The sequence below is a fragment of the Metabacillus idriensis genome, from assembly GCF_009674765.1.
GTDB classification, from domain to species: Bacteria; Bacillota; Bacilli; order Bacillales; family Bacillaceae; genus Bacillus_P; species Bacillus_P idriensis.
The window spans coordinates 1-461,373 of sequence record NZ_WKKF01000002.1 but is presented as its reverse complement, the minus strand read 5'-3'; the positions used below and the strand labels follow the sequence as shown (position 1 = coordinate 461,373).

The following is a 461,373-nucleotide window of genomic DNA, read 5'->3' as shown; positions in this document are numbered from 1 at the left end:
TTTCAAATCAAGCTTTGTTTTTTTTGCAAGCTCTTTCCATGATTTTTCCGCGAATAAGTAGAAATAGTCGTTCACAATTAATTCGGCTGTTTTATTTCGTTTGGGCAGCCTTGCAAGCTGAATGGAAATGCATTCCTGCAGATTCCTTGCTCCTACTCCTGCCGGGTCTAGCTTTTGCAAGACGGTCAGCTGCTGATTTAACTCATCAGCACTTAAATTGAATTTGTCGGAAAGCACACTAAGGTCCGCCTCTATGTACCCGTTAGGATCAAGAGCCTGTATCAGAATATGAAGAGTACGCTTTTCTGATGGAGTCAGCTTCATTCCAAGCAGCTGTGCTTCCAAATGCTGCTGCAGTGTCGTCCCAAGACTCGATACGTTTTCAATCATATCGCTGTTCTTTGATGAACTTGTCATTTTTGTCCGTGATGAGGTATGATACAATACGCCTGATTCAGGCTTTTCTTTTAATTCGATGAGGGGATTTTCAAGGGTAAGGTCCTCTATATAGGAGGCAAGCTCCATAGAAGAATATTGAAGGAGAGTAATCGCTTGCTTTAATTCTTGAGTCATATTGAGTTTTAATGATTGCTCTTGAAATAAACCGACTTTCATATCCATAGTTCGTTCCCCCTGCTTCTCATTTTACACGAAAACGGTCCATCATTGTATGGAAAGAACTTCAAAGGAGAGATATCAATGAGTGAGTTATTTTCAGTGCCCTACTTTGAGCAAAATTTTAAAGAGCACATTAAACAGAATGAAGGTCATGTTCCGAAGCTTGATGCCATGAACCGCTATTATCGATCAGTCGTATCCGCACTGGTTCAGGATCAGCTTACAAAAAACTCAGTGGTTTTAAAACGGATCCAGAATTTGGACGAGGCCTACAATACGATCAAATCTATAAATAATTGAAAAATTTACCTGTTCACAAAATGTGATTCATGCCTTACAATAGGAAATGTTGAGTCGTCAAGCACGGCAATATACACTTCTTGTCCAGTGCGGCTTACTGGACTCTTACATATTATTTCTAATTCCATTCAAACATGCCCCGCCAGGTTAACCTGGCGGGGCTTTTTTTCATTATTATTTGGTCATGTTGGGCTTTCTTGCAATAGCTTAAACTCTTTTTAGTCAATTTTATCACGGAACAATAAAAAAGAAAGAGCTGGTTATGAGAACCAGCTCTTTCTAAAAGTGACGCGCTCGAGAGGATTCGAACCTCCGACAGACGTGGTACCGGAAACCACCGCTCTATCCAACTGAGCTACGAGCGCATAAAAAAGTTTATTAGTCAGTAGCGCTATTATACGATAAAACCAGCACATGTATCAAGCGGTATTTTTGGACCTGAGTAAATTACTGAAGAAAACCGGGCAATATACCTTTCTTGCCTTAAAGACAGCAGGCAGTTGAACGGAATATAAAGGATTTTTTGAAGAGCCTGCCGAATACATACGTTATAAAAGTTTCGGCAGAACTTTGAACTACGAGACATGCAAAAAAGGGCCAGCAAGCCGCGCTCCTCCCGTTTGAAAAAAAGAATAATTGGGTAACATGGTTACAGTCGGCAATTGGGACATATACATAGAAAAGCGGAACCGACTGGTCAGGCCCGACAGACAGATAAGAATTCACCCGAAAAGTCCGGGTTTGACTTTTTGGGGGAATTTGTTCTGGCCGAGGGACTAGGAGGTGGAGCTGGACACCGTGTAATGCGAAATTTTCCGTTTAGCTCTGCCAGACAAATCCGTCAATTAAGTGCAAGAAAAAGCATCAAAGAACAGCGTTTCGTTTGACCTTTATTGACCATAGTTGTATGATGAGAGTACATAAAATTTACCTTTATTTAAAAGGAGGAAATACGATGAATTTAATCCCTACAGTTATTGAACAAACGAACCGCGGTGAACGTGCATATGACATTTATTCACGTCTTTTAAAAGACCGCATTATCATGCTTGGAAGCGGAATTGACGATAACGTGGCAAACTCAATTGTATCACAGCTTTTATTCTTGGAAGCTGAAGATCCAGAGAAAGACATCTCTATCTACATTAACAGCCCTGGCGGTTCGATTACAGCCGGTATGGCGATTTACGATACAATGCAGTTCATTAAACCGCAAGTATCAACAATCTGCATTGGTATGGCCGCTTCAATGGGAGCATTCCTCCTTGCAGCAGGCGCTAAAGGCAAACGCTATGCTCTTCCAAACAGTGAAGTTATGATTCATCAGCCTCTTGGCGGAGCTCAAGGTCAGGCAACTGAAATTGAGATCGCTGCAAAACGCATCTTGTTCTTGCGTGATAAGCTGAATCAAATTCTTGCTGACCGCACTGGCCAGCCAATCGAAGTGATCGCTCGCGATACAGACCGCGACAACTTCATGACGGCAGAACGTGCTCTTGAGTACGGCTTGATTGATAAAGTGATGACTCGCAATACATTGCCTGATAAAAAATAATCAGACACAGCAGAACGACCAAGGGTCGTTCTGCTTTTTTGTGCGATGAAGCCGATTTCCTCTAATAATTCGAACAGTTTTGACAGTCAAATCCATTAAATCCGCTCAGCTGTCTTCTAATTAAGCAAAAAAAACGGCCAAAGGCCGTTTTATGCTTCTTGCTTCACATATTGAGTTAAAACTTCTAAAGCTTCTGACTCGTCGTGGCCTTCTGCGATAAGAGTAACCACTGAGCCCGTGCTGATTGCAAGACTCATTAACCCCATGATGCTCTTCGCATTCACCTTTTTCCCGTCTTTCTCTAAAAAGATGTCTGATGAATAACGATTAGCCTCTTGTACAAATAGTGCTGCGGGACGGGCTTGTAAGCCTGTCTTCAAACGAACTTCAACCTGTTTCTCAACCATGTGGATCCCCTCTTCTTTCCCCTTGTTATTTGATCGTTACCGGCTGGCCATTTCTTAGTTGTTCTGCAATTTCGTCAAGCTTTCTCAGGCGGTGATTGATGCCTGACTTGCTGATTTTTCCGCTTAAAACCATTTCACCCAATTCTTTAAGCGTTACATCCTGATACTCTACCCGAAGACGTGCAATTTCGCTTAATTTGTCGGGCAGTGCTTCAAGACCCATTTTTTCATCGATGAATTTAATATTCTCGACTTGGCGTATGGCTGCTCCAATTGTTTTGTTTAAGTTAGCGGTTTCACAATTGACGAGACGGTTGACGGAGTTTCTCATATCGCGGACAATCCGCACATCTTCAAAGCGGAGAAGTGCCTGATGTCCCCCGATGATACTGAGAAAATCAGATATTTTTTCTGCTTCCTTCAAATAGGTAATGTATCCTTTTTTCCGTTCGAGCGTTTTGCTGTTTAAATGGAAGGAATTCATTAGTTCACACAGAGAGTCATTGTGCTCTTTATATAATGAAAAAATCTCTAAATGATAGGATGAAGTCTCCGGATTATTAACCGATCCTCCTGCCAAAAATGCACCCCTTATATAGGATCGCTTGCAGCATTTCTTTTTAACAAGCTCCTCGGAAATACTTCTTTCAAACGTAAAGTTCTCTCCGAGTATTCCAAGGTCCTCTAATATTTCACGAGCTTTTTCTATCAGCCGAACGATATAGACGTTATTCTTTTTCAAACGCATTTTCTTCCGCACAAGCAGCTCGACAGAAACGTCATACTGCTTTTTTAAGAGAGTATATATTCTTCTAGCTATTGCTGCATTTTCGGTTTGAATGTCCAGGATTAATTTTCGATTCGAAAAAGAAAGAGAGCCGTTCATTCGGATGAGTGCAGATAACTCCGCTTTTAAACAACAGGCTTTAGATTCTATGTTGGTTAATTCTTTTTTTGTTTCAGAAGCAAAGGACATCTTTCTGCACCCTCCAATCCATATGAATGCATTCGTTTGCACTCTTTATTTTTTTGGCTTTTTCGCATAAATTGCTGCTGAACTTCAGGCTGAAGCAGTAATTTCCCTGAAAAAGCCTTGTTAATTAAGTGATCATATCATACAGCAGCTTGGCAACTTTTACTGTATCATGACGGATAACGTTATTTTCATAGGAAACAATCTTGTCATGAACAATTTCGAGTCCTAAATCCCGCAATGCTTCAATGTCATAATAAACAGGTTTAGCCAGTTCTTCTGCATATAATGCTTTCATCATATCAGGAATTTCTTCATCATTCACTAATATTGTATCGATGAACGTGCATTTCATATGTTCATTCAAAGCTTTTACATGATCGCTTGCAGTGAAATCAAGGGTTTCACCAGCCTGAGTCATTACATTGCAAATATAAACCTTTTTCGCTTTCGCCTTGCAGACCTCATCACCGATTTTTGGAACGAGAAGATTCGGCAGGATGCTCGTGTACAAGCTTCCCGGACCCAGGAGAATTAAATCAGCCTGGCGAATCACTTCGATCGTCTCTTCAAGAGGCTCAATGGATTCAGGTGATAAAAAGACACGTTTAATCTTCTTGCCGGAGTATGGAATTTTCGATTCTCCTGAAACAATCGTTCCATCCTCCATTTCAGCATGAAGGACGACGCTTCGATTTGCAGCAGGCAGAACTTTTCCGCGCACATTAAGGACTTTGCTCATTTCCCTCACAGCATGGAAAAAGTCGCCTGTAATATTCGTCATCGCTGCCAAGATAAGATTTCCAAGAGAGTGGCCTGTAAGACTGTTTCCTTTATTAAAACGATGCTGAAATAAATCTTCTACTAACGGCTCAACATCTGAAAGCGCAGCTAACACATTGCGAATGTCACCTGGCGGCGGTATTTTGAGTTCATCACGGAGCCGGCCTGAGCTCCCGCCATCATCTGCAACTGTAACAATTGCTGTAATATCTACAGGGTATACTTTTAACCCCCGCAATAGTACAGACAAACCGGTACCCCCGCCGATTATGACAACCTTTGGCCTATTTGCAGTATCAGTCATCTAATGACGGTTTCTGCGCTCAATATCACGATGTGATACGTGCGTCTGATAATCATCTTTGTAGTGCTTCGCAATGTGTTCCGCCAGTGTTACCGAACGGTGCTGGCCGCCTGTGCATCCTATTGCAATGACAAGCTGGCTTTTTCCTTCTCTTTTATAATAAGGCAGCATGAAAGTAAGCAAATCCAGGACCTTTTCTAAAAACTTCTGAGTCTCTGCCCATTTTAGAACATATGAGGAAACTTCCTCTTCAAGGCCTGTTTTCGGTCTCATATGATCGATATAATGCGGATTCGGCAAGAACCTGACATCAAATACTAAATCAGCATCGATCGGCACTCCGTATTTAAAACCGAATGAGAGCACATTTACCGAGAAAGTATGCTCAGCATCTTCCGCAAACTGCTTCAGTATTTTTTCTCTCAGTTCACGAGGCTTCAATTCAGATGTGTCAAAAATCATCTGCGAGCGGCCTTTCAGCTCTTCAAGCAATTCTCTTTCGTTTTTAATGCCTTCTAAAGGCAAACCTGTTGTGGCTAATGGATGAGACCTGCGCGTTTCCTTGTATCTTGTGACAAGGGTAGCATCCTTAGCATCCAGAAAAAGAATTTGAGGATTAATCCAAGTCTTTTCCGCCATATCATCCAGTGCCTGAAACAGGCTTTCAAAAAATTCGCGTCCCCGCAAATCCATCACCAGTGCAACTTTGTTCATTTTAGAGCCGGATTCCTTCATCAGCTCAAGAAACTTCGGAAGCAGATTAGGCGGCAGGTTGTCTACACAAAAATAACCAAGATCTTCAAAGCTTTGAATGGCAACCGTTTTGCCTGCTCCTGACATGCCTGTAATAATCACCATCTTAATATCCTGAACACTGCCTGTACTCATGCAGATTGCCTCCTCTCTCTTTTTCGCGCTTTTATATAAATGAATGAACCGTTTACTGCGGATCTAATCGATATGCCAGCAGTTCAAAATCAGGTGTGTAAGTAAAGGTGCCATAAATCAGCCCTGCACCCTTCATCATAAATTCAAGTATATGATGATCGCCTGGGGCCATAGGAAGAACACTTACTTCATCTAATGAATGCCACTTAAGCTTTCCTTCCTCAGACTCTGCCACATTCTCACCTGTAAACTCGGTAGCAAAAAATGTAAACATCATCCACTCTGACACAATTTCATTTCCATCTTTAATAATAAAGGTGAAGATCCCTTTAATTTTTGGGTTTTTTAAATATATGCCTGTTTCTTCGCGATATTCTCGGATGACAGTGTCTTTAATCGATTCACCCTGCTCCATTTTTCCGCCAGGCGCCACCCACCATCCTCTTCTCGGTTTTTGCAGGAGAAGAATTTTATTGTCCTGTACCAAAACGCAATTCGTTACTCTTTGCAAAAGTCTTTCACCTCTGGGTTCGTTCGGGTAGTCTAAACATATTTTCTCACCTTTTATTATACTATTTCAAAGACAACCTCACAATGAACGGAGGCTGCTTACAGACTTATTTTTTAATGGAATGATGTGTGTGGTTTATATACGTGTTTGCTCGGATAAAAGTTTCAAAGGAAAATAAACACTGGAAAAGCGGAAGCGCAGGCATGGCGGATTATCTTATTACAAAAAAAGGAGTACGGGAAAGGGCGCCCGTACTCAAAAGTTTATTTATAAAAGGGGGTCAATTACTATTTTTATAATACCTCATTATTATTTCAGTGGTGTTACAGGTTAGTTAAAACCGAGTTACGTTTTTGTTAACTCTTTAAAGCATTAGCGAAAATCAGCTGCGGGCTTTGATTTTTTCCATTAACTCTTCTACAAAATGCTGGGCACTTTGTGCTGCAATTGAGCCATCGCCTGTAGCTGTGACGATTTGACGCAATGATTTTTCGCGGATATCGCCTGCTGCAAAGATGCCAGGCACCTTCGTTTCCATGCGCTCATTCGTTTCAATATATCCGTTTTCGTTTGTAATGCCAATAGATGCAAACGGTTTTGAAAGAGGCAGCATTCCGATATAAATGAAGACACCGTCCGCACTCATTTCAGTCTCTTCGCCTGTTTGAGTGTTTACAAGTGTTGCACTGCCGACCTTGCCGTCTTTTTCGTTGATTTCTTTAATCGTATGATTCCAGATGAAATCTACTTTCTCATTATCAAATGCGCGCTGCTGAAGAATTTTCTGTGCACGAAGCTCATCGCGTCTGTGGACAATTGTTACTTTAGATGCGAATCGTGTTAAATAAACGCCTTCTTCTACTGCAGAGTCGCCTCCGCCAATAACGATAAGCTCTTTGTTTTTAAAGAATGCGCCGTCACATACTGCACAGTAAGAAACTCCGCGGCCGCCAAGTTCTTTTTCTCCCGGAACGCCGATTTTCTTGTACTCGGCACCAGTTGAAATAATGATAGAACGTGCTTTGTATTGTTTGCTTCCAGCCACAACGGTTTTGTATTCTTCGCCGTCAATAATTTCTTTTATATCTCCGTATGCATATTCAGCACCGAATTTTTTCGCATGATCAAACATTTTTGTTGATAAATCAGGTCCAAGAATATGGTCAAAACCAGGATAGTTTTCAACGTCCTCTGTATTGGCCATTTGTCCTCCAGGAACACCGCGCTCTATCATTAAAGTAGAAAGGTTTGCTCTGGATGTATAAACAGCAGCTGTCATTCCGGCAGGACCTGCACCAGCTATAATCACATCGTAAATTTTTTCCTCAGACATCGTTCTTCACTCCTTGTGTTCACAACAATGATTGTTTACGGGAGATCTCGTTTCCCATACTCTTATCCTATAAAAGAATAGAGCTTCATGCCATTTTTTTGCTCACGTCCATAAGTTCTTGATGAAAGCTGAGTACTTTGAGAGAGTTTTGCCTGAAATGGAGTATTGCTTCGCAAGCTCTGTCTGCGTCACTTTATATCCATTTTCTTTTTTCCACACGTATTCCAAAGCTCCGGCCCATGCAAGGTGGTTTTTAAGCGGCATCTCTTCTCTTTTTGCTTTTAACGCTGTTTTAAAGAAGAACAAATAAAGTCCTTCGTTCAGGGTTTTATTGTTTTCAAACAGAACTTGCGCTGCCTGGTAGGTGAACTTTGATTTCTCAGAGACACTTTTTTTAATCTCTCCATTAACATGCGCAATTGCAAGATCCATAAACTCTCTTTCGAAGACTGATTGAGGAACTTTCGCTGATTGGAAGAATTGAATCTGATCAAGCTGCTTTGTTTCAGCTGCCAAAAAAATCGCAAGCAGACGCTCTTCAATCGGCATCGTCATTGGGCGTTCCACTGATTTCTTATCCGACTTCCATGGTTCTGAACCGGCTTTTTCCGGATTGATTTCAATCACCCGATCCCAGCTTGTTCTGGCAAGTTCTTCTTTTCCGGTAAAATAAGCCGAATAGGAAAGCCAGTAAAAGAAGGTATCATCCCCGTCAAAACCTTGTCTGTAGATGGCTCTGAGCCATTTAAAGGCAAGCTCATATTGTCCGACCAATGCAAAAGTCGCACCAAGCTTATAGCGGTGTTCAAAAAGGATCGGATAGATGAGTCCAAGTCTTTGCGCCAATTCTTCCACTTTATCATCCTGCCGTTCATAGTAGTAGAACACGAGAAGATTGCATAGCGCATGGAGATTGCCCGGATTTTTGTCTAGCACCATATCTAAATAATCTTTCGCCTGCTGAACGTCGCCCATGTAAAAATAAGCTAATGACAAGTTGTTGTAAGCAGACCAGAATTCCGGAAAATCCGTGACGATTTCTTTTAACAAGGAAATGGCCTCTTCTAATTTCCCATTTTCCAAAAGGGATTTTGCAGCATCCTGCTTGACAATCAATTCATCTGAATCTAAAAAAGGATCCTCTTCATCTGCCCCTTCAATCGTCAGCAAATCAAGGAGATCTTCTGTTTCTTCGATGAACTCGCCATTCGGCTCTTTTGTCTGATATTGGATAGCGCATTTGTAGGCTTCATGAAAGAGACCTAAATGTGCGTAATTATTCGCCATAAAGTAATGGCATTCCGTCAAATCTTTATCAATATTCTTAAGAATGTATGTTAAAAGCTCATTAGATTGCTGGTATTTTCCAAGCTCGGTATAAATGGCTGCAAGCTGGCTGAGCATGACAATATGATTCGGCTCAAGCTGAATCGCACGCTGTATCCACTTGCTCGCTCTTAAAAGATCGCGTTCCCGATAGGCTTTCATGCCCTTACGGTAAAAGTACTGTCCGTCTTGGAAGAAAGGGACAATCTGCGCTTTTTGCTTAGTGTTACTTGATTGTTTTCCCACTGAAATCCTCCATTTCTTTACTTCTGCCGTAGGTTAGTATACCACACTGGGGAAGTACGACAATAGGAATGGTAAAAATTTATAAAACACTTAGATAAAGGCTGTTTTCGCATGGATTGTTGTTTTTCATTACAAATGTTGTCCGTTCCTTTCCGCTCAAGGTTTTTAACATTTAGGTCTGGCAGCAGCAATATTTACGAAAAGAGCCCAGTTAAAACAAGAATATTGCCTTATGCACATGGTCTTAGCTTAGGCAAATCGGCGGTGCGGCAAACGGGATGGAAGGAAATAGTTGTGTTAGATTTGGGGTTGGGGTTGGCACACTGACAGATCAGGTCCATTTTCAGTATTGATACAATTTTCCAAGGAGAGAACATAACAAACTAATCCGATACACTGGGAGTGATTTGGAAAAAAGAAAGTAAATCCTCAAGAACGGATAGTATTTCACTGGTTTTCGACAGTAAAGAAGCTGTTTCGGCAAGTAAAAGTGCGATTCTGGCAAGTAACTGTTAAGTTCACTCAAAATTGCGGCTCACTATCCAATCTAGGTAGAAATTTTTCACCATTCAAAACAGATTCCTAACATTCCATCGCTTAACAAGTGCCAAAACAGAACAAAAGTACAGACGCCAAGGCCCGCTCCGGCAGGCAGATAAGAATTTGACAGAAAGGTCCGGTCCCGACTTTTTTTGGGAATTCGTTCTGAGCGAGGATCTAGGCGCTTACGCTTGACGCAGATAACTTTTTTTCATTATCCACAACCTATTAACTTTTATAATTTCTTTAACGACAAAAAAGCCCTCAAAACGAGGACTCTTCCACTACTATTTCGGTAAATGACGCTCTTCCAATACATTCAGTACTTCATCCAGTGGAAGCTTTTGTTCTCGGAGCAGCACCATTAAGTGGAACAATAGGTCCGCCGCTTCCCATTTGAGTTCATCCGCGTCGCGGTTCTTAGCGGCGATGATAACTTCTGATGCTTCTTCTCCCACTTTTTTCAGGATTTTATCGATGCCTTCTGTGAACAGATACGTTGTATAAGAGCCTTCAGGCATTTCTGCCTCACGTTCTGCGATCAATTGTTCCAAGGTGTTAAGGATTTCAAAGCGGTCTGGTGGGGATTGTCTAGAATCGCCAAACACATTTTCTGAAAAACAAGAGTAAGAGCCCGTGTGGCACGCAGGACCCGCAGGCTTCACCAATACAAGCAAGGCATCCTGATCGCAGTCGTATTTTAAGCCAACAACCTCCTGGGTATTGCCGGAAGTTGCCCCTTTGTTCCAAAGCTCCTGTCTGGAACGGCTGTAAAACCATGTTTCTTTTGTTTCAATTGTTTTTTGCAGCGACTCTTCATTCATATAGGCTAAAGTTAGAACTTCTTTGCTGACGGCATCCTGAACGATTGCAGGGACTAAGCCATTTTGATCAAACTTTACGGATTGCAGATTCATCTGACATTCACTCCCTGCGTTTTTAAGTAGTCTTTTACTTCTTTCACTGATGTTTCTTTATAGTGGAAAATCGAAGCGGCAAGAGCAGCATCCGCTTTGCCTTCCATGAATGCCTCTGCGAAATGTTCAGCGTTTCCCGCACCGCCTGATGCGATGACCGGAACGGAAACAGATCCACTGACCATTTTATTTAAAGCAAGATCAAATCCGCTTTTTTCACCGTCGCTGTTCATGCTTGTGAGCAGAATTTCGCCCGCGCCGCGCTTAACAGCTTCCCTGGCCCAGTCTGTCACTTCCCACTCTGTTTCTTTTCTTCCGCCGTGAGTGTATACCTTATAACTGCCGCTTTCTTCATCAAACCTTGCATCAATGGCAACAACAATGCACTGGGAACCAAAGAACCGCGCACCCTCTGAAATCAGTTCGGGGCGCAATACTGCTGATGTATTGACAGATACTTTATCGGCACCTGCACGAAGTATTTTTTTCATATCGGAAAGCGAATTGATGCCGCCCCCCACTGTAAATGGAATCGCAAGCTGCGCTGCAACTCGTTCAACTACATCCACCATTGTTTTTCTTCCTTCATGAGAAGCTGATATATCCAAAAAGACAAGCTCATCTGCGCCCTCTTTGTCATAGAAGGTGGCAAGCTCAACAGGGTCTCCTGCATCTCTCAGCCCTAAAAATTGAATCCCTTTTACCACCCTGCCGTCTTTTACATCAAGACAAGGAATGATCCGTTTTGTAATCATGCCCGCGCCACCTCTTCTAAGGCCTGTGCAAGATCAAATTGATTTGTATAGAGCGCTTTTCCCACGATTGCGCCTGCCACTCCTTCTTTTTGAAAAGCAGCAAGCTCCACCAAATCAGTCAGAGAGCTGACTCCGCCTGATGCAATCACATCTTTGCCGGTAGCCTTCGCCATTTCGCACACAGCTTCAATGTTGGGTCCTGAAAGCATGCCGTCTGTGGCGATATCGGTGAATATAAACACCTCAGCACCTGCAGCAGCAAGCTCCACGCCAAGATCAGCAGTCTTTACTGTTGACGTCTCAATCCATCCTTCAGTAGAAACATAGCCATCCTTTGCATCTATCCCAATTGCTATTTTGCTTCCGTATTTCGCAAGCATTTTCTTCACAAAATCAGGATTTGAGATGGCAGAGCTTCCTAGAATAACGCGGGATACCCCATTTGAAAGGTAATACTCCACGTCTTCCTCCGTCCGGATCCCTCCGCCTATCTGAACGTTTACATTCAGCTTTTCAGCGACTTCAAGAACATGATTGTCATTGACTCTTTTACCGGCTTTAGCTCCATCAAGATCCACCATGTGAATCCATTTCGCCCCTTTATCAGCAAATACTTTTGCCATCTCGTAAGGTGAATCGCCGTAAATTGTTTCTTTTGCATAATCGCCTTGTATAAGCCGGACACATTTCCCTCCGCGCATATCGATTGCAGGATATATAATAAATTCACTCATGATTTCACCTTTTCTTCAACGATTTTTACGAAGTTTCTCAAAATGCCTATGCCTAAGTGACTGCTTTTTTCAGGATGAAATTGCGTGCCGAATATATTTTTCTCACCAACAACTGCCGGAACATCAACACCATAGTCTGCACTTGCAATGACGGTGCTGCTCTTTTCAGCCTTCACATAGTAAGAATGCACGAAATAGGAATAGCCTTCTTCCAGACCTTCTAGAAGATCGCTCTGCTGGTGCATGAGTAATCGATTCCATCCCATATGCGGCACCTTCAGCTGCTCTTTTTTCATCAGATCTGCCGGGAAATGCACGACACTCCCTTTTAAAAGAGAGAGCCCTTCGGTGAAACCATTTTCTTCACTGGAATCAAATAATAATTGCATCCCTAAACAAATACCAAGCAACGGCTTTCCTTCACTTGCAACTTTTTGAATATAACCCGTTAGTTTTGTTTCATTTAAAATCGCCATTGCATCCTTAAAGGAACCAACTCCGGGAAGAATATAGCCATCTGCTTTTTCAAGCTCTTCAGGGTTTTCTGAAATAAAATAGCCGATATTCAAGCGCTCAAGCGCTTTGCTCACGCTGTACAAATTCCCCATGCCATAATCAATAATTCCGATCATTTATAACATTCCCTTCGTAGATGGGACTCCTTTAATCCGCGGATCAATTGTTGATGCCTCGTCAAGCGCTCTGCCTAAAGCTTTGAAAACAGCTTCAATCATGTGATGGGTGTTTCGGCCGTAGTGAACGATGACGTGAAGATTGATCCGCGCTTCAAGAGCAAACTTCCAGAGAAATTCATGCACAAGCTCCGTGTCAAAGTTTCCTACTGTAGAACTTGGAAATTCGCCTTTAAGTTCAAAGTGAGGACGGTTGCTTAAATCAACGACAACCTGAGCAAGAGCTTCATCCATCGGAACCATTGCCTGACCATAGCGCTTGATTCCTCTTTTATCGCCTAATGCTTCTCTGAATGCCTGTCCGAGACAAATACCGATATCTTCTGTGGTATGATGGCCATCAATCTCTGTATCTCCAATCGCCGCAACAGATAGATTAAATTGGCCATGCTTAGTAAACAGATCCAGCATATGTGTCATAAATGGAACGCCTGTATTTAATTCAGAAATCCCTTCTCCGTCAATTGAAAGAGAAAGGGAGATATCCGTTTCATTTGTTGTTCTTTGCAGACTTGATGTTCTTTCCATTATCAGTTCCTCCTATTTTAAGCGCTCTTCAATGGCGCGTGCATGTGCTTCTAAGCCTTCTAAACGGGCAAATGCTGCAATCTTATGGGCTGAATTCTGAAACGCTTTTTCGCTGTATGAAATGATGCTGGATTTTTTCACAAAATCATCGACGTTCAGCGGACTTGAAAAACGGGCTGTGCCATTTGTAGGCAGCACATGATTTGGTCCTGCAAAATAGTCTCCGACAGGCTCTGAGCTGTATCTTCCGAGGAAAATAGCGCCTGCGTGCCTAATGCTGTTCAGAAGCTCCATCGGATTCTCTGTTAACACCTCAAGATGCTCGGGTGCGAGCTCATTTACGGCGTTAATCGCTTCATCCAATGATTCGGCCACATAAATAAATCCGTATTGATCAATTGATGGACCCGCTATCTCTTTTCTCGGAAGAGTTTCAAGCTGACGGGTGACTTCTGCTGATACGGCTTCTGCAAGCTCCATAGAATCCGTTACAAGAACACTTGAAGCTAGAACATCATGCTCAGCCTGTGAAAGCAGATCGGCTGCCACTTCGTTCGCTTTCGCCGTCTGATCAGCTAATACAACAATTTCACTTGGACCGGCAATCATATCTATATCCACATCCCCAAATACTTCCCGCTTTGCAAGAGCAACATAGATATTCCCGGGACCAACAATTTTATCAACCGGTTTGATCGTCTCTGTTCCATATGCAAGGGCAGCTACTGCCTGGGCACCGCCTGATTTATAGATTTCTTCTATACCAAGCTCTTTTGCCGCTACAAGCACACCTGTCGGCAGTGCACCTTCCCTGTTCGGGGGAGAAATCAGAACAATCCGTTTTACCCCTGCCGTTTGTGCAGGAATGACATTCATTAAAACGGAAGAAGGATAAGCGGCAGTGCCTCCAGGTACATATACCCCAACAGCATCCAGAGGTGTGATCTTCTGTCCAAGCATTGTTCCGTCCTCTTTATATGTAATCCAGGACTCGCGCTTTTGCTTTTCATGGAAAAAACGGATATTTTCAGCGGCTTCCCTGATAACCTCAACTAATTCCTGATCAAGCTCCTGATAAGCTGCCTCAACTTCCGCTTCTGTCACTTTAAGACTTGATAAACGGACAGAATCAAATTTTTCCGCGTAGGCGAAAAGAGCGGCATCCCCTTTTTGCTTAACATCTGCAATTATGTTTTTAGCAGCCTCTCTCTGTGTTTCTGTACCAGAGTCAATGGAACGCTTTAGAGAGGCAAAATTTCCTGAAAGTCTCTCAATCCTCATTCTGCTTCTCCCTCCACAACTTCTGATAATCGGCTGACCAGTTCATCAATTTGTGCGTCTTTCATTCGGTAGCTGACAGGATTTACAATGAGTCTTGATGTGATGCTGCAGATTTTTTCGAGTTCAACCAGGCCGTTTTCTTTTAACGTTCTTCCCGTTGAGACAATATCGACAATGCGGTCAGCAAGGCCAATTAAAGGAGCAAGCTCGATTGAACCGTTCAGCTTAATGATTTCCACTTGTTCCCCCTGCTCCCGGAAATATGAAGACGCAACACCCGGATACTTTGTTGCAACCTTTGGGGCAACATCAGTTGTTCCCGTATTTGGCAAACCCGCAACAGCCAAGTAGCAGGCGCTGATTTTCAAATCCAGCACCTCATAAACGTCACGCTCTTCCTCTAGCATGACATCTTTGCCGGCAATGCCTATGTCCGCAACTCCGTGTTCAACATAGGTTGTAACATCCATGGGCTTCGCTAAAATAAAGCGCATGTTTTCAGCCGGCACTTCTAAAATAAGCTTTCTTGACTCATCAAATTCAGGCGGCAGCTTATAGCCTGCTTTTCTGAGCAAGTTAGCTGCTTCATCAAAAATTCTTCCTTTCGGCATCGCGATTGTAAGCATATTACCCATCCTGCTCTTCCTTTCTCGAACCAATAAAATAAGCCACATCTGCAAACTGTTTTGTATAGGCATCTACATCATTTACACCGGATATATCCTGCAAAATCACTCTTTTTCCCTGTCCGCGAAGCAGAGCCGTGCACTTTAGAGCCTCTGTTCTTCTTTCCTGACTGTAAAGAACACAGTGAATATCAGGCGTTTCTTCCTGTTCTCCAAGAGACTCAATCAGCCTGTCCAGGCGGATTCCAAAGCCAGTAGCCGCTGCAGGTGTATTAAATCGCTCAAACAGCTGATTATACCTTCCGCCGTTTCCAAGCGAAAAGCCGACATTCCCTGCATAAACCTCAAATAAAACGCCTGTGTAATAGCTCATATGACTGACAAGATTTAAATCAAGCTTTACGGATTCCAGCACGCCGAAATCCTCAAGATGTGACCAAAGCTTGCCAAGTTCTGCTGCAGCCTCTTTTCCTTCCCTGCTTGAAACAAGGTCTGCTGCAATCGATAGCTGTTCTTCTCCGCCTCTCAGCTGCAGAAGCTGAAGCAATCTTCCTTTATCAATAGACGACAGCGGCAGCGACTTCACATGCTCGCGATAGCCGACATAATTCTTTTCATATAAGTATCTTCTCAAAACATCGGCGCGCTCCTGATTTCCGAGAATCTCTTTGAACAAAGCATCGGCAAATCCAATATGACCGATTGCGACCTTAAAATCCTGAAGACCCGCTTCTTTTAGAACGGCAATCATAAGGGCAATTACTTCTGCATCTCCGCTAGTAGTTGCATCACCGATCAGCTCAGTCCCAATTTGTTCAAACTCAGCAGGACGACCGCCTTCACGCTGCTGCGCACGGAAAACATTCGCATCATACGCAAGTCTGAGCGGATAATTTTCCTGATAAAACCTGGATGCCGCCACCCTTGCAATTGGCGCTGTCATATCCGGTCTAAGAACCAAGGTATGCCCCTCCTGATCCAGAAGCTTAAAAAGCTGGCCTTCCAGAATGGCTGATTGAACACCTACCGTATCGTAAAATTCAAGCGTCGGCGTTTCAATAAATTGAAAGCCCCATTTCTCTATCGCACCCGTCATCTTTTGACGAAGCTGTTTTTTCGTTTCATACAATAATGGCAATGTATCTCTCATCCCGAGAGGTTTTTCAAACATAAACATGCTGACTTGCACCTCTTTCACAAAAAGTTCCGAATCCTTTAGTTCGCTAATATAGTAACATGCTACCAAAATAAAGATAGGTTCGCAAGTATGAATATTCCTTATCATTCTCTTTATTTAACGAATTTCCTCTAATAAGATATTTTTAAACAAACGTTTGATTAGGTTTATTGCGTCGAAAAGCGGGTAAATAAGAAGTATTATTTCCCCCAATTAACATAGAAAACCGGCCAAGCAGTAGTTGGCCGGTCTTTTTTTATGCGTTTTTAATAAACACTACGGTGTAAATGCTTGCCGGCGAGTTAGAAGGCGGTTTCGGAGAGTTAGAATAGATTATCCGCGAGTTAAAACAGAAACTTTGCGAGTTGGCAGCATGTTTTTGTGAATTGGAATGTGTTTTTTGAGAATAAGGTCAACGAATTATCATGCTCGAAACAAAAAGGTCTTTTCGTGTGAAATCATAAATGAACCACCAAACTGCTCTTTCCGAAATGCCCAACAAAGTTCCCGCTGCGTGCAATCTAACTTACAAAACAAAACAAAAAAAAGACACCAGCTTATAAGCTGGTGTCTTTTGCATCACGCAAATCCATCTGTTCCTTTGTAAATATAAACCTCATCGGATTCCCCCCCACAAACGCTCCCGCAGGAACATCTTTATGGACGAGCGTTCCCGCTGAAACGATGGCTCCGTCTCCGATTTCAATGCCCGGCAGAACAGTGGAATTGGCTCCGATCATGACTTCATCGCCGATGACGATGTCGCCAAGTCTGTACTCGCGAATCAAATATTCATGCGCAAGAAGCGTTGTGTTGTAGCCGATCACCGTATTCCGTCCAACTTTGATTTTTTCAGGAAACATCACATCCAGCATGACCATCAGAGCGAAGGAAGTATGCTCCCCCACCTTCATTCCGAGAAAATTCCGGTACATCCAATTTTTCATCGAAAGAAACGGAGTGTAGCGGGCTAGCTGAATGACAATGAAGTTGCGGACGACCTTCCAAAATGGAACGGTTTTGTAAACATGCCAAAGCGAATTAGGGCCTTCAACGGGGTATCTCGTCGTTTTTCTCACGCTTATTCGTCTCCGAGCACGTTCAGTAAATCACTCATTTTGTTCAGCATATAGTCAGGCTTAAACCCTTCCAAATACTCGACACCTTTTATTGTCCAAGCAACGCCGGCCGTTTTGGTGCCTGCTGCCTTACCTGAATCAATATCATGGTGGTTATCGCCGACCATAATGGCTTCATCCGGAGAACTGTTCAGTTTTTCTAAAGCAAGCAAGACCGGCTCTGGATGGGGCTTTGCATTCTTTACATCATCAAGGGTGACGACCGTTTCGAAAAACTGGCCAAGACCAGTAAGCTTAAGACCCATATTGACGGTATCCCGTATTTTAGTTGTGACAATGCCAAGCTTATAGCCCTTTTCGTGCAGGGTCTGAACCGTTTCAAAGACTGTTTCAAACTGTGTAACCAATTGATCGTGCTGATCATGATTGAACTTCCGGTAGGTGCTGATCATTTCATCAACACGGATCGGATCCATCTTCACAAACGTTTCATGAAGGGTAGGTCCGAGAAACGGGAGGACATCCTCGCGTCCATATTGATTCGGATAATAGAGATTCAGTGTATGCAGGAATGATTCTATGATCAAATCGTTTGTATTTATTAATGTTCCATCCAAATCAAACAATACGGTGTTAATTCTCATAAGTTGCTTCCTTTCTGCTTGTATGTTCAAATCGGCTCCAAATCGCGCCAACTGCCATTGTCAGAACGACCGCTGTTACAATCCGGATCAATAACAGAGGCAGAACCGGAATGCCAAGCGGCACGAAAATCAGGGTATCCTCCACCACAGCATGACAGGAGACGAGAAAAATAAAGGCGAGCGTTAAATCTTTATAGCTGACGCCGTCTTCTTCGACTGCCTGAATCATGACTCCAGCTCCGTATGCAAGGCCTATCGTTAAACCAGCTACCATTGTCATGGAGGTGTTTTCTTTCATCCCGAGCATCCTTGTAAAAGGTGCTATCCATCTAGAAAAAACGGTTAAAAATCCTTTATCTTTAAGCACTTGGATAATGATCATCAGCGGAATCACAATTAAGGCGAGCTGCACAATCCCGAGGCCGGCTTTCTGAACAGCACTTAAACCAATCTCAACGTACCCGGCCGGATCAGCTGCATCCTTTGGAATAAACCCATACTGTGCCGTTTCCTGTCCGCCCTGCCATAATAAATTGATCATAATAGCAGAGCTGACGGCAAGCCCAATCCTAACGGCGAGAATAACCCATATCTTGATTCCCACCTTTGCAGCAACGGTTGATTCAATAATCAAGTTATGTGAGAAAGATAGCATAACAGCTAATATAAATACTTCCTTAACAGATAGATCAAGCGTCAGGATTGCAGCAATACCCGCATATAAATTAAGCATGTTCCCAAGAACAAGCGGAATAGCCGCTTCCCCTGATAACCCAAAAATGCCCATAACCGGCTGAATAAGCTTGATCAGCCACGGAAGAACCGGTGTGTGCTGAAGAAGACTGACAATCAGCGTAACCGGAAAAATAACCTTGCCTAAAGTCCAAGTTGTCTGAAGCCCTGCCTGAAGTCCTTTTTTTAAGCTATTAATCAGAAACATCCCCTTATTCGGCTGATTCTAAGTATCTTTCTTTTGAATAACCTTTGACTCTCCTCAAAATCAATACAGCAACAGCAATCGCTATTAATACTAGAGAAATAACTTGTGCAACACGCAGAGATTCCGTCAGCATCAGGCTGTCCGTACGCATTCCTTCAATGAAATAGCGGCCGATTGAGTACCAGATGATATAGGTAAGGAATAGCTCTCCGCGGCGCAAATTGGCTTTTCTGAGAAGCATAAGTCCCACAAACCCAACAAGACTCCACAAAGATTCATATAAAAAAGTCGGGTGATAATAAACACCGTCAATATACATTTGATTGATGATAAACTCAGGCAAGTACAGCCCTTCAAGAAATTGACGTGTTACCTCGCCGCCATGGGCTTCTTGATTAATAAAGTTTCCCCAGCGGCCGATTGCCTGCCCTAAGATGATGCTCGGCGCCCCAATATCAGCAAGCTTCCAAAACGAGATCCCTTTTACCTTCGCAAAAATATAGCCTGTCACAAATGCCCCGATTAATCCGCCATGAATCGCAAGGCCCCCGTTCCAGATCTTTACGATGTCTCCCGGGTTTTGAGAGTAATAATCCCACTGAAAAATCACATAGTAAATACGCGCACAAATAATCGCGATTGGAATCGCAAACAGTACTAAATCGACGAACGTATCTTTATGAAGACCTCTCCGCTCGCTTTCACGGACTGCAAGCCACAGTCCAAGCAGAGCACCTATCCCGATGATCAGCCCGTACCAGTGAACCTGTATCGGTCCAAGTTCAATAAAGATTGGATCGATCGGCGTAAAATTCTCCTCCATTGTCTACTCTCCCCCTATAGATGTTTATGCGTCGTCATGCTCAGTATCAGTTATGACATCGGTTAATTTATTCGTAAACTGCTCAGCTGCATTCAGACCCATGCGTTTTAATCTGAAGTTCATCGCTGCTACTTCAATGATAACCGCTAAATTTCGTCCAGGACGGACCGGCACGGTTAATTTAGGGACATCTGTGTCGATGATTTTCATTTTCTCTTCATCAAGACCCAATCTGTCATATTGCTTCTTAGGATCCCAGATTTCAAGATCGATAATGAGGGTAATCCGTTTATAGCTGCGGACCGCGCCTGCTCCAAATAACGTCATCACATTGATGATCCCAAGACCGCGGATCTCAAGAAGATGCTCAATTAAGTCTGGTGCATTTCCGATCAAAGTATCTTGATCCTCCTGGCGGATCTCCACACAGTCATCTGCTACTAAACGATGGCCGCGCTTGACAAGCTCAAGAGCCGTTTCACTTTTACCGACTCCGCTTTTTCCGACAATCAGCACACCTACACCATAAACGTCTACTAATACGCCGTGAACAGCAGTAGTAGGAGCAAGCTTTCCTTCTAAAAAGTTCGTCAGATGACTGGATAGACGGGTTGTTTTTAAAGGCGAACGCAGAAGAGGAACTGATTTTTCCTCAGATGCATCCGTTAATTCCTGCGGGATCTCCATTTCGCGGGAAACAATAATAGCCGGAGTCGAATCTGTACAAAGCTGATCCATCCGGTTTTTCTTTTCCTCATCTGTCAGCTTTTGAAAAAACGTCAGCTCTGTTTTGCCGAGTATTTGCACTCGTTCTTTCGGGTAATATGTAAAAAAGCCTGCCATTTCAAGTCCTGGGCGGGACAAATCACTTGTAGTGATGGGACGATTAATTCCTTCTTCACCGCTGATCAGCTCTAAATGGAATTTTTCGATTAAATCTTTTGTGCGGACTTTTGCCATTTTTCTGCTCCTCCTTTATCAAGCTAAAAAAAAGTAGATATTTTTGCGAGATGTTTGCTCCATCTTCTAACTAAGCGCTTTCGGTTTTCTGCGGTGTCTAGCTCCACCGCCCAACTCCTCGGCCAGAACGGCTCATCCAGCAAAGGCAAAAAGCGCCTTTTCTGGCTGATCCTTATCTGTCTTTCGGGTCTGAACAGTCGGTTCCGCTTTTCGTATAAAATCCTCTCTTATTTTAGCACTTTTACCTATTAAACGGAAACGGGGAATCCTTTCCCAGCCATTTAAACTTTCTTCTCTGTTTTCAAAAAAACATAGGACAATCACCGCTACTCTATCGCACATGAGGCAATATATTAATAGGGTAAAGACCATTTAATCCGAGGAGGACTGTACGTGAAGATTGCAATTGACGCCGGACATGGCTATTCAACATCCGGAAAGAGAACCGTAGACGGTATGAAAGAATATGAATTTAATCGTGCTGTTGCCAATGAAATGAGGGACCTTCTGGCCGGGTATGAAAATGTCACTATCCTTTTTACTCACTCTGACACACGTGATGTCCCGCTGAAAGAGAGAACCGATAAGGCCAATGCTGCAAAGGCAGATGTATTCATCTCGATTCATGCCAACGCCTTTGGAAACGGCACAGCATGGAATGATGCAAAGGGAATCGAGACGTATGTTCATGATTCAAAACCTCAACAAGCCATTGCACTTGCCGGAGCGGTTCAGAAGAAGCTGATAGAAAAAACAAAACGGAATGACCGCGGTGTTAAGCTTGCCAACTTCCATGTGCTGCGGGAAGCAAAAATGATCGCTATTTTAATTGAATGCGGATTTATGACCAATCAAGAAGAAGCCCAGGCTTTAAAATCAGCAGCTTACCGCAAAATATGTGCAGAGGCGATTACTGAAGCACTTGCATCCTTTTTCAATTTGAAAAATAATGCCCCATCCGCTCCATCCTTACCAGGAAAGGTGTACAAAGTACAAGTCGGTGCTTTCTCGAAAAAAGAAAATGCCGTTGCCCTTGCCAATGAATTAAAAAATAAGGGATATAATGTTATTGTTTTGTACGAATAAAAGAGTAGAGGCAGTCATCTGTCTCTACTCTTTTAATTTCAAAAGAAATCTCTCTTTTGGCAGGTGCTTCTTAGATCGGAATTTATTCAAGTAAGGAGAGTAAGTATCGACCTGAATTCCAGTTAGGTTTTCCTTGAAAAACAGAAGACGCATGAAGCCATTGCCACCGTGCTTTTCAGCCTGATAATTCGCAAGCATTTGAAAAACTCTTTGATCTTCTGAAATTCTGCTCTCCAAAAAACCTGTTCCGTAATAATGGCCGGATAAGACCATTTTCACATTTGGATTTTTTAAAACAACTTTGTTATACAGCTCCTCTCCTGCAGGACTTCTCTCATCTTTATAGTTCAAATAATCATGAAAAGCGAGAATGGCCGTGTGATGACGGTATTCCTTCAAAACCTTGTTCATCCACCTGAGACCGCTCCGGTTCACATCCCATCCCATATAAATCATAATGTACGGCTGGTTGTGGATTGTCAGAAGATCATAATGTCCGCGGTTATTTTCAAAAGAACCTCCATAAAAAGGCTGCCGGATAAACCGGTGATAGCCGAAATGATCCGTGAAAACTTTATAGGGCTGTTCCGTATGAACCAAATCATGGTTCCCCGCCAATACGCCATATGGAATTCTTGTCATATCAAGCATTTTTAGAATTTGATCTGTCCTCTCCCATTGCACATCATCATTCGGCTGATCGACAAGATCGCCTGTATGAAAAACATATCGAATGTTGTATTTATCCCGATTTTCAATAATCCACTGTATTTGTTTAATCATGATTTCCGGATAGGTTTTCGCGTAATATTGAGTATCTGTAAGCCACACAATCGTCGCGTCGCCTTCTTCAAATGAAAATTTCGCGTACGCAGGAGATGCAGTTAAACAAATCAGCAGCACTACTGCCGCAAACCAAGTTTTTCTCATAACTTTCACCCATTTTTAGCGTACCCACCCTAGCGTGTCCTTATGTTACCGATTTACATTTATCATCATTGGTCTATACTAGATATGGAAACCAAAACAAGGAGACGTACATATGCTGAAGGAATTTAAAAAGTTCGCCATCAAGGGCAACGTGATTGATCTAGCAGTCGGGGTTATCATCGGTACAGCGTTCGGCAAAATTGTCACTTCTCTTGTGAATGACATTGTCATGCCGCTGTTTGGCGTCCTGCTTGGGGGAGTCGATTTTTCAAAATTGCAATACCCATTCGGTGATGCCATTATAAAATACGGAGCATTTCTGCAGACCGTTCTTGATTTCTTCATTATTGCTTTTTCTGTGTTTTTATTCATTCGATTCTTTGAACGATTTAAAAGAAAAGATGAGCAAAAGCCTGTCCCAACCTTAACAAATGAAGAGAAGCTGCTCACGGAAATTCGTGATTTGCTGAAGAAGGATGTTCAGCAGGAAAGAGAATTTTAGGAGCTGGACATAGATGCTGAAAACAATATAATTTCTTGCATCAAAAAGGCGGAATCCCTGGGATCCCGCCTTTTGTCTATTTCTTTTTACTTTCTCTAAGCGGCTCAACGACGCCTTTTTGAATCAGCAAGTGCAGCAGCGAAATAACAATCGAAGCTAAGATGGCTGTGCCAAAACCATCAATGTTAAAGGAATCTCCCATAATCCCCTGTGCAATCATCAGTGTAATCGCATTGATGACAAACAGGAAAAGCCCAAGCGTTACCACTGTAACAGGCAGTGTAAGCAGGATAAGGAATGGCTTCACCAGAACATTTAAAACAGAAATAAGCAAACTTGCAAGAATGGCGGCTCCTACGCCGCTGATGTGGAAAGAATCAAAGTACCCTGATACGACAATCAGTATAAGGGCATTGACCAAAATACTGATGGCCCATCTAATCATGCTTAATGACATCCCCCTCATTCGGCACCAGGAAGATCATCACTAAGTAGATGAGACCGAATGGGAAAAAGGCAGTCGTGAGCAATAGAATCACAAATAGAATCCGAAGCAAGGTCACGTCCATATTCAAGTAATCAGCCAAGCCTCCGATGACCCCGCCAATCATTTTTTTTGATTTGGATCGATATAATTTCTTTTTCATTTGGATTACCTCTCTTTTAATAGAATAGAGCCTGTTTTAGAATCTGCAAAAACAGACATCGTTTGTTCAGACGCTGCAATCGATTTGAACCTAAGCTCCTTTTGAACGGTTTCATTCTTTTCAAAAAGCACTTCAAGGTCCTTTAAATCAGCAGCTACTGAACCTAAATTTGATTTCAATTCACCATTTATTTTTACGTTTTCCGGAACATACACGTCCACGTTTCCAGTAGCCGTTTTCGCATATAGAGTGTGGCATCTTTCGTCTTCAAGCTTAACGATGATATTTCCATTAAAGCTCTGAACATCGATTCTCTCACTCTTTCCGTTTAAGTGGATAAGACCGTTGATTGTTTCTGCTTCAGTATGTGCCGCCTCAACATTTGTCAGGCGGATTTGACCATTTGCCGTTTCGGCCTCTATTTTTTCACCCTTAAAATTCAGGACAGAAATGACACCATTTGCCGTTTTCGCATTAAAATCCCTTACATTTAAATCTTCCCCTCTGATTGGGCCGCTAAACAGCTTAATTTTAACAAGCTCATACTGCTCTTCCGGCACATACAGGGTCATGTTGATTTTTACTGTTTTCTTTTCCGTGTAAAAACGGAACTTTGAACCGTCCACTGAACAATCAACATTCTGCATAAAGGTTTCTCTCGCAAGCTCCTGATTCTCTGCCCGGTAAACTTTTGCATCACACTCGACCCGAACATCACTTTGAGTCCAGGATTGCAGATTTACACTGCCGTGGATTAATTGGATATCAAAATCACGGATATCAGCATCCTTGAACTGATAGATGTGCTGAACATTAAGAGCACCGCCAAAATTTAAATCGAGATCAAGCTCCTTTACCTTCTTGACTGCTGTATCAATAAAGGTCACAAGCTTTGAAGAAAGAGAGGACCCGGCGGTTTTCTCTTTTTCTACAAAAGGATCCTTTGAGAAACTATCTGAAGATAAAGATGTCAACATTTCATTTTCTTTATGACTATATTCCTCTTCCAGCTTTTCAATGAGAGTCAGTGCTTCACTTGCCGACAGTTTTCCCTGTTCAACTAAATCCAAAATGCGCTTTCTTTGATCCTTCACGTTTCCCATCCCCCTGAATATGTATTTGAAAAGAAAAGCCCCTGAGCAAGAACCCAAAGCCTTTGTTATTAAACCGTTTTTAAAATTTTAATCCCCTGTACAATGTTATAAATAAATACAACAAGATTCACGATGCCAATCAGGATAAATCCAAAAATCACAACTCCCACTGCAAAAACCTCCGGGGAACTGAACATACCTGCAAACAAGATCATGAAGAATGGTGCAATAATCGTCACGATTGGAATAATATGTGACAGCAATGATTTTTTCGCATGCTGCTTCACTTCTCGTTCATCTGAAATAAAGTAGACGATAATCGGAAACAAAAACGGCGCGAAAAAAATACTGAAATAGCATAGGGATGAGAGTAATTTATCTGTTTTCATTTGATTTTCAACTCCTTATAATTACTATACGATTGAAGCAGTGATAAGTTTCATTAAATTTTTGTGCGGAGTCAGCTTTCCTTATTGCTGCCATTATTTATGGTTTAAAACTTAAAAGCTGGCGGCATTCTCTTTAGTGCTACCACTATTAACGATTCAAAGCTTAAAAACTGGCGGCATTCTCTTTAGTGCTGCCACTTTTAACGGTTCATAGCTTAAAAACTGGCGGCATTCTCCTTAGTGCTACAACTATTAACGATTCAAAGCTTAAAAACTGGCGGCATTCTCTTTAGTGCTACCACTATTAACGATTCAAAGCTTAAAAACTGGCGGCATTCTCCTTAGTGCTACCACTTTTAACGATTCAAAGCTTAAAAAATGGCCTCATTCTCCTTAGTGCTGCCACTTTTAAACCATTCATAGCTTTTAAATGGCGTCAGTCTTCTTAGTGCTGCCACTTTTAAACCATTCATAGCTTTTAAATGGCGTCAGTCTTCTTAGTGCTGCCACTTTTAACGATTCATAGCTTAAAAAATGGCGTCAGTCCCAGTAGTGCTACAACTTTTGATTGGGCAAGGTCCCAAAAGAAGGGGCTGTCCAATAAGTCAGTAAAAAATGACTTTATGGACAGCCCCTCTTATTTAAGCTTTGGCCACCGCTTCTTTTTCTTTTATTGCCTTTTTCATCCGGTCGCGGTCTCTTGTCAGGATCGGCTTCAAATACTTGCCTGTGTAAGACCCTTCTACTTTAGCAACCTGTTCCGGAGTTCCCGTTGCGACGATTTGTCCGCCGTGATCTCCGCCTTCCGGTCCAAGATCGATCAGATAATCTGCCGCTTTAATGACATCAAGGTTATGCTCAATCACTAAGACAGTATCTCCATTTTCGACGAGCCGCTGAAGGACTTTCAGAAGTCTTGCAATGTCGTCCACATGCAAACCTGTTGTCGGTTCATCCAGAATGTACAGCGAACGTCCTGTTGAACGGCGATGCAGCTCAGAAGCAAGCTTCACACGCTGCGCTTCTCCTCCCGACAGGGTTGTTGCAGGCTGACCTAGTGTAATGTAGCCGAGTCCAACATCATAAATGGTTTGGAGCTTCCGTCTGATTTTAGGAATGTTCTCGAAAAATGTGACTGCATCTTCAACTGTCATTTCTAAAATGTCAGCAATGTTTTTGTTTTTGTATTTCACTTCCAGTGTTTCGCGGTTATACCGCTTTCCATGGCACACTTCGCATGGTACATAAACATCAGGAAGGAAATGCATTTCAATCTTGATGATTCCGTCTCCCCGGCATGCCTCACAGCGGCCGCCTTTTACATTAAAACTGAAGCGGCCTTTCTTGTAGCCGCGCACCTTCGCTTCGTTTGTTGTGGCAAAAACGTCGCGGATGTCATCAAAAACACCTGTATAGGTTGCCGGGTTAGAGCGGGGAGTCCGGCCAATCGGCGATTGATCGATATCGATGACCTTATCAAGCTCTTCTGTTCCTTTGATTTCTTTATGCTCCCCAGGCTTCGTTTTTGCTTTGTTCAGCTTTTGAGCAAGTGACTTATGAAGAATTTCATTTACAAGCGTACTCTTGCCAGACCCCGATACACCAGTAACGGCTACAAACGTGCCAAGCGGAAACTTCGTTGAAACGTTTTTCAGGTTATTTTCGCTTGCGCCTTTTATCTCAATGAAACGGCCGTCCGGCTTCCGGCGTTCAACTGGCAGCGGAATGAATTTTTTGCCCGATAAGTATTGGCCGGTTAAGGAATTCTTATCATTCATTACGTATTCAGGTGTTCCTTCAGAGATAATCTCTCCTCCATGAACGCCTGCTCCAGGACCGATATCTATTAAATAGTCGGCAGCAAGCATTGTGTCTTCATCATGCTCAACAACGATAAGGGTGTTGCCGATATCCCTCATGCTTTGAAGCGTCTGGATGAGCCTGTCATTGTCACGCTGATGAAGTCCGATTGAAGGCTCGTCAAGAATATAAAGAACACCTGTTAATCTAGAACCAATCTGAGTCGCAAGCCTGATCCGCTGTGCTTCTCCGCCTGAAAGTGTTCCTGCAGCACGGCTTAAAGACAGGTAATCAAGACCGACATTGTTTAAAAAGCCGAGTCTTTCTTCAAGCTCTCTTAAAATCAATCTTGCAATCTGCATTTCTTTTTCTGTCAAGTTGACCTTTTCAAAGAAATCGATGGCTTCATGAACAGATAAAGAAGTGACATTTCCAATGTGATTGCCATCAACAAGCACAGACAGGCTTTCTTTTTTTAAACGATGCCCTTTACACTTAGGGCATGCCTGCTGAGCCATATATTTTTCCATCTGCTCACGTATGTAGTCTGAGCTTGTTTCTTTATAGCGGCGCTCTACGTTACGGATGACGCCTTCAAACTGAATGTAATTTTCACGCACCTGACCGAAGTCATTTTCATAGCGGAAGTAAATTTCATCGTTTCCGCTGCCGTATAAAACCTTGTCCAGCAAGTGGGATGGGATTTCTTTTACAGGAACATCCATCGGGATGCCGTAATGATTGCACACAGCCTCAAGCAGCTGCGGGTAATATTGAGAGCTCGTCGGTTCCCACGGGGCCAGCGCATGCTGCTTTAATGATAAATCCTTGTTTGGAAGTACTAAGTCTACATCGACTTCAAGCTTCGTTCCAAGGCCGTCACACTCATTACATGCGCCAAACGGACTGTTAAAAGAAAACATTCTCGGTTCCAGCTCGCCGATTGAAAATCCGCAGAGCGGACAAGCGTGATGCTCGCTGAAAAGAAGCTCTTCTTCTCCGATGACATCAATCATGACTTTGCCTTCGCCAAGACCAAGTGCAGCTTCAAGCGAATCTGCAAGCCGGGCTGCAATTCCTTCTTTGATGACGATACGGTCAATTACTACCTCAATACTGTGCTTTTTGTTTTTCTCAAGGGTAATCTCATCACCGATTTCCATCATCTCGCCGTTTACGCGAACCCTTACGTACCCTTGCTTTTTGATCTCTTCAAAAACCTTGGCATGAGTCCCTTTTCGGCCGGAGACAATCGGTGCAAGGACCTGAAGCTTTGTACGCTCAGGATATTCTAAAATCCGGTCAACCATTTGCTCAATCGTCTGCGATGAGATTTCAATGTCATGATTCGGGCAGGTCGGTCTGCCTACACGAGCAAATAGAAGTCTCAGGTAATCATAAATTTCTGTTACGGTTCCGACGGTTGAACGCGGATTGCGGCTCGTCGTTTTTTGATCAATCGAAATCGCCGGTGAAAGTCCTTCAATTGAATCGACATCCGGCTTGTCCATTTGCCCCAGGAACTGACGGGCATAAGCAGAAAGAGATTCAACATATCTGCGCTGGCCTTCTGCATAAATCGTATCAAACGCAAGCGACGATTTCCCCGAACCTGATAAGCCTGTCAGAACGACAAGCTTATCCCTCGGAATCGTCACATCTATATTTTTCAAGTTGTGAGCGCGCGCACCTTTCACAATAATTTTATCAATTGCCATCTAGTTTCATCCTTCCGCTTTTAGCTCTAGAATCAGATCGCGAAGCTCAGCTGCACGCTCGAAGTTCAAGCCTTTTGCAGCCTCTTTCATCTCTGCTTCCATTTGTTCGATAACCTTTTCGCGCTCTTTCTTCGTCAGCTTGCCGAGCTTTGGAACTTGTGCACCCAATTCTTCCCCATCCTCCGGTGCAATAACAGCGCGAATCGTTTCGCGAATTTTTTTCTGTATCGTTTTTGGCTCAATGCCGTGCTTTTTATTAAAAGCCTCCTGCGTTTCGCGGCGGCGTTTCGTTTCGTTCAGGGCAATTTCCATTGATTTCGTCACTTTATCGGCATACATAATAACGTGTCCGTTTGAATTCCGGGCTGCACGTCCGATCGTCTGAATCAGCGATCGCTCAGATCTCAGGAAGCCTTCCTTATCCGCATCCAAAATGGCTACTAAGGACACCTCAGGAATATCGAGACCTTCTCTTAGAAGGTTGATTCCGACCAGAACGTCATACTTCCCAAGCCGCAGCTCGCGGATGATTTCAATCCGTTCTAAAGTTTTGATTTCCGAATGCAGGTAGTTCACCTTGATGCCTATATCCTTCAGATAATCAGTCAGATCCTCGGACATTTTCTTCGTCAGTGTTGTGATAAGTACACGCTCATTGCGTTCTGTTCTTGCCTGAATTTCTCCGATCAGATCATCAATTTGACCCTGAATCGGCCTTACATCAATCGTCGGATCAAGAAGTCCCGTCGGGCGGATGATCTGCTGAACCATTTCAGGTGTATGATCAAGCTCATATGGGCCTGGTGTAGCCGATACAAACAGGATGTTATTGATATGTTTTTCAAACTCGTCAAATTGAAGCGGACGGTTGTCTTTTGCTGATGGCAGGCGGAACCCGTGGTCAACGAGCACCTGTTTTCTTGCCTGGTCGCCATTGAACATCCCCCTGATCTGAGGAATGGTCACGTGGGATTCATCCACGACAATCATGAAATCTTCCGGGAAGAAATCAAGCAATGTATAAGGAGTGGAACCTGCAGGGCGAAGCGTCAGGTGTCTTGAGTAGTTTTCAATCCCGGAACAAAAGCCCATTTCCCGCATCATTTCAAGATCATAGCGGGTACGCTGTTCGAGCCGCTGAGCTTCTAGCAGCTTGCCGTTCTCATGAAGCTCTTTCAGCCGTTCATCAAGCTCCTGCTCGATATTCGTTATTGCAACCTTCAGCTTTTCCTCGCGGGTTACGAAGTGGGATGCAGGGAAAATGGAGATATGTTCGCGGTCTCCTTTGATTTCGCCCGTTAATGCATCAACTTCTCTGATCCGGTCGATTTCATCGCCGAAAAATTCAACTCTGACGCACTGCTCGTCTCTTGAAGCCGGGAAAATTTCCACAACATCTCCGCGCACTCTGAAGGTCCCGCGTTTAAAATCAATATCATTTCTTTCATACTGTACATCAACAAGTTTTCTGAGCAGCTGATTGCGTTCAATCTCCATCCCCGTGCGGAGAGAAACGACCAGGTCACGGTATTCTTCAGGCGACCCCAAGCCGTAAATGCACGATACACTCGCGATGATAATGACGTCCTTCCGCTCAAACAGCGAGGCTGTTGCGGAGTGTCTGAGCTTATCGATTTCATCATTGATGCTTGCGTCTTTTTCTATGAATGTATCAGTCTGCGGCACATAGGCCTCCGGCTGATAATAATCATAGTAGCTGACGAAGTATTCGACTGCGTTGTTTGGAAAGAACTCTTTAAATTCGCTGTATAATTGTCCCGCCAATGTTTTATTATGAGCAATAATCAGCGTCGGTTTGTTTATTTCCTGGATGACGTTTGAAACGGTAAACGTCTTCCCTGTACCTGTAGCGCCAAGAAGCGTCTGATGCTTCTTTCCTTCTTTAATGCCCTGGACGAGCTGTTTTATAGCCTGAGGCTGGTCGCCCTCTGGCTTATAATTCGAGACTAAATCAAAACGATCGCTCAACAGGAGGACCTCCATTCATATGTAATCAGTATTCATATTTTACCATAAACGAGTGAAAAATGACTAAAAATACGAACTATAGTTCGTATGTTTCGTTCGACATTTTGTATTTGATTCTATCATTATCGCCTGATTTTGCTATTTAAATGCCTGACTTATCTTTTTCAATACCTTTTTCGGAGGGATGGTAAACCGGCAGCAGCCAGGCAGTGAAAACATGAAAACGGATAAAAGTCCATTTTAGACTGATCCATCAGTGACACTGGGTCCGCTGCAAAACAAAAAAACCCGCTCCCAAAGGGAACAGGTTCAAGCCTCAATTCGTTTTTTCGCGTCTTGTTCGCCGTGCCATTTTTGCCGCATACAAAAATCCGGCCGCAACGGATATCACATCTAAAACAATGATGATCCATGAATCCATATAGCCTTTTGTATATGCTGCAGCTAAAAGTGCAATGGTCAGGACAGTCGCTACGTAGTGGTTATATGAGACCCTGGCAAACAAGGTCAAAATAATAAAAGGCAGAGTCAGGGCCAAAACGGCTTTTAGTAACATGGAATCAGCTCCTGCTTACTTCTCTGATGCAGAAAAGCTTTGATAGTCGTTTTCCTGCAGAAGATCGATCAATTCAATCTCTTTATGATTTTCTTTAAAATGTCTGAAGGTAAAATCATTTTCAAAGAGGACTGCATAGTGATCATTGCGGTCGCGTACAAGCAGGCTTCTTGAATCAAAGAAGCGCTTTTCGAATTTTTCATTGCCGATCCATCTTGGAATGCGGTCGCCCATAGGAACAAATTCGATTTCTACGTTGTACTCAGCTCTCATCCGGTATTCAAATACCTCGTACTGAAGCTGTCCGACAGCGCCGAGAATGATGTCGTCCGTTGAATCCTGACGGAAATACTGAATGGCGCCCTCTTGTACAAGCTGGTCAATTCCTTTACGGAACTGCTTCGCTTTCATGACGTTTTTCACGCGTACTTTTTTGAACATCTCCGGCGGGAACTGAGGAAGCTCATCATAATGATAGCCTTCTTTTCCAACTGTTAAGGTATCGCCAATTTGATAAACGTTCGGATCATAGATTCCGATGATGTCGCCTGCGAATGCTTCATCAACTGTCTCTCTGTCTTTTGCCATAAACACCTGCGTCTGATTCAGCTTAAGCGTTTTATTCGTTCTGCTCAGCTGCACGCTCATGCCGCGCTCAAATCGTCCGGAACACACGCGCAGAAACGCGATGCGGTCGCGGTGGGCAGGATTCATATTGGCTTGAATCTTAAAGATATAGCCTGAGAAATCTTCTGTCTCAGGAGCAATGAAGCCATGGTTTGTTCTTCGCGGCTGCGGAGGAACGGCATATTGTAAAAACACATCAAAAAATGATTTTACACCAAAGTTCGCAAGCGCACTTCCGAAGAAGACAGGTGTTAATTCTCCGCGCTTAACACGCTCAGCGTCGAACTGATTGCCAGCTTCCTCAAGCAGCTCCATTTCATCCTTTGTTTCCAAATAAGTAGGATGGCTGCCAATCTCACTTGCATCTACTTCATCTGAAGGGATGATTTCTTCCTGCTCGTTTCCTTTAAACTGTACGACGGTATGCTGTTCGCGGTCGATAATGCCCAGGAAACGCTTACCCATGCCGATCGGCCAGTTCATTGGATAAGATTCAATGCCAAGTACTTCCTCAATCTCAGAAAGCAGTTCAAGCGGATCTTTTCCTTCACGGTCAAGCTTATTAATAAATGTAAAGATAGGGATGCCTCTCATGCGGCAGACTTTGAAAAGCTTGATCGTCTGAGGCTCGACCCCTTTTGTAGAGTCGATGATCATCACTACGCTGTCTACTGCTGTAAGCGTGCGGTATGTGTCTTCACTGAAATCTTCATGTCCAGGAGTGTCCAGAATGTTTACGTGGAAATCATGGTATGGAAAGCTCATGACACTTGATGTAACGGAGATTCCGCGCTTTTTTTCAATTTCCATCCAGTCGGAAGCCGCAAATTTGCCGGTCTTCTTCCCTTTAACCGTACCTGCTTCACGGATGACTTTGCCGAAATATAATAATTTCTCTGTTAGTGTCGTCTTTCCCGCATCCGGATGGGAGATGATGGCGAAAGTCCGTCTCTTTGATATTTCATTATCTATGTTCATTTACATTACCCTCACAAAGTTTACTTCGTTTGAAATATATCACATTTGGAGCAATAGAACAATTTCACTCTGAACTTTCTCCTGCTTTATACCGGCGCTGTAAAAAAGAGCACATTCACTGCAGCCATCACGACTGCGCCGATAATAATAAATGCTGTATCCTTCTTTTTCATGTTTTTTTCCTCCTTATAAATTTGTTTTCACATAGTGTATCAGGAATTTATGTCTAAACTATTAACAAAGATTGTTGTTTTTCATGGTTAATGTTGAACGTTTCTTTCCGCTCCAGTCACTTGCTTTCCGCGGGGAGGGTGGGAGCCTCCTCGGCTTGCCTGCGGGGTCTCCCATTTCCCTCTATTTTCCCGAAGGAGTCAAGTGCCTTCCGCTACAATCCACTTTAGGTTTTAAACATTTAGTCCTAAAACAACAAAGTTTACGAAAAGAACCAATCAGAAATCATTTTTCTTATCAGGAAATTTCAGAATGAATTTGGTGCCTTGATCCTTTTGGCTGTCAATCTCAATTTCTCCCAGGTGAAGGTGAACAAGCTGTTTGACAATCGATAATCCCAGGCCGAATTCGCCAAATTGATGGCCGGTTCTGGACATATCTGCTTTGTAAAAACGCTGCCAAATTGATTCAACCTCTTTGGGATCCATTCCGATTCCTGTGTCTTCAATTTCAATAATTGTTTCCTTATACCCCTTTTTTCCGCGCAGCCAAACGGTCCCGCTCTCTGTAAATTGAATACTGTTTTTCGTTATATTGATTAAGATTTGAATGAGGCGGTCATAGTCAGCATAAACCGTTATTTCTTCATTTCCATCAATCTTCAATTCCACCTGTTTTTCTTCTGCCTGAAAAAATAAATGTTCTTTAATGATTTCAAAAGCTTCTTTCAGCTGAATTTCTTCTTTAAATAGCTTCACCTGATTGGAACGGATTTTTTCATAATCAAGGTTTTCATTTACAAGTCTGATGAGGCGTTTTGCTTCCTGACTGACAAGCTGAATGCCTTTTTCTTTTTCAGTCTCTTCAATCATGTTGTTTTTAAGCCCTTCAATCACGCCGCTGATCGTCGTGAGCGGTGTTCTTAATTCATGAGAGACATCCGCCATAAACTTTCTTCTTCTATTCTCTAAACTTTCGATTTCCTGATTGGATTGCTTAAGCTGCTCTGCCATATTATTAAAATCGTTCGCAAGCTCGCCAATTTCATCAATATTGGACGATGGCACCGAAATATCATATTTCCCTTCCGCAATCATTGAGGTCGCATTCCGGATCCGCTGAATCCTTTTCACATGAACGTTTGAGAGAAACCAGCTTAATAAAAGCGAAATGGATAAAGAGATTAAAATGGTATAGAGAAGATAGCGGTTAATTTCGCTGATTGTTTCTCTGGATCCTTTAATTGGCGAAACCAGCAGAATCCCGCCGGAGAGATTGCCGTTCTCAAGATACGGAAGGGCAACTAAAGAAACCTCCTGGTCAAAACGCTTGATCTCATGTTTTACAACGATTCTCTCGCCTGCCTTCAGATTCTGCCATTCTTCTTCTGTCGGCTGAAACCTTGGAGCGTTGCCTGCATAAGGGTAAAAGATCATTCCTTTATCGTCAAAAAGACTAAATCGAATGCCTCTCGCACTGAGCACGTGCTCATACTCTCTCAGAGCCCGCTCGCCCCTGTTATTTTTCACGTCTGTTAATATTCTGTTGCCATACTGCTCAAGCTCTTCCACTTTGTTTTCATAAACAAAGGATTCCGCATATTGGGCTACAACAAGACTTAAAATCATAAAAGCGATAATCAGAATGCTGATATGACTTAAAAACAGCTGATAAATATACTTAATTCTCATTCGGATCTACCGTTTCATCGAATTTATAGCCCACTCCCCATACCGTATGGAAAAAGGGCCTTGTTTGCGAGCCCAGCTTTGCCCGCAATCGTTTAATATGAACATCAACCGTCCGTTCATCTCCGTAAAACTGATAGCCCCAAACACGCTCAAGCAGCTGTTCGCGCGTAAAAACCTGACGCGGGTGCTCTGCAAAATAATAAAGGAGATCAAATTCTTTAGGCGTTAAGTTTTCGACTCTATTATTTTCAAGCAAGACTTCCCGTGTCTGCTTGCTGATTTTGAAATAAGCGGTTTCAAGACTGCCTGTCTCTTTTTTAGGCGCATGCGAAACGGAGTGCCTGCGGGATACCGCTTTAATACGCGCCATAAGAGCAAGCGGGCTGAAAGGCTTCGTTACATAATCATCCGCTCCCATCTCTAAACCAAGCACCTGATCAGACTCGCTGTCCTTTGCTGTCAGCATTATGATCGGAACCGAGCTACCCTCTTCCCTGATTTTTCTGCAAAGTGTAACCCCGTCCATCCCCGGCAGCATCCAATCGATAATCAGCACGTCCCATTCTTCCCGCTTATATGCATTGTAGCCTTCAAGTCCATCATTTATAAAATCACCCTGAATGCCTTCTTTTGAAAAAAACATTTCAAGCATCGCACTGACACTCTGATTATCTTCTATTACTAAAACCTTCATATTTGCACCATCCAAAAATATGACTTTCTTTTCAAAGTAAAGTGAATTTCACCGTTTCGCAACAGTTTTCTAAATTGTTCCCTGTTTTTTAAAGGTTAAGAAATAGTTTGGACATAGTTTGTTCATTTCTGTCACCTATTCTGTAAAAGCAAGGAAGTTGTACTAAGTCTAATACAAAGGAGAAACAAAATGAATTTTATAAAACGCGGTTTTTTAAGTGTCAAAGCACGTGCAGGAAAAAGCCTGCTCCAAGTCTTTATTTTTACTGTCATTTGCGTGTTTGTTCTATCAGGGCTCTCGATTCAGTCAGCTGCTGAAAAATCAAGCTTGCTTGCGAGAGAATCTCTCGGAGGCGAAGTGACTCTGAATGTTGATATGGAAAAATTAATGGAACAGCAGCGCAGCCAAAGCACAGAAGGCGAAAGAGTCCGTTTTCAGTCTGTTCCCATACCGGAAAAATCAGCTGAAGAACTAACTTCCTACTCTCAAGTAAAAGGCTATAATTTCTTATCCTCTACTTTCGGAACAGCAGCGAACTTCGAGCCGATCGAAAATGAATCCACTGATACGGCAGAAACAGAAGAAGGTTCTCCAGGCCGCGGCATGGGCGGCGGACCTATGTCTGCAGCAGATATTACGCTTCAGGGTGTTATGTTTACAGATTCTGTCCAGGCCTTCTTAAACAGCGAATCTACTGTAGTAGAAGGCCGTCACCTGACAGATGAAGATTTAGAGAAAAATGTAACAGTCATAGAAAAAACACTCGCAAAAGACAATGAGCTGGCAGTCGGCGATAAGGTCACTGTGCAATCAACAGCTGATGAAGAGACATCTTTAGAGCTTGAGATTGTAGGCATCTACGAAACGGTCTCTGCGGGCACAGATCTGGGCGGAAGAAACGTCACAGCTATGAATCCATACAACCTGCTTTATGTTCCTTATACAGCAGCCTCCGCTCTTAAGGGAGCAGATTACGAAGGAACCATTGATCAGGCCGTTTATTACATGAATGACCCTGAGAAAATCGAGAGCTTCATAGATGAGGCAAAAAAAAACAGCAGCATCGATTTTGAAACGTTCAAATTGGATGCGGACGATCAGACGTACCAGCAAATGATCGGGCCAATTAACAATGTGGCTTCTTTTTCAAAAAATGTCGTGTATTTGGTAACGATCGCCGGAGCCGTTATTTTAGGGCTCATTATCATGATGTCTATTCGTGAACGTAAATACGAAATGGGCGTCCTGCTTGCGATTGGGGAAAAGAAGTGGAAGCTCGTCGGACAATTCCTGTTTGAAATCTTAATCGTCGCTGTCCTGGCTCTTGGCGTATCATCTCTTTCCGGCCAAGCCGTGGCAAAACAATTCGGGGATCAGCTGCTTTCCCAGGAGCTTACTCAGACAGAAGAAACCGCATCGAACCCAGCTTCATTTGGAGGCGGCATGGGAATGGGCGGACCCCTTGGCATGCAGCAGTCTGCAGCAGAGGCAGATCCGATTGATGAGCTTCAAATTGAAGTGACCGGCAAGGACTTAGGCATCCTCTTTGGCATCGGGCTGTTAATCGCCATTATTTCAGCGCTAATCCCAGCTTTATCTGTTTTAAGACTTCAGCCGAAAACCATCTTAACGAAACAAGACTAAGGAGGAAACACCCATGACAAATCTGCTGCAATTTGAAAACGTCAGCTACTGGTACCATCATGAAAATAAAAAGCATGTGATTTTGAACGACATTTCCATTGGCTTTAACAAAGGAAGCTTCTATACCATCGTCGGTCCATCCGGATCAGGAAAAACAACCTTTCTGGCACTCGCAAGCGCACTAGATGTTGCGAAAGAAGGCTCCGTCTTATATGAAGGCAAAAACATTAAGAAAATCGGCCTTGCCAACTTCCGCAACAAATACGTATCGATCGTTTTTCAATCCTATAACCTGCTGCCGTATATGACAGCCCTTCAAAACGTAACGACGGCTATGGAGATCACGGGATCAGCCCAGCCAAACAAAAAAGAATTTGCTTTGCAGATGCTTGAGAAGGTTGGCATTTCTGAAAAACAGGCGCGGCAAAAAGTCCTGACCTTAAGCGGCGGGCAGCAGCAGCGAGTTTCCATCGCCCGGGCACTTTCCTGCAAGTCTGATTTAATTATTGCAGACGAGCCAACGGGGAATTTAGATGAGGACACAGCGAAAGACATTGTCCGGCTCTTTCAGGATCTGGCCCATAAGGAAGATAAATGCATCATTGTTGTCACACATGATCAAAACATCGCAACGATCTCAGATGTGACAGTAAAGCTTTCGAAGGGCAGTTTTTATGTGCAGCAGAATCGGGAATTGGTTCATAATAAATAAAACAAAGCCGGCTCTCTATGGGAACCGGCTTTTCGTTTTTATTTTTCTGCGATGCCTGAGAGGATCACTCCCATACCGATTCAAACTCTTCGTTGATCCGCGGCGTTTCCCACTCTTTTGCGTGAAATGGATGATGAAATTTTGCAGTCGACACGAAGATCGCAGAGGCAAGGCCACGTGCATCCCCTGCTTTAAATTCATTCAGACTGATTCCATCTTCAACAATTTCAGCTATTTGTTTTACAAGCTCCTCCACATGGGCTTGCACTATATCTACTGCTTCTTCTGCAAGTTCCGTTAAATAATTCCGGATCCTCTAATGTTTTTGTATGCTTGATCGTCATAAGGGTCTGGAACCATGTATGAAGCCTTTCTGCAGCGCTTGAAGATTGATGCGGAATCTCTGCAAGCGCTGATGAGACACGGTGCAGCCATCGTTCAGCAACAGCTCTTCTTAAGGCTTCTTTGCTTGAAAAGTGACGATAAACTGTACCGTGACTGACATTTAACTCTCTTGCCACATCGGCTACTGTTGCTTTTTGAGTGCCAAAACGGCGAAGTACTTTTTCAGCTGTGTCTAAGATCGCTCACTCGTCAATTTCCAAGCAGTAAAATTGAAAGTAAACTTCTTCGTTTTTTATAATTGGATAGAATAGTTGTATATACACATTTTTAACGGAAATAAGGAGTGTTCACATTTGAAAGCACTATTGCTAGAAGGTAAAGGCGAATGGAAACAAATGCGCGTTGCCGGGACAGAAAAGCCTTCTCCGGGAAAAGGCGAAATTTTAATTAAAGTAAAAGCTGCCGGATTGAATCCGGTTGATTATAAAACGGCCACTGGCGGAAATCCGCTTTGGACCTATCCTCATATTCTGGGACTTGATGCAGCCGGGGTCGTTGAAGAAACCGGTTCTGAGGTAACAAATGTACAGCTAGGCGACCGGGTTGTTTACCACGGCGACTTAACGAAAAAAGGCGGATTTGCTGAATATGCGGTTACGACTGCTCACACGGTCTCCATTATTCCGGAATCTGTGTCTTTTGAAGATGCAGCTGCACTTCCAACAGCCGGCTATACAGCATATCAGGCTTTATACAGAAAGCTTCGCATTACCGAGGGTGAATCCATTTTAATTCATGGGGGAGCAGGCGGTGTCGGAGGGTTTGCTATTCAAATGGCAAAACGCTCAGGCCTAACTGTGTTTACAACAGCATCTGCAGCTAATCATGAATACGTTAAGTCTCTTGGCGCAGATTACGCCATCGACTATAAAGAATCGGATGTCATCGCAAAAGTGATGGAATTAACAGCAGGCAATGGCGTGGATGCCGTTCTTGATACGGTGAGCCGTCAAAATGCAACAGATTCTCTTGACTGCCTCGCTTTCAACGGCAGAATTGCGTACATTGCTGGAGCCCCTGACTTTACAAAAGTGAAGCCATTTACAAAAGCCATCTCCTACCATGAAATTGCCCTGGGAGCCGTTCATCAATCAAATAATATGGAGCAGCAGAAGGACTTAGCAGTAATGGGAGACACCATGCTGATGCTGGTTGCTGAAAGACAGCTATCCCCTCTGCTTGAGCAGGTCATTTCACTTGAAGAAGTGCCGGAAGCATTGTTACAGCTGTCTGAGCGCCACGTGAAAGGGAAAATAGTAGCTAGAGTGGATGATTAAAGAAAACCGGACATTGTGTCCGGTTTTTGTTATTGCTTAAAGCTGATTACTCAGGTCCGGTCTTCGTTTTTGCTGAAACCAGGTTTACTTTCCAAATCAAGGCCGTTACTTGCCAGTTTGGCCTTTTACTTTCGAAAACCGTTAGAATACTAGCCGATTTGTCTGATTTACTTCTTTTTTCCATTTACCTCCTAAAAATGATCGGTTTAACTGGAATCTCTGCAAAAAAACTGCGGGAACATGTCTCCGCAGTCTCACTTAATTATTGAATAGCTCCCGCTACTTCCTCTGTCATGCCTGCAACAGATTCAAGTCCGCCGCCTGACAGGTACCAGTAGTCAGGATCAAGATAAATGATTTTCCCATTTTTATAGGCTTTCGTATTTTTAACCAAATCATTCTCTACGACTTGCTTCGCAGAAGATTCACCGCCGACAACTGCACCTCTATCAATTACAAATAAGTAGTCAGGGTCTTTTTCGACAATGTATTCAAATGAAATGCTTTGTCCATGAGTGGATACCTCAATCTTTTCATCAGCTGCTGCAAATCCAAATTCGTCATGGATGATTCCGAAGCGTGAGCCTGCTCCGTATGCACTTACCTTGCCGTCATTTGCAAGGACGATTAACGCTTTTTCATCCCCTGCTGAAGCTTTTTCTTTAAGCTCTTTAATAGACTCTTCTACATTAGCAAACTCTTTTTCTGCTTCTTCTTCCTTGCCGAAGATCTCGCCTAATGTTGTGACATTTTGTTTAAATGATTCCATGTACTTCGTTGTGTCCACACCCATGAAAATCGTTGGGGCAATTTTGCTCATCTCTTCGTATGAATCCTGCTGTCTGCCTGAAATGATAATGAGATCCGGTTCCATTTCGTTGATCTTTTCAAAGTCAGGCTCTTTTAAGCCCCCGACATTTTCGTATTTTGCATCTTCATATTTTGAAAGGTAAGAAGGAACGTTTTCCTGCGGCACTCCCGCTGCTTCAACGCCCAGTTTATCCATTGAATCCAGCGTTCCAAAATCAAAAACAACAACTTTTTCAGGGTTTTTAGGCACTTTTGTTTCGCCTAATTGATGCTTAATTGTCAGTTCTTCTTTCTCTGCGCTGGCCGTTGTTTCTTCTGCTTCTTTCGATCCGCATGCTGCTGCGAACACTGCAAGCACTAAGCTTAGTGCTAAGATTAATAGTTTCTTCATCTTCTTTCACCCCTATTAGTTTTTAAAAATGGCTGTTTTCGTTTGGATTGTTGTTTTTGATTATAAATGTTGTCCGTTACTTTCCGCTGCAGGAACTTGCTTTCCGCGGGGAGGGTGGGAGCCTCCTCGGCTATGCCTGTGGGGTCTCCCATTTCCCTCTATTTCCCGCAGGAGTCAAGTTCCTTCCGCTCCAATCCACTTAAGGGTATAAACATTTAATCTAAAAGCAACAAAGTCTACGAAAAGAGCCTTAAAAATAAACACAAATGCGATTGCCGTTTATTGTTTGGATATCGATATCCATTTCATAGATCTCTTTTAAAACAGGTGATGTAATGATTTCTTCAACAGGACCTTCCTTCACGATTTTTCCGTCCTTTAACGCGACAATAAAATCGGAATAGCAGGAAGCAAAGTTGATGTCATGAATCACAATTACGACTGTTTTCCCAAGCTCGTTTACAAGCCTTCTCAGCACTTTCATGATCTGCACGGAATGCTTCATATCGAGGTTGTTCAGCGGCTCATCCAGAAGGACATATTCTGTATTCTGGGCGATGACCATGGCAATAAATGCCCGCTGCTGCTGGCCTCCGCTCAGCTGATCCAAGTATTTATCCTCCATGTCCTGAAGCTCCATATATTGAATCGCCTCATCGACGTGCTTCACATCTTCGTTTGTCAGTTTTCCCTGAGAGTAAGGAAAGCGCCCAAAGCTGACGAGGTCCCTGATTGTTAATCGGATATTCAAATGATTGGACTGCTTCAGAATCGAGATTTTTTTGGCCAGATCATTGCTTTTCCATTCTCCAATGTCTGTGCCGTCAATAAATACCTGACCTGTATCCTTTTTAATCAACCGGCTGACCATCGACAGCAGCGTGCTTTTTCCCGCTCCGTTCGGTCCGATAAAAGAGGTGATTTTCCCTTTCTTGACCCTGACGGATACATCTTCCACTACATTCTTATTTCCATACCGTTTTGAAACCTTGCTGACTTCTACCATGATTTATTCTCCCTGAGCAGCAGATAAATAAAGTACACGCCGCCAATGAAATTGATGATCACGCTGAGCGTTGTTGAAAAGGTGAATACTTTCTCAACGATAAATTGACCGCCGAGCAAAGCAATGATGCTGATTAAAATTGATCCTGTAATCAAGTACTTGTGCTGATGGGTTTTTAAAAACTCATGCGCCACATTTGCAACAAGCAGGCCAAGGAATGTAATCGGACCAACGAGAGCTGTTGCAACGGAGACTAGAATAGCAATAATGATCAGCAGTCTTTTTACCACGCTATCGTAGTCGATCCCGAGATTTACAGCATGCTCTCTACCAAGTGATAGCACATCGAGGAAATGACTGAATTTCATAAAATAGACAGCAATTGCGGCTGCGATAAGAATCGCAGCAAGCAGGAGATCTGTATTTACATTGTTAAAGCTTGCAAACATCCGATCCTGCACGATCTGAAATTCATTCGGATCTATCAGCACCTGCATAAACGAGGACATGCTTCCGAATAACGTTCCAAACACAATCCCGACTAACAGGAGAAAATAGATGTTTCTCCCTTCTCTTTTAAAGAGCAGCTGATAGAGCAGCAGGGCAAACAGCACCATTAACCCTGCAGATAAAAGAAAGTTTATATTCTTATTGGCCATCGTCAGGGACTGAGAGCCAAAGACAAAGATGATGAACGTTTGAATAAAAAGATAGAGAGAGTCTAATCCAATGATGCTTGGCGTTAAGATTCGGTTGTTTGTAATCGTTTGAAAAATCATCGTCGAAAACGCGATGCAGCTTCCGGTCAAAACAATCGCCAAAATCTTGACTCCGCGTTTGGGGATAACATAATCGGGATTCCGTCCGACATCATAGAATAGGAAAACAGCCGCGAATAATACAGAGATAATGACAAGGATGATCAGTTTCGTTTTATTATTCATAGGCCTTTCTCCTAAACAGTAAATAAATGAAAATGATGCTTCCGATCACACCGACAGTCAACCCAATCGATATTTCATACGGATAAATGATGATGCGCCCTAAAATATCACAGAACAGAATAAATACTGCACCAAGCAATGCTGTATGAGGCAGGCTTTTTTTCAGGTTATCACCTAAATAAATGCTGACGATGTTCGGTATGATTAATCCCAGGAACGGAATGACGCCTGCTGTCAAAATAACGACTGTTGTCACAAGTGCTACAATGACAAGCCCGATATTGACAACCTGCTTATAATTCAGCCCAAGATTGGCTGAAAACTCTTCTCCCATTCCCGCTACCGTAAACCGGTTCGCATAGAAATAGGCAACAATGACAAGAGGAATACTTATGTAGATCAGCTCATACTGCCCTTTTACAATCATTGAAAAATCGCCCTGGAGCCACGACGACATATTTTGAATCAAATCATTCTTGTAGGCGAAAAAGGTGGTAATCGAACCGATGATGTTGCCGAACATTAAACCCACAAGCGGAATGAAGATCGTATCTTTAAATCTGATTCTCTCTAAAATCTTCATAAAAATGAACGTACCTGCTAATGCGAAAAGAAAAGCAACACCCATTTTTTCAAGCGGACTTGCCGCAGTGAAGATCATCAGCGATACTAAGACTCCCAATCTGGCTGAATCCATCGTTCCGGCCGTGGTCGGAGAGACAAATTTATTTCTCGTTAACTGCTGCATGATTAAACCGCAAATACTCATACTTACTCCGGCAATCAGAATGCTGATGAGCCGCGGCAGTCTGCTTATCAGGAGGATTTGCACCTGGTCATCCTGCAGATTCAGAAGATCTAATGGCGTAATGTCCTTGACCCCGATGAAAAGGGAGCTTATTGATAAAATTGTCAGCGCTAAAAACAAATATCTCTTTTTCATAACGTTTCCTTACATGCATGTATTTTTGAAGCTCATTTTCCGGGAATCACCTCATCCGCTCTAATAAAGATAATCATTCTCATTTAACCCTAAAAAAAAGAAGCTTTCGCTTGTTATTATCCTCACTTTAAATGATAATGATTTTCATTATCGTTTGTCAATATAAATTTGCTTGTTTAAACAAGTATTTATGAAAAAACTTTTATTTTAAGTTATTTCTGATTTTATCAAGGACTGCGAGACAGATTTCCATGTCTTGTTCACTGATCTCTGCTGAAGCATCCGCAATGGTTTGACTCGCTAATCCTTCGAGCTCTGACTGCAGATCTTTCATTGCTTCAGTCAAAAAAATCAGGTTTATGCGCTTATCACTTTCGTGAGGAACTCGCCTCACCAGCCCGCGCTTGATCATATTATCAATAAGCCTTGAAACACTTGCTTGATCTCTTTCATTAAGCAGGGCCAGCTGATTTTGCGTTTGGCCGTCCTTTTCATAAAGTCTGCATAGAATTTGCCACTGTTCATATGTAACAGAATAATCTCTTAAGTTTTGATTCAAACGGCTGCAGATAAGCCTTGAAGCATGAAACAGCTTATATCCGAGTGAGTTGTCCAAATAATATTTTTTGACCATAGGTGCACACCTCTTTTTAACAGTATGTCCACAAATAATGGTAGTAGAAGATACTTGTTTATGCAAGTATTATCCGAAAAAGGGGCTGGCCAGAAAGTCTGGTCTCACAAAAAATGTTGTTTTCGATTATAAATGTTGTTCGTTCCTTGCAGCGAGAGGAACTTGCTTTCCGCGGGGAGCGTGGAAGCCCCCTCGGCGAGCCTGCGGGGTCTTCCATTTCGCTCTATTTTCCCGCAGGAGTCAAGTTCCTGCAGCGTAGATCCACTAATGGTTTTAAACAACTAATCAAAAAGCAACAAGTTACTATAAGAGCCTATTTAAAAAAACAGAAATGAAATAACATTTACTCTTCATGCCTGCTTTATTTTAGGGACTTATCTGACAGCCTCCTTAAAACTTATTTAGCTATTTCAAAATTCAAATCCCAGATAATCCCGAATGTATCCTTCACCTTTGCGTAAGTGGCGCCCCAGAATGTATCCTGAAGCTCCATTAAAATCGTTCCTTTTTCAAGCAGAGCACTGTAAACGGTTCTGATTTCATCCTCTGTTTCAAACTCCAGCACCAATGAAAGATTGTTGCCCGTTTCAACGGTGTTGCCTGGAAAAGCATCTGAAACCATCAGAAGAAACTCACCTTTCTTCAAGAGGGCATGCATAATCTTATGTTCAGCCTCAGGCGGAGTTGGATAATCCGCTTCGCCATACGTCTGCATTTCAGCAATCTCGCAGCCGAAAACTCCTCTATAGTATTCCAGCGCTTCTTTCGCATTCCCATTAAACATTAAATAAGGTGTTGCTTGATGCTTCATGAACAAACACTCCTTTGCAATGGATGATACTGTCATTATAGTGGACAGCTTCCAGATACTCAATCCAATAATTATCTGAAGAATATGAAAACGTATGGAAAATGTTCACAAAGATACGACATCTTTTTGTCAAATGCTCCCGACTATTACTTTCCAGTACAAATAACTGTTAATATGTTAGATAATCAAGTATATTAGGTTGAGTTTTGGATTTAAAAAGAAAAGGAGAATTGTGATGAAAAGTACAGAGGTAATCGTAGAGGATTCTCTTTCTATAAAAAGCATCTTTTCTTGGAGTAATTTTAAAGCTATCGTCAAAGACGGCATTGTGAAGTCTAACCTTCTCGGGATGTTTGCCGGCCTTTCTGTAGCATTGTCTGTATATAATGTCAGTTTCGTGGATAACATTCTGGTCGTCATTCTTGCTCTGCTTGGAACAGCAGCTGTTGTAGGCGGTGCCGGTGCGATCAATAACTATTACGACCGCGATATCGACTCTCTTATGAAACGCACGATGGAGAGACCGACCGTTACGGGGTCGATTCATCCCAAGTTCGCTTTGTGGCTTGGCACCGCTCTTTCAATAAGCGGAATTGTGTTCTTGTTTATCATTTCACCTTTAACAGCTTTTATTGGAGCTCTTGGCTTATTTTTATACCTTGTCCCTTATACAATGTGGACAAAAAGAAAAACAATCTATAACACTGAGGTAGGAAGCTTATCCGGCGCCATTGCCCCTCTGATCGGCTGGGCAGCAATCTCGCCTGACATGTTCCACCCTGCAGCAATCGGACTATTCGTTTTAATGTTTTTATGGCAGCCTCCGCATTTCTATGCGATTGCCATCAGACGTTTAGAAGATTACAAGAATGCAAGTGTGCCAATGCTTCCTGTTGTCAAAGGAACACCGCGCGCTAAAATTCAAACAATCGTTTATTTAATTTTGCTGCTTGCATCATCATTCCTGTTCCTATCGTTCAGCAAAGTCGTCGCTTTTTCAATGTTCGCACTGACGCTTGCATGGATGCTTGCCGGAATCATCAGCTTTAAAAAGATGGATGATTACAAGTGGGCAACAATGATGTTCATTTTCTCATTGAATCATTTAACCATTATTTTTACGATGCTAATTATTGTTTCTTTCCTATAAGAAAAGCGCAAGCGCCCGTTTAGCGCAGGCATGACAGAAAAGGCGCTTTTTGCCAATACTTTCGGAGCCGTTCTGGCCGAGGAGCCTGAGCGATTCCGCTCGCCATCGAAGCGCAAAATTCTATACTTTCTTATCTCTATAAAAAAAGTCAGCCCTTTGGCTGACTTTTTTCTATTCCGTCATGACGCCCCATCCATCTGCATAGCCGCCAAGAGGCTTGGTGATTGCATCAAGCTTCTTTTGCATGGCCGTAATCTCGTTATGCTTTAAATGCATCTTGACAGAGCCAAAGCATGTCCATTCTTCTACATCATCGTCATACTCCATCATAAATTTATAGCCTTTATCAGCTAGTGCTTTCAAGATGGCTTCTCCGTTCTTCTGATCCGGAACCGCCACATAAAAATCAACCATATGGGGCTTTTTAAAATTAACGCCCTCTTTATACAGCATATTCAGTACTTTTCCATCTTCATCCTTTGGAAAATTCATATGAATCCCTCCATTCATTAAAAAAAGTGCATCTTCATTATCTTATAACAATCAAAAATTGCAATCCCCATCTAAAGTCTGAGAAAACTTCATTCCAATGATGAATTTTTTTCCGTAATCTTTTCCATATAATGAAAGTAACAAAAGGAGGCGGAAACGATGGATACAAACAACTTTTACGTTTTAGAGGAACTTAGAAAATTGGAGCAGGAGAAGCTTCATAAAAAAATGCAGTATAATGAAACATATCAATTATATTCTGAGGTACCAAGAAAGAAAGTATGCGCGGACTTTATCTTGTTTAAAATTTGCATATAACGGAGTAACAGCCAGATTTTAAATCTGGCTGTTTTCCAATTCAAAAAATCGCTCAATTTTTATAAAATTCTCTTCTAAATTCGAGCTGCCGTCCACTTGTAAAACCTTTAATCCTAAGCTCATCGCTTCTTCATTCACAAGCTTTGCAAATAAAGCATCTCTCTTCATCCAATTATTAAAAGCAATCTCCGGATCTTCAGTATCTTTCAATACAGCTTTAATCCAATCACGCTTCTGATAATACTTTCTTTGAAAAGCCTCTGTTGGGATCAGCCAGATGGCTTTATGATTTTCTTTTATATAGGGCGCTGCGAGTGAAGGCATTAACTGATTTCCTTCGACAACTGGCTTATTGATCTTTTGGAGATCTTGTAAAACAAATGAGAAATCTTCCTGAAAGGATTGAATGTAGACCCTTAATTGATCTTCAAGGCACCTGGAGTAAAAGGCTTCATTTGGATTCATCTCTGCAGCTTTTTTCATAGCCAGGTGCTTTTTGGGCGAGATGAATTGTACATGCTTATAAAAGTGATCATCACATGAGTAGTATTGCAGACCATGTTTATCAGCAAGCATTTTTGCGAGCGTACTTTTGCCGCAACAAGAAGAGCCGCCAATCCAATAGATCATCCTGGTCCCTCCTCACTTAAAAACGGCGACCCTCTCGGGAATCGCCGTCCGCCTTTATTTCTTATGGTTATCCGCGTAAACAGCCATTGCATCCCTCATGTATGCAGCTAACCCTTCACCGAACTTATCAATATTTTTCGTAAACCGTTCATCATCCACATACATTTGCCCGAGTCCTTTAAAAGCATCAAGGGAATAATCACCAAACTCGTTCAGCAGTACATACCATTCTCCGATTGCAGCCTGTGACTCTTCTGAAGAAGGTGATTCATGACGCAGATCTGCAAGCTTTCTATAAAGATTGTTAAAGTTCTCCTGCATCTCTTTGGTCATGCCGGCTGCTTTTGCGTTGGCTTTATTAACTGCATCGTCTCCCCAGCGTTCACGCGCTTCCTGTTCATAAGGATTTTGACTGAAGTCAAAGCCTTCAAATTTTTCTTTTTGTGACATCTCAATTTCTCCTTTCGTATGTTTGATTGTTTTCTCAACCGTTGCAATCATCTGATCCAGCCGGTTCCGCTTCTCTAGCAGCATTTTTCTGTGCAGCATGAGCGCTTCTTCCCGGTCAAATGAAGGACTGCTGATAATTTCTTTTATTTTCTTTAAAGGTAAACCAAGCTCTTTAAAAAATAAGATCTGCTGCAGCGTTTCGAGATTTTCGCTGGAATAAAGCCGGTATCCAGAGGCGGTCATCTCATCTGGCGTCAACAATCCGATTTCATCATAATGATGCAGTGTGCGCACACTAATTCCAACTAAATCCGCGACTTCTTTTACTTTCATAAGCTATCAGCCTCCCTTCACTATTCACTTTAAGGTATGACGTAACGTTAGAGTCAATATGTTTTTATTTTTTAAAAGGCTGTGTTTTATACCTCTGTTGATAATTTTCAAATTTTATTTAGAAATGGAAATGGTCTGAAAAAATGCCTATTCATCGAAACTTTAAAGTATTTCAAACGTATTACATATAAAAAGGGAGTGGTGCTATGTTAAACAATCATAACAAAGTAAAATCCGTTTTTATATGTTTAATGTTGATAATGTCAGGGTTGTTACTAGCTGCTTGTTCTCAAAAAGATGATGAAAATCAGCATAAGACAGCAATAAAAGAAGTTCTTGGTCACCTTTTTACTGGTCCGGATGAGAGGTTTATGGATCTATTGTGGAATCCTAAATATAGGACTGTTTTGAATAATAAAGAAGAGAACCCAGAGTTAGATAAATATCTAGCAGAAATATACGGACCCTACATGACAGATTCTTATCTCCATCCGTTCCTATCAACTATTGGTGCTCATTATCCAACTTTTGCTTACGATAATGGATATAAGTTAAGTCTCAATAATATTACGATTAATCAAAGCGAGAATAATTCAACTCTATATACCTTCACAGCAGAGGTCGGGTATCAGAAGAATGGGGAAGAAGAAAAAACTGCAAATGTAGAAGGAGAAGTCATCTTCTCTTCAAAAGTCGAGGGGAAAATCGAGGGATTCCAATACATAAATGAAAATGGCTTGTCAGATAAATTAAGAACCAGCAATTGAACAATTAAACAAGCATATAAAAAGGACCAAATTTGGTTCTTTTATTGAATGGAAATAACACTATTGTTTACCCTAGCCTTTCCAAAAAGAAAAGACTTTAGCATAATGCTAAAGTCAAGTTTGTCAGACTGCCTCTGTCCCCCACTTTTTCTCATCCTGCACAAACAGAATGCCAAGCTCGTGGTGTTCGCCTTTGTAAATGGCTCCCTGGACAAAGCGGATCTCTCCGTTTAAGCCGATGACTTCCATTTTGCAGAAAGCACCGTTAATTTGCAGGGCCTGGTAAAACTCATCGACCGTCTTGACCGAGGCTCCATTTGTTTTCATAATGATTTCCCCAACTTCAAGCTCAAGCTTAACGGCAGGAGAGTGCGGCAAAATGCCAAGCACCATCAGGCCATGATCCCGCTTTGAGAAATAAAAGGCTGCCGAGTTATCATTCATCCGCTGCCTGACGGTCAAAAATTCCCTGCCGATGATGGCAAGCAGTGCTGCTGCGAATGCGAGCGGCATAAACCAGACACTTACGACCGCAACGGCTGAAATAATCAATCCCAGCCAAATGACGCGCTTAGACGTCACCATAATACTTTCTTTAGGCAATGAACCCTGAACTCTTTGATGAAACCCAATGATGTAAGGAATGAACACAAAAAGAAACGGCTCGTCTCCGATGGTAATCACAGGCCACCAAGACAGGCTTTCCGTAAAAGAGCCTCCTGGAACGAGCAAAAACAGCGGCAGCAGCCATGTGCGGTTTGCGACATGATTTCCAATCGGAAGTCCCCTGCTGCTTTTTAATAAAAACGGTGAAGTCTTTAGATGAGCTGTCCGGTAAGCAAGAACACCTTCCGCGATCATAAGCAGCCCCATTACTATCGCAAGTATGGAAAAGCTTGTCTCATTTAAATCAGGTAAAAAAGAGACGGCATCTGCCTGCATAAAGAGAAAAACAGCCAAGATGGTCAGTCCCATCGTATAAGCAGGCGAAAGAAAGCGCAGCTGAAAAGTAAGAGACAAAATAACGGTCACGGCTGCCAGCAGAATAATGGAACCTAGCGGAATCATCATGCCAAGTCCAAATGTAACGGCAGACAAAAGAAGACCGGCCATCAGCCCTTTAGAATATGTAAACCGCACTTCTTCATAGATATCTTGAATTCTTGTATGGAAGGATTTACGCTCCCGCTTTATGCGAATAAACCCAAGCACAAGTGAATAAATAAGGAAAAAATAAACGAGAGGATGAATAAAAAACCTTCCCAATGCCAAAAGAAATTCCAGCAACCAGTTTTCGAGCAAACTTCATACACCACCTTGATTGCTTTCGTCTGTTTAAGTAAACGATTAATGCTATTTTATCAGAAATAGAATAGGATGAATATCATATTCTGACCGAGTTTACTTTAATTTGCTCCAAAGATGCAAATTCGAAAGTGAAAAATCAAGGAGTGAATCATCTACTTTAAAATCCAGCACTTCTTCTATCAGCTGCATAGACCGTTTTATATCCGTGAGGTTTAACGAAAGACGCTTGTAGTTCTCCGTTAAATAGTGAAAGTATTCTTGAATGCAAACTTTATCGATTTCCTGCAGTCTCTTAACATCTGTGTAGTTTGCCAAGTACATGCAGAACAGCTGAACCCATTTGCTGACCTTCGCATGTGAGGAATTTGCAGATTGCAGTCTTTCTTTAAATTCTTCTGTCAACTGTCGATAAGTTTGTTCTCTCATCACACTTGCCCTTTTTTTCAATTGATCTCCCCATCTTTCTGTGTTTAGAGTGTGTTGTAGAACAGTACTTCCATCGTAAAACTATTATCCCGATTAATCAACTAGCTAAAGTTTCATTTTTATGTGCGCGAAAAGTCTCTACTAATTATAAAAATACGGAAATCCCTTCTGATTTTCGTCGTTTTTCACACAAAAGATTTGAAAATCGTCCTAATTATAGTTATTTTGTTAGTAAATTCCATAAAAATAGAGCCAGCTCACTAGTTTGCAAGCTGGCCCTGTTTTTATTTAGATAATGTTTCGATAGCTTTCTCAAGCTGAAGATCATGTTTTCCATCTAAACGCTGCTCAGAAACCTTTTGATTAATGGTTTCTGCAGTTTGATCATCAATATTCCCAGTAGCTGAAAGCTTATTTTTCTTTTGAAAATCCTTTACGGCTTCAGCCATTTTCTTGCCAAAATATCCATCTTCTCTGCCTGGATCATAGCCTAATCCTTTTAAAAGAATTTGTGCTGTTTTTATTTGCTCATCATTCATATCGACTGCGAGCGGTTTTTCCAGCTGAATCGGCGGGGTTGTCAGATGTTTAGGCTGTGAAACCCTGATGGTTGGTTCAACCCCTTTTTTATGAATCCAATTGCCTTCTGGTGTGAGCCATTTATAAAGAGTCAGCTTGATGTTGCTGCCGTCACCCATAGGAACAGCCTGCTGAACAGTGCCTTTTCCAAAAGAGGTCTCGCCAATAATCTCATACTGCCCGGCTTCCTTTAAAGCTCCCGCAAGAATTTCAGAAGCAGATGCACTTCCTTTATCAATCAGTACTGTCACCGGATAGTCTTTTTTCTCAGTTAAGCTTGAGAAATAGCGTTTTTTATCACCATTGCGCTCTTCAATTTGAATATAAGGCTGTTCCTTTGTCACAAATTGCTTCAGAATTTCTTCAACACTCTGTAAGTATCCGCCCGGATTTCCGCGAACATCAAGGACTAGTCCTTTCATGTTTTTTTGCTCAAGCTTTGCTAATTCCTCGGTGAAATCTTTAGCCGTATCCTCTGAGAAAGAGGTAATTTCAATATAGCCGTATTTAGATTTCCCTTTCGTTTTGACAGAGCTGAAGACTGTTTCAATTGGAATTTCGTCACGTGTCACATCAAAGCTCAGTTTTTCTTTTGAACCAGTCCGCAACACTTCAATTTTAACCTTTGTCCCTTTTTTACCGCGGATTTTCAGAACCGTATCGTTCAAGTCGCTGCCGACTACAGACTCGCCATCAATGGCAATGACCTGATCGTTCGGCTGCAAACCTGCTTTTTCTGCAGGTGAATTTTTAAATGGGGAGACGATAATGATTTTGCCGCCATCCATTCCCACTTCAGCTCCGATGCCTTCAAAAGAAGAATCAAGACTGTCAGAGAATTGCTTGGCCGTTTCTTTATCCATATAGACAGAATAAGGATCATCAAGAGTGGACAGCATGCCTTGAATTGCTCCTTCAAGCAGCTCCTCCTCATCGACTTCTTCCACATATTTGCTCGAGATTAAGTCATAGGCCTGTTTCACTTTCTCAAGTCCTTCAACTTCCTGATCCCGGTCTTGCTTTAACACATCAGTCACAGCAGGAACGGCAAGCTCTTCTGCTCTTGTCTCCTGCTGATCATGCTCCATAAACTGCTGGCCTGCGTACATGCCGCCCGCACCCAGTGCCACTGAGAGAACCATCATAAGAGCTGTGACTTTTTGCTTCATCTTGTTCCTCCTTCTAAAAGGTAAAGTATGTACGGTCTTTTGAATAAACTCGTATCTCTAGTATATGTGAAAAAAGGAAAAATCATGTAGGACAAGATGATTCCTCTGAAAAATAAGGGAACAAAAGAAAAGCGCAAGCGCCTTGGTCAAATCCGATAGGCAGATAAGAATCCGACGGAAAAGTCCTGGTCCCGCCATTTTATTTGAAAACAGGTTTAGATTTTGAATGGTGAAAGATGATCGAGCACTGGAGCGGGAAATGGGAGGTATTCTCTGCTTTCATTTTTTGGAGAGGTTATCCGTGGCATTCTTACCCTCCAATACCGTTATTCGGTTTAGCGGGGTACGATTCTGCCTCTTTCTTACCCTCCAATACCGTTATTCGGTTTAGCAGGGTACGATTCACTCGCTTTCTTACCCTCCAATACCGTTATTCGGTTTAGCAGGGTACGATTCACTCGCTTCCTTACCCTCCAATATCGTTATTCGGTTTAGCGGGGTACGATTCCGCCGCTTTCTTACCCTCCAATACCGTTATTCGGTTTAGCGGGGTACGATTCCGCCGCTTTCTTACCCTCCAATACCGTTATTCGGTTTAGCGGGGTACGATTCCGCCGCTTTCTTACCCTCCAATACCGTTATTCGGTTTAGCAGGGTACGATTCACTCGCTTCCTTACCCTTCAATACCGTTATTCGGTTTAGCAGGGTACGATTCACTCGCTTCCTTACCCTTCAACACCGTTATTCGGTTTAGCAGGGTACGATTCACGCGCTTCCTTACCCTACAACACTGCTAGATTGTTGTTATTAAATGTGAAAAAAATTATAAACACTAGTGAATCTACGCTGCAGGCACTTGACTCCTGCGGGAAAATAGAGGGAAATGGGAGACGTCGCAGGTATGCTGAGGAGGCTCCACCATTGCCTAGACTAAAAATAGTATTAAAAGTGCACACATCTCTATTCGTGACAAATAAAAAAACTCCTAAAACACAATGTTTTAGGAGTTTGATGACTATTGTAAGAACTGCATTGGGTTAACTGGGTTTTTCCAAGCACCATCGTGAATTTCGAAGTGAAGATGCTTGCCTGTTGAACGGCCTGTGTTACCCATGAATCCAAGCTGCTGACCTTTGCTTACAGATTGTCCGCTGCTTACATGGCGGGCATCTAGATGAGCATAGACAGTTGTGTATACTTTACCGTCGATGTTATGTGAGATGAATACACAGTTTCCATAGCTGCTTGAGTAGTAAGAACGGATAACTGTTCCTGCTGCTGCTGCAACAACCGGTACATTGCTTGCTCTGTTTGCAATATCAATACCAGCGTGCAATTTGCCCCAGCGATGACCATAACCTGATGTAAATGTACCTTGTGCAGGCCACATGAACTTACCTCCAGTTACCGCCGGTGCCGGTGCTGGCTCCGGAGCTGGTGCAGGTGCTGGCGCTGCTGATTCGTTAGAAGAAGATGCTGCCGGCTTTTTAGCCGCTGCTGCTTTTGCTGCTTCTGCTTTCGCTGCCGCCGCTGCTTCAGCTTCCTGCTTTGCTCTTGCAGCAGCTTCTGCAGCTTCGCGCTTACGCTGTTCTTCTAATTGTTTTTGACGTTCCATTTCTTTTTGGATTGCTGCTTCCTGCTCTTTCAAGAATGCTGCTTCGTCTTCTAATTCATAGATAGCAGCTTCCGTTTCTTGATGCTGAGCTTTCACTTGCTTAATTAAGCCTTCTTTTTCTTTTGCTTGCTTTGCTAACTGTTGTTTTAAAGATTCTAACTCAGTTAATGCTGTTTCAAGCTTCTGAAGTTGGCTACTTAGTTCTGCTTCACTTTGCTCTAGAAGTTTTTTGTCTTCCTCGTGGGCTTTGATAATTTCTTTATCTGCATCAACAATCGTTGTTACTGCACTTACGCGTGTAACAAGATCACCGAAATCCTGAGCACCTAGTAGCACATCTAAATAGCTTACTACACCGCCGCTCTCCTGTAGAGATCGCACACGGTCCTCTAGAAGTAGATTACGTTTTTTGATACGCTCTTTAACTTCTTCAATTTGAACCTTTAATTCTTCGATTTTTTGTTTTGCTGCTTCGATTTCAGCTTGACGCTCACGAATCTTCTCATTTGTATCAGCCGTTTGCTTATCAAGTCTTTCGATTTCGTTATTCAAGCTTTTCTCTTTTTGTTCAAGCTCTGATAACTGACCTTGTTTTTCTTGGATGTTTGAATCAATGCCGGAACGCTCATTTTGAATATCTGCTTTTTTCTTTTCAAGATCAGCGTTTGCATAAGCTTTTTCTTGGGTAATTGGAATAATAATAGAGCTTGTCCCTATTAAAGCAGCCAACCCAAGCGATAAGATTTTCTTTCTCACTCTCTAGTTCCTCCCTTTATCTATCATCCTCTAAACGAGGAAACCAGCAATCTATCAGATTGCCAGTTTATACTCTTAAGAACTTGCGGACAGACATTAAGCTTCCCCATACTCCGATTAATGCGCCTATTAAGATCAGAATAGCTGATACTTGGAAGACGAATGGACTAAACGGAAGTAATTGAACAAATGAACCTGCAACTTTCGGTTCAACCCATGTAAATAAATAGTTGTACGTGGCCATTACGAGTACAATCGGAATGATCGAGCCCATAATTCCAAGCATTAATCCTTCTAAGAAGAACGGCCAGCGGATAAACCAGTTTGTTGCGCCTACTAGTTTCATAATCTCTATTTCATGCCTTCTGGCAAAAATCGTAATTTTAATCGTATTTGAGATAAGGAACATGGCCGTAAAGACTAATCCAATAATCAATGCGATGCCGATGTTTCTTGAGATTTCAACAAAATTGAACAGTTTTTCTACTTCTTCCTTGCCGTACAGAACTTTATACGCTCCATTAAATCCCTCAATCTTCTTCGCGATTTGAGGTGTTTCGCGCGGATCTTCCGTTTTGATGACGATCACATCATTCAAAGGATTGTTCTGTTCAAAAAGCTGATACGATTTACCCTGTTCTCCCATGCTGCTGATCAGGTTATCAAGCTCTTTTTCTTTTGGAGAAAGTTTAATAGATGCGATGCCGCTCAGGTTGTCTACCTTGTTCCTGAGCTCTTTTTGTTCCTCCGGCGTGCTTGTCACATCAACCAGCACCCGTATTTCAACGTCCTCTTCAACTTTAGAAGCAAAGTTGTTTAAGTTCATCATAATAACCAGGAACGTTCCGACAAGGATTAAAGTGACAGTTACGGCACTGACTGACGCAAATGTCATCCAAGCATTACGGCTTAAGCTTTTTAATGTTTCTTTGAAGTGACGCCCAAGGGTTCTAATCATAAATCCCATACTCCCCTCTAGCCTCGTCACGCACAATCTTTCCATCTTCGATCGCGATGACTCGTTTTTTCATGGTGTTTACTATTTCACGGTTGTGTGTCGCCATCACAACAGTCGTTCCTCGATTGTTGATCTCCTCGAAGATGCTCATGATCTCCCAGGACGTATCAGGGTCAAGGTTTCCTGTCGGCTCATCTGCGATGACAACCCCAGGATTGTTAATAATTGACCGTGCAATCGATACGCGCTGCTGTTCTCCTCCTGATAACTCATTAGGGAAAAATCTAGCCTTATGCTTGAGCTGAACAAGATCTAAAACGTCCAGCACTTTCTTTTTGATAATTCTAGGATTCTCTCCAATAACTTCAAGAGCAAATGCAATGTTTTCAAAAACTGTTAACTTAGGCAAAAGTTTAAAGTCCTGAAAAACAACGCCGATGCTTCTTCTTAAATAAGGAACTTTCTTTTCCCGCAATTTAGCAAGATTAATTCCATTGATCACGATTTTGCCGTCTGTTGGTCTTTCTTCACGGTACATCATTTTAATAAATGTTGATTTACCAGCACCGCTCGGACCGACAACATAAACAAATTCGCCCTGATCTATTTTTACATTTATTCCATTAATGGCAAGAACGCCATTTGAATACGTTTTAAAAACGTCTGTCATTTCGATCATATTTTTATCACCCAAAGCTGTTTATTTTGTAGATTACGTGGTGTCCGCTGGTTTGTGTTAAATAGAGAGTCTCGGAATATGTATCCAATATTTTCATATATTAATAAGATTACCCACAAAAAATATTATAACATCAAAGTTCGGCAAAAATAGACTTAAAAATATTACAGTTTCATTTCAACGTCGTAAATTGTAGAATTTTATCGATTTACAATCATTTATAGTTCCAATGTTAGAGCCATTGGCAGCGCTTTAATCTAAATATTAGAACTTTCTGACTAATAAGACAATCTTTTTTTAGGGATTAAATAATGGTAAATTTTTCTGAGTGTCGAAAGGTTTTACTTGCGGATTGGATGAAATTAGGTTAAAAAGGGGAAGAAAAACAGGAAAACCAGCCATATCATCTGGCTGGCCTTGTATGCAAATTACTTTTTCTGAGCCAGCCATTCTGCTACGACAGCTGCGTCTGTTTCATTAATAAGACCGGCAGGCATTCCGCCCTGACCTTTATTAATAATGCTTTCAATTTTCTCTTGATCATATTTACCGCCAACTTTTTCAAGGCTTGGTGCTGCGCCGCCGCCTTCAAGATTCTGCCCATGACAGCTGATGCAGTTTTGCTGTACGATTTCTTCAGCTTTTGCCGTATCCTTTGAACCTGTATCGTCCTTCGGCTCTTCTCCGGCATTATCTCCGCCTCCGCATGCTGCGAGCGCAAGTGATGTTCCAAATAATAGTGCGAATAGTTTTGTTTTCATTGCCAAAATCCTCCTCAAATAAGGATATAAAATACATTTCTATTATATCCTATCTACGCCCTCTTGAAACCTTCACCGAGCACATCAGAAGCATCCATAACGACGACAAACGCAGACGTATCAATGCTTTTTACGAGTTGTTTCAATTTGGTGAATTCTGTTTGATCGACGACACACATCAAAATCGGCCGTTCATTATCCGTGTAGCCTCCGAATGCAGACAGTTTGGTCACTCCCCTGTCAATTTCACTGAGAATCGCCTTTCTGACTTCTTCTTCCTGATTCGTAATGATCATTGTCATCTTAGAACGCCCAAGCCCAACTTGAACGATATCGATCGTTTTGCTGGTAACATAAAGAGCTACAAGTGCATAAAGACCAAGTTCAATATCAAAAACAACCGCTGCTGTCAGCACAATCAGACCATCTATTAAAGCTACACATGTGCCGAGAGAGAGCCCCGTGAACTTATGAATGATCTGTGCCGCAAGGTCTGTCCCTCCTGTTGAGGCTTTCCCTCTAAAAACAAGACCGAGACCGAGGCCTACCCCGATTCCCCCAAAAATCGCTCCAAGCAAAGGATCTGTGGTCGCAGGCGCCATATCTTTCGTTAGAAAGACGACAAATGGAAGGAAAATGGTTCCTATCAATGTTTTTAAACCAAATTGCTTGCCCAGGAGCAGAACTCCAGCAATAAATAAAGGAATGTTGAAAGCCCACTGAACATATGCAGGTTCAAATCCAAATAACGAATCGGTAATCGTACTGATGCCGCTCACTCCGCCGGATGCTATGCGGTTAGGCAGGAGAAACAAATTAAAGGCAATGGCAACGATTCCAGAACCGAGTAAAATAAATAAATAAGAAGTGATTTTTTCTAAAACAGGATTGTATGTACGAGTGCGTTTACGCTGAAACATCTTGTATCCTCCATCTATGAAAACACTTGTTTTTTGTCATAACCTTACAGAGTATAGCACCCGGCTGAACAAGCTGTAAATAACAGTGGTATAAAGTGCTAAAGAGGTAAAGGGTTGGAGTTAGTTTTTACTATAGATGAAGGATTTAGCCATATTTAGTTTAAGTCGAAACAGTTAAAATCTCTGAACTCCCCTGGTTTATTATAGAATTTCAAGTGTAATAAGGTTTGATATGGATTTACTGTCCGAAATTGGAACTATACTTGCCGAAAAGCGTTTTTTACTTGCAAAAATAGTAGAAATACTTGGCGAATTGATTCATTTACTTTCTTTTTTCCAGACACCTGCTAAAGTCGAAAAAGCAAGACACGAATGTGCAAATCATATCAACATAAAAAAGCAGCCGCCCAAAGGACAGCTGCTTCATTTCTTTATGAAAGTTTAGAACGCAAGTATGCATCAATGAATGGATCTAGGTCGCCGTCCATGACACCTTGGACGTTTCCGCTCTCCGTACTTGTACGGTGATCTTTTACAAGTGAATACGGGTGGAAGACGTAAGATCGGATTTGTGATCCCCAGCCGATTTCTTTTTGTTCTCCGCGGATTTCGTCAAGCTCTGCCTGCTGCTCGTCAAGCTTCAGCTGATAAAGCTTTGCTTGAAGCATTTTCATGGCTCTCTCACGGTTTTTAATCTGGGAGCGCTCAGTTTGGCATGTCACAACCGTATTGGTTGGAACATGTGTGATACGGACGGCTGAGTCAGTTGTATTGATATGCTGACCGCCGGCACCGCTCGCACGGTACGTATCAATTTTAAGGTCCTCTGTGCGGATATCAATGTCGATTTCATCATTGAATTCAGGCATCACTTCGCAAGATACAAACGATGTATGGCGACGGCCTGATGCATCAAATGGTGAAATACGGACAAGACGGTGAACCCCTTTTTCCGCTTTCAAGTAACCGTAGGCGTTATGACCTTTGAAAAGAAGCGTGACACTCTTAATGCCAGCTTCATCACCAGGCAGATAATCAAGTGTTTCAACCTTAAAGCCTTTCTTTTCGCCCCAGCGAGTATACATGCGGAGCAGCATGGAACCCCAGTCCTGGGACTCCGTTCCGCCAGCACCTGGATGAAGCTCAAGAATCGCATTATTTTTATCATGAGGCTCGCTTAATAGGAGCTGAAGCTCAAATTCGCTCATAGCTGTTGTCAGGTCTGTTACTTCACTTTCAAGCTCAGCGTGAAGTTCAGCATCAAACTCCTCTTTTAAAAGCTCATGAGTCATTTCGAGATTTTCATGTGTTTCGTTCATTTCATTGAATTGGTTGACCGCTTCTTTTAAAGCATTGCTTTCATTAATAACTGCCTGTGCTTCGCTTTGACTGTCCCAGAAATTCGGATGGGACATCATTTCATCTAGCTCATCAATGCGAGCCTGTTTATGATCGAGGTCAAAGAGACCCCCTAAAAGCCGCTAATTTCTTAGCCATTTTTTCAAGTTCGTTCCGGATATCTGCAAGTTCCATAATAATTCTCCTCTAAAATAGGGGTAAAGAGAGGTGCTTAACACCTCTCTTTCCTGATTTACTTACCGCAGCAGTTTTTGTATTTTTTGCCGCTTCCGCATACACATGCTTCATTTCGGCCAATTTCCATCTGCTTTTTCACAGGTTTTTTCTTAGGCGCCTCGTCTCCCTCTTTCGGGTGTGTGGCCTCCTGTGGTTTTGCAACTTCCTCACGCTCAAGGTTGTTGCGGATTTCTGCTTTCATGATATATTTTGCAGCATCTTCTTCAATCGATGCAATCATGTTTTCAAACATTGCAAAGCCTTCCATTTGATACTCGCGAAGCGGATCTGTCTGACCATATGCGCGAAGGTGAATACCTTGACGCAATTGATCCATTGCATCAATATGATCCATCCATTTCGTATCAACCGCACGAAGCAGAATAACCTTTTCGAATTCGCGCATCTGCTCTTCGCCGAACGCTTCTTCTTTTTGGCTGTAGCGTGCTTTTGTTTTCTCAAGCACTAGCTCAGTGATTTCTTCAGATTCTTTTCCTTTGAAATCATTCACTGTAAAGATGCCTTCTTCAAGAAGATTGGCATTCAGATAATCAAGCAGTCCTTCAAGATTCCATTCCTCAGGAAGCTCGTCCTTAGGAGTGTACATCGCAACAACACGCTCAACTGTTGATGTCACCATGCCTTCAACGATGCTGCGAAGGTTTTCTGAATCAATAACATCAAAGCGCTGCTTGTAAATGACTTCACGCTGCTGACGAAGAACATCGTCATATTGCAGAAGCTGTTTACGCGCATCAAAGTTATTGCCCTCAACACGTTTTTGCGCAGATTCAACCGCACGGGTAACAATTTTACTTTGAATCGGCTGTGAATCATCCATGCCGAGACGATCCATCATCGCCATCATATTCTCAGAACCGAATCGTCTCATCAATTCATCTTCCATTGAAAGGTAGAATTGAGTCACACCAGGGTCTCCCTGACGGCCAGAACGTCCGCGGAGCTGATTATCAATACGGCGTGATTCATGGCGTTCTGTCCCAATAACGGCTAAACCGCCAAGCTCTATGACACCAGGTCCAAGCTTGATATCCGTACCGCGTCCTGCCATGTTTGTTGCGATTGTAACGGAACCTTGGTGACCCGCATTCTCGATAATTTCGGCTTCGCGCTCATGGTTCTTCGCATTCAGAACATTATGAGGAACACCTTTTTTCTTCAAAAGCTTAGAAATAAGCTCTGACGTTTCAACAGCGACTGTACCAACCAATACTGGCTGCCCTGCAAAATAACGAGTCGTTACATCATCCACAACCGCCTTAAACTTGCCCTCCATTGAACGGTAAACAAGATCGGCGCGGTCATCACGGACAACATCACGGTTCGTAGGAATCGCAACAACCTGCATGTTGTAAATGTTGCGGAACTCCTCTTCTTCCGTTTTCGCTGTACCCGTCATACCGGAAAGCTTCTCGTACATGCGGAAGTAGTTCTGGAACGTAATCGTTGCAAGCGTCATGCTCTCATTTTGAATCTCAAGACCTTCTTTAGCTTCAATCGCCTGATGAAGACCATCACTGTAGCGGCGGCCTTTCATTAAACGTCCTGTAAATTGGTCAACGATGACAACATTTCCATCTTCAACTACGTAATCTACATCATTGTGCATCACAACATGCGCTCTTAATGCCATATTAATATGATGATTCAATGAAACATGTGTAAGATCAAAAAGATTTTCAATATGGAATGCTTTTTCAGCTTTGGACATTCCGTCTTCTGTCAGCTGAACGCCTTTTGTTTTTTCATCAAACGTATAATCTTCATCCCGTTTAAGAGAACGGACAAAACCGTTTGCCTGCACATAAAGCATGGTTGACTTTGCAGCAGAGCCGGAGATAATCAGCGGTGTACGCGCTTCGTCAATCAAGATGGAGTCAACTTCATCGATGACAGCATAATGAAGCGGACGCTGAACCATCTGCTCTTTGTAAAGCACCATGTTATCGCGCAAGTAATCAAAGCCTAATTCATTATTAGTAGAATACGTGACATCAGCCGCATAAGCTGCACGCTTTTCTTCTTTTGAAAGGCCGTTTGTATTTAAGCCTACTGTTAAACCAAGGAATTCATACAGCTTGCCCATTTCAACAGCATCACGGCTTGCAAGGTATTCATTGACTGTTACAACATGAACGCCTTTTCCAGATAGAGCATTCAAGTAAACAGGCATTGTGGAAGTTAACGTTTTACCTTCCCCAGTTTTCATCTCAGAGATATTCCCGTCATGAAGGGCAATACCCCCCATTAACTGAACAGGATAAGGGTATAAGCCAAGAACACGCTTTGCAGCTTCGCGTACGACTGCAAATGCTTCAGTCAGAAGGTCATCGACGCTCTCTCCTTTTGCAATGCGCCCTTTGAACTCCTGTGTTTTCGCCTTTAGATCTTCATCAGAAAGCTTTTCCATATCTGATGCAAGCGACTCTATTTGATTAGCCATTTTTTCATATTTATTTAATGCACGTTTGTTAAAATCAAACACCTTATTTAAGATTCCAAGCATTTTATACGCTCCTCTGTCTAATGAAGTGCCATACATGAACAGTATTCATGAGAACCCGCTAGAAATTTCAAAACTATTATCTATTTTACCATATATTTAATGTTTTCAACAGTATATCGGGTATGCACGAAAAAAGCATGTTTCCAGTAAAAAAAATAGGCTGTTTTAATATGGATTGTTGTCTTTCAGGATAAATGTTGGACGTTCCTTCCGCTTCATTCCACTTAAAGTTTTAACATTTTGTCTATAAGCAACAAATTTTAAGAAAAGAGCAAAAAATAAGACCAGGACAAAATCCGGACACAATAAAATGCAGCCCGCTCAAAGAACGGACTGCATTGGATGGTTTATATTATTCAGTTGGTTCAATAATCGCGTATTTACCGTCTTTACGCTGATAAACCACATTCGTTGTGTTCGTTTCAGCATTTGTGAAAACGAAGAAATTATGGCCCAGCATGTTCATTTGAAGAATCGCTTCTTCACTGTCCATTGGCTTTAAGTTAAAGCGCTTTGTGCGGACAACTTGAATTTGATCTTCTTCTTCCTGAACAGCCGTTTGTGCCTGTGCACCTTCCGGCTCGTCTGTTCCATTAGCGAACATGAATTTAGCAGAACCCTGCTCGCGCAATTTGCGGTTTACTTTCGTTTTATGTTTACGGATCTGACGCTCAAGCTTGTTTGTTACAAGATCGATGGCAGCGTACATATCCTCGTTGTATTCCTCAGCACGCAACACTAAATTGGTCATTGGAATCGTCACTTCGATCTTTGATTCTTGATCATTGTAGAATTTCAAATTCACATTTACGTTTGCTTCGATTGAATCCTCAAAATAGCGTTCCAGTTTGCCGATTTTCTTCTCGACATACTCTCTTAAAGCTGGAGTTACCTCAATGTTTTCGCCTCTGACGTTATATTTCAAAATGAACTCCTCCTTTGTAAAGGATATGTAAACTTAATTCTTCTTTTCCCTCTACTATTCCTGCTCAAACGTAAAAATAATGTTAAAAGGATGTGAAATTTGTTGAAGATTGCGGCTGAACGACTGCCCTAGAAGGATGTGAATAGAATATGCCGGAGAATCTTTATTTATTCTACAGAAAAAATCCCATCCGGATGCAGATGAGATTACTGTAGGAGGTATGGCATAAGGTATGCCTGAACCTACCTTTTCCATTGGAGGAACAGGACCGAAAGCTCTTCTTTAATAAAAATTTGAAATGAAAACGCATCGTCCTTATTCAATGTAAACGGCTTCAATTCTTCAATGATCTGATCAAATAAGAGTATCTGATTTTGGAGATACTCATCATCTCCTGCCAGGTGAAACATGCCGGAATGTGTCGTATCTATTTGGATGAACGCATCCACAAGATCATCCATGACATACTCGCCTTCTGTGCACTCCATGGATGCAAAGCTCTGAATCAAAAAGGTCAAGTCCTCCTCAATACAATTCAGCAGCTCATTATAGGCATAAAAGAGCTCATATTCACTTTGTGTGAGGGATTTATTTGCGTTTATCATAATACATCCCGTCCACTGATGCGTTCTGATACGGATTAACATACTTCTGATTCGATGCTTTTTGAACTCTAAGCTTGGTTATATCGTTTTTAATTTCCTGTTTCAGCAGATTCAGCTTGTCATGAATGATGGCGTTCCATTCGGTAATCTCTTTGCCAAGCTGCTTTTCTTCACGATTGTACGGAGGCTTCAGCTGATGGATCAGGCCGTCACGCTGCTCAATCCACTCCTGGATGTTAACGATGTGGCTGTCTCTCATGTCTTTATCCGCTGCACCGTGCACTTCTGACAGCAATTGCTTCGTAAGCTGATGCAATTTGTTCACAGCACTCACTAGACTTGCCCGCCTTGACCGAACTGCTGCTTGCGGGTTGATTGAATCACTTGCTTCCACGTATCGCGAAACTCCGTTACATACTCTTCCACTTCAGCAAGAATGGCCAAGTCGTTTGATATATTAGCTTCTACTAAACGACGATTTATATAGTCATACATCGACATCATCGATTCTGATACAGCAGCCTCAGGATTTAACGTAATCATCAGTTCCTGAATAATCCGCTGTGCTTTTTGAAGATTGAGGTTTTTCTCTTGCGTATTTTTCTGCTGAATTGCCTGGCGTGCCTGCTTAATAAACTTAAGACAGCCATTATAAAGCATCAGCGTTAATTCTCCCGGTGAAGCTGTACTCACAGAATTTTGCTGATACGCTTGATAAGGGTTGTTAAGTGCCATTTTCATTACTCCTTTTTAACCGAATTGCTGCATAAGATAATTCATTTGATCATTCGAACGCTGAATCGCTTTTTCCATCGCCGTGAACTGCGCCCAATAACGGTCTTCCACTTGCGTTAACCGGTCTTCAAACCGATAAATTTGATTGTCAATCGATGAAAGGTTTCTGCCGATTGTAAACTGCTGGCTTGTTGAGCTTGAAGTTCCGGCCTTGGCATTCAGCTTGTCCATTGTAGTCTTCAAGTTGTCATAGAGATTTGTGATAATCCCTTTTTCACCGCTTGTCGCACCGTTGCTTGTGAATAGCTTCTCAACACCTTCAGGGTTCTCTTCAATCGCTTTTTTCAGCTTCGCTTCATCGATGATCAGCTTGCCGCCTTCACGGTAGTTTGAAGTAGTTGAGATGCCAATGTTGGACAAATGAGTGAAAGACGTGCCAGATGCGGCTGATAGAGTGGAATAAAAATCTGAACGCATTTGACTGAGTGCACCAGTCAGAATTGAGTCTTTTCTGAGCAGTCCGCTTTGCGCTTTTTCATCCCATTGTTCCTGCTGTTTATCTGTCAGAGATTCACGCTCTTCATCCGATAGCGGCTGGTAATCACGGTATCGTGTTTCATCTGTTTTACCCTGGATTTTAGCAATGGTTTCATTATATAAAGTCACGAACTTTTTAATGTTGTCGAAGACAGCGTTCGTGTCGTTTGTGATGTTAATTGATACTGCAGGGTCTGCTGCTGTGAATGTGTCTTTTAGAGTGAACGTCACTCCGCTCATTTCAAAGGTGTTCGATGTACGCTCGGTTGATAGTCCGTTTACCGTGAATTTTGCGTTTTGGCCGCCCGTCTCCGTTCCAGAACCAAATCTCAAAACATTGTTCAGGAAACCAGCAGAAGTAATGATTTCATTGCCAGCCGTGTTAAAGTCACCCGTTTCTTTTCTAGTCAGCGTAATTTTATCTGAAAAAGAATCGTATAAAGCGGTTACACCCAGCTGAGATGAGTTAATTTTATTAAAAACGGTATTTAAGGATTCTGTTCCCCGGATAAGAAAATTTTCTTTGATTTGCCCTTTAGACGTGTATGTCTGCATATCAAAAGACATGTAATTGTCTGTGCTGTCGATTACGTAATCTACTTTTACTGTACTGCCTTTTTTGACAGTCTCTCCGAATGCGAGATTGCCGTCACTGTCTAACTGTACTTCTCCAGCCTGCGGCGTGCCAGTTACTAAAGTAAAAGATTTCCCGTCCACTTTTACGACTGCATCTTTATCGTAGTTTTTCAGAACTTCTCCGCTTTCTAATGTCAGTTTTATAGAACTTCCATCTGCATCAGCGGTAATCGTCTGATTTTTCACCGTACCTGTCTGCCAGTTAAAATTCTGGTTGGTAAAGGAATCTTTGATTTCGTAAAGAGATTTTGAAGGATCAACTTTTGATCCGGATGCTGATATGGCACCAGCGTTTACTTTTGTTGCTGCCGATGCCAGCTGGTCTACTTTTGAAATTGAGTAGGAAGATGTGCTTGCAGAGCTCGTAGCAGTTGCCGTCACTTTATCAGAATTCGAGCTGTTCGTTGCCCGTGCACGGTAGTTGCTGGAAAGCTTCATATCGAAGGTCGCATTACGGAATGCAAACAGCAGGCTGTTCATTTCACGATAGCCGTCCCGCTGCCATTCAAGCGTTTGTTTGTTTTGCTTTAATTTATCAAGAGGCATTCTCTCTGCTTTCATTAAGTCAGCAACAAGCGAATCAATATCCATTCCACTTGCTAAACCACCTATTCGAACCATTCTGTATCACCTCTCTAAATTTTCTTGTCTACAACAAAGCCTAGAAACTCTGTCATAGCTGCATACAAATCGAGCATTTTTCTCGATGGAATTTCTCGTACGATCTCTTTTGTTTGATTATCAACGACTGTCACGTAATATTCATTCAGCTTTTCATGCAGCTGAAATTGAATATGTGTGTTAGCCGGCTGCAAGAAATCATTAATGCCATTTATCACTTTTTCTATTTCTTCTTTTGGAAATGCAGGTATGTATTCTTCTTTTTTATGTTCTGGAAGTTTAATAGTGTTAGTGTCAATTTCTGAGATGCGGGGACCAGGCTGCGATGACATTTTTTCGATCATCATGGTGGGTCGCTCCTTGGGATTAATGTTCTAATGGTTATATCGGTTGGATTTATAGGATGTTGAAGGTTTAAAGTTTAAATTCAGCTTAAATGTTGAATAGATGTATCTATATAAAAAAGACCCTAGCATGGCTAGAGTCTTTGATCCAATTAACGAAGTAATTGAAGAACATCTTGTTCTTTCCTTTTTTCTTATTTACTTAAAATTTAGGTCCATTAGATAACTTAGTATTTATCTTAGACCTAATATTTTTCTGTGCTTGTCCAATATCATGATAAGTAGATTCCAGCTGAATGATCTTCATCGTGTACTGGTAATTGTAATCCTCAAGCTCAGATAAGAAAGCTTTCTTACCCTCCCCCGTCTTCCAATAATAGACATTCTCCATAATATTCTTAATCAAGTTTTGTTCAGCTCTAATTCGATCTATGAAGAAATCATAGGACGATTTGAGCTCTCCCAGATCATCATGTTCTTTTAATAATACTTCTAATTCCTTATTGTCCATGTAGTTTATCCGCCTCTACATATGCAACTGCAGCTGAATTTAATTTATGTTTAATTTCTAAGGTTCTTTGATTGAACCATTCATTGAAATCTTGAGCAGAATGAATAACCTCATCAATGATATAGTCAGAGCGCTTAATATTATCCAGCATGTTTGCAGACCTCTTAATATCATGGCATAAATCTTCAACACGACTGACGTACTCATCTAATTGTTTTGCTGTGTTTTCAAGGTCATCAGGAGTGACTTCAATACTTGCTACGGTGGATGAAAAGAATCTAGGAGACTGCCAGCTTACCTTTCCAGTTAAGACGTTCGTTAAGATCGAATTGTTAATATTTCCAAATGCATCAAAACTATAGTGATCAAGTGCATGGTAATTGTCATCAGAGATTGATTTTAAGAACCTCGTGATAGGATTCGTATTTGTGTTCTCATATTCATAAAGGGTGCCAATGTAATAAGTAGACCCTATGTGGCGCTCATACGGTTTGAAAGCACCGGCACTGATTGAATCTCTAGGGTGAACATAATTTACAATTTGCTTATCAAATTTCCCTTCCGCAACTTGCATTTGTTTTTCTTTAGGAAGTAATTCAACTACACTAGGCGAGTTGAATGTAACGGCATTAACATCAGTCATAGCAGCTGAATAAGATGCAAGGGCTCCACCCAATGAATGCCCTGTAACAGAGATATTTGCATTTGGATATTTTTCTTTAACTGCTGCCACTAAGTTCTCAGATTGTCTGAATTGATTCTTTTGATGAAAATCAATATTGATTTTATCCCCAGAAGTATGCATGTTAAGTCCAAACTTATCAACTTTGTCTTTAGCTACAACATACTGTACATCGGCAACGATATCCTTCCATCCATCTCCGAATAGTTGATCACCTTCTGTGCCGCGAAAAGATATCACAATTTCATTATTGTTTTTATATATAACCGCATTAAATCCAGTGTCTTCATCATTGAGCAGAAAGTCTTCTTTGCCAATAATACTCCAATTCTGTTTTCCATCTTCGAATCTCAAATTGAATTTTTTGATGTGCTTGTCATTGTAAGCGAACTGGCTCAACCTATGATACAATTCGTCTCTTATTCTATATGTATCCATTGTCTCACCTCATCACTATGGTATAATTATATTATATAAAATTTTCCAATAGTTTGGGGCGCAAATGATGAGAAAAGTTATAAAAACATGTTTTTTCATCTCTATATTACTTATCGCTGGTTGCAACAAGGAGGATGGAATGGATAAAAAATATATTGAAGAAACAGCTTCTAATGTGGCTGCCGAATACATGCTTGTAGAAGAAGATATAGATTTTGTTGTCACAGATGTGCAAATTACGAAAGAAGATGTTGGTGTTGCATTTGTAAATGGGTATGTAAGAAATGAAAAAAATAAAAAATATTCTGTTATGGTAGATTACAGAGCTGATTTTGATATCGGCGGATACGGTGAAATAGATGATGAAAAATAGCAAGAGCAGATTCTCAATATGAGGCTGCTCTTTTTATTTGAAAATTTTAAGATCTAATGAATTTCAAAGCATTAAAGTAAAGGGGCTCAAGCACCTTTTTTCTGGTTTTCCTGTGGGAAAATAATTGATATTGATTGCTTCAAGGACTTTAACTAATTATAATAAAGTTAGAACGTACGTTCCTTTATGGTGAGGTGAAAAGAATTGGATCTAAACCTATTGCTAGATAAATATCCTATAAAAATGTTAGAAATGTTAACAGGAAAATTACTTGGGGATGGAAATTTAACGGATGAAGCAGGAAAACGTCCAAGACTTCGTTTCTCTCATTCTATAAAAGACTCAGGCTGGTGTTTCCATTGTTATAAGGAACTAAAAGATTTCTTACCTATAACTGCTCCTGTATACAGAAAGATAAATGATTCTCGCCTAAAAGCTGGATACTCAGAACAATATTATGTCCAATCTAAAACTACCCCTATTCTTAATAACTTAAAACCTCTTTGGTACAAACAGAGAAAAAAGATTCTACCTTATGAACTTCTAGAAAAGACAATGACTCCCCTAGCATTAGCTTGGTGGTATCAAGATGATGGACACTTAAAAATAATGGGTCCCACACCTCTGAAAATTGTACTTTCTACTGACTCCTTTGATCCTGCGGAAAATACATTTTTAAGAGAACTTCTTTTTTGTAGGTATAACCTCAGTTTTAACATAGACGGGCAAAATAGGCTGGTTTTATATAATCAAAAACAAATCCATGCCTACTTAAGAATAGTAAATATATACATTCACAAAACGATGGGAAGAAAAACAATTCACATTGAAGATCAAAAGCCTTTAGTAGATTCTGGCAGTAAGAGAACCACTATTTATTTACCTGCCTTAATAAAATTGAATAAACCTACTGAAGAAATACATAAAGCTCTGGAGAATGTAATGATTCTGAGGAGTGAAAAAATCTATGAAATATATACAGGCTTTTTCAGTTCAAATACTAAATCTTTCTCTAAGAAAGGATATCAAGTTACTTTATACAGTCAGCACTTGTCTTTTCTTCATAGAGTAAGAATTGATACCGGAATGAATATGAGTGAAATAGTTTCTATAGGATTGATGCTAAATAAAAATGAATAAAAGGGACTCTAGCTCAGCTAGAATCCCTAAGTAAATTAACGAAGTAATTGTAGTACGCCTTGAGGCTGTTGGTTGGCTTGAGCCAGCATAGCTTGAGCAGCCTGAGAAAGAATAGAATTCTTTGTTTGGTTCATCATTTCTTTCGCCATCGCGCGAACATTTACTTTCATAAATGACCAGACTATATCTTCACCCTCTAGCAGCCTAGTAGGGGTTGGGCACTTCGGATCCTCAATGCTGAACCACACTGTTTCACCTACGGATTTCATCACCATAGCTTTCGCCTTAGATGGTCTATCCTAGTCGTTGAACCTTCTCCAGAGTTTCCTCACAGGAGCTTGGCTGCTGATTGCCCAATCTTTTCTTTTTTCAGACCATCACGCCTGTCGTTTCCAACTACGTTGTGGCAAGAAAAGCTCTAAGGGGTTTCCAGCAATTCACCCAATTATGATCTCTGGCCGTTACCAGCCAGGACGACTGTGCTTGTCACTGCTTAAGCAGCTAAAACATAATCTACGTCACGAACACGTGATTCTGCAGCAGTTAGGTTTTCAGAAGATGTTCCTAAGTTATTGATTGTGTGTTCTAAACGATTTGAATAAGCGCCCAGTTTTGATCGTTCAGCAGATACTGTATCAATTGCAGTTTGAATAGTAGTAATTGCGGCTGTTGCTGTTGCAGCATCAGTTGATACATCGATACCAGCAGATGTAGTTGCGTCACCGCCTGCTACCGTTGCAGCTAGTCCAGTTCCATCATCTACCCCTAGAGTTTTTGCATCCATTGCATTTATATCTAAGGTAATTGTTTGATCTTCATTAGCGCCGATTTGAAAAGTTAAAGAAGCTGCACCTTGCCCATCTAAAACTTTCTGAGTATTAAATTCTGTTGTATTAGATATTCTAGTAATTTCCTTAGCAAGTTCATCAACTTCTTCTTGGATACGTGTACGGTCTGTTCCTGTATTTGTATCATTAGATGATTGAACTGCTAATTCACGCATACGTTGAAGAATATCATGCGTTTCGTTTAAAGCACCCTCAGCAGTTTGAATCATAGAAATAGCATCTTGTGAATTACGTGATGCTTGATCTAAACCACGGATTTGTCCACGCATTTTTTCAGAAATCGCAAGACCAGCTGCATCATCACCAGCACGGTTAATCCGAAGACCTGATGATAATTTCTCCATAGACTTTGATTGAGCAGTAGAAGCACTGTTCAACTTATTGTAAGTATTAAGAGCCGCAATATTATGATTAATTCTCATTTTAAAATTTCCTCCTTGAAATAATTGTAGTAATCCACATCCATGTGAATTCTTATATACTCGCAGTCGCAACGGTCGGCCGCCTGTTGGTTCTGCTTGTTACACTTCTTATATCGACATGATCTGGAGTTGTTTTATAGCATTTAGAAAATTTCATAAAAAAACCTTAAGCGAATGTGCTTAAAGTTATCTGTTCTTCAATTGAGCAAGCATATCTAAGGATACATCTGCTGCTTTGTTATTTTCTTCTTGAATCGAGAGGTAGACCTCTTTTCTATGGATATCTACATTTTTAGGAGCATTAATACCGATTTTCACCTGGTCGCCGGCAATAGATATCACCGAAATTTCAATATCATCGCCAATTTGAATGGCTTCTCCCGTTTTTCTAGTTAAGACAAGCATTATGCTCCCTCCCATAAACGGTGTTTGGTTGTGTACTCCGGCTGGTTTAGGATGAGCTGCTTGCCCATTTTTTTGCCTTTATTTAAAATCAGCGGACCTTGTAAATTTGCCGTGGAGTTCGTAAACGGATCACTCACTGTTAAAACAACAAACACTTCGACATCATCTGGGGATTCTATCATTAATAATTCTTTTGTTGATTCATCCAAGTCAAATTCATAGTCTTTGAAAAAGACAAATGGGCTCGTGACGACAAATGCGGTGTTTTGGGATTGAATGGATTGAAGAATAAAGAAAGAAGATCCTTCTTCAAGCGGGAGCATGATAAAGTGCTTCTCTTCAATAAACCCTGGAATCCCATGTTCAAAGGTGATTTTTTGAGCTTCATCAATTATTGCTTCCCCGTGATATTTCGTTTGAATTAACATGCTTCACATTCCTTTGTTTGAGTCTATTAAATCTTTTTGTCGATTGAAACGAAGTCTATTTTCAGCTGGTTTCTTTCAGCAAGTTCCACTTTGACCTCTCCAGCTTTATAATCCATGATTGGCTTATTGATTTTACTATCAATAATTGGAGCATTTCTCTGAACATCAATTTTTACTTCAGCAGGCTGATAGTCGAGCTTGACGCTGAAATGTGACGGAATAAATCCAATGTTAAATTGCTTGATTTCGCGTTCGCTGTTTTTTTTCGCCTGAGCTGTAAGAGGCCTGCCGCCATTTTCAATTCTCATTTGTTCATCGCCTTGTTGAATGCGTCTTGCAATGCCGGAAAGAACGTCCTGGTGCCCTTGATCTGCTGCTTCAGCAATCCCTTTAGAAATATGCTTTAAATCAACATCTTCTCTGGCTTTTGTCTGATCGATCGTTAGCTTGCCTGGTGTAGTTTGAATGGATAGCTCTGCTTTTGGCTGCTGGATGGACAGGTCCGCTTTTGGCTGCTGAATTGCAAGTGAAGCATTGACCGTTTCTAAACCTAGTTTAGCAAATCTGCTTTCCAGTCTTATTTGAGGAATATTCATGAGTTGTCCTCCTATTTAGAAAAGCGTAAGGGCCCGTTTAGCTCCGACAGACAGATAAGAATCCGGCAGAAAAGTCCGGTTTTGACTTTTTTGACGGATTTGTTCTGGCCGAGGAGTTGGGCGCTGGAGCTAGACATCTATGTGCAAAATTTAATACTTTCTTATATCTTAAAAAAGCTATCTTATAAAAAGATAGCTTATCTTAAAAAGTCCATTAATGTTGGCTGAATGATTCTTGCGCCGACCGATAATGCAGCGCGGTGGATGCTTTCTTGTGCAGTCATATCCATGATGACCTTCTCTAAATCTGCATCTTCATTTTCGGAGAGGATGCGCGTGGAGACAATTTCTTGCTTGCCTACTCGATCTTCTATGAGCTCTAAGCGGTTGTACCTCGCTCCAAGCTCTGCACGTTCCGCTGACATTAAGTCCATTTTGCCATCAAGATCAGAAAGTAATCCGTCTAATCCGGATGCATCACCTGAACTTAGCGCCTTTTCTATAGAACCCATTACCACAAATAAATCTTCGCTGAAAACATTATCCGAATTAATATTCGCTTTCAATTGAACACCTTTAGAAACCTCAATTTCAAAGGGTGACTTATCGATGTTGACTGTTACTGTGCCATCAGCATTCAAAGTAACAGGGGCTTCTTTCGTCTGCGTCCCATTAAAAATATAATTCCCTGCCACCTGCGTATTCGCAGAACCGACTAAATCTTCCTTCAGCTGTTTAATCTCAGCACCGATTGCTTTTAAATCCTCAGGTCCATTCGTTCCATTGCTGGCCTGAACCATTAACTCACGCACACGCTGCAAAACTTGTGTTCCTTGTTCAATCCCAGCCTCTGAGTTTTCCATCCATTGATAGGTCTCAGAAATGTTGCGCTGGTATTGTTCGACTTCGGTTAAGTTCGTGCGATAGTGCATTCCCTTCATGGCTACCACTGGATCATCTGAAGGACGGTTGATTTTTTTGCCGGTTGCGAGCTGGTCCTGGTAGGTGCCCATTTTTTCATAGCTTTTGCTTAAGTTGCGAAGTGAGTTGCCTGCTAGCATACTTTGGGTTACGCGCATGATTGTTCACCTACCTTCTTAGTCCGTTAATAATGGTATCGAGCATTTCATCCTGCAAGGAAATCATTTTGGCTGAAGCGTTGTATGCATGCTGGAATTGGATCATGTTTGTCATCTCTTCATCCAGCGAAACGGCGCTGACTGACTGTCGGCGCTGGTCGACTGCTGAACGGAGCACCTCGCTGTTGCTGACTAAGCGGTTTGCTTCCTGTGCGTCGACGGCCATGCCTCCGATTAAGCTTTCATAGAAATCCTGGATTGTTGTCGTTTTGCCTCCGATTGAGAAGGTCTGATTCTTCACTTCTGCAAGTGCAAGCGCATTTTTGCCATCACCGATGTTGCCATTTGAAGAAGCTGCAATGTTATCAGTTGAGTCAATGATAGACTGATGAAGGGTTAACAAAGATGCTGCATCTTTTGGCGGATCTGTCATGTTAGTAAAATCAAAAAATGGTGGACTGCTTGCCCCGCCTTCCTCAATTCTCTTGATGCTGTATCCTGCCTCCTGAACTTTGTTCACTTCAGTCGCAAAGCTGTAGGCCAATTGATCAAGCTGCCCCAGCATTTCTGGATACAGCCCAGTTGCTTCTCCGTCAAGATTGTATCCGTACGAATCAATTAGACTGCGGATTTCTCCAACACTGCCAAAATCTTTTACATCTATTGCATTTGATCCGATAGAAACTGAATCTACCAATCCATTATCAGAAGAAAACCCAACGCTGATTTCATTGACAGCTTTACCTTTACCATCAACTAACGTTCCAAGAGATTGACCGTTTGAACCCATGATTTCAATCGTGACAGATCCTTCAGCAATGGAAAGCGAATTCCCGCCACTTTTTTCATTTGAAATTTTAATATTGGCTAGACCTGATAGCTGATCAAGCAGTCGATCGCGTTCATCATACAGATCGTTCGCCAGATAGCCATGCGGTTCAATTTCAGAGATTTGTTTATTGATGCTGTTAATCTGTTTTGCAAGAGAGTTGATTTCTTTTGTCGATACTTCTAATTCACTTTTCAATTCTCCTTGAACAGCTTTAAGAGAAGTCGATAAGTATTTGAAGGTTTCTGCTACTGCAGCCCCGCGTTCGCGGACAACCGCCCGTGCCCCTGCATTTGTAGGATTCAATGCAAGGTCTTGCATCGACTGCCAGAAGCGGTCAAAGCTTTTAGAGAGACCCGTTTCCGATGGTTCGTTCATGATCTCTTCCATTTTCAAAAGAGAATCAGCACGAGAATCCCAGTAGCCTACTTTGTTATTTTCATAGCGGAATTGTGTATCAAGAAAGCTGTCTCTCACCCGCTCAATGGTTCCTGCTTCAACACCTGTGCCAATCTGACCCGGAAACTCAGGGCGGTTCATGGATGGTGCAGGATAAGGCTCTGTCTGCACAAAATTAACACGCTGTCGTGTATAGCCTGGCGTGTTGGCGTTTGCAATATTATGTCCAGTTGTATTTAAGGCGCTTTGCTGTGTAAACATACCTCTTTTTGCGATTTCAAGACCTGAAAAAGTCGAGCGCATGGTTCATTCCTCCGAGCATTAGGCTTTTGAATCAAATAAAGATCTTCGTTTCGGTGCTGAAGCCGTTCCGCCCGGAGGCTTATAGGCTGGAGATTGTTCCTTCGGCATCAGCATGTCCAAAGATATTGAGACAAACTGCAGGGCCTGGATGGTCAGCTGCTGATTCAGCTTGTTCGCGTTCTTCAGCTTCTCCATAACTTCTGTTAATGACTGAAAAAGACTTGAAAATTTTTCTTTGTCCGCTCCCTCTGCTTTTTCAATGCAGGCTGATAAAGTTAAATCATTTTCACGTTTTAAATAAGCCGAAGCAAGGGCGATCCGTTCATTTTCCACTTGCTTGATGGCCTGTACATAGATTTGTTCCTGCTTGAGTGTTTGCTGCAACACAGTCAGGTCTTCTGTTTTCAAGGCTTCTGTTTTCGTTTGCGCTAATAGGTATAGCTGCTGATTTAGCCCGAGCAGCTTCTCAAGCTTTAGAATTAATGACTGTGCTGACACTGCAAGTCCTCCCGAATCTATTTTTGATAGTGTTTAATCACGCTGTTTGCGATAGCTTTTGGATCAATCGTATAGGTGCCTGTTTCAACCTGTTTTTTTATGGCAGCTACCTTTTCCTGTCTTGCCTGATCAATGGCATTTTGCTGCTGAAGCTCTTTAGCCTGTGTTGAAATTTCAACCTTATCCTGCTTTTTAGCCGGCTGCGCTGCTTCCTGCTGCTTTTCTGTATTTCGTTTATAAGGGTTTATCCCTGCTGAGTTTAAGTGATTGATCTTCATCCCTTTTCCTCCATTCTTTCGTTCTTCTCGTTACTATCTATATCGGCTGAAAAAAGTTGTTGTTAATATAATTAGTTATTTTTAGGCTGAATGGTATAGTAGGTTGCCTGCTTTTCTGTGACTTTTTGCCGGCGTTCTTCTTCCTGTTCTAATTCAAACAGCTGAGTTTTGATGTTTTTTCCGCACGAAGTACATAGCTTATTTTCTCTGATCAGCTTTCCGCATTTCTGGCACGGATATCCAAGGTTCGGAAAGTTAGCCAGCTGAATTCTGCCTTGTCTAATGAATTTTAGAATCAAGTCTTCTTCCACATCTGTTTGTTCTTCTACCTCGAAAAGTGTTGCCATACGATTTTTACTCTGCTTTAAAAAGCCATAAACCACTTCGAATTTTTGTTCTTCTTCTTTATAACATGTATCGCAAACCGTTTTGAATTGTGTTCTCACAAATAGCTGGTAGCATTCCGGACAGTTCGATAGTTCTCCCATTGATGATTCTCCTATCATTGTACTATATCTTTACTATCGGATTGAGGTTAAAAACGTTTAGCCTCGAACTAGTGTTAAAGAAGAAACACTTTCGGCGCCGTGGACGATAAGCAGTTTGGCTGCGTGTCTGATTGTGGTTCCTGTTGTATAAATATCGTCAATCAGAAGCAGTTTTTTTCCATGAATTGCAGTGGCATCATCTATAAAAAAAACATTTTCAGTCTGAAGGCGTTCCGTTCTTGTTTTCTTGGATTGTTTTTCTAAGTGAATTCGCATGAGAGGTTCGTGAATGGGGGCATTGAGCAAGTCAGCAATCAGGAGCGCCTGATTGAATCCTCGTTCATAAAGCCGCTCTTTACTTAGGGGAATGGGGACGAGAAGATAATCCTTTGAGAAGTGTTTCGAGAAGATGTTTCGAAGTGGCTCGGAAAAGAGGTCCGCTAATTGGGCATCCCCTCTATATTTATATCTGGCGATTACCTCTTTCATAAATTCATTGTACTGGTAAACAGATCGATTACCCTCAAGAACGCTGCCAAACACGGGATCTGCTTGCCATCGTTCACAGTCATAGCAGGGATTTGCATCAGATTGCGGCCGATCACACATTGGGCACACAGCACCTTCTATCAAACTGAATTTAGATGAACAATCAGAACAGCAGGCAGTTTCTTGCTCATCTAAAAAAAATACGCTCCTCCAGGATACTGCTTTTTCGAGTTCAGCATGGCAAATAAGACAGTTGTTCATTACTCACCTCTAACATAATTTTCGCACCGCGGCATGTCTGAGACCATTTTTGCACATTCAGCTAAATTGACGATTAATGTCGTCATCTGCTGTTTGTCGACAAATTCCGCTTTTACATATGCAACCTTTTCAGGATTGGTTACATATCTTGGCTGAACACGGTTTAAAACAAGGGCAAGCACGTCATTTAAGCATTCTTCACACGTACAAGTCATCTGCAGAGCAGTCTTATATTCATATAATAAATCTATCATGATTCGTTCCATCGCATTTACTACCAACGCTCTATCCCCTGTCTTTTCATCTTTTAAATGATTATGCCACAGAAGGAATATGTTGGATAGAAATAATACCCTAAACAGTTACAAAGTCACTTTTTTCGCATCTTCATTCATCATTTGAATATGCTTTTTGGCACGAATCATCGCTTTGGTTTTCCCGTAATGATAAAAGCGCACATCGCCGCTTGGATGCTTCGCACTTCTGCCTACCCGGCCGGCAATTTGCACAAGCGCGCTCTCTGTAAATACGTTGTCCTCTGCACCTAACACAGCGACATCAGAGTTAGGAATGGTGACACCTCTTTCTAAAATAGTGGTTGTAATAATGATGGGAACCTCTCCATTTCGGAAGCGCTGTACCTTTTCCTTGCGGTTCGGGTCTTCTGCATAGACTCCTTCTATCAAAGGATTCTGCTTTTTTAAAAGAGCCGTTGTTTCTTCTAATACCGGTATGGATGGAACGAACAGAAAGGCTTGTTTTTTAAATTCCAGATGGGAAGTGATCCATGCTTGAACGTTTTTTGGAAGGCTGCCTCTTTGAAGGGCGCGTTTGTAATTCCCGCACCATGAAAAGACAGGTACAGGAAGCGGATGACCGTGGTATCTTTGAGGGATTTTGACTTGATTGCCGATCTGTTTTTTCAGGGCATCGGATGGGGTTGCGGTTAAATAAATGAGGGAGCTGTGTTCTTTTCTTGCCCGTTCAGCAGCAAACTGGAGACTTTGATCAGCTGAGTAGGGAAAGGCGTCGACTTCATCGATGATCATTAAATCAAACGTTTGTTTAAAACGGAGAAGCTGATGAGTCGTGGATATGACGAGGTTAGCTCGTTTAAATCGATCTTCGCTTCCTCCATGCAACGCAGCAATTTCCGCTTGAGGAAAGACGGACTTAAGTCTAGGAGCAAGTTCGAGAACAACATCCATGCGCGGGGTAGCAATGCAGACTTGCTTGCTCTCAAGCAATGCTTGTTCAATTCCTTTGAAAAGCATTTCTGTTTTTCCTGCACCGCATACAGCCCAGATTAGCAGATCGCTTTTATTTTTTAGAGCATCAAGCATACGGTCTGACCCTTTTTGCTGCTCTTTTGATAGCTGTCCATCCCATTTCATCGCTTTAAATACAGGCTGCTGGATCTCAGGTTCAGGACCGGTCCATTTAAGAAGAGGTGTACACTCGCTGACTCTTCCCATAAGGATGCAGGCGCGGCAATAAGAGCAATGTTCACCGCACCTTGCACACTTAAATGAACCAATCATGCTTTGATCCCTGTTGTTACAGCGATTACATCTAAACTGTTTATTCGTTTTCTCCAAGCCATACTCATATTTAATATAGCCGTTTTCATAATGCTGTTGTATGATTTCGAACGGAAATGGAATTTCATCAATGAGCAGCTTTTTTCCCTGAAGATGTTTTTGGAGGTCTATGGAATAGGTAAACGATGGATTGATTTGGCTGACACGGAGGTGATGCTTTGAAATTGGAAGTCCTTCTTCGATTTTCTCTGTGGGTTTTAACAATCCATTATGTATGTGAAATCTCATTCTTAATCAAATTTCGTTTTTTCGATTTTTCTGAAACGCTTTTCCACACTAATAGGTGTCCGGTTTAACTGTTGAGCAATTTCTCTAAATTTAATTCCTTTTTTTCTCAAGTCTACTAGTTTCTTGTCTTCTAATGTCGTCCAGTGTCGGTATGCCCGTTTCTGTATGTCAGTTTCCTGCATATCATCGCTCCTCTACCATAATGAAGTATTATCCTTAGTATCTAAAATTTTGCAGGAAATGTCTAGTGTTATCCACAAATAACATAAACTGTATTCAATATTTTCGGTGCCGTTTTCGTTATTTTTTCGTTGATTTTCACATTTTGTTGTTTCGGGGACCGAAAGATCGTTGCGGACCCTCTAATATCAAGGAAAAATGGCTCGTGCATTGAAGTTAGTTGAGCGTTTTTTATATGGATGTTTCTTAAAAGAATGATGATACAAATCTTCATTTTGGCTTTTTAAATATTTATTTTACTTCTTAGCAGATTTTCTAATATAACAAATACATGTGCATCAAAAAGACTGACCCCCATAAGCCGCAAGCTGCAGCCTTAAGAGTCAGTCTCTCATTCCTTTATCTCTTATACCACCCAAGTCCCATCGCACCTTCACCTAAATGCGTGCCGATAACCGGTCCGAAATAGCTGATGGAGTATTCTACATGGGGATACTTCGCTTCTAGTTCATCCTTCATTTGCTGAGCTTCATCCGGGCGGTTGGCATGAATGATGACCGCGCGCATTGGGTCTTCAGCACTTGCAACTTCATCAAAAAGATCATAGATGCGGTTAATTGCTTTTTTGCGTGTGCGGATTTTTTCAAACGGGACGATCAGTTTATCGACAAAATGCAGGATTGGCTTGACCTGCAGGAAGCTTCCAATCAGGGCCTGTGCACCGCTTAAACGTCCGCCGCGCTGTAAATGTGATAAATCATCTACCATGAAATAAGCTTGATTTGTTTTTTTCACTTCGTTCAGCCGTGCCAAGATTTCCTCAGGCGATTTGCCTTCTGCAGCAAGTTCCGCGGCTTCTATAGCATAAAATCCTTGAACCATACAGCTGACTTCTGAATCGAATGCATAAACATCAATGTTATCAACCATTTGGCCCGCTGAAACAGCCCCGTTGTAGGTTCCGCTGATTCCGCTTGATAAATGAACACTGATGACCGCATCATTTTCTTTAGAAAGCTCTTCGAATAATTCAACAAACTTTCCCACTGACGGCTGTGAAGTAGTCGGAAGCTCGCCTCTGTTTTTGACTTCTGCATAAAAGTCTGCAGCTGTAATTTCAACTTCCTCCTGGTACACTTCCCCGCCAAAAATCACGCTCAGCGGGATCATATGAATATTTAACCGCTCCCGTGTTTCTTTTGGAATATAAGCTGTGCTGTCCGTAACTATTGCCGTTTTCATATATGTACCATCCTTGTAATCGACTTCTCTTATTGTTCTTTTATTTTATAAGATAATCCTTTTCATTTCATTACTTTGTATGTAAAAAATTGGTGAACAAAAAATAAATCCCTGCTATCTACTATAACAGGGATTTGAGAGATATAGAAATGCATTCTAAAAAAAGTAGATTGAAAAGAAAAAAACCTGCCGAAGCAGGTTTTATCGCACTTCTACCCAGCCGTTTTTGATGGCAACGACTACAGCTTGAGTACGGTCATTTACGTTCATTTTTTGAAGAATGTTGCTTACGTGATTTTTAACGGTTTTCTCACTGATGAAAAGGGCTTCGCCGATGCCGCGGTTGCTTTTTCCGTCCGCAAGCATTTGCAGCACTTCACATTCGCGGCGAGTTAAAATATGTAATGGACGTCGAATTTCAGTCGTGATGGTTGTTGTGCCTCCGCCTGATCCGCTTGTCGCAAGACGCCTGAATTCATTCACAAGGTTATGTGTTACTTTAGGATGCAAGTATGATCCGCCATCAGAAACGACTTTTACAGCTTCGATCAGTGTGTCTGCATCCATTTCTTTTAACAGATAGCCGCGAGCGCCTGTTTTCAAAGCGTGAGTTACATAGTTCTCATCGTCGTGAATCGACAGGATGATGACCTTTGTTTCTGGATTTGCTTCCACCAGCTGTTTTGTAGCTTCCACGCCGTTTACTTTTGGCATGTTGATGTCCATGATGACAACATCAGGCTTGCTGTCTTCAACGATGGCTAATGCATCTTCGCCGTCATCGCCTTCTGATACAACTTCAAAGCTTGGTTCGAAATCCAAGATTCGTTTGACGCCTTCTCGGAATAATTGGTGATCATCGATTATCGCAATTCTTGTCTTCATGCATACGCCTCCCATTTTTTTATTCTAGTCTATTACACAGTGATGCCGTCAATATGCCTTTGGTCTATTTTTTCAGACGTTGAGAGGCACTTGTATCATTATGAATGTCCCAAGACCTATTTTAGAATCAATTGTAATTCGGCCGTTTAAGAGCTCTACACGCTCTCTCATACCAAGGAGACCGAACGATTTGTTCTGATTTTGCTTCATTTCTTTCGTATCGAAGCCTTTTCCGTTATCCTTAATCATCAGAATGATATTATTCTGATTCACCTCAACCTTAACCTGAATCTCACGGGCTTCGGCGTGCTTCAAAGCATTGGTGACTGCTTCCTGAGCCAGTCTGAACAGCGCTACTTCAAAACGCGGCGGAAGCCGGTTTTCTTCAAAATCGCCGAGGCTCGAAAATAAGATGCGGGTTTTACCGTTATACTCTTCGATTGTATAAAGATACTTTCTGAGGGTCGGTATGAGTCCAAGGTCATCCAGTGCCATTGGCCTTAAATCATAAATAATCCTCCGAACCTCATACAAGGCATTGCGCACATTTTGGCGAAGGCTGCGGATTTCTTTAAATCCTTCGTCAGAACCGCGCTCTCTGAAAATCCGTTCAATCAGCTCAGAACGCATCATGACGTTAGCAAGCATCTGCGCAGGCCCGTCGTGTATTTCTCTCGAAACACGCTTGCGCTCTTCTTCCTGAGCTTCAATGATTCTCAGACCGAAATCCTGCTTCTGCTGTGCATCTTCAATCAGCATGCCTACCTGACGAAGATCCTGATGCAGATAATTCAAGACAACAGAGATTTGGCTCACAAGCACCTCAGCCCGCTCAATCGTCTCCTGAAGCCCAAGCAGTCTTCTCTCTAAGTCATCCCGCCGGTCTCTGAGCTGCTTCTCTTTTTGCTGAAGCATGGTGAGCTCCACCTGAAGCTTGTGGGCCTTCTCATAGGCTTCCCGGATCTCTTCCTCGCTGAATTGCTTAAAGTGCTTGCTCACCTCAGACAGACGCTTTCTGGCGAACCTGGCATGGACCTCAAGCTTGTCTCCCTGTTCAATCACATCATTAACCTGTATTTTAATTTGTTTTAATTCTTCTACAAGCTCTTCGTATTGCTGACGGGACTGTTCGCCGATTTTAAAAATCTCGCCTTTGCTGCCGTCAACCGTCTTTACCATCTTATCCAGAATTTGATCAAGCACTTTGCAGTCAAGCTTCTTGGAGTCCACTATATCTCCTCCACTAATGGGTTAAAATAAACTTCACACAATATCACACAATATAATGATTGAAGTGAAAATTTTGTCGCTTTATAATATAAGAATGTGCATTTATAATTCCATTTGCCTTCTATAAGCTTGCAAGGAGGTGTACGAGCATGCTTTCACACTATTATACCGTAAAAGGATACGGAGAGCATGAAATATCCATACAGAAATCACGTTTTATTTGTTATATAAACCGCGCAGAAACCGAAGAAGAGGCGCAGGCCTTCATTCAGCAGATAAAAAAGAAGCATTGGGATGCGACACATAACTGCTCAGCCTATTTAATCGGCGAACACGATCTGATTCAAAAAGCAAATGACGACGGGGAACCAAGCGGAACCGCAGGAGTGCCGATCCTTGAAGTACTTAAAAAGAGACAGCTGAAAGATACCGTTGCCGTTGTCACCCGATATTTCGGCGGCATAAAGCTCGGTGCAGGCGGATTGATCCGCGCATACGGAAGCTCAACCTCTGAAGCCCTGAACGCAATCGGCATTGTCGAGCGTAAGTTAACGCGCGTGATGCATACTAAGATTGATTATACATGGCTTGGAAAAGTGGAAAATGAACTGAGAAACTCACACTATCAGCTTAAAGAAATTCATTATCTTGATACCGTTGAGGTTGAGGCGTTTGTCGAAGAAGGTCAGAAGGATCAATTCATAGAGTGGATGACGGAGCTTACAAATGGCCAGGGTGAAATCAGCGAAGGTACTCAAATTTATTTGGAACAGCCAAAAATTTAAATGTACAGAGGAGTAACTTATGAATAGGCAGGAAGTTAAAAAAATAAAGAAAAAGAAGAAGAAAAGTGTCTTTAAACGAATTTTATTTTTGTTCTTCATACTATTTTTATTAGTCGGCGGATACGCTGGATATGTTTTTTATCAAACCTATCAGGCAGCAAACAATTCATTTGATGATTTAGGAAGAGATAAATCGAAGCTGCGCGATGAGGCGGTCACCATTTCCAACGATCCGGTTTCAATCCTATTAATGGGTGTTGAAAACTACTCGAGCGGCGGATCTGGAGGACGGGCTGATACACTGATGGTCGCTACGTTCAATCCAAAGGATCAAACGATGAAATTGCTGAGTCTTCCACGTGATACTCGCGTAGAAATCCCAGGTAAAGAGACAAAGCGCAAAATCAATTCAGCCTATTCAACTGGCGGAAAAGAATTGACGATTGAAACAGTGGAAGGATTCTTGGAAATTCCGATCGATTACTATGCAACAGTTAACTTTGAGGGCTTCAAAAACATCATCGATATCGTTGGCGGCATTACTGTGGATGTTCCTTTCGATTTTACTCAAAACAGTGATGATCCAAAAGCCGAAAAACTCGAGTTCACCGAAGGCCCTATGAAAATGGACGGAAGATACGCATTGGCCTATGCAAGAATGAGGCTGCAGGATCCTAACAATGACATTGGACGTAACGAAAGACAGCAGCAAGTTGTAAAAGAAGTGATCAACGAAATCGTATCAGCAGGCACTCTGCTGAAGGTTGACCAGCTGACAAACGAAGTTGGCAAGAACGTTGAAACCAACATGAGAATGTCCGAGTTATTAGGCTTTTATAAAAAGTACAACAACTTTAATACGAATAAGATCGATACAGTTAAGCTAGAAGGCGTCGGAGAATACATCGGCAATGCCGCATACTGGATTCCGGATGATGAAAGCCTTGAAGAAGTAAAAGATGAACTGAAAGAGCATTTAGAGCTTCAAACATCTCAGGACGATACGTTAGAGAGCAATTAATAGAGAGAATCCCCAGCCTCATTGGCTGGGGATTTTTTTATTTGACTCTTTTCGTAAATATTGTTGCTATTACACTAAATATAAATACGTTAAGTGGATTGAAGCGGAAGGAACTTGACTCCTGCGGGAAAAAGAGCGAAATGGGAGACCCCGCAGGCATGCCGAGGAGGCTTCCACGCTCCCCGCGGAAAGCAAGTTCCTCTCGCTGCAAGGAACGGACACATTTATAATAGAAAACAACAATCTATGCGAAAACAGCCTTTTATTTTTACTGAGAGGTAATCAACTCGTAAAAGACTTGGTCCAATTCTCAGCCCTCATTACAAGCAAAGAAAACATAAAAAAACCGCACAGCAGCATGCTATGCGGAATTAATTATCTTTTTGAGGCTTAGGCTTAGCCATAAGCTTTCTGAATGCATTGATAAGCGGTTTATGGCCTTGCCCAATTAATCCGATGAGTTCAGCTGTAATCTGGATGAAAAACAGCAGGATCATCATAATCAAGAGAGCCATCCACATCGTTGCATTTGAGAAAAGAATAGCTGACAGTCCAAAGCATGCACTGAAGAAGTAAATAAGCAGCACGGATTTTCTGTGGCTGAATCCCATGTCCACTAAACAATAGTGCAAATGCAGCTTATCAGGTGCAGCGATATTCTGTCTGTTCACCAGTCTTCGCACAATCGCAAAGAGTGTGTCGAAAATAGGTATAGCCAAAACAATGATCGGTATAATAAAACCGAATAATGTGATGTTCTTAAATAATCCCATTGTCGAAAGGATCGCGATGGAGTATCCGAGGAACAGGGCTCCGGTGTCTCCCATAAAAATCTTCGCAGGGTAGAAATTGTGAATCAGGAATCCGAGTGTGCTTCCGATCAGAATGACACATAGAGATACAACCGCAAACTGAAAATTCGTAAACGCCATAATCAGAATGCTGGTCATCGCTATAGATGAAACGCCAGCTGCCAGTCCGTCCAATCCATCGATCAGGTTGATGGCATTTGTGACGCCGACAATCCAGAGGATGGTTACAGGATAGCTCCAGTAATCAAGGTAAATCAGTCCGAAAAACGGAAGGGTAATTTTGTTAATGAGCAATCCGGATGAGACAACGACTGCAGCTGCAGCCAGCTGCCCTGCAAGCTTATACTTTGCTGAAAGAGTAAAGCGATCATCAAGGATACCAATAATGATAATGATGAAAGCACCGATTATAATCTCTTTCATATACATTGATTCAGGACGCAGGTACAGATAACCTGCCACAACGCCGATGAAGATGGCAAGACCGCCAAGCCTTGGCATTAGGCCCTGATGAATTTTTCTGCTGTTGGGCTTGTCTACCGCCCCGATTTTAATCGCAAGTTTTTTTATAAGTGGTGTAATAGATACAGCCACTATAAACGATACTATAAAAGCTATAATATAATTAGAATAATCTAACATGCTTACACCAACTTGTGTGAGATATTTTCACTTCCTCCATCATAGCAAAAATATATAAACTTGCAATTATTATTTTGTTAAGATTTTGTGCGCTTTATTCTAAGTATGAACTCTTTTTGAACAAAATAATAATGGCTATTGCTGCTTCAGCAATTTTTTATAAAACGATACTAACTTTCTTTCTTCTGTTTCCCAATTATAGGTCGTTTCGAAACTCTTTCTTCCTTTTACACCAAAATCTTTTGTCATTTCAGGGTTATCAAGCAGTACATTCAGCGCATTTGCAATGGATTCAGGCTTCTCAGGATCAATCAAAAGACCGCTGCCCGAATTCTCCACCACTCTCCGGTAATGCGGGAAATCTGAAGCCAGAATGGCAACACCTGCAGCCATGTATTCAAATAATTTATTAGGCAGACAGACCAAATGATTGGGCTCAGGCAAATAAGGAATAATCCCTATTGAAGCCTTTGAGAGATAGGTTTCGATTTCTGAATAAGGCACACTTCCCATAAACTCCACACGGTCAGCAAAACCGAAAGCTTTTACCTTTTCTTTGATTTTCCGCTCAAAGGCATCCGACTCAAATCTTCCAACAAAAAGAAATTTCGCATTCGGGTGCTTGTCCGCTGCTAATGCAAAGGCCTCTGTTAATTGTTCAATTCCTCTGATAGGAGTAATACCGCCAAGATAAAGAACCATGTCTGGGTCTTTCAGCGCAGAATGATTCAGCGTAAACATTTCAGTCAGAGGATAATTTTCAATCTTGCAGGAGTTATAGCGCTGATACCTCTCTCCTACTTCATCCGTTGTATAAATAACTCCTGATAAAATGGGAAGACATATTCTTTCAATTGCCTCGTAGATGAGACGAACAGGTTTTTTCATCCAGCTTTTCAAGTATTTTTTGCTCATAATCGCATTCGGATAATGCTCATGAGCATCAAAAATGACAGGTTTCCCCGTGAATATACGAAGCAGAACTCCTACTGGGATAAGCTCTGGATCATGAAAATGATAGAGATCTGCATTTGTTTTTCTGGCAGCTTTAAAAACCGTAAACGTATGTAAAAAGCGCTTCAATTCCTGTTTTGGCTTTTCGATTGGAATAAGCTTGATTGAATCGTCCAGGATCATTTCAGGCTTCGGTGCGACAAGCGAAACATCATACCCCGCCTTAACTAGAGACTTGCATTGCTTATGATAAATACGTCCGTCATATGCGTTATGAACAGACGTGATGACACAGATTTTCTTCATTTTATCCATTCCTTTTTTGAAGTTATAGCAGAGGATTACGTTTACAGCTCCAGAGCCAAGATCCTCGATCAGAACGGATCTGACTATGGCACTTCCGCTTTTCTCAACTCAAAGTTGTAACTTTTCAATTTATACTTTACACTATTATATTGACATATCCTAATTTTTAATGGAAAGGGATCACTATGAAAATCGTTTATATAACACAGCACTTTCCGCCTGAAATTGGTGCAGCACAAGGCCGTGCCTTTGATATGAGTACGAATCTTTCAAACCTGGGGCATGATCTGCATGTGCTGACGGCCTTTCCAAATCATGAATCAACTTCTAAATTGTACAGCAAAGAGAAGGTGAACAAGCTATCGGTTTATCGCTCTTTTCGCATACGTGATACTAAAAAAAGCTCCATCCGGCGTTTGGCCAATTACTTGTCGTTCATGTGCTCAAGCATCGTAAGCGGCTTGCTCGTTAAAAAGCCGGACATTGTTTATGCAACCTCCCCTCAGCTTTTTCAAGGGGTTACCGGATATGTGCTGAGCCGCATTCATAGAACAAAGTTCGTTTTCGAAGTCCGTGATTTATGGGTCGACTTCGCTGAAATTTTAGGTCAATTTAAAAACAAAAAATTACTGAATCTTGCCAGAAAACTTGAAAATTTCATTTATAAGAAAGCCGATCTGATTGTTGTCGTTACACACGGCTACAAAGATCGTCTGATAGACCTGGGCATTTCAGCAGACAAGATCATCGTCATTCCAAATGGAGTGAATCCAAGTGCCTTAAAACCTGTAATAAAAAGGAACGATGTGAAAAAGGAATACGGGATTGAAGATAAATTCCTCGTTCTTTATACAGGCAATATTGGTGCAGCGCAAGGTCTTCAGACCATCATAACGGCTGCGATAAAGCTGAAGGATGACCCTTCTGTCTGCTTTATGTTCATAGGTGACGGCGTTGAAAAAGAAGCTTTAATGGAACAAGTGAAAGCAAATCATTTAACCAACGTGCTCTTTCTGGACAGCAAAAGAAAAGAAGAATTGGCTTCCTACTATGACAGCGCCGATCTTGGCATTGTCAGCTTAAAAAAGCATCCGTTATTTGAAATCACCATTCCATCCAAAGTGTTTGATTATATGGCGGTTTCCCTGCCGGTACTGATCGGGGTTGAAGGTGAAGCAAGAGAGATCGTAGAAAAAAATCATGCCGGCTTCACGTTTGAACCAGAGAATCCGGAAGACTTTATCCGCGCACTCAAGCTCGCTCAAAGCCAGCCTGAAACACTTAAAGACATGAAGAAAAACCTGCGTTACCATCTCCTTCAATCATTTAACAGAGAAACACAGGCAGCAGAGCTTTCGGAAGCCCTGCAAAACTGCAAATTATCTCATAGTATGAACCATATAAAAAAGACGACCTGATTTCAGAATCAGGTCGTCTTTTTTGATCTAAAAGAAATATTGTGTTTCGCACTTTACTTGTCCAGCTCCACCGCCCAACTCCTCGGCCAGAACGGATCCGGCAAAAAAGTCAAACCCGGACTTTTCTGCCGGATCCTTATCTGTCTGTCGGAGCTAAACGGGCGGCTCCGCTTTTCTCATTACACCTCAAAAGGCACAGGCTTCTCATCACGCTTTTTAAAATAATGCAGAATCGCTTCCACAATACGTCTTGAAGCTTCTCCGTCTCCGTATGGATTAGAGGCTTTCGACATCTCTTCATAGCGTTCTTTATTGTTAAGCAGTTCGTAAGCAAGCTGATAGATTGTTTCCTCATCTGTGCCTGCAAGCTTCAATGTTCCTGCTTCAATTCCTTCAGGGCGCTCAGTTGTATCGCGCAGAACAAGAACCGGTACTCCCAGAGATGGCGCTTCTTCCTGTACGCCGCCTGAATCAGTAAGAATGATATGAGCTTTAGAAGCGAAGTTATGGAAATCATAAACGCCAAGCGGTTCGATCAAATGAATTCTAGGATCATTTCCGAGAATTTCATCTGCGACTTCGCGAACAGCCGGATTTAAATGAACAGGGTAAACAACCTGAACATCATTATGCTCTGTGATCAGACGCTTAATCGCACGGAACATGTTGCGCATTGGCTCTCCTAAATTCTCGCGGCGGTGAGCTGTTAATAGAATCATGCGGTCTGATCCTACTTTTTCAAGCACTTCATGAGAGTAGGAATCCTTAACAGTTGTTTTTAAAGCATCAATCGCCGTGTTGCCTGTTATGTAAATGGTCTCGCCTTTTTTATTTTCCTGAAGCAGATTTGCCTCCGCTTTGTTCGTTGGGGCAAAATGAAGATCTGCGATTACGCCTGTAATTTGACGGTTCACTTCTTCAGGGAATGGAGAGTATTTGTTCCACGTTCTGAGTCCTGCTTCTACATGGCCGACAGCAATTTGATTGTAAAATGCAGCTAAGCTTGCTACAAATGTTGTCGTTGTATCACCATGAACAAGTACAAGATCAGGCTTAACGTCCTTCATCACTTCATCTAAGCCTTCAAGCGCTTTTGTTGTCACACCTGTCAGCGTCTGACGGTCCTTCATAATGTTCAGATCGTGATCTGGAGTAACCTCAAACAATTCCAGAACCTGATCAAGCATTTGACGGTGCTGGGCCGTTACAGTAACAATTGAATCAATTTCATCCGGGTACTTTTCAAGTTCAAGCACAAGCGGTGCCATTTTGATGGCTTCAGGTCTTGTACCGAAAATAGTCATGACTTTTAATTTGCGATCCATATATACGAAACTCCTTTTATAGTTCATTTTAGGCAGCTATTGTTCATTATATCACGTGCCAGAAAAGAGTATTTTTCTTTATTATTAGGATTTCATTACAATATTATTAGAAAAGCGGAATCGCCTGTTTAGCTCCGACAGACAGATAAGGATTTGCCAGTAAAGGCGCTTTTTGCCTTTACTGGCAAATCCGTTCTGGCCGAGGAGTTAGGCGATGGAGCTAGACATCGAAGTGCAAAACTTTTAAAAAAAGATGTGGTGCTTAACCCCACATCCACTACGATAAATTCTCATACATCTGTATCAGCTTTTTGCTTTCTGCCTCCCAAGTTAAAACCTCTCTTGCGCGCAGACAATTTTGCTGATAGTAAGCATATTGGTTCATAATCTCTAAAATTCCATTTACAATGCCTTCTGGCGTTTCCTCTGCCAGCACGCCGGTTTTATACTCGTCAATAATGACAGACTTGCCGGGATGATTGGAAGAAACGGCAGGAACGCCTGCCTGCAGGTATTCAAAGATTTTATTTGGTGTTGAATAATAGTTGTTTTTAGAAACCTTCTCATACATGACAAGGCCGATGTCAGCCTTCAAGGTGTAGTGAATTAAATCCTCAGACGATACTTGATCGTGAAAAAAGACCCTGTTTGACAGTCCAAGCGACCCAGTACGGCTTACTAGCTCATCCTTTAGAATACCCGAACCGATCATCACCAGTTTATAGGTTTCAGGAAGCTTTGCCATTGCATCGATAATCAATTCCAGTCCGCGGTACGGAGAAAATCCACCTTGATAGAGCAGAATCGTATCTTTTTCATTGAATGGATAATCCCAGTCAATCGCTTTATCCTGTTTAAGGACATCCTTGTGGAAAAGAGGAATATTTTGAATGAGCACACATGGTTTTGCTCCATTTTTTTCAAACAAATAATCTCTAAGATAAGGGTTTACTGTTACAAGATAATCGATCTTTTGAAAAAGCCGTTTTTCCATGGCGTAGCCTGCGATGCGGTCGAGCTGATTGCGCCCGGCCATCTCGTTGAAGATTTCATGTGAATCATAGATGAGCTTCGCAGAGAAATCCTTTGACAGCATGTGCCCCTGCCACAGCGTATTTAAATCATGACAATGAACAGCGTCAATCGAGATATCTTTTAAATGCGCTTTGACCTTTTTATAAAACTCATAGTAGGCCAGGTAGTCTTTAGGAATTTTGACAAGCGGCAATCTCGCCGTGCGGACGATCAGCTTTTTTACTGCAGATTGCCTTGTTTGCGCACTTGCATTCCCTTTAGACATAGTAGCTTTTATGCTTTTAACCGAAATGCCAATCCGAATCAAATGAATGTTTTTATGTAAAAAAGGATCAGGCTCCTGGAATTCTCTGACGCAGGCTAAGTATACGGCATGTCCTGCTTCAGCTAATGCCAGGGCCTCTCTTTTTACTCTCGCATCATAAGGAATATCCTTATACAGCAGCATGAGAATATTCATTTTCTTGCCAGTTTCATAAACTCATCATATTCCTTGACGATCGGGCCTGTTTCGCCGACTGCTTTTTGCTCGCCAAGGTGAATCCATACAACACGGTCACAGATCGCTCTTACTAGATTCGATGAGTGGGTTACAAGAATAACCGTTCTTTCTTGTTTGATTTTCTCCATAATCGCTTCACGGCATTTTTGCTGAAAAGCTGTATCGCCTACTCCCAGAACTTCATCAATGAGAAGAATCTCAGGATCAAGTGAAATAGCCGTAGCAAATGCAAGTCTTGATTTCATTCCCGCAGAATACGTACGCACAGGTTTATAAATAAAATCGCCCAGCTCGGAGAATTCAATAATATCGTCGATTTTTTCATCAATCGTTTTCTTATTATGACCAAGCAGCAGGCCATTTAAATAGATATTCTCAATTCCGGGCAGCTCCGGCTGAAATCCCGCTCCTAATGAAAGAAGAACCGGATGTTCCTCATCCATGATGCTGAATTCGCCTTTATCAGGAGAAATCAGTCCGCTGAGCAGTTTTAACAGCGTGCTTTTTCCAGAGCCGTTACGTCCGATAACGCCAAGAACCTCGCCTTTTTTCACTTCGAAGTTCAAGCCTTTAAGCGCCCAGAAGCGGTCATCTTTTTTATGAAGATTCAATAGTTTTTTTAATGGTTTTTCTGTATGCTCCGGATAAGATACCCAGAGATCTTTTACTTCAATTATATTTTCACTCAATTAAATCACCTTAGCATATTCTTTTTCATTTTTGTTTAACAGGCGTATTCCTAAATACAAGATAGCAAGTGAAAGAATGGTCAAGATAAGCATCGGTAAAAATTCAGGAGGTCTGCCGTAAATCAGTACGTCTCTATAGGATTCCAAAAATGTTGTAAAAGGATTCAAATAGAGATATGGAACTAAACTAGCAGGTACTTGTTTCATTTCAAACAATACAGGTGATAGATACATTAAGACCCTTGAAATATATTGCATCATATTTTTCACATCCCGGATAAAGACGCCAAGATGGGCAAGGAAAATCATCACGCCTAATAGGCAGAATGCATTGATCAAAAAGATGAACGGGAAATAGAGAATATTCCATGAAAAGTCAATTCCGTATATCGCCAAAAATAAAATAAGCACAACGGCGCTGATTATAAATTTAATGCAGTTAACAAGTAAGCGAACGATAATAAAAATAATTTTCGGTACATAAACCTGCTGCAGGATATTCCCTTTGGATGAGATGGCGTTCGTTCCATCTACAAGAGCAGCCGTTACAAATTTCAGCGGAATTAAGCCAGTAAAGATAATCACTGCATAATTCTCTCCGCCTCTATCAAGGATAACCACGACCAGCAAGTAAAAAATGGCCATATAAAAAATCGGATCCAAGATCCACCATAGAAAACCAAAGTATGTTCTTGAGTTGTTTGCTTTAAAATCAGAAGCAGTCAAGTGATAGATCAAGTCTTTGTTATTTTTTATGGCCTTTAATGTATCTAATAGCATAAGATGTTCTCCTAACTAACAAAATGTTGCACCTTAATAATAATATACTTAGTTAAATCACCTTTCAAGTTTTACAATGAAATGTAAACGTTTTGACATGATTTGAAACAGGCTTGTGCTGTATGGGGATAGCTTAAGCATATAAGTGGTAACCATTGGTTGCGGTTGATTCCTCTTTCCTGCGTAAGAACCAAAATGGTGGAATCATAGCGCCCGGTTGATTCCTCTTTCCTGCGCAAAAATCAAAATGGCGGAATCATAGCGCCTGGTTGATTCCTCTTTCCTGCGCAAAAACCAAAATAGAGGAATCATAGCGTACGGTTGATTCCTCTTTCCTGCCCAAAAACAAAACTAGAGGAATCACAGGTAGTATTTGATTCCTTATTCCAGCACAAAGGAAATCACAAGCTCATAGTGCCTTTTTCTAGCGAAAGACTACTGCCAGCAAAAAGGGTTTCTGCCTAGTATCTGTCTCCATTACCCCTTAAATTCTCTCTTCAAAACCTTACAGCTGAATAAAAAAAGACCATAAACGAATATGGTCCATTTTCACATTAAGATGTGTGTTACTTTACAAATTTATAAAGGTTACCGAAGTTGATGTAAGTGATCTCTTCCGGACAATCCTTCACAATGTTTTTCGTGTCGAAAATTCTTTTTGTTTTCATGCTTGTGAAGTCAGCTGCATCAAGTGATTTAAATTCATTGTGATCTGTCAGAACTAAAACAAGATCAGAATTGTTCACAGCTGTTTGTATGTCTTTTTCTACCCAGTCTTTTTGAACATGCGGGTCGTAAGCGATCACTTCGTTGGCACCAGCCATTTTCAGCTGCTGGTAGATATCCATTGCTGGACTTTCACGAATGTCATCTACGTTCCCTTTATATGTCAGACCGAATACCGTGATTTTTTTATCGTCTAAGCCGCCAAGCATTTTAGATACGTTTTCTAGAACAAATGATGGCATAGAAACGTTGATGTCGCGTGCCTGGTAAATCAACTTCGCTTGTTCAGGAGCTTCTGCAACGATGAAATACGGGTCAACCGCTAAGCAATGTCCGCCAACGCCCGGTCCAGGGTGATGAAGGTTTACACGCGGATGCTTGTTAGCCATCTCGATTACATCAAGTGCATTAATATCAAGCTCTGTACAGATTTTCACAAGCTCGTTTGCAAGGGAAATGTTCACGTCTCTGAACGTGTTTTCCATTAATTTTGACATTTCAGCTGTCTTCGCATCCGTCAAAATCAGCTCGCCTTCAACAAATGTGCTGTATACTTTTGCTCCGGCTTCTTTACATGCTTCTGTCACACCGCCGATGATGCGGTTGTTGTAGATAAGCTCATGCATAATTTGTCCAGGCAGTACGCGCTCTGGGCAATGGACTAAGAAAATATCTTCGCCGATTGTAAAGCCATGCTTCTCAAGCAAAGGTTTTACATGGTCGTCTGTTGTACGAGGTGCGATTGTTGATTCTACGATGACTGTATTGCCTTTTTCAAGGTAAGGAATCATCATTTCAGTAGCGCTTAATACGTATTTTAAATCTACAGATTTATATTGATCATCTTTATTTGGAGTTGGAACAGCAATAATGAATACATCTGCTTTTTCAGGCTTTGTTGATGCTTTGAATTTGCCAGATGCCATAACCTCTTCTAGTGCTTCTTGAAGGCCAGGCTCTTCAATATGAATTTTACCTTGGTTTAATGAATCTACAACATGCTGCTGAACGTCTACGCCAAGCACGTCAACGCCATGCTTTGCAAACATAATAGAAGTCGGCAGTCCAATATAACCAAGACCAAGTGTTGCGATCTTCATGTGAATTCTCCTCCAGTTGATAGTTCATAAAATTCTCCTTTTACCACATTACAGTTTTGAAAACATCATGTCAATGATGAAGTTCCTGCTGCTATTGGAGAACTTTTTCGTTCGATGATTCTGTTATTTCCTTTACTTCTGCCCGGATCATTTTGTCCTTGCCGCACTGATATCTGACGCGGTGCGCAGCTTCTTCTGACTTTTCAAGAAAAGCCTTCGGATTATAGTACAGATCTTCGATTGCCTCAGCCAATCCCAAATAATCTTCCTTGTCTGCTAAAAATCCGCACGTCTCATCAATGAATTCAGGGATCGCATAGACCTTGGTCGTTACTGGAACCAATCCGCTCGACATCGCCTCGCCAAGAGAAACTCCTTGAGAATCCATTCTGGAAGGACCGAGGAAAATCCCATGGCTTTTATGCTGCTTTGCAATCTGCTCCTGGGACAAGAAATGGTTGTGCAGGTGAACATTTGAAAGACCGCGAACCGGCTCTACTTCCTTGTCGAACAAGGGGCCTTGTCCAAAAATATCAAACTCAAGCTCACCAAAAAACGGCTGATCTTTCAGAGCTAATATCGCTTTTACCATAAGATCATTTGCATATGTTCTCGATGCAAACGGGCGGATCGTCAGAATTCGTTTCCTCTGTTCAGCTGACTTCGGTTCATAGCGGTAAAGCTGATCGTCAATGACATTGTGAATAATGCTGTAATTTTTCACAATGGCATTTGCATCTTTTTCAGCCACATTCTCCTTATACCATTTCGAAACGAAGATGAACTTTATGGTGTTATCATTCGAACTGTATAATTTATGCATAAAATCAAGCTGGCGCTGATTGCCCGGCGCCTGATTAAGAGCAGAGCGAAGGCTGCTGGCATCTTTGTAAAAGTTAAACCATCTGCGGTACCACTTTGTCGTTTCATAACCGTGAACCCAGATCAGCTTCGGTGTAGTTCTCGCATTTGATTTATTGACAGCTTCATACATCCGTTCAGTGATGAAATGAAATAAGATTTTTTTATAAGAGCGGTAGTCCAATAATCGTGTCAGCTCTTCATCACCGCTCATGTATACGGGAATACCCTCGTATTCATAGTAGCCGATGCTAGGTGACGTATTCAGCCTGAAAATCGCTACTTTGATTCCTCTTTCTTTATAAGACAAGGCTCTCCGGTGAATAAACATGTTCTGATAGTAATTGTTTTTTTCCGGATAAACATTTGTGATCAGCAGGTAGTCAACATCCGAACGGATAGAGAAAAGCTCTTTTTTACTGACCAATGGGGGCTGGTTATAGGACTTTAATGAAAACTCCGATAAAACGGCCTCTCCATCACCTGATATCCTTAAACCAACTGCGTAGCTTACAGCCGATTCCGGAAACGTCACAATCATTTCGCTGCCTAAAGGATTGTAGACACTGAACACTTGCTTGTTATTGGTGTCAAAACCGACGATAACCTGCTGCAGCTGAAGACTTCCCGAAGTTTTTCCATCAAGCTTTGCAGTCATTGTAGCATCAGGCTTTAAAACATCTTTGTAGATCTTTTTGTTATCCTGATAAATGATAATTGGCGGCGCCTCTTTTTTCTGCTGAACCGACTTGATTGCAAGGCCCTCTGTTTTCTGGGTCGTGACAGCATAAGTTGAGTTTGTTTTTTCTGGCCATTTATCTAAATAGCTGTATACGTCAGCTGGATCTATCTTTAACACTGCATTCCTCCCCCTGTCCCTGTAGTCTTATTTATTCCGCTTTCTAAGCTGCCAGTATTTCAGCTGCAGCTTGCCGAGCTTTGATTTCTCAAGCTTTGATAATCTTGCTTGCAGGTCATTGATTGTTGCTTCCTGCTGTTTGATGGTTTCAATAATCACTTCTGGTTTCATATCCATTGCCTTAAAGGATTCTAATTCCTTTTTGCCGAGGATTTCTCCAATTTTTTCTCTCATTTCTATATCATCGGTAATAGCGGACAGAATTTCTTTGAATTCTTCCTCCATTTCCTTTTTATCTTCAATAAGCCTGTTCGATAGTTGAACCAATGCATCGTACTCTTCTTTATTAACCTGAATCATATCCTGTTGTGTGCTTGTGTGGCTGTTCATCCGTTCAGCTCCTCTCATCTATAACAGAAGATTTTAAATCTTTATCCCTACACACATTTAACCAAAGTTCCTGCCCTTTTAAAAGTAACAAAACCGTTACAAGACAATTATTCCAATTTTTAATGATATAGATGATACTTTTATTTTCTCTTGATGTGCCCTTTTCATTCTGTTTACAGCTTCCAGTTCAGTCAGAAAAACAAAAGAAAAAACAGAAAAATATGAAACGGGCTCATACTTTTCTGTTTTTGGGATTATTTATTGAATTTTTTATGGACCATTTTTTCGTAAACTTCAGCAGCAGCTTTCGTATTGTTAAGCGGAGACAGGAAGGTTGCATGCTCGCTTTGGCTAAGGATGCTGCCTTCCTCGTAAATCGCCCAAATATCAGATCCGCTGCCAATATAGTCACTCAATTTAGACGGCAAATACGGATTCACATCTTTATTGTCCTTCGTAACAGCATCGTTTACGATCAGCGTATCGAATTTCGTACATAAGTTAAGGAAATTATAGAAATCGACGAAATCATTCACGATAATATTATCTTCAAGCGGATCGTTTTCAAGCTGGCTTGCAAGCTCATCCGGTTTTGAAGTGAAAACATGAATAAGCACACGGTCCTGCACATCAGCGCCGGCAGCTTTCAAGCCATCAAACATGTCATTCAGATTGCGTTTGCTGTAAAAATTGCCGAAGTAAGCAATATTGACGTGTTCATCTGAAATGAGCGGATAGTCAAATTCGTTTAAATGATAATAGCGCTCAGGCAACGTTGGATGCGGTTCAATTACAGCTTTTTCCCTAATCATAGGCTTAATCTCTTCTATTGGGAATGAATCAACCATATAGTTCAGCTGATTGATGTTCGTGAAAATTAACTCATCTGCAAAAACATACGGCAAATATTCACACCAGAAAAAGAGGCTGTCTTCGCTTGAACCTGGTGCTCCCGCTTTCTTCACGCTCTCTTCTAATTTCTTCAAGTAGGATGCATCTGTGACTTCAACTTGTCTCTTTTTAGCTTCAATATCGTATAGAAGCGGATCGGAAAATTCGGCAATCCATTTGGTTTCCGGATGCTTCATTTTGAACTCATATGCTAGAAAGTGAGAAGCAACCCACATCGCACGGCTGTAAACTTCTTTATGTACGCCATTTTTGGCAACAAGTTCATCAATTTCATCCATGCCCATATCCACAAACTTCTTAATCGAATTCCAATTTGAAAAGCTTGGAGGAGATTTAATTGGCAGACGGGTGCTGATCAGATCATCCACCATCTGGTTCAATGACACGTTTTTATTTCGGACAGAATCCATTGTATTGTAAACAACATCCGAAATCTTTCCTGACGCTCTCATCCGTTTAGCCATTACATTTCCGGCCGTATCGTTATAAGGAGGAAAGCAGTAAGAAATGACCAGGCGTTCTACAAGACCCTTGTTAATTAAGTGATAAGGGAAATAGATCGGCTTCATATCAGAGATTTCTCTGATGATGTCACTGTACTCCTCAGGATGTGCTTCATAGTATTTTACAATAAAACTGCTTTGAGCGTTGATTTTCCGTTCAACGAAATCTCTCTTGGTAGCTGACAGCTCTTCCTCAGCAAGGATTTGATTCAACTTCGCAATGACCTGCACACGCTGCTTCACATTAAAATCAAAAGTCATTCCCTGTCGTGAAACGGAATTAGCTCTCAGTGTACGATAATAAACAACTTGTTTTGTAAGGGGTGCAAGCTCATATTTCAAGTCATTTTTAACCACAAGCTCTGTAAAAAAGGCAATGTCTTCTCCGCTTTTTAACGTTTCATCAAAACGGTACTTTTGCAAATACAAAGTAGGAATTAATTTGCATCCGTTAATTGTTAGAACGGTATGCAGTTTATAGTAGGCATGCTGTTTGCTGACAACAGATTTCATAATTTGTCTGTTGATCACGTTTGAAGCAACCACTTTTCCGTCCGGCTCAACGTTGAAGATTTGTGAAATTACCATTGTATCAGGCTTTGCAAGCTTGTACATTTCTTCTAAATAGTTTTTAGAAAAATAGTCATCATCATCAAGGAACGTGCAATATTCACGGGATGCAATTGAGATCCCTTTGTTTCTCGCAAGTGATGCACCTGCTTCTTCCAGGACAACGACGTTTATATTCGTAAGATTTCTCTCTGCAATCAGCTGATTGATAAGTTCTTCTGAACGGTCTTTTTCCCCGTTAATGATGACAATAACTTCAAATAATGAAGGATCAAGCGTTTGATCTGCCAATGATTCAAGGCATTTGACAATGACATCTTCACCTTTATAGGTAGGTAAAATAATGCTGATCCCTTTATCATAAAGAGGCTTGTCATTTTTGCGCACGATTTCCTCTTCAATGTCATACCCCAGTTTCATTGCTCGTGTTAGTCGGACTCTCTCTAAACGTTTGAGTATTTCCTCTTTAAGCATTATTTCCTACCTCTTCCAGCTATTTTTTTCTTTAATTCCCAGAACTTCAATTGGACTCTGCCGAATCTGGATTTTCTCAGAACATTATAGCGATGTTCCAGGTTTGATACTTTTCTGCTTAACTCTTCAATTCTTTCTGAGCGGCTTAGGGCAGCTTTTAACGCTTCCTCTTCACGGTTCAGCAGCTCAACGGTTTCAATCTGCAGCTGACGGATGTATTCATCCTTTTCACGGCTTTGCGCTTTCAGGTCGTCATATAAAATCTTCATTTTTTCAGCTGACCCTTGATTCTTCTGCAATTCCTTCATTTCTTTTTCGTCTCTTGTTGCCTGTCCCATCAGCGTGCCGATGCGCTGAAGATAATCTCTTTCAAGCCAGTAAAAGCCCTGCTCCAATTTTTGCGTGCTTTCTGCCGAATAGAAAGATGGATTGGCATCTTTGGAAGCTGTGCAGATCACGCCCGTCCACTTCCCCAAATACTCAAAGGACTCAACTTTAAAATGAGCGCCCAATTGTTCTGATAGTAAAGAATAGTAATAAGTGCGTTTATGATCCAAGTAATCATTGATGCCAAAGGGCACGGTTACAATCAGTCTGCCGCCCGGCTTCAAATGAGACGCCGTTTTCTTTAAAAAGGAATCCGGGTCACTGATGTGCTCAAGGACTTCCGTCAGTAAAATGGTATCATAGTTTTTTTCTATATCATGATCCGTCATGAAGTTTGACACCTTGAATGATACGGATGCCTGCACAGACGGGTGTTCTTTGCCGAGCTCTGTTTTTGCATATTCTATTGATTCATGAGAGATATCGATTCCATCTACTTTTTTGCCTTCCCGACCTAATAATATGGCATTGATACCCTGTGAGCAACCAATATCAAGCACTTTGCTGCCTGTAACATGTGTAACAATCCAATTTATGCGCTCTCTGGTTTTCTTGCTGAAATCTGTTCCTAAAGCTCCATAATATGCTTCATTAACACGATCTATAATAAGTTTACTCAAAGAAACTCCTCCAATTAATTATGTAAAATGGCAAAGACGTAATTTCAATTCTCGCTTGTGCTAGTTTTTGCAGAATTATTCTATGTATTCTGTAAGGCCCTACTTATTATATCGAAAATTGTCTTTCGGCAACAACCATAAAAAAAACCGGCAATCAAAAACACTGATTGCCGGCTTAGAACATTAGTTATTTTTCTTCCATTGATAGAAGTCATTGACTCCCTGTGCGATCGCCTCAGCTGCAGTATCCCTGCCGCTGTTTGTCTTAAAAATGGCAGCATCATTTTTGTTTGAGATAAAGCCCATTTCAATGAGCACAGATCTTGTATAATTTTTATCAATGACATAGAAGGCTTCTTCTTTTATGCCCCGATTTGTCGTTTTTAAGGCAGTTACTAACCTTGATTGAATAAAAGCTGCTAGTTTTGCACTGTCTGCTTTTTCTTTGTCAGTCATAGACGACGTGCTAAAGCTGCCGCTGCCGTTTGTTGCAAACGTTTCTGTTCCATTAGCTGATGGAGCCGTGCTTGAATTCATGTGAAAGCTGACAAAAACGCCTGCGTTCTTGCTGTATGAAAAATCAGTCCGTTCGTTTAATGAAAGAAACGTGTCATCTGACCGGGTCATATGAACGTCATAGCCTAATTTCTTAAGCTTCTCAGCTGCTGTTTTACCCACTGCCAGAGTCACATCTTTTTCCTGCAGGCCATTCCCAATTGCTCCAGGGTCTTTTCCGCCATGACCAGGATCGATCACAATGACTTTGTTCAGCTCTGTATCTTTTGCAACAGGTTCAAGAGTTAGATATTTTGCTGAGACATATCCTGTTTTTCCGCTGTATTTAACTGAAACCCAGTCATCTTTAAGTTCCGCAGGATTCAGCACTTCAACTTCTTTTCCTTGCGGGATTGTCAGGATGATAGAGGAGCTTGTACTTTTTTTCGTGCGAAGACTCAAATTTACGCGTACATAGTACTTTAGTTCCTCGGGTGCAATTTCTTCGACAGCGACTGGTTTGTTGACAATATCCGATGATCTTATATATCCTGTCTTGCCATTATGGTCGGCTTCTGCCCACCCATTTGCGATCCCGCCCTGTCTGATCTTTGTTTGATCATTGGTTGTCAATGACGCGAGCACGGAAGAAGCTGTGCTTTTCGAAGTATAAACTTTTGTGTTTTTATTTGCATAATAGGTAAAGTAAACAGGTTTGCTCGCAATGCTGCTGTATGGTGCATACCCTTTTATTCCATTGTATTCGATTCTGCTCCAGCCGCTGATGACACTGCCTTTTTTGACTTTCACAACAGAACCTGGAGCAATTTTTGCCTTAGGTGTTTTTGTATTTCTCTCATTATATAAGGTGACATTTTTAACGGCATAGTAGGTAAAGAATACAGGCTGGGCTGATGTTAGTTTTGTGTAATCTGCATAATACTTTGTTCCCTTATGGCTGATTTCAACCCACCCATTTAGAACCGTTCCTTTAGCAACCTTAATGACAGCATCCTCTGCTATAGATCCGTATCTTTTCGTCTGGGTCCCTCTGCCTCCGTAAAAACTCACAGGTTCCTTGGTATAATAGTTAAAGTAAACCGGCTGTGAAGGCTTTTTGTTCGTAATGTCTGCAGCCTTGGCATACATGGTTTTTCCGCCAAGCTTAATTTCAGCCCATCCGCTGCTGATTCCGCCTTTTTTAATGGTAAAGGCTGTCTGAAACCCAACTCTTCCCGCTTTTGAAAAACGATCTCCAGGGCCGGTCCGCGCTTCAAACTCATTTTTTGCATAGTATGTAAAGGTTACAGTTGAGGCTTCTGCTTTTTGAGGCGTCCAAAATTCAATCATTCCTGCAGCAAGTAAAAAAACGGCAATCACACTGACTAAAAGCTTTTTCATTCCATACGTTCCTCCCGGGTGTTTGTAAACTGGCAAACTGCCCGGGACTTTCCGCACAGCCTGCTCAGTTTATATATCGAGTCGATCCGGGAAATCTTTAGCGGTATTTAGAAAAAAATGTTTGAATTTAATTTGGGAGACAGATGGAAAAAGGAAAGTAAATCACTGAAATCGGCAAGTGTTTAACTCTTTTAGAAAGTAAATGGGCCATTCCGGCGAGTATTTTTACCGTTTCGGATAGTATTCAGAAGCTTGACCAAAAAAGACCATCCTCAAGTGCTTGAAACCACTTAAGAACGGCCTTTTATTACTTCTTTGCGTCCTACTGAAACATAAGTCATCCATTCAGGAATATCTCGCAGCGGATAGATGTTTCTGCCATCAATTAAGATGGGGGTGTTCATTTTTTCCTGATAGAGGTTCATAGGGAACGTCCGGACTTCATCCCACTCCGTCACAATAAATGCAGCATCTGCATCCGTGATTGCATCAGCAATAGTGTCGCAATATGTGATCGATTCCTTTAACACCTTCCGGGCTTCATCCAGTGCGATAGGATCGTACCCAGTAACGACTGCACCTTCCTTCGCCAATTCCTTCGCAATGACAAGCGAAGCAGCTTCTCTGACATCATCTGTATTAGGTTTGAAAGCTAAGCCGAGAAGAGCAATTTTTTTCCCTTCAAGAGAACCCAAATGCTTTTTAGCTGACTCGATTAATTTTAACGGCTGCCGATTGTTCACAGTGATGACTGAATTCAGCAGATCAAACTTATGCTGCACGTTGCCTGCTAATTGGACTAGTGCCTTCGTATCTTTTGGAAAACAGGAGCCGCCATATCCGATTCCGGCTTTTAAAAATTGCGAACCGATTCTGGCGTCTTTCCCAATTCCTTCTGCCACATCTTCAATGTCAGCGCCTAATTTTTCGCAAATATTGGCGATCTCATTGATAAAGCTGATTTTCGTTGCCAAAAATGCATTCGCAGCATACTTAATCATTTCCGCACTTCTAATATCTGTCCTGACTACTGGAATACCAAGCGGTTTGTAGATTTCTTCAAGCTTATCCCCGGCAAAAGCAGAGCGTGACCCAATGACGATACGGTCCCCGTGGAACGTATCATGGATGGCTGAGCCCTCTCTGAGAAATTCAGGATTAGACGCGACTTCTGTACGGATGAGCGGTGATTTATGCTGATTGATGATCTCAAGAATATATTCATTCGTACCGACGGGAACGGTGCTTTTCACAACGATAATCACATCGTTTTGAATCTGTTCAGCGATTTGAACAGCTGCCGCTTCAACATACGTCAAATTAGCAGATCCGTCTTCCTTTTCCGGCGTGCCGACCGCGATGAAAATGATTTCGCTTTCCCCGTAAGCTGTGCGGGAATCTGCTGTAAAAGACAATCTTCCTGCCTGGACATTTTTTTTCATTAAATCCTCTAGACCAGGTTCATAAATAGGAGAAACTCCATTGTTCAGAAGATCAACTTTCTTTTCATCGATATCCACACACGTTACCTGATGGCCGATCTCAGCTAAGCATACACCTGTGACAAGCCCGACATATCCGGTTCCAGCAACTGATATTCTCACTGAGTAATCCCCTGACCTTTCTCTATCCGTTTGAAACTTTATTTTTTATGTACTGCAGAATATCTTCTCTCAGCTCACTGTTATCCATGGCAAAATCGATTGTCGCCTGAATAAAGCCAAGCTTGTCTCCGACATCATACCTTTTGCCGCTAAAATGAAAAGCCGTTACTTCTTCTTGATGGGCAAGTTCTTTTAGAGCATCTGTTAATTGAATTTCTCCGCCTGAACCCGGTTTAAGATTTGCAAGAATGTCAAAAATCTCCGGCCGCAGGATATATCGTCCTAAAATAGCCGTATTAGACGGGGCATCTTCCCGCTTTGGTTTTTCGACTAAATCTTTAACTTTATAGACATTGTCAGCCATTTTTTCATTTTCATTGTAGCTTACGATTCCATACTTCGAAACATCTTCAGGCTTTACATTTTGCACGCCGATCACTGTGCTTTGAAATTGATCATAAACAGCGATTAATTGCTTTAAGCAAGGAACCTCAGATTGAACGATGTCATCACCAAGCATAACAGCGAAAGGTTCATTGCCTATGAATCTTCTGGCGCAATAAATCGCATGCCCGAGACCAAGAGGCTCTTTTTGACGGATATAATGAATATTGGCAAGCTCCGAAATGCCCTGGACCTTGCTGAGCAAATCCCATTTCTCTTTTTTAATCAGCGTCTCTTCAAGCTCATAGGATTTATCAAAATGATCCTCAATCGCACGTTTTCCCCGTCCGGACACGATTAAGATGTCCTCAATTCCGGAAGCAACGGCTTCTTCGATAATATATTGAATCGTGGGTTTATCAACTATCGGCAGCATTTCTTTAGGCTGGGCCTTCGTAGCCGGCAAAAACCTTGTTCCCAAACCCGCAGCCGGTATGATCGCTTTTTTCACATGCATATCTCTACCCCCTGGTTATGTCAAAAGTCTCTCTCTTTATATTACAACATCAATAGAGCCTATTCCTTTAAGGTTTTATAAATGTTTGGTTAAGAAGAAAAGCGGAGCCGACTGGTCAGACCCGACAGACAGATAAGGATCCGGCAGAAAAACAGAAAAAAACTGACTCTAAAACCGTCTTCCAACGTTTTTAGAGTCAGTTTCTATTCATTATTGCAGGAACCAGTTTTGCAGACTGCTGCGGGTTTGCTCAGAGATGGCTCCTTTTCCGCCCAGGTAGTGAATGTGCGGGATGAATGTCATGTGATCATAGATGTAGCTTGAGACATGCAGCGGAACTGCATCTTTTTCTACTAGAATGATAGGTGCGCGGTCGTTCGCTGCCAGCACTGAACCAGGCAGAGCATCAATAAACTCTGTCCCTCTTGCAAAGAAGACTTTACGATTGTCCAGGTTGTATTTTTTCACGATATTTACGCTAGTTTCATAGCGGTCTTTTCCGTATACGCGGTCAACATTGCCAGCACCTACTAAAGCTTCAAGCTGAGATTGAACCTTAGCTGATACAGCTGTCTCTCCTCCGACAATCGTTACTTTGCGAACACCATTGCCGCTGATGTAATTTGCAACTGCTTTTGGAACAGTGTCAGCTTTTGTATAAAGGATCGGCATCTGCTCAGCTGCTGCATAGGAAGCAATGGACAAAGCATCCGGCGATTCACTGCTGTCAGAAGTAATAAAGATTGAGCCGGAATGGCCTACTTGTTTAGCGACGGCTGCTGCCGTATCATATCGCTCTGAACCGCTGATGCGGTGTACATTTGCTGCGATACCTTTAAGCTCTGCTTCCACTGAATCAGAAATGGCCGATTTTCCGCCAAGAATATAGATATTTGCAGGATTCAGATTCGCTAACGTTTGTTTAACGGAATCAGATAATTGAGTAGGATTGGATAATAGCAATGGTGCATTGTATTTTTTGGCAAGCACGCTTCCAGTTAAAGCATCAACCGGATTATCTCCCCGCCCGATAAAGACCGTATTTGCAGATGCCCATCCGAACTCGGCAATGGCTGCACTTGTTTCATAGCGGTCTGCGCCTTCAATTTCTTCAACGGCTTGACCAATATAGTTATCATAGTTTGTGCCAGGGTAATAGAAATTAGTGATTTCCATATAATTTTGCTTTTGATCTGACATGGCTTTAGCTCCGTACTGGCTCATTCCGACGCCGTGGCCAAAGCCGCGGCCGTTAAAGGTGTAGACACCATTTTCAAATGTCAGGGAATCAATTAAATGACTTTTGAATTCCACCGTGCCAAACATAGAACGAAGGGCAGTGATGTTGACGTTTGTGCCTTCTTTTACGACGGTTTCAATCTTGCCGTCTTTCATCTGATAGGTGCCATTTACATTTTTAACATAAAATTCAATGCGGTAGCTTCCTGTTTTTCGTCGATCCCCGCTTGTTTTTTCATTAGAAACAGCAAGCTTCGATACTTTTACAATTTTGATGTCTTTGCCCGTGAAGTTTTTATCTGTTTTAAGCCATGTTTTGATATTGTTTGAATACTTCACGTCTTTTTCCTTAACAGTACTCCACCAATCTGCAGGCTTTGTTAAATCAAGATGTGCCGGGTCCAGCTGATTTTCATTCACGCTGATTTTCCATGGAGTTCTAGGATCATAAGGATCCGTTTTTGCAGGGAAATATGACAGCGGGGTTCCGCTCGTCCATACATTTGCATTATTTTCCGTTTTGCCGCCGTTGCTTGAGCTGTATAAAGCCTCAATCAAATTACCATTCATCTTCAGAACTTGGCCTTTTGTCCGGTTAACCGCTTCATTTGTGTTGGTATATGAGGATTTACTCCAAATATATCCTTCATATTTTTGAAAACTCACTGTATCATCAATTGTTTGGTTTATTCTTTTTAATGCGTACGTTCTGGCTGAAACGGATTGAGCTTTAAGAGCCTCAACAGGCCAGCTTGGATACATTTCTCCAGGTACAACGCCTTTTAAATAATCTTCAAGAGGAAGCTCATTTTCCGGACGGACGTACTGACTGTTTTCAACTTTGAATTTCATTGTGCCTAAATAAGAACGGCCATTAATCTTCATATAATTTTCGGTGCCGTATTTTACAGGAAAAAACACGGCAGAACTGTTTAACGACTTGTTCTTGACGCTGCCATTATACAAGACCAATCTGCCGCTTTCATTTTTCACTTTATAGGTATGGCCAATTTTCAATTTGAAATCATTTTCTCCGGCCAAATAGTATTCGCCTTCAACTTGAACCGTAACTTCTTTGGCATTGCCGACATAGTGTTTGAGATTAACAGACACTTCTGAAGGATTACTATTAGCAGCAAACGCATTTTCTTCCGCAAACAAAAAGAATAGTGTTAATGCAACAATTGACATAAAAGCCTTATTCAAAAGTAGTTCCTCCGCTATGATAGATTGAGAGCTTCTAGCATTAGCAGTTTATTCCACAGAAGACAAACTTGACTCACCCTTATACCCATTTTCGCCGGTAAGTTCAAAATCTTCTTTTACGAGTCCGAGTTTAGGAGCGTAATATCTTGTAAAAATGGTTTCCTCGTCTACTACTTCATTTGATATTTTCTGAATGACAAATACATTTTTCTGTTTTCCGTAAGGCGTTTCGACAGATGCTGATTTTTCTAGCAGTTTCCAATCAGCTCCGCTTCCGAGCAGCTTTTCATTCATATTCGGCTCAAATGAGTCCAGTATACTGACACTATGGTCCTGCAGCTCACGATCCTCATACACTAAGGTAATCTCAGAGTCTGTCCATTTAAAGATCTGAGTGGTGGTTGAATCGCCCAATGTCAGAGCTATTTGGACATATTCTTTATTAGCTGCCGTCACATTTTCTGTGAGTAAAACGACTCCGCCTTCTTTAAATTGTTTTTTTGCTCCCGTCTCAGGACGATACTCCAAATATGGACCTGCCGTACTTTGTTCACTCTCCATTTTTTTATCGGTATTTTCTGGAGATTCTTTAGGCTTTTCCATATTTTCTTCTGAATCTGCTTCCGGTTCACTTTCTTCATTCTGAACCTTTTCTTGCTCTTGATCTTTAGCCGGTTCTTCATTAGCAGGAGGCTCTGTTTGATCAGGTTCTTCTTTCACCGGTTCCTCTTTTTCAACAGGCTCAGTTACAGAAGGATTCTCTTCTTGTTTGCCCGCCTCTTCATCACTTGCTGCACAGCCTGATAAAAATAAAAGAATCAGAGAGAAACTAGTAAGCATTTTTTTCATTATAATCATCCTTAACTTAAGAAAGATTCGGGCTATTAGTGCGCCCGAATCCATCTGAATTATCTTACTCTGTTAAAAATCTCGCCGGTTATCGCATCAGGAACAGCTCCGCCGATCAGCGTCACTTCTTTCATATGATGCTTGCCTCCATACTCCATAATGTAGGTTTCGAGAGATTTATTAAACGTTGAACCTGTCAGAATCAGCGGTGCCTTTGTCACTAAAGATAATGGCGCTGCCGCTAATGCATCCGGGAAATTGGCTCCCGTTGATACTAGAATAGAATCTGAGTTTAGATATGGATCAAATCGCCAAAGTACTTTTGCAAGTGTCTCGTAGCGGTCTTTGCCAGCTAAGCGTGCATAGCTTGATGGAGCTGCGTTTTTCACCTGTGTATCAATATTCGAGGTGAGAACGCCATTTCCTCCAAGAATCAGAGCCTGCTTGCCTTTAAGCTTCAGTCTTGCTTCACTTGAAAGACTGTTTGTATCCGACAGCATAATCGCCCAGTTTTTCTGAGCAGCTATAGGCGCTGCACCAAGAGCATCCGGATAGTTGCGTCCTGATGTGACAAAGTAGCCATCAACGTTTCCGATCTGATTCAAAATAACCTGATTCGTTTTATATCGATCGGCTCCGCTGATTCTCTCAACTGTTAATTTCATTGATTGTAGCTGTGTTGCGATGCCTTTAGAAACGGCACCTTCACCGCCGATAATAATTGCTTTTTTCGCTTTTAGACGGGTAATTTCATTTGATATGTAAGAATCCATTCCATTTCCTTTAACTAAAAGGATTGGCGCTGCCCCGTGCTTTCTTGATAATGGACCCGCTGAAAGTGCATCTGCATATCCAGTGCCTGTTGCGATAATCACGGTTTTATCCGGTTTGCTGTCTGCAAAACCTGCAGGATACATTTTCTTTGAAACATGAATCGCTGTTTGATAACGATCTGCACCTATTAATTTCGTTAATGGGAGCTTTCTCGTTACTTTATCGTTCGCGATATTAGTAAAGACGACTTCGCCAGAAACCTTATTAATCACTCTGGCATTAGGTGAATACTTACCTGCAACGTAACGGGCATGTTCAAAATCAACATAGCTTGATTTCTTTGCACCATTTACATATAAATCGTATTTGGCTGGAAGGAAGTTCGACCAAAGTGTAAAGCCGTTGCTCTTATAGACGAGTCTTGTATTCTTGTAGCTTTTTGCAAAAGTCATCGCTTCGCTTGAAGTGAAGAACTCTCCTAATTTCCCATTCGTTCTATGGTGCACTTCATATTGCGTGCTTGTTTTATAGATGTCTTTTTGAGCATTCTTATCGAACACTCTGACTGGTTTCGTTTGTTTTTTGGCAAATTGCAGAGCCTGATCCTTCGATTTTGTCGTTAATAATTTATGATTGCTGGAATCGTATACTTCATAGACTTTAAAGTAATTTACGACGGATGAGGCAATAGCCTGTGCTGCTTTATTTTGAAAATCCGATGTTTTAATGCGTGCTTCTTCTTCACGATTGGTCATGAAGCCCATTTCTACAAGGACCGCAGGCATTTGTGCATTGCGAATGACATAGAAGCTTTGATCATCGGCAATCCCTCTGTCAATTGACCCTAATTTAGCTAAAACAGTCGGATGGATTTCACCCGCTAAACGCTGATTATCTGCTAAGTATTTGATTTGCAGGGGATCATGCGGATATTCTTCTTTTGCGTGGTCAACACCATTATAGTAGTAGGTTTCGTATCCTTTTACATAGGGGTTGCTTGGATGGGCATTATGGTGAATGGAAATAAATACGCTGTTGTCGTTATTTCCTTTTGCAAACTGGTTGGCCTTCTGCATTCTGAGATCAAAATCACCGCCATCTGTGCTTCCGTCCGCTTTCTTCAAATAGGGTGCAAACTCCATATCCGTATCTCTTGTTAAGTAAACTTTAATACCGCTTGTTTTAAGGTAATCTCTTACTTTTTGAGACACGATCAGATTTGCTTTTTTCTCGCAAAAACCAGTCGTGTTTCCTGTTAATCCGCATGTACCGCTGAATTTTCCTCCATGGCCAGGATCAATCACAAGGACTTTTTCCGCAAAACTTGTATTCGGGGCGAGTAAGAGCATTAAAAATAGAAAGATGCCCAGTGCCCATGACTTGCTGCTTTTCATCATTCACTCTCCTTTTTCTGCATAGTTCGCTATTACTCTTCTATTATATCATCCGCAATCTCTCATTCTTATAAGATTATGGCAATTAAGGATAATTAGGGATTTAGGCATTAGCGGACATAGCCCTTTTGTCAGATAAGCAAAAAGAAGCTGCCGGGCCATAAAGCCCAGCAGCTTAAAGTTTCTCAAATCTCTTTTATTGAATCAATTTATGAATCTCAGAAAGGACCTCGTCAGATACCGCACCTTTTCCTCCAAACACTTTCACTTGACCAATGTTATTGCCTTCGAAGAAATTTTCCACTTCCGGAGATAATGTTTTGCCAACCAGGATGACTCCGCTATCATGCTTAGCGGCTAATGCTGCACCAGCTAATGCATCTGCAAAGTTTTGTCCAGTTGCTGCATAAACGACATCCAGTGAAGGCTCGAAGAAGTCTGCAAGGGCTACACTTGTTGCGTAGCGATCTTTACCATAGACTCTTTCGGCTCCAGGTAGTTTCTTAAACACATTGTCAGACAGGGCGCCTTGACCGCCGACTACCAATGTATTTTCAACACCAAGATCTTTAAGAACCTGACTTGATGCTGCAGGAAGCTTATCTTTTTCAGACAATACGATCGGCATGCCGTACTGTCCTGCATAAGAAGCAACAGCCAGAGCATCAGCAAAGCTTGATCCATTTACAACAACGGCATCTTCTGAACCATCTGGAGCTACTTCTTCAGCAATTGCTGCAGCAGTTGCCCATCTGTCTTTACCGAAGATACGGTCGACTTCAAGACCCATATCATTTAATTGTTTTTCAACATCTTCAGAAACGGCTCCTTTACCTCCAAGGATAACCACTGTTTCTGCTCCCAGTCTTTCAAGCTCAGCTTTTGTAGCTTTTGATAATCCTTTTGAATCTGTTAATAAAACTGGAGCATCATATTGAGCTGCAAGCGGAACACCTGCTAATGCATCAGCAAATTCCTGTCCTTTTGCAAGGAAGACAAGCTCAGAACTTTCCCATCCATCTGCACTGATCGCAGCTGCTGTCGCATAGCGGTCAACCCCGCTGATGCGGCTCACTTTATCATCTCCGCGGTATACTTTTACTTCTTTAACCGTTTTGTGTCCTGCCAAGTCAACAGCTTCTACCGTGAACGTATTTTCACCTGGCTGAAGCGCAACTTCTGTCTTGATTTCTTTCTCAATACCTCTCATTTCATAAGGCTCTCTCAGCATGTTGTAGAAGACCTCGTCTCCATCAACCACTACTCGAAGCTCTTCAAAATTATCAGAAACATTTGTTGTTAAGGTCGCTTTTTCTTTTGAAGCACTTACACTTGCAGGTGCATTTACAGATAGCTCAGGTGCAGTAGTGTCAACGAAAAATTGCTTTAAGAAAGAAATTTCGTTGCCTGCTTCATCTGTACCTGCGATGCGGATTTTGTGGAATCCATCTTCTAATGTAAGAGTTGTTTCAAACTCATAGCGGTTTGTTTCAGCATTCCATTTCAATTCAACTGATTTGCCATCTACCGTGAAGTTTGTCACTTTAGACTCATCTGTTACATAGCCTTTTACAGGAACTTCATTTGTATCATATGTTCCAAGGGCTTCAGGAAGCTCAGAAATGATTGATGGAATTGTATCATCATTGACGCCTTTGAATTCTTTTGCGGACGTGTTGCCTGCATGATCAACTGCAAGAACGGTTACAGTCGAACCAGTTGCAACATTCTCCAGATTGAATTCTGTTGTTGTTGGAGCAAGCGTTAATGGATTTCCATCTTTATCTTTCCCAACGACAGATTCGCCGTTAACAAGTACATCAAAGTATGCAACACCTGAACGCTCATCAGCTGCATCAAATGTTACCTTGTTATCTTTAAATGCTGCATTTAACGTTGGCTGAACCGTATCAACGATTACAGGAACGTGAACCTTTTGAGGCGCTTTTCCTGCATAGTCTACCGTTGCAGCGATTTCAAAATAATACTGGCCGTCTTTTACAAGAGCATTTTTCACTTTTCCATCCCATTGATTTGCAGGATTTAAAGTGTAAGGCGTGTATCTTCCATCGTAGTAATGCTTGCGCACTTCAACTTCTGAACGGATGGTACGCAATTGGTTTTTGTTTTCATCGAGCACATTGTATTTCACTTCTTTAGCGTTGCGCAGGAATGAAAGAACCGGAATTAACTGGTCATTACTGCCGTCGCCATTTGGTGAGATCGCAATTTTACGGGCATCGAATGGAACTTTTTCATTAAATGCATCGAATCCAAGGTAGTTGAAGTCTTCGCCAGACTGTGCTACAACTCCAGCTGCACCGTAGAATGTTTCGTTTTCTAAATCAAAGTTCATCGCATCAAGGATTGGAGCCTTGCCCCAGTCTCCATTGAACCCTACATAAGGTACTGTAAGCTGTGATAAACCTTCAGCAGAGAATGTTACGAATCCTTCTACAAAGTATCCGTTTTTGAAGACATCCTTCACTGGTACAGGAGTTTCAAAATCATCCCCTAAAACTTTTGCATTCGTTGTATCAAGCGTTACCTTAACTGTTTTTGTTTGACCGGCAGCAACCTCTACTTTAGTAGTGTCTTTACCGTCAACTTTAATAACAGCATCCATTAATTGTTGTGTTTCAAGCTCATCATAGTTATATCCAAGAGATCCGCCGTTAGCGAAATCCGTTTGAACATTTGCTTTTACATCGTAAGAAACAGCTTTATCACTGAAGTTTTTAAGATCAAGAGAAAATTCTACTTTATCTCCTACTTCTTTCAAAGCGACTTTCCCTTCACCTGTTTTTGATTCAGTAACAACTGCAGGTGTATTAAGAGCAGAGTAGAGTTTCATTAATCCCGCACCCTGACGGCGTGGAGAATAAGGAAGTTCCCATCCAAAAGCGTCATTAACCAATCCTTTGTCAATAACAGGCTGAGACGTGTTCATTAAGATGTTTTTCGCCATAAGGACGCGATCTGCACCTTCTAAATTAAATAGCTCGTCTACGCGCTCAAGAACAATCGCAGATCCGCCAGCAACGTGAGGCGCAGCCATCGAAGTACCGCTCATAATTCCGTATTGATTATCATTGAATGTAGATAAGATTTTTCCTCCTGGAGCTGTGATTTCAGGTTTAAAATCCAGGTTCGGAGTCACGCCCCATGAAGTAAAGGCAGACATTTTCCCTGCTTCAGCATTTGGAGCAGCTACTTTGTCATCACCAAAAGTGACTTCAAGTTTTTTCCCTTCCTTAGCTTGCGCTTCAAGGGCATTACCATCTGCAATGCTAAGTGAAACTAAAGGAATAGCCGGCTTATCAAGCGCCATGCTCACATAGTCGCCATGTGCAGGCAATCCGCGGATGATCACACCTGCAGCACCTTGTTCCTCAGCCGTTTTTTGGATATTTGCATAGAAGTATCCGCCAGTACGAACGGCAAATACGACTTTGCCTTTTACATCTTTTCCTTCATATTGTGCAGGCTGTCCATCTCCTACATACACAATATCAAGCTTTTGACCTTTAAACTTATCAAGGAATTTCGGTCCGTCCTGCTTTTGGTACCCAATTGTTCCAAAATCAGCGCCATCCGCTTGAACTTTCATTGCATCAAGTTCAATTGTTGAGTTTTCAATGGAAGCAACCTGGAGAGAGTCGTATGAAAGTCCTGGAGATCCAACGACTCCTATATCTGGATTGCTTGCATAAGGATTTGCCCAGGCATTTCCTAAATGGGCTGAGTTACCAGCAGAAACAGACATGACCACTCCGTTTTCAACTGCTCTTTCGATTGCCTTCTGTTCAGGATCTTCCGGCAGCACGAATGAGGCTGTTGAGCCTAAGCTCATGTTCAGTACATCTGCACCCAATTGAATAGAATCATCGATTGCTTTTACATAGATATCACTCCATGTAGAAGGCATTTCAGGATCATTTCCGAAAACTTTCAGAGCTAAAAGCTGCGCCTCAGGAGCCACGCCTTTTAAGCCTCCGTTGTCTTCATCTCCATTTGCACCAACTGTTCCGCCAACGTGCATTCCGTGCATCGATGCGCCCGGTCCCAAATCAAGAATTTCTTCATTCTCGTCCATATAGTTATATCCGTAAGGCACTTTTTCTGTGTAATACTTTCCTGGCAGGTTAAGGTCAGAAACAGCATCACCTACAGCGCCTTCTGTTAAAGCAGGAACTGTATCTTCACTGAGAATCATGTCTCTGTGACTTGGATCGATCCCTGTATCAATGATACCTACGATCATTCCTTCACCGTCATAGCCTAAATCCCAAGACTCGCGTGCTTCTACTAAGTCTTTGCTGTATTTCATTTCAGGCTCTGCAGCAGGACGCTCGTATTCATGAGCGATCGTTACTTTATTAACACCAGTTAATTTTTCAAGCAAAGCGATTTTCCCGTAAGCAACTTCTCCAGAGAAGCCGTTGACTACAGTTGTAAACTCCTGCTCGAATTTCATTCCAAGGTTCTTTGAAGCGATTTGGTTTTTAACCGCTTTTTGCTCTTTCAAAGCGTTCGCTTTCAGCTCTTCCTGCTTTGATTTTGCAAGTGCATCAAATTTCTTCCCTTGCTTTGTTGCATATGTAATTGCGGGCTCGCCCTCGACTTCGACAATTACACGAACTTTGTCAGTATTTTTATATTGTTTATCAGCGTCTGATTTTTTAATAGATTGCTTGCCGGCATTTTTCTTAACCTCAGTATTGGCATTGCCCTTTTGCGGTGTCGGAACCGCTGCTAATGCTGCATTTGAGAAAACTAACAAGAAAGCGAACATTAAAAATAACGATCTTTTCAGTTTTACCTTCAACTACTTGACCCCCCTAGTAATTTAGCAGTGCATTTCACTAAAAAAATACTAATTTATCCCTCCTTTAACATATATAGAAATTATTTACTCTTTTATTCTATTTGTAAAATATTGAATAGTCAAACATTTATAAAAACTTTTGTTCGTTAGTATATTAAAGACAAATTCCGACAATAACCAGGACCGTAAGATGTTAGTTACACATTGATGCATCAATGTTTTAAAGCGAAAAACAGATATGAAACCCGGAAACTATGCATTTAAACAGAAATTATAATTATCCAATTATTTGTATATCGCAATAGAAATTTGGTGGAGGGGCAAAAGTCCTGACTCCTTTCGACTTTTCTCAGGCATTTTTCTACACTTTTCCCGGGGAATTATTTTTATTTGACGAAATTCTTTATAAAAAATAAAAGGCTGTTTTCGCATAGATTTTTTTTGATGATAAATGTTGCCCGTTCCTTTCCGCTCCAGGACCTTGCTTTCCGCGGGGAGCATGGGAGCCTCCTCGGCGTTGCCTGCGGGGTCTCCCATTTTGCTCTATTTCCCGCAGGAGTCAAGTTCCTTCCGCTGCAATCCACTTAAGGTTTCTATCATTTAGCCTGCAGCAACAACATTTATGAAAAGAGCCAAAGAAAAAATCCGAACTAAAACGAAATTCAAGTTGGAATTTCACATAATAGTTCGGATTTTTCTTTGGCTAAAAACCTTTTGTCCCAGCCTCTGATAGAAAGATTTAATTTTTTAATAGATTGATGATGTCTTTTTCAATGTTGGCATTTACTGCTCCCTGTCCCCCAAGAATAGTAGCTGCTTGATACTTGTCGATTAATGTTTTTGATGATGCATCATTTACAAGAAGAACAGAAGCATTATTCTTTGATGCAAGTACAGCTCCTGAAAGAGCATCAGGGAATTGATCTCCTCTTGCTGTGAAAATTTCGTTTTGTCCCAGTTTTAATTGTTGGGCAACTTGAATACTAGTTTCGTATCGGTCTTTCCCGCTGATTCTTACTGCACCTTTGCTTTTCAGTTCATTAAATACTTGGGCTGAAATCGCATTTTTTCCTCCGATTACAACAGTCTTAGTTACGTTAGTTAAAGACGTCTTAATCTTCTCTGGAATCACAGTTACTTCACTAAGCAAGATTGGGTATCCTTTTTTCGAAGCATAGGCCGCAACAGATATGGCATCAGGAAAATTTCTTCCTGTTGCAACAATAGCTGTAGATGATGGGAGGCTTTCTGCAATTTTTGCTGATGTTTCAAATCGGTCTGTACCCGAAATTCGGGTAACGGTTAAACCTGACCCTCGAAGTTCATTTTCTACTTCTAATGGGATGGCTCCTTTTCCGCCTAGAATAATGGCTTTTTTGGCTCCTAATCTGCTGATTTCCTGTTTAGCCGGCAAATTATACTTTGATTGAATCGTTTTAGATTTACCATCCACTAAAAGAAGCGGAGCCTGGTATTTTGCAGCTAAAGGCGTGCCTGATAAAGCATCAGGAAAATCCGTTCCAGTCGCAAGTACAACTGTATCAGACTGCTTCCAGCCTTCTTTAGAAATTTCTGCAGCTGTATGATAGCGGCTTGTACCTTCGAGTCTAGTTAAGATTCTTTTTAAATAGCTGGATGCCACATATCCTTTAGTTTGGGAATCTTTAACCTGAACTGGATACCAGACAAAATGGTTGGATGAACCGGCACTGCTGTCATAAACAAACTCTCCGGCAGGTTTTACTGTGATACCTTTACCTGCTTTAACAACAGGAGCAGACCCCGTTGCCCCCTGACGGATTTTCGGATCAGCAGCATCTTCGTTAAACGTGATGAGAGTATCGTTTTGATTAAATAGATGCTTTGTCTCTGTCATGTGCGCATTTAGTTTAAAATCTGTTTTATTAAAAGTGATATTTTCTTCAGATCCACAAGGATAAGTGAAATCTGCAGGCAGCATATCAATCAATGCAATCTTGGTATTGATATCCTGTATGCCTTTGCCAGAATCAGTTTTAATTAATTCATACAGCTCTTCCTGATAAGCTCCTGTATTTCTCTCTCCATCGCCTTCGCATACAGCAAGGGGGCTGTTCTCGGGTTTAATTCCGTTGTATCGCAAAGCAGAAAAATACCATCTTTCCAAGTATGTACTTGGATCGTCTTTTTGTACGAGTGGTGCAGGCTTATTTGAACCTATAGGCACTGTCAGGTAGTCTTTTAATCTCTTAACCCCTGAGTAGATATTAAAAATCGCATTCTTTTTCAAATTTTCTTCATCTGCTGCCGGGTATACCGTTATCTGCATGATGCCTATGCCGCCATCACCAGATATAATAGGATCTCCATTTTTAAATTGCTGCCAGTCGATGCTTTCTTTAGTCGCAACAGCTTTTACAATTTCCGCAGGAACTTCAAGTTCCAAGGAAACATTCGAAAGCAGACAATTACCAGTTTGATACGGGATGAACTTGCCATATTGTGTTTGCGGATCATAGTTGCATTTTTGACTGACCTTCTGCTGAACACTACTGAAGTCCGGAGTTGCCGCCTCTGACACTGCCGGCACCACGAAAACAAATACTAACGACATAAACATGAAAAGGGTGATTTTTTTAAAATACACGTACTTTGCCTCCAAAGTTTAGATTCTAGTAAAATCTTAACATATAATCCAACAGGTTTTGTATGAATTTCCAAAATAAGATAAAAAAATAGATCCCTATTAATAGGATCTATTCCGCGGTTTTCACAAAGTATTTTGTTAAATAGTCTGCCCATATCTTGTTGCCCTCAGCATTCGGCGCTGCTTGATCTTCAATTAGAAGAGATTTTATCTTCTCATCTTTCCGATCTGGCCAGGCTTCCCAATGATTAAGGTATGTTACCTCTTTCCCTTCAACAAATACTTTTAATGCATCCACTTCTTTTGGATAAAAGGTTGCATTGAAGATTGGATGGGATGGCTGAACAAGAATAACTGCCTGCGGGTTTTTTTCTTTAAAACCGGCAATAATTTCATCGACATTTTTCAAAGTGTTCTCGAGGCCTACATTTCCATTATCGTTTAAAGAAAAGGGTTCAAATAATAAGATATCCGGCTGAAGTTTATTCACTTCTTCACCGTGGTGTTCATTGATAAATGTTCTGGTTGTGCCTTCAGGATAAGATAAAACTTGAAGAGTGAACATTTTCTCCCCATATGCTTCCTGCAGATAAGTTTGCAATAATGCCGGCCAGCCTGTGCTCTGTACAGAAGTGCTCTCTGATCCAACTGCCACAATTTTTAATGGTTTGCCGTTTTCTTTTGCAAGCTTCATTTTTTCTTTTATCGGTGCCGGCAGGTTAGCAGCTTTGGCCATCCATTCAGGCTGTTCATCTTTCACTGCTGCTGTTTCTTCTGTATTAGAATCTTCCTGCTTTTCTTGAGCTGAGCTTATTTTCTGTTTCCAATGATGGTTGCCTAGTACAAGTGCACATACCGTTAAGATAATGACACACATTGTAATTACTTTACTCATGTCAAAGTTCCTCCAAAATCTACAAAGTTCTACATTCTATCATAGTTATCTATATGTAAACCTGCAAGAGTATTAAAGGAAATTTATTATTAATTTCTCAATATTTTACTATTGTTACCATAATAAAAAGCAGTGAAATACATCACTGCTTAATGAATCACACTTTTCACACCTAAATAACGAGGTTCAAAGTATACGTTATCCATTGTGGAAATCGTTACGCCTTTTGAAGAACTTGCATGGATAAACTCATTGTTGCCGATGAAAATTCCTACATGAGACGGACCTGCTTTGTATGTTTCAAAGAATACAAGGTCTCCTTTTTGCGGAACGGCCACAACTGTTGCGTCGTTCCATTGATCAACCGTTGTTCTAGGCAGATCTACCCCATGCTTGTCGAATACAAATTGTGTATAGCCGCTGCAGTCAAATCCTGATGTTGTTGTGCCGCCGTAAAGATAAGGTACGCCTTGCAGGGATTTCGCTGTTTCAATAAGCTTGTCTACTGGAAAATAAATCGAGGTAAGCACACTGTTGCTGATTGCACTTGTTCCTCCGATGACCGTGACGGTTTGTACATTTTTCGCATCGATTAATTTTCCAATTTCAGCTGGAAGAGTGGATGAATTTGTAAGCAGCATCGGAATGTTTTGTTTTGCTGCATAGATCGATCCAGTTAAAGCATCTGCATATGTAATACCTGAAACTAGTAAGGCACGCGACGCAGAGAAGCTTGCAAACTTAGTGGCTACCTTTGCTGATGTGTCATAGCGGTTCACTCCTGCAATTCGTTCTGCATATGGAAGCTGTGACGCTGTACCGGAGGCAATTACACCTGTACCGCCAATGACATATGATTTCGTAAAACCGTTTACATAATTTTTCACTGACGCTGGAACGCCTGTCTTCTTAACCAGCAGGATGGGTGAGCCCTGCCTCGCAGCAACCGCAGATGCTGAAAGACTGTCTGGGAAATTGCTTCCGTTTGTAATAAATGCTTTTTTAGTGGTAGATCCTAATTTTTCAGCTATAGCTACAGATGTTTCGTAGCGATCGGGGCCCGATATACGAGTGACAGTAAGGCCCATATTTTTCAGTTTGCCGGCTACTGCTGCAGAGACTGCACTTTCACCGCCGAGTATGTATGCATTTTTAGCATGTAATCTTGTAATTTCACTAGTAATTGCTGCAGGCATTGCGTCTTTTCCCGTAAGAAGGATTGGCGCATTCAGCTTGTAAGCTAGCGGTCCTCCTGCTAAAGCATCAGGGAAGTTGTTGCCAACTGCAATGACAACAGTGGATGTGCCGTTCGGGAAAGTCTTCTTTGAAACTTCTACTGACGTTTTATAACGATCCTGACCATAGATTCTGCTTGTTGTCCCTGCTTCTGCCTCTTTAGGCTGGGAGATCAAAAGAATCATCAAAAGACTGAGACAGCTCAACATTGTAATAGTTATTCGCTTCATACCATTCTCCTATGATGTTTTTACCCTTTCATATTATATAACAGTTTAATAGTCTGACAGTTTACAAATATGTTACAAATTGCTGTTTCATTCGATGATAGACAACAAAAAGACAGCGTTTCCGCTGTCTTTTGCTGTTACTTTATGCCTTTTTTCGACGCGCTGCATATAAGGCAGCACCCGCCATCATGAGAATGGCTCCAAAAAAGACGGACTGATACATGACAGTTGCTGTCTTTGGAAGTTCATTCTCCCTAATGCCAGAAGCAGGTTTTGCTTTTTCTGGCAAAATTGGCTCATTCCCGCTTTCCTTTTCCGGCTGCTCTTCTTTACCCGGTGTTTCTCCTGTCTCAGGATTCTCAGATCCTAAGACAAACACCAGCGGATTTTCCAAATAGTCCTGCTCTTCTTCAATTGTAAATTCATATTCATACTCGATGCCTTCACTGTATACAAAGAGGCTGTAGGCACCGACTTTCAGACTGAATTTCCCTTCATCTGCCTGAAGATCATCAATCAGCTGGCCAAATTCATTAGAATAGCCTTCAAATATGATGTCTTCATTGTTTTCATCCAGACCCTCTATCAAAAACTCCGCTTCACTGATCGGCTGTTCATCCTCATTGATCAAATAAAGCTCAGCTTGCTTCATGCCTTCTTCATCCTCAGGCAAAGTGGATACTTCGATTGACGCAACGTTTCCAAACTCATCGCTTTCTCCATAGACTTCAATGAGATAGGTTGTATCAGGCTCCAAATCAGTTAACTCGTATGATGTTTGAGATGCAGGCAGAGGCTCTTCCTCTCCTGTAAATTCTCCGTCAAGGATCACAAAATATGAACCAGCTGATCCTTCAAACATTTTATCCCATGAGAATGAAATGGAATGCTGAGTCACATCCTCAATATGAATTTCAGGATAGTTCGTAATGTCGATCTGAACTGTAATGCCTCTCTCTCTCAACTCCTGTACGACGAGATCAGCGTCTGAACCGGAGGACAGATAAAGTGTGCTGATTCCATACAGTGAGACCAGGGTCAAGTTTTCAAGCTTCAACAGCTCATCAATAGTTGTTAATTCTGTTCTTTCCAATGTGAGGACTTCCAATGAATGAAATTGATCTAATCCAGTTAAATCTTTCAGTGGATTACGGGATATCTCAAGGAACATAAGCCCTTCTAAACCTGAATCTCCTAAATGTTCGATCTGATTATCAAACAATACTAATACTTCTAACTCATTCAGATTAGAAAGCACGGAAATGTCACGGATCTTATTTTGAGAAAGATCAAGATAATCAAGCTGTTCCATTCCCTTTATAAACGAAATATCTTTGAGCTGATTATTTCTGATGGAAAGGGAAACCAGGCTTTCCATTTCTGCAATCTTTTCATAGCCTTTCAGCTTCGTGTTTTCGATTGTTAAATCAAAGATTGGCAGTCCGCTCAGCGGAGACAAATCGAGTTCAGACTCATTGTTGATAAGATATACATACATTAAATTTGACGCATGTTCCAAGCCTGACAAATCTTTAATATCCATATCTGCAAGGAATAATTCATGAAGGCGCTCCATGTCGCTCGCGCGGACATCACGGTTTAATCCAAGCTGTTCTTTGATGATATCTCTTAAAGTACTGTCTTTGAATTTCACAACAGGACCTGCAGGAGCAGCCGCTGTTGTTTCAGTAGTTTCAGCGCTGGCAATCAGTTCACCGTCTGAATCATAAGCCTGCACCTCAATGTCATAAGTAGTCTCAGGGGCAAGACCTCTGATCCAGTAGCCGTACTCATAGCCATCGATTTTATCTGCGCCCGTTTTCCCGTCGACTGCTACTTTGTAATAATCAATCTCTTCTTCCCCGTAGTAGTCCCAAGAGATTTCAATGGAGTCTTCCGTTGCTCTTGTTGAGTAAACATGGAAAGCTTCCCCATCTTCATACTCGTACTCAACATAAACACCCTTATCTCTAAGCTGCGTGATGACATCAATAGCTGCAGATCCATCAGATAGATCAAGCGTGTCTATATCAAATAAGAGAACATATTCCAGAAAATCAAGCTCAAGCAATGGGTCTATGCTTTCTATTGAAGTAGTGGACAAATCCAGGAAATACAGGTTTTTTAATCCCGTAAGCTCCTCTATCCCCGTAAGAGATAAATTCTCGCTCACACTGAGTTCGGTTAATCCTGTTAATCTTTCAATCCCTTTAAGGGAAGTAAGTTCATTCCCGCCTATATAAAGAGAAGCTAATTGCTCAAGCGCAGGCATTCCTGAAAGGTCTTCTAAACTATTATAAGCAAGACCCAGTGCACCTAACTCTTTCAGAGGAGAAAGAACGGATAAATCTTTTATGCCTGTATCAGAAAGGTCCAAATACTGCAGGTTCGGCCATTTTTTTAAGGATGAGAAATCCTGCAGAGGGTTTCCGTCCAAAAGAAGGAACGTAATACCTGTCAGGCTTTCAATCGGTTTTAGATTTTTAATATTGTTCATGGATAAACCGAGAAATTTCAGGTTCTTGGCTGTTTCCAAACCGGATAAATCACGAATCCCGGCACCCGTCAGGTCAAGCTCTGTCAGATGCTCCATATCGCTCTCAACGATATCCCGTTTAAAGCCGAAGTATTCTTTCATTGCTTTTTTAAGATTAGCATCAGCAAAAATCACTTTTTCCCCGGACGGCGTTTTTAAAGTAGAGAACATGCCGTTGGTAAAACCGAGCAGCTTTCCTTCCTTATTAAAAGCCTGTACAGAAAAAGAATACTGAGTATCCGGTTTCAAGTCTGATGCTTCATAACGATAGGATTTCTTGCTTGTTTCTATTTTTTCTTTTTTCTCATCAATCGTCACTTCATAATAGGCAAGGCGCCCCTCGCCTTCATAATCCCACTCAAGAACTGCGTTTGTATCTCCCGGCTTAACTTGATTAATATACATATTCAAGCTGTCATCATAGACAAATTCCACAGAGTCTTTAAAGAGGCCGATCTCATCAAGGATATCGATGTAGCCAGATCCATAAATAATGACCTTTTGAAGAGACGGAAGGTCAGCCAGCCCTTTTATACTCTTAACCTCTGTATAAGAAAGGTTGATTTCCTCCAGCTGGTTAAAGGATGCTAAAACAGACAAATCTTTAACGCTTGTCCAGCTTATATCCAAAAGCTTTAAACCCGTAAGGTTCCCAATGTGCTTAAGATCCTTGAAGCTTGTATCTCCAAGCAGCAGACTGTGGAGGTTCGTTAACGAATTCAGAGGAGAAAAATCAGCTGCACCAGACATCGATAAATCCAGGTACTCGAGTTTCGCAAATGCTTTTAACGACTCTAAATTTTTCAACCTGTTTCCTGCTAATTCTAAATGCTGCAAATTCACCGCATATTCAAGGCCGGATAAATCCTTAATTTCATAAGGAGATGCATTTAAGTAAGTCAGTTTTTCTAAATCACTTTCCGTGATATCGCGCTGAATACGAAGCTGCTCCTGCACCGCAAACTTCAGGTTTTTATCTTTGAACTCAATCGTTTTCCCTTTAGCCGCTTCCTTGGTTTTCCCTTTAACGGCTGCTTCGCTGATCATCTTACCATCTTTATCGAATGCCGCAACTTTCACTTCATATTCAGCAGCTGGCTTCAAATCTGTAAAGATATTCTCTGTTTCTGTTGTTTTCTCAAGCATTAATTTCCCATCGAGGTACACATCATAAGAAACGGCGCCGTCTAAAAACCAGCTTGCTTCAAATGATGAATCATTCACTTGGTAAAAGAAAACCATGTAGTTTGGTTTCTGTGCTACTTCTGTTTGAGCGCTTGTTTCTTTCGTATCAAGCAGCTTGTCCCCCGCTATTACTTTCATGGTAAATGCGTAGGTTGTGTCAGGCGTTAAATCCTTAAAGACGTATTCGCCTGCCTCACTAAAGCTTTGAACAAACTTGCCATCCTGAAACAATTGATATTCCACCGCTTCAGTGACATTGTATGTTGGCCAGGACACAATAATAGATGTGCCTTCAGCTCTAGCATTCAACTTGAATTTATCATCGATCACAACAGGTTCACCAGGATCAACAGGAGTTCCGCTGTCATCATTCCCTTTTTTATACACAACAGTAATGGCTTCTGTCTGAACGGAGTCATCCCCCGCAAGCTTTACAAGATATGTATACGTTTCTTTTTCTTTCACGTCTTCATCAATGAATTCGTATGTTCTCGCAGTTGAACCATCTCTATTTTTAAGTTCATCTACAAGTTTGGATTCAATCGCATTGTCCTGATCATTTTTCTTCAGGACAAATGTTTCAGGTTCTGCAGATGCTGATGTAGTTGTCCACAGCAGCTGAATCCCTTTTCCTGTGTTTTTAAACGAATGAAACCCGATAAGTGTCGTCCCTGCTTCAGCTGCCGCCGTATAAGGCAATGCCATAGTAATAAGCAAAGAGAAAATCATGAAGATCGACAGCATTCTTTTCATAGTAATTTCGTAATCCCCCTAGTTTCTTATAAACATCTAAATCTATTATAGTTATGTGAAATTCGATTGTATATTTGTATTTATAGACAAAAATCTACAAACTTATGAAACTTTTTGCTCATGAACAACGTCTCATAGGATGTTATCACTTATTTTTACAAAAAAAGTATTGTTTACCTGATTCGGTAAAAATATAATGTGTATAGGCTAATAATTTAATTAAAGGATGGTACTCTATGAGAGAGACTCGAAACAAAAAGCGCAAATGGCTTTGGATTGTGCTCAGCATCATTGGATTGCTCGTGCTGGGTACAGGAGGCTATGCCTTTTATTTGTATAAAACTGCATCAGATACTGTTGCAAAAATTCAAGAGGATATTGGAAGAGACGTATCAGAAAAACGTCCTGAAGCTGTGGCTTTCAAAGAAAAAGATCCTATCTCTGTCCTTCTTTTAGGTGTTGATGAAAGAAAAGGAGACCGCGGACGCTCTGATTCTTTAATTCTATTAACAGTGAATCCGAATAAAAAATCCATGAACATGGTCAGCATTCCGCGTGACACACGTACAGAAATCATCGGAAAAGGCAAAGAAGATAAAATCAACCATGCCTATGCATTCGGCGGCACGGAAATGGCCATTAATACCGTTGAGCACTTCCTTGATGTGCCTGTTGATTATTTTGTTAAAGTAAACATGGAAAGCTTTAAAGATATTGTAGATGCTGTCGGCGGAGTAGACGTTAATAATACGCTTGATTTTACTTATGAAGGTGAAACTTTCAACAAAGGCACTGTTTCATTAGATGGTGAAAGTGCTCTTAAATACACAAGAATGCGCTATGAAGACCCGCGCGGTGACTTTGGACGCCAGGATCGCCAGCGTCAGGTTATACAGGCTGTTATCTCTAAAGGAGCTAACATTTCTTCTCTGACAAAGTTTGGGGAAATGTTCAAAGTTGTTGAAAATAACGTGAAAACAAACTTAGATATGAACGAAATGTGGAGCATTCAGGAAAATTATAAAGGTGCCCGCAGCTCAATGGAGCAGCATCAAGTAAAAGGAAAAGGCGATATGATCGGCGGAGTTTATTATTATATCGTGCCTGAAGAGGAAAGAACCGGTTTATCCAATCAGCTGAAAGAGCATTTGGAGCTTGAATCGAGTACGGCATCTTCAAATTAATAGAAAGAGCGGATTTCATTTGAAATCCGCTCTTTTATTATGTTTAAGATTTTTACCATTTAGTCTAGTTTACAAGAACAGCCTTTTAATAAAATCAGCTGTTTTCCTTCGCCCATTTAATCAACTTAGGGTGTTTCGACCAAATATATTCATTCTCATAAACATATTGGACGGCTTCGTTTTGATCTCCGATTCCATAGGAATCAGGAGGTGCCGGCAGCTTTTCCTTGCCTGTCAAAAAGTCGAACACAAATGGATTAACCTTCTTCGCTTTTTCTGCCAGCTGCTTTAATTTTGAAGTAGCCCCGTTTATAGCATATTCAAGCAGTACTCGATTATAAGCTCCTGATGCCATATGACTTTCACTATACTTCTTCAGCAGTTTTTCAGCCTGCTTGTACATCCCTAAATCCATGTACATGATAAAGAGTGTGTAGCGAACGCCCTGGTTATCATTTTCATTTAGTTTAATCAAATCCTCACACTGCTTAACGGCTATATCTAAATGTCCGACTGCAGCCTCAAGTACTGCATAATTAAACTTAGACCTCATATAAGGTCTTGTTTCAGTAAGTCCCCAGAACATGCCTTTATTCTGTTTGAAAAAGTCGCTGCCAAGATCTGCTTCACCAGCTTCCATCCCTTTTTTGAATAAGTTCAGCTGTTTCTCAAGGTCATGCTCTGCTTCTGCAAGCATATTGTAGGCATCAGGGTGCGGATAAAGCTCTAATGCTTTTTCTGCAAGCTGTAATCTCTTTTTCGGTTCACTTTCCATCGCTTCAAAAATCAGTTCTTGGGCTTGAACACGGTTAATTTCACGCTGTCTGCTCACCTTTTCAACGGCAGTCTCCAAATCAGCCTCTAACTCTTCTTTTATTTCACGGTAAAGCTTTGAAAGAGAGCTTGCACTAACCTCATACATTTCAGCAAGTTTTTTCTGAGTCAGACCTTGCTTGTGAATATGTTTTTCTACAAAATAGTGCATCGCTGCTGCATAGGCAGCAGGCTTATTGATTGAAGGCATTTCCCGGTGGAAATAAGCGTGCGCTAATTCAACAGCCAGCTCACCTGCTTTTGCATAAATGCCTTGTTTGAGAATATTATTTTCCAACATGAGTGCCGCTGTTTCATAATTTATATCATCCCAAACAAGTTCTTTTTCCGGCTCAGCTGTTTTCTCATCCGGTTCAGGCTCTGTCAGCATCGAAATGATCATCTCTGGATAGTGATCACCCATAAATGCTTTGTGATCAGTGAACTCACTCTGCCTGAATAAATCTAATGTCAGCTCAGTATTGTGCGCTGTTTGATTTTTCTCAAACTCAAGCTGCATCAAATAATACGAGTGGTACTCACCATATGGAAGCAAATAGCCAAGAAGCAGACCGCCCTCTTCGAAAGAGGCTGCTCCCTGTGCCACTTTGACCTTGTTTTTTTCATTTGAAAAAATATCTTTTACAGTAAGCCACTCGTCATCTATTATGCTTTCAATGACAGAAAAAGAAGGTGCCGCTTCTGCCCATTGATTAAGCTGAGACAAAGTAGATGGACGAACTTCTTCTTTCTGTTTCTTCTCCACAAAGGCCTCAATTACCCTTCCGTGAACAAATGGGACAGAAAAGACAGCCCACACTAATAGAGCACCGTATACATTTTGGTGCTCATCCCGGTTCAGCTTACCCATTTTTTCTTTAACCGCATCATCCATTTGTCTGGAAAAATTCACAGAAGCAAATTCCATCAATTCGACCTGAAGCTTCTCAAGATCCTCATGGCGGATAGCCTCAAGTGAAGTTTCTTTCTTCATACAGCATTTCTTATATTTTTTCCCGCTGCCGCAATGGCATGGGTCGTTGCGTCCGATATCCATTTATAAACTCCTTTTATTGCTTGATTCCCTTGTCTATTGTGCCAGTAAATTGAATAGAATTCAATGCGCGCAACAAATCACGAGAAATTAAATCTTTTAATAAGAACAACCACAGACATTATTTCTGCGGTTTTGTCTTATTTTGTTTTCATTATTCCCATTTAAAGTAAGGACCGTTACCTCACTCCTCACCCCAAACCGATAATTCCAATGCGCCTGTCCAATCCCTTTTGAAATGTAAAGATATGACCCTCTAACCTCATGGAAGCCCTGGTAAATCCCCCGCCTCGCAAGTTCTCCCTTTGAAATAAAGGTAAAGAAGAAGGGAACATTGAACTGCTTTCCATGCAAGTGGCCGGAAAGCATTAAATCAAATGGATCCGTAACTTCAGCTATATCATTTGGGTCATGACATAGAACAATTCTCGGTTTATCGGATCTTACTTTAGAAAATGCTTTAGTCAACCCTAGCTCATCTTCTCTATAAAAATCCAATCCTATCAATGTGAAGTCTGGAAGCTCAATCGATTCATTTACAAGAACCTTTACTTTGTTTTCTTCGAGCCATGACCTTAACCGCAAACTCAGCTTAAAAGTACGATAGTCGTGATTGCCAAATACAGCATATACTTCAATTCCATATTCATTGAAAACAGCCAGGTAAGGTTTAATACTTAGAATATATTTTTCTCTCGCGGTAAAATCACCGGTGATAAACACATAATCAGGTTTTTCTTTATGAAGCAGTTCTTTGATTTTTTCAGGGTGAATCCGATTTCTTTCAATATGAAGATCTGATAACTGCAGAATTTTTTTATCAATCCCAAGCGGTACATCTACATGTTCAACTTTCAGCCATTGTGTAGGCAATATAAATAATAAATAAAACAGCCCCATGCATCCAATTAGACTAATCAACAATTCAGCCATGCTATACCCCATTTTTTTCTATTTGTTCTATTTTACTAAAGACAGGCCTCATTTAGTATAAAAAACAGTCAAATCCCATAAAGGGACTTGACTGCTTCCATCTAATAAACTTCATAACCCTCATAGGACTCAGCTACGTGAGAGGATAGATCCCACATCTCCTCCTGACGGTCCAAATAAGTCAGTACGAGCTGTTGGGCATGTCCGGATTTCGTTAAAAAACTTTCCACACTCCCTTGAATCTCAATCTCTTCTCTGTTTCTGCATTCAATAATAGTCCTGTTGTTCTTCTCAAAAACCTTCTTCACATGATGATAGGAAACCCACATACACTCTTCACTGTCTGGAGATAAAGTAGGCACCATACAGATCCTGTAGCCTGGCGACAAGCAAACTGGCAGCATCTTTTTGCCCGGCAAAATAAGCTTTGCTGCATCTATCATCCCCTGATACGATGCACCAGCATGGATACAGCTGCGGTTCATAATTTCTCTTGGGGACATTTTCACAATCAGCTTTTTATAAAGCTCATGAACAACAGACCACAACTCCCCATTTTCCGCATACATCGGTTTCACAACCATCGTCTCTCTCCAAACTGCATAGCTTTCTTTCATCAGCATTCTCTCCACCTCAATCTTCTGTATTTTTAATGAAAAATTTTCCACATCATTATTTTACAAAAAATTTCAGGAAAGGAAATAAGAACTAGGTAAAATTAACTAGAAATATACATTGCATTTACACTAAATTAAAATAGAGGCCTCACTCATATTCCCATACAATCTTCCAATCTCCCTTTTCCTTCACAACATATACATCCTGCAGCACATCGAATGTTCCGAACTTACTTTTAAAAGTCTGCCTTACCTTGATGAGACGCGCCTCATTAAATACCGGTGACCCTTTTGCCATCCTCCACCTTCGAACCTTCTTCTGCTTCAAAATTTCAAAAGAAAACGTGGTAACCCCGTAATGACTCATATAGATATGAGACCGCTCTGTCACATAAGCGTTCTTTGTAAAACGATCCTGCATCAACGGATGAAACAGATCCCAAGCACCCCCGAAATTTCCAGTCTGTTCAGCTGTATAAAAGAGCTGGACCGCCGTTTTAGGCGAGGATGGCGTGAATAGATGAAATATCCCGATGAGAAGAAGAATGGCAGCTGCTATCATTGCTATTGGAATAAGAGGGAAAGGTTTACGTCTTCGCATTTTATCACCCTTTTAAGCATGTCTAAGACAGTGTATGAGGGAGTTTTAAGGATAATACGAAAAAAGGTTTATGAATTAAAAAAGACCTTTCGAAATGAAAGGCCCCACAAACATCTTTTATTTCTCACAAGCAATTAAATCTTTATCACGGTCACTCTTTGTATTCGCATTGTAAAGGTCTTTTGAAACAAACGGTTTGTATTTCGTTTTCCCGCCTTTATTTTTCACTTTAGATGACTGTGCGACTCCGCCCTTATAATCTTTGTTCAACTCTGTGCAGTTTTTATACGTTTTCGCTTTTGCCTTTGCATCAACAGTATCTGTTGCAGTAAAAGAAAAACCAAGAATTAGTGCTAAAGAAAGTAAAATAGTAAAAATCTTCTTCATATGTAGTTCATTCCTCTCATATTCTATTTTCTTATCTTAATGGATAAAATTCGATTTTACAATGCAATGCTGCACTCAAATTATCCTTTTCAGCACTTAATCCTTTCGACAAAAACCAACATATGTCGAATAATTTATCCTTCTTAAGTTGCTAATTCACAGGGAAAATATAGTAAACTACTAAAGTTGAAATAATCTTATTTACCTATGTTTTTATACCTAAATTTATTTGGCAGGGAGAAATTATTATGAAGAAGTTTATTAGTTTACTAATCATTGTCTTTCTTTTAGGGGGACCGCTTACCACTGTCCACGCAGAAGCACCAAAAAAACTTACAGCTAATTTAAGCGCTGATGAAAAACCAAGAAATGAAAAATCCGGCAAGAGCGCTTCCTATAATCCGGATGATTATCCTCTTGTGGAGAACAACGATTACATCGATACATTAGTAGACAGCTTCAGTGCCTATCATTCATTTACCTTTAATTCGTTAACGAGTCTTTCAGATGAATTAAAGCTTTCACTGCTATACCAGATAAGTGCTTACAGCGGTCAAGAGCCTTATACTACCCTTGAGTTTTATAAGGAAGATAATGGTTCATTGACGTATTTGACCCAAGCTTATTTCTATCTATCCTTTAGCGGCACCCTTACTTTAAGTGTGTCATTGCCAAAATCCTTATACGCAGAAGAAGAGTTCGTTTATGTCAGAGTCGGTACTTCCAATTCCCTAAGTGACACCTATTATTCTGATACGACAAGATTCAAAGTGAAAAATCCAGATTTCAGCGGCGACTCTGGTTCTGAGGATTACGTCATTATCAGCAATGAATCAACATATGCAGAAGGATCCCAAAGCACTGGTTCTTTCCAAATCAACAATGAAAAGTATACGTTCGATAAAAAGCTAGATCTTGGTGCTTATCAAATTGATGCAAATAAACCTTTTAACATCGAGAAAAACAAAGACAAAATGTTTTCTAAACAGCAGACCGAGAAAATGCCTGATTACCAAACCGGAGATCAAAAACCATTTTGGGTAACTAATTTCAGCAGCAACCAGGATTATCAAATTAATGCATCGTTAGTACACAGCGGTTCAAAAACAAACATATGGGTGCATGATCATCAGATTTCTGCAGCTGATGCCAAAAAGCTGTCTGATGAATTTGACAGCAGCATCCACCCAACAGTCGTCAGCCATTTCGCCCCTGAATCAGATGTAAATGGGGATGGAAAGATTAATATTTTAGTCTATGATATCCAGGATGGCTTTACAGGCAGCGGCGGCTATATTGGCGGTTACTTCTATGGCGGTGACCTGTACAATATGACCCACTCAAATCAATCAGAGATCTTCTACATTGATACATATCCGTTAATGGGAATGAGTTCTTACAAAGCAGTAGAGAATTCTTACGAAACACTGGCACATGAATTTCAGCACATGGTCAATTACAATCAGAATGTGTTTATTGAAGGAAAAACAAACATGGATACATGGCTGAATGAAGCTCTTTCTATGGCCGCAGAACAAATCTATACAGGACAGGCTTTAACCAGCAGAATAGATTACTATAATGCATCCAATTCTATTAAAAATGGACACTCTCTCTTATACTGGGATCGAAACGGTGATACCCTAGCCAACTATTCCCTTTCCTATTTATTTGGCCAATATGTAAGAATCCAGGCTAATCAGGGAAATGGTATTTTCAAAGACATCCTGCAAGATCCAAACAGCGACTACCGTGCTGTTGAAAATGCCGTAAAAAAATACATTGATCCAACTCTCAGCTTCGGTAAATTTATGACAAATTTCCGCGGAGCCTTACTATTAAAGAACAAAACAGGGGAATATGGCTTTAAAGGTGAACCAGCATTTGACGCCTTAAGCGAAAGAGTATATGGCGGATCCTCTACCTATCTAAGAGGCGGCGGAGCCCTTGTTAAAAAGACAAATACTGCTGACATCCCTGCAGATAAAGGAAACGACGTCACTTATACATTTATCAGCGCTGAAGAGCAAGACACGGCTGCTCCTGCAACACCTGCCGTCAATCTTGTTTCAGACCATGATAACGTCATCTCAGGAACAACAGAACCTAACGCAATGGTATATGTAAAAAAAGGAACAGAAACACTTGGAAACGCTTATGCAAATGAAACAGGCGAATTCAGCGCGGGCATTCAAGTTCAACAGGCTGGAACTGAATTGAAAGTCTACGCAGTAGATGCAGCTGGCAACAAAAGCGAAGAATCAACCGTCATTGTTCAAGATCGGACAGCACCTTCCGTACCACAGGTGAATCCAGTTGGCGACAATCAAACAGCTGTTACCGGAAAAGCAGAAGCCGGTTCTAAGGTATATGTAAAAAAAGGCAGCACAGCTCTCGGCCATTCTGCTGCAAATTCTTCTGGTGTTTTTAGTGCAGCAATTGCCAAACAGCCTGCCGGAACAACACTTATCCTCTACTCAGAAGATGCAGCTGGCAATAAGAGCGGCGAAATAACAATAAAAGTGCAAGATAAAACAGCTCCTGCTATTCCTACAGTTGATCCTGTAGGAGACAATCATACAATCGTAACTGGCAAAGCAGAAGCTAACTCTACTCTTACTGTTAAAACTGGAACTACTACTCTTGGTGAAGCAAAAGCAAATAGTGCTGGAGTATTTTCAGTAGATATCAAAACGAAGCAAAAAGCTGGGATCACTCTTTCCATCTATTCAAAGGATGCAGCAGGAAATCAAAGCTCATCAGCTTCTATCCAGGTGGCCGACAAAACTGCTCCTGCTAAGCCTACAGTTGATCCTGTGGCGGATAATCAAACCATTGTTACCGGTAAAGCGGAAGCTGCCTCTACCGTCACTGTTAAAAATGGAACTACTACTCTTGGTGAAGCAAAAGCGAATAGTGCTGGAGTATTTTCAGTAGATATCAAAACGAAGCAAAAAGCTGGGATCACTCTCTCAATCTATGCAAAGGACGCGGCTGGCAATCAAAGTGAGGCTGCTCCTGTTCAGGTAGCTGATAAAACTGCTCCTACTATTCCTGCTGTTAATCCAGTAGCCGACAATCAAACAATCGTAACTGGCAAAGCAGAAGCTAACTCTATAGTCACTGTTAAAACTGGAACTACTACCCTTGGAGAAGCAAAGGCCGATAGTAATGGAGTATTTTCAATTGATATTAAAACAAAACAAATAGCCGGGACCACTCTCTCAATCTATGCAAAGGACGCGGCTGGCAATCAAAGTGCTGCAGTTTCTGTTCGAGTAGCAGATAAAACAGCCCCAGCTAAACCTGCTGTTGATCCAGTAGCAGATAATCAAACGATTGTTACTGGTAAAGCGGAAGCAAACTCTACTGTTACCATTAAAAATGGTACTACTACTCTTGGAGAAGCTAAAGCAAATAGTACAGGAGGATTTTCAATAGACATTAAAACGAAGCAAAAAGCTGGGATCACTCTCTCTATCTACGCAAAAGACGCGGGTGGTAATCAAAGTGCGGCGGCTTCTGTTCAGGTAGCAGATAAAACAGCTCCCGATAAACCTACTGTTGATTCAATAGATGACAGCCAATCAATCCTAACTGGAAAAGCGGAAGCTAACTCTACCATCACTGTTAAAAACGGAACCACTACTCTTGGAGAAGCAAAAACAAATAGTGCAGGAGTATTTTCAGTAGATATCAAAACGAAACAAACTTCCGGCACCATTCTCACTATTTATACGAAGGATGCAGCCGGCAACCAAAGTCCTTCGATTACTGTAGAAGTTACTAAAAAAACAATGCCTGCAAAACCAACAGTAACTACAGTAGGCGATAACACCACTGTTATTACTGGAAAAGCTGATGCCAACTCAACCGTCTACTTGAAAAATCGCGGTGTAACGATAGGTACTGCAATAACGGACAGCAGCGGCAACTTCTCCATCACGATTAAAGAGAAACAAAAAGCAAGATCCCTTCTATTCCTGTATTCTGTAAATGATAAAGGGAATAGAAGCCCGATACTCATCATCAAAGTCTCTGATCAAACAGCACCAAAGACGCCTACCGTAAAGAAACTTTCTTCACGATCTACTTTTGTTACAGGAAAAGCTGAAATTGGCTCAACGGTATATGTCTACAATGGGACTGCCAACCTTGGAAAAACCACTGTACGTTCAAAAGGAGGAGTTTACAGAGTTAAAATTAAAGCTCAGAAAAAAGGAACAACTTTATCTGTGTATGCAGAGGATAAGGCTGGGAATAAAAGTAGCAAGAAGGATATGATCGTTCGATAATTAAAAAAGATGGCTGGATATCTACCAGTCATCTTTTTCTGTTTTTTCATATCAGCAATGCAAACATACTTATAGGTACTGCCCCGGAACCATCGCAGCCCCAACAACTCCAGCCTTCTGATCCAAAGAAGCAAGCTCTACTTTCAAATGCGGTCTAAGACTGGGATATAAAAGCGGAAGCACTTTCTCCTTTAAGGGATCCAGCATCAAGTCCTTAGATTTCATGACTCCGCCTCCAAGAACAATAACTTCTGGATTTAAAGTATGAACGATATTGGCAATCCCAATGGCCAAATAGCTCAGCGCTTCATCAATAATATCAGCTGCCTCTTGGTTGCCTTTTTGAGCAAGCAGGAACACTTCCTTTGCACCGTGGCCCGACCCAAAAACAGACTCAGCCCTTCTCCCGATTGCGGTCCCGCTTGCAAGAGCTTCTAGTGCTCCCTTGTTAAGGTTAGGAGCACCTATTGCATGGGGATCTACTATCATATTCCCAATCTCCCCGCAGTTTCCCTGAGCTCCTGAAATAAGCTTGCCTCCATATACATATCCCCCGCCGACTCCTGTAGAGACGGTTATGTAAAAGACGCTATCTGCTTCTTTGCCAGCACCGATCAGCGCTTCGGTAAGTGCAGCTGCATTGGCATCGTTTTCAAGATACACAGGCATTTGAATAGCCGACTCAATTGTTTTTGTTAATTCGATATTTTGCCAGCCAGGAAGATTGGGCGGTTCTATAATGATTCCATTCTTCGCATCCAGCGGTCCGGGTGCTCCAATGCCAACAGCTTGAACAGTGTGTTTTTCCTGCAGCTTCTGAATCATGGCGATGATCTTTTCAATAGCCCTAAGAGGTCCATTCCACACTTCTGTAGAGCATCCAAGCTCTTCTATAATAATCCCATTATCATCAATTACTGCCACCCGAATGTTTGTACCGCCTAAATCGACTCCGATGTTCATTTTCCCCCACCATCCCATAAATCTTTTGTATAAGATTAATGATAGTGCCTAGTATTCTCTTATACAACTTTAATATTTAGATTAACCCACTATAGCATTGTTCCAATCTGGTATACGCATTTTGTAAATAACCAATTATAAATGAAGTATGAAAGCTCCTCATCTATCCTATATCCGTTAAGAGCAAATAAAAGAACGAGCATTTATATTCTCGTCCTTTCTCTTTTCATTTTTTAAAAGGAATATTCGGGTATTACATTCCCCAATGAGCCGTAACCATTTTCCTTTTCGTGTAAAACTCCACTCCATCTGAACCATTTGCATGGAGGTCGCCATAGAAGGAGTTTTTCCAGCCAGAGAATGGGAAGAATGCCATCGGGGCCGGAACTCCAATGTTAACCCCAAGCATACCTGCTTGAATTTTTTCTCTAAAATAGCGGACGCTGCTTCCGTCCTGGGTAAATAAACAGGCTCCATTTCCAAAATCGGATTTGTTGGATAGCTCGACGGCTTCTTTTAAATCCTTTACTCGAACGATCGATAATACGGGAGCAAAAATTTCTTCCTTCCAGATCTTCATGTCTGTCGTGACTTTATCAAAGATGGTAGGGCCTATAAAATAACCATTTGATTCGGGCGTATCCTTCCGGCCATCACGGATCAAGACTGCCCCTGCATCCTCACCAGCTTCTATATACCGCTCTGTACGTTCTTTGTGTTCTTTACGGATAACAGGCCCTAAGAACACTTCTTCATCAAGCCCATTTCCTATTTTTATTTCATTTGCATGCTGAACCAGCTTTCCAATGAGTTCATCCGCTACATCACCAACAGCAACAACTACTGAGCAGGCCATGCATCTTTCGCCTGCAGATCCGTAAGCAGCATTGACAATCTGTCTGACTGCTTCGTCAAGCTTTGCATCAGGCATGACGATACTGTGATTTTTTGCTCCTGCTAATGCCTGCACCCGCTTTCCGTTTGCTGCCGCCGTTTTATAAACATGTTCGGCAACCGGCTGAGAGCCTACAAAAGAAATGGCCGGAATGCCGGGATGTTCGAGCATGCCATTTACCACATCATGTGCACCATGAACAAGATTGAAAACCCCATCAGGAAGACCGGCTTCCTTAAATAATTCAGCTAATCGGTTTGCTAATAGCGGCGTTCTCTCAGATGGCTTCAACACAAAGGTATTTCCGCATGCGATTGCCAGCGGAAACATCCAGCAAGGGACCATCATTGGAAAGTTAAAAGGAGTAATCCCTCCTACAACACCAACAGGATAGCGGAACATGCCCGATTCAATATTTGTTGCAATATCAGGAAGCTGTTTCCCCATCATCAGAGTTGGAGCTCCAGCGGCAAATTCCACGCATTCAATTCCGCGCTGCACCTCTCCGTATGCTTCCTTATAGCTTTTTCCGTTTTCTTTTGTGATTAAAAGAGCCAACTCGTCCCAGTGATCAACAAGGAGCTGCTGATATTTAAATAGAATGCGCGCTCTTTTGGGCACAGGAGTCTGGCTCCAATTTTCAAATGCCGCTTCTGCCGTTTTAACAGCATAATCAAGATCTTCCTTTGTAGAAAGAGGAACGAATGCCATGACTTCATCTGTTGCGGGATTAGGCACTGGAAGGGTCTGTGAGGATAATGATTCTGTCCATTGGCCTCCTATGTAGTTTTTTAGTGTTTTAACATGAGTATTTGTTGTCATTCTTTTCTCCCCTCTCTTAAACGGTTTCGCTCTGTCGATGTTTCTTAATAAACCGGTCGACCTGCTCTTCAGTCGGCATCGCATCAGAACAGCTGTGACTGGAGATGACGATTGCAGCTGCTGCGCTTCCATATTCCATTGCTTTCGGGAGCTTCCAGCCCTGCATTAATCCGTAAATCAGCCCTGCTGCATATGAATCGCCTGCACCGAAAGTTTTGATCACATTTGCAGGAAATGTGGAACCTTCAAAGGAGCCGCCATCTTTTGTATAAGCGATGGAACCATCTTTTCCGTGCTTAATCACGACAATCTTTGCGTGATAATCAAACCATTTCTTAGCAGTCTGCCAGTCATTTTCCTCTGTTCTCTGTTCAAATTGTTCCATCATATCAAATTCTTCCCGGGTGCCGATGATCACATCACACTTTTCGGCAGCCAGATTGTAATAGATAGCTGTTTCTTCTTGAGAAGTCCACGTATATGGACGATAGTCGATATCAAAGAATACAATGACTCCATGCTTCCTCGCATACTCTAATACTAAGAAAATCGCTTCTCTGGATGGGCTTTTCGCTAAAGCTGTTCCGGAGATTAAGAGTGATTTAGCCTGTTTGATATAATCTTCTCTTACATCCTGAGGTTCTAGCTTTAAATCTGCGGCGTTATCTCTGTACAATAGAATGCTGCAGTCTTCCGGACTTTTAATCTCAGTAAAAGCAAGGCCTGTCACGCTTCCGCTTTTATCCGTGATGACATTTGAAGTATCTATTTGATTCTCTTTTAAATACTGAACAATAAACCGCCCCATCTGGTCGTCGGCAACCCGTCCAATGAAGCCGGTTTTTTTGCCGAGTCTCGACATGCCGATTGAGATATTGGCTGGAGATCCGCCAACATATTTCGTAAAGGTACGGGTTTCTTCCATAGGACGATTGATTTCATTTGCATTCAAATCGATGCACAGTCTGCCAACACCGATAAAATCCAGCGTTCGATTTGGGTCAAAGGATAGTAGAGTCATTGTTTCACCCCTTCTTCTTATTTTTTCGGCATGAGCCATTCATGCTCGGGATCATTATGGAACTTCCATGTGCGGATTGGTCCTGCCATGACATTTAAGTAATAGCCATCATATCCGGGCGGCGTGCTTACAGGATGGTAGCCCTCTGGAACCATAACAGCATCGCCGTTGCTGACCGACATTGTTTCATTTATGCTTCGATCATCTGTATAGACCCTCTGGATAATAAATCCGTTTTCTGGACTCACACGGTGGTAATACGTTTCTTCCAGATAAGATTCTTCCGGCAAATTATTTTGATCGTGTTTATGCGGAGGGTAGCTTGACCAATTCCCTTCTGGTGTAAACACCTCTACAACAAGCAAGCTATCTGCCTCTTTTTGTTCAGGTAAAATATTATGGATAAGACGTTCCATATTGCCTGAACCCCTTATTTCTACTCCCACATCTGCGGGTCTGATGAGCCTTGCTTTGTATGTGCCTTTTCCAGGCGCTTTACATACGGCAAGCTCAAGTTCGGTCGCTGCTGCAACTGTCACTTCGTCTTCTGAAGGAATATAAACGGAGTACGGCGGAATCTTCTCGAAGATATTCATTCGTTCGCCGACATTTTCCCATGACTCATCATGTGTCCTGACATCTGCTTTTCCTGCCAGAAAAACGAGGCATACTTCCTGATCTTCAGTTGCCAGTTTTAATGTTTGTCCTGCCTTCAATTGATAGATTTCAAATCCAACATACTCCCAATCAGCAATTTGCGGTGTAATGCATAATACACGCCCATTTTGATCCGGCTGATTGCTTGGAACAATTAACTTCTTCATGTTGATTTCTCCCCCTTCACTACCTTATTTCCTTCCAAATGCGATCGATATATTGTTTGGAAAGTCTCGCATAGGTATATGGATTTTTCACATCAGGATCCTGCTCTGCTTCAATAATGACCCATCCGCTGTATGTTTGGTCCTTAAGTGTTTGCAGTATTGGCTTAAAATCCAGGATCCCATCTCCCGGCACAGTAAAAACATTTTCCAGAACAGAGGATTTAAAGTCTATCCCATCTCTTCTGACGTGTTCAAGGACATCCTTTCTAACGTCCTTCAGATGAACATGCTTAATTCGATCTGCATATTCCGCAAGAATTTCCATGGGCTCAGCCCCTGCATAATAGGCATGGCCGCTGTCAAATAACAAGTGGACAAGCTCCGGATTTGATTCCTGCATAAGACGATCAATTTGTTCTTTGGTTTCGACATTGGTTCCCATATGATAGTGATACACTAATTGCATGTCATGCTCACGGCAAATTTGACCAGCTTTCTCAAGGCCATCAATCATCGCATTCCATTCAAAATCAGTCAGCGGTCTGACATCCGCCTCATTTTCCCCGCGTCTGGGGTCACCAATAGTGGAACCACCAAGCTCACACGTGACAACCGTTTTGCAGCCCATTTCTTTTAAAAAGAGGACATGCTTTCGGTAGCCTTCGAGTTCCGCGTTATGTCTTGCAGCATCTGAAAATAGGACACCTTTCCACTGTGAGGCAAGGCTCATCCCTTTATTTTCAAGCAGTGCTTTTAAAGACTGGACATGACTCGGGAACTTGCGGCTCATTTCTGTGCCTGCATATCCTAAAGACGCCATCTCACTCAGGATGGTTTCTCCTGAATAATGGTCTCCAAGTCTAAGCACATCTTCATTGGCCCAGTTTATTGCTGATATTCCAAGTTTAAAAGGAAATGCTTCTCTCATTCTTCCACCTCGCAAACGATTTAATATTTCTTTGCAAGCTTCACGTTTTCTTTCATTTCTTTATGCGATTCCAGCACCTTTTCACTGGCTGAAACCTCAGGAACATCAACCCGCCACCAGGACTCATAGCCATCCGTGTTAGTTCCTGGAATGACTTTCATATGAATGAGAGTAGAACCAGTATCTGTTTTTGATCGCTTTATAGCAGAATGTAAGTCTTCGACAGTAGAAACAGAGTATGCTTTTACGCCAAGGGCTTCTGCATATTTCGCAAAATCAATCGTCAGATAATCACCCGCTAACTGATTGGATTCACCTGAACGGAATCTGAACTCATTACCAAAGCCGTCGCTTCCATGTCCGCGCTGCAAATTATGGATGCACTGAAAGCCGTGGTTATCAAATAATAGAATCGTAATTTTCTTGCGTTCCTGTATGCTTGTCAAAAGCTCAGAATGCAGCATGAGAAAACTGCCGTCTCCGCACATGGCGTACACTTCTTTATCAGGTTCAGCAAGCTTCACACCAAATGCGCCTGAAACCTCATAGCCCATACATGAAAATCCGTATTCCAAATGGTAGTCCTTCGGCGTTTTGCTTCTCCAGACACGATGCAAGTCACCAGGCAAGCTGCCCGCCGCTCCGACAATGACAGATTGATCGTCTAATAAATGAGTCAGTTCTCCTAAAACCCTTGTTTGTGACAAGCCTGCTTCATGATCCTGCTCAAATAGCCGATCAACTTCCCTGTCCCATTCAAATTTTAAGGAAGCTAGTCTCTCCAAGCTATGACTCGACATGTAATGAAGCTTTTCCAACTCTTCACTTAATGCCAGCAATGCTGCCTTCGCATCCGCAACGACAGATAAACCATCCATTTTCATTGCATCCATTGAATTAACATTGATTCCGATTAGTTCCACCTCAGGATGCTGAAAAGCCTGCTTAGAAGATGTAGGGAAATCCGCAAGCCTAGTCCCTACCGCAATGATGAGATCCGCCTCTCTAGCCAGCCGATTGGCCGTTAAAGATCCAGTTACCCCAATTGCGCCTGCATTTAGCGGATGATTCCAAGGAAGCGCGCTTTTACCGGCCTGAGTTTCAGTGACTGGAATTTGAAATTTCTCGGCAAATTCAGCCAGAGCGCCCGCTGCAAACGAATAATGAACACCGCCGCCAGCGATGATAATTGGGTTTTTCTTAACTGAGATTAACTCAGCGGCTCTTTTTAATGTGGCTGGTGAAATGCTTCTCCGGTCCATGTGATGAATGCGCTTTCGGAAAAATTCAGCTGGATAATCATAGGCCTCTGTTTGTACATCCTGCGGCAGACATAGGGTTACAGCGCCTGTTTCAGCAGGATCAGTTAATACTCGCATTGCCTGTAATGCAGCTGTCATGAGCTGTTCCGGGCGGATAATTCGGTCCCAATACTTGCTTACTGGTTTAAAAGCATCGTTTGCCGAAATGGTATAATCTGATGAATCTTCAATTTGCTGAAGAACTGGATCAGGCTGACGGCAGGCAAACGTATCACCAGGCAGGAGCAAGACGGGTATTCGATTCACCGTTGCCGTCCCTGCAGCTGTAACCATGTTTAATGCGCCAGGTCCAATCGAAGTAGTGCAGGCAAAAGCTTCTAACCGGTTTTTTTGTTTCGCATAGGCGGTGGCTGCATGCACCATGCCTTGTTCATTTTTCCCTTGAATAAACGTTAATCCGTGATCTTCTCTTTCAAGCGCTTCACCGATTCCCGTTACATTCCCGTGACCGAAAATGCCCATAACTCCTTTGAAGAATTTCTTTTCTTTGTCATCAAGCATGATATATTGCTGATCCAAAAATCTGACAAGAGCCTGCGCCATCGTTAAACGTATGGTGTTCATTCTTTTCCTCCTACCTTCTATCTTTTTACTTGAATACCAGATTCAAGCTTTACAGGTTTTCCGGTTTCATAGGATTCTTTCGCTGCTTTTGCGATCTGTTCAGCCTTCAAGCCATCTAGTCCGCTGCACGCAATAGGACTGTCCGACAAAATTGATTCTATAAAGGCATTTATCTCCTGAACATATGAATCCTGATACCGTTCAAGGAAAAAATGCTTTGGTTTATCACGGTAAACACCTTCTGATGTACTGATTTCAATTGTTGTCGGCACATCATTTTGCACAGCTGCTGAACCAAGTGATCCGAAAACTTCCACTCTTTGATCATACCCATAGACGGCTTTCCGGCTGTTATCAATCACTCCGATCGCCCCGTTTGAAAATTTCAGTGTCATTACGGCCGTATCTGTATCTCCATACTCAGAAAAAACAGGGTCAATAAGGCTTGCTCCTTGAACATACACTTCCTCTACTTCACTGCCAGTTACATATCGGGCCATATCAAAATCGTGAATGGACATATCCATGAACATGCCGCCTGATGTCTGGATGTATTGTTCTGACGGAGGTTCAGGATCACGAGATGTGATTTTCACAATATGCGGGGTGCCAATCGTGCCAGATTTCACGGTTTCATAGATTTTTTTAAAGTTATGATCAAACCTTCTGTTAAAGCCCACTTGCAGCTTCACGCCCGCTTCCTCAACCGCCTCTAATGCATTTAATGAATGGTCATAGGTTAAACTGATTGGCTTTTCGCAAAAAATATGTTTCCCGGCTTTCGCAGCTTCCTTGATAATATCCGTGTGAGTGCTTGTCGGGGAGCAAATAAAAACGGCATCAATCTCTGAATCAATCAACAGCTCCTGATAGTCATTTGTAACATGATTGATTCCGGCAGAAGATGCCCATTCCTTCAGTGATTCAGCCCTCACATCCGAAATGCTTTTTACCGTTGCCAGAGGATGACGCAGCAGATTTTCCGCATGCAGTTTTCCAATCCTTCCAATCCCGATGATTCCAATTGTAAGCTTGCTCATATACGCACGCCCCTTCTTATTTTTCATTTGAATGAAGTTTCAATGAAAATCTGAATTTAGCATCTTCTTCGTACCACATTGGAAAATTCGTACCCCATACATTGTTGTATAAATTAAAATGAAAGCCGTTCTCTAAATTCGGCGTTTTATTATCCAGCTGTAATAATCGTTTCTCTCCCGGAGACACAAGAGGGGCATCCATCGTTTCAATAACAGCCCATCCATCTGCGCCATGATAAGTAATCCCCGACTGAACCCCGTGAAGATTGCGGTTTCCGTTTTTTACGACCTCATACGGAGAAATCATGGTGCCCATTTTATCCATTTTCCATAGATTCGGATTATCTACTTGCAAGGAGAATGAGAACCAAAGCGCTTCAGGAAGCCGGTTTGCATCTTTTTCAAACCAGTTCAATTCAACATCAATTGCATGATCATCTTTTAAGAATGTGTAGATGATTTCAACCTCTCTTGGTGCACCGTACACCTCTGCAGCATGAACAGACAAACGGAGCTGCACATAGACACGATCTAATGCAGATGATTGTTGTTTTTTAAGAGAGATTACTTCAGGGCGATAGAGAGAATGAACAGGAATCGGCTGAACCAGTTCCATGCCCGGCTTCCCTTGGTCTGCTTCAGACCAGCGGTACGTTTGATCAAGATTTTCTACATACTGCTTAAACCATGTCTGGTAATTTTCAACCCCGAAGGATTCATAGGAAAAGACACCAAGACGCTGTTCTGGATTTGCCCATTCTTTACCTGATTGATCAATTAAACGTGAAATGGAGCCATCATCTGAGAAAGATACTTGGAACTCCCCAAGTGAATAAACAGCGCCTGTTCTCATTTCCTCGTATCCATTTTCGTTCTTTTTAACAGGCTTTAAGGCCTCAAATGCCGCCTTCACTTCCTGCTGTTTATCAGCAGAAAGCGCCCCTGCAGCCTTCTGAAGGAATCCCCGCTGCTCCCTCCATGAGCTTTCAAATAAGCTGTAGCTTCTATTTTCCCATGTAGTTGAAAAGAGCTGTTTGGACATATTATCAAATTCATGCATCGCAAATGAACCAATATAGCCGTATTTATCAGGAACCGCATCTTTAGAAATCAAATCGCGCTCTCTTGCCGACTTAAAATCTTGTTTTGAATAATGTTTATAATCATTTAAATACTTTTTTTCATCAAGGCCCCATGTATGTTCAGGAATTAACAACAACCAATCAGAAAACTCCTTGAATTCTTCGCTGCCTTCTTCTAATCTGCCTTGTGAGATCCATGTGTTCCGAAGCCTGACGAGCTCGCGATATTCAGCCACTTTTTTCGGATCGGTACCCGCTCCGTGAATCCATGTATCGCCAATCTCTTCATTTACAACTGGAAGGGAATGCTTGACTGCTGCAAGTTTTTCTGCAAAGGCATCCATAGTAGACGCTTTAATCCTGGCATTCGGGAAGCGTTCGCTTAATCGATTAAACTCTTGTTTGATATCCTCAATCGATGGCGGTCCGCAATTGTCGCCGGTGTGGGCAAAGACCATCACTTCATTCAATCCGTCTATCTTTAAGACATCCCCATAATTGTCCGCATAATTAACAATGACATCAGATCCATCAGCGGATCTCCATACAAACAGGTTAGGTACAGAAGGAACCTTTGAGGCTGGATTTACTCCAAAGTGCAAATAGCGGATTCCGCTTTCAGCTAGCAGAGGTATCATTGCCTTTGTATGTCCTGGGACATCTGTCATTTTTCCGGCAATCGTCTTTTTTCCATACTTCTTATCAAGATTCTTCGAGATCGTTAATGCGTACTCAAACAGATTTTTGTCCATCAATTCTGTATGTGTTGTGAAAGGGAGGCCGTGCCAAGCGATATAACCTTTAGAGATTGCCTCTTCCATAACCTCTATTTCAGCGTCATTTGCCCGCTTTAAGTATTCATAAATGAGCCATGAGCCCGTAGTCCATACAAACCCTGCATTGCCTTTCTCCATCTCAAGCTCACGGCTTAAGTGAATCGCCTTCGGTATGTAGGACTGAATATACTGGTTTGTGACGTTTTCAGCTAAATCTGTAAAGCCGATATCAAGATGTGTTTTAAATATGACATGTACAACCTCTATCTCTTTCAAATGAATGTCACCCCTCGTTTGTCTGCCATTTGGCTGTCAATTTGATCAGATAGGCAAGGCTCTGCTCCAGGCTGTCGAATGGGCTCCCTTCACAAATATCCTGTTCGACCGCGTACCATTCTGCACCATTTTGTTCTCCCCACTTTAGAATCGGTTCAAAATCAATGCAGCCAGCACCTATTTCCGCAAAATTCCCTTTTCCATCACTGGTCATATCCTTCAAATGCAGAATCGGCATTTGATTTGGAAAACGGCGAATATAACTTAATGGATCTAATCCTGCTTTTTTCACCCAATACGTATCGATTTCCGGAAAAATTTCTGGTGGTGCCAATAGATAATCCAGAGCATATTCACCATCGATCTCGGTTTTGAACTCAAAATCGTGATGATGATAGCCGATTCGAAACCCCTGCGGTACAGCTTTTGCAGAGATGGCGAGCAGGTCTTTTCTGACGCTTATGTATCCCTCTTCATTTTTCAAATGGTCATCTAAATACGGCAAAATGATTTCTTCTGTTTGAAACAGTTTAGCTTCCTTTAATACATCATCCAGCTCATGCTTCAGCCTGTCTAAGCTGACATGCATACCAGCCGTTTTTAGACCTGTTTCGTTCAGAACCCCTGCAATCTCCTCAGGTGAATACCCATAAAGGCCATCCATTTGAACAGCTTCCCAGCCCATTTGTTTCAACACCCTTAAAGTCCCTGGAAAGTCATTCTGAATTTCATTTCGCAGCGTATATAATTGGGCAGCGAATTTATGCTTCATTCCTTGATCGCTCCTCTCCTTAAACACTTGCTTTACGTTCCATCAAATTCAGCCAGTTCATTTCCTCTGCCGTCAGCTTAATAGCAGAACCAGCTACAGATGAACTCAATTCTTCTGCATTTTCCGGTCCTATGATGGCTGCCGTTTGGAAAGGCTGGTTCAAAACATAAGCGAGTGCGATTTGAATAGCCGACACACCCTTTTCTTCAGCAAGCTTCTTAGCCCGTTCATACCTTTTCCAATTATCATCGGAGTAATAGACACGGACCATTTCCTCATGATCTTTTATGTCAGGAGAAAATCTTCCGCTGAAGAAGCCGCCCGCTTGAGATGACCATGAAAGCAGCGGCATCTGGGAGCCTTTGTGCCAATTCTCCATGTGCTCATCCACCGAAATACAGCCTGGCCATCTTGGTTCCCTGCATTTTGCAAGGCTCAAGTTCGGACTATTAAACGTAAACCCTATTAAACCATGAGCCGCAGCATACTCATTTGCTTCCTGAATGCGCTGATGCGACCAATTCGAAGCTCCAATCGCATGAATTCGGCCTGCAGCAAGATGCTGATTTAACGCATCCATAATTACGCCAACTTCTACGGTTTCATCATCACGATGAAGGGCATAGAAATCAATATAGTCTGTATTCAATCGCTCTAAGCTTTCTGAGATATCTTTAGATATAGCTGCCGGATTTACGCGGGGACCTGGTTCACCATCATCAGGATGAGCCCCTTTTGTTAAAATATGAATCTCACTGCGATTTTTCTTCATATGTATCCATTCTCCAAAGATAACCTCGCTGTCTATGTACTGATGCGCCATATCAAACATATTTCCACCTATTTTAAAGTACTCATCCAGCATATCGAATGCCTGCTGCTTGCTGTCATATTGATAGAAGTGAGCCGTCCCCATTATTAACCTTGAGCAGGCCTTCTCAACATATTTTTGATCAATAACTCCTCTTAAACTATGAAACTCCATCATTATGCCTCCTTATTGACTTCTGAATTCTCCCTGACTTCTTATGAAAAATAAATCGGATTGCTGATGACAATTGGTGAGTCTGTTTCCTCATCCCATAATTCAGCACGTACATACAGGCTGCTGCCTGCAATCTCAAAATCACTTAAAAACGCTCCTGAACCTTTATGGACTTCAGATACAGTCCCCTGTTCCGTAATGATTTTTAAAAGCCCTTCGGTACTTTCCGGAATCATAACCTGAATAAGCGCCAGATCAAGATGACTGTTTAAAGCACCGCCCATCAGCGTCTCTTCGGCTTGCAGTTGAATCCAAGGGGAATTGGGACGTCCAGCAACACACACTTGGCCAGCTGTTAAAGAGTCTAATAGCTTTCTTGGAGTATGCATATCCGAATAAATCCAAGTCGTTGGCGTTCCACATTTAATCGTTTCATGAAGACGATGGGTATCACTTCCGCCTATTGCAACGATTTTTTTCCCTTGCTGCAGCTGCAGATCCCACCATGTTAAAGCAGCTTGATTTTGTTTGCTCCAGGGCCCATTCCAAATCTCTACTATTTTCACATCAAAATGCTCCAGGCCCCATTCCCAGGAGCAAAACGAACAGTGCGGATGGTTGATGGAAATAACGGCACCATTTGCCATTCCTTCATCAAGCTTCTCTTGAACATCTTCCTTCGTTGCACAGCGAAAATCGGAAAAGGGCTTGTGCACGCCATAAAAGTTGCAATGCCCGCGGTTGGTCGTCAGCTCAACACCCGGAATGACAGCCAGATCTTCAACCAGCGGATACTGGTAGTTTTGACTGAACGTGTTATGATCCGTTAACGCTACAAAATCCAAATCAGCATGCCTCGCATTTTCAATCACTTCTGCTACAGTAAAGGCACCATCACTATGATTAGAATGCAGGTGCAGATCCCCTTTGAACCATCTCATTTCACTCACCAAAAGCGTAACTTGAACATTTACCTCACACGCCTTAGGAACACGGTAAGCATTCAAGATAACCCCCCACTCCCCCGCTGGAAGCTTGCCTAACGTGTAGCCTGGCGTGGCACGGTCTTCACGGACAAAAATATCCTTACGGGCACCGCCGCTCCACCCTTTATAACCATTTGGATCTTCCAATCCCAAATCAATAATATTTTCATCAGGCTGACTGAAAGACAGCTCTACCTTTATTTCTTCAATATCATCCGGTACAGAGAACGGTAAAGTGATGTACTCGCCCTGCTGCGAGTGATGGATCACCTTAGACAAGGCGACTTGCTGAACACGGCTCACGATTCTTTTCCTCCCGAACCCAGTCCTCCTAAACCTTGCTCAAATAGAGGCTGAAGAATAAAGTACAAGATAATCATCGGCAATGCTGCAGTGGTTGCACCTGTCATGATTAACGGCCAATCGATGTTATATTGGCCCTGGAATGCTTTTAGAGCAATCTGTATCGTATACATTTCCTGCGACCTCGCAATCGTCAATGGCCATAAATACTCGTTCCAGTGACTCAGGAAGCTGAAGATTGCCACCAATGCGATCGCCGGTTTATTTAAAGGCATGATCACTTTCCAATAAATTTGAAATTTAGAGCAGCCGTCAATGGTTGCCTGCTCATCCAACTCTCTTGGGATAGCAAGGAAGTTTTGCCTCATCAGGAAAATCGCAAAGCCTGTGACAGCAAAGGGAAGAATGAGTCCCACATAGGAATCAAGCCATCCATCCGGACCTGCAAACGGTACATTTTTCATCATAAAAAAGAGCGGAACAACCATTAACCCAGAAGGAATCATCATAGTCGCAAGAACTAAGAGGAAAAGCTTATCTCTTCCCGGAAATGTCAGTCTTGCAAAGGCAAAAGCCGCCAATGACGCTAAAAACACGTTAATAATTGTAGATATTGCTGATACGATAAAACTGTTTAAGAATGCTCTCGGCAAATTCGTTTCCTGCCAGATTCTCAAGAAGTTTTCCCAATGAAATTCTGTAGGCAAAATCTTAGGCGGCCAAACCATCACATCTCCCTGAGACTTGACGGCCGTCATCAGCATCCAAATATATGGACCTAAAAACACGAATAAGACAAACGACAGCAGAAAATACAGGATGAAGTTTTTCAGGATTTTTGACTTTTTCATCGTATTTAGTCCTTTCCGGAAGATAGCTTTAATTGAAGCCAGGTCACTGCAAGCAAGAATGGGAAAAGTACAAGAGATAATGCAGCCCCGTAGCCCACATAGTTAAATTCAAACGACTGCTGCCAGATATGTTTAATGACAACCATTGTGCTGTCCATCGGTCCGCCGTTTGTCAGGATGTCAACAACCGCAACAACCTGGAATGAGCCAATAACAGACATAACCATGGTGTAAACTAATATATGGGTGATTGATGGCAGTGTAATATGTATAAACTGTTTCCAGGAATTTGCCCCGTCAATCCTAGCTGCTTCATATAAGGATTGCGGCACTGCCTGAAGGGCTGCCAAGAAAATCGGGATATTATAAGCTGTTCCTCTCCATGCCCCAATCAGAATCAGAATGATCATCGCTGTAGTCGGCTGCAAAAGCCAAGCCGGCGGTGCTTCAACCCCTGCGAGCTTCAGCAAATAGTTAAGGATGCCCAAATTATTATCAAACACCCACAAAAAGATCATGGCTGTAATAACTTCAGATGTGATCGTCGGCAGAAAATAAAACACTTTAAAAAATCGTAAGCCTCTAAGCTTTCTGTTAAGAAGCACAGCAACAGCAATCGCGCCGCTCAGTCCTAAGAACATGGAGCCTGCAGTATATACGATTGTATTGCCGAGACTCTTAATGAAAAGCTTGTCTTGAAGCATTTGAGAAAAGTTCTTTAAGCCTGTAAACTCTGCGGGATTCGGCAGGCTATAATCATGAAAGCTCAGCCAGATTAAATAGAGTATAGGAGCTATGGAGAAGATAAATAAGAAACTAAGAGCAGGTAAAACAAAAAGATAAGACCCGATATAATCTTTCAATTTATGAAACTCTTTTTTCGTTTTTATTTGTGTATTCATTTGCGAAGCCATTTCCGTTTTCATTATGTTCACTCCCTTTAAAGGGAAAGGGCATGTCTGCACATACCCTTTCAAAATCAACTATTCTATTCCACTGCCTACTTAGCTGAATTTACAGCTTTTTCAGCAATTGCCTGTGCTTCGTCCAGTGTTTTTTGCGGATCAGCTCCGTCAAATACTGCACGCAAAGCTTTACCCCATGCATCATTTGCTTCTGGATACGCTTCCAATTTATACGGTACAGCATCTTGCAGCGTCTCTACATACGGCTTCAATAACGGATCACTGTACATTTCATCTTCATATAAGTGTGTTTTCACCGGATGACGGCCTTGCTCTTTCGCTAACCGAATCCCATACTTGTCTGAAACAAACCATTTCATCAGCTCAAAGGAAGCAACTTTGTCTTTTGATCCCTTTGGAACAAACAAGCTTCCTCCGCCTAATACAGACCCTTTTTCATCACCAGGAAGCTTCGCCGTTGCTAAATCTTTATACGCATCTGGAAATTCATTTTTGATTCTGGCAATATCCCAAGGTCCGGAAATGAAGGACACAGCTCTTCCTGTCCCAAACATCGCTACAGGATGATCCGTTTGTCGCTGCTGCGGCGGCGGAACAGGAGATGATTTATCCACTGTAGCTAAGCCTGTATATTTCGCCATCGTTTCAACAATCTTTGGATCATTAAGATTAGCTGTCACCTTGTCCCCATCAAACTTCAGCGTGTTCGTTCCTGCGGCGATGACATTTCCAAAGAAACTCCATCCGCTGGCACTCGTCACGATTCCATATCTAGATCCATCTTTCTTTGTTAATTTCTTTGATACATCTACTAACTCATCTAGTGTTTTTGGAGCTTCTTTGATGCCGTTCTCTTCAAAAACCTTCTTGTTATACAAGTAGATTGTTGTATTTACATCGATTGGCATCCCATATTTAACACCTTCCCAGGTTGTATCCTCAATACCGCCTGGAACAAACTTATCCTCTTCGCCCCACTCTTCCCACAGATCATCTACCGGTTCAGCAAGACCCTGTGCACCCATTGCAAATGCATGGGCATGAGCCATATCAGGAACTGCTCCGCTGGAAACGGCAAGTTTTACTTTATTGCTCATATCTCCCCATTCAATCCCAACCGTTTTGATCGAAATGTTAGGATAGACTTCCTTAAATTCCTTAATCGCATCTTGAATCGGAGCTGTATTGGCATAATCAGCTGCAAGCCAAATTTCCAAGTCCGTTTTCCCTAATTCTCCAACCTTTTCATTAAACTCAGGCAAGCCTTCTGCCGTTAAATCACGATCCGGCGCCTTTACAGGTTCCGTCTTCTCGCCCGAGCTACCCGTGCTCGATTGACATCCTGATAAAACAAGCAAAACAGCAAGTACTAAAAATAGCCATTTCTTCATCATAATCCCCCTGTTAATCGTGGTTAACTAAATGTAAGCCCTTACAATTACATATGTAGAATCTTGATCGATTCCAGGTCTCTCCCCCTTTCATGGTTTATCCATTACACTTCTTGATGTTTCATATCTTGACAAGAATCGCGAATGACCAGACTAGCAGGGATCGTTCTGATTCTTGGTACAAGCTGATTGTTCAGCATATTGATCAGGACATCAGCCGCTTCCTCCCCCAACTTCTCAGGAAACAGCTCTACACTCGTTAAGTTAGGAGTCGTCTCAAGAGCCAGGGTTTCATTATTGCTCAAGGCAATCAAGGAAACATCTCCAGGGATATCTACTTCCATTTCCCTTGCAGCTCTCATTACACCAAGTGCAACGCGATCTGAATCCGCAATGACCGCTGTATACTTTTTCTCTTTTATCTTTTCTAGAAAAGAGACGTACCCATATTCAGATGCGTTTGAAAAAGTCGATTGATCATAATAAACAACATTCTCCTCGTCAAACGGCATATTGTAATTATCATAGGCCTGCATCAGCCCAGCTTTTCTGTCCTCTGCTACCGTCATATGATAGGAGGCATTTAAAAATAATATTTCGCGATGGCCATTGCCAATTAAATACTCCCCGACCTCTTTCGCCATTTCAATGTTGTTATTATCAACACATTTGATATCCATGTCCGTTCTGTCTGGCCGTCCAATCAGGACAAACGGCATGTTCGAATCTCTGTATTGCGCAATACGCGAATCATCTTCACGAGGATTTAATAGAATCACTCCGTCAACGGGATCCCTTGAAAAGTTCGACTGGGAATCTCCTTCATAGATCCGGTCCAAAAGGACACGGTATCCGCTTTCCGAAGACTTTTTCACAACCCCATTAATCACTTTCGTTTCAAAACTGCTTAACTCATAATCTTTAACGGTCGGCATCTTAAGACCGATAATCATCGTCTTTTTAATAGCCAGACTTCTAGCCATGTGATTCGGAACATAATTCAATTCCTTTGCAACACGAATCACACGCTTTGTCACATCCTCACTAATCGGACGCTTTTTGCTGAATACATTCGAAACCGTACTTTTAGATACTCCAGCCTGCTTTGCTACATCGCCTATTGTGACCATTTGATCTCCTCTTCCACATTTCGTCGAACCGGTTTCATTGAGAGTAAAAAAATAATGAAATATAAAAGAAGTATTTCATGAATTATTGAAGATACTATTAAAATATATTTCTATATATGTAGAATATACTTCTAGTTGCATCGAACCGGTTTCATTAATCTGACTTCATTATAGTAAATAGATTTAATTCAGTCAATATTCAGATTAATAAAATTAGAGAAAAAGGATCCCTCTATCGGAACCCTCGTCCTTTATCAAATATGTGAAACTATTAATTCGCATTTACCGCTAATCGAAAAAGCCCCAGTCTCAGCCGGCAATATAAAATGTGTTCCTTTAGGAATGTCCTGATAAATGTTTAATTACACCGTACAATGTAGATATATATACATTATCAATTTCAACAAACTCTAATAATGGCAGTATCGGATATGATCTTTACAATAGCCCTAATGGTCCATTCCCGCTTCTGTTGAGCATCAAAGATATTCCATTATCATCTATCACTGCCACCCGAATGTTAGTACCGCCTAAATCGACTCCGATGTTCATTTTCCCCTACTATCCCATTAAATCTTTTGTATATAGTGCCTAGTATTCTCTTATACAACTCTAATATTTAGATTGCTCCTATTTCAGGCCGATACACGATATTAATGCAGACAGTTATGTGATTTTACAACCGGACTGAATAAATAAAAGTAGGAGCCAGAAATAATTTCTGTCTCCCTCCTCATTAAAGTTAAAGTATATTCTCTTGTTACTCACCATCTGAACTGTCACTCACACCTTCCGGATCTTCTTCAATTGGTTCTTCAATCGGAACTTCAAGTTCATCACCAGTATCAGAACCTTCATCCTCAATCTCTGTATCTTCCCCATCTTCTACAAACTCTTCGACAGGTTCATCGACTGACTCATCTTCAATATATGGTTCTTCTTCAGGATATTCTTCCTGTTCTAGTTCTTCTGCATCTTCATTTTCTTCCCAGTACTCATAATCGTATTCTTCTGAATAATCGTCTCCCGGAACATCTTCATAGGATTCTTCCCATTGATCATCGCTATATTCGTCATAAGGAACCTCGTAATAATCATAATCCTCAAACTCATCGCTGTAATCTCCGCCATCGAAATAATACTCATTGTCATACATGTCCTGGTAAAAATAGAGCCCCTCACTATTGTAGTAAAGCTCAGCAATTTCCTGTTCACTCATAGGGTTATTAACCCAGCCATTTATCACATCGATCACTTTAAACAGCGGAATACTAAAGCCGATGGTTGCTTCTTGATTATCACGGGCAGAGTTGATGGCAATCACTTTTTCTGTTTTTTTATCAAGCAGAGGACCACCGCTGCTTCCAGGTGCGATAGGTGCTGATATTTGATAGATTCCCTCATATGTATGAGGTTCAATTACAAACGTCCGATCGACTCCGCTGATATTTCCGAGAGTAGCTGTGTTTTCATACCCTTTGGGACTTCCCAATGCAATAACTTCATCGCCTAATTCAGATTGATTCGTTGTTTCAAGACTAAGAGGAACCTTTCCAGCAAGCTCTGTCACCCGAATAACTGCAATATCAATTTCATTGCTGTACCCAATCACGGTTCCTGCCAATTCAGTTCCATCGTTGCTGCGGACTGTAACTAATGTACTTCCCTCTACAACATGAGCATTGGTTAAAACATCTCCGAACTCATTCATTAAAAAGCCTGATCCTTGACCGTAATCACTAAATATTGTGAACACCTTAGGCTGTGCATCTTCAATTATTTCTGACACCTCTTTTGGAGCCTCTTGTACAGGTGCAGGTTTTACTACTTCAACTTGCTTTACTTCTTTTTCAGGTTCTTTAACCGGTTTACTTTTCACCTTTTCATCAGCCTGCGTTTTTTCGATTTTTTCGCTGGCTATCTTCTGAACTGGCTTTTGTTCTGTTAGGTGTAACCCTAAATATGTGAAAACTCCTATACAGATAAATAGCATGAAAATCGTTAAAGAAAGCAACCATTTATTCGATTTCTTCTGGATCTTCTTGCCGCATCCAGAGCAGTAAGTCGATCTTTGCTCAATTAAACTGCCGCACTTTGAACAATACATTTCATCACCTCTAACAAGGACTATTTTACTAGTATTATTTTATGCTAAATTGGTATTTTTTACAATCTGTATTTTTTCGACAAAGAAAAAAGAAGAACCTTCTAAGGGTCCTCCTTTCAATCTTTATATATGAGAAACAATCAATTCACATTTTCCTCTGATTATGAAATCACCAGTCTCCGCAGGCAAAATAAAATGTGCCCCTTTCGGAATCGGATAGCTTTCACCTTCCTGAACAAGCTCACCTTCCCCTTCAATCACGCTGCAAATCAGAAAAGGCTGATCCTGCGTAAACGACGCTTGCCCATTTACTTCCCACTTGTAAACAGTAAAGTACTCCTCTTCCACAAAAGTTGTAATGGTTACATCCTTCATCTTTGCTACAGCTGGATGATTCTGGCCATCAAGATGAGGAACAGTACTTACATCAATCGCTTTCTCAAGATGCAGTTCCCGCTTGTTCCCTTTATCATCCGTACGGTCATAATCGTACACACGATAAGTTGTATCAGAGCTCTGCTGTGTTTCCAGCACAAGAGTACCCTCACATAAAGCGTGAATGGTTCCGCTTGGCACATAGAAGAAGTCACCCGGTTTAATCTTCACGCGGCGCAGCAGTGAATTCCATTCGCCGCTGTTCACCATTTGAATCAGTTCTTCTTTTGAAGCAGCGTTATGACCGTAAATCATGTCCGCGCCTTCTTTGCAGTCAATGATGTACCAGCATTCTGTTTTGCCAAGTTCACCATTTTCGTGCTCATTCGCATAAGCATCATTTGGATGAACCTGAACAGATAGGTCATTATTGGCATCGAGAATCTTTGTCAGCAGCGGGAATGTGTTTCCTTCTGCTCCGCCAAACAGTTCCCGTTTCTCATCCCATAATTGACCTAACGTTTTCCCAGCATACTCTCCAGAAGAAACCACACTCTGCCCATTTGGATGGGCAGAAATTGCCCAGCATTCGCCTGTGGTTTCAGTTGGAATCTCGTAGCCGAATTGTTCTCTTAATGAAGTTCCTCCCCAGATCCGGTCTTGGAAGAGAGGAGTTAATATTATTGGCGCATGGCTCAAAAGTATACACATCCTCACATTTACAAATCGTTATTTACATTAAGTCTATTACTCTCTTACCGATGCATCGAGTACATAGAAATCGCACTCAAAACTTCGTCTACTTGAAGTTCCGCACAAGCCATAGAGGTGTCTGCCACTCCGTAATACATCTTAATAACATTCCCCTCAACGACAGCTCCGCAAGAGAAAACAACATTGCCGAAGAATCCTTCAACCTCATAGTCCGCTTCAGGTGCCAGGATTGGCTCTTCAGATCTACCGATAATCTGTGTAGGATCTTCCAAGTCCAATAATACTGCCCCCATACAATAGCGATCTTCTTTTGATGCACCATGATAAAGGATCAGCCATCCTTCATCGGTTTTGATTGGTACGGCTCCTCCGCCGATTCGGCCGTTATCCCATTTCCCTTCTCTTAAGCCAAAGAGATACTGATGATTTCCCCAATGAATCAGGTTTTCAGATTCAGCCATCCAAACTTCAGGGAAGCCTATGCTTTTTGGAACAGGGCGATGCAAAGCGTAATACTTTCCATTGATTTTTTCTGGAAAAATCGCCACATCTTTATTTTCAGGTGCAAAAATCATGCCGTGATGTTCGATCGAGACAAAATCTTTCGTAGAAACCATAGACTCGCCTGCACCGTATGGCGAAACCGCTGTGAAATAGATGTAATACGTACCATCAATCTTAGTAATGCGCGGGTCTTCGATGCCAAACGACTCGAGCTTATCCGAGGGATAAACAAATGGCTTATCATCAATCGTAAAATGGCGTCCATCTTTGCTTCTGGCAATTCTCAGATAGGATAGTGATGTCAAATATTCAAACTGTGCCTGTCCCGCGCGGCGAATTACACGAGCGTCAGAAAAATCATATTTCGGATCGTCTAATTGAAATTCAAGAATGTCTAAATGACTTGTTTCTGGATTAATGATAGGTGCTTTCACAATGTTTCTGTCCGCACTTATCGGGCGTTCCGCAACTCTAAGCAGCATGATGGTCTCATCTTGAAATGTCGTCACTCCGGCATTAAACGCACCGATCACTTCAAAGCCATCATGAAAAGGCTTCACGTCATCAGGAGCTACCAGCGGATTTTGTTCATAGCGGTATACATTCATTTTTTTCTCTCCCTGTTCTAGAAATCAATTCACAAAGCTTCAAATGGCAAAAAAGGATCTGAAATCGTCATTTTTTGAGCTTCAGCATCACTGATACCCGCATATAATTCTGCTTTTCCATCATCTTTTCTAACAAGCCCGCCGCTAAAAACAACGTCAACTAAATCAGAACGTTTCGCTTCTCCGGGCAGGAAATCCTCTCTCATGGCGATCAGCTGAATATCCGAATACTCCCCGTTCTCCGGGTTTAACACAAAGATCATCGGATAATAGTGGCGGTCTCCAACATCGTCGAAGCTTGCGATATGACCAAGAACACCGATCAGTCCATTTGAAAGCAGGTGCGCTTCATTCGCCCCGCCCCATTCTTCATCCGTAAATTGCCCTTCAAGGAGCGGCACACTCTCTATAAAATCAATCGTTAATTCATCCAATTTTGCCACTTTAGCAAATCCGATTTTCCCTCTTCCGCCTTTATCTCCCTGAGGACGAGTGAACACTCCGACAGAGCCATCCTTCAGTTCAACTAAACGAATGTCCTTCATTCCATCCGGTCCTACCGCAAACTCTTTAAGACCCGCAATATTTTCCCCTTTGTAAAATACTGTTCTCCAGCCTAAAGCATCTTTAATGACTGGATGAGGAAAAATCTGCACTCCGCCAAGCACAAGTTCTCCGCCAATTCTTGTAAAGAACGGGTCCTGCAGTTGAAAAACCGGTGAATCCGGCTGAACAATCCACTTGCCATTCTGTTCAATAAAAAATTGAACCTGTGAATGCTCACTGTCCCTCGCCTCTACACGGCCGGCAATAACGAGCTGACCATCATCTTCAAAAGGAGCCGTTATATTGTAGACATCCTGATCTCCAACTCCTGAAAAATTAATCTTCTCAGGATTTTCAGCCTTTCTATTAAACTTGTATTCTTCTACAAGCTGTTTACATGTTTTCACATCGTTTTTTACTAAATGATTCATCTTGTTCCCTCTCTTTCGTTTTTTTGTAACGTTACAATATAGTTAGTTAAGTTATTCCAAATATACAAGAATACATTCAATATTACAAGCGCTTTCACAATTTCTTATTTTAGGTTGACACTACTTAACAAACGTGAAATAATCATTACAAATATAATTTTGTAACGTTATATTTTAACATTATCACTAAAATGATAGCGCTAACAACACAAAGGGGGATTTGAAATGAAACAAGGCTTTTTCAAAAAAATAGCTGCCATATCAGCAGCTGCCGCTTTATCAATCGGCCTGATCGGCTGTTCAAGTGAAGCCGGGTCAGAAAAAACAAAAGATGGCAAAGTGGAACTTAAAGTGGGTACCTGGGCTGGAGCAGCAGAGCTTCAGGAATTTCAGGAAGTTGTAGATAAAGTAAACAAAGAGTCTGAGAATTATAAATTAACAATCCAAAGCATCCCTGCAGATTACTATAAGAAAATACAAACAATGGCTTCAGGCAAACAAGCGCCTGACTTATTCTGGCTATCACAGGAATACATTCCGATGTATGCTGATCTGGGTGTAATCGCTCCTATAGATGAAGCGACAAAAGAGGTAGACTTTGATGATTATTACGAAGGCGCCTTAAACATCGGCAAATTTGACGATAAACTATACGGCCTGCCTTGGATTAACCAGCCTGTAATGCTTTATTACAACAAAAAAATGTTTGAAGAAAACGGTGTTGCTCTTCCTGACGGCAGCTGGACATGGGATGACTTCGAAAAAGCCGCTTCAGCGTTAACAAAAGATACAAATAATGATGGCAAGAGCGATCAATTCGGAACAGTCATTGACGGATGGCCAAACGTTGCGAACTGGATTTGGACATACGGCGGAGAAACGATTACGCAAGATGGGGAAGTGAAAATTGACTCTCCTGAATCGATTGAAGGCATTAAAATGATGGACAAGCTGATCAATGAAAGCAAAGTGACACCTAACAAAACACAGGCTCAAAACACAGGCGGTCCTGAAATGTTCAAAACAGGCAAAGTGGCCATGTTCTTTGGCGGTGCAGGAGACGATTTAGAAAAACAAGTCGGCGAGCAATTTGAAGTCGGCATGACTCAAATGCCTATGGGAACTGAAAATGTAACATCCAGCTGGATCGCACATACTGTTATGTCCAGTGCTGCAAAAGATAAAGAAGTGGCAGCAGAAGCATTAGTTGACCTAACAAATGCTGTACACGATTGGAAGATACTCCCTCCAGTAAAATCAAAAATTGATAATGTACCAAACATCCGTCCTGAAAAAGAGTATGCGATAGAAGAAATGAAAAAAGGCTCTGAAATTTCACGCGGATTCAATAACCAGCCTAAACAAAATGAAATTGATAATGCGATTTGGCTTCAATTATACGAACCTATTCTTTTAAATAAAAAAGATCCAGAGCAGGCAGCTAAAGATGCCGCTGCAGAATTAAGAAAAATTTTAGGACAATAAAAAGAACGGACCCTCAATCGGATTCATCAGTTGGGGGTCCATTCTTAAAAGAGGTTGATACGATGAAAAACTTCCTAGGTAAATATGAAGGCTACTTGTTTATTTCCCCTTGGATATTAGGCTTTCTTATCTTCACAGCCTTCCCAATCGGATTCGCCTTCTACATTGGGTTTACAGATTGGAATTCCTTTACGGCACCAAACTTCATTGGCTTTGATAATTATATTGCCTTATTTCACGATCCAAATTTCATTAACTCCTTGAAAGTGACGACTGTGTTTGCTGCCTTTGCCATACCGCTTGGCATCATCTCTTCTCTGACAATAGCAGCCGTTGTAAACATTAAAGTAAAAGGAGTCTACCTTTTTAGGACAGCCCTTTATATGCCGGCCATTGTTTCTGGCGTTTCCATCGCCTTGCTTTGGCGCTGGATCTTGGATCCGGAGTATGGATTAATTAATCTTCTTCTATCGTACATCGGCATTTCAGGACCGAATTGGCTAGGGGATCCAAGCTGGGTGCTCCCGTCTTATATTATGATGGCCATTTGGGGTGCCGGCGGAGGAATGCTTACCTATTTAGCAGGTCTGCAGGATATCCCTGCGAGTCTGTATGAATCGGCTGATATTGATGGCGCAAACTGGATTCATAAATTCAGACATATTACGATTCCGATGTTAAGTCCGGTTATTTTCTACAACTTGGTCATGGGCATCATCGGTTCCTTCAAAAAGTTCAATGATGCTTACATTATTGGCGGTGCCGGCAACCAAGGGCAATTCTTCATGGTGTATCTCTATGAAAATGCGTTCAGCTACTACAAAATGGGCTATGCAACGGCAATGGCATGGGTACTGTTCGTGATTATCCTAGTGTTGACCATTCTTGTCTTCAGATCATCATCCGTCTGGGTCTTCTATCAGGGTGAAGTCCAAGAGGGCTCTAAAAAGAAAAAACGCAAATTTCGCTCAACGAAGAAACCAAACGTTGATGCTTAATGAAAGATGCAGGTGAGAAAGAATGAACTTAACGATTCCTCAAAGAAAAAAAATACAGCATACATTTGTTTATACATTTTTAGCCCTTACGTCAATTGCAACCATTCTCCCTCTCCTTTGGATGATTTCAACATCGTTAAAATCAGGTGATGTGGTCTTCCAGATTCCGCCTCAGTGGTTCCCGGAAACCCTGCAGTGGGAGAATTACAAACGTGCAGTAACAGATATTCCTTTCTTCTTATATTTAAAAAACACAGTCATAATCACCGGGTTTAGAATGTTTGCAGAAGTATTCGTATCCGCTTTTGTAGCCTATGGATTTGCCCGCTTTAACTTCCCAGGAAAAAACATATGGTTTTTCATCTTGCTTTCAACCATCATGCTGCCTGGGGAAATTACAATGATCCCTGTTTTTATCATGTTCAGTAAAATCGGATGGATTGATACGTTTTATCCATTAATTGCACCCGCATTTCTAGGCGGTCAAGCAGTATTCATTTTCTTACTGCGTCAATTTTTCTCATCCATTCCGAAAGAATTAGAAGAATCGGCCCTGATCGACGGTGCCAGCCGCTTCCAGATTTTCTATAAAATCTTTCTGCCGTTATCAAAGCCAGCTTTAATAACAATCGCCCTATTCTCTTTCCAAGGTTCATGGAATGACCTTTTAGGTCCGCTCATGTACCTGAACAGCTCGGATAAATTTACGCTTCAGCTTGGACTTGCGATGTTCAACGGCATGACAAAAGTCGAATGGGGACCATTAATGGCGGCTTCCGTATTAGTCTTAGTTCCGACGATCATCATCTTCTTCTCGCTGCAGAAGTATTTTGTTGAAGGTATCTCTGTCACAGGAATCAAAGGTTAAGGGGGTTTTATAAATGATTAAACAACTAAACCAAACCGGCTTCTTTTATAGATTGATGCAATATGGGTACTGGTTTCTAGTAAGCAATCTTTATTTTTCAATCGCTCTGCTTCCGGCTCTAGTCATCCTGATGATAGAATGGGATACTAAGAACATGTTATTATGGGTTCTTCTCTATGTAACATTGCTGCCCATCGGCCCATTTGCAGCAGCACTTTTCGGGACCATGGGCAAGCTGATGAGAGCGGGTTACTTATCCGTAACAAGAGATTTTTTCCGTTTATTAAAGGAGAACTTCAAATCATCGTTCATCCTATGGAGCTTTCAGCTTTTCATATGCATAGTGATTACAGCCGATCTCATCTTATTGAGTGGAGCAAGCGAGCTATTCATCTCAGCTTTATACGTTCTATTAATCATGAATATCATCATGATGTTTTATCTGTACCCATTGCTATCACGCTTTTGCATCAGCAGGTTAGAAGCTGTGAGAACGTCAATCGGCCTTACTTTTTTAAAACTGAAAAACACCCTTTTCATTATGAGCGCTCTTGCAATATGGGGAGCAAGTATCCATTTCTTCCAAATATACGCCATTACTTTACTAATCAGCCCATTCTTCTATGTCATCATGCGTATTCATAAAAAGATGTTTGAAGAGATAGAGGGAAAAATACTAGAAAAAGAGAAAAGATAATGAAGAAATTGTCGATTTGTAGGTGTTAGAATGAAAAAAATTACCATGCAGGACATTGCTGATAAACTGAAGATCTCGAAAAACTCCGTATCACAAGCACTGACCGGCAAGCCGGGTGTAAGTGAGGAAACAAGACTATTGGTTCAAAAAACAGCAGAAGAGCTTGGATACGCCTATCCCAGCGGAAGAAAAAACGGAAACAACGGGCAGACAGGCACGATCGCCCTTCTCGCTTCCGTACGAGCTTTTTCGTTCAAAAGCTTTTTCGGTGAAATCTATCTCAGCATTGAAAAAGAATTAAAATCAAGAGGCATGAATCTTCTCATTCTCTCAGTGGACAACGAAGAGAAAGAAACATTGAAGCTGCCTGACGTGATAGAAGATCGTTCGGTTGATGGAATTCTCATCCTTTCCCATCTCACCACAGACTATATTAACAAAGTTCTGGATACCGGCATTCCAACTGTGATGATCGATCATCACGATCCACTCAACCAAGCAGATGCCATCCTGACGAATAACCGTTTCGGCGGATATGAAATGGTCAAGCATCTCATTGACCTTGGCCACAGAGAAATTGGTTTCATCGGAAACATCGATTACTCCCCAAGCTATCAGGAACGCTGGGAAGGCTATCAGCTGGCACTAAGAAGACACGGAATCGAACCAGCCAACCAATGGATGTACCTTCAGGCTGATGAAGACGAAGTGAAAATTCACGCGTTCCTATCAAACCTTGATCAAAAACCAACCGCTTGGTTCTGCGTCAATGACGGCCTTGGCTTTATCACCATGACAACCTTGCAGCGCTTAGGATATACTGTGCCTGATAACGTATCCGTAGGCTGCTTTGATAACGGACAGCTATCAAGAATTGCAAACCCGAAAATCACAACGATGGATATTGACCTTAGCCTATTTGGGAAGAAAGCTGTTGAACAGCTGTTTTGGAGGATGGATAATAAGGAAGAGCCGTTTCAGGAGACTTTGCTGCCTGCTAGACTGGTGAAGAGGGAATCTGCTGCGGAAGTTTCTGATGACAGAATGTAAGCTCTAGATTTTTTCCAGAGGATTGAAAGGCCTATTAAATTTTTTGTACAAATAACACCTTCGATCATTCGAAGGTGTTATTTTATCGTTATAGTGGTTAGGCCACATATTCTCTATTTCAAAAGTGTTCATTTTAAGCTGTAATAAATTTGTTTATTTTAGTTTAGCAGTTTCAAGCCACTAATCACAATATAAAGTATTATATCTATGGGAGTCAGCCTATTATAAATAAAATGGAGGGTATTATGAGCTGGAGAGATGATTACAAGAACCAAAACTACCGTTCAAGAAGAGTCTTACAGATAGTTAATGATCATGGTGATGAAATGGAAATAGAAACAATTTCAATAAAAGATCACTGGCATGTCATCATTACCATTTGTCAAGAAAAACACCCTTTTAGTGAATATCTGGCAGAAGGAATCGATCATAAAAGCGAAAAGGCGGCAGCCAGAAAAGCACTAAAAAAACTTTATCAAAAAGCATATCCTAACCAATAATTCAAATGTAAAAAGGCTCACATCATATTAAGCACACAATTTGATCTGAAAGGCTTGGCTCCCAATTTTATAAGTGTATATCGAACATCTTCACTGCTGAATCGACTCAAAAAGAAGCTAAATCTTAAACTAAATCTCCTCTTTATTACATTAACATTTTGCACTTTAGCTGAGTGGAGGATCATGCCCCCACATTTAAAAGATGCAGCAGGGAATAAAAGCAGTAAAAAGAATATAATTGTTAGATAATTTAAACCTCGCCCTAAGACGACACGGCCTCGAAAAAAACAAATAATGGATGAACCTTCAAACCGAGGAAGACATCACCGCCTTCCTCGCAGGACTTGATGACGACCTCGACTTTATCACAATGACTCCGCTTAGGCGCCAAGGGTATTCTGTGCCATTAGGAAGGACTGAAAAGTCCTTCTGGGGAATTTTAAACCGGCGATTTTGAGTAAGATTTAACCGGCCTTGACACTCTTCTAAGGTTTCACATGGTTTTATATCAGCCAAATCCTTAAAATGACCATAGAGCAACATTATAATTTAATTCTCCTAGGTCCACCAGGCATTGGATAAACGTTTATCGCAAAAGGGGTGGGACCTTATCCTAAAGATAAATAATAGTATGCTATAGAACATAAAAAGATGAACGGATTAAATACCCGATCATCTTTTCTATCTTTTTTATTTGTAATATTTAACTAATTGATTTATATTATCTTAAATCAAAAAAATTCACTATTGAACCATGTAGACAAAATAAAATATTGTGTTTAATTATATACTATATACTTTCTATTATTTACTTTTTTAGTTTAATAGGTTACCAACTTGGGATCCGAAATTATTTCTTCACGCTTTAAGTCAACATATCCATTAGGATTATTAATTTGCCATCTCCATGAGTCAATACACATTTCCTCAATCCCTTTAGAGGCTATCCAGCCTAATCTATCTTTAGCTTTAATAGGATTTGCGTAACATATACCTACATCCCCAGACCTTTTATCAACGATTTTATAAGGAACTTTTCTATTTGATGCTTTTTCAAATGCTTTTATTATTTCTAATACACTATGACCACTTCCGGTCCCAAGATTATATTCATTCACTCCAGTAGATGTTTTTAAACTCTCTAATGCTTTTAGATGTCCTTTCGCAAGGTCAACAACATGAATGTAGTCTCTTACACCTGTTCCATCATGGGTAGGATAATCATTACCGAATACACTTAATTCTTTTAATTTCCCAATAGCTACTTGTGTAATAAAGGGCATTAGGTTGTTTGGAATACCATTTGGATCTTCACCAATACGCCCACTATGATGCGCTCCTACAGGATTAAAATATCGTAATAATGCGATGCTCCATTCGTGATCTGAAACGTATATATCGCGAAGAATGTCTTCAATCATTAACTTTGTTCGACCATAAGGATTAGTTGCACTAAGAGGAAAGTTCTCTGATATTGGGACCTGTTCAGGTATTCCATACACAGTTGCAGAAGAACTAAACACGATACTTTTAACATTATACTTTTGCATAAGTTCCAGTAGGACTAATGTGCCCGTTAGGTTATTGTGATAGTAACGAAGAGGTATATTAACTGATTCTCCAACTGCCTTCAATCCTGCAAAATGAATAACTGCATCTATTTTATTATCAGAAAAAACGTGCTCAAGTGCAGACTTGTCCAAAATATCTACTTGATAAAACGGAAAATCTTTCCCTGTGATTTCTTTTATACGGTTAATAGATTCATATTTACTGTTAACAAAATTATCAACAACTATTATTTCACACCCTGAATCAAGAAGCTCAACACAAGTATGACTCCCAATGTATCCGGCACCACCTGTTACCAGAATCAACTAAAATCACGCCCCTTCTTTCTTAATATTTTATTTATAAAATTATTATTATTCTAAAATTAATTGACCATTTTATTACTCATAGTTGCAACAGTTAATAAATGCATAAATCATTTATTTTAGCTCTTGATTAAGACAATACAGTTACTCTTTCTACAGGGGGACGTCCAACAGAATAATAATCTACATTAGCTGACTGCGCTTCTTCAAGTGAATAACAATTACGACCATCAAATATAATACCTTCTGATAATAATTCTTTATATTTTAATAGTGGTGTTTTTTTAACCTCTTCCCACTCTGTTACAACAAATGCAATATCCGAAACTTCAAGTGCAGCTTCTACTGAATCTGCATATTTAACTTCAACTGGCAAATGTGATTTTGCATTTTGCACCCCTATAGGATCAAAAGCTGTAACTTTAGCACCCGCCAAAATAAGATCTCTTGCTAGAACAATTGAAGCTGCCTCACGCATATCATCCGTATTTGGTTTAAAGGTAAGTCCTAGCAATGCAACACGCTTATCTTTTAGTGAGCCAAGTTTTTCTTTAGCTTTCGTAACAAGACCAACCTGTTGCTTTTGGTTTACTTCTATTACTGCTTTCAATAAATTAAAGTCATGATCGACATTACCTGCAATTTGGACCAGAGCTTGTGTATCTTTCGGAAAGCAAGATCCACCATAACCAATTCCTGCGTTTAAAAAAGCTCGACCTATACGTTCATCTTTTCCCATTCCATTTGCGACATCCTCAATATTAGCGCCTAACTTTTCACACAAATTTGCAATTTCATTAATAAAGCTAATTTTTGTTGCTAAAAAGGCATTAGATGCATACTTTATCATTTCTGCACTTCGAATATCCGTACGGTAAATTGGTATGCAAAAAGGCTCATTTATTTCTTCTAATAAGTCAGCTGCAGTTTCATTATCAGCACCAATTACAATCCGATTACCATTGAACGTATCATACACTGCAGAGCCTTCACGTAGGAATTCCGGATTCGATACAACTTCGACTGGAATAATAGTTTCTTTGTTTATGAGTGATTTAACATACTCATTAGTCCCAACTGGGACCGTGCTTTTAGTTACAACTACTACAGAATCAACTATATTTTTAGCAATGTTAGATGCTACAGCCTCAATATATCCCAAGTCAGCTTTTCCATCTTCCTTTTGTGGTGTCCCGACAGCAATATAAATGACATCAACATCTAAAAATGCATCACTATATACTGTTGTGAATTCAAGTCTCTCCTCTTGTATATTCTTTACCATTAACTTTTCTAACCCCGGCTCAAAAATTGGAGACTTCCCTGCTCTCAAACTCTTAACTTTTGCCTCATCAATATCAACACAAGTAACTTTATGACCAACCTCTGACAAAGCAACACCCGTTACAAGGCCAACATATCCAGTTCCAACTACAGCTATTTTTTTGGTTCCCATTACTTAACAATCTCCTTTGAAAATACCTTATTCTAGACACGCTAAAAACAATAAACAATAAATTTATATATCTCAAACAACGTTAATTAATATTTTTTAAACTGGTATCAGTCCCTAAATTCCAACTACTTTCCATTTCCATCACTACTATAACTTCTGTTAGAATTCAATAAACTAAAAATATACATCAATGGATATACAGAATGTATACTAGTTAGCGTATTATCAAAATAAGTAAGTATAAAAAATGAAACTCCAAACAAATATAAAAATAGTCTATTTGTATTTTCAATCAAATTCCCTGTCTTAATAAAGAGAAACACAAGAAATAATAATAGAATTGATATTCCAAAATAACCAAGTTCTAAGAAAAATCTAACATATTCATTGTGTGGTGCTAAAAAATGTTTTAAAAATGATCCTGTTCTAGCTATATTCTCATTATATATATGAGTAGTTGCTCCTAAACCTTTACCAAATACTTCATTGTTTTCAGCAAAGGAAAGGTAAAATCCCCAGGCCTCTTCTCTACCTGAACTGTTTATACCCGTTTCATTAAAACCACTACTAAACCGTTGAATAATTGAATCTGCAAACGTAAATATAATAAAAGTTAAACTTAATAAAGCGACTCCTAATATAAAAAAGTAATACCATTTACCATTAATAAATCGCTTTATTATTTGATAAAATAAATAAATAAGTAAAACAAATGAGCATATTATTGCTGCTCTTGTCAGTGTTGCAAATAAAATTACGGTATTAACAAAAGTTAAAATTATATAAGTATATTTTTTATATTTATTAAACATATAAATTGATATAAAAATTGAATAAAAGCACAGTTCAGCTAATTGAGCTGGTGGATTAGTCCCACTGAGTCTAATTGTGCCAGTATATTCATATCTAAGTGCATTTCCTAAACCTAACAATTCAAACAACACACCAATAAAAACACTGATTATTGGAAGAGTAGTAATCAATATTAGTATTTTATTTACGTAATTCTTTGGCCAATTTATTAAAAGTAATGAAAGTGGTGAAGCTATACCTAAAAAAGTTATCATAGATCTAAATAAGGGTATTTCTCTTTGAAATAAAAATAGGAATATTGTTTGAATCAATATTATAGATAATACAATAGCAAATGGAACTAAAAATTTATTATTTAAATTATTTTTATTCTTCATAATAATACTAATTACTAAAATGATAGTAAGGAGTTTATATAAAGAACCAAAATCAAAACCAAACAAGCTAACTTTTATAATTCCGTCTACTGATATTCCTGTTAGCACAACTATTAGGAAACTAAACTTAAATGGTTGAGCGAATAAGAATAATGATGCAAATAAAAATAGAAATAAAAATAAAATAAAAATAGGACTTATTGTCACTATAGCACCAATAAATATAACCATTATTAAGGCTATACTAATTACATAATATTGCACTACATTACCGTTAGAATACCCATTCATTTTTCCACCAACTATTAATTTTTAAGATTGGTTAATCATTTTTTCTTAAGCTGCAGAAAAGATTTATAAAATAAAGTTAAAAACTTTTGATTTATATGGCTTCCAGTATAAAATAAATAATTATTAATACTAAAAGGGTATGTCTTTATAGCTTTCAAAAAGAATTTTCTTCCTATTTTAGTAAACTCGTTGTTTTGATGAATAATAGCAGCTCTGAATATTCTTTTCCCAATATAAAAATAGAATTTTTGTTCATTTTTATTAGGTAATTCTTTCGCCAAATTCTCATGTTTATTATACATGGCAAGATGTCCCTTTAAAACAGAGTTAAAGTTTGTAGATATCCTATCTCCATCATGTCTATAATAATTTACTAATGGTTCACTAACGAAATCAAATTCTGTAATTAATGAAAGTCTTATCCACAAGTCCCAATCTTGACAACTTGGTAGATCTAAATCAAAACCATTAACCTTTAAAAGCACATTTTTTTTAACCATCACAGTTGAAGTGGAATCTACACAATTATTGATAAACAATTTCGACAAAATATTCCCTCTGTGTATAGGAGTTTGGTACTCTACATTATTTTCACTTATTTTTTTTATCCCAGTATAAACAACACCAGTTTTCTCATTCTTTTTAAACGTTAAAACCTGTTTTTGTAACTTTTCTGGAAGCCATTGGTCATCAGAATCTAAAAAAGCTACATATTTACCCTTAGCTTTATTTATTCCAATATTTCTTGCAAAAGGTGCCCCTTGGTTTTCTTCTAATTTAATATATATAATACGAGGATCATTAAAGCTTAGAATAACTTTTTGAGTATCATCCTTAGAACAATCATCAACAATTATTAGTTCAAAATCAGTAAATGTCTGTCCTAAAACAGTTTCAATTGATTTTTTTAATAAATTAGATCTATTATATGTGGGAATAATAACACTTACACACGGTTTTATCGTATACACATCCTTTGTTTTTTAAATTATCCTAAAATACTATTATATTTTATTAATACTTAAAAGTTAAATCTCTTCCGCATACTTAACTATTTCATTTACTAAAGTTTTGCTGGTAGGTTTGTAGACTCTAAATTTTTTATTTTTAGATTCTAAAATTTTTTGATGTAAATTCTCTATTTCCCATACAACTGTAATGTACTCTTGTGATTCAAGGATTTCACATATTTCAATTTGATGATCATCGATATGTTCATTAAACTTTTTCAATCTAGGCACAACTATTACTTTTTTTTCTAAATTCAAGGCTTGGAAAATACTACTAGTACCTCCATGGGTGATAATGAAATTTGCTTCATTAAAATATTTATTCATTAATTTTGATGGTAAAATTTTATGGATGGGGAAAGATGTAGGTTGATAAGTACTGTATCCAGCTTGCGCAACAATTTCTTTTTCGATTAAATTGTTTTCACAAAGATTATCTAACTCTTTAAATAATCTATTGAACTGAAACTTTTGCGTACCTACTGTTACAAATATCAATACAATCTCCCCTTATATTCCGAATTTTTATAAAAAGAGAGCAGTTCTTCCCATTGAACAAAAAATTTATCTGCAAAATTATAAAGAATTCTCCCTGTTATTGTTGGAGTATGAACTTTTGCAAAACTCTCAATAAAGATAAGCTTACATCCAAAAAGTTTACCTAATATACAAAATGGAATCACCACACCTGCTCCAGTAGATATGATAAGTTTAGGTCTAATTCTTAAAATATAGACGAGTGATAACCAAAAATTAACAAATAAAATTAGTGGGAATAATAAGTTTTTTCTTTCTTGTTGAATTAAAAAATAAGCATCATATTTCTTTTTTAGAGAAATAGTTGACTCATTATTCTCTGTTAGAACGCAAAACTCTTCATTGTTAAAACTGTTAAAAATAGTATTTAATTGAGTTAAATGTCCTCCTGTAGAACTAATGAAACAAATTTTTTTCAATTTTTAATACCTCTCTTTAATCTTTTTGTACTACACGTTAACAAAAGGACAAATTCTATTAATTTAATAGTAAGAGTATCAAACGTCTATATCCAATTGATAAATAAGTCAATAATTTCATAATAGTTTTCCACTGTCTATTCCAAATTTTATATTTGAATTTCTGATAATAATTTCCATTATTATACATATATCTTTTGAATTCTTCTTCATTTATTACAGTATTAATTTCTTCCAAAAACTTGGTATTATATAGTCCTCGCATCCACCATTTAAACAAGTAATTTCTAATAAAATTATTTATTACTTTATCGTTAGACAAATGAATAAGCTCTCCATAAGATAATAATCTATCTCTTGAATTTCGTTCCATATTTACCATTATAGAACCTTCTCTATATCTTCTCCTGTATACGTTAATATCAATATATTTAATAGATTTAGTTTTTTCGATACTTTTTAACCAGTATGAAACATCTTCCCCATAATAGTTTTCTTTAGGAAAAAACATTCGGTTTTGCTCAATAAATTCTTTTGATTGTATTTTAAAACATGCGCTGTGTAAGTCCAATAAACAATATTTTTTAATTGAATCCTTATAAAAGTTAGCCTTTTCTTTAATATGAAAGTATTTTTTTATGCATACTTTTCCATTGCCATCAAAAAAACCTTCTCCATTAAAAATTAGAATATCATATGTGTTAGTTTCAATTTCTTGCAATAATAAAGGTAAAGTATCTGACTTAATATAATCATCTGAGTCTAAAAACATAATATACTTTCCTGTTGCTATTTCTAACCCTGAATTCCTAGCCGCTCCTAGACCTTCATTTTTCTTATTAAGGCATCTGATTCTGTTATCTATTTTTTCATATTTCTCCATTATCAATCTGCTTTTATCTGTTGATCCATCATTTATTAAAACAATCTCTATGTTATCCATAGAAGATTCTGTTAAAGACTTGATACAATCATCAAGATATTTTTCTACATTATAGATTGGAACAATAATCGATAAAAGAATCTTTTCTGGTCTTACTTCACACATTTACATTCCACCTTAAAGCCAATTAGCCCACAATGTTTATCCGCCCAATAACATTGAACACTTTTCTGAAAGTAAAAGTGGAAGGTTATCACTCTACATGAATCCTCTTAAGTCAGCATTGCCCGCGAAGCTAAATGTCCAATTGATCCTGGCACATGCAACATAAGTATTCATTTTTATTTGGCGATCACATTTGGACTAACATTGACTTAGAGTTGAGACAACTAAATTAAAATCTCATCAAATATCCTATTTTTATTAAAATGCTTCATTTTTTCATTTATTGTTTTAGATTCTTTTTTATTATATTTAAGCAAATAATCAAGTTTCTCTCGCACTTTTTCATCACTTTGACTTTCCCTTACATCAAACAAATATTTCTCTTGCGAAAAATGGCCTAATAATTCTTGATATTTAATTGCCCAACCAAATACTAAGGCAGGTACACTATTTTTATAAGCATGAATAATAGAGTGATATCTCGAAGCAATAATAAAATCAAATTGTTTTATGATATTATCAATTTGTATACAATTAAAATCTTCAAATAACAATTTAACCCTATCTTCATTAGAGAACATTTTTTTTATATTTTCATTTATTTTAAGATCTTCATATGAATGACGTATTAAGTAAACATTTTTACCGTTTTCTAAAAGGCTGGAAATTATTTGTTTATAAACCTCATAAAGTTTTTCACTATTACCATGCATCATAACTTTTTCATTTGGAATTATAGCAACTGAATTTTCAAGAATATCTAGGTTTTTAAAATTATATTCACGATAGATATTAGAAATTGTATACTCTTCCCCTTGAAGCACAATATCGTAATTATGTGTAACATTACCTAAATTAAATGTTTTTAAATTTTTCAATCCATCTTTTTCTCTTACATATAATTTCTTAGGATACTGCAAATGTTTTTCTATTAAGGGAATTAGTTTCCTTCTATCATTTTCATTGTAATTAAATGGACCAAAAGATTGTGGTAATAAATACATCTGTATACCATATTGCTCTGCAATCATTATATTGCATAAATATTTAATAGTAGTCATATATCCTTGTTGAGATGATAAAGCATACCCGCTAATATCTACCATTAGGTCCGCATTTTCAAGAACTTTTTTAATTTCATCCATTTTTTCTTTCGGTAATTCTGTACCTTTAAAAATATATTTTGCAAACTCTTTTAATCCTAGATTAAGATTGTTTGGAAACCCCATCATTTTCATCTTTATACGTAAAGTCCAAGGTAAAACTCTGAAATTTAATTGCTTCATTTCATTCTTTTCTCTATCTGTGAAAACAGAGGAGAATAATACAACTTCTTTCTCTGGATATCTTTTTTTCATTTCATCAACAACTGTAAATGTCATTGCTTGAGCTCCTTTGTTACGAAGCTCTCCACCAACAATAATTATATAACGCATTAGGATCCCTCTCTCCATAAATCTATTAGTTATAAGTTCTTAGTTCATCTAATTCTTTCTTTTGAGAAAATGCTACTTTTCCTTCTGGATCTGGGTATCCTAAGGCTATAAACATTATTACTCGTTCATCTACACCAAGATTTAGAAATTTACTAACCTTTTTTTCTCTATCCTCAATATCTGGCCAATTAATTATACAGGAACTGAGTCCCTGGGTCTCTAAGGCATAGACAAATGACATTGCAGCTAACGAAGAGTCGATGTATATAAGGTGTCTATCTCTCTCATATGGATAAGCATTTAGTTTTCCAACCACAGCAACCATCACTGGAATATTATCACTATAACCTTGGGTACCCATTGGCAATATTGATGCTTCCTTAAGCTTCTCAGGATTATCAAAAATCCTAAATTCAAATGGTTGCCGATTACACGCACTTGGTGATAGGGTAGCAACATTTATTGCTTTATCAATAATAGTTCGAGGAACTTCTTTTGATGAAAACCAACGTACTGACCTTCTAAATTTAGCAAGTTCTAGTAAATCTTCATACGATACACTTAATTTTTTATCTAAATCTCGATTATAAGGAATATACTCTTTCGAACGGTTAGGTACATTAGTTACGTGGTCAATGCTTAAAAATAATTCGCGCATTCTATCTATCTTATTATCAGATCCAGTTACAGAAAAATAATTATTTAATACATCATAAGCCCATTTTAATTCATTAAAATTAATTAATTTTCCTTTATTTAAGTCATCAATAATCGACTTATAACAAAATACAGTTTCCTCAATATATCCAACTGCAAAAATCTTCCTCATTGGTCTCATTAAAAGACCCTTTTCTAGCCGATGTATATTTCTTCTCAATAAAAAATGATTTGAAGTTCTCCTCTTAATATCATTCAAGTGAGTTAATTTTCCATTAAGAACACTATGGTGTTCTCGATCAAACTCTTTCGAAAAAAGATAATAAATGGATGCTAACATCCTTGTTTTCGACATTCCCTTAATTATAATGACCGATGTTTTTATTTTTAATGCTTCTTTCCAACTAGATATCGTATTCCATTGTTGTGCTGGAATTATTTGCTTAATTATAGCTTTCAAGAAAAAACCTCCTACATCTTTAACTTCTTTAACACATATCGAAATGGAGTTAAGTAAGACCTCAACATCATTAACCCTGCTTCTCTGGTTTTTTTATTTAAAAAACAGAATAAAACCGTTGAAACAGAATATGAGGCTAAAGTTGCAATACTTGCCCCTACACCCTCGAATTTTGGAATTAATATCAAATTTAATCCAATGTTTAATAAAGCCCCTAACCCATGACTAACCAAAGAGAATATTAACAAACCTTCATTTATTAGCCATTTACTTAAAAGTGCTCTAGAAAAAACAAATATAGCTGTCCATATTTGGATAGTTAAAATAATTCCAGCGTTACTATATGCTTTTCCATACAATATTTTTACTGCCAAATCTGAAAATAAGCTAACTGGAATAGCTAAGGAGATAGCCAAAAGGAACAAGAAATCGTATATTTGTTGTAACCTTAGATTATATTTTTTTTCATTTTCTTTCTTTAGCATAATAAGTGTAGGAAAAAAAGATGAAACAACTGCAACGGGAACAAAAAACCAAACTTCCGTTAACTTTACAGCCACTGAAAATATTCCAACTGCTTCATCTCCTGCCATTTGTTTCAACATTAATTGATCTACCTTTAGATAAATAGCAGCAGCCATGCTAGAGAGAATTAACGGCCATGATTTCCCCAATAGGAACTTTGCTTTTTTTAGATTGAATTTCAAATTCTTTATACTTTGCTTATCCTTTTTGAATACATACACGAAAGCTATTGCTAATAAAATAAATTCTATTAAAAAAATGAGTGCAAAATATATGAGTGGGGCTTTAAATAAAATTAATGCAACCTTCCCAAGAGAAACTCCCACTAATGAAAAGTTCTTGGCAAAAACAATATATTTAGACTGGACCTTTGATTGGAACCATAAATCAATAGTTTCAAAAGATTGAAGAATTAGCATTAAACTAATAATTGAAATCATTGATACTGTAATATCATCGTTTGTATTTAAGAAGTACGCTAACACTATGGATAAGCAACAGCTTACTATTCCTGCTATTAATCTTAGATAAAATGTAGTACCTAGAATTTCATCTTTATCTTTAGGATTTTTAACTAATTCTCTTACAACCAATCCCGACAGTCCAAGCTGTACGAAAGAACCAATTAATGTTACTACTGCTATTGAATAGTTTAATAATCCAAACTGCTCAGGACCTAAAAACCTCGCTACCCAAATACCAACGAAAAAACTAATTATCATTCTGAAAATTTTCTCAAACAGTAACCAGCTAGTATTAAAAAAGTATTTATGAAACCCTTTATTAGTTTTTATTTCTTTTAATTTATTTAACATTTAAGCTACCTACCATTAATAAAACTAATATTTTTATTTTCTTCATTTAAATTAAATTAGTGTATATAGATATTATATTGATGTTTTAACAAAAATTTTCAATAAGCATTTTTTGAACTTACAACTACAAATATTGTCTTAACGATTAAAGTAACATCCATCCATAAAGACCTTTCAGCAATATAGGTAATATCCATCTCTACCATTTCTTCAAAACCAACACTATTTCTTGCACTAACCTGCCACACTCCTGTGCATCCAGGTTGCACTAACAAACGTTGTTTTTGATAATTAGTATATTCTGTTACCTCCCGTGGTAATGGTGGTCTCGGCCCTACAAGACTCATCTCACCTTTAAGCACATTAATTAGCTGTGGTAACTCATCGATACTAGTCTTTCTTATTATTTTTCCGATTCTTGTAACCCTTGGATCTTTCTTCATTTTAAACATTGCACCACTTACTTCATTTTGGGTTAATAATGATTCCAGTAATTCTTCAGCATTACTTACCATTGAGCGAAATTTCAGCATACTAAATTCTTTTCCATCTTTACCGATACGCATTTGCATAAAAAATATTGGTCCTTTTGGATCTTCAATTTTAATAAAGATGGCTACTATTAAAAAAATTGGACTTAAGAAAATAAGACCTAATATAGAACCAATTATGTCAATTATTCTTTTGCTAATTAGATAGCGCTTATTATTATTCACTTTTACCACTTGATTAGATTTTACTGTGGATGCGTGACTGATTGCCTCCATTTTTAATTTCACCGTTCTTTCTTATTAGGCATTAATTTTATTTTTATCGACTATTTCTACTAATTTCGCTAATAATGGCTGCTTAAGTTCTTCATGTTGTAGAGCAAACTCTAAAGTTGTTGTAACAAACCCCAACTTTTCCCCCACATCATATCTTTTCCCTTCAAAATCATAAGCGAATACTGACTGCTCTGTGTTTAACATTTGTATTGCATCAGTCAATTGGATTTCTCCGCCAGCACCTGTTTCTTGTCTATCTAGATATTTAAATATATCCGCTGTTAAGAGATACCGTCCCATAATGGCTAAATTAGAGGGAGCCTGTCCAACTGCAGGTTTCTCTACAAAGTTACTAACTTTATATTTCCTACCAATCTGTGAGATTGGATCAACAATACCATACCTATGTGTTTGATCATTCTCTACAGCCTGAACTCCTATTACGGAAGTACCTGTCTCGTAATAAGCATCAATCAATTGTTTTGTAGCAGGTATATCCGCTTGAACAATATCATCTCCTAGAAGTACTGCAAAAGGCTCATCTCCAATAAATTTACGTGCGCACCATACTGCATGTCCTAATCCCTTAGGTTCCTTCTGACGGATATAATGAATATCAACTTTTGACGCTTCTTGAACCTTTTCAAGTAATTCAAACTTTTGTTTTTCAATTAGATTTTGCTCAAGCTCAAATGCATGATCAAAATGATCTTCGATTGCACGCTTTCCTTTTCCTGTTACGATAATAATATCTTCAATTCCAGATGCTATTGCTTCTTCAATAATGTATTGAATTGTTGGCTTGTCTACGATAGGTAACATTTCTTTCGGCATTGCTTTTGTTGCGGGAAGAAATCTAGTACCTAACCCCGCTGCTGGTATAATCGCTTTTTTAACTTTTTTCATTAATATCACCTCTAGTAAATTTTATCCTATTACTTTTCGAAAGAAATTCTAATCTTTACAGTATTAATCCCGGAAACAGATTTTTAGTGCGGCCTGCTGGAAAGATTATGTTTAAAACATACTTCAAGGGAGAGAGATAATCCGTTCAAGAAGCCTAAGGGTATAAAGTTATGTTTGACTATCCGAACTCTGCTAGTACCCATTACTGCATTTATAAACCATTAAAAATTGTAAAATCCCGTAAAGATTATTAATTAAATATGTAATAACTCACCTTATTAAATTAGTATATAAAACTTATTTTCACATAATACTATTGGTAAAAGACTTATAATAACATCAGTCTATAATAGAGACGAGTGCAAGTCGGAATATTGGCAGAGATAGATTTATCAATTCACTAAAAAAAACCTAAAAACTTTTTTTTCTTAATTTTGCTCGGATTTAATTTATATATAGTTAAATTTTTTACCAATAACTCAGCATTTTCTTTAAAAATATATACAGCATCTCTACCAAATTCATTATTAAGAACACCATACCCATTAGACATACGAAAAGGACGATTTTTTAAGCTGTGAACGTCCGAGGCTAAGAAGTGAGTAAGCTGAGCTTCAATAAGTTGAAGTGTGAATTTTTTAATGTTCTTTCCGAAATGCCCTGTAATACTTGAAGCTGTAATTTGCGTTAAAGCTCCTTTACTGACAAGCTTGTATAGAAGTTCAGGGTTTTCAATAATTTCTGAATTTCGTTCAGGATGGACGATGATTGGCGTGAGACCCTTCATTTGGATATCAAATAGCATTTGTTCTGTATACCTTGGTACATGTCCAGAAGGCAGCTCAATAAATACGTAGTTTGTGTGGTTTAGAGGCAGAATAAGATCATTTTCCAGTTCAATCAGCAAATCTCCATGAATTCTTGTTTCCTGCCCTGGCAAAATGGTTAGAGGGACATCTTCTTTTTTTAATAAAAGATTTAGTTCTTCAACTTTTTCGAGAATACTGTGTTTATTGTTAATATATTTCCCATTTTGATGATGGGGTGTTGCAATAACCGTTGTAATCCCCTCACTAACAGCTGCTTTTGCAATTTGTATTGCTTCTTCATAACTGTCAGCACCGTCATCTACTTTAGGTAAAATATGTGAGTGAATATCAATCATAAGAACCACCACCTATTGTAATCTGTATAGGTATTATGTGTCGAAATAATACCTATACACGTATTGCCACTTTGAGATAATACCACAAAAAAAACTAGTTCAAAAGGGGTGTATCTTGTCGAATAATCATTTATTTTGATGCGTAATAATAATATTGACTATCCTGCTGTTTTTTGTTGTTAAGGACTGTTCCAAGAATTTTAGCCTGCGCTTGTTCTAAAGCATCCTTTGCTTTTTTTGCTGATTCTAACTCGGTTTTCCCGCTGCTAACTACAAGGACAACTCCATCAACCGCATGTGAGAGAATTTGTGCATCCGTTACCGCTAGTACCGGGGGTGTATCAAATAAGACAAAATCATACTCTCTTTTAGCATCCTCAATCAACTGTCTCATCCCTTTAGATGCTAGAAGTTCTGAAGGATTAGGAGGAATTGGGCCGCTAGTCAAAATAAATAGATTATCCTGATCTGTATACTTTGCAGCTTGGCTTAAAGTAGATTGTCTAGTTAATATATTTGTAAGTCCTACATGATTATCAACCTTAAATGTATAGTGTCCAGTAGGCTTACGCAGATCTCCATCTATTAAGAGAACTTTTTTTCCTTGTTGTGCGAACACTACTGCAAGATTTGCTGCAGTTGTCGATTTTCCCTCACCGGGACCGGCAGAGGTAACAATTATAGAGCTTATTTCTTCATCTACCGTTGAGAACTGTATGTTCGTACGGATGGTACGATATTGTTCAGCTATTGGTGATTTTGGTGTTGTCATTGAAACTAAACTTCTGCTTTGTAATTGAAACATTTGTTTGCGATCTTTACGAGCCAATGGATTCACCTCTTGTTCTGGTACTCTGATTTCCAGCAACCTTTTGATCTTTCATTTCCTGTTCCATATCAATACGAGTAATTGCTCCTAATACTGGCAAGCCTAAGTGCTTTTCAATGTCCTGCTCGTTTTTGATTGTGTTATCTAAGAATTCTAATAGGAAAGCTAACCCAACACCTGCCATTAGACCTACTACTAATGCGATAGCTATATTTAATACTGGCTTTGGTTTTATTGGTGATGGATCGATACCTAAATCAGCTTTTGATAGAATGCTTACGTTATCTACGTTCATAATTGTTGCAATTTCCTTTTGGAAAACAGTTGCAACTGTATTTGCAATTTCTGCTGCTTGCTTAGGATCTTCATCTTGCACAGAAATGGTGACAACTTGTGAATTTTGCTCACTCGCTACGGCAACATTTTCGTTTAGCTGCCCGCTTGTCATATTTAAATCTAATCGTTGAATAACTTTATCTAAAATGGCAGGGCTTTTAATAATTACATTATAAGTATTAATCAATTGGAGATTCGTTTGCACTTCTCCAGGGTTGAATGCCTGCTGATCACTTTTGGCTTGATTCACGAGAATTTGGGTAGAAGATTGATAGATGGGAGTTAGAATAAAGTAACTAATAATTCCGCTAGTGGCTGCGGCGATTGCCGTGATAATAATAATGAGAGAAAGACGTTTCTTTAAGGTTTGAAACAGTTCTTTCAAACTGATTGTTTCTTCCATGTTGACCTCCAGTTAATTTATGTAATTAAAAAACACAAAGCTTATTATAATAAAAGAGCAAGTCTATAGCTACAAATTTTTACAGTGAAAGTGATAAATTTCTTATTTTTTGTCATTTATTAGCTTTTTCGAAACAATAATGACAATTATAACAAGGATTTGTAAATTGTGTGTAAATATTTTTCAAACACAAAAAAGAGACCCGCAAAAAAGCGAATCTCTTACCGTATTATAGTCCGTTAATTAAAACGGTTACAAGCGCTGTGCATAAAATTGTTAAAAGTGGAATAGAGACTGTCAGCATGCGCTTTTTCAGCTCTCTTTTTCTTTCCATTTCTTCTGGTGTAATCCAATGACTCATTTGTATAAATCCCCCTCGAAAGCTGTCGATATTTGTCTAAATGTTTATGTTTAATATATCGGAGGGATTTATAAATAGTTTAATAGAACTTTAGTCATATGGTGACGAAAAAAGTCCGCATATTTTTTGTTGCGGACTTTTTTCGGTGTTCATCTATTAAGATGCATATACTTTTCTAAACTGAAGAATCAGTTCTTCAAGCAATTCTTTGGTGGTAATTTCATTTGAATGCTCGCCTTTTTGGTAGGCGTGCATTAAAATTTGCAGAAGTTCTTCTTGTTTAAGGCTATTTTCATTCATTCTACAAATTTTCCTTTCTTGTAATTTACAATTTTATACAACAAGCAGATTATACTGCGTTTTCTGTCGACTGGCAACTATTTATATCGTTCGTGTCGAACTATCTTTTATGTCCCCGAATTTTCTCAACTCTAAACCTCTCCGCCGAAATTTCCCTTTCCGTTTTATCCTTTGTTCATTATCAGTTATAATTAAAGAATTGACTATGAAAAGCCAAGCGCCCTTTTAGCCCCTTGATGGAGCTGGACATAGAAGCGCAAAATTATATACTTTATAATCACTTAAAAAAGGAGCGGTGTGCCATGCTTCAGCATGAACTGGATAAAGAGTTGATTCTGCATGCGGGTGAAGAGCTGCAGGATCAGCTTTCGCCTGAGTTAGAAGACGATCGCAATCTTGTGAAAAAAGGGCTGATGCTGTATCGGCAGGGCAGCGTGTACAACATTAAGATAGATGGACACACAGTGAGTGCCAATGTGCAGGATGTGACGCCTGTTCGGGTTGTGCTTGAGCTTGATTTTTTTACGATGAGCTCATGTTCCTGTCCTGCAGCATTTCCCTGCCGTCATGTAGTGGCATCCTTTCTCTATTTATATGCAAGCGTCGAACGAGTCGGTACATATTTGGACGCTTGGAATGCCAAGACGCAGCAGGCGATTCTTGCCCAGCTGAAGCCTGCCAGTCAGAAGATTCCTCCTGTGAGCTGGAAGGATGATTCGCTTTCAAGCTGGCTGTCGTTTTTTGACTTTGAATACAAACGCTGGGCTCAGAATCGCCCGCGCAACATTCAGCAAATTCAGAGCCTGTACAACCATTACTATCCCGTGCTGAAGAAGAAGGCCCCGAAAGATGCGGACCTCAGACGGTTTTATATCATACATGCAAACTTGGCGACATTGTTCTACATGCTTCGTCTACTTAATGAGACGAAACCGAATGATCATTTGTTACACCATGTTTATCATTCTTATTTTGAAGAGTGTATTGAGTCGATTACATACGAACTGCGGGAGATGCGGAAGTTCGCGTTGCCTTTCTCTCTTGATTCTCTTTTTGAGGAGAGCATCGAGGTTTTTCATCAGTTGCTTGATGTCAGCAGTTATTTGCAGTTTGAACGGATCAGTTTATATCGTGCGCTTTGGATCGGTCTGCTTAATCGGAAGAAGTGGATCGAGAATGAGGTTGACTGGCTGAATGAACAATTGAGTGAACGGGATGTTCCTGAATATCGCCTTGCTTTGATTCATATGGATTTTCTCCAGGGTGATGATGATGCTTTATTTGAGAAGATGAAAGTGTTTAATGAGGGAGCCTTTCCGATTTTGTACGATTGGGTCGGCGATCTTGTTTCACGGAAAAATTGGAAGCGTGCTTCGAAGTGGTTTACGTATTTGCTTGGGAAATCGGATGCTTTTTTAAACAGTGATATTCCATATGAAGAGAAACGCCGTTCAGTTCGTTTTTTCCTGGATATGCTTTCTGAGTATTCTAATCAGACCAAGGATGAGCGGCTGTATGAAAATGCCTGCCGCAATCTGCTTCCTTTCAGCTATGCGGAGTATCATCATTTTCTCGTGAACAAGAAGCAATTCAGGACGTGGGCGGAACTTCATCTGCTGCTTGGGTTTGAACTGTATGAGATTGACCGCGACTTGTTAAAGATGATAGAGAAGGAAAGTCCTGAGTCGCTGCTGACGATCTATCACCATGCGATACGCCAGGAAATCGCTTTGCGGACGAGAAGCAACTATAAGCTTGCGGTGCGATATTTGAAGAAGGCTCGCTCTCTATATAAGAAGGTAAAGAATGAGACACAATTTGACATCTATCTTGAAAAGCTATCACATGAGCACCGGCGCCTGCGTGCTTTTCAAGAGGAGCTGAAGAGAGGAAAGTTGATTCATGCTGAATGATTTGAAGATCTCCGTCCATACGGAACAAATCGAGAATTTTCACTTTTACGTATGGTGCACGACGAAGGATGAGAAAACGCTCGGCACGAATCATATGCGGCGCTACTTGTTCACATGGCATAAATCCTCTTTCTTTGGATCTCTGCTTGAAGATGTGAGCTACATTGGGGTCCCTTCTGTTCTGCTGTCTCCTTGGATGATGGTTGAGCTGATCGGAAAAGATACCACGAATTCACTGGCTGATATTGAGTACAGCGGCGATGCTGTCCCGCTGATTGATGCAGCTGAGGCGATATATGATTGTATCGTGAACGGCGAGTTTATGCCTGATTTTGAACGGTGGAAGAATGGTGCGTTTGGATGGCGAGATACTGCCGGTGAGCTTGAAGGGTTTACGGCGGATTGGCTGTCTGCGGCTGTGAGCGATTTGATTGAGAGGAATTCGGATCTGAAACTTGCTTGGAGCGACATTGTGGAAACTTATGCCGCTACTGAGAAGTTTGAAGGTCATTTTCTCGATGAGCGCGACTGGCTTGAGAAGATCGGTTTCTTAATCGACGATGCTCCGTTTACGATTGGACTCCGGTTAAATGAACCGGATTATGATGGCGACGATTGGAAGCTTGAGCTGTTTTTGCGAGACCGCAAGAACCCTGATTCGTTTCACCTTTTTCAAGGGCTTAAGGATTTGCCTACTCCTTGGCGGGGGTATATGGACCGGATTGAACGCGAGCAGCAGCGCTTTGAGGAAATTGTACCTTGGTTGTCTTTTCAAAATGGAAACACGCATATTACCGAGGATGAGGCGTGGCTCTTTTTAACAAGCGCGAGTGAAACGTTTGTCAACACTGGCGTGGAGATCCTCTTGCCTTCATGGTGGCAGGTTGTCCGTGATTCAAAAGTGATGCTGAAGGCGAAGATGTCGTCAGCCCCGCGTGGACAATCCTTTGTCGGCATGAACTCGCTGATTGATTTCAACTGGCGTTTTGCGACGAATGGCGTTGAGATGAGTGAGGAAGAGTTCATGGGCATGGTGAATGATAACCGCCGCCTTGTGAATTTTAAAGGTCAGTGGATTAAGCTGGATCCTGCATTTATTAAACATGTGCAGTCGATTTTGAAAAAAGCCGAAAAAGAAGGACTGCACTTTTCCGATATTCTGCAGCAGGAGCTGGCTGATGCACGTGATCGTGATGATGAGGTGCTTGATTCGCGTGCGTTTGCGAATATTCATATTGAGCTTAGCCGTCAGATGAAGTCGATGCTTCGGCAGCTGACGGAGATAACGGATATTCCAAAGCACGATGTGCCAGCTTCTTTTCATGGCGATCTGCGTCCTTATCAGCAGCAAGGGGTTGACTGGCTGCTGTTTCTGCGGAAATTCCATTTTGGCGCTTGCTTAGCGGACGATATGGGGCTCGGGAAGACGATACAGATGATAGCTTATTTTGCTTATGTAGTGGAGCATGAAAAACGTGAAGCACCGTTTCTTATTATTGCGCCAACTTCGGTTCTAGGTAACTGGCAGAAGGAGATTGAGAAGTTTGCTCCTGATTTGAAGGTTCATCTTCATTACGGTCCAAATCGGGCAAAGGGTGAGGATTTTCATGTATCGCTAGCCGATACGGATATTGTTTTGACCTCATACGGCCTGTCTCACGCGGATCATGAAGAGATTGCTTCCGTTACGTGGAGCGCGATTTGTTTGGATGAAGCTCAGAACATTAAAAATGCGCACACGAAGCAGTCCAGAGCGATACGGAAGTTAAAGGGCCAGCATCATATCGCCCTGACAGGAACGCCGATGGAGAATCGTTTAACGGAATTATGGTCGATATTTGATTTTATCAATACAGGATTTCTTGGCAGTCTGCATAGTTTCCATAAGAAATTTGTACTTCCGATTGAGAAGGATCGGGATCCCGCAATTATCGGAAACCTGCAGCAGCTGATTAAGCCGTTCCTGCTGCGCCGGACGAAGCGTGATGAGCAGGTTGCGCTGAATCTGCCAGAGAAGCAGGAGCAGAAAGAGTATATCCCGCTAACGGTTGAGCAGGCGTCACTTTATGAACAGCTGGTTAAGGATACCTTTGATCAGGTTTCACAGCTTGCGGGTATGCAGCGGAAGGCGCTGATTCTGAAGATGCTCGGAAAGCTGAAGCAGATCTGTAATCACCCTGCGCTGTATTTAAAAGAGGAACGTGCAGCGTCCGTGACGACACGCTCTCATAAAATTGAGAAGCTGCTTGAGCTTGTAACGGCGATACGTGAACAGGATGAAAGCTGTCTGATCTTCACGCAGTATATCGGCATGGGTGAGATGATTCAATCCTTGCTAGAGCGTGAGTTTGGAGAGAAAGTCTTGTTCTTAAACGGCAGTGTGGCAAAAGCGGCACGTGATAAGATGGTGGAGCAGTTCCAGAATAAAGAGTATTCGATTTTGATCTTGTCTTTGAAAGCCGGAGGAACCGGATTGAACTTAACCGCTGCGAACCATGTCGTTCACTATGACCGCTGGTGGAACCCGGCTGTTGAGAACCAGGCAACAGACCGCGCCTATCGCATCGGTCAAAACCGATTTGTCCATGTGCATAAGCTGATTACAACGGGAACAATCGAAGAGAAGATTGATGGCATGCTGGATAAAAAGCAATCCCTGAACGATGAAATTATCCAAAGCGAGAGCTGGATCACGGAGCTGTCCACAGATGAACTGGAAGAGCTCTTTACCCTCTCCATGAGCTAGGAGGCGCGCGACATGAGCAAGAAAAAAGATGACGATGTGAAAAAGGAAACAATGAGTGCAGAGTGGAAGAAGCTGTATGAGCTGATTGGCAAGAAGGTTGGGAAATAGGGATTTTGTGGGGCCAGTCTGGTTTGGGCTGGTTTTTTTATGTGCAGTTGGGTATCTGGGGGTTGGGTATTACTGTTGGTAGGGAAATTCCGGCAGAAAGATGGTTTACTTTCCAAAATGGGGGTTTTACTTTCTGGAATGGCTCTTTTACTAGCGGAAACCAAGTATATACTTGCCAGTTTAAAGGAGATACTTTCATTTTTCCATATACCTCCTAATTGGACGTAAAAAAATCAACCTTCTGTTTAAGGCTGATTCATCTCATGTAATTTGAAAATCTCGATTTCGTGCTCTGCTGATTTTTGCTTCAAGTATTTGAGTTCCATGCGCTGGTGCGACATTTCTTTGAGAAGCGCCGCGTCTCTAGTCCCGCTTTTTGCTTCGTTATCATCGAGCTTGCCTTCTAAAATGGCCAGTTCTTTAAGTAATTCAGATCGCATATCCGACATATCTGTTTTTAGACTTGAAACGTCTGTTTTTAGATTTGAGACATCCGCTTTCAGATTCGAAACATCCGCTTTTACTTCTGTCATGTCAGTTTTCAGGGTTAAGACGTCTATTTTTAGGCTTGAGACGTCCGCTTTCAAATTCGAGACATCCGCTTTTACTTCTGTCATGTCTGTTTTGAGGGTGGAGACGTCTTTCTTTAGTACGGCTATGTCTGTTTTTATCTCAGACACATCTCCTCTGATTCCGTGGATACCAGTGAGAATTCGGGTTAACAGCTCTTCATTCATCAGTTGATACCTCGCTTTCTTTGTTTTATTATATCCTAATTGTCCCGTCTCAAGAAAGAACTAGCCGGAGATTTCCGGCTAGTTAAGTGAGGAAGTGGGGAGTTCCTTGATTCTGTTTCTGTGAGGGGTTGCTGAGGGTTTTGTTATTTTTCCGTTACTGCGAGTTCACGGGTTTTGCCGCCCATGAAGCGAACGGAGTCTGCGACGACTTCTGTGATGTAGACGCGCCTGCCTTCTGCGTTTTCATAGTTGCGGGTCTGGATGCGTCCTGATACGCCTACGATAGAGCCCTTTCGGCAATAGTTGGCTGTGTTTTCTGCTGTTTTTCTCCACAAGGTGCAGTTGACGAAGTCTGTGTCCATGTCACCCGCTGCATTTTTAAATGAGCGGCTCACTGCCAGTGTGATGTTGGCAACAGGCGCTCCTTCGGCTGTGTAGCGCATTTCAGGATCCTTTGTTAACCGTCCGACCAGCGTGACTGAGTTTATCACCTAATTCCTCCTCTCTTTAGCTTACAAGGCTATTGTAGTAGGTATTTGGAATTAGGTAAAATCTTGAAAATGATGTTTTCATGCTGTAAAAAGTGTTTTTTCTAACAGGATTTTTGTTTTTTCTAAAAGAATTCAGCAGATTTCACTCTGTATGCTCCTATTTTCTTTGTAGTTGAAATAAATAGGATTGCTGTTCATGGCCAGAGAAAGTGATGCTTTGGAGAATAGCTTGAAATGCTTGTGATGCGATGAGTTCATTTTGAATGGGTGCTTCTTCATAACGCTTGGTTTCGTCCGTCCATAGGAATGATTGAATGGACATTTCATTTTTCAGTAAATCAAAAAGAATTCGTACGATTTGCAGTTTGTCTTTTGTTTCATATAATATTTCTACTGATGCTTCCCTGTGCACTTGGAAGTGGTAATATTTCGTTTTTCCCGCAACGATCTCCCCTATTTTTAATAATAATGGCTTGTCTTCTAAACTTTCTCTTACCATCTCACCAGTTGTCTGCAGATCTTTTACCGAAATTGTTTTTAACTTAATCGTCTCCATTGATCAGCCTCATTCCTTAAAGTTTGCTATTTTACCATAGCAAATTTACGGCTTTGTGAAAAACTGCAAATATAGGCATTTTTACTTATTTATTGTAATATTTTGTATTAATGCTACTCTTTCCTCTTTTTCCCTCTTATTTTCAATTATTTAATTGATTCATTCTGCTCATCCCTCGATTGGTCCCCCGCTCTTCCTGTATGGTATAATGTAACAATAACTACACAGGGACGATAAACTGGACCAAGGAGGGTATTTATGAAAACGTTTAGACTCGTAGGGCTGACTATTGAAGTGCAGGGTGAAAATGGTGCTCGATTAGAAGAGATCCCCTTATCGGACGGACTGATCATCAACAAAGAAGACGGGGAAAACCACTGGATGATTGAGGCTCTTTTACCAGAGGAACACCGCTCATACTTTGAATCGCTCTCTCAGCAGAAACAAGAACTGCCTCTTTTTGTGACCATTTCCAAGAAAACCAACAAACCCGCCGAGATCAAGGCGAAGATTAAATCCATCATGGTCCTGGAAGAACATATATCTGTCTTATTTGAAGGACGGATGCTTGCGCGAAAAGCAAAGCACGAGCCTGAAAAATTGCTTGCGGACCTTCTGACAAAAGGTCTGGAGGGTGATGAGCTAAAGCAGGCGTTCACACAAAAACTAAATGAACAAAGAGAATTAAACGTGAAAAAGTCCGCTCAAACGTGAGCGGACTTTTTTCTTTACTTGTTTTCGTCTTCCATGTCTTTTTCCATGTCATGTTCCATTTCGTTCTCGTCTTCCATGTTGTTCTCATCATCCTGCATGTCTTCTTCCATATCCTGCTCCATATCCTTCTCTGTTTCGTCCTCAGCAGGAGGTGTCTCATCGTTCGGCACTTCTTCTTCCATATTGTTATCTTCCGGCGGCGCTGGATCCTGATCATCCGCACAGCCGGCAATCAGCATAGCTGCCAGTAATGCACCTGAAATTTTAAGGAACCATTTAGTGTTCATGATTATGCCCCTTTCTGGATTGGACCTTGGTTCTGCTTGGTCGTGGTTAGGGTGTCCAGAAATTGGGGGATTATACTTAGTAAAGTTTTTTGGAGGAAAAGGTTATATTTAAGAGTACAAAGCAGGTAGCTGCTCATTTCATTGTCAGTGCGAAATAGTGGCTTTTTCTACTTGCACTTGGCTATTTAGCCTTTTCATTTTCCCGGGATGGCTTGCCCGAATGCCTCTTTTTCTAACGAGAACCGATAAATCCTTTCCGGTTTAGACGAAATACTTTCTTTTTACAATATACTTCCCAGAAACCAGCAACAAAAAAACGACCCCACAAAAGGATCGCCTCCAAAACTTATTCTTTCTTCTCACCCAAAGCAAACATTAATTCTGTTTCACATACGACTTCGCCGTTAACTGTAGCAACGCCTTTGCCCTTGCCAAGTGAGCCGCGCAGACGGATGATTTCGACTTCGAGGCGAAGCTGGTCGCCTGGTGTTACTTGCTTTTTGAAGCGGCAGTTGTCGATGCCTGCGAAGAATGCCAGGCGGCCGCGGTTTTCTTCTTTGATCAGCATGGCAACAGCGCCGACTTGAGCGAGGGCTTCAACGATTAGGACGCCGGGCATGACTGGGTATTCTGGGAAATGGCCGTTGAAGAATTCTTCGTTTGCCGTTACGTTTTTTAGTCCGATCGCACGCTTGCCTTCGTCTACTTCAAGGATTTTATCGATGAGCAAGAACGGATAGCGGTGCGGGATGATTTCTTTGATTTGATTGATGTCTAACATTTTAGTACCTCCTCCTAGTACAACCTATTCGTTCTATTATACACAAAAAGGAGGGCTTAGCCCTCCTTATTTTTCGGATTCTTTTTCCACCAGGTCAAAGACGTGCTGCCATGTTTGTTTATCGAAGACATCTGCCGGCTTTCCATCACCGAGTACACCGTAGCCAATCATCGCACCGCAGATTGCCGCAATGGCCATGAAAAAAAGCAATAGAACAATACGCAGCCAGATCGGAATAAGCCTTATTCTAATTTTTTGCCTGCTGGTTTCATCTATTTTTTCTGTTTTTTCCACTTCTTCACGAGACTGTTCGTTTGTACTCACTGTAAAAAACCCCTTCGTTTATCTCACACTATTGATTAGCCCGAGCATTTGATCGCCCATGGTGATAGATTTTGAGTTTAGTTGATAAGACCGCTGAGCTACCATCAGCTCCGTCATTTCTTTTGAAAGATCCACATTTGACATTTCAAGTGCGCCTTGCTGAACGCCAATTTGATCACCGTTCAAAAATTCAATTGTTCCGTTTGGCGCGTTCTCACTTAAAGCGTACCGATTTCCGCCCTGTTTTTCAAGCATAGATTGCTGATTTACTCCAACAATTCCTAATTGAACGGATTGATTACCCGGAACTGCGGTTAATCTGCCATCTGCGGTTACCTTCAAATTTTTAAATGTATCATCAAAGAAAATCGGGTTTTGATTTTCATCAAGAACAGCGTGGCCTTCAGCCGTGACAAGCTGCAGCTGGCCATTTTCGGCAGGGTTCAAGTAAAGAGCGCCATCACGTGTATACTGCACCTCACCGCCTGCTTCTACTTGCAGGAATTGGCCAGGCTTTGTCAGGGCAATGTCAAGCTCCCGGTCGGTTACCTTGATGCTGCCTTGAGTATACACAAATTGTCCTTTAAGCATCGCTCCAACTCCAGGCCGAACGCCAAGAGCCGTGGATCGTCCAGCAGGATCATCATTTAGTCCTGCATTGTTGACTTGCTGATTAAGGAGCTCCGAGAAGCCTGTTTGAGTACGTTTGTACCCTTGTGTATCAATGTTTGCCATGTTATTTCCGATCATATCCAACTGTTTTTGCAGCTGACCTAATGTATTAGTAGCCGTGATCATCGAACGAAGCATACCCATCCCCCTCTTATCTTACCCTGCCGATTTCATTCACGGCTTTGTCCATACTTCTATCGTAAGCCTGCAGCACTTTTTGGTTCGCTTCAAAAGCGCGGTAGGCTGTCATCATTTCTGTATAGGTTTTTGAAACATCCACATTTGAACCTTCCACATAGCCTTGTTTCAACTGGTACGAAATATCAGGATTGCCTACTGCAGTCTGCAATTCATTTTCACTTCTGAAAAGGCCATTTCCTTCTTTGATCAGCGTTCTTGTATCAACTGCGAAGACAATTTCAATTTGAGCCTGTTCAATACCATCGACTCTAACCGTTCCGTCAGATGTGATTTCAAACTGATCAGCAGCAACTGAAATCGGCTGGCCATTCGTTCCAAGGACAGGATTCCCCTCGAGAGTAAGCTCGCCGTTTTCATTTCTAGTAAACTGCCCATTACGTGTGTAACGCACTTCATTCTCCGGGGTTTGTACTGCAAAGAACAAAGCACCTTTCGCATTCGTCTCCGCGTTGTATGGAACCAGCTCTTCTACTAGGGCTACATCGCTTGAGAGACCTGTTTCACGGAGGTCGCCTTGAGTAAATTGAGGAATCATTTCCTGAAGGTATACGCCGGTATTAAGAGTACCGACAGCAGGCGAAGCAGGAGAAGGAACCTTACTGCTTTCAATTCTTTGCAGCAGCATCTCCGGAAACGCCTTAAGTGAAGCCTGATCCGATTTATATCCCGGTGTATTCGCATTGGCTATGTTATTGGACAGCATTTCTGTTCTTCGCTGCTGGGCAAGCATCCCTGCAGTCGCTGTATAAAAACCTCGTAGCATTCTTTCACCTCATAAGAGAGCACTCTCTCTTTTTTCGACAATATTTTCTATTTTCATTATATCTGACTAATGGGAACAGCACAGTTTAATTTTGTAAATTTTATTAAAAATCGAAGGTACACTCTTAAAATCGGCTGGATTCTCGAAAGGTTTATAGGAGAACAAAAAAACACCAGTCCAAAAACTGATGTTTTTCCATATTATTATCCAAACTTGCGTCTATTAAGGCGATCGACGTTATCAAGCATGATGCCTGTGCCGATTGCTACACAGTCCATTGGGTTTTCTGCGATTAAGACAGGAACCTTTAATTCTTCTGCCATTAACTGATCAAGGCCGTTCAGGAGGGCTCCGCCGCCTGTCAAGATAATGCCGCGGTCAATGATGTCCGCAGAAAGTTCAGGCGGAGTGCGCTCGAGTACGCTTTTTGCAGTTTGAACGATAAGGGCTACTGATTCACGCAGTGCGCCTTCTACTTCTTCAGAATTAACGGTAATGGTACGAGGCAGGCCTGATACCATGTCTCTTCCGCGAATGGCAATTTCTTCATTGCGTGCGCCTGGGAACACTGTCGCTACTTGCACTTTAATATCCTCAGCCGTACGTTCACCAATTAAGAGCTTGTACTCTTTTTTGATGTAATTCAGGATTTCCATATCGAACTTGTCCCCAGCCATCTTAATAGAAGAGGCGGTGACAATATCGCCCATAGAAAGAACTGCGACATCTGTCGTTCCACCGCCAATATCTACTACCATATTTCCGCTTGGCTGAAAAATGTCCATGCCGGCGCCAATTGCAGCGACCTTTGGTTCTTCTTCAAGAAAAACATGTTTTCCGCCGCTTTTTTCAGCAGCTTCCTTAATGGCTTTTTGCTCAACAGAGGTGATATTCGTCGGACAGCAGATAAGCATCCGCGGTTTCGTCAATAAACCCTTTACATTCAGTTTGTTGATGAAATGCTTCAGCATTGCTTCTGTTACTTCAAAATCAGCGATGACTCCGTCTTTTAAAGGACGAATCGCAACAATATTCCCAGGAGTACGTCCTACCATTTTTCTTGCTTCTTCTCCAACAGCAAGAACCTTGCCTGTGTTCTTATTAAGTGCAACTACAGACGGCTCGTTTAAAACGATGCCTTTACCTTTTACGTGAATTAGTACATTTGCAGTACCAAGGTCAATTCCTATATCCCTTGCAAACATTCTTACCATATCCTCCTTGCAATCTGATCCCAGCAATTCCTACTTTGTGCCCTAATTTCATATTGTATCATAAATTACTAAAAAAAGTATGAAATTGTAAAATTTCATGTTGGGATTTGTCGAAATTACAAGAAAAGCGGAACCGACTGTTCAGACCCGACAGACAGATAAGAATTCCTCCGAAAAGTCCGGGTTTGACTTTTTGGGGGAATTTGTTCTGGCCGAGGGGCTAGGAGGTGGAGCTAGACACCCAGCAATGCGGAACCGACTGGTCAGATCGAGGAGTCAATACCGAATTGATGGGGTTTTCAATTTAATTAGAGGGGTTATGGAATTAATTCATAGGGTTTCCAAATTAATTGGAGACTTTCGTTCTGGCCGAGGGGGAAGGAGGCGGAACTGGACACCACGAAATGCGGAACCGACTGTTTAGACCCGACAGACCAATAAGGATCCGGCTGAAAAGGCGCTTTTTGCCTTTACAGACGGATCCGTTTTGGCCGAGGGGCTAGGAGGTGGAGCTGGACACCACGAAATGCGCAAGCACCCGTTCAGCCCAGGCACAACAGATAAGGATCCGCCAGTAAAGGCGCTTTTTGCCCATACTTGCGGATCCTTATCTAGCCGTTGAGCCTGAGCGTTGATGCTGGACACCAATGCGAAAAATTTAATTCTTTCTTATCTCTCAAGATAGACATTTAACTTCTTCATTTTACTGGTTCTTCTTGAAGGATATCCTCCTTCCGATACTTAAGCTTCGTCGCTTCCCCGCCTCTTAAATGGCGTATCGATTTATGATAATCAAGGATTTCTTTCACTTCATTCGCAAGCTCTGGATTGATTTCAGGCAGTCTTTCAGTCAAATCTTTATGGACAGTACTTTTAGAAACGCCAAATTCCTTCGCAATCACGCGAACAGTTTTCCTCGTCTCCACGATATACTTTCCAATCTTGATAGTACGTTCTTTGATGTAATCGTGCACACCACTCGACCTCCCTAAAATGGATGTGAGAAGTGTGAAATGAGACTCGCATACTTAGTTACAGCAGCCATTTTCCGCTTAGCTGAATGTATAATAGCACCATTGCTGCGTTTACGAAAAATATTCACGATCCCTCACCTCATACACTCTCTTTGTTAGGTTTGTAACATTTTATTAGCTTGGGTGAAGATATATGCTAAAAAGTCAAGAGGGACAAGGGATTTGTGCGAATTTTTTTATAAAATGGCGGAATCACACTTAAAAGACAAGCTGTGGTACACTAAATTTTAGGAGGTGAATCAAATATGGAAGAACTTTTATTAAAATTTATGGATCAAATGAACAGCCAGTTTGATAAGGTTAATCACAGATTAGATCGGCTTGACGAAAAGATGGATAAGCTGGAAAATCGCATGGATACCCTGGAGCTCAGCATGGATAAGCTTGATAATCGTATGATTAAGCTTGAAACTAAAATGGATCGCATGGAAACAAGAGTTGAGAGTCTGGAAAGCGGGCAGAAGCAGCATAGAGGAGAAACGGCGTATCAGTACGAAATGCTGCAAAGCAGCATCGGTAATGTCACGACTGAGCTCAAAAGCGGATTTAAACAGCTGTCTAAAGTGACTGCCGAAAATAGAGATGTTCTAGAACTTGTTCAAATGCGCATCAGTTAAACATCCCCACTAGAATATATGCCACTTGATTTTTCCTCAGATATTTCCCGAGAAATTTGTCGATACTCGGCAAAAAAAATAGTCTATCCCTATTGGATAGACAATCTATATGGTGTTGCTTATTAAGCGCTTTTTGTGCTGTCTGAAGCTTGAGATTGGTTTTCTTCAGAATTGCCTTTCTCTTTGCCTTCTTTACCAGCATCTTCTTTTTCTTTGTCTTCTTCAGCACCTTTTTCGTCTTCAGTGCCTTTTTCAGCGTCTTCTTTTTCTTCTTCAGTGCCTTTTTCTTCTTCAGCACCTTTTTCATCTTCTTTAGCTGGCTCTTCTTCTTTAGCCGGCGCTTCTTCTTTAACAGGCGCTTCTTTTTCAACATTCACGTCGTTTAATGAAGTAAGAGGTTTGTCCATGAAGTCTAATGGATTCACTGCAGTGCCGTCTTTGCGGATTTCAAAGTGAACATGTACGCCATCTTCTTCTTGGATCAGGCTTTGTCCAGCTTGTCCGATGATTTCGTTTTGCTCAACATCGTCACCAGCTGCAACAAGCATAGTTGCTAAAGATTGGTAAACAGTTGTTACACCATCTGCGTGCTCGATCTCAATAACATTTCCAAGTAGTGGATCTTTTTCAGCTTTCGTAACAGTTCCGCTTAGTGAAGCTGCAACTTCGAATTCCTGACCATCTTCTTTTGCCAAGTCAATTCCTTTGCTAGGCTCGTACGTATTATTATAGGAAACGAGTGCTGCTTCTTGCTCTTCTGCTGATGCATCTTTTTCATAGAACTTGCGGATAACGGATACTGCGTCTGAATCAGCTGCCGGCATTGCGAAGTTTTCTACAGCTGAGTTCACTTCTTGCGTTGGCTCATCTTGATAAGATGTTCCTTGGTCAATCGGATCATTTGCTGAATCTCCATTGCCTAAAGCCTGATACCATAACACGGCTGTCAAAATCAATGCTGCACTTACTAAGTAGATTGCTGGGAATACCCAACGCTTTCTGAAGAATTGTTGCATTTTCGAGTTTTGAGAAGTACGTTTAGTTTCTTCCTCTCTCATTCTATCATCACCTCAGCAATCATTCTGAACAAAATTCTGAAAATATATACACCTCTATCAAAAAAAGTTAAAAACTTATTTTCTGCTTCCTTTTATTAAATTATGTATGGATTCTAAAATTTTTATTTCACTCATGGTATACTATGTTCCATCAGCAACCTGAAGGAGCACGGGTCATGAAGAAATCTTTCTCTAAATGGATGCTGACACTGGCACCCATTCTTTATATGATTCTCATATGGATTCTATCAAGCATGCCGGCAGATGCGATTATCAACACCCCTTTTTCATTTGACCGCTTAATGAAGGAATCGCTTCACTTGATTGAATTCGGCATTCTCTATTGGCTGATTGCCCTGGCGCTTGCTGCTCATCAAAGCTGGACCGTAAAAGCAAGTATTCTTGCAGCCGTGGTATCTATTTTATATGGGGCAACAGATGAAATTCATCAATTCTTTGTTCCGTACCGGTCTGCTACAGTGATTGATTTAGTGAAGGATGCGATTGGTGTACTTGTGTCTTTCTATATTATGAAGATTACGTATTTTGCAAAGCGTCCTTCGTTTATTACGTCTATTTTTCAAAAGTTAAATGATGCGGAGTGATCAGATATGAGTTTACCTATTCGAAAAGCCGTGATCGGCGACCTGCCTGCCATCGTAGAGATTTACAACTCGACAATTGAAAGCAGAGCCGTTACGGCAGACTTAACTCCTGTTACCGTTGCAGATCGTGAAGGGTGGTTTCACCAGCATACAGATCAGCGTCCGCTTTGGGTCATGGAGGACGGCGATCAGATTGTCGCCTGGCTGAGCTTTGAATCCTTCTACGGAAGAGCTGCCTATCAATATACAGCAGAGGTCAGCATTTATATTGATCAAAACGTACGCGGCAAAGGAATCGGCACCACGTTCATGCAGGCGGCGATTGATGCTTGCCCGCAGCTTAGGATCAAAACACTTCTCGGCTTTGTTTTCGGCCATAATGAAGCAAGCCTGCGCCTCTTCAAACGCTTCGGCTTTGAGAAGTGGGCTAACATGCCTGGTGTTGCTGAACTTGACGGGATTGAGCGTGATTTGGTGATTGTGGGGAAGAGAGTAGTTGAATGACTTAAAAACGAGACTGGGGGTAATTCAGAGGTTCAAACATATTAATTAACTGTATAAATAGCATACCGATTAGCATAGCTTTTGGTATGCTATTTTGATGTTTTAGTAGGGAAACCATATAAATTCGCATAAATTTCAGCGTGTTTTTGCCGGTCATCAGAGTACATTTAATTTTACTGGTAATACCACTGCCATTTTTAGTTTGTATTTAAGTTTATATAAAATAAGAAACACATATTTTGCACTGTATCCAAATTTTAGTACTGTGTACCAATATTAATTTGTAATATTTTTTGATTTATGATCAATCCTAACTATTGGAGGCGATAAAAATGAAAAGACAAGAAAAATCAAAAGATATTGATCAAAAATCAGATTCAATGAATCCTGTAGATCAGGGGTTAAACTTGGTTGCTCAAGTAGTTAATAATGTTACTGGTATTGATAAGGGGAACGATGGTAAAGTCAATAATAATGATTAAATTGAACGCCTTTTTGGGGCGTTTTCTATCTTTCCTAATAACCTTCACCTTCTCACTCCTGCTTCCTCCTTCTATAGAATTGCGCCATATAATTGAATAATTTAGAGCTTTCATTCATTATCATTACTATCCTCCTTTCAAATATTTAGAAAATAAATGTGAAGAAATTCAGCTGTAGAGATAAGGACTGTCTAGAGCTTTTTTATCTTTCCATTGGCATGTAAATAATTAATACATAACTGTGTCATATTAAAATGTAAAGTTCCCTATATGAGGTGATTTCATGGAATATACATTACAAATATTAAAAGTTTTAGGCCGAATTGTCACCATTTTGCCACTAGCACTATTTGCAACCGTTTATATGGGGAAACGCTCCATAGGTGAATTGCCGGTGTTTGATTTTTTAGTCATTTTAACTTTGGGTGCTGTAGTTGGTGCTGATATTGCAGATCCAAAGATTAATCATATTTATACAGCGATTGCCATTATTGCAATAGCTTTACTACAGAAATTTACTGCGACTTGGAAAATCAAAAATCGGAAAATAGGCCGTTTGTTAACATTTGAACCTACAATAGTCATTTATCAAGGACAATTTTTAGTGAACAAAATGAAAAAAATACAGTATTCGATCGATAACATTTTACAGATGTTAAGAGAACAACAAATTTTCAATGTAAAGGATGTTGAATTAGCTATAGTTGAAGCAAATGGATATTTATCTGTTAAATTGTATCCTGAAAAGGAAAATGCACGCGTCGAACATACTCTGCCACAACCGAATGTTTTAAATAAGGGAATTGATGTACCAGTTGTTATTGATGGAGAGATCTATGGAAAAATCCTTTATTCAAGAAATTTAAATGAATCATGGCTTTATGAGGAGTTAGAAAGAAAAGATATTTTCGATGTAAAGGATGTCTTTTATGCAGCTGTTAATGATATGAATGAACTACATGTAAGCATGAAAGACACAAACAATCTCCAAAACCTTCCACCTATTCTCCACTAGAAAAGAAAAGTTTTGAATTTTTATATTTCTAATGATAAAACCATAACTATAAGCGAGGAGTTACAGGCCTCAAGCGAATAGTGAAACACAAGTTTTGGATAGTAACCTTTATATTGAGGGTTCGCACGCTACAAAATATTTACTTCTACACTTCAAAAGAAATCAATGTGCCAAGAGCAACTAGATAAAGACCATTCTTCTGTGAAATTAAATTGATTTCGATTCATCTTATTGTACTCCACACTTTATTTACCCACACACAAAAAAGCGCAGGCAAAAATCCCCTGCGCTCCCCACTTAATTCCGAGCCGTAAACTGCGTAACAAACGGTTCGACATTCGCCACTTGTGCTCCCTGGTAATAGTAGCTGACGATGTCTTTGTATTTTTTTCCGTCCTGGGCCATGAAGTTGGCTCCGTATTGGCTCATGCCGACGCCGTGGCCAAAGCCTTTTGTAGTGATGAGAACTTGATCGCCTTTAAGCTGCCAGGTGAAGTCGCTTGAGCGGAGGCCCAGCTTTTCACGGATTTCGCGGCCGTTCAGTTTTTTGCCGTTGATGTCGACCTGGGCTACTCGTTTGCCTGAGGTTCGTTCAATAACTTTTCCTACTTCTCCGTCTGAATCAAGTGTCACTCCAAGTTTCTTCTCGAAATCGCTCACTTTGATGGCGATTCGGTCATAGTATTTTGGTGATTTTTCGTCCCATGGACTTTCAACGCTTTTTAAATAAGGCAGGGATGCTGCCCAGTATTCCTCTGAGTTTTCAGTGTAACCGTTGCTTGTTGAGAAAAAGGAGGCTTCAATTGGTTTGTTTTCATATGTTAAGATTTGACCTTGTGTAGTGGCAACTGCATTGTACACCTTTTTGATTTTCCAATCATAGTCCTTGCCCCACTGCTTTTTCAGCTCTGCATCACTTTTAAACACCTGATGGGCGGTCGTGTCACTGACGACTGCACCAGTTGGGACACTTATCGTTTGTTCACTCATTAATTGTTTTACGATATAAGTCCGGGCTGCCAGTGCCTGGGCTTTCAGCGCTTCGTCTTCAAAATCTGCAGGCATTTCTGAGGCAACGACACCGATGACGTATTCTTCTAATGGAATGTTTTCGATTTTTTCCGAACCGCTGCGGTACACGGGTACATCAATGATTGATTTGGCCAGCATGACTTGTTCATCCTTTTTGGCTTGAAGGTCTTCTGATAGCTCACCCTTGGTTTGATTCATAAAAGGGGCGACTAACAGGGTTGGGATCATTAATATGATGAGAAATAATCCGGCAAGAACTAAAAGTATTGGTTTCCAAGATTTCATCTAAGAGCCTCCATATCCGATATGTCGTTTACCGTCTCTACTCAATACTATGGAGGTGGACAACCATTTATGACTGAAAAACGCTTTAATCTGAAGAATTCCCTTTTGCTTCCACTGTCTATTTCTACATTTTCTGCCGATTTCCTTCGACAATTTGCACGTGTTTTGAATAAGCTGAAATGAGTTTAATTAGAATAATTCCTGCTAATGCTCCTGACAGGTCATAGATCATATCAACAATCCTGCCGCTGCGCATTGTATACAGCTGGAGGATCTCTGATGATGCAGCGAGGAACACCGCCCATAAGATCGCTGTGCGCATCCGATACATGTAAGTCATGATCATCGTAAAAAAAAGAAAGAAAAAGGCGTGCCCCATTTTTGTGATCACATAAAACTTACTGTGCAGGGCAATATCATGATAGATAAATAAGTCTGAAAAATCGGGGTCTCTCCGAATGGTGAGTCCGATATAATCACCCGTCAGCAAAGACAGTAAATCACTCGTAAACGAGAACAATGAAAATGCGATGATTAAAAATAAAGCCGTCAAGAATTTCATAAAAACCCTCCCTCGCATTCATCGTCGTCAATTGCTGTTTATTTTATGCAAAAAAACGTGATATGTGATGTATAAATCATAATAAAAACACCAACACTAATAAAGTATTTTTCTTTTACAAGAAAAGCGGAAGCGCCCGTTTAGCTCTGACAGACAGTTATGAATCCGGCAGAAAAGTCCGGGTCCCGCCTTTTTTGACGGATTTGTTCTGGCCGAGGAGCCTGAGCGATGGAGCTAGACATCGATGCATAAAAATTTTATACTTCCCTAAACAAAAAAGAAGCTGGAATCCGAGGACTCCAACTTCTTTAGATGTACGTATTTTATGCGTTCATGTCGCTTACAGCCTGCTCGGATTTAACAGTGCTCTCTTCAGTGATGCGTTCGATGTCAGCACCGATTCCAGCAAGTTTGCCGTGGAAGTCAACGTATCCGCGGTCAACGTGCTTAAGCTCTGTTACACGAGTATAGCCGTCTGCAACTAAACCTGCAAGAACAAGTGCTGCTCCAGCGCGCAAGTCTGTTGCTGCCACTTCTGCACCTTGCATATTAACTGGACCATTGATGATAACTGAACGGCCCTCAATTTTAATATCCCCATTCATGCGGCGGAATTCTTCCACGTGCATGAAGCGGTTTTCGAAAACAGTTTCCGTAATCATGGAAGTGCCTTCAGCTCTCAGCAGCAATGCCATCATTTGAGATTGCATGTCTGTCGGGAAGCCTGGATGAGGCATTGTTTTAATGTCGATGGATTTCAGTTTTTCTGGTCCGATGACACGAAGTCCGTCTTCTTCTTCAGAAATTTGAACGCCCATTTCTTCCATTTTTGCGATCAAAGAAGTTAAGTGTTCCGGCACAGCACCGCGAACCAATACATTTCCGCCTGTAATAGCTGCTGCAACCATGAAAGTTCCAGCTTCAATGCGGTCAGGAATGATATGATGCTTAACGCCTTTAAGTGTTTCTACACCTTCAATGCGAATTGTGCCTGTTCCGGCTCCGCGTACTTTGCCGCCCATTGCATTAATGTAATTGGCAAGGTCAACGATTTCCGGTTCTTTTGCTACGTTCTCTAAGATAGTCGTGCCTTCTGCTAGAGCTGCAGCCATGATGATATTTTCAGTTGCTCCAACGCTTGGGAAATCTAAATAGATTTTTGCCCCGCGAAGTCTTCCAGAGACTTCAGCGTCGATAAATCCGTTCCCAACTTTGATAGTAGCTCCCATTGCTTCGAAGCCTTTTAAATGTTGATCAATTGGACGTGATCCAATCGCACAGCCGCCTGGCAATGCCACTCGTGCACGGCCATTTCTGGCAAGTAATGGACCCATAACTAAAACAGAAGCACGCATTTTGCGTACATATTCGAAAGGAGCTTCCATATTTAGCTCTTTAGATGCATCTACAAACACTTGGTTATTTTCAAAGTGTACTTCTGCACCTAAATGGCGCAGCACTTCATTGATTGTATACACATCGGAGAGCGTAGGCACATCACAAATTATGCTTTTTTGTTCACTGGCTAATAAAGATGCAGCGATTACTGGTAAAACGGCATTTTTAGCACCTTCTACTTTAACAGTACCGTTTAACTTACGACCGCCGCGGACGATGATTTTTTCCAAGGTCTTCCCCTCCGCGTCCCAATTTCTATATATTAATATTCAGACGTTATGATTGGTGTTCCTACTGTAACGCTAGTATTACCGCCCAATCCTGCGCCTCTGAGCGCAATTTGAATATTCATGCTGCCTTCATCTGTTGGAATCAGCTGATCCCAATCTGACGTAAGTGCGGATACTGAGATGAACGATTCTTCTTTAAGCTGTTCAACTGGCACCGCGTTAAATTGTTTAAGCAAACCATTGACTTTCAATTGCAAAACACTACTCATCTTATCATCAAGCTGTCCATTTACACAAGTGAAAATTGTAGGATTTTCATGGAAAATGTCGAAACTATGAGCTTGCGCATACTCATATAGCTGCGTCCAATTTTTCCCTGAACCTTCCCCGCTGAGCTCATACAAGATATACGATTGTTTTTGTCCGTTTGTGTCGGTTGACTGAATTTGAAGCTTTTCTGTAAATCCCGTCTTTTCGTTAAAAAAGATTCCCGATGCTTTATGTAGCTTGCCATCCGCACGTTCATTCGACCACTTATAATGACGAAATTGAGTTTGTAAAAGTTTCGTTAATTCTTCAAAAGATTGATCCTCAGCGGAAATCATTTTTTTTGAATACATCGACCACTTTTTAACATCAATTCCCTGTGCTTCCATGCCTTCTACAATCGTTCCAATTTCAGCTTCTTTCTTGTCCGACCCAATAGCTTGGGCAACAGCCGTACCTGTAAGAAATAATAAAAAGATAATAATTGCCAGACTGACTTTCTTCATCGTAACCCACGTCCTCTCCTTAGTAACATTGTTACCGTTTGAGAAGGGCGTATACGTGGAAAAAGTCGTCATTGTTAGACAAGTTCATGCTGTCCTGAGGTAATCTGTAGGTCATATTCCCCTGTTCTTTATTAGTTAAACGTTAGAATCACAAAAGCGGATGCCTTTTGCTGACTGAAAAGTTCGTTAAAATAAAAAAGGCAGCTGGCGGGACCATATTAAATAATCAAGAAAAAAGTTGCTTACAGCGCCTGAGATGGCGATCGTCAGCAGGATCAGCAGCGCACGCGCTTGCATGACTTTTCCTTTTTTCATGGCTTTTTCAATATGCAGCGCCTGCAGTGCCCACCATGTAACCGGAATGAATACAAGATGTGACAAAAGGCCAAGCAGTGCTTGCTGATTAAAATCAAGCATAGGTTTAACAACTCCTATATGTAGCTATTCTTAGAGCAAGCATAGCACTTTTTACGAAAACAAAAAAAGAAGAGGCTTTTACACCTCTTCCATTATATAAAATTCTGCTCTCACTTTGATGGTTTTTTTGTAAAGATTAGTGGCAAATTTATGAAATATTCAAGTTCAGAAAATCAAATGCCGCTCCCGGGAAGATTCCAAGCAGAATGGTAGCAATCATGCAGATGACCGTCACGATCAAAAGCGGTGCACTCCATTTAAACGGCTCCTCGGTTTCTTTTTTCCGAAAAAAGACCTGGGAGAGGATGCCGAAGTAATAAAAGTACGAGACAACGGTTGTCGCAATCATAATAGAAGCAAGTACGATCTGCGGCGTGCTGTTTGTGAATGCATTCATGAAAATCGTTATTTTCCCGATAAAGCCTGCCGTACCCGGGAGTCCAGCAAGCGATAAGATAAAGATAGAGACGGCGATTGCCGCAAGCGGCGAACGGTGATACAGACCCGCAAAAGCTGTGACATCCTCTGATCCTGTTTTTCTTCCTACAGCCTGCACAATCGCAAAAGCGCCAAGATTCATGATGACGTACGATAATAAGTAGAACCAGATGGCGTCAAAGTAAAAGTAGCCGCCAAATGATACAAAACCGACAAGCACATAGCCGGCATGTGCAATGGATGAATAGGCAAGCAGACGCTTGATGTTCTTCTGCCTTAAGGCGACCGTATTCCCTACAATCATGGTAATCGCAGCCAAAACGGCGATAAAGCCTTGATAGACAACTAGTATCGACTGCATGCCATCTTCATCTGGAATGTTGCCGAAGACGGACAAACATAATCTAAGGATGATAATAAACCCGGCTGTTTTAGAAACAGCGCTCAGAAAAGCTGTAACAGGTGTCGGTGCTCCCTCGTACACATCCGGTGCCCACATGTGGAAAGGAACCGTTGCAATCTTAAAGGATAATCCGACAAAAATGAGCAGGAATGATATTCCTGCAATATAGAGATAGCCTGACTCTGTTAAGGCGTTCAGCTGCGGAATCATTTCTGTCAGGCTTGTGGTTCCCGTCAGACCGTAAATATAGCTCATCCCAAAAAGCGTAATGGCCGTTGAGATCCCGCCGTTAATCACATATTTCAGAGCTGATTCGTTTGATTTTAGATTTTTTTTGCGCAAGCCCGCCAGTATATAGGAGGAAATAGACAGCAGCTCAAGGCCGACAAATAAAGTAATTAAATCCCGGCTTGATGCCATCATCATCGCTCCAAGAAGCGCTGCGAGCAGCAAGTAATAGAATTCTCCCCGCTCCTTCAGCCCTTCGCGCGGTTCATAATCGATGGCCAGCAGGAAAATAAGCGCTGCTCCAAGCAGTAAAATGAATTTGAATGCTTTTGCAAAGGAATCCAGGACAAACGTGTCATAAAGAATCACTGTATCTTTTGCGCCAATCATGAAAGCAAGACTAACTATGGCGCCCGCAATGCCGGCAAAGCCAATCCATCCGAGCCATTTTCGGCTTTTGCCTTCCTTCATGAAAAGATCCACAATCGACAGCAGCAGCGCCGTCCCGAGGATGATGAACTCCGGTGTCATGACACTCCATTTATAGTTGAGCAAGGTTTCCATATCCATTGTTCATCACCCCCCTATCCCTTTCATGATGGTTTCGATTGTCAGCTGCAGCGGAACGGAAAGTCCATTCGGATAGACGCCAATCAAAATAATGAAGAACAGCAAAACAGTTACTGGGATTATCTCGTACCACTTCATATCATAATGCGTATGCTCTGATTTTTTTTCGGCTCCAAAGGTAATTGAGAGGACGGCCCTCAACAGATAAGCGGCGGTCAAAATAATGCCGATTGTTCCGATTGCCCCAAGCTCAGGATGCTGATCGAAAACCCCCATGAACGCCGTCAGTTCACTGATGAAACCCGACATTCCCGGTAAACCAAGTGATGCCATTGCCCCTGCCAGTAAAAATCCCGCCGCGAGCGGCATGGCTTTCGCTAAGCCTGAAAGCTGATCCAGCTGCGTTGTTTGCGTTCGTTCCAGCAGCACTCCCACTAAGAAAAACAACAGGGCAGAGATCAGTCCGTGTGAAACTACCTGGAAAATCGCTCCCTGTATTCCCGCTTCGTTTAATGCGCCAAGTCCGATGAGCACGATTCCCATATGCGAAATACTTGAATAAGCAAGCACCATTCTCAACTCATTCTGGATGAGCGCCAGAAACGCTCCGTACAGAAGATTCACAAGTCCAAGCACAATTAAAATCGTGCTTAGCTTTGAAAACTCGTCCGGGAATAAGCCAAGTCCGAATTTCATTAAACCGAATGCTCCAATTTTCAAAAGAATGCCCGAATGCAGCATCACAATTGGCGGCGGCGCCTGAACATGCACTCGCAGCATCCACGTATGCAGCGGGAAGATCGGAAGCTTTACTCCAAATGCCGCGATGAGGGCAATCAGCAATCCAAGCTTAAAATCGTCTGAGATCGGTCCGATCAGCTGAACGTCCGGCGTATTCAGCAATTGGCCGAGCAAATCGATATTTGTTGTCCCGGTTTTAGAAAAGAGCAGGATGATCACAATCAGCAGGATCGCTGACCCAAATCCGTTATACAGCAAAAATTGATACGCTGCTTTTTCGCGGGCCATGAATCCCCATTTTCCGATGAGAAAGAACATCGGAATCAGCGTGATTTCAAAGAAGATGAAGAAAAGAATCAGATTCTGGGCCATGAAGACGCCTAGCATGCCGACTTCAAGAAGTAGCAGCAGCATAAAATAGCTTTTCCAGTTCTTCTTAATGGAAACAGAGGCCGCTGCAGCGAGAGCCGCGAGAATCGATGTGAGCAGCACCATAATCAGCGAAAAACCGTCAAGTGCAAGCTCATAATCTACCGTAAACACCCCAGGCTGCATGTCGCTGTATTGGCCAAACGCAATCCATCTATGTTTTTCGGCAAATCGCGCGAGGTCGCTGCCGAGCTGATATTGCGCAAACAGAATGCCAGATAATAGGACGGCAGGCAGAGTCGCCAAGAATCCGACCAGTTTTAGCGGGGTTTCCTGATCTTTATTCATAAAAGCAAGAACGATGATGCCAAGGACAGGTGAGAAAACCAGGGCCGTAAGCAGAATGGATGTCAAAAAAAGTTCCCCCCTGTCACCGCATATAGAACGAGTAAAATAGCGAGTCCGACAAAGGCCACGGTTCCATACATCTGCACCTGGCCGTTCTGCATTTTCGAACCGAAGGCGCCGGCTGAGCGGACAATGCCCGCTACACCTTTTACAGCACCCTCAACCAGGAATTTTTCGAGGTACTTGCAGAAGACGCTGATGGTGTTCGTAAGCCAAATCACCGTCATTCCATACAGTTCATCAATGAAATATTTATTTTTAAGCACCGAGTGAATCATTGGCATCCGCGATCTTATTTTTTCCGCTGAGATCGTTTGTTTGCTGTAAATCATGTAAGCAAGCAAGATGCCAAGCAGAGAGACGGCCGTTGCTGCGGCCATAATCCATAGCGGTCCTTCAATATGACCGTGGCCAAGCTGCGGCGATCCTTCCGTCAGCCAATCACCAAGAAACGTGCCGAACCAAGGAGTGTTGCTGTAGCCTGAGAAAATGGCGAGAACGGCAAGGATGCTCATTGGAAGCAGCATATTGGACGGTGATTCTTTTACACTTGAAAGCTCTGTTTTCGGCCTCCCCGTGAAAACGAGGAAGAAGAGCCTGAACATATAAAAAGCAGTGAAAAAGGCGGCGATGAGTGCCAGCCAGAAAAGGGCAGGATTTCCATGTGTCCATGCTGCTATCAGAATTTCATCTTTACTGAAAAATCCTGAGAAGAGCGGGACTCCGCTTATGGCCAGCGTTCCGATCAAAAACAGCGGACCTGTGAATTTCAGTTTTTTCCACAAGCCGCCCATCTCATCGATGTTTTGTGTATGAACAGCGTGAATCACACTGCCCGCTGCAAGAAACAGCAGGGCTTTAAAAAAGGCGTGTGTCATTAAATGAAAAACACCCGCGGCATAGCCTGCGGAACCAAGTGCCAGCATCATGTAGCCAAGCTGACTGACAGTCGAATACGCAAGCACGCGTTTGATGTCTTTTTGCACAAGGCCGATGCTTGCAGCAAAAATAGCGGTGAAGGCTCCAATAGTAGCTACTGCCTGGAGAGCCGTTTCACTGGCGGCAAATAGCGGATACATGAGAGCAACTAAATAAACACCGGCCGCAACCATTGTCGCCGCATGGATAAGCGCAGAAACAGGCGTCGGTCCTTCCATCGCATCCGGAAGCCATGAATGGAGCGGAAATTGTCCTGACTTTCCAATTGCACCGATGAAAATCAAGAGGCTGATCAAGGTAATCATATCAAGCGGTACTTTGCCATCTGCCACACTCGCAAAGATCTGATCATATTCAAAGCTTTCGACCTGCCAAAAGAGGAGGAGCATCCCGATGAACAGACCGACATCCCCGATCCGGGTCATGATAAAGGCTTTTTTTGCAGCTGCCTTCGCTTCTTCTTTATAAAAATAGAAACCGATCAATAAGAAGGAACCGACTCCGACGAGTTCCCAAAAGATATAGAGCTGAAGCAGGTTTGTCGTCATGACAAGCCCGAGCATGCTGAAGGTAAATAAACCTAGGTACGCATAAAAAACAGGAAAGCGCCCGTCTCCATGCATATATCCTTTTGAATAAATATGTACAGCTAAGCTGACAAGCGAAACGATCACCAGCATCAAGGCATTTAATTGATTGATTTCAAAACCCGCTGTCAGCTCAAAATCGCCAATTGTGAGCCACACGGTTTCTGCTTTATAGGTTGGCTGTGTAAATCGTTCGAACAAAACAGCGAGCGATCCTGCAAATGCGAGAAGCATAAGAGTGCTTCCTACAAAGGCACTGCCCTCCCTCAGGCGTTTGCCGTACAGAAGCAGCACAAGGAATGAGACAAGCGGGAACAGCGGGATCATCCAGGCATATGGCATCATTGTATTCAATCCCCTTCTTGTTTAGAGGTTTTAGTGCTTCATAGAATTATAGTCATCAATATTGACGGATCTCCGGTTGCGGTACAGGGCAAATAGGATGGCAAGTCCAACAGCTGCCTCTGCTGCTGCGATCGTGATCGTAAAGAGTGAAAAAACCTGTCCGGTAATATCAGGTACGACGCCGTATTTGCTGAAGGCAACCAGGTTAATGTTGGCAGCATTCAGCATCAGCTCGATTGAAATCAGCACGATGACCGTATTTCGTTTCGTCAGCGCCCCGTATAAGCCGATGCAAAAAAGGATCAGTGCGAGAACAAGGAAAGCGGATAATGGAATCGAGCTCATTTTTTGTCCTCCTTATTCTCATCTTTTTTCGCCAGAATGATTGCTCCAACTAGTGCAACAAGCAAAAGAACCGATGTGAGCTCAAACGGAATGACAAAATGCGAATAAAGAGAAATTCCGATTTGCTCTGTATTTTTCACATGCAGATTGGCAGTCGGCTCACCGAGCTTGAGATCATAGATTCCAAGGTACATAACGAGCGCAAACGCAGCGATTCCAAGAAACGTTATGAGCTTTCTTCCTGTGCCCGCTGCGGACTGCTCCTCGTCCTCATGTCGTGTAAGCATAATGCCGAACAGCATGATGATCGTGATCGCACCCGAGTAGATTAAGATTTGGACAGCTGCGACAAATTCGGCGGAGAGAAGAACATATAATCCGGCAATACTCACGAACGTAAACACCAGCGATACGACCATATGAACCACTTTTGTCACATTCAGCATGAGAATGCCGCCCCCGATTGCCACCATGGCGAGTCCGACAAAGGCTACATACTCTCCGGTTATACTCACACCTTATTCTCCTCCCTGATATTCTCATCATTTTCATCCAGCCACTCGAGATTTTTAAAAAGCTGATCGCGGCTGTACTCCGCAAGCTCAAAGTTATTCGTCATCACGATGGCTTCTGTCGGGCAAACCTCTGTGCAAAGATCGCATAAGATACAAATTTCAAAGTTAATATCATACGTATCAATGATTTTCCCTTTTTTCGCCGGATCCGGATGCTTCTTCCCCGTCAGCTCAATGCAATCTGTCGGGCAGATATTCGCACACTGATTGCAGACAATGCACTTTTCCGGATAAAACTTCTGAATGCCGCGGAACCTGTCAGGCAGCGCCAGGGCATCGTTCGGGTAATCATACGTCACTTTTTTCTTCGTCAAGTTGTTCAGGGTATACGTTAAACCTTTTGCTAAGCCTCGCATGCTCTCACCCCTTTAATTTGTGAAGATTGGGCCGCTGTGCCGGGTTTAGGCCGGGCTGCGGCGGTTGTTTCTTGCTTTTACTTGCCGATCTTGGCCGGATACTTGCAGGAATGCTCGTTTTACTTGCAGGAATTCCGGATTTACTTGCCAGAATAGTGGATTTACTTTCTTTTTTCCAGCTTCCTCCTAAATCCAAGTAATAACCATTGTAAAATGCTCTTTTATCGAAGACGGTTTTGGGTATTTAATTTTTAAAATCGGTTTTGAATTGGGCCAGCGCTTAGATTCTGCAGTTTACTTTCCAATTCAGGTTGAATACTGTCCAGAATGCCTCTTTTACTAGCCAAAATCTTTAATTTACTTGCCGAATCGAAGAATTTACTTTCTTTTTTCCAACTGTCTCCTATTTAAAGAAAATCTCCTTCACTATCGCCGTGATAAAAATATTCGCGAGTGCGACCGGAAGCAGCACTTTCCAACCGAATTCCATCAGCTGATCAGCGCGGATCCGCGGAAATGTGACGCGGAACCAGATGAGGATGAAAATGACCACGCTGAATTTGAGGCCGAACCAGATTGCGCCTGGGATAAAATCAAGAAACGCAACGGGATGCCATCCGCCTAAAAAGAGAACGGTTGTTAAGGATGCCATCGCAAAGAAGTATACGTATTCTGAAAGCATGAAGAATGCCCAGCGGAAGCCGGAGTACTCGACATGATAACCGGCAACGAGCTCTGACTCTGCTTCAGGCAAGTCAAACGGTGTTCTGTTTAACTCTGCCACTGAAGCAATCAGGAATATGAGAAATCCAATCGGCTGGAGGAAGATAAACCAGACGTCCTCTTGAGCGTCTACAATCGTATTTAAGTTCAGGCTTCCTGATAACAGGACAACCCCGATTACAGACATAACAAGCGGAATCTCATAGGAAATCATTTGAGCTGCTGCCCGCATGCCGCCAAGCAGCGAGTATTTGTTATTTGAAGCCCATCCTCCTGTTACAATGCCAATCGTTGTTAAGCCCGATATGGCGATGTAAAAAAGCAGGCCGACACCCAGATCAGCAAACTGAAAGGCATCAGTAAACGGAATCGTTGATAGTACGATGAATGCCGGAGCAAAAGCGATGACAGGAGCGAGAATAAACAGCGGCCTGTCAGCAAGCTTTGGGATCGTGTCTTCTTTTATCAGAAGCTTTAAAACGTCTGCCACTGTCTGCAGCAGACCCCATCTGCCCCCAACCTGGTTGGGGCCGATGCGTCCCTGCATGAAACCCATGACCTTGCGCTCTGCCAGGATGCCATAAGTGACAAAGCCTAGGACAACGAACAGGAATGCTGTCGCAAGCCCAAAGAAGATCGCAAAGTTGCCTATGCCCGGCGATGATTGAAGCAGGCCCTCCACCATTAGCCGTCCACCTCCCCAAGAACGATGTCAATGGCACCGAGAATGGTAATGAGGTTTGACATGTTTTCTCCTTCCAAAAGCTTTGGCAGGATCTGCAGATTGTAAAAGGACGGACGCCTGAATTTCAAACGGTACGGCTCTTTTTTTCCTTCACTTGCAATATAGCAGCCGATTTCACCGCGCGGAGATTCGATTCTTACATACGCCTCTCCTTTAGGTGCTTTAATGATTTTTGGCACTTTTGCGATGATCGGCCCATCAGCCGGGATTTGTTCTACTGCCTGCTCTAAGATTTTCAAGGATTCCTCGATCTCTTCCATCCGGCATTCGTAGCGGGCAAAGGCATCCCCCTTTGTCCGGACAGGAACGTCAAAATCAAACCGGTCATAAATTGAGTAGGGTTCATCCTTTCGAAGGTCCCATTTCACGCCTGTGCAGCGCAGATTTGCGCCGCTTAAGGAGTAAGCAAGCGCCTCTTCTTTCGTGTAGATGCCGACTCCTTTTACACGATTTAAAAAGATTTCATTTCCTGACACGAGATCGTGATAGCCTTTCAGCTGCTCTCTCATATAAGGAATGAATTCTGCCACCTTTTGTGTCCAGCCCTCCGGCGCATCCCACTTCACGCCGCCGACCCTCATGTAATTGAAGGTCAGTCTCGCTCCTGAAAGCTCTGTCAGCAGATTGATAATCATTTCCCGCTCGCGGAAGGCATATAAAAATGGACTGACTGCCCCAATATCAAGCAAATAGGTGCCCCACCAGACAAGGTGGCTTGCGACTCGTCCGAGCTCCATCGCAATCACCCGTAAATACTCTCCCCGCTCCGGAACCTGAATGCCTGTCATCGTTTCCACAGCATGGCAGATGACATAATTGTTCGTCATGGCAGACAGATAATCCATGCGGTCTGTATAAGGAATGATTTGTGTGTATTGCAGATTTTCCGCAAGCTTTTCAGTGCCTCTATGTAAATAGCCGATAACCGGTGTAGCTTCTTTAATGATTTCTCCGTCAATCTTGATCACAAGCCGGAACACGCCATGTGTACTCGGGTGCTGCGGTCCAACATTCAGGAGCATTTCTTCTGTCCGTATCAAAAGCTACACCTCCACATCATAGGGTTCATAATCTTTGCGAAGAGGATGGCCGACCCAATCATCAGGCATCATAATTCTCGTTAAATTCGGGTGGCCGGCAAAATGAATGCCAAGCAAATCAAATGCTTCGCGCTCAGGCCAGTCCGCCCCTTTCCAAAGCGGTTCGAGGGAATCAATTTCAGGATTGTCGCGGTCAAGCTTTACTTTCAGGACGACTGTATGGCGATGGACATAGGAAAAAAGATAAACGTACATTTCCATATGCGTTTGAAAATCGGTGCCATGCAGTTCAGAAACGTAATCAAAAGACAATTCTTCATGTTCTTTCAGAAACTTCGCGATGGAAAAATAGGATTCTTTTTTTGCAACAAGTGTCGGGACATCTTTAGACAGCCTATTAATATAGGATTCTTCCAAAACGTCTTTACCGAGCTGCTCCCCGATCACTTTTACATACTTATTTAAAATGGGCTCATTAGGTGAAGGTTCTTCTTGTTGAGGCTGCTCGTCTGGAGTTAGTTTTTTTGCTTTAGCTGCGGCAGCGGCTTTTGCTTTTGCAGCAGCGATGGCTTTTGCCTTCTCATTAGCCAATTCATCATCGGAAAGATTTTCACGGGAAGCCTTTGCTTTTGCGGCGGCTGCAGCTTTCGCTTTGGCAACAGCGGCTGCTTTTTGCTTGGCTAAATCATCTGCAGGTGCACCTTCTGTTTTTGCTTTTTGCTTGGCGAGTGCTGCGGCCTTTGCTTTGGCAGCTGCGACTGCTTTTTGTTTCGCAAGGGCGAGGTCGTCTGCTGATTCGTTTCCGGCCCCTTCTGCTTGCTTGGCTTTCTGTTTTGCTAGGGCTGCGGCTTTTGCTTTTGCTGCTGCGACTGCTTTTTGTTTCGCAAGGGCGAGGTCATCTGTTGATTCGTTTCCGGCCCCTTCTGCTTGCTTGGCTTTCTGTGTTGCGAGGGCTGCGGCTTTTGCTTTTGCGGCGGCTGCCGCTTTCTGTTTTGCGAGAGCTGCCTCATCAGCCGGTTCCTCTGTTTCCTTGGCCTTTTGTTTTGCCAGTGCAGCGGCTTTCGCTTTTGCTGCAGCTGCCGCTTTTTGCTTCGCAAGGCTTGCGTCATCTATTGTTTCATTCGCTTTCGCTTCCTGTGCTTTTTGTTTCGCTAATGCCGCTGCCTTTGCCTTTGCAGCAGCTGCCGCCTTTTGTTTCGCAAGATCGTTGCTGTCTGAAGGCGGGTTTTCTTGGTTTGCCTGCTTTTCAGCGAGCTTTTTCAGAGCAGCTTCCTTCGCTTTTTGAGCGGCTTCCCGCTTCAGCTGCTGGAGGTCTTTCTCATCGCTCATGGATTATTTCACTCCCTGTTTTCGCCTCATAACGGATTTTTTCTTTTAGCTTATTAATTCCGTAAATGAGGGCAGCAGGATTAGGAGGACAGCCCGGAATGTATACATCTACCGGTACAATCTGGTCGACTCCTTTTACAACGGCGTATGATTTAATATAGGGACCTCCGGCTGTTGCGCAAGAGCCCATGGCAATCACCCATTTAGGTTCAGGCATTTGATCATAGAGACGCTTTAGGACCGGGGCCATTTTTTTCGTCACCGTTCCAGAGACAATCATGACATCGGACTGGCGCGGTGATGTCCGGAAAAAGGATCCGAAGCGGTCCAGGTCATAGTGGGACGAGCCGACACCCATCATTTCGATTGCACAGCAGGCAAGTCCGAACGTGAGCGGCCAGAGGGAATTGCTTCTCGCCCATCCCTTCAGCTCTTCAAGCGTTGTTAAAAAGACGCTGCGCTTCAGTTCTTCCATTTCATCGTGTGGAATATTCGTTACATTTAAGTCCATTTCAGCACCTTCTTCTTCCATGCGTAGACTAGCCCGATCACGAGCATGATGACAAAAATGAGCATCTCAATGAGGGCAAACACGCCTAACTTCTCATATGCGACTGCCCATGGATATAAAAACACCGTTTCTACGTCAAAAATAACAAACATGAGGCCAAACATATAATAGCGGACATTAAACTGCACGCGTGAATCATGGTATGGATCAATTCCGCTTTCGTATGTGGTTGCTTTTGCTTCACTTGGTGCACTGGGCCTCAGAATCCGGCCGATTCCAAGCGCAACAACAGGAAGTAAAATGCCAAGGAGCAGGAAAACGACAACGATTAAGTAATTATTCAAATATACGTTTAGTGATTCCATCCATTTCCCCCGTTATGTTAAAAATAGTAGAACTTTCAAAATATTATAAATGTAATCGCTAACATTATAACATCATTATCCAATTTGTGTATAGATAACGAAGTGCTGAACCGACTGCTTAGCTCCGACAGACAGATAAGGATCCGACAGATAAGGCGCTTTTTGCCAATACTTTCGGAGCCGTTCTGGGCGAGGAGTTAGGAGGTGAAGCCGGACACCACGAAGTGCTGAACCGACTGCTTAGCTCCGACAGACAGATAAGGATCCGACAGAAAAGGCGCTTTTTGCCAATACTTTCGGAGCCGTTCTGGCCGAGGAGTTAGGAGGTGAAGCTGGACACCACCGAAATGCGGTGCAGCCCGTTCTGCATCGTAATTGACATAAGCACTTTTATTTTCCAAATTCCACCTCCCTTGTAGCTTTAATGTAAGCTGCTCTATTAAAGTCATCAGGATGATATACTTGCTAGTGAACAAAAGATGAGAGGTGACAGAATGCTAGAATCTTATAATCATCAAATTGAAACAGATTATGGCAGGAATTTGCCTGTCTTTGAAAATGAAGAATTGGCCAAAGTGTATTACTATGAACAACGGAAAGAGAACTTGTCTCTTTTAGAAGATATATATGCAGAACTCGGCTTAACATTAAACTATTCTGTAAAAAGTTTAATCCAGCTTGAAGAAGTGTACTTTTCATTTTTTCAGGAAAATAAGTTTCGTGACTTTCAGCTGTCTATTGGGGACTTGGAAGAATGCATGAGCATTTACTTTGGTGAAGTCGTCACGATTCATTTGGATGAAGCTTCATGGCTGGTCAAAGAATATTCGTTTACTGAAGGCGCCTACGTGATGGGACTGCAGTGCGGACGCTCTGCGACTTATTTTTCGAACCTGTTTGAAGATCATTACATGACTGCAAAGGATGCATCTGAACAGAAGATCTACAAGTTGTATAAGCGTTATGAGAAAAAAGGTAAAAAATGATGGAAAAGCAGCTGGAGAGTTCTCCAGCTGTTTTCTTTTTATAATTGGATTGAAACTCTACGTTTTTCCACATTCGACTGAATCGCCGCTTCATTCACTGCCGTTAGCAGCAAAGCATCTTCATTCGAAATAAATGGTGTTTTTCCAGACTGGATGGCGTCTGCCCATTGCTCCATTGGAATTGGCAGCTCTTTTGGCAGCTGCTCGATCACATGTGTACCTTCGCCATTTCTGAGTTCGACTTTTCCATCCTGAATCAGCAGGCATCCTTCGGTTCCGTACAATTCAAGATAAAACGGACTTCCATGTGAAACGAATGAGGTTTCGAGCACTCCAGTTACGCCGTTCTCATAGGAAACGAGTACAGACGCCTGGTCTTCGACTTCTTTTGAATAGACATAGTCAAAATGAGCGGATACTTCTTTAGGTTTTCCTGCGAGACGGTTGAGCAAGTAAATCGGATGTGCGCCTAAATCGATAAGAGCACCTCCGCCGCATTGCTCGGCATTGTAGAAGTGCGCCGGCAGCCATCCTTCAGGGTTTTCCGCAGAAGGCACTGAACCGTTATGAGCGACACGGCATCTTGCCATTTTGAGTTCTCCGATTAAGCCTTCTTTCAGCGCTTGTTCAGCATAAAGGTAATAATCAGTGCTTAGTCTTGGCATCGAGACCACAAGGGTCACTCCCGCTTTCTGGACAGCTTCAAAGATCTCTTTGCAATCCGCTGCTGTTAATGCCAGTACTTTTTCTGTAAAAACGTGTTTTCCATGCTGTGCTGCTTTGATAATGACATCCTTGTGCATGTTAGTCGGTGTATCAACAACCACCCCTTCGATGGCAGGGTTGCAGAGCACCTTCTCAAGCTCGGGCTCAAATGGAACATTCAGTTCATTGGCCCATTGCTGCCCTCTTTCTTTGTCCTCATCCCATACTTGAGTAATGTTCAATTTAGAACTGTTATGTATATCTCTTTCATAATCAACGGCATGAACGTGCCATTTGCTAAGCATAGCTACTGAAATCATTTTGTTTTCCCTCCCGGAAGTTTTTCATACATAATAGTAACTTCCTTTTCGAACACCTGATTTCCTTTTCTATTTTTAGAGAAAATTTTAATTAGAGAGGTTTTTTCTTTGGATAAAAGAGGGAATATGCTTGTTATCATCCTAAGGAGGAAAACGAATGAAGCTGCATAACGGTTCTCTATACTGGCCTAAAACGGTCAATGACATCCAGGCATACCCTGAACTTCAAGATACAATCACATGCGATGTTCTCATCGTTGGAGGCGGAATGTCAGGTGCTTTGTGCGCCCATACCCTTTCAAAATATGATTTAAATACAATAGTAGTCGAAAAAAGAACCGTCGGCAGCGGCAGTTCAAGTGCCAATACGGGGCTGCTGCAGTTTTCAAATGACACGATGCTGCATGAATTCATCAAAAAAATGGGCGAAGAGCAAGCGGTCCGATTTTATAAAATGTGCTTAAAAGCGGTAGATGAGCTCGAGCTTGCAGCTAAAAGTCTGCCCAAGGAAGTCGATTTCATCAGAAGAAAAAGCTTGTACTATGCAAGCACCTCTGGCGACAAATCAAAACTGAAAAGAGAGTTTAAAGCTCTATCTAAGCACGGTTTTCCTGCAGAGTTTTTGAAAAAAGATGAAATCAAAGAGCGATTCGGATTTGAGAAGCCGGCTGCTCTTTTGACAGATGGCGATGCTGAAGTGAATCCATATAAATTCATTCAAGCATTAATGGAACACGCTCATCAGAAGGGTGTGCGTATTTTTGAGAACACCGAAATTGAAGAGACTGACAGAGATGATGAATACGTCTATTTTCAATCCCCGCATGGGAGAATTGCTGCTAAAAAAGTGATTCATTCGACCGGCTATGAAACGATTCCTTTTGCGAAAAAACTTGGTGCTGAAGTGAACAGAACATATGCAATTGTGACAACGCCAGTGAAGTTTCTTGATCATTGGGAAGACCGGAGCCTGATTTGGGAAACGAAACGTCCCTATTTCTATATGAGGACAACGGTTGACGGCAGAATTGTAGCCGGAGGCCTGGATGAAGAAAAAATGGAAGCTCCAACAAATGAGGAAATCATCCGCGAACGCGGTCAGCGGCTCTTGGATAAAATCAATGAGCATTATCCGAGCTATGAAATGGAAGTGGATTCCGTATGGGGCGCAAGCTTTGGCGAATCAGACGACGGATTGCCGTTCATCGGAAAGCATCCAAAGAAAGACAACGTTTATTACTGTCTTGGCTATGGGGGAAATGGAACGGTCTATTCCATGCTTGGGGCTGAAATCTTGAAGGATCTGATTCTTTATGACTCTCACCCTGATGCAGAGATTGTGAGATTGGACAGATAAAAAGGAAAAGCTATGACTTTTCCTTTTTTTATGCAAACGCAAAAAAAACAGCACCGCCATCTGGCAATGCTGTTCTATTTATTTCTTCTTTTCATCATAGTATTGAACGGGATACATGGAGCCTTCTGAGACCATGTTATTATCATCAATATCTTGAGGATCTGGATGACCCGCTTTTTCAACAGGGAATGAATCAGTGTTTTTGCGTGCAAAATATGGAATCTTGTTTTTGGCGCTATTCACGAATCCTGTTACCTTTTGACGGTTAGACTTATCCTTTAACAAATAGGATGTCACTCCGACTCCGACTGTTGATAAGGCAATTCCTGAAATTAATGTTTTCTGTCTCATACAATTTGCTCCTTTCGTCTAGCAATTTGTTGCTTACTTTTAATTACCCGCTCTCATAATCCACAAAACATAAAATTTTATTCCTTCGTGCTTTGTTGAATTTTATCCGCACTTTGAGCTGTTTCATTCATAAAGCTTGCGATTTTCTTATTGTCATCGTTAAGTGTTTCAATTGTTGCACTCATCTCTTCCATGCTTGCTGAAGCTTCTTCAATGATGGCGGCAAGTTCGTTTGTAGATCTTTCGACACTGATTGTATTAGCTTCAACATCTTGTGCAATAGCTTCAAACCCGCTAAAGCTCTGGGTGATATTCTGCAATTTCCCCTTCAATTGGCTGAAGCTTGCACTTACCTCTTTTGTAAACTGAACGCTGCTTGATAAGTTAGTGCTGCTAACGGTCATTTTCTCCTCGGCCTCTGCACTTGTTTGATTGACTTGCTTTAGATTCTCAGTGATTTTCTTCGTTGTGTCATTCGTCAGTTCGGCAAGCTTGCGGATTTCCTGAGCGACAACAGAAAATCCTTTTCCGGCTTCTCCCGCTCTTGCAGCTTCAATCGAAGCGTTTAAGGCAAGTAAGTTTGTTTGCTCCGTGATTTGTCTGATGTTATTTGTGAATTGATTGGTTTCGTCTATTTTTAAATTAAGAAGCTTGAAGGTCTCATTTAATGCGACTACTACCTCTTGCAGGTGATCCATTTGGTTCGAAAGCTGAACGACCTTTTCTCCGCTTTTGTCAGCTATGTCGCTTGCCTGCTTGGAATCTTGATTCAAACGTGCTGATATTTCACTCAGTTCTTTTATCGAAAGCATATTATTATGTGCGTTCTCGGCAATCTCACTGATTTGTTCGCTTTGAATCTGGCTTCCAGCTGATACCTCATTAATGGCAATCGTCATTTCAGCCTGCGCTCTTGCATTTTGCTGCACACGGTCATTCACTTTTGTAATGTGATCCGCTATACTGCCTACTTCCCTTTCAAGGTTTTGTTTTTGCTCTTCTTTCATTTTTGCATCGGCCTCTGCACCTGCAATGAAGTCCTGAAGCTGTTTAAATTGCTTATTGTTTAAGCGGATTAAAACACCAAGAAGAATGCCGGCCAAGACATATGTGATCATGATCGCCCCAATGCTGTCCAGAATAATTGCTTGTTCCTTAGATGGGACAAGTGCATTCACTATTAGTCCAATAAAGCCAGCTATATAACCGATGGCAAACACAATGGGATGGTATTGAACCGCTGAAAAGATGGCCAGAAATAGCATAATAGCAACTAATGAAAGATTCGCCCCTGTTATAAAGATCGACACTGTAGTAGCACTATAGATCATCACAACGCTGAAATACGGAAATAAGAATTCTTTCTTTATAATAAAGTGGAATAGCACATAAAACAAAATGAGTAAAATAAGTTCCGTTAAATAGACAGGACTTTGTTCGAATTGTTTTGTCATAAGGACATAAATAAAAGCCAAAAGAGCGGAAGTTCCAAATGTAAAAAGCATCAGCTTGTTCTTGCTCTTCAAATCTTCGTATTTCACTTTTTCTAAAGCTGTCATAATTTCTCCCCTGTAATCATGATCTTTTATTTTTTATATCGACAGCGCTTTCACTTTATTTATATCTCCAAAAAAATAAACGCTGCACCAAAGATGCAAGCGTTCAGATGTTACCTTTTCTTCTTATTCCGGCTGTAAATATCAAACCATACGGCAAGGACCAGGATGCTTCCTTTTACAATCAGCTGCCAGTACGCATCGATGTTCATAATGCTCATGCCGTTATCCAGACTTGCCATTACCAGTGCTCCGATGATTGCGCCTGGAATAGTGCCGATTCCCCCCATTAAGCTCGTTCCGCCGATGACACAGGCTGCAATCGCATCTAGCTCATACATGTTCCCTGCCCCAACTGTTGCCGCATTAACGCGTGCTGTAAGAACAAGGCCGGCAATGGCTGCAAGTGTATTCCCGAGAACGAAGACAAGCAGAATTCTCCGTTTCATGTTAATCCCCGACAGGACAGCTGCCTCCGGATTTCCTCCAATCGCATAGACCTGTCTGCCGAACACGGTCTTTTTTGCAATAAAGTGAAACACGACTGCGAGCAAAATCACGGTGATAAACGGAATTGGAATCCCCTGATATTGATTCATCAAGTAAACGAACGTAAAGATCAGCAATCCAAACCCAACAGATGTAATAAGTGTCCAATTCATAGAGAGAACTTCAAATCCGTACTTAATTCTCGCATTGCGCTGTCTGATTAAAAAGAAGACGGCAAGAATAAAGGCGATGGCTCCAATTACAAGACCAACTGCAGGAGGCACATATCCCTGACCGATAAATTTCAGCTCAGGAGAAAGCGGGGCGACTGTCATACTGCCGGTAATCCCCGTTAATATTCCGCGGAAGATCAGCATGCCTCCAAGAGTGACGATAAAAGCAGGCACCGCCCTGTAGGCAATCCACCAGCCCTGCCATAAGCCGATCAATGCTCCTAATAAAACCGTTGCGATGATGACCGGCACCGTATCCCAGCCAAGCCATACATTCAGGATTGCTGCAACTCCCCCTGTCAATCCGACAAGCGAGCCTACAGAGAGGTCAATTTGACCCGATACGATAATCAGGACCATGCCGATTGCTAAAATGGAGGTAACAGACATTTGCAAAAAGAGATTGGATAAGTTCCTTGGTGTTAAAAAGGTATCATTTGATACAGAAAATAAGATCCAGATGACGATTAATGCCCCTATCATGGAATATGCGCGGATATCAATTGTAAAAAGACTGATCTTTTTTTCTTTTATCGGTGTTTGCTTTTTATTGATATTCAGGTTCGTATTCATCCTGCAAGTCCTCCTGTCGCTGCTCTCATGATCTTTTCCTGTGTCGCCTCTTCCGCCTGAAATTCCCCTGTGAATCTTCCTTCAGACATAACCAAAATCCGGTGACTCATGCCCAGTACTTCAGGCAGTTCTGACGAAATCATGATGATAGCCACGCCCTCTTTCACAAGCTCGTTCATAATGTTGTAGATTTCTAGCTTGGCTCCAACATCAATTCCCCTTGTCGGTTCATCCAGAATCAGCACCTTCGGCTTTGTCATCAGCCACTTTCCGATAACCACCTTCTGCTGATTTCCTCCGCTCAGTGTGCCGACAACCGTTTCAACCGAAGGAGCTTTTATCCTTAACTGCTTCAAATACTGATTTCCGCTGTGAATCTCTTCATTCTGATTGATCATGCCGTACGATGAGATGCGCCTAAGGCTTGGCAGAGTCACGTTATTTTGAATATCCATGTTTAAAACGAGTCCGAATTTCTTGCGGTCCTCCGAGACGAGCGCCAGGCCGTTTTCGATTGCATGCTTAACTGATTTATTTTTTGCAGCTTTGCCGTCTATCTCAATCGTCCCTTGAGATAAGCCTGCATATGCCCCGAATAAACTCATTACAAGCTCTGTTCTGCCAGATCCCATCAGTCCGGCAATGCCGAGGATTTCTCCTTTTCTGACTTGGAAGGAAACAGAATCAATTACTTTTTTTCCTGGCAATTCCGGATGATAGACACTGTAATCATCCACCTTCAGCATCGTTTCTTTAGGATTCGCGATCATGCGGGGATACCGGTCTTTAATCTCACGTCCAACCATGTACGCAATCACTTTATCCTCAGTCATGTCTTCAACTCTTTGAGAGGTTACGGTTTTTCCGTCCCGCAAAACCGTGATGGTATCTGCGATTTCAAACACCTCTCCCAGTTTGTGGGAAATATAGATGCACGTGACGCCCCGCTCTTTAAATTCTTTCAAAATAGCGAGCAGGATCTTAACCTCCTGTTCCGTAAGTGCGGCAGTCGGTTCATCCAGAATGAGTATTTTTGCATTTTTGGAGAGGGCCTTGGCGATTTCGACCAGCTGCTGCTGGCCGATGCCAAGTGTCCCGGTAATTGTATCTGGGCTGACACCCTTTAAGCCCACCTCCGCCAGCCATTTTTCACACACCTGGATCATCATATTCTGATCAATAATGCCAAACGTGGCAGGTTCATTCCCGAGAATTAAGTTTTCAGCTACCGTCATTTGTCTGACCAGAGCAAGCTCCTGATAAATAATCGAGATGCCGGCTTTTTCTGCATCCTTGATCGTTTTAAAAGACTGCTCCACTCCTTCAACAGAGATGGAGCCTGTATATGTTCCGGCTGGGTAAAGACCGCTCATCACCTTCATTAAAGTCGATTTACCTGCACCATTTTCACCGCAGAGTGCATGGATTTCGCCTTTTTTCACGTTAAATGTCACGTTATCGAGGGCTTTGACGCCTGGAAATTCTTTTGTAATTCCGTTCATTTCTAATACTGATGACACCGCAGGTCCTCCTTTAGCGGGCGGGAACTATTGAAGTATGGTTTTGCCTTCAATTTGATCCGCCTATTTTTTCGATTCTTTCTAGAAAAAAATGCGGAATACAGTGCATTCCGCATTTTCATTCCTTTTTATTTATAAACGTCCTCTTTTTTATGGAAGCCGTCTTTAATGATGGTGTCATCGATGTTATCTTTGTTGACCGCAACCGGATCGAGCAATAAAGATGGCACGTCAATTTTGCCGTTGTTCACTTTACCGTTCGTTTCCACTTTTTCGTCGTTCGCCATTTTCACAGCTAAGTCAGCTACAGTTTCAGCAATCAATGTGATTGGTTTGTAAACCGTCATTGTCTGTGTGCCTTCTACGATACGCTGTGCAGCTGCAAGCTCTGCATCCTGGCCTGATACCGGAACCTTTCCGTCCAATCCTTGTGCTGCAAGCGCCTGAATAACGCCGCCAGCCGTACCATCGTTCGCTGCCACTACAGCATCGACTTTATTGTTGTTTGCCGTTAAAGCATTTTCCATATTCGCAAGTGCGTTCGCAGGATCCCATTCTTCTGTCCACTGATCGTAAACAACTTTGATATCGCCGCTGTCAATTAACGGCTGAAGCACGTTCATTTGTCCTTTTTTGAAAAGATGGGCATTGTTATCTGTGTCTGCTCCTTCAATTAAGACATAGTTTCCTTTAGGAACAAGCTCTGTGATAGCTGTTGCCTGCATTTCCCCTACACGCTCATTATCGAAAGAAACGTATAAATCCACATCTGAATTTTTGATTAAGCGGTCGTATGAAATAACCTTTACATCCTCTTGATGAGCCATTTCTACAATCGAAGCCGCTACCTCTGCGTTATGAGGAACTACTACTAAAATATCAACGCCCTGGCTGATTAAGTTTTCAGCCTGTGCAATTTGCTTTGCATCGTCGCCATTTGCTGCCTGTACATTTACCTTCGCGCCAAGTGATTCCGCTTTTTCTACGAACAAATCACGGTCGCGCTGCCAGCGTTCTTCCTCCAGCGTATCCATCGAGAATCCAATCACTAATTCATCATCATCTTTAGAACCGCCGCCATCCCCTTTAGTCGGCTCAGATCCTGAGTTATTGCATGCAGCTAGACCAAACACAAAAATCATCAGCATAAACAGCATAAAAAACTTTTTCATTTCCCCATCCCCCTTTGGACATTCCATCTTACAAGACTAACTTTATCATCTGTGTAAGCGTTTTATTTAAAGTGATTCCTGTACTTTTTTAAGATATATAGCATTATTTTCAGAATAACAGCAACCGCTTTCATTCTTCTAAAAAAAGACTGTACCGCTAACTGTTTATCAGCGATACAGCCTTTTTATTCCGCATGTCAATGAGAATGAGCACCTTCTTCTTTTTCCTCGTGGACATAGGGCTGTGCGGGAGGTTTTATTTTTGAGATCTTCTTAATTTGCAGATATGGTACCTCAGTGGAGGAATAAGCAGCTGTACTTAACTCCCCTGAGACGCTGACCCACTGATTATCTTGAAGATCTTTTGCCTTTTCCATCGCAGAAAGAAGACCATATAACCCGTCATGCTCATCTACACAGCACGGATCACCGCTTCTTGCAACTACAAATTGCGTTTCCGAAAAATCCTTTTCACGGTGGACAAATCCAGTCAGTTCAACCTGTTTTCCCGCAAACTCCTTTGGAAACCGGTCTAGAACATCCAAAATGGAAATGTAATTTTCATTGGAAAGAATGATTGTATCCATCTTCAATAAATCATTCTTTTGATCTTCATAATATTCATCAGGCTTATCTTCCGCATGATGATGATCATCTTCTAGCTCAGGTTTATATTTTTCATCCAGCTTTTCCATATAGCCGTCAGGATCCTCTAAATACTCTTTGGCATTTGCCAACGGTTCTTCTTTTTTCTGAGAAGCTTCTTGTTTTTCCGGCTCTCTCACTTCTTTTTCAGGCTGCATACTCATTACAAAAACAAATACAATACTTCCTATGATCAAAAGACCTAAAGCGGCCGTTAAAAAATTTTTCATCTTTGTTAACTCCTACTCGATTTCTGGGAACTGCCCTCTCTTTAGTTTAACAAAAAAGAAGGAAGTTTCGGTAAGAAATAAATCTCTGATTCTTTGATAGAATTACTAATTCCTTATATTTTCACTAGCATCATTTGCATACATGTGTATTTTCATACAACCAAAAACAAACTCTTAAATCACTCAAAACTTATATTTTATGGTATTTCAACTAACTTCCCATGAATCTACCAAAAAAACTATTGCATATAAATTCAAATTAATGCAAGATTATGTATATATTATTTTTCACTATCACTTAAGGAGGACAGCCGGATGGAACATCTTGGATGGGTTTCAATCATTCCGCCACTATTAGCGATTGTGGCAGCACTTGTGACCAAAAACGTTATTATTTCATTATTTATAGGGACTTTTTCCGGAGTTTTAATTTTAACTGGGGGAATGCCGCTTAGTGCAACTAAAACCATCATCAGCGATTATTTGTTTTTCCAATTAACAGACGGATATAATGCGGGAGTACTTGTACTGCTTGTTTTTATCGGAGGATTTGTGGCACTGATGGAAAAGTCAGGGGGAGCCGCTGCCTTTGCAGAAAAGGTTATCCGATTTTTAAATTCAAAGGCGAAAACACAACTAGCTGCTTGGTTTGGCGGTATTATCATCTTTTTCTCAGATCTCGGTACACCGCTCCTGGTAGGCCCGATATTTGAAAAAATATTTGATAAAGCAAAGATCTCAAGAGAAAAGTTAGCGTGGATTATTGATTCTACCGCTTCCCCAGTCGCCGTACTTATCCCATTTATCGGGTGGGGCGTTTATATCATGGGTCTGATTCAAAAAGAGTTTGACAGCTTGAAAATTACCGAAACAGATTGGGATGCATTCATACAAGCGATCCCTTTTCAATTCTATCCAATCTTAGCAGTATTGATGGTTCCGCTTGTTGCCTTAACGAAGCTGGAGTTTGGCGCAATGGCAAAAGCTGAAAAGCGGGTACAGGAAACCGGCGCTTTATTTTGGCCGAATTCAAAACCAATGAGAAAGCCTGACAATATGACAGAACTTCAGAATACAAAGAGCAAGGCAAGCTTAATCTTTGTTCCTCTCCTCGTATTACTTGTCACTTTATTTGGAATGCTGATTCCTCTCGGATTTCCATTTGAAAAAATTGATGGCAGCGCATTCCGTGTCGCTTTAACAACTGCCTACTTATTCGCAGCGATCGTATTGATTGGGCTGATGGTTTTCTATAAAGTAAAAAAATTCAATGAAGTTTTCGATATCTATTTGTCAGGCATGCAAAGAATGATGACTGTCGCAGCCATTCTTGTATTAGCCTGGTCCCTTGGTACAGTCATGAAAAACTTAGGAACAGCAAACTATGTAGTAGAAATCATGGATGGAAACATCCCTGTCTATTTGATTCCAATTATTCTATTCGCGGGTGGAGCATGTATGTCATTTGCCACGGGAACGTCATGGGGCACTTTCGCCATCATGATGCCGCTTGCTATTCCGATGGCTGTACATCTTGATGCTTCAATCTATGTCTGCATTGGAGCCGTGTTGTCAGGAGGGATTTTCGGGGACCACTGTTCGCCAATCTCTGATACGTCAATCCTATCTTCTACAGGAGCCGGCTCGGACCATATTGATCACGTAAAGACACAGCTTCCCTATGCCTTATTAAATGGCGCGGCTGCACTTGCTGCTTACTTGATTGCAGGTTTAACTTCAAGCGTCCTTTCCCTTGGAGCGGCTATTATGATCATGATCACGGCAGTTGTCGTTATTTCAAAATGGCAGAATCAAAAAATGGTCGGGGCAGATAAGGGCAATTATCTTAATTGAGGGTACTAGCATAAGAATTAAAAGAACAAAAAACAGTGAATTCTACAATAGAATTCACTGTTTTTTTATTAGGCTGTTTTTGAATAAATTGTTGTTTTCGATAATAAATGTTGTCCGTTGCTTTCCGCTACAGGCATTTGCTTTCCGCGGGGAGGGTGGGAGCCTCCTCGGCTATGCCTGCGGGGTCTCCCATTTCCCTCTTTTTTCCCGCAGGAGTCAAATGCCTTCCGCTACAATCCACTTAAGGATTTAAACACGTAGTCTAAATGCAACAAAGTTTACGAAAAGATCCTTTAATAACAACAGACTCAAAGCCTAACTCTGACCAATTTTATTAGTCAAAAGGGAATCCTTATACTGACTAGGAGACTTCTTGCACACTTTTTTGAACACACGGCTGAAGTAGTTCGGATCGTTGTAGCCGACTTCAAATGCAATTTCTTTTAAGCTGTGGGAGCCTTTTTCCATCATCTTTTTGGCTTTTTCGATTCGGCATTTTGTTAAATAATCGATGTAGCTGATGCCGAGCTCTTCTTTGAAAATTTTGCTGACATACTGCGGAGAGAGGTTGAACTCCTTTGCCATTGCCTCAAGAGACAGATCGGTGTGGCAGTTTTTCTTGATGTGCTGCTTCATCCGGTTCGGGATATCGTCCTGAAGATTTTCAGTCGCCTGTTTGTATTGGCTGATCACATCTCCCAAAATAAAATTCACTTCTGTTTTCATTTGCAAATATGATTTTGCACTGAAAGAAAAGACTGGTTTTCTGATTACAAAGCCCATTTCATCCAAGTAGCGGATCATTAATGTCATCGTGTCATAGACTTTTTGCTCTGCTTCAGCAAGCGGGTGCTGAAATTTCTCAAAGTACCCGGTCATCGTCTGAAAATGACTGCGGACTCCTTCCCACTTGCCGATCCGCAATTCCTCCAGGATAAGCTCTTCAATGTGGTGCATTTCTCTGTCTTTCATTTCTTCATTGGAGATCAGATCGCTGTAAAAGCTGTACCTGGCTCCAGAACCTGCTGTTATAGAGGCACGGAGCGCTTCGTAATAAGATTGTCTGATTTGCTCGAGCGCCGGGTATGCCTTGCCGATTCCGATCGCTGCAGATGCTGAGAATAATCCTTTGAGATTATTTAAGATCTTTTGAACGAGGGCTATGGCATTTCTGCGGTAATGGTGCAGTTCTCCTTCTGAGAAAACAATAATCGGAACCTGCAGTCCTGACATCGGCCCGACCCACCCTTTTGATTGAAGCTGAATGGTTTTTTTAAGCTCTCCGTACATTTGCTCAATTGGACCTGTCAGTGAATCCTGTGAAAAGTGAACCAAGAGGACAAAGGATGGCTGCGTTTGGTCGACATCGAGCAAATTCATGCATTCATGAAGATGAACATCATGAACGTGATCAAAAAGAAGCTGGGTGACAAGATCGGCTTCCACAATCGGAATCATTTTTTGAATGCGCTCCTCTGTTTTTTGCTTTTTTTCTGATTCCAATAAATCAAGCTCGATATCATTGATCACCTTTTGAATGGTTGATAGAATGACTTCCCGTTTGCTCGGCTTTAATAAATAATCCTTCACACCGAGCCTTAGCGCCTGCTGGGCATAATCGAATGTATCATAAGAGGAGACAATTAAGATTTTGGCATTCGGGACGATTTTCTGAATTTCTTTAATGGCTTCAAGCCCGTTAATTCCAGGCATCTTGATATCCATCAAAATGATATCCGGTTTATGCTCTGAGGCTAGCTCAATCGCCATTCTTCCGTTCTCAGCCAGACCAACAATTGAAATGTTTTTAAAGTCGGTTTCAATTATTTTTTTCAACGCCAGTCTTTCAATTTCTTCATCTTCCGTAATGAGCAGCTTCATGATCTTCGCTCCTTTCTATTGCAGGAAATTTTATTGAAACAACTGTCCCTTTGTTTCCAGCCGCATGAATTTCCATCACATCATGCTTATTGGTAAATAAACGCAAGCGCTGAACAACATTTCGCAGGCCGATGCCTGTTGACTTGCTTTGGATTGAATCCGCCTGTAAATCTGAGAGAACTTGCTCTTTTATCTCCTCAGACACCCCGCAGCCTTCATCCTGCACACTGACATGAATCTCATTGTCCTTCCTGAATACACGAACCACAATGGACCCGCCCTGTTCATATGGCTCTACCCCATATTTAAACGCATTTTCCACAATCGGCTGAAGAAAAAATGCAGGAACCTGAGTCTCCAGACACGCTTCCTCAATTTCAAAACTATATGAAATTCGAGATGAAAACCTCGCTTTTAAAATCGTCAGGTATTCCTTTACTAAATCAAGTTCATCACGGATAGTCACGTTCTCATCCACACTTCTGAGATTGTATCTCAGAAGATTGGCAACGGTCGATATCAGATCGCTCGTCTCAAATGCATCCTCTAAATAAGCTTTTTTTGAGAGGGTGTTTAAGGTGTTAAAGAGGAAATGCGGATTGATCTGATTATGGAGCCTTTTTAATTCACTCTCTTTCAAAAGCAGCTGATATTCTTTAATCTCTTTTTCGAGCTTCGCTTTCTCCTTTATTTCTGCAACAAGCTCTTTAATATTTTCTCTCATCCGGTCAAAGGTTTTTGCGAGAAACGAGATTTCATCATTGCTGCTGACCTTGATCGGATGGTCAAAATTCCCGGCTGCCACCTCTTTCGCTCCTTGAGTCAGGAGGTAGATGGAACGGGTAATGCCTTTTGAAAACCAATAGGAAAAGGCAATCGATATGATCAGAACTATACCCAGTATCCATAGACCAAGCGACCGAAGATGGTTTGTCACTTCGATCATTGATTCATAAAACTGCTTTTGATTGGTCAGCTCTTTTTTGAATAAAAGAAGAGTTGTTTCGTCAATAAATTTAGATATTTGCAGGGCTTCATCGTATGCAGCCTGTGAATTTTGCCGCTTGTCCAGCTTGTGCATCATGATGGTTAAATCCATCGCTTCAACCTGGCTGTCCAGCATGTAAATATAGTCGGTTAAAGCAATGGCATTGGCCTGATTTTTCAGCTGATCCAGTTTCGTCTTTGAGGCGTTCAGCTGATTCCTGTAGGTTTCATAGCTAGTCTGATTTTCAGGAGACGGCGTGCTGATATACGCACTTAGCTTTGCCAGTGCTGTCCCGCTTGTTGTAGAAACATGATTTAAAAGCAAGTAGCGCTCAAGGATATTGTTATACTCATAAATAGATTTTTGGTTAATATAGCTGATCGCTGTCCAAAATGCTCCCATTATCAGAATGATCATGAGCGACATGGTCAGGATTTTTCTCTGAATCCGTGTCACGGCCTGCTCCCCTCCGTTATCACGTTTGTTTCCGTATAAGTGGAGACAGGCAGCGGCAAATCTTCCTTTTCAAGCCATTTCACAATCGTTTCTACGCTTTTTACTCCCATTAAAGAATGACTGTGATGGATGGTCCCGGAAATCTTACCGCTTCTTAAAAGATTCATTGTTTCCTGGGTATCATCAAACGTATAAATTTCAAATCCAGACAGAGCAGATCTTGATTCAATCGTTCTTACAATTAAATCGCCATCATCTATTCCCGTTCCAATCAGCATCTTCATTGATGGATACTGATTTAGAAGGTCATTTGTCTGTTCCTCTGCATGCTGTCTGTCTGTTTCAACTAGTTTAATAGAGGATGCCTTCAAACTGTCCTTTAACCCTTTTATTCTCTGTGTTTCAATTGAGGTGACATTGTTCCCCTTGATAATTCCAATGGTTTCATTGTTTTTTACTGCCTTTTTTATATAGTTCCCCAGTTCTAGACCTGTTTCATAATGATTGGAGCCGATAAAAGATTTCCGGAGACTTCCTTGCAGATCCGCCATAATCGTAACTACTGGAATTCCCTTCATCGTTGACTTCTGAATCATTTCTGAAAACGAAGGATCGTCAATACCGAGGAGCATGATTCCATCCACTTGTGAGGAAATCGCCATATTCATTGCTTTTTGCAGCTCTTCATTATCAGGAAGATTGGTCCCTTTAATATCAAGGCTTACTTGGAGTTTCCGAGCCGCTGCCTCCACCCCTTTAATCACCTGATTCCAATACGCATCACCAAGATAGGGAGAAATTAAAACAAGCCGGTACCGGTACTCCTCTGCATCTGCCTGAGCTGAAAAGGATTGACTGGATTGATAGATCTGAAAAAGCTGATAGAGAGGAAAAAGAGAGATCAGCAAAAAAACAAACAGAGCCAGCTTTAGTCGCTGCTTCATAGAATCACCATTTCATAGGACTTTTTAATTAATTATAAGGGTTTGCTGAGGTTTGTAAACGCTTATATTTTGTGTGGTTTCTATCGAAGGTATGTTATTGAGGTTCATTTTGATGGAGAGGAGGTCTTTTCTATAAAAAGAGGTATTATGGTCTTAATATGGTTGGTTTGCTGCACTTTCTTACGTGCACGGCCCATCTTTGTTGTTGAATAACTCAATTTAATACACTTTGTTATGTGAACGGTCACTGTTTGTTGCTTCATATCATACCCATCAATCCGCCACAAAACCAAAGGCTCTTTTCTTAAACATAGTTGCTTTTAGACTAAATGTTTAAAACCTTTAGTGGATTGTGGCGGATAAACTTGACTCCTGCGGGAAAATAGAGGGAAATGGGAGACCCCGCAGGCATGCCGAGGAGGCTCCCAGCCGGACCGCGGAAAGCAAGTTCCTGGAGCGGAAAGGAACGGACAACATTTATAATCGAAAACAACAATCTATGGGAAAGCAGCCAAAACCAAAAACCCCCAGGATCCAATATCCCGGGGGTTTCTTGATTAGATTTTATTCTGTGATACGTTAATTCGATTCATTGCTCGGCGCAAGGCAAGTTCCGCACGCTTGAAATCGATATCGTCTGTACTTTTGTTCAGACGCTGTTCAGCGCGTTCTTTCGCAGATTGTGCACGAGTTAAATCAATATCTTCTACAGTCTCAGCAGCTTGTGCCAAGATTGTGACTTTGTCAGGCCGTACTTCTAAAAAGCCGCCGCTAACAGCCACGAGTTCCGTGGATTTTCCTGTTTTTAACCGAACTGCTCCTATTTGAAGAGGAGCCACCAACGGAATATGACCTGGCAAGATTCCGAGCTCACCGCTTTGAGCCTTTACGCTTACCATTTCGACGTCTGCATCGTAAACTGGGCCATCGGGAGTAACGACATTGACTTGTACTGTCTTCATACTCTATACCCTCCTGCGTCCCAAAATTATACTTCTACACCCATGTTCTTCGCACTTGCGATAACATCTTCAATGCGTCCAACCAAACGGAAAGCATCTTCTGGAAGATGATCGTATTTGCCTTCAAGGATTTCCTTGAATCCGCGAACTGTTTCTTTAACAGGAACGTAAGAACCTGCTTGACCAGTAAACTGCTCAGCTACGTGGAAGTTTTGGGATAAGAAGAATTGAATACGACGTGCACGGTGCACGACTAATTTATCTTCGTCATTAAGCTCATCCATACCAAGGATCGCAATGATATCTTGTAATTCTTTGTAGCGCTGAAGTGTTTGCTGTACTTGACGTGCAATATTGTAATGCTCTTCTCCAACAATTTCAGGAGATAATGCACGAGATGTAGAAGCAAGTGGATCCACAGCCGGGTAAATACCCATCTCAGAAAGCTTACGCTCAAGGTTAGTTGTTGCATCTAAGTGAGCGAAAGTTGTTGCAGGAGCCGGATCCGTATAGTCATCGGCAGGTACATAGATCGCTTGGATCGATGTAACAGAACCAACATTTGTAGACGTGATGCGCTCTTGCAGCTGACCCATTTCAGTAGCAAGTGTCGGCTGGTAACCAACGGCAGATGGCATACGGCCAAGAAGGGCTGATACCTCTGAACCTGCTTGAGTGAAACGGAAGATATTATCCATGAAGAAAAGAACGTCCTGTCCTTGGTCATCACGGAAGTATTCAGCCATTGTAAGACCTGTAAGTGCAACACGCATACGTGCGCCAGGCGGCTCATTCATTTGTCCGAATACCATCGCTGTTTTCTTGATAACGCCAGAATCAGTCATCTCGTGGTAAAGGTCATTTCCTTCACGAGTACGCTCTCCAACACCGGCGAATACAGAGATACCGCCATGCTCTTGAGCGATGTTGTTGATAAGCTCCTGGATAAGTACAGTTTTACCTACTCCAGCACCACCGAAAAGACCGATTTTTCCGCCTTTGATGTAAGGTGCAAGAAGGTCTACTACTTTAATTCCAGTTTCAAGAATTTCTACCTCAGTAGAAAGCTGATCGAATTTAGGTGCTAATCTGTGGATTGGGTCACGACGGGATTCAGCAGGAATTGCTGCATCCAAATCGATATTATCACCTAATACGTTAAATACACGTCCAAGTGTAACATCACCAACTGGTACAGAGATTGGTGCACCTGTATCTAATACTTCACTTCCGCGAACAAGGCCATCTGTTGATGCCATCGCAACGGTACGAACTGTGTCGTCACCTAGGTGAAGGGCAACTTCCAATGTTAATTCTGACGCTGCTTCGTTTTCGCTGCGTCCTTTGAATGTAACTTTAAGGGCGTTATAGATTTCAGGAAGCTGACCGCTTTGGAACTTTACGTCAACAACCGGACCCATAACTTGAGTAACGCGTCCTTTATTCATCGTTTTCCCTCCTAACTTGCTAGTGCAGAACATTTCTGTCTATGAAACCCATCTATTGGGCCAGTATGTCTATTCGAGTGCCGCAGCTCCGCCGACGATTTCAGTGATTTCCTGTGTAATCGCAGCCTGACGTGCACGGTTATAAGAAAGTGTAAGACTGTTAATAAGTTCTTTCGCATTGTCTGTCGCATTTTTCATCGCTGACATACGCGCAGCATGCTCAGAAGCTTTACTGTCTAAAAGTGCTCCGTAGATGAGACTTTCAGCATATTGTGGTAATAACACTTCTAAAATCTCTTCCTCAGAAGGTTCAAATTCGTAAGATGTTTTCTTAGTAGAGACGGCTAGATCAGAAAGAGGAAGAAGCTTCGTTTCTGTCACGTCCTGCTGAATCACACTTACGAAATGGTTGTAATACACATAGATTTCGTCAAACGTTCCATCATTGAACATATTAACTGTGTTTGTTGCAATATCTTTAATCTCAGCAAATGATGTGTCATCTGCAATACCTGTCACTTCAAGAGCGATTTGAACACCGCGTTTCTTGAAGAATTCACGTCCGATTTTACCGATTGCAATTACAGCGTACTCATCTTTCGACGTGTGGCGCTTTTGGATTGCCTGGTATACGGCACGCAAAACGTTACTGTTAAGGGCACCAGCTAATCCGCGGTCAGATGTGATCACAAGATAGGCTGTTTTCTTAACTGGACGGCTAACAAGCATTGGATGGGACGCACCCGTACTGCCTAAAGCTATGTTTGCAACCACCTCTTGTATCTTATCCATATAAGGCACAAACGCTTTTGCGTTGTTTTCGGCGCGGTTCAGCTTTGCGGCTGAAACCATCTCCATTGCCTTAGTAATCTGGCTTGTTTTCTTCGTTGAGGTGATTCTTGATTTAATGTCGCGTAATGATGCCAAAGGTTCTCACCACCTTTTTATAAAAATCAACCTGATTCATTATCTTAAGATAAAGTATGAAGGCCGGCCTTCATACTTCACCTCATTATTCAGTAATCGCGAATGTTTTTTTGAATGCAGCAATAGCAGCCTGGAAGTCGTTGTCTTCCGGAAGTCCGCCAGTTGTGCGGATATGATCAAGCAATGCTTTATGGTTTTGCTCCAAGAATACATAGTACTCTTCTTCAAAACGTTTAATATCTTCAACCGGGATATCATCTAGGAATCCTTTAGTTAACGCGTAAAGAATCGCAACTTGCTTTTCAACGCCAAGAGGTTTGTTCAAGCCTTGCTTCAAGACTTCAACTGTACGCGCTCCGCGGTTTAATTTCGCTTGAGTTGCTTTATCAAGGTCAGATCCGAACTGGGCGAATGCTTCTAGCTCACGGTAAGAAGCAAGGTCAAGACGCAGTGTACCTGATACTTTTTTCATTGCTTTGATCTGTGCAGATCCTCCAACACGTGATACAGATAGACCGGCGTTAACCGCAGGACGTACACCTGAGAAGAATAAGTCAGACTGCAAGAAGATTTGTCCATCAGTGATGGAAATTACGTTTGTTGGAATGTATGCTGATACATCGCCAGCTTGTGTCTCAATGAATGGAAGAGCTGTTAATGAACCAGCGCCTTTTGCATCACTAAGTTTTGCAGCACGCTCAAGAAGACGTGAATGCAAGTAGAATACGTCACCAGGATATGCCTCACGACCTGGAGGACGGCGTAGTAATAATGAAAGTTCACGGTAAGCAGATGCTTGTTTTGTTAAATCATCATAAACAACCAATACGTGCTTGCCATTGTACATGAAATGCTCACCCATTGTTACACCAGCATAAGGAGCTAAGAATAATAGCGGTGCAGGCTGTGAAGCAGATGCAGTAACAACGATTGTGTACTCTAACGCGCCATTTTTACGCAGTGTTTCAACTACGCCGCGGACAGTTGATTCTTTTTGTCCGATTGCAACGTAGATACAGATCATATCTTCGTTCTTTTGGTTTAGGATCGTATCGATGGCAACAGATGTTTTTCCTGTTTGACGGTCACCGATGATTAACTCACGCTGTCCGCGACCGATTGGAATTAGAGAGTCAATCGCTTTAATTCCTGTTTGTAATGGTTCATGAACAGATTTACGATCCATAACGCCTGGAGCCGGGCTCTCAATTGGGCGTGTATGTGTTGTTTCGATTGGACCAAGGCCATCAACAGGCTGTCCTAGAGAGTTTACGACGCGTCCGATTAACGCTTCACCAACCGGTACCTCCATGATGCGTCCAGTACGGCGAACTTCGTCACCTTCACGGATATCAGAGTAAGGTCCGAGGATAATGATACCTACGTTGTTTGACTCAAGGTTTTGAGCCATACCCATTACGCCGTTTGAAAATTCAACAAGCTCTCCAGCCATGACATTGTCGAGGCCATGAGCACGGGCGATACCGTCACCAATCTGGATAACTGTACCTACATCACTAACTTTGATATCAGACTGATAGCTTTCGATTTGCTTTTTAATCAGTGCACTAATTTCTTCTGCTTTGATGCTCATGAGTTTCACCCCTATCTACGATCTTTTTGCAACAAGTTGTCGCTCTATACGTTCAAGCTTTCCGCTTATACTTCCATCATAAATGCGATTGCCGATACGAAGCTTCACTCCGCCGATCAGGTTTTGATCAATAACATTTCTTAAACGAAGAGATGTTTTGCCGATTTTTTTGGCAAACGTATCAGACAGCGCTGTTAATTCATCTTGATCTAATAATCTGACAGAGTAGACAATCGCGTCTTCTGTGCCGCGCTCATCATTCGCAAGCTTCACAAAATGCTCAGCAAGCTCAGGAATCACACTGATTCGCTGACGTTCAATCAAGAGGAGAATTGTACTTAAAACAGGTTGAGATAAAGAAGCAAACGCTTCACTCATCATGGATTTTTTCTTTTCTAGAAGCACTTTTGGATGTGTAAGCACGTTTAATAATTCAGGATTATCTTTTGTGACCTTCTCGATCACAAGCAATTCCTCTTCGAACTTGTCAATCGTGCGGTTTTCCTTGGCGATTTGAAAAAGAGCCAATGCATAGCGAGCTGCAACTATTTCTTTACTCATCGGCCTTCGCCTACCTCTTTAATATAATCTTGGATAAGCTTTTCTTGTTCTTTCTCGTTTAATTCTTTTTCAATAACCTTTGTAGCAATTAAAATAGATAATGAAGCTACTTGCTCACGAAGAGCGGCAACAGCTTGCTCTTTTTCCTGAGCAATTTCTTTAAGTGCAGACTGCTTCAGGCGATCTGCTTCTGAACGAGCTACTAGGACGATTTCTTCCTTTTGCTTTTCACCAAGCTTCTTCGCACTTTCTACTAAACCTTGTGCTTCAAGTCTGGCCTGCTTTAATAGTTCACGCTGTTCTTCAGCAAGTTTCTTAGCTTCTTCGTGCTTCGCTTCAGACGCGCCAATTTCAGATGCAATGTGCTCTTCACGCTGTTTCATGATGCCCATTACAGGTCCAAGAGCATATTTTCTCAGCAATGCAAGTAGGATTAAGAAAATAACCAGCTGGAATACAATGTCTCCAGTATTTAAAGATAAACCTGCACCAACTACTAGATTTGACGTTAACATTGCCCGGTTTCACTCCCTTCAAGAGTTCCATGATGGGTTACTATCAAAAAAAGCACGAGATTGTTCTGTTTAATTCTCGGCCGCATATTTTAAATAGAAACATAAAGCAATGGCGAAGAAGGGTAAAAAACGATCTTCGCCATTTATGTAGAGAACCTGTCTCTTTATTAACTTCCTAATACGATAAACGCGATAACTACGCCGATGATCGGAAGTGCCTCAACTAACGCGATACCGATGAACATGATTGTTTGAAGCTTACCTTGTAGTTCAGGCTGACGAGCAACACCTTCTACTGTACGTGAAACGATAAGACCATTACCAATACCAGCACCAAGTGCCGCTAAGCCGATTGCAATTGCAGCTGCGATTAAATTCATTATATAAATCCCCTCTCAAAATATTAAAAAGTTTTTTGATCCTGATGAAACGGTTGAAACATATTAATTAATGGTCGCTGCTCACTTTGTGAGACATATAAACCATTGTTAACATTACAAAGATAAATGCTTGGATGGAACCTACAAAGATACTGAATGCCTGCCATAACATCATTGGCACTGCGGCAGATAAAATGCCGATTGGACCAGTTACTGCGAGTCCTGCGAGAAGTCCCAAAAGGATTTCACCAGCATAGATGTTACCGTAAAGACGCAAACCAAGAGTCAATGTGTTAGCAAACTCTTCTATTATCTTAATCGGGAAAAGGAACGCCATAGGTCGGAAGAAATCCTTCCCATACTCAGCTGTGCCTTTCATTTTCACACCATAGTAGTGTGTCAATGCCACGACCATAACAGCAAGAGTCAGAGTAATCGTTGGATCTGCTGTCGGTGATTTCCACCATAGTTCATGGTTTACAGCAATTGAAAACGGCAGCCCGAGCATATTTGATACAAATATGTACATCAGGAGCGTAACGCCAAGCGTAAGGAATTTCCCGCCTGTATGCCAGTCCATGGAGCTGTTGATGATTCCTTTGACGAAATCCATGATCCATTCAAAGAAATTCTGCATCCCTGTCGGCTTCATTGCCAATTTGCGAGTGGCCAGTACCGCTATTAAGAAAACGATAACACTTGCAACAGTGATCATTAAAACGTTGGATAAGTTAAAAGTAAGGCCTAAAAACTCTACTATAGGAGCTTCGTGATGCAATAGATTCACCTCTCTTCCGGCTAAGCGCGTGAGTGTTGAAAAACATAATCTATCATAATGACAATGTAAACTGTCATTAATCCAATAATGACACTAACCATATTCAGATATTCGGGAAACTTGATCGCGAGCAGGGCAGCTAAACCAGCTGACGCCAATCGTGATGCAGTGCCGAGTGACCTGACCTTCCTGTTCTGCTGAATCGCTTCACCGAACTGAACTTGTTTGCGCACCATTGACCATAAGTTGAACAAACTGAGTGCTGTTCCAAGCGCCAGCCCCAAAAAGACAGACTGATACCCGGTAAATCCCCAGCCTATGGCATAAAAGGACAATAGGTAGAACATATACTTGCGATATCTGTGGTACATCTGGTGCAAATCAAACATGAATGATTCAGTCTCCTGAAAAAAAGTGGTGGACTAGCTTGATCATTGCGGAAATACCGATTCCGAGCCCAATGAACAATCCTATGATCATAAAAAGCGGTTCAGTCTGGAAATATCGGTCGAGCCATCTTCCTGAAAAGATGCCAATTAGTGTTGAACCGACTAGCTGAGACAGAATGCCTGTCATTAGTGCCATGGCCTGCATTGGATGACGCTCTTTTTTGCGCATTCACAAGTCCTCGCTAATAGATTAATAAAGGATTTTTCTGGGGATAAAAGCGGTATATGAAAGCGGTATGAAAACCTTATCATTTACCCTCGTCTAGCATACAATAGGCTCTAGTCAAAGTCAATTGGTTTAAAACCAAAAAACTGACAATCAAAAAGGCCTATCACAAAAAGTTCACATTTGATTTTCAGCGCTCTTTTCCCCAGGATCTTCCAGGATAAAATCTGTTTCTATTGTATCTTCCTTGCTGCCTTTTCTTGCAAAAATGACCGCTTTATAGAGTCCGTCTTTCAGCTTTAGATCATCCTTTTTAAACGTCTTCCTGACAACCCCTCTTTGGAGATTCCTGCCCCAGTCAAGAAAGCCCTCAAATCTGAGTGTATCCGGGTCATAAAGGGCAATTCCCATTTCATCGGCCCCGCCAGGCAGATAAAACTCGTATTTATATGTTCCTGCGGTATCACCAAATCCAAATTCAAATCCCATGACACGGGGATAATCCGGTTCATCCACTACATATAGATAAGGAATCTTTTCGATTCGCCCGCCCGCTTCCACCTCAATCCAGCCATGATGCAGTCCAGCTTCCATCCCATTTGAATAAATATCCAAAGTGATGAATACATCCTTTTGCTGTTTTGGTTCTACCTCTGCTTTTTGCGGAATCTTCCATTGAAGACCTTTTGTATATGAAGGATAGATGAAAGTGTATGCCTTTTTTTCATCCGACTGGTTATCAAGAGTCAGCCTTACTTTTTTCTGGATCCGGTCTCCGTGCAGAGGAACTTGTCCGAATGACAATGAACCGGGGTACAGGAGAAAGTCCGTTTCCAGAGCACGGGCCAAATCGATTCTTCCCGCTCCCTGCTCGATGGGTTTATAGTAGTTTCCGTTTTTGTTTTTCAGAGGCTCTGCTGAATTCATTAAGGCCGCTTTGATTTGCTCAGGGTTCCAATCAGGATGCGCCTGTTTTAAAAGAGCGCTTGCTCCAGCTACATGGGGCGCCGACATGCTTGTTCCCTGCAGGCTTAAATACCCCTCCGGAACGGTGCTGTCGATTGCAACACCCGGTGCTACCACATCCGGTTTGATTTCCCACGAATAGGTGACAGGACCTCTTGAACTGAAATCTGCCAGCTGGTCGGATTCATGCTGATAGACCGTTCGGACGAGCGCATTATTGTTCAATTGCTTTTTAAGCCATAATCCATCCTCTTTTGAAATGGAAACCACAGGGATGCCGACTTCTAATTCAAGATTACCTGCGAAATTGCCTTTCATGTTGTTGTAGATAATGATTGCCTTAGCTCCGACTTTTTCGGCAAACAGCGCTTTTTCAGTAAAAGTGATTTTGCCTCTCTCAACGAGTACAATCTTCCCTTTCATATCTGCTTTATATTGGTGTTCTTCACCAATGCCCGCAAACACGATTTCTTCCCCTTGACTCAACTTCCATTCTTTTGATCCGGCAAGGGCTGTAATCGGAACCATTTTCCCCGCTCCGCTCAGCTTTAGATAAGGTATTTTTTGCGGAGGAGTGGATGCCCCGACGGAAATGGATTTGCTTGATGTGCCCGGCGAGCCGATTGTCCATACTCCAGGACCGGAGTTCCCGCTTGATGTCACTGCCACGATTCCATGTTCAACTGCACGATCCAGAGCGAGACTTGTAGGCCAGTCTGGTCCATTAACTGTATTCCCAAGCGACAAATTTAACACATCCACTTTATCTTCAATCGCTCTTTCGATAGCCGCTATCACTTGTTCGCTGGTGCCAAATCCCCCAGGACCAAGCGCCCGGTAAGCAATGATTTCCGCTTCCGGTGCTACGCCCTGAAGTTTTCCATTCGCCGCAATGATCCCGGCCACATGTGTCCCGTGCAGCGTTTCCGTTCCATCTGTCGCTTTTGTTTCCATCGGATCGCTGTCTCCGTCTATGAGATCAGCTCCCCCGTGATAGCTTCTGGACAAATCAGGATGCGTATAATCAATGCCGGTATCAATAATGCCCACCTTTACACCCTTGCCCGTCAGCCGTTCATGTTGAGCATCGAATTTTCCGCGTACTTCATCCCCGCCGATAAACGGGACACTCTCTTCAAGATCCACATGATAGGCCGTTACCGGGCTCGCGTGCACAACATGAGGTTCTTTTTGAAGAGCTTCAAGATCTTTATGCTTGCCAGCCAGGGTAAAGCCGCTGAATACCTTTTTAAAAGTGCGGCGAATGTGAACGTTCGGATAAGTTTTCCTTATTTTTTGCGAGAACGCAGCTGCATGTTCTTTTTCAACAACAATCATGATCGTTTCTGCCTTATCCGGTGATTCTTCAGGAATAGGAGGGATTGCCGGAAACGTTTCTGCCTGAGCTGAAAAAGAAATCAGCGTGAAAAATAAGAAAGAGAGCGTGCATGTTCGGACCATTTTTTGTCACCTCTCTCTTATTCTTTTCTAAGGGAGGTTTTTTCATGAAAAAAATCCCCCTTTTTATAAAGGAGGATTTCATTTCTATTTATTTCGTTCCGAACATGCGGTCTCCGGCATCACCTAGGCCAGGAACAATATATCCATGATCATTTAATTTTTCATCAAGTGCTGCAATGTAAATATCAACATCAGGATGTGCTTCCTTCACAATCTCCACACCTTCTGGAGCTGCGATTAAACACATGAATTTGATATTTTTAGCGCCGCGTTTTTTCACACTGTTGATTGCTTCAACAGCAGATCCGCCAGTTGCAAGCATTGGATCAACAACGATAAATTCGCGCTCTTCCACGTCAGAAGGGAGTTTCACATAATACTCGATCGGCTTTAACGTCTCTGGATCGCGGTATAAACCAACATGTCCTACTTTTGCAGCCGGAATCAGTTTAATGATACCGTCAACCATTCCAAGACCAGCTCGGAGAATAGGGACAATCGCAAGCTTTTTGCCAGCCAAAACCTTTGATTTTGCTACTTGCACAGGTGTTTCAACTTCCACTTCTTCAAGCGGCATGTCTCTTGTAATTTCAAACATCATCAGGCTCGCAACTTCATCAACAAGCTCACGAAACTCTTTCGTACCTGTCTTTACATCACGGATATATGTTAGCTTATGCTGAATAAGTGGATGATCAAAAACGTATACTTTGCCCATCGGCTCATCTCCTTTTCTATGACACTTCAATAGATTTTACAGAAAAAGCAGAGCCGTTTCAAGAAGGTTGGGAGATTTATTTGCAGGATTTTTATCCAAGGCCGGATAGACAGCAGTTTTTTACCGGATTTTAAAAATGATGAGCATCTTTCAAGCCATCTATCAGTGTAATTTTGACTTTTATCAATGTAATTTTGAGTTTTATCAGTCTATTTCTAAGTTGTATCAGTCTAAATCATGAATTTATCCGTTTAACGAGAAAACAGCTCACCCTTCAGGCAGGTGAGCTGATTTTTTTAGTTCTGGAAATTTGAGATAGAGGTTCCCGGACCGCTCAATGGAGTCGTGTAAACATGGTTCGCTCCGCTTTCCCAAACAACATTTCCGCTTGCATCCTTTTTAATATACTTAAATTCAATATTGCGTCCAGCCGGTACACTGACATCATAATACCAGCCCGGATACTTTGTGATCACCTGATTATACATCGGTCCCGCTGCCTTCGCTGCATCCCAGTTTCCAAGCTCACTTACATTTCCTACTATATAAATGGACTGGCCAGGACTTGTTGAAGCATTATTTGCAATAAACCGGACAGATGACTGTTTTCCGGATAAAACCTCAACAGGACCGTACGTATTGCTTACAGTCCCGCCTGATGTTGCGGCAGACACTTGATAATTGCCTCCTGTTATAGCAGGAACCTGTGCTTTAATTTCTGTATTCGACCATGATAATACGGAGGCATTTACTGTTCCGAACTTAACTGTACCTGCAGAAGTGCCGAAGGATTCTCCGCTGATTGTAATTGTGCTTCCCGGCACTGCCATAACCGGCCCGATTTGCCCAATTGCCGGCGCAGCTGCGGTTCCATTGGAGGAATAGACACCTGCTTCACCCGGTGAAAGGTCAAACGCAGAGACAGCACCGCCGCTTCCAACTGATAAGCTGTTTCCATTTAGAAGGGAAGTCAGCTGATCAGAATAACTCCCTGCCGGAAGAGCTGTTGAGAGATTTGATATGTTGTAAGCTGCTGTTTTGCTTTTATTTACTGCTACTAATACTGTATCTTTGCCAAATGTTCTTTCATAGATATAGACATCATTATTGATCCATCTCTCTTTTGTTTTACCGTAGCCTAAAGCCTGGTTCGACTTCCGCAGAGCTGCAAGCTTGCTGATGATCTGATAGGCCTTCGTTGTTTTATTGAACGATGTTTGTTTTTTCCTGTTGTTCGGGTCTCCATTACCTGTCATATATTGCTCGGTTCCATAATAAACGTTCGGCACACCTCTTGAAGTGAGCATGACAGCTAAAGCAAGATCCGTATTTTTTACATCCGCCCCGTCAAAGTGAAAGCGGTCCATATCGTGATTATCGAGGAAGGTGACCTGATCGGCAGCCTGTTCGTATTTCGCTTCCGACTCAGTAATCATCGAGTTGAAGCCATACCAGTTATCAGAACCGTTTCTTAATACCTGTCTCAGTTTCTGGCCAAAACGGAAGTCTAGCAAGGACATTCCTGTCGTATTGGCAAAGTTATAATAGTTTTGGTCCACTTCATTTTCCCCAAGGAACCATTCTCCGAACGTAAACACCGGCTTATAGCTGTAGATGGTTTCCATGAACGTCTTTTGCCAGCCGAACGGCATGTGCTTCACTGCATCTACTCTGATTCCGTCAATTCCCATATCCAGCCAGAGCTTCACAGAATCTTTTAAGTATTTGTCTACTGTCGGATTCTGATGATTGAAATCTGCCAGATCATATAGATTTCTGTAAATCCCATCTTCAATAGAAGAAAAATTCGTTCCCCCATTATCATGGAATAAGCCTTTCGTGTCGTTTGTATAGCCGCCCACAAGGGTTCCGTTATCATACAGCTTTCCGTTTTCCATATAAGACGGAGTGTCTTCAGATGCTGGAGAAGTGTGATTTGGCGCAAAATCGATAATGACCTTTATTCCCTTCTGATGGGCTGTATTGATAAGGGTCTGAAACTCTTGCATCGTGCCGTAAAATGGGTTTGTCTTTTTAAAATCCCGTGCCCAATATCCGTGATAAGATGTCGTGCCTGCCGCATCATTTAAAACAGAGTAGACATTTTCAACAGGCTGGGAAATCCACAAGGCAGTAATTCCCATATCCGTGAAATATCCGTCATTCAATTTATTAATAATCCCCTGCCAGTCACCGCCGCAGTATTTTCTTAAATTCGAGCAGTCTGCGCTGAACAAGCTGCCTGTCGGGTTGTTAGTAGTGTTCCCATCACTGAATCGATCCGTCATAATTTGATAGATAACATCGTTCGAATAGTTTACTTTATTAGTAGTGGAAGCGTTTGCATAATTACCTGCAAACGGTCCATACAAACTAAAAATAAGAACAAATGCAACTGTTAAACTCATTGCTTTTTTTAGCATCCAGCCATCTCTCCCTTGATCATGTTTTCCTGCTGCTTCCTTTAACTGCTTCCTCCTTTCCATAATAAAACCCCGTTATTCATATAGAATAACGGGGTTGTTGTCCATATCAGGACAATGCATAGCCCTCAGGTTATGTTGCTAGTACGGGTTGTAGTTATCTAAGAATGATAATAAATTGATTTAATTGTTTACACAATATTCTAAATACTCATTTTCCACTTTCTTCTATTAAGTATTTTGTCCTATTCCAGGCCAAACCCAATTTACATAGATTACCTATTTTATGAAATTCATAGACTTCTATCTATGAAACGTTTAAAATCATCAAAGAGCGTTTTTTAAATGAACTAGCTAAAGAGGTGGATATAAACTTGAATTTATGGGAGATTTTTGTTGCTGTTGTATTAGGAACGGTTGAAGGTTTAACGGAATTTGCTCCAGTATCCTCTACTGGACATATGATTATATTTGATGATTTGCTGTTTCAGTCAAAAGAGCTTTTTGGGGCACCTGTTGCAAATACGTTTAAGATCGTGATTCAGCTTGGATCGATTCTTGCAGTCGTTATTATTTTCAGAGAGCGTTTTATCAGTTTGCTCGGTCTGAAAAAAGAAACAGCTGAGGAAAAACGGACGAAGTTAAAATTAACACAAGTCATCGTAGGCTTGCTGCCTGCTGCTGTACTTGGACTTTTATTTGAAGATTATATCGATGAACACTTATTTTCTATTCATACGGTTTTAATCGGTTTGGTAATTGGAGCATTCTTAATGTTAGCTGCTGATTTCGTTCAGCGCAAAAGAACCATTACAACAGAAACTGTGGATAAAATCACATATAAACAGGCTCTGCTTGTAGGGCTGATTCAATGTTTAGCGTTATGGCCGGGATTTTCGCGTTCTGGATCGACGATTTCCGGAGGCGTTATGCTTGGCATGAATCATAGAACGGCATCTGATTTCACCTTCATTATGGCCGTTCCAATTATGGCGGGAGCAAGCGGACTTTCTCTCCTTAAAAATTGGGAGTACTTCACGATGGACGCACTGCCATTCTTTATTGCAGGATTTATCAGCGCATTCGTTGTTGCTTTAATTTCGATTCGTTTCTTCCTGGCCCTAATAAACAAAATTAAACTTGTGCCATTTGCCATTTATCGCATTATTTTAGCTGCAGTGATTTATTTTGTATTCCTATAAGAGAAAAGAGCAAATCCGATTCATCTGGATTTGCTCTTTTTTTGATCAAAAAAAGGCTGAACAAGTCAGCCCAATCTTATTTATAGTTGCTCATACATAGAAAATTTAGAAGTTAAAGCTTCTACTCTTTTCTTTGCTTCTTGTAATTTTGCTTCATCTTCAGGGTTGCTGAGTGCAAGACCCATGATTGAAGCAATTTCATCCATATCTTCAAGACCGAAGCCTCTGCTTGTTACAGCAGCTGTACCGATGCGGACACCGCTTGTTACGAATGGACTTTCTGGATCAAATGGGATCGTGTTTTTGTTCGCTGTAATTCCGATATCATCCAATACTTTTTCTGCCACTTTACCAGTCAGGTTAAGAGAACGCACATCAATTAAAATCAAGTGATTGTCTGTTCCGTCTGATACAAGTGTTAATCCTTGGTTTTTCAAGCCTTCAGCAAGACGGTTTGCATTCGCAATGATGTTAGATGCATATGTCTTGAAGTCGTCTTGAAGAACTTCTCCAAATGAAACAGCTTTTGCAGCGATTACGTGCATTAGCGGTCCGCCTTGGATGCCAGGGAAAATGGATTTATCAATCTTTTTCGCAAATTCTTCTTTGCAGAGAATCATTCCCCCGCGAGGTCCGCGCAATGTTTTATGTGTTGTTGTTGTAACAAAATCAGCATAAGGAACAGGATTTTCATGAAGGCCTGCCGCTACAAGTCCAGCGATATGAGCCATGTCTACCATGAAATATGCTCCGACTTCATCCGCAATTTCACGGAATTTCTTGAAATCAATTGCACGAGGATATGCACTTGCGCCTGCAACAATCAGCTTTGGCTTATGTAAACGGGCTTTTTCTAATACATCTTCATAATTGATGCGGTGTGTATCCTTATCCACGCCATATTCAACGAAATTGTACTGCACGCCGCTGAAGTTAACAGGGCTTCCGTGTGTTAAGTGGCCGCCATGAGATAAGTTCATACCAAGTACTGTATCGCCGTGTTCAAGGATTGTGAAGTAAACAGCCATGTTTGCCTGTGCACCTGAGTGAGGCTGCACGTTAACATGCTCTGCACCAAAGATTTCTTTTGCACGGTCTCTTGCGATATTTTCCACAACATCCACGTGCTCACAGCCTCCGTAATAACGGCGGCCAGGGTAGCCTTCCGCATATTTGTTCGTAAGGACTGAGCCTTGCGCTTCCATAACGGCTTCTGTTACAAAGTTTTCGGACGCAATCAATTCGATTTTCGTGCGCTGACGCTGTAATTCGTCCTGAATTGCTTCAAATACGCTAGTATCCTGCTTGCTTAAATGTTTCATGCTTTAAAATCCCCCTATCCAAATTCACTTGATTTTGCAGACAATTTTCACATTCAATTCAATTTTATTGTACACGTTCATGATCAAGATTGTAATAGATTTCTGTTTATTTTTTATCAAGAACGGTGATATTTTAAAAAAACGTCTTAAAATCACGAATGATAATTAATCTCTATTTTATATCGTTCGTATTTATCACGTGCACTTTTTGTTTTCTTCCTTGGCTGCATAGACAGCTCTTTCGCCGCCGATCAGTTTCGGACGCGTCTTTGCCATTGTAACGTGGGCATATCCAACCTGCTTCACAGAGCTCCTGACCGGAACTGCTACATGCTTAAGGTGCATGCCAATAAAGGTATCCCCAATATCAATGCCCCCGTCAGCTTTGATGAATTCAACCACAACAGGCTGTTTGAAAGCTGAATAAGCATATGCAGCCATCGCTCCGCCAGCCGCACGGACTGGTGTAACCGTTACTGCTTCAAGATTATAAGAAGCAGCTGTATCACTCTCGACCACAAGGGCTCTGTTCAAATGCTCGCAGCATTGGAAAGCGAGATGCATGCCTGTTCTTTCTTGAAGTGCTTTTAATTCTTCAAAAATCATTTCGGCCGCTTCAATCGTACCGGCCGTCCCTATTTTTTCTCCAATCACTTCACTCGTGCTGCAGCCAACCACAAAGATGTTCCCCGCGCGAAAAGAAGATTGCTCTTCTAAATCAGCAAGCATGGTGCGAAGCTGACTCTTCCACTCTCCAATCAATGTCATTTCGCTCACCCTTGGACTTTATTTTCAAAAGCAGTAATTTTACTGACGCGGTTTTCATGTCTGCCGCCTTCAAATTCTGTTGTGAGCCAGACTCTTGCGATTTCGCGGGCCAGACCAGGACCGATCACACGCTCGCCCATTGCAAGCATATTGCTGTTATTGTGCTCTCTTGTTGCTTTTGCACTGAATGTGTCATGTACAAGCGCGCAGCGGATCCCTTTTACTTTATTGGCAGAAATGCTCATGCCGATTCCCGTGCCGCAAATCAGAATGCCGCGGTCAAATTCTCCGCTTGCCACTTTTTCTGCTACCGGCAAGGCATAATCGGGATAATCGACCGATGTTTCGCACTCGCATCCAAAATCTTCATACTGTATGTTCATTTCATCCATCAGCTGCTTGATTTCCTCGCGGAGATTAAGCCCGCCATGGTCAGAAGCAATCGCAATCTTCATTTTAAACCCTCCAGAACGCTTAATTTTCTAACTTCTTAATTAAGAGCTTTATCATCTTTTCCAAATCTTCACGGGTCAATCTGTATATCTCAAGTGAACCGCCGAACGGATCCATGACATCGCGCCGATCCTGTCCATCCTCCATCACAAATTCAGAAAGAGTAAAGGTTTTTTCAATCGCCTGCGGATATCGTTCAAAAATCAGTTCTTTATGGCTTTCAGTCATTGTTAAAATGTAAGTTGCCCAGCGGATGTGCTCTTCATTCAAAAGAGCCGACTGGTGATTGCATATGATACCTTTCTCATCAAGCGCCTGCTTTGCATGAAAAGAAGCATCACCGCCGTCGCTTGCATACACACCTGCAGATTTGACCGACAGGAGATCATTTTCTTTCATATGATTCAATAACGCTTCAGCCATGGGGCTTCTGCATGTATTTCCGGTACAAACAAAAAGGACATTAATCATTCATCTACCTCCTTTGTTTTATTATAATCCAAATAGAGTCCTGAAAGTAGTCATTGCGCTTTATGAGAATGAGAAAAGCGCAAGTAAATGCGCTTTTTGCCAAAACTTGCGAAGCCGATCAGGCCGAGGAGCCTGAGCGGTTCCGCTCGCCATCGAAGCTCCAAATACTTTTTAAAACTAAGGCTGTTTTCGCATAGATTGTTGTTTTTGATTATAAATGTTGTCCGTTCCTTTCCGCTGCAGGAACTTGCTTTCCGCGGGGAGCGTGGAAGCCTCCTCGGCGAGCCTGCGGGGTCTTCCATTTCGCTCTATTTTCCCGCAGGAGTCAAGTTTATCCGCCACACTCCACTAATGGTTTTAAACATCTAGTCTAAAGGCAACAATATTTACGAAAAGAGCCAAAACTAAACAAAAAACAGGCCTTAATCGGCCCTGTTATCCTCTTTTTATATAGGAAAAATCAGCTTCAGGCCAAATCCTAAAAGAATGCTTCCGCCGAGAGCTTCACCGTATGTGCCAAGCCAGTTCTGAACTCTTCTGCCAATCAGGAGGCCTACCCACGTCATCACCATACTGACTATGCCGAACATCGCGATCGTCAGGAACGTTCTCGCGCCATAAATGCCAAGACTCAAACCGACAGAAAAGCTGTCCAGGCTCACGCTGAGCGCAAAAAAAAGGAGCCCAAAGCCAACCGGTGTAATCATAGGTTCATTGTCTTTTTTAAAGGAAGCGAAAATCATCTGCACTCCGAGAATGATCAGCAGGGCTCCGCCAGCAATTGAGGCGATATTCCCAAACGTACTTGAGAGCACTTTTCCGATCCACATTCCGGCAAGCGGCATCCATATATGAAACAGTCCAATTGTCAGGCCAATATAAAAAATCTGCCTTAACCGGAGTTTGATCAGCCCCATCCCAAGTCCGACTGAAAAAGCATCCATTCCAAGTGCAAATGCCATCATAAATAAGGTAATGAGTTCCCCAATTAATGCCTCTATACTCATTCTAAAGCCTCCTCGGACACGCCTCATTCAAACTTATGCACGTCCGAGTTTGCTTAGAACATCTTCTAAAGCGATCTTATTCCTTCACAATCTGGTGTCCGGCAGCCTTCAGCAGACGGTTCATCACCGCTTGACCGACACCTTTATTTGAAAAGCTTTCGCTGTAAATGCAGTCTACCCCCGCCGCATCAAATTCACGAAGCACGTCGTAGAGTCCAGCCGCAACTGTCTGCATATCCTCTCTGCTTCCGCACACTAAAACAGCATCTGCATGATAACTGTCTGCATTTTCTTTTGTTGCAAGCACACCTACTTTTTTACCTTCACGTCTTGCAGCATCAATTGTTTTTTGAAAAAAAGACAAAGAGCCTTCAACAATGGTTAAGGGTGCAATAGGCGCATAGTGGGTATATTTCATTCCAGGCGACTTTGGAGTATGCCCTTCTTCTATTAAAGCCTGATCCATCTCCACTTTTCCAATCAGACTTTCCAGCTGTTCCTGCGTCACACCGCCGGGTCTTAAAATAACCGGAATCTGCTGTGTGCAATCCAGGACAGTTGATTCCACACCAACACCCGTTGCGCCTCCGTCCATAATGCCTGAGATTCTGCCGTTTAAATCATCAAATACATGAGCAGCGCGTGTAGGGCTTGGCTTTCCAGAAAGATTCGCACTAGGTGCGGCAATCGGCAAGTTTGCTTCTTTTATTAGCGCAAGTGCAAGCGGATGATCAGGCATTCTTACAGCTACTGTATCAAGTCCCGCTGTGACACGATCAGACAGGCCTGATTTCTTCGGCAAGACAAATGTAATCGGACCCGGCCACAATACATCGATTAACTTTTCCACATAATCAGGTACGTCTGCTGCAATTTCATGCAGCTGTTCTTTTGTCGCTATGTGGACAATCAGTGGATTATCGCTCGGTCTGCCCTTTGCTTCATAAATCTTACCCACAGCAAGATCCGATCTGGCGTTGGCGCCAAGACCATATACAGTCTCTGTTGGGAACGCAACAACCTCATTCTCTCTCAATTTGGCTGCTGCCTGTGCAATTTGTGGATAACTCAAGGATAAATTCTTCAAATTATCCACAATCCAAACTTTCGTTTCCATTCTTATAACTCTCCTGTCTAACATGTGAATAACTTTGTATTTACCGACCTTTTCTTCCATTCCTCATGAAAGTATAAAAGATGACCCCAAATAAAACAAGCTTTATCCACAAAATGTGGATAAAGCTTGTGAATCAGTGGATAACTATGTGGATATATCCACATCAGGAGGTTTTTACCATTACAACTGCATGTTCCTTTTCTAATGATTCTTTAAAATGCGCCGAATGTAATAAATGCTCAGGAATCTCGTTCTGTTCAACAGATTGAAAACCTATAAGCTTAAGAAATTCAATTGAATTTTTCTTGTTGGTGACTAGATAGCTCCCGAGAAGCCCCTTTTCTCTCCCTAATGCATGGATGCTTTCAAACAAAGAAAGGAGATGAGCCTGATTGATCGCTTCTGAAACAACAAGGGAACGCAGTAAACCGTCTCCATTTACCGGCTCAATTCCAAGGCTTGCAACGATCGTATTTTCATCACTTTCCATTATGACAAAGTAGTCGGCGATCTCCTCTATTCCTTCAGAGCTCAAGCCCGCTTTTTCAATAAATGATTTTATAGCTTGTACATCTTTTTTCTCCGCAATCCGCAATTGATAGTACATTCCATCACCCCGTTTTTCTTTTCTACTTCAAATCTATGACGGGGAATAGCTTTTATGCACGGATTACTAGAAAAAAAGAAAGACTTAAGGATCTCTCCTTAAGTCCATCATGAAAATAAGTTCGAAAACCAGTCAACTAGAAAGAATTTGACTTCTGCTTCTTCCTTTTCTTCTTCATCTACAATTAGAGCACTAAGCTCGTCAGATGTTTTTTGAGCTTCTGCACTTTTGTCCTCTTCTTCCAACTCTGCTGCCTGCACTGCCTGTCCATTAGAAAAATCAAGGAAGCAAAGCGGCGGGAACAGTACACACCACCAGTTGGCGCCATTTCCTTCGCCAAGCGTAATCAAGATTGCCTCATAATCACCTGCAGGGTAAATGTAGCTGCCGTACATCTTTGTCGGAAAGCTGACATTATCAAAATCAACGCTGAATTCCTGTTCCTTGTTCTCTTTCAGTAAAACGGACTGTACGATTTTCTCAATCTCAGGAAGTCTTGACTGAATTAATTCACGTGCTGCCTCTATAGAAGTGAGCTTTTCCACCCACACCGTAATCTCTTTGTTCACTTCGTCGCGAATCTTGCGTTTTAAGGCCTGATCCTCATCAGAATCGCTGTTGGCCAAAATGCGGAGACGAATCGCCTCTTCCGGAATCACAACCGGTTCTGAGCCCTGCTGCTTTGCACCGGCCGAAAGCGGTTCTTTATATACGTTCATGATTGCACCGATTAATAATAATAAAATATAGATAAATGCGATATGCTGCCTCTTCATTTCCATCACCATCCCCTTCTAGGAAACAGTATGGACAGGGTTTTAGATTCTTAAACTAGTTTTTTGATTTCTAGTAATCTATTTTTTTATGTGGATTGCGGGACGTTAATCTGCGGCCGGTTCCGCGCCTGCAAAAAGGTAATTCTAAATAGCCAAACTCTTTCTAGCTAAAAGCTTGGTTCTGTTAAAGATTCTTCACTCGAATCGAATCGAGATTCTTTAATGATGAAGCTCTGACTCACTAGCAATAGGGTATTTTAGATTTTCCCCTTTCTCCACTCAAAACAAAAACGCCTCATCACTGAGACGTTCCATTCACTACAGCAAATACCATGCGATCTTTGCCGTTTATGTCGTATTTTACTTCTGCTTCTGCATGAGGCAGTTTATCCAGCAGCAGCGCTTTTACATCTTCGCCTTGTCCGGCCCCAACTTCGAATGCGATCAGGGCGCGTTCGCTTATGACAAGCGGAATTTCTGCGGCGAGTCTGCGGTAGAAATCGAGTCCGTCTGCACCGCCTGCAAGTGCGCGGATAGGTTCATGGTCCTTCACAACTGGAGACAGCTCCAGAATGTCTGCATCCGGGATATATGGTGGATTCGATACGACGACATCAAGCTTCTTGCCGCTATTTAAAATCGGGGATAACAAGTCTCCATGTAAAAATTGGACTTCTGCTCCCAGCGTTTTTGCATTCAGCTGAGCAACTTCAAGGGATTCTTGAGCAATATCGACCGCACTCAGCTTGAAGAGCGGATTTTCCAAAGCAAGAGAAATGGCGATGGCACCGCTGCCTGTCCCGATATCCGCTGCTTCCACTGAAGAGTATCCATTAAATAAGTATTTTGCTTTCAGCAAGATTCCTTCAACCAGCTCCTCGGTTTCCGGGCGCGGTATGAGGACTTCTTTGTTGACGATAAACGATCGGCCGTAGAATTCTTCTGATCCGATCATGTGCTGAACCGGTATTCCTTCAGCATGACGGTTTACATCTGCTTTAAAGCTTTCCCATACTCCCTCAGGAAGATCGGTTCTAAGGTTGGCCAGCATTTCTGCACGGCTCATGTTTAAATGGTGGCGCAAAAGGAGTTCTCCCGCATTGTGATCCCGTTCTGCTTCTGCCAAAAAAGAAGAAGCCCACTTCAGGGCTTCGTATACCTTAATCATGCTTACTGGTCTGCCTGATCGAGTCTGCTCGATTGATCTTCAACGATAAGAGCATTCACAAACTCATCAAGTTTTCCTTGCAGAATCTGGTCAAGCTTTTGGATCGTCAGGCCAATGCGGTGGTCTGTTACACGGTTTTGCGGGAAGTTGTACGTGCGGATCCGCTCTGATCGGTCACCTGTACCGACAGCAAGCTTTCGGTTTTGATCGTATTCAGCCTGTGCTTCGCGCTGAAATTTGTCATATACACGCGCGCGGAGTACTTTCATGGCTTTTTCTTTGTTTTTGATCTGTGATTTTTCATCCTGGCAGGATACAACGGTTCCTGTCGGCAAATGCGTTAAGCGTACGGCTGACATCGTCGTGTTAACACTCTGTCCGCCTGGTCCGCTGGATGCAAATGTGTCGACGCGGATGTCTTTGTCATGAATCTCTACTTCTACTTCTTCTGTTTCAGGCAAGCAGACAACAGTCGCTGTAGATGTATGAATCCTTCCGCCTGATTCGGTTTCAGGTACACGCTGCACGCGGTGTGCACCGTTTTCATATTTCAGCTTTGAGAATGCGCCTCTTCCATTGATCATGAAAATGATCTCTTTGTAGCCGCCGACTCCTGTTGTGTTTGCTTCCATTACTTCTGTCTTCCAGCCTTGCGCTTCTGCAAAACGGCTGTACATGCGATATAGATCGCCTGCAAATAAAGCAGCCTCGTCTCCGCCTGCTGCACCGCGAATCTCCATGATTACGTTTTTGTCATCGTTCGGGTCTTTTGGAACAAGAAGGATTTTCAAACGTTCAGAGAGCCCTTTTTCCTGAGAAAGAAGCTCAGAAAGCTCTTCTTTCACCATTTCGCGCATTTCTGAGTCAAGCTTGTCGTCAAGCATCATTTTTGCGTCATCGATCTGTTCTTTCACAGATTTATATTCACGGTATACTTCAACAGTTTCCTGCAAGTCAGATTGTTCTTTTGAATATTCACGAAGCTTCTTAGAATCGTTGATAATATCAGGATCCATCAGCAGCCCATTTAATTTTTCGTAGCGGTCTTCTACTGATTGTAAGCGATCTAACACGTTATTCACCTCAATTTTCGTCCATAACGTTATAATTATAGTATAGGTTAATCAAAGCGTCAAAAGCAAATTGCCAGAAAAGCGGAATCGCCTTGGTCAGCTCCGAAGGGCAGAAAAGGATCCGACGGAAAAAGCCGGGTTTGCTTTTTGCGGCGGATCCGTTCTGATCGAGGAGTTAGGCGATGGAGCTGGACAATAAGAAAAGCGGAATCAGCCGTTTAGCTCCGATAGACAGAAAAGAAATCGACCAGAAAGGCCGGGTTTGCCTTTTTGGGCGATTTTGTTCTGGCAGAGGAGTTGGCTGATGGAGCTGGACAATAAGAAAAGCGCAAGAGCCCGTTTAGCTCTGAGAGGCAGATAAGGATTGGACCTTTATGCTGACATGTAGTTAGAAGCGCAAAGATTAATTCGTTCTTAAAATTCCAGAAAGAAGGGGAAGAAAAATGAAAATAAGAAAAGTGCATCATGTTGCCGTCATCTGTACCGATTATGACGTGTCGAAGGACTTTTATGTCAATAAGCTCGGGTTTGAAGTGATCCATGAATTTTACCGTGCTGAAAGGGATTCTTATAAGCTGGATTTAGCCGTAGGAGATCACACTCAAATTGAGCTGTTTTCTTTCCCGTCTCCCCCTGATCGGCCCTCAACCCCAGAAGCAGCAGGCCTTAGACATCTGGCTTTTTCCATTGAAAATATCCACACGGCAGTGAGTCATTTAAATGAATTGGGAATTGAAACGGAGCCGATCCGGGTCGATCCTTTTACAAACAGACTCTTCACCTTTTTCAAAGATCCGGATGATTTGCCTCTGGAATTGTATGAGGATCCCGTCGAATCAGAAAGTCACAATTCGTAAAATTGGCACTTTCTTTGACGAATCCATTCTTCTTTTGTCTGTATAGAAGGGATGATCCTCCATCTTATCGAACTTGTTGATTATCGTATTTCGCAATGTTTCGGATCGATTAAGATAGGGGGAAAATAAATGAATACAAGCCAGGTCGCGAAGCTTCTGGGTGTATCGCCGAAAACCGTCCAGCGCTGGGTAAAGCAGCTGAATTTGCAGATGGAACGGAATGAGCTCGGGCATTATTTGTTTACAGATGAAGATATTAATACCTTAAGAGATATTAAAGATCAATTAAATCAGGGAATCCTTTTTCATGAAGTAAGAGTTACGGAAAAGAAACCCCCAAGAAAAGGGATTGTGAAAACAGAGGCAGCTGAAGCAAACCCCGATTTCGATGAGATTTTACAGAAGATTGCAGCGCTTGATCAAAAAGTGAACAGCAAAGCAGACAGCGTGGTGTCTTACCAGCTTCTTCAGCATCGCAGGGAGATTGAAGAATTAAACGGCCGCATCACTGACCTGGAAGCTAAGATTGAAAGTCTGGAAAAACAAAATGACAAGCATCCGCTTGAGCATTCACTTGTTTTTGACCATATTCAAGCACCCAAAAAGCAAAAGCGCAGAAATCTGATCAGCTCTATCTTCAGTTTCTAGCTTGAACTACCCTCCACTTACTCGCTAACGCTCCTTAAAGTGGGGGATTCCTAAGTACAGAAACCATTCGATTTCTAATTGATTAGGCGATCTTCACAGTTCCTGCGGTTGAGATGCGTTTGGCTTCGTTTCTAAGATTAAGCCCTGCGTTAAGATCTCGATCATGATGTGTGCCGCACGAGGGGCAATCCCATTCACGCACGGCGAGATTCTTAACGGCTTTGTTTTGGTATCCACAACGTGAACAGAGTTGAGAACTAGCGAATGTTTTCGATACGACAATGACTTGTTTGCCGTACCATTTTGCTTTGTACTCAAGCATCGTTCTGAATTGTGACCAACTCACTTCGCTAATGGCTTTCGCCAATTTATGATTTTTCAGCATACGGCTTACCTGCAAATCTTCTATTCCAATCACATCGTGGTTTTTGATGATTTCAGAAGAGACTTTATGCAAGTAGTCTGAGCGTGCGTTCCTGATTTTTTCGTGGATTCTTGCCACTTCCACCTTTTGTTTTTGGTAGTTTTTTGCATCATCAAGTTTGCATGTTCTCTTTAATGCTGCTTCTTTTCGTCTGGAAAGAATACGTTGTGCTTTTACTAGTTTCTTTTCCAGTTTGCTGAAGTGTTTTTGGTTTTCGAATACGGTTCCGTCAGAAAGGATCGCAAAGTGTTTCAGCCCAACGTCAACACCAACAGATGAACCCGTTTTCGGTTTTGGCAGAACTTCTGTTTCTGTCAAAACCGAAACAGAATAGTTACCGCTTGGATGACGTCTTACTGTCGTATTAAGAATACGTCCTATTACTTCACGGCTTTTTGCAAATCGGACAAGACCAAGTTTAGGCAGCTTGATTTTATTTTCGATGATCGAAATGTTCCCATTCGTATGTTTTGTCGTATAGGACTGCACGCTATTCTTCTTAGACTTAAAACGCGGTGCTTTGTTCTGCTTTTTAAAGTACCGTGTATACGAATCAGAAAGATTTTTTAGTGAGGATTGAAGGGCAATGCTATCAACTTCTTTTAGCCACAGTAATTCTCTTTTCAACTTAGTTAATTCAGCAGAGCAAGACTGGTAGGTCAATCCTTTCCCCGTTTCTGTATATGAATCATTCCATCTCTCTAAGAACCGGTTGAATACGAAACGGCTGCAGCCGATTGTTTTAGCAATGAGCGTTTCTTGTTTTTTCGTGGGATAGAGACGGAAGTTGTATGCTTTGTTTACAATCAACGATAGCGCCTCCTTCAATAGGAACGTATGTTCTTATAATAACATACGAGGGAACGTTTTGGCTACCTCCAACCGAAATTCATCTCCCCCTTATCGTTGGGCTACGCCCTTCTCACGATTGAAGAGGGAGTCTTCTTTCGGGAAGTTCACGATAAAAAAACTCGTTTATTCAGAAACGAGTTTTTTATTTTGTGTCCAGGTTTACTTTAATGTCATACCGCGGAATGATATTCTGCATTTTTGACTGAAGCTCTGCCTGCTTCTTTTGTTTTTCATCGTCTGTGAGCTCTTGATCAGAACCTACATCCACCCATATTGTGTTTCCATTCATCGTGACATTGTCGATTTTAAGAGATTTGTCATTCCGGACCGCTTCGTGAAGCTTATCCATTTCATCTTCGTTTTGCTCGCGGTTTTTTGACAGGTTTAAAAAGTTAGGGTTCTGTTCAGTCGTACCGCGTTCGTTTGATACACCTTCACCTGTTTGTTTCAGCTCACTGCCCTTATGCGACTCAGGCTGAATTTCGGATTGCTTGCTGGGATTTGCACACGCTCCCAGAAAAAGCAGTAAAATTAACATCCATAAAACTCTCATTATGAACACCTCCATTTTTTAAGGTGCCCAAATTCTCCATAAAAAAAGCTGCGTGATAAAAATTATCGGCAGCTTTGTTATAGTATCAGAATTTATATGTTTTGCGCTTTGATGTCTAGCTCCATCGCCCAACTCCTCGGCCAGAACAGGCGATTCCGCTTTTCTTGAATTATAAGTTCTGAGTTTCCTGCTCACTTTGAAGTGCTTTAGCAGGCTTTTCAGGTACTTCATGATGATGGCGGCATCTTGGCTCGTACGATTCAGATGCACCGACCAGGATGATGGGATCGTTGTACGATGCCGGACTGCCATTGATCAGTCTTTGTGTCCGGCTTGCAGGAGAACCGCAGACAGAGCAGACAGCCTGAAGCTTTGTCACGAGCTCAGCGACAGCCATCAATGCTGGAACCGTGCTGAATGGCTCTCCTCTGAAGTCCTGATCAAGTCCGGCAACAATGACACGGTATCCTTGATTGGCAAGCGTTGTGACAACATCTACGATATCTTCATCAAAAAACTGAACCTCATCAACAGCGATGACGTCTGTTTCAGGTGTAATATATTTAAATAGGTCACTTGAAGAGGCAACGGCATGACTGATCATCGCAGTCCCATTATGTGAAACAACCTCTTCATCACTATAGCGATTATCGATGGCAGGTTTGAACACCTTAACTTGCTGTTTGGCAAATTGCGCCCGGCGGACTCTTCTGATCAGCTCTTCAGATTTCCCCGAGAACATGCTTCCGCAGATGACCTCAAGCCATCCGCTTTGTTTCATAACATACATGAAAACGGCCTCTCCCTTCTTAATTAACCCTTGTTTCTATGGTTGAGCGCCCTTTATGACGTCAGATTTCTATTATAAAATAAACCTTACCGGTTTATCAGGATTCAAGTAACCCATATGTAAAAGTGCTGATTCCACTCTTATTATGGCTGTTTTCCCCGAGAATTCGCGGGAAATGGCGTAAAAAAACAGGCAAGACAGAAATCTTGCCTGTTTCCTTCAATCTATGATTATTTAAGACCGTATTTTTTGTTGAAGCGATCAACACGACCGTCAGCAGAAGCGAATTTTTGACGTCCTGTGTAGAATGGATGGCACTCAGAACAAACCTCGATGCGCACCTCGTCTTTTACAGAACCAGTTTCAAATTCATTTCCACAAGCACATTTAACCGTAACTTTTTTGTAGTTAGGATGTATAGCTGCTTTCATTCCGTTTCATCTCCTTCCGCCCTGAATCGTTTGTCGAAACAGAGTTATCAATTCCAGAAGATTGTCTTCCGGAAAAGCACATAAAAAAATTATAACAAGCTTCCAATTTATTTGCAACTAGTTCGGAATAAAATTTACAATCGTTTTCCCGAAACGCCTGCCGCTTTCCATTCAACATCTAAAATGCTGAAGAATTCTTCATTAGACTTTGAATTACGCAATTTTTTAAGGAATTTTTCAGCAAAATCAGGTGAATCTGACATTGATTTGCGGATCGCCCAAAGCTTTTCAAGGTGATCTCTAGGGATAAGCAGTTCTTCTTTACGCGTTCCAGAACGGCGGATATCGATTGCCGGGAAGATGCGTTTTTCAGCAAGTGAACGGTCAAGATGAAGCTCCATGTTGCCCGTTCCTTTGAACTCTTCATAGATGACATCATCCATGCGTGAACCGGTATCTACCAAAGCAGTTGCAAGAATCGTCAAGCTGCCGCCTTCTTCAATGTTTCTTGCCGCGCCGAAAAATCGCTTCGGACGATGAAACGCTGCAGGATCAATACCGCCGGACAGTGTACGTCCGCTTGGCGGAATCACAAGGTTATAAGCACGCGCAAGACGCGTAATGCTGTCCATGAGGATGATAACATCTTTCTTATGCTCAACTAGCCGCATCGCACGCTCAAGCACAAGCTCTGCAACTTTAATATGGTTCTCAGGAACTTCATCAAATGTTGAACTCACGACATCGCCCGCTACAGAACGCTCGATATCCGTTACTTCCTCAGGACGCTCGTCAATCAAAAGAACAATCAGTTCCGCTTCAGGATGATTCGTTGTCACACTGTTGGCGATTTCTTTCAAGAGCATCGTTTTACCCGCTTTAGGCGGTGCCACGATAAGTCCGCGCTGACCGAATCCAACAGGAGCAATCACATCCATGATGCGAGTGGAAAGATCATTTGGTTTTGTTTCAAGGATAATTTGTCTGTTTGGATAAAGCGGTGTCAATGCCGGGAAGTGAACACGCTCTTTTGCAGATTCAGGGTCATCCCCATTGACTGCCTCAACGTGCAGCAATCCGTAATAGCGTTCGTTTTCCTTTGGCGGACGTACTTTACCGGAAACCTTGTCCCCATTTCTTAAATCAAAACGGCGGATTTGCGAAGCTGAAATATAAATATCTTCAGAACTTGGTGAGTAGTTGATAGGTCTTAGGAACCCAAATCCCTCAGATTGGATAATTTCAAGAACGCCTTCCATGAACAATAAGTCCTCTTGTTCAGCGTTTGCTTTTAAAATGGCAAAGATCAATTCTTTTTTTGTCAGTTTACTGTAATATGAAATTTTATAATGACGCGCAAGTTCATATAACTCTTTTAATTTCATATGTTCGAGATTGGAAATTGAAACCTCGCTCATGTCAACACCACACTTTATAAATTATAAAAAACGTTGTTCTTCCATCTATATTCGTGAAAAAACTAGAAAATGGATCAGATATAGAGAAGAAATAGAAGATAGGCTTGAAGTAGGAAAAGCAGTGTGAAAGATAATCTTTCATTTACGCAGCACTCTTTAGTTTTACCTTATTTGATGAATTTAATCAATATATTTCACATATTGAAATGATATTGAAATAAAGATGAAAAAGCGGAAACAGCTTAATTATTCTACAAAAAAGAAGCGAGCAGCCGGAGCCGCTCTGCTTTTTTCTTTCAGGCTGTTTTGTTTTGCATGATAAATGGTGTCCGTTCCTTACGCTGCAATCCACTTAAGGTTTTTAACACTTAGTCTGGCAGCAGCCATATTTAAGAAATGAGCCTTCTTTTAAGAACAGAAATAGTATCTATGTCGAGCGTAAGCGCCTAGATCAAGACGCTTGTACTTTTTTAATTTAATTTATTTCATAACTAGATTCGGTTTTTTGCTTAAGCTGTGTGTGCCGTCAATGAAACGGACAGTTCCTGATTTTGCACGCATGACAAGTGATTGAGTTGTTCCGATAGAGGCTTTGAACTGGACGCCTTTAAGGAGTTCCCCGTCTGTTACACCTGTTGCTGCGAAAATGGCGTCTTCGCCTTTCACTAAGTCTTCCATGCGGAGTACTTTGTTGACGTCGAGGCCCATCTTCTCGCATCTTTCGCGTTCCTCATCATTTTGAGGAAGCAGTTTGCCCTGAATCTCTCCTCCAAGGCATTTTAGCGCTACTGCAGCTAGAACGCCCTCAGGTGCACCGCCTGATCCAAAAAGGATATCGACACCTGTATGATCAAATGCTGTATTGATCGCACCGGCAACATCACCATCATTGATCAGCTTAATGCGGGCGCCTGCCTCGCGAAGCTCTTTTATAATATGCTCGTGTCTTTCGCGATTTAGGATTGTTGCCACGACATCTTCTATGTTTTTGTTCTTGGCTTTTGCTACCGCCTTTAAGTTATCGATGATAGGCGCGTTAATATCAATGCAGCCAACTGCTTCTGGACCAACCGCAATTTTATCCATGTACATATCCGGTGCATTCAGAAGATTACCGTGATCTGCAATGGCAATGACAGCAAGTGCATTCCATCCTCCTGATGCGACGATGTTTGTGCCTTCGAGCGGATCAACAGCAACATCTACACGCTGGCCATAGCCTGTCCCAAGCTTTTCGCCGATGTAGAGCATTGGCGCTTCGTCCATCTCGCCTTCTCCGATTACGACTGTACCTTTCATCGGAATGGTATCAAACACGTCTCTCATTGCCGATGTTGCTGCATCATCAGCTTCATCTTTTTTGCCTCTTCCCATCCAGCGTGCAGAAGCAAGTGCTGCTGCCTCCGTTACGCGAACTAGTTCCATCGATAAACTTCTTTCCATTGTTCGTTCCTCCCCATGTATCCCCTGTTGTGATTTTTATTTATCTATTTATTTATGAGCTTTGAAGCTGTTCAATTTCCTGCTCTGTCAGCTTTTCACGCCAGATTGTTGCTCCGAGGCTTGTCAGCTTTTCTTCAAGCTGGCTGTAGCCGCGGTCGATGTGCTCAAGTCCTGTAACCTCTGTCACTCCTTCTGCAATCAAACCGGCTGCCACCAATGCGGCTCCTGCACGAAGATCGCTCGCCTTTACTTTGGCGCCCTGGAGCTTTGTAGGACCTGACACTATCGCTGATCTGCCTTCCACCTTAATCTTTGCACCCATGCGGCGCAATTCATCAATATGCTTAAAGCGCGCTGAATAGATGGTATCTGTCACAACGCTTGTCCCTGTAGACTTCGTCAGCAAGGACGTAAACGGCTGCTGCAGATCTGTCGGAAAACCTGGATATACAAGCGTTTTGATATCGACTGCTTTCAGTTCCTTCTGACCGCCGACAATCCAGATCTGATCATTATTTGTTTCAACGTGGATGCCCATTTCTCTGAATTTCGCAATGAGAGATTCAAGATGAAGCGGAATCACATTATCGATAAGCACTTCCTGACCCATTGCTGCCCCGATAATCATATACGTTCCTGCTTCAATTCTGTCCGGAATGATTGAGTGTCTGCAGCCATGAAGACTTTCAACACCATCAATACGGATGACATCTGTACCGGCACCTTTAATTCTTGCACCCATGCTCGATAAAAGCGTAGCAACATCAATAATCTCCGGCTCTTTCGCTGCATTCTCAATAATCGTCTGTCCTTTAGCAAGCACGGCAGCAAGCATAATATTAATGGTTGCCCCTACACTTACAACGTCCAGATAGATTCGCGCACCCCTTAATTCCTCAGCGCGCAAATAGATGGCACCCTGTTCGTTTGTTACTTGTGCTCCTAATGCTTCGAATCCTTTAATATGCTGATCAATCGGACGCGGACCCAAATGGCATCCTCCAGGCAAGCCAATGACTGCCTTTTTAAATCGTCCAAGCATGGCGCCCATAAGATAATAGGAAGCGCGCAGCTTTTTGACTTTGCCGCTAGGAAGAGGCATGGAGATCATCTCTGCAGGATTCACATACATTTCATTATCCTTAAATTCAGCGGTCCCTCCAATTTCTTCGAGAAGCCCTTTCAAAATATGTACATCTGAAATATCGGGTAAACCTTCAATCGTCACGGGTGATTGAGCGAGGATTGTTGCGGGTATTAACGCAACTGCGCTGTTTTTGGCACCGCTAATATTAACCGTTCCTTTTAAGGGATATCCGCCTGCTATTTTTAACTTTTCCATGATAGTCTCCTTTCTCAGAGAAGTTGACTTTTTGATGGTGCTAAAAGCCATCGTGTTATGAGATTAAAATGGTGGTTCTTTGCGAAAAGCGCAAGCGCCCGTTTAGCTCCGACAGACAGATAAGGATCCGACAGAAAAGGCGCTTTTTGCCAATACTTTCGGAGCCGTTCTGGCCGAGGAGCCTGAGCGATGGAGCTAGACATCGAAGCGAAAACTTATATACTTTCTAAAAAATTTTAAAAAGAACTAGCCTGCACGACCAGAAAATGAATGAGAAACAGGAAAAGATCTCTTTTCAACAAATATTTTCCATTAATGCGGCAAAGAATACAAGTTCAAGTTTTTTTTCTTTTATTTATTATGACATATGAAATTTTTTTAGATACCCATTAATTTGATGAAGAGGTCATTTGACAGGGGCAGATAATAAGCGAATGGAAGGTTCTTAATTTAAGAGACAAATGGCAAGCGCTATGCTTGCCATTCATTTAATCTATAGTCATTGCAATCTTATTGTATACGATTATTCCAGTCTGCTAAAAACTTTTCGATGCCTTGGTCTGTTAAAGGATGCTTGCAAAGCTGATTAATGACATTGAATGGAATCGTGGCAATATGTGCACCGTGAAGAGCTGCTTCTGTCACGTGCATTGGATGTCTGATGGATGCTGCAATGATTTGAGATTCAATTCCATGAATATCAAACATTTGCGCAATTGTAGAAATCAGCTCCATGCCATTTTGTCCGATGTCATCTAAACGTCCTACAAATGGTGATACATATGTAGCACCTGCTCTTGCAGCAAGCAATGCCTGATTTGCATTAAAAATGAGCGTAACATTCGTTTTAATGCCAAGATCTGTTAATGCTTTCACAGCCTTTAAGCCGTCTGGCGTCATTGGAACTTTTACTGTGATATTCGGTGCGATCTCAGCAAGCTCCTTGCCCTCTTCAATCATTTCCTCTGCTTTCAAGGAAATAACTTCCGCACTGACTGAAGAACCTGGGACGATAGCTGTAATCTCTCTCAGGCGATCATGAAAGGATACATTTTCTTTTGCTACTAAACTCGGATTGGTTGTAACACCTGATAAAATTCCGAGAGACTGTGCTTCTTTTATTTCTTCGACATTTGCCGTATCAATGAAAAATAACATTATGCCATCCTCCTAAGATATCAGAAAAATAGAACTTGTTTACGCTTACTTGTTATTGAAAGAGAAACCGCCTTGTCGTTTCTGATGTGTATCAAAGGCGGTTTGATTTTTTCCTGAATAATTAAGCTCTGCCAGCAGAACCGAATTCTTTCATTTTGCCTGCAACTGTAGCTTTAATTGCATCGCGAGCTGGTCCTAAGTATTTACGTGGATCGTATTCGTTAGGCTTAGCTGCCAATGTTTCGCGCACTGCTTTAGCAGAAGCGATTTGGTTTTCAGTGTTAACGTTGATTTTAGCTGTACCGAAAGAGATCGCTTTTTTGATATCGTGAGTTGGGATACCAGTTCCGCCATGAAGAACTAAAGGCATGCCAGTAGCATTCCCAATTTCTTCCATCTCTTTGAATCCTAAGTTTGGCTCGCCTTTGTAAGGACCATGTACAGAACCTAATGCAGGTGCTATGCAGTCAATACCTGTGCGTTTTACCATTTCTTCGCACTCTTTAGGATCAGCGTAAATAACGCCTTCAGCAATGATGTCGTCTTCTTGTCCGCCAACTGTTCCAAGCTCAGCTTCAACAGAAACGCCTTTTGAATGAGCATAGTCCACAACTTTAGCAGTTGTTTCGATGTTCTCTTCAAACGGGTGGTGAGAAGCGTCAATCATAACTGAAGTGAATCCAGCGTCGATTGCCTCTTTACATTTTTCAAAGCTTGAACCATGGTCAAGGTGAATCGCAACTGGAACAGTCACTTTCAAGTCTTCCATAAGTCCTTCTACCATTTTAACAACAGTTTTGAAGCCGCTCATGTAACGTGCAGCGCCCTCAGATACACCAAGGATTACTGGTGATTTTTCTTCTTCAGCAGCTTGAAGAATTGCTTGAGTGAACTCAAGGTTGTTCAGGTTAAATTGACCTACAGCGTAACCTTCGCTTTTTGCTTTATTCAACATTTCTGTCATTGATACTAAAGGCATGTCGAAATATCCTCCCTATGCAGCTAATTTGCTAAACCGAAAAGCTTACGTAACATCTAGCATGACCAGAACGATTGCAATGTATGTAATCTGATGAAATGATATACGGGCTTTTCTCATTCACTAGCATACCAACTTATAAGAAAAACGGCAACTTTTCGACATAAATCTGAATTTTCTGTCATTATTTAATTTGATCGGATTGGAAGATACTTTCTTACAGCGTCTCGAATCTCATCTATATCAAACGGTTTTGCGAAATGCGTAAGCGCGCCAAGGTCTTTTGCTTCCTGAATCATATCCAGCTCACCATATGCAGTCATAATAATAACGCGAATGTCAGGCTCAACGACTCTCATGCGTTTTAGGATTTCAATTCCATCCATTCCAGGAATTTTCATATCTAAAAGCACTAAATCCGGTTTATGCTTGTCTACAATCTCCAGCGCCTGAAAGCCATTTGCCGCCTGGAAAGTCTGATATCCCGCTTTTTGAAAAACCTCATTCAGCAAAATTCGGATTCCGTACTGATCGTCCACGATTAATATTTTTTCATTCATGTGCCTGCACCTCTTCATATTAGGATTATATAGCAAAAACTGCCGATCATTTTTATTGAAGCTCTTTTCTGGAACGATGCTGCTTTAAATGACAGTTAAGGTGCCCCGGTCTATAGCTTTAGAGCAAGAAAAATCATTATATACGGAAGGCAATCTTACTGCGAAACAACAACCGGTGCGAAAAAAGCTATGTTTACTGAAAGCTGCGGAGAGCTTTCCTTCTAGTATAAGGCAGTCCGCTCAAACATACGATATTTATTCGGTTCTGCGCATTCTTATTCCTGCCTGAATCAGAAGAACTTTATCGACAAATTCTGAACGGTGCTGTTAGGAGATCTCCTTATTATTCGTTATAATGATGGTTGTAAAGGAGTGTATTTTTACTATGATGAAAATTTTCATGACACAATTGAATGGCCACTTCAACCGGATTCACGAGCAGGAAGAGCCTGCAATTGAAGACGGCGCAAGGCTGCTCGCTCAGGCTGCAGTCGGAAGCGGTACAATTTACATACATGGGTATGATGAGCTTGGCGGCATTATTGGAGAAGCCGTTTTAAGTTCTGAGCCTCTGCCAAGTGCAAAACCTTTATTTCAGGCTGATGGCACAATGAACAAATTGACAGATGCAGACCGTGTGCTGCTCTTTACCCATCGGTCGAATGATCCGAAGGCGCTCGAGCTTGCTGAGATGCTGCGTGAAATCGGTGCCGGCACAGTTGCTGTATCATGCTTTATGAAGGGTGAAGAAGTTGGACTTGATGAAATTGTTGACGTTCATATTGATTCAAAGCTAAAAAAGGGCCTGATTCCGGATGAGGATGGCAGCCGCTACGGCTATCCTGCTTTAATGACTTCCCTATTTGCTTATTATGCCCTGAGTTTTACATTGAAAGAGATAATTAGTGAGTATGATTAGAAAAGCGGAGCCGACTGTTCAGCGCAGGCAGACAGATAAGGATCCGGCAGAAAAGGCGCTTTTTGCCATTACTGACGGAGCCGTTCTGGCCGAGGAGTTAGGAGGCGGAGCTGGACAACGCAGAAAAGCCGATTCCACTTTTTACTCAGACAAAAAACCCTGACAGCTTTGGCTGTCAGGGTTTTTCATGATTATTTTTCAGAAGCCATCAATGATGCATTCACGAATTCGCGGAATAATGGCTGCGGTCTTGTTGGTCTAGATGTGAATTCCGGGTGGAACTGGGAAGCCACAAACCAAGGATGATCTTTAAGTTCGATGATTTCAACAAGTCTGCCGTCAGGGCTTGTACCTGAGAAGATGAATCCTGCGTCTTCCATTGCTTGACGGTATTCATTGTTGAACTCATAGCGATGACGATGACGCTCATAGATTACTTCATCCTGATATGCTTCAAATGCACGAGACGCAGGATCAAGCTTAGCCGGGTAAAGGCCAAGACGAAGTGTGCCGCCAAGGTCTTCGATATCTTTTTGCTCAGGAAGCAAGTCGATAACCGGGTATGGTGTTGCAAAATCAAGCTCAGATGAATGTGCACCCTGCAGTCCAACCACATTGCGTGCATATTCAATTGAAGCTACTTGCATGCCAAGACAGATTCCGAAGAATGGAACTTTGTTTTCGCGCGCATATTGAGTTGCAAGGATTTTGCCTTCTACGCCGCGATCTCCGAATCCCCCTGGAACGAGGATTCCATCCACGTCTGAAAGGAGTTCCCCCGTGTTCAATGCTGTTACCTCTTCAGAGTTGATCCATTTGATGATGATGTCTGCATCAAATGCATAGCCTGCATGACGCAATGCTTCAACAACAGAGATATAAGCATCCTGAAGCTCTACGTATTTACCGACGATTCCGATGCGGACAGATTTAGAAAGGTTCGTTACTTTTTGAACAAGTTCAATCCACTCAGACATTTCAGGTTCGCGTGAATCAAGTTTTAAGTGATCGCAAGTGATCTGATCAAGATGCTGTTCTTGAAGCGCCAATGGGATCGAGTAAAGAGTATCTGCATCACGGCATTCAATAACTGCGTTTGTATCGATGTCACAGAATAAGGCAATTTTGTCCTTCATGTCCTGTGAAATCGGCATTTCTGTACGAAGAACGATTACGTTTGGCTGAATGCCCAAGCTTCTCAATTCTTTTACACTGTGCTGTGTCGGCTTTGTTTTCATTTCACCTGCAGCTTTGATGTAAGGAACAAGTGTACAGTGAATGTACATCACGTTGTCACGGCCAATATCGCTCTTCATTTGACGGATTGCCTCAAGGAATGGAAGTGATTCGATATCCCCTACTGTTCCTCCGATTTCCGTAATAACGACATCCGCATTTGTTTCTTTTCCTGCACGGAATACACGGTCTTTGATCTCATTTGTAATGTGGGGGATAACCTGTACTGTTCCGCCAAGATAGTCGCCGCGGCGCTCTTTCTTTAATACAGATGAGTAAATTTTACCAGTCGTTACGTTGCTGTATTTATTTAAATTGATGTCAATGAAACGCTCATAGTGTCCTAAGTCCAAGTCTGTTTCAGCACCATCGTCCGTTACGAAGACCTCTCCATGCTGATAAGGACTCATCGTTCCCGGGTCCACGTTGATGTATGGATCAAACTTTTGGATTGTCACCTTTAATCCGCGGTTTTTTAGCAAACGTCCAAGAGATGCAGCTGTTATCCCTTTTCCTAATGAGGATACAACTCCTCCTGTAACAAAAATATACTTTGTCATGTGTTCTTCTCCCTTCAAGTGATGTATAAGATTAATGTGCACAAAAGAAAACATTCCCAATCAATGGGAACGGTTTTACTTTATAAGATTTGTCCGGGGGGTTATAAAGAAAAGCGGAAGCGCCTTGTTCAGCTCCGACAGGCAGATAAGGATCCGGCAGAAAAGGCGCTTTTTGCCTTTACTGACGGAGCCGTTCTGACCGAGGAGCTAGGCGCTGGAGCTAGACATGAATGCCCAAACTTTCTCTCGCCTGTAAATCAATAAAGCGCAAGTAACTCCTGCTTCCTGCTGTCTATTTAAGGCAAGCCGGAAATCATCCGCGCTTCGTAAAAATAAGAAAGCTCCCTTTCCGCTTTACGAAAGGGAGCATGGTATATAGAATCCATAGGTATTGCTTTTAAAGAGCCCAAATAAGATTCTACCTAGTTGATACCTGAAAGTCAAGATGATTATAAATCTTCTTCCTCGTCTTCTTCAAGGTCCTCATCCAGGTCTTCATCTAACTCTTCTTCTTCGATATCGAAGTCTTCTTCTTCAATGACTTCATCGATTTCTTCTGCATCGTCATCCAGATCGTCGTCATCATCAAGATCATCGTCTGTATCGTCTTCGTACTCTTCGATGTCATCATATTCTAATTCTTCTTCATCAACCTCATCGAAATCTTCAAGCTCAAGATCTTCAACAACCGCTTTTTTGGCTTTTTTCTTCTTAGGCTTAGCGACCGGCACTACCTCTTCTTCGATTTGCTCGTATGGGTACCAGCTGCGGAGTCCCCAAGTATTTTCCCCAACACAAATATAACGTCCGTCGATATTCAAATCTGTGTAGAATTGAGAAATTTTATCTTCAACCTGGCTTTGTGTCAGGCCGATAATTTGGCTGATCTCTTTTACTAAATCTTTAAAAAGATATGGCTGTTTCTTGTCTGTCATCAGGTCGTATGCAACTTCAACCATTGATAATTCTTTAAGCTGGTCCTTGGAATATTGTGAAATACTCAAAGTGAGGCACTCCCTTTCTAATCGTTCATCTATTGAAGGTGATTTTTTCACCCTATAAGAAATTCGGAAGTGAGATTGATAGCACCGCCCGAATCCTATGTATTCAAGTCATACCATTCATTATAAACAAATTCTAACACTTTATGCTACCTTAATCTTCTTCCTTGGAATAAATCAGAATAATTTTTATCATTTCTATTAATTTGGCTGTATTCGCATAGATTGTTGTTTTGATTATAAATATTGTCTGCTGCTTTCCGCTCCGGGAACTTGCTTTCCGCGGTCCGGCTGGGAGCCTCCTCGGCTTTGCCTGCGGGGTCTCCCATTTCCCTCTATTTTCCCGCAGGAGTCAAGTTTATCCGCCACAATCCACTTATGGTTTTAAACATCTAGTCTAAATGCCACAAAGTTTACGAAAAGAGCCTTTAAAATTTAGAACTTCATAGAAAAACCCGGAAGAATTTCCGAGTTTCAGCGGCTGTTTTTGATTTGTTTAAAATTATTCTGAAGCTCCTGGAGCCGGACACGGCCTTGTTCGCGAAGCTGTTTGTTCTCATCTTCAATGGCTTTTGTTTCCTGCATCCCTTTCAGGATAATACTCCAGGTTTCTTCGATTGTTTCCATTTTTATGCTGGGACTTCCTGAAAGTCTCGCAATATCAACACTTTGCTTTGATATATTTTGAGCGTTGCGGACAAGCATTTCATTTGTGCGTTTTTCAAGCTCGTTCATAGAATCAGCCACAAGCTTCTGTCTTTTTGCAGCGATGGCGTTGATCAGACCTGTTTTAAAGATCGGTATAGTTGTGACGAAAGCTGAGTTGATTTTTCCAATCAGCTTTGTATTTCCTCTCTGCAGGAGACGAATTTGCGGCGCTGACTGATAAGCCACTTGTTTAGCAAGCTCCAGGTCATACACTCTTTGTTCGAGTACTTCTACCGCATTTTTCATTGTATCAAGCTCCATTTGTGCAAGCTGATCTCCTGATGCCGCTTTTGTTTCTAAAACAGGAAGCTGCTGCTTCAGCTCAGCTGCTTTCATATCTCCGGCCACGATATATTTTTCAAGCTCCAGGTAATATTGGAAATTTTGTTCATACAGCTGTTCAAGTGTGTTGGTTGAGCGTTTCATTTCATCTTCATATTTAACGATTTCCATGTACACTTTATCAATTTCGCCGCCCATTGTCTGGTACTTGGACATGATTTTCTCTACCATTTTCTGGCCGCGGTTAAAGATTTTTTTCATAAACCCTTTTTGCTCTGCAAAATCCTTTGGATCAAAGCGGTCCATGATCTTGCCGAGGTGTTTAAGGAGAGCGCTCGACTCTTCCATGCTGCTCGACTGCATTGTATTTAATATTTTTCCTGAAAAAGCGGAAATTTCATCTGCCGGTGCTTTTCCATATTCAAGCATACCGACTTGATTGCGGTGGTCAATCATTTGCGCAAGCTTTTGAACTTCAGGTTCTTTTTGCAGCTGCACCTTCATACTGTTCGGTCCTTCCTGCAGAACCTCTTCCATTTGATCCACTTTACTGAGTCCTGGTACTTGAGACATATTGGTATCCTCCCTTGATCATAAAATCAGAACATTTTCCGGATGAATTTTTTCAGGCGCGAAGGCTCTTGGAATTCTTCTCCAAAGCTCATCTCATCCAGCCAATGACTGTCAAAATATCGTTCATCAACAAAGTTTTCAATGTCGTTATGTCCTGGCGGATTGTATAGTACGATATCCAGCCCGAATTCATTCATTAACAGCAGTATAGCTGCATCAGCACGGGTCATGAAGCCGTTATTCTCATTATTGTAAAGCACAATCCGCGGCACATATTGAGAGTAATCGAAATTCTGCATCAGCTTGATCATGCTGTTTGGAATATTCATAGCTTGATTAAACAAATACAGCTGGAGATCATATAAGCTTTCCTGATCTTGTTTTTTTAATTTAGGATGCGCACAATACCTCGAGATCGCTTCAGCGATTCCCTTCTGCAGGCCAGTCGGCAGGTTGCTGTATCTCCACCAGTGGCTGTTCATCATTTTATCAGCCTGCAGCTCCTGCTTTTCCCCTAGTGCATTCTGATAATGAAAGTGAGGGTTTCCTTTCGCTTCCCAAGTAAAAGGAAATTGTTTAATAACCTCTGCATATTCATAATCAGTCAAGTCCTGAATTTTGCTCCAGTAGGCCCGGCGGTTTTTAGTCATGCCGAAAATTTTTGAAAAGATGGCCGGGATATTTACTGTATTGTTCCGGACTTCAAAATTCGGCCTTAAAAAGGCTCTTTCTTTTATAAGGATAAAAAGTTCATCATAGGTTGTTTTCAGCGTAATGGCATTAGGAGAATAATTTCTGAATTGCCACGGCTTATAAAGCATGGAATCATCGGAATGAAGAACCTGGTCGATTTCTTTCGATGCTTTATAGGCAATAGTAGAAGTCCGCTCCGGCCTTGTTTTTGGAAACGCTGTCAGTTGATGAGTCCCCGGATAGCGAATGATCTTGCTGATCGCTTCATCCGGATCTGCATCCGCCAGTATATCCGTCCCTTCCGGATGCGCAACGATGACATCGCAGCCGAAAAGAATGAGGAACTTAAGGAAGTGCTGCTCGCTTGGCGTCGCATTTCCATACCAGAAAAACGCCGGTATTCTATCATCCTGATTGGCTGTTTTTTCAAGCTCTTTATATAAGTGATTCCATGTCCATTTGACAAGATCCACAATGACTCTTCTGAAATCTCCTGTTTCATCCCTGCGATTTTCGAAAAAGGGAGTCAGCACCTTAATCACACAAGCTCTCAAATGGCGGTTCAATTCAGGATTTCCAAGCATTGGAAGCAGCTGATCACGGTCCATAAAAGCCACAAACCGGTTTACTGACAGCTTTTCTTTTCCATGCAGAATCAATAAGTTCTGAATCGCCTGGAATTTCTCCTGAGGAATGGTTTTATCGAGATTTTCACTGATAAAGTGAATCTCAAGCTCGTCATTGTGAACGAGATCGTAAAGCGTTTGAAAATACTCATCTTCCACTAAAGGTGTTCCGAGCATGCGAATGGCTATTTGAGGGATTTTCATTTCAGAGGGAGTATTAACAAATCCCGAGCGCTCAGATAATGGCTTAAAAAGAAGCGCTTGCCAATCTGTTTCAAGATTAGCCGCTGCTACTGGCTGATATGTTCGAATCATCTCTCTTCCCTCCCCCAAAGTCACATCCAGCAATCTATTTTTATGATTCGTTTAAACAGAAATTGAAATAAGTTTTGAAAAGAGAGCTATCTGCCTGTTCTCTTTTCGCCAAATACGTGCTGCATTCCTTCACTCGTTACAACCCATGTTTTCCCGAATTTCCGAATGGTGCCTCTAGGGAACTGATCGATTCGTTTCCGCAGGGTTGAATCGTCAATCCCCCATTCCCGGCAGGCCTGTGAGGAACTCATAATATTTTTATCCAATAAATTTGTATGGTTCTTTTCTAATGTAACCAATACGTTCACTCCAATAATATCTAAAAAAAATCAAATCGTTCAGCCATTTGACATCGGAAACACCTTATTATTATTGTACCAGTACAAGGTAAATATTTCTATTTTATAACTCAGCTGGTGCCGGGCTTACTTTTGCCAATACGTTCTCCAAAATTTCTTCGGATGCAAAAATCCCGTTTTTGTTCGTTCTTTTAATCGTTTCTACTAGTCGTGTATTTGATTCGCCCAATTCTCCGTGCAGAGGTGAAAAAGCATGATCTGCCCCTTCAAGCATGCATAGATCAAGCAATGAATCTCCCGCAGTAATCACGGTTTTTGCGCCAATCGCTTCTTTGACATAAGCAACGGCATCCCATTTATTGATCGGTTTCGGTACAAAGTAGAGCTTTCTGCCCTGCAGAGAGTGCTTCCAGCCGTGGCGGTCGAGCCATAGGATAAATTCCTGCAGACGCACCTCAGGAATGAGGGCGCGGTCGATAATATTATATAGAAAAAGATTTTCAGCATTTTTTTGTTTTAAAACCCAATCGTCTGCTGCAATCTCCTGAAACTTGCGGGAAACCTCTTCTAAACTTGTGCACTCATTTTTCATCAGGTTTTCTAAATGCTGTTTCCATTCCTCGTCAAGCTTTCCGTTCTTGAACACATGTCCTCCATTGCTCGTAACCGCGTATCCCGGGATAATTTCCTCCTGGAAAACAGTGATGCGCCCGTATTGTGAGGGTGTTCTTGTCGTAACGGGAACAAAGGTCATTTGCTCTGCAATCTCCTTAAGCATGGAAATCGCTTTTTTCGTCATAAATGAGATTTCCTGACCATCCAGCATTTCGATCAGACGAATATCAGATTCGCTCACCGGCTCACGGAAGGACCTTCTTGAATAAATGAGTGTTTGATCCAGATCACTTGCAAAAATCACAGATTGTTCCTCCTAGTTTAGGGGCTTTATTATGCCGCAGCATGAATATGACATGTTCTTGTATTCGATTACCGGTACGTTTCGCTCTTTTGCAAGCAGGAAAATGTGTTCGAGATCTTTATTGTTCAAATCCTTAACAAGAATTTTCCAAGGGATTCTGCGTAAAAGAACACGCGTTGTTTCGCCGACCCCTGGTTTTACATGATGAATATTTTCTATGCTGAAATCATCCTGAATTTGTTTAATATCCTGGATGCCTTTCCAAGTCGGCTCTTTGTCTTCTGCCTCAAGCTTTACCAGCTGCTCGCTTATTTCTTCAGCAACATGTGCAAATTCGGAGACGACAACATCAATAAAATGGTTCGACACATCTTCAGGAATCAGTTCCGAATAATATTTCGCTCCGTGAAAATCATCAGGCCCAATGAACCGGTCATTTAATACGGTTCTGCTCACTAATCCTGAAACGGTAGAATTCAAGCAGGCACTTGGAATTAAGAAGTCTTCACGAGTTCCGTAAATCTCCGTGCAATAGCCTGGATCCGCCAAGACAGCAAGTGAATCATCGATGTGCATCTCGTATTTGCTGTTCAAGTCAGCCATCGCCTCTGTCAATTCTCTTGTAATAGCCCCTTTTCCAGTCCATCCATCCACAAATTGAACATGGTCATTTGGATGATTTTGAGCAATATACCTCATTGCATTTTCATCGATGCCGCGTCCTCTGACGATGGAAACACTGTAATGAGGAACATCGAGATTATAAGCTTGCATAAGATATCTTTTCATTAAAATGCCGATTGGCGTACCTGCTCTTGCAAGGGATACAAGAACGATGCTGCGTCCTTTCACTTGCAGGATGCGCTCAGCCACTGTTCCTACTGCAACCGCCAGTTTTTGTTTGTACATATCTAAAGAATGATGAAAAAGCTGTAAATATTCATCTGTCGGCTTATATTCAATCGGAAGCATTTCTGAATAATGAGTTCCGCTTTGTACAGCCTGTTCTCTTTCTAATGTTGACTTTTCAAGGCTGACCTGACTCAGGTCCTTTAATAAGAAAATAACGTCCTGCTCCGAATAGCTTCCCATAGCTGCCGGCTTTGGCAATTGCTGCTTCACCTTATTCATCTGCTGCACTTCCTTTTTTGTTTGTACTGAAAAAAACGAGATTGATAATAGGAAAAACGCTTTTCAGCTGTTTCATCATAGATTGCATATGGTCACCTAAAACAGACCGTTCAAAAAAGACGAAAACTTCGTCGTATTGATTCTGCTCTGCATTATAAAAGTAATTAGCTGTCTCCCCGTCTTCCGGGTTTGTATAAGGATAAGCGCTTTTCACCGCGTAATCTTCACGGTCCACCGGATGAATCGGACTTCTGGTTGTTGATTGATAGAAGATCCCCTCTCCCATAAAGGACGCCGTCTTCATCGGCACATACATAAATTCCCCTGTACCAAGGCATAGAGTTTTCTTTCCCTTGCGGAATTCAAGGAGACTTGCTGCTGCATGTTGACAATACTCATCCACCCTAAGCTGTTCCTGATCTGAAAGACCGAATCTGCCAGTGTGTGTTAAATAGGGAGCAGATAGAAGTTTGGAAGAATACGGAGTTACGCCATCTTCACTAGATAAATAGATTTCGTTAATCTCTGTTTCAGACACGGATGATCCTTCTTCTTTTCCACCCTGATTCTCTGCTACCGGGTTCCCTGTTGTTGTAATAAGACCTGTTACTAAAGAAACTGTATGGATTTTAACACCAAGTCTTTCTTCTGTTTCTTTGAATCTCTGCTGGTCTTCTTCTGAGCGCCAATCCAGAATCGACACGACTGTATATTCGCGGCGCGGATATTTCGCCTGGATCGATTCTATGATATTCAGTGCTGTTTTTCCTGTAGTTACTTCATCATCTACTAAAACGATCGGGCTGGCATTTTCAAATAGACCCTCGTCCACATAACAGCGGTGAGAGGTTGCATGAGAGTGCTCTTCTTCAAAATTGATGATGGAATCCATTCCAGATACTATTTCCCTTGTTGTATGAAAAAAAGAAGCATGTTCAAAGTTTTCAAAGACTGCATGCCCAAGGGCAGTTGCCGTTTCAGCAAACCCTATGAAAAGAGCCGGTTCGCGCAAAGCATGGCGGTACTCGCTCTTTTGAATCGGTTCCCCGTTTAAGCAAGCTAAAATCTGATCTCTTTCAGGATGTGTTTCACCATGCACAACTTCCATATATCTTGCTGCAAGAGCTTGTCCAGTAAGAAGAGCAAGCGTTGGATTAACAGGAATATGTTTGCCGAGGACTTTGCTCACAAATAAGAAGCCGCGTTTTTTATTAATCCGTGCTGCCATAGAAAACAGGTTTTCCAAAGGAAGAAGATACGGATTGCTTGTCAGTTCAATTTCTACAGAAAGCTTCCCTAATAAATCAAATGTATAATTGCTCGTTTGTTGTTTCGCTGATAAGGTCAATAAATGATTGCTGCTCATGGAACACCCCGTATATTTTTGATTTCAAGATGATTTTCCGCGCCCAATTGTAATGGGGTTTGATTTCGTTCATTTTATTTGAAAACTCACTTCGGATGACGCCATTGTAAGATTGCGCCTGATCAAGAATGGCCGACGCATCCAAATATTCTTCTTTTGTCACCGCATTCAGTGCATTTACGATTTTAATATGCAGCGGATGTATAATGGTCTTGCCAACAAGGCCATTCGTATTATCAAGGACGATTTCATGGATTAAGCCGTCGTCATAACGGTCGATCAGGTTCGCTCTGAATTCAAGACCCTCGGTGCCATATGCCTGCTGAAAAGGCGTTTGTCTGATTTGAGGCTTTAAAATCCGCTGGCCGCCGCCAAAATACTCCCAAACGGGACCCGAAATGACATATTCTTTTTCACATCTGCCGAACACATTAATGATGTCTGTAATGCAGTCGCGAATAACGGAAATATCATAAATCGTTGTATCCCGGCTTCTTCTGATTCCGAACAGCCCTGATAAATCTGTTCCTCCAAGGCGGACATTGAGGACGAGTTCATAGTAATCATCAAGAATCTCTTTAATGCCAAGCAATTCAGCCATCCTGGATTCTTTGTAAATAATTTCTTTCGTCTCTAAAATAGGCATTCCATATAGTGTGACAGAGTAAAGAACGGCGATTTCCTGCAGGGCTGCATAATAGCCTCTTCCATTTTCAGATGTGAATTTAGGGAAGACAAATCCGCTTAACAGCTGGATATGATGTTTAAGCTTTGAAGCAAGGCGTTTCATTTGATCTTCATTTCGGATCCGCACAAAAATAAGCGGCAGATTTCTCTGATCAAACTTGCCTTTTAAGATGCTGTTTGAGATGGCTTCGATTTGTCTGACTGTATTCTCTTCTGCTGATTCTACTTCTGTATCACCAATTGAATCCTCAAGACAAAGCACCATTGAAGTTAATCCTGCGTGTTTTCCATTAAGAAATTTACCAGATAGTACATCGTTTGAAATAACTGTCCGATTACCAGGCATGTAGAGAGTCGCGCCTAACGTATAGGCCAAGGTTTCCCGTTCTGTTTCTTTTGAAAAATGGATTGGTTCGTATAAAAAGATTTCATTGCGCTTTTCTTTAGATAAATATTGAAAATGCTTCAAGCTTGTTCCTCCATTCAGACCCTCTGCGTGATGTACTAGGTGGTAAATTTCTTACTAGAAAAGCGGAGGCGCCTTGGTCAGCTCCGACAGACAGATAAGGATCCGGCAGAAAAGGCGCTTTTTGCCTTTACTGACGGAGCCGTTCTGACCGAGGAGTTAGGCGCCGCAGCTAGACAATTTGAAAAGCGGAACCGCCTGGTTAGCTCCGACAGGCAGATAAGGATCCGGCAGAAAAGGCGCTTTTTGCCTTTACTGACGGAGCCGTTCTGACCGAGGAGTTAGGCGGTGCAGCTAGACAATAGAAAAGCGAAACCGCCCGGGAAACCCAGGCAGTCCCTTCACACTTTTCATTTTTTAAAAAGGCGCGTTGTTTATAAAAACAACGCACCTCTCATCATTATTTTTCAGTCCGGTTCTTAAACGTCTAAACCGTAGTCTTTTACTAGGGAACCTAAGCCGCCTTGATAGCCGCTTCCGATTGCATTGAATTTCCATTCAGCGCCGTGACGGTATAATTCGCCAACTACAACCGCTGTTTCGATTGAGAAATCTTCTCCTAAGTCGTAGCGGATTAATTCCTGATTGCTCTCTTCGTTTAAAATGCGTACATATGCATTTGAAACTTGTCCGAAGTTTTGGCTGCGGGATTCAGCATCATGGATTGTGATTGTGAACGCAATTTTATCGATTGTTGATGGAACTTGAGAAAGGTTTACTTTGATGACTTCATCATCGCCTGAGCCTTCGCCTGTACGGTTGTCGCCAGTGTGCTCAACAGAACCGTTGCCGCCTACAAGATTGTTGTAGAAAATGAAATCTGCTTCGCTTGAAGCTTTTCCATTAGCATCTAATAAGAAAACAGACGTGTCTAAGTCAAAGTCATTTCCGCCGTCATACTTGTTTGTGTCCCAGCCAAGACCTACTAATACTTTAGATAAACCAGGATTTGATTTTGTTAAATCGATTTTTTGACCTTTAGATAAACTGATTGCCATTTCGATTCGACTCCTTTTATGTATAAGTTTATTTTTAAATTTTACGCGTGACGATTTGCAATTTCAGTAATTGATGCATCTTTTGTGCCTGATCCGACTGCTGCGAATTTCCACTCGGCACCGTGACGGTAAATTTCTCCCGGAATAAGAGAAGTTAAACCGGAATAGTCTTCAGACAGGTTGTAATGAACAAGCTCTGTTCTGCTTGCTGAATCTACTACACGGATAAATGCATTCTGAATCATGCCAAAATGCTGTTTTCTTTGAACTGCTTGATAGATGTTTACAACGAACACAAGCTTATGGACGTTTGACGGCACTTTGCTCAAGTCGATTAAAACCTGCTCATCGTCTCCATCGCCCTCACCTGTTAAGTTGTCGCCTGTATGTTTGACAGAACCGCATTTGCTTGTAAGGTTGCCGAAATAAATCACACTTTTCTTATCAAGCAGACGGCCGTTTTCATCAAGCATCATGACAGATGCGTCACAATCTACATTGCTTCCGCCTCCGCCGCCGAATAAACTGCCAAGCAGCCCGCCGCTTTTTTGCTGTACAGGGTCCCAGCCAAGGCCGACCATCAAATTCTTCAGGCCTGCATTGCCTTTAGTCAAATCAATCTTCTGACCCTTTTGTAATGTAATTGCCATTTCTTCACTCTCCCTCTTGGGTAATGTGGAAACTTGCAAGTCTGAAACCGCGGCCAAAATTATTTTTTGAAAAAAATAGATCTTTTGGCCTGACATCACGATAACGTGACCACAAGTTTAATACTACCAATATTTTAACAAAATTTAAACTAAAAACCTTTTTAGAAGGTGTTAATCTTTCATACGATTCACAAGAAAAAAAGTTTCAATTAAATGCTTACAAAATGATTTCTTTTTCGAGGAAAGTCGCTTTAATATCAAGTGTCACTTCCTGCTTTTCTACTTTTTCGCCGAGGAGCAATTTGACAGCAAGATAAGGGAAGTTCACCCCTGATAAACAGCTGAAATAGAGTCCGCCCGACATTCTAGGATTGATCTCAAGCAATTTAGGCAGGCCTTGATTGAATTTCACTTGAATGTTAAAGATATAGTCCAATTTAAATTCCTTAGTGAAATCCTCAGCAAGTTTGATAAGCTCTTGGTTATTCTCCAAAATCCGAATTCTGCCCCCGCCTTTTTTCCGCGGAACCGCAGCCAGCAATTCCCCGTCAAAAGCGAGGCAGTCAATGCTGTATTCTTCACCTTCCAAAAACTCCATCACCATAAGTTCAGGAAATCCCGGGACAGCACTCAGACCATCGTATGCTCTCTGAAATGGAATCCGGTAGCTCGGCGCCATCACTTCTTTCAAAGGATCGAGCTCATCATCAATAATCCGGAAACCGTAACCGCCTTCTCCTACTACCGGTTTATAGCAAACGCCAAGACCTTCGTTTTTCAGTTTTTCATAGGTTTCTTTAAATTCATCAGCTGTGCTTGCCGTATAAAAAGAAGGAATCTCAAAGATACCTTTTTCTTTGCATCTATCATAAAATTCATCTTTGTTTTCGATTGTTTCTAATAAATTTGCATCTCTATTTACTAATACCTTTGTGCCGATTGCTTCAAACTCATTTATAGCTTTGGCAATTGGAAGCATTTTATATCTTGGAACAAACAGCTGAATTCCATGTTTTTTACAAAAATTCAGACAATAAAGGACATACTCATCGTCCCTATCAAGCTTTGGCTCAACTTCAGAATAATCGCAGTTGGCAAGCATCACGTGGTCAGGGTCAGGGTGCGTTCCGTACACTTCGAACTTTATGCCGTCTTCATTGGCCCGGATCATGTCGATGTAATGATAGGCAACTGAGAACCAGCGGTTAAACCAGATTTTATATGTACTCATTTTTATGAAAACCCCTCTCTTCAGCGTGTGCCGAAGTTTTCTATGTTCTTTCATTTTATACTAAATTTGGCATGAACTAAATGAAAAATTCAGGAAGTAGAATTGAGCTGTCATAAAGGGATTCAGATTTGTGCTATCCAAGGCATTCTACTCGCAAAAAGTTCCTGCCAATTAACAAAATTCCCGCTCCAACTCGCTGGAATTACAGTTCAACTCGCAAACCCTTGTTCTACAAGAAAAAAGCCTCCCCGGATATCCTGGGAGGCTCTAATACTTACATATTGCGGCGATACTGCCCGCCGACTTCATATAAAGCCTGCGTGATTTGACCTAAGCTTGCATATTTTACCGTCTCCATCAATTCAGCGAAAATATTCTGATTGTGGATGGCTGCCTGCTTTAAGCGGTCGATTGCTTCGGCTGCGTATGTTTCGTTGCGTTCCTGGAACGCTCTTAAGTTTTGAATCTGTGTTTCTTTTTCCTCTTTGGATGCACGTGCGATTTCCATGTTATCGACTGATTCCTCAGACGGCTTATTTGGATTGATGTACGTATTTACGCCAATGATCGGCAGCTGTCCTGAATGTTTTTGCATTTCATAATGCATGGACTCATCCTGGATTTTCCCGCGCTGATACTGTGTTTCCATAGCGCCGAGAACACCGCCTCGTTCATTTATGGAATCGAACTCTCTCAAGACGGCTTCCTCTACTAAATCTGTTAACTCTTCAATAATAAAGGATCCTTGCAGCGGATTTTCATTCTTGGTTAAACCGTGCTCTTTTGTAATAATCAGCTGAATCGCCATCGCTCTGCGCACGGATTCTTCCGTCGGTGTTGTAATTGCTTCATCATAAGCGTTCGTATGAAGCGAGTTGCAATTATCCTGCAGGGCCATTAATGCCTGCAGTGTAGTGCGGATATCGTTGAAGTCGATTTCCTGTGCATGCAGCGAGCGGCCTGATGTCTGCACGTGATATTTCAGCTTTTGGCTGCGGTCGTTTGCACCGTATTTTTCTCTCATCACAGTTGACCAAATGCGGCGAGCGACGCGTCCAATCACCGTATACTCCGGATCTAATCCGTTGCTGAAGAAGAATGAGAGATTTGGTGCGAAATCATCTATTTTCATGCCGCGGCTTAAATAATATTCAACGTAAGTGAAGCCGTTTGCAAGCGTAAAGGCCAGCTGGGAAATCGGGTTAGCCCCGGCTTCGGCGATATGATAGCCCGAAATTGAAACAGAATAGTAGTTTCTTACTTTTTCATTGATAAAGTATTCCTGAATATCCCCCATCATTTTCAGGGCGAATTCCGTAGAGAAGATGCATGTGTTTTGACCTTGATCTTCTTTTAAGATATCTGCCTGAACCGTACCGCGGACTGTTTGAAGGGTTTTTTCCTTCACTGCTTTCAGCTCATCTGAAGTAAGTTCGCGGCCAAGCTCTGTTTCCTGTTTTTGAATCTGCTGTTCAATCGCCGTATTCATGAACATTGCAAGAATAATAGGTGCAGGGCCGTTAATAGTCATTGAAACGGAAGTTGCCGGTGCACACAGATCAAATCCGGCATACAGCTTTTTCATATCATCAAGTGTACAAATGCTCACACCGCTTTCGCCGATTTTTCCGTAAATATCAGGACGGTAAGCAGGATCTTCCCCGTACAGCGTAACAGAGTCAAATGCTGTGCTCAGGCGCTTAGCCGGATCATCCTTTGATAAATAGTGAAAACGGCGATTTGTCCGTTCAGGTGTTCCTTCTCCTGCGAACTGGCGCTTTGGATCTTCTTCTGCGCGTTTGAATGGAAAAACGCCTGCTGTATACGGAAATGATCCCGGAACATTTTCTTTGTATACCCATTTCAAAATTTCACCGTAATCTTTGTATTTCGGCAAAGATACTTTAGGAATGGATAATCCTGAAAGAGAAACCATTTTTAATTGTGTCACGATTTCTTTATCGCGGATTTTGGTCACGAATTGATCGGCTTCATATTTCTCTCTCAAATCAGCCCATGAATCTAAAATCCGTTTTGATTCTTGCGACAGCTCTTCTTCAACACTCTTTTTAATAGCTTCCAATGATTCCAGCACTTCTGGTGCAGCGTTTCTCTCTTTTACACTTTCAATTGCGCCCTGAAGCTGAAATAACCTTCTCGCAACGTCAGCCTGATATTCAGCTTTGTGATGGTAGCTGCGTACAGATTCGCTGATTTCTCTTAAATAGTAGCGGCGGTCTGTCGGGATAATGACGTTTTGCTTTTCTACATCCTTCACAACTGGAAGGGTTGAGGACCAGCTTTTCCCAGCCTTTTCATTGATCAGATCTAAAAGCGCTACAAACAACGTGTTTGTGCCGGGATCGTTGAACTGGCTTGCAATTGTCCCGTACACCGGCAAGTCTTCAGATGGACTTTCAAACAGCATGTGGCTGCGCTGATATTGCTTTTGCACCTGGCGCTTTGCATCCTGCGAGCCTTTTCTCTCAAACTTGTTGATTACAATCAGATCTGCGTAATCGATCATATCTATTTTTTCAAGCTGGGACGGGGCGCCAAATTCGCTTGTCATGACATATAAAGACAGATCACAAATTTCTGTAATCGCTGCATCACCCTGGCCGATTCCGCTTGTTTCAACAATAATCAGGTCATACCCTGCACCTTTGACAACAGCAATCGCATCATTAATCGCAAGAGACAATTCTGATCTTGATTGTCTTGTCGCAAGACTTCTCATGTATACCCTTGGCGAAAAGATGGCGTTCATGCGGATGCGGTCACCGAGCAGGGCTCCGCCCGTTTTTTGCTTTGTCGGGTCAATAGAGATAACCGCAATTTTGATTTCAGGTACTTCATTTAGAAATCTGCGGATCAGTTCATCTGTAAGCGAGCTTTTTCCAGCTCCGCCAGTACCTGTTATCCCGATCACAGGGGCGTTTGAAGATAATTGCTTCACTTCTGAAATCACCTTTTCAGCTGTTGCCGCTGCTTCGTTTTTGCGGCTTAGCTGTGATTCAGCAACCGTAATCAGTTTTGCGATCGCTCCAACATCACCCGTTTTCAGCTTTTCGATTTCGTCCTCAATTTTCGTAACCGTTTGAAAGTCGCACTCTTTCATCATGAGCTCAATCATTCCCTGAAGTCCGAGCTCTCTGCCGTCTTCAGGAGAAAAAATCCGCGCAATCCCGTATTCATGCAGTTCTTTTATTTCACGCGGAATGATGACACCGCCTCCTCCGCCGTACAGACGGATATGCGAGGCTCCTCTTTCTTTTAAAAGGTCGTACATGTATTTGAAGAATTCAACATGTCCGCCTTGATAAGAAGAGATGGCAATTCCCTGTGCATCCTCCTGAATGGCTGCATTTACGATTTCTTCAACCGAACGATTGTGTCCGAGGTGGATAACCTCTGCTCCGCTCGCCTGCAGAATTCTCCGCATAATGTTAATCGAAGCATCGTGTCCGTCAAACAAACTTGAAGCTGTAACAAAACGAACGGCATGTTTCGGTTTATAGGTCTCCTGTGTATGCATACGTCCCGCATCCCCTTTGCTCTCGTTATTTCGTTTGATTCCCGTTTTTCTCTACTCCTTGAAGGATCAATTTCGTCTGTACTTCTATATACTCATCTATAGTGTAATTTCTTTGCAGGGCCCATCTTCTGAAGCCCCACATTTGACCCTGAACGAATATATTGTGTGCCAATAGTTCCCGCTCTCTTGAAGAAAGCGAGATTTCCCCTTTATCCACGCAGCCTTCAATCACTTTTTCAAACATCCCGACCATTTCGATTTCTTTTTGCAGGACGTACGGGAGAGCGTCACGCGACAGTGACTTTGCCTCCTGATACATGACAAGCACCTCATCCTGCATTTCATCGACCACTTTGAAGTAGTTGGCAATAGCAACCTTTAAGCTTTCAATTGTCCCCTGTTTAAGATCAATGTCTTTCTCCAGTCTGTCGCGAACCTGGTCATAGATCGTGTCACAGACAAGATACAGCACATCTTCCTTTTGTCTGATGTATTCATACAGCGTGCCGATGCTGAAGCCGGCCGCCTTGGCAATTTCCCTGGTGGTGGTGCGGTGGAATCCTTTTTGCTTAAAGAGATTTACCGCACCTTTAATCATCTGGTCACGCCGTTTTTGAACAAGCCGCTCATCTTTGACAGAAGCATGCACTTCACGTTTCGTCATTTTCCACCGCCTCCCTGTTTGAATTCTCCGCTTATTTTGTAATCATTCTTGAGATAACCAGTCTTTGAATCTCCTGCGTTCCCTCATAGATTTGTGTAATTTTTGCATCCCTCATGTACCGTTCTACCGGGTAATCTTTCGTGTAGCCGTAGCCGCCGAATACCTGTACAGCTTCTGTTGTCACCTTCATTGCCGTATCCCCTGCAAAAAGCTTGGACATGGCTGATTCTTTTCCATAAGGAAGTCCTTCTGATTCAAGCCATGCAGCCTGATAGGTTAAGAGACGGGATGCTTCAACCGTTGTAGCCATATCAGCCAATTTAAAGCCAATACCCTGCTGCATCGCAATTGGTTTTCCGAATTGCTGGCGTTCTTTCGCATAAGCAACAGAAGCGTCAAGAGCGCCTTGGGCGATTCCGACTGCTTGAGCAGCAATCCCGTTACGGCCGCCATCAAGTGTCATCATGGCGATTTTAAAGCCTTCTCCTTCTTGGCCAAGAAGATTTTCTTTTGGCACGATGCAATCTTCAAAGATGATTTCTGTTGTCGGAGAGGAACGAATGCCGAGCTTGCTTTCTTTTTTGCCCACAGAGAAGCCTTTGAAGTCTTTTTCAACGATAAATGCACTTGTGCCTTTATGCTTGCTTTCAGGATCCGTTACAGCAAACACAATATACGTATCCGCAATTCCGCCGTTTGTGATGAAAATCTTGGAGCCATTAAGAACGTAATGGTCGCCGTTTAATTTAGCATTTGTTCTCATGCCGCCTGCGTCAGAACCTGATCCTGGCTCAGTTAATCCATAAGCGCCAATTTTTTCGCCCTGTGCCATTGGCTTCAAATACTTCTGCTTTTGCTCTTCTGTGCCGAATTTGTAGACAGGCCAGCCCGCAAGTGATGTATGGGCAGATAAGGTAACCCCGATTGATGCACACACTCTTGAAAGCTCTTCAACCGCAATGACATATGCCAAGTAGTCGCTGCCGATGCCGCCGTATTCTTCCGGCCACGGAATACCCGTTAAGCCAAGCTCTGCCATTTTGTCGAAAAGTTCGCGGTCAAAACGTTCTTCTTCATCGCGCTCTGCAGCTGTCGGCTCTACTTCATTTTTAGCGAAGTCTCTTACCATTTTCCGGATCATTTCATGCTCATCTGATAGTTTAAAAAACATCTATTTCATCCCCCATTGTTTTAATTTAAGACATGTTTGCTGATGACGATTCTTTGAATCTCGCTTGTTCCTTCGTAAATCTCGCACACTTTTGCATCCCTGAAGTAGCGTTCAACCGGATAATCTTTTGTATAGCCATAGCCGCCGTATACTTGAATCGCTTCTGTGGCAACCTCCATGGCTGTTTTTGAAGCAAACAGCTTAGCCATGGACGCTTCTTTTCCGCAAGGAAGTCCGTTCTGCCTCAAGAAAGCGGCTCTGTATGTCAGGAGTTCAGAGGATTCAACACTTGTTGCCATGTCTGCCAGTTTAAAGCCGATTCCCTGCTGAGCAGAGATTGGCTTGCCGAATTGAAAACGGTCTTGTGCATAGTTGATGGAGTGCTCAAGTGCCGCCTGGGCGATGCCGAGTGACTGGGCAGCAATTCCAATTCTCCCCACATCCAGATTGGCCATGGCAATTTTAAACCCGTCTCCTTCTTCCCCAAGAAGATTTTCAAATGGAACCTCTGCACCTTCAAAGGAAAGTTCGACAGTCCGTGAACCGTTAAGACCCATTTTGTGCTCGTCTTTCCCAATCACAAGACCCTTCGTATTCTTTTCAACCACAAATGCTGAAATACCCCTTGTGCCAGCGCCGGGATTTGTTGACGCAAACACAATATATGTGTCTGCCTCTCCGCCATTTGTGATAAATACCTTTGATCCATTCAAAATGTATTTGCCGTCTTTTTTTACAGCTTTTGTTCTTAAGCTGCCTGCATCAGATCCTGATCCCGGCTCTGTTAAGCAGAAGGCCCCTAAGTATTCGCCGCTTGCAAGCTTTGGAATATACTTCTTTTTCTGCTCTTCTGTTCCAAAATAAAGAATTGGATTTGTGCCGACTGAAGTATGAACGCTTAATATTACTCCGACTGTCGCGCTTACTTTTGAAAGCTCATGGATGGCGATAATGTAAGAGGTAAAATCCATACCTGCTCCCCCGTATTGCTCAGGAATTGGAATCCCCATTAAACCAAGTGAGCCCATTTTACGGAGAATCACTCTTGGAAATTCCCCCTTCTCCATTTTTGCAACATACGGCTCAATTTCTGTTTGAGCAAAATCCCGAACCATCTTCCTCATCATTTCCTGCTCTTCTGTGAAGCGAATATTCATGTTCCGTCCCCCTGTGATGTCTGATTATCCCTCGTATGAATAAAAACCTCTGCCTGTTTTGCGGCCGAGCCATCCTGCTTTCACATATTTTCTGAGAAGCGGGCATGGGCGGTATTTATCGTCGCCAAAGCCTTCGTGCAGCGTTTCCATAATATAAAGACACGTATCAAGACCGATAAAGTCAGCAAGAGTGAGCGGTCCCATCGGATGATTCATTCCGAGCTTCATCACTTCATCAATCGCTTCTTTCTCTGCAACCCCTTCGTACAGAGTGTAGATGGCTTCATTGATCATCGGCATGAGGATACGGTTTGAAACAAAGCCAGGAAAATCATTCACTTCAACCGGGACTTTTTTCAATGTTTTCGTCATATCTTCAATCGCCTGATACACTTCATCGCTTGTTGCGAGACCGCGGATAATTTCAACCAGCTTCATCACTGGCACCGGATTCATAAAGTGCATGCCGATTACCTTTTCAGGACGCTTTGTTGCTGCTGCGATTTCTGTAATCGGCAAAGAAGAAGTATTTGTTGCAAGAATGGTTTGCTCTGGTGTAATCTCATCAAGCTTTGCAAAAATGTCTGATTTGATTTTCATATTTTCAACAGCTGCCTCAATCACTAAATCCGTCTGAGCGGCATCCTGAAGATCTGTTGAAGCTGTCAGTCTGCTTAAGATTTCCTGTTTTTGTTCAGCTGTCATTTTTTCTTTATCTACTTGTCTTTGAAGATTTTTATTAATCGCCGCGAATCCCTTTTGAACGAATTCTTCTTTTAAATCATTCAAGTAAACCTTGTAGCCTGCCATTGCACATACCTGTGCAATGCCTGATCCCATTTGACCTGCCCCGATAACCATTACGTTTTGAATACTCATGTCCATCCCCCTTGTTCGTTTTAAAGCTTATACTTCAACCATGATTGCGTCGCCCTGGCCTCCGCCGCTGCAGATAGCCGCAATGCCGATTCCGCCGCCGCGTCTTTTCAGCTCATGAATTAATGTAATAATGATTCTTGCCCCGCTTGCTCCAATCGGATGTCCGAGTGCAACGGCTCCGCCGTTTACATTTACTTTTTCAGGATGGAGTCCTGCCAGCTGATTGCTTGCTAAAGCGACCGCTGAAAATGCCTCATTAATTTCGAACAGATCGATTTCTTCGAGCCTCTTACCCGTTTTTTTCAAAAGCTCAAGAATGACAAGTCCTGGTGTTTTCGGAAAGTCCTTTGCTTCAAGCGCAATGGATGTATGGCCGATGATCGCCGCAATCGGCTGCTTTCCTTCTTGTATAGCACGCTTTTCGCTCATCAGCACAAGAGCTCCCGCGCCGTCATTGACACCAGGTGCATTTCCTGCCGTAATGGTGCCTGCTTGATTAAAAACTGGTTTTAATTTAGACAGTCTTTCAATCGATGTGTCTTTTCTCGGTGCTTCATCGTGCTCTATTTTAAGCGGATCGCCTTTACGCTGCGGAATCTCCACACTGACGATTTCTTCGCCTAATTTCCCTGATTCGATCGCTTCAACTGTAAGCTTGTGACTTCTTAGCGCCCACGCGTCCTGTGCTTCTCTTGAAATGTCTAAATCTGATGCTGTTTCATTTCCGTACGTGCCCATGTGAACCCCTGTAAAGCTGCATGTAAGACCATCATGAACCATTAAATCCTGAACCTTGGCATCTCCCATGCGCAGTCCCCATCTTGCTTTAGGCATGATGTACGGAGCATTGCTCATTGATTCCATTCCGCCTGCTACTATGACCTCTTCGTCGCCGGCACGGATAATTTGATCAGCAAGCGTGACACTTCTCATTCCTGACGCACATACTTTGTTAATCGTTTCTGTTTTTACGCTCCAGGGAATGTCCGCATGTCTTGCAGCCTGACGGGAAGGAATTTGCCCTTGACCGCCTTGCAGAACAGAACCCATAATCACTTCATCCACCTCTTCTGCGTTTACTTTTGCACGCTTCAAGGCTTCTTTAATAGCGATTCCTCCGAGCTCAGACGCTGTAAGAGAGCTGAGTCCGCCCCCGAATTTTCCAAATGGTGTTCTAACACCGCTTACGATTACAGTTCGATTCATCATTCGTCATCCCCTCAAATCTTTTATAAGAAAACGGTTACAAAATTCCGATTGAACGCTCGCTCAGATTACTTCCAGGGAAGAAGGTGAAACGAAATCCGCTTCACCCTCCTATATGTCTATCTCTTTCATTCTTCATTTATGCTGAAATTCCTTTTAAGCAACGCTCTCTTTTTTATCTCCCAGCACCGCTTTTTCAAGCAGCTCTGCTACGTCATACGTGCTGACGGTTTCTTCAACCTCTTTTGCTTTCGTTCCGTCACTCAGCATCGTTAAGCAGTACGGACAGCCTGAACTGATGACTGTCGGGTTCACTTCAAGCGCCTGGTTTGTTCTTGCCACGTTTACCCGTGAACCGGCATCTTCTTCCATCCACATGAGTCCTCCGCCTGCTCCGCAGCACATTCCCGTTTCACGGTTGCGGGTCATTTCTACAAGCTTAACTCCAGGAATGGACTTCAGAATTTCGCGCGGCGGTTCATATACTTCGTTGTAGCGTCCCAAGTAGCAGGAGTCATGGAAGGTAATGGTCTCGTTCACTTCAAATTTAGGAACAAGTCTTCCTTCTTCTACAAGCTGGGCAAGAAGTTCAGTATGATGGTACACTTCTGCCTCGAGCCCAAAATCAGGATATTCATTTTTGAAAATGTTGTACGCATGAGGATCAATCGTGACGATTTTCTTGATCTCATTTTTCTGGAATTCATCAATATTTTTCGTTGCAAGCTCCTGGAATAAAAATTCGTTTCCAAGGCGGCGAGGCGTGTCTCCCGAGTTCTTTTCCTTGTTTCCAAGGATCGCGAATTTCACTCCGGCTTCATTTAAAAGCTTCGCAAAAGATAACGCGATTTTTTGGCTGCGGTTATCGTACGATCCCATTGAGCCTACCCAGAACAGGTACTCAAACTCCTCGCCTGCTTTACTCATTTCTTTTACAGTTGGAACATGAACGTCGTCGCGCGCCTCGCGCCAGTCTTCACGCTCTTTTCGGTTAAGGCCCCATGGATTTCCCTGGCGCTCAATGTTTGTCATCGCACGCTGTGCATCCGGATCCATTTTACCTTCTGTCAAAACTAGATAACGTCGCATATCAATGATTTTGTCTACATGCTCATTCATAACCGGGCACTGATCTTCACAGTTGCGGCATGTCGTACACGCCCAGATTTCTTCTTCTGTGATGATTTCGCCGATCAGGCTTGGATTATATTCAAGCGCGGCAGCTGCTTCCTGAGAACCCTGACCTGATGCCACAGCTGCAAGCTGATTGCCCTTAGTGCCGGAAAAAGCGTACGTTGGCACCCATGGAGACATGGACGTTACAGCTGCCCCTTTTTCCGTTAAATGATCGCGCAGTCTCAAAATTAAATCCATCGGAGAAAGCATTTTGCCTGTTCCGGTTGCAGGACACATATTCGTACAGCGTCCGCATTCGACACATGCATATAAATCTATCAGCTGTGTTTGTTTGAAATCTTCAATTTTTCCAACACCGAATGTTTCCTGTGACTCGTCCTCAAAATCAATCTTCTCAAGTTTTCCAGGGTTTGAAAGACGGCCGAAGTAAACATTCGCCGGACCCGCAAGCAAGTGAGCATGCTTTGATTGAGGCACATAAACCAAGAATGTTAAAAGAATAAGCAAATGCACCCACCATGAAACGTAGAAGATAACGGCCGCACCAGTTTCGCCGACAAAGCTCAGCAGATAGGCGAAGCTTGAGGCAATCGGTTCTGTCCATGTTAGTTCATGATTGTGCCAGATTAAGTTCATTCCGTTGCCAAGCAGAACGGACAGCATCAGGCCGCCGATAAAGATTAAAACAAGCCCGGCTTTAAAGTTTTTCTTTAACCGCACAAGCTTCTCAATGTACCTGCGGTAAAAAGCCCAAACAACCGCAACCAGGATCATCAAAGTGACGATTTCCTGAAAGAAAGTGAAGCCCGGATAAAGCGGTCCAAGCGGAAGATGCTTGTCTGGCAATAAGCCTTTAATAATAAAATCAAGTGCTCCAAACTGTACAAGGATAAACCCGTAAAAGAACATCACATGCATGATGCCGCTCTTTTTATCCTTAAGGAGCTTCTTTTGACCGAAAACATTGACCATAATGTTCTTCAGTCTTTCATTTAATTGCTGATCAAACTCTGTTTTCTTCCCGAGCTTGATGTATGCCATTCTTGAACGGATCAAGTAAATAAACAAACTTGCACCGTAAGCGGTTACAAGTATAAATGCAGCAAAATTGATCCATAACAGTGCTTCCATCTTGTCTCCCCCGTTTCTGTGATGAATTCTCCCATTGCCCCATCATTCAAAAAAATTAAAATCCATGTAATTTTCTGAATCTTACCCTATATTTACATGATAATAATGAATGAGCATTCAGTCAATGATTTTATGCTGATAATTTTTCATCCTGACGTAAAACATAATAGTTAGATGATCAGGAGCAATAAGGAGGGCTTACGTTGAACAGCATGTTACTAATAGGAATAATTGCATTGATATTCTTTGTTTGGCTGCGGCTCGACTATTTTTTTGGCAGAAAAAAACACCTCAGCAAATTAAATGAACTGAAATACCCTCTGAGAAAAAGTGATATTGAACTATTTATTGTGGGTGAACGCTTTTATGAAAGATTGTTTGAGGACATTGAAAATAGCACACATTCGATCCATGTGTTATTTTATATTGTAAAAAATGATCCTGACAGCGATGAATTTCTTGCCCTTCTCATGAAAAAAGCAGAACAGGGGATTGAAGTCCGGCTTCTTCTGGATTACGTCGGCAGCAAATCACTTGAAAAAGCGAAAATAACAGAATTAAAAAAGAGCGGAGTTTCTTTTTCGTATACACATAATCCTTCACCGCCTTACTTTTTTTACACTCTTCAGGCACGCAATCACCGTAAGATTACGGTGATTGACGGAAAGGTCGGTTATTCTGGAGGATTCAATATTGGAAAAGAATATTTAGGGAAGGATCCGAAGCTTGGCTTCTGGCGGGATTATCATCTGCGTGTAACAAGTGAAGGTGTGCAGGATCTCCAAACACAATTTTTACGTGATTGGCATGAAGCGACAAATGAAGACCTTAATACTGTTCAAGCTTACTTCCCATCCCTCTCGCAAGGGACGATTGAACATCAATTCCTTTCTACCTACGGGCAAAGCTTAGAAGGTCATTTTTTATCATTCATCAAGCAGGCACAAAAAGAGCTGATGATTTGCACGCCTTATTTTATACCAGGCAAAAAAATACAGGATGAGCTTATAAAGGCACGGAGTCGCGGTGTAGATATTAAAGTGCTCGTCCCAATGAGAGCAGACCATCCTTTAGTCAAGGAAGCCTCTTTTCCATACTTCGGCCCCCTGATTCTTTCGGGCTGTGAAATCTATCAATATTATTATGGTTTTTATCATGCAAAAGTCATTGTAGTCGATGATACGCTCTGCGACATTGGAACTGCTAATTTTGACAAGCGGAGCCTTTACTTAAACGATGAAATGAATTGTCTTATTTATGATAAGGATTTTATTAAGTACGTGAAGACTACCGTGAATGAAGACATAAGAGGGTCCGTGAAGCTGACCTATGAAAAATTCACTGAAAGATCCATCACACAGAGAGGATTAGAAGCAGTCGCCACACTAGTCTCTTATTTTTTGTAAAAATTTTCATGAGGAAAAGGAGCGTCATATGTTTATTCGTTTTGGCTACGTTTCAAATGCATTAAACCTTTGGGACTGCTCTCCTGCAAAAACATTGACGTATGCCCGTTATTCAAAGCTTGATGGAGAGGCTCAATCTGAAGCGCTCCTTGCAGTTACAGAACAGAATTTAGAGCATACTCTGCGGATGATTCATTACAATATTGCCCATCAAATTGAGCTTTACCGATTTTCATCATCCCTTGTGCCGCTTGCCACTCACCCAGATGTGAAATGGGATTTTATCACTCCTTTTTCCTACCTATTAAAAGAAATCGGAAAACTGGTCCGGGAAAACGGTTTGAGAACGAGCTTCCATCCAAATCAGTTCACATTGTTTACAAGCGATAAGCCGCATATTACGGAAAACGCCGTGATCGATATGCAGTACCATTATGACCTGCTAAAAGGGATGGGACTTGAAAAAGAAGGTTTCATCAACATTCACGTCGGCGGAGCCTATGGGAATAAAGAAACAGCGACAGAGCGTTTTTACAGCAATATAAAAGCGCTCCCTGAGGACATCAAGCAGCGAATGACGCTTGAAAATGATGACAAAACATACACAACTTCTGAAACGCTTGCCATCTGTGAAAATGAAGGCATTCCTCTTATGTTTGACTATCATCACTACTATGCAAACAAATCAGATGGAGATGATTTGGAGGAACTGCTGGTGCGGTTTGCAAAAACGTGGGAAGGCAGACAGGCCAAGCCTAAAATTCATATTTCCTCTCCTAAATCTGAAAAAGAATTCAGAAGCCACGCTGATTATGTAGACCTGAATTTTATAATGCCCTTGCTGAAAAAACTGAAGGAGATGGAAATGGATTGCGATTTTATGATTGAGGCAAAGCAAAAGGACCGGGCTGCTTTAAGACTGGTTGAGGAGATCTCAGCTGTTCGCGGAGTAAAAAGGCTGAGCGGCGGTTCGATTAGATGGTAGATAGGATCACGGGGTTTATGCCCCGTGATTTTCTTTTTTCTTTTCAAATATGCTGATAAAAGAACCGATACATAGTGCTGCAGCTACCAGGCAGAAAAGTGCGGCAACCGAAGCCAGCAGCCATTCGCCCTCAGCAAAACCGTTATATGTGCCAACAGCCATCAGGATTGCAGAAAATAGCATAAGCAGAAAGAAACCTGCATCACTTACTCTTTCCCTCATTTCTAATCGCTTTCTTCCCCACAGCATGTAAAGGATTGCTGCCAGTACCACCAGAAACAGGCCGCATGCAAAAGCCTTCCCCGTCTCATTTGCAGAAAAAAGGTTCAACAAACCAGAAAACGTCATCCAGCCTATTGCCAATATCACGATGGTAATCGGAATTTTTATCAGTGCAGTCAAACATCCCATTATGCATTGCCCCCCTCTTATAACCCTTTAATTTCTACCACAATTTGTTATATAAATAAACCCGTTTTGGCGGCAAACTGTTGTCTTAAAATTAATCCGAAGAAATTTGCCAGCACAGGAAAAGAAAAGAATTCAATCTCGGTTACAAAGAGCCGATTCAGACAGCCGGATTACATACGTTCAGGTCCAGATTAAACTTTAACCCAAATGTCCATATGCTTATGAAAACAGGTTTAGTAATTTGGATGGTGAAAAATGATTGCTGCACTGGAGCGGGAAACGGGAGGTATTCTCTGCTTTCATTTTTTGAGAGGTTATCCGTGGCACTCTTACCCTCCCATACCGTTATTCGGTTTTTCGGGGTACGATTCCAGCGCTTTCTTACCCTCTCATACCGTTATTCGGTTTTTCGGGGTACGATTCAGACGCTTCCTTACCCTCCCATATCGTTATTCGGTTTTGCAGGGTACGATTCCGGCGTTTCCTTACCCTCCCATATCGTTATTCGGTTTTGCGGGGTACGATTCCGGCGCTTTCTTACCCTCCCATATCGTTATTCGGTTTTGAAGGGTACGATTCAGACGCTTTCTTACCCTCCCATACCGTTATTCGGTTTTGCGGGGTACGATTCCGGCGTTTCCTTACCCTCCCATACCGTTATTCGGTTTAGCAGGGTACGATTCAGACGCTTTCTTACCCTCCCATACCGTTATTCGGTTTTGCAGAGCGTTTCCACTTGCCATTAAATGATGCAAGAACAAAAGTGCAAGCGCCAAGGCCCGCTCCGACAGGCAAATAAGAATCCGCAAAAAAAGTCCGGGTCCCGAATTTTTTTGCGGATTCGTTCTGACCGAGGATCTAGGCGCTTGCGCTTACCGTAGATAACATTATTTAATTATCTACAACTTTTTCATTTTATAATTTCCTAAACAACTAAAAACGAACGGCGGTTAGCCGTTCGTTCCTCATTCTTACATTTTTTCAGGTGCAGAAACACCGATCAGTGACAATGAATTTTTAAGCGTAATTTGCGTTGCTCTCATTAGAGCGAGGCGCGCTTTACTTTTCTCTTCATTTTCCGGATCAAGTACTTTTTCTGCGTTATAGAAGCTGTGCAGAGCAGATGCGACATCATTCACGTAATTTGTGATGCGGTGCGGAATGCGTTTTGCTGCTGCTTCTGCTACTGCCTGCGGGAATTCACCCAGTATTTTCAGGAGTTCAATTTCTTTTTCAGATGAGATGTCTGTGAAATTCTGAACAGCGTCATATGATAATCCTTGCTCTGCTCCTTGACGCAGCATGCTTTCAATCCGTGCATGTGCATATTGAGCATAGAAAACAGGGTTTTCATTAGATTGTGATGCAGCAAGGTCCATGTCAAAGTCCATATGAGTGTCCGCACTTCTCATTGCGAAGAAATAACGAACAGCGTCAAGACCGACTTCTTCCATCAGGTCGCGCATTGTTACAGCTTTGCCAGTACGTTTGCTCATTTTCATTTTCTCGCCGTTTTTATATAGGTGGACAAGCTGAATAATTTCAACCTCAAGTGTATCCTTTTCATAGCCGAGCGCTTCAATAGCAGCCTTCATACGCGGGATGTATCCGTGATGATCTGCGCCCCAAATGTTGATCAGCTTAGTAAATCCGCGGTCAAGCTTGTCTTTGTGGTATGCGATATCAGGCGTTAAATACGTGTAAGAACCATCATTCTTAATTAATACACGGTCTTTGTCATCTCCGAACACAGTTGAACGGAACCATGTAGCGCCGTCTTCTTCGAAAATGTGTCCTTTTTCACGAAGAACCCGAAGAGCCTGATCGATTTTGCCGTTATGGTAAAGTGACGTTTCTGAATACCAAACATCAAATGGCACACGGAATGCCTCCAGGTCTTTTTTCAATTTATCCATCTCAAATTTCAGTCCGTATTCACGGAAAAATCCAAGGCGCTCTTCTTTGCTTTCATTTGCAAAACGATCGCCGAATTCATCCGCAAGCTTTTTGCCGATTTCGATGATATCCTGACCGTGGTAGCCGTCCTCAGGCATGGCTGCATCTTGTCCAAGCGCCTGAAGATAGCGGGCTTCAACAGAAAGAGCAAGATTATTGATCTGATTTCCTGCATCATTGATGTAGTATTCACGTGAAACATCATAGCCTGCTTTACCTAGAATATTGCAAAGAGAATCGCCGACTGCTGCGCCGCGCGCGTGTCCTAAATGAAGCGTTCCTGTCGGATTAGCCGATACAAATTCAACCTGCAGTTTTTCTTTGTTGCCGATATTGACCTCGCCATAAGAGTCGGAAGCTTTAAGAATAGATGGAATAAGATCTGTTAAATAAGAGTTGTTCATATAAAAATTGATGAATCCTGGTCCTGCGATCTCAATTTTTTCAATCGATGCTTTGCCTTTATCAAAAGAAGCGACTATGTCTTCTGCAATGGCTCGAGGTGCTTTCTTAGCCACGCGTGCAAGCTGCATCGCCATATTTGTAGAATAGTCTCCGTGAGCTTTATCTTTTGGCAGCTCAAGAATAGCGTCTGGAATTTGACTTTCTTCTGCCAGGCCTGCTTTTTGCACTGACGCTTTAATTTCACTTTTTAACCGTTCTTTTACTTGCTCAACGATGTTCATCCTTTTTCCTCCCTAAACATGATATGTAAAGTATGTAAATGCGAATCTTCTTCGCCAATCTGCAATTCATAATCAACTTTGATGATGCCGTTTGATTTCCCTTCCATCGTGCGGACGGAAATCGCTGTAGTGTTGGTTTCAAGCTGAAGCTGTCCGAATTGTGTCTGATAATTCGTGATGGTTTCCGTTCCTTCAATAAAGCGCTGCTTCATTGAAATAGATCCGGATCTCATAATGAAAACCTCGTCGTCTCTGAACTTCACGACCGTTTTTACTTTTCCGTACTCGTGTTCCTCGTGATAGCTTAAATAGGAGGCGTTATTTTTAACATAGTGTTCACCGCTCGTAAAAAGCTCCAGGTTCTCTGAATCATCCCCCTGGCTGATTTCGGTTTTTACGATAATTTGAACTGGTTTACTTGCCGTCATTTTGACACATCCTTTTAAAGTATCCGCTATTAACTTATCTAGTATAAAGATTTCATGAAAAAAGTTCAATAGGACGGCGGGTCGTATTCATGGTTGACGTTCTGGCATTATTTATACGCTTTTCGCCAAATATTCCAAAAGTACAAAAGCGCAGGCGCCTTGGTCAGATCCGACAGGCAGATAAGAATCCGACAGAAAAGTCGAGGTTTAACTTTTTTGGCGGATTCGTTCTGACCGAGGATCTAGGCGCTGGAGCTGGACGAAGATAACTTAATTTCATTATCCACAACCTATTTCCTTTTATAGTTTCCTAAACGATAAGAAAAAAGCCCCAGTCATATCTGGAGCTTCTCCTCAAATTAAGGACGTTTTTGCACCCATCCTAAAATCATTTCACGAATTAATTTGCTTGCTGTGTTAGCTGTTTGCTCAGAGTTATCATAAATTGGAGCTACTTCTACAAGATCAGCGCCTACTACGCTGATATCCGAGTTTGCAATCGCATGGATGGATGCAAGCAATTCTTTTGATGTAATACCGCCTGCATCCACTGTACCTGTGCCAGGTGCGTGTGCAGGATCGAGGACATCAATATCAATGGTTACATAGACAGGGCGTCCTGCAAGCTTCGGAAGCACCTCTTTTAAAGGCTCAAGCACTTCAAATTTAGAAATGTGCATGCCGACTTCTTTCGCCCACTGGAATTCTTCTTTCATACCTGAACGAATTCCGAATGAGTAAACATTTGAAGGTCCGATCAGATTAGCGGCCTTGCGGATTGGTGTTGAGTGAGAAAGAGGCTCTCCCTCATAATCTTCGCGCAGATCAGTATGTGCGTCCATATGGATAATCGCTAAATCAGGGTATTTTTTGTACATCGCTTTGATGACAGGCCATGATACAAGGTGCTCCCCTCCCATACCGAGCGGGAACTTGTCCTCAGCCGAAAGCTTATCAATGAAATCTTCGATCATATCAAGGCTTCGCTGCGGATTTCCGAACGGAAGCGGAATATCGCCTGCATCATAATACTTCACTTCTTCAAGCTCGCGGTCTAAATACGCGCTGTATTCCTCAAGACCGATTGAAACCTCGCGGATGCGGGTTGGACCGAATCTTGAACCCGGACGGTAGCTGACTGTCCAGTCCATTGGCATGCCGTATAGAACGGCTTCGCTGTCTTCAAATGTTGGATGGCTTTTAATAAAAACATTGCCTGAATAGGCTTCATCAAATCGCATTTGTATTCCCTCCTAATTATTTAATTAAGTCTGCTACAAATTTAGGCAGGGCAAACGCTGCTTTATGAAGCTCTTTTGTATAGTATTTTGTTTCAATTTCATGGAAACGCTCTTCGCTTACTTCTAGTGGATCATATTTTTTTGATCCGATTGTAAATGTCCAAAGACCGCTTGGATATGTTGGGATGTTTGCAGTGTATAGACGCGTAATTGGGAAGATCTCTCTTACATCGCGCTGTACGTTGCGGATAAGATCAGGTGTGAACCAAGGGTTATCCGATTGTGCAACAAAAATGCCGTCTTCTTTAAGCGCTTTTGAGATACCTGCGTAGAAGCCTTTAGAGAAAAGGTTCACAGCTGGGCCCACAGGCTCTGTAGAATCAACCATGATTACGTCATATTCATTGTTGCTCTCTGCGATGTGCATAAACCCGTCGCCTACTTTTACTTCAACGCGCTCGTTCTCCAGCTCTCCTGCAATTTCAGGCAAGTACTTTTTAGAGTACTCGATGACTTTGCCGTCAATATCAACAAGCGTTGCTTTTTTAACGCTTGGATGCTTCATGATCTCACGGATTACGCCGCCGTCTCCGCCTCCGACTACCAATACGTTTTCAGGGTTTGGATGTGTAAATAAAGGAACGTGAGCAACCATTTCATGGTAAACAAATTCGTCTCTTTGTGAAGTCATGACCATGCCGTCTAAAAGAAGCATATTGCCGAACTCCTCTGTTTCTACCATATCTAATTTTTGAAATTCTGTTTGCTCTGTATGTAAAGTGCGGTTAATTTTGATCGTGATGCCGAAATTCTCGGTTTGTTTTTCTGTAAACCAATGTCCTCCCATTTTAAAACTTCCTTTCTATATCAATTTTTCTTAAAGCCCTAGTTACGATTATACCCTAATCAATAAATACAATTCGCCAAAATTCGAGTTCAAAACCTCAGGAAAAAGTATAGATGAATCTAGCAAAATTGCAAGAAGAATTTTAATAGAAAAGGTTTAAAAAACCTTAAATATTCTCATAATGATTAAAAAGAAAAAGAACAGATGAGGAAACGAGGTGGAGAAATTGGAAATCATCACACCCAGAAGGCTGAAAATCACAATAAAAGCTGTTCGGGCCGCTATTTTTATTGGACTTATTTTATTTTTCCTGGCTTCAATCGTCCTTGCAGCCATTCTGCTCACGGCGAAATGGCAGGGAGCTCCTTCGCTGACGGTTCAGCAATCTTCTATTATGTACGCTAATGATGGATCTGAGATGGGCAAGACCCATCACGGCGGAAAAAGGTATTGGGTTGATTTAGATGAAATTTCTCCTTCCTTAACCCAGGCCGCTGTTGCGATAGAAGACCGTCATTTTTATGACCATAACGGCTTTGACTATAAACGGATTGCAGGAGCTGCTCTTGCTGATATAAAAGCAATGGCCAAGGTTCAGGGAGCGAGCACAATCAGCCAGCAATACGCCAGAAACCTGTTTTTGGGCCATGATAAAACATGGAAACGCAAACTGACAGAAGCTTTCTACACCATTCGGCTTGAGCTGAACTACAGTAAGGAAGAAATTCTAGAAGGCTATTTAAATACGATTTATTACGGTCATGGCGCTTATGGCATTGAGGCTGCCGCCAATTATTATTTTGACAAATCAGCCAGTGAATTATCCATGGGTGAAGCCGCCATGCTTGCAGGTATTCCAAAAGCGCCAAGCCTTTATTCGCCGCTTGAAAATGAAGAGCGTGCAAAAAGCCGGCAGGACCTTATCTTAAAAACGATGGTCAATCAAAAAATAATCAGCCAGGCAGAAGCTGATCAGGCATACACTGAAACTCTCAGCTACCGTTCTGTGAAAGATGTGAAAACAGCAGATATTGCTCCTTATTTTCAGGATGCGGTTATGAATGAGCTGTCCAAAAAACTGAATCTTGATCAGACAACGATAGAAACACGCGGATTAAGAATTTTCACTACGTTAGATCCCGATATGCAGAAAATAGCTGAAAAAAAGATTGCAGATGTCATTGATGAAGCATCTGACATCCAGGTCGGGTTCATGGCAATGGACCCTAAAACAGGAAGCGTAAAGGCTCTTGTAGGCGGGCGTGATTATGCAGAAAGCACGTTTAATCGGGCAACACAGGCTAAAAGGCAGCCTGGTTCAACGATGAAGCCGTTTCTGTATTATGCCGCCGTAAATAAAGGCTTCACCCCTTCTACCCTTTTAAGGAGTGAACCTTATACTTTTACGTTTGAGGATGGCAAATCAAGCTATAAACCAAGCAATTACAATGGGTATTATGCAAACGACGATATAACATTAGCTCAGGCGATTGCGCTCTCGGATAATATTTATGCCGTTAAGACTCATCTTTTTCTCGGTATGGATGAGCTGATTCAGGCATCTAAAAGCTTTGGGGTAACAAGCAAATTATCACATGTACCATCACTAGCACTTGGCACTTCACCTGTCCGATTGACTGAAATGGTGAACGGCTACGGAATGCTTGCAAATGGCGGGAAGAAGCTTGAACCTTCGTTTATAAAAAAAGTTGAAGATGCAGAGGGAAACGTGATTTATCAGAATAAAAATGAGCATGAGCAAGTGTTAAATAAAGAGGCAGCGTTCGTTACCTCGCATTTAATGACCGGCATGTTTGATGAACAGCTGAATGATTATACGTCCGTAACCGGCCACACCATTATCCCGAAACTGTCGCGCGAGTATGCAGGGAAATCGGGAACGACTAAAGCGGACAGCTGGATGATCGGCTTTTCTCCGCAGCTGGTGGCAGGCATCTGGACAGGCTATGATAAAGACAAAACGATTGACCTTGTCGTTGAAAGAGGCTATGCCAAACAAATTTGGGCCGATTTTATGGAAGAAGCATTAGAAGATCAATCCGTTAAAGCATTTAATCCTCCTAAAGGCGTTATAGGGGTTTATATCAATCCTAAATCAGGCAAGCTTGCTTCAGACGATTGCCCGGTTAAGCGGTTTGCTTATTTTGTAAGGGGAACTGAACCGACAGAGTACTGTACTGAGCATTTGGAGCACGGAGAACAGAGAGAGCCTGCAAAAGATGCTGAAAATCAGGATGAAACTTGGTATAAGAAGGTATTGAGATGGTGGGATTAGCCTTTGTTTAAGAAAAGGCACCATTTATTAGCGTACGATTATTCAGCAGCACACAACAAACCATATGAAAAACCCCGGACCTCATACGGTCCGGGGTTTTTCGTGTCCTAGCTTTATAAGCTATTTTCAGTTTACTAATAAGCGTTTTAAAGCTCAAGAATTTGACAATTTGTTCACATAAACGTCACAGAATTGTCACGCTTCTCCGAGTCCTGCTTTTAGGTCCTGAGTGGAATTTTTCCACATATCCGCATTATGATTTTTCAGAAAGTTCATCAAAATGCCCTTTGAAGCATCATCCATATGCTCAACCATAATGTGGCGCTTTAAAGATTTATCCATTTTGTTCACATGCTCAGGAAGAGATTTGTAGCCTCTTCTGATGGAACGGTCGACTGTCATTTCACAAGCAGTAACTCCTGCATAATATGGCCCCTCAGGCTTGCGGTCGATAGTCACCCATACGAGCCAGAACGGCTTTCCGTTAGGCACATCTTCTTTGTTCGGCAGAAATTTGATGCCTTTTTCAACCACACTTCTTGCGTGCATCGCACCGATATCTACAAATGCTTCCCCTTCGGTTACATCTACGAAAACCGGTGAAATGTTATCAAGACTGAGTGCGCCGACTCCGTAGCCGCCGTGACCATCCGTCGGATCACTTTTAATAATGTTAAAACCAATCTTTTTTTTCTTTTTATCTTGTTCCAAAGAAATGACCTCCTAGAAAAACGGGTTAAGTATCGATTCAAAAACAGTCATCACGATATCAGTCCCATATGAGAAAGCAGGCTGTATCGTGTATTTATCCAACGGTGTCAGCACTAAAATTAAAAAAACAACCATTCCGTAGCTTTCAAACTGCGTCATTTTTGCCCGGATGCCCGAAGGCGCAAGATCTTCAATGATCCGGTATCCATCAAGAGGCGGAAACGGAAAAAGATTAAAAATGAACAGCGTAATATTCAAAAAGATTAAGATGTTGAAAAACTGCTGCAGGCTCTCCGCCGTCCCAGAGGATAAGGAAGATAACGCACCTGTACTTAAAAGTATATACCAAACAGCAAGCCCAATAAAAGCGATGACCAGATTGCTGAGCGGTCCTGCCACTGAAACGAGGACTCCCGCAAGGCGCGGATTTTTAAAATAAAACCGGTTCACAGGCACCGGCTTCGCCCAGCCAAAGCCGGCAATGAAGATCAGCAGTGTTCCGATCGGATCAAGATGGGCAAGCGGCGACAGCGTCAGTCTTCCCTGATTCTTTGCAGTCGGATCTCCAAATTTATATGCTACATATGCATGTGCAAATTCATGAACTGTAAACGCAATTGCCAAAACAATCACCACATACGGAATAAGCTCTAATTCAAACGCCAAAAACTCCACCAATCATTCTCCTTTACAAGCGGCTTCGCTAAACATTCTATTCTCCATCAAGTATACTATAGAAGAATCCATCTACGATAGAAAAAGGAGAGATCAACATGCCATACGTAACAGTAAAAATGCTCGAAGGCCGCACAGAAGAACAAAAAAAGGCTCTAGTCGAAAAAGTAACGGCTGCTGTATCTGAAACAACAGGTGCTCAACCAGAAAAAATTGCGATTTTCATTGAGGAAATGAGCAAGAATCATTATGCGGTGAACGGCAAGCGTTTGAGCGACGAAGACTGAGTACATATGAGGAAGACCGGCCGCTTGTGGGCCGGTCTTTGTCTTTGTCATGGGAAATCCACTATGTTTAAATACTATGATGCCTTTTTTCTAGCAAGAGACACTTTGCACAATGAAAAAGCCCGCGCTATGCAGGCTTTTCTCAAGCAAACAGAACTCTCAATTGATCGTCCACTCTGCTGTGTTTCTTAGATATCACAGTCTTCTGATTCCCGCTGCATGTAACCTCGTACTCATCACTGGACAGGATTTCACGGTCTGTTTCAAAAAAGATGATGTCCTCCGGCTGAGTCAGCTTGAACTCGATCGCTTTCTCTGAACGTCCATTGATTTCAGCAGTTGAGAATACAATTTTCCCAACCTCAACCTCAAGCTGAACAGGCAGCATCAGCCCTTCTTTTCGTCCGAGCACGATTTCTTTTCCTCCAAACATGACTTCGCCTTGATCATAGATATGCACGAACTTATCAAATCCATCAAGATTTAGAAGGTGTGGTTTCCACTTTTCTCCGCAAAAACGAATATAGTGGAATCATAGCATACGTTTGATTCCATTTTCCTCCGCAAAAACCATAATGGTGGAATCATTACATACTTTTGTTTCCACTTTGATGAGCAAAAACGAAAATAGTGGAATCATTGCATACGTTTGATTCCATTTTCCTCCCTATAAACCATAATGGTGGAATCATTACTTACTTTTGTTTCCACTATGCTAAGCAAAAACGAAAATAGTGGAACCATAGCATACGTTTGATTCCATTTTCCTCCGCAAAAACGAAATGGGAGGAATCATAGGTTATCCATCTGAATTTCCTCATGAGAACGTCATGTTATTTAGAAATCCCTGCTTTTCTAGCTATCTCTGCTATAAGCCAGGTTTGACAATTGAAACTCAATGCCCGCATAAAAAAATCCCGCAGCCAATTAGACCGCGGAATCTTCTTATTGAACAACCTTCTTACGAATTGACTCTATGTACGCATAAGCCTGTTCAATTTCTTCTTCAGTGTATTTCTGCTTGCTCTTCAGGGTAAATACCTTCTCCATCACCTCTTCTTTTTCAAGAGTGTCGAAGAATAGAACCGTAGATACCAGCTCAAGGAATCTTGCTGATTGACTGTTCAAATCTTCCATGCACTCTTTAAGCGGGGGCATCTCGAGATCGTAATGAGTTAAAAATTCCTCGCCTGTTTCTGTCAGGGAGTAGCGGTATTGAAAGTAACCGCCTTTTTTCTCATGCATTTCATTTAAAAAGCCTAAATTGCAAAGCTCTTCAATTCTGAGAGTAAGCTCCTCCGAATATGGGCCATAAAAGTGAAAGTCGTACTTTTCATAAAAAGGAAGATTGATCTTTTTGGCGATATAGATCATCTTCTGCAGCTTTTTCCGTCCGGTAATTTCTCCTGAAGAAGAAAACACCTTCATCAGCTTTGCGTGTTCGTTAAGCAAACCCCAACACTCCTAACCTTGTATTTTCACACTATCTCTCTCTTTTTATAAGTTTAACAATTCCAAAATTCGTTTCTTGGCCGTTCGTTTTGCTGACATATCTTGAATGAGATCTAATGGAAAATACAGCTTATGGTCTGTTCTGCGTTTTCCGGAAATCGCGTCTACTATTTCAGACTGGCGGGAAAGCTCGCGCAGGTCTCCATTCGGCAGCTGCAAGTGAATTGGCAGCCGCTCCTCTTCCTCTCCCGGACGATAGAAGTCATAAGGAAGATCTGAAGATGAATCAACAACTAAGTAATAGTCAGGATCGATGCCTGCTTTTTTAAAGAGGGCCGTAAGCTCCATCAGCTTTTTCATCTCAATTGTGGCTGCCGGATTAAACTCAGCATATTGAAACAGATTCCGGTTCATGAATCTTGAACAAAGATCTCTCAATATAGGATCTTCCTCTTCCTGCCACTGCTGAAAATAGTACAGAACAACGGACTCATCCAATTTCAGATAATCATGAGTTGTCACTTCATCTTCAAAAATGGAGTAAAAGTGAATGGGATCCTGTTTAAATTTGTAGTAGTTTTTATGCAGCTGTTTCGCCCGGTGAAGGATTTTCGTCAATATGACCTCTGCACTGCGGGTCACCGGGTGGAAATACACCTGCCAATACATCTGGTAGCGGCTCATTATGTAATCCTCGACGGCATGCATGCCGCTTTGCTTAATCACGACCTGATCCTCGCGGGGCCTCATCACTCTCAGAATCCGCTCCATATCAAAATGGCCATAACTGACACCTGTAAAATAGGCATCCCGCTGCAGGTAGTCCATGCGGTCGGCATCAATCTGGCTTGAAATAAGACCTACAACTTGTTTATTTTCATATGTTTTCTCAATGACCTCCGATACCTTCTTCGGAAAATCATCGCCCATGCGGCGGAGCACTTCGTTTACTTCGGTGTCTCCCACAAGAATGTCACGCGTGAACTTTTCATGATCCAAATGAAACACTTTTTCAAAAGAATGCGAGAACGGACCGTGTCCCAGATCATGCAGAAGTGCCGCACAAAGCGAAAGCAGACGGTCATCCTCATTCCATTCAGGACGCCCTTTAAACACATCATCTACAATTCTCCGTACAATTTCATAGACTCCTAAAGAATGATTAAAACGGCTGTGCTCTGCTCCGTGGAAAACTAAATAGGTCGTCCCTAATTGACGGATTCTGCGGAGCCTTTGAAATTCTTTCGTTCCGATTAAATCCCAGATCAGCTTGTCCCGTACATGAATGTATCTGTGAACAGGATCTTTAAACACTTTTTCCTCAGATAACTTCCCGCTCCGATAGGCCATCGCTTTCCCTCTTCCATCTTGACTTGTTTCCATTATATCGATTCTATTTCGACGCAAACAACCACTTTTTTTCTGAAGTTAGCTGGATAAAAAAATCACCACTGCATAATGAGCCAATGGTGATATTATTTACTGATTTTTGTTTCAATCTTCACGATCAATTCGTCCTCATTTGGTGCTGAGAGCGGACGATTATTTACAAATGCAAACGATTTTTTTCTTCCCGGACCGCAGTATGATTGACACCCGATATCAATTTTCGCTTCGGGATCTACCTTTTTCAGGCGGGGGAGCAACGTCTTAATGTTGGTTGCCTGGCAATCGTCGCATATTCTGAATTCATTTGCCACCTTATTTACAACCCTTTCCTTCTGTTAAATCACGTTCAAACACTATTTGGTATTTTACCGTTAATCGATCTTCATTGCAAGCCGGGGGAAATAACTTCTATTATAGCCAAAAGAAAAAAATGGAAGGAAAATCTAGTATCCTTCTAATATTTTTGTATAAAGCCCAGTGTTTCTGGTCAAAATGATAACAGGAAAATACACAACTATCTATCTAAGAAAAGCAATCGCCTTGCTCATCCTGATTCTCCTCGAGGAGCCGGCGATTCCACTTGCCATCCAAGCTCAGGAATTTTATAACTAAAAAGGGAGTTGAAACCATGAAGCAAAGACAAGATGCCTGGTCAGAAGAAGATGATTTATTATTAGCTGAAACCGTGCTCCGCCACGTTCGAGAAGGAAGCACACAGCTAAACGCATTTGAAGAAGTTGGAGACAAACTCAATCGTACATCAGCAGCCTGCGGTTTCCGCTGGAACGCAGTTGTCAGACATAACTATGAAAAAGCGCTTCAGCTGGCAAAAAAACAGCGCAAGCAAAAAATGAGAGCTACCGGCAAGGGACAGCCTGCCAAAAAGCAATTGCTGTATTCACCGCCGGAATCAGAAGCAGCACCGGTAATGACTGAAGTTGAAGCTTTTGAGACTGATAACGAAGAATTGCCTGCAGTCACTCACCCTGTCTACAAAGAGGAAGTCTACCAAGAAGAGACCTATGAAATCCCATATACTGCGCGCAGAACACCTGCCGCATCTGCTGATCTCACAATGAACCAGGTTATTGCATTTTTAGAATCTTATTCTTCGAACAATGAACATGTCAATGCCCTAAAACTTGAGAATGAGAGATTGAAACGCGAAAACTATGAGCTTTCAAGACGCAATCAGGATCTGGCCGTAAAGGTTTCTCAGCTTGAACAGGATACTGTTATGGTTCAAGAAGATTATGAAACATTAATGAAGATTATGAACCGTGCAAGAAAACTAGTTTTATTTGAGGAAGAAGAGCGTCCGGCTACGAAGTTTAAAATGGACCGGAATGGAAATTTGGAAAAGTTAGCTGAATAAGAAAGAGGATGTCCCAAACGCGGACATCCTTTTTACTTAAGACTGTTTTCGATTATGAATGTTGTCCGTTCCTTTCCGCTGCAGGAACTTGCTTTCCGCGGTCCGGCTGGGAGCCTCCTCGGCTCTGCCTGCGGGGTCTCCCATTTCCCTCTATTTTCCCGCAGGAGTCAAGTTTATCCGCCACAATCCACTTAGGGTATAAATATTTTATTTAAAAGCAAAAAAGTTTACGAAAAAAGCTTTTCTTAAAATAACTTCTTTAGATAGGGGATTAGTACACAAATTACGGTTTTTCGAATGATGTATCTATTAATAATCCAAAAAGAAGCAGGCAGAGAAAACGAATGTCTCCCTGCCTGCTTTCTTATGAGGACTGTACTATAGCTCAATCATTCATTGAAATGCCCCAAACACTTTTTCATTTCGGTCGTACATGCGAAGCAGATTTTTTTCGAACAGCACCTGCTCATCGACTGACAGCGAAGCTGCGTACATTCTGCCGCTCAGATCCTTTAAGGTCTGCAAAAATGAAAGCATGAGCGTTTGAACGTTGATTTCGTCATCAAGCAATTCGCTCAAGGATGCCATTGTTTCTGGAACGATTTCAGGATATGCAAGCTTCGTCGGCTCATCTTTTTTCGCAAGCTCATAAAATCTGCGTATAAGCTCCGCCCTCTCAGCTCCGCTGCCGTCAGCACAGAGATAAATTTGAACAGCGATTCCGCCGCGAAGTCTCCGCTGTGAAATCCCGGCGAATTTTTTTCCGCCTATGCTTAAGTCATAGCTGCCGGGGCAATAAGACCCTGTAATTTCTCGTGCTTCTATCTCAGCACCATAGCCCGCAAGAATCCGCTTAATCAGATCCCACATCGTATCATAGCCGCGATTAATATCAATTCCTTTTTCAGTTTCAGGAAAAATCAGTGATATATTTAGAATCCCTTCATCTAGAACAACAGCGAGGCCGCCTGAATTCCGGACGATTACGCGATACCCCTGTTCTTTTAAATAAGAGATACCTTCCTGTAAATATGGAAGTTTCGTATCTTGTATGCCAAGCACAATTGTTTTGTGATGAACCCATGTCCGGGCCGTTGCAGGAGAAGTGCCGTTCCCGACCGCTGCACACAGCGTATCATCCATCGCAAAGGACTGTCTCGCATCGAAATGAGGTCCGAGGCTGGACTGATCGACAATCTTCCATTCATCTTGTTTTAATAAGGTTTCAAATGACATGTTGATGGACTCCCTCGAGTTTATAAACAAGTTTATTATAGCATGAACGAATGGAAATATAGAGACAGAAAAAGAGACAGCCAAAACCGGCTGTCTCCCCCATTCTTACTATTAAACCGCTTGTCCTGCAGTAATCAATGCTAACTTATAAACATCCTCAGCATTACATCCGCGTGAAAGATCGTTCACAGGTGCATTCAAGCCTTGAAGAATCGGTCCGACTGCTTCAAAGTTGCCTAAGCGCTGTGCAATTTTATATCCGATGTTTCCTGCTTCAAGACTTGGGAAAACAAATACGTTCGCATCGCCTTTGATGACTGAATCCGGTGCTTTTGATTTTGCAACAGACGGTACAAATGCAGCGTCAAATTGGAACTCACCATCTAAAACAAGGTTAGGCTCCATTTCTTTTGCGATTTTTACCGCTTCTGCTACGCGTTCTGTTTCAGGTGATTTTGCAGAGCCTTTTGTTGAAAAGCTAAGCATAGCAACTCTTGGTTCGATATCAAACATATCAGCTGTTTTTGCACTTTCGATTGCAATTTCAGCAAGATCCTGGCTGTCTGGTGAAATATTGATTGCACAGTCTGCAAATACATATTTCTCATCGCCGCGTACCATGATGAAGACGCCAGATGTTTTCTTGATGCCTTCTTTTGTTTTGATGATTTGAAGCGCCGGGCGCACAGTGTCTGCTGTTGAATGAGCTGCACCGCTTACTAATCCGTGAGCTTGTCCCGTGTATACAAGCATCGTTCCGAAGTAGTTTTCATCAAGCAGAATTTTTTGTGCCTGTTCTTCTGTCGCTTTGCCTTTTCGTCGTTCTACGAAAGATTGAACAAGCTCTTTCATGCCTTCAAATGTTTTTGGATCATAAATTTCTACGCCATCTAATGTAAGGTTCAGTTCATTTGCTTTTTTCGTAATATCGTCATTGCTGCCGACAAGAATAGGCTTAAGGATTCCTTCTCCTGCCAAACGGTTTGCAGCAGTCAGAATGCGCTCATCCGTTCCTTCAGGAAAAACGATTTTAAGCTCTTTTCCAGTTACTTTTTCTTTTAAAAGAGTAAATAAATCAGACATTAAAAAACCTCCTAATTAGTTAAAAACCATTGCTCTATGTTTAAGAATACTCCACTTACAGGCAAATTCAAACAGCCGCGGACTGATAGAGCGCTTACACCTTAAATTCTTTATTTTCTAAATTAACTAACATCTAAACACATGTACTATCTTTTTAATATGGACAATGAAGGCTGTTTCCATTATGAAAAGGACAAACTATGGTATAGTTAAAAGGTATTTAAGAATGATGAAACGGAGTGAACTTATATGAGTGAAGCTGCACAAACGTTAGATGGCTGGTATTGTTTACATGACTTCCGCGCAATGAACTGGGCGCTTTGGAAAACGGTAAGCAGTGACGAGCGTCAAGCAGCAATTTATGAGTTTCAGGGTTTGCTTGAAAAATGGGGAATTGCTGAAGATCAAAAGCAAGGCAGCCAGGCACTATATTCGATTGTCGGACAAAAAGCTGACTTTATGCTGATGATTCTGCGCCCTACTATGGAAGAGTTAAATGTTATTGAAACAGAGTTTAATAAATCAAAGCTTGCTGATTATACTCTTCCTACATATTCCTATGTATCTGTTGTGGAGCTCAGCAACTACTTGCCTGCAGGTGAAGACCCATACCAAAACCCTCAAGTGCTTGCCCGTCTCTATCCATCTCTTCCAGAAGCAAAGCATGTCTGCTTCTATCCGATGGATAAACGCCGCAATGGCGAAGATAACTGGTATATGCTCCCAATGGATGAGCGCAAAAGCCTGATGCGCAGCCACGGCATGATCGGCCGCCAATACGCAGGAAAAGTAAAGCAGATCATTACAGGCTCTGTCGGTTTTGATGATTTTGAATGGGGTGTCACGCTATTCTCTGATGACGTGCTTCAGTTCAAAAAACTTGTTTATGAAATGCGTTTTGACGAGGTCAGTGCACGCTACGGCGAATTTGGCACATTCTTTGTAGGAAACATTCTTCCTGCCGATAAATTGTACGGATATTTTCATATTTAATGAAAGATTATTGAAGCTCTTGCCAAAGTCGGCAAGGGCTTTTTTTATGGCATAACACAGCCTTTCCATACATACCTATAAATGAGTGAGATTGAATTTTCTACATCTAGTCACCTTATACAACCAGATGTTTTTTTCATAAGGCAGGTGATGACATGGGAGTGATTCCCTATACATCAAAGAAAGTGGAGCTGCTTGCCCGGCTGTACCGGGCCGACCCTTTGGTTTTTCAGACCTTACGGAGATTGTCCGGGCACCTGGTATAACCAGCCTAATACGGGAAGGTTCAAAGCACACTGTTTCTTTTCGCCGACTCGATCAAATTGTCCTGACGTTTATTAATTTTTTTCTACTTAAGGAGGTACAACATGAATTCATCGTTCAATCAGTTTGGAGCAGGCTTCAATCCTTATGGAGCCGGTTATGATTACCGGCAGCAGCAGCCGCAATTTGGATATCCCCAGCAGGGCGGCGGTCAGGGGATGCAAGGGATGCAAGGGATGCAGGGGATGCAGCAGACTCCCACTCAGGCACAGGGCGGCATGCTCCCGCTAGAGGAATCGTACATTGAAAATATACTGCGTTTAAATCGAGGGAAAGTAGCAACCATCTATATGACGTTTGAAGCCAGCAAAGAGTGGAACTCTAAAATCTTTAAAGGCGTCATCGAAGCCGCAGGGCGAGATCATATTATTTTAAGCGATCAAAAAACATCGAAAAGATACCTGCTGTTAATGGTTTATTTAGACTATATTACATTTGATGAGGAAATTGCCTATTATTATCCTTATGATATGGCTTCTTCTCCTCCTAGATAATGCGCACCGGGCATACATTAGAAATGTATGCTCTTTTTTATGGATGCTCATCCCTTCCAGTAGTAGCGTTCATCTTTACCGGGATCCTGATGAGATTCGTCAACCTCACGCTCATTTCTGCTTTGAAACAGTGCAAGTGTTTGCTTTTCAATATCAGAAGCGGGTTCAACTGCTGGCTGTGCTGTCTGAACCTCATTTGCTTTCACAGCATCTATCAGGTGTTCCATCAGATCATTGCGCTTCTCTTGCTGTTTCAGTAAAGCTGCGAGACCGAGCAATAGGCTGCCGGCTGCAAGTAATGTGACGTAGATCGTAAAGGACGGAATGTACTGCCATATGATTAGAGATGCAGTACCCGGGGTACCATATTCACCAAACTCTTCTTCCATTGACTTAAAAATAAGTGATACATGATTTAATGCACCTAAGACACCTGATAAAATCATCAAACTTCCCAAGATTAAAAGAATTTTCTTCACACTTTCGCGCCACCCTTCTTTTTCCCTATTTTACCATGTATTGTGCGGTTGGAATAAGCGATTACGAGGTGAAACTCTCTTGACCATGCTCTCTATCAAACTGCTCTTATTATCGAATTTTATATTTTGTTATCGAAACAGATCTATTTATTGGTGATTATAAAATTTATTAACGAAAATGTTTTTTCAAATCAAAAAGAGCCCTCTAAAGGACTCCCCCGCTCATTCTATAAAAACTTCACAACTGCGATGATCATCATTACCCAGGCAATTAAAAAGGACAGGCCGCCGAGCGGTGTGATTGCGCCGAGCACACTGATTTGAGTAACGGTTAAAACGTACAGGCTTCCGGAAAATAAGAGAATGCCGATAAACATGAGCCAGCCAGCCCAAGTCAGCATTCCTGCCTGCGGAAGTTTGTCGATTAAAAAGGCGATCACGAATAAGCCGCCGGCATGAAACATTTGATAGGTGACACCCGTCTGCCAGATTTTCAAGTATTTTTCAGGTACTTTTCCTTCAAGCCCGTGAGCTCCGAATGCGCCTAATGCAACAGCCAGAAAAGCGTTTGCTGCAGCTAGAATTAAAAATAGTTTCACGATTATCTTCTCCTCGATTTTAAAATCAGCCTCTAGTTTTCATCTTACCCTATCATTTCTTTAAATCAAGACAGACAGCGGATTCGTCAACAGATGTTCAAAATCTTTAAAGGATTTAAAAATCAAAAATAGAATCTCCGTTCACGCCGTCCTCTTCTTTTTTCTTGCCCAAATTCGATGCCCCCATCATTTTTTGCAGCTGAAGAGCATCCACTTGATTATGAGATGGCTGCTGCTTTGGTTCATAGCGTTCTTCCGCCTGCTCTTCCAGCACTAGATCACAGAGTGTTTTCACAGCAAGCAGTCTCTCTCTTACTTCTGAATCACTTGATCCGTGCATCGCACGGTGAATTTCTTTTTCCATTTTCGCAAGCAGCTTTGAAATATGTATATCCATCCTTATCATTCCTCCATTACTTTGGTATTTCTGTATCGCATGACACATTATCTTTTTGGTGTGTATTTCAAACAGGATTCACCTGATGATTTTAGCACGGTTACAGAAGGTCTTGCAGCAGATTTAAAACCGTAAGCCCTGCAGCCGTTTGGAAAACTCCTGTCCCAGGTGACATAGTAATGCGTGCATTTTAAGCAGTTAATCTGTTGATTCTTCATCTTTATATCCTGCCTTTATTCTTGTCCTTGCAGTCTATTATACCAAAGTTACAGAACATCACCTGCAAAAAAAAGAGGTTTAACTAGGTACGATTCGTGCTATTTAATTACTATGAAACCTAAAAGGAGAGTGAATGAAAATGAAACCAGCTGTAAAAGAATATACAAATGACGAATTATTGAAAAATGACGTGATGGAACTGAAAAGTAAAGGTGTCGACAAGCACGACATTTATATTCTCTCACATGATGATGAGCGCACAAACCGTGTAGCAAACAACGCTGAAGCAAATACGATCGGCATCACTGAATTAGGTCTTGGAAGTGCGGTCGGCAACATTTTCAGCAAAAAGGGCGATGAGCTTCGCACGAAATTAGAGGAAGTCGGATTCAGCTCTGCAGAAGCAGAACGCTATGAAGAAAAGCTTGATGAAGGTAAAATCTTATTGCTTGTTACAGATCATGAGCGTGTAACGGGCTGGGTATAATAAGAAAAGCGGAATCGCCCGTTTAGCGCAGGCATGACAGATAAGGATCAGCCAGTGAAGGCGCTTTTTGCCTTTGCTGGATGAGCCGTTCTGGCCGAGGAGGCCTGAGCGCTTCCGCTCGCCATCGATGCGCAAAATCTTATATTTTCTTATCTCTTCAGTAAAGAGGAGGTGCAGTTTAGTCCGCACCTCCTCTTTTTTATTTTATTTCCCAGTCAATATCCTTCCGGCCCATTTTCTTGAGTGCTTCGTTCGCTCTTGAAAACGGCTTGCTCCCAAAGAACCCTTTTCTGGCGGAAAAAGGACTTGGATGAGGCGATTGAATCACAATATGCTTGTCTGTATCAATCAGTGATTTCTTTTCTGCTGCATGCTTTCCCCATAATATAAACACAACTGGCAGTTCACGCTCATTCAGAAGCTCAATAATGCGATTTGTGAACATTTCCCAGCCTTGCCCTTTATGTGAGGCGGCTTGCCCTTTTCTCACTGTCAAAACCGTATTCAATAGCAGCACACCCTGCTTGGCCCATTTTTCAAGTGATCCATGATTAGGAGGATCGTATCCAAGGTCGTCCTTCAGTTCAAGAAAAATATTGCGGAGCGATGGCGGAAGTTTGACTCCTTCCTGAACAGAGAAACTGAGTCCGTGAGCCTGATTTGGTCCATGATATGGATCCTGTCCAAGAATCACAACTTTTACATCTTCATAAGACGTGAATTGCAGTGCGTTAAACAGATCTTCCATATCTGGATAGATCGTCTCTGTTTCATATTCTATCTTCAGAAATTCTCTCAGCTTCTGATAATAGGGTTTTTCAAATTCCGGCTTGAGCCATGTCCACCAGCCTTCATGAAGCAGCTGTTTCATCTGTTTCCACCCTTTCCGAGGTTAAATACAGGTTTCTTCTACTAATATAATTAATTTTTTCAGCAGGGTAACGGAATCTTCAAGTGCTAATGAATAAAACCTTTTCGTCCCCTGCTGTTCAATGCTTACCAATCCCTGGTCCTTCAAGATTTTAAGATGGTGGGAAATGGCTGGTCTTGAAAGCCTGGACTGATCGGCAATTTCATTCACAGTCAGACGTTCTGTTTCTGCTAATAAAAGAATAATATCCTGTCTCGCTGGATCCCCGAGAGCATGGAATAATGGGATGCATGATCGAAATGTATCAATGGCTTGGTCTCCCATTTTGCTTCACACCTTTCTTACGCGCGCTCTTGCGTTTTCCGCACAATGCCTGTTACTGTTTTCCGCGGCATGAATCGTACAGCTGCTGCAAGAATCTTATTTTTAAAGCCTGGAATAATCAGCGTCTGTCCTTTTTTCATCCCTTCATATGCCGCATCAGCAACAGTTTTCACATCCATTACTCCGCTTTTAAAGAGCTTGGATTGTCCAAGGTTGGCACGTTCGCTGAAGCCGGTTTTAGTAGGGCCGGGACATAAAACTGAGATTGATACACCAGTGCCTTTCAGTTCATTTTCAATTGCTTCACTAAATGATAACACATAAGCTTTTGTCGCGTAATACACAGCCATCAATGGTCCTGGCTGAAAAGCGGCAGAGGAGGCAACATTTAAAACCTGACCCGATTTTTTTGAAATCATATCAGGCAAAAATAATTTGGTTAGCAGTGTAATGGATTTGACGTTCAAATCAATCATGTTCAGCTCATCTAAAGCGGACGTGTTTTTAAAATCCCCATACAAACCAAAGCCGGCATTGTTCACTAAAACGTCGACATGAATCTTCTCCTGCTGCAATTCCTGAAACAACTCATGAATCTGGTTCATATCACTTAAGTCTTTGGCTTTGACGATTGCTGTCGTATTTTTCAGTTCGCCTGCAAGTTTCATCAGTTTCATTTCGTTTCTTGCCGTCAAGATTAGACGGTACCCATCCTGTGCATACTTATAAGCAAGTTCTCTTCCAATTCCATCTGATGCTCCTGTAATTAAAACGGTTTTCATCTATAAAAACTCCCTTTAGTTTATTAGTTTAAAAGTTTAAACATATAGTATCATGGAGGTGGCTTCTTTGCAAACATAAAAAAAACTCCCGCCGCAGCAGGAGTCAGGTGATTCTGGGTATCATCGGCTTTCCGTCCCAGACAAGCAAGCTCAGCGCTTCTCTCGCCTTTAACTCGGGTTCTTCTAATAAAACAAAGAAGTTTTTTTGAGGAAGCTCTCCCAATTGATGCTTCTCACATAGCTTTTCAAGGTAAGATTGTCTTGTTTCATTAAGAGCTGCGGATTGATGATTGCCTGTATCAGAAAAAGCATAAATAACGCTTGCCACAGGAACCCGCTTTACTTGAAATTTTTCTGAAACCCTTAAAAAGAAATCCCAGTCCCAATAATTATGAACATCCGGATCATAATATCCAATCGACTGATGCACCTCTTTTAGATACAAACTGCCTGATGGCACAAACGTTGAGAAGCGCCTCATCTCCTTTGCATCATATGTATAGGCGAATAATCTGCGGCTGACAGGCACACGAACGTTATTTTGAACTTCAAATTCGACAATCTCAACATCTGAATAAACAAGATGTGCATCTGTCAGTTCATGTACCATTCTTTCAATATGCTCCGGGGCGAAATAATCATCATCATCACATAGCATAATGGCATCGCCCTCTGCCTGAAATACTCCGGTATTTCGTGCATGAACATGTCCCGTATTTTCTTCTAGATTAATCATCCGAATCGGCAGATCATCATAAGCAGCTGTTAAAGAGTCTGCCGGCTCTCCTCCGTCGTTAACAATAATAATTTCATGCGGGCGGTATGTTTGACGGGCAATTGATTCCAGAAGCTCAGCAAGAGTATATAGACGATTAAATGTCACAATAACGACTGAAACACGCAAGAGATCTCCTCATTTCTTTGTTTATTTCTACTGCTCATTAAATCATAAAAAGGAAAAGATTTCTCTAGGCTGAATCTTTAGACCCATTTGTGAAATTCTTTGTTTTTAAATTTTGTTTATTGGGTATTTATTAACTATCAGCACATATAAGGAGAGAGATTAAAATGAAAACATTTGTAGTTGAAAATGGTGTTCAAGCAACAGAAAAAATCAATCACCTTGAAGTTGAAGGGTTTGTGAAAGACGATATTTATTTATTCGCACATGACCCGAACCGATCAAAACATCTCACTTCCGGTACAGATACTGAAAGTGTCGGCGTATCCGAGCAAGGCGTCTTTTCATCAATGAAAAACGTATTCCGTTCACGCGGAGATGAGCTTCGCTCAAAAATGGTATCTCTGGGCTTAACAGAGAACGAAGCAGCTCATATGGAAGAAGAGCTTGATAAAGGCAAAGTAGTTATCGTAGCACACCAATAATTCATACAATCTATATTTCCCCCTACTAATATAGATGTATAGGCGGGTCTCATGTCTCATGAGACCCGCCTTTTTTATATTTTATGATGATTCATGGAACAATTTAACATCTCCTCCCGTCTTATGCTGTCAAAGGAGTAAAAAAAGAAGTTCCTTTCATTGTCAGCTTTCGACAAGAAGATTCTACATGTTCCTCAGTCTTTGTTTGGTAATCTTTTCTTGTAATCAGAAAAGCGGAGTTGCCTGTTTTGCTTAGGCATGTCAGATAAGAATCCGGAAGAAAAGTCCGGGTTTGACTTTTCTGCTACTAAATAAAAGGGGACTAGAGAGAAATGAAAAAATGGTTAGTGCTGTTTGCCGCTCTTTTCTTATTTGCATCTTTTGCCGCACCAGCTAAAGCAGATGCTGTACCTCAGCTGATTATCATTAACAAAAGCACGAATAAACTCGCATTTTTTGACAGCGGCAAGCTTGTTAAAGTATTTAATGTCGCAACAGGGAGAAATAATTCGTTTACCCCGGAAGGAACGTTTCCGATTGTAAACAAGATTAAAAATCGTCCTTATTACAAAGACAAAATTCCAGGGGGCGACAGCAGAAATCCGCTCGGAGACAGATGGCTCGGTCTTCATGCTCTGGGCACCAATGGAACGACCTATGCCATCCATGGCAATAGCAATCCAAATTCCATAGGAACTTATGCCAGCGCTGGCTGTATTCGTATGCATAATGAAGAAATCCGCTATTTATTCGACCTAGTACACACAGGCACCTCTGTTCTCATTCTTCACTCAAACCAATCCTTTGAAGCAATAGCTGCCGCAAACAACTATCCAAATACTGTACCCGCAGATTCAGCACCAGTTGAGGAAGAAAAGAAACCGGAGCCTCCTGCTGAAGAAAAACCTGCTCCAGAACCTGTGGAAAAGCCAAAACCAGCAGCACCGGAACCTGAAGAAGAAGATCCTTTAACCTGTATAAAAAGTAAATTACAAGGCCGTATCTATTTTCCGGATATTCATATAAAAATGGATGTTTCGTGCCCCCAAAAACCAGCTAATTAGCTGGTTTTTTGCATGGAGGAAATGACTGCTCTTATTCCCTTGTCATATGGTGTTCTCGGAAGCGGACCAATTTCTTTTTCATATTTGGATCCAGATAAATGAACCGGTTTTTCTGTTAAATACATCATTTCAACCGATTCTCTCATCATTTTGTCGAAAAGACCGATGAATGAAATCATGCCTTTTTTAACCGTTATCACTTTTTTGCTGTAGCCAGTTGCGTCGCGCACCATTTCAACGAACTCATTTCCAGTCATTGTCCCCGCTCCAGGAATGTTCCAATTTTGCTGATAAGCATGTGGGGTGAGGGCAAGTTCAACCGCAGCTTTCGCACCGTCAGGAGTATAAATATATTCTCTCTCAAGGTCTAAAGAGCCGACAAATTGAGAGGTGCGATTTTGCAGCATCTGATTAAGCGTATAATGGATATAGGTATTTTCAGCTTTTGGACCATAATAATCCGGAAAATGAAGAATGAGATAAGGAATTTCAGCTGACTTCACCATCTGTTCAAGCTGAAGTCTTATTTTCCCCTTTTTTGTATGCGGGTCCTTGGAGGCAGCTTCAGTGACAGCCTCTGATTGTCTTCCATAGGCGTATATGTTGTCTGCAAGTATGAATCGTGAATTTTCCTGTTTAACAGCCTGCAGCAGGTTTTGCATAATACGCGGGTGTCCATCGGCCCATTCAGGATAAGGAATATTAATGCTGTGAAAAATGAATTCTTTCTTCCTGCATGCCTCTGCGACTTCATCAGGGTTCATCGCATCACCTTGATGAATCCTCACTTCCTTTATATGGCCAAAAAGTTTTTTTAACTTTTGTTCATTTCTCGCAAAAGCTGTAACATCAAACCCTCTGCTGACAAGCTCCATGACAAGTGCATAACCCATTCCGCCTGATGCCCCAAAAACAATTGCATTCATTTTTATTCTCCTCCCCTTTATTAACCACCGTTCAATTAAAGACAAAAAATTAAGATAACCCCTTCATTAGAAAAAGAACATGTGCCTTCACCAGAGGCTCCACCTCTTCAAATGTCATCCCTGTCTTGCAATAATGCGTGACAAATCCATGAAGTGACAAAAAGACAGACCAAATGACATTTGCTGAAAGCTGCTTACCGGATAACGCATAAATGGCTTGAGCAAATTGATCGTAGCTCGCATTAGGCTCATGAATCATATAGCTGATAACCTCTTCATCTTTCGTTAAAAACATGAGTTCATATTGGCTTTGATTTCTCAAGCCGAATTCAATGTAGCTCTCGAGTATTTTTTTAGTTTTTTCTTTATTGCTCAGTTCTTCTTGGTCCAAAACATTCATCAATTTTTCATCCAGGAGGGTGAAATCTGCCTTAACCAGCGCATAAAAAAGCTCAGCCTTGTTTTTAAAATGATAGTAGATAGCTCCGTGACTGTAATTCAGCTCTTTGGCGATTTGTCTCATGGAAACGTTCTGATAGCCTTTTTCATTAAATAATTGATGTGCAGCATGCATGATGGATTCCCGCGTAAGTTCTTGATCGACTGCTCTTCTTGCTGCCATATGTATCACCGCCCTTTATTTAACCACTGTTCAATAACAGTATATGGGTATCTTATCCATTTTGCAACCTATTTCGCATCAATGGCTAACCTTTTTCTAAATTGTTATAATAGCTGTGTAAGATTCGTTTTCAATCACCTGGATGGAGGTACACATACTTATGACAATGAAAAAAGCCTTAACATTTGCTGGATCAGATAGCAGCGGCGGTGCTGGTATTCAGGCAGATTTAAAAACATTTCAAGAGCGCGGAGTATATGGAATGACTGCTTTAACAGTCGTTGTAGCGATGGACCCGGCCAATGAGTGGCATCATCAAGTATTTCCCGTGGAATTAGATACCATTAAAGCTCAGGCAGCAACCATCGTAGAAGGAATCGGTGTGGATGCCATGAAAACAGGCATGCTTCCAACTGTAGATATCATTAAACTTGCTGCAGAAACGATAAAAAAGAATAACCTTCAAAACGTAGTAGTGGATCCTGTTATGGTATGTAAAGGAGCCGATGAAGTACTGTATCCCGACCTTGCGGATGCTTTGCGCGAAATCCTTACACCGCTTGCCACTGTTGTTACTCCAAACTTATTTGAAGCTGGCCAATTAAGCGGCATCGGAACCATTACAACAGTTGATCAGATGAAGGAAGCTGCAGTCAAAATTTATGATTTAGGCGCTAAATTCGTGCTTGTAAAAGGCGGCGGAAAGCTTCAGCATGAAAAAGCAGTAGACGTTCTTTATGACGGAACAGAATTTCAGATTCTTGAAGGCGAGCGCATCGATACTTCTTATACACACGGAGCAGGCTGCACATATTCAGCTGCGATTACGGCGGAACTTGCAAAAGGTGCATCTGTTAAAGAAGCCATTTATACAGCTAAACAATTTATTACAGCAGCGATTCGTCATTCCTTCCCTCTTAACGAGTATGTTGGGCCGACAAACCATGCTGCATTGCGTTTATACGAAAGTGAATAAGAAAAGCGGAAGTTCCCGTTTAGCGCAGGCATGACAGATAAAGATCATACAATAAAGGCGTTTTTTGCTTTTATTGGCGAATCTGAGGAACTGGGCGATTCAACTCGCCATCGAAGCGCTAAACTTTATACTTCTTATCTGAGCCGGTCCTTGATGACCGGCTTTTTCATTTTTTCTGGATCTGCCTGTTGGACCTGACTTTAAGCCTTCCCAGATGATGCACTTTTTCAGCTCATCCACAGCTATTATACTCAATTCGACTATTTCATATATTTCTAAGTAAAAAAAGCCGCCATTAAATAGGCAGCCATCCATTCTATTACAGATCCCATTTCTTCAAATCAAATACCGTTTCTCTTTCTGAAGAAAAGACAATGCTTCGGTCTTCAGCATCCGGGAATACTCTCGCCGTAAACACTTCTTCACCATCATTTATAAAAATTTCAATCGATGATGTATCTACAAATACTTGAAGCTTGGTCAGCTCTGCCAAATGGCATTTTCTTGATTCACGCAGCCCGTCAGCATAACTGATTCTAGTTAATGTAAACAGCCTGTCCCTGCGTGAATAATGCAATTCAGCATTCTTTTTAATAGAGATTTTAAAAGAGTCTCCTGCTTTTATATGTTCAAGAAGGAGTTCATAAACAGAACCTTCTGCTTCGTACATATGAACTTCTTCATTTACCACCTTAATATGTTCATGCACCTGTTCATTTTTTCTGAGAGCTTTTAATTCTTCGACAGGCTCCTGCACCAATTTTTCACCTTTTATCGACAATTTCCTCGGAAATGTCATAGTGTGAATCCACTTGTTTGCTATGGTCGGATGCTTGTCCTCATCTTGATCTGGCACACTCATCCAGGCAATTAATATGCGTCTGCCCTTTTCATCAACCGTCGTTTGCGGAGCATAAAAATCAAAGCCTCTGTCAAGCTCAGTGAACTTACCATGATTAAATTTTGCCGTCTTGTAATCAAGCTCCCCAACAAAGTAGCCTGATTGATAAACGTTCTGATAAAGAATTCCGTCCGGCTCCAAACCTTGAGGAGAAACAATCAGTACATCTTTCCCGTTAAGATGAAACAAGTCAGGGCATTCCCACATATATCCGAACTCATCAAGCATACCGGTTTTTGAACCGGCAGTATCGCCCAGGTACTCCCAATTATAAAGATCCAAAGAGGAGAACAGCGCCGCACGGCCGACCAGCTCTTTTGTTTGAGCTCCAACAACCATATACCATTTGCCTTCATGCTCCCACACCTTTGGATCACGAAAATGGGTCGTATATCCGTCTGGAAGCTCAGCTACAACGCCTTTTTTATCAAAATGGATTCCGTCCTCTGAGACGGCAAGACACTGATAGGTCTCCCTATCACCATTCTCATCCTTCACATTTCCGGTGTAGAACAGATGAAGTTTATCAAAAGCTGCAATAGCACTGCCTGAGTAGCACCCATCCTTTTCATACCACTCACTTGGAGCCAGAGCAATCGGTTCATGTTTCCAATTCACGAGGTCTCTTGAACTATAATGCCCCCAGAACTTTGCTCCATGTCCTGTTTTAAACGGCATCCATTGATAGAAGAGATGGTAAATCCCCTTCCACTGAATAAAGCCGTTCGGATCGTTAAGAAGTCCGACAGGAGGCATAATATGATGCTTCAGCCGATAAGGGTCGCTCTCAACCGTTTCCCGGCTTGCCTCAACCTCTTGATAAGCAGCTTCTTTTAACTCTGAATCACGGTTTTTCACGTCCAACTCTCCTTTACGAATTTTGCAGAATGCCTTGAACCTCTTTCAGTGTAGGCAATGCTGTCATGGCTCCTTTAACCGATGCAGCAAGTCCGCCTGAAACACTTGCAAACCGGCCGATGTCCTGTAATTCCTTCTCCGTTAAAGAGGCTAGATTTCCCTCATACTCATTTAATTTATATAAAACACCTGATACGAAAGCATCTCCAGCACCGGTTGTGTCAACTGCATTTACCTGCATTGCATGAATTCTTGCAGTCACATTCTGTGTAAATGCATAGCTTCCTTCGCTCCCGAGTGTTACAAGCAGCAATGGAATGTTATAATCGGAGAGCTTTTCTACCCCTTTTTCAATCGTTGCTTCTCCCGTCAAAAATTCAAGTTCCTCTTCTGAAATCTTGATTAAATCGGCCGATTCAAACATAGAAAGGATGGTTTCACGTGCAGCTTCTTCGTTTTCCCATAAGCTCAATCTTAAATTGGGATCATATGAAACAATCATTCTGTTCTTTCTGGCAAGCTCAACAGCTCTGATCGTCGCACTTCTAGAAGGCTCGCTGATCATAGAAATCGAACCGTAGTGAAGGATTTTACTGTCTTCAAACAGCGATTCGTTCAGTTCTTCCCTTTTCAAAAACCGGTCTGCACTTGGATTGATATAAAAATCAAACGAACGCTCTCCATTTTCAGCCAATGTAATAAATACAGCACCTGTTTTCGCTTCATCTGAAAGCATCATATGATTTGTATGAACCCCGTAAGAGGCTAAAGTATCTTTTAAAAAAGTCCCGAGTACGTCATTTCCCACTTTTCCAAGAAAAGCTGAATCAGCTCCAAGTCTCGCTAAACCAACTGCAACGTTTGCAGGCGCTCCTCCTGGGCTTTTTTGATAGATCATATTATCCGAATCTACTGGTATAAAATCGATTAATGCCTCTCCCAAACTGATAATCTCTTTTTTCATGGATGCAGCTCTCCTCTCGAGTGAAAGAAAAATCAGGCATCCAACTGCCTGATTTTTAGTTATAGCTTACTTAATTCTTCCTTTAAATAGCAAGTCCTACTTTGTCTCTTCTTCTTTTAATCCAAGAAGCAGCGTTGCAATGAAGGCACCCGCTACGGCAATGACGAATCCGATCAGATAATTAATGATCGCCGATGTTCCGAATGGAGCAACAATGGCAATCATCGGAATGCCCGTTAATCCATAGGCATTTGCGGCTACATTCGTAAAGACGACATATGCGCCGCCAAGTGCGCCTCCAATCATACCGCCAATAAATGGATTTCTGTAGCGTAAGTTGACTCCGAAAATAACGGGCTCGGTAATTCCCAAGAAGGCTGAGAATGCTCCAGGCAATGCAATTTCTTTTGTTTTCGCGCGCTTTGTCATGAAGAAAACGGCGAGTCCCGCTCCGCCCTGAGCAACATTTGCCATTGACCAGATCGGAAGGAGATAGTTCTTCCCAAGATCTGCAAGAAGCCCTGCTTCAATGGCATGGAAGCTGTGATGAACCCCTGTCAGTACGATTAAAGAATAGGTTCCTCCAAAGATAAGCCCAGCCATAAAACCAGCTGTATCATATACGTAAGTTAACGTAGTTGTAATCAGAGTTCCTAATCCGCGGCCAATTGGGCCAATAGCGATTAAAGCGATAAAACCTGTGGAGATAATTGTCAAAAATGGTGTGACAAGCAAATCAATCGAGTTAGGTACAATCTTGCGAAGCCCTTTCTCAATTTTGCTCATCACATATACAGCAAGAAGAATTGGAATAACGGTTCCCTGATAGCCAAGCATTGCGATATCCATTCCCGCAAAGTTCAAATATTCGGGCTTCGCTTCCGCCAGTCCCCACGGATTCAGCAGGGCAGGGTGTGTAAGAATCCCCCCGATAACAGCTCCTAAATAGGGGTTTGCTCCAAACTCGCGGGATGCGCTGACACCAATTAGAATCGGCAGAATGATAAATGCTGCGCTTGAGAACATATCAAGCAAAACAATGAATGGACTGTCTGTACTGACCCACTCAAATGCTTTCATCATTCCAAGCAGACCCATTAATAAACCGCTTGCTACGATTGCCGGAATGATCGGAACGAAAATATTCGACAGTGTTTTTGCAAATCGGGCAAATGGATTCATTTTTTGCTTCACAGCTTCAGCATGCGATACATGATCTGTATCCATCCTTCCGAGCATTGGCTGCAGCTGTTCATAGACTTTATTCACATTCCCTGTACCAAAAATAATTTGAAATTGCCCAGAACTTGCGAATGCGCCTTTAACTCCTTCAACCTCTTCTATTTCCGCTTTATCGGCTTTGCTTTCATCCTGCAAAACCAAACGGAGCCTTGTAGCACAGTGGGTGGCACTGATGATATTTTCTTTTCCGCCGAGCAGCGGTACAATTTTTTCCGCAGTGTCTTTATAATTCATTGTTAATCCTCCTTTAGAATAGAAAAAAGACCTAAAACTTATAAAGATATCATAGACAGAGTTTCTCCATTGATCTCTTTACAAATTTTAGGTCTTGCCTGCATAACCAGTCACAATCCCGGATATCAAGTTTTTTAATCCGCTTTCATTGTATGAGATGAAAGCGTGTGCGTCAAGATTTTTTTACTCGCTTAATCTCTGAATATGAAGTGAAATGTAGCCAATCTCTGATTCTGGAAAATGCAGATTGTACTCCTCGCTTAAATAATCGGCAATCTTTTTTGAACATTGATAGGAAAACCTGTATTTTTCTTGAATCAGGCTCAGCATGTCTGTATCCATGACATGAAAATCCTCGGCCTGCTCCAGCCGATTTAAGGCAAATCTAAGGTGAGTCAGCAGACGCTGATAGGAAATGGAATCTTCACTTAGCTTCAGTCCAAAGTGCTCTTCTATTATGCTGATTGATTCTTGAATAATGGCCGTATGCTTTAAGGTAACCGTCATATCAGCAGAATCTAATTTCGCAGTATGAATATGGAGGGCAATGTGTCCCGCTTCATCATCCGGAAGAGTAACGCCAAGCTTTTCCTGCACTTTTTGGATTGCCCATCGTCCTATCTCAAATTCTTTTTTGTAGAGCACTTTAATTTCATTCAGCAATTTATTTTGAATTTGATAGCCTTGCTGAATTCTTTCAATAGCAAACGACAGGTGATCTGTCAAAGCTATGTGAATGTGATTGCTTAGCGGCGACATCAAACGGCCTTCCGCATAGCTGATGATTTCCTCGGCAAGCTCGACGTGATCCTCAGGGACCATTTGCAGCAGCTGCTGAAATTTTTCGCTTTCTTCTTTCATTACAAATATTTTTTCAATTTTACCGGCCGGTATAATATCATTTTTGCTTTTTTGAAAAGCAATTCCCGGACCCATTACAATTTTCTCCTGCTGATCATCAAGAACAACTGCAGCATTATTGTTTAGGATTTTATAAATTCTCAAAGGTCCATTCCTTCCTGTGTGCATGATTGTAACACCATCATGCCAAAAATGCCGAAAAAGCTCAAATACCTGTGTATTTTGTAAATCTATGTAAACGTTTTTAAATTTTTTGTTAAATTATTAGATATTCACATGTTATTCCACCATTCGACAACAGTTATCAACAGAAGTTATCAACATATCCACAATTTCTATCCACATTTTGTGTGGGTACAATTGTTCGCCACTATATATACAGAGGATATACAATTATTCACAGCCCTGTTGATAAGTCTAAAACTATTGTGATTATCTTAAATTTTATCCTTATCTCATAAAAAACCCCCCTTCCATTTTTGAAGAGGGATTGAACCAGACTATGAAAGAAAAACTCCTCCATAAACAAGCGCTCCTGCTATGACAAAGGCAGGATGAACATTCATTTTTTCAAGCAGGACGAAGCTAAGGATAAACAACAGCAGAGTATGCCATATTCCAAAACCAAGAACGGCATTATCCAGGAATTGATAGGTCATGACTCCAAGCATAACCGCGATGACAGGCCTTACCACTGTGGATAACCTTTTTACCTGAGGCGATTCCTTATACTTCATTAGAACCTTTAAAAGAATCAGCATTAAAATCAGTGAGGGAGCAATAGTGGCAAACAGCCCAACCGCTGCTCCGAGCAAGCCGCCCTCCTGATAGCCGATAAAGCCGGCCATTTTTGTTGCAATCGGGCCAGGGAGTGCGTTTCCAAGTGCCAGTGTCTCACTGAATTCACCGACGGTCTGCCATTCATAGCGGTCGACTACTTCTTTTTCAATAAGGGGAATGGAAGCTGGACCTCCCCCATACCCGAGGATGCCAGGCAGGAAGAAGGCCAAAAAAATGTGCCAGTAAATCATGAATCCATCCCCTTCTCTTTCTTCCCGCCGCTTTTCCCTTTATAAAAAATAGCCCAAAGCAGCAGAATACCAATTAGAATACCCGGATGAACGTGGAGAGCCTCCATTAAGAAAAGGGATGCTCCCATAAGAATAATCGTTTTTAGCAAGCCAAAGGACTGCGATGATTTCTTCGCAAAATCCCTTGTAAGAGTAAGCAGCATGACAGCCACGACCGGCAGAACTGCTTGAGACATTCCTCTGACCCATGCTTCATCTTTATAAGCATTTAAGGTTGTCAGCAGCAAAATCATCAAGAATACGGTTGGAAGTGCTGTTGCGATGACAGCATTCAGCATGCCTGCATAGCCTCCTATCCGATATCCGATATATCCTGCCATCTTCGTTGCAATTGGCCCCGGAAGTGTATTCCCGAGCGCCAGTACATCTGAAAATTCATCATCATTCATCCATTTAAATCTCTCAACTACTTCTCTATGCACAAGCGGAATGGTCGAAGGTCCACCCCCAAATCCAAGCATACCTGACCTGAAAAATGCAATAAAAATATTCCACTGTTTCATAAAAAAGTCACCTCAATTTCTTCCCTTACCACGACGCAATCGATCCATCCGCTCTTGGCTCTGTACCTCCAGTAAGCACACCAGTATCAGGATCCCTCCATATAATCTGTCCGCGTCCAAATTGGCCTGTATCCACTGTCTTTTGGATTTCATGCCCTTTCCGGACTAAAGCCTGTGCAAGATGCGAAGGAAAATGAGGCTCAACAAGCACCTTTTTCCCCTCAATCCACTGCCAGCGCGGTGCATCAAGAGCTGCCTGCGGATGCAGATGAAAATCAATCGTGTTCATGACTACCTGAAGATGTCCCTGGGGCTGCATATATCCGCCCATCACGCCAAAGGGACCAACAGCTTGATTATCCTTTGTCAAAAAACCTGGAATAATAGTATGATAGGTTTTCTTTCCCGGCTTTAATGCATTCGGATGTGTTTCATCAAGAGAAAAATCATGTCCCCGGTTTTGCATGGAGATTCCTGTTCCCGGAATGACAACACCAGAACCAAATCCCATGTAATTGCTCTGGATGAACGAAACCATATTGCCTTCCCCGTCTGCAGCGGCCAAATACACAGTGCCGCCCTTTGCAGGCTCATAGGCTTCAGGTAAAATCGCCTTATCCGTTATTTCAGCTCTTCTCATCTCTCCATATTGTTCTGACAAAAGCTCTTCCGCAGTAATCTTCATCTCTTTTGGATCTGTTACATATGCTTTCCCGTCTGTAAAAGCAAGCTTCATCGCTTCAATTTGCTTATGGTATGTATCTGCACTGTCCTTTTCAGTTATTGTATAGCCCTTTAATATATTGAGCCCCAGCAAAGCGACAATCCCCTGGCCATTAGGCGGGATCTCCCATACATCATACCCTTTGTAATGCACCGAAATTGGATCAACCCATTCTGCATCATAATAAGCAAGATCTTCTTTTGATAGAAAACCTCCGTGCTTTTCCACAAAGGAACTGATTTTCTCTGCTAATCGTCCGCGGTAGAAGCTTTCTCCATTCGTTTCAGCTATCTCTCTTAAAGTAGCTGCATGATCTGCTGAACGCCAGATTTCACCGATTTTAGGGGCCCGATTGTTTGGTGCAAAAGCAGCAAACCAAGCTTCGAACTCAGGACCTGTTAGAGACGTTTTAAATTTTTCATAAGCTAGAGCCCAATATTTTCCCAGAATTGGAGTTAAAGGATATCCTTCTTCAGCATATGCGATTGCAGGAGCAAGCACATCTTGAAGAGGCAGACGTCCAAAGCGCTTTGATAGCTGTACCCAAGCAGCTGGAGCACCTGGAACCGTTATAGGAGTTACTCCATGTACAGGCATTTTTGCGTATCCTTTTGCCTTAACAGCTTCAATGGAGAGCCCCGATGGAGCAGGACCGCTTGCATTTAGGCCATACAGATTTCCGTTTGTCCAAACCAGTGCAAATGCGTCTCCTCCAATGCCATTAGAGGTTGGTTCAAGAACCGTTAAGGCGGCAGCTGCTGCTATCGCCGCATCGATCGCATTTCCGCCTTTTTTCAGGATATCCAAGCCAGCCTGAGCAGCCAGAGGCTGAGAAGTGGCGACCATTCCATTTTTTGCAAATACAGTCTGCCGCTCTGAGGGGTATGGATGATTTAAATAATCGAAGTTCATATTTCGGATCTCCTTATAATCATATTGTTTAAAAATTAAGTAAGAATCAAACATTTGTTAAGCATCTGACTTTCCAAGGTTACCTTTTGTAAAATTTATTCTCTATCTCAGATTATATCTGAATACGTAAAATATTCAATCTATTTAAGGTGCAAAAAGCTGTCTATTTTATAATTTCAGTCCATTTCTGCTCTTAAATCTTCTGAGCAGGATGTGGCTCTCAACTCTCGTGATTCCTTCCAGAGCATAAAGCTCGTGGTTGATGAATTTTTCAAGAGCCGTAAAGTCTTCAACAAGCACGTGCATATGGAGAGTGCTCGGCCCTGTCATTTGATAGCAGCTGGCCACCTTAGGATTGTCTGCGAGCGTTTCAGCCACCTCTACTAAAAAGGCAGGCTCACAATCCACTTCAAAAAATGCAGATACAGCTCTGCCAACTTTCTCTGAATTTACGACAACAGTAAACCTTTCAATGACACCCTCACTTATTAATTGATTGACTCTTTCCCTTACTGCCACTCGGGAAAGTTCTAATTCTTTTCCAATATCCACATACGACATGCGGCCATTTTCCATCAGCAATTTAATAATTTTCCTGTCAATCTCATCTATTTTCAATTTCCCCACCACTTTCTTCAGAAGCAAAAAGAACCCTCCAAATAATAGTTTCATTATAATCTTAGCAAATAGTGAAGAAAAGTGTTTCAAATGTAAACGTTTCTCAAGCAAAACGTTCCACGTGAAACAAAAACCAACAAAAAAAGACCTTTTAAGGTCTTTTTCAGCAGTTTATTTTGATAAAACTTTGACAAATTCTTTTGCGGCATTTTCACTCGATTGCGGATTTTGTCCAGTAACCAGCTTTCCATCGACTTCGACATGCTCAGTGAATTTTGGAGCTGTCACAAATTCTGCACCAAGCTCTGTAAGCTCTGTTTCTAAAAGAAATGGCATATATTGAGCAAGCTTTGTGTCCACTTCTTCTTCATTCGTAAATCCTGTTAATCGTCTGCCTTCAACTAACGGTTTTCCATTTGAAAGGACAGGGCCAACAAATCCAGCAGGACCGTGGCAGACAGCTCCAATCCCTTTATCAGCTTCTGCGAAATGCACGAGCAGCTCCTGCAGTTTTTTATTAGACGGGAAATCAAACATGGTTCCATGACCGCCAGGAAGGAAGATTCCTGCATACTCATCTCCTTGAATGTCACCCAGTACTTGAGTATCTTTCAGCCTGCTGATGGCCTCAGGCCATTTATCCTGTTCTCCGCCCTCTAAGCTGTTGGGATCAAGAGGAACGTCTCCGCCTTTAGGACTTGCAACGGTTACTTCATAACCATTGGCTGTAAATTCCGCGTACGGTTCAGCAAATTCTGACAGCCACAGGCCAGTTTTATATTCATCTGTAATTTTGTCTGCAGTTGTCACGACTACTAAAATTTTTTCTGCCATTCTTACCGCTCCTTCATGAGTAAAATCAAATTTATTCATACGGAGTAAGTTTTCCCGGCTTATCTTTTATTAAACCCTCTCGATTCAACAAACTCTTTCATATACATTCTCGTCGGCTTAGAAAGCATGGCTGCCATCTGACTTGTCCAAGTATCCGTTCTCTTTCCTTCGGTCCTTTCATGGTAGTAAGCAGAAATAACGCGATTATAGTCTTCTAATTGCCGGATATATGTTTCGCTGTCGGTTTCATAAGCCTCTTCATGGTAAATATGTTCAGTCTGAATTCTTGGCTTTTTATCAGGATTTTGAGCCGGATAGCCTACAGCAAGTCCAAATAGAGGCACAACTCTGTCTGGTGTTTTAAGCAGCTCAGAGACGTCGTTTAAGCTGTTTCTCAGTCCGCCGATATAAACGGCTCCAAGTCCCATCGATTCAGCCGCAATGACAGCATTTTGTGCTGCAAGCGAAGCATCTATTGCCGCTACCATGAATTTCTCTGTGCTCTCAAGCGTTTCATCTAAGTTTACGCCTTCCATCTCTGCTAAAACTTCGTGGCGATGCAAATCCGCGCAAAAAATAAAGAAATGTCCGTTCTGAGCGACATATGACTGATTGCCTGCAAGCTCCGCCAATCTCTGTTTAGTTGCAGGATTTTTCACGCCAATGATGGAATACGCCTGTATAAAACTTGAAGTGGAAGCTGCCTGTGCGCACTCAACAATGGTTTTGATTTGTTCATCACTCAGCAGTTTTTCTTCAAACTTCCGAATCGAGCGGTGAGATAAGATCGTATCAATGACATTGTTCATAATTTAGGTCTCCTTTATTATATGTTTTAACTATCTTACCTAAGATTTGATCATTTTGCAGATAATACGATTAAGGAACTTTTGTACCGGGTATTGTATACGTGAAAATACAGGAAATTTGCATAAAAGCATTGGCATTTTCGTCAAATTGCATTAAAATAACACACGTTACATAAATATGTACTAGATGTAAGGAGCACACACATTGACTTCACAGACTAAAAACACTATGAAATTTATCATCCCTTCCATGCTTGGGATTCTATTATTTATGGTTCCGATTAAATACAATGGAGATGTCACTATTCCGATTGCGATTTTCTCAGGAATCCTTCAGGATGCACTTGGGACCTATTTGCCCGGCATCATGACAGCGATTATTATCCTAACTTTAATTGGCACCTTTCTTGCGAAGACGGCTAAACCAGATTTTGTAAGAAAAAGCCCTTTCTTTACAGCTTTATTGGATGTCCCAGTCATCTGGGTTATCGCCCGATTGTTCGGAGCTGTCTTTGCAGTTCTTACTTTATTTAAAATCGGACCCGAATGGATCTGGTCTGAAAATACCGGCGGACTTCTTCTAAATGATTTGCTTCCGATTTTATTTTCAGTCTTCTTTTTTGCAGGGTTACTCTTGCCTCTTTTACTGAACTTTGGTTTGCTTGAGCTTTTTGGATCGCTGCTTGCCAAGTTTATGAGACCTGTATTTAAATTGCCGGGCAGATCCTCTGTTGATTGCGTCGCATCATGGCTTGGTGATGGAACGATTGGCGTATTGCTTACAAGTAAACAGTATGAAGAAGGCTTCTATACAAAACGTGAAGCTGCCATTATTGGTACAAGTTTCTCTGTCGTATCGATTACCTTCAGTTTAGTTGTCATTTCTCAAGTAGAGCTTGGACATATGTTTGTCCCATTTTATTTAACTGTTACGTTTGCAGGAATTATTGCAGCTTTAGTGCTGCCCAGAATTCCTCCACTTTCCACTAAACCTGATACTTACTATCACGGTCAGGATGAAAAAATTACTGAAGCTGTTCCTGAAGGATTTACTCCATTTAGCTGGGGATATAAACAGGCACTTGTTCAGGCAGATAAAAATAAGAGTGTCATTTCTTTCTTTCAAGACGGAATAAAAAATGTCCTTGATATGTGGATGGGGGTTGCCCCTATTGTCATGGCACTAGGAACAATTGCTTTAATGACAGCGGAGTTCACTCCGGTATTTGATTGGCTTGGAATGCCGTTCATTCCCCTGCTTGAACTGATGCAAATACCAGAAGCAAAAGAAGCATCCAAAACACTTGTTGTTGGTTTTGCTGATATGTTCCTTCCTACAGTATTAGCAAGTGAAATCACAAGTGAAATGACCAGATTTATAATAGCTTGTGTCTCTGTTACCCAGCTTATTTATATGTCTGAAGTCGGCGGGCTGCTGCTCGGTTCGAAAATCCCGGTTTCATTTAAGGATTTAGTGATCATATTCATTCTTCGCACATTAATCACGCTTCCTGTTATTGTCGGGATTGCACATTTGCTGTTTTAACATTGTTATAAAAACGCATGGACCGAAAAAGGTCCATGCGTTTTTCAGTTCCACACCTTATTTTTCCAGAGTTGATTATCTGTTGAAGTATTAATTTCATAAGAGCAAATCGTTCTATTACACCACAGTTGGAATCGATTTCAGCTATTAGTTTTATTTAGCTGCGTCTCCATGTAACGTATGTTGTTTATATTTTCCAAATTGGAATTGTACAATAAGTCTCTAAAATGGAGCAGGCAGGAAAAACTAATGGTATTTCCTGTCTGCTTTTTTCTATAGGCTCTTTTCATAACTTTGTTATTTTTAGACTCCATGTTACAAATAATAAGTGGATTGCAGCGGAAGGAACTTGATTCCTGCGGGAAATAGAGCAAAATGGGAGACCCCACAGGCAAAGCCGAGGAGGCTCCCATGCTCCCCGCGGAAAGCAAGTTCCTCTCGCTGCAAGGAACGGACATCATTTATATTCCAAACAATAATTATGCGAAAACAGACTTTCTTGATATCCCCTCTTTTCGTAAACTTTATTGCTTTTGGACTAGATGTATAAAGCTATATGTAATTTTGGCGGATAAACTTGACTCCTGCGGCGAATAGAGGAAATGGGAGAACCCGCGGCATGCCGATGAGGCTCCCACCCATACCCGGAAAGTAACGATTTCTAATTGAAATCAACAATCTATGCAAAAACAGCTTAAATGATGGATCCCGAAACGAACAAAATCACGGATGAACAATCATAGAATATGGTATTGGGAAAAAAGCCGCTTCAGTTTTCTGTATTTTCAAAATTTATTTATAAGAAATAGTTAGAAGTACTGGAATTTTAAACCTGATATGATATACTAATTGTAACAAAACGTTCACAAAGTGTTTCTGAGTTTGTCACAATTAAAATAATGTAAGCGTTGACACGAAGTATATAAAAGGGAGTTGTTAAAAATGGATGTATTTTTCGTATATTTACTTATTGTAAGTGCCACACCTCTGTTCTTGTGGGATCAGCGCAAGAATCTGGCACTCCTTCACATACCGTTTATCTTATTGCTGTGGGTATACTTCGGCATGTATGCAACAATGGATTTGAGTATGGCCATGCATGTGCTTGGAGGATCTCTCTTCTTCATTAATCTAATATTTGCTCACGTTGCAGCCTACCTGATTTATGCAAAACCGATATTAAAACGTAAAGCTGAACCTAAAAGCAACTTTGATATTATTAAATAAGCAAAAAAAACGCCCTGGCCTTTTCCGGCCAAGGGCGTTTTTTATTGGATTCTAATGGTCATTCATAACCCATACAGAGCCAAGAACTGTTACAACCGCAACAAAGATCGCGAAGGCTGTATTGACTACTTGAACGTTTCCGCTCTCTGATTCCGTCATATGCATGAACATGAATAGCTGAATGCCAGCCTGAAGGAATGCAAGAGTGAAAACAACAGCGATTTTTACAGATAATGCAAAATCAGTATATAATCCTAGCCATAAAGCTACGAGCGTCAGGACAATTGATGAGATGAAGCCAATAACGTGACTCCAAGGAAAATGATTGTGACTCTCTGCTGTTTTTTGCTGATTAGTGGCCATGCGGACTTAATCCTCCCATCATTAGAAGCAAGTACACTCCTGTAAAGATGAAGATCCAGACAACGTCTAGGAAATGCCAGTAAAGACTTGAGATAAACAGCTTCGCAGATGTCTGCGGTGTTAAACCGCGTTTCTTTACTTGCATTAAGATAAAGCTAATCCAGAATATCCCGATGGTGACGTGAAGTCCATGGGTTCCTGCCAAAACGAAGAATCCAGACCACATTGCACTAGACTGCAATGTAGCACCATGGTGAACATATTCTACAAACTCATAGATTTCATAGCCAACAAACCCTAAACCTAATACCAATGTGATAATGGTCCACAACATAACGCCTTTTTGATTATGGCGACGCAATTCGTGAATAGCAAGACCACATGTGAAACTGCTTGTTAACAGCAGGAACGTCATAATCAGTACGCCTTCGATCTTGAAAAGATCAGTTGGCAGAGGACCGTCTGCTGTCATCGGTGCTAATACAAAGTAGGTGGCAAAGAGCGTTGCAAACAGCGCAATTTCAGCACCTAAGAAGATCCAGAAGCCCAGAATATTCAAACGGCCAATTTCCGATTGATATTCAAGAGGCACATTTGGATCATGTTCTTCATGATGATGTGCATGTTCCATAATTCACGCCTCCTTTACACAGATATTTTTTGTTCTGTTTCTTTTATTTCGTCAACACTTACATAGTAACCATGATCTTCTTCAAACGAACGAAGGATCATGCAGGCAAAAATTCCAATTAAGCCGACAATAGCCGGAATCCACCATTGGAAAACAAGTGCGAAACCGCTGATGCCGAAGAATACAGACATGATAAACGGTCTGCCTGAGTAGTTAGGCATGTGGATCGGTTTGTACACCACTTCTTTTTTCTTGCCCGTTTCTTTTTCTTCCATTTTCATTTGCCAGAATGCATCAAGACCCTTAACCTCAGGTGTAACCGCAAAGTTATAGTGAGGCGGAATCATAGTTGTTGTAGCCCATTCAAGCGTACGTCCATCCCACGCATCTCCTGTTTGCTCACGTGGTGAGTAGCGGAAGCTGTAGTAGATGTTATAAACAAGAACAACGAATCCTAAAGCCATTCCAGCTGCACCAATAGATGCAACAACATTCAGTCCAGTCCAGCCGTCTGCTGCACCGTATGTTGAAATACGGCGGGGCATACCCGCTAAGCCCAGGAAGTACATTGGGAAGAAACAGATATTGAAACCAATTGTGAACAGCCAGAAGCTGACTTTCCCAATTCTTTCGTTTAATTTGTGGCCGAACATTTTCGGATACCAGAAAATCAGACCTGCGAAACAAGCAAACACGGTACCAGCAATCAATACGTAGTGGAAATGAGCGATCAGGAAGTACGTATTATGATACTGATAATCTGCTGCAGCCATCGCAAGCATTACTCCTGTTACCCCGCCGATAACGAAGTTTGGAATAAACGCAAGTGACCAAAGCATCGGTACAGTAAATCTGATTCTTCCTTTATAAAGCGTAAAGAGCCAGTTAAATATTTTAACACCTGTCGGTATGGCAATCGCCATTGTCGTAATCGAGAAGAAGGAGTTAACAAGCGCTCCTGAACCCATTGTAAAGAAGTGATGGACCCAAACGACAAAGCTCAAGCCAGAGATAGCTACGATAGAGATAACCATCGCTTTGTAGCCAAACAAGGTTTTTCTTGCAAACGTTGAAATAATTTCTGAGAAAATACCGAATGCCGGCAAAATAACAATGTAAACCTCTGGATGTCCCCAAATCCAGAACAAGTTTGCCCATAGCATTGGCATACCGCCATTTTCAAGAGTGAAAAAGGCTGTGCCAAACAGTCGGTCAAAGGACATCAGCGCAAGTGCAACCGTTAATACCGGGAAAGCGAACACGATAATCAAACAAGTGATTAAAGATGTCCAAGTAAACATCGGCATGCGCATAAGCGTCATACCCGGTGCACGCATCTTTAAGATCGTGACCATGAAGTTAATACCTGTTAACAGCGTACCAATCCCAGCAACCTGAAGGCCGAGGAGGTAATAGTTCTGTCCAGGTCCAGGACTTGCCTCATTACCTGCGAGAGGCGTGTAGCTCGTCCAGCCCGCATCAGGTGATCCGCCGATAACGAAAGAAATGTTAAACAGCATCGCACCAACAAAGAATGTCCAGAAACTTAGTGAGTTAAGATATGGGTATGCCACGTCGCGTGCTCCAATTTGGAGAGGAACAACAACGTTCATTAATCCAATAAGGAACGGCATCGCCATAAAGATAATCATGATTGTTCCGTGTGTTGTAAAGATTTCATTATAATGCTGTGAGTTTAAAAACTCTGAATCCGGCAGCGTTAGCTGAACACGCATAAGCAGCGCGTCTACCCCTCCGCGGAACAGCATCAGAATAGCAGCAATGATGTACATAATTCCAAGCTTCTTATGGTCGACAGTTGTGATCCATTCTGTCCAGAGCCATTTCCACTTTTTAAAATAAGTGAGTACAAATACAACGGCAATCGACGTTAATAAAATAGAGATCTGTGCTCCTAAAATCAACGGGTCGCCGGTTACAATAAATTCATCCCATTTCATAGTTGGTGTTTCCTCCCTTCTCAGTGAGAATCGTGTGCTGAATGATCTTCAGTCTGTTCTTCTGATTCGTGTTCTGAATGATCTGTTTCATGTTCGGAGTGGTCTTCTCCATGTTCTGAATGACCTTCTGATTTTTTAGAATGATCGATGTTCAATTCTTTATTTGGATCTAATTTCTCTAAATGATCTACTTCATCATGCTTGTGCAATTCATAGCCGGATTGCTCGCGGACTCTTACTGCATACTCTGAATCTTTTGAGTGGTCGACCCAGTCAAGATGAGTGTTAGAGAAAGTCATTTTCCCGGTTGTACCAGGAAGCATTAATTGATCATATTGGTCCTGCGTTAATTCAGGAGCAGAGTCTTTCGTTTCCTCTACCCAGTCTTCAAACTTATCTTCAGGCATAGCTTCTACATTGAATGTATGTCTTTCAAAGCCTTTACCTGTAAAGTTTGCATTGCGTCCTGCATATGTTCCAGGCTCATCTGCCTGAAGGAACAGCTTAGTCTGCATTCCTGACATCGCATATTTCTGTCCGCCTAATTGAGGAATCCAGAATGCTGTCATCGTATCAGCAGATGATAGTTTAAATTCAACTGCACGGTCTTCAGGAATGTTTAAGTAGTTAACGGTTTCAATCCCCTCTTCTTCATAAGAGAAAATCCATTTCCAGTCAACAGATGTTGCGTGTATGACTAAAGGTGCCTTGTCTTTTGATGACTCAGGCGGTTCTTCCAGTGCATAGATGGTTTGCACTGTAGGAATGGAAAGTGCAATAACGATAATGATTGGAATAACCGTCCATACGATTTCAAGGAATTTGCTTCCTTCCATTTCAGGCGGCTCATATTCCATATTGTCTTTGCGTTCGCGATACTTCACAACAATGAGAGTAAAGAGTACAAAAACAACAGCAAGAATGAATAGCATAAAACCTATCGACAAGAGAATAAGGTCACTTTGTGCAGCTGCAACTGGGCCTTTCGGATCTAGGATGACGAGTTCACTGCATCCGCCGAGTAAAAAAACAGAGAGTAATAGACCTAACGCTAAAAATGGTTTAAACAGCTTGAACACCAGGTTCACCTTCCTTCCTAATTAATAACTGATTTACTATAATGTGGATGCCAAAAAAGCATACCTTTAAATTATTTCAAAAAAACGATGTTTTCGTTTTCTTTTCCTCTATATGCTAGCAGAGCTAGCTTCCTGATGTGATGCCATTTCTTAAATGTCACGAGAATTTCATCAGTCGTTCAAACAAATGTCACATTTTTATCATACTTTAGTCATATTTATGTAATTCCTTTCTTTTATTGGAATTGAAAGTGCTTTAATGCAAATTTTTCTTTTTAAGGATAAGTTATACAATGGTTTGTCAAACCTTTCTTTACCCTGTATTCCCAGTAATAAAACGAACATGAGTCTTCCAAACTCTCAGTTTAGATATCTGCTGCTGTAAATTTTTGTGAAAGCAAAAAGCAGCCCTGGTTTTAAACCAAGACTGCTTTTTTTAGTCAAATTTCAATTTAGACAAAGCATCCGCTAAAGCCGGATTAGAGAGCTCATCATTTTGCTTTTTCATATAATTAGCCACTTCTTTTTTGGATACTTTGCTGTTTTGAGATTTTTTCTTTCTTTCTGTAAACGCAGAGAGCTTTTCCCTGTGGCCGCATCCGCAGACAAAGATCTGCCCTTCACCCTCGCCTCTGAGTTCAAGCTTTTTATGGCAGACGGGACATCTTGCATTTGTTGCCCGGGACACTCCTTTGCGATAACCGCATTCTCTGTCCTGACATACAAACATCTTGCCTTTTTTGCCGTTTACTTCAAGCAGAAGCTTTCCGCACTCCGGGCATTTACGTCCTGTGATGTTATCATGTTTGAATTTCTTATCGCTGTTTTTCACTTCTTGGACGACAGCCTTCGCATAGCCTTTCATCTCCTGAATAAAAGCCTGCTTTGATAGCTTTCCTTTTGCAATCAGCGTCAGTTTCTGCTCCCATTCCGCTGTAAGAGCAGGTGATTTTAAATCCTGCGGTACAAGATCCAGCAGCTGCTTTCCTTTAGATGTTACGAACAGCTCTTTGCCTTTCTTTTCAACTAGGAAGCTGTTAAATAATTTCTCGATAATATCCGCACGGGTTGCTACAGTTCCAAGCCCGCCCGTTTCACCAATGACCTTTTTTAAATCAGCATTTCCGGACATATATTTAGCCGGATTTTCCATAGCTGACAGAAGAGTTGCTTCGTTAAAGCGCGCAGGCGGTTTTGTTTCTCCTTTTGTCTGGACAAGCGTCTGAACTTTTAGAATGTCTCCCTTATTCAGCGCAGGCAGCTTTTGCTCAGCGAGGCCTTCCTTTTCTTCATCCGTCTCAAACTCGTAAACGTCCTTAAAGCCTTGGGAAAGAACCACTTTTCCTTTAGTAAAGAACGTTTCCTGTCCAATTTTGCATGTAAGAGTCGTTTGTTCATACTCGAAAGGAGGAGATAAAACAGCCAGGAACCGTTTCACAACCAAATCATATATTTTTCTTTCCTTATCACTGAAGGCAGACGCAATCACTGTTTCCTCTGTCGGGATGATTGCATGGTGATCAGATACTTTACTGTCATCTACAAAAGACGGATTCCCCTTGATCGGCTTTTGTAGAATTTTCATCGCTGCTTTTGCATACGGCTTTACACCGCAGGCTTTTACTCTTTCACTGAGCGTTTCCACAATGTCTGAGCTGAGGTAACGCGAGTCTGTTCTCGGATATGTCAGAACTTTATGCTGTTCATACAGCTTTTGCATAATAGAAAGGGTCTCTTTTGCGGAATAGCCATATCGTTTATTGGCATCGCGCTGAAGCTCTGTTAAATCATACAGACCTGGTGAAAATGTCTTTTTGTATGCTTTGTCTGCAGAAACAATCACAGCGTCCTTATCCGCGAGACCTTTAGCCAATGAATCGATTTTTTCTTTATCAAATGTCTTGATATCCTTCGTTTTTGCATCCTGCCAGACTAAATGCAGGCCTGCGCTTGTATTTGCTTTTAATCCGTAATACGCCTTCGGCTGAAATGCCTTAATTTCATTTTCACGCTCGGCAATAATGGCAAGCGTAGGTGTTTGAACTCTCCCTGATGAAAGCTGCGCATTGTATTTCGTCGTTAAAGCCCGAGTGGCATTCATGCCGACAATCCAGTCAGCCTCTGCCCTAGCGACTGCAGAATGAAATAAATTTTCATATTCCCGGCCGTTTTTCAGTTTTTTGAATCCATCTTTAATGGCTTTATCCGTAACGGATGAAATCCAAAGACGTTTGATCGGTTTATGGACATGAGCCTTTTCAATAATCCACCTTGCAACAAGCTCGCCTTCTCGTCCTGCGTCTGTTGCAATGACGATTTCCGTCACGTCTTTCCGGTTTAATAAAGCTTTTACTGCCTGAAATTGTTTGCTTGTTTTTTTAATCACGACAAGCTTCAGTTCCTGCGGAAGCATCGGCAGGTCTTCCATTTTCCACGTTTTATAAGAATCACTGTAAGCCTCAGGATCTGCATGTGTCACAAGATGTCCAAGCGCCCAGGTAACAATGTGCGTACTGCCTTCAAAATATCCATTGCCTTTTTTTCCGCATTGTAAAACTCTTGCGAGGTCCCTCCCTACAGAGGGTTTTTCTGCAAGAACGACAATTTTTCCCATAGTCACATTCCTCACTTTCATTCGATATTATATGGTATCACAAAATGCCGCCAAAAGAGTTGAACCACTTCGGTTCAATCTGATCAAACGCAGAGTGATCATCAGCAATCAAGCGTAGACGCTTCAGCATGCTATCCATTAAATGCGGAGTTTCTCTGTGCGTCCAGACGACTGCCGAGAAAATGCTCATGGCTGCATAAAGAGCATAAAGCCTCCAGAATTCAGCCGGAACTTCATCTTTAAAATAGCCGTTTATCTGGCCAACTGAAAAAGGAATGCTCACTTCTCTGCTGAAAAGAGCTACTTTATAAAAATCATGATAAGGATCCCCATAGTCATAGCGATTAAAATCGATGCAGCCTGCGTACTCCCCATTTCGGACAATGAGATTGGCTGGATGGAAATCATCATGCTGAAGAACGCGGGGCCGATCCTTCATGAAGACTAGGTTTTCATGGATGAACCTATTTGTTTTCTCGCCATATTCTAAATGAATTCCGCTTTCTCTGTATGCTTTCAGATAGCGTTCATGCTTTGCAGAGGCCGCGTCATACCAGGAAAGAGGCGATGATGGCGCTTTAATTGTATGCAGTTTTAAGAGGTCGAGGCCGGCCTCATAGCCAATTTGATATTGATCGTGAATGGAAAGCTTGGGAAGCTCCTCTAAAGCTTCTTCTCCATCAATGTATTCTACAAGCATATAGGAGCTATTCAGGGGCTCTATTTTTCCGAATTCAACGGGTATGGAGGATTTGATTTTTCGCTTCTCAATCTCTTTTAAAATCTCAAATTCTTTTAATTTCGCTTCGTACTTCTCCAGTTCAGCCGTACGGAGGACATATTTTTTTCCGCTTTTACAGACAGCTAAGAACTTTAAATCGCTTGAGAAACCTTTATCTATTTTTTCTATATGAGTAAATCTGTCAAAATACTTGATTAAATCTGTTTCTCTCATAATCTTTGCCCCTCCGTCTTAAACCAAGTTTTCCCTTTTATGTTACCATAATTAGTAGAGATTCGTGATTTTGACAAGCAGAAAGTGAGGTACCTTGATGCATTCCGAAGTACAGCTTTATTTCAGCAAAGCAAAAGAAGAACATCTGGAGGATATGCACATGCTCCGGACAAAGATTCTCTCAGCCCTTCCCGATGCTAAAGAAGGATTTGAATATGGATTTCCCGTTTATTACCTGGACGGTGAGCTGCAGGTCGGCTATGCCGGCAGACAAAAAGGGCTCATGTTTTATGTAATGGACCCGAATATTGTAGCAGCTTACCACGAAGACCTGGCAACCCGAATTACAGGGAAAACCTGTATTATTATAAAAGAAAATTCGCAAACCTCAAAGCAAACCATTTTAAGATGCATCGATCATATGCTCGAGGATTTGATGAAAAAGCATGTCTTATAGCAGCGGATCCGCTGCTTTTTTGTTTGTAAACAAGCATTATACAGAACAGGCCTGTGCCATAATGTTCCGGGTTTCCGGTATAGCTTAAAGCAAAAGGTTTTAGTATGATGGAAGAATGAATATTTTAGAATGCAGCGGAGGGTTAAGAAGAACATGAGTTTACTTACAATAGAGAAGTTAAGCCACAGCTTTGGAGACCGTACCTTATTTAAAGATGTCTCCTTCAGACTTTTGCCTGGAGAGCATGTCGGTCTGGTCGGCGCAAACGGTGTCGGAAAATCAACAATGATGAACATTATGACGAAAGAGCTGATCCATGATTCAGGCAAAGTGGAATGGACACCAGGCGTTCATTATGGTTACCTGGACCAGCATACCGTGTTATCAAAAGGAAAAACAATTAGAGACGTGTTAAGAGACGCGTTCTTGCCACTATATAAAAAAGAAGAAGAACTGAACGAAGTCATCGGCCTTATGGGCAGTGCAAGTCCGGAAGAACTGGAAGACCTGCTTGAGAAAATGGGCGAAATCCAGGACCACCTTGATGCCGGCGGATTTTATTCCCTTGATATTAAGGTAGAGGAAGCAGCACGCGGCCTTGGCCTTGATGCAATTGGACTCGACCGTGACGTATCTGCCCTGAGCGGAGGACAGCGGACAAAAGTTCTTTTGGCAAAGCTTCTGCTTGAACAACCTGAGGTTCTCCTTCTGGATGAGCCTACCAACTATTTAGATGTTGAGCATATCCAGTGGCTGAGCCATTATTTAAAAGAATATCCGAACGCATTTTTGCTGATTTCCCATGACACTGAATTTATGAATGGCGTCGTTGATGTTATTTTCCATTTGGAATTCTCTAAGCTCACTCGCTATACAGCAACTTACGAAAAATTCCTGGAGCTTGCGGAGATCAATAAAAACCAGCATCTTCATGCTTATGAAAAGCAAAAGGATTTCATTAAAAAGCAAGAAGATTTCATCGCAAAAAACAAAGCACGCTATTCGACTACCGGACGCGCGAAAAGCCGTCAAAAACAGCTTGACCGCATGGACCGGATTGACCGGCCTGAAACGGCGATGAAGCCGACGTTTGAATTTAAAGAATCACGCGGAAGCAGCCGATTTGTGTTTGAAGGAAAAGATGTCGAAATCGGGTACACGGACCCTCTTCTTCCAAAGCTCACCATGACGATTGAGCGCGGAGAGAAAATTGCGATTGTCGGCTGCAACGGAGTAGGGAAATCCACCCTTCTTAAAACGATTTTAGGGAAAATTAAGCCATTAGGCGGTACCATTCAGCTTGGCGATTTCCTATTCCCTTCATACTTCGAACAGGAAGTAAAAGCGGAAAACATCACGCCGATCGATGACGTCTGGAATGCATTCCCCGGTCTTGATCAGCATCAGGTCCGTGCGATGCTCGCACGTGTAGGCTTGAAAAATGAACATATATCCCGTCCATTAAATCAGCTGAGCGGCGGAGAGCAGGCAAAAGTCCGCTTATGCAAATTGCTTCAGTATGAAAGCAACTGGCTCCTTTTCGATGAGCCGACCAATCACTTGGACGTAACAGCGAAAGAAGAATTAAAACGCGCATTAAAGGCTTATAAAGGCACAGTCATTCTCGTATGCCATGAACCTGACTTCTATGAAGACTGGATTACAAAGGTCTGGAACGTAGAGGAATGGGCAGAACAGGCATAAAAGGTTTCATTGATATATAAAAAGCATTCGGCATGTATGTCCGCTCAGACATGGTATGCCGGATGCTTTTTATTTTTTTGCTGCGGGTTTGTTTAAGCAGGGATTCAGCGGATTTCTTAATGAAGTCTTACTTAGCGAAAGGCTGTTTTCGATTAGATTGTTGTTTTCCATGATAAATGATGTCCGTTCCTTGCAGCGAGAGGAACTTGCTTTCCGCGGGGAGCATGGGAGCCTCCTCGGCTTTGCCTGTGGGGTCTCCCATTTTGCTCTATTTCCCGCAGGAGTCAAGTTCCTTCCGCTGCAATCCACTTAAGGTTTTTAACATTTTATCCAATAGCAACAATAATTACGAAATGAGCCTAGCGAAAAAACCATCTTTTTGTCTATGAACTTATGGGGATATATAATTCTGTTCAGCTACACCTTCTTGGAATTGTGAACGGAAGCTTTCGGATGAACGTCAAGGCTTCCAGTATATTCGACTGTTCCAATTTCACAGTTTTCCCCAATGTAAATGTCGGTACCTCTTACTAATTTCGCCTTCGTGTGCTGAAGACGAATCGTATCGCCCTCAATCACTTCTGTATGAAGATACGGCTCGGAATTCAAAAACTTGAACAGGCGGCGGAAGAGGTTAAATGATTTAGCGATACTGACGGTGATCGTTTCGCCGCCGATTTCCTTCACTTTTGAATAATGATCCAAGCAAATCTCAATATTATCGGCACTGAGCAGACCGCCTACATGAATGACTCCGCTTGAACGAAACATCTCAGCCTCGCAATCACGGGCCGCTGTCAACATTCCGCTTACGTCGATCCGCTCAGCGTGAAGATTACCGGATATCTTGGCAGAACCGTTTACCTTTAATTCTCCTGCTTTAACCTCTTTCAGCATCTTAGCGGATCCACTTACAGTAAACTCTTCTGCCGTAACCTCACCCTCAAGCTTTGTACTGCCATTGATATTGAGCAGTTTTGTCTTTATTTTCCCCTTTAATGTGGAAGAACCGGAAATTTTGATTGTCTCTGCAAAAACCGACCCTTCTACTTTGCCAGATCCGCCAATTTTCATGCTCTCGCATTCAATGTCGCCCGCAATTTTTCCGCTTCCGCTAATAGAAACCGTCTTGAAATGGCCTCCACCTGCAGAACCAGATCCATTTATTCTCAAATCATGCAGCTTTGTCATCTGATCCATCCTCTCATCCATCCTCTCATCCTCCTATTAATAAACTGCCGATAGCCGATGTTTTAATTGGTTTACTTTGTCTTCAAGGTTTACTCTTACAAGTATTTCCGTGCTTGAATATACATGTGCAGGCGGGCTAAGGATTAACCATATAACCACATTGTGTTTTTGAAATGCCAGCAGCTCGCTTATTTGATGCTCTTCTGCCTTATAGCTTTTCTTCATGAAATCCAGCATTTCGCAGCACCCCTCATCATCGATCTTTCCTCTAAGCTCCTCAGCGAGCGACAAAAAAAGGATGGAATGAAAATCATAGTGCTCATCTGAAGTGCTGTTCCCAAATGCATTCAATGTTTCCGGCGTCAGGATCGAACGGGCTGCAAGCACTTCTCCCGATAAGGCAACATCTGCTGGCTGCGGGGAAAAAAATGCAGATAAATCATCTAGGGAGTATGCATCCTTCATCCCTTTGATCGCTTCAATACGCTCTAAGATTTTCTCTTTTGGGAAAAAGGTTTCCTGTCCCGTAAAGCTTGATTTTTTAATAAACCAATCTTCTGGAATGATGTTTTTCCGTTTCCATCTGTAAAGCTGGCCGTATGATATTCCCGTTGCATCAAGCAGTTCTTTTTTAGAAATAACCTCTTGCTCCATTTAAACCCTCCTCTCGAAAGAACAAAACATTGTTACGTTTAAACGTAAATGTAACATAACATTGTTTCGTTGTAAATAGTGTACTTGGATATTTTCCCCAAAACAAAAAAGACCGAGCCCCTTTAAAGGTGCTCAGTCATCAAATCAGCGCAAGCTCTAATGCTTCCTCCGCGCTTTTTACTAAAACCCAATCCTTTAGATCGATTCCGTAGATAAGGAGAATGGCAAGGGTATAGACAGCTTTAAACCTCGCTAATGCTGCTGTTGTTTCATTTATTCGTCCATATTCTTCAAAAAACAGGAGTCTTGCTTCGGGTGGAAGAAGGCTGTAAACAGCTGACAAATCGACTGCAGGATCCCCAATATGAGTGTCTCCCCAGTCAATGATCCCTGACAGAGACCCGTCTTTGGTTACCAGGATATTCCGAATGTGCAAGTCTCCATGAACGAGGCATTTTTCAGATGCTTCATCGATAGGTTCGAGCTGACCTGCATAGCTTTGCAGTTGTATGACAGGAAGGCTTTCCGGACGAATCCTGCAAAGCTTCTCTGCTGTTTCACGAAGCATCGGAATTCGTTTGTTCATATTAAGTCTTCCGAGGGTATCATTTTTAACTCCTGCTCCCAGCGCTTGTTCGACAGGAAATGCATGAAGAGATCTTAAAAACCTCGCTAATGGAATGGCCATTTCAGTGCGCTGCTTCTCTGTCAGATGAGCAGGTGTTTGCCCCTGAAGATAAGAATAGCCAAGGTACGGCCATTGATAGTCTAATCCAGGGGAACCGCTGAAAATAGGCACTGGTATCGCTATTCCCATGTCAGGCAGTATCGGCAGCAGACGCTCTTCTGTTTGCAGCAAATCGACAGCAATCTGTCTGCGCGGGAACCTGAAAACATACCGTCCGTTCACTTCAAATACGGTATTGTCGAATCCCTTTCCAAGCAGCTTGGCACGAACAGGGTGAAGCTTTGGGAAATCGTTTGTGATCAGCTTTACGGCCAAAGACTCTGAGACCGTTATTTCAGGAGACCAAGGATGTGCCACCGTTTTTACCTTGGCCTTCTTTGGGCTTTTCCGCGATTGGATTGTGATCCTCTTTTTGCTTTTTCAGGGCGGTAAACCTGATCTTTGTTTTTAGGCTGAGATGTGTATTCCGATGAGGGAATGTCGATTTTTTGTCTCGGAAGCTTTAGCGCAATTCCTTTTTCAATTGTATGGAGGTCGTCCATATCCTTTGGCGCAGCGAACGTGACAGCCACTCCTTCGTCACCTGCTCGTCCCGTTCTTCCAATCCGGTGGATATACGTTTCAGCATCGAGAGGCATATCATAGTTATAGACATGGGTTACTCCTTCTACATCAAGACCCCGTGCCGCAACGTCTGTTGCAATCAAATATTGAATTTTGGCTTCGCGGAAGAGCTTCATCACCTTTTCTCTTTTAGCCTGAGAAAGATCACCGTGGAGCTCTTCTGCTGCATACTTTCGCGCCTTCATCGCATCAAACAGTCTACCGGCTCTTATTTTCGTGCGGCAGAAGATAATCGCAAGGAAAGGACGCTGCTCGTCCAGAAAACGGAAAAGAGCCGCCTGCTTAGCCCTGTCGTTTGTCTCCACGACCAGCTGAGTGATTTTTTCCACAGTAATCTGCTTTTCCTTAACCGTTATATCTTTGGGATTTGTCATATACTGCTTGGACAAGTCTCTCACTTTATTCGTAATGGTCGCAGAAAAAAGCAGTGTCTGCCGGGAGTCGAAGGTTTGAGCAATGATTTCTTCAATATCCTTCTGGAAGCCTGCCTGCAGCATTTGATCTGCTTCATCAAGCACAAGCGTGGATACTTCTGAGAGATTGATCGTCTCCCTGCGTATGTGATCCAGAATTCGGCCAGGTGTCCCAACCGCAATGTGAATGCCGCGCCCCAGTTTTTTTATCTGGCGGTCAACATCCTGTCCGCCGTAAATGGCGAGGACTCCTGTCTCATTCAGCCTGTCTGTAATCTTCTTTATTTCAGCTGTGATTTGAATGGCTAGCTCCCTCGTCGGAGTGACAATCAATGCCTGAACAGCTTTTTGCTCCGTGTCGATCTTTTCAAGGATCGGCAAAACAAATGCAAGCGTCTTTCCTGTTCCTGTCTGTGCCTTCGCTATGATATCGGCACCTTCAAGCACCGCAGGGATCGCTTTCTCCTGAATTTGAGTAGGGTTTGAAATACCCTGGTGCTTAAGTGCTTTAGTTAATCTATCGGAAATACCTAATGCTGAAAAAGTCATTCGTTTCATGTATCCTCTCTATCATCCGTCATCATAATCTTAGATTCTTATTGTACACTTTATCACATGAAAAAACCTTCTTTCCCTGAAATGAAATGCGCCTAGTTGAGGTTGTTGGCATGGCTGCAATCCATCTATTTCCCAGAAAATATATTTGCTTATCCTCTTTTATTTACAGTCATAAACAACCCATTCTTTATTCTCAAAGAAACGAGCGGTTCAGGAACCATTGATTCAGATTTACTTACGGGTTTAAGCGTAAATTCTTTGATGATCGTTCCGGCGATCAGCATTGCTTCCATCATGGCAAACTGGCTACCTATACATCCTCTTGAGCCTCCTCCGAACGGAAAATAACCGTACATTGGTATTCCATCTTTCGTTTCTTTTGAAAAACGATCAGGCATAAATTCTTCCGGGTCAGTGAAATACGCTGGATTTCGGTGCATAACATAAGGACTGATCAAAAAGATCGAACCTTTCTTAAATGATTCATTTAAGATTTCAGCTTCCGTCTTTGCCTCCCTGAGCATAATCCATGCAGAAGGATAAAGCCTTAGTGTTTCCTGTATAATTTGATTGGTAAATGACAGAGCTTTTAAATCCCCGAACTCCAAACGTTCACCCAAGAGGTCCAGCTCACCAAGCATTCTTTTTTCAATATCGGGGTGTACGGCAAGCATTGCAAACACCCACGATAATAAATTTGCAGTCGTCTCATGTCCTGCAATTAAAATAGTGACGATTTGATCTCTTATTTCTTTTTTCGATAATGGCTCACCGTCCTCATACTTTGTCTCAAGAAGCAAAGACATTAGGTGTTCATCTGAAGACTGTTTCATTCCTTCTTCAATTAAAAAATCAGCCAGTTCATCCAGTACTTGGACTCCCTTTTTGTAATTCCTATTTTTAACGGTAGGCAGATATTCTGGGGGAGGAAAAGGTGTCAGCAAGGATTTGGCCGTTTTTTCAATGATATCGCTGACAGCTTTAGTAATATGATTTGTCGCTTGAGAAAGCTTAACTCCAAACATTGTTTTTACGATAATCCGAAGTGTCAGATTCATCATATCTTCATGAATCGGCCTCGTTTCTCCCGATTTCCATGAGCCAATCAAGTCTTGAGTCATTGAGGTGACGGTTTCTGCATAACCTGCGATTTTTCGCTTGTGAAAGGCAGGCTGCATCAATTTCCTCTGATGCCTGTGCTCCTCTCCTTCGCTTGTTAAAACTCCGTTTCCAAGTGTTTTCCCAAGCGTCCGTGCAGAAGAACCTTTTTCAAAACACTCTTCTTTAATAGTCAAAATCTGCTTAACAGCTTCTCTAGAATGAATAATGTAGGATGTGTTCTTGGAATGAGGATTTATGGCAACAATGTCACCAAGTGTATGAGTATTTAAAAGAAATCGGAGAGGGTCTTTTCGAAAAGCTAAATAATTGCTCAGCTGGCTTCCGCCTAAAGATACAGTCATATCCATGCTCCTCTATCAGATTGGTTACCACTATTATACAGAAGCCCGCCTAATTAAGCAGTTTCAAGCATGCCTGCAGAGAGAGTTCTATTTTTATTTAATGAATGATAGTATAATGACTGTACATCTTATTTTTAAAGGAGGTTTGTCCTATGTCAGAAAAGAAAATGACACTTGAAGAGGCGATTAAACAAAAGCTTGCCAGCAAAAAGCAGGCACAAGCGAATGGCAATGGCAGTTTGAAAGGTTCCAATCAGACGAAAAACATGAAAAGCCAGGTTTCCAAGAAAACAAATAATCAGCGCAGAAGAATGGGTGTTTAAATGAACGGTCAAAACCGCGAACATATAAAGCCAGGTACACCTGTTCAGATCGTTTTGAAGCAGGATCAGCGATCCGGGAAGCTTACGGGCGGTGTTGTAAAAGACATCCTGACTAAATCAGCTTTTCACCCTCACGGTATAAAAGTGCGTCTTCAGGATGGACAAGTTGGCCGGGTAAAATCAATAGATGCTCCTTAAGCTTTATCAGCATATATGATTTGCTGATGAGGATCATAAACAAGAATATAAACGGTCAACTGGTCTTTTATCACCTCAATGCTCTGTGATAATTGGAAGCCAAAGTGTTCGTAAATCCGGACATTTTCGATTGTCTCCGTCTCCAGAACGCAGAAAGTTCTCCTGATATCTGCCTCTTTCAGCGCCGCTCTAATCATTTGACTCATAAACTTCTGGCCTCTGAATTTCTTATTAACTGCAACCATGTCTAGTACTAGATGTGGTTTTTGTTTTTCATAAAAAGCCATTCTCTTTGAAATGATGGACAGCCTTCTCGCTTTTTTTATAAATGAAACCACCTGCAAGTCTTTTATCAGCAACAGGCTTCTGAAAATTGTCTTTAAAATCGCTTTGTATAAGGCTGGGGAAAAAGAATGATTGCCTGTTCTTCTTACAGCGAAGATTCCTTCTACCCTGTCTGAAGTCACGTATACATCACTGATTTCATCTGCAATTTCAACAGTACTGCGGTATACGTTTTGCAAGATCCTACTTCTTTTTCTCTCGTCAGGGAAGAGGTAAATAAACAGCGGATTATCAAAGAATGAGTCTGCAAGCATTTCAGCTGCCTTTAAGCGGTGCTTTTTTTGAAGTCTTGTTAACTCTTCGTACATGAGTAATCCCTCCTCGTTCCATCTTATGTTGCGATACGTCATTTTAGATATCAGCACTCTTGCTTAAACAAAGACAAAAAAGCTAACGTCTGCTGTTAGCTTTTATCTAAGATAGGGAAGTATTAAGTTTTGCCCGTTAATGTCTAGCTCCATCGCCCGACTCCTCGGCAAAACAAATGCGGCAAAAAAGTCAAAACCGGACTTTTCGGGTGATTTCTTATCTGTCTGCCTGCGCTAAACGGGCGCTTCCGCTTTTCTTATCATTTATTCATTTTAGAAAGAAATCCGCCAATTAAATCATCTGCTGTTTCTTCTTTTATTTCTTCTTCTGATGATGAAGCTGACTCCTGCAATGCTTTTTCCCAATCAAAATCATCTAGTCCTGCGTTTTCATCAAAATCTTCGTCAGGCTCAGGTTCCTGCACTGCAGGACGGCCATTTGACGGAAAGGCTGTTTCCTGCAAGTAAAGAGCCTCGTCGATATCCAGTGACCTGCTGTTAAACGAAGCAAGAAGAGAAGCAGCTCTTATTGGATCAGCAAGAATCTGATACACAATGCTTCCAAGCAGTGCTTCAGAGTGCTCGTGTTTCATCCAGTCTCTTTGAGCTTTGCTGAGTTTTTGCGGAAGCGGAATTGTGATGCTCTCCTTCTCCTTAACAAAAGAATCACTGACACCTTGTGAAACAAATTCAGCAATTTTGCTTGAGAAGTTCCTTTTTTCGGTTTCTTTCAGCTTTTGCAGCTGTTTTATTATGTGCTCAGGAGTATCTGAGGGGATGCGAAACGTGATCGCCTGTCCCCTCTGAATTCCTGATGAAGCGCCTTTATTCATAAAACCATCCTATTATTTGGTAGTAGCTGCTTTTTTATCTTCGCTGCTTTTATCTTTGTTTGTCTTGCGGTAAAAGTCAAAAACGAGCTTGTAATAAGCATTCGCCATCATCCAGATGCTTTCATTCTCATCTTCAAAGAAATCAATATTGTAGCCGTCAAGATTATTATTAAGCGTTTTAAGGTAATCTTTCAGCACAACTGCTCCTCCGCCGACAAAATAGCAGATTTCAGTTTGTGAATTCTTTTGCCAAACGTTGCGCAGGTGGCGGTATTGTTTCTTCGCTAGATCTAATAGAATGCGGTCCGTAATATCATGAACGCTTGTGCGGCTACCTCTTACATAGATGTGATTGCGGTCTGTTTTTTTAGTAATGATTTCCACTACATCACGGCGGCTGTCAAGCTCAACACCGTGCTTAGAACGGATCTCTTCGCGAATTGCTTCAAGTGATTCAACTACGCCAAGGTTAAAGCCCTGTGCTTTATCGTCGTCTACGTTGCGGTTTTTAATGACTGCGATATCAGTAGAAAGGCCTCCGATATCTTGTATGATAATGCGCTTATCAATCAAATCTTTGTTAATGATGTTTAAATCCTTGTCCATCACTAAGTTGATATAAGCTGCAAATCCTTCGGGGTACACTTTCACTTCATCAAATTTTATATTTACTTTTAAACCTTGATATTTAGGAGTAATTAAAAATTCTACCTGATGAACATTTCCCAATAGCTTAGATCGGTAACCGACATCTTTGCCTTCTTTTGCTTCTCTTAATGGAAGTCCAGTGCCAAGTGTATATGTTGCATCAATGACTTTATTATTTCTGCGGAACACTTTTTCATTTTCAGGTTTTACTGCGTCAAGGGCAATTGAAGCAAACAGCATAATCAGCGTTTGATCTTCTTCAGATTTACTGCTGCCCGGATCTAGTTCAGAAGCATTGTCGCTTTTTGTTGCCAGTGATCCAACACGATAAATGGCATTGTTTTCTTTTAAAGCAGGGGAGTGAACTTTAATATGGATTCCATCTAACGGATCCTTGTTGTCTAATTCCTCAATTCCAATGACCGGACGATCTTCAATGTCTCTTGCAATGACATTCGGTATGTATAGTTGAGAGTCGTATTTTCCGAAAATTGCTTTTACTGCATCGTTTCCTACATCGATTGCTGCGATTCTAGAATTACTCATGAACACCATTCCTTTCACTTCATGAATTAGTATAAAAATCCATTCTATTAAAGAGTATTAGAGAATGATAGTTTCGTCAATAGAACCGTAATGATTACATTTTTGTATACATGTGTACAAATATGTATACATTGAAAACATTTTTGTACACAACATAAACAATTTGTATACATCCTTATATAACGGGATGCGTACACATATGTATACATGTAAACAATTTTTGTGTACATTTCATTACATTTTGTTTACAAGTATACAATATTAGTATACTTGTAAACATTCTCTTTTATTAAGGTAACATCGGATTTTATACAACACCAAAATCATTTTCGCTCATTGCGAAAATTGGAAGATGAAACAGGGAATCCATCAATACATGTCGAACTGAAATATTTTAAAGAAGTTTAGAAGGAGAACGAAAATGACATCATTTCCGCAATTAGAAACAAAGCGTTTAAAGCTAAGAAGTATTGAACGATCGGATGCTGTGAAATTGTTTGACTATTTCTCTAAAAGAGAGGTAATAAAGTATTATGGAATGGATTCTTTTAAAACATTAGAAGAAGCAGAGACTCTGATTCATTCATTTCAGATTGGCTATCAATCGAATAAGCTCATACGATGGGGGATTGAACTCAAAGAAACCAATGAACTAATTGGTACGTGCGGATTTCACGCGCTCTCAAAGAAGTACAAACGAGCTGAAGTAGGCTATGAAATCTCCCAACTGCACTGGCAGAAAGGCTATGCTTCAGAGGCCATTGAGGCGATACTTGATTTTGGGTTTAAGGAGATGGAGATGATTCGCATCGGGGCGGTGGTGATGCTTGCGAATTCCCCTTCCAGGAGCGTTCTTTTGCGTTTAGGCTTTAAAGAGGAAGGAAGGCTTAGAAATTATATCATTCAAGACGATATTCCATGTGATGTAATCATGCATTCTCTCCTCAAAGAAGAATGGGATAAAAAGCAGCTATAGATGAATGCTGCTTTTTTCTTATATTGGTTTCATTTCAGACTGCAGAGGTCTTTCAAGCCAGCCTCTTTCAATCATCAATTTTGTCCCATCCTCAACGAAAAACATAATATCTTTCATACTAAGAAGGTAATGTGCTGCAACATCCCTTCTCATCGAGAGGGATAAAGAATGTCCAATTAGAGAAATAGCTGCTCCATTGGAAGCAGTAATCATAAACATAATCAATTTCTCGGAAAAAGGACAAACATCAGAGTCTGTCACTTCTAAAGAGACAGGAATTGTTCCTAAATGCCCTTCTTTCTTCAATAGAGGATTGAATACATCAATTTGCTTTTGAGCCAAATCTTTTGCTTTTAGCAGATATTTTTTCACTTCTTTATCTTTTAACGATTGAATAAGCCATTTCAGCAATAGAAAGGGTATGTCATCTTCGGAGGACGATCATAAATTCCTTTTGAAAGCATAAGACAGACTGCCATCTTATACAGACGTGTTATTTTATGCTGATATTCAATAAAAAACTCCAGTAAATCAACTCTCGCCACATTAATAACAAAAGTAGATACGTTCACCAAAGTAAGCTGACTCGTCCGGTACACATAGCTTAATGCGTAAAGATCGGTATATAACGGAGGTGCAGAAAGATCAACATCACCATCAGAAAAACCTTCAGGAACTGGAAAGTTTTCTCCCGCAAAAATCGTTGTGACTGTTTGCAAAATAGTTTGAGACAGCAAAATAGCTTCTTTAACCAAAGGTATAATTTCTTCGTCTTCTGCATGCTCCAAAAAATGCTTCAAAAAGCATAAAGATGCACTCTCTTGCATATAGGTTGTCCAAAGCGCAGAGATTTCTGGAGTGGTTAATTGATATTATGGTGAACCATGCTTTATGTGTTCCCCCTAATGATTTTTCTATTAGGGTTTCTTTTAAAACAAATATTATTCTGTCTAGTGCTGTACCAAAAGAAAATCCAGTCATTATCTGACTGGATTCAGCTTTTCTATAAACACGACTTTTAAATAATTCCCCTCTTGGAATTCCTTTTTCGTTTTAAAATCATCCGGCAGGGAAAATTCTTCTTTTATTTTGTACTTTTCTCCTGTTTCTTTAAAGGCTGTGTCGATAAACCCTTTAAACTTTTTCATTGAAAACGTACTGCAGTTTGTGGATGCAACTATTACGCCATTATCTTCCGTTAGAGCAATGGTTTCCTTCAGCAGATCCTTGTAGTCCTTTGCAGCGCTGAACGTATATTTTTTTGATCTCGCAAAGCTTGGCGGATCCAGGATGACAAGATCAAATTTGAGATTTTTTTTCAAAGCATATTTGAAGTAATGAAAAACGTCTTCAACAATAATATCCTGCGATTTATAATCAATTTCATTAATGCTGAATTGCTCGATCGTTTTGCTCAGACTCCGGTTAGCCAGATCAACGCTCGTTGTTTTTACAGCCCCGCCAAGAGCAGCAAACACAGAAAATGCACCTGTATAAGAAAACAGATTTAATACGGTTTTTCCTTTTGCATAACGGTCTCTGATGGTCTTTCTTACATCCCTTTGATCAAGAAAAACCCCCACCATGGCGCCGTCGTTTAAATACACGGCAAAATTCACGCCATTTTCCTTAACGATTAATGGGAATTCCGGTCTATGTCCTTCTACAAATCCGTCTTCCTCAACAAATTTCCCTTGAGAATCGAATCGTTTTTTCTGATAAATCCCTCGAATTTCGGCATTTTTCTTTAAGGCTTCAAGAATGAAAGGATTAAATTGGTAAATCCCTTTACTGTACCATGTAACCAGATAGTAGCCGTCAAAATAATCGATTGTTAATCCGCCGATGCCGTCCCCTTCACCGTTGAAAACCCGGAAGGCTGTCGTAGCTTCGCTTTGGAAAAGGTTCATGCGGAACTGGATGGCAGCTTGAATTTTCTGATCAAAGAAGGATTGATTCATTTCTTCTCTTTCACTTGAAGTAAGAATCCAGCCAATGCCTTTATTCTGCTTCCCGTAATATCCCCTTCCAATAAACCGCTGCTGCTCATCTACCAGTCTGATAAGTTCGCCTTCATGCTTTAAGTTAGAAAGATTAACGACTGAATCCTTTTGAATCAGCGGGCTGCCGTTCTTCATTTCCTTTACGTATTTAGATTTAATCGTGAGAGTTGTCTCTGTTTTCATAATTCCGTCCCATCTTTAAAAAATTATCATTATCTTATTGTACCCATACTACATGAAAGAACTTGCAGTTTCTAGGAAAGCCCTTGTGCAAAAACGGATTCATACAGGTCTGAAGAGCTATTTTTGAGATAAAAATAAAAAAATTCACAGCAAGATGTTTCTTTTCTAAAAGGCGGGGGAATAACAACGATAGATACAAAAACCAAACACTATCTTTAGAAAGGCGGAATTTAAAATGGGCTTTATTTTATATCTTATCGTCGGCGGTTTAATTGGCTGGTTAGCAGGAGTTATTTTAGGTAAAAACGTACCTGGAGGCATTATAGGAAACATTATTGCAGGTATTATTGGCGCTTGGATCGGCGGAGAGCTTCTTGGATCATTCGGACCAACTTTAGCAGGCATCGCTATTATCCCTGCATTGCTTGGAGCTATCATCTTTGTTTTCTTATTAAGCCTTGTATTGCGCTCAATGCGCAAAAGAACTTAATCAATAGAACGGAACACCTGCTGACATTCAGCAGGTGTTTTTTTGTGAAAAAACACGACAAAAAAAGACCGCAGCCTTTTAAGCTGCGATCTAACATTTATTAATAAGTTGTACGTCCGCCGCTTTTTCGCTTATTAAGCATCTTCTTTACAATAGGATAGACGATTGGAGCATATTTTATCGCTTTTCGAATCAGTTTTTTCACTGTAAACTCCTCCTCTTTTCTTTCTTTTTATTTTCCCAAAAAGAAAGAATACTAAACGTTTTAAGAACGGAAGTACAAGTGGTAATGTGTTTTACAGCCCGGATTGAAGACAGAACCGCACTTCGGACAGCAGTTGCCGCTGTCCATATATTCTTGAATCGTCAGTACATGGCGGCAAGAACCGCAAAGCACGGCAGGCATATCCCGCTCTGATTTATCCCATACTTCCGGACTGTGATCCGCAAGCTGCTCATGGCATTCATAGCAGGCATAAAATGTCTCACAGCACTTAAATTTAATTGCAATAATATCTTTGTCAGTTCCATAGTGACGGCATCTTGTATTTGCATCAAGTGCCACTCCTTTAACGGTCATTAAACGCACACTCCTTTCTTAAAAAAGCATTTATTTAAAGGATAAAGACCCTTACCGCCCGAAGTATCTACGTTAGATAGCAAAGGAGGTATGGAAATGAATCAAAATACGTTAGTGGAAGAGATTTCTTCTCTAGAAAAAGAGCTGCTTGAAAAAAAACAGCTGCTTGCAGCACTCAGGAAAAAAGAGACGGTGAAAAAGGCGGAAAATTATGTGTTTACGTCTTCTAATGGACATTCTGTCACATTAAGTGAGCTTTTTAAAGAGAAAGATGAGCTTATCATAGTCCACAACATGGGGAAAAACTGTTCTTACTGTACGATGTGGGCAGACGGGTTTAATGGCGTCTATCACCATATCGCAAAAAAATCTGCTTTTGTTCTTTCCACACCTGATGAACCTCATATACAAGATGCATTCGCCGCTGAAAGAAGATGGCAATTCCCTATCGTTTCCACTTCTGGCACTGCTTTTAAACAAGATTTCGGTTTTGAAAAAGACGGACTTTATTATCCAGGTGTCTCAACCTTCAAAAAAGAGGCTGATGGGGCCATTTATCATGTTTCACAGGCTCCTTTTGGACCTGGCGATGATTTTTGTTCTGTCTGGCATCTGTTTGATCTTCTCCCATCCGGATCAGAGTCCTATCGTCCATCTAAAAAAATGAATGAACATACCCCGTTTCAATTAACCGGCAATATTGCTTTTGCTGCGGGAAATTATGAAAAAGCCATTGCATTTTATGAAACAGTAATCGGCATGACCGCCCAGTTCTCAAATGAATCAGAAACAAAATTCAGCATGAATGGGAACTTTTTTTATGTCGAAAACAAAAGGCCTGATGGTGTCTTTTTTGAATTTGCCGTTGATTCTTTTTCAGAAGCTAAAGCTTCTTTGCTGCAAGCAGGCTGTACAGTAACTGAGGAAATAAGTGAAAAAAGCGTCATGGTGACGGATCCGTTCGGCCTTAAATTTCACATATTCGAAGCATAAATACGGCCGTTCATCAGAATGTTTCAGAATAGGGCTAAATACGCCGATCTATGGATAATCAGGTTTCCCTATAGCCCTCACGAAATGAAAGCTTACAGAGGCATCTGAGCGTAAAATAACAGCATCTGAGGAAAACAATAAGGAGAGGACAGTTTGAAAGATAAAAAAGTGATCATTACAGGTGCAAATTCAGGTATGGGGCTTGCTGCTGCAATTGAGATGGCTAAGAAGGGAGCTCATGTCATCATGGCCTGCAGGAGTCTAGAACGAGGACAGGCAGCACTTGATCAGGCGAAAAGGGAAAGCAAATCGAATGCGATTGAGCTTATGAGGTGTGATCTTGGATCTCTTTTAAGCATAAGGGAATTTGCAAGGCAGTATGATGATAAAAACCATTCTTTGGACGTATTAATCAATAATGCCGGTGTTGTGACGATAAAACGGGAGCAAACGGAAGATGGATTTGAAAGCATGATGGGCGTGAACCATCTTGGTCATTTTCTTTTGACCCGGCTGTTGCTCCCTGCATTAAAAAAATCACCGCAGGGCCGTATCATCAACGTATCATCCGGTGCCCATAAAATCGGAAACATTCATTTTGATGACCCTTATTTGACTAAAGGTTTTACAGTTTGGAAGGGCTACTCTCAATCGAAGCTCTCCAATCTTTTATTTACCGCGGAACGTGCAAAGAAACTGCAGGGTACAGAAGTAACGGTTAACGCACTTCACCCCGGGGCAGTAGCAACAAGTTTGGGTGTTAATCGCCAGACAGGATTTGGAAAAGGTGTTTATACTCTTTTAAAACCCTTCTTTCTGACTCCTGAACAAGGAGCACAAACAGCTATTTACTTATCAGAAAGTCCTGAAGTAAATCAGGTAACCGGACAATAATTTTATAAAAGAAAAATAGAGCTTCCGTCTGAGCGCGCCAGAAATATGGAGCTTGCCTCTAAACTGTGGGAATGGAGCGAAAAAGAAGTGGATCTGGACAATAAGAAAAGCGGAAGCGCCTGTTTATGGAATGACAGATGAAAAAAAAGGCTGCTGAAAAATGCAGCCTCCTCCTTATGGAATTAGCACAATTTTCCCCGTGCTTTTTCTGCTCTCAAGATAACGGTGCGCTTTTGCTCCATCTTCTAAAGCAAAGCGGGCAGGTTCAGCGATCCGCAGTGAGCCTTCTTTAATCCAGCCGAATAGCTTACTCGATCTTGAGATGCGTTCTTCTCTGGACGTAAGTACATTCCAAAGATCACCGCCAGTCAGCGTTTTTGAAGTATCCATCAGCATTCTCGGGTCAATATGTACAGGATCTCCTCCTGCCATACCGTAGAATACGACAGTTCCGCCAATGCGGGTTGCATCAAAGCTGTCCATAAGCGTTGAACCTACAGATTCATAAACAACATCTGCTCCTTTTCCTGCGTTCACCTCAAGGACCTTCTGCTTCCAGTCTTCTGTATAAACAAATGCTTCTTCTGCACCTGCTGCTTTAGCAATGTTTGCTTTTTCATGAGTAGAGACAAGCGCGATGACTCTGCCGCCCAAAAGGCGAATGATCTGAACGAGCAACTGGCCTACACCGCCGGCTGCAGCGTGAACGATAGCCGTATCACCCGCTTTAATCTTGTAGCTGTCAGACGTCAGATAGTGAGATGTCAGCCCCTGCAGAAGCACTGAAGCTGCTGTTTCAAATGAAATCTCATCTGGCAGCGGAATCACCTTTTCAACGGGCGCTGCAGTAAACTCTGCATTTGAATGAGGAACATCTGCAAACCCAACCCGGTCACCTGGTTTAATGCCGCGTACTTCACTGCCGGTTTCTTCAACAATTCCTGCTCCCTCATATCCAAGTATGTACGGAGGCTCTCCCTCTAAGTGATAGTTTCCTTTTCGGCGGTACACATCCGCAAAATTCAGCCCTACTGCTTTTATGCTGATTATAACTTCGTTCGGCCCCGGAACAGGCTTTTCAAGCTCTGCTGAAGTCAATACTTCAGGTCCGCCGAATTGATTGAATACAAGTGCTCTCATTTGAACATTCCTCTCATGCTGTTTTATGCATTTAGTTTATCAGAAATGGCCGCCTAATATTGCTTTACTTCCTCGATTACTTTTCCTTTGACCTCTATAAGTTCTTATGTTCATTCTTTTAAACGTATATGATTTTCTTCGGTCATTCCAGTCAAATAAATGGTTTTCATCTCCTTGTGATATAATAAGCAAATTGAATCGATTATCGGAGGAAAAATATGCTTACTTTTGAACAAAAGCTTGCTGTTATTGAAACATTTAACGAATTGCAAAGAAAGAACGTTTCCCTTGGAAGAATCAACTTTCAGTTTGAGGATAGCATTTACGATAAGAAAAATGTGGTCTATCATCTTCATCCAAATGGAAATGGATTCGTATATGCTGAACATGTAAAAGGATATGCCGCGAATGATAAAGGCATGGTTAACATCCGTGATTTCTCGGAAGAAGAATTACGCAGCATCATCAAAAAATCCATTCATTCGCTTTCTGTGCAGGAAGATGAACAAGCAGAAGAATTTGAAGAAGAAAAATGGACAAATGAGGATGGACAGACTCTTATTTTGATCCAAGAAGATGATATGTGGAATGTGTATGCCGGATTAAACCTTGATGGCACATTTACCACTTATAAAGAAGCTGCAAATTACTTGCATGAAGAAGGCTTCAAAGCGTAATAAAAGAACCGCGGTGCACATGTGATGTGTCCCGCGGTTTTTTCTTTAAACAAGTCTGCTCATCAGCTCTTCGATCTCACCCGATGTTAACTCGCGCCACTCTCCGCTGTTTAAACCTTCTACAGACAGATTCATGATTCGCTTTCTTTCAAGCCTCTCCACCCTATAGCCGAACACCTTGCACATTCTGCGGATCTGACGATTAAGTCCCTGTGTAAGAATGATGCGGAATTCAGAATCACTGATCTTCTCAACTGTACACGGTTTAGTTGTCACTCCGAGTATTTCTACCCCCTCTGACATTCCAAGAATAAAGTCATCGTCAAATGACTTATCTACTTTGACGAGATATTCTTTTTCATGGCCATGTTCAGACCGCATGATTTTATTTACGATCGTTCCATCATTTGTGAGCAAAATTAACCCTTCTGACGCTTTATCCAGCCGGCCGACAGGAAAGATCCGTTCAGGGAAAGTCATAAAATCGATGATATTTCCTTTTACATCCTTTGCTGCCGTACAAGTAATACCCACTGGTTTATTTAAAGCCAGATAAACGGGCATGGCTTTAGACGGGATAGGAGTGCCGTCAATTAAAACGATATCTCCTTCAGTAACTGTGTCGCCCGCCTCACAGGTGACTCCATTAATTGTAATTCGGCATTCAGCAATAAGACGGTCGGTTTCCCGCCTTGAGCAATAGCCTGTTTCACTTATATATTTATTTATTCTCATAGGATCGTTTCACTTTCATATTCAAAGATTTCTTTCATCATAGCACGAAGGATGTTTTTTGCTCTACAGCCAAAATAAGTAAGGGAATAGTTAATACAACAAGCAGTGAAAGGGTCTTTTTGCGAAAATCGCCAAGCGCGTGCCTAGACATATAAACGCGAAAAAAAGACAGCTTATAAAAAGCTGCCTCAATCTCTTAGTTTGTTTTTTTACTTTGTGTCATCTTTGGAATCAAAAGTCCGAGCATCAGGATGACGCCAATGGCAATCAGGAGAATATACGTCATCATTAAGCCGGAGTTTTGGGTTGTATCAGAATTTACCGTTTCTGTCATACTCATTGATGGTTCTGCACTGCTTGAGAATAAATCCAGTTGTTCAGCTTTGGATTTAATCGTGTTTTTCTCTTTCGTGTAATCAGTGAAGAGCTGTTCCTGCAGATCGTCCTTTTCCTCCCTGGACGGCTTTTCAAAGGTCAGATCTTTTTGCTCCTCCGGTATGGTGGTTCTTTTTTCAAACAGTGATTCCTCATGCAGATATTCCGTGTTTTCCTTAAGCTCTTTTTCCTCATAGACATTGGGATCCAGCTCCTCAAGGTTTGTTTCTGTCTCTGCATTTCCCCGCATCCCGCTTGTAAAAACAATAATGAACAGTAATAACGAGAACGATATGACTGTTTTAAGCTTCATGGGCATGTTCATGATTGGCCTTTTCGTTTGAGTTTTTAAGAGCATTCACAACAAACGGCAGGATAGTCAGAACAAGGATAATGCCGATCAGCACAATCACTCCCTGAGTAAATAAGTTATTTGCATCATACTGAATCGAGATGTACACCTTGGACATCGGATCTTCGTATGTGAAGTTTGGCGCGGCTAAAGCAAGCAGCGGACTGACAAAGAAGGCAACGAGACCTACACTTGCAAGCCAGCCTGCGAAATTGCCGAGCAAGAACGAAACTCTTACGATAGTTGATGCAGCAAATAACAGAAGCACAGTAAAGATTGACCATTGAATCGCACGTTCATCTGTGAGGGTGTATATATTTAACCCGAACACGCTGATGATGAGCCCCACAATTAAGTTTAATAGACCAAACATAGAGCCTCTCACTAATAACGGTGCTGCTTTGAAATAATGACTGAAGAATCCGATCAGCAAGCTGCTGATCAGGATGATGACAAGAATCACGACCGGCGGAACCGCTTTAGCCTGAGCAGCCGGTGCTTCTCCGCTTATTTGCAGCGGATTGGCAAGATGTTCATAAACATACCCGTTGTTCTGTCCGTCTACAAACGTATTGCCGAGTATACTGAAGACGTCATCTCTGACAAGCTGTGTTGAAGCTACATTTGTTGCCCATTTATCATTTAAAACGTCTGCTGCAGATTGAACTTCATTCACTTTTTGCTGGAGGACATCTGTACTGCTTACAACCGTCTCCTGTCTTTCTCCAAGCGAATTCATCAAGTCTGTAATCATGACTAATTCCTGGCCGATATTTTGCTGATTGACAACAAGGACAGTACCGTCCGAGTTTTCAAGCGTCATTCTCGAAGCTGTATTTTCTGATTCCTGAACTTGGCTCAGTACGTTATTTGCGCTTTCTTCCATTGAAGCAAGATCCTCTAATATAGCTGCCTGCTGAGCACCCAGCTCCTTGCTGTATTCATCCATGAATGCAAGAGCGGAAGCCTGGACTTCTTTCATTTCTTCTTCAGTTGCCGGCAGCTCTTGATTCAGCTTGTCCCATGCGCCTTGTTCTTCTTCATTGATTGAAAGAATTGATTCTACTTTTGTTTTTTGCATTTCATCTGCAAGGACAGCATCTTTGACTGGATCTGAAGAGGTATTCATACGCTTGGCGGCTGCTTCGTACTGAGATAGAATCGTATGGTATTTCAGCACATCGTTCATTGAAGCATTTCCGATAGGCCCTCTGAACACACTCTCAAGTTTTTGCTTTCTTTCAGGGCTGAGCGAGTTAAGTATGGTTTGTTCTTGTTCGATGATGGCAGCTGAACCTGAGTTCATATTATCTGTCAGCTTGTTTATCTTTTCTGCCAGTTTGCTGTTTTCATCTTTTAGAAGCTGATTTTCTTCTAATAGTTCTGCATTTTCTTCTGTCAGCTTTTCATAAAGAGCAAGCAGTTTATCATACTCGCCTTTCCATGAGTTCTGATTTTCTTTTGACTTGATTGATTCTTCGATTGCTACAAGCTTTCCTGACATGTCTTCTAATTCAGTTAAAGCTTGTGTTACTTGCTCTGGTTTAGGATCCGGAATCGTTTCTAGAATGGCCTTGAGATTTTTCAGCTGTTCTGAAACAGCAAGAATGTTAGCACGCTCCTCTTCCATGTTAGCAGGACTTTCATTTTCACCGGGAGCTTCTGGTTCAGTGACATCTCCGTCATCTTCAGGCGGGCCTTCCTCTCCGTTGCCTGGTTCCTCACCTGGGTTCCCTTGCTTAAGGCTCTCCCTAAGTGGAATAAGTTCCCCTTCAAGACGGTTCAGTGTATCCTGATTATCCTTCATAATATACATGTCCACATAATTACGATGAACAGTCTCAAGCTCTCTTGCCTGGCGTTCTGTCTGGCTGAGCCTTACACTGCCTAGGTTTTCTGCTGTTTTCTGATTCTGGTCGAGCTGCTGCTGAATGTCCGTCATTCTTGATGCAAGCATGCTTCCTCGTTCGTTAAAGGCCTGCTGCGTTTGATTCTGTACTTGATCTGCTTCCATGGTACCGCTCTGAATAGCCGTTAAGCTTTCCTTCTGGGCAAGCGTCAGAAGCTGCTGCTGATCTTCCTGATAGGCTTGATATTCTTCAACATACTGGACAAATGAGGCTAGACTTTTCTCAAATTGCCGAACCGTGTTTTTTCGTTCCGGCGACTCTTCTTCAGCCTGTTTCATAGTCGTTTGAAGCTGCTCAAGCATTTGTTTTTGCTGATTTAATTCCCCTGCCAAATCTTTAGAGCTTGGTTTATAGAAATTCAGCATGGCATTTTGAAAGGCAATTTCCTTTTCAAGAATGCGGTCAAACTCTTCTCTTACATTCTCCATGTCCTGCGCGACATAGCTCCAGTAAAGCGAAGACATTTGCTTATTTACGCGGCCTGTAGCGTCTTCAAGTGCACGAAGCACTCTTTGTCTGTTTTCAGCATTCAGCTGATTTTGGACCACATATTCAAATTCTGCTTTTGAAGGCTGCTGTTCATCATACGTTAAAATGTTGGCAGAAAAATTGGAAGGAATATAAATGACAGCGTCGTACTGCCCGTTCTTCAGCCCGTTAACTGCGGCACTTCTGCTTAAGATTGTCCAGTCGTACTGGGAATCCTTATCAAGAATCGCTGCAACTTCCTTGCCGAATTGAACAGGTTCAGCTTCCTTATTTTCCCCTTCAGCTTTTTCCATTCCGATGTCCTCATTAACGACAGCAATGTTTCTTGTAGCCTTCTCTTTTATTTCAAGCGGGTTGTCCCCGATGAATTGAAAGAATAGAGCAGGCACTGCTAAGATAAGCAGCACCGCAGCTATCATTTTAATCGTATGCTTCCTTTGATCTGTCATGTGTAGATCTTCCTTTCAATGGCACAAAGAGGAATTTGTATTTTCGTTTCTTTGCCATTTTCCACATAATATCCAAAGCCTGGATGTATATCGCTTTCTTTTCGGCTATAAGGCAAGGTGTATAGGGTTTGCTCTGATTTTTTCATTAAGATGAGCGCCTGGCGGATTTGCTTGATTTCACTTGTGAATGCATCAAATCCTTTTGTCAGCTCATTGTTATTTCCTGAAACAATCACGTTAAAGCCAAGGTGGCTGTAATTTTTCATGAATCGTGTCAATCGCTCCTGCAGCATACTGTCAAGAGATTGCTGGAACCTTGAATAACCGTCAACGACAAGCATGACCGGCGAGAAAGCCAGATTATTTACAACACCCTGCTGGATAGCCGTAAGATAGGTTTGTTCTCTGTCTTTAAGAAGTTCTTCAGTTGTATCCAGCCAAGACGATATTTGTTCTTTCGTTTCTAGATAGGAAACCTTTTCTTCAGATGCATAGCTTGACAGACCGCGGTCAATCGAATCGAAAACGCCGATTGATTCAGTCGGCTGAAGCAGGGCTGTGTTCAAGATGACTTTAAGCACATTTGTTTTTCCTTTTTGAGTCTGGCCGAGTACGAGACAGTGCTTCGTTTTGGCCAGATTTACACTGACAGGCTGTACATGCTCTTCATCAAGTCCGATTGGGATAACCCCTGTTTTCTGGGCCTCATCTGTGAACTTTGTAAAGTTGATCATGGTCAGTTCAGCAGGAAGCATTGGGACCGGACGAGGAAGCTTGGCACCTTTATACTTCTCCTTCAGCATTCCAATATCATCTTTGATGGAATCAAGCAGCTCGTAATCATCCCCGCCGTCAGCAGGAAGGAAAACTTGGGAGAAATAGGCCTGATCCTTCTTGATGATGGCGCGTCCTGGAATAGGTTCAGGAGCAAACGGAACCTTTCCGATAGCCATATATGTTTCAGTTGTATCCATAAGGTAATGAAGGATTTTCGTTTTCATGCTGTTCATCAATGATTGACGGACAGACTGTACTCTTGTCGCTGTAAAAATCATATAGATGCCAAGAGACTGTCCATCACGCGCGAATTGTATCAGCTGCGTTTCAAGCTCCTGCATTTCTTCTTTCACGAGATCAAAATTATCAATGGTAATATACAATAGAGGCAGCTTGTTTTTGCTCAGTGAATTGTACATCTTGATGCTGCTGACCTCTTGCTGCTGGAACAATTGCTTTCTTCGCGAAATCTCATCTTTTACGATTCTCATAAACTTATCGATTTTCAGCTCTTGATCCAGCTGGAAATAATCCGCTGTATGCGGCAGCTGTCTGAGCGGCAGCAGTGTGCCATTTCCGTAATCGATTACGTAATAGTGTGCTTCTTCAGGGCTGAGTCTCGAAGCGATGCTTAAAAGCAAGAGCATCACAGTATGTGATTTACCGTAGCCGGACGAACCGAAGATGGCGATGTTTCCGTCATCCATCAGCTGATACGAGTATGGGGTCTGGCTTTGTTTTTCAGGCTCATCAATTAGGCCAAGATAGATTTTCTCAGGCTGCTTGGAAGCATATTGATGGCGAGAAATTCTGTTTTCAAGCGGCGGAAGCCATGGGCTGTTCAGCTTGCGGATGCCCAAGGACGCCTGCAGTTCCTCGATTTTATCGACAATCACTTCAATCTCTGAATCCGTATCTTTTTTATGCTGTTTAGAAGACGCAACATTAGATAACGGCTGCAGTCCAAGGTCTGTTACGATTGCGACCTCATCCTCCGACTCTGAAGTTTCTTCTAAATAAGGCGCTCCGCTCCAGGCTGATTGGAAGAGTTCATACACCTCATTATTGCCTACCTGCAGATAACCCCGTCCTGTAATGGTAATAGAGGCCGCATCTGCATTTTTCAAAATCTCTTTACTGTCGCTTGCATCCTGTACCTTAAGGGCCACTCTGAATCTCGCATTGCTCCAGATTTGGTCATCGATGACTCCGCCGGGCTTTTGTGTTGCCAGGATGAGATGCACGCCAAGGCTTCGCCCTATGCGCGCTGCACTGACAAGCTCACGGATAAAATCAGGCTCTTCGCTTTTCAATTCCGCAAATTCATCGGAAATTAAAAATAAGTGAGGAAGCGGTTCTTCTGCCTCATTGCGTTTATAAAGAGTTGTATAATCATTTATGTGATTGACCTGATACTGATCGAACAGACGCTGGCGCCGCTTTAATTCGCTTTTGATTGATGCAAGGGCACGGGCACTGAAGTTTTTGCTGCCTTCAATGTTTGTAATGGTGCCAAGCAAATGCGGCATATTTTTAAACGGCTGCGCCATTCCTCCGCCCTTATAATCAATGAGAAGGAAAGCTACCTCATGAGGATGGAAGTGAACGGCAAGAGACAGAATATACGTTTGAAGAAATTCACTTTTACCTGAACCAGTTGTACCCGCTAATAAACCGTGGGGCCCATGGGCTTTTTCATGAAGATTCAGCTCCACTACATCTTCCTTGCCTTTTAGTCCTACTGGAACTGCAAGAGACTTTGCCGATTCCCGCGTAAGCCAGTTCTGCTCAATCGGCAGATCATCCACTTCTTTTACATTCACCATCTCTAAGAAGGAAACACTTTTTGGAATCGAATTTGTCATCCCCACTTGGTGATCAAGCGTGCGCAGCATCCGGGCGAACGGCTCATTTCCCTCATGCTTATGTAAATCAAGCTTAAAAGGAACAGAAACAGCTTTTTTCTCTTGAATGAGAATGTCCCCTTCTTGATCATTTACATATCTCACAAGCGTATGGATGTTATCAGACAGGCTTTCCTTAGCTTCTGCGGCAAAAATAACGGAAATACCTAAATGTGAAAACTCGCCTTCTAAATATTCTAAAATGACATGATCGGAAATAAGCTGCTGATTTGTAATAACAAAAATAATGTGCGGCGCAAACCTTGTGTTTTCCTTCTTTTCCTCAAGATCACGCTCACGCAGCATTTCATAAATTGACGTAAGCAGCTGGTCTCTCGTCTGCTCGTTATAAATCATGCCTTTTGCAAAGGCATGCGGAAGCTGAAAGTGCGGAAGCCATTTAAGCCATTCCCAGCTCTTGTATTCTTTTTCATTAAAGATAAACACAAAGCGGACATCATGATAGCTGTGGGAAAAAGCAAGCTGACCGATTAATTGATGAAGTTCATTTTTCATGATCGCTTCTTTCCCGATCAGTCCCATTGCACCCTGTGAAAGGTTTACACTGATTGGAACAGATTCGATTTCCCGGTAGACCTTTTCCATTTGCTGTGACTGTTCTAAGAGATCGTCCACTTCTCTGTTCGCCATATCGTTTGAGCTTAGTGAAATTTCATAGCTTGATTTAACGGTTCCTGTTCCGATTCGAAGCTCAAGAAAGTCATTGCTTTCAGGCGTTCTTTCCCAAATCCGGTCGGATATTTCCCTCGTCATATACTTCATTTGTTCAAAGGAAGGAAAATGGTAAGACAGAACCTGGCGCTGTTTTTCAGCCACTTCCTGAAGTTCATGGCGCTTGTTTTCAAGGTATTGGGTATAAACTCTGAGTCTTCGTTCTTTCCGCTTCTTGTAATTGCCTTTTTCTCTGAAATATTGTGCGGTTGACGTAATCAGCGTCATTACAAACATAACCATTGAGACGATGATAAAAATGCCCCGGGGAGCAATAAGAGCGACAATTCCCATCGCAATCATCATGACTAGCGGCGGCAGAATAATCAGCCACAGGCTCCGTGATTGATCGTCCCCTTCCTGCGCGGGGAAAGTGAGCGAAATTTTATCTTTCGGCAGCTCATAAATCATCCGCGGCGTGCGGCGGTAGATTGGATATTTTTTGCTCATTTCCGATCTTGGTTTTTCCGTATGCGGCAGATTTGATTGATACTCCTCTATACTCATAACCTGCAGCAAATCTTCATCAATAAGACGGACGGTCATAAACGGCCAGAAGAGAATGTCTCCAATCTGCAATTCCGTGAGACCATCTGCCTTCCTTCCATTCACATAGACCGTTTCACCCTCAGGCGAAACCATCCAGTGATCGCCTGTTTTCAGCAGGCTGACAGATCCCTTTCCAAGAACCGGGAGGGCACTCTTATCTTTATAAATATGAGCCTCTTTACTGGTCGCTGAAAAAGAAATTTCTTTTTGAAAGCCAATATAGCATGTCTCTGCTTTTTTAGGCGCTGGTGTTAAGTAAATCGTCAGTTGTTCTGAATGATCCAAAAGCCGAAAAGGCTCTTTTTCTGCTGCCTTTCCAATGGATTTGTCATTCTGCATAATGACAAACTCGTCTCCTCCCTCTGCTTTTGCAACGGTAAGCGCTCCTTCAGAAAAAGGGAAATTCCTGACTGTCAGCGTGTGCTGAATCTCAGAACCGATAGAAATCGGGCGGAACGCCTCTCCGTCCGCCTCATATTGCTGATAGGATTCACCGTGAAAAACCCATAAAATAGTCATGATATCACCTCCTGTTGCCTATAATCGTCAGTCAGAGCCTGATTTTGCAGGAGCGGCTGGCTTTTTCTCTGCAGCTTTCGCCTGCTCAGCTGCATCATTAGCCTCTTCTTCTGCTTTCTGCTGTTCTTCCACTTGCTCTTTCGCTTTCTGTTCTTCCTCTAACTTCTGTTCTTCTTCTTTCTTCTGGGCTTTTTGTTCTTCTTTAAACTGTTTTATTTCTGCATCTATTTTTTGAAGTTCCTGCTGCTTTTCTTCACTGTTCATTTCGGTATCCGCTTTTATTTGATCCTGGTATTTAATAAGCCCAAAAACAATCAGATCCCGGTCCTCAAGATTTCTTGCAAGATCGAGTGCTTCTTTGGCCTCGCCTCTTCCAACATGAATCCAATACTCAAGGTACTGAGGATCGGATTGGAGGGTCAGCGTGTTTTGCACGCTTTCCTTTTGGTCTTCAGTCAAAGATTCATTCACTATGTAAGACGATGCTAATTGAAATTTCACAACGTTTGGCATTTCTTCAATGCTGTAGCTTGTAAGGGTGCTGACCACTTCACTGTAATCATTTCCCAGGTAGTATTCATTGGTCTCTACAAACGCTTCTTGTTTAGGGTGAAGGGAAAAAAGGGAATATGCTGTATAAACAAGTGCGGGAACAAGCAAAACAAGAAATCCGAGAGCTATGTACCGTGTAAGCTTCCATTTCTTTTCCGGAATGGATACTAGGGCTGCATTCTTGTTATCGACTTCCCTCATGTTCGTTTCAATCAGGGTTAGCAATTCAGAATAAGTTGCCGCTGAAAGCAATTCCCGGGATACTTTAGAAATATCTAAAGTTTCGTTGAATTTCAAATACTGTTCAAATGAATAGTTGGAATCGACAGCAGCTGCAACACAGGCTTTCAGTTCCTGCCAGAGCCGGTCACTGTTCTGTTCATAAGGAGGAATGCTTTCCATTACACCGTAATGAAGAAAATAAGGCGTAAAGCTTTGATCAAATGAAATGTTTTCAGGACACACAATCAAATGAAGCCGCGATAACGAGTGATTTTTTACCTTTTTTACCAGCTGATAGGAAAAATTCCACTTGCTTCGTTCTTCTTTTTTATTTAAACTGGAAAAACCCAAATAAGTCTCAGGCGGCTGAACATGAACCCTTAATTCATCTTCAGTCAGAGTAATTTCCCGCTTAATGGATGGATCCATTTCTTTCAGCATTTCGATTTCTGCTGCTTGATCCAGTTTCACTTTTTCTGTTTGGAAGATGAAGGTATAGCCATCTTCCTTCGTTATGACAGCCTCAAGCTGCTGCTCTAAATAAGTCTGTTTTTTTTCTGACATTGAGAATGACTCCTTCATAGGATTTCAAAACGATCTCCTGTTGTAATTCCGCATTCTACAAGCTTATGGTTGCCTGATAGGACAATCTGCTTATTGGGAACGCGCACCCAATACCCTTCTCGAGGTGGGTCAGAAATGCATCTTGCCTGCCATACGATATCTACTACTTTTTTGACAGAGTGATAATTTGATAGACGCAGATCAAATGTTTCTCCTGTGTAATGCTTCAAATCGATTGTCACTTCAATATACATGCCTTTTCACCTCAAAAATGAAGAAGCGCCATCATCTGGTTTAGAATGGGCGCTCCTTTCTGCACTTCATTAGATTGTCAGATCCTATTAACCGCGGATTTGGCCAGCAATGTTTGCATCAGCCTCTTGAAGAGCGTGTGCAGTCTTCTCTAGTTGTCTTGAAATATCTTCTACTAAATGCTGCATGTCAACGAAAGAAGGCTTAAGCTGTTCGTATTGATCTCTGAAAGCGTTGCTTGCTTCCCCTTCCCACATAGCCTGTAATTGGCCGATCATGCTGTCAAGGCGGCCGATCATAAGGCCAAGCTCTCCACCCTCATTGTTATAACGTTTTGACATATCGACAAGTTCAGCAGGGGTAACGCGAATAATTCCTGACATTTTCATCTCTCCTTTTACACGAATTTACATTAATTGTATAAACAAAGACCATGAAGGTCAATTGTTACTTCTAGAATACTAGTAAAATGGTACATTCTATCTATTAATATGTAATGGAGGAAGAATATGACTGTATTCCTCAATTCCGTTATTATTTACCCATTCAATTCACCTATAAAACCTATAATAAGGAAAAATTTAATAAATTTTCCCATACTTTTAAGGGGATAGTCCCATTCCTGATTCCCAGGTTATTTGTGATGGTCCAGCCGAGTGGATTTTAGAGGATATATTCTCATATTATATATATGATGAAAAACGGTGATTTTTGTAGATAAGTGATTATATTTGCAAGAGGTTTGTTTCCAGTTTCTTCAATATATTTTTTCTAATGTCTTCCTCGGTAATTGGACTCTGTTCCTTTCCTCCATATTCTCGTTCAGCTATTCTAGCCCTGATTATATCGGTACCTAAAACCTCTTTACTATTCATTCAAATCACCTAAATTAGTTGAATTTAATAGAATCTATCATTTTTTTAATTTCACCCTTTATTTTAGAAGAGGGCAGCTCACATGGCTGCTCGCTGTCTAAGCATCGACCATTATAAATAAAACGGATACCCTTATCTGTATTATTAGATTTTATTTAGGCAATATATGAATAAGATCCTTTATCATAGTTCTGCTTTTCTCCGAAATACATTGACTTATCGTTAAGTTCATACTGTGAGTATTCACCATCGTAGCCTGACTTTCGTGTTCAGAGAGATGTTCTCTACATGTGAGCATTCTTCAAAATTAATAGAAATAAAGTATGTAATATTTTCTTCATTTAAGTTTTCACTAAAACTTAGAGCCTAGTATGAATTTTCAATTTGTTCATAATCGCCGCTGGAGATCTTGGCGTTTTCAGGAAACAACATCGTATATCCCTTTGTCTTTGATTGGAATGTATAATACCCTTCTTCAACCTCTTTGCTTGAAGCCATAAATTCCCGTGTAAATTCATCTATAATGGCTTCTGTTTCCGGCATAGTTGAAGCATCTGTTTTACCGTTTTCTTTTTCTTTGCTCATTCCGCAACCCCCAGTAAAGATCAGCATACAAAATAAACCAAGCTGTATTATTTTTTTCAATGGATGGGCTCCTTTCGGATATCTCGTATGTACTCACCCTTATTACTACCACAATTTCCCACTAATGTTCAATATGGAACCCGAATAATCTTATTAAATTCCAGGTAATCCCTTAACCACAGGCAATCATATGACCATTTTTTATTAGATTTGAACATTATAAAATCCTCTCCCAAATTGCGGGAGAGGATTTTTGGATTTTGAGATTGCACTCAAATCCTATTTGCCAGCTGGTCAAGCGATTCTTTCATCACCTTTACACCTCTGACGCAGTCAGGCAGTGAGGTCCACTCTTCCGGTGAATGGCTTTTCCCATTTAAGCTAGGCACAAAAATCATGCCTGATGGCACATATTTTCCGAGTGTCATTGCGTCATGCCCCGCACCGCTTGGAAGTGAGAGCGAGGTTAGTCCACTCGCTTTTGCAGAGGTTTGGATGACTTCCTGTATATGGTCTGGAACAATCACAGGTGCGATATTAATGCCGTCTTTTATGTCGACTACAACTCCTCTTTCCTTTGAAAGGTTCACTGCTTCATCTTTTAATGAGGCAATCATGGCATCTCTTGCTTCCAGGTCAATATCCCTTGCATCGACAATGACCTCTGTTTTGCCGGAAATGACGTTCGTTCCATTTGGAAAAACATTTATTTTCCCAACTGTTGCAACAGCTGTATGGCTGAACCTTGGCGGTGCCTGTTCAACTTTCAGAATAAATTCTGCTGCGGCCGCCAGTGTATCCCTGCGGAAGTTCATAGGTGTATTTCCCGCATGATCTGTTTCTCCTAAGAACGTAAAGGACGTCCAAGAAGGCCCTGCAATCCCGCTCACAATTCCGATATCTTTCCCTTCCGATTCCAGGCGCTTGCCCTGTTCTATATGAAGTTCAAGAAAAGCATATATATCCTCTGGTTTTCTATAAGAATCCTGAACTCGTTCCGGATCATGACCGCAACGTACCATTTCATCGTACAGAACGTTGTCATTATCGTCTTTAAACGATTTGAAATCAGATGCACCAACTTCACCCATCATAACGCGGCTTCCAAAAATACCGTTTTTAAATCGTGCTCCTTCTTCGTCCACAAAAACGGCAAGCTCAATGGAACGCTTTGGCTTCTCTTCCTTAGAAGCAATCGCCTTGATGGCAAGCAAACTGCTTAAGCAGCCGAGCGGACCGTCAAATGCACCGCCATTTGGAACACTGTCCAAATGAGAGCCTGTCATGACGACAGGAAGCTCTCTCGATGTTCCTTGAAGTGTGCCAAATAAATTGCCGATTGCATCTTCCCTGATTTCAAGGCCGGCTTCTATCATCCAGCTTTTAAAAATGGCTTTTGCTTCGTTTTCTTCCTTTGTATAGGGAAACCTTGTGATTCCGCCTTCAGGAGTTTTTCCTATTTCAAAAAGGACGGATAATTTATCAGCAAGTTCTGTCGGATCAATTCCTTCATAAGAAGGGCATTGATCCAGCTCCTCAATCAATCGTTCTTTTGAAAATACAGCACCCATAAGCTGCCTCCTTCTATTTTAAATGGATATCTGCTCCAGGACCGAGCGGAATTCCGAGATAATACCAGGCGATAAAGAATAAAATCCAAGCGATGCCAAAGAAAATCGTATATGGAAGCATGACGGAAATCAGTGAACCAAGTCCCATATTCTTATCAAACTTCTTAGCTCCCGCAAGCAAAATAGCAAAATACGCAAACATTGGAGTAATTGGGTTTGTTATTGAATCACCAATCCGATAGGCAACCTGCGTAAATGCCGGGTCATACCCGAGAAGCATGAACATTGGAACAAAGACCGGACCTACAATAGCCCATTTAGCGGAAGCACTTGCGATAAAGAGATTCAGAGTTCCGCAGAATAAGATAAACCCGATTAAAAGAGGCAAGCCTGTGAGCCAAGACCTTTAAGCAAATCTGCTCCAGAGATCGCCATGATGATTCCTAAATTACTCCAGTTAAAATAGGCAATAAACTGGGCCGCAAAAAAGGCAATTGCCATGTACATTCCCATCGTTCCAAGCGACTTCGCGATTTCCTGGGCGACATCCTTATCTGAACGGATTGATTTAGTTGCCATCCCATACGCAAGTCCAGGAAATAGAAACAAGCCCATAATAATAGGAACAAGAGAGTACATGAATGGTGAAGTGATGATCGCGCCGTCTTCGCCGCGAAGCCAGCCATTCTGTTTGGTTCCATAGACATTCTCATCTCCTTTAACAGAATTTTTTAATATTTCTCATTATAAAGAGTCCTATTTATTTCGCAACCCGTAATCTCACAATGAAAACGCTTCAACAAAATAAGCGGGAAATTTTTAAAAAATTCTGCTTCGTTTTCTGTTATTAAGGGTAGAAAGTAGGATAACAGAAAGAACACAATGAAAAGGGGAATTCGGGATGGAACAGAATCACACAATGATGCAGTTTTTTGAATGGCATGTAAGACCTACTGGAACACATTGGAACAGGCTGAAAGAGTTAGCGCCGGAGCTTAAGGAAAGAGGCATTGATTCGATTTGGATTCCTCCCGTGACAAAAGGCCAGTCTGGAGATGATGTCGGATATGGCGTGTATGACTTATATGATCTTGGAGAGTTCAATCAAAAGGGTTCTGTCCGTACTAAATATGGTTTGAAGAAGGAATTACTTGCTGCTATTAAAGCTTGTCACGATAACGGCATTGCCGTTTATGTGGATTTGGTTATGAATCATAAAGCAGGAGCCGATGAGACGGAATTATTTAAAGTGATTGAAGTAGACCGCGAGGACCGAACGGAAGAATTATCCGAGCCGATTAATATTGAAGGCTGGACAAAATTCAACTTCCCGGGCCGAAAAGGAAAGTATTCTTCCTTTGAATGGAATTTTGAGCATTTCAACGGAACAGATTACGATGCGAAAAACGATAAAATCGGCGTCTTTAAAATTGTCGGTGACAATAAAGACTGGAATGAGAATGTTGACGAGGAATTCGGAAATTATGATTACTTAATGTTCGCGAACATTGACTATGATAATGAAGAAGTTCAGGATGAAATGATTTCATGGGGCAAGTGGCTTGCAGACACGCTGCAGTGTGACGGATACCGCCTTGATGCCATTAAACATATCAATCATGAGTTTGTTCAGAGGTTTGCTGAAGAGCTTTATGAAGACCGCGGGGAAGATTTCTTTTTTGTAGGCGAGTTCTGGAAGTCCGATTTAAAAGAATGCCAGAATTTCCTTGATAAAATTGACTACAAAATGAGTTTATTTGATGTGTCCCTTCACTACAAGCTTCATGAAGCATCCATGGCAGGAAGTGATTTTGATCTCTCCACTATCTTTGAGGATACCCTTGTCGGCTCCCATCCCGAGCATGCTGTCACATTTGTTGATAATCATGACTCCCAGCCTGATGAAGCCCTCGAATCATGGGTTGAAGACTGCTTTAAGCAAAGTGCCTATGCTCTGATTCTTCTGAGAAAGCAGGGATATCCTTGTGTATTTTACGGCGATTACTACGGAATTGATGGAGACAATCCAATCGACGGCAAAAGAGAAGCGATTGATCCCCTTCTTTATGCCAGACAGACAAGAGCCTATGGTGAGCAGGAAGATTACTTTGACCATCCGAATACAATCGGCTGGGTAAGACGCGGAGTAGATGAGTTCGAGCGTTCCGGCTGTGCTGTTGTCATTTCAAATGGCGACGAAGGAGAAAAACGGATGTGTGTCGGCGAACACCATGCAGGTGAAGTATGGGTGGACTTAACAGGCACCCGCGAAGAGCATATTACCATTGAAGATGATGGCTTTGCGACGTTCCCTGTAAACGGCCAAAGTGTTTCTGTCTGGGCCCGTCCGGATGAAGATGTTGAATAAGTAAATGAAAACAGCAGGTTCCCTGAATGCGGGAACCTGCTGTTATTTTAATTAGCGTCCAAGATTATGGTTACTTTAAATAAATCTCCGTCCACATCAATCTCCAACTGCCCTCCGTGAAGCTCAACAATCGATTTGGCAATTGTAAGGCCAAGTCCGGAACCTTCTGTATGGCGCGAGGAGTCTCCGCGTTTAAACCGTTCAAATAGTTCATCTGTATTTTCGCTGAGCTCATACTTCGTGACATTTTTAAAAGAGATGATGACTTGCTCCCCGATTTTTTTAACGGAAAGGTACACTCTAGTATTCTCTAAAGAATACTTAAGAATATTGCCAATCAAATTCTCAAACACTCTCCACATTTTTTGCCCGTCTACGACTGCATAAACAGGTTCATCTGAATGAGTCACCCTGAACTGCAGGGAAGACTTGCTGATGGCTTCATTGTATTCAGCAAGCGCCTGCTGCAGGAGCTGTGCAATATCTGCGTTTTGTTTCACTAGATCAATATTCCCGCTCGCCATTTTTGAAGCTTCAAACAGATCATCAATCAGGATTTTCAGGCGCTGCGATTTGCGGTCGACAATTTCTACGTAGGAAGCTCTTTCCTCTTCTGAGAGATTCGGATTTTTCAGTAATTCTGTGTAGCTGATAATGGAAGTAAGCGGTGTCCGCAGATCGTGGCTGACATTTGTGATCAGCTCCGTTTTCAGGCGTTCGCTTTTGACCTGCTTTTGCTGTGAGGTTTTTACCCCATGCTTCAGAGCATTCATATTCGAAGCAAGTGTCGCAAGGGCCGTTTTCCCATTAACCGGCAGGTCTGTTTCCAGATTGCCGAGCATAATGTCATTTGAATTCGCCACAATTTTATTAAAATAGCCAATTCGTTTGAACATAAACAGCACAACCGGAAGTCCAATGAGCAGAAAAGCAGGAAAGTAGATGAGCAGGAACGCAGGTTCAACGATCACTACTGCCGCTCCAACCCCAAAGCAGAAAACAATGCCGAGCAATATCAAAAGCTGAATGCCTACCTTCTGAATCAGAAAGGCGTCTGATACAGCATTTGCAATCCTGTAAAGTACCGTTGTTTTCCATTCTGCCTTGAAATGGCCTTCTGTTTTAAATAGGCGAATGAGAAGGACTGCCTGAACGATGAGTGCTGCGATAAACAGAGTTCCAATCATTAAAAAGATAAAAGCATAGAGCCATTCGTATCCATAACGGAACGGATAATAGTCGATCACTCCGAACATGCAGATCATGCTTCCGACAAACGCAATGCCGGTGAAGAGAATTCTCACATCCAGAGGCAGGCGAAGGTACACTTGCGCCCACTTGCTTTTCAGAATGGGTTCAAACAGCGGACGTCTTCTCAGAAGAAAAACACTGATGAAAAGAGCTGCAAGGCCGCTGAGTGAATGTCCGTAATAGAGAGCCTGTGATTTCTGAAAATCCCGGAATTCAATCATGGTTTCGCTGTCTGCTGGTGCATTTTTTGACAAGGCGATTTGTCCGGTGAATCTTGTTTCCTCCCCTCTGATTAGATCCTCCGTAATATCACTGCTTCCAAAATAATGAAACCCATCTGTTGAATTGATATAGCCTCTTGATCCCGAATAATTTTCAATATAGTACATGTCTTTTTGATTGATAAACTCCTTGGGATCATCATTCTCAGACAATTGCAAGTTGGTGTGAACTTCTTCAGAACCGGTGCTTTTCAAGTAATAAACAAACTGATTTTTATTTGCTTCATATTCAGACTTAGGATACTTATAGATTTCTTCAAAGAATTGATCGATATTCTTTTCTTTTTCTGCGATAAGCTTTTTTCGGACATGCTCATCATCTTTAAAATTCATCGTGATGTCAGCGATTTTTTTATTTTTTTCTTCCGTCAGCACTTTTTCAACTTCGCTGTTTCCATTTTCCTTAGCAGCGAAAATTTCTTCTTCATACTGACTTTCTATGTTCATGATCTGGTCGGATAAACTTCCGTATCTATATCGGTGTTCTTCAATTTCCTCTGCTGATACGGTTATGTTTTCCTTAGCTTCTTCTTTGGTCGTCCCGTTCAATTCATATAAGCTTAAAAGATTTGTAAAGTAGTTTATCCGTTCTTGAAATTCATTAGATTGAAAATAGTTTTTAAATAAGTACCTGTCTCCGTTTGCAGCACCTGAAAAGAGGCCGCTGATTCCGTATGTCAGCAGCATCATGATGAGAAAGAACGTCAGACTATTTTTCCATTTTGTACCCAATTCCCCATACCACCTTTAAATATCTCGGATTTTTAGGATCAATTTCAATTTTTTCTCTGATTTTTCGGATATGGACGGCAACGGTTTTTTCGGCGTTGTAGCCAGGCTCATTCCAAACCCGCTCATAGATTTCGTTGATTGAAAACACGCGTCCGGCGTTCAGCATCAGCAGCTCTACTATGCTGTATTCAATGCGTGTCAGTTTTACGTTCTCGCCATGCACCGTCACTTCTTTGGCTGTTTGATCCAGGGTAAGACCATTCAGATCTACGGTCTTTTTCACACCTTCGTATGTACCAAGCGTCACATATCGCCTAAGCTGAGATTTCACTCTGGCAATCAGCTCCATCGGATTGAACGGCTTTGTTACATAGTCATCTGCCCCTACCTGCAGGCCGAGGATCTTGTCTGTATCTTCGCTCTTTGCACTCAGGATTATAATTGGAATGTTCTTTTTTTCACGTATTTTAAAAGTAGTTGAGATGCCGTCAAGACGGGGCATCATAATATCCAGCAGAATTAAATGAACAGCGTGCTCATTCAGCTTTTCAAGAGCTTCTATGCCGTCTTTCGCTTTTATGACAGTTATATTTTCATTCTTTAAATAGATTTCAATCGCATCGCGGATATCTTTATCATCATCAACTACTAAAACGTTATAATTCGTCATTTTCTCACGCTCCTTTCAAAAGTATATCTAACTCGGGCTGATATCTATAGTCTAATAGGAAATTCTTAACTCCTTGTCTGTGTAATGTTTAAGAATTTCTTAATTTTTAAAAGAAAAGCGGAAACGCCCGTTTAGCGCAGGCAGACAGATAAGGATCCGCCAGTAAAGGCGCTTTTTGCCAATACTTGCGGATCCTTTCTGGCCGAGGAGTTGGGCGATAGAGCTAGACATCGAAGCGCAAAATTTTATACTTTCTTATCTTATAAAAAAAGCCGAAACGACTGTTCAGCTTCGATGTTCCAACTTCTATTCTTTTCATAAAAAATAACCCTTATTTTAAAGGGTTATTCAAAGAAACTATTTTATTATGTTGTTCTTCTTCGTACCCGATACAAACCGGTTCCCGCTCACCCAGAATCTCCAGGGATATTCTCTTGCTTCACCGCTGTTGTCTATTCCAATTCGCGGTCCTGCAGCTGTAAGTTCAGGCTCATTGCCTTCTGCTATATACAGGGGCGCCTCCCATAAAGGACGTCCATAATCTTCTTTTACAATACCCAATGCTTTCGTCAGTTTCCCGGGACCATTTGTCAGGTCCTGCTCTCTTTTCACCGGACCGCGTCTTTGATACATCAATTCCATCCCTTCAACCGGCTCTACCCCTCTTATTAAAATTGCTTCAGGAGAATCAGCCGCTCCGCTAACAACATTTACAAGACAATGGGTATGCATGACATAAGTATAAGTATAGCCGGCTGGCCCAAACATAACTTCGGTTCTTGCAGTCCTCCGGTTGTTGAAGCTGTGAGCAGCCTGATCGCCTGGTCCTATATAGGCTTCTGTTTCAACAATGATTCCTGCAGCAATACCCTCGGCTGTTTCTTTTACCAGTATTTTACCTAAAAGCGCCTGAGCTAATTCCAGTGTAGGCTTATTAAAAAAGGACGAATGAACGGGCTGATGCCTCATGTTGTCCACCTCTTTAAAGATTTGTCTTTAAATCATATCAAATTGAGGCCCTTCAAGCTAAATATTCAACGCAAAAAGGAGGCAGCAGCCCCCCCTCTTCAACCCCAAATAGCGTGCAGAATTCCCATTAACGAAAACGCAATGACATGATCCAGCACCGCTATTCCATAAACCTTTAAACCCGTTAATCCGAAGAGTGCATTTTTTAAATAGGCCAGCGCAAGCAGAATGCCAATGATTAATCCTGTCATCAGACCTGAAATCAGATTGTCTGCTCCAACTGAATGAATGATGATTGCGATTAAAAATGAGCTTAGAAATGCAACGACAGCAGATCCCGCATACTTTGCAGAATCTTTCACTTCACTTGGATTATTCGCGTCCAGGTCTTTCCGAATAAAAATGGAGAATAGTATAAAGCTCCAAATGCCATATACAGCAATCCTCCTGCAATGACAGCTAAAAAGTTCAAATCCATAAAATTTATGATCACAATAAGACCTCACTCTCGTATTTATTTAGGTTCAATTTCAAGTGCAATGGCTGTAATTTTACAGTCCAGTTCAAACGTTCCTGCCCTTGGCACGATCTGAACAAGCTCGATGGGATTGCCCAAATAACGGTAGCCGCTTTTTGGCAGCCAGAAGCTGTACAGTTCTGAATAACATTCAATCAGCAGCTTCCGATTGCTGTAATCCACCGGTTCTTCAAACTCATAAACCGCATATTTTCCGCCATGAAAGGCTGACTTCTCTGCCCCATCCCCTATACTTCCAAAATCATCAATAGAAATACAGCAGTCATAGCGGCATTTTTCCGCAGGAGTGATATAGGGGTTGTTCCTTGGAACACCAATCATCATGGTTTTCTCATGCAGCAGATCTCGTGCATGGCAAAACCGGTAGATGCTCTCCCACGTCTGTTCAATCTTTTTTGAATATTCCCCAAGACGATGTTTCAATACAATGGCACGTTCCGGCAATACCACTGTTTTTACTTTTGACAGGTCGACCCATTGAAATTCAGTGTACTCTCTTTCTTGATTTTCTTCTTTTCTTTTACTGCTATCTTGTTTAGATTTCTTGCTGTCCAGATAAACTCTTGGAAATTTCTCTAAGTATGCACCCTCACGCCAAGTTTTTGGGCTGTGTTGAAACGCTTCATGAAATGAGTATGTAAAATAAGACAGGGATGAAAAACCGCAGTCGATCGCAATTTCAGTCACCGGCTTTTCCGGCTCATAGATTAACGTATGCGCAGCCTTTTCAAGTCTGTGCCGCTTTACATAATCTGCAGGTGTTTCCCCTGTAAATTCCGTAAAAAGGCGATGGAAATGATATGGAGAATAGGTGGAAACCTTTGCTAAATGAGCCAATGTTAATTTCAAATACAAATTTTCTTCGATATAATTTTGAACTCTTGAAATATGGGTGCGCTGCTCGCGGTCAAATACAGTCATGCTCTTAACTCCAATACTGTTCTTTATAGTTGTCTACTATTCAGGATACCAGATTATGTGTGTTCACAGTCTTTCTCTTTTTCAAACGAATACTATGAATATACTAGATTTCTTAATATAATTAATTATCAGTTTTATTTTCAGAAAGGCGGACATCAAATGATCAGGGCAGCCATTATCGGATTAGGTGCAATAGGACAGCGATTAATAACGAACTTTACAGACCATCCGGATATCATGATTTCAGCTATATGTGACCGGAATGCTGAAGTTACACGTGAAACATCTGAAAGACTTGGAAATGTGTCTTCTTTTACTGACCATAAAAAAATGCTTGAAGAAGCAGAAATCGATCTAGTGTATGCAGCAGTTCCGCCTAAATTTCATCATCAGATTGTGACGGATGTGATTGCAAAGGGCAAGCATGTTTTATGTGAAAAACCTTTGGCAAACTCCTTGGCAGAAGCAGAAAGTCTTTACATACAGGCAAAAGAAAAAGGAATCATTCATGCAATGAATTTCCCTTTGAATTATAGTGCCGGAAGCAAAACCTTTGCTTCCCTCATAAAAGAGGGTTATGTTGGAAAGCTTAGACGGATTGAGTTAAAGATGCATTTTCCGGAATGGCCGCGGCCGTGGCAGCAAAATGACTGGGTAGCAAGCCGTGAACAAGGCGGATTTGTACTCGAAGTCGGCGTACACTACATTCAGCAAATCCAAAGAATCTTTGGACCTGTTCATGTTCTGAATAAATCCGTTCAGTATCCCGAAGATCCAGCTGCTTCTGAAATTGGCATTCTGGCACAAATGGAGCTTCATGACGGTACGCCGATTTTTATCGATGGCATGAGTCAGATAGCAGGAACAGAAGAAATCAGATTTACTGCTTACGGGACAGAAGGAACTCTGGCCTTGCTCAACTGGTCAGCACTTGAAGGAGGCAAGCATGGAGAGCCTATTCAAAGGATTGATGCAGACAGCTCACTTGCCAATTCTATAATTGATGAGCTTGTAAAAGCGCTGAGAGGCGAAGAAGCTGAGATTATAGATTTTGAGGCAGGCTATCAGGCACAGGATGTTTTGGAAAAATTAAGAGGTTAAGAAGGGTTGATGAACAATGAAAAATGAAATCATTGAACGATTTATTTCCTACGTAAAAATCGATACACAATCAAATGACAGCAGCGAAACGTGTCCATCTACTGAAGGTCAGCTGACACTTGCACATAAACTTGTAGAAGAATTAAAAGCAATTGGTTTAGAGGATGTAAGCATGGATGAGTTTGGTTATGTAATGGCCACTCTCCCATCTAACACTGATAAACAGGTTCCAACGATCGGCTTTCTGGCCCACATTGATACAGCAAACGATTTTACCGGGAAAAATGTGAATCCGCAGATTCATGAAAACTATGACGGACAGGACATCCTCCTGAATGAAGCCATTAAAGTAACCTTGTCTCCAAATGACTTTCCTAACCTTTTAAACTATAAAGACCATACATTGATAACAACAGACGGCACCACTCTTTTAGGAGCCGATAATAAAGCGGGCATTGCTGAAATCATGACAGCGATGGATTATTTGAACAAGCACCCTGAAATCAAACACGGCAAAATCCGAGTAGCTTTCACTCCTGATGAGGAAATCGGCCGCGGACCGCATAAATTTGATGTTGCTGCCTTTGATGCGAAATACGCCTACACAGTGGATGGCGGTCCTCTCGGCGAGCTGCAGTACGAAAGCTTCAGCGCAGCCGGAGCCTCTATTACCATTAAAGGAACCAACATCCATCCTGGAACAGCTAAAGGGAAAATGGTGAATTCTATTAAAATTGCAATGGAACTCCAAAGCAAGCTGCCTGCTGAACAAGCTCCTGAGTTAACAGAAGGCTATGAAGGCTTCTTCCATCTTCTCTCTTTCAGCGGAGATGTTGAGCAAACGAAGCTAAGCTACATTATCAGAGATTTTGATAAGGAAGCGTTCCAGCAGAAAAAACAAACGATGGCAGCTGCTGTTGATGAATTGAAAGAGAAATACGGAAGCGAACGCATCATTCTTGAGATGAACGATCAATATTACAATATGCGTGAAAAAATCGAGCCTGTTAAACAGATCGTCGACATTGCCTACAAAGCGATGGAAAACCTGGACATTCAGCCAATCGTTGAACCGATCCGCGGAGGCACAGATGGATCTCAGCTTTCTTACATGGGCCTTCCTACACCGAATATCTTTACCGGCGGAGAGAACTTCCATGGCAAGTTTGAATATATTTCAGTTGATAATATGCTGAAAGCTACACAGGTTATTGTAGAGATTGCGAAATTATTTGAAGAGAATGCAGCTGAGTAGCTTGCTGAAAAAGGAAACGCTTTGGAGTGTCCAAAGCGTTTCTTTTTGATCGATTCATTTTCCCCGCTTTCTTATTCTACTTCCATCTCATTTCATTCACCTACCTCTTCTTTCAGCATTCACAATGACTGAAACAGCTTTGAAATTTCGTTTCGTATCCTGCTTTTTTTCATGTATAATTATTCATGTTAAATAAGGAAAAATGGATGCTGATACCGCTTATCTATAAATATTTCTTTGTTCAAATCCGAGCAAACTAAGAGGGAGAATGATATGACAAACACAATTATTCAATTTAAGCAGGTTACGAAACAATACGACAATGACCCTGCCGTTCTCAATCATGTCAGTTTTGAGATCGAGCGCGGCAAATTTTATACACTTCTTGGTCCTTCAGGCTGCGGCAAGACAACGATCCTGAGGCTGATTGCCGGATTTACTGAAGCGTCTGAAGGAGACATCCTCTTTAACGGAAAAAAAATAAACGATGTTCCTGCTAACAAGCGCCAAGTAAATACGGTTTTTCAGGATTATGCGCTGTTTCCTCATTTGAATGTTTTTGAAAATGTAGCATTCGGACTGCGCATTAAAAAAATGAATAATAAAGAGATTGAATCGAAAGTAAAAGAAGCCTTAAGCTTTGTAAATCTTGACGGATATGAAAAACGGGAAATCAGAGAAATGTCCGGAGGCCAGCGCCAGCGGGTCGCCATTGCACGTGCAATCGTCAATGAGCCGGAAGTTATTCTTCTTGATGAACCTTTGTCCGCCCTGGACTTAAAGCTTCGGACTGAAATGCAGTATGAGCTGCGCGAACTTCAGCAGCGTCTTGGCATTACCTTTATCTTTGTCACCCATGATCAGGAAGAAGCACTCGCGATGTCAGATGAAATTTTTGTTCTGGACAAAGGGAAAATACAGCAAAGCGGGACGCCAACCGATATCTATGATGAGCCGATCAACCGATTTGTTGCTGATTTCATTGGTGAATCCAATATTGTAAAAGGGACGATGCTTGAGGATTACCTTGTGGAGTTCACAGGCAGACAATTTGAATGTGTCGATCAGGGTCTGAACCCAAATGAACCAATTGAGATCGTCATTCGCCCTGAAGATTTGGAAATCACTTCACTGGAACGGGGAAAACTCCATGTACGCGTTGATTCCCAATTGTTCCGCGGTGTTCATTATGAAATCAGCAGCTATGACAAGGATGGCAACGAATGGCTCGTCCATTCTACGAAAAAAGCCACTGTCGGAGATGAAATTGGTCTCTATTTCGACCCGGAAGCGATACACGTGATGAGATTCGGGGAGACCGAAGAGGAATTCGACAAACGTTTAGAAGCTTATGCAGATGGAGAAGAGCATGGAAACTAAGCTGACCCGAAATTTGTATATGATTCCTTACGCTCTTTGGATTGCTCTCTTTGTTATTGCACCGATTGTTCTTGTTCTTTATTATTCGTTTATTGATATTGAAGGAAATTTATCGCTTGCCAATTACCAGAACTTCTTTACACCGGTCTACATGAAAATGACCTTGAGTTCATTTTGGTATGCCTTTTTGATAACAGCTCTTTCTTTGCTTATTGCCTATCCAACGGCTTATTTGCTGACTTATACAAAGCATAAGCATCTTTGGCTGCTGCTGATTATCGTCCCATCTTGGATTAATTTACTGTTAAAGGCCTATGCATTTCTCGGGATTTTCGGCACGTACGGTGTTGCGAACAGTTTTTTAGAAGCAATCGGCATTGGTTCTCAGCAGTTATTGTTCACCGATTTCAGTTTCATTTTTGTATCAGTTTATATCTTTATTCCATTTATGATTTTACCTATATTCAATTCTCTGAATGAATTAAATCCAACCCTTTTAGATGCAGCGCGTGATTTGGGGGCATCAAGCTGGACTGCCTTCCGCAGAGTCATTTTTCCGCTGACGATAGATGGCGTTAAAGCCGGCTGCCAGCTGGTCTTTATCCCTGCTCTTTCTCTGTTCATGCTGACAAGATTGATTGCAGGAAACAGAGTCATCACACTCGGTACTGCGATTGAACAGCATTTCCTTGTGACGCAGGACTGGGGTATGGGCTCTACAATTGCTGTCTTCTTGATTATATTTATGTTTCTGATTATCTTCCTTACCGGAAATCGAAAGCGGGGTATGTAAGTTGGATAAAAAAATATCCCCTCTATCCAGGATCTTTTTAATTTTGATCTTTCTCATCCTTTATACGCCGATTTTTTTCCTAGTGTTTTATTCATTCAACAGCGGCGGTACGATGTACAACTTTGAAGGATTTACACTTGACTGGTACAAGGAGCTTTTCACAGATACAAGACTGCTGATTATTGTGCTTAACACCCTGGTTATCGCCTTATTGTCTGCTCTTATTTCAACAATCATCGGGGTGCTTGGAGCTCTTGCCATTCATTCGTTTAAAAGCAGGCAAACCAAAAACACACTATTGTCGTTAAATAATGTGCTGATTGTCAGCCCTGACGTTATTATTGGGGCTTCATTTTTAATCCTGTTTACGATGGCGGGAATCAAGCTTGGATTTTATTCGGTTCTCTTATCTCACATTGCATTCAGCGTTCCAATTGTTGTCTTGATGGTGCTGCCGAAACTGATGGAGATGAGCCCTACTTTACTTGATGCAGCAAGAGATTTAGGCGCAAGCAGCTGGAATGTCCTGACTAAAGTGACCCTGCCGTTTATCACACCTGGTATATTTGCAGGATTCTTCATGGCGCTTACATTCTCTCTTGATGATTTTGCTGTTACCTTTTTCGTAACCGGCAATGGTTTCACCACACTGTCAGTTGAAATCTATTCACTTGCGCGACGGGGAATTTCATTGAATATCAATGCTCTATCTACCCTGCTTTTCCTATTCACAGTCCTGCTTGTGATTGTTTATTACTTCATCACGCAGCGAAATAAACAAAGCGGATTGGGGGTAAGAAAATGAAGAAGCTGGTCCGCATTTTCTTCGCGATTATTCTCGTGTCAGGCATCCTTTTATATGCAGTATCTGAACTAAACTCTTCACAGGGCTACTCAAGCGGAAACACGCTTACAATCTTTAACTGGGGAGACTACATCAATTCAGATCTGGTTGACCGCTTTGAGAAAGAAACAGGCATTAAGGTCATCTATGAGACCTTTGATTCCAACGAAGCGATGATGACAAAGATTGAACAGGGCGGAACGACTTATGATATTGCCGTTCCTTCTGAATATATGATTGATAAAATGAGACAGGAAGATTTGCTGATCCCTTTAGATCATTCAAAACTTCCGAACTTGAAAAATATTGATGACCGGTTTATGGATTTGCCTTTTGACCCTGAAAATAAGTATTCCATCCCTTATTTCTGGGGTACGGTCGGCATCGTCTATAATCCTTCGATGATAGACGGAAAAAAAATCACGAGCTGGAATGACCTTTGGGATCCCGATCTGCGAAATGAGATCCTGCTGATTGACGGTGCAAGAGAAGTGATGGGGATGGGGCTCAACAGCCTCGGCTATTCTCTTAACGATACAAATAAGGATCATTTAGAGGAAGCAAAACGAAAGCTTGATTCTCTGACGCCAAACGTCAAAGCGGTGGTTGGAGACGAAAGCAGGATGCTGCTTGAAAATCAGGAAGCATCAATCGGTCTTGTATGGTCAGGAGTTGCATCAGAGATCATGTATGAAAATGAAGATCTCGAGTATGTCGTTCCCGAGGAAGGCTCAAATTTATGGTTCGATAACATGGTGATCCCAAAAACAGCCAAAAATGTGGAAGCCGCCCATCAGTTCATCAACTTCATGCTGGATGCTGAGGTGGCCGCAGAAAACACTGAATATGTCAGCTACTCAACACCGAACAAAGAAGCCTTAAAGTACATGCCTGAAGAGATGGTAAACGATGAGCGCTTCTATCCGCCGCCTGAACTGACGGAAAAGCTGGAAGTGTATGAGAACCTCGGCAAAAAGAATTTGGCTTACTATAATGAGCTGTTTTTGAAATTTAAGATGCATCCGAAATAGAATGGTAGTTAAAAGAGGCGGCATTCCCCGGGATGACGCCTCTTTTTGGGATTAATTTATTGAAAGCACCCTCTCATACCGATAAACAGGTTTGCGGGAGACGATTCGGACGCTTGCTTACCCTCTCATATCGATAAACAGGTTTGCTGGGTAAGATCTGGACAGGCCATAAGCCTGCTGCTTGTAAACTAACATAAACAGGCTTCAAACCAAAAAAAGCCGGCAGGAACCAATAGGTTTCTGCCGGCTTTCATTTTTCACACCATAATCTTGCAAATATCGTTCGTAAACTCAACCGGATCCTCGATTGTCAGTCCTTCAATTAGAAGAGCCTGGTTAAATAGAAGGTTCGTGTAAAGCGCAAGTTTTTCCTTGTCGTTTGCCAATGCATCTTTTAGGGAAGCAAAGACATCGTGGCTGCTGTTGATCTCAAGGATTTTCTCCGCCTTAATATTCTGGCTGTTCGGCATCGACTTCAGGATTTTTTCCATTTCCGTCGTTACTTCGCCTTCAGTTGCGATGCAGACTGGATGAGACTTGAGGCGTTTTGAAATTCTTACATCCTTCACTTTGCCTGCAAGAATCGTCTTCATTTCTTCAAAGAGTTCTTTGTTATCTTTCTCTTCTGATTCTGCACCCTTTTCATTCTCACCTGCTTCTATGCCTAAATCACCGCTTGAAATCGATTTGAATTCTTTTTCCTGATAGTTCATCAGCATTCTGATCGCAAATTCATCCACTTCATCCGTGAAATATAAGATGTCATAGCCTTTATCAGCCACAACCTCTGTCTGCGGAAGCTTTTCAATTCGTTCATAGCTTTCTCCTGCAGCATAATAAATGTACTTCTGATCTTCAGGCATTCCTGAAACATATTCATCAAGTGTGATCAGCTTCTTCTCTTTTGATGAATAGAACATAAGCAGGTTCTGAAGATCTTCTTTATTTGCTCCAAAATCACTGTAAACGCCATATTTAAGCTGTCTTCCGAAAGAGTGATAGAATGTTTCATACTTTTCTCTCTCATCTTTTAATAAGCCCTGCAGCTGGCTTTTAATTTTGTTTTTGATGTTCTTCGCAATCAGCTTCAGCTGGCGGTCATGCTGCAGGATTTCTCTTGAGATGTTAAGAGACAAGTCCTCAGAATCTGCCATTCCTTTTACAAAACTGAAATAGTCAGGAAGCAGGTCTGAGCATTTTTCCATGATCAGTACGCCATTTGAGTACAGCTCAAGTCCTTTTTCAAACTCTTTAGAGTAGTAATCATACGGAATCTGCTCAGGAATGTAGAGAATCGCATTGTATCTGACGGCACCGTCCACACTGATATGGATATGTTTTAACGGCTTATCAAACCCGTAATGCTTTTCTGCATAGAAATTCTCGTAATCTTCAGAAGTGAGCTCCTGTTTATTCTTTCTCCAAATTGGAACCATGCTGTTGATTGTTTGTTCTTCATGAATTTCTTCAAATTCTGTTTCGCTGTCTTCATTGCGTTTCTGCTCCGTTACATCCATTTTAATCGGATAGCGGATGAAATCAGAGTATTTTTTAATGATGGCTTTTAAGCGGTATTCTTCTAAATATTCATCGTACGAATCGTCTTCTGTGTTTTCTTTGATGCTGAGAACAATCTCTGTTCCAACCTCTTCCTTCTCACAAAGCTCGATTGTATAGCCGTCTGCTCCCCCAGAATGCCATCTGTAAGCTTCTTCGCTGCCGATTGTTTTCGTTGTGACCGTGATAGCATCAGCTACCATAAAGGCTGAGTAAAAACCTACCCCAAACTGACCGATGATGTCGTGGCCATCCTTCACCTCATTTTCGCTTTTAAAAGCCAATGAGCCGCTTTTCGCAATAATCCCAAGATTGTTTTCAAGCTCTTCCTTTGTCATTCCAATCCCCGTATCTGAGATTGTTAATGTTCTATTTTCCTTGTCTGCACTTACTTTTATGTAGTAATGATTTTGGTCAAATGATAGACTGTCGTCTGTTAAAGCTTTGTAATAAATTTTATCAATCGCATCACTCGCATTTGAAATCAGCTCTCTTAAAAAGATTTCTTTTTGAGAATAAATTGAATTGATCATCATTTCCAATAGTCTTTTAGACTCTGCTTTGAACTGCATTTTTTCCATTGTCATTCTCCTTTCAGACTTCTTTTTAGCACTCTTTTTATGAGAGTGCTAACCACTAATTAAATAACATATATTCCCGTTTTGTGTCAATAACCAGCTTCAGGAATTCATCAGGTAGACAAACACTGACTGATTTTGTTATATTAGTTACCTAGAGTAACTATTATTCACGGTAACTAATTATTCGATGAGGTGTTTCCTATAAAAACATACCAAAAGTTTTTTCAGCAGCTTCTGCTGTTATACCGTCCTTTTGAAAACAGACTGAATATCGAACTTGCCAAACACGATTTGTACAGAGCGCAATGGTCCGTTTTGCATTACTTATCCTATTACGGGACAGCTACGCTTGTTGAGCTTGCTGATTATCAAAGTGTTGAAAAACCTACCGTGACAAGAACGATCAGCCGCCTGGAGGAACTGGGCTATGTAGAGCATGTTCCCGGCAAGGATAAGCGTGAAAAGAGAATGCAGCTTACAGACGTTGGGAGAAAGATTTACGGCGATGTCCGCGTAACAATCGATGAATATGAGCAGGAGATTTTAAAAGGGATTTCAGAGGAAGAACAGCTTGAAGTCATCCGGATTATGGGAGATATCCGGAACAATATTAGAGAGTAAGGTGATCCAAACGTGAATCAGACAGCATCCAAACTATGGACGAAAGACTTTATTGTCGTGTCGTCCATCAATTTTTTCCTAACGTTAATCTTTTACTTATTAATGGTGACCATTGCGGTCTTTGCAGTAGATGAATACAGTGCCTCTACAAGCGCAGCGGGACTTGTAACCGGGATATTCATTATAGGCGCACTTATTGGCCGGCTTTTAATTGGAAGGCTTATCGTAACGTTCAGCCGAAAAAAAATCCTGTATACAGGGCTTATCCTGTTTACTCTGACAACAGCCTTTTACTTCTTTGAATTAGGCCTTGGCTTCCTTCTTATAAACCGTCTAGTTCATGGAATTACACTGGGTATGGCCAGTACAGCAACAGGCACCATCGTAGCACAGATTATTCCCGCTTCGCGAAAAGGGGAAGGCATCGGGTACTACAGCATGAGTGCAACTCTTGCAACAGCCATCGGCCCTTTCATCGGGCTGTACTTGAGCCAGCATACAAGCTTTCATACGATCTTTACTTTCTGCGTTGCATTAGGCGCCGGCAGTTTAATCATTGCCTTTTTCCTATATGTGCCCCCGCTTGATGGTTCAGCAAAAAAGGCAGAAGTACGAGGATTCAAACTTTCGAATTTTGTAGAGCCAAGAGCTTTGCCGATCGCATTTATCACTCTCGCGGTGGCATTTTGCTATTCCAGCGTCCTTTCCTTTATTAATTTCTATGCGATGGACATTAATCTTGTCAGTACAGCAAGCTTCTTTTTCATCGTCTATGCAGCAGCTGTCTTGGCATCACGCCCTTTTACCGGCCGCTTAATGGACAAAAAAGGAGCAAACTTCATTATGTACCCTGCCTTCCTCTTATTTGGAGCAGGTATGTTCCTTTTGAGCACAGCTGGCACCAGCTTCATTTTCTTGCTTTCAGGTGTTCTGATCGGACTTGGATTTGGAAACATGCAATCAACGACACAGGCGATTGCCGTAAAATTAACACCGCCTCACCGCATGGGGCTCGCCACTTCGACTTTCTTTATCTTTCTTGACGCTGGTTTAGGATTTGGACCATATCTGCTTGGTTTTGTTATTCCTGTGACAGGCTATAGTACCCTGTATGTGATTTTAGGATTTGCGGTTCTTGCCAGTTCTCTTCTTTATTATTTTCTGCACGGGAAGAGGGAAAGGACAGCGTGGGCAAAAGTTAATGCTTCTGCATCAGCATAATGAGAGCAGTGAGAAAAAGGACATCCCAAATGAGGATGTCCTTCTCTGTTTTATTTATTAAACTTCAGAATTGACCTTATCACCAGTCCGCCATTTTTTTGAAATTTTCTCAATATGGCGAGGTGCCGTCCGGCAGCATCCCCCTATTAAGCGTGCCCCTGATTTGTACCATTCCTCTGACTGTTGATCCAGTTCAAGGCAAGATTTCTGCCCATGCCACGTTTTAGTCTCTGGATTATAGGCTTCTCCAGAATTCGGGTATACAATAACCGGTTTTTTTGTATGGCTGCTGATCACTTTTATGGCTTCATTCACCAATTCCAGTGGTGCACAGTTGATGCCAATTGCAGCAATTTGCCCGTTGTATCCGAAGGTATTTGCACAAACCTCTAGCAGGGTGCCATCACTAATCGCTTTCTCATTTTTCAAGGAAAAGGACATCCATGCATATGTATTGGGAAATTCATTCAATAAAGAACTTAATACGTTTGCTTCCTGAAGGGAAGGAATCGTTTCAAATGCCAGTAAATCAGCACCTGCTTCAATCAAAGCTGATATTCTTGGACGATGAAATTCTTCTAATGTTTCATCCGTAACACCATAGTTGCCTGTATACTCCGAACCATCTGCAAGATAGGCGCCATAAGGTCCGATTGATGCCGCAACCAGTGGTTTTGGTCTAACAGCTCCCATTTCTTCCTTCCAAAAATCATCTCTTGCTTTTTTGGCAAGCAGCACCGTTTTCTTCATTAATTGCAAGGCTTCTATTTCTTCGATTCCCCGCTTCAAGAACCCATCAATTGTTGCCTGGTAGCTTGCCGTTATTGCACAGTCAGCTCCCGCACGGAAATAGTCTGAATGAACCTGATAAATCAATTCCGGGTTTTCCAGCAATATTCGGGCTGACCAAAGGGGATCGTCCAAATCACAGCCGTGCTGCTCAAGTTCTGTAGCAAGTGCTCCATCAAGAATCATAATGGAATGGTCATGTAAAATAGCGTCAATTGGATTGATTTTCTGCTGCATATCCTTCTCCTCTTTCCTTTACATACGTAGTTAAATAGTAGCTTCCATAACAAATCAAAATAAATGGAATGCCGCAATAGAGTGCAATTCGCTGTGCAGGGTCAAATGCGATTCCAACTAATGATGCGAGACACAGCACAAAAGATGCGATCGGCACCAGGGGATAGAAAGGCGTCCGGTAAACCAGATCCTTTACTGAATGACCATCTTTGATATATTGTCTGCGAAAGAAAAACTGTGACGCACTAATACTCATCCAGACGACAACCACAGCTAAACCTGAAATGGAGACAAGGATGATATACACTGTATCTGGCGCAATGATACTTGAGAATAAAGCCAAAGTACCGCCCAGCATGCTGAATATCACAGCATATATAGGTACACCTTTCTTTGTCACTCTCGCAAAAATAGGTGATATGGTTTTCTTATTTGAAAGAGACCAGAGCATTCTGGAAGCAGCATATAAACCTGAGTTTGCTGCAGACAAAATAGCCGTTAAGATAACGAAATTCATGATATCTGCTGCAAACGGAAGACCAATTCGTTCAAGAACAGCAACAAAAGGGCTCTTTAATACCCCTGAATCCGAAGCAGGCAGCAGCGCCGATAAAACAACAATCGTTCCTACAAAAAAGAGGATCAACCTCCATAATGTTGTTCGAATCGCGATGGGTATTGTTTTTTCAGGCTCTGCCGTTTCTCCGGCTGCGACCCCAATTAATTCTGTTCCCGAATAAGCAAAGTTCACAGCAAGCATCGTCATGATCACGGCAAATGCACCATTCGGAAATAACCCTTCACTTGTAAGATTCGTAAAGAATGGAGCAGAACTAGAGTCCGTCAGCGGAATAAAGCCAACAATTGCGGCTCCTCCTAAAAGAATAAAAATCACTATGGCAACGACTTTAATCGATGCAAACCAAAACTCAGACTCCGCAAAAAACTTAACCGTCACAGCATTTAATAAAAAGATCATCAAGGCAAATACCGCGCTCCAAATCCAGACGTTAATGGATGGAAACCACCTTTGCATCAGCAGCCCTGCTGCCGTAAATTCTGAACCTAACGCAACCGTCCAAGTAAGCCAATACAGCCAGGCTACTGTGTACCCTGTTCCTGGACCAATATATTTAGCGGCATAGCTGTGAAATGCACCAGTCTCCGGCATATGTACTGATAACTCCCCTAAACAAAGCATAACGAGATAAACGACCAGCGCCCCAACTAGATACGACAGGATGGTGCCAAACGGTCCAGCCTGCTGAATCGTATAACCTGTACTTAAAAATAAACCTGTTCCAATGACACCTCCAAGCGATAACATGACTAAATGACGAGATTGCATTTTCCTCTGAAATTGCTGCTGACCTTCCATTTCTACTCCCCTTTTTTCAAATCCAAAAAAATGAAAAACGCACTCTTTAAAAAGAGTGCGTTGCTGACAAATAAAGGTATGCTTATCTATCAGGTTCATTCACCCGCTGGAATTAGCACAGTGTCTTCATAGACCTGCTGCTGAGGTTTCAAAGGGCCAGTCCCTCCACCTCTCTGGATAAGAAATTATTTTTTTATTACAATAGCAATCTATTGAAACAATGTCAAGATTAGTATGAATATTCCGTGCAATGTGATCTATAGCACACAAATCTGTTTTACTATACAATAATTGTAAAAGAAACCTTATAGTGTGGTGAAATTTTTGTTCAAACTCCTTTTAATTGAAGATGATTTAACCCTGTTTAATGAAATGAAAGAAAGATTAAATCAATGGTCATATGATGTTTATGGAATCAATGATTTTAATAAAGTGATGCAGGAATTTTCAGAAGTTAAACCTGATTTGGTGATCATTGATATTCAGCTGCCGAAGTTTGACGGTTTTCATTGGTGCCGAATGATCCGTGCCCATTCAAATGTGCCGATCATCTTTTTGTCCTCGCGGGATCATCCGACTGATATGGTCATGTCCATGCAGCTTGGGGCCGATGATTTCGTCCAAAAGCCTTTTCACTTTGATGTGCTGATCGCGAAGATTCAGGCCATTCTCCGCCGTGTTTATAACTACAATACAGAACAAGTAAGTCTGAAAACATGGTGCAATGCTGCGGTTGATTATGAACGAAATACGGTTACGAATGAAGCAGGCTCCGTTGAACTGACAAAGAATGAAATGTTCATTCTCAAACTTTTAATTGAACAAAAAAACAAAATTGTCAGCAGAGACAAACTCATGAACAGCCTGTGGGATGATAAACGCTTCATAAGCGATAATACGTTAACGGTGAATGTCAACCGTCTGCGAAAGCGGCTCGAGGAGATTGACCTTGGCCGTTTTATCGAGACAAAAGTAGGACAGGGCTATCTTGCGGCAGAAGAGGAAACGCTATGATCCGCTGTTTCTTAAAAGAACGCCGCAGCTGGATATTCTTTTTCATTTTTATTCATGTCCTGATTCTCTTTGTTTCTTTCATCGACTCAGCCATTCCATTTGAGCCTGTTTTGTATATTGTCTTCCTTTCCATGATTTCATTCTTTGTTTTCTTAATGGTTCGGTACAATAAAGAAACCGCTTTTTATAAAAGCCTGGAGGATCGGGAAAACAACCTTGATTTATCAAGCATTCCAGCTCCGGAAAGTCCATTTGATCAGTTGGTTGAAAAAACGCTCATCGAACAGGCAGAGATGCTGAAAAAAGATGCGCTGCACAGCAGAATTTCGCTTGAACAGGAAAAAGATGAATTGTTATCGTGGATTCATGAAGTGAAGACCCCGCTAACTGCCATGCATTTAATGATCGAGCGCATGGAAGACGATGCAATGAAAATTCAATTGACATATGAATGGCTGCGGATTCACCTTCTGCTTGATCAGCAGCTGCATCAAAAACGGATTCCGTTTATAGAAAACGATTTGTATATAGAAACAGTCGACTTGGAAACTGTAGTTTTTAATGAGATTAAGACGCTGAAGTCATGGTGTATTCAAAAAGGGATTGGTTTTGACATTCAGCTTGATCAAAAGGAAGTCCTTAGTGATGCGAAATGGCTCGCATTTATTATTAGACAGATCTTAACGAATGCAGTGAAATACAGCGAGGCCTCTGACATTTCTATAAAAAGCTGGATGCAGGATGATCAAACAAGGCTTGAGGTGAAAGACTTCGGCCGGGGCATTGATCAAAAGGACCTGCCGCGCATATTCGATAAAGGCTTCACATCGACCGTCAACCATCAAGATCACGCTGCTACAGGGATGGGGCTGTATCTCGCTAAAAAAGCAGCCACTCCCCTTCTAATCGATATTCACGCACAGTCAATCGTCAACGCAGAAACAGCATTTGTGTTAACTTTTCCAAAAAGAAATGATTTTGCGGCCGTCATTAGCGTGTGACAAGAATGTCACATGCTTTTCCATTTTGTTCGCACAATAAAAGGAAAAGGACCTTTCTCCTTTTTATAATAAAGGTAATGAATGAAGAGGAGGAAGCAAGTATGGCGATATTAGAAGCATCAAAGCTCCATAAAAGCTACGGAAATAAGTTTAATAAACAGGAAGTCCTTAAAGGGATTGACCTTTCGATACAAGAAGGCGAATTTGTCAGCATCATGGGTGCATCCGGTTCAGGCAAAACAACGCTGCTGAACGTCCTGTCTTCGATTGATAAAGTGAGCGGCGGGACCATTCAAATTGAAAAGAAAGAAATGACGGGCATGAAGGAAAAGGAGCTTGCTGAATTCAGAAAGCATCATCTCGGCTTTATTTTTCAGGATTATAACCTTCTGGACACACTGACAGTGAAAGAAAATATCCTGCTGCCGCTTTCTATTTCTAAGGTTCCTAAGAAAGAAGCGGACCAAAAATTTCAGGCATTGGCAAATGAACTCGGCATCTGCGAGCTAATAGACAAGTATCCGAACGAAATTTCCGGCGGCCAGAAACAGCGTACTTCTGCAGCACGGGCCTTTATTCATGAACCAAGCATTATTTTTGCCGATGAACCAACAGGCGCACTCGATTCTAAATCGGCTGCTGACCTGCTGAATAAATTGACCGAGCTTAATGAAAAACGAAAAGCAACCATTGTCATGGTCACACATGACCCTGCTGCTGCAAGCTACTGCAGCAGAGTCATCTTTATAAAAGACGGACAGATCTATACTCAGTTAAACAAAGGCGGTCAGACAAGGCAGGAATTCTTTAAAGACATCATGAAAACGCAAGGCGTTCTGGGCGGTGTTCAGGATGAACGTTAATCAGCTGATTATCAAAAACCTGAAAAAAAATATAAAAAACTACTATCTCTATATTTTTGCCCTCATTTTCAGCGTGGCCCTGTATTTTGCTTTTGTCACCTTGCAATATGACCCTTCTATGGACGCGGTAGAAGGTTCCATCAAAGGAGGGGCCGGCATCCGGGCTGCATCTGTCCTGCTGATTGCCATCGTGACGATTTTTTTGCTCTACGCCAATAACATTTTCATTAAACGCCGCAGCAAAGAGATTGGACTGTTTCAGCTGATCGGAATGACAAAGCATAAGATTTTCCGCCTTTTAACGGCAGAAAACTTCCTGCTGTACTTTGGATCTCTTGTTCTTGGTATTTTCGCAGGTTTTGCGGCATCAAAATTAGTGATGATGATCTTATTCAAAATTACTGGGGTGGATGAGGTAGCTAAACTCCACTTTTCCGCCCAGGCCTTCATGCAGACACTGATTGTCTTCATAATCATATACCTTCTCATCATGCTGATGAACTATCTGTTTATTAAAAGACAGAGCATCCTCTCGCTGTTCAGAGTGCTCTCATCAGCAGAAGAGAAAGTGAAAAAGATGTCCTTTTTCGAAATGTCTATTGGCATCCTGGGCATCATGATGATTGCTGCAGGGTACTATGTTTCCTCTAAGCTTTTTGGCGGAGACTTTAAATCCATGATGGCCCTATATGGCGCCATGCTATTTATTCTCGGTTCTGTTATCCTTGGAACCTATCTTTTTTACAAAGGGTCTGTCAGCTTTATTTTCCATCTCATCAGAAAGAAAAAAGATGGCTATTTGAAGGTTGGCGAGGTTCTGTCTCTTTCATCCATCATGTTCCGGATGAAATCAAATGCCCTGCTGCTGACAATCATTACGACGGTCTCATCACTTGCGATCGGGTTGCTGTCCTTGAGCTACATCTCTTATTACTCAGCAGAAAAAACCGCACAGAACCAAGTGCCTGCTGACTTTTCCTTTACTGAAAGCGAAGATGCTGCTCAGTTTGAAAAAGCTTTGGATTCTGCTGGGATAGGATATGACACGGAATCTACTGATATCGTAATGGCAGAAGTGGATATCAGCGACATTTTCAGCGCCAAACTTGAAGGGCTGAATTATGATCCGAGCAAGATGACTCTTCCTGTCATAAGTGAAAAAGCGGCAGGAAAAGAACTTTCTAAGGAAGAAACGATCTTCACAGGCTACAGCGACCTGCTGCAAAAATTCATGCCGCTTGATGAAAGCGGAACCGTTACTCTTCTTGGAAAAACAACAAAAATCCCGCAAACTTACTTGGGTATGGAAAAAGATTCTCCAGTGTCCTGGTATTTCACATCCGGGGGAATGCCGACAGCCATTGTCGATGATACGGTCTTTAAGCAGCTGAAAGAAGATATGAATCCTGATGTTCAGCAGCCGACATCTACTTATATTGCTGTTGAAATACCGGACCAGGAAGAAGGAAAAGAAGCAAATACCATTTTCACATCCTTAAAACTGGGTGAAAACGCCCCAAACGATTCCCAGCTTGAAGTTCTGAACAGCCAGAAGCGCAACATGGGAATGGCCATGTTCATCGTCGGCTTCCTTGGGCTGTCCTTCCTGGTAACATCAGGGTGCATCCTTTACTTTAAACAAATGGGTGAAAGCGAAGAAGAAAAACCGAATTACACCATCTTGCGAAAACTTGGCTTTACACAGGGAGACTTGCTGAAAGGCATACAAGCCAAACAGCTCTTCAACTTTGGAATTCCACTAATCATTGGATTGCTGCACAGTTATTTCGCCGTGCAGTCTGGATGGTTTTTATTTGGAGCTGAGGTTTGGACTCCGATGATTATTGTTATGGGATTGTATACGGTGCTTTACTCGATCTTTGGAGTGCTGTCTGTGCTGTATTCTAAAAAAGTGATTAAAGAGGCATTGTAAGAGAAACTCCAGCTGGTTGGCTGGAGTTTTTCTTGTTCTTGTCATTCGTTTTGAGGTAATCAATCATCAACTTACAGATACTTCCTCTTTTTACTTAGCTCTCAAAACCACCAAAATCCCAATCCCCGCCAACAAACAAGATACGCCCGCCCAAGAAACGAAATCCAGCTTTTCCCCAACCAGCAGCACACCCAGCAAAGCAGCAGTTAAAGGTTCTGCCAATGCGAGCGTGACCGCTGTTGAGGAAGGAACGTAGTAAAGGGCTTTGGCAAAAAGAAGGTAGGCAATACCCGTCGACATAATGCCCAAATGGAGACTTACCGAGAGCCCCTCAGGCTCCGTAATCCAACTCATGTCATATAGAAAGAGAAATGGAGATAAAAAGACCGCACTGAGAGTAAAAACAACCGCTACAACCGATAAAGAAGGATAATTCTGCACAAGCCGCCTGCTGACCAGTGTATAAACAGCAAAGGATAAACCGGCCCCGAGAGCCATGATAATACCAGATGGAGCAGCACTCATTGAGTCATTATTTGAAAATAGCAAGATACATCCAAAGATTGATAGAAAGGTTGAGTACCACCAGCCTCTTGATGGATTTTTCTTCAGCACCAGCCACTCCAGGGCACCCGATAGAAGGGGGGCGCTTCCAATAGCGATAACAGTACCGACTGCCACTCCGGTTATTTGAACCGCTGTGAAAAATAACGGCTGATAGGCAGCCATACATAAAGCTGCAGCGAATGTCACCTTGATTGGCCAATTACGCAGATTTAACTGACCGAGCATTAGAACAATAATCAATAAGGAGATACCTCCAACCGCAAGACGCGCCGCCCCGACGGCAATCGGATGTGCAGCTTCTGGAGCATAAGTCTGTGCCGTACCGGTTGTTCCCCATAATACGCCTGCGAGCAGGACCCACAGCGGAGCCAATTTTTCCTTCATCGTTTTCACCCCAATAAAAAAGAACCTATATCATCATCATAAAGAAGAACAGACCGTTTTTCTTTACCAAGTTTAAGGTTCTTTTTATCAGATATTCATTTTTCTGTATGCTTTAGGAGAAATGCCCTCGCAGCTTGTGAACCATCTCGTAAAGGAAGAAACATTCTCAAACCCTACCTCTTCGCTGATGCTTGATATTGGCCAGGAAGTCCCCATTAATAGCCGCTTTGCTTCATTCATCCGCAGCTCAGAGATATAGGCCTTTGGACTTTTCCCTGTTTTCTCTTTAAACCAGGCTGAATAATAGACAGGATGATAATGTTCGATCTCCGCCAGGGTTTCCATTTTGATCGGACGCTTATATTGCTGATGAAGATACGTAATGGAAGGAGAAAGGGACTTCTGCAGTTTTTGAGCTACATATCTTGTGAGTTCATTCAATCCTCCCTGATGGCTGCCGGCCTCTTCCAGCAGCAAAAACCGGATGGAGGACCATTGCTGATCAAGCTTTAGATACATACTCTCCGTTTTGCCTTGCAAATAATGAGTTGGAATGTCCAAAATCAGAAATTCATTCCTGTCTGTAGAACGATAGTGATGAGTGAAGTCTGGCGGTATGTAAAAGCAAGCATCTCCGCTCAGGTGCAGCTCCTGCCTATCCGTTTGAATCTCAAGAGTTCCTTGAAGGGGAAAAAGAAACTGCCCAAAGTCATGCTGATGTGAGTGAAACTCTCTTGAATAGGTTCTTTTTTCGCAAATGACTTGCATATGTCACCTCGTTTTCGAAATGATCTTTTCCTATATTATATAGATTTTTACGATTTTAAACATTGAAATTGGAGTCCGGCTACTCGTTTTATGATTCTCTTCATCTACTGGTCCTAAAAGGAGAAGCCACAAATAAAATCCGTCGCAGCGGCTTTTATGAAGCGGATGTCTTTGGACTTCTGAAAAATTGACCGAATAAAAATATGACTAAAACCATAATAAAAAGCGGTTGAGGCATCTCAACAGTCTTATAATTTGGATTATTTTCTTTGCAAAAAAGACCTATCTTTTAGGCAAGTCCAGCGCTTGATAGGCAAGCTGATATTTTCCGCCTTCCGCAACCTCTGAATGATATAGGGCTTTGAGGGCAAAGTTTTTCTCAAGGCTATGTTCATTCATCAATCCATTCAGCTTATCTTGCAATTCCTTATTTTCTTTGATCAGCTGTTTCATCTGTGATTTAAAGTATTTCATAAGCAATTAACCCCTTTCTATTAAAAAATTTCTCTATCCTTAGGGCAGACGCAAAATGCAAAGCTGCTTTTAAGGTTTTTTCTCAAAAATCTATTCTTAAGTGCAAATAAATCAGTACTTTTACAGAGTTATCCTTTGGGAAATGATTTATAGGTAAGGAACTTTTATATGATGTCATTATTAGTGAAGAATTTCAACATATCATAAATCATCCATGAAAACAGAAAGAATTTTGCAGTTATTAAAGACAGCGAGGTTATAAATAGCACTTGAGAACAAGGTAATACTTAAGGTATTCTTAACTATACAATTCTCACTTAAGGCTGTGATATGCATGCGTATTAATAAATTTATCAGTGAATCTGGAAAAGCGTCCAGACGAGGCGCCGATAAATTAATTGAAGAAGGAAGAGTCACGATCAATGGAAGAAAAGCGAAAATTGGGGACCGGGTTGAGCCCGGGGACGATGTCCGGGTTAGCGGGAGCGCTATCCAAGTCTCTAGAAATAATGTTTACATCGCGCTTAATAAACCTGTAGGCATTACAAGTACAACAGAAAAAAACGTAAAAGGAAATATCATTGATCTAGTCAATCACCCTTTGCGAATTTATAATATTGGACGTCTGGATAAAGACTCCGATGGCTTAATCCTTCTCACAAACGACGGAGACATTGTAAACGAAATTCTTCGTGTAGAAAATGCTCATGAAAAAGAATATAACGTTTCAGTAGACAAGCCGATCACGCCTGAATTTCTGGAGAAAATGGCAAGCGGCGTGAAAATCTTAGGGACAAAAACACTTCCTTGCGAAGTAGAACAGCTTTCAAAATATGACTTTAAAATCATCTTAAAACAAGGACTGAACCGCCAAATCCGCCGTATGTGCGAAGAGCTCGGATACCAAGTTTTAAGACTGCAGAGAGTCCGAATCATGAATATCCATTTAGGAAACCTTCCCCCTGGTCAGTGGAGAGATCTATCAAAAAAAGAACGCACTCAGCTATTCAGTGAATTAAATTACGAGCCGAAAGAATGGTAAATAGAAAGAGGATGAGCCGAACTTTTCATTAGCTTCGGTTCATCCTCTAATTTTTTTGCTTTTTCAATTTTTGTACCTGGCTTTGAACAATTTCATTACGCAGGCCTTTGTTTCTAAATCCAAAGAATTAACTATAGACCAGTTCTTTTTTACTTAAACCAAGTGTCTGTGCGGTTGAAGCATCAATTTCTTGGAAAAGCTCTGGGCTGTTCACTAGTGACACACCATAAGAAGGTATCATTTCTTTTATTTTCGGTTCCCACTCTTTCATATGCTGCGGGAAGCATTTTTTAAATACTTCAAGCATTACGTGAACAGCAGTGGAAGCACCCGGAGAAGCGCCGAGTAATGCAGCAACCGAACCATCTGCGGCACTGACAACTTCCGTACCGAATTGAAGTGTTCCTTTACCGGCATCTGTATCTTTGATAACTTGTACACGTTGGCCCGCTACTACGATATCCCAATCCTCGCTTTTAGCGTTCGGAATAAACTCTCGTAATTCTTCCATGCGCTTTTCATTCGATAACAGGACTTGCTGGATCAGGTATTTTGTTAAAGCCATCTCTTTAACGCCTGCTGCGAGCATCGTAACGACATTATTCGGTTTGACTGAACCGATCAAATCCAAATTCGAACCCGTTTTTAAAAACTTTGGCGAGAACCCGGCAAACGGTCCAAACAGCAATGTTTTTTTGTTGTCGATATATCTTGTATCAAGATGCGGAACAGACATTGGAGGCGCACCAACCTTAGCTTTACCGTATACTTTTGCATGATGCTGCGCGACAACTTCCGGATTTTTGCACACTAAAAATAGTCCGCTTACCGGGAATCCACCAATATGTTTTGACTCAGGAATACCGGTTTTTTGCAGCAATGGCAGACTTCCGCCCCCGCCGCCGATAAAGACGAATTTAGCAGTATGGTGTTCAACAGTACCACTGTCGACATTCCGCACTTTCAATTCCCACGAGCCATCACTGGTGCGTTTCATATCCTCAACGCTATGCTTGTAGTTGATCTCAACATTTTTAGTCTTCAAGTAATCAAACAGCATGCGTGTTAAAGCACCAAAGTTAACATCCGTTCCAGAATCGATTTTTGTTGCCGCTATCGGCTCATTCGATGTCCGGCCTTCCATCATAAGCGGAATCCATTCCTTCAGTTTTTCTGGATTATCGGAAAACTCCATCCCTTGAAACAGAGGATTTTCTGACAACGCTTCCAAACGCTTTTTCAAAAACGCTACATTTTTTTCCCCTTCAACAAAACTCATATGAGGAATTGGCATGATAAAGTCCTGCGGATTACGAATCAGATTGCTGTTTACAAGATAAGACCAAAACTGTCTGGAAAGCTGAAACTGTTCATTAATCTTTACAGCTTTGCTAATATCTACAGATCCGTCCGATTTCTCCGATGTATAGTTTAGCTCACACAGTGCAGCATGGCCCGTACCCGCGTTATTCCATTCATTCGAGCTTTCTTCCCCTGCGCTTGCGAGCTTCTCAAACACTTTGATTTCCCATTCCGGTGCTAACTCTTTTAATAATGATCCCAAAGTCGCACTCATGACTCCGGCCCCAATCAATATCACGTCTGTTTTGTTCTGTAAGCTGCTCATGCTACCCATCCTTATCCCCTAAATTTGCAAAAACGAGCAGGCGCCTCCTTAGGTGTTTCAAAAAGCAAGGCACCACCTTGGAACATACACTTTTCTTTTCACTTATAAGTTTATCACAGTCTATTATGAATAGATTAAATTTTACTATTATCTGATAATTATAAACTATTTTGGGTTTTTACAAAAGGGAGAAGTTGGTTTACAAGGTCTATACAGCTTAAAAACCAAGGCCATAACTCAGTATCTTGTATGAGCTATGGCTTTGGTTTGAAGTTGTTGTTAGATTGACAGCTTTTCATTTGCGGTATTACTTATGATAAGGTTCTACGTGATGTATCTCAATGGAAAAAAGCTGGAGGTGACCGTAAAAAAGCGGCCAGGAACAGACACTGCTGAAGCTTGAAAACGGGGAGGGGGGTTTTGAAGGATAGACTGAAAAAACCCTTGCAAGTTACGGCAAGGGATCTCTTTTAGATAAATACAGTATAAATAATAGAATAAACCACAGAGGCGTCAGCAATAACGCCGGACGGGTAGCATCCGCAACGAGCATCACGATTAAAATCATCCCAAACAGCGTCAGAACCGCATAGTTGATGAACGGAGCAAGCGGTGCTTTAAATGCTGACTTCTCATGCAGATCCGGACGGTTTTTTCGATATTTTATATGGCAGATCAGAATAACGCTCCACACCCAGATAAAACAGATGGCACTGATTGTCGTTACGATGCCAAAAGCCTGCTCCGGAATCAGCTTGCTCAGGAGTGCTCCCGCTGAAACGACAAGTGCAGATATCCAAAGCGCGTTCCCAGGCACATGATTTTTAGTCAGTTTCCTAAAAGGTGCAGGCGCCTGGTCACTTTTGCTTAAAGTAAACAGAATCCGGCTAGTCGAAAACAGCCCGCTGTTGCAGGCAGACGCAGCTGAAGTCAGAACAACAAAATTAATGATCCCTGCCGCAAGCGGAATGCCGATTAAGCTGAATGTCTTCACAAAAGGACTCTCCGCCGCATTTAATTGCGTCCATGGATTGATGCAAAGCAGGACAATCAGAGCGCCGACATAGAAAAACAAAATTCGGAACGGAATTTTATTAATGGCAGACGGAATATTTTTTCTCGGATTGGATGTTTCCGCCGCCGAAACTCCGACCAATTCCACTCCGACAAACGCAAACACAACCATCTGGAACGAAAGCAAAAATCCGGTCACCCCGTTAGGAAACAGGCCGCCATGCTCCCACAGATTATTCACCGAAACTGCTCCCGCATCTGTCTGAAATCCCACCACAAGCAAAACAGCCCCAATCACAATTAACGCCAGAATCGTAACCACCTTAATCAAAGCAAACCAAAACTCCAATTCCCCAAAGAGCTTCACCGTCAAAAGATTGAACCCAAGTAAAAGAAGCAAACAGACAAGTGCCGGAACCCACTGCGGAATGTCAAACCAATATTGCACGTAAACACCTACCGCAATCACATCAGCCATCGCCGTCATAATCCAGCAGAACCAATACGTCCATCCTGTCACAAACGCAGCCCGCGGTCCAAGATAGTCCTCCGCAATATCCGTAAACGACTGATAGCCCGCTTTTGACAGCAGCAGCTCCCCAAGCGCCCTCATCATAAAAAACAACGCAATCCCAACAATCAAATAAGCGAATATAATAGATGGTCCCGCAAGCTGAATCGCCTTGCCCGAACCCAAAAACAACCCCGTCCCAATCGTACCGCCAATTGCAATCAGCTGCACATGGCGGTTCGCCAAATCTCTCTTTAATTCCTGCTGTGCCATTCTGAACTCCTCCTTCTAAGATGTAAAAAAACCCAATAAAAAAAGAGACTGGAAGAATCCCAATCTCTTTAGAAGAATACCAAAACAGCAGCTGCCGCTCCCAAAAAAACAGGCGCGACAAACCCCAATTCCATACCCTTCTGTCCTTTTGCCTGAGATTGTGAACCCTTCGGCGCCGCTAACCAAGCGGTCTCTCCAGAAGCTGCTCCTGCTGTAGTGTGATCCACAGCCATCATAGCTTGCTTTATTTTAAATTTGAGTATTTCTGAATAATGATTAATTGTAGAGGGTGGGGATGGGTTTGTCAATGAATACAGGTTATCTTCCTATTAGAAGGTTTACCCACCCTTCCCGCCAAGCTCATCATACGTCTTCTTACTAAATTCCTTATACGGCGAATCCGGCATCGCCTCAAACTGTTCCACCGCTGTCCTGGCGGCCTCCAATGCTTTTTCTGAATCACCAAGCTTTTCATAGCAAAGGGCTTTGTACGTATCCTTCAGGTAAAATTGAGACAAATCAAACGGGTGGTGATGGTAGGGCGGAACTTCCGCTTGATCCAAATACCGGATGGCCTCCTCATATTCCCCGAGCCCATGCAAGGCTTTCCCTTTTTCAAGATAGAACCATTCCTTGAATTTCAGGGTGGACTCAGAATCCTCTAAGTACGAATGGATGATCTCCAGTGCGGAATGGTAATCGTTCTTGACCGAAATGAGGGATTCGATGCTGAAAATATGATAGCTTAACCAGGATCCTTCATCTTCTGAGAATTCAGCATACTGCTTCAATTTCATGATGTAGTAGTTATACAGCTCTGCGTCCTCAGCCATTTGTGCAGAAGCAGCTGCCAGCCGGTACAAATCATCAATTAAGTAAAACGTCTTATTTTCTTTTGAAAAGGCAATCGCATTATTCATCACGCGTTTTGCAGATTCTGTGTTGCCGACAGCAAAGTGAAGGACCGCTTCATGATAATCTAAATCCAGCCTTGTAATCGGGTCAATGTATGTAAACCTTTTTTCGATCTCACTTCGCTCAAAAAGCAAAACTTCCAATGCTTTTTCGTAATGATGCCCGATAAAAGGAACAATTCCCCGAAAAAGTCCGATACTTGCCCGCTTTTGTGTAATGTTCATCTGCTCATACAGTGCCGCAGCTTTATCAATTGGCTCCTTCCATTCCTTCTCTTCCCGGTACAAACTTCGCCCGTAGAGGTCCAGCAGCCTTGCAGCTTCATATCCCTGATGGAGCTTATGGATATGCGGCTCTATAAGCTGGATGAGTTTTTCATACTTACCGGCTGGGTCTTCCTTGTTCATACTGTATAAATTCTCTGCCTTATCCAGCACTTCTCTCAGCTCAACCACGTTGACCTCATTTACCAGCTGTGACACATCCACCTCAAGACGCTTTGCTATATAAGCCAGGCTTTCCATGGACGGATTCGCTTTATTGTTTTCAATCAGGCTGAGCATTCCTTTCGTAAGCTCCGATCCCGCAAGCTCTTCAAGTGTCAGCTTTTTTTGCTTCCGCAGTTTTCGTATTCTTTCCCCAAGCATGGTTAACACCCCAATTAATCTCATTAGTTTAATTTTATTAAACTTTTCCTTGAAATGGAAGAGCTGACTGCGTTATAATTTGTTTAATTAAATTAAACTTTTTTTTGTATATGGAGGGTTTTTAATGGATGAAAGTAAAAAGTTGAAAATGGCGACTTACCATTTGTTCACATTCACCATCAGCAAGCTCATCTCATCGTTTGGCGCACAGGTGTATGCCTTTGCCATCAGCTTCCACATCTTGCAGATCACCGGATCGGCCGCAAGCTTTGCCGCAAACCTGCTCTGCAACATTCTGCCGCGAACGCTGATTTCACCCTTTGCAGGCTATGTCGCAGACAAATACTCACGGAAAAAAATCGTCATCCTCGCACAGATCTCGACTACCCTTGCCATCAGCGGACTTCTTTACGTAAGCCTGACATACGGACTCTCACTAACCGCCATCTATATTACAACAAGCATCCTGGCCATCGCATCCTCATTCTCTTCTGTCACGTTCACGTCCTCGATTACCGGCTTAGTCGACGAAGCACGCATCCAAAGGGCGATGTCTTTAAACCAAATCGCCATGTCCTTTGCCGCCATCGGCAGTCCGGCAGCCGGCGGCTTATTATATGGAGCCGTTTCAATGGAAATCTTTCTGGTCATCTACATCGCCGCTTCCATCATAGCTGTTATCCTTGAATCCACCATGAATTTCACTCTCTTCGCAAAACGTAAAACAGAGGCCGAAGGGAAGCCAGAGGAATCCATGTGGCAGAGTATGAGAGCAGGCGTGCGCTATCTGAAAACAAAGCAGGTACTCATGACCCTGATCTGGCTCTCCCTCATCATCAACTTCCTGTTCGGGGCATTTGAAGTAGGCTACTCCTACGTCTTAATTGAAAAATTAAACCTTGCATCAAAGCATTTCGGATTCACCCAAGGAGCCTTCGCCATCGGCATGCTTGTCTTATCCATTTACTTCTCAGTCCGAAAAGAAGTCAAGTATCCCTTTCTCGTCTCAAAACGCGGCATACTCGCAATGGGCATCATCATGGGAGCCATTGCGCTGCCATTAATGGTTTCCATGTCCTACTGGACCATATTCACCTTCTATCTCATCCTCATGTTCAGCTTCGGCTCCATGATTATCATCGTCAACACACCCATCCAGGTCATGATGCAAAAAATGATCGAAGACGACTACAAAGGCCGCGTCTTCTCCCTCATCGAAACCATGGCCATGGCCCTCATGCCGCTCGGGATGATTTTGTTTGGATTCCTGTACGACGCCGTACCGGGTCAGTACATCCTGGTTGCTTCAGCGGCAATCCTTATTGGGGTGGTTGTGGTTTTAGCAAGACCAAGTGTCGTGCGGAAGGTGCATCCGGAGCTGGGCGGGGAAAAGAAGGTCTTGTCTGAAGCTGGGACGGTTGTATAATAGAATGACAAAAAGCCAAAAATAGATGTCTATTTTTGGCTTTTATTGAGAGAGTTCGATTTGCTTACGGTCAGTCTCAAGTTTCTCCTGCTTTTTTATCCGTTAACTCCTGCCAGTTCGCGGGCATGATCAGCGAGTATGCCCTCATTCATGTAGAAGATGCGGTCAGCAATGGCTTCGGCATCAGCGACGTCATGTGTCACAAGAATAGACGTGATGCCGGTTTTCTTCAGCACATCTTTCAGTTCATCACGGATTTTTTCCTGAAGATCCGCATCCAGGTTACTGAACGGTTCATCAAGCAGCAGTAAGGACGGTGCTGGTGCAAGCGCCCTCGCCAGTGCCACCCGCTGCTGCTGTCCTCCGCTCAGTTCGTAGGGATATCGCTGCCTGTAGTCTGCTAAATTCACTAAATCAAGCATTTCCTCCAGACGCTCCTGTTTTTTCTTTCTGCTCATTTTCCGCAGGCCGTACATGATGTTTTGTCCGACGGTCATATGGGGAAACAGGGCATAATCCTGAAACACTACCCCGATTCCGCGCTTCTCAGGCGCAATAAATGTAGAGGAATTAAACATCACCTCTCCATTCACCTCAAGGCTTCCTCCAGAAGGATTTTCAAGCCCCGCAATGATGCGCAGGAGCGTGCTTTTGCCGCTGCCGCTTTTCCCGAGAATGGAAATGATCTCTCCACGTTCGATCTCAATCTGAATACGTTCAAGCGTATTACGATTTCCATGTTTATATTGAAACTGCAGGTCTCTGATTTGGATATACATCATTTTGCCTCCTTATCAAGTACGCGGTGAAAAAGAAAGATGCACAGCGCGCTGATGAAAATAATGAGCAGGGAAGCAACAGAAGCTTCCTGAACACGTTCATCATTCGCGTATTTAAACGCCTGTGTAGCGAGAGTTGAAAAATTAAACGGCTGCAGGAACAAGGTTAAAGGCAGTTCTTTTAAAATGTCCACAAACACCAAGATAAATCCGCTGACGGCCGCTCCGCGCAGCAGGGGAAGGTCGATGCGGAAGAATGTCTTTAACGTTGAAGCTCCGAGCACACTTGAAGTCTCCGAATAGCGATTTCCGATCTTCTCAAATCCCGCCTCGATGTTGTTAAAGCCGATTGCCAGGAACCTGATCACATAAGCAAAAATCAACATGACAAGCGTTGTCCTGAGCACAAACTCAGGCTTCAGATCAAACTGGGCCAAAAACGAAACAATGAATTGATCCAGTGAAATAAAAATCGTGATGATTGCAATTGCAATGGCCGCACCAGGTATCGAATAGCCAAGCGTCGTCACCCGTGAAATGAATTTCGTTCCTAACCCGGGCTGCAGGCGGGTGTAATTCGAAATGATCAACGCGATAACAATGATCAAACAAGAAGCAATCCCTGCAACAAACACTGAATTTTTCGCTAACAGAAGAAATTCTGCGTTAAACACGTTCTCATACGTCATAAACGCCCACTGCAGCAGCTGCAGCAGGGGAATGATGAACGTTAGGGTGAAAATACCGAAGCAATAGGCAAAAACCCACCATGCTTTCGCGCCAGTAAGTACTTTTGGCTGAATCGGCCTCACCTTTGATGAAGGATCATAAAATTTCTTTCTGCCTCTAAGAATCCGTTCTATCATTAAAACGATCATGACAAGAATCATCAGTGTTCCGGCAAGCTTTAGTGCCGAATCCAGGTCCATCATTCCATACCACGTTTTAAAAATCGCGGTACTCACCGTTTGGATTCCGAAATAGCTTGTCACTCCGTAATCATTCAGAACTTCAAGGATAACCAGAGTCACACTGCCTACAATCGCAGCTCTGGAAATAGGCAGCGCGACATGGAAAAATGTATCCGCATCATTTCCGCCAAGTAATCGGGCATTTTCTAAAATCGAGGCGGATAAATTCTGAAAAAAACTTCTCGTGATAGCATACACGTAAGGAAATAATGTCACTGTAAAAATAAATACAGCCCCTGGAATGCTCATCATATCAAAATAGGATTGCTTGACCTGTACGTCGAAAGTGTTGCGCAAGGTAGACTGTACAAACCCCGTATAGTTCAGCATGCCATGAAAAGTGTAGGCAGCTATATAAGGCGGAATCGCCAACGGCAAAATCAATGCCCACTTCAAAAAATTCCGGAGCGGAAATTGGTAGATCGTAATCAGCCATGCCAGACTTGTTCCAATCAGCATGGTCGTCAAGGCGGTAAAAAAGACGATGATCACTGAATTTTGCAAGTAATCCTTTAGTAAATACTCCCGGATATGCAGCCAGTTTTCGTTAGGTTCCGTCAAGAATTTTACTGCGATAATGATATTTGGTATGAATATGATTGCGATTAGTACTAAACTTGTCAGTGCCCAGCCTTTGTGGCGCACTCTTGACCAATGGAATCGATTCACTGTTGTCACATCCTTTGTTCATGAAACCGGTTACCTCTTACTTTATCCATCTTCATTATAATGAAAATCATTATCAAATAGAATACTAAATTGCAATAAATAAAACCGAGGCACCTGTAACATGTGCCTCGGTTCATGATTTGTCCATATTTTGCCGGATCAGGGCTCCGCCAAGAGCCCCTCTTACCTGGACAACATTCTTATTTAACATTCAACAGCCGCTTACTTCCAGCCTACTTCGTTGAAAATGCGAATCGCTTCCTGCTGATTTTCTCCAAGGACAGAAAGGTTCACATCCTGTTCCTTGAAATCTCCCCATGCCTTAAGGAATTCCGAAGGCTCAACGTTTTTGTTTACAGGGTATTCGTAGTTTGCTTCCGCAAATTGACCCTGTGCTTCTTTGCCGCTCAGGAATTCAATGAACTTCACAGCATTTTCTTTATTTTTCGCGTTCTTTGTAACACCCGCGCCGCTTACGTTAATATGTGTACCTGTTGTTTCCTGGTTCGGGAAGAATACACCGACATTTTCAGCTACTTTGCGTTCTTCTTCATCTTCACCGTTTGCCATAACTCCTAAATAGTACGTGTTCATGATCGCAACATCCGCTTCACCGGCCACTACCGCTTTAGCCTGATCACGGTCACCGCCCTCAGGATCACGGGCCATGTTTCCTTTAATGCCGGCTGCCCATTCCTTCGCTTTATCAGCACCCATCACATCAATGAATGATGCTAAAAGAGACATATTGTACATATTCTCAGAAGATCTCACGACTACGCGGTCCTTCCATTCAGGCTCTGTTAAAGCCTCATATGTTGATAACTCTTCCGGTTTCACGCGGTCCTTCGCATACACAATGACACGTGCGCGTTTAGTCAGACCAAACCACTGATTGTCGACATCACGAAGTTTTTCCGGGATGTTTTCAGCAAGAACGTCACTCTCAACAGCCTGAAGCAGTTCACGATCTTTTGCCTGATAAAGGTTTCCTGCATCTGCCGTGATGTACACATCCGCTTCAGTTGCTTCACCTTCCATGCTTAAGCGCTCCATCAGTTCATCGCCTTCACCTTCAACGACATTTACTTTAATGCCTGTTTGTTCTTCGAATTTTTTATAGAGCTCTTGGTCTGCCTCATAATGACGGCTTGTATAAACATTGACCGCACCTGGATCCTCAGTTTTTTCTTTACCTGCAGATTCTTTCGATTCATTATTTTTGTCCGTACTGCTCACGCAGCCAGTTAAGGCTAGTACTAATACAAGCATGAAACTTATAAAAAGACTGAACTTCTTCACCATTGACACTCCCCTATGTATAATTGCAATTGATATTCAATCTCAATTGTAACCGAAATCATTTTTATGTCAATATCCATTTTCTTATTTAGATGTACAAACTTTACATTAGAGGTTAAATGCCTGAAGCACCGGGACGGTTCTTGTGCTTCCAATGCAACAGCTGCTAAAACGGTTCCCGATGACTTTTGACCTATGTAATAGGAAGATTCATCATGCAATTACCAGATGTTTTATTCCGTTCGCAAAGCGGATCTATGGTATCATAGTTAAATTGTTTATTTACCGTGAAATACAAGTATGTTCATCTAAGAAGGAAGGTCCATTATGGAAACATTAGAATTGACTAAGCAGCATTGGCTGCTTATTTTTACACTTTCTCTATTAACATTTGTTCTTGGGACAAGCGAATTTGTGATCGTCGGGATCCTGACCGATATTTCTTCGAGTCTTCAGATAACAAATTCACAGGCCGGCACTCTTGTTTCTGCCTTTGCAATTACGTTTGCTGTTGCCACACCGCTCGTCATGTCAGCAACAAGCCATTTTCCAAAGCGCAAATGGATGCTGTTTTTAATAGGAGCGTTCATCATTCTGAATGCTCTATGCGTCATATCATCAAGCTATCTCCTGCTCCTTGGACTCCGAATGATGACGGCCATTGTCACAGGAGTGTTGATCTCGCTTGCCATGATGGTTGCCAGTGAAACCATGCCGACCGCAAAACGCAGCCTTGCCATCTCCTTTGTATTTGGCGGCTTTACCCTTGCAAATGTGGTTGGCGTTCCACTGGGCACGCTAATCGCTGGCTGGTACAACTGGAATGCAACCTTTACGTTAACCGCGCTTCTCGGGGGAGTTGCCTTTTTAGCATCTTTCTTCGTGTTGCCTGATTTGCAAAAGCAAGCCCGCAGTTCGATGCGTGATCAATTCTCTCTGCTGACACACCCACGAATCTTAATGGCTTTTTTCATCCCGTCCCTTGGATTTGGAGCAACGTATTCCGTCTTTACGTATCTCGTTCCAATCCTGAAACAAATGGAAGAGCCAGGCAGTTCCATCAGTCTGATCCTGTTCGGCTATGGATTCATTTCGATTTTCAGCAACATACTTGCAGGCAAAATTGCCAGCCGCAATGCGATCGGACGGCTCAGATTTGTTTTTCTCGTGCAAGCCATTGTTCTGATCAGTTTATATTGGACGACAAACAATTTGATTTTCGGATTGGTTAACATTGGCCTGATGTCATTAATGGCCATCCTTTTAACAACTTCTACCCAGCTTTATTTGATAGACCTTGCCGGTATTTATCAGCCGAAAGCAACAGGACTCGCCGCTTCATTGATGCCAGTCGCAAGCAATGTCGGTATCGCATTCGGCTCCGCACTGGGGGGAATCGTATACCATCAGGGGGAGCTAATGAATGTAACTTGGGTTGGAGGAATCGTTGCCATTGCCGCAAGTCTGTTGACTTTCCTGAGTTATCGCTTGGATCAAAAGCAGAAAGAGATTGTTAGGGGAGAGAAGCTGCGGATGGGTTAAGAGAAGGGCTTAGATGTAATACAAAGTAAAAGAAGTACTAAGAACGGTGGGTGTTCTTTGGTACTTCTTTTTTGTTTTAAGGCTGTTTTTCGTAAGTCAGGAGAAGACTGAGGATAACAAAAATCACCTTTCAAACTCCAGATAAAGCATTTTTTTGGAGTAAAAGGGACTGCTTAAAACTCTTCTGATTCCGATTCCTTTACAATCTTCAGGAAGGAAGCAGGAGCTAGTGCATGCGTTAATCCGTTCCAAGCCTCGGATGATAAGTAATCCTTCATTATTGGCAAACAGGCTTCCAAGTCGTTTATCCGATGTCCAATAATCGGGTCTGTAAGCAAGGAAAAACCCATATCACTATACAACTTGATTGCCCGCAGGCTGCCAGGGTGTGTATGAAGAAAAACAGGATAGTCTTCTTTTCCTGCTTGTTTCATCACAGCCGACAACAATGCTCGTCCAAGACCTTTTCCTTCCTGTTCTTTCACTATTTTAAACCAATGGATAGTGGAAATCTGTCCGTAAGCTTTCCAGATGAAACAAGTTCCGACCGGACGATTCTCCTTGTCACAAATGAAAAGGCAGCGTTTAAAAAATTGCTCTTCCTTTCCGCCATAAACTTGTTGAAAAAACTGATTCATAAATCCGTTATCTTCTGCAGAATCAAACTGCATCCTTTTCCAAGTCGGTAATTCCTCCGGCCTGCAGCATCGCAAAGAATAACCAGCAGGTATATCTGAAAAAGCCTCTCGGCGGACCTCTTTGCACATCATAAACAAATTCTTATCTTCAATTTTTTCCAGCAAGTACTTTTTCTCCTTTCTCGTTTTTTAAGCTTCAAAACACTTTGTGAACTGACCTTGTTCGAAATTCCGTAAGGGGCATTAAATGCTTCTGCATTGTCTTTCCCTCAAATGCTGACTTATGCTCTTCAGGACAAATATCTGGCTCAAGCAAGATATAATACGATTCTAGGAACATTGGGATATGTTCCTACATTTGCACGAATCAAAAAAGCGGAATTGAGACATATAAGCGCATTACTGCCACTTTTTGAACGCTATCAGGTACCTATACCTGAAGATCTATCACAGTCATTCGTTACAACGCCACAAAACATTAAAGCAGCCTATGCTGCTGGTGTTCAAGGGGAAATTGACAATATTGGCATGTACAATAAATTCTTGACGTTCAATATCCCAAGTGATGCAAGACTGGTTTTCACTCAATTGCGAAATGCCTCACTTAATCACCTGGCCGCTGTCGGTTCTACGTAGTGTATCTAAAATGAGGTTTCATTTTTTAAAATTAAATTACATAACAGCCTCTTAATTATAGGACAGTTGCGGGAATATATACAATTTTGAAAAAATATAATTTTAACTGACAAAAAAGGCAGCGCCCTGATGAGGATAGCTACCTTCGTTTAAGATTATTATGAAAAGGTAGGAGCAGGGAATTCATCAATTCTCATACGAAGTAAACTATATGGTTTTTCCCGCAGGTCTCTTCCATAATGAAATCTCGCTTGCCGATGTAATTGATTCACAATGACATATAAGTATTGATCGGGGCCAATCGAAAAAGTATCCGGCCATAAAATTCTCGGGTCATGTGCGATGGTTTCCATTGCGCCATTCGGCAATATCTTCCGGATACTGTTGTTTTCATAGTCTCCCGCATAAACGGTTCCTTTTGCGCCTGTGATCATTCCATCAGACGCACCTTTTTCCCCCCAATACTGCACATATTGGGATAAATTCATGTCCTGTATCCTTCTGTCTCTTAGGTCTTCTGTTGAGATCGAGAACAGCTGACGGCTGGTTAGCGGAGCATAAAATAAAACCTTTCCATCAGGAGAAATCGCTAAACTATCGGAAGCCAATCTAAATGGGAAAGTCGAGCCGTCCGGGTTTCGATTCATCAAAATTTCACCTTCTACTTTCGGTAAAAAATAGGGATCAGGTGAAGTTGATATTGCCCCATTTAACCGTCTAAACGCGTTCCCATTTTCTAAATCTACGACGATAATAGCCCCTGGCCCTCTGGAAGAAGAATCCGTTATATATGCATAGCCTGCTCTTCCAACCCGAAAATCCAAACGGACATCATTCAGATAAGTTGTTGGCAAGACAACATCTTCTGTAAAGGTATATACTCTCCTTATTGTATTAGTGCTTAAATCAACAGCAACTAATTTTGCTCCCCCTTGAATAGGTTCAGAAAAATTTGGTGCCCCTGTATCTAGTACCCAAAGTGTTCCTCTTCCATCAGCAACGATACTTTGGACACTGACGAAAGACATCGTAATATTCCCAGTATTAACCAAATTTGTTTCTAAACTGGGATAAGGCTGCAAATCACCCTCAACAATTTCCGCCACAGTAAATTGAACGTCGTCTCCCCATTTCGGAAAGCAAACAAAAATACGACCGGTTTCGGAAACGCTGACACCTGTTGGCATAGCCCCATAAAAAGCATGCACCAGTTCAAACTGCCCAAAATATTTTTCCATAGGTAACAAAGGTTGCATGATATCCTCCTCATCAAATCCGAACGGATATCAACTATATATGATGAAAATTTTTTGTAGTGCCTGGTTCTTGATAAATTTTTCTATCGTGATGGATGCTGTGGGTTTCAACTTCCCATTATTAAAAATGCTGGTTTTATTAACGCTAGAATGAAATTATTTAAGAAACTCATTCACTTATGATACGGTTCCCCCCGATTAATCCGAAAAGCCCGATACACCTGCTCCACCAAAATCAATCTCATCAGCTGATGCGGAAACGTCATCTTCGAAAAAGACAGCGTATCATTCGCTCTCTTCATAACCTCATTACTCAGACCTAGCGATCCACCGATCACAAAAGCCACCTTGCTCTTCCCATATGTAGCTAAACGATCCAAATCAGCTGCAAGCTGCTCGGACGATTTCATTTTCCCCTCTATCGCCAGCGCAATGACATGAGTGTCATCTGAGATCTTCGAAAGAATGCGTTCTCCTTCTTTTTGCTTGACCATTTCCATTTCGGATTCGCTGAGGTTTTCAGGTGCTTTTTCGTCCGGGAGTTCGATGATGTCGACTTTTGCGTACGGTGTTAAACGCTTTAAAAATTCGTCGATTCCTTGTCTTAGATATTTCTCTTTTAACTTTCCGATTGTACAAATTGTTATATTCACAGGCTATCCCCACTTAAGAACAGATTACCAACAGATTTTATCCACATTTGTGCACAACTTATCCACATCTAGTGTGCGAATATTAGTTCCCCACTATATATACAGCAGGGTTTGTGCACAATTCACAGGTTGTGGATAACTTGTTGATTTCTCTGATTTTTTCGATTTCTGGCGCAATTTCATGCTCGTCTACATACATATCTATCGCTAATTCGATGTGTTCTTCACAGCATTTCATATTTTTCCTCCGGTTATCCACAATGTGGATTTATTCGTACAAAGAAAAAACAGGAGAAAATTACCCCTCCTGTTCTTCTCCAAGTTTCAGCTTCACTGATTGTTTTTTCCCTTCGCGGTAAAAAACCAGTTCTGCATTTTCTCCAACAGCTTTCTTATATAACTGTTTTCTAAGGTCGATGATGTCTTTTAATTCTTTGCCGTCAAATTCCGTTATGACATCCATCTCTTTCAGTCCAGCCTGGCCTGCGGGTGATGCTGGATTCACACTCATGACCACTACACCAGACTTTACATTCTCCGGAAGCTTCAGCGTTTGCTCCCAATGGTAGCTTGATACTTCATTTAATGAACGCATGCCGATGCCAAGGAATGGACGTCTGACTTCACCATACTTTTCTAAGTCATCAATGATTGGAGCAGCAAGATTAATTGGAATCGCTAGCCCAATGCCTTCTACTGCTGATTGAGCAATTTTCATTGAGTTGATGCCAATTAATTTTCCGTCGATATTCACAAGCGCTCCGCCGCTATTTCCAGGGTTGATGGCTGCATCTGTCTGAAGAACTTCTGCGTTCCAGTCAACCTCACCGTCATTATTGGAATCAACGGGAATCGCCCTTTCTGTACCGGAAATGATGCCCTGTGTAACAGATCCTGAAAATTGAAGGCCTAAAGGGTTACCGATGGCAATGACGGGTTCTCCTGGCTTTACATCGTCTGAATTTGCAAATTCCGCGACTTGCTCCACTTGTTTGCTTTCTGTTCTGAGAACAGCCAGATCCATCAGCTCATCGCTTCCAAGGACTTCAGCAGGCACACGGGTTCCATCACTTAAACTCAGTTCAATCTGAGTGGCTCCGGCAATGACATGATAGTTGGTGACTACGAAAGCATTGCCGCCTTCTTTTTTGTAAATGACGCCTGATCCTGTTCCCGCTTCGCCTTTTTCATTCCAGAAGCCGGCTTCCTGAATATTCACCACGCCAACAACAGCTTTTGAGACTTTGTCGACAGCTTGCGTAACAGCTGTGCTTACATCGACTGAAATGTTTTTGGAAGGTTCGGTTTCGTTCGGAGTCTGGTCCTCGCCAGTTTCCTCGTCGTCATCTCCTAAAGCCAGGTCATATGGAAGGATGTCCATATTCGCAAGCACCGGAATGGAGAAAATGACGAGAAGCCCTCCTAAAATAGCGCCAAGGAGGCCTGGCAGGAACTTTCCGCCCCGGTTTCCTTTTTGTTTTCGACTATTCTGTTCATAGTCCTGATCGTAATACCCCATCGCTTTTTCACCCATCCTTTCACACAAACAAACCCTGTATGAATAGTGTGTATATCTTAGCAATATTATACTCAAGGATATCCAAAAAAATCTATTTTTATATCTTAGACAGTCACGAGGGGCGTTGGGTTTTTAGGATCTGTATCGTACAGTTCAAACTGTTCGCCGGACACGAATCCTTTGCTTGCAAGCGTCTGCTGTACAGACATTTTGGCGAGCTCTTTCATATTGTTGTCTTTGCTTAAATGTGCCAGGTAAATTCTTTTTGTTTTGTCTCCGATCACATCGGTCATTGCAAGGGCAGCATCTTCATTTGAAACGTGGCCGACATCACTCAGGATCCGGCGTTTTACACTCCATGGATAGTGCCCCATTCTGAGCATGTCCACATCATGGTTGCTTTCAAAAACAAAGGCATCCGCGTTATTGATGATCCCCTTCATTCTGTCACTGACGTACCCTGTGTCCGTAATTAATGCCAGTTTCTTGTCTTCATGATGAAAAGCATAAAACATCGGCTCAGCAGCATCATGCGACACGCCAAATGATTCTACATCAAGTCCTCCAAATGACTGAACGGTGCCTGTCTGGAAAATAAACTTCTGATCGGGATGAATGGCTCCGATCAGCCCTTCCATTGCATTCCACGTTTTCTCATTTGCATAAATCGGCAGCTTGTATTTTCTTGCAAGAATCCCCAAACCTTTAATATGATCGCTGTGCTCGTGGGTAACAAGAATACCGGATAACTGATTGATTTTTTTCCCAATCAGCTGAAACAGCACTTCCATTTGTTTACCGCTGAATCCCGCATCAACGAGCAATGAATGCTGATCTGTTTCTATATAAGTGGCATTGCCCGTGCTTCCGCTTGCGAGAACACTGAATTGCAAGCTCATCGTTTCTCACTCCAATTTTTCATTAGAACGGATCACTTGTCCTTCTAATGCATTTACGTAATAATCCTCTTTTTCATTCACAACGATATGCCATGTCGGTGCCAATATCTGTTCTCCTGATAAGGGAAAAGGTGTATAGTAGCCAAATTGCACCTCTGTTACTTTGCTATTTGGCTTTAAATCGTTTTTATTGTAGAGAGCCTCCAGTGCCTTAAGGGCAGGGAGGGTGTCCTGTCTTTCTTCCAGATCCTCAATATTTTCAAGCATGGTCTGCTCATAGCTGACAATCTGATTCTTATCATTTAAATAAAGGGTCAGCATCCCGATGTTCTGGTCAGTAGAAAGGTCCTGAAAGACCATTCTATCATTATATGTTTGAATATAGACGATTGTATTTTTTACCTTATCCGTCTTCCACAGCGCATATTGATCTCCGTAAAGGATGTTCTCGCGGACAATCTGATTCAATTTGCTCTGGGTATTGGTCTCAGGAAGTCCAATCGGCTTTTCAAATTCAGCTTTTAATCCGGTGAAGTTATGATCAACATTAAGAATCTCCTGATTGGATAAAGCCTTCAATTCTTCCTCAGAGAAAACCTTGCTTTCAGCTGTAATGTAAGCACCTTTTTCATTCCCTTTAGGAAGCTCTCCATAAGTAATTCCCTCAGCTGCAAGCTGTTCTTCAACTGTTGCTTTTTGAATCACATCATACCTGCTGTTTGTAATGATAATATTAAAATATTGAATCGCTAAAAACGTATTCAGAACGAGAAATGCCAGTATAAAAATGGATTTCGTCTTACTCCAATCCATCGCTGTTACCTCCAAGCGTATCATTTCCTGCCTGCAGCTTAACGAATTGGCCGCTTTCGGTTTCTACGTACCAGTACGGTTTAACGGCCACAATTCTCGGCTCTGCTGTTGCAGACATTTCATAAGCAGGAAATACCCGCTTCACATTTTCTTTTTCAATCGTCTTTCTCTGCTCAAGCAGATTCATGACTTCTTTGCCATTTGGCATTTTCACTGCATTTGGAACAAATTCTGCATCCAAATCATAGAGAGGGCGCAAATAGGTCGCAATTTCGTTATTTCCCCATCGCATCGAAATCTCAGTAGGTCCAAACGTATTTGTGTTATTTTCAAACACGGGAATAGAGTCAACCATCAGACGAAATGAGACGAGCTGGCTGTCGGAATCCATATTGTAAAACTGGTACTCATCTGTCCAGCCGCCATGATTATTTAAGAACTCTATACTTTGCTTCATAGCTTTTCCCCGTTCAATAAACATGCTCGGATCGATGGTCGGATTGACAAACCTTAATCTCTCCTGGCTTGGGTAAACGGTCAGCAGGCTTGTTCCGTCTGTATAGACGTTTTGTGTAGGCTTCATTTCTCTTCTTACATAGCTTGGATTTGTAAAGAGCGCCTGTTTGAAATTCTCACCGCTGATCGAATTAATAATATACTTCATCTGATTCAATTCAATCTTGCCCTCAGGCAGAAGCAAGTTCTTATCTTCTAAAAGATCGATCGAAATGTATGGATCCAAGTTTTCCTTTTTTTCAATGATGGAAGCAATGATGTTTCTTGCATTCTCATTGCTGATAGATGCCTCATATACAAGTCTTTGTTCGACAGAAACAAAAATAATTTTTTGCGGCTGATTGGCTTTTGCCTGAGGCAGGACAATCCGGTCAAAAGAAGAGTAGATGGTTTTTTGCGATTTATATTGAAAGATAGATTGAAAGATTTCAAACGGAATTTTGTCGCTGAAAACAAATTCTATTTTTTTCGATTCGCTTTTCCCATTCAGCCACTCATCAAGCTGATCAGATGTGTATCTGCTTGAAACATTTTTCACTTCGTTGATATTCCAGTTTCGCAGCTGATTCCACAGGAAATCAATATTTTCAGCTTTAAACGTTCCGTAATGCTCGGCATTTTGATGGACAAACATCTGATAGGGACGGATCACGTTAGCCGGCTCGTTTTTCACTTGACTGATAGGTGCATTTTCTAGATACTGGCTATTTTGTATAAAGTCATAGTTAGGCTTAAAGGTCCACAGGTTATACGTAAAAAACACACTGCAGCAGACAAGCAGCACTAATATGACTGTTTTTGCTTGTTCACGATTCATCCCAATCATCCTCTTGATCCCGGGTAAATGGAAGAGTAAACAAAATCGTTGTTCCTTTGCCTTCCACACTTTTTGCCCATATTTTCCCATCATGCGCGCCAATCATCTCTTTTGCGATAGCAAGGCCGAGACCTGTTCCTCCGAGCTTTCTCGTCCGCGCTTTGTCCACACGGTAAAACCGCTCAAATATTTTGTTCTCGGTTCCTTTTGGAATTCCCATTCCCTGGTCTGTCACGCTGATTTGAAGCTTATCCTCTTGCACTTCAACCTTAAATGTAATCAGACCGCCCTCTGGCGAATATTTGAGAGCATTTGAAATAATATTATCCAGCACTTGTGTAATCTTATCGGGATCAATGTCCACATAGAGTTTTTCCTCTGGGAGCTTACGCAAGAAGGTCACGTGCTGTTCCTTAGTCATCTCAAACCGGTCAATAATTTGACTAAAGAAATTAGTAAAGTTAATCCATTCTTTATTGATCCGGTAATCTTTGCTGTCAAGCTTTGAAAGCTGCAGCAAATCATTCACAAGACGAATCATCCGTTCTGTCTCATTTTGAGTGACGTTTAAAAACTGAGGAGCAATTTCTTTATCTTCCCAGGCTCCATCGGCAAGTGCTTCCAGGTAGCTTCGCATCGTCGTAAGCGGCGTTCTTAGTTCATGAGATACGTTAGCTACAAATTCGCGTCTTTCCTCATCAATTTTTTCCTGTTCCGTAATATCATAAATGACAGCAATCAGACCATTATTTCGTTTTTGCTCTTTTTGAATAACGGAGAAGTTTACTCTCAGGATGTATGGCTTATCCTCAGTGCTTGCATCTAAAATAAGGGAGTCCTGCTGCTCAATTAAACTATCAAACGTATACTCATCTTCAATTCCGAGTATTTTCGTAATCGGCACCTCATAAACGGTTTCACGTGAAACGTTAAGCATTTCCAAGGCTGGATTATTGACCAAAATGACTTCCCCAGTTCGGTTCGTTGCGATGACGCCATCCGTCATATGCGCAATAACCGATGCCAGCTTTTTACGTTCTCCTTCAGTAGAGGCCTGAGCTTCTTCAAGTTTATCTGTCAGATTATTAAACGTAATTGCAAGCTGGCCAATTTCATCCTCGCCGTAAACTCTAACTTTCCTTGAAAAATTACCCTTGGATAACTCAATTGCCTGCTTTCTCATATCAGACATTGGCCTAGTAATCGTACGCGCAAGAAAAACACCTAACGCTGCTGTGATTGCCAAAGAAATACCGGTTCCAGTGGCTAAGATTCCATTGATAACCCTCATTTGAGAAAATACTTCTTCCATCGAAGCTACAAGATACAATGCTCCGATGGTTTCTTGGTCAATATTTTTAATAGGAGTTGAGGAAACCCATACACGCCTGCTTGTGTCGCGTTCTATATAGACTTTTTCATCCGGTTTTTCGAATACAAGCGTCCGTTTTACAAGAACTTCTGTCGTCCGTTTTCCAATAATATCGCTATTATTAGGATCTGAAGTAGCAATCACGCGGCTATTTTTATCAATGACTCTGATTTCCTGGATTTCATCCTTTGCAAAGTCCTTTAATATAGCTGTGATGTCTTCCTCAAGCGTAGGAAGGGTGCCAGATGGATCTTCTGTCCGTTCTTTCGTCATTTCCTGTTCAATGCTGTAATTAATAAAATTAATTCTTTGTGTAATGGAGGTATTAAAGTTTTCCGTTAAAGATCTTTCTAGCTGCTGCACAAAATAAACTCCAATGATCTGCATGGCAATCATGATCAGGAGCACATAAACCATTACAAACTTGAAGTGGATCGATCTAAAAAAACCTACTTTATTCATGAAACCTACTCCTGTTCAGGGTTTCGCAAGTAATACCCGACACCTCTTCGTGTCACAATCCATGTCGGATGACTCGGGTTATCTTCGATTTTCTCCCTAAGTCTGCGCACGGTCACATCTACAGTCCGGACGTCACCAAAATAATCATAGCCCCAAACGGTTTGAAGGAGGTGTTCACGCGTCATGACTTGTCCAATATGTTTAGCTAAATAATGAAGCAGCTCAAACTCACGATGAGTCAGTTCAATCGTTTCACCGCGTTTAGAGACGACATAGGCATCCGGATGAATCGTTAATGAGCCGATTTCAATTTCATTTTTATCTGATTGCTGTTCTGGAGGAAGAGCCTGCAATCTTCTTAAATTCGCTTTTACACGTGCTAAAAGCTCTCTGGTGCTGAAAGGCTTTGTGACATAGTCATCTGCTCCCAGTTCAAGTCCAAGCACTTTATCGATTTCAGAATCTTTCGCTGTGAGCATGATAATGGGGATTTCATATTTTTTTCGGACTTCACGGCAAACTTCCATTCCGTCCTTATTCGGGAGCATAATATCTAAAAGGATGAGATCAGGCTGAATTTCTTCTACCATTTCGACTGCTTCATTTCCATCGTAGGCACAAAATACTTCATAGCCTTCTTTTTTTAAGTTAAATTGCAGAATGTCTGCAATCGGCTTTTCATCATCAACAACTAAGATCTTCTTTTCCATGGCCAATCGCCCCTTTTACATAAGGTGTTTCTTTCCTTATTCTTAATTTACCACTTCTACTAAACAGATTCACCTTTTCAAGGCGTATTTCTTTTTAGCTATTTCCTAAATGTGCTGCGGTGAAACAGCTGCAGCGTGAAAAGAGGTTCATCATGCACTCACTGAAAACTAACCACTAAAAATTATTTCATTCAGTAAAGACAAAAACTCGGCATATTGCCGAGCTGAAATAAGGAAAACCTCTAGCAAAGCTAGAGGTTATTTTTTCAAGTAATTGAGCGGGTTTTTCAAGTTTCCATTTTGGTAAACTTCGAAATGTAAATGAACGCCTGTTGAACGTCCAGTAGATCCCATTACACCGATTTTTTGGCCTTGAGATACGGTTTGACCTACAGAGACAGAAATAGAGTTTAGATGTGCGTAAACTGTTTTCATGCCATTGCCGTGGTCAATCTCGACTTTGTTTCCATAGGCTCCTGAGTTTCTTGCATAAACAATTTTCCCATTATCGGCAGCTTTAATCGTACGATCACTTACACCTGCGATATCTATTCCTTTATGCATTTTGCCCCAGCGAGTTCCAAGCTTGCTTGTTACAGTTCCGCCGACAGCAGGCCATGCTAAAGATCCGTTACCGCGTGAAGGAACGACTTTCGTGCCTTTAACGATAATTTCTTTTACCGGCTCAGTCAGTGTTTCATCCTTTGTTGTATCGCGTTTCACTTCATTGCCATTTTCTTTAAAAACAATATAATTTAACAGCTTTTGACCGTCTTTGCCTTCTTGCTTCGTTTTCTTATCGCCTTTGAACATAGAAGAATCTTCGATCACTTCTGTTTCATAGGCAATTGCTTCTTTCTTAGATACTTCTTCTTTTACAAGAACATTTGTAAATGGTTTATACTCTTTTACATTCAGTTCGTCACCAGGTTTAATGACATCTTCATCTTCTAAACTTGGATTGAGTGCAAGAAGTTCTTCTACAGTAAGTTTATATTCAGCAGCTACTGTACTGAGGACATCGGCACCATCGACTTTGTGTTTTTTCTCTTCAAGTGTTCCTTTTTCTAGAAGCTTTAAGCCTTCCTCGGCCGTAATCAGCTTATCAGGAGAAACTTTTTCTTCTGAAACTGAAACTTTATCAGAAAAGGAAACGTCTAATATACGTGATTGATTTTCTTTAAGAGGCTGCAGAGGGACGGTGGAATCTTTCATCATATCCAGCTGCTTTAAAACGTCCTCGGAAACATATTTGCCTTTAAATTTGTTCAATACACTTTCAGCTTCTTCTTTGTTTTTGAAGTAAGCAACGTTTTGATCGTCTACTTTAATGGATGCAGCTTCTGCTACAACATCCATTTCTTCATTCAGCTTATTTACTGTTTCTTCGTTGTTTGAAACAGGACGAAACATTTGCTCAGGGATTATTTCAATTTCTTCAACCGTTAATTGATAATCTTTATAGTTCTCTTTGGCCTCTTCAACTTTCTGCTTTGAAAGGTCATCAATTAACTGCTGACTGTCGACTGTACCAATTCTTTCTCCATCTAAATAAACATGATATACCGTTTCAAGCTTTTCTTCCGCAGATGCAGATCCAATGCCAAACGACAGTGCTCCGGCAAATCCCAAACTAAAAAAAGCTTTCTTCATTATGCTGTTTTTTGTATATTGAACGTTGTTTCCAACGAATCCATTTATGCGCTTAAACACGATTTAATTTCCTCCCAATTAACCACTGCTAAGTACTTTATCTATCATTTTATAAGCAAATAGTTCTATTTCGACAAAATTCTATTTTTTTACCACTATATTAAATTAGCATATTATCAGACAATTACCTAGTCATTTTGCAAAATGTAACATTTCTGTATTATTGGTGACATAATTTACTGTTTCTTGTCAATATATGCCCATATAAGCAGAATTTCTCATGCTCAAAAGTCACAAAATAAAAAGACATGCATCCTATAAGGATCATGTCTTTTTTGAGTGGCTCGGGACGGAATCGAACCGCCGACACAAGGATTTTCAGTCCTTTGCTCTACCGACTGAGCTACCGAGCCATGTTTAAGTATGTAGTATAATGTTGTTTTGTTCTTGGGACCTTCGCCCAAATCTCAGAAAGATTAGCCAAGAAGCGGCTCAATTTGTGCGCTGATGTGAATGCTTCGCAGTTTATTCCATCGTGCTCTACCGACTGAGCTACCGAGCCATGTTTATGTATTCTTTTCACAATGTTATGTAAAACGTTGTTTAACACCGGACCTTTACTATTATAATTCATGATTCGCGGAAATACAAGGAAATTATTTAATATAAAGAAACTCGTTATAGGGGTACGGCAGGAAATACTGAAAGAGTCACTATTTAAATAAATAGAAACTTATATCGATCACTTTCTAAATATCTTCGAATTCCCTAAGTCTGCTGGTAAAAGACTTTTTCGGCTCTGAAATCTAAGTAAAGCGCATGCGCCTTGTTCAAATCCGATAGGCAGATAAGAATCCAATGGAAATGCGAGGTATTCTCTTCTTTCATTCCTTAGGAGAAGTGATCCGTGGCATTCTTACCCTCCATTACCGTTTCTCAGTTTAGTAGGGTACGATTCGGGCGCTTTCTTACCCTCCCATATCGTTTTTCGGTTTTGTAGGGTACGATTCGGGCGCTTTCTTACCCTCCCATATCGTTTTTCGGTTTTGTAGGGTACCATTCGGGCGTTTTCTTACCCCATATACCGTTTTTCGGTTTTGCAGGGCGTTTCCACTTGCCATTGAAGCATAACAACTATAAATTCTGTTACTATTAAAAAAACGAAAGGAGGCAAGCCCCTTTCGATCCTTTGCTTAGCTATATACGCTCCTTACAACGTTTGTTTGTGTTCTGTCAGGTCCCACTGAGAATACCGAAAGAGGGATGCCTGTAAGCTGTGATACACGCTCGATGTAGTTGCGTGCGTTTTGTGGAAGCTCACCAAGGTCGCGGACGCCTGTGATGTCTTCTGTCCAGCCTGGAAGCTCTTCATAGACAGGCTCACACTCAGCAAGTACTTTAAGGCTTGCAGGGAAAGATTCCATGAGTTCGCCTTTGTATTTGTATGCTGTACAAATCTTCAATGTTTCGATGCCAGTTAAAACATCAATGGAGTTTAATGATAAGTCTGTAATTCCGCTGACACGGCGTGCATGACGGACAACAACGCTGTCAAACCAGCCTACGCGGCGTGCGCGGCCCGTAGTTGTACCATATTCACGGCCGACTTCGCGGATATGATGTCCGATTTCGTTATCGAGTTCAGTAGGGAATGGGCCGTCTCCAACACGTGTTGTGTATGCTTTAGAAACACCGACAACATGGTTGATTTTCGTTGGTCCTACACCAGAACCGATTGTTACTCCTCCCGCTACCGGGTTTGAAGAAGTAACAAATGGATACGTACCTTGATCGATATCAAGCATAACGCCCTGAGCACCTTCAAATAATACGCGTCTGCCTCCGTCAAGAGCATCATTCAAGACAACAGCTGTGTCGCAAACGTACTGCTTGAATTGCTGACCATACTCATAGTACTCATCAAGGATTTCTTCAATCGTGAATCCTTCTGTTTCGTAGTACTTTTCAAGCATGCGGTTCTTTTCTTCAAGGTTTCTAGTTAATTTTTCTTCGAAAGCTTCACGGTCCAATAAGTCAGCAATGCGGATTCCTACGCGTGCTGCTTTGTCCATGTATGCAGGGCCGATCCCTTTTTTAGTCGTACCGATTTTGTTGGCGCCTTTGCGTTCTTCTTCCACTTCATCAAGTTTTAGATGATAAGGAAGAATAACATGCGCACGATTGCTGATGCGAAGATTTTCTGTGCTTACTCCGCGCTCATGAAGATAAGCAAGCTCCGTAATAAGAGCTTTCGGGTCTACTACCATTCCATTGCCGATTACACAGGTCTTTTCACTGTAAAAGATACCTGATGGAATTAAGTGGAGCTTATATGTTTCACCGTTAAATTTTATCGTATGTCCAGCGTTATTCCCGCCTTGATAACGAGCGATAACCTCTGCATTTTCTGAAAGGAAGTCGGTAATCTTTCCTTTACCTTCATCTCCCCATTGTGTTCCAACTACTACTACTGAAGACATTAATGTGCACCTCCGGTTTTTTGCAACTCTTTCTCTTTTCGCACGATCAAACAAGCTAATTTTACCAGCAAATGAATCGAAAGTCAACGAAAAGACGAACATTAATAAGATTACATTTTAATTTCGTTCGTAATATATCGTAATTGCGAATGATTTTGTTCATCTTTACATAGATTCCCCTCGTTTTAGGGTTTCATTCCAGAGGGAAGGATGTGTGCCGTACTTTGAAGAACGTTTGACAATTGTAGCTATAACAACAAATGGAGATCTGTTCTTATAAAAGTGTGTCATAACCGAGTTTGCAGCACATTATGAGGGCGCAACACTGAGAAAAGTGCTCTACAACTCAATTCACTGCAATATCCCCCTAAATAAATCCCCCATCATCGCTTATCATCAGCTATCTCCACAAAAAAAAGCTGTCTGCAGCGACAGCTCTAAGCACCTGGCGGAACGCCGGCATCATCAAATCGCCGTTCCAGGTTAACGAATTTATTGTATTCTTTTACGAAAGCAAGACTGACCGTACCGACTGGACCGTTACGCTGTTTTGCAATGATAATTTCGATGATATTTTTATTTTCGGATTCCTTATCGTAGTAATCATCACGATATAAGAAAGCAACAATATCCGCATCCTGCTCGATACTTCCTGATTCACGGATATCTGACATCATAGGACGCTTGTCCTGACGCTGCTCAACTCCGCGTGATAGCTGGGATAAGGCGATAACAGGCACTTTTAATTCCCTTGCGAGCGACTTAAGTGTCCGGGAAATTTCAGATACTTCCTGCTGACGGTTATCTTTATTTCGTCCGCTTCCCTGAATCAGCTGCAGATAGTCGATCAGGATCATGCCAAGACCGCTTTCCTGTTTGAGGCGCCGGCATTTTGCACGGATTTCGCTTACCCGGATACCTGGTGTATCATCAATAAATATACCTGAATCCGACAAGCTTCCCATCGCCATGGTGAGCTTGCCCCAGTCTTCCGGAGTTAAGTTGCCTGTACGCAAATTCTGGGCATTAATATTGCCTTCTGCACAAAGCATCCTCATGACGAGCTGATCTGCCCCCATCTCAAGACTGAAGATCGCGACGTTTTCATCTGTTTTCGTGGCCACGTTTTGCGCGATATTCAAGGCAAAAGCGGTCTTACCAACAGACGGACGGGCAGCTACGATAATCAGATCATTTCGCTGAAATCCCGCTGTCATTCTGTCGAGCTCTGTAAAGCCCGTAGCTATTCCGGTAATGTCGCCTTTTCTTGTGTGGAGCAATTCAATGTTATCGTACGTTTGAACAAGAACATCTTTAATATTCTGGAAAGCTCCCGCGTTTTTCCGCTGTGAGACCTCCATGATGTTTTTTTCTGCTTCATTCAATAAAACATCCACTTCATCTTCACGGGAATAACCGTCTTGAGCAATCGTTGTAGCTGTTCGGATCAATCTCCGCAAAATCGACTTCTCTTCTACGATTCTTCCGTAATATTCGATATTGGCAGCAGTCGGGACCGCATTTGCCAAATCACTTAAATAAGATACTCCGCCGATTTCCTCTAATAAATTGGCATCCGCAAGCTCAGAGGTTACTGTTACTAAATCAACAGGTTCCCCTTTATCCGCAAGCTTCAGCATCACATTGTAAATCTTCTGATGAGATGCTCTGTAAAAATCTTCTGGAATCAGAATTTCAGAAGCGGTGATTAAAGATGCGGGTTCTAGAAAAATCGCTCCGAGTACAGCTTGCTCCGCCTCGATATTTTGCGGGGGAATCCGATCATCAAACATTTCATTCATGATGATCACCGTCCTTCTTTGATTTAATTAAAATTGAGCACGCCTTGGTCAGTTCCTTCAGGCAGTCCGTTCTGACTGAGGAGTAAGGCTCTGCAGCTCTATTTCTCTAAAAAGAAAAAATGTGATGCTGCGAAAAGAAAAGCAGCATCCATTCACACATCACATTTTAAATATGATTATTTTTGTTCTGTTACATGCACCTTAACAGTGGCTGTTACTTCCGGATGAAGTTTTACCGGCACATTTGTATAACCTAGAGCACGGATTGCATCTGGAAGATCAATTTTACGTTTATCCACTTTATGGCCATGGGATTTCAGCAGCTCATCAGCAATTTGCTTGCTTGTAATGGATCCGAATAAGCGGCCGCCCTCTCCTGATTTCGCCTTAAGCTCAACCGTTAAGCTTTCAAGCGTTTCTTTTAGCTCCACAGATTTTGCAAGCTCTGCTGCTGCTTCTTTTTCTTCTTTTTTCTTTTGGCCTTGAAGCTTGCTTATTTCTGCCTGATTGGCTTCAATCGCAAGTCCTTGTTTAATTAAAAAGTTATGTGCGTAGCCGTCAGCTACATTTTTAACTTCCCCTTTTTTCCCTTTACCTTTTACATCTTTCAAGAAAATAACTTTCACGACTTAGTTCCTCCTTCTAAATACTCTTCAATCGCATGTTTTAATCTTTCTTCCGCTTCAAGCAGCGATACATGCTCAAGCTGTGTAGCTGCATTTGTGAGGTGACCTCCGCCGTCTAAGGCTTCCATGATCAGCTGCACATTGATATCCCCAAGGGAACGGGCACTGATGCCGATTGTGTGCTCATTTCTTCTTGCAAGAACGAATGACGCCACCACACCGCTCATTGCCAAGAGCGTATCTGCTGTTTGAGCAATGATGACCTGATCAAAATAGTCCTCTGAATCAGCATCTGATTTTGCAATGGCGATGCCATCTTTAAGCATATTGGTATTTTGAATGATCTTTGACCGCTTTACATAGTGATCAATATCTTCTCTCATGAATTTTTGCACGAGAATCGTGTCAGCGCCTTTAGATCTTAAATAAGAGGCTGCATCAAATGTACGGGAACCCGTTCTGAGAGTAAAGCTTTTTGTATCGACTATAATGCCCGCGAGCAAGGATGTCGCTTCAATCATGTTCATTTTCAAACGTTTTGTCTGATATTCCAGGAGTTCTGTCACAAGCTCTGCTGTAGAAGATGCATAAGGCTCCATATAAACGAGCAATGGATCCTTTATAAACTCCTCACCCCGGCGATGATGATCAATCACAACAACATTGTCCACTTTATTCAGCAGCTTTTCATCGATGACAAGTGAAGGCTTATGGGTGTCCACAACAATCAGAACGGTGTCATCTGTTGAGATTTCCAGAGCTTCTTCTCTTGTTATAAAACGGGACCACAAGTCTGAATGCTGCCTTACTTCCTGAATCAGCCGCTGCACGCCTGTATCAATCTCATTTTGATCAAGAACAATAAAGCCTTCTTTTTCGTTCACCTGAGCTACTTTCAGGATGCCGATGGCTGAGCCTATTGAATCCATATCAGGGTATTTATGCCCCATAATAATGACTTTGTCGCTTTCTGAAATAATTTCAGTCAGCGCATGAGAGATAACTCTTGCACGCACTCTCGTTCTTTTTTCCATCGGATTCGTCTTGCCGCCATAGAACTTCACTTTTCCGTTCGTCTGCTTAATGGCAACCTGATCTCCGCCGCGTCCTAATGCGAGATCAAGACTTGATTGAGCCAAATCCCCAAGCTCAGTAAGAGACGGCACACCGGAGCCTATACCGATGCTCAATGTGAGGGATATATTTTGAACTGTCGTCTGTTCTCTTACTTCGTCAAGAATCGAAAACTTTCCTTTTTCAAGCTTTATTAAAATATTTTCATTGAGAATGGCCATGAACCGCTCTGATGACGTTCTTTTCAGGAAGATGCCATTGTCTGTAGCCCATTTATTCAGCAATGAGGTTACTTGACTATTAATGGTACTTTTAGTCTGATCATCCAGGCCTTGAGTGACTTCATCGTAATTATCCAGAAAAATAAGGGCAAGCACTGTGCGCTCATCCTCATATTGCTTTTCAATTTCTGTCTGCTCCGTTACATCAAAGAAATACAGCAGTCTTTCCTCGCGCTTGATGATGACTTTAAACTTCCGTTCGTGAAGAGTAATCGTTTCCGTATCAACCTCCTGCTTCACAAGGGGTACCAGTGACTCGGCTACATCATACATCGACCTGCCGACCAATGTGTCTTCATGAAAGCAGGATGTCAGAAACGGATTTGTCCATTCAATATGGTAATGTTCGTTAAATAGCATAATTCCGATTGGCATTTCCATTAAAGCTTCTTCTCCAACCCGCTTCAAACGGTAAGAGAGAGTAGAAATGTAGGTTTCCATCGCACTTTTAAGCTTTTTATCGGCAATTTTCAAAAGAAATAAGATCCCGCCTAATAGAAAGACGCAGGCTAAACCGAGCATCCATTGATAATAAAAGACAATGATGATGGCAATCGCGGTCAGTCCGATTAAGGCAAATAGGGGATACCTGATAAACGGTTTTTCATAAAAACTGGGCATTTTTGTTTCAGCTCCTCAAACAACAGTGAAACATACGTAAGATTGTGGCTTACTCCTGCTGCGCACTGTATGAATCTAGTTTATGCGCAATTGTGCTATTTCTTCACGCGACCCCTTAAATTAAAAGCTAAATCAATTATACCTAAGATTCGCACAAGATACATCAGGATCGGCAGAATCAAAGAAAGAATCACCGCTATAACAGGTATAGCTTTCGAATATTTTTTCACATGACTGTAAAAGAAAATAAAAGAGAAGCCCTGTACAACTAACAGCACCTGCAGAACAAACAGCAAGTTTACAGCAGCAATATAAAGAAAGCTTCCTGTATCGAGATTTAAAAATAATAAGAAACTGACAATCAAGTAATACCAGACAATGCTTGACGGCAGCTTCCACTCTCGAAATGGCTTTAGCGGCAACAGCTGGATTTTCAGTCTTTTTAAAACGGGAACCGTCACAGCATGAGAAAGTAAAGCAAAGATAAAGGAAACACTTACAAGCAAACTTGGAATTAAGTAGCCTATGTACTTCATTTGCTCTTCTAATTGATTAATCGCTGCTTCATTTGCTTCTTGACCAATTGCAGCCATCATTGATTTTGCCATATCAATCGTTTCATTCATGCTGCCTGTTGCTTCTTCAATTGGATCGATTTGAAAAAATGCCGCAGAGGCTGCATACATGACGACAAAGCTGATAAGAAATGCAATTGTGCCCCCGATCAAAGCGCCGGCTGTTTGCCTTTTCTGATAAAAGTAACCCATCACGATTCCGCTCAGGGCATATGTTAAAGTTAATGGCAAAGCAAACAAAGAACCAACTATCAACGTAATAAAGATCGAAGCGGCCATTAGAGTGAACGCAGCTTTGATCCCATGTCTCACCGTATAAAGGATAAACGGCAATGGCAAAAAGACCATTAAAAATGCCCCGAACAGCGGCAGATAAAGTGTCATCAATGTTAATACAGTAAAGAGCGCAAGTAATATCGCACCTTCTGTCAGTACGTTAACCCTTTTCACAGTTTCACCTCTTTTATACTTCCAAGCTTATTTTAAATGAACCGTGTGTGACAAATCAAATGGATCAGAACACTTATCCTTTAATCCGCAAATATATCTCAAAATAATAAAAAAGCAGCAAGGAATCCTCACTGCCTTTTTCATCTTATTATTCGCCAGATACGTATGGAAGTAAAGCCATTTGACGAGAGCGTTTAATAGCAATCGTTAATTTACGTTGGTATTTAGCGCTTGTTCCTGTTACACGACGAGGTAAGATTTTACCACGCTCAGAAACGAATTTTTTAAGCAAATCTACATCTTTGTAATCGATGTGAGTGATTCCGTGTGCAGTGAAGTAGCACACTTTACGACGTTTTGCACGTCCACCTTTGCGTCCGCCTGCCATAGTTATTTCCTCCTTCCATTATGAGATGCTCGTACTATATGTTTTAAAACGGTAAGTCATCATCAGAGATATCAATCGGCTTTCCATCATTAGCGAATGGATCGTCATCAAAGTTCGAACGGCCTTGATTACGCTGATTCTGATTTTGATTTTGGCTGAATGGATTTTGCTGACCGCCTTGTCCACCCTGGCCGCCGCCATAATAATTGTTGTTGTTTCCGCCACCGCCGCCGCTGTTTCCACTGCCGCTTTTAGGTTCAAGAAACTGTACGCTTTCTGCAACCACTTCGGTTACATAAACACGTTTGCCAGTCTGGTCTTCATAGCTACGCGATTGAAGACGTCCATCTACTCCTGCCAAACTTCCTTTTTTAAGGAAGTTTGCAACATTTTCAGCTGGACGGCGCCATACGACGCAGTTAATGAAGTCCGCTTCTCTTTCACCCTGCTGGTTTGTGAAGGCGCGGTTTACAGCTAATGTAAAAGTAGCAACTGCTGCTCCAGCTGGTGTGTAGCGCAGTTCTGGATCTTTTGTTAGTCTGCCGACTAAAACAACCCGATTCATCATCAGAATCATCCTTTTTTAAAGATATCTAATCTATATGAATTACACTTCTTTTCTAGTTACCATGTGACGCATGATGTCTTCGCTGATTTTCGCTAAGCGGTCAAATTCTTGAACAGCTTCCGGCTTTGATGCAACTTGAAGAAGCATGTAGTAACCGTCACGCAAATCGTTGATTTCATAAGCAAGGCGACGTTTGCCCCACTCTTTTGTTTCTTCAACTTCCGCACCATTGTCAGCTAAGATTGTGTTGAAACGCTCAACTAGAGCTTTTTTAGCCTCATCTTCAATGTTTGGACGGATGATATACATGATTTCGTATTTATTCATCTCTTACACCTCCTTTTGGTCTAAACGGCCCTAAACGGGCAAGGAGCAATTAAACAATTCAATTACTCACAAGTTTAAATTATAGCAAACAAAACGACTTTAAGCAACCGAATTAAACATTAAAACGGAAATGAATGACGTCGCCATCTTTTACGATGTACTCTTTTCCTTCTAAACGCACTTTTCCGGCTTCTCGTGCAGCTCCCATAGTTCCTGCATTCAACAGATCTTCATAGGAAACTGTTTCCGCGCGGATAAAGCCGCGTTCGAAGTCAGAGTGAATAACGCCGGCACATTGCGGAGCCTTCATTCCTTTTTTAAATGTCCACGCGCGGACTTCCTGTACACCCGCTGTGAAATATGTCGCAAGACCAAGAAGATTGTATGAAGCTTTAATAAGCTGATCAAGACCTGATTCTTCAATGCCAAGCTCTTCAAGGAACATTTCTTTTTCCTCTCCGTCAAGTTCAGCAATTTCAGACTCAATCTTCGCACATACAACAATGACTTCAGCTTTTTCATTTGCAGCAAATTCGCGAACTGCTTTTACATATTCATTATTGGAAGCATCAGCCACTTCATCTTCAGATACATTAGCTACATACAAAACAGGTTTGCTTGTAAGCAAATGAAGGTGCTTAACAATTTTCATCTGTTCATCCGTGAATTCCACTGAGCGGGCAGATTTGTCGTTTTCAAATGCATCTTTCAGCATTAACAGAACCTCGTGCTCATAAACAGCATCTTTGTCTTTTTGCTTAGCAAGCTTGCCGACACGCTCAATACGCTTGTCTACAGACTCTAAATCCGCTAAAATCAACTCAAGATTGATCGTCTCAACATCATCAATTGGATCTACTTTTCCTGAAACGTGAGTAATATTGTCATCTGCGAAACAGCGTACAACGTGACAAATCGCATCTACTTGACGAATATGTGAAAGAAACTTGTTTCCAAGTCCTTCTCCTTTACTTGCACCCTTAACAATCCCTGCAATATCCGTAAATTCGAATGCAGTAGGAACTGTTTTCTTTGGTTTTACAAGATCTGTTAGCTTTTGAAGACGCTCATCAGGCACTTCTACAATCCCTACGTTAGGATCTATTGTACAGAACGGGTAGTTTGCAGATTCTGCACCAGCCTGTGTAATGGCGTTAAAAAGCGTTGACTTTCCTACGTTCGGAAGTCCAACAATACCAGCGGTTAAAGCCATGGTTATTTCCACTCCTCTATATGAACAATATATAATCGATTAATCCGAATTCTAACCAATCTTCAACAATTATAGATAGTAACGCATGAAATGACAAGCTTAAGAGGGGATGTCATGAATGGTTAAAATCTGTTTTTACCCACTAAAAAAAGGAGGAAACCAACCGAAAAACAAGGTTTCCTCCCTAAATAAACCAATTTTAAGCCATGAAACATTTATTCTTCATGCTTGACCAATCTTTTTTTCATTTTCCGGGCGAAATCCCGTCTCGGAATCATCACGCTGTGAGCACAGCCTTCGCATTTTATGCGGATATCCATGCCCATTCTGATGATTTTCCAGCGATTCGCACCGCATGGATGAGGTTTTTTCATTTCGACAACGTCATTTATGCCAAATTCCTTGTCCACTATTCACTCATCCTTTCCTTTTGTTTAGCACCTTCATCCTGCCTTGTATACATAACCATGCGAGGGAATGGAATTTCAATGCCGTGCTCATCAAGCCTCATCTTAATTTCCTTTCTCAGCACACGAGATATATGAAAATGCTTCATAGGAAGAACTTCACTGACTACTCGCAAGACAACTTCAGACGGACCAAGGTTTTGCACTCCCAGCAATTCAGGAGGTGCAACCATTTCATCATATTTATCCGGCAGCTCAAGCAAGAGATCTTCAATGACTCTTTCCGCTTTCGGAATATCTCCCTCATAGGCGATACTGACATCTACAAAAGCGACGCTGTTATTGACCGAGAAATTCGTCACTTCCGTAATATTTCCATTCGGAAGAATATTGATTTCCCCTGTCCAGCTCTTGATTTTTGTCGTGCGAAGTCCAATTTCTTCTACCGTTCCTTCAAATTGGCCGACACGAATCATGTCGCCTACTGAAAATTGATCTTCAAAAATAATGAAGAATCCGGTAATGATGTCTCTGACTAAATTTTGTGCACCGAATCCAACAGCAAGCCCGACAATGCCCGCTCCCGCAAGCAGAGCCTTCACATCAAAACTCAGCGTCTCGAGAATCATCAGCAGGGCGACAAAATAAACGAGGTATGTCAGAACATTATCAAGCAGCTTGACCAGGGTATTTTCCCGGCGCTCTGAAATGCGGAGCGGCGACTTTGTTCTCAGCATGAAAATCTTCCCGATGACGACATTACCAACGCGAATAAGGATTGTTGAAAGAATCATAATGCCAATAATCTTTAGCAGACCTTGACCAAAATCCAGCCATAAATCTTCGTTAAGAAGCGAGGCACCCATTTTATCGATAAGCTTATTTATAAAATCCACATCAGATCAACCTTTCTTTTAGAAAGAAATACACGTTGCAATCATAAAGATAGGTTTTATTTTAACAACTTTTTAAAGCAATTTACAGTGCTTAACAAAAACTCTTATTATCTCTTAAATATGTATAGATTTCTATATTCTTCCGTATACTGTTACTACTATATTGAAGGAGTGAAATGATGAATTTTAAATCCGGCTTTTTAAAACCGCAGCGTGACCGAATTTATTATGAAGATGAGCATGCGGCAGAACATTTATCATCAGAAATGAAACTCCTTCTTTCTGTACGGAAACCAATCATAGTCCTGTGTATTGGCACAGACCGCTCAACCGGTGATTGTTTAGGTCCATTAGTAGGCACTAAACTTATTGATGCCGGTCTCAAGCATTTTCATGTTTACGGAACGCTCGAGCATCCTGTCCATGCAGTTAATCTTGAAGAAACCATCCAAAAAATAGAACTCACGTTCGAAAATCCGTACATCCTGGCTATTGATGCATGCCTTGGAAGACTAAAAAGTGTAGGGACTTTTCAGGTTGGAGCGGGTCCGATCAAGCCTGGTGCAGGTGTAAACAAAGTGCTTCCCGAAGTGGGAGACATTCATATTAATGGAATCGTCAACGTCAGCGGGTTTATGGAATTCTTTGTTCTGCAGAATACAAGACTGCATCTTGTTATGACAATGGCTTCTATTATTGCAAAAAGCATTATTCTTGCTGATCAGCAGATCGAACTTAAAAAAATCTCTTTAAAGACGAAGAGCTCTTGGCTTAAACATGCCAAGGATGTGAACATCAACTAAACAATATTCATGAAAACAATAATGACTGCCACAACTGCCAGGCTCGGCAGCAGATTCGCTACACGGATTGCTTTTATAGCAAGCATATTGATTCCAATAGCAAAGATAAGGATCCCGCCAACAGCCGTAATCTCAGAAATCAGATCTTTAAGCAAAGAATCCGGTACATACTGATGAATTACATTCGCAAACAATGCGATGGCGCCTTCATAAATGAAAACAGGAACCGCTGAAAGAAGAACACCGATGCCAAGCGTGCTTGAAAGAACCATGCTCGTAAAACCATCAATCATCGACTTTGTGTACAAAATATCATGATCCTGTCTTAATCCGCTATCAAGAGATCCCACAATTGCCATTGCTCCAATGACAAAAATAAGGGTAGCGGACACAAAGCCTTGTGCAAAATCACCGGTCTGATTTTTGCTCAGTTTTTTCTCAAGCCAATAACCCACTTGATGCAGTTTCTTCTCAATATCAATCGCTTCTCCAATGACCGCTCCAAAAACAAGACTGATAATTACAATAAAAAGCTGTTCACTTTCCAGTGCCATATCAAGGCCTAATACCATCACAAAAAGACCTATGCCTGTCATGACTGTTTGTTTCATAGATTCCGGAATTCTGCGAAGCAATAAACCTAAAAGGGAGCCTATGATAATCCCAGCTGCATTCACTAAACTGCCTAATAACACCACTTAAATCCCTCTTTCCACTTAAAAGCGCTAGCCCTTATTCAGCTCCAGCAGTCCGCACCTGTTACGGCAGGTAAGTCATGTGCTGGAGCTGGACATTTTTATCGTTTTCTAAAACATAAAAAGAAGCCATCTATTCTGTCAGATGGCCGCTTAAGATGATTGCTCAGCTTCAAGCAACTCTAAAATTCTTTCCAAATCCTCTTTTGAGAAAAATTCTATTTCGATTTTTCCTTTTTTCTTCTGCTGCTTAATCGTAACGGAAGTCCCGAAATATTCACGCAGGTAGGATTCTCTTTCTCTAATGAAGATGTCCTGACTGCCTGCTTTCTTTTTCGTTTCACGTGAAACATTTTCGTTTAACTGCTGCACGAGGAGCTCAACTTGACGGACATTAAGCTGCTCTTTCATAATTTTTTCAGCTAAAGGCTTCAGCTTGTCTTTTTTCTTCAGTCCGAGCAATGTTCTGCCATGGCCCATTGAAATCTTGCCTTCAGAAATAAGTGTTTGAATGTCTTCAGGAAGGGACAGTAATCTTAGATGATTGGCTATATGCGGTCTGCTTTTGCCCAGACGTCTCGCAAGCTCTTCTTGAGTAATATGCAAATGATCCAGCAGGGACTGGTAGGCTGCTGCTTCTTCAATTGGAGATAAATCTTCGCGCTGAAGATTTTCAAGAAGGGCAAGCTCCATCATCTGCTGCTCTGAGAGCTCTCTTATAACGGCCGGCACTGCCTGGAGGCCCGCTGCCTTTGCTGCACGAAAACGGCGCTCGCCAACGACAATCTCGTAGCCTTTGATACTTTTACGGACAATAATCGGCTGAAGAATCCCGTGCTGAAGGATGGATTCTTTCAGTTCTTCAATCGCTCCTGGCAAAAATGTTTTGCGGGGCTGATAAGGATTTGGACGCAGATCTTTGATTTTAATTTCCTGCAGCGTTTCGTCTTTGCTTACTTCCATATTCGTAAACAAAGCATTGATTCCTTTACCTAACCCTTTAGCCATTAACAACCACTTCCTTTGCCAATTCTAAGTATACGTCAGCGCCCCTTGAGCGCGGGTCATAAATAATAATCGGCTGTCCATGACTTGGTGCTTCGCTTAAACGGACGTTTCGTGGAATAATTGTTTTGTATACTTTATCGCGAAAATATTTTTTGACTTCTTCAATAACCTGGATTCCTAAATTGGTACGTGCATCAAGCATTGTTAAAAGAACGCCTTCTATCATTAAATCGGTATTTAAATGTTTTTGAACCAGCCTCACAGTATTCAGCAGCTGACTCAATCCTTCAAGTGCATAATATTCACATTGAACAGGAATCAGCACAGCATCTGAGGCTGTTAAGGCATTGATTGTCAGCAATCCTAAAGAGGGAGGACAGTCAATAATCATATAGTCATAATTATGTTTTACTTTTTCAAGCGCACGTTTCAGACGGACTTCTCTAGAAATGGTTGGCACAAGTTCAATTTCGGCACCCGCAAGCTGGATTGTAGCCGGAATTGCATCCAAATTTTCGACAGCAGTTGGCTTAATGACTTCTGTTACATCGACATCATCAACTAAAATATCATAAACACAATGTTCAACATCGGCTTTTTCTATTCCTATACCGCTTGTCGCATTTCCTTGTGGGTCAACATCGACGAGAAGAACTCGTTTTCCTATATATGCTAAGCACGCACCAAGATTAACGGAAGTTGTCGTTTTTCCGACTCCGCCTTTCTGGTTCGCAATGGCAATAATTTTCCCCACAATGTCACCTGCTTTCACTAAACATGAACTCTACATGCTCTCTATTTTATCATGAAACTTTGCCAATGGTTTGAACTTTTTTGCAATTTGTAAAAATGCGCTTACATTCATTGATCTTCATTTATATTCCCAAAAGAAAAAACTCTCTACTTAAATGGTAGAGAGCTACTTTGGTATTTTTATAGTGAATTGAATGTATTCTTCAAATTCTTCTTCTTCAGCATTTATTTTTACGCCAGTATCCTGCACCATTGTCAAAGATTGACGGATGGTATTCATCGCAATACGGGTATCCCGGCTGAATGCTTTGCGTTTTGGTTTAGCTTTTGGGCTGGTTTTCTCAAGCATTTTGACAACGCGGTCTTCTGTTTGCTTGACATTTAACTGCTTTTCAATGATTTCAGAGAGCAGTATGATTTGCGGATCTGGTTTCTTCAAAGGAATGAGTGCTCTTGCATGTCTCTCTGTAATTTTCTTTTGGAGCAAGGCATCCTGAACTTCCTGAGGAAGCTTTAACAGCCTGAGCTTATTGGCAATTGTGGACTGTCCTTTTCCCAAACGCTGGGCAAGGGCCTCTTGAGTCAAGTCGTGAAGTTCCAGCAGCTTTGCGTAGGCAACGGCTTCTTCAATCGCTGAAAGCTCCTCGCGCTGAAGGTTCTCAATTAAAGCTACAGAAGCTGTTTCTGTGTCATTGAAATCCTTCACAATAGCTGGGATTGTTTCCCATCCAAGTTTTTGGACAGCTCTAAACCGTCTTTCCCCGGCAATAATTTCATATCTTCCATCAACCTGACGTACAACAATCGGCTGAATAATCCCGTGCGTACGTATCGTAAGCGATAACTCTTCTATTTTTTCATCCGCAAAAACTGTACGCGGCTGAAAGCGATTAGGCACGATTTCCTCCAAGGAAATCTTTTTAACCTCATCAAATACTGAATCATCAATTTCTTCTGTTTCAATTACTGCTGTTTTTTCTGCTGTATCTTCTTTTTCTCCCAAACCGAAAAAACGAGAGAATGGATGCTTCATGAGCCTACACCACCTTTAGAAACTGCCATCATATTAATTCTCTTTCAAGTCTCTATATTCCTGCATGCTGAACGAACTTTCCACTTAATGTTTTTCTATTCTAATGGAAGTTTATTAGGCGTACCCGGTTTACGAGGATATTTTGCAGGTGTTGATTTTTGTTTATGAATAATAATGATTGAGCGCTCACTTTCCTCAAGAGGCAGCTCAAAGGCATACTTTTCCTTCACCTTGCCGCCAAGCGTGCTGATTGCTTTTTCAGCTTTAATCATCTCTTCCTCAGCTGATGCAGCTTTCATTGCAACGAAGTGACCGCCTGTTTTAGCAAGCGGCAGGCAAAGCTCGCTCAAAACAGATAAACGCGCTACAGCCCGTGCCGTCACAACGTCATATGTTTCTCTGAATGCTTTATTTTTCCCAAACGTTTCTGCTCTGTCATGGTAAAGAGATACGTCGGAAAGATTCAGTGATTTCGTCAGATGATCTAAAAATGTAATTCTCTTTTGAAGAGAATCCACTATCGCAATTTTCAGATGCGGAAAGCAGATTTTAATCGGCAGGCTGGGAAACCCTGCGCCTGCCCCTACATCGCAAATGGAGAGCGGTTTTGTAAAATCAAAATAGAAAGCAGCAGAAATAGAATCATAAAAATGTTTAAGATAAACTTCTTTTTTCTCTGTAATCGAAGTTAAATTCATTTTCTCATTCCACTCTACAAGCAATTCGTAGTAAGTCTCAAATTGCCCCAGCTGTTGTGCGGAAAGTGAGATTCCCTTTTCCTCAAGACTGGATTTAAATAAAGAAATGTCCATACTCATAACCTTTCTGATCTGCTTTATTCGTTAGAAACTCGAGCTATTCTTCCTTGCTCCATATACACGAGAAGGATGGATATATCTGCCGGATTAACTCCTGAGATACGGGATGCCTGTGCCATTGAAAGCGGTCTGACTTCCTTCAGTTTCTGGCGTGCTTCTGAAGCGATGCCTGAAATCGCATCGTAATCGATATTTTCCGGAATTTTTTTGTTTTCCATTTTCTTCAGCTTTTCAACCTGCTGAAGGGACTTTTCAATATAGCCTTCATATTTAATTTGAATTTCAACCTGTTCGGCTATTTCTCCGGAAATATTTTCATCAGCCGGTGCTAAAGCATGAATATGCTCATAATTCATTTCAGGACGTTTAATAAGATCTGATGCACGGATTCCGTCTTTCAGTTCACTGCCGCCTGCATTTCTGATTAATTCCTGTGTCTGCTCATTTGGTTTGATGATGACAGAGTTCAGACGTTTTTTCTCTGCTTCAATTGCATCTTTTTTAAGCAAAAATGCGCTGTAGCGTTCTTCTTTGATAAGTCCAATCTTACGTCCAATATCCGTTAAACGCAAGTCGGCATTGTCATGACGAAGAAGCAGGCGATATTCCGCTCTGGACGTTAATAAACGATACGGTTCATTTGTGCCTTTTGTGACAAGATCATCTATTAATACTCCGATATAAGCATCCGAGCGGCTCAAGATAACTTCTTCTTTGCCAAGAGCTTTACTGGCAGCATTAATTCCGGCCATTAAACCTTGTCCTGCTGCTTCTTCATAGCCTGACGTGCCATTGATTTGTCCCGCTGTAAAGAGACCTGGAACCTTTTTCGTTTCAAGCGTTGGCCATAGCTGAGTAGGTACGATTGCATCATATTCAATCGCATAACCTGCACGCATCATTTCCACTTTTTCAAGGCCGGGTATGGATGCAAGAATTCTTCGCTGTACGTCTTCCGGAAGACTTGTTGATAATCCCTGAACATATACTTCCTGTGTATTTCTGCCTTCTGGCTCAAGGAAAATCTGATGACGGGGCTTATCATTAAAACGGACGACCTTATCTTCAATTGAAGGACAGTAGCGTGGGCCCGTTCCTTTAATCATACCTGAATACATTGGCGAACGATGAAGATTATCGTCGATGATTTTATGAGTTTCTTCACTTGTATAAGTCAGCCAGCATGGAAGCTGATCGGTAATATATTTTGTCGTTTCATAGGAAAAAGCGCGGGGAACGTCGTCACCTGGCTGAATTTCTGTTTTGCTGTAATCAATTGAATGACTGTTTACACGCGGCGGTGTTCCTGTTTTAAAACGGACCATATCCAGCCCGATTTCCTGCAGATGCTCTGATAATTTAATAGAAGGCTGCTGATTATTAGGTCCGCTTGAATATTGAAGTTCACCTAAAATAATTTTCCCTCTTAAAAATGTGCCTGTAGTCAGAACAACTGTTTTAGCACGGTATTCCGCACCTGTTTGAGTAATAACGCCTCGGCATTCTCCGTCTTCAATGATAAGACGGTCGACCATTCCCTGAAGCATTGTAAGATTCCGTTCATTTTCCATTGTTTTCTTCATTTCATGCTGATACGTAAATTTATCCGCCTGAGCACGCAGTGCACGTACAGCCGGTCCTTTGCCTGTATTCAGCATTCTCATTTGGATATGTGTTTTATCGATATTTTTGGCCATTTCTCCGCCTAAAGCATCGATTTCCCGCACAACTATTCCTTTAGCCGGTCCGCCTACTGATGGATTGCAGGGCATAAAAGCAACCATATCAAGATTTATTGTCAAAGCAAGCGTTTTTGCACCCATTCTCGCAGAAGCGAGGGCGGCCTCGACCCCTGCATGGCCTGCACCAACAACAACTACATCATAATCACCTGCATGATATCCCATGGTATAAACCTCCTTTATATTTTAAGCTCTTTTCCAAAACTTTGTAGTAACTTTAAGTAGAATGATTTTTTCTATAAAACAGTTCTTATTTTCCCAAACAGAACTGTGCAAACAGCTGATCAATCAAACTTTCATGGACAGCATCTCCGATAATTTCGCCAAGCAGCTCCCACGTCCGTGTAAGATCGATTTGTACAAGATCAATCGGCACTCCCGCATCAATCGCGTCAAGTGCATCTTCAATCGTTCGTTTAGCCTGTGACAGTAAAGCAATATGTCTTGTGTTTGAAACATATGTTAAATCCGAAGCGCCAACGCTGCCTTCGAAGAACAGCGAGCTGATGGATTCTTCAAGCTGGTCAATTCCCTGTTCTTCAAGCAGAGAAGTCGTAACGACAGGCGAACCTTTTGCAAGCTCTCTCACCTGTTCCAAATCTATTTTTCCAGGAAGGTCTGTTTTATTTACGATCACAATGACATCCATCCCGCTGACAGCTTCAAACAGCTGCTCATCCTCTTTGGAAAGAGCCTCACTGTAGTTTAAAACGAGCAGGATAAGGTCGGCCTTTTTCAGTACCTGTCTTGATTTCTCAACACCGATCCGCTCAACAATGTCCTCTGTCTCCCTGATGCCGGCTGTATCAACCAGACGAAGAGGCACGCCTCGGACGTTTACATATTCCTCAATAACATCCCTTGTCGTTCCCGGTATATCTGTTACAATCGCTTTATTTTCGTGAATCAGACTATTCAGCAGCGAAGATTTACCAACATTAGGTCTGCCTACAATAACAGTTGAAAGACCCTCTCTTAAAATCTTGCCTTGCTGAGAGGTTTGAAGCAGCTTTTCAATCTCCTTTTTAACGAGCGTTGCTTTTTCAATCAGCATGCTGTGCGTCATTTCTTCTACATCATCATACTCAGGATAATCTATGTTTACTTCCACATGGGCAAGTGTCTCAAGAATTTCCTGGCGAAGACGCTGAATCAGCTTTGATAGTCTGCCTTCCATCTGTCCAAGAGCGACATTCATTGCACGATCTGTTTTTGCCCGTATTAAATCCATCACAGCTTCAGCTTGAGACAAATCAATCCGGCCATTTAAAAACGCTCTCTTTGTAAATTCTCCAGGCCCTGCAAGCCGGGCACCATGATTTAATGCAAGCTGCAGGACACGGTTAACCGTTACAATCCCGCCGTGGCAGTTTATTTCTACTATATCTTCTCTCGTAAATGTCTTTGGCCCCTTCAAAACAGACACCATGACTTCCTCTACGATTTGGCCCGTATCAGGATCTGCAATATGCCCGTAATGAATCGTGTGCGTTTTGACCTCTGTCAATTTCTTTCCTGAAGGACCTGAATACAGCCTGTCCGCAATGCCGATTGCATCGTCCCCGCTCAGTCTTACGATGGCAATGGCTCCTTCTCCCATCGGTGTGGATATTGCTGCAATTGTATCGAATTCCATGCGTTTCACCCCGCTTCTTTCAAAATAAATCTATATAGAAATTTCCCATTATTTACGCAGTCAAATTTATAAGATATCATAGTTATTTCTTATTGGAAAGAAAAAAATATCGAATTATCCACAGACTGAAATACCGCACAATTCTCTTATTATCATTTTAACTTATCCACATGTTAATAACAATATTTCCAACTGGAAGGTTTCTAAGCCCTTAAGCATGAAAGAATGAACAAAAAACCCCGCTGATCTTGGATCAGCGGGGTTTCGTGTTACTATTTCGGTGCAATCACCAAATGACGATTAGGCTCTTCTCCGACCGAGTATGTTTTAATCTTATGCTGCTGGTTCACTAGAGCAGCATGGATAATCTTACGTTCATATGAAGGCATAGGTTCTAAAGGAACCTCTCGTTTTGTACGAACAGCCTGGTGTGCAAGCTTCTGAGCAAGCTGAACCAGCGTTTCTTTGCGGCGGGTTCTGTAGTTTTCAGCATCAACTGTAATATGCAAGTAATGATTAGAATGACGATTTGCCGCGAGCTGTGTCAAATATTGCAGGGAATTAAGTGTTTGTCCGCGCTTTCCAATTAAGAGCGCTACCTTTTCTCCTTCAATTTGAAACGTCACATTTTTGCCTTCCTGAATCATTTCAACCTTTGCATCGACATTCATATTTTTGATCACTTCTGTCAGAAAACGATGTGCTTCTTCAGCAGGATTCGGACGTTTTACGGCTTTTACCATTGCAGGCTTTGCGCCGAACAGTCCTAAAAATCCTTTTTTCCCTTCATCAAGAACGGTAATTTCAACTTCTTTATTACTTGCATTCAGCTGTGTTAAAGCGGATTGTACTGCTTCTTCGACGCTAAGTCCGGTAGCAGTTATTTCTCTCACTTTTTCGTTCCTCCCGATTTTAATAGTGCTTTCGCTCTAATATCAGGTCCGTAGATGATCATTGTCTGCACGATCATGAAAAGATTTCCGACTACCCAATATAAAGATAGTGCAGCTGGGAAGCTGACAGCAAAGACGACGATCATAATTGGCATGATATATAAAAGCATAGCCATTTGCGGATTTTGATTTGCTGTTCCCGCCATTGTCAACTTTTGTTGAATGAATGTTGTAATACCAGCGATGATCGGCAGAAGGAATAAAGGATCACGTGATCCAAGGTCAAACCACAGGAAGTTGTGATCTGCGATTGCTTCTGTTCTCATAATGGCATGATAAAAACCGATCAGGATTGGCATTTGAACTAATAATGGAAAACACCCTGCAAGAGGATTTACTTTATTCTTCTGGAATAAAGCCATTGTTTCCTGCTGGAGTTTTTGCTGTGTTTTTTGATCTTTAGAACTGTATTTTTCACGAAGCTTTTGCATTTCTGGCTGCAATTCCTGCATCGCTTTTGAGTTTTTAATCTGTTTAATCATTAAAGGCAAAATCGCAAAACGAATGATCAGCGTTACGATAACGATTGACAGTCCGTAGCTATTACCCATTAATTCTGCAAAATAGATGATCAGCCATGACAACGGATACACAATGTAGTGATTCCAGAACCCCTGACTTTCCTCTGTGATTGGCTGGTTCACCTCTGTACATCCTGTAAGAAGCATCATGATGCTCACTAAGCCAAGCACTAACAATATTCTCCTTTTCAACCGGTATTCCTCCTAACAAAATATCTAAACCTGCAAGTTCTGCCGACTTTATTCAACATTTATTTTAACATCTTTCAAAAAAGAAAACGTCTTTCAATTTTCATTTTTCTATGTATTTTTTATGGAGTTTTCACGCTGCGGTCTTGCTCTGTGGACTTTTGTTTTCCTGAAAAGGTGCAGTAAACTGCTTTTCACTTCATGATAGTCCATTTCGGATGCCGGCTTTCTGGCAATTACTATATAATCAATGCCTGTTTTTAAGCTGTCCTTTTCTTCAAGAAAAACTTGGCGGACGAGACGCTTAATTCTGTTTCTTGTGACGGCATTTCCTATCTTTTTACTGACTGATAAACCTAAACGGAATTCTTTTTCTTCAGGCTGATTCAGCATGTAGATCACAAATTGTCTATTTGCCATCGACTTTCCATGCTTGAATACTTTTTGGAAGTCTTCGTTTTTTTTGATGCGGTTCTTCTTTTTCATATCCTCACTCCGGATCCTTGCCTGAATTCTTCAGCCTTCTGAGAGCTTTTCCATCATTATTTCTTTAACAATATCTATTTAAACAGCTGTTTTTGAAAAACATGGCCCAATCTTAAATAGGATTGGGCCATGTAAAAAAGACCACTGATATTTTTCAGTGGCCTATGCTGATAATACTTTTCTTCCTTTAAGACGACGTGCAGCTAGCACTTTACGTCCGTTTTTAGTGCTCATGCGAGCGCGGAAACCGTGAACTTTACTATGTTTACGTTTATTTGGTTGATAAGTTCTTTTCATTATAGACACCTCCCTGAGGAATAGCTGTTAAAGACAGTCTTACTAATTATAGAGAGTGACCTAGTGAATTGTCAACCATATGTCAAAAAAGATCTTATGCTGAAACATAGTTCCTGCATCATTTATTGTTTCTCATGGCTGTGACCTCATTAATTTTTGGCTTTGCGTATAGTCGTATAGTCATTTCACGCAAATTCAGGTTTCGGTCGTGCTCTTTTCCTTAGTGGATCTCCGCTGCAGTCACTTGCTTTCCGCTTTAAACTTCTTTCAAAAGCATCAAGCTTTACAAAAGGCTGTTCGCATAGATTGTTGTTTTTGATTATAAATGTTGTCCGTTCCTTTCCGCTGCAGGAACTTGCTTTCCGCGGGGAGCGTGGAAGCCTCCTCGGCGAGCCTGCGGGGTCTTCCATTTCGCTCTATTTTCCCGCAGGAGTCAAGTTCCTTCCGCTACAATCCACTAATGGTTTTAAACTTCTAGTCTAAAAGCAACAATTTTTACGAAAAGAGCATTACAAAAAGAGCTTTTCTCAAATAAAAACTTTTCACATTTATATGGATCTTATCCGCTATTAAAAAATCCAAGAATAAATTTTAAAAGAAAAACCAGAACAATTTTTTTGATGTACAAATCTGTCAAACACCATAGACTGTGCATAGTTTTTTCGACATATTTTTTATCCACACCTGTTATCGACAGGTTTCACACAGAACAAACATATGTGGACAATTATTCTCAACATAGAGCCGAATATGTGGATAAGTTTTTTAAAACCATTGCGCCGCTTCGTTTAATTTGATATTATATTTGTGTTTTCACTCTGAATATTGGAACGTCAATATCCGGTTTATCCACACACTGTGGATAACATGTGGAAAGATTATAAACACCCTGTTAAAAAACTTGTCCACATTTAACGGTTTATGTCGAAAAGACGTTTTTCTACTATATTATATATTTATGCACATTTTGTTCGTTTTGCATTTTTATTCACGGACATCCAGCTGTTGTACAAAACATGTACACGTTCATTTTATAGAAAAAGGAGGGAGATGCCTCATATGGAGAATATTGATGAATTATGGAGCAAAGCTTTATCAGAAATTGAAAAAAAGCTGAGCAAGCCCAGTTTTGAAACATGGCTTAAATCCACTAAAGCTCATGCTCTTAAGGGAGATACATTAACAATCACTGCACCCAATGAATTTGCGCGTGACTGGCTTGAATCCAGGTATCTGCATTTGATTGCCAATACCATATATGAGCTTACAGGCGAAGAATTGCTGATAAAATTTATCATTCCCCAAAATCAGAATGAAGCTGATTTTATGCCAAAATCACCTATAAAGCCGATGACTAAAGAAGAAGAACAGATTGAGCTTCCGCAAAATATGCTGAATCCGAAGTATACGTTTGACACATTCGTAATCGGTTCAGGAAACCGTTTTGCCCATGCAGCTTCTCTAGCTGTAGCCGAAGCACCCGCGAAAGCGTATAATCCGCTATTCATTTACGGGGGAGTAGGACTTGGAAAAACGCATTTAATGCACGCCATTGGCCATTATGTGATTGATCACAAGCCTAACGCAAAAGTTGTTTATTTATCATCAGAAAAGTTTACAAACGAATTTATCAATAGCATTCGTGACAACAAAGCGAAAGACTTCCGCAATAAATACCGAAGTGTCGACGTGCTGCTTATAGATGATATTCAATTTCTTGCAGGTAAAGAACAAACTCAAGAGGAGTTTTTCCATACGTTTAATACGCTCCATGAAGAAAGCAAGCAAATTGTGATCTCAAGTGACCGTCCTCCAAAAGAAATTCCAACCCTGGAAGACCGACTTCGTTCCAGGTTTGAATGGGGTTTAATAACCGACATTACGCCACCTGATCTTGAAACAAGAATTGCCATCCTCAGAAAGAAAGCAAAGGCTGAAGGTCTTGATATTCCAAATGAGGTTATGCTCTACATCGCCAATCAAATCGATTCAAATATCCGTGAGCTTGAAGGAGCACTCATTCGAGTTGTAGCTTATTCATCTTTAATCAATAAGGATATAAATGCTGATCTCGCGGCAGAAGCACTGAAGGATATTATTCCAAGCTCTAAGCCGAGAATGATCACGATTGCGGACATCCAGCGCATGGTCGGTCAGCATTTCAGTGTAAAACTAGAAGATTTCAAAGCAAAGAAGCGCACGAAATCAGTAGCGTTCCCAAGACAAATTGCCATGTATCTTTCAAGAGAATTAACGGATTCCTCTTTGCCTAAAATTGGCGAAGAATTCGGAGGCCGTGATCATACGACAGTTATTCATGCCCATGAAAAAATTTCTAAGCTGCTTCAGGCTGATGATCAGCTTGTTAAACAGCTAAAAGAGATCGAAAGCATGCTGAAGGGCTCTTAAAAAAGCTTGCACTTATAAAAATTAATATGGATAATGTGAATAACCAAGCACGATTCATACACAGTCTGTCCACAGGTGGATAGGCTGTGTTTCCTTTCGTCAACAGAGTTATACACATTTCCACAGGCCCTACTAGTACTTCTACTATTTTTTCTTTAAATAATATATATATTAAGTGGCTCAAAGAAATATGCTCCCATACGAAAAAAAAGGAGGATTTCCCTAAATGAAATTTGTCATCCAAAAAGATCGGTTAGTTCAAAGTGTTCAAGACGTTATGAAAGCCGTATCTTCAAGAACAACAATCCCGATTTTGACAGGAATTAAAATTGTTGCAACAGAAGAAGGTGTCACACTTACAGGAAGTGATTCTGATATCTCTATTGAATCGTTTATCCCAACTGAAGAAAACGGCAAAGAAATCGTTGAAATCAAACAAACTGGAAGCATTGTTCTCCAGGCCCGCTTTTTTGGTGAAATTGTTAAAAAACTCCCGAAGGAATCGGTAGAAATAGAAGTTCTTGGCCACCATATGACCGTCATCCGCTCAGGCAAAGCAGAATTTAACCTTAACGGGCTTGATGCAGAAGAGTATCCTCATCTGCCGCAAGTAGAAGAACATAATAGTTTTAGAGTGCCGACAGATCTTTTAAAAACAATGATCCGTCAAACGGTATTCTCCGTTTCGACTTCAGAAACGCGTCCCATTTTAACAGGGGTCAACTGGAAGCTTGAAAATAGAGAATTAATCTGTATTGCAACAGACAGCCACCGATTGGCGCTCCGCAAAGCAAAAATCGAAACGGAAACAGACAGCTCTTATAATGTCGTTATTCCGGGAAAAAGCTTAAATGAATTAAGCAAGATCCTTGCAGACACAAGTGATGAAATTGAAATAGTTATTACAGAAAGCCAAGTCCTTTTTAAAGCTGAAAATTTACTTTTCTTCTCCAGATTATTGGACGGAAACTACCCGGATACAACAAGACTTATTCCTGCTGAGAGCAAAACAGATATGGTCCTTAATACAAAAGAATTTCTTCAGGCCATCGACCGGGCATCTCTTCTTGCAAAAGAAGGAAGAAATAACGTTGTTAAGTTTTCAACCCTTGAAGAAGGTATTGTAGAAGTTTCTTCAAACACTCCGGAAATCGGAAAAGTCATTGAGGAAGTTCAGACTCAGGAGATTACAGGAGAAGAATTAAAAATCTCATTCAGTGCAAAATATATGATGGATGCATTAAAAGCACTTGAAGGAACGGAAATTAAAATCAGCTTTACGGGTGCAATGAGACCGTTTTTAATCCGCACTCCGGAAGACGATTCCATTCTCCAATTAATTCTTCCTGTTAGAACGTATTAATTAAGAAAAGCGCAAGCGCCCGTTCTGGCTGAGGAGCCTGAGCGATTCCGCTTGCCATCGAAGCGCAAAATTTTATACTTTCTTATCTCTTAAACAAGCTGCTAGCACAAGCTGGCAGCTTTTCTTTTCCTTCCGCAGGACCTTATACCCATCTCGTGTTCATGTGAGATGGACACAGTCATTCTCGATAACGAACAATACTGACGTGAAGAGATTAAAGGTTAAATAGGTGTTGTGAAAGTATGGATAAGTTTAGTAAAATTAACTGTTGGAGACATAAAGAAAGAAGGCGATCTGCAGTGTCAATTAAGCCAGTGAAAATTGAGACAGAATACATTACACTTGGACAGTTCCTGAAGCTTGCTGAAGTTATTCAATCAGGCGGCATGGCTAAATGGTTTTTGCAGGAATATGCGATTTTTGTAAATGGCGAGCCTGAAAATCGACGGGGGAAAAAACTGTTTGCTGATGATACAGTTGATATTCCGGACTTTGGCTCTTATATCGTGAAAAACTAAGGCTTGCAGGCCATCAATATATAGAATGATCACTCTCTTTGCAAAAGAGCAAAAACTAAAGTTGGTGAACGGATTTGTTTATCAAAGAATTAACGCTGCGGAATTACAGGAATTATGAAGAACTGACCGTAGAGTTTGAAAATAAGGTCAATGTTATTTTAGGGGAGAATGCTCAGGGCAAGACAAATGTGATGGAAGCCATCTATGTATTAGCCATGGCAAAGTCTCATCGCACCTCAAATGACAAAGATCTTATCTATTGGGACAAGGAATATGCTAAAATAGAAGGCAGAGTAGAAAAGTACAGCGGCTCAGTCGCCATGCAGCTCGTTGTCTCGAAAAAAGGGAAAAAAGCGAAGCTGAATCATATTGAACAGCAGAAATTAAGCCAGTATGTAGGGGCAATGAATGTCATTATGTTTGCACCCGAGGATCTCAACCTAGTAAAGGGAAGCCCTCAAATCAGAAGGCGTTTTATTGATATGGAAATCGGACAGGTGTCACCTGTCTATCTTCATGATTTAAATAGATTTCAAAAAATTATGCTGCAGAGGAATCAGTATTTAAAGCAGATGCAAATGCGCAAACAGACGGATCGAACGATGCTTGATGTCCTTACTTCACAGCTTGCAGAGTCTGCCGCAAAGGTCATTTTAAAACGGATTGAGTTCATAGAGAAACTGCAAAAGTGGGCCCAGCCGATTCATACAGGCATCAGCAGAGGACTTGAAACGTTAACAATTGAGTATAAAGCATCTGTCGATGTATCAGAAGAGGCAAGTTTGTCGAAAATGATAGAAGCATATGAAGAGAAGTTTGATAAAATAAAAGATAGAGAAATTGAGCGCGGCGCAACCCTTGCAGGTCCACACAGAGATGATCTCTTATTTTTTGTAAATGGGCGTGATGTGCAGACATTCGGTTCACAGGGACAGCAGCGGACGACCGCACTATCGCTGAAGCTTGCAGAAATCGAATTGATCCATGAGGAAATTGGAGAATACCCGATTTTGCTGCTTGATGATGTTTTATCAGAACTCGACGATTACAGACAATCTCATTTATTGAATACGATTCAAGGGAAAGTGCAGACATTTGTTACAACAACAAGTGTTGAAGGCATTGACCATCAGACGCTGAAAGAAGCAACGACATACCGTGTTTCAAAAGGCAGGCTGACACGCTGAAAAGAGGTGGTTTTTCTTGTATATTCACTTGGGAGATAATTTTGTGATTCCCTCAAAAGAAGTTGTCATGATTATTGATCATCATTCTTCAAAAACATCCGGCATTGTCAGTGAGTTTTTAGAAAAACATCAGAATCATACAGTCAAGCTTGCGAACGGAGAGACAAAATCAATTGTTGTAACCACAGATAAAATCTATTTTTCCCCTCTTGCATCAGGCACGTTGAAAAAACGCGCGAAATTCACATTTGACATAGATATGGTTGCGGATGAACCATTCAAAAATCATTCTTAATAAGCCCTTAAGAAAAGTGTAGGTGATCATAGTGGCGATGGAACAAAAACAAATCGAACAGCAAACTTATGATGAAAACCAAATACAAGTATTAGAAGGCTTAGAGGCTGTCCGGAAACGTCCTGGGATGTATATTGGATCAACAGCAGCAAAAGGTCTTCATCATCTCGTTTGGGAAATTGTTGATAACAGTATTGATGAAGCGCTTGCTGGATACTGTGATGAAATCAACATTATTGTTGAAGAAGATAACAGCATCACCGTAAAAGACAATGGACGCGGTATTCCGGTAGGGATTCATGAAAAAATGGGACGTCCTGCCGTTGAGGTCATCATGACCGTTCTCCATGCCGGAGGAAAATTCGGCGGCGGAGGCTACAAAGTATCAGGCGGACTGCATGGTGTTGGTGCATCAGTAGTTAACGCGCTTTCGACTGTCCTTGAGGTTACTGTTTACCGTGAAGGAAAAATCCATTATCAGAAGTTTGAGCGCGGAGTGCCGGCTGGTGATTTGGAAGTCATAGGAGAAAGTGAACTGACAGGGACGACAACTCACTTCTGCCCGGATCCGGAAATCTTTACTGAAACGGTTGAATATGATTTTGATACTCTTGCAAATCGATTAAGAGAGCTTGCTTTCTTGAATCGGAATATTAAAATCACGATTGAAGATAAACGCGAAAACAAACGCAAAAAGGAATACTTGTACGAAGGCGGAATTAAATCATATGTCGAGCATCTAAACCGCACGCGTGAAGTCATTCATGAAGAGCCTGTCTACATGGAAGGCGAAAAGGACGGCATTACAGTTGAGGTTGCCCTGCAATACAATGATTCTTATACAAGCAACATTTATTCTTTTGCCAATAACATTCATACGTATGAAGGCGGAACTCATGAAGCTGGATTTAAAACAGCCCTCACTCGAGTCATTAATGACTATGCCCGTAAAAACGGTGCATTTAAAGAGAGTGATGCCAACTTGACTGGTGATGATGTCCGTGAAGGGATAACAGCGATTATCTCTGTTAAACATCCTGATCCGCAGTTTGAAGGACAAACCAAAACGAAATTAGGCAACTCTGAAACGAGAACCGTTACTGATAACCTTTTTGCAGAAGGATTTGAGAAGTTTTTGCTGGAAAATCCTTCAACGGCCAAGAAAATCCTTGAAAAAGGATTAATGGCTTCTAGAGCACGTCTTGCAGCAAAAAAAGCGCGTGAATTAACACGCCGCAAAAGTGCACTTGAAATTTCGAATCTGCCGGGAAAACTTGCGGACTGTTCATCTAAAGACCCTTCTATTTCTGAATTATATGTGGTTGAGGGTGACTCTGCCGGAGGTTCTGCTAAACAAGGCCGTGACCGTCATTTCCAGGCCATCCTCCCGCTTAGAGGGAAAATCATTAACGTTGAAAAAGCCCGTCTGGATAAAATTCTTTCCAATAACGAGATCCGCACGATCATTACCGCACTCGGAACAGGGATTGCAGAGGATTTTGATATTTCAAAGGCCCGTTATCATAAAATTATCATCATGACAGATGCTGACGTGGATGGAGCCCATATCCGGACCCTTCTGCTTACATTCTTTTACCGCTATATGCGACAAATCATTGAAAATGGATTTGTCTACATTGCGCAGCCGCCTTTATATAAAGTGCAGCAGGGTAAACGAATTGAATATGCGTACAATGACAGAGAAATGGAGAAGCTGATGGCGGAACTGCCGGCTACTCCTAAACCGGGCATCCAGCGCTACAAAGGTCTTGGGGAAATGAACCCTGAGCAGCTTTGGGAAACAACGATGGATCCGAATACAAGAACATTCCTGCAAGTAACATTAGAAGATGCGATGGAAGCAGACGAAACGTTTGACATCCTTATGGGTGACAAAGTAGAGCCGCGCCGAAACTTCATCGAAGGAAATGCACAATACGTAAAGAATCTGGATATTTAAGAATCCAGAGTTACCCATAAAGAAAAGGCAAAGCAGAAAAAATGCTTTGCCTTTTCTTTTTCTCCGTGCTTATTAATTCACAAGTAGCCCACTACTTTTAAACTCGTCCTGCATATCTTTTTAAAGTAAGTAGGCAATTTATCTAAGCAGGAGGCGTAAAGATGAATAATCAGCAGTTTTATCATCAAGATGACATGCGGCGTCCATTCGGCAGACCTGGATTCGGATTCGGCAGACCTGGATTTGGGTTTGGAAGACCAGGTTTTGGTTTTGGGAGACCTGGATTTGGTTTTCCGTTTGCAACTGGATTTTTGGGAGGGCTTGCAACAGGAGCATTATTAACACCTGGATATGGCTATGGTTATCCGTATTATCCGTATTATCCGCCGTATCCATATCCGTACTATCCTTATTACTAATATCAGCCGAAAAACATCCGAAATGGATGTTTTTTCTATTAAGGCTCTTTTCGCATTGTTTGATGTTTTTGGTTATACATTCATCCGTGGATCTTTGCTGCAATCCACTCAAGGTTTAATCTTTCTTTCTAAAAGCAACAAACTTTACAAAAATTAAAAAAATTTTACTGTTATGTGATCTTTATAAAAACTCTCTCCGTTAGTTCTAGTGTAAATACTCAATAAACTAAATGGAAAAAAGGAGAGAATTTAATATGAAGATGAAAAAAGCTCTAATCGCAGTACCCCTCAGTTTTTCCCTGCTGATTCCGGCATTTGGCACAGCGAGCGCTGAAGATCACGGCGGAAGCCATGGAGGCAATCACGGAGGTATGGTTTCAACAGACGTTTCTAACCCCGCTATCGATCTTCGTGCATCACTTGATGCGATCCTCTCAGAACATGCATACTTAGCAGTTGCTGCCATGCAAAAAGGAATTGACGGCAAAGAAGATTTTGAAGCAGCAGCTGGCCAGCTTAATAAAAACACAGAAGAATTATCAGCAGCAGTGGCATCTGTTTACGGTGAAGAGGCTGGAGCGCAATTTAAAGAAATATGGAGCAGCCATATTGGATACTTTGTAGATTATGTAACAGCGACAGCTGAAAACAATGAAGAAGGCAGAAAACAGGCATTAGCTGAACTGGACGAGTACAGAGTCGAGCAAGCGGGATTCCTTGATACGGCAACTGAAGGGCGTTTAAAAGCGAAAGAGCTTGAAGAAGGATTAAAAGTTCATATAGATCAATTAATCTGGGCTTTCGAAAGCTACAGAACGGGCGAATATGATAAAGCATATGTCAACATAACAGAATCAATGCACCATATGTTCGGAGTCGGCAAAGGATTATCTTGGGCAATTGCCGATCAGTACCCTGACAAATTTGAAAATACATCAGTGGATACACCAGCTGCAGACTTAAGAGCAGATTTAAACCAAGTATTCTCTGAGCATGCAGCACTTGCAGCACTTACTATGCAAAAAGGAATTGACGGAGCAAAAGACTTCGAAGCAGCAGCAGGAGCATTAAATGAAAATACAGATGATTTAACAGCAGCAGTTGAATCTGTTTACGGTGCAAAAGGCGCTGCACAATTTAAAGAAATATGGAGCAGCCACATCGGGTACTTTGTAGATTATGTAACAGCAACAGCTGAAAACAACGAAGAAGGTAAAGAACAGGCTGTAGCGGAATTAGATGAATACCGTGCAGAACAAGCAGCATTCCTTGATACAGCAACAGAAGGACGCTTAAAAGCGGCTGACCTTGAGGCGGGCCTTAAAGAGCATGTTGATCAATTGCTGAATGCGTTCAACAGCTATACAGGCAAAGATTATCCTGCAGCTTATGAAAATATTCACGTGGCATACTCGCATATGTTTGGAGTAGGCCGGGCAATGTCATCTGCGATTGTTGATCAGTTCCCTGAAAAATTTGAAGGTGAAAAACCATCTGAAATGCCTAAAACAGGCTTGGGCGGCATGAGCGAAACAAACAACAGTGCAATCTTATGGAGCGTACTTGGATTTATCCTGGCTTCAGTTTCGATTGCGATGATCGCTCGCCGGAAATCTGTCAATAACTAAGTAGGATGAAGCGGGGGACAGAGATGTCCTCCTTTTTCTTCCTGAATTTCAGTAAGAATGGAGAAAGTCATCTATTGAGATGGACAGTAACTCTTCTTTTATTCAGTTTAATACTTTCAGGCTGTACAGCTTCAGGCAAGCTGGATGAAAAAGAAGGGGATAAGACAGGTCTCAGCACAGCTGAGGCAGGCGACACAAATGGTAACTCTTATGGAAAAACAGCATCTGCAGCCCCTTTATCACCTCCGAAAAGCATGAAATTAAAAGAAGATAGAGATGGAATTGTACCTGTTTCATTCGAGATACCAGCTCTTAAGGTGAACGCCTCCATTGAAAAGGCGGCGAATTAAAGAAAAACTAGAATCCCTGCCTCAATAGGCGGGGATTCTTTAGATGAATCGCATTTTTATCTGAATTTGACGTGTAATGTCATAGGTTTATTGATATAATGGAGAGTAGGCTATTATTTAATTTTATACAGCCATACATAATCAGTTTGATATTTTACCAACAAAGATTTATAAGATCCAAAGTTTCCGGAGACCTTTAACTCCCGTTTTTTTATGAGATTAGAAAGTTTAAATATATGTACATCTTTGGCAAGCTCCGGCGCCTGTATTCACGGTCAAAACGGACCTTGGCGCTTCCGCTTTTCTGGTTGGAGCTATATAGATTAGGGAGGTTCAAACATGGAAGAAAATAAAACTCCTCAAGTAAAAGAGATAAATATTAGTCATGAAATGCGCTCATCTTTCCTGGATTATGCGATGAGTGTTATCGTTTCGCGTGCTCTTCCCGATGTTCGTGACGGGTTAAAGCCTGTTCATCGCCGTATTTTATATGCAATGAACGATTTAGGAATGACATCAGATAAACCGTTTAAGAAATCTGCCCGTATCGTCGGAGAAGTAATCGGTAAGTATCACCCGCATGGTGACAGTGCCGTTTATGATTCAATGGTCCGCATGGCTCAAAATTTTAACTTCCGATACATGCTTGTAGATGGACATGGAAACTTCGGTTCTGTCGATGGCGACGGAGCTGCAGCGATGCGTTATACAGAGGCTCGCATGTCCAAAATTGCGATGGAGCTTATCCGCGATATCAATAAAGATACAATCGACTATCAAGACAACTATGACGGTTCGGAACGTGAGCCGGTTGTTCTTCCTTCCCGTTACCCTAACTTGCTGGTAAACGGTGCAGCGGGTATCGCAGTCGGCATGGCAACAAATATCCCTCCTCATCAGCTTGGAGAAGTCATTGACGGTGTACTGGCTGTAAGCAAGGACCCAGATGTAAGCATTCCCGAGCTAATGGAGATCATTCCAGGGCCGGATTTCCCGACAGCTGGTCAGATTATCGGCAGAAGCGGGATTCGCAAAGCCTACGAAACAGGCCGCGGTTCTATTACAATCCGCGCTAAGGTAGAAATTGAGGAAAAAGCATCAGGTAAAGAAGTAATTATCGTAAGAGAACTTCCTTACCAGGTAAATAAAGCGAAGTTAATTGAAAAAATTGCTGAGCTTGTGCGTGACAAGAAGATTGAGGGCATCACCGATCTGCGTGATGAATCAGACCGCAACGGAATGCGCATCGTCATTGAAGTGCGCAAAGATGCCAATTCAAATGTTCTATTAAACAATCTTTACAAACAGACTGCCCTTCAGACAAGCTTCGGCATCAATATGCTTGCCCTTGTAAATGGACAGCCTCAAGTATTGAACCTTAAACAGTTCCTGGTATACTATCTGGATCATCAGAAGGTTATTATCCGCCGCCGTACAGCGTTTGAACTTCGCAAAGCGGAAGCACGTGCACATATTTTAGAAGGTTTGAGAATTGCACTGGATCACTTGGATGAAGTCATCTCCCTGATCCGCAGCTCTCAAACAACGGATATTGCGCGTCTTGGCTTGATGGATAACTTCTCTTTATCTGAAAAACAGGCACAGGCGATTCTTGATATGCGTCTGCAGCGTTTAACAGGACTTGAAAGAGAGAAAATCGAAGAAGAGTACCAGGGACTTGTGCAGCTGATTGCAGAATTAAAAGCAATCTTGGCTGACGATGAAAAAGTTCTTGAAATTATCCGCGAGGAATTAGAAGAAATCAAGGAGCGTTTCAATGATGTCCGCCGCACGGAAATTGTGTCGGGCGGAATTGAAATGATCGAAGATGAAGATCTGATCCCTGTTGAAAATATCGTTATTACTCTTACTCACAACGGCTATATTAAAAGACTGCCAATTTCAACGTACCGCAGCCAGCGCCGCGGAGGCAGAGGGATTCAGGGTATGGGTACGAATGAGGATGATTTCGTAGAACATCTTTTAACAACATCTACTCATGACACGATTCTCTTCTTTACGAATAAAGGGAAGGTTTACCGTGCAAAAGGGTATGAAATTCCAGAGTACGGAAGAACAGCAAAAGGACTTCCGATTATTAACCTTCTGGAAATAGAAAAAGGCGAATGGGTGAATGCCATCATCCCTGTCTCTGAATTCGTGGACGATTGGTCATTATTCTTTACAACAAAAGAAGGAATATCTAAGCGTTCTCCTCTGACACAATTCGCGAATATCAGAAAAGGCGGTTTAATCGCAGTGAACCTGCGTGAAAACGATGAACTTATTTCTGTTCGTTTAACAGATGGAACGAAACACATCATGATTGGAACAAAAAAAGGAATGCTCATTCGCTTCCCTGAAACAGATGTCCGCTCAATGGGACGTACAGCAACTGGGGTTAAAGGGATTACCCTGGATTCTGATGACGAAGTTGTCGGAATGGAAATCCTTGAAGAAGATGTCGATGTCCTTGTAGTAACACGCAATGGATTCGGCAAACGGACCCCTGCAGCTGAATACCGGATTCAAAGCCGCGGCGGTAAAGGGATTAAAACATGTAACGTCACGGAGAAAAATGGTACAGTGATTTCTGTTAAGCCTTCTACAGGAGAAGAGGATCTCATGCTGATTACAGCAAGCGGTGTTCTTATCAGGATGGCGATCGACAGCATTTCGACAACCGGCCGTAATACACAGGGTGTTAAGCTGATTAAACTTGGCGACGAAGAGCATGTTGCTACTGTCGCTGTTGTAGAAAAAGAAGAGCTCGAACCAGAAGATGCCGAGCTTTTGGAGAATGAAGAAGGATTGCAGGAAGATTCATCTGCAGAACCAATCTCAACTGAAGAAGACTCCTCTGGTGAACCGGATACAGAAGAATAAGCAAATGAAAGACATAGCCTTTAAAGCTATGTCTTTTTTTTATTCGAAAACCATATTTTACTAAATGGAATCGTTTATAATATGGATGGGAGGGATTCATGTGAGAGTCCATATTAATCAGTTGTCTGAAGGATGCATACTGTCAAAAGACGTATTTTCAATGTCGCACAAACCTTTGATGCGCAGTCAAACCATCTTAAATCAAGATTTTCTGCAAATCCTTCAGGCTTTTTTAATAAATGAAGTAGAAGTAGAGCCATACTTTGTAAATGGAATTGCCTTTAAACCTGCTGGGGTAATCCTTGATTCTTCTGCAGCTGAAAAAACAGCAAATTCAAAACAGAGCACCCATTTTGAAGAATTGTATAAAAATGCTGTTCAAGCCTTTAAGCAATTGTATTTAGACTGGCAATCCGGCGCTTTGGTTGATATCTCGAAAATCAGAAATCTATTAATTCCAGTTGTTGAGCAGGGACTGAAAGAACCTGATAAGATATTTAAAACCTACCAATATACAAAAGATGATGATCATCTTTACCACCACTCAGTATCAGCTGGGTTAGTAAGCGCTTATTTAGGTAAGAGTATGGGCTTTTCCTATGGAGATACGACCCAGGTTGCTATGACGGGTCTGCTGTGTGACTGCGGCATTACAAAAGTAGAGCAGGGGTTTCTGACTAAAAAGACAGCACTAACAGACAAAGAGTTTAAAGAAATCAAGCAGCATCCTGTTCACAGCTACAAAATGCTGAAAAATATCGTTTCTTTAAAAGAGGCTGTTAAGCTTGGAGTTCTGCAGCATCATGAACGTCTTGACGGGAGCGGGTACCCATTAGGAGCAAAGGCAGATCAGCTTCATCCTTTCGGCAAAATAGCGGCTCTTGCTCATGCATATCAGGCGATGGTTTCCGAAAGGCCGCACAGAAGCAAACAATCACCTTTTAAAGTCTTAGAACAGCTCATGCAAGATGAGTTTGGGAAATTTGATCTGAAGGCACTGAACGAATTGAAGAAGGGGTTACTTAAACTAAGTTCAGGGACAACTGTCAGATTGTCAGACGGCAGAATAGCAGTGATTGTATTTATAGAAGATAAAGATCCGACCAGACCTCTTGTAAAGATAGAAGGAACTGAGGAAATTCTTGCACTTAAAGGACAAAGTCATCTATTTATAGAAGAAATCATTTAAGAGCAAACTTTTTGCTCTTTTCTTATTGCTTATTTTAATAGGTGCTGATATAATTCTATAAGTCAGTAAGAAACCTTCTACATAAAGCAGTTTAAGAAAATTATTTTTTAAAAAATGATTGACACAAACTCGGTAGAAATGATATATTAAAGAGGTCGCTTCGAGAGAGTGCGACACAAAAAGTTCTTTGAAAACTAAACAAAACCAAAAGCGTACCAAACGTTTTAAATTTTTGAAGTCAGCAACAAATTGAGTCACAAATTTTCTTCGGAGAGTTTGATCCTGGCTCAGGACGAACGCTGGCGGCGTGCCTAATACATGCAAGTCG

434 protein-coding genes, 2 tRNA genes, 1 rRNA gene, 4 pseudogenes and 2 riboswitches (1 of these 443 only partly in view) are annotated in these 461,373 nt (G+C 41.7%); of the genes and pseudogenes, 95 read left to right on the top strand and 346 right to left on the bottom strand.

The features are described from left to right. Positions 1 to 621 carry the start of an RNA polymerase factor sigma-54 gene (rpoN, locus tag GJU41_RS10515; protein ID WP_070878070.1) on the bottom strand. 699 nt of this gene lie to the left of the window's left edge, so 621 of the gene's 1,320 nt are visible here — the first part of the coding sequence; its start codon is at positions 619 to 621; its stop codon lies off the left edge, out of view. A gap of 78 nt (positions 622 to 699) precedes the next feature. Here rpoN and yvfG point away from each other — a divergent pair, with 78 nt between their 5' ends. Further along, positions 700 to 918, top strand: a complete 219-nt coding sequence (gene yvfG / locus GJU41_RS10510; protein ID WP_070878068.1) for a protein YvfG — start codon at positions 700 to 702, stop codon at positions 916 to 918. A gap of 289 nt (positions 919 to 1,207) precedes the next feature. Here the strand turns inward: yvfG and GJU41_RS10505 are convergent. Continuing rightward, positions 1,208 to 1,283 (bottom strand) — tRNA-Arg (locus tag GJU41_RS10505). Between the two features lie 590 nt (positions 1,284 to 1,873). On the opposite strand from GJU41_RS10505, the gene clpP reads away from it, so the two are divergent. Then, positions 1,874 to 2,473 carry an ATP-dependent Clp endopeptidase proteolytic subunit ClpP gene (gene clpP, locus GJU41_RS10500; protein WP_070876430.1) on the top strand — a complete coding sequence of 200 codons (600 nt, stop codon included), beginning with the start codon at positions 1,874 to 1,876 and terminating at the stop codon, positions 2,471 to 2,473. A gap of 149 nt (positions 2,474 to 2,622) precedes the next feature. Here the strand turns inward: clpP and GJU41_RS10495 are convergent, their stop codons facing one another. From GJU41_RS10495 to hprK, 20 genes are all read right to left on the bottom strand, one after another. Continuing rightward, positions 2,623 to 2,880 (bottom strand): HPr family phosphocarrier protein, encoded by a 258-nt coding sequence (locus GJU41_RS10495; RefSeq protein WP_070876432.1) that lies wholly within the window; start codon positions 2,878 to 2,880, stop codon positions 2,623 to 2,625. Positions 2,881 to 2,905: 25 nt separating this feature from the next. Next, positions 2,906 to 3,856: a DNA-binding protein WhiA gene (whiA, locus tag GJU41_RS10490; protein ID WP_070876434.1), complete on the bottom strand. Its 951-nt coding sequence runs from the start codon at positions 3,854 to 3,856 to the stop codon at positions 2,906 to 2,908. A 124-nt stretch (positions 3,857 to 3,980) separates the two neighbouring features. Further along, entirely contained in the window at positions 3,981 to 4,940 is a 960-nt protein-coding gene (locus tag GJU41_RS10485) for a gluconeogenesis factor YvcK family protein (RefSeq protein ID WP_070876435.1), read from the bottom strand. Further along, complete coding sequence (rapZ, locus tag GJU41_RS10480) at positions 4,941 to 5,828, bottom strand: RNase adapter RapZ (protein ID WP_070876436.1); 888 nt, start codon at positions 5,826 to 5,828, stop codon at positions 4,941 to 4,943. 52 nt (positions 5,829 to 5,880) lie between these two features. Next, positions 5,881 to 6,339 (bottom strand): 8-oxo-dGTP diphosphatase, encoded by a 459-nt coding sequence (locus tag GJU41_RS10475; protein WP_070876437.1) that lies wholly within the window; start codon positions 6,337 to 6,339, stop codon positions 5,881 to 5,883. Between the two features lie 382 nt (positions 6,340 to 6,721). Continuing rightward, entirely contained in the window at positions 6,722 to 7,672 is a 951-nt protein-coding gene (gene trxB / locus GJU41_RS10470; RefSeq protein ID WP_070876438.1) for a thioredoxin-disulfide reductase, read from the bottom strand. Between the two features lie 102 nt (positions 7,673 to 7,774). Further along, complete coding sequence (locus GJU41_RS10465; RefSeq protein ID WP_170292770.1) at positions 7,775 to 9,244, bottom strand: tetratricopeptide repeat protein; 1,470 nt, start codon at positions 9,242 to 9,244, stop codon at positions 7,775 to 7,777. Positions 9,245 to 10,071: 827 nt separating this feature from the next. Further along, positions 10,072 to 10,701 carry a bifunctional phosphoribosyl-AMP cyclohydrolase/phosphoribosyl-ATP diphosphatase HisIE gene (hisIE, locus tag GJU41_RS10460; protein WP_154318566.1) on the bottom strand — a complete coding sequence of 210 codons (630 nt, stop codon included), beginning with the start codon at positions 10,699 to 10,701 and terminating at the stop codon, positions 10,072 to 10,074. Further along, positions 10,698 to 11,456 carry an imidazole glycerol phosphate synthase subunit HisF gene (hisF, locus tag GJU41_RS10455; RefSeq protein WP_154318565.1) on the bottom strand — a complete coding sequence of 253 codons (759 nt, stop codon included), beginning with the start codon at positions 11,454 to 11,456 and terminating at the stop codon, positions 10,698 to 10,700. The genes hisIE and hisF overlap by 4 nt, the downstream gene beginning before the upstream one ends. Beyond that, complete coding sequence (gene hisA / locus GJU41_RS10450) at positions 11,453 to 12,190, bottom strand: 1-(5-phosphoribosyl)-5-[(5-phosphoribosylamino)methylideneamino]imidazole-4-carboxamide isomerase (protein WP_154318564.1); 738 nt, start codon at positions 12,188 to 12,190, stop codon at positions 11,453 to 11,455. The genes hisF and hisA overlap by 4 nt, the downstream gene beginning before the upstream one ends. Continuing rightward, entirely contained in the window at positions 12,187 to 12,822 is a 636-nt protein-coding gene (gene hisH, locus GJU41_RS10445; protein WP_070876444.1) for an imidazole glycerol phosphate synthase subunit HisH, read from the bottom strand. Before hisH ends, hisA begins: the two co-directional genes overlap by 4 nt. Continuing rightward, a complete protein-coding gene (gene hisB / locus GJU41_RS10440; RefSeq protein ID WP_070876445.1) occupies positions 12,823 to 13,410 on the bottom strand; it encodes an imidazoleglycerol-phosphate dehydratase HisB in 588 nt (195 codons plus the stop codon). 12 nt (positions 13,411 to 13,422) lie between these two features. Beyond that, positions 13,423 to 14,691: a histidinol dehydrogenase gene (hisD, locus tag GJU41_RS10435; protein ID WP_154318563.1), complete on the bottom strand. Its 1,269-nt coding sequence runs from the start codon at positions 14,689 to 14,691 to the stop codon at positions 13,423 to 13,425. Further along, positions 14,688 to 15,326, bottom strand: coding sequence for an ATP phosphoribosyltransferase (hisG, locus tag GJU41_RS10430; RefSeq protein WP_070876447.1), 639 nt, complete (start codon positions 15,324 to 15,326; stop codon positions 14,688 to 14,690). The genes hisD and hisG overlap by 4 nt, the downstream gene beginning before the upstream one ends. Beyond that, entirely contained in the window at positions 15,319 to 16,494 is a 1,176-nt protein-coding gene (locus GJU41_RS10425) for an ATP phosphoribosyltransferase regulatory subunit (protein ID WP_154318562.1), read from the bottom strand. The genes hisG and GJU41_RS10425 overlap by 8 nt, the downstream gene beginning before the upstream one ends. Positions 16,495 to 17,051: 557 nt before the next feature. After that, positions 17,052 to 17,573, bottom strand: a complete 522-nt coding sequence (locus GJU41_RS10420) for an acyltransferase (protein ID WP_170292769.1) — start codon at positions 17,571 to 17,573, stop codon at positions 17,052 to 17,054. A 2-nt stretch (positions 17,574 to 17,575) separates the two neighbouring features. Further along, positions 17,576 to 18,217 carry a pyrophosphatase PpaX gene (gene ppaX, locus GJU41_RS10415; protein WP_070876450.1) on the bottom strand — a complete coding sequence of 214 codons (642 nt, stop codon included), beginning with the start codon at positions 18,215 to 18,217 and terminating at the stop codon, positions 17,576 to 17,578. Beyond that, complete coding sequence (locus tag GJU41_RS10410) at positions 18,207 to 19,157, bottom strand: nucleoside recognition domain-containing protein (RefSeq protein WP_154318561.1); 951 nt, start codon at positions 19,155 to 19,157, stop codon at positions 18,207 to 18,209. Before GJU41_RS10410 ends, ppaX begins: the two co-directional genes overlap by 11 nt. 4 nt (positions 19,158 to 19,161) lie before the next feature. After that, positions 19,162 to 19,980: a prolipoprotein diacylglyceryl transferase gene (gene lgt, locus GJU41_RS10405; protein ID WP_070876452.1), complete on the bottom strand. Its 819-nt coding sequence runs from the start codon at positions 19,978 to 19,980 to the stop codon at positions 19,162 to 19,164. A gap of 24 nt (positions 19,981 to 20,004) precedes the next feature. Beyond that, complete coding sequence (gene hprK, locus GJU41_RS10400) at positions 20,005 to 20,940, bottom strand: HPr(Ser) kinase/phosphatase (RefSeq protein ID WP_070876453.1); 936 nt, start codon at positions 20,938 to 20,940, stop codon at positions 20,005 to 20,007. A 393-nt stretch (positions 20,941 to 21,333) separates the two neighbouring features. Between hprK and GJU41_RS10395 the strand changes: the two genes are divergently transcribed. After that, complete coding sequence (locus GJU41_RS10395) at positions 21,334 to 22,026, top strand: N-acetylmuramoyl-L-alanine amidase (RefSeq protein ID WP_170292768.1); 693 nt, start codon at positions 21,334 to 21,336, stop codon at positions 22,024 to 22,026. Positions 22,027 to 22,050: 24 nt separating this feature from the next. Here the strand turns inward: GJU41_RS10395 and GJU41_RS10390 are convergent, their stop codons facing one another. Then, positions 22,051 to 22,956, bottom strand: a complete 906-nt coding sequence (locus tag GJU41_RS10390) for a metallophosphoesterase (RefSeq protein ID WP_154318560.1) — start codon at positions 22,954 to 22,956, stop codon at positions 22,051 to 22,053. A gap of 112 nt (positions 22,957 to 23,068) precedes the next feature. On the opposite strand from GJU41_RS10390, the gene mscL reads away from it, so the two are divergent. Continuing rightward, positions 23,069 to 23,458 carry a large conductance mechanosensitive channel protein MscL gene (mscL, locus tag GJU41_RS10385; protein WP_070876456.1) on the top strand — a complete coding sequence of 130 codons (390 nt, stop codon included), beginning with the start codon at positions 23,069 to 23,071 and terminating at the stop codon, positions 23,456 to 23,458. Positions 23,459 to 23,534: 76 nt separating this feature from the next. Here mscL and GJU41_RS10380 read toward each other — a convergent pair whose 3' ends face one another. The 10 genes from GJU41_RS10380 to GJU41_RS10335 all read right to left on the bottom strand — a co-directional run bounded on the left by GJU41_RS10380 (position 23,535) and on the right by GJU41_RS10335 (position 35,812). Continuing rightward, positions 23,535 to 23,903 (bottom strand): phage holin family protein, encoded by a 369-nt coding sequence (locus tag GJU41_RS10380; protein ID WP_070876457.1) that lies wholly within the window; start codon positions 23,901 to 23,903, stop codon positions 23,535 to 23,537. Then, positions 23,896 to 24,105, bottom strand: coding sequence for a PspC domain-containing protein (locus tag GJU41_RS10375; protein WP_070876458.1), 210 nt, complete (start codon positions 24,103 to 24,105; stop codon positions 23,896 to 23,898). Before GJU41_RS10375 ends, GJU41_RS10380 begins: the two co-directional genes overlap by 8 nt. 5 nt (positions 24,106 to 24,110) lie before the next feature. After that, positions 24,111 to 25,199 (bottom strand): DUF4097 family beta strand repeat-containing protein, encoded by a 1,089-nt coding sequence (locus tag GJU41_RS10370; protein WP_170292767.1) that lies wholly within the window; start codon positions 25,197 to 25,199, stop codon positions 24,111 to 24,113. Between the two features lie 68 nt (positions 25,200 to 25,267). Beyond that, a complete protein-coding gene (locus GJU41_RS10365) occupies positions 25,268 to 25,588 on the bottom strand; it encodes a magnetosome magnetite crystal formation protein family (RefSeq protein ID WP_154318558.1) in 321 nt (106 codons plus the stop codon). Positions 25,589 to 26,229: 641 nt separating this feature from the next. Continuing rightward, positions 26,230 to 29,106 carry an excinuclease ABC subunit UvrA gene (gene uvrA, locus GJU41_RS10360; RefSeq protein WP_154318557.1) on the bottom strand — a complete coding sequence of 959 codons (2,877 nt, stop codon included), beginning with the start codon at positions 29,104 to 29,106 and terminating at the stop codon, positions 26,230 to 26,232. 6 nt (positions 29,107 to 29,112) lie between these two features. Next, positions 29,113 to 31,095, bottom strand: a complete 1,983-nt coding sequence (uvrB, locus tag GJU41_RS10355; protein ID WP_154318556.1) for an excinuclease ABC subunit UvrB — start codon at positions 31,093 to 31,095, stop codon at positions 29,113 to 29,115. A gap of 316 nt (positions 31,096 to 31,411) precedes the next feature. Next, positions 31,412 to 31,651 (bottom strand): CsbA family protein, encoded by a 240-nt coding sequence (locus tag GJU41_RS10350; protein WP_070876463.1) that lies wholly within the window; start codon positions 31,649 to 31,651, stop codon positions 31,412 to 31,414. A gap of 15 nt (positions 31,652 to 31,666) precedes the next feature. Then, positions 31,667 to 33,256 carry a peptide chain release factor 3 gene (locus GJU41_RS10345; RefSeq protein WP_154318555.1) on the bottom strand — a complete coding sequence of 530 codons (1,590 nt, stop codon included), beginning with the start codon at positions 33,254 to 33,256 and terminating at the stop codon, positions 31,667 to 31,669. Between the two features lie 449 nt (positions 33,257 to 33,705). After that, positions 33,706 to 35,118 (bottom strand): sensor histidine kinase, encoded by a 1,413-nt coding sequence (locus GJU41_RS10340; RefSeq protein WP_154318554.1) that lies wholly within the window; start codon positions 35,116 to 35,118, stop codon positions 33,706 to 33,708. Then, the gene (locus GJU41_RS10335; RefSeq protein WP_154318553.1) at positions 35,108 to 35,812 is read right to left on the bottom strand and encodes a response regulator transcription factor; all 705 of its coding nucleotides are present in this window, start codon (positions 35,810 to 35,812) and stop codon (positions 35,108 to 35,110) included. Before GJU41_RS10335 ends, GJU41_RS10340 begins: the two co-directional genes overlap by 11 nt. Positions 35,813 to 36,001: 189 nt before the next feature. On the opposite strand from GJU41_RS10335, the gene GJU41_RS10330 reads away from it, so the two are divergent. Continuing rightward, positions 36,002 to 37,456 (top strand): ABC transporter permease, encoded by a 1,455-nt coding sequence (locus tag GJU41_RS10330; RefSeq protein WP_154318552.1) that lies wholly within the window; start codon positions 36,002 to 36,004, stop codon positions 37,454 to 37,456. A 13-nt stretch (positions 37,457 to 37,469) separates the two neighbouring features. After that, a complete protein-coding gene (locus GJU41_RS10325) occupies positions 37,470 to 38,168 on the top strand; it encodes an ABC transporter ATP-binding protein (protein ID WP_154318551.1) in 699 nt (232 codons plus the stop codon). A 64-nt stretch (positions 38,169 to 38,232) separates the two neighbouring features. On the opposite strand, the gene GJU41_RS24815 is transcribed toward GJU41_RS10325, so the two are convergent. Both GJU41_RS24815 and GJU41_RS10320 read right to left on the bottom strand, forming a co-directional pair. Continuing rightward, complete coding sequence (locus tag GJU41_RS24815) at positions 38,233 to 38,436, bottom strand: hypothetical protein (protein ID WP_251626269.1); 204 nt, start codon at positions 38,434 to 38,436, stop codon at positions 38,233 to 38,235. Then, on the bottom strand, positions 38,396 to 38,752 hold the full coding sequence (locus tag GJU41_RS10320; protein WP_224771412.1) for a TetR/AcrR family transcriptional regulator: 357 nt from the start codon (positions 38,750 to 38,752) through the stop codon (positions 38,396 to 38,398). The genes GJU41_RS24815 and GJU41_RS10320 overlap by 41 nt, the downstream gene beginning before the upstream one ends. 114 nt (positions 38,753 to 38,866) lie before the next feature. On the opposite strand from GJU41_RS10320, the gene GJU41_RS10315 reads away from it, so the two are divergent. Continuing rightward, positions 38,867 to 39,850, top strand: coding sequence for a zinc-binding dehydrogenase (locus GJU41_RS10315; RefSeq protein WP_154318550.1), 984 nt, complete (start codon positions 38,867 to 38,869; stop codon positions 39,848 to 39,850). Positions 39,851 to 40,112: 262 nt separating this feature from the next. Here the strand turns inward: GJU41_RS10315 and GJU41_RS10310 are convergent, their stop codons facing one another. The 6 genes from GJU41_RS10310 to GJU41_RS10285 form a co-directional block, all read right to left on the bottom strand. Continuing rightward, positions 40,113 to 41,051, bottom strand: a complete 939-nt coding sequence (locus tag GJU41_RS10310; protein WP_154318549.1) for a siderophore ABC transporter substrate-binding protein — start codon at positions 41,049 to 41,051, stop codon at positions 40,113 to 40,115. A 250-nt stretch (positions 41,052 to 41,301) separates the two neighbouring features. Continuing rightward, positions 41,302 to 42,057: an iron ABC transporter ATP-binding protein gene (locus GJU41_RS10305; protein WP_154318548.1), complete on the bottom strand. Its 756-nt coding sequence runs from the start codon at positions 42,055 to 42,057 to the stop codon at positions 41,302 to 41,304. Then, on the bottom strand, positions 42,051 to 43,001 hold the full coding sequence (locus GJU41_RS10300; RefSeq protein ID WP_154318547.1) for an iron chelate uptake ABC transporter family permease subunit: 951 nt from the start codon (positions 42,999 to 43,001) through the stop codon (positions 42,051 to 42,053). The genes GJU41_RS10305 and GJU41_RS10300 overlap by 7 nt, the downstream gene beginning before the upstream one ends. Beyond that, positions 42,994 to 43,944, bottom strand: coding sequence for an ABC transporter permease (locus GJU41_RS10295; RefSeq protein ID WP_070876473.1), 951 nt, complete (start codon positions 43,942 to 43,944; stop codon positions 42,994 to 42,996). Before GJU41_RS10295 ends, GJU41_RS10300 begins: the two co-directional genes overlap by 8 nt. Before the next feature lie 202 nt (positions 43,945 to 44,146). Beyond that, on the bottom strand, positions 44,147 to 44,578 hold the full coding sequence (locus GJU41_RS10290; RefSeq protein WP_070876474.1) for a MarR family winged helix-turn-helix transcriptional regulator: 432 nt from the start codon (positions 44,576 to 44,578) through the stop codon (positions 44,147 to 44,149). 397 nt (positions 44,579 to 44,975) lie between these two features. Further along, positions 44,976 to 45,389, bottom strand: coding sequence for a VOC family protein (locus tag GJU41_RS10285; protein ID WP_154318546.1), 414 nt, complete (start codon positions 45,387 to 45,389; stop codon positions 44,976 to 44,978). Positions 45,390 to 45,624: 235 nt separating this feature from the next. Between GJU41_RS10285 and cyoE the strand changes: the two genes are divergently transcribed. Further along, entirely contained in the window at positions 45,625 to 46,539 is a 915-nt protein-coding gene (cyoE, locus tag GJU41_RS10280; RefSeq protein WP_154318545.1) for a heme o synthase, read from the top strand. A 171-nt stretch (positions 46,540 to 46,710) separates the two neighbouring features. Here the strand turns inward: cyoE and GJU41_RS10275 are convergent, their stop codons facing one another. Continuing rightward, the gene (locus GJU41_RS10275) at positions 46,711 to 47,031 is read right to left on the bottom strand and encodes a ribonuclease E inhibitor RraB (RefSeq protein ID WP_133312692.1); all 321 of its coding nucleotides are present in this window, start codon (positions 47,029 to 47,031) and stop codon (positions 46,711 to 46,713) included. A gap of 159 nt (positions 47,032 to 47,190) precedes the next feature. On the opposite strand from GJU41_RS10275, the gene GJU41_RS10270 reads away from it, so the two are divergent. Beyond that, complete coding sequence (locus GJU41_RS10270) at positions 47,191 to 47,349, top strand: hypothetical protein (protein ID WP_154318544.1); 159 nt, start codon at positions 47,191 to 47,193, stop codon at positions 47,347 to 47,349. 18 nt (positions 47,350 to 47,367) lie between these two features. Here the strand turns inward: GJU41_RS10270 and GJU41_RS10265 are convergent, their stop codons facing one another. Together GJU41_RS10265 and GJU41_RS10260 are read right to left on the bottom strand one after the other, a co-directional pair. Continuing rightward, positions 47,368 to 47,979 (bottom strand): hypothetical protein, encoded by a 612-nt coding sequence (locus GJU41_RS10265; protein WP_154318543.1) that lies wholly within the window; start codon positions 47,977 to 47,979, stop codon positions 47,368 to 47,370. Positions 47,980 to 48,033: 54 nt separating this feature from the next. Beyond that, positions 48,034 to 48,762, bottom strand: a complete 729-nt coding sequence (locus tag GJU41_RS10260) for a MerR family transcriptional regulator (protein WP_154318542.1) — start codon at positions 48,760 to 48,762, stop codon at positions 48,034 to 48,036. Positions 48,763 to 48,968: 206 nt separating this feature from the next. On the opposite strand from GJU41_RS10260, the gene GJU41_RS10255 reads away from it, so the two are divergent. After that, entirely contained in the window at positions 48,969 to 49,529 is a 561-nt protein-coding gene (locus GJU41_RS10255; protein ID WP_154318541.1) for a hypothetical protein, read from the top strand. 123 nt (positions 49,530 to 49,652) lie between these two features. Here the strand turns inward: GJU41_RS10255 and GJU41_RS10250 are convergent, their stop codons facing one another. The 8 genes from GJU41_RS10250 to GJU41_RS10215 all read right to left on the bottom strand — a co-directional run bounded on the left by GJU41_RS10250 (position 49,653) and on the right by GJU41_RS10215 (position 58,701). After that, on the bottom strand, positions 49,653 to 50,831 hold the full coding sequence (locus tag GJU41_RS10250) for a PDZ domain-containing protein (RefSeq protein WP_154318540.1): 1,179 nt from the start codon (positions 50,829 to 50,831) through the stop codon (positions 49,653 to 49,655). Between the two features lie 99 nt (positions 50,832 to 50,930). Then, positions 50,931 to 51,284: a swarming motility protein SwrAA gene (locus GJU41_RS10245; protein WP_224771394.1), complete on the bottom strand. Its 354-nt coding sequence runs from the start codon at positions 51,282 to 51,284 to the stop codon at positions 50,931 to 50,933. A 263-nt stretch (positions 51,285 to 51,547) separates the two neighbouring features. Continuing rightward, a complete protein-coding gene (locus GJU41_RS10240) occupies positions 51,548 to 53,011 on the bottom strand; it encodes a S41 family peptidase (protein ID WP_154318539.1) in 1,464 nt (487 codons plus the stop codon). A 1,016-nt stretch (positions 53,012 to 54,027) separates the two neighbouring features. Then, entirely contained in the window at positions 54,028 to 55,383 is a 1,356-nt protein-coding gene (locus tag GJU41_RS10235; protein WP_170292766.1) for a murein hydrolase activator EnvC family protein, read from the bottom strand. Positions 55,384 to 55,450: 67 nt separating this feature from the next. Further along, positions 55,451 to 56,341: a permease-like cell division protein FtsX gene (ftsX, locus tag GJU41_RS10230; protein WP_070878179.1), complete on the bottom strand. Its 891-nt coding sequence runs from the start codon at positions 56,339 to 56,341 to the stop codon at positions 55,451 to 55,453. Next, the gene (gene ftsE / locus GJU41_RS10225) at positions 56,334 to 57,020 is read right to left on the bottom strand and encodes a cell division ATP-binding protein FtsE (protein WP_070878181.1); all 687 of its coding nucleotides are present in this window, start codon (positions 57,018 to 57,020) and stop codon (positions 56,334 to 56,336) included. Before ftsE ends, ftsX begins: the two co-directional genes overlap by 8 nt. Positions 57,021 to 57,448: 428 nt before the next feature. Further along, complete coding sequence (cccB, locus tag GJU41_RS10220) at positions 57,449 to 57,781, bottom strand: cytochrome c551 (RefSeq protein ID WP_070878183.1); 333 nt, start codon at positions 57,779 to 57,781, stop codon at positions 57,449 to 57,451. A 53-nt stretch (positions 57,782 to 57,834) separates the two neighbouring features. Continuing rightward, positions 57,835 to 58,701 (bottom strand): YitT family protein, encoded by an 867-nt coding sequence (locus GJU41_RS10215; protein WP_070878185.1) that lies wholly within the window; start codon positions 58,699 to 58,701, stop codon positions 57,835 to 57,837. A gap of 232 nt (positions 58,702 to 58,933) precedes the next feature. On the opposite strand from GJU41_RS10215, the gene GJU41_RS10210 reads away from it, so the two are divergent. Further along, positions 58,934 to 59,146 (top strand): hypothetical protein, encoded by a 213-nt coding sequence (locus GJU41_RS10210; RefSeq protein WP_154318538.1) that lies wholly within the window; start codon positions 58,934 to 58,936, stop codon positions 59,144 to 59,146. Here GJU41_RS10210 and prfB read toward each other — a convergent pair. The 10 genes from prfB to GJU41_RS10160 form a co-directional block, all read right to left on the bottom strand. Then, positions 59,133 to 60,234 (bottom strand): peptide chain release factor 2 gene (gene prfB / locus GJU41_RS10205; RefSeq protein ID WP_133312702.1). Its coding sequence is split into 2 segments (ribosomal slippage): positions 59,133 to 60,161 and positions 60,163 to 60,234, totalling 1,101 coding nucleotides; the frame shifts between segments, so codons are not numbered across the junction. The genes GJU41_RS10210 and prfB overlap by 14 nt on opposite strands. Before the next feature lie 58 nt (positions 60,235 to 60,292). Then, the gene (gene secA, locus GJU41_RS10200) at positions 60,293 to 62,803 is read right to left on the bottom strand and encodes a preprotein translocase subunit SecA (RefSeq protein WP_154318537.1); all 2,511 of its coding nucleotides are present in this window, start codon (positions 62,801 to 62,803) and stop codon (positions 60,293 to 60,295) included. A 352-nt stretch (positions 62,804 to 63,155) separates the two neighbouring features. Next, positions 63,156 to 63,728 carry a ribosome hibernation-promoting factor, HPF/YfiA family gene (hpf, locus tag GJU41_RS10195; protein ID WP_154318536.1) on the bottom strand — a complete coding sequence of 191 codons (573 nt, stop codon included), beginning with the start codon at positions 63,726 to 63,728 and terminating at the stop codon, positions 63,156 to 63,158. A gap of 242 nt (positions 63,729 to 63,970) precedes the next feature. Further along, on the bottom strand, positions 63,971 to 64,333 hold the full coding sequence (locus GJU41_RS10190) for a DUF8042 domain-containing protein (RefSeq protein WP_154318535.1): 363 nt from the start codon (positions 64,331 to 64,333) through the stop codon (positions 63,971 to 63,973). Next, entirely contained in the window at positions 64,317 to 64,667 is a 351-nt protein-coding gene (gene fliT, locus GJU41_RS10185) for a flagellar protein FliT (RefSeq protein ID WP_154318534.1), read from the bottom strand. Before fliT ends, GJU41_RS10190 begins: the two co-directional genes overlap by 17 nt. Further along, the gene (gene fliS, locus GJU41_RS10180) at positions 64,667 to 65,068 is read right to left on the bottom strand and encodes a flagellar export chaperone FliS (protein ID WP_070878195.1); all 402 of its coding nucleotides are present in this window, start codon (positions 65,066 to 65,068) and stop codon (positions 64,667 to 64,669) included. Before fliS ends, fliT begins: the two co-directional genes overlap by 1 nt. Before the next feature lie 15 nt (positions 65,069 to 65,083). After that, positions 65,084 to 66,862 (bottom strand): flagellar hook-associated protein 2, encoded by a 1,779-nt coding sequence (locus GJU41_RS10175; protein ID WP_154318533.1) that lies wholly within the window; start codon positions 66,860 to 66,862, stop codon positions 65,084 to 65,086. 14 nt (positions 66,863 to 66,876) lie between these two features. Beyond that, positions 66,877 to 67,209, bottom strand: a complete 333-nt coding sequence (gene flaG / locus GJU41_RS10170) for a flagellar protein FlaG (protein ID WP_224771393.1) — start codon at positions 67,207 to 67,209, stop codon at positions 66,877 to 66,879. Between the two features lie 199 nt (positions 67,210 to 67,408). Next, on the bottom strand, positions 67,409 to 67,717 hold the full coding sequence (locus GJU41_RS10165; RefSeq protein WP_154318532.1) for a hypothetical protein: 309 nt from the start codon (positions 67,715 to 67,717) through the stop codon (positions 67,409 to 67,411). Then, a complete protein-coding gene (locus tag GJU41_RS10160) occupies positions 67,707 to 68,837 on the bottom strand; it encodes a Tle-like phospholipase domain-containing protein (RefSeq protein WP_154318531.1) in 1,131 nt (376 codons plus the stop codon). The genes GJU41_RS10165 and GJU41_RS10160 overlap by 11 nt, the downstream gene beginning before the upstream one ends. 139 nt (positions 68,838 to 68,976) lie before the next feature. On the opposite strand from GJU41_RS10160, the gene GJU41_RS10155 reads away from it, so the two are divergent. Then, on the top strand, positions 68,977 to 69,210 hold the full coding sequence (locus GJU41_RS10155) for a hypothetical protein (protein ID WP_154318530.1): 234 nt from the start codon (positions 68,977 to 68,979) through the stop codon (positions 69,208 to 69,210). Between the two features lie 204 nt (positions 69,211 to 69,414). Next, a complete protein-coding gene (locus GJU41_RS10150; RefSeq protein WP_154318529.1) occupies positions 69,415 to 70,350 on the top strand; it encodes an endonuclease in 936 nt (311 codons plus the stop codon). Between the two features lie 35 nt (positions 70,351 to 70,385). Here the strand turns inward: GJU41_RS10150 and GJU41_RS25475 are convergent, their stop codons facing one another. The 17 genes from GJU41_RS25475 to degS form a co-directional block, all read right to left on the bottom strand. Beyond that, complete coding sequence (locus GJU41_RS25475) at positions 70,386 to 70,625, bottom strand: flagellin (protein WP_282958534.1); 240 nt, start codon at positions 70,623 to 70,625, stop codon at positions 70,386 to 70,388. Positions 70,626 to 70,843: 218 nt separating this feature from the next. Further along, entirely contained in the window at positions 70,844 to 71,620 is a 777-nt protein-coding gene (locus tag GJU41_RS10140; RefSeq protein WP_070878206.1) for a flagellin N-terminal helical domain-containing protein, read from the bottom strand. Positions 71,621 to 71,806: 186 nt separating this feature from the next. Continuing rightward, positions 71,807 to 72,025, bottom strand: coding sequence for a carbon storage regulator CsrA (csrA, locus tag GJU41_RS10135; RefSeq protein WP_154318528.1), 219 nt, complete (start codon positions 72,023 to 72,025; stop codon positions 71,807 to 71,809). After that, on the bottom strand, positions 72,025 to 72,453 hold the full coding sequence (gene fliW, locus GJU41_RS10130) for a flagellar assembly protein FliW (RefSeq protein WP_154318527.1): 429 nt from the start codon (positions 72,451 to 72,453) through the stop codon (positions 72,025 to 72,027). Before fliW ends, csrA begins: the two co-directional genes overlap by 1 nt. Positions 72,454 to 72,479: 26 nt before the next feature. Beyond that, positions 72,480 to 73,049, bottom strand: a complete 570-nt coding sequence (locus GJU41_RS10125; RefSeq protein ID WP_154318526.1) for a DUF6470 family protein — start codon at positions 73,047 to 73,049, stop codon at positions 72,480 to 72,482. Positions 73,050 to 73,246: 197 nt separating this feature from the next. After that, complete coding sequence (gene flgL, locus GJU41_RS10120; protein ID WP_154318525.1) at positions 73,247 to 74,128, bottom strand: flagellar hook-associated protein FlgL; 882 nt, start codon at positions 74,126 to 74,128, stop codon at positions 73,247 to 73,249. A 10-nt stretch (positions 74,129 to 74,138) separates the two neighbouring features. Then, positions 74,139 to 75,659: a flagellar hook-associated protein FlgK gene (gene flgK, locus GJU41_RS10115; protein WP_154318524.1), complete on the bottom strand. Its 1,521-nt coding sequence runs from the start codon at positions 75,657 to 75,659 to the stop codon at positions 74,139 to 74,141. An 18-nt stretch (positions 75,660 to 75,677) separates the two neighbouring features. Continuing rightward, a complete protein-coding gene (locus GJU41_RS10110; protein ID WP_154318523.1) occupies positions 75,678 to 76,157 on the bottom strand; it encodes a flagellar protein FlgN in 480 nt (159 codons plus the stop codon). Between the two features lie 17 nt (positions 76,158 to 76,174). Then, positions 76,175 to 76,435: a flagellar biosynthesis anti-sigma factor FlgM gene (gene flgM, locus GJU41_RS10105; RefSeq protein ID WP_070878218.1), complete on the bottom strand. Its 261-nt coding sequence runs from the start codon at positions 76,433 to 76,435 to the stop codon at positions 76,175 to 76,177. A 71-nt stretch (positions 76,436 to 76,506) separates the two neighbouring features. After that, complete coding sequence (locus GJU41_RS10100; RefSeq protein WP_154318522.1) at positions 76,507 to 76,923, bottom strand: TIGR03826 family flagellar region protein; 417 nt, start codon at positions 76,921 to 76,923, stop codon at positions 76,507 to 76,509. A gap of 57 nt (positions 76,924 to 76,980) precedes the next feature. Beyond that, a complete protein-coding gene (locus GJU41_RS10095; RefSeq protein ID WP_154318521.1) occupies positions 76,981 to 77,673 on the bottom strand; it encodes a ComFC family protein in 693 nt (230 codons plus the stop codon). Further along, positions 77,673 to 77,954 carry a late competence protein ComFB gene (gene comFB / locus GJU41_RS10090; RefSeq protein ID WP_070878223.1) on the bottom strand — a complete coding sequence of 94 codons (282 nt, stop codon included), beginning with the start codon at positions 77,952 to 77,954 and terminating at the stop codon, positions 77,673 to 77,675. The genes GJU41_RS10095 and comFB overlap by 1 nt, the downstream gene beginning before the upstream one ends. 81 nt (positions 77,955 to 78,035) lie before the next feature. Beyond that, entirely contained in the window at positions 78,036 to 79,502 is a 1,467-nt protein-coding gene (locus GJU41_RS10085) for an ATP-dependent helicase ComFA (RefSeq protein ID WP_154318520.1), read from the bottom strand. A 2-nt stretch (positions 79,503 to 79,504) separates the two neighbouring features. Then, a complete protein-coding gene (locus GJU41_RS10080; RefSeq protein ID WP_154318519.1) occupies positions 79,505 to 79,684 on the bottom strand; it encodes a Myb-like DNA-binding domain-containing protein in 180 nt (59 codons plus the stop codon). A gap of 397 nt (positions 79,685 to 80,081) precedes the next feature. Then, on the bottom strand, positions 80,082 to 80,924 hold the full coding sequence (locus GJU41_RS10075) for a DegV family protein (protein WP_154318518.1): 843 nt from the start codon (positions 80,922 to 80,924) through the stop codon (positions 80,082 to 80,084). A 201-nt stretch (positions 80,925 to 81,125) separates the two neighbouring features. After that, positions 81,126 to 81,809, bottom strand: a complete 684-nt coding sequence (degU, locus tag GJU41_RS10070; RefSeq protein WP_070878231.1) for a two-component system response regulator DegU — start codon at positions 81,807 to 81,809, stop codon at positions 81,126 to 81,128. Between the two features lie 72 nt (positions 81,810 to 81,881). Then, entirely contained in the window at positions 81,882 to 83,039 is a 1,158-nt protein-coding gene (gene degS / locus GJU41_RS10065; RefSeq protein ID WP_070878233.1) for a two-component sensor histidine kinase DegS, read from the bottom strand. Between the two features lie 149 nt (positions 83,040 to 83,188). Between degS and GJU41_RS10060 the strand changes: the two genes are divergently transcribed. After that, entirely contained in the window at positions 83,189 to 83,824 is a 636-nt protein-coding gene (locus GJU41_RS10060; RefSeq protein WP_070878235.1) for a YigZ family protein, read from the top strand. Between the two features lie 19 nt (positions 83,825 to 83,843). Continuing rightward, positions 83,844 to 84,845, top strand: coding sequence for an LCP family protein (locus GJU41_RS10055; RefSeq protein WP_070878236.1), 1,002 nt, complete (start codon positions 83,844 to 83,846; stop codon positions 84,843 to 84,845). Positions 84,846 to 85,216: 371 nt separating this feature from the next. Here GJU41_RS10055 and GJU41_RS10050 read toward each other — a convergent pair whose 3' ends face one another. Beyond that, positions 85,217 to 86,299: a glycosyltransferase family 4 protein gene (locus GJU41_RS10050; RefSeq protein WP_154318517.1), complete on the bottom strand. Its 1,083-nt coding sequence runs from the start codon at positions 86,297 to 86,299 to the stop codon at positions 85,217 to 85,219. A 135-nt stretch (positions 86,300 to 86,434) separates the two neighbouring features. Continuing rightward, the gene (locus GJU41_RS10045; protein ID WP_070878240.1) at positions 86,435 to 87,559 is read right to left on the bottom strand and encodes a glycosyltransferase family 4 protein; all 1,125 of its coding nucleotides are present in this window, start codon (positions 87,557 to 87,559) and stop codon (positions 86,435 to 86,437) included. A gap of 185 nt (positions 87,560 to 87,744) precedes the next feature. On the opposite strand from GJU41_RS10045, the gene GJU41_RS10040 reads away from it, so the two are divergent. Continuing rightward, entirely contained in the window at positions 87,745 to 88,977 is a 1,233-nt protein-coding gene (locus tag GJU41_RS10040) for a glycosyltransferase family 4 protein (protein ID WP_154318516.1), read from the top strand. 179 nt (positions 88,978 to 89,156) lie between these two features. Here the strand turns inward: GJU41_RS10040 and wecB are convergent, their stop codons facing one another. The 20 genes from wecB to GJU41_RS09940 all read right to left on the bottom strand — a co-directional run bounded on the left by wecB (position 89,157) and on the right by GJU41_RS09940 (position 124,862). Next, positions 89,157 to 90,302, bottom strand: a complete 1,146-nt coding sequence (gene wecB / locus GJU41_RS10035) for a non-hydrolyzing UDP-N-acetylglucosamine 2-epimerase (RefSeq protein WP_154318515.1) — start codon at positions 90,300 to 90,302, stop codon at positions 89,157 to 89,159. Between the two features lie 277 nt (positions 90,303 to 90,579). Further along, entirely contained in the window at positions 90,580 to 91,797 is a 1,218-nt protein-coding gene (locus GJU41_RS10030; RefSeq protein ID WP_154318514.1) for a glycosyltransferase, read from the bottom strand. Then, on the bottom strand, positions 91,794 to 92,528 hold the full coding sequence (locus GJU41_RS10025) for an ABC transporter ATP-binding protein (RefSeq protein ID WP_070878247.1): 735 nt from the start codon (positions 92,526 to 92,528) through the stop codon (positions 91,794 to 91,796). Before GJU41_RS10025 ends, GJU41_RS10030 begins: the two co-directional genes overlap by 4 nt. Further along, positions 92,529 to 93,308 (bottom strand): ABC transporter permease, encoded by a 780-nt coding sequence (locus GJU41_RS10020; protein ID WP_070878249.1) that lies wholly within the window; start codon positions 93,306 to 93,308, stop codon positions 92,529 to 92,531. A 566-nt stretch (positions 93,309 to 93,874) separates the two neighbouring features. Next, positions 93,875 to 95,134: a nucleotide sugar dehydrogenase gene (locus GJU41_RS10015; protein WP_154318513.1), complete on the bottom strand. Its 1,260-nt coding sequence runs from the start codon at positions 95,132 to 95,134 to the stop codon at positions 93,875 to 93,877. Between the two features lie 91 nt (positions 95,135 to 95,225). After that, positions 95,226 to 96,854, bottom strand: coding sequence for a glycosyltransferase family 4 protein (locus GJU41_RS25395; protein WP_154318512.1), 1,629 nt, complete (start codon positions 96,852 to 96,854; stop codon positions 95,226 to 95,228). 27 nt (positions 96,855 to 96,881) lie between these two features. Next, the gene (locus tag GJU41_RS10005; RefSeq protein ID WP_154318511.1) at positions 96,882 to 97,244 is read right to left on the bottom strand and encodes a hypothetical protein; all 363 of its coding nucleotides are present in this window, start codon (positions 97,242 to 97,244) and stop codon (positions 96,882 to 96,884) included. Between the two features lie 254 nt (positions 97,245 to 97,498). Next, positions 97,499 to 99,703 (bottom strand): glycosyltransferase family 2 protein, encoded by a 2,205-nt coding sequence (locus GJU41_RS10000; RefSeq protein ID WP_154318510.1) that lies wholly within the window; start codon positions 99,701 to 99,703, stop codon positions 97,499 to 97,501. Then, positions 99,703 to 100,710, bottom strand: a complete 1,008-nt coding sequence (locus tag GJU41_RS09995) for a class I SAM-dependent methyltransferase (protein ID WP_154318509.1) — start codon at positions 100,708 to 100,710, stop codon at positions 99,703 to 99,705. Before GJU41_RS09995 ends, GJU41_RS10000 begins: the two co-directional genes overlap by 1 nt. Before the next feature lie 183 nt (positions 100,711 to 100,893). Further along, on the bottom strand, positions 100,894 to 102,606 hold the full coding sequence (locus tag GJU41_RS09990) for an N-acetylmuramoyl-L-alanine amidase (RefSeq protein WP_154318508.1): 1,713 nt from the start codon (positions 102,604 to 102,606) through the stop codon (positions 100,894 to 100,896). A 290-nt stretch (positions 102,607 to 102,896) separates the two neighbouring features. Further along, complete coding sequence (locus GJU41_RS09985) at positions 102,897 to 104,210, bottom strand: UDP-glucose dehydrogenase family protein (protein WP_170292765.1); 1,314 nt, start codon at positions 104,208 to 104,210, stop codon at positions 102,897 to 102,899. Between the two features lie 22 nt (positions 104,211 to 104,232). Continuing rightward, on the bottom strand, positions 104,233 to 105,111 hold the full coding sequence (galU, locus tag GJU41_RS09980; protein ID WP_154318507.1) for a UTP--glucose-1-phosphate uridylyltransferase GalU: 879 nt from the start codon (positions 105,109 to 105,111) through the stop codon (positions 104,233 to 104,235). A gap of 210 nt (positions 105,112 to 105,321) precedes the next feature. Beyond that, the gene (locus GJU41_RS09975) at positions 105,322 to 107,556 is read right to left on the bottom strand and encodes a SpoIID/LytB domain-containing protein (RefSeq protein ID WP_154318506.1); all 2,235 of its coding nucleotides are present in this window, start codon (positions 107,554 to 107,556) and stop codon (positions 105,322 to 105,324) included. Positions 107,557 to 107,604: 48 nt separating this feature from the next. After that, entirely contained in the window at positions 107,605 to 108,405 is an 801-nt protein-coding gene (locus GJU41_RS09970; protein WP_154318505.1) for a hypothetical protein, read from the bottom strand. 59 nt (positions 108,406 to 108,464) lie between these two features. After that, entirely contained in the window at positions 108,465 to 110,576 is a 2,112-nt protein-coding gene (locus tag GJU41_RS09965; RefSeq protein WP_154318504.1) for a cell wall-binding repeat-containing protein, read from the bottom strand. Between the two features lie 193 nt (positions 110,577 to 110,769). After that, entirely contained in the window at positions 110,770 to 115,401 is a 4,632-nt protein-coding gene (locus tag GJU41_RS09960) for a cell wall-binding repeat-containing protein (RefSeq protein ID WP_224771392.1), read from the bottom strand. Between the two features lie 739 nt (positions 115,402 to 116,140). Further along, positions 116,141 to 118,027: a cell wall-binding repeat-containing protein gene (locus tag GJU41_RS25390; RefSeq protein WP_154318503.1), complete on the bottom strand. Its 1,887-nt coding sequence runs from the start codon at positions 118,025 to 118,027 to the stop codon at positions 116,141 to 116,143. A 109-nt stretch (positions 118,028 to 118,136) separates the two neighbouring features. Next, entirely contained in the window at positions 118,137 to 118,922 is a 786-nt protein-coding gene (locus GJU41_RS09950; RefSeq protein WP_154318502.1) for an SGNH/GDSL hydrolase family protein, read from the bottom strand. Positions 118,923 to 119,071: 149 nt separating this feature from the next. Next, positions 119,072 to 120,388 carry a cell wall-binding repeat-containing protein gene (locus tag GJU41_RS09945; RefSeq protein ID WP_154318501.1) on the bottom strand — a complete coding sequence of 439 codons (1,317 nt, stop codon included), beginning with the start codon at positions 120,386 to 120,388 and terminating at the stop codon, positions 119,072 to 119,074. A 142-nt stretch (positions 120,389 to 120,530) separates the two neighbouring features. Further along, complete coding sequence (locus GJU41_RS09940; protein WP_154318500.1) at positions 120,531 to 124,862, bottom strand: leucine-rich repeat domain-containing protein; 4,332 nt, start codon at positions 124,860 to 124,862, stop codon at positions 120,531 to 120,533. A 236-nt stretch (positions 124,863 to 125,098) separates the two neighbouring features. On the opposite strand from GJU41_RS09940, the gene tagU reads away from it, so the two are divergent. Continuing rightward, positions 125,099 to 126,046 carry a polyisoprenyl-teichoic acid--peptidoglycan teichoic acid transferase TagU gene (gene tagU, locus GJU41_RS09935; protein WP_154318499.1) on the top strand — a complete coding sequence of 316 codons (948 nt, stop codon included), beginning with the start codon at positions 125,099 to 125,101 and terminating at the stop codon, positions 126,044 to 126,046. Positions 126,047 to 126,140: 94 nt separating this feature from the next. Here the strand turns inward: tagU and GJU41_RS09930 are convergent, their stop codons facing one another. The 5 genes from GJU41_RS09930 to GJU41_RS09910 form a co-directional block, all read right to left on the bottom strand. Then, a complete protein-coding gene (locus GJU41_RS09930) occupies positions 126,141 to 127,916 on the bottom strand; it encodes an SEC-C metal-binding domain-containing protein (protein WP_154318498.1) in 1,776 nt (591 codons plus the stop codon). Positions 127,917 to 128,012: 96 nt separating this feature from the next. Then, the gene (locus GJU41_RS09925; RefSeq protein WP_170292764.1) at positions 128,013 to 128,846 is read right to left on the bottom strand and encodes a metallophosphoesterase; all 834 of its coding nucleotides are present in this window, start codon (positions 128,844 to 128,846) and stop codon (positions 128,013 to 128,015) included. Positions 128,847 to 128,947: 101 nt separating this feature from the next. Continuing rightward, the gene (locus GJU41_RS09920) at positions 128,948 to 129,469 is read right to left on the bottom strand and encodes a competence protein ComK (protein ID WP_154318496.1); all 522 of its coding nucleotides are present in this window, start codon (positions 129,467 to 129,469) and stop codon (positions 128,948 to 128,950) included. 142 nt (positions 129,470 to 129,611) lie between these two features. Further along, the gene (locus tag GJU41_RS09915; protein ID WP_154318495.1) at positions 129,612 to 130,064 is read right to left on the bottom strand and encodes a hypothetical protein; all 453 of its coding nucleotides are present in this window, start codon (positions 130,062 to 130,064) and stop codon (positions 129,612 to 129,614) included. A gap of 117 nt (positions 130,065 to 130,181) precedes the next feature. After that, the gene (locus GJU41_RS09910; RefSeq protein ID WP_154318494.1) at positions 130,182 to 130,451 is read right to left on the bottom strand and encodes an excalibur calcium-binding domain-containing protein; all 270 of its coding nucleotides are present in this window, start codon (positions 130,449 to 130,451) and stop codon (positions 130,182 to 130,184) included. A 248-nt stretch (positions 130,452 to 130,699) separates the two neighbouring features. Here GJU41_RS09910 and GJU41_RS09905 point away from each other — a divergent pair, with 248 nt between their 5' ends. Continuing rightward, positions 130,700 to 134,746, top strand: coding sequence for an Ig-like domain-containing protein (locus GJU41_RS09905; protein WP_170292763.1), 4,047 nt, complete (start codon positions 130,700 to 130,702; stop codon positions 134,744 to 134,746). A 69-nt stretch (positions 134,747 to 134,815) separates the two neighbouring features. Here the strand turns inward: GJU41_RS09905 and GJU41_RS09900 are convergent, their stop codons facing one another. The 20 genes from GJU41_RS09900 to GJU41_RS09810 all read right to left on the bottom strand — a co-directional run bounded on the left by GJU41_RS09900 (position 134,816) and on the right by GJU41_RS09810 (position 157,888). Beyond that, positions 134,816 to 135,709 carry an ROK family protein gene (locus GJU41_RS09900; protein WP_224771391.1) on the bottom strand — a complete coding sequence of 298 codons (894 nt, stop codon included), beginning with the start codon at positions 135,707 to 135,709 and terminating at the stop codon, positions 134,816 to 134,818. 253 nt (positions 135,710 to 135,962) lie between these two features. Then, a complete protein-coding gene (locus tag GJU41_RS09895; protein ID WP_154318492.1) occupies positions 135,963 to 137,426 on the bottom strand; it encodes a CoA-acylating methylmalonate-semialdehyde dehydrogenase in 1,464 nt (487 codons plus the stop codon). A gap of 16 nt (positions 137,427 to 137,442) precedes the next feature. Continuing rightward, complete coding sequence (gene iolC, locus GJU41_RS09890) at positions 137,443 to 138,447, bottom strand: 5-dehydro-2-deoxygluconokinase (protein WP_154318491.1); 1,005 nt, start codon at positions 138,445 to 138,447, stop codon at positions 137,443 to 137,445. A 17-nt stretch (positions 138,448 to 138,464) separates the two neighbouring features. Continuing rightward, positions 138,465 to 139,271, bottom strand: a complete 807-nt coding sequence (gene iolB, locus GJU41_RS09885) for a 5-deoxy-glucuronate isomerase (RefSeq protein ID WP_154318490.1) — start codon at positions 139,269 to 139,271, stop codon at positions 138,465 to 138,467. 19 nt (positions 139,272 to 139,290) lie between these two features. Beyond that, positions 139,291 to 140,199, bottom strand: coding sequence for a myo-inosose-2 dehydratase (gene iolE, locus GJU41_RS09880; protein ID WP_154318489.1), 909 nt, complete (start codon positions 140,197 to 140,199; stop codon positions 139,291 to 139,293). A 20-nt stretch (positions 140,200 to 140,219) separates the two neighbouring features. Beyond that, on the bottom strand, positions 140,220 to 142,085 hold the full coding sequence (gene iolD / locus GJU41_RS09875; protein WP_154318488.1) for a 3D-(3,5/4)-trihydroxycyclohexane-1,2-dione acylhydrolase (decyclizing): 1,866 nt from the start codon (positions 142,083 to 142,085) through the stop codon (positions 140,220 to 140,222). A gap of 17 nt (positions 142,086 to 142,102) precedes the next feature. Then, entirely contained in the window at positions 142,103 to 143,125 is a 1,023-nt protein-coding gene (iolG, locus tag GJU41_RS09870; protein WP_154318487.1) for an inositol 2-dehydrogenase, read from the bottom strand. 16 nt (positions 143,126 to 143,141) lie between these two features. Then, positions 143,142 to 145,259 (bottom strand): DUF5054 domain-containing protein, encoded by a 2,118-nt coding sequence (locus GJU41_RS09865; protein WP_154318486.1) that lies wholly within the window; start codon positions 145,257 to 145,259, stop codon positions 143,142 to 143,144. Positions 145,260 to 145,266: 7 nt separating this feature from the next. Then, positions 145,267 to 146,031, bottom strand: coding sequence for a sugar phosphate isomerase/epimerase family protein (locus GJU41_RS09860; protein ID WP_154318485.1), 765 nt, complete (start codon positions 146,029 to 146,031; stop codon positions 145,267 to 145,269). 19 nt (positions 146,032 to 146,050) lie between these two features. After that, positions 146,051 to 147,016: an aldo/keto reductase gene (locus GJU41_RS09855; protein WP_154318484.1), complete on the bottom strand. Its 966-nt coding sequence runs from the start codon at positions 147,014 to 147,016 to the stop codon at positions 146,051 to 146,053. 41 nt (positions 147,017 to 147,057) lie between these two features. After that, positions 147,058 to 148,305 carry a CehA/McbA family metallohydrolase gene (locus tag GJU41_RS09850; protein WP_154318483.1) on the bottom strand — a complete coding sequence of 416 codons (1,248 nt, stop codon included), beginning with the start codon at positions 148,303 to 148,305 and terminating at the stop codon, positions 147,058 to 147,060. After that, on the bottom strand, positions 148,302 to 149,156 hold the full coding sequence (locus tag GJU41_RS09845; RefSeq protein WP_070875339.1) for a carbohydrate ABC transporter permease: 855 nt from the start codon (positions 149,154 to 149,156) through the stop codon (positions 148,302 to 148,304). Before GJU41_RS09845 ends, GJU41_RS09850 begins: the two co-directional genes overlap by 4 nt. 5 nt (positions 149,157 to 149,161) lie before the next feature. Continuing rightward, the gene (locus GJU41_RS09840; RefSeq protein ID WP_154318482.1) at positions 149,162 to 150,082 is read right to left on the bottom strand and encodes a carbohydrate ABC transporter permease; all 921 of its coding nucleotides are present in this window, start codon (positions 150,080 to 150,082) and stop codon (positions 149,162 to 149,164) included. Positions 150,083 to 150,156: 74 nt separating this feature from the next. After that, a complete protein-coding gene (locus tag GJU41_RS09835) occupies positions 150,157 to 151,476 on the bottom strand; it encodes an extracellular solute-binding protein (RefSeq protein WP_154318481.1) in 1,320 nt (439 codons plus the stop codon). Positions 151,477 to 151,577: 101 nt separating this feature from the next. Then, complete coding sequence (locus GJU41_RS09830) at positions 151,578 to 152,603, bottom strand: LacI family DNA-binding transcriptional regulator (RefSeq protein ID WP_154318480.1); 1,026 nt, start codon at positions 152,601 to 152,603, stop codon at positions 151,578 to 151,580. A gap of 254 nt (positions 152,604 to 152,857) precedes the next feature. Continuing rightward, on the bottom strand, positions 152,858 to 152,947 hold the full coding sequence (locus tag GJU41_RS25470) for a hypothetical protein (protein ID WP_396653220.1): 90 nt from the start codon (positions 152,945 to 152,947) through the stop codon (positions 152,858 to 152,860). Positions 152,948 to 153,363: 416 nt separating this feature from the next. Further along, positions 153,364 to 154,710 carry a S1C family serine protease gene (locus tag GJU41_RS09825; protein WP_154318479.1) on the bottom strand — a complete coding sequence of 449 codons (1,347 nt, stop codon included), beginning with the start codon at positions 154,708 to 154,710 and terminating at the stop codon, positions 153,364 to 153,366. A gap of 123 nt (positions 154,711 to 154,833) precedes the next feature. After that, complete coding sequence (manA, locus tag GJU41_RS09820; RefSeq protein ID WP_154318478.1) at positions 154,834 to 155,784, bottom strand: mannose-6-phosphate isomerase, class I; 951 nt, start codon at positions 155,782 to 155,784, stop codon at positions 154,834 to 154,836. Between the two features lie 56 nt (positions 155,785 to 155,840). Continuing rightward, positions 155,841 to 156,911, bottom strand: a complete 1,071-nt coding sequence (locus GJU41_RS09815; RefSeq protein ID WP_154318477.1) for a BtaManbiosPhlase — start codon at positions 156,909 to 156,911, stop codon at positions 155,841 to 155,843. A gap of 29 nt (positions 156,912 to 156,940) precedes the next feature. After that, positions 156,941 to 157,888: an MTP-1 family protein gene (locus GJU41_RS09810; RefSeq protein WP_154318476.1), complete on the bottom strand. Its 948-nt coding sequence runs from the start codon at positions 157,886 to 157,888 to the stop codon at positions 156,941 to 156,943. A gap of 225 nt (positions 157,889 to 158,113) precedes the next feature. On the opposite strand from GJU41_RS09810, the gene GJU41_RS09805 reads away from it, so the two are divergent. The 6 genes from GJU41_RS09805 to GJU41_RS09780 all read left to right on the top strand — a co-directional run bounded on the left by GJU41_RS09805 (position 158,114) and on the right by GJU41_RS09780 (position 163,486). Beyond that, positions 158,114 to 159,373: an ABC transporter substrate-binding protein gene (locus tag GJU41_RS09805; RefSeq protein ID WP_154318475.1), complete on the top strand. Its 1,260-nt coding sequence runs from the start codon at positions 158,114 to 158,116 to the stop codon at positions 159,371 to 159,373. Between the two features lie 62 nt (positions 159,374 to 159,435). After that, a complete protein-coding gene (locus GJU41_RS09800; RefSeq protein WP_154318474.1) occupies positions 159,436 to 160,371 on the top strand; it encodes a carbohydrate ABC transporter permease in 936 nt (311 codons plus the stop codon). A 22-nt stretch (positions 160,372 to 160,393) separates the two neighbouring features. After that, entirely contained in the window at positions 160,394 to 161,239 is an 846-nt protein-coding gene (locus tag GJU41_RS09795; RefSeq protein ID WP_154318473.1) for a carbohydrate ABC transporter permease, read from the top strand. A gap of 13 nt (positions 161,240 to 161,252) precedes the next feature. Then, complete coding sequence (locus GJU41_RS09790) at positions 161,253 to 161,936, top strand: DUF624 domain-containing protein (protein ID WP_154318472.1); 684 nt, start codon at positions 161,253 to 161,255, stop codon at positions 161,934 to 161,936. Positions 161,937 to 161,966: 30 nt separating this feature from the next. Further along, positions 161,967 to 162,986 carry a LacI family DNA-binding transcriptional regulator gene (locus tag GJU41_RS09785; protein WP_224771390.1) on the top strand — a complete coding sequence of 340 codons (1,020 nt, stop codon included), beginning with the start codon at positions 161,967 to 161,969 and terminating at the stop codon, positions 162,984 to 162,986. A 245-nt stretch (positions 162,987 to 163,231) separates the two neighbouring features. Beyond that, the gene (locus GJU41_RS09780; RefSeq protein ID WP_154318471.1) at positions 163,232 to 163,486 is read left to right on the top strand and encodes a hypothetical protein; all 255 of its coding nucleotides are present in this window, start codon (positions 163,232 to 163,234) and stop codon (positions 163,484 to 163,486) included. Positions 163,487 to 164,307: 821 nt separating this feature from the next. Here GJU41_RS09780 and galE read toward each other — a convergent pair. From galE to GJU41_RS24655, 17 genes are all read right to left on the bottom strand, one after another. Continuing rightward, a complete protein-coding gene (gene galE / locus GJU41_RS09775; RefSeq protein ID WP_154318470.1) occupies positions 164,308 to 165,363 on the bottom strand; it encodes a UDP-glucose 4-epimerase GalE in 1,056 nt (351 codons plus the stop codon). A 130-nt stretch (positions 165,364 to 165,493) separates the two neighbouring features. Next, positions 165,494 to 166,819: a UDP-glucose dehydrogenase family protein gene (locus GJU41_RS09770; protein ID WP_154318469.1), complete on the bottom strand. Its 1,326-nt coding sequence runs from the start codon at positions 166,817 to 166,819 to the stop codon at positions 165,494 to 165,496. Positions 166,820 to 166,944: 125 nt separating this feature from the next. Further along, positions 166,945 to 168,300 (bottom strand): O-antigen ligase family protein, encoded by a 1,356-nt coding sequence (locus tag GJU41_RS09765; RefSeq protein ID WP_154318468.1) that lies wholly within the window; start codon positions 168,298 to 168,300, stop codon positions 166,945 to 166,947. Between the two features lie 35 nt (positions 168,301 to 168,335). Next, entirely contained in the window at positions 168,336 to 169,271 is a 936-nt protein-coding gene (locus GJU41_RS09760; RefSeq protein ID WP_154318467.1) for a glycosyltransferase family 2 protein, read from the bottom strand. Between the two features lie 57 nt (positions 169,272 to 169,328). Beyond that, positions 169,329 to 169,808, bottom strand: coding sequence for a PssE/Cps14G family polysaccharide biosynthesis glycosyltransferase (gene pssE, locus GJU41_RS09755; RefSeq protein ID WP_154318466.1), 480 nt, complete (start codon positions 169,806 to 169,808; stop codon positions 169,329 to 169,331). Beyond that, on the bottom strand, positions 169,805 to 170,266 hold the full coding sequence (gene pssD, locus GJU41_RS09750; RefSeq protein ID WP_154318465.1) for a PssD/Cps14F family polysaccharide biosynthesis glycosyltransferase: 462 nt from the start codon (positions 170,264 to 170,266) through the stop codon (positions 169,805 to 169,807). Before pssD ends, pssE begins: the two co-directional genes overlap by 4 nt. Before the next feature lie 58 nt (positions 170,267 to 170,324). Continuing rightward, a complete protein-coding gene (locus GJU41_RS09745; protein WP_154318464.1) occupies positions 170,325 to 171,314 on the bottom strand; it encodes a glycosyltransferase family 2 protein in 990 nt (329 codons plus the stop codon). A 224-nt stretch (positions 171,315 to 171,538) separates the two neighbouring features. Further along, the gene (locus tag GJU41_RS09740) at positions 171,539 to 172,750 is read right to left on the bottom strand and encodes a polysaccharide pyruvyl transferase family protein (RefSeq protein WP_170292762.1); all 1,212 of its coding nucleotides are present in this window, start codon (positions 172,748 to 172,750) and stop codon (positions 171,539 to 171,541) included. Between the two features lie 25 nt (positions 172,751 to 172,775). Continuing rightward, the gene (locus tag GJU41_RS09735; protein ID WP_212031444.1) at positions 172,776 to 173,867 is read right to left on the bottom strand and encodes a nitroreductase family protein; all 1,092 of its coding nucleotides are present in this window, start codon (positions 173,865 to 173,867) and stop codon (positions 172,776 to 172,778) included. Between the two features lie 11 nt (positions 173,868 to 173,878). After that, entirely contained in the window at positions 173,879 to 175,207 is a 1,329-nt protein-coding gene (locus tag GJU41_RS09730) for a flippase (protein ID WP_154318462.1), read from the bottom strand. 98 nt (positions 175,208 to 175,305) lie between these two features. Continuing rightward, the gene (locus tag GJU41_RS09725; protein ID WP_154318461.1) at positions 175,306 to 175,974 is read right to left on the bottom strand and encodes a sugar transferase; all 669 of its coding nucleotides are present in this window, start codon (positions 175,972 to 175,974) and stop codon (positions 175,306 to 175,308) included. 24 nt (positions 175,975 to 175,998) lie between these two features. Next, positions 175,999 to 176,880, bottom strand: a complete 882-nt coding sequence (gene galU / locus GJU41_RS09720; protein ID WP_154318460.1) for a UTP--glucose-1-phosphate uridylyltransferase GalU — start codon at positions 176,878 to 176,880, stop codon at positions 175,999 to 176,001. 400 nt (positions 176,881 to 177,280) lie between these two features. After that, positions 177,281 to 178,045 (bottom strand): tyrosine-protein phosphatase, encoded by a 765-nt coding sequence (locus GJU41_RS09715; protein WP_154318459.1) that lies wholly within the window; start codon positions 178,043 to 178,045, stop codon positions 177,281 to 177,283. A 130-nt stretch (positions 178,046 to 178,175) separates the two neighbouring features. After that, positions 178,176 to 178,874, bottom strand: a complete 699-nt coding sequence (locus tag GJU41_RS09710; RefSeq protein ID WP_396653209.1) for a CpsD/CapB family tyrosine-protein kinase — start codon at positions 178,872 to 178,874, stop codon at positions 178,176 to 178,178. After that, positions 178,864 to 179,613 (bottom strand): YveK family protein, encoded by a 750-nt coding sequence (locus GJU41_RS09705; protein ID WP_154318458.1) that lies wholly within the window; start codon positions 179,611 to 179,613, stop codon positions 178,864 to 178,866. Before GJU41_RS09705 ends, GJU41_RS09710 begins: the two co-directional genes overlap by 11 nt. Before the next feature lie 229 nt (positions 179,614 to 179,842). Beyond that, positions 179,843 to 179,974, bottom strand: a complete 132-nt coding sequence (locus GJU41_RS25210) for a hypothetical protein (protein ID WP_263596912.1) — start codon at positions 179,972 to 179,974, stop codon at positions 179,843 to 179,845. A gap of 156 nt (positions 179,975 to 180,130) precedes the next feature. Then, entirely contained in the window at positions 180,131 to 180,274 is a 144-nt protein-coding gene (locus GJU41_RS24655) for a YwzD family small protein (RefSeq protein ID WP_170292761.1), read from the bottom strand. 302 nt (positions 180,275 to 180,576) lie between these two features. On the opposite strand from GJU41_RS24655, the gene GJU41_RS09700 reads away from it, so the two are divergent. Continuing rightward, positions 180,577 to 182,187 (top strand): SWIM zinc finger family protein, encoded by a 1,611-nt coding sequence (locus tag GJU41_RS09700; protein WP_170292760.1) that lies wholly within the window; start codon positions 180,577 to 180,579, stop codon positions 182,185 to 182,187. After that, on the top strand, positions 182,177 to 184,933 hold the full coding sequence (locus GJU41_RS09695) for a DEAD/DEAH box helicase (protein ID WP_154318456.1): 2,757 nt from the start codon (positions 182,177 to 182,179) through the stop codon (positions 184,931 to 184,933). Before GJU41_RS09700 ends, GJU41_RS09695 begins: the two co-directional genes overlap by 11 nt. 353 nt (positions 184,934 to 185,286) lie before the next feature. Here the strand turns inward: GJU41_RS09695 and GJU41_RS09690 are convergent, their stop codons facing one another. From GJU41_RS09690 to GJU41_RS09680, 3 genes are all read right to left on the bottom strand, one after another. Then, positions 185,287 to 185,778, bottom strand: coding sequence for a hypothetical protein (locus tag GJU41_RS09690; protein WP_154318455.1), 492 nt, complete (start codon positions 185,776 to 185,778; stop codon positions 185,287 to 185,289). Between the two features lie 143 nt (positions 185,779 to 185,921). Further along, on the bottom strand, positions 185,922 to 186,269 hold the full coding sequence (gene ssb, locus GJU41_RS09685) for a single-stranded DNA-binding protein (protein ID WP_070875360.1): 348 nt from the start codon (positions 186,267 to 186,269) through the stop codon (positions 185,922 to 185,924). A 157-nt stretch (positions 186,270 to 186,426) separates the two neighbouring features. Further along, positions 186,427 to 186,825, bottom strand: a complete 399-nt coding sequence (locus GJU41_RS09680) for a hypothetical protein (RefSeq protein ID WP_154318454.1) — start codon at positions 186,823 to 186,825, stop codon at positions 186,427 to 186,429. A 258-nt stretch (positions 186,826 to 187,083) separates the two neighbouring features. Between GJU41_RS09680 and GJU41_RS09675 the strand changes: the two genes are divergently transcribed. Next, positions 187,084 to 187,539, top strand: a complete 456-nt coding sequence (locus GJU41_RS09675; protein ID WP_154318453.1) for a YwpF-like family protein — start codon at positions 187,084 to 187,086, stop codon at positions 187,537 to 187,539. 14 nt (positions 187,540 to 187,553) lie between these two features. Here the strand turns inward: GJU41_RS09675 and GJU41_RS09670 are convergent, their stop codons facing one another. The 7 genes from GJU41_RS09670 to spoIIID all read right to left on the bottom strand — a co-directional run bounded on the left by GJU41_RS09670 (position 187,554) and on the right by spoIIID (position 192,755). Then, positions 187,554 to 187,826 carry a hypothetical protein gene (locus tag GJU41_RS09670; protein WP_154318452.1) on the bottom strand — a complete coding sequence of 91 codons (273 nt, stop codon included), beginning with the start codon at positions 187,824 to 187,826 and terminating at the stop codon, positions 187,554 to 187,556. 346 nt (positions 187,827 to 188,172) lie between these two features. Continuing rightward, the gene (gene fabZ, locus GJU41_RS09665; RefSeq protein WP_070875364.1) at positions 188,173 to 188,607 is read right to left on the bottom strand and encodes a 3-hydroxyacyl-ACP dehydratase FabZ; all 435 of its coding nucleotides are present in this window, start codon (positions 188,605 to 188,607) and stop codon (positions 188,173 to 188,175) included. A 66-nt stretch (positions 188,608 to 188,673) separates the two neighbouring features. Beyond that, the gene (locus GJU41_RS25385) at positions 188,674 to 188,931 is read right to left on the bottom strand and encodes a DNA-directed RNA polymerase subunit beta (protein WP_170292759.1); all 258 of its coding nucleotides are present in this window, start codon (positions 188,929 to 188,931) and stop codon (positions 188,674 to 188,676) included. Positions 188,932 to 188,949: 18 nt separating this feature from the next. Then, positions 188,950 to 189,741 (bottom strand): flagellar hook-basal body protein, encoded by a 792-nt coding sequence (locus GJU41_RS09655; RefSeq protein WP_154318451.1) that lies wholly within the window; start codon positions 189,739 to 189,741, stop codon positions 188,950 to 188,952. A 13-nt stretch (positions 189,742 to 189,754) separates the two neighbouring features. Beyond that, complete coding sequence (locus tag GJU41_RS09650; protein WP_154318450.1) at positions 189,755 to 190,567, bottom strand: flagellar hook-basal body protein; 813 nt, start codon at positions 190,565 to 190,567, stop codon at positions 189,755 to 189,757. Between the two features lie 203 nt (positions 190,568 to 190,770). Continuing rightward, positions 190,771 to 191,772, bottom strand: coding sequence for a rod shape-determining protein (gene mreB / locus GJU41_RS09645; RefSeq protein WP_154318449.1), 1,002 nt, complete (start codon positions 191,770 to 191,772; stop codon positions 190,771 to 190,773). A gap of 707 nt (positions 191,773 to 192,479) precedes the next feature. After that, on the bottom strand, positions 192,480 to 192,755 hold the full coding sequence (gene spoIIID / locus GJU41_RS09640) for a sporulation transcriptional regulator SpoIIID (RefSeq protein ID WP_070875369.1): 276 nt from the start codon (positions 192,753 to 192,755) through the stop codon (positions 192,480 to 192,482). Positions 192,756 to 193,060: 305 nt separating this feature from the next. On the opposite strand from spoIIID, the gene GJU41_RS24805 reads away from it, so the two are divergent. Beyond that, the gene (locus GJU41_RS24805) at positions 193,061 to 193,432 is read left to right on the top strand and encodes a coiled-coil domain-containing protein (RefSeq protein ID WP_154318448.1); all 372 of its coding nucleotides are present in this window, start codon (positions 193,061 to 193,063) and stop codon (positions 193,430 to 193,432) included. Between the two features lie 122 nt (positions 193,433 to 193,554). Here the strand turns inward: GJU41_RS24805 and spoIIQ are convergent, their stop codons facing one another. Then, positions 193,555 to 194,490: a stage II sporulation protein SpoIIQ gene (gene spoIIQ / locus GJU41_RS09630; protein ID WP_154318447.1), complete on the bottom strand. Its 936-nt coding sequence runs from the start codon at positions 194,488 to 194,490 to the stop codon at positions 193,555 to 193,557. A gap of 143 nt (positions 194,491 to 194,633) precedes the next feature. Here spoIIQ and GJU41_RS09625 point away from each other — a divergent pair, with 143 nt between their 5' ends. The 4 genes from GJU41_RS09625 to GJU41_RS09615 all read left to right on the top strand — a co-directional run bounded on the left by GJU41_RS09625 (position 194,634) and on the right by GJU41_RS09615 (position 197,096). After that, complete coding sequence (locus tag GJU41_RS09625; RefSeq protein WP_154318446.1) at positions 194,634 to 195,095, top strand: VanZ family protein; 462 nt, start codon at positions 194,634 to 194,636, stop codon at positions 195,093 to 195,095. Positions 195,096 to 195,101: 6 nt separating this feature from the next. Continuing rightward, entirely contained in the window at positions 195,102 to 195,599 is a 498-nt protein-coding gene (locus tag GJU41_RS09620) for a GNAT family N-acetyltransferase (protein WP_154318445.1), read from the top strand. Between the two features lie 332 nt (positions 195,600 to 195,931). Continuing rightward, on the top strand, positions 195,932 to 196,081 hold the full coding sequence (locus GJU41_RS24640; RefSeq protein WP_170292758.1) for a hypothetical protein: 150 nt from the start codon (positions 195,932 to 195,934) through the stop codon (positions 196,079 to 196,081). Positions 196,082 to 196,364: 283 nt separating this feature from the next. Then, positions 196,365 to 197,096 carry a DUF421 domain-containing protein gene (locus tag GJU41_RS09615; protein WP_154318444.1) on the top strand — a complete coding sequence of 244 codons (732 nt, stop codon included), beginning with the start codon at positions 196,365 to 196,367 and terminating at the stop codon, positions 197,094 to 197,096. A 297-nt stretch (positions 197,097 to 197,393) separates the two neighbouring features. On the opposite strand, the gene spoIID is transcribed toward GJU41_RS09615, so the two are convergent. The 11 genes from spoIID to nuoI form a co-directional block, all read right to left on the bottom strand. After that, positions 197,394 to 198,413: a stage II sporulation protein D gene (gene spoIID / locus GJU41_RS09610; RefSeq protein WP_154318443.1), complete on the bottom strand. Its 1,020-nt coding sequence runs from the start codon at positions 198,411 to 198,413 to the stop codon at positions 197,394 to 197,396. 124 nt (positions 198,414 to 198,537) lie between these two features. Beyond that, the gene (locus GJU41_RS09605) at positions 198,538 to 198,975 is read right to left on the bottom strand and encodes a VanZ family protein (RefSeq protein WP_170292757.1); all 438 of its coding nucleotides are present in this window, start codon (positions 198,973 to 198,975) and stop codon (positions 198,538 to 198,540) included. A 323-nt stretch (positions 198,976 to 199,298) separates the two neighbouring features. Then, the gene (gene murA, locus GJU41_RS09600; RefSeq protein ID WP_070875388.1) at positions 199,299 to 200,603 is read right to left on the bottom strand and encodes a UDP-N-acetylglucosamine 1-carboxyvinyltransferase; all 1,305 of its coding nucleotides are present in this window, start codon (positions 200,601 to 200,603) and stop codon (positions 199,299 to 199,301) included. A gap of 32 nt (positions 200,604 to 200,635) precedes the next feature. Further along, complete coding sequence (locus GJU41_RS09595) at positions 200,636 to 201,376, bottom strand: YwmB family TATA-box binding protein (protein ID WP_170292756.1); 741 nt, start codon at positions 201,374 to 201,376, stop codon at positions 200,636 to 200,638. A gap of 186 nt (positions 201,377 to 201,562) precedes the next feature. Further along, positions 201,563 to 201,793, bottom strand: coding sequence for a DUF1146 family protein (locus GJU41_RS09590; RefSeq protein WP_070875390.1), 231 nt, complete (start codon positions 201,791 to 201,793; stop codon positions 201,563 to 201,565). A 148-nt stretch (positions 201,794 to 201,941) separates the two neighbouring features. Further along, complete coding sequence (nuoN, locus tag GJU41_RS09585) at positions 201,942 to 203,432, bottom strand: NADH-quinone oxidoreductase subunit NuoN (RefSeq protein ID WP_154318440.1); 1,491 nt, start codon at positions 203,430 to 203,432, stop codon at positions 201,942 to 201,944. Between the two features lie 6 nt (positions 203,433 to 203,438). Beyond that, complete coding sequence (locus GJU41_RS09580; RefSeq protein ID WP_154318439.1) at positions 203,439 to 204,956, bottom strand: complex I subunit 4 family protein; 1,518 nt, start codon at positions 204,954 to 204,956, stop codon at positions 203,439 to 203,441. Next, positions 204,953 to 206,821: an NADH-quinone oxidoreductase subunit L gene (nuoL, locus tag GJU41_RS09575; protein WP_154318438.1), complete on the bottom strand. Its 1,869-nt coding sequence runs from the start codon at positions 206,819 to 206,821 to the stop codon at positions 204,953 to 204,955. Before nuoL ends, GJU41_RS09580 begins: the two co-directional genes overlap by 4 nt. 30 nt (positions 206,822 to 206,851) lie before the next feature. Then, on the bottom strand, positions 206,852 to 207,166 hold the full coding sequence (gene nuoK / locus GJU41_RS09570) for an NADH-quinone oxidoreductase subunit NuoK (protein WP_070875394.1): 315 nt from the start codon (positions 207,164 to 207,166) through the stop codon (positions 206,852 to 206,854). After that, positions 207,163 to 207,675, bottom strand: coding sequence for an NADH-quinone oxidoreductase subunit J (locus GJU41_RS09565; RefSeq protein WP_170292793.1), 513 nt, complete (start codon positions 207,673 to 207,675; stop codon positions 207,163 to 207,165). The genes nuoK and GJU41_RS09565 overlap by 4 nt, the downstream gene beginning before the upstream one ends. A 2-nt stretch (positions 207,676 to 207,677) precedes the next feature. After that, positions 207,678 to 208,097 carry an NADH-quinone oxidoreductase subunit NuoI gene (nuoI, locus tag GJU41_RS09560; RefSeq protein ID WP_070875395.1) on the bottom strand — a complete coding sequence of 140 codons (420 nt, stop codon included), beginning with the start codon at positions 208,095 to 208,097 and terminating at the stop codon, positions 207,678 to 207,680. Positions 208,098 to 208,168: 71 nt separating this feature from the next. Between nuoI and GJU41_RS25205 the strand changes: the two genes are divergently transcribed. Next, the gene (locus tag GJU41_RS25205) at positions 208,169 to 208,297 is read left to right on the top strand and encodes a hypothetical protein (RefSeq protein WP_263596911.1); all 129 of its coding nucleotides are present in this window, start codon (positions 208,169 to 208,171) and stop codon (positions 208,295 to 208,297) included. A 203-nt stretch (positions 208,298 to 208,500) separates the two neighbouring features. Here the strand turns inward: GJU41_RS25205 and nuoH are convergent, their stop codons facing one another. The 6 genes from nuoH to GJU41_RS09530 all read right to left on the bottom strand — a co-directional run bounded on the left by nuoH (position 208,501) and on the right by GJU41_RS09530 (position 213,211). After that, complete coding sequence (gene nuoH, locus GJU41_RS09555; RefSeq protein WP_070875397.1) at positions 208,501 to 209,505, bottom strand: NADH-quinone oxidoreductase subunit NuoH; 1,005 nt, start codon at positions 209,503 to 209,505, stop codon at positions 208,501 to 208,503. Next, positions 209,505 to 210,605: an NADH-quinone oxidoreductase subunit D gene (locus GJU41_RS09550; RefSeq protein WP_070875398.1), complete on the bottom strand. Its 1,101-nt coding sequence runs from the start codon at positions 210,603 to 210,605 to the stop codon at positions 209,505 to 209,507. The genes nuoH and GJU41_RS09550 overlap by 1 nt, the downstream gene beginning before the upstream one ends. A 3-nt stretch (positions 210,606 to 210,608) precedes the next feature. After that, a complete protein-coding gene (locus GJU41_RS09545) occupies positions 210,609 to 211,934 on the bottom strand; it encodes an NADH-quinone oxidoreductase subunit C (protein WP_154318437.1) in 1,326 nt (441 codons plus the stop codon). After that, a complete protein-coding gene (locus tag GJU41_RS09540) occupies positions 211,924 to 212,445 on the bottom strand; it encodes a NuoB/complex I 20 kDa subunit family protein (protein ID WP_070875399.1) in 522 nt (173 codons plus the stop codon). The genes GJU41_RS09545 and GJU41_RS09540 overlap by 11 nt, the downstream gene beginning before the upstream one ends. Continuing rightward, positions 212,436 to 212,810, bottom strand: a complete 375-nt coding sequence (locus GJU41_RS09535) for an NADH-quinone oxidoreductase subunit A (RefSeq protein ID WP_070875400.1) — start codon at positions 212,808 to 212,810, stop codon at positions 212,436 to 212,438. The genes GJU41_RS09540 and GJU41_RS09535 overlap by 10 nt, the downstream gene beginning before the upstream one ends. Positions 212,811 to 213,007: 197 nt before the next feature. Next, positions 213,008 to 213,211 carry a hypothetical protein gene (locus GJU41_RS09530; protein WP_154318436.1) on the bottom strand — a complete coding sequence of 68 codons (204 nt, stop codon included), beginning with the start codon at positions 213,209 to 213,211 and terminating at the stop codon, positions 213,008 to 213,010. Positions 213,212 to 213,304: 93 nt separating this feature from the next. On the opposite strand from GJU41_RS09530, the gene GJU41_RS09525 reads away from it, so the two are divergent. Next, the gene (locus tag GJU41_RS09525) at positions 213,305 to 213,796 is read left to right on the top strand and encodes a hypothetical protein (RefSeq protein ID WP_154318435.1); all 492 of its coding nucleotides are present in this window, start codon (positions 213,305 to 213,307) and stop codon (positions 213,794 to 213,796) included. A gap of 38 nt (positions 213,797 to 213,834) precedes the next feature. Here GJU41_RS09525 and GJU41_RS09520 read toward each other — a convergent pair whose 3' ends face one another. Continuing rightward, the gene (locus GJU41_RS09520) at positions 213,835 to 214,821 is read right to left on the bottom strand and encodes a Gfo/Idh/MocA family protein (protein WP_070875402.1); all 987 of its coding nucleotides are present in this window, start codon (positions 214,819 to 214,821) and stop codon (positions 213,835 to 213,837) included. 157 nt (positions 214,822 to 214,978) lie between these two features. Between GJU41_RS09520 and GJU41_RS09515 the strand changes: the two genes are divergently transcribed. Next, complete coding sequence (locus tag GJU41_RS09515; protein ID WP_154318434.1) at positions 214,979 to 216,178, top strand: NAD(P)/FAD-dependent oxidoreductase; 1,200 nt, start codon at positions 214,979 to 214,981, stop codon at positions 216,176 to 216,178. Between the two features lie 78 nt (positions 216,179 to 216,256). Here the strand turns inward: GJU41_RS09515 and GJU41_RS09510 are convergent, their stop codons facing one another. From GJU41_RS09510 to GJU41_RS09485, 6 genes are all read right to left on the bottom strand, one after another. Then, positions 216,257 to 216,529, bottom strand: coding sequence for a hypothetical protein (locus GJU41_RS09510; RefSeq protein WP_070875404.1), 273 nt, complete (start codon positions 216,527 to 216,529; stop codon positions 216,257 to 216,259). A gap of 77 nt (positions 216,530 to 216,606) precedes the next feature. Further along, positions 216,607 to 218,088, bottom strand: coding sequence for a methyl-accepting chemotaxis protein (locus GJU41_RS09505; protein WP_154318433.1), 1,482 nt, complete (start codon positions 218,086 to 218,088; stop codon positions 216,607 to 216,609). A 110-nt stretch (positions 218,089 to 218,198) separates the two neighbouring features. Then, positions 218,199 to 219,380 carry a sugar ABC transporter permease gene (locus tag GJU41_RS09500; protein WP_154318432.1) on the bottom strand — a complete coding sequence of 394 codons (1,182 nt, stop codon included), beginning with the start codon at positions 219,378 to 219,380 and terminating at the stop codon, positions 218,199 to 218,201. Beyond that, positions 219,377 to 220,882 (bottom strand): xylose ABC transporter ATP-binding protein, encoded by a 1,506-nt coding sequence (locus tag GJU41_RS09495; protein WP_154318855.1) that lies wholly within the window; start codon positions 220,880 to 220,882, stop codon positions 219,377 to 219,379. Before GJU41_RS09495 ends, GJU41_RS09500 begins: the two co-directional genes overlap by 4 nt. Positions 220,883 to 221,028: 146 nt before the next feature. Further along, positions 221,029 to 222,072 carry a D-xylose ABC transporter substrate-binding protein gene (xylF, locus tag GJU41_RS09490; RefSeq protein ID WP_154318431.1) on the bottom strand — a complete coding sequence of 348 codons (1,044 nt, stop codon included), beginning with the start codon at positions 222,070 to 222,072 and terminating at the stop codon, positions 221,029 to 221,031. 197 nt (positions 222,073 to 222,269) lie between these two features. Further along, positions 222,270 to 222,947: a TIGR03943 family putative permease subunit gene (locus GJU41_RS09485; RefSeq protein WP_154318430.1), complete on the bottom strand. Its 678-nt coding sequence runs from the start codon at positions 222,945 to 222,947 to the stop codon at positions 222,270 to 222,272. Between the two features lie 315 nt (positions 222,948 to 223,262). Between GJU41_RS09485 and GJU41_RS09480 the strand changes: the two genes are divergently transcribed. Continuing rightward, complete coding sequence (locus GJU41_RS09480; protein WP_154318429.1) at positions 223,263 to 224,801, top strand: Na+/H+ antiporter NhaC family protein; 1,539 nt, start codon at positions 223,263 to 223,265, stop codon at positions 224,799 to 224,801. A 315-nt stretch (positions 224,802 to 225,116) separates the two neighbouring features. Here GJU41_RS09480 and GJU41_RS09475 read toward each other — a convergent pair whose 3' ends face one another. The 16 genes from GJU41_RS09475 to GJU41_RS09400 all read right to left on the bottom strand — a co-directional run bounded on the left by GJU41_RS09475 (position 225,117) and on the right by GJU41_RS09400 (position 242,418). After that, positions 225,117 to 226,682 (bottom strand): response regulator transcription factor, encoded by a 1,566-nt coding sequence (locus GJU41_RS09475; RefSeq protein ID WP_154318428.1) that lies wholly within the window; start codon positions 226,680 to 226,682, stop codon positions 225,117 to 225,119. After that, positions 226,657 to 228,126, bottom strand: coding sequence for a sensor histidine kinase (locus GJU41_RS09470; protein ID WP_154318427.1), 1,470 nt, complete (start codon positions 228,124 to 228,126; stop codon positions 226,657 to 226,659). Before GJU41_RS09470 ends, GJU41_RS09475 begins: the two co-directional genes overlap by 26 nt. Beyond that, positions 228,123 to 229,070, bottom strand: coding sequence for a sugar ABC transporter substrate-binding protein (locus tag GJU41_RS09465; protein WP_154318426.1), 948 nt, complete (start codon positions 229,068 to 229,070; stop codon positions 228,123 to 228,125). Before GJU41_RS09465 ends, GJU41_RS09470 begins: the two co-directional genes overlap by 4 nt. 557 nt (positions 229,071 to 229,627) lie before the next feature. Next, entirely contained in the window at positions 229,628 to 230,032 is a 405-nt protein-coding gene (locus GJU41_RS09460) for a F0F1 ATP synthase subunit epsilon (protein ID WP_070877088.1), read from the bottom strand. Between the two features lie 26 nt (positions 230,033 to 230,058). Next, complete coding sequence (atpD, locus tag GJU41_RS09455; RefSeq protein WP_070877087.1) at positions 230,059 to 231,480, bottom strand: F0F1 ATP synthase subunit beta; 1,422 nt, start codon at positions 231,478 to 231,480, stop codon at positions 230,059 to 230,061. 69 nt (positions 231,481 to 231,549) lie between these two features. Further along, positions 231,550 to 232,407 carry an ATP synthase F1 subunit gamma gene (atpG, locus tag GJU41_RS09450; protein ID WP_070877086.1) on the bottom strand — a complete coding sequence of 286 codons (858 nt, stop codon included), beginning with the start codon at positions 232,405 to 232,407 and terminating at the stop codon, positions 231,550 to 231,552. Between the two features lie 85 nt (positions 232,408 to 232,492). Next, positions 232,493 to 234,001 (bottom strand): F0F1 ATP synthase subunit alpha, encoded by a 1,509-nt coding sequence (gene atpA, locus GJU41_RS09445; RefSeq protein WP_070877085.1) that lies wholly within the window; start codon positions 233,999 to 234,001, stop codon positions 232,493 to 232,495. Positions 234,002 to 234,016: 15 nt separating this feature from the next. Beyond that, complete coding sequence (locus GJU41_RS09440; protein WP_070877084.1) at positions 234,017 to 234,562, bottom strand: F0F1 ATP synthase subunit delta; 546 nt, start codon at positions 234,560 to 234,562, stop codon at positions 234,017 to 234,019. After that, complete coding sequence (gene atpF, locus GJU41_RS09435) at positions 234,559 to 235,077, bottom strand: F0F1 ATP synthase subunit B (RefSeq protein ID WP_070877083.1); 519 nt, start codon at positions 235,075 to 235,077, stop codon at positions 234,559 to 234,561. The genes GJU41_RS09440 and atpF overlap by 4 nt, the downstream gene beginning before the upstream one ends. Before the next feature lie 167 nt (positions 235,078 to 235,244). Then, positions 235,245 to 235,457, bottom strand: a complete 213-nt coding sequence (gene atpE, locus GJU41_RS09430) for a F0F1 ATP synthase subunit C (protein WP_029283354.1) — start codon at positions 235,455 to 235,457, stop codon at positions 235,245 to 235,247. Positions 235,458 to 235,524: 67 nt separating this feature from the next. Continuing rightward, positions 235,525 to 236,235, bottom strand: a complete 711-nt coding sequence (gene atpB / locus GJU41_RS09425) for a F0F1 ATP synthase subunit A (RefSeq protein WP_070877082.1) — start codon at positions 236,233 to 236,235, stop codon at positions 235,525 to 235,527. A gap of 20 nt (positions 236,236 to 236,255) precedes the next feature. After that, positions 236,256 to 236,624 (bottom strand): ATP synthase subunit I, encoded by a 369-nt coding sequence (locus GJU41_RS09420; RefSeq protein ID WP_070877081.1) that lies wholly within the window; start codon positions 236,622 to 236,624, stop codon positions 236,256 to 236,258. Positions 236,625 to 236,631: 7 nt separating this feature from the next. Next, complete coding sequence (locus GJU41_RS09415) at positions 236,632 to 236,853, bottom strand: AtpZ/AtpI family protein (RefSeq protein WP_070877080.1); 222 nt, start codon at positions 236,851 to 236,853, stop codon at positions 236,632 to 236,634. A gap of 174 nt (positions 236,854 to 237,027) precedes the next feature. Then, positions 237,028 to 239,277, bottom strand: a complete 2,250-nt coding sequence (locus GJU41_RS09410) for a S8 family serine peptidase (RefSeq protein ID WP_282958533.1) — start codon at positions 239,275 to 239,277, stop codon at positions 237,028 to 237,030. Positions 239,278 to 239,365: 88 nt separating this feature from the next. Then, positions 239,366 to 239,995, bottom strand: a complete 630-nt coding sequence (gene upp, locus GJU41_RS09405) for a uracil phosphoribosyltransferase (protein ID WP_070877078.1) — start codon at positions 239,993 to 239,995, stop codon at positions 239,366 to 239,368. A gap of 296 nt (positions 239,996 to 240,291) precedes the next feature. Continuing rightward, positions 240,292 to 242,418, bottom strand: coding sequence for an alpha-amylase family glycosyl hydrolase (locus tag GJU41_RS09400; protein ID WP_396653219.1), 2,127 nt, complete (start codon positions 242,416 to 242,418; stop codon positions 240,292 to 240,294). A gap of 374 nt (positions 242,419 to 242,792) precedes the next feature. Here GJU41_RS09400 and GJU41_RS09395 point away from each other — a divergent pair, with 374 nt between their 5' ends. Next, positions 242,793 to 243,620: an undecaprenyl-diphosphate phosphatase gene (locus tag GJU41_RS09395; protein WP_070877077.1), complete on the top strand. Its 828-nt coding sequence runs from the start codon at positions 242,793 to 242,795 to the stop codon at positions 243,618 to 243,620. An 80-nt stretch (positions 243,621 to 243,700) separates the two neighbouring features. On the opposite strand, the gene GJU41_RS09390 is transcribed toward GJU41_RS09395, so the two are convergent. The 10 genes from GJU41_RS09390 to prfA all read right to left on the bottom strand — a co-directional run bounded on the left by GJU41_RS09390 (position 243,701) and on the right by prfA (position 252,382). Continuing rightward, positions 243,701 to 244,942, bottom strand: a complete 1,242-nt coding sequence (locus GJU41_RS09390; RefSeq protein ID WP_070877076.1) for a serine hydroxymethyltransferase — start codon at positions 244,940 to 244,942, stop codon at positions 243,701 to 243,703. Between the two features lie 195 nt (positions 244,943 to 245,137). Continuing rightward, positions 245,138 to 245,710, bottom strand: coding sequence for a TIGR01440 family protein (locus GJU41_RS09385; protein ID WP_070877075.1), 573 nt, complete (start codon positions 245,708 to 245,710; stop codon positions 245,138 to 245,140). 5 nt (positions 245,711 to 245,715) lie between these two features. After that, positions 245,716 to 246,165, bottom strand: coding sequence for a ribose 5-phosphate isomerase B (gene rpiB / locus GJU41_RS09380; RefSeq protein WP_070877074.1), 450 nt, complete (start codon positions 246,163 to 246,165; stop codon positions 245,716 to 245,718). 19 nt (positions 246,166 to 246,184) lie between these two features. Continuing rightward, entirely contained in the window at positions 246,185 to 246,634 is a 450-nt protein-coding gene (locus tag GJU41_RS09375) for a low molecular weight protein arginine phosphatase (protein ID WP_070877073.1), read from the bottom strand. 446 nt (positions 246,635 to 247,080) lie between these two features. Continuing rightward, positions 247,081 to 247,641, bottom strand: a complete 561-nt coding sequence (locus tag GJU41_RS09370; protein ID WP_070877072.1) for a manganese efflux pump MntP — start codon at positions 247,639 to 247,641, stop codon at positions 247,081 to 247,083. A gap of 76 nt (positions 247,642 to 247,717) precedes the next feature. Beyond that, the gene (locus GJU41_RS09365) at positions 247,718 to 248,758 is read right to left on the bottom strand and encodes an L-threonylcarbamoyladenylate synthase (RefSeq protein ID WP_070877071.1); all 1,041 of its coding nucleotides are present in this window, start codon (positions 248,756 to 248,758) and stop codon (positions 247,718 to 247,720) included. Positions 248,759 to 248,921: 163 nt separating this feature from the next. Then, positions 248,922 to 249,365 (bottom strand): hypothetical protein, encoded by a 444-nt coding sequence (locus GJU41_RS09360; RefSeq protein WP_154318425.1) that lies wholly within the window; start codon positions 249,363 to 249,365, stop codon positions 248,922 to 248,924. A gap of 107 nt (positions 249,366 to 249,472) precedes the next feature. Then, positions 249,473 to 250,141, bottom strand: coding sequence for a stage II sporulation protein R (gene spoIIR / locus GJU41_RS09355; RefSeq protein WP_070877092.1), 669 nt, complete (start codon positions 250,139 to 250,141; stop codon positions 249,473 to 249,475). A 298-nt stretch (positions 250,142 to 250,439) separates the two neighbouring features. Further along, positions 250,440 to 251,306: a peptide chain release factor N(5)-glutamine methyltransferase gene (gene prmC / locus GJU41_RS09350; RefSeq protein WP_070877091.1), complete on the bottom strand. Its 867-nt coding sequence runs from the start codon at positions 251,304 to 251,306 to the stop codon at positions 250,440 to 250,442. Between the two features lie 5 nt (positions 251,307 to 251,311). Continuing rightward, positions 251,312 to 252,382 carry a peptide chain release factor 1 gene (prfA, locus tag GJU41_RS09345; RefSeq protein WP_070877069.1) on the bottom strand — a complete coding sequence of 357 codons (1,071 nt, stop codon included), beginning with the start codon at positions 252,380 to 252,382 and terminating at the stop codon, positions 251,312 to 251,314. A 443-nt stretch (positions 252,383 to 252,825) separates the two neighbouring features. Between prfA and gloA2 the strand changes: the two genes are divergently transcribed. Next, positions 252,826 to 253,239 carry an SMU1112c/YaeR family gloxylase I-like metalloprotein gene (gene gloA2, locus GJU41_RS09340; protein ID WP_070877068.1) on the top strand — a complete coding sequence of 138 codons (414 nt, stop codon included), beginning with the start codon at positions 252,826 to 252,828 and terminating at the stop codon, positions 253,237 to 253,239. A gap of 129 nt (positions 253,240 to 253,368) precedes the next feature. Next, complete coding sequence (locus tag GJU41_RS09335) at positions 253,369 to 253,887, top strand: MerR family transcriptional regulator (RefSeq protein WP_070877067.1); 519 nt, start codon at positions 253,369 to 253,371, stop codon at positions 253,885 to 253,887. An 82-nt stretch (positions 253,888 to 253,969) separates the two neighbouring features. Here GJU41_RS09335 and tnpB read toward each other — a convergent pair whose 3' ends face one another. The 10 genes from tnpB to GJU41_RS09285 form a co-directional block, all read right to left on the bottom strand. Next, complete coding sequence (tnpB, locus tag GJU41_RS09330) at positions 253,970 to 255,121, bottom strand: IS200/IS605 family element RNA-guided endonuclease TnpB (protein ID WP_154318423.1); 1,152 nt, start codon at positions 255,119 to 255,121, stop codon at positions 253,970 to 253,972. Between the two features lie 184 nt (positions 255,122 to 255,305). Next, positions 255,306 to 255,716: a hypothetical protein gene (locus GJU41_RS09325; RefSeq protein ID WP_070878003.1), complete on the bottom strand. Its 411-nt coding sequence runs from the start codon at positions 255,714 to 255,716 to the stop codon at positions 255,306 to 255,308. A gap of 169 nt (positions 255,717 to 255,885) precedes the next feature. Continuing rightward, the gene (locus GJU41_RS09320) at positions 255,886 to 256,506 is read right to left on the bottom strand and encodes a thymidine kinase (RefSeq protein ID WP_154318422.1); all 621 of its coding nucleotides are present in this window, start codon (positions 256,504 to 256,506) and stop codon (positions 255,886 to 255,888) included. 230 nt (positions 256,507 to 256,736) lie between these two features. Next, on the bottom strand, positions 256,737 to 256,937 hold the full coding sequence (rpmE, locus tag GJU41_RS09315; protein ID WP_070877999.1) for a 50S ribosomal protein L31: 201 nt from the start codon (positions 256,935 to 256,937) through the stop codon (positions 256,737 to 256,739). A 134-nt stretch (positions 256,938 to 257,071) separates the two neighbouring features. Continuing rightward, positions 257,072 to 258,355, bottom strand: coding sequence for a transcription termination factor Rho (gene rho / locus GJU41_RS09310; RefSeq protein WP_070877997.1), 1,284 nt, complete (start codon positions 258,353 to 258,355; stop codon positions 257,072 to 257,074). A 480-nt stretch (positions 258,356 to 258,835) separates the two neighbouring features. Further along, positions 258,836 to 259,798, bottom strand: a complete 963-nt coding sequence (gene glpX / locus GJU41_RS09305; protein WP_070877995.1) for a class II fructose-bisphosphatase — start codon at positions 259,796 to 259,798, stop codon at positions 258,836 to 258,838. Positions 259,799 to 259,850: 52 nt separating this feature from the next. After that, positions 259,851 to 261,140, bottom strand: a complete 1,290-nt coding sequence (gene murA, locus GJU41_RS09300; protein ID WP_154318421.1) for a UDP-N-acetylglucosamine 1-carboxyvinyltransferase — start codon at positions 261,138 to 261,140, stop codon at positions 259,851 to 259,853. Positions 261,141 to 261,650: 510 nt separating this feature from the next. Then, a complete protein-coding gene (gene fsa / locus GJU41_RS09295) occupies positions 261,651 to 262,298 on the bottom strand; it encodes a fructose-6-phosphate aldolase (RefSeq protein ID WP_154318420.1) in 648 nt (215 codons plus the stop codon). Between the two features lie 121 nt (positions 262,299 to 262,419). Next, positions 262,420 to 263,277: a class II fructose-bisphosphate aldolase gene (locus GJU41_RS09290; RefSeq protein ID WP_070877989.1), complete on the bottom strand. Its 858-nt coding sequence runs from the start codon at positions 263,275 to 263,277 to the stop codon at positions 262,420 to 262,422. A gap of 188 nt (positions 263,278 to 263,465) precedes the next feature. Next, entirely contained in the window at positions 263,466 to 263,837 is a 372-nt protein-coding gene (locus GJU41_RS09285; RefSeq protein WP_029283300.1) for a response regulator, read from the bottom strand. A gap of 385 nt (positions 263,838 to 264,222) precedes the next feature. On the opposite strand from GJU41_RS09285, the gene GJU41_RS09280 reads away from it, so the two are divergent. Beyond that, the gene (locus tag GJU41_RS09280) at positions 264,223 to 264,756 is read left to right on the top strand and encodes a DUF2529 domain-containing protein (protein WP_154318419.1); all 534 of its coding nucleotides are present in this window, start codon (positions 264,223 to 264,225) and stop codon (positions 264,754 to 264,756) included. Beyond that, positions 264,743 to 264,919, top strand: a complete 177-nt coding sequence (locus tag GJU41_RS09275; protein WP_154318418.1) for a hypothetical protein — start codon at positions 264,743 to 264,745, stop codon at positions 264,917 to 264,919. Before GJU41_RS09280 ends, GJU41_RS09275 begins: the two co-directional genes overlap by 14 nt. Before the next feature lie 28 nt (positions 264,920 to 264,947). On the opposite strand, the gene pyrG is transcribed toward GJU41_RS09275, so the two are convergent. The 19 genes from pyrG to GJU41_RS09180 all read right to left on the bottom strand — a co-directional run bounded on the left by pyrG (position 264,948) and on the right by GJU41_RS09180 (position 289,380). Next, positions 264,948 to 266,552 (bottom strand): CTP synthase, encoded by a 1,605-nt coding sequence (gene pyrG, locus GJU41_RS09270; protein WP_154318417.1) that lies wholly within the window; start codon positions 266,550 to 266,552, stop codon positions 264,948 to 264,950. Between the two features lie 449 nt (positions 266,553 to 267,001). Next, the gene (rpoE, locus tag GJU41_RS09265) at positions 267,002 to 267,556 is read right to left on the bottom strand and encodes a DNA-directed RNA polymerase subunit delta (protein WP_154318416.1); all 555 of its coding nucleotides are present in this window, start codon (positions 267,554 to 267,556) and stop codon (positions 267,002 to 267,004) included. Positions 267,557 to 268,027: 471 nt separating this feature from the next. Then, positions 268,028 to 269,116 carry a toxic anion resistance protein gene (locus GJU41_RS09260; protein ID WP_154318415.1) on the bottom strand — a complete coding sequence of 363 codons (1,089 nt, stop codon included), beginning with the start codon at positions 269,114 to 269,116 and terminating at the stop codon, positions 268,028 to 268,030. 26 nt (positions 269,117 to 269,142) lie between these two features. After that, positions 269,143 to 270,750, bottom strand: a complete 1,608-nt coding sequence (locus GJU41_RS09255; protein WP_154318414.1) for a YceG family protein — start codon at positions 270,748 to 270,750, stop codon at positions 269,143 to 269,145. 86 nt (positions 270,751 to 270,836) lie between these two features. Continuing rightward, positions 270,837 to 271,049, bottom strand: a complete 213-nt coding sequence (locus GJU41_RS09250) for a helix-turn-helix domain-containing protein (RefSeq protein ID WP_070877975.1) — start codon at positions 271,047 to 271,049, stop codon at positions 270,837 to 270,839. Between the two features lie 103 nt (positions 271,050 to 271,152). Next, positions 271,153 to 271,968, bottom strand: a complete 816-nt coding sequence (locus GJU41_RS09245) for an HAD family hydrolase (protein WP_070877973.1) — start codon at positions 271,966 to 271,968, stop codon at positions 271,153 to 271,155. A 12-nt stretch (positions 271,969 to 271,980) separates the two neighbouring features. After that, a complete protein-coding gene (locus tag GJU41_RS09240; RefSeq protein WP_154318413.1) occupies positions 271,981 to 273,099 on the bottom strand; it encodes a cysteine protease StiP family protein in 1,119 nt (372 codons plus the stop codon). Beyond that, on the bottom strand, positions 273,092 to 274,465 hold the full coding sequence (locus GJU41_RS09235) for a phosphoribosyltransferase family protein (protein WP_154318412.1): 1,374 nt from the start codon (positions 274,463 to 274,465) through the stop codon (positions 273,092 to 273,094). Before GJU41_RS09235 ends, GJU41_RS09240 begins: the two co-directional genes overlap by 8 nt. Then, entirely contained in the window at positions 274,404 to 275,621 is a 1,218-nt protein-coding gene (locus GJU41_RS09230; RefSeq protein WP_070877967.1) for an HpcH/HpaI aldolase/citrate lyase family protein, read from the bottom strand. The genes GJU41_RS09235 and GJU41_RS09230 overlap by 62 nt, the downstream gene beginning before the upstream one ends. A gap of 416 nt (positions 275,622 to 276,037) precedes the next feature. After that, on the bottom strand, positions 276,038 to 276,616 hold the full coding sequence (locus GJU41_RS09225) for a TerD family protein (RefSeq protein ID WP_070877965.1): 579 nt from the start codon (positions 276,614 to 276,616) through the stop codon (positions 276,038 to 276,040). A gap of 41 nt (positions 276,617 to 276,657) precedes the next feature. Beyond that, entirely contained in the window at positions 276,658 to 277,266 is a 609-nt protein-coding gene (locus GJU41_RS09220) for a TerD family protein (protein ID WP_070877963.1), read from the bottom strand. A gap of 217 nt (positions 277,267 to 277,483) precedes the next feature. Further along, on the bottom strand, positions 277,484 to 278,497 hold the full coding sequence (locus GJU41_RS09215) for an ATP-grasp domain-containing protein (protein WP_154318411.1): 1,014 nt from the start codon (positions 278,495 to 278,497) through the stop codon (positions 277,484 to 277,486). A gap of 274 nt (positions 278,498 to 278,771) precedes the next feature. Continuing rightward, entirely contained in the window at positions 278,772 to 282,035 is a 3,264-nt protein-coding gene (icmF, locus tag GJU41_RS09210) for a fused isobutyryl-CoA mutase/GTPase IcmF (RefSeq protein ID WP_154318410.1), read from the bottom strand. A gap of 25 nt (positions 282,036 to 282,060) precedes the next feature. Then, positions 282,061 to 282,699 carry a TetR/AcrR family transcriptional regulator gene (locus tag GJU41_RS09205; protein ID WP_070877957.1) on the bottom strand — a complete coding sequence of 213 codons (639 nt, stop codon included), beginning with the start codon at positions 282,697 to 282,699 and terminating at the stop codon, positions 282,061 to 282,063. Between the two features lie 31 nt (positions 282,700 to 282,730). Next, positions 282,731 to 283,870, bottom strand: a complete 1,140-nt coding sequence (locus GJU41_RS09200) for an acyl-CoA dehydrogenase (protein ID WP_070877955.1) — start codon at positions 283,868 to 283,870, stop codon at positions 282,731 to 282,733. 20 nt (positions 283,871 to 283,890) lie between these two features. Beyond that, a complete protein-coding gene (locus GJU41_RS09195; RefSeq protein WP_154318409.1) occupies positions 283,891 to 285,027 on the bottom strand; it encodes an acyl-CoA dehydrogenase in 1,137 nt (378 codons plus the stop codon). Between the two features lie 24 nt (positions 285,028 to 285,051). Then, positions 285,052 to 285,906 (bottom strand): 3-hydroxybutyryl-CoA dehydrogenase, encoded by an 855-nt coding sequence (locus GJU41_RS09190; RefSeq protein ID WP_154318408.1) that lies wholly within the window; start codon positions 285,904 to 285,906, stop codon positions 285,052 to 285,054. A 27-nt stretch (positions 285,907 to 285,933) separates the two neighbouring features. After that, positions 285,934 to 287,112: an acetyl-CoA C-acetyltransferase gene (locus GJU41_RS09185; protein ID WP_154318407.1), complete on the bottom strand. Its 1,179-nt coding sequence runs from the start codon at positions 287,110 to 287,112 to the stop codon at positions 285,934 to 285,936. Between the two features lie 156 nt (positions 287,113 to 287,268). Next, positions 287,269 to 289,380 carry a (Fe-S)-binding protein gene (locus tag GJU41_RS09180; protein WP_154318406.1) on the bottom strand — a complete coding sequence of 704 codons (2,112 nt, stop codon included), beginning with the start codon at positions 289,378 to 289,380 and terminating at the stop codon, positions 287,269 to 287,271. 212 nt (positions 289,381 to 289,592) lie between these two features. Here GJU41_RS09180 and cls point away from each other — a divergent pair, with 212 nt between their 5' ends. After that, positions 289,593 to 290,786 (top strand): cardiolipin synthase, encoded by a 1,194-nt coding sequence (cls, locus tag GJU41_RS09175; RefSeq protein WP_154318851.1) that lies wholly within the window; start codon positions 289,593 to 289,595, stop codon positions 290,784 to 290,786. 28 nt (positions 290,787 to 290,814) lie between these two features. Then, positions 290,815 to 291,771, top strand: coding sequence for a UV DNA damage repair endonuclease UvsE (uvsE, locus tag GJU41_RS09170; RefSeq protein ID WP_154318405.1), 957 nt, complete (start codon positions 290,815 to 290,817; stop codon positions 291,769 to 291,771). A gap of 15 nt (positions 291,772 to 291,786) precedes the next feature. Here the strand turns inward: uvsE and GJU41_RS09165 are convergent, their stop codons facing one another. From GJU41_RS09165 to GJU41_RS09155, 3 genes are all read right to left on the bottom strand, one after another. After that, entirely contained in the window at positions 291,787 to 292,182 is a 396-nt protein-coding gene (locus GJU41_RS09165) for a hypothetical protein (RefSeq protein ID WP_070877945.1), read from the bottom strand. Positions 292,183 to 293,153: 971 nt separating this feature from the next. Further along, positions 293,154 to 294,824 (bottom strand): arginine--tRNA ligase, encoded by a 1,671-nt coding sequence (gene argS, locus GJU41_RS09160; RefSeq protein ID WP_070878787.1) that lies wholly within the window; start codon positions 294,822 to 294,824, stop codon positions 293,154 to 293,156. Further along, positions 294,821 to 295,252: a YwiB family protein gene (locus GJU41_RS09155; RefSeq protein ID WP_154318404.1), complete on the bottom strand. Its 432-nt coding sequence runs from the start codon at positions 295,250 to 295,252 to the stop codon at positions 294,821 to 294,823. Before GJU41_RS09155 ends, argS begins: the two co-directional genes overlap by 4 nt. 89 nt (positions 295,253 to 295,341) lie before the next feature. Between GJU41_RS09155 and GJU41_RS09150 the strand changes: the two genes are divergently transcribed. After that, positions 295,342 to 295,521 (top strand): hypothetical protein, encoded by a 180-nt coding sequence (locus GJU41_RS09150; protein WP_070878789.1) that lies wholly within the window; start codon positions 295,342 to 295,344, stop codon positions 295,519 to 295,521. Positions 295,522 to 295,611: 90 nt separating this feature from the next. On the opposite strand, the gene speB is transcribed toward GJU41_RS09150, so the two are convergent. Continuing rightward, positions 295,612 to 296,493, bottom strand: a complete 882-nt coding sequence (gene speB / locus GJU41_RS09145; protein WP_154318403.1) for an agmatinase — start codon at positions 296,491 to 296,493, stop codon at positions 295,612 to 295,614. Positions 296,494 to 296,509: 16 nt separating this feature from the next. After that, positions 296,510 to 297,340 (bottom strand): spermidine synthase, encoded by an 831-nt coding sequence (speE, locus tag GJU41_RS09140; protein ID WP_154318402.1) that lies wholly within the window; start codon positions 297,338 to 297,340, stop codon positions 296,510 to 296,512. 226 nt (positions 297,341 to 297,566) lie between these two features. Here speE and GJU41_RS09135 point away from each other — a divergent pair, with 226 nt between their 5' ends. Continuing rightward, positions 297,567 to 299,636 carry a transglycosylase domain-containing protein gene (locus GJU41_RS09135; RefSeq protein ID WP_070878792.1) on the top strand — a complete coding sequence of 690 codons (2,070 nt, stop codon included), beginning with the start codon at positions 297,567 to 297,569 and terminating at the stop codon, positions 299,634 to 299,636. Positions 299,637 to 299,831: 195 nt separating this feature from the next. Here GJU41_RS09135 and GJU41_RS09130 read toward each other — a convergent pair whose 3' ends face one another. Both GJU41_RS09130 and GJU41_RS09125 read right to left on the bottom strand, forming a co-directional pair. Beyond that, on the bottom strand, positions 299,832 to 300,347 hold the full coding sequence (locus GJU41_RS09130) for a YwhD family protein (RefSeq protein ID WP_070878793.1): 516 nt from the start codon (positions 300,345 to 300,347) through the stop codon (positions 299,832 to 299,834). Between the two features lie 12 nt (positions 300,348 to 300,359). Continuing rightward, on the bottom strand, positions 300,360 to 301,025 hold the full coding sequence (locus GJU41_RS09125; RefSeq protein ID WP_070878794.1) for a site-2 protease family protein: 666 nt from the start codon (positions 301,023 to 301,025) through the stop codon (positions 300,360 to 300,362). 95 nt (positions 301,026 to 301,120) lie between these two features. Here GJU41_RS09125 and GJU41_RS09120 point away from each other — a divergent pair, with 95 nt between their 5' ends. Further along, positions 301,121 to 301,309, top strand: a complete 189-nt coding sequence (locus GJU41_RS09120; protein ID WP_154318401.1) for a 2-hydroxymuconate tautomerase — start codon at positions 301,121 to 301,123, stop codon at positions 301,307 to 301,309. Positions 301,310 to 301,451: 142 nt separating this feature from the next. Here the strand turns inward: GJU41_RS09120 and GJU41_RS09115 are convergent, their stop codons facing one another. The 4 genes from GJU41_RS09115 to GJU41_RS09100 all read right to left on the bottom strand — a co-directional run bounded on the left by GJU41_RS09115 (position 301,452) and on the right by GJU41_RS09100 (position 304,461). Continuing rightward, positions 301,452 to 301,769 carry a hypothetical protein gene (locus GJU41_RS09115; protein ID WP_139149163.1) on the bottom strand — a complete coding sequence of 106 codons (318 nt, stop codon included), beginning with the start codon at positions 301,767 to 301,769 and terminating at the stop codon, positions 301,452 to 301,454. A 485-nt stretch (positions 301,770 to 302,254) separates the two neighbouring features. Next, a complete protein-coding gene (locus GJU41_RS09110) occupies positions 302,255 to 302,761 on the bottom strand; it encodes a YwgA family protein (protein ID WP_070878797.1) in 507 nt (168 codons plus the stop codon). A 45-nt stretch (positions 302,762 to 302,806) separates the two neighbouring features. Further along, entirely contained in the window at positions 302,807 to 304,111 is a 1,305-nt protein-coding gene (locus tag GJU41_RS09105; protein ID WP_154318850.1) for an HD domain-containing protein, read from the bottom strand. A 125-nt stretch (positions 304,112 to 304,236) separates the two neighbouring features. Beyond that, entirely contained in the window at positions 304,237 to 304,461 is a 225-nt protein-coding gene (locus GJU41_RS09100; protein WP_070878799.1) for a YuzB family protein, read from the bottom strand. Positions 304,462 to 304,778: 317 nt separating this feature from the next. Here GJU41_RS09100 and GJU41_RS09095 point away from each other — a divergent pair, with 317 nt between their 5' ends. Beyond that, positions 304,779 to 305,525, top strand: a complete 747-nt coding sequence (locus GJU41_RS09095) for an RsfA family transcriptional regulator (RefSeq protein WP_154318400.1) — start codon at positions 304,779 to 304,781, stop codon at positions 305,523 to 305,525. A 393-nt stretch (positions 305,526 to 305,918) separates the two neighbouring features. Here the strand turns inward: GJU41_RS09095 and lipL are convergent, their stop codons facing one another. Both lipL and pta read right to left on the bottom strand, forming a co-directional pair. After that, positions 305,919 to 306,761, bottom strand: a complete 843-nt coding sequence (gene lipL, locus GJU41_RS09090; protein ID WP_154318399.1) for an octanoyl-[GcvH]:protein N-octanoyltransferase — start codon at positions 306,759 to 306,761, stop codon at positions 305,919 to 305,921. 111 nt (positions 306,762 to 306,872) lie between these two features. Further along, entirely contained in the window at positions 306,873 to 307,844 is a 972-nt protein-coding gene (gene pta, locus GJU41_RS09085) for a phosphate acetyltransferase (RefSeq protein ID WP_070878801.1), read from the bottom strand. Positions 307,845 to 308,093: 249 nt separating this feature from the next. Here pta and hemQ point away from each other — a divergent pair, with 249 nt between their 5' ends. From hemQ to gerQ, 3 genes and pseudogenes are all read left to right on the top strand, one after another. Further along, positions 308,094 to 308,837, top strand: a complete 744-nt coding sequence (gene hemQ, locus GJU41_RS09080) for a hydrogen peroxide-dependent heme synthase (protein ID WP_070878802.1) — start codon at positions 308,094 to 308,096, stop codon at positions 308,835 to 308,837. Between the two features lie 219 nt (positions 308,838 to 309,056). Beyond that, a pseudogene (locus GJU41_RS09075) lies at positions 309,057 to 309,179 on the top strand (cell wall hydrolase); the annotation flags it as partial. Between the two features lie 26 nt (positions 309,180 to 309,205). Continuing rightward, positions 309,206 to 309,655 (top strand): spore coat protein GerQ, encoded by a 450-nt coding sequence (gene gerQ / locus GJU41_RS09070; RefSeq protein ID WP_070878803.1) that lies wholly within the window; start codon positions 309,206 to 309,208, stop codon positions 309,653 to 309,655. 47 nt (positions 309,656 to 309,702) lie between these two features. On the opposite strand, the gene GJU41_RS09065 is transcribed toward gerQ, so the two are convergent. From GJU41_RS09065 to GJU41_RS09055, 3 genes are all read right to left on the bottom strand, one after another. Next, the gene (locus GJU41_RS09065; protein WP_154318398.1) at positions 309,703 to 310,134 is read right to left on the bottom strand and encodes a hypothetical protein; all 432 of its coding nucleotides are present in this window, start codon (positions 310,132 to 310,134) and stop codon (positions 309,703 to 309,705) included. Between the two features lie 227 nt (positions 310,135 to 310,361). Next, positions 310,362 to 310,733 carry a DUF423 domain-containing protein gene (locus GJU41_RS09060; RefSeq protein ID WP_070878805.1) on the bottom strand — a complete coding sequence of 124 codons (372 nt, stop codon included), beginning with the start codon at positions 310,731 to 310,733 and terminating at the stop codon, positions 310,362 to 310,364. A 115-nt stretch (positions 310,734 to 310,848) separates the two neighbouring features. Beyond that, positions 310,849 to 311,130 carry a YwdI family protein gene (locus GJU41_RS09055; protein WP_070878806.1) on the bottom strand — a complete coding sequence of 94 codons (282 nt, stop codon included), beginning with the start codon at positions 311,128 to 311,130 and terminating at the stop codon, positions 310,849 to 310,851. A 358-nt stretch (positions 311,131 to 311,488) separates the two neighbouring features. Between GJU41_RS09055 and GJU41_RS09050 the strand changes: the two genes are divergently transcribed. Then, positions 311,489 to 311,836, top strand: a complete 348-nt coding sequence (locus tag GJU41_RS09050) for a YflT domain-containing protein (protein WP_154318847.1) — start codon at positions 311,489 to 311,491, stop codon at positions 311,834 to 311,836. 199 nt (positions 311,837 to 312,035) lie between these two features. On the opposite strand, the gene GJU41_RS09045 is transcribed toward GJU41_RS09050, so the two are convergent. The 4 genes from GJU41_RS09045 to GJU41_RS09030 all read right to left on the bottom strand — a co-directional run bounded on the left by GJU41_RS09045 (position 312,036) and on the right by GJU41_RS09030 (position 314,717). Further along, positions 312,036 to 312,707 (bottom strand): uracil-DNA glycosylase, encoded by a 672-nt coding sequence (locus GJU41_RS09045; protein WP_154318397.1) that lies wholly within the window; start codon positions 312,705 to 312,707, stop codon positions 312,036 to 312,038. A 21-nt stretch (positions 312,708 to 312,728) separates the two neighbouring features. Beyond that, positions 312,729 to 313,031, bottom strand: coding sequence for an ArsR/SmtB family transcription factor (locus tag GJU41_RS09040; RefSeq protein WP_070878808.1), 303 nt, complete (start codon positions 313,029 to 313,031; stop codon positions 312,729 to 312,731). A 17-nt stretch (positions 313,032 to 313,048) separates the two neighbouring features. Then, positions 313,049 to 313,813: an SDR family NAD(P)-dependent oxidoreductase gene (locus tag GJU41_RS09035; RefSeq protein ID WP_154318396.1), complete on the bottom strand. Its 765-nt coding sequence runs from the start codon at positions 313,811 to 313,813 to the stop codon at positions 313,049 to 313,051. Positions 313,814 to 313,916: 103 nt separating this feature from the next. Beyond that, positions 313,917 to 314,717 (bottom strand): glycosyltransferase family 2 protein, encoded by an 801-nt coding sequence (locus GJU41_RS09030; RefSeq protein WP_070878810.1) that lies wholly within the window; start codon positions 314,715 to 314,717, stop codon positions 313,917 to 313,919. 164 nt (positions 314,718 to 314,881) lie between these two features. Between GJU41_RS09030 and GJU41_RS09025 the strand changes: the two genes are divergently transcribed. Together GJU41_RS09025 and GJU41_RS09020 are read left to right on the top strand one after the other, a co-directional pair. Then, the gene (locus GJU41_RS09025; RefSeq protein WP_070878811.1) at positions 314,882 to 315,199 is read left to right on the top strand and encodes a YflT domain-containing protein; all 318 of its coding nucleotides are present in this window, start codon (positions 314,882 to 314,884) and stop codon (positions 315,197 to 315,199) included. A gap of 332 nt (positions 315,200 to 315,531) precedes the next feature. Then, complete coding sequence (locus GJU41_RS09020) at positions 315,532 to 316,263, top strand: L,D-transpeptidase (protein WP_070878812.1); 732 nt, start codon at positions 315,532 to 315,534, stop codon at positions 316,261 to 316,263. Here the strand turns inward: GJU41_RS09020 and GJU41_RS09015 are convergent. Further along, positions 316,260 to 317,189: an SDR family NAD(P)-dependent oxidoreductase gene (locus GJU41_RS09015; protein WP_070878813.1), complete on the bottom strand. Its 930-nt coding sequence runs from the start codon at positions 317,187 to 317,189 to the stop codon at positions 316,260 to 316,262. The two genes, GJU41_RS09020 and GJU41_RS09015, sit on opposite strands and share 4 nt — an antisense overlap. Positions 317,190 to 317,238: 49 nt before the next feature. Next, positions 317,239 to 317,811, bottom strand: coding sequence for a TetR/AcrR family transcriptional regulator (locus tag GJU41_RS09010; protein WP_070878814.1), 573 nt, complete (start codon positions 317,809 to 317,811; stop codon positions 317,239 to 317,241). A gap of 160 nt (positions 317,812 to 317,971) precedes the next feature. Here GJU41_RS09010 and GJU41_RS09005 point away from each other — a divergent pair, with 160 nt between their 5' ends. After that, positions 317,972 to 318,787, top strand: coding sequence for a bifunctional hydroxymethylpyrimidine kinase/phosphomethylpyrimidine kinase (locus GJU41_RS09005; protein ID WP_070878815.1), 816 nt, complete (start codon positions 317,972 to 317,974; stop codon positions 318,785 to 318,787). Between the two features lie 319 nt (positions 318,788 to 319,106). Here the strand turns inward: GJU41_RS09005 and GJU41_RS09000 are convergent, their stop codons facing one another. From GJU41_RS09000 to nfsA, 10 genes are all read right to left on the bottom strand, one after another. Further along, positions 319,107 to 320,546 (bottom strand): glycoside hydrolase family 32 protein, encoded by a 1,440-nt coding sequence (locus tag GJU41_RS09000; RefSeq protein ID WP_070878817.1) that lies wholly within the window; start codon positions 320,544 to 320,546, stop codon positions 319,107 to 319,109. 13 nt (positions 320,547 to 320,559) lie between these two features. Beyond that, positions 320,560 to 321,510, bottom strand: coding sequence for an aminoimidazole riboside kinase (locus GJU41_RS08995; RefSeq protein ID WP_154318394.1), 951 nt, complete (start codon positions 321,508 to 321,510; stop codon positions 320,560 to 320,562). Positions 321,511 to 321,606: 96 nt separating this feature from the next. Beyond that, positions 321,607 to 322,986: a sucrose-specific PTS transporter subunit IIBC gene (locus GJU41_RS08990; RefSeq protein WP_070878819.1), complete on the bottom strand. Its 1,380-nt coding sequence runs from the start codon at positions 322,984 to 322,986 to the stop codon at positions 321,607 to 321,609. Positions 322,987 to 323,169: 183 nt separating this feature from the next. After that, positions 323,170 to 323,991 carry a PRD domain-containing protein gene (locus GJU41_RS08985; RefSeq protein WP_154318393.1) on the bottom strand — a complete coding sequence of 274 codons (822 nt, stop codon included), beginning with the start codon at positions 323,989 to 323,991 and terminating at the stop codon, positions 323,170 to 323,172. 356 nt (positions 323,992 to 324,347) lie between these two features. Further along, complete coding sequence (locus tag GJU41_RS08980; protein ID WP_070878821.1) at positions 324,348 to 324,878, bottom strand: chromate transporter; 531 nt, start codon at positions 324,876 to 324,878, stop codon at positions 324,348 to 324,350. Beyond that, entirely contained in the window at positions 324,875 to 325,441 is a 567-nt protein-coding gene (locus GJU41_RS08975; RefSeq protein ID WP_154318392.1) for a chromate transporter, read from the bottom strand. Before GJU41_RS08975 ends, GJU41_RS08980 begins: the two co-directional genes overlap by 4 nt. Positions 325,442 to 325,466: 25 nt before the next feature. Then, positions 325,467 to 327,077 (bottom strand): gamma-glutamyltransferase family protein, encoded by a 1,611-nt coding sequence (locus tag GJU41_RS08970; protein WP_154318391.1) that lies wholly within the window; start codon positions 327,075 to 327,077, stop codon positions 325,467 to 325,469. Positions 327,078 to 327,245: 168 nt separating this feature from the next. Further along, positions 327,246 to 327,695, bottom strand: coding sequence for an Lrp/AsnC family transcriptional regulator (locus GJU41_RS08965; RefSeq protein ID WP_070878931.1), 450 nt, complete (start codon positions 327,693 to 327,695; stop codon positions 327,246 to 327,248). Between the two features lie 171 nt (positions 327,696 to 327,866). Further along, complete coding sequence (locus GJU41_RS08960; RefSeq protein ID WP_070878824.1) at positions 327,867 to 328,529, bottom strand: type 1 glutamine amidotransferase domain-containing protein; 663 nt, start codon at positions 328,527 to 328,529, stop codon at positions 327,867 to 327,869. A gap of 59 nt (positions 328,530 to 328,588) precedes the next feature. After that, on the bottom strand, positions 328,589 to 329,338 hold the full coding sequence (nfsA, locus tag GJU41_RS08955) for an oxygen-insensitive NADPH nitroreductase (RefSeq protein WP_070878825.1): 750 nt from the start codon (positions 329,336 to 329,338) through the stop codon (positions 328,589 to 328,591). Positions 329,339 to 329,567: 229 nt separating this feature from the next. On the opposite strand from nfsA, the gene GJU41_RS08950 reads away from it, so the two are divergent. Further along, positions 329,568 to 330,884 carry a YjiH family protein gene (locus GJU41_RS08950; RefSeq protein ID WP_154318846.1) on the top strand — a complete coding sequence of 439 codons (1,317 nt, stop codon included), beginning with the start codon at positions 329,568 to 329,570 and terminating at the stop codon, positions 330,882 to 330,884. 942 nt (positions 330,885 to 331,826) lie between these two features. Then, a complete protein-coding gene (locus tag GJU41_RS08945; protein ID WP_070878826.1) occupies positions 331,827 to 332,111 on the top strand; it encodes a spore morphogenesis/germination protein YwcE in 285 nt (94 codons plus the stop codon). Positions 332,112 to 332,162: 51 nt separating this feature from the next. Here the strand turns inward: GJU41_RS08945 and qoxD are convergent, their stop codons facing one another. The 6 genes from qoxD to GJU41_RS08915 form a co-directional block, all read right to left on the bottom strand. Then, positions 332,163 to 332,474 (bottom strand): cytochrome aa3 quinol oxidase subunit IV, encoded by a 312-nt coding sequence (qoxD, locus tag GJU41_RS08940; RefSeq protein WP_070878827.1) that lies wholly within the window; start codon positions 332,472 to 332,474, stop codon positions 332,163 to 332,165. After that, positions 332,464 to 333,105, bottom strand: coding sequence for a cytochrome aa3 quinol oxidase subunit III (gene qoxC, locus GJU41_RS08935; RefSeq protein WP_070878828.1), 642 nt, complete (start codon positions 333,103 to 333,105; stop codon positions 332,464 to 332,466). The genes qoxD and qoxC overlap by 11 nt, the downstream gene beginning before the upstream one ends. A gap of 14 nt (positions 333,106 to 333,119) precedes the next feature. After that, positions 333,120 to 335,066 carry a cytochrome aa3 quinol oxidase subunit I gene (gene qoxB, locus GJU41_RS08930; RefSeq protein WP_070878829.1) on the bottom strand — a complete coding sequence of 649 codons (1,947 nt, stop codon included), beginning with the start codon at positions 335,064 to 335,066 and terminating at the stop codon, positions 333,120 to 333,122. Between the two features lie 20 nt (positions 335,067 to 335,086). Further along, complete coding sequence (gene qoxA, locus GJU41_RS08925; RefSeq protein WP_070878830.1) at positions 335,087 to 336,145, bottom strand: cytochrome aa3 quinol oxidase subunit II; 1,059 nt, start codon at positions 336,143 to 336,145, stop codon at positions 335,087 to 335,089. 436 nt (positions 336,146 to 336,581) lie between these two features. Beyond that, the gene (locus GJU41_RS08920) at positions 336,582 to 338,759 is read right to left on the bottom strand and encodes a DNA topoisomerase III (RefSeq protein WP_154318390.1); all 2,178 of its coding nucleotides are present in this window, start codon (positions 338,757 to 338,759) and stop codon (positions 336,582 to 336,584) included. 37 nt (positions 338,760 to 338,796) lie between these two features. Beyond that, on the bottom strand, positions 338,797 to 339,714 hold the full coding sequence (locus GJU41_RS08915; protein ID WP_154318389.1) for an aminoglycoside phosphotransferase family protein: 918 nt from the start codon (positions 339,712 to 339,714) through the stop codon (positions 338,797 to 338,799). A gap of 97 nt (positions 339,715 to 339,811) precedes the next feature. On the opposite strand from GJU41_RS08915, the gene GJU41_RS08910 reads away from it, so the two are divergent. Continuing rightward, entirely contained in the window at positions 339,812 to 340,171 is a 360-nt protein-coding gene (locus GJU41_RS08910) for a DUF1801 domain-containing protein (RefSeq protein WP_154318388.1), read from the top strand. A gap of 153 nt (positions 340,172 to 340,324) precedes the next feature. Then, positions 340,325 to 341,875: an ABC-F family ATP-binding cassette domain-containing protein gene (locus GJU41_RS08905; protein WP_154318387.1), complete on the top strand. Its 1,551-nt coding sequence runs from the start codon at positions 340,325 to 340,327 to the stop codon at positions 341,873 to 341,875. Between the two features lie 417 nt (positions 341,876 to 342,292). Here the strand turns inward: GJU41_RS08905 and GJU41_RS08900 are convergent, their stop codons facing one another. The 5 genes from GJU41_RS08900 to GJU41_RS08880 form a co-directional block, all read right to left on the bottom strand. After that, the gene (locus GJU41_RS08900; protein WP_083328342.1) at positions 342,293 to 343,087 is read right to left on the bottom strand and encodes a polymer-forming cytoskeletal protein; all 795 of its coding nucleotides are present in this window, start codon (positions 343,085 to 343,087) and stop codon (positions 342,293 to 342,295) included. Positions 343,088 to 343,102: 15 nt separating this feature from the next. Beyond that, complete coding sequence (locus GJU41_RS08895; protein WP_070878835.1) at positions 343,103 to 343,720, bottom strand: DUF4004 family protein; 618 nt, start codon at positions 343,718 to 343,720, stop codon at positions 343,103 to 343,105. A 139-nt stretch (positions 343,721 to 343,859) separates the two neighbouring features. Next, complete coding sequence (locus GJU41_RS08890; RefSeq protein WP_070878836.1) at positions 343,860 to 344,765, bottom strand: phosphotransferase; 906 nt, start codon at positions 344,763 to 344,765, stop codon at positions 343,860 to 343,862. A gap of 5 nt (positions 344,766 to 344,770) precedes the next feature. Beyond that, positions 344,771 to 346,003 (bottom strand): DEAD/DEAH box helicase, encoded by a 1,233-nt coding sequence (locus GJU41_RS08885; protein WP_083328344.1) that lies wholly within the window; start codon positions 346,001 to 346,003, stop codon positions 344,771 to 344,773. Between the two features lie 149 nt (positions 346,004 to 346,152). After that, a complete protein-coding gene (locus GJU41_RS08880) occupies positions 346,153 to 347,466 on the bottom strand; it encodes a cytochrome P450 (protein ID WP_170292755.1) in 1,314 nt (437 codons plus the stop codon). A 152-nt stretch (positions 347,467 to 347,618) separates the two neighbouring features. Here GJU41_RS08880 and GJU41_RS24635 point away from each other — a divergent pair, with 152 nt between their 5' ends. After that, positions 347,619 to 347,789, top strand: coding sequence for a hypothetical protein (locus GJU41_RS24635; protein ID WP_165971023.1), 171 nt, complete (start codon positions 347,619 to 347,621; stop codon positions 347,787 to 347,789). Beyond that, positions 347,790 to 347,987, top strand: a complete 198-nt coding sequence (locus tag GJU41_RS08875; RefSeq protein WP_070878839.1) for a YwbE family protein — start codon at positions 347,790 to 347,792, stop codon at positions 347,985 to 347,987. Here the strand turns inward: GJU41_RS08875 and GJU41_RS08870 are convergent. The 3 genes from GJU41_RS08870 to GJU41_RS08860 form a co-directional block, all read right to left on the bottom strand. Further along, positions 347,984 to 348,640 (bottom strand): GNAT family N-acetyltransferase, encoded by a 657-nt coding sequence (locus tag GJU41_RS08870; RefSeq protein ID WP_154318385.1) that lies wholly within the window; start codon positions 348,638 to 348,640, stop codon positions 347,984 to 347,986. The genes GJU41_RS08875 and GJU41_RS08870 overlap by 4 nt on opposite strands. A gap of 260 nt (positions 348,641 to 348,900) precedes the next feature. Next, positions 348,901 to 349,473: a hypothetical protein gene (locus GJU41_RS08865; RefSeq protein ID WP_070878841.1), complete on the bottom strand. Its 573-nt coding sequence runs from the start codon at positions 349,471 to 349,473 to the stop codon at positions 348,901 to 348,903. 12 nt (positions 349,474 to 349,485) lie between these two features. Further along, positions 349,486 to 350,667 carry a ParM/StbA family protein gene (locus tag GJU41_RS08860; protein WP_070878842.1) on the bottom strand — a complete coding sequence of 394 codons (1,182 nt, stop codon included), beginning with the start codon at positions 350,665 to 350,667 and terminating at the stop codon, positions 349,486 to 349,488. 421 nt (positions 350,668 to 351,088) lie between these two features. Between GJU41_RS08860 and GJU41_RS08855 the strand changes: the two genes are divergently transcribed. Beyond that, a complete protein-coding gene (locus GJU41_RS08855) occupies positions 351,089 to 351,643 on the top strand; it encodes a GNAT family N-acetyltransferase (RefSeq protein WP_070878843.1) in 555 nt (184 codons plus the stop codon). 18 nt (positions 351,644 to 351,661) lie between these two features. Here GJU41_RS08855 and GJU41_RS24965 read toward each other — a convergent pair whose 3' ends face one another. The 3 genes from GJU41_RS24965 to GJU41_RS08845 all read right to left on the bottom strand — a co-directional run bounded on the left by GJU41_RS24965 (position 351,662) and on the right by GJU41_RS08845 (position 353,829). After that, entirely contained in the window at positions 351,662 to 352,054 is a 393-nt protein-coding gene (locus GJU41_RS24965; RefSeq protein WP_224771388.1) for a DUF3231 family protein, read from the bottom strand. After that, complete coding sequence (locus GJU41_RS24960) at positions 352,048 to 352,470, bottom strand: DUF3231 family protein (protein ID WP_249042930.1); 423 nt, start codon at positions 352,468 to 352,470, stop codon at positions 352,048 to 352,050. The genes GJU41_RS24965 and GJU41_RS24960 overlap by 7 nt, the downstream gene beginning before the upstream one ends. 153 nt (positions 352,471 to 352,623) lie before the next feature. Continuing rightward, on the bottom strand, positions 352,624 to 353,829 hold the full coding sequence (locus GJU41_RS08845; RefSeq protein WP_070878844.1) for a class I SAM-dependent rRNA methyltransferase: 1,206 nt from the start codon (positions 353,827 to 353,829) through the stop codon (positions 352,624 to 352,626). Between the two features lie 235 nt (positions 353,830 to 354,064). Between GJU41_RS08845 and GJU41_RS08840 the strand changes: the two genes are divergently transcribed. Next, positions 354,065 to 354,319 carry a GlsB/YeaQ/YmgE family stress response membrane protein gene (locus tag GJU41_RS08840; protein ID WP_070878845.1) on the top strand — a complete coding sequence of 85 codons (255 nt, stop codon included), beginning with the start codon at positions 354,065 to 354,067 and terminating at the stop codon, positions 354,317 to 354,319. A 265-nt stretch (positions 354,320 to 354,584) separates the two neighbouring features. Here the strand turns inward: GJU41_RS08840 and GJU41_RS08835 are convergent, their stop codons facing one another. After that, positions 354,585 to 354,899, bottom strand: a complete 315-nt coding sequence (locus GJU41_RS08835) for a CHY zinc finger protein (RefSeq protein WP_070878846.1) — start codon at positions 354,897 to 354,899, stop codon at positions 354,585 to 354,587. Between the two features lie 96 nt (positions 354,900 to 354,995). Here GJU41_RS08835 and GJU41_RS08830 point away from each other — a divergent pair, with 96 nt between their 5' ends. Both GJU41_RS08830 and GJU41_RS08825 read left to right on the top strand, forming a co-directional pair. Further along, positions 354,996 to 355,892 carry a DUF899 family protein gene (locus GJU41_RS08830; protein ID WP_154318384.1) on the top strand — a complete coding sequence of 299 codons (897 nt, stop codon included), beginning with the start codon at positions 354,996 to 354,998 and terminating at the stop codon, positions 355,890 to 355,892. Positions 355,893 to 356,045: 153 nt separating this feature from the next. Beyond that, positions 356,046 to 356,927 (top strand): annotated as a pseudogene (locus GJU41_RS08825) (SDR family oxidoreductase). 33 nt (positions 356,928 to 356,960) lie between these two features. On the opposite strand, the gene GJU41_RS08820 reads toward GJU41_RS08825, so the two are convergent. Continuing rightward, positions 356,961 to 357,926, bottom strand: coding sequence for a quinone oxidoreductase family protein (locus tag GJU41_RS08820; RefSeq protein WP_154318383.1), 966 nt, complete (start codon positions 357,924 to 357,926; stop codon positions 356,961 to 356,963). A gap of 218 nt (positions 357,927 to 358,144) precedes the next feature. On the opposite strand from GJU41_RS08820, the gene GJU41_RS08815 reads away from it, so the two are divergent. Continuing rightward, positions 358,145 to 358,603, top strand: a complete 459-nt coding sequence (locus GJU41_RS08815) for a hypothetical protein (RefSeq protein ID WP_070878849.1) — start codon at positions 358,145 to 358,147, stop codon at positions 358,601 to 358,603. 45 nt (positions 358,604 to 358,648) lie between these two features. Here GJU41_RS08815 and GJU41_RS08810 read toward each other — a convergent pair whose 3' ends face one another. From GJU41_RS08810 to GJU41_RS08760, 11 genes and pseudogenes are all read right to left on the bottom strand, one after another. Continuing rightward, positions 358,649 to 359,338: a pseudouridine synthase gene (locus tag GJU41_RS08810; RefSeq protein WP_154318382.1), complete on the bottom strand. Its 690-nt coding sequence runs from the start codon at positions 359,336 to 359,338 to the stop codon at positions 358,649 to 358,651. 196 nt (positions 359,339 to 359,534) lie between these two features. Next, the gene (gene essA, locus GJU41_RS08805; RefSeq protein ID WP_170292754.1) at positions 359,535 to 360,038 is read right to left on the bottom strand and encodes a type VII secretion protein EssA; all 504 of its coding nucleotides are present in this window, start codon (positions 360,036 to 360,038) and stop codon (positions 359,535 to 359,537) included. After that, positions 360,016 to 362,913: a type VII secretion protein EsaA gene (esaA, locus tag GJU41_RS08800; protein WP_154318380.1), complete on the bottom strand. Its 2,898-nt coding sequence runs from the start codon at positions 362,911 to 362,913 to the stop codon at positions 360,016 to 360,018. The genes essA and esaA overlap by 23 nt, the downstream gene beginning before the upstream one ends. Next, complete coding sequence (gene essC / locus GJU41_RS08795) at positions 362,910 to 367,394, bottom strand: type VII secretion protein EssC (RefSeq protein WP_070878852.1); 4,485 nt, start codon at positions 367,392 to 367,394, stop codon at positions 362,910 to 362,912. The genes esaA and essC overlap by 4 nt, the downstream gene beginning before the upstream one ends. 27 nt (positions 367,395 to 367,421) lie before the next feature. Continuing rightward, the gene (gene essB / locus GJU41_RS08790) at positions 367,422 to 368,732 is read right to left on the bottom strand and encodes a type VII secretion protein EssB (RefSeq protein WP_070878853.1); all 1,311 of its coding nucleotides are present in this window, start codon (positions 368,730 to 368,732) and stop codon (positions 367,422 to 367,424) included. A gap of 14 nt (positions 368,733 to 368,746) precedes the next feature. Beyond that, on the bottom strand, positions 368,747 to 368,986 hold the full coding sequence (gene yukD, locus GJU41_RS08785; protein ID WP_070878854.1) for an ESX secretion system protein YukD: 240 nt from the start codon (positions 368,984 to 368,986) through the stop codon (positions 368,747 to 368,749). An 87-nt stretch (positions 368,987 to 369,073) separates the two neighbouring features. Beyond that, positions 369,074 to 369,367, bottom strand: coding sequence for a WXG100 family type VII secretion target (locus GJU41_RS08780; protein ID WP_070878855.1), 294 nt, complete (start codon positions 369,365 to 369,367; stop codon positions 369,074 to 369,076). A gap of 342 nt (positions 369,368 to 369,709) precedes the next feature. Then, positions 369,710 to 369,859, bottom strand: coding sequence for a hypothetical protein (locus GJU41_RS08775; protein WP_154318379.1), 150 nt, complete (start codon positions 369,857 to 369,859; stop codon positions 369,710 to 369,712). Positions 369,860 to 370,225: 366 nt separating this feature from the next. Next, entirely contained in the window at positions 370,226 to 370,504 is a 279-nt protein-coding gene (locus GJU41_RS08770; RefSeq protein ID WP_154318378.1) for a hypothetical protein, read from the bottom strand. A gap of 212 nt (positions 370,505 to 370,716) precedes the next feature. After that, on the bottom strand, positions 370,717 to 372,015 hold the full coding sequence (locus GJU41_RS08765; RefSeq protein WP_154318377.1) for a Zn-dependent hydrolase: 1,299 nt from the start codon (positions 372,013 to 372,015) through the stop codon (positions 370,717 to 370,719). A 13-nt stretch (positions 372,016 to 372,028) separates the two neighbouring features. Then, a pseudogene (locus tag GJU41_RS08760) lies at positions 372,029 to 372,654 on the bottom strand (AbgT family transporter). A gap of 262 nt (positions 372,655 to 372,916) precedes the next feature. On the opposite strand from GJU41_RS08760, the gene GJU41_RS08755 reads away from it, so the two are divergent. Next, positions 372,917 to 374,383: an alpha-amylase gene (locus GJU41_RS08755; protein ID WP_070878858.1), complete on the top strand. Its 1,467-nt coding sequence runs from the start codon at positions 372,917 to 372,919 to the stop codon at positions 374,381 to 374,383. A 47-nt stretch (positions 374,384 to 374,430) separates the two neighbouring features. Here the strand turns inward: GJU41_RS08755 and GJU41_RS08750 are convergent, their stop codons facing one another. The 5 genes from GJU41_RS08750 to GJU41_RS08730 form a co-directional block, all read right to left on the bottom strand. After that, positions 374,431 to 376,647 (bottom strand): sensor histidine kinase, encoded by a 2,217-nt coding sequence (locus GJU41_RS08750; protein WP_070878859.1) that lies wholly within the window; start codon positions 376,645 to 376,647, stop codon positions 374,431 to 374,433. After that, complete coding sequence (locus tag GJU41_RS08745; protein WP_133312948.1) at positions 376,625 to 377,317, bottom strand: response regulator transcription factor; 693 nt, start codon at positions 377,315 to 377,317, stop codon at positions 376,625 to 376,627. The genes GJU41_RS08750 and GJU41_RS08745 overlap by 23 nt, the downstream gene beginning before the upstream one ends. Positions 377,318 to 377,674: 357 nt before the next feature. Further along, entirely contained in the window at positions 377,675 to 378,286 is a 612-nt protein-coding gene (locus GJU41_RS08740) for a DNA-3-methyladenine glycosylase (protein ID WP_070878860.1), read from the bottom strand. Positions 378,287 to 378,384: 98 nt separating this feature from the next. Beyond that, positions 378,385 to 378,792 (bottom strand): DUF1761 family protein, encoded by a 408-nt coding sequence (locus GJU41_RS24630; RefSeq protein WP_154318376.1) that lies wholly within the window; start codon positions 378,790 to 378,792, stop codon positions 378,385 to 378,387. Positions 378,793 to 378,800: 8 nt separating this feature from the next. Beyond that, positions 378,801 to 379,745, bottom strand: coding sequence for an AraC family transcriptional regulator (locus GJU41_RS08730; RefSeq protein WP_070878862.1), 945 nt, complete (start codon positions 379,743 to 379,745; stop codon positions 378,801 to 378,803). Positions 379,746 to 379,904: 159 nt separating this feature from the next. Here GJU41_RS08730 and GJU41_RS08725 point away from each other — a divergent pair, with 159 nt between their 5' ends. The 6 genes from GJU41_RS08725 (at position 379,905) to GJU41_RS08700 (ending at position 386,149) form a co-directional block, all read left to right on the top strand. Next, positions 379,905 to 380,846: a Gfo/Idh/MocA family protein gene (locus GJU41_RS08725; protein ID WP_070878863.1), complete on the top strand. Its 942-nt coding sequence runs from the start codon at positions 379,905 to 379,907 to the stop codon at positions 380,844 to 380,846. Positions 380,847 to 380,862: 16 nt separating this feature from the next. Continuing rightward, the gene (gene pepT, locus GJU41_RS08720) at positions 380,863 to 382,101 is read left to right on the top strand and encodes a peptidase T (RefSeq protein WP_154318375.1); all 1,239 of its coding nucleotides are present in this window, start codon (positions 380,863 to 380,865) and stop codon (positions 382,099 to 382,101) included. A 273-nt stretch (positions 382,102 to 382,374) separates the two neighbouring features. After that, on the top strand, positions 382,375 to 383,481 hold the full coding sequence (locus GJU41_RS08715; protein ID WP_070878865.1) for an ABC transporter ATP-binding protein: 1,107 nt from the start codon (positions 382,375 to 382,377) through the stop codon (positions 383,479 to 383,481). After that, a complete protein-coding gene (locus tag GJU41_RS08710) occupies positions 383,471 to 384,274 on the top strand; it encodes an ABC transporter permease (protein WP_070878866.1) in 804 nt (267 codons plus the stop codon). The genes GJU41_RS08715 and GJU41_RS08710 overlap by 11 nt, the downstream gene beginning before the upstream one ends. Position 384,275: 1 nt before the next feature. Continuing rightward, the gene (locus tag GJU41_RS08705; protein WP_070878867.1) at positions 384,276 to 385,079 is read left to right on the top strand and encodes an ABC transporter permease; all 804 of its coding nucleotides are present in this window, start codon (positions 384,276 to 384,278) and stop codon (positions 385,077 to 385,079) included. Continuing rightward, positions 385,076 to 386,149, top strand: a complete 1,074-nt coding sequence (locus tag GJU41_RS08700; protein ID WP_154318374.1) for an ABC transporter substrate-binding protein — start codon at positions 385,076 to 385,078, stop codon at positions 386,147 to 386,149. Before GJU41_RS08705 ends, GJU41_RS08700 begins: the two co-directional genes overlap by 4 nt. Positions 386,150 to 386,406: 257 nt before the next feature. Here GJU41_RS08700 and htpG read toward each other — a convergent pair whose 3' ends face one another. After that, the gene (gene htpG, locus GJU41_RS08695; RefSeq protein WP_154318373.1) at positions 386,407 to 388,287 is read right to left on the bottom strand and encodes a molecular chaperone HtpG; all 1,881 of its coding nucleotides are present in this window, start codon (positions 388,285 to 388,287) and stop codon (positions 386,407 to 386,409) included. A gap of 201 nt (positions 388,288 to 388,488) precedes the next feature. Here htpG and GJU41_RS08690 point away from each other — a divergent pair, with 201 nt between their 5' ends. Beyond that, entirely contained in the window at positions 388,489 to 388,908 is a 420-nt protein-coding gene (locus GJU41_RS08690) for a MarR family winged helix-turn-helix transcriptional regulator (RefSeq protein WP_070878935.1), read from the top strand. A 12-nt stretch (positions 388,909 to 388,920) separates the two neighbouring features. Next, the gene (locus GJU41_RS08685) at positions 388,921 to 390,129 is read left to right on the top strand and encodes an MFS transporter (protein WP_070878870.1); all 1,209 of its coding nucleotides are present in this window, start codon (positions 388,921 to 388,923) and stop codon (positions 390,127 to 390,129) included. A gap of 57 nt (positions 390,130 to 390,186) precedes the next feature. On the opposite strand, the gene mmuM is transcribed toward GJU41_RS08685, so the two are convergent. Together mmuM and mmuP are read right to left on the bottom strand one after the other, a co-directional pair. Beyond that, a complete protein-coding gene (gene mmuM / locus GJU41_RS08680; protein WP_070878871.1) occupies positions 390,187 to 391,155 on the bottom strand; it encodes a homocysteine S-methyltransferase in 969 nt (322 codons plus the stop codon). After that, positions 391,130 to 392,533 (bottom strand): S-methylmethionine permease, encoded by a 1,404-nt coding sequence (gene mmuP / locus GJU41_RS08675; protein ID WP_070878936.1) that lies wholly within the window; start codon positions 392,531 to 392,533, stop codon positions 391,130 to 391,132. Before mmuP ends, mmuM begins: the two co-directional genes overlap by 26 nt. Positions 392,534 to 392,612: 79 nt before the next feature. Next, a riboswitch (SAM riboswitch) is annotated at positions 392,613 to 392,717 on the bottom strand. Positions 392,718 to 392,857: 140 nt separating this feature from the next. Between mmuP and GJU41_RS08670 the strand changes: the two genes are divergently transcribed. The 4 genes from GJU41_RS08670 (at position 392,858) to GJU41_RS08655 (ending at position 397,344) form a co-directional block, all read left to right on the top strand. Beyond that, a complete protein-coding gene (locus tag GJU41_RS08670) occupies positions 392,858 to 393,547 on the top strand; it encodes a response regulator transcription factor (protein ID WP_154318372.1) in 690 nt (229 codons plus the stop codon). Beyond that, complete coding sequence (locus GJU41_RS08665) at positions 393,544 to 394,548, top strand: sensor histidine kinase (RefSeq protein WP_154318371.1); 1,005 nt, start codon at positions 393,544 to 393,546, stop codon at positions 394,546 to 394,548. Before GJU41_RS08670 ends, GJU41_RS08665 begins: the two co-directional genes overlap by 4 nt. Positions 394,549 to 394,649: 101 nt before the next feature. Then, complete coding sequence (locus tag GJU41_RS08660) at positions 394,650 to 395,411, top strand: ABC transporter ATP-binding protein (protein ID WP_154318370.1); 762 nt, start codon at positions 394,650 to 394,652, stop codon at positions 395,409 to 395,411. Beyond that, a complete protein-coding gene (locus GJU41_RS08655; RefSeq protein WP_154318369.1) occupies positions 395,401 to 397,344 on the top strand; it encodes an ABC transporter permease in 1,944 nt (647 codons plus the stop codon). Before GJU41_RS08660 ends, GJU41_RS08655 begins: the two co-directional genes overlap by 11 nt. 90 nt (positions 397,345 to 397,434) lie before the next feature. Here GJU41_RS08655 and GJU41_RS08650 read toward each other — a convergent pair whose 3' ends face one another. The 3 genes from GJU41_RS08650 to GJU41_RS08640 form a co-directional block, all read right to left on the bottom strand. After that, the gene (locus GJU41_RS08650; RefSeq protein WP_318185446.1) at positions 397,435 to 398,283 is read right to left on the bottom strand and encodes an EamA family transporter; all 849 of its coding nucleotides are present in this window, start codon (positions 398,281 to 398,283) and stop codon (positions 397,435 to 397,437) included. 99 nt (positions 398,284 to 398,382) lie between these two features. After that, positions 398,383 to 399,063 carry a helix-turn-helix transcriptional regulator gene (locus GJU41_RS08645; protein ID WP_070878877.1) on the bottom strand — a complete coding sequence of 227 codons (681 nt, stop codon included), beginning with the start codon at positions 399,061 to 399,063 and terminating at the stop codon, positions 398,383 to 398,385. Between the two features lie 282 nt (positions 399,064 to 399,345). Continuing rightward, entirely contained in the window at positions 399,346 to 399,537 is a 192-nt protein-coding gene (locus tag GJU41_RS08640) for a hypothetical protein (protein ID WP_070878878.1), read from the bottom strand. A 334-nt stretch (positions 399,538 to 399,871) separates the two neighbouring features. On the opposite strand from GJU41_RS08640, the gene rluF reads away from it, so the two are divergent. After that, the gene (gene rluF / locus GJU41_RS08635; RefSeq protein WP_070878879.1) at positions 399,872 to 400,579 is read left to right on the top strand and encodes a 23S rRNA pseudouridine(2604) synthase RluF; all 708 of its coding nucleotides are present in this window, start codon (positions 399,872 to 399,874) and stop codon (positions 400,577 to 400,579) included. A 127-nt stretch (positions 400,580 to 400,706) separates the two neighbouring features. Here the strand turns inward: rluF and GJU41_RS08630 are convergent, their stop codons facing one another. The 3 genes from GJU41_RS08630 to GJU41_RS08620 all read right to left on the bottom strand — a co-directional run bounded on the left by GJU41_RS08630 (position 400,707) and on the right by GJU41_RS08620 (position 405,566). After that, positions 400,707 to 402,206, bottom strand: a complete 1,500-nt coding sequence (locus GJU41_RS08630) for a malate:quinone oxidoreductase (protein WP_070878937.1) — start codon at positions 402,204 to 402,206, stop codon at positions 400,707 to 400,709. Positions 402,207 to 402,657: 451 nt separating this feature from the next. Continuing rightward, a complete protein-coding gene (locus GJU41_RS08625) occupies positions 402,658 to 404,004 on the bottom strand; it encodes an amino acid permease (protein ID WP_070878880.1) in 1,347 nt (448 codons plus the stop codon). A gap of 130 nt (positions 404,005 to 404,134) precedes the next feature. Further along, positions 404,135 to 404,213, bottom strand: a riboswitch (glycine riboswitch). Positions 404,214 to 404,342: 129 nt separating this feature from the next. After that, on the bottom strand, positions 404,343 to 405,566 hold the full coding sequence (locus GJU41_RS08620) for a helix-turn-helix transcriptional regulator (RefSeq protein WP_154318368.1): 1,224 nt from the start codon (positions 405,564 to 405,566) through the stop codon (positions 404,343 to 404,345). A gap of 124 nt (positions 405,567 to 405,690) precedes the next feature. Here GJU41_RS08620 and GJU41_RS08615 point away from each other — a divergent pair, with 124 nt between their 5' ends. Then, complete coding sequence (locus GJU41_RS08615; protein WP_154318367.1) at positions 405,691 to 406,992, top strand: MFS transporter; 1,302 nt, start codon at positions 405,691 to 405,693, stop codon at positions 406,990 to 406,992. A 95-nt stretch (positions 406,993 to 407,087) separates the two neighbouring features. Here GJU41_RS08615 and GJU41_RS08610 read toward each other — a convergent pair whose 3' ends face one another. From GJU41_RS08610 to GJU41_RS08600, 3 genes are all read right to left on the bottom strand, one after another. Then, complete coding sequence (locus GJU41_RS08610; RefSeq protein WP_154318366.1) at positions 407,088 to 407,771, bottom strand: ABC transporter ATP-binding protein; 684 nt, start codon at positions 407,769 to 407,771, stop codon at positions 407,088 to 407,090. After that, positions 407,771 to 409,411 (bottom strand): ABC transporter permease, encoded by a 1,641-nt coding sequence (locus GJU41_RS08605; RefSeq protein WP_170292752.1) that lies wholly within the window; start codon positions 409,409 to 409,411, stop codon positions 407,771 to 407,773. Before GJU41_RS08605 ends, GJU41_RS08610 begins: the two co-directional genes overlap by 1 nt. Before the next feature lie 222 nt (positions 409,412 to 409,633). Next, positions 409,634 to 410,713 carry a Fe(3+) ABC transporter substrate-binding protein gene (locus GJU41_RS08600; RefSeq protein WP_396653218.1) on the bottom strand — a complete coding sequence of 360 codons (1,080 nt, stop codon included), beginning with the start codon at positions 410,711 to 410,713 and terminating at the stop codon, positions 409,634 to 409,636. Positions 410,714 to 411,040: 327 nt separating this feature from the next. Between GJU41_RS08600 and GJU41_RS08595 the strand changes: the two genes are divergently transcribed. Then, positions 411,041 to 412,255 (top strand): MFS transporter, encoded by a 1,215-nt coding sequence (locus GJU41_RS08595; RefSeq protein ID WP_154318364.1) that lies wholly within the window; start codon positions 411,041 to 411,043, stop codon positions 412,253 to 412,255. 173 nt (positions 412,256 to 412,428) lie between these two features. On the opposite strand, the gene GJU41_RS08590 is transcribed toward GJU41_RS08595, so the two are convergent. Next, positions 412,429 to 413,058 (bottom strand): GNAT family N-acetyltransferase, encoded by a 630-nt coding sequence (locus GJU41_RS08590; RefSeq protein WP_154318363.1) that lies wholly within the window; start codon positions 413,056 to 413,058, stop codon positions 412,429 to 412,431. 72 nt (positions 413,059 to 413,130) lie between these two features. Between GJU41_RS08590 and GJU41_RS08585 the strand changes: the two are divergent. Continuing rightward, positions 413,131 to 413,529, top strand: a pseudogene (locus GJU41_RS08585) (ferritin-like domain-containing protein); the annotation flags it as partial. Positions 413,530 to 413,687: 158 nt separating this feature from the next. Here the strand turns inward: GJU41_RS08585 and GJU41_RS08580 are convergent. The 22 genes from GJU41_RS08580 to GJU41_RS08475 all read right to left on the bottom strand — a co-directional run bounded on the left by GJU41_RS08580 (position 413,688) and on the right by GJU41_RS08475 (position 435,877). Then, on the bottom strand, positions 413,688 to 414,785 hold the full coding sequence (locus tag GJU41_RS08580) for an L-dopachrome tautomerase-related protein (RefSeq protein ID WP_070878888.1): 1,098 nt from the start codon (positions 414,783 to 414,785) through the stop codon (positions 413,688 to 413,690). A gap of 173 nt (positions 414,786 to 414,958) precedes the next feature. Next, on the bottom strand, positions 414,959 to 415,438 hold the full coding sequence (rlmH, locus tag GJU41_RS08575; protein WP_070878889.1) for a 23S rRNA (pseudouridine(1915)-N(3))-methyltransferase RlmH: 480 nt from the start codon (positions 415,436 to 415,438) through the stop codon (positions 414,959 to 414,961). A gap of 82 nt (positions 415,439 to 415,520) precedes the next feature. After that, positions 415,521 to 415,676 carry a CxxH/CxxC protein gene (locus GJU41_RS08570; RefSeq protein WP_070878890.1) on the bottom strand — a complete coding sequence of 52 codons (156 nt, stop codon included), beginning with the start codon at positions 415,674 to 415,676 and terminating at the stop codon, positions 415,521 to 415,523. A 60-nt stretch (positions 415,677 to 415,736) separates the two neighbouring features. Beyond that, complete coding sequence (locus GJU41_RS08565) at positions 415,737 to 416,957, bottom strand: S1C family serine protease (protein ID WP_070878891.1); 1,221 nt, start codon at positions 416,955 to 416,957, stop codon at positions 415,737 to 415,739. Positions 416,958 to 417,061: 104 nt separating this feature from the next. Then, positions 417,062 to 417,856, bottom strand: a complete 795-nt coding sequence (locus GJU41_RS08560; RefSeq protein WP_070878892.1) for an MBL fold metallo-hydrolase — start codon at positions 417,854 to 417,856, stop codon at positions 417,062 to 417,064. A gap of 6 nt (positions 417,857 to 417,862) precedes the next feature. After that, positions 417,863 to 418,669, bottom strand: a complete 807-nt coding sequence (locus tag GJU41_RS08555) for a two-component system regulatory protein YycI (RefSeq protein ID WP_070878893.1) — start codon at positions 418,667 to 418,669, stop codon at positions 417,863 to 417,865. Next, positions 418,656 to 420,002 carry a YycH family regulatory protein gene (locus tag GJU41_RS08550; protein ID WP_070878894.1) on the bottom strand — a complete coding sequence of 449 codons (1,347 nt, stop codon included), beginning with the start codon at positions 420,000 to 420,002 and terminating at the stop codon, positions 418,656 to 418,658. Before GJU41_RS08550 ends, GJU41_RS08555 begins: the two co-directional genes overlap by 14 nt. Further along, positions 419,992 to 421,836 (bottom strand): cell wall metabolism sensor histidine kinase WalK, encoded by a 1,845-nt coding sequence (gene walK, locus GJU41_RS08545; protein WP_154318362.1) that lies wholly within the window; start codon positions 421,834 to 421,836, stop codon positions 419,992 to 419,994. The genes GJU41_RS08550 and walK overlap by 11 nt, the downstream gene beginning before the upstream one ends. 5 nt (positions 421,837 to 421,841) lie before the next feature. Further along, on the bottom strand, positions 421,842 to 422,546 hold the full coding sequence (gene yycF, locus GJU41_RS08540; protein WP_070878896.1) for a response regulator YycF: 705 nt from the start codon (positions 422,544 to 422,546) through the stop codon (positions 421,842 to 421,844). 258 nt (positions 422,547 to 422,804) lie between these two features. Further along, complete coding sequence (locus GJU41_RS08535; RefSeq protein WP_224771387.1) at positions 422,805 to 424,259, bottom strand: peptidoglycan DD-metalloendopeptidase family protein; 1,455 nt, start codon at positions 424,257 to 424,259, stop codon at positions 422,805 to 422,807. 280 nt (positions 424,260 to 424,539) lie between these two features. Continuing rightward, a tRNA-Phe gene (locus tag GJU41_RS08530) sits at positions 424,540 to 424,612 on the bottom strand. Between the two features lie 780 nt (positions 424,613 to 425,392). Further along, on the bottom strand, positions 425,393 to 426,679 hold the full coding sequence (locus GJU41_RS08525; RefSeq protein WP_070878897.1) for an adenylosuccinate synthase: 1,287 nt from the start codon (positions 426,677 to 426,679) through the stop codon (positions 425,393 to 425,395). A 437-nt stretch (positions 426,680 to 427,116) separates the two neighbouring features. Further along, entirely contained in the window at positions 427,117 to 428,481 is a 1,365-nt protein-coding gene (dnaB, locus tag GJU41_RS08520) for a replicative DNA helicase (protein ID WP_070878898.1), read from the bottom strand. A gap of 176 nt (positions 428,482 to 428,657) precedes the next feature. Further along, entirely contained in the window at positions 428,658 to 429,107 is a 450-nt protein-coding gene (rplI, locus tag GJU41_RS08515; protein WP_070878899.1) for a 50S ribosomal protein L9, read from the bottom strand. Continuing rightward, positions 429,104 to 431,083 carry a DHH family phosphoesterase gene (locus GJU41_RS08510; protein ID WP_070878900.1) on the bottom strand — a complete coding sequence of 660 codons (1,980 nt, stop codon included), beginning with the start codon at positions 431,081 to 431,083 and terminating at the stop codon, positions 429,104 to 429,106. Before GJU41_RS08510 ends, rplI begins: the two co-directional genes overlap by 4 nt. A 95-nt stretch (positions 431,084 to 431,178) precedes the next feature. Continuing rightward, positions 431,179 to 432,108: a YybS family protein gene (locus tag GJU41_RS08505; RefSeq protein ID WP_070878901.1), complete on the bottom strand. Its 930-nt coding sequence runs from the start codon at positions 432,106 to 432,108 to the stop codon at positions 431,179 to 431,181. A gap of 148 nt (positions 432,109 to 432,256) precedes the next feature. Next, the gene (gene rpsR, locus GJU41_RS08500) at positions 432,257 to 432,496 is read right to left on the bottom strand and encodes a 30S ribosomal protein S18 (protein ID WP_029282950.1); all 240 of its coding nucleotides are present in this window, start codon (positions 432,494 to 432,496) and stop codon (positions 432,257 to 432,259) included. Between the two features lie 43 nt (positions 432,497 to 432,539). Next, a complete protein-coding gene (gene ssb / locus GJU41_RS08495) occupies positions 432,540 to 433,064 on the bottom strand; it encodes a single-stranded DNA-binding protein (protein WP_070878902.1) in 525 nt (174 codons plus the stop codon). Positions 433,065 to 433,103: 39 nt separating this feature from the next. Next, entirely contained in the window at positions 433,104 to 433,391 is a 288-nt protein-coding gene (rpsF, locus tag GJU41_RS08490) for a 30S ribosomal protein S6 (RefSeq protein ID WP_070878903.1), read from the bottom strand. A gap of 112 nt (positions 433,392 to 433,503) precedes the next feature. Further along, positions 433,504 to 434,604 (bottom strand): redox-regulated ATPase YchF, encoded by a 1,101-nt coding sequence (ychF, locus tag GJU41_RS08485; RefSeq protein WP_070878904.1) that lies wholly within the window; start codon positions 434,602 to 434,604, stop codon positions 433,504 to 433,506. 215 nt (positions 434,605 to 434,819) lie between these two features. Beyond that, the gene (locus GJU41_RS08480) at positions 434,820 to 435,017 is read right to left on the bottom strand and encodes a DUF951 domain-containing protein (protein ID WP_070878905.1); all 198 of its coding nucleotides are present in this window, start codon (positions 435,015 to 435,017) and stop codon (positions 434,820 to 434,822) included. Then, positions 435,014 to 435,877 carry a mechanosensitive ion channel family protein gene (locus tag GJU41_RS08475; RefSeq protein WP_083328353.1) on the bottom strand — a complete coding sequence of 288 codons (864 nt, stop codon included), beginning with the start codon at positions 435,875 to 435,877 and terminating at the stop codon, positions 435,014 to 435,016. Before GJU41_RS08475 ends, GJU41_RS08480 begins: the two co-directional genes overlap by 4 nt. Positions 435,878 to 436,086: 209 nt before the next feature. Between GJU41_RS08475 and yyaC the strand changes: the two genes are divergently transcribed. Continuing rightward, complete coding sequence (yyaC, locus tag GJU41_RS08470; RefSeq protein WP_070878907.1) at positions 436,087 to 436,710, top strand: spore protease YyaC; 624 nt, start codon at positions 436,087 to 436,089, stop codon at positions 436,708 to 436,710. Here the strand turns inward: yyaC and GJU41_RS08465 are convergent. From GJU41_RS08465 to rpmH, 11 genes are all read right to left on the bottom strand, one after another. Then, positions 436,707 to 437,408 (bottom strand): DUF554 domain-containing protein, encoded by a 702-nt coding sequence (locus GJU41_RS08465; protein WP_070878908.1) that lies wholly within the window; start codon positions 437,406 to 437,408, stop codon positions 436,707 to 436,709. The genes yyaC and GJU41_RS08465 overlap by 4 nt on opposite strands. A gap of 150 nt (positions 437,409 to 437,558) precedes the next feature. Continuing rightward, the gene (locus GJU41_RS08460) at positions 437,559 to 438,413 is read right to left on the bottom strand and encodes a ParB/RepB/Spo0J family partition protein (RefSeq protein WP_154318361.1); all 855 of its coding nucleotides are present in this window, start codon (positions 438,411 to 438,413) and stop codon (positions 437,559 to 437,561) included. Continuing rightward, positions 438,406 to 439,167 (bottom strand): ParA family protein, encoded by a 762-nt coding sequence (locus tag GJU41_RS08455; RefSeq protein WP_070878939.1) that lies wholly within the window; start codon positions 439,165 to 439,167, stop codon positions 438,406 to 438,408. Before GJU41_RS08455 ends, GJU41_RS08460 begins: the two co-directional genes overlap by 8 nt. Before the next feature lie 165 nt (positions 439,168 to 439,332). Beyond that, entirely contained in the window at positions 439,333 to 440,199 is an 867-nt protein-coding gene (gene noc, locus GJU41_RS08450; protein WP_070878910.1) for a nucleoid occlusion protein, read from the bottom strand. Between the two features lie 95 nt (positions 440,200 to 440,294). Next, positions 440,295 to 441,011, bottom strand: coding sequence for a 16S rRNA (guanine(527)-N(7))-methyltransferase RsmG (gene rsmG, locus GJU41_RS08445; protein ID WP_070878911.1), 717 nt, complete (start codon positions 441,009 to 441,011; stop codon positions 440,295 to 440,297). Positions 441,012 to 441,034: 23 nt separating this feature from the next. After that, entirely contained in the window at positions 441,035 to 442,924 is a 1,890-nt protein-coding gene (gene mnmG / locus GJU41_RS08440) for a tRNA uridine-5-carboxymethylaminomethyl(34) synthesis enzyme MnmG (protein ID WP_070878912.1), read from the bottom strand. A gap of 85 nt (positions 442,925 to 443,009) precedes the next feature. After that, the gene (mnmE, locus tag GJU41_RS08435) at positions 443,010 to 444,395 is read right to left on the bottom strand and encodes a tRNA uridine-5-carboxymethylaminomethyl(34) synthesis GTPase MnmE (RefSeq protein WP_154318360.1); all 1,386 of its coding nucleotides are present in this window, start codon (positions 444,393 to 444,395) and stop codon (positions 443,010 to 443,012) included. A 272-nt stretch (positions 444,396 to 444,667) separates the two neighbouring features. Next, entirely contained in the window at positions 444,668 to 445,288 is a 621-nt protein-coding gene (gene jag / locus GJU41_RS08430; protein ID WP_070878914.1) for an RNA-binding cell elongation regulator Jag/EloR, read from the bottom strand. Continuing rightward, the gene (gene spoIIIJ, locus GJU41_RS08425) at positions 445,285 to 446,061 is read right to left on the bottom strand and encodes a YidC family membrane integrase SpoIIIJ (RefSeq protein WP_070878915.1); all 777 of its coding nucleotides are present in this window, start codon (positions 446,059 to 446,061) and stop codon (positions 445,285 to 445,287) included. Before spoIIIJ ends, jag begins: the two co-directional genes overlap by 4 nt. A gap of 108 nt (positions 446,062 to 446,169) precedes the next feature. Next, complete coding sequence (gene rnpA / locus GJU41_RS08420) at positions 446,170 to 446,544, bottom strand: ribonuclease P protein component (protein WP_070878916.1); 375 nt, start codon at positions 446,542 to 446,544, stop codon at positions 446,170 to 446,172. Between the two features lie 162 nt (positions 446,545 to 446,706). Next, complete coding sequence (gene rpmH, locus GJU41_RS08415) at positions 446,707 to 446,841, bottom strand: 50S ribosomal protein L34 (protein WP_070878917.1); 135 nt, start codon at positions 446,839 to 446,841, stop codon at positions 446,707 to 446,709. Between the two features lie 1,059 nt (positions 446,842 to 447,900). Between rpmH and dnaA the strand changes: the two genes are divergently transcribed. From dnaA to GJU41_RS08355, 12 genes are all read left to right on the top strand, one after another. Continuing rightward, positions 447,901 to 449,250 carry a chromosomal replication initiator protein DnaA gene (gene dnaA, locus GJU41_RS08410; protein ID WP_070878919.1) on the top strand — a complete coding sequence of 450 codons (1,350 nt, stop codon included), beginning with the start codon at positions 447,901 to 447,903 and terminating at the stop codon, positions 449,248 to 449,250. 226 nt (positions 449,251 to 449,476) lie between these two features. Next, on the top strand, positions 449,477 to 450,613 hold the full coding sequence (dnaN, locus tag GJU41_RS08405) for a DNA polymerase III subunit beta (protein WP_070878920.1): 1,137 nt from the start codon (positions 449,477 to 449,479) through the stop codon (positions 450,611 to 450,613). A 305-nt stretch (positions 450,614 to 450,918) separates the two neighbouring features. Beyond that, entirely contained in the window at positions 450,919 to 451,131 is a 213-nt protein-coding gene (gene yaaA, locus GJU41_RS24950) for a S4 domain-containing protein YaaA (RefSeq protein WP_070878940.1), read from the top strand. Between the two features lie 74 nt (positions 451,132 to 451,205). Further along, positions 451,206 to 452,318 carry a DNA replication/repair protein RecF gene (gene recF / locus GJU41_RS08395; RefSeq protein ID WP_154318358.1) on the top strand — a complete coding sequence of 371 codons (1,113 nt, stop codon included), beginning with the start codon at positions 451,206 to 451,208 and terminating at the stop codon, positions 452,316 to 452,318. Between the two features lie 16 nt (positions 452,319 to 452,334). Beyond that, positions 452,335 to 452,613 (top strand): extracellular matrix regulator RemB, encoded by a 279-nt coding sequence (gene remB, locus GJU41_RS08390; RefSeq protein ID WP_070878922.1) that lies wholly within the window; start codon positions 452,335 to 452,337, stop codon positions 452,611 to 452,613. Between the two features lie 37 nt (positions 452,614 to 452,650). Continuing rightward, positions 452,651 to 454,573: a DNA topoisomerase (ATP-hydrolyzing) subunit B gene (gene gyrB, locus GJU41_RS08385; protein WP_070878923.1), complete on the top strand. Its 1,923-nt coding sequence runs from the start codon at positions 452,651 to 452,653 to the stop codon at positions 454,571 to 454,573. 161 nt (positions 454,574 to 454,734) lie between these two features. Next, positions 454,735 to 454,992, top strand: coding sequence for a spore coat protein (locus tag GJU41_RS08380; protein ID WP_070878924.1), 258 nt, complete (start codon positions 454,735 to 454,737; stop codon positions 454,990 to 454,992). A gap of 254 nt (positions 454,993 to 455,246) precedes the next feature. After that, the gene (locus tag GJU41_RS08375) at positions 455,247 to 456,620 is read left to right on the top strand and encodes a copper amine oxidase (RefSeq protein WP_154318357.1); all 1,374 of its coding nucleotides are present in this window, start codon (positions 455,247 to 455,249) and stop codon (positions 456,618 to 456,620) included. 74 nt (positions 456,621 to 456,694) lie between these two features. Further along, a complete protein-coding gene (locus GJU41_RS08370; RefSeq protein ID WP_139149165.1) occupies positions 456,695 to 456,970 on the top strand; it encodes a hypothetical protein in 276 nt (91 codons plus the stop codon). 339 nt (positions 456,971 to 457,309) lie between these two features. Next, complete coding sequence (gene gyrA, locus GJU41_RS08365; RefSeq protein ID WP_070878927.1) at positions 457,310 to 459,856, top strand: DNA gyrase subunit A; 2,547 nt, start codon at positions 457,310 to 457,312, stop codon at positions 459,854 to 459,856. A gap of 100 nt (positions 459,857 to 459,956) precedes the next feature. Continuing rightward, positions 459,957 to 461,045, top strand: coding sequence for an HD-GYP domain-containing protein (locus tag GJU41_RS25200; protein ID WP_170292751.1), 1,089 nt, complete (start codon positions 459,957 to 459,959; stop codon positions 461,043 to 461,045). Between the two features lie 264 nt (positions 461,046 to 461,309). Next, a 16S ribosomal RNA gene (locus tag GJU41_RS08355) occupies positions 461,310 to 461,373 on the top strand; the annotation flags it as partial.

Excerpts from the sequence above, each read along its gene's own strand:
- yvfG (WP_070878068.1), top strand. The coding sequence starts at position 700 with ATGAGTGAGTTATTTTCAGTGCCCTACTTTGAGCAAAATTTTAAAGAG.
- clpP (WP_070876430.1), top strand. The coding sequence starts at position 1,874 with ATGAATTTAATCCCTACAGTTATTGAACAAACGAACCGCGGTGAACGT.
- GJU41_RS10495 (WP_070876432.1), bottom strand. The coding sequence starts at position 2,880 with ATGGTTGAGAAACAGGTTGAAGTTCGTTTGAAGACAGGCTTACAAGCC.
- whiA (WP_070876434.1), bottom strand. The coding sequence starts at position 3,856 with ATGTCCTTTGCTTCTGAAACAAAAAAAGAATTAACCAACATAGAATCT.
- GJU41_RS10485 (WP_070876435.1), bottom strand. The coding sequence starts at position 4,940 with ATGACTGATACTGCAAATAGGCCAAAGGTTGTCATAATCGGCGGGGGT.
- rapZ (WP_070876436.1), bottom strand. The coding sequence starts at position 5,828 with ATGAGTACAGGCAGTGTTCAGGATATTAAGATGGTGATTATTACAGGC.
- trxB (WP_070876438.1), bottom strand. The coding sequence starts at position 7,672 with ATGTCTGAGGAAAAAATTTACGATGTGATTATAGCTGGTGCAGGTCCT.
- hisIE (WP_154318566.1), bottom strand. The coding sequence starts at position 10,701 with ATGAATCTGCAATCCGTAAAGTTTGATCAAAATGGCTTAGTCCCTGCA.
- hisF (WP_154318565.1), bottom strand. The coding sequence starts at position 11,456 with ATGATTACAAAACGGATCATTCCTTGTCTTGATGTAAAAGACGGCAGG.
- hisA (WP_154318564.1), bottom strand. The coding sequence starts at position 12,190 with ATGAGTGAATTTATTATATATCCTGCAATCGATATGCGCGGAGGGAAA.
- hisH (WP_070876444.1), bottom strand. The coding sequence starts at position 12,822 with ATGATCGGAATTATTGATTATGGCATGGGGAATTTGTACAGCGTGAGC.
- hisB (WP_070876445.1), bottom strand. The coding sequence starts at position 13,410 with ATGGAAAGAACATCAAGTCTGCAAAGAACAACAAATGAAACGGATATC.
- hisD (WP_154318563.1), bottom strand. The coding sequence starts at position 14,691 with ATGAGGATTGAGAGACTTTCAGGAAATTTTGCCTCTCTAAAGCGTTCC.
- hisG (WP_070876447.1), bottom strand. The coding sequence starts at position 15,326 with ATGGGTAATATGCTTACAATCGCGATGCCGAAAGGAAGAATTTTTGAT.
- GJU41_RS10425 (WP_154318562.1), bottom strand. The coding sequence starts at position 16,494 with ATGTTTATGTTTGAAAAACCTCTCGGGATGAGAGATACATTGCCATTA.
- ppaX (WP_070876450.1), bottom strand. The coding sequence starts at position 18,217 with ATGAGAATTAACACCGTATTGTTTGATTTGGATGGAACATTAATAAAT.
- GJU41_RS10410 (WP_154318561.1), bottom strand. The coding sequence starts at position 19,157 with ATGTTTCTGATTAATAGCTTAAAAAAAGGACTTCAGGCAGGGCTTCAG.
- lgt (WP_070876452.1), bottom strand. The coding sequence starts at position 19,980 with ATGGAGGAGAATTTTACGCCGATCGATCCAATCTTTATTGAACTTGGA.
- hprK (WP_070876453.1), bottom strand. The coding sequence starts at position 20,940 with ATGGCAAAAGTCCGCACAAAAGATTTAATCGAAAAATTCCATTTAGAG.
- GJU41_RS10390 (WP_154318560.1), bottom strand. The coding sequence starts at position 22,956 with ATGAGAAAAACTTGGTTTGCGGCAGTAGTGCTGCTGATTTGTTTAACT.
- mscL (WP_070876456.1), top strand. The coding sequence starts at position 23,069 with ATGCTGAAGGAATTTAAAAAGTTCGCCATCAAGGGCAACGTGATTGAT.
- GJU41_RS10380 (WP_070876457.1), bottom strand. The coding sequence starts at position 23,903 with ATGATTAGATGGGCCATCAGTATTTTGGTCAATGCCCTTATACTGATT.
- GJU41_RS10375 (WP_070876458.1), bottom strand. The coding sequence starts at position 24,105 with ATGAAAAAGAAATTATATCGATCCAAATCAAAAAAAATGATTGGCGGG.
- GJU41_RS10365 (WP_154318558.1), bottom strand. The coding sequence starts at position 25,588 with ATGAAAACAGATAAATTACTCTCATCCCTATGCTATTTCAGTATTTTT.
- uvrA (WP_154318557.1), bottom strand. The coding sequence starts at position 29,106 with ATGGCAATTGATAAAATTATTGTGAAAGGTGCGCGCGCTCACAACTTG.
- GJU41_RS10350 (WP_070876463.1), bottom strand. The coding sequence starts at position 31,651 with ATGTTACTAAAAGCCGTTTTGGCCCTGACTCTGCCTTTTATTATTTTG.
- GJU41_RS10345 (WP_154318555.1), bottom strand. The coding sequence starts at position 33,256 with ATGAACATAGATAATGAAATATCAAAGAGACGGACTTTCGCCATCATC.
- GJU41_RS10340 (WP_154318554.1), bottom strand. The coding sequence starts at position 35,118 with ATGAGAATTAAGTATATTTATCAGCTGTTTTTAAGTCATATCAGCATT.
- GJU41_RS10335 (WP_154318553.1), bottom strand. The coding sequence starts at position 35,812 with ATGAAGGTTTTAGTAATAGAAGATAATCAGAGTGTCAGTGCGATGCTT.
- GJU41_RS10330 (WP_154318552.1), top strand. The coding sequence starts at position 36,002 with ATGAATTTTATAAAACGCGGTTTTTTAAGTGTCAAAGCACGTGCAGGA.
- GJU41_RS10325 (WP_154318551.1), top strand. The coding sequence starts at position 37,470 with ATGACAAATCTGCTGCAATTTGAAAACGTCAGCTACTGGTACCATCAT.
- GJU41_RS10310 (WP_154318549.1), bottom strand. The coding sequence starts at position 41,051 with ATGAAGAAACTATTAATCTTAGCACTAAGCTTAGTGCTTGCAGTGTTC.
- GJU41_RS10305 (WP_154318548.1), bottom strand. The coding sequence starts at position 42,057 with ATGGTAGAAGTCAGCAAGGTTTCAAAACGGTATGGAAATAAGAATGTA.
- GJU41_RS10300 (WP_154318547.1), bottom strand. The coding sequence starts at position 43,001 with ATGAATAATAAAACGAAACTGATCATCCTTGTCATTATCTCTGTATTA.
- GJU41_RS10295 (WP_070876473.1), bottom strand. The coding sequence starts at position 43,944 with ATGAAAAAGAGATATTTGTTTTTAGCGCTGACAATTTTATCAATAAGC.
- GJU41_RS10290 (WP_070876474.1), bottom strand. The coding sequence starts at position 44,578 with ATGGTCAAAAAATATTATTTGGACAACTCACTCGGATATAAGCTGTTT.
- GJU41_RS10285 (WP_154318546.1), bottom strand. The coding sequence starts at position 45,389 with ATGAAGCATCAAGCAACACCTTATTTAATGTTTAATGGGAATGCGAAA.
- cyoE (WP_154318545.1), top strand. The coding sequence starts at position 45,625 with ATGAAAAGTACAGAGGTAATCGTAGAGGATTCTCTTTCTATAAAAAGC.
- GJU41_RS10275 (WP_133312692.1), bottom strand. The coding sequence starts at position 47,031 with ATGAATTTTCCAAAGGATGAAGATGGAAAAGTACTGAATATGCTGTAT.
- GJU41_RS10270 (WP_154318544.1), top strand. The coding sequence starts at position 47,191 with ATGGATACAAACAACTTTTACGTTTTAGAGGAACTTAGAAAATTGGAG.
- GJU41_RS10265 (WP_154318543.1), bottom strand. The coding sequence starts at position 47,979 with ATGATCTATTGGATTGGCGGCTCTTCTTGTTGCGGCAAAAGTACGCTC.
- GJU41_RS10260 (WP_154318542.1), bottom strand. The coding sequence starts at position 48,762 with ATGAAAGTAAAAGAAGTCGCGGATTTAGTTGGAATTAGTGTGCGCACA.
- GJU41_RS10255 (WP_154318541.1), top strand. The coding sequence starts at position 48,969 with ATGTTAAACAATCATAACAAAGTAAAATCCGTTTTTATATGTTTAATG.
- GJU41_RS10240 (WP_154318539.1), bottom strand. The coding sequence starts at position 53,011 with ATGAAGCAAAAAGTCACAGCTCTTATGATGGTTCTCTCAGTGGCACTG.
- ftsX (WP_070878179.1), bottom strand. The coding sequence starts at position 56,341 with ATGATTAGAACCCTTGGGCGTCACTTCAAAGAAACATTAAAAAGCTTA.
- ftsE (WP_070878181.1), bottom strand. The coding sequence starts at position 57,020 with ATGATCGAAATGACAGACGTTTTTAAAACGTATTCAAATGGCGTTCTT.
- cccB (WP_070878183.1), bottom strand. The coding sequence starts at position 57,781 with ATGAAAACAAAACTATTCGCACTATTATTTGGAACATCACTTGCGCTC.
- GJU41_RS10215 (WP_070878185.1), bottom strand. The coding sequence starts at position 58,701 with ATGTTTCAGCGTAAACGCACTCGTACATACAATCCTGTTTTAGAAAAA.
- GJU41_RS10210 (WP_154318538.1), top strand. The coding sequence starts at position 58,934 with ATGGATTTACTGTCCGAAATTGGAACTATACTTGCCGAAAAGCGTTTT.
- secA (WP_154318537.1), bottom strand. The coding sequence starts at position 62,803 with ATGCTTGGAATCTTAAATAAGGTGTTTGATTTTAACAAACGTGCATTA.
- GJU41_RS10190 (WP_154318535.1), bottom strand. The coding sequence starts at position 64,333 with ATGATAAACGCAAATAAATCCCTCACACAAAGTGAATATGAGCTCTTT.
- fliS (WP_070878195.1), bottom strand. The coding sequence starts at position 65,068 with ATGGCACTTAACAACCCTTATCAAGCGTATCAGCAAAATTCTGTGAGT.
- GJU41_RS10175 (WP_154318533.1), bottom strand. The coding sequence starts at position 66,862 with ATGGTTCGAATAGGTGGTTTAGCAAGTGGAATGGATATTGATTCGCTT.
- flaG (WP_224771393.1), bottom strand. The coding sequence starts at position 67,209 with ATGATGATCGAAAAAATGTCATCGCAGCCTGGTCCCCGCATCTCAGAA.
- GJU41_RS10165 (WP_154318532.1), bottom strand. The coding sequence starts at position 67,717 with ATGGACAATAAGGAATTAGAAGTATTATTAAAAGAACATGATGATCTG.
- GJU41_RS10160 (WP_154318531.1), bottom strand. The coding sequence starts at position 68,837 with ATGGATACATATAGAATAAGAGACGAATTGTATCATAGGTTGAGCCAG.
- GJU41_RS10155 (WP_154318530.1), top strand. The coding sequence starts at position 68,977 with ATGGATAAAAAATATATTGAAGAAACAGCTTCTAATGTGGCTGCCGAA.
- GJU41_RS25475 (WP_282958534.1), bottom strand. The coding sequence starts at position 70,625 with ATGGTGATGAAATCCGTAGGTGAAACAGTGTGGTTCAGCATTGAGGAT.
- GJU41_RS10140 (WP_070878206.1), bottom strand. The coding sequence starts at position 71,620 with ATGAGAATTAATCATAATATTGCGGCTCTTAATACTTACAATAAGTTG.
- csrA (WP_154318528.1), bottom strand. The coding sequence starts at position 72,025 with ATGCTTGTCTTAACTAGAAAAACGGGAGAAGCCATTCAAATTGGCGAT.
- fliW (WP_154318527.1), bottom strand. The coding sequence starts at position 72,453 with ATGTTAATTCAAACGAAATATCACGGGGAAGCAATAATTGATGAAGCT.
- GJU41_RS10125 (WP_154318526.1), bottom strand. The coding sequence starts at position 73,049 with ATGAATATTCCTCAAATAAGACTGGAAAGCAGATTTGCTAAACTAGGT.
- flgL (WP_154318525.1), bottom strand. The coding sequence starts at position 74,128 with ATGCGCGTAACCCAAAGTATGCTAGCAGGCAACTCACTTCGCAACTTA.
- flgK (WP_154318524.1), bottom strand. The coding sequence starts at position 75,659 with ATGCGCTCGACTTTTTCAGGTCTTGAAATCGCAAAAAGAGGTATGTTT.
- flgM (WP_070878218.1), bottom strand. The coding sequence starts at position 76,435 with ATGAAGATCAATCACTTAAACTCAGCAGGGATAAACCCTTATAAACGA.
- GJU41_RS10100 (WP_154318522.1), bottom strand. The coding sequence starts at position 76,923 with ATGGGAGAACTATCGAACTGTCCGGAATGCTACCAGCTATTTGTGAGA.
- GJU41_RS10095 (WP_154318521.1), bottom strand. The coding sequence starts at position 77,673 with ATGAACAACTGTCTTATTTGCCATGCTGAACTCGAAAAAGCAGTATCC.
- GJU41_RS10085 (WP_154318520.1), bottom strand. The coding sequence starts at position 79,502 with ATGAGATTTCACATACATAATGGATTGTTAAAACCCACAGAGAAAATC.
- GJU41_RS10080 (WP_154318519.1), bottom strand. The coding sequence starts at position 79,684 with ATGCAGGAAACTGACATACAGAAACGGGCATACCGACACTGGACGACA.
- GJU41_RS10075 (WP_154318518.1), bottom strand. The coding sequence starts at position 80,924 with ATGAAAACGGCAATAGTTACGGACAGCACAGCTTATATTCCAAAAGAA.
- degU (WP_070878231.1), bottom strand. The coding sequence starts at position 81,809 with ATGAAGACAAGAATTGCGATAATCGATGATCACCAATTATTCCGAGAA.
- GJU41_RS10060 (WP_070878235.1), top strand. The coding sequence starts at position 83,189 with ATGCTTTCACACTATTATACCGTAAAAGGATACGGAGAGCATGAAATA.
- GJU41_RS10055 (WP_070878236.1), top strand. The coding sequence starts at position 83,844 with ATGAATAGGCAGGAAGTTAAAAAAATAAAGAAAAAGAAGAAGAAAAGT.
- GJU41_RS10050 (WP_154318517.1), bottom strand. The coding sequence starts at position 86,299 with ATGTTAGATTATTCTAATTATATTATAGCTTTTATAGTATCGTTTATA.
- GJU41_RS10045 (WP_070878240.1), bottom strand. The coding sequence starts at position 87,559 with ATGAAGAAAATCTGTGTCATCACGTCTGTTCATAACGCATATGACGGA.
- GJU41_RS10040 (WP_154318516.1), top strand. The coding sequence starts at position 87,745 with ATGAAAATCGTTTATATAACACAGCACTTTCCGCCTGAAATTGGTGCA.
- wecB (WP_154318515.1), bottom strand. The coding sequence starts at position 90,302 with ATGGATCGCAAATTAAAAGTCATGACTATTTTCGGTACAAGACCTGAA.
- GJU41_RS10030 (WP_154318514.1), bottom strand. The coding sequence starts at position 91,797 with ATGAATATTCTCATGCTGCTGTATAAGGATATTCCTTATGATGCGAGA.
- GJU41_RS10020 (WP_070878249.1), bottom strand. The coding sequence starts at position 93,308 with ATGCTATTAGATACATTAAAGGCCATAAAAAATAACAAAGACTTGATC.
- GJU41_RS10015 (WP_154318513.1), bottom strand. The coding sequence starts at position 95,134 with ATGAAGATCGCAACACTTGGTCTTGGTTATATTGGACTGCCGACTTCT.
- GJU41_RS10005 (WP_154318511.1), bottom strand. The coding sequence starts at position 97,244 with ATGAACAGCCACACAAGCACACAACAGGATATGATTCAGGTTAATAAA.
- GJU41_RS10000 (WP_154318510.1), bottom strand. The coding sequence starts at position 99,703 with ATGCTTAAAGAGGAAATACTCAAACGTTTAGAGAGAGTCCGACTAACA.
- GJU41_RS09990 (WP_154318508.1), bottom strand. The coding sequence starts at position 102,606 with ATGAAAAAGCTTTTAGTCAGTGTGATTGCCGTTTTTTTACTTGCTGCA.
- galU (WP_154318507.1), bottom strand. The coding sequence starts at position 105,111 with ATGCATGTGAAAAAAGCGATCATACCGGCTGCGGGTTTGGGAACAAGG.
- GJU41_RS09970 (WP_154318505.1), bottom strand. The coding sequence starts at position 108,405 with ATGAAAAAAATGCTTACTAGTTTCTCTCTGATTCTTTTATTTTTATCA.
- GJU41_RS09965 (WP_154318504.1), bottom strand. The coding sequence starts at position 110,576 with ATGATGAAAAGCAGCAAGTCATGGGCACTGGGCATCTTTCTATTTTTA.
- GJU41_RS09950 (WP_154318502.1), bottom strand. The coding sequence starts at position 118,922 with ATGAGTAAAGTAATTACAATGTGTGTCATTATCTTAACGGTATGTGCA.
- GJU41_RS09945 (WP_154318501.1), bottom strand. The coding sequence starts at position 120,388 with ATGAAGCGAATAACTATTACAATGTTGAGCTGTCTCAGTCTTTTGATG.
- GJU41_RS09940 (WP_154318500.1), bottom strand. The coding sequence starts at position 124,862 with ATGAAAAGAATGCTGTCGATCTTCATGATTTTCTCTTTGCTTATTACT.
- tagU (WP_154318499.1), top strand. The coding sequence starts at position 125,099 with ATGAGAGAGACTCGAAACAAAAAGCGCAAATGGCTTTGGATTGTGCTC.
- GJU41_RS09930 (WP_154318498.1), bottom strand. The coding sequence starts at position 127,916 with ATGGATATCGGACGCAACGACCCATGCCATTGCGGCAGCGGGAAAAAA.
- GJU41_RS09925 (WP_170292764.1), bottom strand. The coding sequence starts at position 128,846 with ATGGCTGAATTGTTGATTAGTCTAATTGGATGCATGGGGCTGTTTTAT.
- GJU41_RS09920 (WP_154318496.1), bottom strand. The coding sequence starts at position 129,469 with ATGCTGATGAAAGAAAGCTATGCAGTTTGGAGAGAGACGATGGTTGTG.
- GJU41_RS09915 (WP_154318495.1), bottom strand. The coding sequence starts at position 130,064 with ATGCGAAGACGTAAACCTTTCCCTCTTATTCCAATAGCAATGATAGCA.
- GJU41_RS09910 (WP_154318494.1), bottom strand. The coding sequence starts at position 130,451 with ATGAAGAAGATTTTTACTATTTTACTTTCTTTAGCACTAATTCTTGGT.
- GJU41_RS09905 (WP_170292763.1), top strand. The coding sequence starts at position 130,700 with ATGAAGAAGTTTATTAGTTTACTAATCATTGTCTTTCTTTTAGGGGGA.
- GJU41_RS09900 (WP_224771391.1), bottom strand. The coding sequence starts at position 135,709 with ATGAACATCGGAGTCGATTTAGGCGGTACAAACATTCGGGTGGCAGTA.
- GJU41_RS09895 (WP_154318492.1), bottom strand. The coding sequence starts at position 137,426 with ATGACAACAAATACTCATGTTAAAACACTAAAAAACTACATAGGAGGC.
- iolC (WP_154318491.1), bottom strand. The coding sequence starts at position 138,447 with ATGACTCTACTATCCTTTGACCCAAATCGAACGCTGGATTTTATCGGT.
- iolB (WP_154318490.1), bottom strand. The coding sequence starts at position 139,271 with ATGAAGAAGTTAATTGTTCCAAGCAATCAGCCGGATCAAAATGGGCGT.
- iolE (WP_154318489.1), bottom strand. The coding sequence starts at position 140,199 with ATGAGAGAAGCATTTCCTTTTAAACTTGGAATATCAGCAATAAACTGG.
- iolD (WP_154318488.1), bottom strand. The coding sequence starts at position 142,085 with ATGAACACCATACGTTTAACGATGGCGCAGGCTCTTGTCAGATTTTTG.
- iolG (WP_154318487.1), bottom strand. The coding sequence starts at position 143,125 with ATGAGCAAGCTTACAATTGGAATCATCGGGATTGGAAGGATTGGAAAA.
- GJU41_RS09860 (WP_154318485.1), bottom strand. The coding sequence starts at position 146,031 with ATGAAGCATAAATTCGCTGCCCAATTATATACGCTGCGAAATGAAATT.
- GJU41_RS09855 (WP_154318484.1), bottom strand. The coding sequence starts at position 147,016 with ATGGAGTTTCATAGTTTAAGAGGAGTTATTGATCAAAAATATGTTGAG.
- GJU41_RS09845 (WP_070875339.1), bottom strand. The coding sequence starts at position 149,156 with ATGAAAAAGTCAAAAATCCTGAAAAACTTCATCCTGTATTTTCTGCTG.
- GJU41_RS09840 (WP_154318482.1), bottom strand. The coding sequence starts at position 150,082 with ATGAAAACGGAAATGGCTTCGCAAATGAATACACAAATAAAAACGAAA.
- GJU41_RS09835 (WP_154318481.1), bottom strand. The coding sequence starts at position 151,476 with ATGATGAAGAAATGGCTATTTTTAGTACTTGCTGTTTTGCTTGTTTTA.
- GJU41_RS09830 (WP_154318480.1), bottom strand. The coding sequence starts at position 152,603 with ATGGTCACAATAGGCGATGTAGCAAAGCAGGCTGGAGTATCTAAAAGT.
- GJU41_RS09825 (WP_154318479.1), bottom strand. The coding sequence starts at position 154,710 with ATGTATTGTTCAAAGTGCGGCAGTTTAATTGAGCAAAGATCGACTTAC.
- GJU41_RS09815 (WP_154318477.1), bottom strand. The coding sequence starts at position 156,911 with ATGAATGTATACCGCTATGAACAAAATCCGCTGGTAGCTCCTGATGAC.
- GJU41_RS09810 (WP_154318476.1), bottom strand. The coding sequence starts at position 157,888 with ATGAATCATTTAGTAAAAAACGATGTGAAAACATGTAAACAGCTTGTA.
- GJU41_RS09805 (WP_154318475.1), top strand. The coding sequence starts at position 158,114 with ATGAAACAAGGCTTTTTCAAAAAAATAGCTGCCATATCAGCAGCTGCC.
- GJU41_RS09800 (WP_154318474.1), top strand. The coding sequence starts at position 159,436 with ATGAAAAACTTCCTAGGTAAATATGAAGGCTACTTGTTTATTTCCCCT.
- GJU41_RS09795 (WP_154318473.1), top strand. The coding sequence starts at position 160,394 with ATGAACTTAACGATTCCTCAAAGAAAAAAAATACAGCATACATTTGTT.
- GJU41_RS09790 (WP_154318472.1), top strand. The coding sequence starts at position 161,253 with ATGATTAAACAACTAAACCAAACCGGCTTCTTTTATAGATTGATGCAA.
- GJU41_RS09785 (WP_224771390.1), top strand. The coding sequence starts at position 161,967 with ATGAAAAAAATTACCATGCAGGACATTGCTGATAAACTGAAGATCTCG.
- GJU41_RS09780 (WP_154318471.1), top strand. The coding sequence starts at position 163,232 with ATGAGCTGGAGAGATGATTACAAGAACCAAAACTACCGTTCAAGAAGA.
- GJU41_RS09770 (WP_154318469.1), bottom strand. The coding sequence starts at position 166,819 with ATGGGAACCAAAAAAATAGCTGTAGTTGGAACTGGATATGTTGGCCTT.
- GJU41_RS09765 (WP_154318468.1), bottom strand. The coding sequence starts at position 168,300 with ATGAATGGGTATTCTAACGGTAATGTAGTGCAATATTATGTAATTAGT.
- GJU41_RS09745 (WP_154318464.1), bottom strand. The coding sequence starts at position 171,314 with ATGTGTGAAGTAAGACCAGAAAAGATTCTTTTATCGATTATTGTTCCA.
- GJU41_RS09740 (WP_170292762.1), bottom strand. The coding sequence starts at position 172,750 with ATGCGTTATATAATTATTGTTGGTGGAGAGCTTCGTAACAAAGGAGCT.
- GJU41_RS09730 (WP_154318462.1), bottom strand. The coding sequence starts at position 175,207 with ATGTTAAATAAATTAAAAGAAATAAAAACTAATAAAGGGTTTCATAAA.
- GJU41_RS09725 (WP_154318461.1), bottom strand. The coding sequence starts at position 175,974 with ATGGAGGCAATCAGTCACGCATCCACAGTAAAATCTAATCAAGTGGTA.
- galU (WP_154318460.1), bottom strand. The coding sequence starts at position 176,880 with ATGAAAAAAGTTAAAAAAGCGATTATACCAGCAGCGGGGTTAGGTACT.
- GJU41_RS09715 (WP_154318459.1), bottom strand. The coding sequence starts at position 178,045 with ATGATTGATATTCACTCACATATTTTACCTAAAGTAGATGACGGTGCT.
- GJU41_RS09705 (WP_154318458.1), bottom strand. The coding sequence starts at position 179,613 with ATGGAAGAAACAATCAGTTTGAAAGAACTGTTTCAAACCTTAAAGAAA.
- GJU41_RS25210 (WP_263596912.1), bottom strand. The coding sequence starts at position 179,974 with ATGAGTCATTGGATTACACCAGAAGAAATGGAAAGAAAAAGAGAGCTG.
- GJU41_RS24655 (WP_170292761.1), bottom strand. The coding sequence starts at position 180,274 with ATGAATGAAAATAGCCTTAAACAAGAAGAACTTCTGCAAATTTTAATG.
- GJU41_RS09700 (WP_170292760.1), top strand. The coding sequence starts at position 180,577 with ATGCTTCAGCATGAACTGGATAAAGAGTTGATTCTGCATGCGGGTGAA.
- GJU41_RS09695 (WP_154318456.1), top strand. The coding sequence starts at position 182,177 with ATGCTGAATGATTTGAAGATCTCCGTCCATACGGAACAAATCGAGAAT.
- GJU41_RS09690 (WP_154318455.1), bottom strand. The coding sequence starts at position 185,778 with ATGAATGAAGAGCTGTTAACCCGAATTCTCACTGGTATCCACGGAATC.
- GJU41_RS09680 (WP_154318454.1), bottom strand. The coding sequence starts at position 186,825 with ATGGAGACGATTAAGTTAAAAACAATTTCGGTAAAAGATCTGCAGACA.
- GJU41_RS09675 (WP_154318453.1), top strand. The coding sequence starts at position 187,084 with ATGAAAACGTTTAGACTCGTAGGGCTGACTATTGAAGTGCAGGGTGAA.
- GJU41_RS09670 (WP_154318452.1), bottom strand. The coding sequence starts at position 187,826 with ATGAACACTAAATGGTTCCTTAAAATTTCAGGTGCATTACTGGCAGCT.
- fabZ (WP_070875364.1), bottom strand. The coding sequence starts at position 188,607 with ATGTTAGACATCAATCAAATCAAAGAAATCATCCCGCACCGCTATCCG.
- GJU41_RS09655 (WP_154318451.1), bottom strand. The coding sequence starts at position 189,741 with ATGCTTCGTTCGATGATCACGGCTACTAATACATTAGGTCAGCTGCAA.
- GJU41_RS09650 (WP_154318450.1), bottom strand. The coding sequence starts at position 190,567 with ATGCTACGAGGTTTTTATACAGCGACTGCAGGGATGCTTGCCCAGCAG.
- mreB (WP_154318449.1), bottom strand. The coding sequence starts at position 191,772 with ATGTTTGCAAGGGATATAGGAATTGACCTTGGTACTGCAAATGTACTA.
- GJU41_RS24805 (WP_154318448.1), top strand. The coding sequence starts at position 193,061 with ATGGAAGAACTTTTATTAAAATTTATGGATCAAATGAACAGCCAGTTT.
- spoIIQ (WP_154318447.1), bottom strand. The coding sequence starts at position 194,490 with ATGAGAGAGGAAGAAACTAAACGTACTTCTCAAAACTCGAAAATGCAA.
- GJU41_RS09625 (WP_154318446.1), top strand. The coding sequence starts at position 194,634 with ATGTTCCATCAGCAACCTGAAGGAGCACGGGTCATGAAGAAATCTTTC.
- GJU41_RS09620 (WP_154318445.1), top strand. The coding sequence starts at position 195,102 with ATGAGTTTACCTATTCGAAAAGCCGTGATCGGCGACCTGCCTGCCATC.
- GJU41_RS24640 (WP_170292758.1), top strand. The coding sequence starts at position 195,932 with ATGAAAAGACAAGAAAAATCAAAAGATATTGATCAAAAATCAGATTCA.
- GJU41_RS09615 (WP_154318444.1), top strand. The coding sequence starts at position 196,365 with ATGGAATATACATTACAAATATTAAAAGTTTTAGGCCGAATTGTCACC.
- spoIID (WP_154318443.1), bottom strand. The coding sequence starts at position 198,413 with ATGAAATCTTGGAAACCAATACTTTTAGTTCTTGCCGGATTATTTCTC.
- GJU41_RS09605 (WP_170292757.1), bottom strand. The coding sequence starts at position 198,975 with ATGAAATTCTTGACGGCTTTATTTTTAATCATCGCATTTTCATTGTTC.
- GJU41_RS09595 (WP_170292756.1), bottom strand. The coding sequence starts at position 201,376 with ATGAAGAAAGTCAGTCTGGCAATTATTATCTTTTTATTATTTCTTACA.
- GJU41_RS09590 (WP_070875390.1), bottom strand. The coding sequence starts at position 201,793 with ATGCTTGATTTTAATCAGCAAGCACTGCTTGGCCTTTTGTCACATCTT.
- nuoN (WP_154318440.1), bottom strand. The coding sequence starts at position 203,432 with ATGGATATGGAAACCTTGCTCAACTATAAATGGAGTGTCATGACACCG.
- nuoL (WP_154318438.1), bottom strand. The coding sequence starts at position 206,821 with ATGATGCCATATGCCTGGATGATCCCGCTGTTCCCGCTTGTCTCATTC.
- nuoK (WP_070875394.1), bottom strand. The coding sequence starts at position 207,166 with ATGAGCTCGATTCCATTATCCGCTTTCCTTGTTCTCGCACTGATCCTT.
- nuoI (WP_070875395.1), bottom strand. The coding sequence starts at position 208,097 with ATGCGAGGCTTAGCAAAAGGTTTAACGTATACCCTGAACAACTTGACG.
- nuoH (WP_070875397.1), bottom strand. The coding sequence starts at position 209,505 with ATGGTGGAGGGCCTGCTTCAATCATCGCCGGGCATAGGCAACTTTGCG.
- GJU41_RS09545 (WP_154318437.1), bottom strand. The coding sequence starts at position 211,934 with ATGAGCGATGAGAAAGACCTCCAGCAGCTGAAGCGGGAAGCCGCTCAA.
- GJU41_RS09540 (WP_070875399.1), bottom strand. The coding sequence starts at position 212,445 with ATGGACTTAAATGTAACGAATATTCCACACGATGAAATGGAAGAACTG.
- GJU41_RS09535 (WP_070875400.1), bottom strand. The coding sequence starts at position 212,810 with ATGGAATCACTAAACGTATATTTGAATAATTACTTAATCGTTGTCGTT.
- GJU41_RS09525 (WP_154318435.1), top strand. The coding sequence starts at position 213,305 with ATGCTAGAATCTTATAATCATCAAATTGAAACAGATTATGGCAGGAAT.
- GJU41_RS09520 (WP_070875402.1), bottom strand. The coding sequence starts at position 214,821 with ATGATTTCAGTAGCTATGCTTAGCAAATGGCACGTTCATGCCGTTGAT.
- GJU41_RS09515 (WP_154318434.1), top strand. The coding sequence starts at position 214,979 with ATGAAGCTGCATAACGGTTCTCTATACTGGCCTAAAACGGTCAATGAC.
- GJU41_RS09510 (WP_070875404.1), bottom strand. The coding sequence starts at position 216,529 with ATGAGACAGAAAACATTAATTTCAGGAATTGCCTTATCAACAGTCGGA.
- GJU41_RS09505 (WP_154318433.1), bottom strand. The coding sequence starts at position 218,088 with ATGACAGCTTTAGAAAAAGTGAAATACGAAGATTTGAAGAGCAAGAAC.
- GJU41_RS09500 (WP_154318432.1), bottom strand. The coding sequence starts at position 219,380 with ATGAATACGAACCTGAATATCAATAAAAAGCAAACACCGATAAAAGAA.
- GJU41_RS09495 (WP_154318855.1), bottom strand. The coding sequence starts at position 220,882 with ATGAACGGAATTACAAAAGAATTTCCAGGCGTCAAAGCCCTCGATAAC.
- xylF (WP_154318431.1), bottom strand. The coding sequence starts at position 222,072 with ATGAAAAAGTTTTTTATGCTGTTTATGCTGATGATTTTTGTGTTTGGT.
- GJU41_RS09485 (WP_154318430.1), bottom strand. The coding sequence starts at position 222,947 with ATGAAAAATTTTTTAACGGCCGCTTTAGGTCTTTTGATCATAGGAAGT.
- GJU41_RS09480 (WP_154318429.1), top strand. The coding sequence starts at position 223,263 with ATGGAACATCTTGGATGGGTTTCAATCATTCCGCCACTATTAGCGATT.
- GJU41_RS09475 (WP_154318428.1), bottom strand. The coding sequence starts at position 226,682 with ATGAAGCTGCTCATTACGGAAGATGAAGAAATTGAAAGACTGGCGTTG.
- GJU41_RS09465 (WP_154318426.1), bottom strand. The coding sequence starts at position 229,070 with ATGAAGCAGCGACTAAAGCTGGCTCTGTTTGTTTTTTTGCTGATCTCT.
- GJU41_RS09460 (WP_070877088.1), bottom strand. The coding sequence starts at position 230,032 with ATGAAGACAGTACAAGTCAATGTCGTTACTCCCGATGGCCCAGTTTAC.
- atpD (WP_070877087.1), bottom strand. The coding sequence starts at position 231,480 with ATGAATAAAGGACGCGTTACTCAAGTTATGGGTCCGGTTGTTGACGTA.
- atpA (WP_070877085.1), bottom strand. The coding sequence starts at position 234,001 with ATGAGCATCAAAGCAGAAGAAATTAGTGCACTGATTAAAAAGCAAATC.
- GJU41_RS09440 (WP_070877084.1), bottom strand. The coding sequence starts at position 234,562 with ATGAGTAAAGAAATAGTTGCAGCTCGCTATGCATTGGCTCTTTTTCAA.
- atpF (WP_070877083.1), bottom strand. The coding sequence starts at position 235,077 with ATGTTAACGTCAAATCTAGTAGTTGGTGCAGGTTTATCTTTAAATACT.
- atpE (WP_029283354.1), bottom strand. The coding sequence starts at position 235,457 with ATGAATTTAATCGCAGCTGCAATTGCAATCGGCTTAGCGGCACTTGGT.
- GJU41_RS09420 (WP_070877081.1), bottom strand. The coding sequence starts at position 236,624 with ATGTTTGATTTGCACCAGATGTACCACAGATATCGCAAGTATATGTTC.
- GJU41_RS09415 (WP_070877080.1), bottom strand. The coding sequence starts at position 236,853 with ATGCGCAAAAAAGAGCGTCATCCAATGCAGGCCATGGCACTAATGACA.
- GJU41_RS09410 (WP_282958533.1), bottom strand. The coding sequence starts at position 239,277 with ATGGTCCGAACATGCACGCTCTCTTTCTTATTTTTCACGCTGATTTCT.
- upp (WP_070877078.1), bottom strand. The coding sequence starts at position 239,995 with ATGGGCAAAGTATACGTTTTTGATCATCCACTTATTCAGCATAAGCTA.
- GJU41_RS09400 (WP_396653219.1), bottom strand. The coding sequence starts at position 242,418 with ATGCTAAAAAAAGCAATGAGTTTAACAGTTGCATTTGTTCTTATTTTT.
- GJU41_RS09390 (WP_070877076.1), bottom strand. The coding sequence starts at position 244,942 with ATGAAACATTTAAGCAAGCAGGATACTAGCGTATTTGAAGCAATTCAG.
- GJU41_RS09385 (WP_070877075.1), bottom strand. The coding sequence starts at position 245,710 with ATGACATTGATTGGAGAGTGGAAGAGTCAGCTTCGCACCATGCTTGCT.
- rpiB (WP_070877074.1), bottom strand. The coding sequence starts at position 246,165 with ATGAAGATTGCGATTGCTTCTGACCATGGCGGGCTTAATCTCCGCGAG.
- GJU41_RS09375 (WP_070877073.1), bottom strand. The coding sequence starts at position 246,634 with ATGATTAATGTCCTTTTTGTTTGTACCGGAAATACATGCAGAAGCCCC.
- GJU41_RS09370 (WP_070877072.1), bottom strand. The coding sequence starts at position 247,641 with ATGAGTATAGAGGCATTAATTGGGGAACTCATTACCTTATTTATGATG.
- GJU41_RS09365 (WP_070877071.1), bottom strand. The coding sequence starts at position 248,758 with ATGGAAACGAAAGTTTGGATTGTGGATAATTTGAAGAATTTATCCTTG.
- GJU41_RS09360 (WP_154318425.1), bottom strand. The coding sequence starts at position 249,365 with ATGTACTATCAATTGCGGATTGCGGAGAAAAAAGATGTACAAGCTATA.
- spoIIR (WP_070877092.1), bottom strand. The coding sequence starts at position 250,141 with ATGAAGAGGCAGCATATCGCATTTATCTATATTTTATTATTATTAATC.
- gloA2 (WP_070877068.1), top strand. The coding sequence starts at position 252,826 with ATGAAAATAAGAAAAGTGCATCATGTTGCCGTCATCTGTACCGATTAT.
- GJU41_RS09335 (WP_070877067.1), top strand. The coding sequence starts at position 253,369 with ATGAATACAAGCCAGGTCGCGAAGCTTCTGGGTGTATCGCCGAAAACC.
- GJU41_RS09325 (WP_070878003.1), bottom strand. The coding sequence starts at position 255,716 with ATGAGAGTTTTATGGATGTTAATTTTACTGCTTTTTCTGGGAGCGTGT.
- GJU41_RS09320 (WP_154318422.1), bottom strand. The coding sequence starts at position 256,506 with ATGTATGTTATGAAACAAAGCGGATGGCTTGAGGTCATCTGCGGAAGC.
- rpmE (WP_070877999.1), bottom strand. The coding sequence starts at position 256,937 with ATGAAAGCAGCTATACATCCTAACTACAAAAAAGTTACGGTTAAATGT.
- rho (WP_070877997.1), bottom strand. The coding sequence starts at position 258,355 with ATGAGCGAGGTTTCAATTTCCAATCTCGAACATATGAAATTAAAAGAG.
- glpX (WP_070877995.1), bottom strand. The coding sequence starts at position 259,798 with ATGGAAAGAAGTTTATCGATGGAACTAGTTCGCGTAACGGAGGCAGCA.
- murA (WP_154318421.1), bottom strand. The coding sequence starts at position 261,140 with ATGGAAAAGTTAAAAATAGCAGGCGGATATCCCTTAAAAGGAACGGTT.
- fsa (WP_154318420.1), bottom strand. The coding sequence starts at position 262,298 with ATGTTATTTTTCATTGATACGGCAAATGTCGAAGAAATAAAAGAAGCA.
- GJU41_RS09290 (WP_070877989.1), bottom strand. The coding sequence starts at position 263,277 with ATGCCTTTAGTATCAATGACAGAAATGTTGAATAAAGCAAAAAGCGAA.
- GJU41_RS09285 (WP_029283300.1), bottom strand. The coding sequence starts at position 263,837 with ATGAATGAAAAAATATTAATCGTGGACGATCAGTACGGAATCCGAATT.
- GJU41_RS09280 (WP_154318419.1), top strand. The coding sequence starts at position 264,223 with ATGATGAAAATTTTCATGACACAATTGAATGGCCACTTCAACCGGATT.
- pyrG (WP_154318417.1), bottom strand. The coding sequence starts at position 266,552 with ATGACAAAGTATATTTTTGTTACAGGAGGAGTTGTATCCTCATTAGGA.
- GJU41_RS09260 (WP_154318415.1), bottom strand. The coding sequence starts at position 269,116 with ATGTCTCAAGTACCAGGACTCAGTAAAGTGGATCAAATGGAAGAGGTT.
- GJU41_RS09255 (WP_154318414.1), bottom strand. The coding sequence starts at position 270,750 with ATGATTCGAACATATCAGCCAGTAGCAGCGGCTAATCTTGAAACAGAT.
- GJU41_RS09240 (WP_154318413.1), bottom strand. The coding sequence starts at position 273,099 with ATGAATAAGGTGAAGCAGCAATTGCCAAAGCCGGCAGCTATGGGAAGC.
- GJU41_RS09235 (WP_154318412.1), bottom strand. The coding sequence starts at position 274,465 with ATGAGCAGCAATCATTTATTGACCTTATCAGCGAAACAACAAACGAGC.
- GJU41_RS09225 (WP_070877965.1), bottom strand. The coding sequence starts at position 276,616 with ATGGCAATCAGTTTATCTAAAGGTCAAAAAATCGATTTAACAAAATCA.
- GJU41_RS09220 (WP_070877963.1), bottom strand. The coding sequence starts at position 277,266 with ATGGCAATTACATTACAAAAGGGTCAGAAGATTGATTTGACTAAAGGC.
- GJU41_RS09215 (WP_154318411.1), bottom strand. The coding sequence starts at position 278,497 with ATGAGTACATATAAAATCTGGTTTAACCGCTGGTTCTCAGTTGCCTAT.
- icmF (WP_154318410.1), bottom strand. The coding sequence starts at position 282,035 with ATGCATACACAGGAGACCTATAAACCGAAACATGCCGTTCGTTTTGTT.
- GJU41_RS09205 (WP_070877957.1), bottom strand. The coding sequence starts at position 282,699 with ATGACGAAACGTGAAGTGCATGCTTCTGTCAAAGATGAGCGGCTTGTT.
- GJU41_RS09200 (WP_070877955.1), bottom strand. The coding sequence starts at position 283,870 with ATGTTTTTTAAACTATCAGATGAGCATGAAATGATCCGGAAAATGGTA.
- GJU41_RS09195 (WP_154318409.1), bottom strand. The coding sequence starts at position 285,027 with ATGAATATTCGCTTCACAGAAGAGCAGGAAATGATGAGGAAGATGGTT.
- GJU41_RS09190 (WP_154318408.1), bottom strand. The coding sequence starts at position 285,906 with ATGAGTATTCAAAACGTAATGGTTATCGGGGCAGGTCAAATGGGATCA.
- GJU41_RS09185 (WP_154318407.1), bottom strand. The coding sequence starts at position 287,112 with ATGAATCGAACTGTAATCGTAAGCGGTGTTAGAACACCATTTGGAAAA.
- GJU41_RS09180 (WP_154318406.1), bottom strand. The coding sequence starts at position 289,380 with ATGGAAGCACTGTTATGGATCAATTTTGCTGCATTTATACTTGTAACC.
- cls (WP_154318851.1), top strand. The coding sequence starts at position 289,593 with ATGTTACTAATAGGAATAATTGCATTGATATTCTTTGTTTGGCTGCGG.
- uvsE (WP_154318405.1), top strand. The coding sequence starts at position 290,815 with ATGTTTATTCGTTTTGGCTACGTTTCAAATGCATTAAACCTTTGGGAC.
- GJU41_RS09165 (WP_070877945.1), bottom strand. The coding sequence starts at position 292,182 with ATGGGATGTTTGACTGCACTGATAAAAATTCCGATTACCATCGTGATA.
- argS (WP_070878787.1), bottom strand. The coding sequence starts at position 294,824 with ATGAACATCGTTGAGCAAGTAAAAGAACGGTTAAAAAGTGAAATTAAA.
- GJU41_RS09155 (WP_154318404.1), bottom strand. The coding sequence starts at position 295,252 with ATGACGGCAAGTAAACCAGTTCAAATTATCGTAAAAACCGAAATCAGC.
- GJU41_RS09150 (WP_070878789.1), top strand. The coding sequence starts at position 295,342 with ATGGTTGACGTTCTGGCATTATTTATACGCTTTTCGCCAAATATTCCA.
- speB (WP_154318403.1), bottom strand. The coding sequence starts at position 296,493 with ATGCGATTTGATGAAGCCTATTCAGGCAATGTTTTTATTAAAAGCCAT.
- speE (WP_154318402.1), bottom strand. The coding sequence starts at position 297,340 with ATGGGAGGACATTGGTTTACAGAAAAACAAACCGAGAATTTCGGCATC.
- GJU41_RS09120 (WP_154318401.1), top strand. The coding sequence starts at position 301,121 with ATGCCATACGTAACAGTAAAAATGCTCGAAGGCCGCACAGAAGAACAA.
- GJU41_RS09105 (WP_154318850.1), bottom strand. The coding sequence starts at position 304,111 with ATGGCCTATCGGAGCGGGAAGTTATCTGAGGAAAAAGTGTTTAAAGAT.
- GJU41_RS09095 (WP_154318400.1), top strand. The coding sequence starts at position 304,779 with ATGAAGCAAAGACAAGATGCCTGGTCAGAAGAAGATGATTTATTATTA.
- lipL (WP_154318399.1), bottom strand. The coding sequence starts at position 306,761 with ATGTCATTTGAAACCTTATTAAAACAAGATGAATGGAAGATTGTCGAT.
- pta (WP_070878801.1), bottom strand. The coding sequence starts at position 307,844 with ATGTCTGATTTATTTACTCTTTTAAAAGAAAAAGTAACTGGAAAAGAG.
- hemQ (WP_070878802.1), top strand. The coding sequence starts at position 308,094 with ATGAGTGAAGCTGCACAAACGTTAGATGGCTGGTATTGTTTACATGAC.
- gerQ (WP_070878803.1), top strand. The coding sequence starts at position 309,206 with ATGAATTCATCGTTCAATCAGTTTGGAGCAGGCTTCAATCCTTATGGA.
- GJU41_RS09055 (WP_070878806.1), bottom strand. The coding sequence starts at position 311,130 with ATGGATATACATATTTCAAAGCTGCTTGCGAAAATGGAAAAAGAAATT.
- GJU41_RS09050 (WP_154318847.1), top strand. The coding sequence starts at position 311,489 with ATGAAACCAGCTGTAAAAGAATATACAAATGACGAATTATTGAAAAAT.
- GJU41_RS09045 (WP_154318397.1), bottom strand. The coding sequence starts at position 312,707 with ATGAAACAGCTGCTTCATGAAGGCTGGTGGACATGGCTCAAGCCGGAA.
- GJU41_RS09040 (WP_070878808.1), bottom strand. The coding sequence starts at position 313,031 with ATGGGAGACCAAGCCATTGATACATTTCGATCATGCATCCCATTATTC.
- GJU41_RS09035 (WP_154318396.1), bottom strand. The coding sequence starts at position 313,813 with ATGAAAACCGTTTTAATTACAGGAGCATCAGATGGAATTGGAAGAGAA.
- GJU41_RS09025 (WP_070878811.1), top strand. The coding sequence starts at position 314,882 with ATGAAAACATTTGTAGTTGAAAATGGTGTTCAAGCAACAGAAAAAATC.
- GJU41_RS09020 (WP_070878812.1), top strand. The coding sequence starts at position 315,532 with ATGAAAAAATGGTTAGTGCTGTTTGCCGCTCTTTTCTTATTTGCATCT.
- GJU41_RS09015 (WP_070878813.1), bottom strand. The coding sequence starts at position 317,189 with ATGAATGCAATTGTTTTTGGGGCATCAGGCGGAATGGGTTATGCACTT.
- GJU41_RS09010 (WP_070878814.1), bottom strand. The coding sequence starts at position 317,811 with ATGGCAGCAAGAAGAGCAGTCGATCAAGAACTTACGCGGGAATCCATC.
- GJU41_RS09005 (WP_070878815.1), top strand. The coding sequence starts at position 317,972 with ATGACAATGAAAAAAGCCTTAACATTTGCTGGATCAGATAGCAGCGGC.
- GJU41_RS08995 (WP_154318394.1), bottom strand. The coding sequence starts at position 321,510 with ATGAAAAAAGAGATTATCAGTTTGGGAGAGGCATTAATCGATTTTATA.
- GJU41_RS08990 (WP_070878819.1), bottom strand. The coding sequence starts at position 322,986 with ATGAATTATAAAGACACTGCGGAAAAAATTGTACCGCTGCTCGGCGGA.
- GJU41_RS08980 (WP_070878821.1), bottom strand. The coding sequence starts at position 324,878 with ATGATTTACTGGCACATTTTTTTGGCCTTCTTCCTGCCTGGCATCCTC.
- GJU41_RS08975 (WP_154318392.1), bottom strand. The coding sequence starts at position 325,441 with ATGAAACAGTGGAATATTTTTATTGCATTTTTCAGGTCAGGTATGCTT.
- GJU41_RS08970 (WP_154318391.1), bottom strand. The coding sequence starts at position 327,077 with ATGAACTTCGATTATTTAAATCATCCATACCCCTCAGAGCGGCAGACT.
- GJU41_RS08960 (WP_070878824.1), bottom strand. The coding sequence starts at position 328,529 with ATGGCAGAAAAAATTTTAGTAGTCGTGACAACTGCAGACAAAATTACA.
- nfsA (WP_070878825.1), bottom strand. The coding sequence starts at position 329,338 with ATGAACAATGTCATTGATACGATCTTATCTCACCGCTCGATTCGGAAG.
- GJU41_RS08950 (WP_154318846.1), top strand. The coding sequence starts at position 329,568 with ATGAAATTTATCATCCCTTCCATGCTTGGGATTCTATTATTTATGGTT.
- GJU41_RS08945 (WP_070878826.1), top strand. The coding sequence starts at position 331,827 with ATGGATGTATTTTTCGTATATTTACTTATTGTAAGTGCCACACCTCTG.
- qoxD (WP_070878827.1), bottom strand. The coding sequence starts at position 332,474 with ATGGCCACTAATCAGCAAAAAACAGCAGAGAGTCACAATCATTTTCCT.
- qoxC (WP_070878828.1), bottom strand. The coding sequence starts at position 333,105 with ATGGAACATGCACATCATCATGAAGAACATGATCCAAATGTGCCTCTT.
- qoxB (WP_070878829.1), bottom strand. The coding sequence starts at position 335,066 with ATGAAATGGGATGAATTTATTGTAACCGGCGACCCGTTGATTTTAGGA.
- GJU41_RS08920 (WP_154318390.1), bottom strand. The coding sequence starts at position 338,759 with ATGGGAAAAATTGTCGTTCTTGCAGAAAAACCCTCTGTAGGGAGGGAC.
- GJU41_RS08915 (WP_154318389.1), bottom strand. The coding sequence starts at position 339,714 with ATGAGAGAAACAGATTTAATCAAGTATTTTGACAGATTTACTCATATA.
- GJU41_RS08910 (WP_154318388.1), top strand. The coding sequence starts at position 339,812 with ATGCATTCCGAAGTACAGCTTTATTTCAGCAAAGCAAAAGAAGAACAT.
- GJU41_RS08905 (WP_154318387.1), top strand. The coding sequence starts at position 340,325 with ATGAGTTTACTTACAATAGAGAAGTTAAGCCACAGCTTTGGAGACCGT.
- GJU41_RS08900 (WP_083328342.1), bottom strand. The coding sequence starts at position 343,087 with ATGGATGAGAGGATGGATCAGATGACAAAGCTGCATGATTTGAGAATA.
- GJU41_RS08895 (WP_070878835.1), bottom strand. The coding sequence starts at position 343,720 with ATGGAGCAAGAGGTTATTTCTAAAAAAGAACTGCTTGATGCAACGGGA.
- GJU41_RS08885 (WP_083328344.1), bottom strand. The coding sequence starts at position 346,003 with ATGAAACGAATGACTTTTTCAGCATTAGGTATTTCCGATAGATTAACT.
- GJU41_RS08880 (WP_170292755.1), bottom strand. The coding sequence starts at position 347,466 with ATGACTGTATCTTTAGGCGGAAGCCAGCTGAGCAATTATTTAGCTTTT.
- GJU41_RS24635 (WP_165971023.1), top strand. The coding sequence starts at position 347,619 with ATGTCAGAAAAGAAAATGACACTTGAAGAGGCGATTAAACAAAAGCTT.
- GJU41_RS08875 (WP_070878839.1), top strand. The coding sequence starts at position 347,790 with ATGAACGGTCAAAACCGCGAACATATAAAGCCAGGTACACCTGTTCAG.
- GJU41_RS08870 (WP_154318385.1), bottom strand. The coding sequence starts at position 348,640 with ATGTACGAAGAGTTAACAAGACTTCAAAAAAAGCACCGCTTAAAGGCA.
- GJU41_RS08865 (WP_070878841.1), bottom strand. The coding sequence starts at position 349,473 with ATGAATAAAGGCGCTTCATCAGGAATTCAGAGGGGACAGGCGATCACG.
- GJU41_RS08860 (WP_070878842.1), bottom strand. The coding sequence starts at position 350,667 with ATGAGTAATTCTAGAATCGCAGCAATCGATGTAGGAAACGATGCAGTA.
- GJU41_RS08855 (WP_070878843.1), top strand. The coding sequence starts at position 351,089 with ATGACATCATTTCCGCAATTAGAAACAAAGCGTTTAAAGCTAAGAAGT.
- GJU41_RS24960 (WP_249042930.1), bottom strand. The coding sequence starts at position 352,470 with ATGCAAGAGAGTGCATCTTTATGCTTTTTGAAGCATTTTTTGGAGCAT.
- GJU41_RS08845 (WP_070878844.1), bottom strand. The coding sequence starts at position 353,829 with ATGAAAACAGAGACAACTCTCACGATTAAATCTAAATACGTAAAGGAA.
- GJU41_RS08840 (WP_070878845.1), top strand. The coding sequence starts at position 354,065 with ATGGGCTTTATTTTATATCTTATCGTCGGCGGTTTAATTGGCTGGTTA.
- GJU41_RS08835 (WP_070878846.1), bottom strand. The coding sequence starts at position 354,899 with ATGACCGTTAAAGGAGTGGCACTTGATGCAAATACAAGATGCCGTCAC.
- GJU41_RS08830 (WP_154318384.1), top strand. The coding sequence starts at position 354,996 with ATGAATCAAAATACGTTAGTGGAAGAGATTTCTTCTCTAGAAAAAGAG.
- GJU41_RS08820 (WP_154318383.1), bottom strand. The coding sequence starts at position 357,926 with ATGAGAGCACTTGTATTCAATCAATTCGGCGGACCTGAAGTATTGACT.
- GJU41_RS08815 (WP_070878849.1), top strand. The coding sequence starts at position 358,145 with ATGCTTACTTTTGAACAAAAGCTTGCTGTTATTGAAACATTTAACGAA.
- GJU41_RS08810 (WP_154318382.1), bottom strand. The coding sequence starts at position 359,338 with ATGAGAATAAATAAATATATAAGTGAAACAGGCTATTGCTCAAGGCGG.
- essA (WP_170292754.1), bottom strand. The coding sequence starts at position 360,038 with ATGAACATGCCCATGAAGCTTAAAACAGTCATATCGTTCTCGTTATTA.
- esaA (WP_154318380.1), bottom strand. The coding sequence starts at position 362,913 with ATGACAGATCAAAGGAAGCATACGATTAAAATGATAGCTGCGGTGCTG.
- essC (WP_070878852.1), bottom strand. The coding sequence starts at position 367,394 with ATGACTATTTTATGGGTTTTTCACGGTGAATCCTATCAGCAATATGAG.
- essB (WP_070878853.1), bottom strand. The coding sequence starts at position 368,732 with ATGTCAGAAAAAAAACAGACTTATTTAGAGCAGCAGCTTGAGGCTGTC.
- yukD (WP_070878854.1), bottom strand. The coding sequence starts at position 368,986 with ATGTATATTGAAGTGACAATCGATTTGAAGCATTACACAGGAGAAACA.
- GJU41_RS08780 (WP_070878855.1), bottom strand. The coding sequence starts at position 369,367 with ATGTCAGGAATTATTCGCGTTACCCCTGCTGAACTTGTCGATATGTCA.
- GJU41_RS08775 (WP_154318379.1), bottom strand. The coding sequence starts at position 369,859 with ATGAATAGTAAAGAGGTTTTAGGTACCGATATAATCAGGGCTAGAATA.
- GJU41_RS08765 (WP_154318377.1), bottom strand. The coding sequence starts at position 372,015 with ATGGGTGCTGTATTTTCAAAAGAACGATTGATTGAGGAGCTGGATCAA.
- GJU41_RS08755 (WP_070878858.1), top strand. The coding sequence starts at position 372,917 with ATGGAACAGAATCACACAATGATGCAGTTTTTTGAATGGCATGTAAGA.
- GJU41_RS08745 (WP_133312948.1), bottom strand. The coding sequence starts at position 377,317 with ATGACGAATTATAACGTTTTAGTAGTTGATGATGATAAAGATATCCGC.
- GJU41_RS08740 (WP_070878860.1), bottom strand. The coding sequence starts at position 378,286 with ATGAGGCATCAGCCCGTTCATTCGTCCTTTTTTAATAAGCCTACACTG.
- GJU41_RS08730 (WP_070878862.1), bottom strand. The coding sequence starts at position 379,745 with ATGACTGTATTTGACCGCGAGCAGCGCACCCATATTTCAAGAGTTCAA.
- GJU41_RS08725 (WP_070878863.1), top strand. The coding sequence starts at position 379,905 with ATGATCAGGGCAGCCATTATCGGATTAGGTGCAATAGGACAGCGATTA.
- pepT (WP_154318375.1), top strand. The coding sequence starts at position 380,863 with ATGAAAAATGAAATCATTGAACGATTTATTTCCTACGTAAAAATCGAT.
- GJU41_RS08715 (WP_070878865.1), top strand. The coding sequence starts at position 382,375 with ATGACAAACACAATTATTCAATTTAAGCAGGTTACGAAACAATACGAC.
- GJU41_RS08710 (WP_070878866.1), top strand. The coding sequence starts at position 383,471 with ATGGAAACTAAGCTGACCCGAAATTTGTATATGATTCCTTACGCTCTT.
- GJU41_RS08700 (WP_154318374.1), top strand. The coding sequence starts at position 385,076 with ATGAAGAAGCTGGTCCGCATTTTCTTCGCGATTATTCTCGTGTCAGGC.
- htpG (WP_154318373.1), bottom strand. The coding sequence starts at position 388,287 with ATGGAAAAAATGCAGTTCAAAGCAGAGTCTAAAAGACTATTGGAAATG.
- mmuM (WP_070878871.1), bottom strand. The coding sequence starts at position 391,155 with ATGCAGCAGAAAATCAATCCAATTGACGCTATTTTACATGACCATTCC.
- mmuP (WP_070878936.1), bottom strand. The coding sequence starts at position 392,533 with ATGGAAGGTCAGCAGCAATTTCAGAGGAAAATGCAATCTCGTCATTTA.
- GJU41_RS08665 (WP_154318371.1), top strand. The coding sequence starts at position 393,544 with ATGATCCGCTGTTTCTTAAAAGAACGCCGCAGCTGGATATTCTTTTTC.
- GJU41_RS08660 (WP_154318370.1), top strand. The coding sequence starts at position 394,650 with ATGGCGATATTAGAAGCATCAAAGCTCCATAAAAGCTACGGAAATAAG.
- GJU41_RS08655 (WP_154318369.1), top strand. The coding sequence starts at position 395,401 with ATGAACGTTAATCAGCTGATTATCAAAAACCTGAAAAAAAATATAAAA.
- GJU41_RS08645 (WP_070878877.1), bottom strand. The coding sequence starts at position 399,063 with ATGCAAGTCATTTGCGAAAAAAGAACCTATTCAAGAGAGTTTCACTCA.
- GJU41_RS08640 (WP_070878878.1), bottom strand. The coding sequence starts at position 399,537 with ATGAAATACTTTAAATCACAGATGAAACAGCTGATCAAAGAAAATAAG.
- rluF (WP_070878879.1), top strand. The coding sequence starts at position 399,872 with ATGCGTATTAATAAATTTATCAGTGAATCTGGAAAAGCGTCCAGACGA.
- GJU41_RS08630 (WP_070878937.1), bottom strand. The coding sequence starts at position 402,206 with ATGAGCAGCTTACAGAACAAAACAGACGTGATATTGATTGGGGCCGGA.
- GJU41_RS08625 (WP_070878880.1), bottom strand. The coding sequence starts at position 404,004 with ATGGCACAGCAGGAATTAAAGAGAGATTTGGCGAACCGCCATGTGCAG.
- GJU41_RS08620 (WP_154318368.1), bottom strand. The coding sequence starts at position 405,566 with ATGCTTGGGGAAAGAATACGAAAACTGCGGAAGCAAAAAAAGCTGACA.
- GJU41_RS08615 (WP_154318367.1), top strand. The coding sequence starts at position 405,691 with ATGGATGAAAGTAAAAAGTTGAAAATGGCGACTTACCATTTGTTCACA.
- GJU41_RS08610 (WP_154318366.1), bottom strand. The coding sequence starts at position 407,771 with ATGTATATCCAAATCAGAGACCTGCAGTTTCAATATAAACATGGAAAT.
- GJU41_RS08595 (WP_154318364.1), top strand. The coding sequence starts at position 411,041 with ATGGAAACATTAGAATTGACTAAGCAGCATTGGCTGCTTATTTTTACA.
- GJU41_RS08580 (WP_070878888.1), bottom strand. The coding sequence starts at position 414,785 with ATGCAACCTTTGTTACCTATGGAAAAATATTTTGGGCAGTTTGAACTG.
- GJU41_RS08570 (WP_070878890.1), bottom strand. The coding sequence starts at position 415,676 with ATGAAATGCTGTGAAGAACACATCGAATTAGCGATAGATATGTATGTA.
- GJU41_RS08565 (WP_070878891.1), bottom strand. The coding sequence starts at position 416,957 with ATGGGGTATTACGATCAGGACTATGAACAGAATAGTCGAAAACAAAAA.
- GJU41_RS08560 (WP_070878892.1), bottom strand. The coding sequence starts at position 417,856 with ATGAGCTTGCAATTCAGTGTTCTCGCAAGCGGAAGCACGGGCAATGCC.
- GJU41_RS08555 (WP_070878893.1), bottom strand. The coding sequence starts at position 418,669 with ATGGATTGGAGTAAGACGAAATCCATTTTTATACTGGCATTTCTCGTT.
- GJU41_RS08550 (WP_070878894.1), bottom strand. The coding sequence starts at position 420,002 with ATGAATCGTGAACAAGCAAAAACAGTCATATTAGTGCTGCTTGTCTGC.
- walK (WP_154318362.1), bottom strand. The coding sequence starts at position 421,836 with ATGAATAAAGTAGGTTTTTTTAGATCGATCCACTTCAAGTTTGTAATG.
- yycF (WP_070878896.1), bottom strand. The coding sequence starts at position 422,546 with ATGGAAAAGAAGATCTTAGTTGTTGATGATGAAAAGCCGATTGCAGAC.
- GJU41_RS08525 (WP_070878897.1), bottom strand. The coding sequence starts at position 426,679 with ATGTCTTCAGTAGTAGTAGTTGGAACACAATGGGGAGATGAAGGTAAA.
- dnaB (WP_070878898.1), bottom strand. The coding sequence starts at position 428,481 with ATGAATGAAATGTTTGATGATCGGATTCCCCCGCAAAATATCGAGGCG.
- GJU41_RS08510 (WP_070878900.1), bottom strand. The coding sequence starts at position 431,083 with ATGCCCAGTTTTTATGAAAAACCGTTTATCAGGTATCCCCTATTTGCC.
- rpsR (WP_029282950.1), bottom strand. The coding sequence starts at position 432,496 with ATGGCAGGCGGACGCAAAGGTGGACGTGCAAAACGTCGTAAAGTGTGC.
- ssb (WP_070878902.1), bottom strand. The coding sequence starts at position 433,064 with ATGATGAATCGGGTTGTTTTAGTCGGCAGACTAACAAAAGATCCAGAA.
- rpsF (WP_070878903.1), bottom strand. The coding sequence starts at position 433,391 with ATGAATAAATACGAAATCATGTATATCATCCGTCCAAACATTGAAGAT.
- ychF (WP_070878904.1), bottom strand. The coding sequence starts at position 434,604 with ATGGCTTTAACCGCTGGTATTGTTGGACTTCCGAACGTAGGAAAGTCA.
- GJU41_RS08475 (WP_083328353.1), bottom strand. The coding sequence starts at position 435,877 with ATGGGTGCCTCGCTTCTTAACGAAGATTTATGGCTGGATTTTGGTCAA.
- yyaC (WP_070878907.1), top strand. The coding sequence starts at position 436,087 with ATGAATTTTAAATCCGGCTTTTTAAAACCGCAGCGTGACCGAATTTAT.
- GJU41_RS08460 (WP_154318361.1), bottom strand. The coding sequence starts at position 438,413 with ATGGCTAAAGGGTTAGGTAAAGGAATCAATGCTTTGTTTACGAATATG.
- noc (WP_070878910.1), bottom strand. The coding sequence starts at position 440,199 with ATGAAGCATCCATTCTCTCGTTTTTTCGGTTTGGGAGAAAAAGAAGAT.
- rsmG (WP_070878911.1), bottom strand. The coding sequence starts at position 441,011 with ATGGACATTTCTTTATTTAAATCCAGTCTTGAGGAAAAGGGAATCTCA.
- mnmG (WP_070878912.1), bottom strand. The coding sequence starts at position 442,924 with ATGGGATATCATGCAGGTGATTATGATGTAGTTGTTGTTGGTGCAGGC.
- mnmE (WP_154318360.1), bottom strand. The coding sequence starts at position 444,395 with ATGGAATTCGATACAATTGCAGCAATATCCACACCGATGGGAGAAGGA.
- rnpA (WP_070878916.1), bottom strand. The coding sequence starts at position 446,544 with ATGAAAAAGAAGAACCGCATCAAAAAAAACGAAGACTTCCAAAAAGTA.
- rpmH (WP_070878917.1), bottom strand. The coding sequence starts at position 446,841 with ATGAAAAGAACTTATCAACCAAATAAACGTAAACATAGTAAAGTTCAC.
- dnaA (WP_070878919.1), top strand. The coding sequence starts at position 447,901 with ATGGAGAATATTGATGAATTATGGAGCAAAGCTTTATCAGAAATTGAA.
- dnaN (WP_070878920.1), top strand. The coding sequence starts at position 449,477 with ATGAAATTTGTCATCCAAAAAGATCGGTTAGTTCAAAGTGTTCAAGAC.
- gyrB (WP_070878923.1), top strand. The coding sequence starts at position 452,651 with ATGGAACAAAAACAAATCGAACAGCAAACTTATGATGAAAACCAAATA.
- GJU41_RS08380 (WP_070878924.1), top strand. The coding sequence starts at position 454,735 with ATGAATAATCAGCAGTTTTATCATCAAGATGACATGCGGCGTCCATTC.
- GJU41_RS08375 (WP_154318357.1), top strand. The coding sequence starts at position 455,247 with ATGAAGATGAAAAAAGCTCTAATCGCAGTACCCCTCAGTTTTTCCCTG.
- gyrA (WP_070878927.1), top strand. The coding sequence starts at position 457,310 with ATGGAAGAAAATAAAACTCCTCAAGTAAAAGAGATAAATATTAGTCAT.